This window comes from Hoylesella buccalis ATCC 35310 (assembly GCF_025151385.1).
Lineage (GTDB): Bacteria > Bacteroidota > Bacteroidia > Bacteroidales > Bacteroidaceae > Prevotella > Prevotella buccalis.
In genome coordinates this window covers 1787484-2248856 of the sequence record NZ_CP102287.1, presented here as the reverse complement: position 1 = coordinate 2248856, position 461373 = coordinate 1787484, and the positions used below count along the sequence as shown (strand labels likewise).

The window sequence follows — 461373 nt, the reverse complement described above, 5'->3', positions numbered from 1 at the left end:
TGAGCTTCAAACGGGGGAAGTGTCGACGTCTTTGTTTCATGCCATGCAAAGTTAGTTGAAAAACCAGATAACGCAAAATGTTGTTTGTTTAATTATCATGATGCTCTTTACTGTGCTGCATCACGCCTGAACAAGAAGGGAAGAGGAATGGCATAAATTGTTAGAATTTTTGCTCGTCTTCGGCCCTTAAAATGGCTCTTCAAAACTGCTAATCTGGAAAAAATCAATAGGCAACGAGGATGCAAAATGGAGATAATTTGGCAAGATAAATGGATTTTCGGACTTAAAACAACGAGTTTGCTGCCCTATAACCATGCTTTTGATGGTCAATTTACATGCACTTATTGCGTAAGAGCATGCAGATTGCCCTTTAAAAGCAATGCTCTTATCAGAAAAACGCATGGCGCATTGGGGGTAATTGTTGGTGAAAATACGCAACGTGCTGTGTATTAATGAGATACAAAGCTTGCTCGTGCTTGGCGTATTTGCGCCCAAGAGCAAGGTTGTTTACAAATAAGCCAAGGAGCGAAGGGTGTCGTGTCAAGAAAATTCTCATTGATCGATTATTTCTGTTTTCAGTCAGTAAGCAGGTCACATTTACCTATTATTAGGTGTTGGGTGGGAACTTTATTATTCCTACCTTTGCACCTCGATAAAAGAATGATTATAAATGATGAAAAAATTACTATTTATTTTAATAGCATTATGCGGTATGACGGCGTCTTATGCCCAAAAAACCGACGCCATGCTCTTCGGAGACGTGAAGAGCAAAACTACAGGCAAGCACTTGCCTTATGCCATCATCAGTGTAAAAGGCACGCAGATGAAGACCGTGGCAGATGAGAGCGGGCACTTTAAGATGGCTCACTTGCCCTTGGGCAAGCAGACCATAACAGCTAGTCTCATTGGCTATCAGGAGCAAGGCATCGAGGTGAACATGGTGCGCGGCAAGGGTTCGGAGGTATACTTTGTGCTGGATGACGACGTATTGAATCTCGATCAGGTGGTGGTGACGGGCACTCGTACGCAGCACTATGTGAAGAATGTGCCCATTCGGACAGAGGTGATTACGTCAGAAGCGTTGAAAAACAAGAATGCACTGAATGTTTATGAAGCGCTGCAAGGCGTTCCCGGCATAAGAGTGGAGCAGCAATGCCAGTTCTGCAACTTCTCACAAGTACGCATGCAGGGCTTAGGTGCCGAGCATACACAGGTGCTCATCGACGGCGAACCCATCTATTCGGGGTTGGCCGGTGTATATGGTTTGCAGCAAATGGGAACCACCGACCTGGATCGTATCGAAGTAGTGAAGGGAGCCGGCTCTGCCCTTTATGGCAGCAGTGCAGTGGCTGGAGCCATCAACTTGATATCAAAAGAACCCACGTTTGAGCCGAGCATCAAGGCTGATTTGCAGTTTGGTAACTTGGGACTCAAGAGTTACAATGCCTCAACATCCCTTCGTAACCAGCGCATTGGGTTCACGGCCTTCGCCCAGCGCATGGAGACCGATGCCATTGATGCCACGAAAGAGGGGATGACGCGCAAGGAAGTGAAGGGCAAAGACGGCGTGTCTGACCGTGTAGAGAGCAAGCTCAACAATTTTGGAGTAGGCGTTTATTTCTACAGTCCGTTTGCCAAGAACGACAAGTTGGTGGTTCGCGGCAAGGCAACGCAGGAAGACCGTGTGGGTGGAACCATGACCGATGACGCATTTCGCAATCCCTTTACCGAAGGCACGGAGAACATCAACACCAACAGATTGACGTCAGAACTGGTGTACACGCTGCCCATCGGCTTGACATCGGAACTGAACTACTCGGCAGCCTACGTTCATCATCAGCGCAAGGCCACCAACGACAGCTTTTTAAGCGACTACATGGACACGCATGACGGTAAGACACCCGACGTGCAGTTGATGCGCCCTTACATGGCCAAGGAGAACACGTTCACCACCTCACTGACCTTCGGAAGCCGGTTGGGCGACCACAACTTACTGGTTGGCGCACAGGCCTATTTGACCAAACTGCGTGAAACGGGCCTGTACTGTATTGCCGATGAAACTTCTCAATACCTGGGAGAAGCCTATACATCACTGGGCAAGAAGCACGCAACCGAGTTTGGTTTCTTCGCACAAGACGAGTGGAACATCCTCGACAACCTGTCTGTCGTGCCGGGTGTGCGGCTCGATACGCATCGCTCGGGTGAGGAATACGAGTCGAGTAAGAAGGTTTTTGACAGTGCATTTCCTGACACTCATTTTAATGAAACGAGCGTCAACCCCCGTTTGGCCATTAAATACGAGGTGAATCCATCGTTGGTTTTGCGTGCGAACCTTGGCACAGGCTTTAGAGCACCTTACGGATTCAGTGAAGATTTGCACCTTTGCTCTGGTTCGCCGCGTGTGTGGAAATCGTCTAACCTGAAGGCAGAAAAGTCGATGAGCTTCAACCTGTCGGCAGATTATTATGGCAAGAACTACCAACTGAGTGCCAATCTCTTCCGCACTAACTTGAAAAATAAGATTGAATTTTCTGATGCGGATGAAAATGTTCGTCGCTTAGGTTATACTTATCAGTGGGAAAACGTGGACGATGCGTATGTTCAGGGTGTTGAACTGAGCGTGAAATACAATCCTATACGCAACATCAAACTGGGTGTGAACTGGACCTTCAACCAGGGACAGTACAAACATGAACGCGCAGACTGGACCGACCGTCTGGAATTGGTGAAGACGAAAGCACCAAAACTTGTACAACAATATGAGCAGTATGTTAAGGACAGCAAGAACGTATCGCGCTTCCCAGCCATGACAGGTGACTTTGTTGCCGAGTACACGCCTGGCACCTGGACTATCTCACTCATCGGTTCGTTGCAGGGCAAGATGTACATTGATTATACGTTCGATGGCGAAAACGACTTGGCAATCGCCCAAAATTCAAAGATTAAGCAAACCGAAACTTTCACTACATGGAATCTGCGCGTGGCCAAGCGATTGGGTAATTTCACCCTGTATGCCGGCGGCAAAAACATTTTCAGCTACATTCAGGATGAGAAGCACCTTGACGATGCAGCCTTTATGTATGCCCCCGTGTATGGAGCCACATGGTATGGTGGGGTAACCATCAAGCTGTAGCAGCAGGAAGAGGGTAGGTTTTGTACATGAATCATTACTCAGCTTTTCGGAGGGTGTATCATCATTCGTTGTTATGATGCACCCTCTTTTGGTGCCACGCCATCTCTGTTTGTTAGGTGTCAGGCCAAACAAAGACGCCTCACAATGCAGATAGGGCAGAGTGAGGACGCATAATAGTCAATCGTTATAGACAACAAAACACCCATTGCATGAAACGTGCAATGGGTGTTTTGTTGCTGATAGTAGTGTTTTTGTCTACCAAAGAATGGCTTGTTCCTCGTCGGGAATCAAGATGTTGTACTGGCGTTCCATGGTCATGTTTCCTTTGCAATGGAAGCGGATGGGATTACTTGGGTCTGACGTGATGTCTGAGTACTTGTAATCCAGGTACAACGTCATGATGCGACGCTCGAGATAAGGCTTGGTTGGATGTTTTGATACCCGGTAGGAATAGGTGCAGTTGCCACTCTGCTCAATGGCCACCTCATTGGCTGGGTCGCCTGCTGTGATGGTCACGGGACCAGTGATGTTGCCCTCGGCGTCGGGTGTGCCTTCCCCAAAGGTGGCAATCACCTTGTACTTATGGCGGTTTACATCCTCCTCCCAAACGGTTCCAGCATAGAAGAAGATAGAATGATCGTCTACAACGCGGGCCAGACGATTGTCTTCAACGGCAGGATCGTTGGTTGTTCCGTCAATGTAGATGTTCATGTTAGTTGCCGAATATCTTCCTGAATAGTCATTGAACAGGTTGATATTCAACAGCGCCTTGTACCATCCCTTGCGCATGTTCTGTATATAGGAGCTGCTGGGTTCGATGGTCAATGGAAGTACCCACTTCTCATTGAGGTCCAGTCCCGAGAGGTTGAAGTCAATGATGTAGTTGGCTGTGACCTTTCCTGATGGGATGTGGCATGTTGGAGAAGGGAACGAATAAAAGCGCTCGGGCAGTTGTTTGAACCATAGGTCGTTGCGTCCTACGGCAAAGCGTGCCTTGTTGAGGATATCCAGCGTGTCATTGTCTACACCAATTTTCACGTCGATATCGCTTGCATTTGGCGTGGACCCGCTGACAATGACGGGCAACTTGTATTGTCCTGTTCCGTCGGCCTTGTATCTCATATATATATTGTATACACCGTTGCTGCCTCGGGGTGCCTTGAAAGAGACCATTTGTGTATACAGTTCGTCTTCCCATTCATTGTTACAGGCGGTGAATGCCAAGCCTGTGATGGCCATGATGGCGAATAAAAATATTTTTTTCATATCGTGTCTGTTTTTTGATGCTGCGCATGAATTAATCATAGTTTTCCCATCCTGGAGCCTGTGTCATGTTCCTGTTTCGTTTCAGCTCGGTGTAGGTGATGGGCCAGAAGTATTGCTTGCGTGAGAAGGATGTCTGCAAATTAGGCACGCGTACAGGTACATAGAATTGCGTTCTGTACTCCTTGCTCATATTGGTATTGCAGCCATAAACCTGTTCGGCCTCATTCTCTTCAGCAATCTTCCAGCGACGAAGGTCGAAGAAGCGTTGGTTCTCATTGAAAAGCTCAACCTGCCGCTCATGAACGATAGCCTTGAAAAATGCGTCACGGCTGGCATAGGTTTGTTCAGAATAGTCGGGGACACCGGCACGCATCCTTACGGGCATCACACCACGCTTCATCTGTTGGATGTCGCGTGACACCGTGTAGGTTTGCTTTCCGTCCCACGTAGGGATGTCGTGAGAGGTGGTGAGGTTGTTCAGTGCCTCGGCGTACAGCAGCAGTATGTCGGCATAGCGAATGGTAGGCTCAACTTTTACCTTGATAAAGCTGCCATTACCCACAGCACAGTCGTCTGGATGAACGTATTTCATGATGCCGATACCAGTGTTGACCCATCGCTCGTTGCTGTTTACACGGCCATTGCCTTCGCCACGATAATAGAACACCTGTTGGTTTTTATAAATATTTTCCTGGCTGCTTGAGCAGTACCATATAGAACCACTATAAGCCACCGAGGCATAGAAACGTGGTTCACGGTTGGCATATCCCAGCCAAATGCCGTTGTTGGGCAAATGGTCGTAGGGATGAAGTTTGGCATTATTTTTTGTCGTGAACTGCTCGTTACCATATTTCTCCAGCACTGCTTCCCTGCTGTAAGGGGTTCCATCTGCCATGTCATAGGCGTCGCATTGCTTTTGTGTCATGCCATGGATGTTCCAACCACCACAGGATGAAGGCAACTGGTGCCGTACCAAGTCGGTGACGGCTCCATCTGTTACTAAATCGCCCTTGTCACCGTTCTTGCCGCGTGTGAATATCAACTCGGGATTCTCGGCAGCATACAGTTCGCCATTGAAAACCGAGCGATAAGACTCGAACGGATCGATGTCAGCCCATCCTTCTGGGAATGGACGACTGGAATAAGGCTCACACACAGGAGGTGTGATGGTTGCTGGGAAAGAATTGTCAATAGCTTTCTCTCGCACGGGTGTAGTGTAGATACGATAAATACCAGTCTGATCAGCATAGTCAATCAGGTCCCTGCACGCTGCTGCGGCCTTTGCCCACTTAGTCTCGTCGTAAGTTTGAGAGATGAGCTGGTTACCCTGCTTGTCTACAAAGTCGGCCATTTCGGTGTTTCCGTTGTAAAGCGGGCTTGCCGCATACGTCAATACCTTTGCCCTAACAGCCAGTGCGGCCCCTTTGGTGGGTCGGGCGATGTTTTGGTTGTCACGCTTCTCCGGCAAATCCTTGGCTGCCAAGATCATTTCTTCTGCGATGAAATCAACACAATCATCAAAGGTGTTGCGTGGATACGACAGTTCGTCATAGCTTTTTGTATAGTCGGCACCTTCTGTTGGCATGATTGGAACGGGACCATACTTTCTGATGAGCAGCCAATAGAAGTAAGCTCGAAGGAAACGAGCCTGTCCTTTTAGATCGTCTATCTCCTTTTGGTTCAGTTCTTCTGTAGCGTGAGCATTCATCAAGAAGATAGAAGCTTGGCGAATGGCGTCGTATGCCCAAGGCCATGAGTTGGTATAGTAATCCTGAAAGGCATAACCATAACCATACTCACCCAATTTGAATCGGCGGTAGCGTCTGCCGGCTTCTCCCTCGTTAAAGGTTTGGTCGTCAGAGAAATTGGTTGGACAGATGTCGCTGTGTCCTACCTCTATATTGTCTCCTTGAAGGCGGCTGTAGCAGAATGAAAGCCACTGCATGGTGCTTTCTTTATCAGAGAAAATGTGGTCGATAGACTCAATATCCTTGAAATATTTGTCTACTTTCAGGTAGTCGGAACATGAAACCGTGGTCAATGCCAGACTGACGGTCAGCAATCCGATGGTAATATATTTGATTCTTTTCATGATTATATGCTTGTTAATCGGTTATAGGCTGAATGTTATACCCAGTGTATACGTTCTGGCCAGTGGGTATTTCTGTCCATCAGAACTGCCCATTTCGGGATCCCATAAGTTGAATTTTGAAAAAGTGAGCAGGTTAGTACCCATAAAATAGATTCTGACATTGTTGAGCCGCATGGCTGTAACGACTCTCTTTGGTAACGTGTATCCGATGTCAAGATTCTTCAGACGTAAGTAAGAACCATCACGCAGCCAGTAGGTTGAGCGACGGTAGTTGTTTCTATTTCCACCATAGCTCAAGCGAGGATATTTGGCATTGGTGTCTTCGTTCTTACCCAATGACCAGTAGTTGTCTATCACGTCGGTCAGGATGTTGCCTTCCGATCCTTTTGTAAACGGATAAACGGTATATCCACCAATAAAGAACGATGATTTTCCTACGCCCTGGAACAGTACATTAAAGTCTAATCCCTTCCAACTTGCAGAGAATCCAAAGCCATAAATCAGGTTTGGTTTGACGGTGGCACCGATAGGTACAACATCGTTTCCATCAATCACGCCGTCACCATTGATATCTTTGTACTTGATGTCACCTGGAGCAATGTCCTTGCTGACTTCACCGGATGCAAGCCCCTCTTTGGTCAGACCATCTTGATTGGCATGGTAACGTATGTCCTCATAGTCTTTGAAAAGACCTTCTGCAATCAGTCCTCGGGCCTGTCCTACGCGGAACCCAGCCTGTTGGGTATATGGGTAATGGCTATAAGCCTCATCGTATTCTAAAATTTCACTTTTGCTATAAGTAAAGTTGCCACGCAGTGTGAAGTCAACTTCCCCTATCTGTTGAGTGAATGCCAGGTTGCCGTCAAATCCTTTTGAAACAACAGATCCAATGTTTGCCGAAGGTTTCTCAGATGCATTAACACCGATACTCTGTGGCAGGTGACCGCGCCCCATGTAGATGCCGTCGCGCTGTTCATGGAAATAGTCAATGGTACCACTTACTTTATTGCCGAAGAAGTAGAAGTCAAGACCAAGGTCATGCTTGGTTGCCACTTCCCAGGTCACCTCCTTAGATGCCAGGTGCTTGTAGTACAAGCCTTTGTAATAATAGTGGGAAGTACCAACATCACCGTACATGTAGTCAGCTCTTGAAGCAGCCTTAGAATCATCACTCTTTTCATCCTTACTGTCGTATACATAGAACGTGGGTTGATAAGGGAAGCGTGTTGACAAGTAATCGTTACCCACCTTACCGTACGAATAACGTATCTTGAACATGTTAACCCAAGATAGTTTTTGCTTTACAAGCGGCTCCTCACCTAAGTTCCATGCCACAGAATAAGCTGGGAAGAAACCAAACTGGTGACCGCTGGCGAAATTCTCAGATCCGTTGTATCCAAAGTTGAAGTCGAAATAGTAACGATATTTCCAACCATAAGTGAAACGCCCTGCGATACCTTGGTGACGTCGCTCAATGGCTGCGATGGTCCTGTCCATGCCAGAAAGCCAACGTTGTTCAGAGTTGTTGATGGTTTTGTCTTGAGTATATTTCAACACCCCACCCGTTTGATGGTCACCGAAAGCACGCTCATAGTGCAATTCAGCCTCGAGGTATTCTTTTCTTTCACCGTTAGAGTATGGGTTGGACGTCATCAGTGATTCGTTGACCAACTTTCTAAACTCAATCTCGCCAGCTGAGTTACGAAGTCTTTCGGCGCGCCATCCTTCCGGAGACTTCGAATGATTGTTGCCGTTGCGTGTGTAAATGTCGAAACCATATCGCCCGATAAACTTCAGACCAGGGGTAATAAACCGGAAGTCTTGCTCCAACGTAGCGGTTGTCTGTACCGTACTTTTCCAGGTTTCGTTATATCCACTTTGGGTAACCAGCACCCATGGGTTGTTTCTACCTTCGTCACCAGACGATCCCCAGCGGCCATTCTTATACTTAAGAGGTGTGGTAATGGGATTGTATTCCATGAGCGAACGCCATATCCATCTGTAGTCAGCCCCAGGCTTGTTTTGTTTTTCCATTGATCCCGACACGCCTACTTTCAACAAGGTTGTCTTTGACAAGTCCATGTCTACATTCATTCGGTAGTTGAAACGGTTATAGTTCGAGTTGGTATCATAGTCCTTCAGGGCTTTGTCTGTCTCGTACATACCGCCTTCGTTGACGTAACTGGCGGATACGAAGTAGCGTGCGAAGTTGCCACCACCATTCACATCAATATTGGCACGGTAGGTAGGAGCGCCTTTCTTTAGAATCATGTCCATCCAGTTGACATCAGGAAACACCTCTGGGTCTAATTGACTTTCAAACAAGTAGATATCATCGTCAGTAAATGCAGCAGGCTCGTTGCGGGTGGTCAATGCCTCGTTCATCATGCGTGCATAGGTAGGACCATTCACAAACTTTGGCAAAACGGTTTGTGTGCTATAGCTGGTTTCCACCTTTCCGCGAACTTGGGTATTGCCCTGTCGGCCTCTTTTGGTTGTAAAGAGCAATACGCCGTTGGCACCACGAGAGCCATAGATGGCAGTTGCTGACGCATCTTTCAAAACGGTAAATGTCTCGATGTCTTCAATGTTGATATCGTTGAGATTACGCTCGAATCCATCTACCAACACCAGGGCACTCTGTCCTGCACCAAAGGTGGAGACACCACGAATCCAGAACTCGGATACGTTGTCGCCAGGTTGACCTGTTGTTTGGCGAGCGAACACACCGGGAACAACGCCTGCAAATGAGTTGGAAATGCTGGCGGTAGGCGTTCGTAGATCTTTTGTGTCCACTGTCGTCACTGCACCTGTCAGTGTAATCTTCTTCTGCACACCAGTACCCGTTACGGTTACCTCGTCGAGAACGGTTTTCTTGTCTTCTTTTAGTACGACATTGTATATCTTCTTTTCTTTCACGAATACCTCTTGCGTTTCCAGTCCTATGTATGAATAGACCAAATGCGAGTAGAGAGGCACTTTAATGGTGTACTTGCCGTCAATGTCGGTCACTGCACCTTTGCCGACAACGCCCTTGATGGTGACGCTAACGCCAATTAAAGGCTCGTGCTGCTCATCGGTGACAGTGCCGCTAACTTCTATAATTTCCTGATCTTGAGCGTATGTAGTTGTGGTCCACAGTACCGTCAATAAAAATAGGATGATATATTTTTTCATATAGCTTAGATTGTTAAAGGTTATTCTGTTGCCACATAGCGAATGCCACGGTTGTTATTGTCACCTATATACCATATTTCATCACTGGGGTCGTAGGCCAGACCACAAGGCCTATGCAGGCGTGCTTCTTTCAATGGATCACCATCTACATAGCCCGAGTACTGGTGGTCAGCCGTATAATTGCTTCGGCCCACCGCAATGCTGGCAACGCCGTCAGGCGTGAGTTTCCAGATACAGTGATTGCCACTATCAGTAAAATAGAAGTCATATAACTCGCCGTCTGGACGAGGATTATTTACATACTCCCGGTTCTTAACAAATACACCCGCCCAGGTTGTGTGGAATCGAGCGGTTGAACCAATACCTTCCTGTGCTCCCCTTTGGGTCAGTGAGCCTGCTATGATGGTCAGGCCCTCGAACATGTGGGTTGTTGGGTTATAGTTAGAACGTAAAATAGCTCCACGCTTTTTACTGAACATATACATGTATTTACCCGATGGATGGAGGATCATCACCGTTTGTTCCCCACCTGTTGCAACCAGCTGATCTAGCTTGAAGCATAATACGCGGTCATTATCTACATGTGGTATTCCACCAGAGTTATCACCCATGCGATAGACGGCTGCATTTTTCCAACAGCAATAAAATTTGTAACCATCAGGCATGCATACCATGGCGTAGCTGCAAGGGGCATAGTTGTATGGACGTATCTTGCGGAAATTTTCAGACCGAAGCGCATAATAGATATTGGCCAGCTGTGAACTGGTAGCTTGTCCGTTGTCATCAGGGAAGAACAGCGTGTCACCGTCCACAGAGAAAGTAAAGGAGTGCATGCTTTTATATTGTGACCTTGGAAACAGTCGGGTGACGGTGCGCTGGGTAAGGTTCAGTACCCGCAGCCCATCGTAATAGTTACTTGAGAACAATAGTTTATCCCCACCGTTTTGTGGCTTTGGATCAAATACCAACCAATCGTTTGATGGAACCGATGCCTCTCCGTCAAAACTGCCGTCCGAGAAACCCGACTCGTTGTTCTCATCCACTTTACGAAGCAAGGTGCCTACGACCGTTCTTGTGTTGTAGGTAAACTTCTGGTCAAACGTGTAGGTCTGCGCCGTATCGCCCTTCTCGCCTTCCATCATTACTACAACTTCTCCGCTGTAGGCCCGACTTGGCACCATACAATAGATAGTGTTGCCGTCAGAGCCAATGACCTTGGCGCGTTTGCCACCGATGTTTACATGAATTTTGGATTCATCTGTACCAAAGTTGCTGCCTTTGATGTACATGCGTGTGCGCACGGCACCTTCTGTGGGCGTGAATTCCGTAAAGGTAGCCGGTCGGTTGGGGTCATAAGGTTGACCACTATCCGTGCTGTCGTCTTTACAGCCTACCATACACAGACATCCTAATAATAAGGATAGGTAAAAGGTTTTTTTCATAGACTCGTATATTTGATATTTAGGTTATCGTTTCAATTCGTATTATTTTTTTTCTGGAGCATGACGAATCTTCGACCAGTCAAAAATGGTACGCAGAAATGTTTTTCAGTATGTTTGGTTTTAGGTTGTTACTTATACTGGGCAAATTTAATTTTTTTATTTAAAATAACCAAATATTAAAACAAAAAATCATGTCTGTGAGGCGTTGCCGTTATGTTTCTTTTATATCTCTCATTGCTGAGTTCTCAACAGGGGGCGTTCCTAATCAGAGTACGCCTACAGGATATATTAATAGAGAATGCCCAATAGTAGCTCTGTAATGTTTATGACAGACGGAGGGAGTCTCATTTTGTTCTGCCCCCATTCAAACATCATTCCCCGGTAGGTTATATTCGCATGTAGGTTATATTAAATAAGGTATCACTCCGTCTTTCCTAATTTTTCTTTGCTGAACGAGTGGGGATGTGCGGAATTTTTGGTATATTTGTATCATGGATTTCTGACGAGAAAGACAGTCAGAAGTTTCTTTTTTACATCAAACTAAAGTAGAATACGAATTATGAGCAGAAGTTTTTTAGATGCCGTTGCGCATCGCCGTAGTTATTATGCATTGAAAAATGAGTCGCCCATCACAGAGGATGCCCTCCGTGAGTTGGTGGGGCAGGCCGTGAAGCATGTGCCGTCGGCGTTCAACAGTCAGTCGACACGCATCGTTGTGTTGCTGGGTGAACACCATCACAAGTTGTGGGAATTGACCAAGGACGTGCTGCGTGCCATCGTTTCTGCCGATGCTTTCGCCAAGACGGAGGCGAAGATAAACGAATCTTTCCAGAGTGGTTATGGCACCATTTTATATTACGAAGCGCAAGCTCCCGTTCGACAGTTGCAGGAAAAATTCCCCACTTACGCAGACAATTTCCCCGTTTGGTCAGAGCATACCAACGCCATGCATCAGTTTACCATCTGGACAGCTCTTGAAGATGCTGGGTTCGGTGCATCCTTACAGCACTACAATCCGATTATTGATGAGGTGGTTGCCAAGGAATTTAAGATTGATGCCGACTGGAAACTCTGTGCGCAGATGCCTTTTGGCGTACCTGCCGGCGAGCCGGGAGAGAAGACTTTTGAGCCGTTGGAAGAGCGTTTGTTGTTCTTAAAATAAAGCATGATGCCATCACTTTGTGGTGGATGTATCAAAACCGTGCGTGGGCATTTTGATGCTCTGTTACGTTGTGTCTGGAACGTAACAAACTACGTTCCTATATAACTGAACGACAGGCTGTTGCAAACTCAATGCCTTTGGTGCACAAACCCATTGACTTTGAAGGCCAAAGTCAATGGGTTTGCCCTTCAAAGTCAATGCGTTTGATGTCGCAATGCTACACCGTGTTCCGTCGTTCTCAAAACCGATAGCCCACCGTAGCTTGAAACACAAAATGATGGGGGGTGGCGGTTCCTAGGAGTAAGGCTTGAACCACTTGGGCCACAACGTCTTCCTTCACGATGGGTTGGTTAGTTACGGAGGTGAGTCCAAAGCTTGTTTCGACCCCAATGATGATTCGATTGATGTCCAGCTCCACACCAGATTGAAGTCCTACGTCTATGCGTTTGAACTTTGGTAGTTCCACCAATTTCTTTTCTTCATTATAGCTGTTGCCCAGCATCTTGCTTCCTTGCTCAAACAGATTCTCCTTGAAGGTGTGTTTGTAGTCGCTATTCGCCATGCTGACCTTGGCCTTGCTGTTGAGGCCGCATGCGATGTAAGGCCCTGTGTAGAGATTCAGGTAGAGGTCATCGGTCAGGTGAATGTGAGCGACAATGTTCAACGGCAACTCAACGTAGTGCATGTTGACATGATAGCGTGCCTCACTGATTTGTTCGTTACCGAAATATCCGTTAAACTTGAAACCTTTATTGGCCAGATAAAGGGATGGCTGGAAGTAGAAAGTGCGGCCCAAGGGTACTGCCATACCCCCGCCCAGCCGATAGGACAGCTGTGGAGATTCTCCACTGTTGGCGATGAATGCACTGGACCCCAATGCTCCCTTGACGTTCCATGTTACTTTTGCCGTGGCGAAAAGAGGCCACACGACGAGTGCAAGACTCCATAATTTTTTGCGCATAACCATGATGTTTGTTTATAGACAGAACATCAGGTTCGCAGGAATCTTGCATGCGAAGAGATAAAATAAAACAGAAAACGTGAGCTGTTATCGTGTGTGGCTCATTTCTTGGGCATGAGAAGTTTGTTGTATTCTTCAGGCATCTGGAGCAGTTTGATGGCCTCTTTCGTCTGTTTGTCGTATCTCAAACCAAGCTGAACCGCCCCGGCTTGGAAATAATAAGCCGTAACAATGTCTGTGGCAATCATCTGTTTCAATTCATCCTTGTTCAGCTCCAAGTCTTTTGCCACGTCGTGGGTCAGCTTTTTCTTCAAAGCCTCAAACTCGGGCTTGGCATCCTCATAATACTTTTCAAACTTGGCCATCTTCTCCAATTCGGCCAAAATCTTCTCTGTTCCGGGGTCATAGGTGAACTTGTTTTTCAAGACTTGCCGCTTAAACTCGTTGTATTCGGCATCCGTGAGTGTAAATTCGCTGGCGGGAGCGATGGTCTTGTGCTTGCTGATGTAGTCAACCACATAGTTGAACATCGTTTCCGTGCTGTCTCCGCGTTGCAGATAAGCCGAGATGTTGGCGATGGTGTCGGGCTTGATTTCCACATCCGGCATGATGCCTCCGCCGTCCCTTACCTCGCGTCCGTTCTTGGTGTGGAACACGCTGGTCAGCGAGTCGGGCAGCTGTGTGGCACTGTTGCGCCCCGCCGTGTGTTTGTAGTTGATGGCCTGGATGCAGCGTCCGCTGGGAATGTAATAATGAGCGGTGGTCACTTTCATGTTGGCGTTGTAGGGTAGCTTTGTGGTCATCTGCACCAATCCCTTGCCGAAAGTGCGGGTACCCATGATCACTGCGCGGTCTAAGTCTTGCAGCGATCCGGCCGTAATCTCACTGGCGCTGGCCGTCATGCCGTTGACCAGAATCACGATGGGCATGGAGGCGTCGACGGGTTCCATGCGCGTTTTGAATGCTAAGTTGGCGCGTTTCAGCTTTCCTTTGTTCGTCACCACCGTGATGTCCTTTGGAACGAAGATGTTAACGAGGTCTACCGCTTCCTGCTCAGAGCCACCTACGTTGTTTCTCAGGTCCAAGATGAGGCCTTTGGCTCCTTGCTTTTTCAGGTCGATGAAAGCCTGTCGCACCTCTTTCGCGCAGCCTTCGTAATACTGAAGCAGATTGATGTAGCCCACGTTTCCGTCCACCATGCCGTAGTAGGGAATGGCGGGCATCTGAATGGCACGACGCTTCACCTTGAATTTCATCACCTTGCCCGTTGACGGACGCTTGATTTTTAATGCGAAGGTCGAGCCAGGTTCGCCCCTCAGATGGTCACTCACATACTTCGTGTCTTTGCCCACCATCGTCGAATCGTCTATCTGTAGGATGATGTCCCCTTTCTTCAACCCCACTTCCGACGACGGCATGTTGGCGTAAGGCTCGTCAATCACGGCGTTCTTTAGCTGTTGATTGTAGCGGATGAGTGCACCGATGCCACCGTATTTTCCAGACAGGGCCTGCCGCAATTCTTGCGTTTCGCTCTCTGGGTAATATTCCGTGTAGGGGTCCAGACTGCGCAACATGCTCTTGATGCCTGTGCCAATCACGTCATTGGCATCAAGGGTATCTACGTACATCAGGTCGAGATTTTTATAAACGGCGTTGAACAGTTCCATGTTTTTGGCCGCCTCAAAAAGGTGGTTTTTGTCCTTTTGGGCGAATAGACTGTTAGGCAATAGTCCCAACAGCAAGAGATATAACAGTAGTTTTTTCATTGTCATGACATCAATTTGTTGAGCAAAGATAATATTTAAGACCATAATATAGGTGGGTGCGTTCGCTTTTTTATTGTATTTTAGCTTTCCAGTCTATTTTTTTTGCAAAATGTTTGGCGGTTTCAAAAAAACGTTCTACCTTTGCATCCGCAATCAAGATTCTTGATTTGTACTTGCTTCAATAGCTCAGTTGGTTAGAGCACCTGACTGTTAATCAGGGGGTCGTTGGTTCAAGCCCATCTTGAAGCGCAGAGAGCGGAAGTCCTATTGAATAGGGCTTCCGCTCTTTTTGGTAAGAAAAAAGGCTGTCAATGAATCAAACAAGAACATATTGGAGTATGTATGGGTCAGTCGTAAAACCCAGTTGCAACCCTCTCCCTCTCATGCACATAATTTCATAAGTATTTGTTATCTTTGCATCATGAAGACCGAGCAATTGTTGCGTTGTATCTTTCCAGAGATACTCGCAGATTATTTTGATGTGATAGATATCCAAGAGAGTATTTCCCAGATAGACTTCTGGTTGGATGAGCGTAACTTTATGGAAGAGGTTGACCGCAAGTCCGGCACGGTAAGCAGTTACGGCTTTACCGCCGAACGGGTTGTCCATGACTTTCCCCTTCGTGGCAAGCCCGTTTACCTTCATGTCCGCCGTCGAAAATGGCGTGACAGTTCCACGGGTGAGATATTCAGTTATTCTTACGATGACTTGACAACTGAGGGCAGCAAACTTTCCCCTGAGTTCGTTTCTTTTTTAAAAGAATAGAATTGAGTCTACTGCGGAGAGCATTACAGGTATCGGCTCTCACTATGGCGTAGACGGCAAGCAGCTTTCCACCCAATACAAGGAGCATTTCAGCGATTATCGCCAGTGGGAGCAGTTGTCGCATGCGGGAGACTGGCTGCTGTTTGATGAGAACCTGGGAGAGAGCCTGAGTATCGATGAGACTTGTCTGAGCAGCGGTGAGGTCTATACGTTTCTGACCAACAAGGCTGGCAAAGGTGGCAGGGGTACGCTGGTAGCTGTGGTCAGGGGAACAAAAGCCGAAGATGTGATTCGTGTTCTGGAAAAGATTGACCTTTCCAAAAGAAAGACTGTCAAGGAGATAACGCTCGACTTGTCTTCCTCTATGATGATCATTGCGCGCACGGTGTTCCCCAAGGCACTCATCACCAATGACAGGTTTCATGTGCAGAAGCTTTACTATGACGCTTTGGACGACATGCGCATAGCCTACAGGTGGATGGCAAGGGACAGAGAAAATGAGGAGATGAAGGAAGCCAAAGCCAAGAACGAAACCTACAGGCCATTCAGATACAGCAACGGTGACACACGCAAGCAACTGCTTGCCAGGGCGAAGTTTATACTGACTAAACACAAGTCAAAGTGGACAGAATCGCAAAGGCTAAGGGCTGAAATAATCTTTGAAAACTACCCGGAACTCAAAAAAGCCTATGACCTGGCCATGGAACTTACCGATATTTATAATGCCAGAAGCATCAAGGACGCTGCAAGATTGAAACTGGCTAAGTGGTTTAACGAGGTAGAGAAGTTGGGCGTGGATAATTTCTATACGGTAATTGACACCTTTAAGAACCATTATGATACCATACTCAATTTCTTTGTCAACAGAGCCACAAATGCCAATGCTGAATCCTTCAACGCAAAAGTCAAAGCCTTCAGGGCACAGTTCAGGGGAGTAACGGATATTCCTTTCTTCCTTTATAGGCTTATGAAATTATGTGCATGAGGGGGAGAGGGTTGCAACTGGGTTTTACGACTGACCCGTATGTATTTGGCAAAGACGTTTAATTTAATGTGTATTTTTATTATTTATTATTCAATTTACACGGCTGCCAATTCTCTTCCTAAAGCACGTAGAGCATTTTTGATTTGACAAACTCTTTCCGCACTCGGATTCTTTATTCCGTAGATGTATTTTGACAATAAACTTTTGTTAATGCCCAGATTTCTCGCTACTTCCGAAACATTTAATTGCGGAAAACGCTTAAACAACATGGCAATTTCATTATCATATTTCGGTTCTTCTTTTGTATAAAAACTTGAAATATGTATATCTTCGTCCAACTCAGTCCATCGTAGAGCCTCTCCATGTAATTCTATTGTATAATCCATTCGTTGCCTTTCTGTTGCATCTTTGAGCAATGGAAAAGCCTCCAACGGACGGCTGTACACCTTATCCTCGCTTGACAGCATATATATACGCCCTTTCTCAAACCATATATTCTTTATTGTTTCCATAATGATACTCATTTAATGATACTCGTTCCAGGTATTGATGATATCCTCTTTGTACATCTCTGCAAGTTCCAAAGCTCGTTTCAAATCTTTGGCTTTTAATCCATGATTATATACTAACTTAACCTCATCTTCTATCTGTATCTTTGCGTCATCGTCACCTTTTACAACATGAACATGGATTGGTCTATGTTCGTCAGAGTAAAAGAAAAAACGAAGTCCAAATATTTCAAATATTGTAGGCATATTATTATTTTAAATCACACTACGAATATAGGGATAATATTTTATCCCTGCAAATATTTTGAAAACTATTTTACCCTCTCATTCCCCATTTATTTCTTTGTTCTATTGGTTCATAAATCGCAGCTTTTATATAAATATGCAAAGAGTACTATTACAAACAGGTAAGATATGACGACACTGGGATTTGTCTTATTGATAATTACTTGGATAATTGTTGGCTTGGCAACAAAAGGCAGAAAGCATACGCCTCAAAATCAGTGGCAGCGTGAAGATAAGAGAAAACGCTTGGAAGAGGAGTATGCACAAAACCTTAAGGTGTGGCAGGAGTGTAAGGAAGATATGAAGAGAAGGTTAAAGGGCTTTTTCGGTCGTTAATCGTATGCTTCAAGGATACTCAACGAATCTGCCTCAAATTGCAATCAACATCAGATTCTCAAGACTAATTTTGAAAAGCAGGCTAAATGTTCTTATGCTCAAACCGCAAATTAAAATCAGAGTCTCGCCACGGTTATATATTAGGTAGTATGCCCAACAAAAAAAATAGTTATTCCTTCAAAAAAGTTTTTTCCCCTTCTTCCTTTTTCACCCTTGCACCCCTTTGATAATAGTCTCATCGTACACGTTGCGTTCGTCAGGGCTGTGCAGAGGCTTCCATACCTGGGCAAAGAACGGATTTCGCCTGGCTTCCTCATCGTAATTCCACGGCATGGGGAAGCACTCGGGGCACCAGTGACCACCTAATAGTACCAGTAGGGGAGAGGCTTTGAAACGATGTCCAAAAGCGCATTGCCATTCCAACTGGGTGGACAGGTCGCCGCGCACCATCTGCTTGGACAGGCATTTGCCGCCCCTGAAGGCTGCCGCTTGCCGCATATCTTCTATATCCAGTTCGTCTTTTGGTTTCGACTCGTCATATCCATGGTCTAACATCACGGGCTGAGGCGATGGGTGATACAGTTTAAACTCGTTCCATCCCGGAATAGCTCTCCATGCGTCCATGCTGCCATAGAAGGCCGTGATGCGAGGCTCGATGTTGTGCTTCGTCCAATATAAAGGTCCCAAAGGCTTCTTGGCGGTGGGCTTCAACACAAGATGTTTGATGAGGCTGGAAGGGACCAAACCCCCTAATTTCATCTTCAACGGAGCTTTTTCAGCCATTTCTTGAATGAATTGGTCTATCTTTCCACTTCTGAAATGCAGATACGATTCAAGGATATCGGAATCGGTGTACCACTGTCCGTGGAAGTTGCGCAGCACAAACCAGTTGGGTTCGGTGAGGTCTTTGAGGTTTCCTAAGTTCAAAGCCGTGAAGGTGTATTGCATAAACGCCCAGTTAACGGTGCGATACTCCGCTCCTCCGCCAATGTTGTAAATACGGCACCAGAAGTCTTCGGGCAGGTCTTGATTGCACACATGCGACAGCAGTACGCCCGAATCCTTGGCCGTCACCCATTCCAACACGCCGTTCAGAGGTTGGTGAAACATGATGGGGTCTAATGTGTTGAGAATGGAGGGGTATAAGATGCCCGTTTGCCGGAGCGACACCCAATGCTTCAACCCCGATTCGATGACCTCTCTCTCGGCCAAGGCTTTCGACAAAGCGTAGATGTCATAGACGCTAATCTTGATGGGGTCGCCCACGCGTCCCCAGTGAATGGGATCGTTGCGGTCGCCCGTTTGCGCCACCGTTCCGATGTATACCAGATGTACCCGGTCGGGATTGGGCTGTGCCTTGATCGCTCGGATGATGTTTTTCACCGCCCCCACGTTGACCTGCATGGTCTTTTGCGGAAAATAATCGGCTGCCGGCGACACCATTCCGCCCACGTGCAGCACATAATCAGCATTCGTCACCCCTCGCAACACGTCGTCGTAATGCGTCAAATCGCCATAAATCACTTCCACACCCGGCAGCGAAGCGTAGGGCGCAATGGCCTTACGGTCGTTCTCGGTGGGCAGTACCAGCAGGCGAATATCAAACTCGTCACGCCGTTTCAATAGCTGTTTCAAGCCCTCCGACCCCATGTGTCCGGTGGCACCCGTGAGGAAAATCGTCTTTTTTTGCATCATTCTCATCAAGATTACGCTGTTCAACACTCCTTGCAAAAATACAATAAATATATGGTAATGTCAACTATCTTTTGTGCAAATTCGTCGCTGCGTTTTCATTGTGCCGTGTTCGTTGTGTGTTGGTGGAATTGAAGTCATGGGGTCAATACGTTAGGAAAATATTTAACAACCAACCGCTTCATGTTTGGCCTGTGGACAACCAGCCTTGCCTTTGGTTGAAAATACGCTCAAAATGAGGGAAGTTTATATGTGTTTGATATTTAATTACTTGTGCCTATGTGGCCTGTGTAGCCTCTGTTTTTTCGTGCATTTTTCGGTCAAAAGCATGGTTTTTGGCGTGAAATGCGCATGAGTTTACCCGTCAAAGTCATGTTTCTAACGCATCAAAGTGATACTTTTATGGTAGCAAAGTCAATGCTCTAATCGTAAAACCTGCATTTTCTTGCCCAACCATTGCCTTGATGCTCCCCACAGGCCTATTAATTTTTTCCAGATTGCCAATTTACAAGTGCCGTTTTATAGGCCTTTTTTGATAAAAATAATTTACTTCCTTCGTTCATTTCCGAAGCTCATTCAACGCGCGTAGATGGTTGCGATGTGTCATCACTTTGGTGCGACGCCTGGCCCGTAGCACATTATTATGATGTGAAAATTTCGTGAATAATCGCCGTTTTATTTGGATATTTCGTTGAAAAAACCTATCTTTGCACCGTTCAGTGGAATGAGGGGCTTCGCAGAAAGCTCCTCATTTTATTTTGAATACGGCCGGCATCGCTGCTTGCAAGATGCTTGGCACGAGCGGTAAGAATATATAGTACTAATTAAATATATATGATTGATAAAAGTGTCGTAAAAGAATTGGTTGAAGATTGGCTTCAGGACAAAGACTATTTCTTGGTGGATGTTGAGGTCAGTAAAGACGACAAGATTGTTGTCGAAATCGACCATGCAGACGGCGTGTGGATTGAAGACTGTGTGGAACTGAGCCGGTACATAGAAGATCGGCTGAACCGTGACGATGAAGACTATGAGTTGGAAGTAGGCTCGGCCGGATTGGGTCAACCTTTCAAGGTGCCACAGCAGTACATCAATTTCATAGGAAAAGAGGTCGAGGTGCTTGATGGCGACGGACTGAAATACCGAGGTGTCTTGAAATCGGTAGATGGGAACGACTTTGTTGTGACCGTTGACGAGAAGGTGAAGGTTGAAGGCAAGAAACGCCCAGAGCTACAAGCCGTGGATCATACTTTCCAGATGGACAAGGTGAAGTATACCAAGTACCTCATCAACTTTAAATGATGAGGCAGAAACTGATCATTGAATGAAACTAATATATAACATATAACGCTATGGCAGCAAGAAAGAATGTAGAAGAAACCATCAGCATGATTGACACCTTTCGTGAATTTAAAGACACGAAAAACATCGACCGTGCCACATTGGTAAGCGTGTTGGAGGAAAGTTTCCGCAACGTGCTAGCCAAGATTTATGGTAGCGATGAGAATTTTGACGTTATCGTAAATCCAGATAAGGGCGACTTCGAAATATACCGTAACCGCATCGTTGTGCCGGATGGCGAGGTGGCGGACGAAAATAAGGAAATATCGCTGAAAGAGGCTCGCGAGATTGAAGACGACTATGAAGAGGGCGAAGAGGTTTCTGAACAGATTGACTTTGCCAAGTTTGGTCGCCGTGCCATTTTGAATCTTCGACAGACATTGGCTTCAAAAGTGCTGGAGCTGGAACACGACTCGTTGTACAATAAGTATAAGGATCGCGTGGGACAGGTTATCTCCGGCGAGGTTTACCAGATATGGAAGCGCGAGGTGCTGTTGGTAGATGATGAGAACAACGAGCTGATACTGCCCAAGTCAGAGCAGATTCCGGCCGACCAATACCGCAAGGGCGAGACCATTCGCGCCGTCATCCTGCGGGTGGACAACGAGAACAACAACCCCAAGATTATCCTCTCGCGTACCAGTCCGGTATTCCTGGAACGACTGTTGGAGGCCGAGGTGCCCGAGATTAACGACGGACTCATCTCCATCAAGAAAATAGCCCGCATGCCAGGCGAGCGTGCAAAGGTGGCCGTGGAAAGCTACGACGACCGCATTGACCCGGTAGGTGCCTGCGTTGGCGTGAAAGGCAGTCGTGTGCACGGCATCGTACGCGAGTTGTGTAACGAGAATATCGACGTGATTAACTACACGTCAAACATTAAACTATTCATTCAGCGCGCGTTGAGTCCCGCTCGCATCAGCAGCATCAACCTGGATGAGGAGAATCGCAAGGCCGAAGTTTACCTGCAACCCGAAGAGGTGAGCTTGGCCATTGGTCGAGGAGGACTGAATATCAAGTTGGCTTCCATGCTGACAGAATTTACCATCGACGTGTACCGTGAAGTTTCAGATGCCGACGCTGACGAAGACATCTACTTGGAAGAGTTTGATGACGAAATCGATCAATGGATTATCGACGCCATCAAAGGCATCGGTCTTGATACGGCTAAACAGGTGTTGAACGCACCTCGTGAAATGTTAATCGAGAAAGCCGACTTGGAGGAAGAAACCGTCGATCACCTGATTCGGGTATTAAAATCAGAATTTGAACAGTAACACCCCGTGACGCATGCAGCCCTCTGCGAACGAGGACGCTGTAGAAAAACTTCTGCAAATGGGCAGAACAGTTGGGAGTGTGAACATCAATAAGAACAAGAGTTAAATAATTATCAATGAGCATCAGATTAAACAAAGCATTACGTGAATTAAACATAGGACTTCAAACGGCAGTTGAATTCCTTGAAAAGAAAAGTGAGCTGGGAGAGGTAAAGGGCGAGCCAAGCTTTAAGTTGAGCGACGCACAATACCAAGCCCTGGTAGAGGCTTTCCAACAAGACGCAGAGGTGCGCAATCAGGCGGAAAAGATCTTCCAGAAAAAGCCCAAAGAAAAGAAACGCACTTCGGAAGCAAAAGAAGAGCGTGTTGAAGAAGTAGTCGAGACAGCTTCATCGCAGCAGCGATACAAACCGCTCGGCAAGATTGACTTGAGCGTATTCGACAAGAAGCCTGCCGCTAAGAACGCTGATGCTCAAGACAATCAAAAGGCATCGGAATCACAAGAAAAACCGACAAAGAAGGCTGCTGCCGTCAGCCCAAAGCCTGAAAAAGAAAAAGTAGAGAAGCCAGCAGAAACACCAAAGGCAGCACCAACTGTGGTGGAAGAAAGCAAGAAGGACGACCAGAAAGCTGAAGTCAAGACCGAGGCACCAATTGTAAAGAAGGAGCAAGCGGACCAGAAACAAAAGGTTGACGAGCGTATTGAACCACAGGAAAGTGACAAGCCACAGGAAAGCGACAAGGCACAGCAAAGCGCCGAATCGCAGGAAAGTGACAAGGAGCAGGAAGGCACCGAACTTTTCCAAACCAAGGGTGAGCTGCGCTTGCAAAATGCGCCAAAGGTGAATGTGCTGGGTAAAATAGACCTTAGCACCATCAACCAGAGTACTCGACCCAAGAAGAAAACCAAGGAAGAACGTCGCAAAGAGCGTGAAGAAAAACGAGGCGATGGACGCAAAAAGCGCGCACGCATTAACCAACAGCGGGTTGATATCAACGCTGCTTCTCGACAAATTGGAAACAATGGCGGTGGCAATGCCAACAGGTCTGCGAATGCTGACGGCCGAAATGCTAATAAGAAAAATCGAAAGGGCAGAGGACGTAACCAGAAACCGCTGGAGGTGAACGAGGAAGAGGTAGCACGCCAGGTAAAAGAAACGCTGGCCAGACTCACCAGTAAGGGTACGCAGAACAGGAAAGGTGCTAAATACCGTAAGGAAAAACGTGATGCCATGCAAGAACGCATGAGTGCGGAAGCAAGAGCAGAACGTAAGGAAAGTAAGGTATTGAAGCTCACCGAATTCGTGACAGTCAGCGAATTGGCTACCATGATGGATGTGGATGTCAACAAACTGATTGGAACCTTGATGAGCATCGGTGTGATGGCATCTATCAATCAACGATTGGATGCCGAGACCATCAACTTGGTTGCCGATGAGTTTGGCTTCAAGACCGAATATGTGAGCGCAGAGGTTCAAGAGGCTGTCGCTGAAGAAATCGACGACGAGAACGACCTGTTGCCTCGCGCACCCATCGTTACCGTGATGGGACATGTAGACCATGGTAAGACATCTCTGTTGGACCACATCCGTAACACCAATGTGATTGAAGGCGAGGCTGGTGGCATTACCCAGCACATCGGTGCTTACAACGTACAGCTGGAGAATGGACGATTCATCACATTCTTGGATACTCCTGGTCATGAGGCCTTCACCGCCATGCGTGCCCGCGGTACACAGGTGACGGATATCGCCATCATCATCATCGCTGCCGACGACAGTGTGATGCCTACTACCAAGGAGGCCATCGCGCATGCGCAGGCTGCCAACGTGCCCATGGTGTTTGCCATCAACAAGATTGACAAGCCAGGAGCCAACCCAGATAAGATTCGTGAAGACTTGGCTCAGATGAACTTGCTGGTTGAAGAGTGGGGTGGAAAATACCAATGCCAGGAAATCAGTGCGAAAAAAGGTATAGGTGTTAACGAATTGTTGGAGAAAGTTCTCCTCGAGGCCGACATGCTTGACTTGAAAGCTAATCCCAATCGTCGTGCGACAGGTAGTGTCATCGAGTCGAGTTTGGACAAGGGGCGTGGATATGTTTCTACGGTTTTGGTCAGCAATGGTACGCTGCGTGTGGGTGATGACATCATCGCCGGGACGAGCTGGGGACGCATCAAGGCCATGTTCAACGTGCGCAACCAGCGTATTGAGTCGGCCAAACCTGCCGAACCTGCCATCATTCTCGGACTGAATGGTGCGCCCACGGCCGGTGATCAGTTCCATGTGCTGGAAACAGAGCAAGAGGTTCGAGATATCGCCAACAAGCGTATGCAGTTGCAGCGTGAGCAAGGCTTGCGTACACAGAAGCGCCTCACGCTAAGTGACATCTCGCATCGTATCGCTCTTGGGTCATTCAAAGAACTGAACATTATAGTGAAAGGTGACACCGATGGTAGTATCGAGGCTTTGAGTGACTCGTTTATTAAGATGTCTACCGAGAAGATTAACGTCAATGTTATCTTCAAGTCGGTAGGTCAGATCAGTGAGAGCGACGTTACCTTGGCAGATGCTTCCGATGCTATTATTGTGGGCTTCCAGGTTCGTCCGTCTGCTTCTGCCCGTAAACTGGCCGAACAGAACGGTGTTGAAATCAACACCTACTCCGTCATCTACGACGCCATTGATGACGTGAAGTCGGCTATGGAGGGCATGCTTGACAAGGTGACCAAGGAGGTAGTCACTGGCGAGGTTGAGGTGAAGCAAGTTTACAAGATTTCAAAGGTGGGAACCGTAGCTGGTGCCATGGTTACCGATGGAAAGGTACACCGCTCAGACAAAGCTCGAGTTGTTCGCGATGGAATCGTTGTTCACACCGCTCCTATCAATGCATTGAAGCGGTATAAGGACGATGTCAAGGAAGTGGCAACCGGTTTCGAGTGTGGTATCAGTCTGGTTAATTTCAATGATATCCAGGAAGGTGACATCATAGAAACCTTTACAGAAATAGAAGTAAAGCAAACGTTGTAAGTTTGAGCGTGTGAGTTTTGAGTTGATAAGTTTGTGAGTTGATAAGTCTTTGCGTTCGTAAATACTTCAATTTATGAACCCTTGAGCACCAACAACTCGTCAACTCGTTAACTTGTAAACTCGTCAACTAACAAACTAATCATATCATCTATTGCAGGGGCGTCCATGAAACATCAGGGAGTTCCTGCATTTACATTTATGGAAGAAGTAAATAACACGAACAACGAATACGTCAAAAAGCTGACCGAACAGAAGTACGAGTTTGGTTTTACCACTGACGTTCATACCGAGATTATAGAGAAGGGGCTTAATGAGGATGTCATTCGGCTCATTTCCAACAAGAAAGGAGAGCCGGAATGGATGCTCGAATTTCGCCTGAAAGCGTATCGACATTGGCTGACAATGACACAACCCTCATGGGGACATGTGACGTTGCCCGACATTAATTACCAAGAAATCTCCTATTATGCCGACCCAATGGCGAAGAAACCAGCCAACAAGGAGCTTGATCCGGAATTGGAGAAGACGTTCGACAAGCTGGGCATTCCATTGGAAGAACGGTTGGCACTTAGTGGAACGGCCGTTGATGCCATCATGGATTCAGTGTCTGTGAAGACCACCTTCAAGGAAAAGCTGAAGGAGAAAGGCGTCATCTTCTGTTCCATGGGCGAGGCTATCAAGGAACATTCTGCCTTGGTGCGTCAGTACTTAGGCTCGGTGGTTCCTTATCATGACAATTTCTTTGCAGCCCTGAACAGCGCTGTTTTCAGTGATGGATCGTTCGTTTTCATCCCCAAAGGCGTGCGCTGTCCCATGGAGTTAAGTTCGTATTTCCGCATCAACGCGCGCAATACCGGACAGTTTGAACGAACGTTGATTGTGGCTGAAGACGATGCGTATGTGAGTTATCTCGAAGGATGCACCGCTCCGATGCGCGATGAGAATCAACTTCATGCCGCAATCGTGGAAATCATCGTGATGAACAATGCCGAGGTAAAATACTCAACCGTTCAGAATTGGTATCCCGGAGACGAACATGGCAAGGGCGGAGTGCTCAACTTAGTCACCAAAAGGGGCGATTGTCGCGGAGTCAACTCCAAGCTCTCGTGGACGCAAGTCGAAACAGGTAGCGCCATTACATGGAAATATCCATCTTGTATCTTGCGTGGAGACGGCTCGCAGGCCGAGTTCTATTCGGTGGCGGTGACCAATCATCATCAAGAAGCCGACACGGGTACGAAGATGATTCACATGGGGAAGAACACCACGAGCACCATCATTTCAAAGGGAATCAGTGCCGGACACAGCCAGAATTCCTATCGAGGATTGGTTCGTGCGACCGCCAATGCGGACAATGCACGCAACTACAGCTCGTGCGACAGTCTGCTGTTGGGAAGCGAATGTGGTGCCCATACGTTCCCCTATATGGACATTCATAACGACAGTGCCATCGTTGAGCATGAGGCCACGACAAGCAAAATCAGTGAAGACCAGCTGTTTTATTGCAATCAACGAGGCATTCCTACTGAAGATGCCGTTGGCCTGATTGTCAATGGATATGCCAAGGAAGTATTAAACAAGTTGCCGATGGAGTTTGCAGTTGAGGCGCAAAAATTGCTTTCCGTCTCGCTGGAGGGCACCGTTGGATAAACCGATTTATAACAAAAGAATCATTATGTTAGAGGTAAAGAATTTGCATGCCACCATCAACGGCAAAGAAATATTGAAAGGAATCAATCTTGTCATCAAGACAGGAGAAGTACATGCCATCATGGGACCCAACGGTTCGGGCAAGAGTACCTTGAGTGCAGTGCTCGTGGGCAATCCGATGTACGAGGTTACACAGGGCGAAGTGACGTTCAATGGCAAAGACCTGTTGGCCATGGCGCCAGAAGATCGCGCACATGAGGGATTGTTTCTCTCTTTCCAATATCCTGTGGAAATCCCTGGTGTGTCCATGACCAATTTCATGCGGGCAGCCATCAACGAGAAGCGAAAGTATCAAGGACAGGAGCCGATGAGTGCCGGCGACTTCATCAAGTTGATGAAGGAAAAGCGAAAGGTGGTTGAGTTAGACAGCAAACTGTCCAACCGCAGCGTGAACGAGGGATTCAGTGGCGGAGAGAAAAAGCGCAACGAAATCTTCCAAATGGCGATGCTCGAGCCCACACTCTCCATTCTCGATGAGACGGATTCGGGCTTGGATGTAGACGCTCTTCGCATAGTTGCCGAAGGTGTCAACAAGCTCAAGAGGCCCGATACCAGCACCATTGTCATCACACATTACGACCGTTTGCTCGATTTAATCAAGCCCGACATCGTTCATGTGCTGTTCAATGGACGCATTGTGAAGACCGGAGGGCCTGAATTGGCCAAGGAAATCGAAGACAAGGGATACGACTGGATTAAGGCGGAGGCAGAATGATGAACAGTGAGAAACAATATCTCGACCTGTATGCGGATGCCCGCGCCATGATTTTTCAGCATGGTTCGCCCGTGATGAACGACGTTCGTGACGCTGCCTTCGAAGATTTTAAGCGCCAAGGCTTCCCCTCACGCAAGGTCGAACGCTATCGCTATACGGATATGGCGGCGCTGTTTGAACCCAATTATGGATTGAACCTCAACCGGCTAGATATCCCCGTAAAACCCTATGAGGCTTTCAAGTGCAGCGTACCCAACTTGAGTACTTCGCTTTACTTCATCGTCAACGATGCTTTCCACGCCAAGGCGCTGCCCAAAGCGACGCTGCCCGAAGGTGTCATCGTAGACTCTTTGCAGAAGGTGGCCGACACCCATCCGCAATTAGTGAGCAAGTATTATGCCCAGCTGGCCGAGACAAAGGACGATGCCATCACCGCGCTGAACACCATGCTGGCGCAAGATGGCCTCTTCATCTATGTGCCCAAGCGGGTTAAGATTGACCGTGCCGTCCAGGTGGTGAACCTCCTTCGCTCTGATGTCGACCTGATGGTGAACCGACGGGTGCTCATCGTGCTGGATGAAGGAGCCGAGGCCAAGTTCCTTTTCTGCGACCACACCATGGACGACAAGCACTTTCTTGCTACGCAAGTGATTGAGGCTTATGTGGGCGAGAATGCCTCGCTCGACCTTTATTGCATGGAAGAAACGCACGAACACAATACTCGCGTGAGCAACGTGTATGTGGAACAGCAGGCCAACAGCCGCTTCAATCACAACGTGCTAACCCTGCACAATGGCATCACACGCAACCAACTCAATCTGGTGTTCCGTGGCGAAGGGGCGTCTTGTTGCTGTAACGGCTGCGTCATCGCTGACAAAAAGCAGCATGTGGACAACAACACGTTCATCCGTCATGCCGTGCCTCACTGCGAAAGTCATGAACTGTACAAGTATGTTCTCGATGGTCAGGCCACGGGAGCCTTCGCCGGTAGGGTGCTTGTAGAGAAGGGAGCGCAGAAGACCAACTCGGAGATGCGCAACCAAAACCTCTGCACCACGAAACAGGCACGCATGTACACGCAGCCTGAGTTGGAGATTTATGCCGACGATGTGAAATGTGGTCATGGTTCTACCGTGGGTCAACTCAACGACCAGGCTATGTTCTACATGCGCCAGCGCGGCATCAGTGAGCAGGAAGCCAAGCTGCTGTTGGAGTTCGCCTTCATCAATGAAGTGGTCGACAGCATGCAGCTCGAACCCTTGAAAGACCGTCTGCACTACTTGGTTGAGAAGCGCTTCAGAGGCGAACTCGACAAGTGTGCGGGATGTAGAAATTGTTAATCAGCCCATTATTGCCTCCCCCAAGTGCTTTGAAAAGCAAACTTGGGCGGAGGTTTTTTCGTGAACGTTCAAACCAATCATCCGTGACTGGCCCAACCAATAGTCGGCTCCGATCAACAAAACGGCCAGTCCCATCCATACAATTCCATTCTATGTACGATATTTCTTCTATTCGTCAGGATTTTCCCATCCTCTCTCGAAAGGTCTACGACAAGCCTTTGATTTACTTGGATAATGCGGCCACCACGCAGAAACCCTTGTGCGTGTTGGATGCCATGCGTGACGAATACCTAAACGTCAACGCCAACGTACACCGTGGCGTGCATTGGATGTCGCAGCAGGCCACCGAACTTCACGAGGCTGCCCGCGAGACGGTACGCCGTTTCATCAATGCCCGCTCTGCCGCTGAGGTGGTTTTCACCCGAGGTACCACCGAGGGCTTGAACCTCATCGCCGCCACCTATTGTCAGGCGTTCATGCGCGAAGGCGATGAAGTAATCGTGTCTGCCATGGAGCATCATTCCAACATTGTGCCGTGGCAGTTGCAGGCTCAGCAAAGGGGCATCGTGCTCAAAGTGGTTCCGATGACCGATGCGGGGGAGCTGATGCTCGACGAATACGAGAAGTTGTTTACCAACAAGACCAAATTGGTGAGCCTGACGCAGGTGAGCAACGTGCTGGGTACCGTCAACCCTGTGAAACAGATGACGGCCACGGCGCATGCCCATGGCGTGCCGGTGGTGATAGACGGTGCGCAGAGTGCGCCCCATTTCAAGGTAGACATGCAAGACATTGATTGCGATTTCTTCGTTTTCAGCGGCCACAAGGCATACGGCCCCACGGGCATTGGCGTGCTTTATGGTAAGGAAGAATGGCTCGACCGTTTGCCACCCTATCAGGGAGGAGGCGAGATGATCAGCCATGTGTCGTTCGATAAGGTTTCTTTCGAGCGACCGCCATTGAAGTTCGAGGCGGGCACACCCGATTACATTGCCACGCATGGGTTGGCCGTTGCGCTCGATTACCTGTCATCCTTGGGCATGGACAACATAGCCAAGCACGAACACGAGCTGACCACTTACGCCCTTGAGCGCATGCAAACCATTCCTGGGATGCACATCTTCGGCGAGGCGGCCCATCGCGATGCGGTCATTAGCTTTCAGGTTGGACACATTCACCACATGGACATGGGCACCTTGTTGGATAGGCTCGGCATCGCCATCCGCACGGGGCACCACTGCGCGCAGCCGCTGATGCAGCGGTTGGGTGTTTTGGGAACAGCGCGCGCCTCCTTCGCTTTGTACAACACACGCGAAGAGGTTGACCAATTGGTTGCGGGCATTGAGCGCGTCAGCAGGATGTTCTAATCAGAACGCTTGCTTGCATTTCCACAAGGCGTTCAACAGCCACAGGCAGCAAACCACGCGCATGGCGAACGGCGCTTCGATGGGAAACACGGTCATCACGAATGCCAGTTGGGCATTCAGTAGCAACAGCGTCTGCCGCGTGTTCACCTCACGTTCCATCACTTTGGCGTAATAACGCCGCAAAAGTTCTATCGGCATCAATAATTTTCCGATGACGTGCTGATAAGAGATTCGTGCCGAGGGTGTGCTTTCTGATAAAAGAATGTTCTTTTCCATTGTCGTTCGTATTTGATGGTTCATGTTCTGTTTGATACGGCAAAAGTACGACAAGAGTTGGAACTCATTTTTCCACACCAAACAAAGGTTGTTAATACTTGTTGTAGGTTAACTTTATTTCACATGTAGAGGATGCACAACACTTTAAAATCTCATTATTACCCCAACCTCATCGAGGCTGGTTGCGACGAGGCGGGGCGTGGATGTTTGGCCGGAAGCGTGTTCGCCGCCGCCGTCATCCTGCCGCCCAACTATGACAATGCGGACCTGAACGATTCGAAACAGCTCTCGCGCAAAAAGCGAAACGCATTGCGCCAAGCCATTATCAACGATGCCGTGGCGTGGGCTGTGGGAGAGGTAACACCGCAGGAGATTGACGAAATCAACATTCTGCGCGCCAGTTTCCTGGCCATGCACCGTGCGCTGGATCAGCTCACCACCCGTCCGCAGGCCATCATCGTGGACGGAAATCGCTTCACGCCTTATCATGATTTGCCCTATACCACTATTATAAAAGGTGACGGCAAGTACCAGGATATAGCCGCCGCCAGCATCTTGGCCAAGACTTTTCGGGATGATTACATGGACCGCCTGGCGCAAGAATACCCGCAATACGACTGGCAATCGAACATGGGCTACCCCACACGCAAGCATCGGGAGGCCATCCGTGCGTATGGCATCACGCCCTATCACCGCCGTTCGTACAACCTTTTGGGCAGTACAGAGCTGTCCTTAGATTTTTAATGCACTGCCTTTTGTCCAACTGAGGCACATTGCATTAGTCTTGTCTTACAAGGTTGCGTGCTTTTGCTTGATATGCGTTGGCTTCTGATGCTTGAATGCTTAGCTTGCTGCTATAGGAGGAATCCAGCATGCACACATCCTCGTCAACTCGTCAACTTGTTAACTTGTCAACTCCCCAACTTAGAAACTAAAAAACTTAAAACCCCACAAACTTAAAAACTCACCATCTTAAAAACTTAAAAACTTAGAAACTCAAAAACTCATTAACTACTGATCATGCGATTAGAAAAATTCGGAAACGAACTCGAGCTGCTGCTGTTGCTCACCGATAACAACAACTACACCGCCCAGCAGTTGGCCGACAGGCTTCACGTCACGCGGCGCAACCTCTACTATTATCTTGACTATCTGCGCAACAGTGGGTTTCAGGTTATCAAAACCGGAGCCTATTACCGCCTGGATCCCAATAGTAAGTTTTTCAGACGACTGCACGACAACATCGTTTTCACCAAGGAAGAAGCCGCGTACCTGCGCCGAATGCTGGAGGCCAGCAACAAGAAAGACATTATCCTGGCTACCCTCAAAACCAAACTCGACCGCTATTACAGTCTGGAAGGGTCGTTCTCACCAGCCGCTTTGAAGCGCATCCACAACAACGTGCGCACCTTGAAAGAGGCGATGGAAACACAGAGCGTCGTGGTGCTCAGGGGCTATTCGTCGCCCCACAGCAAGACCGTTTCCGACCGTGTGGTGGAGCCTTACCTACTGATGAACGACGATTTGGACGTGCGGTGCTACGAGATGCAGTCGGACATGTGCAAAACGTTCAAGGTGTCGCGCATCAAGAGTGTTGAGGTGATGGATGTCTTTTGGATGAACCAGGCCAAGCACCGCGACCTGTTCACGGATATTTTCATGTTCAGTGGCGATGAAAAGCTGCCCGTGAAACTGCGCTTGGGGCAGTTGTCATACAATCTTTTGCTGGAGGAGTACCCGCAGTCGCACCCTTTCCTGGCTCCCGAGAAGGATGAGAAGCACTGGATTTTCAAAGCCGACGTGGCCAGCTATCTGGGCATCGGGCGATTTGTGTTGGGCTTGTTCCAAGACATCGAGGTTCTGCAAGATCAGCGTTTCAAGCAATACATCGCCGACCGTGTAGAGCAAATGAGCCAGAAAGTTTCCGGCTTCCACCCTGTTCGCCCGCCAAAAAGTGAGCGGTGACGTGCGCCGACAGTCCTCTGTAGAATTCCAACCAGGGAAAGGTTCCTTTCCTCACTCCATTTTACATTTGGAACATTTCAAGACCTCTCCGTCTTTCGGGTCTTGGGTATCTGTTTCTCTCTGTATTTCAATCAGTTGCAATAGCATTGACTTTCCCCTCCAATTGCATAGACTTTGACCTCCAATAGCATTGAGTTTGGACGGTAAAGTCAATGAGATTGAACCGGCAGCCTATTGCGGGCCAAAAAAACTCCGCTGTGTTTGTACTGTAGCATCGTAGGGGCGTGATTCATCACGCTCCGCCACGTTGTTGGTAAAATGGCGGGACGTGCGGGTGTGCGGACCGTGATAAATCACGCCCCTACGACGTTGGCCAATTGTACCCAATCAAGATAACACTAAAAAATCTGCAAAAAAATGGTACTATTTCGTGCTCCCTACTTGTAAATGCGACAAAAAAAACATATATTTGTCGCAAATATTGCGACGTTATTGCGCGATTTAGGTTGCATTCACAACTTAATAAAATATGTATATCCACGAAAGAGAAGATTGGACAGCGTTTAGATGGGATGCACTCAAACTTACGGCTGTCCTTGAAGAGGTGAATCGAAAGCAAGGTTTACTGTATGGCAGGTTGTACTCGCTTGGCTTTGACAGCAAACTGAAAGCCATGGCCGAAAACCTGACAAATGACGTGGTGTTTTCTTCAGAGATAGAGGGCATTCGTCTGAATGCGGACGAGGTGCGTTCATCAGTCGCTCGAAAGCTGGGACTGGAGAATGTCAGGCAGACGGCACCTTCTCATTATGTAGATTCTGTTGTGGCGGTCATGCTCGATGCCTTGTATCATGTTGACCAACCATTGACCAAAGAAAAATTGTGTTCTTGGCAAGCGGCGTTTTTCCCGACAGGCTTTAGCGAGGGTTTTAAGATTGAGGTGGGAAGATACCGCACCCATGAAGAACACATTGTGTCTGGTATCTTTGGCCGAGAGAAAGTGCATTACGTCGCGCCGGCTCCAGAGCGAGTGGAGGGAGAAATGGAGAAGTTTCTTCACTGGTTTAATGAAGATGAGCCAGTAAGTTCCACGATTCGTTCGGCCATAGCGCATCTGTGGTTTGTCAGCATTCATCCTTTTGAAGACGGCAACGGGCGCTTGGCACGTATATTATCGGACATGTTGTTGGCTCGTGCCGACAAAAGCGAATTTCGTTTCTATAACATATCATCTCAAATCAATAAGGATAAGCATCGGTACTATGAGATTTTGAAGAAAACACAGAATGGTGACGGAGATGTTACTGAGTGGATTTTATGGTATGCCAACACGCTGTCTAAAGCGCTTGACGAGGCTAAGGTGAATGTGAATACGATTTTGAACAAGAGTCTTTTTTGGCAAAATGCTTCATCCGTGGCGTTCAGTCAGCGCCAGAAGGATGTGCTAAATCTTTTCTTGGATGGCTATGAAGCAAAGATAACCTCTAAAATGTGGGCTTCACTTGCCAAATGTTCTAAGGACACCGCCATTCGTGACATACAGGATTTGGTGGCAAAAGGTATTCTACGTGAGGATTTTCCAGGTGCCAAGCGTCCAAGTTATTCCATTCGGTATAGCTCGGATGATATCTCTGAATATTTTTCGGATGTGGCTATCGAAGAGCAAGACGGATTTTATGTTCTAACAGCAACATATAAAGGAAATACGCCTGTGCGTGAAAGATTGCAGTCTTTGGATGCAGAGCGCTTTGCAAAAGGTGATTTGCCGTTAGAAAATCTGCTTGACAAATATTGTTCATATATCAATATGTATCCCTGAACTTGGTGTATCTGTTGATATATGTAAGAATATTTTATGGAATAGATTCTTCTACTTGAGCATGCCCTATGGGGCTGGTGTGCCCCATCCACCCGATTTAGCTGTACCGTACTTACTCGGTAAAGGCAGTGTCAGAGATAGGTTATTTTAATCTTTGTTTGCTAAAATGTGTTAAAAACTACAACTATTAACTCATTTTTTTTTACTTTTCGCACAATTCACCTATATTTGTAAATTGTTAGCCTGAAGGATGTGATATCACGGAATGTTTCGCTGAGTCAGATTTATGTTTACAGACTGAAATGTAAATTGGCAGAAGAAGAATGAAACTTGTATAAATATCTATCGCTAAGAGCTACTTTAATACTACTGAACAAACCATTAATAATAAACAATATGTTAAATTAGCGATTGAAAGGAGAAATTTTTATGAAAAAAAGACTAACACTGTTTCTCGCTTGCCTGTTCCTAAGTATAGGTATGGCAATGGCACAAACACAGATTAACGGTACTGTGATTTCAGCGGAAGATGGTCAGCCTGTTATTGGAGCCTCCGTTGTAGTTCAAGGAACCAAAAATGGTACCGCTACTAACATTGAGGGTAAGTTTACCTTAAGTGTGCCAAGTGGTGCAAAACTCATGATTTCTTACATTGGAATGGTGACTCAAACAGTTGTTGCAACCAACAACATGACCGTTAGATTGGTGAGCGATGACAGTAAGCTCGATGAAGTAATCGTTGTAGCTTACGGTACGGTGAAGAAATCTACCTACACAGGTTCTGCAACGAATGTAGACTCTAAGAAATTGGAGAAGGTGCAGGCTGCCGATGCTTCTAAGGCTTTGGAAGGAATGGTTGCTGGTCTATCCGTAACATCTCCTTCAGGACGTGCAGGTGAGTCAACAGTGATGCGTATTCGTGGTATTGGTTCGTTGAACGCTTCCAGTTCACCATTGATTATTCTCGATGGTGCTCCTTACAGTGGCGAGATTAACGCTATTAACACCAAGGATATCGAGAGCATCAACGTTTTGAAAGATGCTGCCTCTGCTGCCTTGTATGGTGCACGTGGTGCCAATGGTGTTATCATGATTACCACCAAGAGTGGTGACAAGGGAAGAGTTCAGGTGTCTTTCGATGCCCGCATTGGTACCAATCAGCGTGCAGTGCCTGAATATGACATTATTAGTGACCCTGGTACGTATTACAAACTTACTTGGGAAGGACTTAAAAACTCGGTTACTTATGCTGAAAAACCACAGAAAAACCCTGGACAATGGGCTTCGGCAAATTTGATTGATGCGTTAGGGTATAATGTGTATAGTACACCTGACAACAAGGTAGTTGACGAAAATGGTAATCTGACCACAGCGCCAATTCGTTACGAAGATGCTGCCAACTTCAATGATTGGATGGGTACATTGTACGAACCCAAGACGCGCGAAGAATATAACCTGAGCGTTACCAAGGGTTCGGCTAAGTCGAAGGTGTATTTCTCTGTAGGTTACTTGAATGATCGTGGCTTCAGCATGAAGACTAAATTTGAGCGTTTGACTACTCGTATGTCATACGATTCGGATATTACCGACTGGTTGCGCATTGGGGCTTCTTCGCAATTTGCTAAGACTACTGCACAAAATCCCGTTAGCTATGAAGAGAACAACTTTGGCAACTTGTTTATGTGGAGCCGTATGATTGCGCCTATCTATCCTATTTACAAGCATGATAAGGATGGTAAGATTTTGCGTGACGCTCATGGAGAGATGGTTTATGACGATTCTCAGGCACGACAGTATGCTGGAGGTATGAACTTGATTCGACAGACCGAACTTAACATTACGAAAAACGTTAACTACTACCTCACGCAAAACGCACGCGTAGACGTTAAACTGCCTTACAACTTTAAGTTTAGCTCTACGGCTACATTTAATGGTAACTGGTGGCGTTGGACCAACATGATGAACCCACTTGTTGGTGATGGACAGGCTTACGGTGGTATTCTTAATAAAGAAGTGAACCAAACTGTGTCATTGAACTGGAACCAAATATTGAAATGGGACAAGACCTTCAATGACTTTGGTGTACATGTGATGCTGGGACATGAAAACTATAATGAAAAAACCAACTTCTTAAATGGTGAGAAGAAAGGGTTGCTCGATCCTACATTGCCAGAATTCCGTTCAGGTGCTACCATTTCCGACTTAGACTCTTATGGCCGCGAATACAAGGTAGAAGGCTACTTCGGACAGGTTACAGCCGACTACATGGACAAATACTACGCTTCTGCTTCTTTGCGTCGTGATGGTTCTTCCGTATTCCATCCCGATCATCGCTGGGGTACATTCTGGAGCTTGGGTGGATCTTGGCGCATCAATCAGGAAGACTTCTTGAAAGACGTTGATGCTATCCAAAACCTGAAGCTGCGTGTCAGCTACGGTGTACAGGGTAACGATTATCTGTACTTGCCAAATACGAATCCTCCTTTGCGTGCTTATACTCCGTATACCAACCTTTACCGTATTGCCTCTACGGGTACCGAAAGTGTTTACGGACCTGCTTATAAAGGTAACGAAAACATTACTTGGGAAAAGAACAACAACTTTGACGTTGGTTTGGAATTCTCGTTATGGAAAGGTTTGATTGCTGGTGAACTCGACTTCTTTAGCCGTCGTACATCCGATATGCTCTTCAATCTTCCTATCTCTTCAACGACAGGATTCGATTCTGAACCAGTGAACTTCGGTAAAATGGTAAATACAGGTTTTGAATTCAACCTTTCATCTAATGTGTACAACGATCGAAATGTCAATGTTAATGTAGGTGTGAATGGTACTACATACACAAACAAGATTACCGAATTGCCCGAACAGTTTAGAGAAGACGGTATCTCCAAAGGTTTCCGTATCTTGAAAGAGCAAGGTGGTATCTTCGACTACTATATGGTGAAATCGGCAGGTGTCAATCCAGAGAATGGTGACCAAATGTACTGGTGCTGGAATAAGAAAACAGAACAGTTTGAGAAAGTTGGCAGCAAAGATTACAGCAGCTCGTTAAAAGACAGACAGTTTGTAGGTTCTGCTTTGCCAAAAATAGCAGGAGGTTTCTATGCGAACGCAGCAGCCTATGGGTTCGACTTCTCAATTCAATTCTCTTATAGAGTGGGTGGAAAGGTTTACGATGGCAGTTATCGTCAATTAATGTCAGCAGGTTCGTTAGGCTCGAACTGGCACAAGGATATTTTGAACCACTGGACACCAGAGAACACCAACACCGATATTCCACGTTTGCATACGGAGAACCAAAGTCTTAATCAGGCTTCTGACCGTTTCCTCATTGATGGCTCTTATCTCAGCTTGAATAACCTTACATTTGGCTACTCATTGCCAAAGAGTGTATTGAGCAAGGCTAAAATCCAGGGACTTCGTCTATACTTTGCAGCCGACAACTTGGGGCTGTGGTCAAAGAGAAAGGGACTTGACCCACGTATTGCTCTCAACGGTGCACAAGATTATAGTGTAAACAGTGCAGTTCGCGCACTCTCGTTTGGTATCAACCTGAATTTATAAGAAACAGCTTTATAAACGATTATAAAACATAAGAAATATGAAAAATTATATAAAAGTTGCAGCTGCACTCGCTTTCACGTTCGGTATCGTAGGGTGCAATCTCGATCCTGAGGTTTCAGAATATGAAACTCAGCAGCGACATGACGAATTGATTGCTAATCCCGAGACACAGACAGGGGTTGCAAAAGCTGCCATTGCGAAGATCTATACGATTTTCCAAGATTTTTATTCGTCTCATGATGATTTCGGTTTGAAAGCATTCCAGATAGCTACTGATATGATGTGTGAGGATGTGGCTTATCAAAACTGGAACTGGTTCCAGTTTGATTACCAAATCGATAACCGTATGGAGAATTATCGCCGTACCCGTTCTACATGGGGACAATTCTATGAAATCATTGCAAAGGTGAATCTGCACTTGGAAACTTACTTTGCACAAGAATCAACCGACCCTGGAGTGTTGGCTGCAAAAGGTGAGGCTTTGGCTCTTCGTGGCATTGCTTATTTCCACTTGGTTAACTTCTATCAGCATACGTACAAAGGACACGAAGCTGCTTTGGGCGTGCCTTTGGCGTTGAAATCGACCGACCAGAATCTGCCTCGTGCCACCGTACAAGAGGTGTATAAGCAGATTATTGAGGACTTGACCTTTGCTGTTAAGAACTGTAAGATCACAGGTGTTCGCACAGATGTCGACCGTGCCGTGGCTGCTGCTTACTTGGCTAAGGCTTATGCACAAATGGAAGATTGGGCGAATGTGGAAACTTATGCCAAGATTGCTGCCGAAGGTGGTTCTGATAAGGTGACGGAGCCTGCTCGTGGATGGGATATTGGTCAGGCTGATATCTTGTGGGGATATGACATCAACTCACAAAACTCTACGCTGTGGGCATCTTACTGGAGCCACATGGACCATTTCTTGGCTCGTGGATATGCAGCCGGTGGAAAAACAAAACTGATTTACAACTATCTGTACAACCAGATTCCGAAGACCGACTCACGTAGAAAACTTTGGATCAATAAGGAGGAATATCCTGATGTAGTCTCTTCTATGCTTGCCCAAACACACAATCCAGAAATGAGTTCAAAGGATGATCTCGATGATTTTGAGCAGGTGAAGTTTATCGCTGGTGAGGCTGGTATGGAACAAGATTATTGCTTTATTCGCGTTCAAGATCCTATCTTGCTCGAAATAGAAGCATTGGTTGAACAGAACAAATTAAGCGAAGCACAGGCAGAGCTTAACGCTTTTGCTAAAAAACGCAACCCTGCTTTCGAGGCTCCTGCTACACAAGACGCACTTCGCAAGGAAGTTCGTTTCCAACGTCGTATAGAACTTTGGGGCGAAGGTACCAACTGGTTTGATATGAAACGTTGGAAGGAAACCATTGACCGCACCAAGGGTTACAAAGTGAAAGGTAAGGACGGCAAGGAAGTTGAAGTTCTTTCTAACCACAAGGCTTCTGCACAAAAGAAAATGGCAACAGACCATAAGGATTTCTTGCATCAACTTCCTGTAAAGGAAATCAATGCTAATCCTAACTTGAAGCAAAATCCTTAATAGGGCAACGTCCTGCTATAGCGTTGTTGTTATAAAGAGATGGACGACCTAATCAAGTAGATTCAAATACAAATTGAGGACTGTATTCTTTCGTGGAATACAGTCCTTTTTGCGATGTTTGGTATTTTTATGGGCGTTTCATTCCACATGTCGATAATATTTGTTATTTTTGCAATTGCAATACAGGGTGGATGTCAACGAGTTAAATCTTTCTTTTTGCTTTGATGTCCACCGTGGGTTGAAGGCATGTGGATGCCGCTATCATGACACAAATCAAAATATAAATAACAACATCATGGATTTATTACAGCAAATTGTTGAGCGAGCAAAAGCCGACAAACAACGTATTGTGCTCCCCGAAGCATTGGAGGAGCGAACGCTACGTGCCGCTGACCGTGTATTGGCCGACGACATTGCAGACATCATCTTGATTGGTAACCCAACGGAGATTCACAAAATGGCAGAAGCGCGAGCGCTGAAGAATATCGACAAGGCTACCATCATTGACCCTGAAAACAATCCCAAGAGTGAAGAATATGCTACACTGTTAGCCGAACTGCGCAAGAAAAAGGGCATGACCCTTGAGCAAGCACGTGAGTTGGTGAAGAATCCTTTATACTTGGGCTGTATGATTATCAAGACCGAAGGTGCTGATGGACAGATTAGTGGTGCCTTGAGTACTACGGGAGATACGTTGCGCCCTGCATTGCAAATCATCAAGTGTGCGCCCGGTGTCACTTGCGTGAGTGGTGCCATGCTGTTGATTACGCAGGCAAAGGAGTATGGCGAAAATGGTGTAGTGGTTATGGGTGACGTGGCAGTTACCCCTGTTCCCGATGTAGATCAGTTAGCTCAAATTGCCGTTACCACGGCAGCGACGGCCAAGAGTGTGGCAGGTTTTAAAGAACCACGCGTAGCCATGTTGAGTTTCTCCACCAAGGGAAGTGCCTCTCATGAGGTCGTTGCGAAAGTGGCAGAAGCTACAAAATTGGCAAAGCAGCGTGCACCACAACTCAAAATCGATGGCGAGTTACAAGCCGATGCCGCTTTGGTGATGTCGGTAGGACAAAAGAAAGCACCGGGAAGTGCTATCGCTGGCAATGCCAACGTATTGGTGGTTCCCAATTTGGAAGTAGGAAACATTAGCTACAAGCTGGTGCAGCGTTTGGGCAATGCCATTGCCATAGGTCCTATCTTGCAAGGAATTGCACGCCCAGTGAACGACCTTAGCCGTGGTTGCTCGGTAGATGATATCTATTATATGGTGGCCATCACCGCTTGCCAGGCACAAGATGCCAAGAAAGAGGAGTAGAGGTGATATAGTTTACAAGTTACAGCCCCACCCCTTAACCCCTCCCCGAAAGGGAGGGGAATAGATAGTTGGTTTAATTGATAAGCTCACAAGTTGATAGTTCTACAACATAATTCAACATCATACAGCTAACTACTCCCCTCTCTTTTGGGGGGGCAAGGGGAGAGGCTTTAACAAAGAAAAAATAATACATGCCAAGCCACCTACTCCTCTCCCTTTCGGGGAGGGGCAGGGGGAGGGGCTTTAACGAAGAAAAAATAATACATGCCAAGCCACCTACTCCCCTCCCTTTTGGGGAGGGGGCAGGGGGAGAGGCTCTTTAATTCATAAACTTACAAATGAACATCTTAGTATTAAACTGCGGAAGCAGCTCTATCAAGTATAAACTCTACAACATGACCGATGAGTCAGTGTTGGCTCAGGGAGGTGTAGAACGTATTGGTCTCGATGAGGCCTTTGTGAAAGTAACATTGCCCAATGGCGAGAAAAAGAAAATCATGCACGACATGCCCGACCACAAAGAAGGCGTGAACTTCGTATTCTCTTTGCTCACCGACCCCGAGATTGGGGCTATCAAGTCATTAAACGAGATTGATGCCGTAGGGCATCGTATCGTGCAAGGCGGTGACCTGTTCGAGGATAGCGTGATTGTAGATAAGCATGTGGAAGACGGAATCGAGAGCCTGTGCGATTTGGCTCCCGTACACAATGCGGGTCATCTTCGTGGCTTGCGTGCCGTGGATGCACTCATGCCCACCACACCACAGGTGTGTGTGTTCGACAATGCGTTCCATAGCACCATGCCCGATTATGCTTACCTCTATGCAGTGCCATACGAACTGTACAAAAAATATCATGTACGCCGTTACGGCTTCCATGGCACCAGTCACAAATATGTGTCACAACGTGTGTGCGAATTCTTAGGTAAGGACATCAAGGACATGCGCATCATCACCTGCCACATCGGCAATGGTGCCAGTGTTACAGCCATCAAGGGCGGCAAGTGCATCGATACCTCCATGGGATTGACCCCCTTGGCTGGTGTGATGATGGGCTCGCGTTCGGGCGACATCGACCCATCTGCTGTTACCTATCTCATGGAGAAGTTAGGCAAGAAGCCTCAAGAGATGGCCGACTTTCTGAATAAGGAGAGTGGTGTGCTCGGTATTACCGGCATCTCATCAGACATGCGCGAGATAGAATCAGCAGCCGAAGAGGGCAATGAGAAGGCTCTGTTGGCACTGAAGATGTATAACTACCGCATTAAGAAATACATTGGTGCCTACGCTGCTGTTATGGGTGGCGTTGATATCATCGTGTGGACGGCTGGCGTAGGCGAGAATCAGATAGGTACTCGCCTCGAGGCTTGCAGTGGATTAGAGTTCTTGGGTGTGAAGATGGATGCCGAAGCCAACAAGGTTCGTGGCAAGGAAGCCATCATCTCTGCGCCAGATTCCAAGGTCACCGTTTGTGTGATTCCTACCGATGAAGAGATTGTCATCGCACGCGACACCATGCGATTGGTATCAGAAAAATAACTTTCTTCGATATAAAAACAAGTTAAAGGGGATATGTCAAATGGTGTATCCCCTTTTAAGTTTACGCTTTATTCACGTTGACCGGATGAGAATGATGAGTGTCCGTATGTATGATTTTTCTTGACAACGTGCCTCTTTATGCTGGGCGTATTTGCAAACAACCTTGCGTCTGGACGAAAATACACTAAGGATAAACGGCTTTTGTATCTCGTTGATAAATAGGGTGTTATGGTATTTTATTGATAGTTGGCTCTCATACCTTACGCATTTTGTAGACAAAAGCATTGATTTAAACGGGCAATATGCATGCCTTAGCGGGCCAACAGCCTGTAGATTGTCTGCCAAAGTGATGTCTTTAATCAGGTTAAGGCATGCTTTTGATGGTAAATAGCCGAATTTCTTGTCCCAATTACTTCCTGTTTACCTCCTGCCAGCCTATTGATTTTTTCTAGATTGAAAGTTTTGAAGAGCTGTTTTTAGGGTGAAAATTGGTAAAAATAGTCAACGAATTATAGGTGCTTGCCAACTCTCTTTCACAGAACGAACATCGGCACTGCTAATCGATGGAAAGGCCTCTTTCTTCATCATAGGATTATCCCCCCAAAGCGCTGTGCCTTTTCCTTGATGCTTCTGTTGGTAATGCTATCATTGCCACTTATATACAAGTTTTTTGGGGATTCATGATTTTATTTTATAAATTTGCGCTGAATACATTAGTCGAATCAGTCAAACTCAATCAAAATCAGCAGCAAATGAGATGTAGAATGTTTTTCTTGGGATGTATCTTAGTATCCACCTTATCCATTCATGCACAAGTGCAAAGTTCAAAGGATTCACTCACCATGGAATCCATGATGCACAATCTTCCTGAAGTAATGGTAAAGGGCTCGCGCCCCATCGTCAAGGCAGAGCGTGGTATGCTATTGTACAATATGCCGTTGCTGTTGAAGCAGTTGCCTGCCGACAACGCTTACGAGGCCCTCACACGCATTCCCGGTGTCAGCGATGCCACTGGTAGTATCTCCCTCTTGGGCAATGCGGTGACGCTGATTATCAATGGACAAGCCACTACGTTGACGCAAGAACAGCTGGCAGAACGACTGAAAGCGATGCCTGCCGCACAGTTGGCAAAGGCCGAGGTGATGTTGTCTGCCCCAGCTCGCTATCATGTTCGTGGCATGGCTATCAACATTGTTACGAAAGATTATGCCGGCACCAATCGGTTGTCGGGACAGATGGTTGGTGGATTGCAGCAAAGCAAATATTCAACTGGCTTTGGTAATCTTGCCCTTTCCATGCAAAGAGGCAAGTTTGGACTGGATGCGCAATATCAATACGTTAACGGCAATTCATACCGTGAGGCTTCGCACATAGCCAATCATCCTTTGGGCAGCAAACGTGTAAACTATTATGACGAAACTTGGCAGAAGTCGTTTGGCATCACACACGACTACCGATTGGGTATGAATTATGCGTTCAGCAAGAATCATCGTCTCGACATTGCCTATACCGGAAATTGGAAAAAGGCCAGCTCCAACAACCAAACGACAGGTTTGAGTGTAAGCAGAACGCACCTTGACAGTCATGCGTACTTGCATAATGTGGATGTCAACTACTCACTTCCTTTCGGACTCACCCTTGGCGGCTCGTACACCTACTATCGCACGCCGCAGCAACAATGGCTTGACGGCACGATGCAGGTGAATGCAAATACGACAGAAACAAAACGCAACCTGACAAGTGGCAGTGAGCAGACCATCAACAAATGGATGTTTACGGCGGACCAAACCCATTCATTGGCGCATGGATGGGGGTTGTCGTATGGCGTGAAAGGACAGTTTGCGAGCAACAAGAGCTATCAGAGCACCCTCGATAAGAAGGGAAACATCTTGCCCAATGCGACCAGCAGCGTTGACATCAATGAGCGGATATGGAACATGTATGCAGGTTTCAGCAAACAGGTCAACAAGGCAATCAGTTTTGAGGCTTCCGTTGCTGCCGAGCAATACCACTCTCCGATGTGGGATAAATGGCGCATCTATCCTACGCTCAATGCTTTGTGGAGCATCAACGACAACCATTTGCTCAACCTCTCCTTCAATTCCAATTCAGTGTTTCCGAGCTATTGGTCAACCATGAGCAATGTGTTTTACTCATCCACCTACACAGAGGTACATGGCAATCCCGATTTGAAACCATACTCCTATTATAATGTCAACCTGATGTGGCAGATAAAAAAACGTTATACGCTGATGGCTTTCGCAAGTCTGAAGCCAGATTATTCCGTGCAGTTGCCTTATCAGACAGCAGACCGAGTGGCTGTCATCATGAAAGAAACCAACTTCGATTATTCAAATAGCTTCGGATTGCAGGCCTCTGCCATCTTCAGTGCAGGCAAATGGCTCAACGGAAACGTGTTTGCCGTAGGAACTTATAGACACGAAAAGAGTAGCCATTTCTTCGACTTGCCATTCAATCGCAAGAAACTTTCTGCCATACTTGGTGGTACCGCATCGGTAAAACTTTGCAAAACACAGGACTTGCGCCTTATTCTGAATCCTTTCTTTCAGTCGAAAGCAATACAGGGCGTTTACGACATCAGTCCCATCTTCCGAATGAATGCCAAACTGCAATGGTCGTCAAACGATGGAAAATGGGGGCTGCGCCTCAATGGCAACAACATCTTCAACTACAAATACGACACTCGTTCCGTACAAGGCAACCAAGACTATCGTATGAAACTTAACAACAATTGGTCGACAGTTACTTTTGCTGTTGTCTATAAGTTCGGCGGTTACAAGGAAAAGAAAGTTAAGGAAGTTGATACCTCACGAATGGGACACTAAGAATAATATAGCGTTTCTTACAAGATTATACCGTATATAGGGTTTGTAAGAAATGCGGTTTGTAGCTTATATATTATGGTAGATCAGACAGTAAAGCAAGCCAGACAAGAAACTATGCGGACTTGGATTGAATGCAAGGAGCGGTTCGCTTTTCGCGGCAGAGAATGAGATTTTGGGGAAATAATGTATGAAAACCGAAAGCCTTTGATTGGCAGTGGCTATTATAACTCCTTTGAAAAGAGGGTGCATCGACAGCCTACAAAACAAAAGTTTTCTCCACCATGCCCTGGTAGGTATTTACTTTGAGGCGGATGGAATCGCCAGTTTTGTAGGAAGCTGTGGGAATACTGATGTAAAGGGTATTGGTGTAATATGAAGGAACGTGGTTGCGGTTGTGCAACAGCTGTAGGTCGATGGCCTTTTTGCCATTGGCGTGTGTCACTCGCTTGTTGAGCACGATGCCAATTTTTTGCTTCTGTTTCTCGTCATCGGGCTTTCCAGACATCACGCCCAAGCGCAGGTTGATGTACTTTTTGTTTTGGCTCAGCCAGCTGCTTTGCAGCTTTACGGGGTCGGTGGGGGTGTTTTTTGATGGTTTCATGGGGTGCAACACCCACACCTTGACGCATGTGTTACCTTCCGTTTTGTCAGGTGATTTTTTATAATAGAGCATGGCTCGGTAGGTGCTGTCGGGCGTGGTGGCCCAATGACAGCTGAAGGGTGGATTGAATGTGAGCTTCTCATCGGTGTCCGTCACGGCGTAATCTACCTTGCATTTGGCTGCGGTGTGCATGTCTGCCATCTCGGCTTTGAGGTACGAGTACTGTCCGTCGCCTGCTTCGTAGGGGTCGATGGTGCAGGCTGCCAACAGGCTTATAACGCTCAAGGCGAGGACGGAGAATCTCAACATGCGGCCAAATGATTTTTTAGGGGATTAGCATACATCGTCAGCATGCGCTCTCTCAAGTAGGCATCATCCTTGTTGGGGATGTCTATCTTGGCGAGTTGGTCCGACAGATATTGCTCAAATGCAGCTTTGTCCTGCGGGGTGTAGTGGCTCGATGCGGCGCTGTTCCCTTCCAACAGGTCGTAGGCGACGTAGTTATTGGGATAGATGCGGTAGTTACGGTGTATCTCTTGGTCGATGTGCGCGGCTATCATGCGGTACAAATCAGCCTTCGGCATGTTGGCATCCAGTGTGCCGAGGTAATCGTCTATGCAGGGTGCACAGTGATAGTGGATGTGCCCCTTGTAGCCCATGATGCCCGTTTGCATGCTCACGATGTCGTCTTGCGGTCCTTTTTGCCAGTCAGGATTGTCGCGCTTCAGTTGAAACTCGGCCGCTTTGAGGTAGTCGCAGGGGTCGTATTCGTACGAGATGGCCAGCGGAACCAGATGCAGTTGTTGCAGTCGGTCGATGATGTTGCCCTCTCCACCCATGGCCATCATCTTCAATATGCTCTCTGCCGTGCGGTCGTCTGAATCCTTCGCACGTCCCTCGCGTTGTGCAATCCAGATGTTTTCTTTCTTCTCTCCGATGGCGAAGTGCATGTAGGCGGAGAGCCGTTTGCTGGTGGCGAGCATCTCTCGGAACGACACACTGCGCTCAACGATGAAGGCCTTGTTGACCCGCACCAGGTCTTTGACCCATGGCAGCGATAGCAGGTTGTCGCCAATGGCAATCTCGCAGGTAGTCGGAAAGCAGTGGTCTATCAGCAGTTTTGCCAACAGTCCCGAGTCGAGAACAATGTCGCGGTGGTTGCTGATGAACGTGTAGTTGCGCTTATTGCTGATGGCCGTGGCATCCATGTCGCAACTCTTGGCTTTCTGCGCCAACAGCTTCTTCAAGAATTCATAGCAGAAAGCCTTCTGAAAGTCAACGTTCGTCTTGCAGGTATGCAGCCGTTGGGCAATTGCATCCGTTGGCACGTTGGGATAAAGATAGGCCAAAACCTGCTGAAACTGTGGGTCGGCCAACAGTTGATCGAACACTTTCGGCAGCTCTTCGGGCTCGAAGGGACGGATGGAGTCGAATTCGGATGGGATATGCATGATGGGGAGTTAGAATTGATTTTCTACGATTTCGGTCAGCACGTCGGTGATGTTCAGGCCAGCGGCGCGTACCTGTTGTGGAATAAAGCTGGTTGGTGTCATGCCCGGAGTGGTGTTCACCTCGAGCATGTTCACCACGTCTTGGCCCGCTTCGTCCTTGGTGATGATGTAGTCAATGCGGATGATGCCGTTGCATTGTAGGATGTCATAGATTTTACTTGTTTGCTCAGCAACCTCCTTGGCCGTTTGCTCAGAGATGCGGGCAGGCGTGATTTCCTGCACCTGTCCGTTGTATTTGGCGTCGTAATCGAAGAATTCGTTGCTGCTCACCACCTCTGTCGCAGGGAACACCACGCTCTTCTCGCGGGTCTTGTAGCAGCCGATGGACAGTTCGGTTCCATCCATGTAATGCTCAATCATGGCCGTGTCGCTCTCCATGAAGGCCCTGCGCAAAGCCGGAGCCAGCTGGTCTGTGTTCTTCACTTTGGTGACGCCGAAGCTCGAACCGTCAGCAACAGGCTTGACAAAGCAGGGCATGCCAAGGACGTCTTGCACCTCCTGCTCGCAGAGTTGGTCCTCTTCTCCACGTTTCACCAACATACTTTTGGCCACTTTGACGCCGAATGCAGCGAGGTAGTTGTTCAATACGTATTTATTGAAGGTCATTGCTTCCACCAACACACCGCTGGTAGAGTAGGGTATGTGCAACAGCTCAAAGTAGCCTTGCATGATGCCATTCTCACCTGGGGTGCCGTGAATGGTGATATAGGCGTAGTCGAAAAGCACGGCTTCGCCTTCTTTAACGAACGAGAAGTCGTTTTTGTCGATGCTGGCTGTGTCGCCGTTGTCAAAGCAAACGTTCCAGTCTTGTCCCTTGATGGTGACGATGTAGACATTGTATCGCTCTTTATCGAAAAACGAATAGAGGCCTTGTGCCGAACGTATGGATACGTCGTATTCTGATGAATCGCCACCGCAGACGATGGCAATGTTTCGTTTCAGATCATTCATAGATGATGTATATTTTTGTTTATTCTTCAAAAGTATCGTTGTTAGTGCCGTGAACATAGATGCTCCACTTGTTGAGAAGCTGCTGCATGTCGTTGGGCAAGTCGGAGGTAAAGTCCATTTGTCGGCCTGTTGTGGGGTGTACAAATCCCAATGTCTTGGCGTGCAAGGCTTGTCGGTTGCACACCTTGAAACAGTTTTGGATGAATGCTTTGTAGGTTGAGCTGCGTTGTCCGCGCAGAATTTCGGTACCACCATATCGCTCATCGCCGAACAGCGGGTGCCCAATGTGTTTCATGTGGGCGCGTATCTGATGCGTTCTTCCCGTTTCCAGGATACATTCTACGAGCGTTACATAGCCGAAGCGCTCCAGTATGTGATAATGTGTAACGGCGCTTTTGCCTATCTCACTGTCGGGTGGAAACACGTTCATGCGCAACCTGTCTCTTGGGTCTCGCCCGATGTTGCCCTCTATGCGCCCTTCCTCCTCGTTGAAGTTGCCCCACACCAAGGCGTTGTAGCTACGGTGAGTGGTCTTGTTGAAGAACTGAAGTCCAAGCTTTGTCTTGGCAACAGGCGTCTTGGCGATGACCAACAGTCCGCTGGTGTCTTTGTCGATGCGATGAACAAGCCCCACTGCGGGGTTGTTGGCGTCGAAAGAAGTCAAGTCTTTCAGGTGCCAAGCCACGGCGTTAATCAGCGTTCCGTGAAAGTTTCCGGCACCCGGATGCACCACCATGCCGGGCGCTTTGTTAACCACCATGAGGTCGGTATCTTCATACACGATGTCCAAGGGAATGTCTTCGGCCTCGATGGTATGGTCGTGTTGCGGCGCATCCAGCATCAGCGTGATGACATCCAAAGGGCGAACTTTGTAGTTGCTCTTCACGGGTTGGTCGTTTACATGCACGAATCCAGCATCCGCGGCCTTTTGAATACGGTTGCGACTGGAATGTTTCAGGCGTTCAAACATATATTTGTCCACCCGCAAAGGCTCCTGTCCTTTGTCAACCACGATGCGGAAATGCTCATAAAGTTGCTGTTCCTCATCGTCTTCCAACAACGTCATGTCCTGTGCTTCTTCAGCCATCTATTCTTATTTTGGAGTGGATTTGGGGGATTTAGGCGTGGTCGGTTCGGTCTTCCTGGGTACCGTCGGTTCTTTCTTCTGTGGCACGGTGGGTTCCGTTTTGCTCGGATTGATGGGTTTGACCTCTTGTGGATGAGTTGTTGCTTCTTCCGTTTCCGTCACTGGTCCCGTCACTTCTTCAAATCCATCAACGTCATCCTCTTCGCTTGGGTCATATTCAGGATAAATCGGATCTACATAGTCAATCACGTCAGTTGAGTCGCGCATGCCGTTTCCCGCTTGGATAATCACCGTGTCTTCGATGGAAATCCTGTCGCCTGTCACCACATGTTTCCCTCGAACCAGAATGCCGTATACCCAGTCTTTCTCGCCTGGAATGAATTGAGGTGTGCCCACTTTGAAGCCCATAGCGGTGAGTTTGGCCATAGCTTCACGCAGCGAACTGTTGTCAATAACATCGGGTAGGGTGATGGTTGGCGATTTAGAGGCGTTGATAGTGAGGTAGATAATGCGCCCTGTCTTCACCTTGTCGCCAGCTGCGGGCGTTTGTTCCAACACGCAGTCGGGGGGTATTGTCTTCACATATCCCGTATCACTCACCACAGCCTTAAAGCCTAACTGACTTAATATTTTCTCTGCTTCCTTGAAAGATTTTCGCTTCACGTCGGGAATAGCAATCGATTCACCGTGATGCGTGTAGATATCAAGGCCATATCGCACACCAAGACAGACCAAAACAATGGCGACGGCCATGCCCAGGAGGTTCCCCCACAGGTAAAAGCTCTTAAATTTATTGAAAAATTCAGATGATTTCATTCCCTTTCTTGATGGCTTGTTGATATAGTATGGCCAAATTCATGGCAGCCTATCTTAGTGCAAAGATAGTGCAAATCGCACAAAAAGCAAATTTGTTTACTATGCTTAGGCGATGCCTGTCTTATGCAAAAACAGCGCAAACCGAAAGCAGTCAAACTGTGTTTGAACTGCTGAGGTGCAGCCTGTTTTATGCAAAGACAGTGCGAGCCGAGCGCAGTCAAGCTTGTTTGTAATTGCCGAGGCGATGCCTGTTTTATGCAAAGATAGGTCAATTCGCAGATAATACAAAATAAAAGTTCTTGTTTTTTCAGCGTTGGTTAACTGCTGCCACTGGTGCGTTGAGTGTGGGTTAACTGTCGCCACCGTAGCGTTGAAAGATGCAAAAAGCAGCAAAGACCTAATTCTTTGCTGCTTTTTGGCGTCACGCCCGATAAGCTATGCTTGCTTATTTGCCGTGATGTTCGTCAGAAACGGTTAATTTCTTGCGGCCATGAGCACGACGCGAAGCCAGTACGCGACGACCATTCTTTGTTGCCATTCTCTCACGGAATCCGTGTTTGTTCACCCTTCTTCTGTTGTGTGGCTGAAATGTTCTCTTCATTGTTATTGATATTTATATTATTGTTTTCTGATTACTTTGGGGTGCAAAAGTACTCATTATTTTCGGAATAACAAAGGATTAAACTATTTTTCGGCTCAAAAAGTATGCTTTTTTGCAATTTATTCGTAACTTTGCACCGTTTTACAAAGCGTTACAAGCGACATAACTAATTATTCAAGATAAACAAACAAATGATCAATTCACAGGAAATAAAGATCGGAACATGTATCCGTCTTGACGGAAAAATTTGGACTTGCATCGATTTTCAGCATAGAAAGCCGGGCAAGGGTAACACAGTCATGATTACGAAGCTGAAGAATGTTTCTGATGGTCGTGTATTGGAGCGTACTTTCCAAATCAACTTTAAATTGGAAGATGTGCGTGTTGAGCGTCGTCCTTATCAGTATTTGTATGAAGATGCTACTGGTTGTATCTTCATGAATCAGGAAACTTTCGAGCAGATTCCTTTGCCCAAATCCGCTGTGACGGGTGGTGACTTCATGAAAGAAGGCGATGTAGTAGAGGTTGTTACCGACACCAGTGACGGCAGTGTGCTGTTGGCTGAAATGCCGGTGAAGACCGTTTTGCGTATCACTCACTCTGAACCGGGCATTAAGGGCAATACCGCCACCAACGCAACCAAGCCGGCTACGCTCGAGACTGGTGTAGAAGTACGTGTTCCGCTGTTCGTCAATGAGGGCGAACTGATTCAGGTAGACACCCGTGATGGCAGTTACCTGAACCGCGTGAGCGAATAAACGTCTTTTATAAAGAATATACAAGTCTCTCTTTACAGAGGGGAAGAACGAGAGGTTACTGCATCGGAATGGGTGTTGTAACCTCTTTTACTTTATAGTTGATGACGCGTCTGCCGTTCGCAGTACGTTGCATCGATGCCCATAGTGCGCTGCATCGAAGCCATCAACTTGTCAACTTGTCAACTCGTTAACTTGTCAACTAAAAATATGAAATACAGCGTAATAGTTCCGGTGTACAACCGACCGGACGAGATAGATGAACTCTTGGAGAGTATGCGGCGACAAACATTCACTGATTTTGAGGTGCTGATTGTCGAGGATGGGTCATCTTGTCCTTGTGATAAGGTGTGTGAGAAGTATTCAAACCTGCTGGACATCAAGTATTTCATGAAGCCAAACGGTGGCCCGGGCGACAGTCGTAACTACGGTGCTGAGCGGGCCTCGGGTGAGTATCTCATCATCCTGGACAGCGATGTGGTGGTGCCGCACGATTATTTTTATGAGGTGGAACAGGAGCTGAAGGCTGCTCCGGCCGACGCATTCGGTGGACCTGACCGTGCACATCCATCGTTCAGCGACACCCAGAAGGCCATCTCGTATGCCATGACCGCCTTTTTCACCACGGGAGGTATTCGTGGTGGCAAGAAAAAACTGGACAAGTTTTATCCCCGTTCGTTCAACATGGGCGTTCGGCGCGACGTCTATCTGAAGCTCGGCGGATTCAGTAAAATGCGCTTTGGCGAGGACATCGACTTCTCCATCCGCATCTTCAAAGGCGGCTACTCCTGCCGATTGTTCCCTAAAGCGTGGGTGTGGCACAAGCGCCGTACTGATTTTCGCAAGTTTTTCCGACAGGTGTTCAACAGCGGCATTGCCCGCGTCAACCTCTATAAGAAGCACCCCGAGAGCCTCAAACTGGTACACCTGCTGCCCACGGTGTTCACCTTGGGCGTGACGTTGCTGTGTTTCCTCATGATTTTCGGACTGATTTTGTGGTCGGGACCCAACAACCATTTCAGTTCGCATAGCGTTGGCAAGTATCTCTTTTGGGGTGGATTGTCACCGCTTGTCATCTATTGTCTGGCCATTTTAATCGACTCTTCCTACCGCAATGAAAGCCTGAGAATAGGATTTCTCAGCATCCGGGCCGCCTTCATCCAGCTCTTTGGTTACGGTCTTGGCTTCATCAGCGCCTGGTACAAACGTTGCCTGCGCGGCAAAGGTGAGTTCCATGCTTTCGACAAGACGTTCTATCGATAAAATTGCCATCATGAACCACCCGCAGGACAGCAGTCACCCGTGTTCTCCGCAGGATGAGAACAGGCAGGACGTTCCTATGCGTCTGGCCATCAACCATTGGTCGGAAGACGACCGACCGCGCGAAAAATTGGAGCGGCTGGGAGCTTCCTCGCTGTCTAACGCCGAGCTATTGGGCATTCTCATCGGGTCGGGATCGACGGATGAGAGTGCTGTTGACTTAATGAAACGCCTGCTCAACGGCTGTAACAACAACCTCAATAGTCTGGGCAAACTGTCCATTCACGAACTCACTCGCTACAAGGGCATCGGTCCAGCCAAGGCCATCACCATCCTGGCAGCTTGCGAACTGGCCAAGCGAAGAGCCATGGAGCGGGCCGAAGAACGGCAAGATTTGGGGTCGGCCGCCGCCATCTACGATTACATGCACCCCCGCATGCAAGATTTGGACGTGGAAGAGGCCTGGGTGTTGCTGATGAATCAAAACTTCAAGCTCATCAAGTCGGTACGCATCAGTCATGGTGGCATCAGCGAAACGGCCGTCGATGTGCGTGTCATCATGCGCGAGGCGGTGCTCTGCAACGCCACGGTCTTGGCCTTGTGTCACAACCATCCCAGCAACAACACCACGCCCAGCAGTGATGATGACCGACTGACCAGGCGTGTGAAGCAGGCCGCCGAGACCATGCGCATCTACTTTCTCGACCACATCATCGTCACCGATGGCCGCTACTACAGCTATCGTGAGGAAGGCAAGCTGTAGCCGCGACGAACTTGTGTGTGCAGGTAAGCTCAATTTAGAAATGCAACTTTTTGCGCAGCAGGCGGGATATTACAAACAAAATCCTTATTTTTGCATGAGTATGGTTGATGCCGTACCTATCATTCATTATTTAGAAAAATCTATTACATGAGAAAGAGAAACTTTTATTTCGTATGGGCAGTCTTTTTTGCCTTCTCCTTTGCTCCCCTTCAGGCCGGCGCTATCAGCCAGCCAGGCACAAACAATCTTCAGGTAAATCATCCGACGCTTGACCGCTCCTTGGATGGGGTGTACCGATTGTTGGATGAGATGAGGGCCGGCATGGATGCCAAGACGCAGAATCGGGCAACTGCACAAGCTGTCAAGTTGGTGGTTGCCTGTAGTAAGAATGGAGAGGTAAAAACATTGTATCTGCGTGAACTCATGCAGTTTACCGAGAGTAAGAGCCAACAAAAAACCATCTTGATAGAGTTGGGCCAGACCCGTTCGTACAAGGCGCTGCTGTATGCCTCCACTTTCTTGAATCATCCGTATCTCAAGAAAACAGCCGCACAAACCGTTTCACAGTTGGTGTTGAGTCGTCCTGACTTCTTGGATGAGGGAACAAAACCCGCTGTGGAAAAAGCCTGTGCGTTGCTATCTGGTTCGAAGGCCAAAACGCTTCGGCAGCTCATCGACAAACAAACACGGCAAAAACAAGTGAAATCTGGCTTCGTCAGTCTGTTCAATGGAAAGGATTTGACAGGCTGGAAGGGCTTGGTAGCCAATCCCATCAAACGACTTCAAATGTCCAGTGAGGAACTGGCTGCCGCGCAGGTGAAGGCCGATGCACAAGCCAAGAAAAGTTGGGTTGTAGAAGATGGGGTGCTTGTTTTTACGGGGAAAGGCGACAATCTTTGCACCGTTCGTCAATATGGTGATTTTGAAATGCTGGTCGACTGGAAGTTGCATCATGGCAAAGAACCCGATGCGGGCATCTATCTGCGCGGCACTCCGCAGGTGCAGATTTGGGATACGGCTCGTGTACATGTAGGTGCGCAAGTGGGATCTGGCGGACTCTATAATAATAAGGTGTACGAAAGTAAACCTTCGAAAGTGGCTGACGAACGAGTGGGCGAGTGGAATACGTTCAGAATTAAGATGATAGGAGATAGGGTCACCGTGTGGCTAAATGGCGAACTGGTGGTGAACAACGTGGTGATGGAAAACTATTGGGATCGCAAACAGCCCATCCCTTCTATCGAGCAGATAGAATTGCAGGCGCACGGCAGCAAGGTGAGCTATCGTGACATCTACATCCGTGAGATTCCACGAAAGCCATGACGCTTGATTGCTTTTGAGGACTGGATAGGTAAGTGCGTCCACAAAAGCCGCAGATTGCATCATCCTTCCTATGTTGTTTAAGTGGTGGCGTGTCAAAAAAAAGTTTCTGTTTTTTGACATGTCACCACTGCTGTTTTTTCTTAGTGTGTGGCATTGATTTTCAATAGCATGCAGATTGGCTGTCAAAGTTCATGAGTTTGGGCAACAAAGTCATGTCTTTTGCAACCTAATCCCATAGCTTTTTCAGAGTTGGATTTTTTGCTTTTGATAATCAGCCAGTTATGATGACCGACCCGTACCATAAAAAACGCTGCACAGCCATAGCCGTACAGCGTTGAATTCTATAGAAAAGTTTGTTTTTTTCAGGGTGCGTTAGATGTCGCACGCATATTATTTCAGCACGTCAAGCTCCTTGCCAATCTTGATAAAGGCATTGATGCACTTGTCCAGTTGTTCGCGCGTGTGTGCTGCAGAGAGCTGAACACGGATGCGAGCCTCGCCCTTTGGTACTACTGGATAGTAGAAGCCAGTGACGTAAATGCCCTCGTCGAGCAATTTTGCCGCATATTTCTGTGACAGCGGTGCGTCGTAAAGCATCACGGCACAGATGGCACTCTGTGTGGGTTTGATGTCAAATCCTGCTGCCAGCATCTTATCGCGGAAGTAAGTAACGTTCTCCACCAGCTTGTCGTGCAGGCTGTTGCCTTCTTTCAACATCTTGAAAACTTCCAGACTGGCGCCGATGATGCTCGGTGCAAGCGAGTTGGAGAAGAGGTACGGACGACTGCTCTGGCGCAGCATGTCGATGATTTCCTTGCGGCCGGTGGTGAATCCTCCGAGTGCTCCGCCAAACGCTTTGCCCAACGTTCCCGTGTAGATGTCCACGCGGCCGTAGGTGTCTTTCAGCTCACTCACGCCGTGACCGGTGGCGCCAACCACACCTGCCGAGTGGCTCTCGTCTACCATCACCAAGGCATCATACTTCTCTGCCAGGTCGCAAATCTCATCCATCGGTGCCACGTTGCCATCCATCGAGAACACGCCGTCGGTGCAGATGATGCGGAAACGCTGTGCCTGTGCTTCTTTCAGGCATTTCTCCAGCTCGGCCATGTCGCCGTTGGCATAGCGATAACGCTTGGCCTTGCAAAGCCGAACGCCGTCGATGATAGATGCGTGGTTGAGCGCATCCGAGATGATAGCGTCTTCGTCGGTGAGCAATGCACCGAACAATCCGCCATTGGCGTCAAAGCACGCTGCGTAGAGAATGGTGTCCTCGGTCTTGAAATATTCGCTGATGGCGGCTTCCAACTCTTTGTGAATGTCTTGTGTGCCACAGATAAAACGAACGGAAGACATGCCGAACCCACGGCGATCCATCATCTTCTTGGACGCCTCAATCAGGCGCGGATGGTTGGAAAGTCCCAGATAGTTGTTGGCACAGAAGTTCAACACTTCCTTCCCTTTGACCATAATGGCTGCGTCTTGCGGACTCTCAATGATTCTTTCCTCTTTGTAAAGACCTGCTTCTCTTAGTGCATCGAGGCTCTGACTAAGATGTTCTTTCATTTTACCGTACATAATATTAGGTTTTTAATTCTTCTTACGTACAAAGTAAGTCATTATTTTTGAAACGGCCACGGCTTTCATGTTATTTTTTATAAAAAGTAAGATTGACTTTCAAATTCTTACCAGAATCTTTCGGGGATGTCAAAAAAAAGTTGTTATTTTGCATAAAATAGGCAGCACCTCAATATAGAAAGTAAACTTTCTCTATGTTCGGTTTGCACTATTTTTACATAAGATAGGCGGCACCTCAACAAAACAAACAAGTTTGCTTTGTATTCGGTTTGCGCTATCTTTGCATCAAATAGGCTGCGCCTTGACAAAGGAAACATGTTCCCTTTGTATTCGGCTTGCACTATTTTTGCACTAAATCGTCTACTAAGGGTTAAAACACATCAAGAATAATGAAGAACATTTTGGTCATTGGGTCAACCGGACAGATTGGTTCGGAGCTGACCAGAGAACTACGAAAACAGTATGGTAACAGTCATGTTGTGGCTGGGTATATAATCGGAGCAGAGCCTACCGGTGAGCTAAAGGAGAGCGGACCGTCGGCCGTGGCTGATGTCACGAACGGGGAACTCATTGCGAAGGTGGTTAAAGACTATCACATTGATACCATCTATAACCTCGCCGCCCTGCTCTCTGTGGTGGCAGAGTCGAAACCAAGGCTGGCTTGGAAGATTGGCATCGATGGCCTGTGGAACATTTTGGAGGTGGCGCGCGAGAATCATTGTGCTGTGTTCACCCCCAGTTCGATAGGCTCTTTCGGTCCTACCACACCGCATGACATGACGCCGCAAGACACTATTCAGCGCCCACAGACCATCTATGGCGTTTCAAAGGTGACCACCGAGCTGCTTAGTGATTACTATTTTCATAAGTATGGCGTAGATACGCGTGCGGTAAGGTTCCCGGGCGTCATCTCGTACGTCACACCTCCAGGTGGTGGTACCACCGACTATGCCGTAGACATCTATTACAATGCCGTGCGTGGTGACCGCTTTGTTTGTCCCATCAAGGCCGGTACCAAGATGGACATGATCTACATGCCCGATACGTTGAAGGCTGCCATCATGCTCATGGAGGCCAATCCAGACAAGTTGATACACCGCAACGCCTTTAACATCGCGTCGATGAGCTTCGACCCAGAGGAGATTTATGCGGCCATCAAGGAGCAAAAACCCGAGTTTGAAATGGTGTATGACGTGGATCCATTGAAGCAAAGCATTGCAGAAAGCTGGCCCGACAGGATGGATGACAGTTGCGCCCGTGCTGAATGGGGATGGAATCCAACCTACGATTTGGAAAGCATGACCAAGGACATGCTGGAGAAATTGGCCATCAAACTCAACAAATAACCCGCAAGAAGAGCCCCACATGATTAGCTTTGAATGTGATTATAATAATGGCGCACACCCACAAGTGTTGCGCCATTTACTTGAAACCAACGACCAGCAGTCGCTCACTTATCGCTTTGATGCATGGAGTGAGCGCGCCAAGGCAAAGATCAAGGTGGCCTGCGAGGCACCCGATGCACAGGTATCCTTCCTCACATGAGAGGAGAAAGCGATAAAGCGTTTTCTGCCGCAGAATGGTTATAAAAGGATGGTGACTTGCTATATCCTCTTATAATAGGCCGTTCTCGATTGCATCCATGACGTTGGGTGGCGGACGGTGAGCAGTGAGTTCGCGCTTCATGAAATCCATGTAAGGGGCTACATGCGCAAAGAAATGGTAGTAAGCTTGGCATAAATCATTCATTGCAGGTTCACTCCGTTACTTCAACAGGTTCACACTGTTCATTCAACTCAAACTCACTCTGAACCGTTTTGGAGAATTGGTTCAGGGAACATACGTCCTGACAGGCGATGAGGTGGACAAGTTGTATGAAGCGCCCGCAGGCTTTGTCATCACCTAGATCGGGTGAGAGAAGGGCGAGACGATGGGCATTAGCGCAGTTTTTCAACTACGGGCACAATCAGTTTCTCCATCACCGCATATCCGGCAAGGTTGGGATGTACGGTTTCGGGTGTGTATTTGCTGTCCATGCCGTTGCCATCTTTAGCAAGCAGAGCCGTAAAATAGTCAACATACGGTATGTTGTTGGCTTTGGCGTACGCCTTTACTCGTGCGTTAAGACTGCGAATTTTCTGCATTCCGTCCTTGATTTCGGGCCGCCAACCGAAGTTGCGAGCAGGGAGGCAGGAGGCCAAGATGACCTTGATTTTGTGACAGCGAGCCATCTCCACCATCGAGATGATGTTGCCATAGGTCAGTTCTTCGTTGTATGCCCCTGTGTTTTCAGCGATGTCATTGGTTCCATAATTGAGCACAACCACCTTGGGTTGTAGCTTGATGACGTCTTCGCGAAAGCGCAGGAGGAATTGAAAGGACGTTTGTCCGCTGATGCCTCGGCCGATATAGCCATGCTTCTTGAAGAAGTCGGGGTGCTGCTTGACCCATCCTTCCGTGATGGAGTTGCCCATGAATACAACGCGCTTTTCACCTTTGGCCGGCTTTCCCAGTCGGGCGTTGTCTTGTGCATATCGTTTATAGTTCGCGAATTCGTGATGCTGAGCCACTGCTTGGCTCGCCGAAAATAACATGGATGAGAAGAGAACCATGCTTAGAAATTTAGTCTTCATTGATGTGTTATTTGTATTTATGGTTTGCTTTCGCCTTCGATATATTGTTCCATGAACATGTGCTCGCCATCAAAGACGGCATAGGTAAACTGCCATATCCAGTCGCCCAGGACCAACATGCGCGCCTTGCGACTCAGCGTCAGGTCGAGTTCAATGTGTCGGTGTCCGTAGATAAAATAGTCTACGTCGGCATGCGTCTTCATGTATTCATGGGTAAACTGCACCAAATATTCCTTGTCTTCCCCAAGATAAGGCGTCTCTTTGCCATCGGCCCGTTTCAAACGACTGTGTTTCGCCCAGGTTAGTCCGAGCCACATGCCCCATCGTGGATGGATGGCATTGAACAAACGCTGGCAGGTTGGGTTGTGGAAAATCTTGCGCAACAGCTTGAACCGATGGTCGGGATCGCCCAATCCGTCACCGTGTGCCAAGTAGAAAACCTTGTCGCCGATTTCTGTTGTCAAGGGTTTGCGGTGGACAATCACACCGCATTCTCGTTCCAGGTAGCCGTAGGTCCACAGGTCATGGTTGCCAACGAAGTAATGAACCTCCACGCCCATGTCGGTGAGTTCGCTAATCTTGCCCAAGAAGCGCGTATATCCTTTCGGCACGACATATCGGTACTCGTTCCAAAAGTCAAACATGTCACCCAGCAGATAGATGGCCGATGCCTTTTCCTTGATACTGTCCAGGAAGCGCACCAGTCGTCTTTCTTGTGTTCGTTGGTGTTGGATGGCCCACGAGCCAAGATGTGCATCAGAAAGGAAATAGACGTTTTTCATATTCAGTTTGGAATTATTTTCTTTGAACTTTTTGGGATGTCACCGTGTGATTGGTTTACTTTGACCTGTCACCTTCATGGGTAGTATTGCAGAATTGTTTCTATCCAACCAGCCTCCTCGCTCCTCCTTGCTATGGTTGGAGGGCTTTGAGTGGGAGGCGTTGCCATTCTTTAGTCAAATCCTAACTCTACCCTTGCCTCCTCGCTCATCATGCTCTGGTCCCATGCTGGTTCGAAGACCAGGTTCACGTTACAAGCCTTGATGCCTTCGAGGCTCTCTACCTTGCTTCTCACATCCTCCAGGATGAAGTCGGCTGCAGGGCAGTTGGGTGCGGTGAAGGTCATGTCCATGTCTACCGTATGGTCGTCTTGCACGTCCACCTTGTAAATCATACCGAGGTCGAAGATGTTGACAGGTATCTCTGGGTCGTACACTGTTTTGAGAACATCGACGATTCGTTCTTCTAATATTGTTTTTTCTTGTAGAGTCATATTTTAAGGATTTATAAGTTCACGAGTTCACGAGTTGACTAGTTTACGAGTTGTTAGCTTCTTTGCAAGGCATAATGTTCAAAGTTCACGAGTTGATAAGTTCACGAGTTGACGAGTTGTTAGCTTTTTTACTAATTATAAAGTTCAATGTTCAATGTTCAAAGTTCAAAGTAAATTTAGCCCAGCACCACATCCAGTGTCATCATAATGAGAAAACCAATGGCGAAGCCGATGGTGCTCCAGTCACTGTGCTCGCCTTGTGAGGCCTCGGGTATCAACTCTTCTATCACTACGTAGAGCATGGCACCAGCGGCAAACGACAGCATGAAAGGCAGCGTGGGCGTGAGCAAGGCGGCCAATAAAATGACCAAGACCGAGCCTATCGGTTCAACCACTCCGCTCAGTGCGCCCATGGTAAACGAGCGCCATTTACTTTTACCTTCAGATTTCAGGGGCATGGATATGATGGCTCCCTCCGGAATGTTCTGGATGGCAATGCCCAGTGACAGTGTCATGGCAGCACCCACGGATATGCCAACGTCGCTTTGCAGCATACCGGCAACCACCACGCCCACGGCCATTCCTTCGGGGAAGTTGTGTATCGTGACGGCTAAGATGAGCATGGTGGTGCGACTTAAATGCGCCCTTGGCCCTTCGGGTTCGGTGCTCCCCAGGTGCAAGTGGGGCGTGATATGGTCGAGCAGCAACAAGAATCCGATGCCTATCGCAAAGCCTACTGCAGCCGGCAACACCTGCCACTTGCCCATGTCGGCCCATTGTTCCATGCTGGGAATGAGCAGCGACCAAATCGAGGCAGCCACCATGACGCCCGACGCAAAGCCCAGCAATGCTTTTTGAACCACTGCTGACATTTGGTCCTTCATGAAGAAAACAAACGATGCGCCCAACACAGTTCCTGCGAGGGGCATGGCTAATATCAAAAGCAAATCACTCATCATGGTTCGTACTTCTTATGAATGACGGGGTAACATCCTCATGTTGTCCCCTTCATCAATACGTTACAAATGTAGATAAAAAATTCCGAATAGGAAGTTTATTTTTAGAAAAAACAAAAAAGGGTACCTCCGTGGCACCCTTTTTAAGTTGGTTCAATGTCGTTTGTCGACCTGTTGGTGCGCCGTTGCATGGAAATGCGTTCGGTGCAAGCCTTGAGTGATTACTTCAAGTGGTCGCGGTCTATCACCAACAATTCATTCTGTTCGTTGCGAATGATGCTGCTAAAGCGTTCGTATTCGCGCAGTACGTCTGCGATGATTTCTTCCTTTGTTAGGTATTGAATGTCATTGCCGCGCCTACCATCATTGTAATAAGTTACTGGAACGTACAGGTCAATCGTGTCAATGTTGGGCGTGTTCTCGTCATCGATGAAGTAGTCGGAGATGCTTTGCCGTTCGGGCATCACTCCATAAACGAAATTATTCATCTTGTTGTGCGGAATCATCAGTTCAATTCTCATCTTGCCCTCCTGCTCGCCTCGTATCTCGGCATGGATTCCTTTCGGCTCCAATGCCGCCAGAATCTCTTCAAAGGCTGGCCGAACCTTCTCGGCCATGAACCGTTTAACATCTTTTTTCTGCGAGTAGGTTAAGATTTGATCCAATCGTTGCTCCCAATGTTCTCCGTCCCAATTGCGACTACCATAGGGAAGTTTCGTCGAGTGATACAGGTTGTCCAGCCTCAAAGCCTTGACCAAGCAGAAGCACAACAGGGCGATGACAATGCCAAAAGGTAAGGCCGAGATTAAGGTCATGGTTTGTAAAGCCTTCAAACCGCCCGTGCGCAGCAGCAATAAGGATAGTAAGCAGAGCAGGGCACCCCAGAATACGTTCTGCCAACGGGGCGAATTGGGCCTGTTCTTGGTGGAAATGCTGTTCATTACCAGGATGCCAGAATCGCAGGATGTTACAAAGAACACGGCAATCATCATAAGGGCCAGTCCACAAAGAAATTGAGACATGGGAAACTGTTCCAGAAACTTGAATAGCAGTACGTCTGGATAGTTGGCCAGAGCAGACAACGCTCCGTTTGCGGTATTTTGGTCAAACCAGATGGCTCCGTTGCCAAAAACCGTCATCCACACAAAGATAAGTAAGGACGGAACCAGCAACACGCCCAGGATATATTCACGAATGGTGCGTCCTTTCGAGATGCGAGCAATAAACAAACCTACGAAAGGCGACCAGGAAATCCACCACGCCCAGAACATCACTGTCCAGTCGGTGAACCACTGTTGGCGTTGTGGCTCAAAGGCAAAGGTGTTGAAGGTGAGGTTGACAAACTGGCTGAAATAATGCCCAACACCTTCACTGAATGCGCTCAACAAGAAGATGGTGGGACCCAGTGCCAGGACAAAGATCAGCAGCAATACCGCTAACGCTAAATTAAGCTCGCTCAATCGCTTCACACCTTTGTTCATACCCAACAGTGTAGAGCAAATGGCTATGCTGGTCACTGCGATGACCAATGCAACTTGCCAGGTAAAGCTCTGTTCTTCTACCAGGCCCAAATAACTCAGTCCGGCGTTGAGCTGCATGGCTCCCAAGCCTAAAGAGGTGGCAATACCGAAGAAGGTACTCACCAAAGCGAAGATATCCACGACGTCGCCTACGGGGCCATTGATTCTATCTTTCAACAAGGGATATAAACCACTGCGAATGGCCAAGGGCAATTTATAACGATAAGAGAAATAGGCCAGCACCAGACCCACGATGGCATAAACACCCCAAGCGTGCAGCCCCCAGTGGAAAAAAGTGTGTAACTGGGCCTCTTTTGCCGGAATCGCAGAGTCGGCCAACGCTGGTGCTACATAATGAGTCATCGGTTCGGCCACGCCATAATACATCAATCCAATGCCCATGCCGGCCGCAAACAGCATCGAAACCCAAGAGAAAAAGCCATATTGCGGTTCCGAATTGTCTGCACCCAATCGGATGTTGCCGGCCTTGCTGCACGCCAAAAGCACCAGAAACACCATGAAGAAGGTGATTAGCAGCACGTAAACCCAACTCATGTTTTGGTAAACGTAGGTCTGAACCGTGGTCAACAAGGATTCGGCTTGGGTCGGAAAAAGCCCGCAATAAATAGATAGAAGAATTAATACTGACAAACCAGGAATGGCTACCTTGCGATCAAAAGCTGTCTTGAATTTAAATGTTTTTTGTCTTTCCATTGTTTTATTTCTGTTCAAGCCTCGCGGCAAACTGTCTTGGAAGCACATGTTACATTTGTCACTGAGTCAAACAAACGCCCAGAGACAGATACCAGGATGAGTTGCACCCTACAGTACTTCATGGATAATTGTGACATCTTTGTAGGAAAAACCTACGGTCACGGGCATAAAATAAGCTATTTTAGCGAGTGCATCAGATGGTTTTGCAGACTAAAACAGCGTATATTACTTCACAGAAAGCTTGCGCGACGGATGAACGACGGCGAACTTTCTGCGTACAAAATTACGAAAAATATGTTACAATCGGTTATTTATTTTCATCATTTAACGTAAATCGTATGGCTGGTTCTATAAATTAGCTTTGTTAGATTTTGAGCTTATTTTTGAGGTCAAAATGCAAGAGAGTGAAGGAGTGTAGCGAGCTACACGACTGAACGAACTTACATTTTGAACCAAAAAGAAGCCAAAAGATAACAAAACGTATTTCATAAACATTTGATGACTGTGTGCGGTGGTAATTTATAGAACCAGCCATAGATGAATGCAATAAAAAGACTGCACAGAATCAATCCTCCTGTGCTGCTTATCGAGCGGTTTTGCCCATCAATCGGCTGCTGTCGTCATGTAGCCACTAAGCCTTTTACCGTCAGCCCATGGGCGTTATGGGATTTCAGCTCGCTCTGGTATGCACACTAAAGCATGCGCGGGACGCAGGTAAAATCGCATCCCGTGAAGCCATGTGTGCCATGAAACAACTCTCGTTACCGGTTATTTCTTGGGGATAATCATCCACAAAACGAGGTAAAGTATCAGTCCGCTGAAAGCGGTAAACACCGTTGCGATGGCATAGAGTACGCGAAAGACGGTTGGGTCTACATCAAAATACTCGGCCAGTCCGCCACAAACTCCTCCAATCATCTTGTTGCTGGATAAGGTTAATTTCTTCTTCATGACATTTTTCCTTTTGTTTTTACTTGTATGTTAGACGTTGCCGAGGCCAGAAAAGTTGCATGCTTTCCCGCCATGCGTTTATTTTTCATTACATATTCAACAGCAGATCGTTGAGTATGTCTGTTATCTCGTGTTCGCTCACTCCAGCCTTAACGACGATGAAGATGGTATCGTCGCCTGCGATGGTCCCCAGTATTTCCGGGATGTCGCTGTTGTCCAAGTTGTATGCGATGCTGCTGGCGTAGCCCGGACGGGTTTTGATCACGCCGATGTTGCCAGAGAAATTGATGGACAGGAACCCCGGCGTGCGCATCATTTCTCGTGCCGAGGCAGGATTGTGCACCCGGCGATACATAGTTTCGTTGGGCAGAACGTACACATATTTGCCATTCATGCTGGCCGCTTTGGCAACCTTCAACTGCTTCAGGTCACGACTCAAGGTGGCCTGTGTCAGCTCGAAACCTTCTTTTTTCAGTTCGTCGAGCAGCTCTTTCTGACTGCCTATCTCCTTGCTCGAAATAAGCATTTTGATGGTTTCTATTCTATCTTCTTTTAACTTCATCGTTTGTAAGATTATTCACTGGTTGCTGCAAATATAATGAATTTTGCATAAAAACAAAACGATTCTTGCCAAAACCAACATTTATATACACTTATTAACAGAGAAGAAGTGGAGGGTATCATCTGCTCTTGTCTACGAAAAAGGTCTGGTAAAACCGCTACTGCCATGGGCGAGGCAAATGGAGGTTTATGAGAAAAATGTGCTTTCAAGGAAGAGGATGTCGAAGAATAATGCTATCTTTGCGTGACAACCAAGCAAATAATTGATGATGATGAACAAACAAACCTATCGATGGGGAGCCACCCTGCTGCTTGTGCTCGTGCTGTCTCTGCCCGCTTTCTCGCATACCAAACGCGCCATGCGCGAGCGATTTATCGCTAAAGCTGAAGTGCCTATCATTGGTGAGCGACTCAAGAAGGAATGGATGAAAACTACCCGAGCACGTCTGGGGCTGTATTATAGGGCGCGTACGCTGACGCATAATGGGGTGTCTATGCCGTTGTGGTGGACGGTCTACGGTGATAAACCTGCCGATGGTTATAGCTTGTTCATCTCGCTTCATGGGGGAGGTGGAACTACACAAGAGGTGAACAATCAGCAGTGGGAGAACCAAAAACACCTTTATCGTCCCCAACAGGCGGTATATGTGGCACCTCGTGCGCCATGGAATTTGTGGAATATGTGGTGTCATGAAGGTATCGACCCACTTTACGAACAGCTTATTCAGATGTGCGTGGCCTTCGAGGGCGTTAATCCAGACAAGGTGTACCTCATGGGTTACTCGGCTGGCGGCGATGGTGTGTGGCGCATGGCCCCGCGCATGGCCGACTCGTGGGCGGCGGCTTCGATGATGGCAGGCCATCCGGGTGATGTTTCATTACTGAATCTTCGCAACTTGCCTTTCATGATTTGGTGCGGTGAACACGATGCTGCCTACAATCGTAATACGTTGGCAGCACAGCGGGGACTGCAAATGGACTCGCTGCAACAGCACGATCCTATGGGATACGTTCATCAAACACATATAATAAAAGGTGCGGGACATTGGATGAATCGGGTTGATTCGGCTGCAGTGCCATGGATGCAACAATTCCGCCGCAACCCTTATCCCAAGCAAATTGTGTGGCGGCAGGCCGAAGTGGTGAAGCCTTATTTCTATTGGTTGGGCGCACCTAAGCAAGAGTTGGCACCAGGCAAGATGGTGCGTGCGTCCATTCATGGTAATCAGGTGGACATCACCGCGTGCGATTACTCCTCGCTGTCCATCTATCTCAATGACGACTTGGTTGATTTGGATAAAGCAGTAACCATTAAATATGGCAAGCGATTGCTGTTTCGTAGACGTGTCAGGCGCAAGGAGTCGACCATGTGGCAAACGCTCTTTCAGCGTAACGACTGGGCGTACATGTTCCCCGCCATGGTTGAAGTGAATATTGAATCTAAAACACGATAACAATGTTAAAAGAAGGATTGACCCATACCAGCCGCTTGACCGTGACCGAAGCGCAAACCGCACAAGTCATCGGCTCGGGCGATTTGCCCGTGTTGGCAACGCCTGCCATGCTGGCCTTGATGGAAAACGCTGCCATGCTGGCAGTGGCCAATGAATTGGAAGAAGGACAAACCACGGTGGGCGGGCATATCAGCTCGTCGCATCTCAAGCCGAGTAAGGTGGGGGCGATGGTGGAAGCCACGGCCACTTTGACAAAGATTGACCGCCGCAAACTGTTTTTTCACATAGTGGCTAAGCAGGATGGTGAGGTGATTGGCGAGGGCGAGCATCTGCGCTTCGTAGTAGTCAGGCAACGCTTCATGCAGGGATAACAAACGGGTGTTTTCGCCAGAACAAAAAGGATGAAATTCTTTTGTAGCTCATCTTTTAATAGGTGGCCAGGTTCTGAGTTGACCATATACGCCACTTATGGCCAAAAGATATGCCTTCTGTTTACAATGGTCATAGCATGGATAATATTATAAAGATTTTTGGTGTTAATCCTGATATAAAAAGTAATGAAAGCAATTGTTAGACTGTTAGTCATAACCTGCTTGTTACTCTCTTGTTCAAGTAGTAACAGAGAGAAGTCTGTAGACCGTGCAGAACTATCTAATATTGATTATCGTGTTTTTCAAAACACTCCAGCTTGGCAATTAGCCAAAGCTGTTCAAGATGAAGATACAGAAGAGATTGACAAGATTGTTTCTGAGAATCCAAGAATAATTAATTACCAAGATTCTAAGTACGGCAATACCCTATTAATGCTAACAATTATGAATCAGCAGTTAAAATCATTTAATACTTTATTGAAAAATGGGGCAGAAGTTAATACACATAATACATATGATGGCACATCTCCTCTTATTGAGGCTTGTTCCTCAAAATACTACAATCTTATCTTTGCCAAAACACTAATTGAATATGGTGCTAATATAAATGATATTGAGACAGGCAAAAGAAGAAAAGGGAATAGTACAAGGCTTACTCCTCTAATAGCAGCATCTAAAACTGGAAATTTAGATTTAGTTAAATTTTTAGTAATGAAAGGGGCAGATATAAATTATCAAAATGAATTCGGCCAATCTGCGTTAAGTGAATCTGTAATGGTAAGTAATTATGAGATAGCCTATTATCTACTATGTAATGGGGCAGATTATAATAATCCAATTTTTTACAGATATGATTATTCTGTACCAGTAGAAAAAAGTGATCCAAAAGATAAAGGAAAACCAATGTATTTAACAGATGTATTAAAAGAGGATATATCAGATGATGATACAAATGCGTATAAATACAAAGTGCTAATTATGAAGTTCCTAAAAAGTAAGGAAAGTAAATGATATTCTAACTAATACTGCAGATTGTAAGTTAGCAATGTAATAACAGGTATCGTTATGATGCTGTGGATAATATCCTCGGTATCACGAAAGTCAACCTTGTTTTGCTGACGAAACTCAACAAAACAACGCTTCATGCAGGGATGACGCGCAGTGCTTTCGCCAGAACAAAAAGGATGAAATTCTTTTGTAGCTCATCTTTTAATAGGTGGCTGGTTCTGAGTTGACCATATACGCCACTATGATGCTGTGTTGGGAAGATGGCTGTGTGTGGATCCGTTGCAAGAAAAAAGTCTATATGTATCTACAAATTTTTACATAACCCTCAAATCCGCAACTAAGCCCTTGAACGTCCTTATTGCGTTTACACGTCCCCTCATTACTGAATTTGCAGATAATTTGAACTTGAAACACCCACTTCTGCCTACAATATCCCCTTACCCCACAATGTGACTTGAGGCAATTGGAAATAATTCCCCAAAAGGAGTGAGTCTCTCAGATTTAATTTGTATCTTCGCCATGTCTATCGTCGGATTCTCTTGTTTTTTTTTGCAACACTAAGATAAGTGAAAATTCTGACATGGAAAAATCCTGAGCAACTTTTTGTTGCTCAGATACTTAAAAAGTTTAATTTATAATAGTGTTGCGGAATTAAGGAATATGAAAAAAACACTACTAATCACTTACATTTTTTGCATGATAGTTGCCACTGGGCATGCCTGCACGGCAGCGGTAATAACGGGCAAAGCCACCAAAGACGGTCGGCCTATGATATGGAAAGTGCGTGATACAGACGCCCTACAAAACTGCATGCGTTTTTTCAAAGGACAGAAATATGACTTTATTGGCGTTGTAGATTGCCAACCTCGATCAAAAGAAGAAGTGTGGTTGGGAACAAACACGGCAGGATTTTCAATTATAAACACACAATCATTCAATCTTGAGAAAACGGTTAACGGTATAGAGCCGGGTGGGAAAAATGGCGAGTTCATGTACAAAACGCTTAGCGTTTGCGCCACCGTACAAGACCTAAGGCACTATCTTGATACCACTAAGCTCGTAGGACTGTGCGCCAACTTTGGTGTAATCGATGCTGAGGGAGGAGCCGTGTGGGTGGAAGTTAGCACGCGAAGTTATCATTTTTTTGACGTAAACGACCCCAAAATAGCACCCAATGGATATGCCGTGAGAACAAATTTCAGTTTCACAGGAGAGCCCAACGAGGGGTTGGGATACGTGCGTTATAAAACTGCCGATGATGCTTTAAGCCAAGCCGCAAAAGCCAAAGCTATCACCCCCGACTGGATATTCGAACATTTAGACCGCTCTTTCCTTAACCCCAAACTTGGCATAGACCTACACGATGGCACCCACAACATTCCCAACACATCCGGATGGTTTGTTGACCACGATTTCATCTCAAGAGTGGGAACAGCTTGCTCAGGTGTTATCGAAGGGGTAAAACTGCACGAGAACCCTGAGCTAACAACCATGTGGACCGTCATTGGCTATCCTCCTGTGAGCACAGCGTTTCCCTTTTGGGTTAAAAACGCGGATAAATTGCTACCAGCTTTATACACGATCGGGGCAGGCCAGAAAGTGACCGTTTTCGGAAAGAAAGTGGACACGCTAAAAGATCGGGTTTATTCCTATCACCAAGGAATTGGTTCTGACAGATATTTCAATTGGGAAGCGCTCTACAACAAACAGGGCGATGGAATTATGCAAAAATTGAAACCTGTTGAGAAAGAAATTTTCAACAAGACCAACGCCGTGTCCATGAAATGGTATGAGAACGGTAAAGTTAACACAAAAGAGCTCGAATCATTATACCTCACGCTAACCAATTATGTCACATTAAGTTACAAGCATCTGTTCGATTTGTAACACACGACTGCTTGATGTATGACAAATAAGAAACGGATTGAAAGTTTACAATGTATTTTCAATTATTACTGTCCGCTAAACATAGAAATCCTCATTCCAACTCATTGAGACACAATAGTTCGGATGACAGCATGTTAGTGACTTACCCAAAAGTTTAGCGGACAGTAATATAAAATAATCGTGACCAAACTGCTCGCCTTGCTCCAGTCGCTGTTTATCGAGAACATAACCTTTTGTGATAAACGAATTTAGCACTTTTGTGGCCCACTTCCTAAAATAGGTGGCTTGCTCAGAGTTGACTCGATACCCTACTGCGATAATGGCGTCCAAAGGATAAAATGCCACTTCTCGTGTTACTTGGCGAGTGCCTTCGTTTTGAACTATTCGGAATTTCCGAAAAGTTGCCTCTTCCGATAGCTTTCCCGTATTGAAGATACTTTTTAGATGTTCGTTGATGGTACTCACGTTCACATTGAACAACTCTGCCATGCGTTTTTGAGTAAGCCAAAAAGTTCCATCTTCGTAGCGTACTTGAATGCTTACGTCGCCATTGTCGCTCGTGTATAATATCAGGCTGCTCTCCATGATTGATTTACTATCGCCTTGGTCTACCTACTTTCCCATTTCGAATCCCATGCGGATGCCATCGTAATTTTTGCTGATCTTGCCGACGGTTTCTAACTTGCTGTTACCGCTGATGCTGGCGATGGCCTGAAAAAGGGTGAGCAGCTTTTTCGATTCCATGAGAAAGCTCATGCCTTTTGGCGTGCGCTTGACGTAACAAGGAAGCGTAATCAGGAACGTCTGCAAATCCAGTTTGCATTCGTCTGCATGATAAATGTACGAGCCTTGAAAGGTCTTGCCAGCCAACTGAATGGTGAAGGTCTTGTCCTTGTTTAACTGAAGAGCGGTGTTGCTTGCATTGAATCCAACGCTTTGGTACGGTGCTTTCAGCTTCTCCTTGGCCTGTGTGGCCGCCACTTCGCCTCCTGCTTTCGCCAAAGCGTTCTTACTGGTGAACGCCACACCCGGTTGGGTGTAGTGCCACGAGCCATAAAGCTGGGCCTCGGTTGGCTTGTCCAGACCAATCACGCTGTTGAAAGCGTTGCCTAAGGCATCGCCGTTGGTCATGGCACTGAATATTTGGCCAAACGTGCTTGTTTCTTTCTTTTGAGCCTGTGCGGAATCTGTTTGCAAGCTACCACAACTCATCAGTGCCGCACAAATTAGGGCGACACACGTCAAATGGATAGATTTCATAGGCTTTACTCTCTCCTTCCGAATATCCGCAGCAAATACAAGAACAGGTTGATGAAGTCGAGATACAGTGACAGCGCACCCAATAGGGCCACCTTTTGCGCACCTTCGCCCATGTCTGTCTGCATGGCCAACATCTGTTTAATCTTCTGAGTGTCGTATGCGGTAAGTCCTACGAAAATCAATACGCCTGCATAACTGAGGATTAAGTCGAAGCCACTGCTCTTAACCAAGAATATGTTGACCAGAGTAGCGATAATCAGTCCGATGAGGGCCATCAAGAGAAGTTTGCCCCAGGATGATAAATCGCGCTTGGTAAAATAGCCGTAGGCTGCCATCACTCCAAAGGTGCCGGCCGTGATGAAGAACACGTTGGCGATGGAGGACATGGTGTACACGGCGAATATCAGCGACAGCGTGGCGCCGTTCAGAACCGAATAGAGCACAAAAAGCAGCGTGGCTGTCGTGAGGGACAGTCTGTTGATGGCTGCCGAAATGGCGATGACGATAGCCAGTTCGGCTATGATGAGGCCCCACATGATGGCTGGAGTCTGAAAGATGGTCATCATCAAGCTGGGTGATGAAGCCACGCCATAGGCCGTTATGCCGGTGAGAACCAGCGCCAAGGTCATCCAAACATATACTTTTCGCATGAGAGCTGGGAAGGCCAGTGACAACGAACCCTCTTGCTCTCTAATCAATCTGTCTAAATCATTTACTTCCATAAATCTTTTTTATTGGTGTATTTGTTTGCAAAGATAAATTATTTATGTGAAGGATGCAAATCTATCTGACTCCATGCAGTTAAAAAGATTAGGCGCAACACTTGGCTCACACATCATGGCTTTCTGTTGAAGATCATCAGCAGGACATGCTGTGTTTCCGTTGTTTTCTTTGTGGCAATGCTCGAAAAAGTGTAACTTTACCACCAAGAAAAAGAAAATGATGAAGACCGAATTTGAAAAGATGCGTACAGAGGAGCGGTATTCCTTTGCAGACCCAGAGATTGCGGCCAGTATTGCACATGCAATAGACTTGTGCCGCCAGTTGCAGACCATGACGCTCACCGACGAGCATTATCGTGATGTCATCGAACGACTCATCCCCGGCATCCCGAAGAGCGCCACCATCTGTCCGCCCTTTCATTGCGACCATGGCAGCGGTATCACGATAGGCGAGCATACGTTTCTTAATTACAACTGTACTATCTTGGACGGGGCTTATGTGCGCATAGGGCATCATGTCCTCATTGGGCCCAATTGCCAGTTGTATACACCGCAGCATCCGATGAACTATTTGGAACGACGTTTGCCGCAAGAAACCTCTTATCCTATCAGCATCGGCGATGATACATGGTTGGGTGGGGGTGTCATCGTGTGTCCGGGTGTTACCATCGGCAAGCGTTGTATCATCGGAGCTGGTTCGGTGGTCACAACTGATATTCCCGATGACTGTATGGCAGCAGGCGTGCCAGCCAAGGTGAAAAAGCGGTTGGCGTGAAAAGATTGTCTGATTGATTGGGCTTATATAATAAGGTGTAGACATGGGTGAAAATACCAAGAAGATGGTACGGCCACCTGCAACTCAAAATGTTTATGCGGAAACTTCCATAAAAAGCGTATGCGTGGTCTATTAGAATATTAAAATCATCTTTTCACTTATTCCTTCAGTGTGTTTGATTTGTAAAGAATTAATCATCCTTCTATTTCTTTTTGATGCGTTTTTTGGCGTGATTTTCCTACTTGAAAGCCGATTGATAATTGAACGGAAATTGAATGAACATTGAACGAACAATCAATTTACCCCCTCCTAACTGCTTGATAATCAAGCATGGCTCCTTTATATACTAATAATACTAATAATACTGATTATACTAATTATCCGTCGTCGAACGTGCGTGCGAAAATCGTCGTCGTCGTCGATGTAAATATTTTTTTTAATAATAAGAAAAAGGAAACGCAACAGGTGCAATTCGTAATAGCAAGGAGGATAAGCGCCAATTGCATGGACATTGTCTTCCAATTGCATAGGGATTGACCGCCAATTGCATGGAGTTTGCTTGTCAACAGCATGTCTTTTGCCCGGCGGCAACCCACTTGTGAACGCACCAAATTTTTAACCCACTTTTCTTGCATTAGCTGGTCGGATGTTGTATCTTTGCAGAGCATGAAAAGCAAGTAATCGTTATCGAGGATTTGAAGATGGCTGACGGGGAGAACGAGAATCAATGGGTGTTGGGAAACGGTACACCGGTAGGAGAATTGAGATTCTATCAAAAGGCGGATGCCATCTTTCAGCTTACATTTTTGTTCTGTCAGAAGTTCCTGCCCAAGTATGGCGACCGAACGGTAGACCAAATGGTGCAGGCTGCGCGGTCGGGGAAACAAAATATCGTGGAAGGGCTGGAAGACGGAATCACGTCTACCGAGATGCAACTTAAACTGCTGAATGTTGCTCGCGGGTCGTTGCAGGAGTTGCGCGAAGATTACGAAGACTATCTGCACACGCGCAGGCTCGAGCTGTGGACCAGTCAGCACAAACGCTATGCTGGAATGCTGAAATTCTGTCGCACGCACAATCTCGCCGCCCACTACATGCCTTATGCCTCCAAGTGGACCGCTGAGGAATATTGCAACACGCTGCTCACACTGTGCCATCTTACCGACCGCATGATGTGCAATTATTTGAAGTACTTGGAAAAGCAGTTTGTTGAGCACGGTGGCATAAAAGAGCGCATGTATGCGGCTCGCACAGGTTATCGCAAGCAGCAAGACCGCCTCATGCAGCAGCTGAAGGAAGAGAACCAACGCCTGAAAGCCGAAAACAACCGCTTGAAAGAAGAGCTTTTGAAGCTTCGAGCCGCCGGGATGTCTCAATAAATGGCAGCAGCACACGCCCCCTAGCCTCCCTAGGAACCCTAGATTACCCAGAAAAAACGCCCCTTTCGCTTGATGTAAATCAAGTTTCTCTTAAAAATCAAACTTTTTTCTAAAAATATTTGGAGGTTGCCAAGAAAGTGTTTACTTTTGCACCCGCTTTCGAGAATGAAACACAAATGAAACACTCGTTAGCGATACAAAGAAGCGATCTTTGAAAAGATTTACATAAAGACAGAAGTAGTACAAGAAGCATGAGCGTTGTTAAAGATGCTCATGGGTGAATTTTTACGAACCGTTCAATTCTTACTAGAAACGAACAAAGGTGAGAATACTTTTAAATTCTGGAGTTTCGTTCTGAACAGAGAAACGAAGTTGGATAGATAGGCATGTTTTTGGCGCGAGCCTTATACATGATATTATCATCCATTTCAACTATATTTTACAATGTAGAGTTTGATCCTGGCTCAGGATGAACGCTAGCTACAGGCTTAACACATGCAAGTCGCAGGGTAACGTGAGGGAAGCTTGCTTCCCTTGACGACGACTGGCGCACGGGTGAGTAACGCGTATCCAACCTTCCCATGACCACGGGATAACCCGTTGAAAGACGGACTAATACCGTATGGCGTCGTTTGCTGACATCAAATAACGATTAAAGGTTTAGCGGTGATGGATGGGGATGCGTCTGATTAGCTTGTTGGCGGGGTAACGGCCCACCAAGGCGACGATCAGTAGGGGTTCTGAGAGGAAGGTCCCCCACATTGGAACTGAGACACGGTCCAAACTCCTACGGGAGGCAGCAGTGAGGAATATTGGTCAATGGGCGAGAGCCTGAACCAGCCAAGTAGCGTGCAGGATGACGGCCCTATGGGTTGTAAACTGCTTTTATGCGGGGATAAAGTGTGCGACGTGTCGTGCATTGCAGGTACCGCATGAATAAGGACCGGCTAATTCCGTGCCAGCAGCCGCGGTAATACGGAAGGTCCGGGCGTTATCCGGATTTATTGGGTTTAAAGGGAGCGTAGGCCGCCAGGTAAGCGTGTTGTGAAATGTATCGGCTCAACCGGTGAATTGCAGCGCGAACTGTCTGGCTTGAGTGCACGGTAAGCAGGCGGAATTCATGGTGTAGCGGTGAAATGCTTAGATATCATGAAGAACTCCGATTGCGAAGGCAGCTTGCTGCAGTGCGACTGACGCTGATGCTCGAAGGTGCGGGTATCAAACAGGATTAGATACCCTGGTAGTCCGCACGGTAAACGATGGATGCCCGCTGTCCGCCCCTTTGTGGCGGGTGGCCAAGCGAAAGCGTTAAGCATCCCACCTGGGGAGTACGCCGGCAACGGTGAAACTCAAAGGAATTGACGGGGGCCCGCACAAGCGGAGGAACATGTGGTTTAATTCGATGATACGCGAGGAACCTTACCCGGGCTTGAACTGCCGGTGAACGATACAGAGATGTTGAGGCCCTTCGGGGCGCCGGTGGAGGTGCTGCATGGTTGTCGTCAGCTCGTGCCGTGAGGTGTCGGCTTAAGTGCCATAACGAGCGCAACCCCTTTTTTCAGTTGCCATCAGGTAATGCTGGGCACTCTGGAGATACTGCCACCGCAAGGTGTGAGGAAGGTGGGGATGACGTCAAATCAGCACGGCCCTTACGTCCGGGGCTACACACGTGTTACAATGGGGCATACAGAGTGTTGGCTTAACGCAAGTTTGGTCTAATCTTCAAAGTGTCTCCCAGTTCGGACTGGGGTCTGCAACCCGACCCCACGAAGCTGGATTCGCTAGTAATCGCGCATCAGCCATGGCGCGGTGAATACGTTCCCGGGCCTTGTACACACCGCCCGTCAAGCCATGAAAGCCGGGGGTGCCTGAAGTCCGTAACCGTCAAGGAGCGGCCTAGGGCAAAACTGGTGATTGGGGCTAAGTCGTAACAAGGTAGCCGTACCGGAAGGTGCGGCTGGAACACCTCCTTTCTGGAGACGAAACAGAGTGTAATTCATAATTAAGAATTCATAATTCATAATTACGAATTCATTATGAAATCAACTAAACAAAATAGGTTGAGGAATTGCACGAAGGATTTATAAGGTGATATTTCTTATCAAGGTTTGTAAGAGAACCTGCCTGGAGCTGCCACAAGATGGCTCAAGGTATTTCTTGTACTGCTACATCTGTTTTTTAATATAAAGAGAAAAAGGAAGCCGGGCGAAGAAGAGTACGCGGCCCTGCGACTTGAATGAACACCGGGAACCACAGTCCTATAGCTCAGTTGGTTAGAGCGCCACACTGATAATGTGGAGGTCGGCAGTTCAAGTCTGCCTGGGACTACAGTCTTAATTCATAATTCTCAATTCATAATTCATAATTCATAATTAAACTAATTAGAATAGTTAGTTAGAATGGTATGACTTGATGTGGATTAACTTCTGCCTCTGAAAAATAATTCAATCAATTGTTGATTTAATGATAATTATGAATTATGAATTAACAATTATGAATTAAAAATCTGGGGGATTAGCTCAGCTGGCTAGAGCGCTTGCATGGCATGCAAGAGGTCAACGGTTCGAATCCGTTATTCTCCACTCATGGGAATGGTCTTTGAGGAAAGAAGAACTTTTAGTAACTATAAAGTTCAAAGTTCAAATCTCAAAGTTCAAAGTTTCCCAGCGATCTTTGACATATTGACACAAGCGAAACTGTAAAGTAGAACACAAGTCGTAAGACTTGATAATCAAAGCAATACAGCTGAAAGTATGAGTGACCAACCGGCCGCTTTCGACGTGAGCTTAATGCTCATTGACGATGGAGGTACGGTTGTGGCGAAAGAAAGTAGACAAGGGCGCATGGCGGATGCCTTGGCTCATGGAGGCGATGAAGGACGTGATAAGCTGCGATAAGCTTCGGGTAGGTGCAAATAACCTTTGATCCGGAGATTTCCGAATGGGACAACCCAGCTGCCACAAGGCAGTTATCACTGTCAATCAGTGAGGCGAACGGAGGGAACTGAAACATCTTAGTACCTCCAGGAAGAGAAAATAAATGAATGATTCCCCCAGTAGTGGCGAGCGAACGGGGAAGAGCCCAAACCGTCGCCGTAGCAATGCGGCGCCGGGGTTGTAGGACCGTGTCATTGTACCTGGAATGTGAGTGGAACGTCAATGGAAATTGCGGCCACAGCGGGTGAGAGCCCCTTACACGAAGCATTCCCGGGCATAACGGTATCCTGAGTAACGCGGAGCACGAGAAATTCTGCGCGAATCTGCCGGGACCATCCGGTAAGGCTAAATACTCCCATGAGACCGATAGTGAACCAGTACCGTGAGGGAAAGGTGAAAAGCACCTCGACGAGAGGAGTGAAACAGATCCTGAAACCATGCGCCTACAAGCGGTCGGAGCTGCCTTTGGCAGTGACGGCGTGCCTTTTGCATAATGAACCTACGAGTTACCATCTCTGGCGAGGTTAAGTGGTATGACCCACGCAACCGCAGTGAAAGCGAGGCTGAACAGGCCATCTAGTCAGAGGGGGTAGACGCGAAACCAAGTGATCTACACATGTCCAGGGTGAAGTTCCGGTAACACGGAATGGAGGCCCGCACCAATAAGCGTTGAAAAGCTTCTGGATGAGGTGTGTAGGAGTGAAAGGCCAATCAAACTTGGAGATAGCTCGTACTCCCCGAAAGGCATTTAGGTGCCGCGTGGGGTGATCTGCATGAGAGGTAGAGCGACCGATAGGTCAAGAGGGCTTCACCGCCTATCGCGACCTGACGAACTCCGAATGCTCATGCACTGCAGCCCTGCAGTAAGGGGGCGGGTGCTAAGGTCCGTCCCCGAGAGGAGAAGAATCCAGACCGCCATCTAAGGTCCCGAAGTTCTGCCTGAGTTAGTCTAACGAAGTCCGGTCCCCGTGACAGCTAGGATGTTGGCTTGGAAGCAGCCATTCATTCAAAGAGTGCGTAACAGCTCACTAGTCGAGGGTCCGGGCGTGGATAATAATCGGGTATAAGGCAGGCACCGAAGGTGCGGGATAGTAATGTATATTAAAAGTATCGGTAGGGGAGCATTCCATGTGCGTCGAATGTTGGGGGACGACCCTGGCTGGAGCGCATGGAAAAGCAAATGTAGGTATAAGTAACGATAAGGAGGGTGAGATTCCCTCCCGCCGCAAGACCAAGGTTTCCCGGGCAATGCCAATCAGCCCGGGGTCAGTCGGGTCCTAAGCCTCAGCCGAATGGCGAGGGCGATGGCAGACACGGTTAATATTCCGTGACTGCTGCATGATGCGATTGCGGAGACGGAGAAGTGACACCGCCGCGGGCTGACGGAATAGCCCGTTGAAGAGATTAGGCGCTGATCATGGCAGGCAAATCCACCATGAGAGCTGAATCTTGATAGTATGCCCATCCCCTCGGGGAAGGGCAATAGTGTGGGTAATCATGCTCCCGAGAAAATCCGCTAAGCTCCAGTCATGCAGCACCCGTACCGCAAACGGACACACGTAGTCGGGTTGAACATACTAAGGCGTTGAGAGATTCATGGTTAAGGAACTAGGCAAATTAACCCCGTAACTTCGGGAGAAGGGGTCCTCGTCATCGTGACGAGGCGCAGAGAATAGGTCCAGGCAACTGTTTAACAAAAACACAGGGCTGTGCTAACACGAAAGTTGATGTATACAGTCTGACACCTGCCCGGTGCCGGAAGGTTAAGAGGAGAGGTCATACATTAGTAGAAGCCTTGAATTGAAGCCCCGGTAAACGGCGGCCGTAACTATAACGGTCCTAAGGTAGCGAAATTCCTTGTCGGGTAAGTTCCGACCTGCACGAATGGTGTAATGATCCGGACACTGTCTCAATCATGATCTCAGTGAAATTGTAGTATCGGTGAAGATGCCGATTACCCGCGATGGGACGAAAAGACCCCGTGAACCTTTACTATAGCTTAGCATTGACCTCGGTCATCCGATGTGTAGGATAGGCCGGAGGCTTTGAAGTTGCCGCGCCAGCGGTGATGGAGCCATCCTTGAAATACGGCCCTTTGGCTGTCTGAGGTCTAACGCGCGGTAAGTGCGGACACTGCTTGGTGGGTAGTTTGACTGGGGTGGTCGCCTCCAAAAGCGTAACGGAGGCTTCCAAAGGTGCCCTCAGGTCGATTGGTAACCGACCTTTTAGAGTGCAATGGCATAAGGGCGCTTGACTGGGAGGCAGACATGCCGAGCAGGCAGGAAACTGGGGCATAGTGATCCGGTGCAAGTGTATGGAAACTGCATCGCTCAAAGGATAAAAGGTACTCCGGGGATAACAGGCTGATCCCCCCAAGAGCTCATATCGACGGGGTGGTTTGGCACCTCGATGTCGGCTCGTCACATCCTGGGGCTGGAGAAGGTCCCAAGGGTTGGGCTGTTCGCCCATTAAAGTGGCACGCGAGCTGGGTTCAGAACGTCGTGAGACAGTTCGGTCTCTATCTATCGTGGGCGCGGGAGTTTTGCGTGGTGCCGTCACTAGTACGAGAGGACCGTGATGGACAGACCTCCGGTTTACCAGTTGTGCCGCCAGGCGCACCGCTGGGTAGCTGAGTCTGGTTAGGATAAGCGCTGAAAGCATCTAAGTGCGAAGCCATCCGCAAGATTAGAACTCCACATAAGGGTCGTCGTAGACTACGACGTTGATAGGGTGCAGGTGTAAAGCCAGCGATGGCAAAGCCGAGCACTACTAATTGCCCAATAACTTTCTTTCCGCAAGGCCCATTCTTTCAGCTGGGCGCTTTGAGTTTTACCGTCGTGATTTATTCATGACTTTAGATTCGCTTGTATCGATACGTCATCCCCTTATCAGGTGGTTATGGCGGCAGGGTTCCACCTCTTCCCATTCCGAACAGAGAAGTTAAGCCTGCTTGCGCCGATGGTACTGCAATGCAATGCGGGAGAGTAGGTAGCCGCCTTTTTTCAAATAGAAGCCTTCAGGACTAAAAAGCCCTGGAGGCTTTTTTTTGATATTAGCCCAATAAGGCTAATTGGGCTAATTAGGGGTCAGTCGTAAAACCCAGTTGCAACCCTCTCCCCCTCATGCACATAATTTCATAAGCCTATAAAGGAAGAAAGGAATATCCGTTACTCCCCTGAACTGTGCCCTGAAGGCTTTGACTTTTGCGTTGAAGGATTCAGCATTGGCATTTGTGGCTCTGTTGACAAAGAAATTGAGTATGGTATCATAATGGTTCTTAAAGGTGTCAATTACCGTATAGAAATTATCCACGCCCAACTTCTCTACCTCGTTAAACCACTTAGCCAGTTTCAATCTTGCAGCGTCCTTGATGCTTCTGGCATTATAAATATCGGTAAGTTCCATGGCCAGGTCATAGGCTTTTTTGAGTTCGGGTAGTTTTCAAAGATTATTTCAGCCCTTAGCCTTTGCGATTCTGTCCACTTTGACTTGTGTTTAGTCAGTATAAACTTCGCCCTGGCAAGCAGTTGCTTGCGTGTGTCACCGTTGCTGTATCTGAATGGCCTGTAGGTTTCGTTCTTGGCTTTGGCTTCCTTCATCTCCTCATTTTCTCTGTCCCTTGCCATCCACCTGTAGGCTATGCGCATGTCGTCCAAAGCGTCATAGTAAAGCTTCTGCACATGAAACCTGTCATTGGTGATGAGTGCCTTGGGGAACACCGTGCGCGCAATGATCATCATAGAGGAAGACAAGTCGAGCGTTATCTCCTTGACAGTCTTTCTTTTGGAAAGGTCAATCTTTTCCAGAACACGAATCACATCTTCGGCTTTTGTTCCCCTGACCACAGCTACCAGCGTACCCCTGCCACCTTTGCCAGCCTTGTTGGTCAGAAACGTATAGACCTCACCGCTGCTCAGACAAGTCTCATCGATACTCAGGCTCTCTCCCAGGTTCTCATCAAACAGCAGCCAGTCTCCCGCATGCGACAACTGCTCCCACTGGCGATAATCGCTGAAATGCTCCTTGTATTGGGTGGAAAGCTGCTTGCCGTCTACGCCATAGTGAGAGCCGATACCTGTAATGCTCTCCGCAGTAGACTCAATTCTATTCTTTTAAAAAAGAAACGAACTCAGGGGAAAGTTTGCTGCCCTCAGTTGTCAAGTCATCGTAAGAATAACTGAATATCTCACCCGTGGAACTGTCACGCCATTTTCGACGGCGGACATGAAGGTAAACGGGCTTGCCACGAAGGGGAAAGTCTTGGACAACCCGTTCGGCGGTAAAGCCGTAACTGCTTACTGTGCCGGCCTTGCGGTCTGCCTCTTCCATAAAGTTACGCTCATCCAACCAGAAGTCTATCTGGGAAATACTCTCTTGGATATCTATCACATCAAAATAATCTGCGAGTATCTCTGGAAAGATACAACGCAACAATTGCTCGGTCTTCATGATGCAAAGATAACAAATACTTATGAAATTATGTGCATGAGAGGGAGAGGGTTGCAACTGGGTTTTACGACTGGCCCCTAATATGGCCAATTAGGCTAATATGGCTAATTAGGCTAATTGGCCTAATGATACCATACAATATTTACTTAATTCATCCGTTGTAAAACTATGCAATGGACAGACCGAATTAGACAGGTAAAACTTCTTCTCGTTGTGGCCGCTATACTCATAGCGGTGGTATCGCTCGTTGTTTCTCATTACCTCATCAGGGATCTTGAGAACGAAGAGCGCAACAAGATGGAAGTGTGGGCCGAAGCTATGCGCACGCTCAACCAGGCGGATGAGAACACGGATCTGAACCTGGTGTTGAAGGTGATTAACGAGAACCATACCATTCCGGTGATCGTCATGGACCCAGCGGGTGATGTGCAAACCTATCGCAACATCAGCCTTGACAATCGTTCGGGTGCCGACAGTACGGCTTACCTCAAGACCTTGAGCAATCGGCAAAAAGCGGCCAACCACTATATTCGTATTTCTTTGAACGACCAGGTGAAAGACGACTACATCGACGTTTGCTACGACGACTCGCTGATGCTCAAGCGATTGGCCTCCTATCCCTACGTGCAGTTGGGCGTGGTGCTCATCTTCGCCGTGGTGGTGATTTTTGCTTTGCTCACCTCTAAACGTGCTGAGCAAAACAAGGTTTGGGTGGGACTGTCGAAAGAAACCGCTCACCAATTGGGCACCCCCATCTCCAGCCTGATGGCTTGGACGGAAATCTTGAAGGAGAATTATCCTGACGATGTCTTGATTCCCGAAATGGATCAGGACGTGAAGCGGCTGCAGTTAATTGCCGACCGGTTCTCGAAAATCGGTTCGATGCCTGAATTGGAGCCATACAGCCTGCGTGAGGTGGTGCAGCATGTGACATCCTACATGAATCGCCGCACGTCTCAGGGCATCCAAATCGTAACCCAATTGCCCGAAAACGCAGACGAACTCATGGTGCGCATGAACCCTTCGCTATTTGAGTGGGTTATCGAGAATTTGTGTAAAAATGCCGTTGATGCCATGGGAGGAGAACAAGGCCAAATCACTATCCGTGTGCAAGACGCCGTTGAGAAGGTCGTTGTAGAGGTGTCTGATACAGGGAAAGGCATCAGGAAAAAAGATATTAGAAATGTTTTTCTTCCAGGCTTTACCACCAAGAAACGTGGTTGGGGACTGGGACTTTCGCTGGCCAAACGCATCATAGAAGAGTACCATCGGGGCCGAATTTGGGTGAAGAGTTCGGAAATGGGAAAAGGTACGACTTTTCGAATCGAGCTAAAAAGATAAGTCGCTCTGTATCAATATTCTATCCTGCCGCTGTAAAAGCGTTGACCTTGCGTGCCAATATCCCTGACTTTGTCCCTCAATTGCAAAGACTTTGGGCGCAAAAGTCAATGAGTTTGTCTTTGCTTTTGTACTTACATGTCGCATGTCATGTTGTAGCCTTACCAAGAGTGTTGTCCTAAGCAATTTTCTTTTGGGCTTTCAGCCCGCTTTAAATGATTGGTTGCCACGGCTTTTTCTTTTCAAAAAAGATTCGTTGTCGTCAAAAATCAACATTTTTACCCCTAAGTGATGAGCATGTCGGAAAATATTTGTAACTTTGCACTCCAAAGTATAATTATGCGCGATTTAAAGCCGTTTAAGATTGACTTGAAAGCTTTGACCGATCAGGTTGCGACCTATGAGTTCAAGCTTGACGATGCGTATTTTGAAGCCATCGAGGCTCCTGACATCCAAAAGGGCAATCTTTCTGTCGCACTGTCCATACGCAGGATAGCCGGCAGTTTTGAGCTCACGTTCCATATTCAGGGGTTTGTCATCGTGACCTGTGACTTGTGTCTTGATGAAATGCAACAACCCATCGATACGGAAAATAAGCTCGTGGCGAAATTTGGCGAAGAATACTCAGACGATGATGACCTAATCGTAGTGCCTGAGCGCGAAGGCGTGCTCGACATCTCGTGGTTCATCTATGAATTTATAGATCTCAGCGTCCCCATCAAGCATGTGCATGCACCTGGAAAATGCAATGCTGTGATGACGAAAAAGCTGCAAGAGCTTTCGGCTACCCGAAGTAGTTTGGAGGACGGTGAAAAGCCTGTGAATCCGCGCTGGGCTGGATTAGAAAAATTAAAAACAATAATTAAAGATTAAAAGAAAATGGCACATCCTAAAAGAAGACAGTCGAAGACTCGTACACTGAAAAGAAGAACTCATGATAAGGCTGTAGCTCCTACATTGGCAGTTTGCCCTAACTGTGGTGCATACTATGTTTACCACACTGTTTGTCCTACTTGTGGATATTACAGAGGTAAAGTTGCGATTGAAAAGGAAGTAGCTGAATAATGGGAAAAATCAACGCGATTATTACCGGCGTTGGGGGATACGTTCCTGACTATGTTCTCGATAATGAGGAACTCTCACGAATGGTTGACACCAGCGACGAATGGATTACTACTCGTGTTGGTATCAAAGAACGCCGCATCCTGAAGGAGGAAGGCCTCGGAACCAGTTACTTGGCGCGTAAGGCTGCCAAGCAGTTGATTCAGAAAACCGGGGTAGATCCCGACACCATCGACGCACTCATTGTTGCAACGACAACGCCCGACTACAAATTCCCCTCCACGGCATCTATCGTGTTGGGTAAGTTGGGACTGAAAAACGCTTTCGCATATGATTTGGAAGCAGCTTGTTGCGGGTTTATGTATGCGCTGAGCACGGCCTGTAGCTTTGTGGAGAGTGGGCGTTGTAAGAAGGTCATTGTTATCGGAGCGGACAAGATGTCATCGCTCGTCGATTACCAAGATCGACAGACTTGCGTTCTCTTTGGAGATGGCGCAGCTGCCGTTTTGGTAGAAGCATCCGAGGACGGAGAGTTGGGCATGCAGGACATGTTCTTCCGCACCGATGGTAAAGGACTTCCGTTCTTGCACATGAAGGCTGGTGGCAGCGTTTGTCCTGCCTCACACTTCACGGTAGACCATCATCTGCACTACCTCTATCAAGAGGGACGGTCGGTGTTCCGCTATGCGGTGACCGACATGAGCAATGACGTGGTGGAAATCATGAAGCGTAATAACCTTTCGGCAGCTGATGTGGATTGGGTGGTACCTCACGAGGCCAACTTGCGCATCATAGAGGCCGTGGCCAAACGCGCTGAGCTCCCGATGGACAAGGTGGCTATCAACATTCAGCACTATGGCAATACCAGTGCCGCAACCATTCCGTTGGCTCTTTGGGACTATGAAAGCAAACTGAAGAAGGGTGACAACATCATCTTCACCGCTTTCGGAGCCGGATTCGTACACGGGGCTTCATTCTTCAAATGGGCTTACGATGGCGCTGACGCCGTGACGAGGAAATAACAAATTGTGAAATTCCAGAATAAGAAAGCGCATCCTTTCCACGTAAAGAATGCGCTTTCTTCTTCTCAAACCAGTAGCAGCTTATGCACAAGGCAGGTTTTGTAAACATTGTGGGCAATCCAAACGTGGGCAAGTCTACGCTGATGAACCAGTTGGTGGGCGAGCGCATCTCCATTGCGACGTTCAAGGCCCAGACCACCCGGCATCGAATTATGGGAATCGTGAATACCGACGACATGCAGATTGTGTTCTCCGACACTCCCGGCGTGTTGAAACCCAATTACAAGATGCAGGAGTACATGCTGGCTTTCTCTGAATCGGCCCTGGCCGACGCTGACATCCTGTTGTATGTAACTGATGTGGTGGAAGACCCGGAGAAGAATGCCGACTTTCTTGAGAAGGTGAGGACGATGACCATTCCGGTTATCTTGGTCATCAACAAGATTGATGCGAGCAACCAAAAGACCGTTGGCCAGCTGGTGGAGAAGTGGCATTCGCTGCTGCCCAATGCCGAGATTCTTCCCATCTCCGCAGCCAATAAGTTTGGCGTGGACATGCTGCTCAAACGCATTCAGGAACTCCTTCCCGACAGTCCTCCTTATTTCGACAAGGACCAACTGACGGACAAGCCCGCCAAATTCTTTGTCAGTGAGATCATCCGCGAAAAGATTTTACTGTATTATGACAAGGAGATACCTTATTCGGTGGAGGTGAGGGTAGAGCAATTCAAGGAGTCAGCCAAGCAAATTCACATCAACGCGGTGATCTATGTGGAGCGCGAATCGCAGAAAGGCATCATCATCGGGCATCAGGGCGTGGCGCTGAAGAAGGTTAGCACCGAGGCGCGCAAGACCTTGGAGAAGTTTTTTGACAAGAAGGTGTACCTCGAAACCTTTGTCAAGGTAGACAAAGACTGGCGCAGCTCGCAGAAAGAACTTAGTAGCTTCGGGTATAATCCGGAGTGAGGGAGGAGGGGAAGCCTCCCCCAGCCCCTCCGAAGGAGGGGAGCAGGCTATCGAGGAGAAAGGCTGGATGGGGGGGTGATAGAAGTATGGATAAAAAGGCTCTTTCCTTCAAGGGAAATGTTGTTGAAACAGAAGAACATGATTGTTTTTGACAGCAAACGAACTTTTTTATATGAAGGAGCTGTGATGAATAAGAATGAATAAGTATATCTAAAAAGGTTGGGGGAGGCTTTTTTTTCAATATGGCAAAATTAGTAGCAATCGTTGGACGTCCCAATGTAGGTAAGTCCACATTATTTAACCGTTTAACACAGTCGCGCAAGGCGATTGTAAGTGATACTGCCGGCACCACCCGCGACCGCCAGTATGGAAAATGTAGTTGGAACGGACGTGAATTCTCCGTGGTGGATACCGGAGGCTGGGTGGTCAACTCGGATGATGTCTTTGAAGATGCCATCCGCAGGCAGGTTATCGTGGCTACCGAAGAGGCCGACTTGGTGCTCTTCATGGTGGATGTGAAAAACGGATTGACTGACTGGGATGCCGATGTGGCGCAGATTTTACGTCGAACCCAGTTGCCCGTCATCCTGGTGGGCAACAAGGTAGACAACAGTGCCGAGTATTATACAGCGGCCGAGTTTTATCGGTTGGGCTTGGGCGAGCCACAGTGCATCAGTGCAGCCACAGGTGGCGGTACGGGTGATTTGCTGGATTTGGTGTTGGAAAAGCTGCCGGCTGATGACAAGGAAGCGCTGGAAGAAGACATTCCCCGTTTTGCCGTCGTGGGCCGACCCAATGCTGGCAAGAGCAGTCTCATCAACGCCTTCATCGGAGAGGATCGCCACATCGTGACCGAAATAGCAGGCACCACGCGTGACAGCATCTATACGCGGTTTGATAAGTTTGGATTTGACTTCTACCTGGTCGATACAGCCGGCATCCGTCGAAAGAATAAAGTTTCAGAAGATCTTGAGTTTTATTCGGTGATGCGCAGCATCCGTAGCATTGAGAATAGTGACGTGTGCATCCTCATGATTGATGCCACACGAGGCATCGAGTCGCAGGATATGAACATCTTCCAACTCATTCAGAAGAACCATAAGTCGTTGGTAGTGGTGGTTAACAAATGGGACTTGGTGGAGGACAAGGATCACAAGGTCATCAAGACCTTCGAGAACGCCATCCGTGAGCGCATGGCCCCATTCGCAGACTTCCCCATCATCTTCGCTTCTGCCCTCACCAAGCAGCGCATCTTCAAGGTACTGGAAACGGCCAAGCAGGTGTACCTCAACCGTAAGTTGCGCATCGGAACCTCTAAGCTTAACGAGGTGATGCTTCCCATCATCGAGGAAACACCGCCACCATCCATCAAGGGAAAATACATCAAGATAAAATATTGCACGCAGTTGCCCAACACGCAGATACCTTCGTTTGTGTTCTATGCCAATCTGCCTCAGTATGTGAAGGAGAATTATCGCCGTTTTCTGGAGAACAAGATACGCGAGAACTGGACGTTGACAGGCTGCCCCATCCATGTGTTCATTCGGCAGAAGTAATTTTTTTGACGGGAGTGATTGGGAGTAAATTGGAGTTAGCAGGAGTTAATGGACAAATGTTTTTTTATCGGGAGTTAATGAGGATGTTAAAGAAAATAATCTTTCTGTGTGTACAGGCGATGCTCTTGTTGGGGGTGTCAGCGGCCTTTGCGCAGCATAAGGCTATAGTGAAGAAAGTTTTTAAGGTACCTCAACGAGCGTGTGTGTTAGAACCTATTATTTCAGATGTACGCATAGAAAAGATGAAGAAAGAGGCAAGCAATGAAGATGATTTTTATACTGCGGCCGATGACGTGAACTATTATCTTTTCCAGGCAGAGGAATTTATGAAAAGGCACGGACAAAAAGCCATTCTCGTACCAGCCACCTATATTGACATCCTGTTTCCTAATGGTGAGATAATCCAAGCTGATACGATAGCGTTTGGTAGTATGATTCTTTATAAGCCGGGCAAGAAACCTCAAGTGGTCAGTTCTGTGGATATCGCTGAAGCATATAAATCATACTTCGCTCCAGTTAAGAGGAAACGGCGTAGATAAACTTTTTGGTGCATCTTATGCTCTCTTCTGCGCTTTCAAATAATTTTAGTACCTTTGTCGGTATCAATAGTACAGAGAACGAACCCCAATGATGATGCGTAAACTACTCTACATAGCCTTACTCATAGCTGTCGCTGCCTGCACTTCCAAAGGTGTAGACCAAGGTGAGGTGGCCGCACGCGCAGCCAAGGAATACTACGGATATTTGCTTCAAGGCAATATTGCCTCATTCGTGGACGGACACTACCGTCCCGACAGCATTCCTGACACTTATCGCGAACAGCTCATCGCCAATACCAAGATGTATGTGAACCAGCAGAACGAAGAGCATCGCGGCATCAAGGACATTCGTATCGTAGATGCCAAAACCGACATGCAGAAACATGCTGCCAACGTTTTCCTGGTGCTTAGCTTCGGTGACAGCACCAGTGAAGAAATTGTGGTTCCGATGGTGGAGAGTGGTGGCGTGTGGTACCTTAGATAAACAACAACCTTATTCTTCTCTTGCTCTTCGTTCCTCGTCAATGAGTTGGAAATCTTTTTTGCGAAGTATGAAGTTGCTACCTAAGTATTTTTCTCGTACAATCTTGTTGGCGGCCAGTTCCTCTGGTGTGCCGTGGAATAGGATTTTTCCCTCGAACAAAAGATAGGCGCGGTCGGTGATGGTCAGCGTTTCCTGTACGTTGTGGTCGGTGATGAGAATGCCGATGTTGCGGTATTTCAGTCGCCATACAATGTGCTGGATGTCTTCTACAGCAATAGGGTCGACGCCGGCAAATGGCTCGTCGAGCATGATGAACTTCGGGTCAATGGCCAGGCAGCGGGCAATCTCCGTGCGTCGACGCTCACCTCCCGACAGTTGGTCGCCCTTGTTCTTGCGCACTTTGTTCAGTCTGAACTCGTTAATTAGGCTCTCCAACTTGTCCAACTGTTCCTGGCGGGACAGTTTGGTCATCTCCAGAACCGATAGAATATTGTCCTCCACGCTCATTTTCCTGAACACGCTGGCCTCCTGTGGCAGGTACCCGATGCCCGCCTGTGCGCGCTTGTAGACGGGATATTCGGTAATCTCCTCCTCGTTGAGGTACACGTGTCCCTCGTTGGGAATCACCAAGCCCGTCGTCATGTAGAACGACGTAGTCTTTCCCGCACCATTGGGTCCCAACAAACCTACAATCTCTCCTTGGCGCACATTGTAGCTCACCTTGTTGGCAACCGTACGTTTGCCATATCGTTTTACCAGTCCTTCTGTACGCAGTACCAAGCTTTCGCTTTCCTGTTGTGGCACTTCCGTTTCTCTTTGCTCGTTCATGAATGCTGTATCTTGATTTTTACTCACTTTGTTAGGCACAGCCTATCTTTTGCAAAGATAGAAAAATTTATCAGAATAGAAAGGGAGTGCGTGTTGGTTTGTTGTCAGTTTTTGAAAAAGGGTCAGCAAATAGCAAGGGGTATTCACTGTCTGTCAGACCAGTGAATACCCCTGGTAGGTTATGATCTCAGGCGGAAGACCTCGAAGTTGGCAGCCTTTTGGTTGTCCCAACAAACGCGTGTTCCACCAATGTCACCCTTGAACTTCGAGCTTGAATTCTCTTTGTTGATCAATTCGATGCCCTTTTGTAGTTCGGCATTGTTGGTGTTTTCGTATTTGATACACCCTTAGAAAGTCTTGCAAATTTGACACCAGCAAGTACTTATATACGCAAAAACAAGATTCTTATACGCAAAAAAGAATCCATTGGATAAAGTTATTGCCTAATTTTGCAAAAAACAATTAAATATTAACCTTATCTAAATTACAAAATTATGGCAATAAAAATGAATCAAACAAATGACTCGTGTTCCATACAGTTTGGGCGCATTCTGAGTCTATGTGTATTTTTGCTGTTGTGGTACATCCCCTTAGGTGCACAGCAAATTATTCCCATTCGCGGAACTATTTTTAGTGCTGACGACAAGGAGCCGCTCACTGGGGTTAGTGTTCATGTGGAGGGGACTTTGGTTGGAGCCGTGACCGATATTGATGGGAACTTTGTGTTAAAGACCGCGCTTCCTGCAAGATTGAAATTTAGTTATGTTGGATTTCAGGCGGCCACCATCGAACTGCAGGAGAACAAACCTGTAAAATTATACATGAAACCAGATACCCGCTCATTGGACGAAGTGATGGTAGTAGGTTATGGAGTTCAAAAGAAAAAACTTGTTACCGGCGCTACAGTCCAGGTGAAAGGTAACGATATAGCAAGGCTAAACACAGTCAACGTTCTTGGCGCACTGCAGAGCCAAGCACCAGGCGTCAACATTATCTCTAGTTCAGGGATGCCTGGTGAAGGTTTTAAAGTGACTATTCGCGGATTAGGCACTACAGGTTCTGCCGAGCCGCTTTATATCATAGACGGAGTCACGGGCGGCGATATCAACGCTCTCAATCCGGGCGATATAGAATCTATTGATGTACTCAAGGATGCTGCTTCGGCTGCCATATATGGAAGTCGTGCTGCTAATGGCGTAATCCTTGTTACAACGAAACAAGGACGAAAGGGTAAACCGCAAATCAGCTATGACGGCTATGTGGGTTGGCAGAATGTGTACCGTATGCCAGATCTTCTTAACGCTCAAGAATACGCTTCAATCATGAATGAAGCGCGCTATATGGACGGCCTTTCTGCCTTTGACTTTGCTGCACTTGTGCCTGACTGGGATAAAATTAAAAGTGGAGAGTGGAAAGGCACAAACTGGCTGGATGAAGCTTTAAACAAGAATGCTATAGTTTCAGATCAAAGCCTTAATATCGTTGGAGGAACGGATCAGTCTACCTATTCACTTGGTTTGTCGTATACAGAACAGAATGGTATCATTGGAAAGCCTGTTGCACCTGTGTATAGACGGTATAATGCACGCATAAATTCAGACTATATCCTTATAAAATCAGGGAACCTTAACGTTCTTTCGGTAGGTGAGAATCTTACTTACTCTTATTCAGAGCGCAGTGGTATAAATATTGGCAGTATGTGGAATAATGACATTCGTAATCTTCTGCATTCAAGTCCATTTCTTCCAAACTTAAATAGTGATGGCTCATATCATTATGCTATTCCATGGGAGTCGCGTGAGCCTAATCCCATAGGTTTGATGGATTATACAGGTGGACAGAATTTTTCTAAGACACATGGCCTACAAGTAAATTTCTATGCTCAATTAGAACTTATGAAAGGATTGCGTCTAAAATCAAACTTTGGTTACAAACTCAGTGCAAGCACAGACCGCAGTTTTATTCCACAGTACAAGCTTGCCAGCAATAGTTTTGCAACAGAGAGTCAAGTGGATCAAAGTTTAAATACGGGTAATGCTCTTCTTTGGGAGAACACGCTGTCTTATAAAGCAAAGTTTGGAAAGCATTCTATCGATGCGCTCGTAGGCCAATCACTCGAAAAGAACGGAATGGGTGAAGGTATTTATGGTTCTAATTACAATTCAATATTCGGCGATTTCAAACATGCATATCTTAGTAATACTCCTGTAGTAACGGGACGTTCTCAAATTTCAGGATGGCCATGGGGAATAGGCAAGTTAGCATCGTTCTTTGGTCGTATGAATTACGACTATGATGGGAAATATATGATTACAACAGTCATCCGCGCTGATGGATCCTCTAATTTTGCTCGTGGTCATCGTTGGGGATGTTTCCCCTCGGTATCGGCAGGATGGATTGCTTCTGAAGAACCGTGGTTTCAACCGGCGCGCAAGTTGATAGATTATCTTAAGTTCCGAGCCAGCTGGGGGCAAAATGGCAATCAAGACATACCTGCCTTTCAATATCTTTCTACCATATCTTTCTCAGATGCTGATTATGTTTTTGGAACTAACAAAACTGCGATCGTAAAGGGAGCCTATCCAACCCCTCGTACAGTTATTGTTGGTGTAAACGTAAAGTTTTGACGGCCTATTTATTCATATTTCAATGGAACGTGATTAATAATTTATAAAAAGCAGACAGATGAAAAATATTTTTTTATGCATATTCCTCTTATTATTGTCGACAGGTTGTGAACAATACCTTGACACAGAGAACTTGACGAAAAAGGACAGCTCTAACTTTCCCAAGACAGAAGCAGATATTCAATCAGCACTAATCTCGATTTATCACGAGTTACGCAAAACTACAGATGGCGAAGAAGGACAGTGCTTTTTCATTACATCTGAGCTCTTATCTGATGACCGGTTTGGCGGCGGAGGAGCTAACGACCGTCGTTTGGCTGCTGTAGACTTACTACTGAAATCGGATGAAAATATGTTTGCAGATCCATGGAGACAGAACTATCGTGGTATATATCGAGCAAATTTTCTCATAGAGCAATTGGCTGGAATGAAAGTCAGTGATGACATAAAAAAACAAGCTCGCGGAGAAGCATCTTTCTTGAGGGCCTATTTCTATTTCCAATTATGCCAGATGTTCGGAACTGTTCCGCTTGTAATCTCGACAAAAGTAGAGAACCTGCCCAGAGCCAAACAAGAAGACCTCTACGCCCAGATTGGAACAGACTTGATAAACGCTATAGAGTGTTTGCCAGCAATACCCTATAGTCCATCAGACGCATCAATGCTTGGTCGCGCCAACCATTGGGCTGCTGAGGGTATGCTTGCACGTGTCTTTCTTTACTATACAGGATATTATGGGAAAAAGAGCATGCCGCTTATTGATGGTACATTGACAAAAGAAGAGGTGATAAAGTACATCGATGATTGTGTGGAAAATAGTGGCTATGGGCTCGTTCCCGATTTCCACAGTCTTTGGCCATATACAAATGAATATACAGCAAAGGATTATCCGTTTGTGAAAGAAAGAAATATGCATTGGGTAGGAGAATCAGGCAATAATCTTGAGAGTATGTTTGTCATCAAGCACTCTACACAAACCTCATGGAATGACGGCACTTCTTATCGAGCAAATCGTATTTGTTTATTCTTTACTCCACGTGAAGGAACTGACATGATGTCAAACTTTCCGTATGGATTGGGCTGGGGTGCTGGCCCAGTTAATTCAAAAACATATACAGACTGGCCTGTTGGAGATTTACGTCGCGATGGCTCTATAATGAATGTAAGCAAGGAAATGCCTAATTATGTGTGGGGAAATGACAGGCAGATGAATGAAACGGGATATTGGTCAAAGAAATATGCTTCTTTCAACTGTATTGATGAAAATGGTAAAAGTATTAACTTCTACATGAAACTCTATCCTTCTCTTGATCCTGACTATCAGATCAACAACATGCAAGACATCTATGTGCTTCGGTTTGCTGATGTTTTACTCATGCAGGCAGAGCTTAAGCAAGATGCTGTACCCCTGAACCACGTTCGGCATCGTGCAGGGCTTGCCGATGTCGCATATTCGGATGAGAACCTGCGCAATGAGCGGCATTGGGAACTTGCGTTCGAAGGATTAAGATATTGGGATCTATTACGCTGGCATATCGCAGGAGATGTCCTGGAAGCGAATCAGAACAATGTAAAGGTAAAAAATAATCTTGTAGACGAAAAGATGGACTTTACTGGAATAAAGGAACGCATTCAGGCAACCAAGGGAGTACTTCCATTGCCCAAGACACAGATAGACCTCTCAAACGGAGTTCTTCTGCAAAACCCTGGATGGGGTACTGAGAGTTTAAAACCATAATCACTTCACCAAAACAGTATTTATCATGAAAAGATTTTGTATATTTGCTACATTAACGGTTGCCATTTCGTTAGCAGCATGCGATCCGTTGATTGATGACCAACCAATGGGGGCGATATTGTCACCAGAACAGCTTGACATTGAAGTAACCAATGTCAAAGAAGGAAGTAACGCCATAATCCTAAGAAACAACACGCCACGCACGGCTGCCTATTGGGATACAGGCTTAGGCGTGTCTACACGCCAATGTGACACCATAATCATGCCATACATTGGTGATGTTAAGGTGAAATTCATAGGTATGTGCGATGGTGGACAGGTAGAAACTGAGCGGTCTGTTCACATCAATCAGATAGATCATCCCATCCAAAAAGAATGGATTTTGTTTGCGGGAAATGGAGCAAAAGGTAAAACTTGGACGTGGAATTTTGATAATACGGACGAGGCGGTCTATGGCACTGGTGGCTGGCTCACGCAGGATAATCCTTCATGGGATGTGAAGCCACTCAGTGAGCTGGAAGACAGAGATTGTTCTCTTGTGTTCGACTTAAATGGCGGAGCCAATGTTACCAAGGTAGATGTCAATGGCAAGGTTCTTGAGAAAGGACACTTCTCATTTGACATGACAGCCACAAAGGTAAATCCTAACAATGGAAAGCAATGGTCAATAGGCCAACTCACCCTTACTGGTGTCACAATGCTTTCGGGGCATGCTTTTTATGAGCCTGATAAAAAAATCACCACGTTTGAAATACTCAAGCTTACAGACAAAGAATTGGTGTTATGCTATGATGCCCCAGATGCAGAAGTATGGAATGATGCTACTTTCTGGATGCTCTGTGCCAAATGATAACTTGATATCTTTGAATAAATGAAAATAGGATTAGATGTGGGCGGCACAAATCTACGTGCTGCCCTCATAAACAAGCACGGTATCTTGAAAAAAGAGCAGGAGCAATGTCCCGCAGATGGCTCTTTACAAGATGTAGTAGATGCGCTATGTGGTATTATCGATAAACTCTTTGATGAAAATATAGAGTCGATAGGAGTGGGAATACCATCAGTTGTCGATAGCGATAGTGGCATTGTTTACAACACGGCAAACATTCCTTCATGGAAAGAGGTGAGACTGAAGGAGATTCTGCACAAGCGCTACAATGTACCAATAGCAGTCGAAAATGATTCTAACTGTTTTGCATTAGGCGTTTCACTTCATGAACAAGACAACAAGTTTAAGCACATGGTTGGGATTACTCTGGGAACAGGACTTGGTTGTGGCGTAGTCATAAATGGAAAATTGTATAGAGGAGCAAATGGGGCCGCTGGTGAGATAGGCTCACTTCCTTATCTGGATAGCGATGTAGAACATTATTGTGGCAGTATGTTCTTTTCTCGCTTCTGCCATAAAACAGCTCTACAGCTCTACAGTTTGGCAACGAATGGTGATGCCGAGTCTATTGAAAAGTGGCGTGAGTTTGGCTGCCACATGGGAAACATGGTCAAGATGGTGATGTTTGCTTACGATCCAGATGCGATTTATTTTGGCGGAGGCATTTCACAAGCGTTCTCTCTGTTCGAGCAATCCATGAATGAAGTGATTAAGTCGTTCCCATATCCGAAATCGACAAAGCTTCTACAAATCAGGCCCACCAGATTACAAGATGCGGCACTGTTAGGAGCTGGCAGTCTTATTTAAAATTCAAACGCAATAGAACAACCTATAAAACCAATAGACAATGAAAGGGACATTAGTACATATACAGCGACACATTGCATTATTCTCCCTGCTTTTCTATCTTGGAGTAACGACTTTGCCAGCTCGCATACTTGAGTTAAAAAATGGATGGATCTTGCAGGGTCGATACAAAGCTACTGTGCCATCAACCATTATGGGTGTCTTGACAGACAATGGCGAATACGACGGTATACTTGAAGGAACCGCCTATAAGCAGATAGACCGCACACGGTTTGACAAGCCCTGGACGTACTCCAATACATTCAGTCTCACGGAAAATGATCGGAAGGGGCATGTCTTCTTAAAGCTTGATGGAATCAGTTACCGTGCAAACATTAAACTCAATGGGGTCCTAATAGCAGACACCTCAGTTGTGTATGGCACATATCGTCGCTATTTACTTGATATTACTTCTGTTGCGAAAGAGAAGAACGCTCTCCAGATTCAAGTATATAGGGCCATGCCTGGCGAGCCCAATGCAGGATATGTGGACTGGAATCCAAGACCAGCCGATGAAAGTATGGGAATCATACGGCCAGTGAGTATTGTTACCTGTGGCGATGTGATGTTGACAAGTCCTGCAGTGTTCAGTGAGGTGAACATGGCCACGCTTGACGAAGCTTGGTTGACATTTTCTACTAAAATAACCAATTTGTCCGATCACGAGGTTCATGGTGAAATACATGCATCGTTCGGAGAAGTTGAGTTTACATATCCTATATCTCTACATGCTGGTGAACAACGGCTGTTGACTCTTACGCCTGACCAGGTAAAGCAACTACATATAAAAAATCCAAGGTTATGGTGGTGCCGGGGTTTAGGAACGCCGGAACTATATAAAATGGACCTCACGTTCTTATCCAACGGGAAAGTTCAAGACTCTAAGTCCTTCCAGTTTGGCATCCGTCAGGTAGGAGAATATTTCACCTCAGATGGCGACCGTGGATTTACTCTCAATGGTAAGCGTGTGCTTATTCGAGGAGGCGGATGGACCGATGATATTTTTATGAGAGATACGCCTGAGACAAATGCAGAGCAACTCTATAAAGTATGTGACATGAATCTTAATGCAATACGAATGGAAAATATTTGGGGAAAGTCGCAAGATATATTCAATCGATGTGACTCTCTCGGTATAATGGTACTTCCTGGTTGGACATGCCATTGGGAGTGGGAAGTATACCTTGGAAAACCCTGTGATGATTTATATGGATGTATGACATCGGAGAATGACATACGTTTGATGACACAATATTTTCATGACCAATTGCTTTGGTTGCGCCACCATCCAAGTATTATTTGCTGGTTTGTTGGGAGCGACAAGATACCTGTACCTAAACTTGAACAGAATTATCAGCGACTACTTCGTAGATTTGATCCCTCTCGCTCGATAGTCACATCTGCAAAGAAATTAGAAAGCCAATTGTCTGGAACCGCAGGCATGAAAATGGAAGGACCATACGATTATGTTGGACCGGCATATTGGTATGCACAGGAGGCTCCAGGCGGCGCGTTTGGCTTTAATACAGAAACTGGCATTGGAGCACAAATTCCACAGAAAGAGTCACTCAAACGTATGATAGGCAAAAATCTATGGCCGATTAACGAGACTTGGGAATATCATTGTACGGCATCTCAAACTTCCATGAATTCTCTTAACCATCTACAGAAAGTCATTTCCTCGCGTTATGGTACGCCAACTACCTTAGACGATTTCTTACACAAGGCAGATTTAGCCAATTATGAGAGTACAAAGGCAATGTTTGAAGCTTTTCGTGTGAACACTCCACGCTCTACGGGCATTGTGCAATGGATGCTTAATTCTGCGCGTCCAGGATTGTACTGGCAACTATACGATTACTACGGGCAGCCAAATGCGTCATATTATTCGGTGAAAAAAGGTAACTCTCCAATACAGTTGATTTATAACTACGCATCAAAAAAAATCGTCGCTGTCAATGAGTCGATACTTCCTGCACATGTTCATGCATCCATGAAAATATATTCTTTGGACGGAAGTCTGATCGATGAACAAAGTACTGATATTTCTATTTCTGGTCAGAAGCATGAAATCATATTTAATACACCAGAAATAAAGGAAAACGCTTTTCTGTTCTTGAAACTCACCGATGCTAAACACAACATCATTTCCACTAACGAGTATGTTCTTGCAGAACAAATGGATATTTATGATTGGGAAGCTACCGACTGGATAACAACTCCAATAAAAAGGTACGCTGACTATTCCGCTCTTGCAAAACTTGAAAGAGTGAAGCTTAACTTCAAAGCCGAATCAAGTAACAATGTCGAAGGGAAAAGTATCAATATTAGTGTGAATAATCCTAATAAAGTGGTTGCATTACTCATACGACTTGCCCTTACTGATCAGAAGGGGCATCTTGTGTATCCTGCATATTACACAGACAACTTCATCACTTTGCAACCAGGTGAAAATAGGAATATAAGATGCAATCTCCCCAAAGGAGTTGATACCAAAGACCTGAAGTTACAGGCTGACGGGTGGAATCTGGCTGGAATCAGTGAGATAAAAATTAAATAGAAGACCATTACATGATTCGTCTGATATTGCTTATAGATTTCACAGAAACCTACGCCACGGAATTATTACGGGGAATACTTGATTATTCCCAATCTCACGAGCCCTGGGTTATATGTCGTATGCCTCCTTCATACCGTGTTGAGCATGGTATTGAAGGAGTGCTTCAGTGGGCAAGACAATGGAAAGCAGATGCCATCATCGGCCAGTTTAATAACAATGATGACGTTAGTGTCTTTGCTGAAAATGGAATAATAGCACTTGCACAAGATTTTATTCAACGATTCCAGAACATACCTAATATTACGGGGGATTATATAGGCCAAGGCAATTTGGCTGCAGAGTTCTTCATAAAAAAAGGCTTTAGAAATTTTGCTTTCTATGGCTATGCAAATGCGGTATGGAGCCAAGAACGTTGTAAAGGCTTCTCAGATACTATTAAGTCTTTTGGATACCATTCACCTTCTATCTATATAAAGCAGTCACTTGAATATCTGTGGTATTATGACTTGGAACCGCTGGCTGAATGGCTGAGAAAATTACCTTCCTCCACGGCTATTCTAGCCTGCGATGACACACGAGCTAGCGTGATACTTGAAGTTTGTCGGATACTTAGGATCAAAGTTCCTTCAGAAATTGCTGTTTTAGGTGTTGATAATGATGAAATTACATGTACGCTTACATATCCTCTGCTATCGAGTATAAGTCTTGATGTTCGTCGTGCAGGTTACAATACTGCACAGTATATCGACCATGTGTTAAATCATAATTACAAGCGAGTTGACAATATCATGGTGGATTATATGGCAGTAATCGAAAGACAGTCAACTGACATATTTATGACGTCTAACAAGCATATTTTAACCGTTTTATCATTTATACATCAGTTTTATGCAGATAATCTCTCGGTGGAGCGCCTTCTTAAACTTGTCCCTATGTCACGTCGCTTGCTGGAGAAAACTTTCAAGGCAGAAACTGGAACTTCTATCCATCAATATATTTTGGATTTACGTTTTGAGCACATGAAACATAAACTGGTGTCCACAGATACACCAATTGCAGAACTTGCATTATTAACAGGTCTTTCTGATGCCAAGAATGTCGCGCGTATGTTTAAAAAACGAATGGGTATCACTCCTCTTGAATACAGAGACAAGCATCGTTGTGAACATACATGATTATGCATAAAATATTTGTTAGCTTTTAACTCAAATTATAGGAAGAAAATTTGGATTAAAGGACGTGGATGAAATGAACGACATGCGGAACAGACGCAACCGTGGCGCTCAATGATTATGACTCTTCTTGAAAAAACACTTTCACATGCTTGGCGTATCTCACTTTGATTTTGAATCAGCCAAGCAGTTGTGGATAATAAGTGAATATGACTGCGTATAAACTGTCGTTTTGATTTTATTAGCAGCGATGGCTATAATGACGAATCTCGAGAGTATTAATGGCTGTTTGAGAGAAAAACAAAAGGATTTATGGGTGAATGTAGATGAATTTAATTACTTTTGCAAAAGGTATCCAAACTCGCATCAAGAATGATTATAAAGCTGTTGATAACATATCTGACCACCTTTGGTGAGTATTTGATTTTGATGGGGCGCACGTTCAGGCGTCCCGAGCGCATGCGCATGTTCTTCAAGCGTTATGTCAAAGAGATGTGTCAGTTGGGTGTCGATTCGATACCCCTCGTCTTGTTGATTTCGTTTTTCATCGGTGCTGTCATCTGTATCCAGATGAAAGTCAACGTGCAGAGTCCGTGGATGCCTCGGTGGACTACGGGTTATGTTACCCGTGAAATCTTCTTATTGGAGTTTGCAAGCGCGTTCATGTGCTTGATTCTGGCTGGAAAGGTGGGGTCTAATATCGCTTCTGAGTTGGGTACCATGCGTGTGACGCAGCAGATTGATGCCCTTGATATCATGGGTGTGAATCCGGCCAGCTACCTCATTCTTCCCAAGATAGCTGGATTGATTACCATCATGCCCTTCCTGGTAATCTTCAGCTCGGTTGCCGGTATCATTGGCGCTTACGGTACGGCGTACAGTGGCGTGCTCTCGCCAGACGACTTGACGGCAGGTTTTCAATATTCGTTCAACGTATGGTTTGTGTGGATGAGTATCATCAAGAGCATCGTCTTCGCGTTCATCATCGCCAGCGTTTCTTCTTTCTATGGTTACTCGGTGCGGGGTGGCTCGGTTGAGGTGGGCGAGGCTTCCACGAACGCCGTGGTGAGCAGTTCTGTGTTGGTGCTGTTTGCCGACGTGTTCCTCACTCCGTTGCTGAGTTGAGTTTTTCAAAGTTTCTGAGTTGTTGAGTTTATGATAGAGGTAAAAAACTTAAATAAATCGTTTGGCGAAAAACAAGTATTGCACGACATCAATGTCCAATTTGAGGATGGGAAGACCAATCTGATCATCGGACAGAGCGGTTCGGGCAAGACTGTGTTGGTGAAGAGCATCGTTGGTTTGCTCTCGCCCGACAGCGGGCAGGTGCTTTATGATGGTCGTGACTTTGTGGCGATGAGAAAGCGAGAACAGGTGATGATGCGTCGGGAGATGGGGATGGTGTTTCAAAATTCCGCCCTGTTTGATTCTTTGTCTGTCCTTGAAAATGTGATGTTCCCCTTGGATATGTTTTCAACGAAGAATTATCGAGAGCGTGTGAAGCGTGCCCAAGAGTGTTTAGAGCGTGTCAACCTTTTGGATGCGCAAGATAAGGCACCCGGTGAGTTGTCGGGCGGCATGCAAAAGCGTGTGGCCATCGCTCGCGCCATCGTGCTGAACCCCAAATATCTCTTCTGTGACGAACCCAACTCGGGGCTTGATCCAAAGACCTCGTTGATTATAGACCAATTGCTGTCGGGCATTACCAAAGAGTTTGGCATGACCACCATCATCAACACCCACGACATGAACTCGGTGATGGAGATTGGCGAGCATATCACTTTCATCTATCAAGGCCACGTGGAGTGGACGGGCAACAAAGATAATGTGGCAAATTCGGACAACAAGAAGCTGAATGACCTGGTCTTCGCCTCCGATTTATTCAAGAAAGTGAAACAGGCCGAAAATGAGGAATAAACTTGTAAAACGATGGCAAAGAAGTTTTATTGTTATTTATTCAAGGTGAAAAGAAACCGTGTCTTATTGGGATTGTGTATAGCTGTGCTTGCCTTTGTGGCTGCCAGTTGCAACAACTCTGCGAAGAAAAACAGTCAAATGGCTACGGTAGGTGACAGCATCGTGTCAGACACGGAAGACTCATTGGTGTTTGTTACATTGCGCGACAGTGTGTTAAAAGATTCTGCTTACACGCACTCCCTTACATTTCAGTTCCCAGTCAGCGGTTCAAAGGGTGTGAGAGAGAGTATTGGGCGGTATCTATCTGAAAAACTTTCATATTTCTGTCCCAATATAGATATGACAAACGATGCCGAGGTTCGTGTTCACACCTATCGCGGTGATATCACAGACGGTAGGGGCTTGCTGTCCCATTATATGAAAGAATACACCGCTGGGTTTGAAAGTTGGGTGAACGAATTTGGCACAAGGTCAGATATGCTCATGTTTCAAGAAGTCGTTGGCAGCGCGGTATGGGAATCTGACAAGGCTCTTACCTATTGCATTGCATTTGAAAACTTCATGGGCGGGGCGCATGGTGGACACTTACAGAGTGCACGCACTTTTAGAAAAACCGACGGAAAGGTGATACAACTCATTGATTCTGCTCAACTTGACAAGATGCAGGCATTGATGTACGAAGGTCTTAAAGACTATTTAGGGCAAGAGATTACGCCGAATTTCAACGTGAAAGTTTCTGACATGCTGTTTGTAAAACGTATACCCTTGCCTGCCGATCATCTTGTCATGCGGCAAAATGGTCTCTTTTTTCTCTATCAGCCATACGAGATAGCTGCCTATGTGTATGGCATGCCAAGTTTTACATTGCCGTATGATAAAGTGATGCCATTCATGACAGCAGAGGCTGTAGAGCTGATTCCACAACAAAAAAACAAGAAAAACAGCCCTCAGGAAAAAGAAAATAAATGAAGATATAAGCATGCCTTTTATTTTCAATATCTGCTAAGTAGCACAATGGCGATGGTTCGTGATTCTTAAAGCATGTCTTTTAGCCCCTTTGTACAATGGGTTTAGGCGGTTAAAGCAATAGGTTTGTGTGCATATCTGCATGAGTTAATAACAGTCTGATTTATAGCTGATTATTTTGCCGCAATTGCGTTAAAAAATCAAATAATTCATAGTGAAGTTAGGAGATTAGGGTAAAAATGCGTAATTTTGCCATTCATTTGAAAACAACAAAAATAATCATAAATCAAAACGTTAAAGATGAATATTTCATTTGAGAATCCCGACAAGATCAATGGTCAGTTGACCGTGACTGTCGAAGAGTCCGATTACAAAGAGGATGTCGAGAAGACATTGAAAGATTATCGTAAGAAGGCCAACATGCCAGGTTTCCGTCCCGGACAGGTTCCGATGGGAATGATTAAGCGTCAGTATGGACCCGCCGTTAAGATGGACGTCATCAACAAACTGGTGGGCAGAAAGGTCTACGATTATATCAAAGAGAACAATATCCCGATGCTGGGCGAACCTCTGGCATCTGAGAAACACGACGCGGTGGATCTTGAGAAGGATGCTCCTTATACCTTTGTTTTTGATATCGCCGTAGCGCCTGAATTCAAGATTGAGCTCAATGGCAAGAACAAGATTGATTATTACAAGATACAGGTTGACGACAAGCTGATTGACCAGCAGGTTGATTCGTTTGCCGCTCGGATGGGCGAGTATGTCAAAGCAGAGACGTTTGAAGGCAATGACATGCTGAAGGGTGATTTGCGCGAACTCGATGAGCAAGGCAGCACCAAGGAAGGTGGTCTGACGGTTGAGGCAGCCGTGTTGATGCCCTCTTATATTAAGGTGGAAGAGGAAAAGAAGAAGTTTGATGGCGCCAAGTTGGGTGACATCATCACCTTTAATCCTCGTAAGGCTTACGCCAGCGATGTAGAATTGGCTTCGTTCTTGAAGATTGATAAAGAACAGGTGAAAGACCATGAAGGCGATTTCAGTTATCAAATCACCGAGATCAATCGTTTCCAAAACCATGCGGTGAATCAGGAATTGTTCGATAACATCTACGGCAAGGACGCTGTGAAAGATGAAAAGCAATTCCGTGAGAAGATAGCCGAGGGCTTGCAGGCACAACTCGAGGGCGAAAGCGACTACAAATTCTTGCAGGATACTCGTGCTTATGCCGAGAAGAAGGTTGGAAAACTGGAATATCCTGACGAACTGTTGAAGCGCATCATGCGTAAAAACAATCCCGATAAGGATGAGGCGTTTGTAGAAAAGAATTATGACGAGAGCATCAAGCAGCTCACTTGGCATCTGATTAAAGAGCAGTTGGTGAAAGCACATGATATCAAGGTAGAAGACCAAGATATCAAAGAGGTGGCGCGTGCTGCCGCTCGTGCCCAGTTCGCTCAATATGGTATGAGCAATGTTCCCGATGAGTATATCGACAATTATGTCAACGATTTGCTGAAAAAGCAAGAGAGCGTAGATGCTTTCATTGACCGTGCAGTAGACACGAAGCTGACACAGGCCTTGAAAAACGCTGTGAAATTGAATGAAAAGGAAATTTCACTGGATGACTTTCAGAAGATGATGGAAGAGAAATAACGTTTTTTCACTTAAAAAACTTCTTGTAACAAGAGGTTATCGACTTTTTTTATTAACTTTGTATAATCGAGGTTTTTAAAAGTGTCGATAACCTCTTTTATATTATAATGAGAAAGGATAAAAACAAAATGAATGATTTTAGAAAATACGCCACCCAACACTTGGGGATGAATGGCATGGTGCTTGATGATGTCATCAAGAGTCAAGCGCGATATCTTAACCCGTATATTTTGGAGGAGCGTCAGCTGAATGTAACGCAGTTGGATGTGTTCTCGCGCCTGATGATGGATCGAATTATCTTCTTAGGCACGGAGATTGACGACTATACGGCCAACACCTTGCAAGCACAGTTGTTGTACCTCGATAGCGCAGACAGCGGTAAGGACATCTCCATCTACATCAACAGTCCTGGCGGAAGCGTCACGGCGGGCTTGGGTATCTACGATACCATGCAGTTCATCTCGTCTGACGTGGCAACCATCTGTACGGGTATGGCGGCTTCGATGGCGGCCGTACTCCTTGTAGCAGGACAGGAAGGAAAGCGTAGCGCCTTGACGCACAGTAGAGTGATGATTCATCAGCCACTCGGAGGCGTGCAGGGACAGGCTTCTGACATCGAGATTGAAGCCAAGGAGATCATCAAATTCAAGAAAGAACTGTTCACCATCATCGCCAATCACTCGCACACACCGTACGAGAAAGTCTACCGAGATTCAGACCGAAACTACTGGATGGACGCTGAGCAGGCGAAGGAATATGGCATGATTGACACGGTGCTGGTTAGGAAACAACAAAAAGGAGAAAATGCCAACGATTAAGAAAAAGTGTAGTTTTTGCGGAAGAAACGAGCAAGAAGTACGACTGCTCATCACGGGAGCTGACGGATTTATCTGCGAGGATTGTGTTCAGCAGGCTTACCAGATAGCCGTGGCTTCCGGGGCGCTGGATGAAGAAGTGGAACAGCACGCCAGTGATCAGCCCTTCAAACTTAAGAAGGTTCCCAAACCACAGGAAATCAAGGCTTATCTCGATGAATACATCATCGGCCAGGATGACGCCAAACGTTATCTGTCGGTGGCAGTGTACAACCATTACAAGCGGTTGCAGCAGCCCAAAAATGATGACGGCGTGGAGATTGAGAAGAGCAACATCATCATGGTGGGCTCAACGGGAACGGGTAAGACGTTGCTTGCCAAGACTATTGCTCGACTGCTCGATGTGCCTTTCACCATCGTCGATGCAACGGTGTTTACCGAGGCAGGATATGTGGGTGAGGATGTGGAAAGCATCTTGTCGCGCCTGTTGCAGGTGGCCGATTACGACGTGCCGGCCGCCGAACGGGGTATCGTTTTTATTGACGAGATTGACAAGATTGCCCGCAAGAGCGACAATCCATCCATCACACGCGATGTGAGTGGCGAGGGTGTGCAGCAGGGACTTCTAAAGCTACTCGAGGGTACCATGGTGAATGTGCCGCCAAAAGGTGGCCGCAAGCATCCCGACCAAGACTATACCCACGTAGACACCAAGAACATCCTGTTTATCTGTGGCGGAGCTTTCGATGGCATCGAGCGCAAGATAGCGCAGCGGCTCAACACGCATGTGGTGGGTTACAACTCGGTGCAGAACGTGCGGAACATCAACAAGGGCGACCTGATGCAATATATCTTGCCGCAAGATTTGAAGTCGTTCGGACTGATTCCCGAGATCATTGGCCGTCTGCCTGTGCTCACCTATCTGAATCCTTTGGACAGAGAGGCGTTGCGCAAGATCTTGGTAGAACCCAAAAACTCGATTGTGAAGCAATATATCAAGCTGTTTGAGATGGACGGAATCAAGTTGACGTTCAACGAAGATGCGCTCGATTACATGGTTGACAAAGCGGTTGAGTATAAATTAGGTGCGCGTGGTTTGCGCTCTATCGTGGAGTCGGTGATGATGGACGCCATGTTCGAAATCCCCTCCAAGCGTGTCAAGAGCTTCAAAGTGACCCTCAAATACACCCAGGAGCAACTCGACAAGGCTCATCTACAGAAATTGGAGTCGGCTTAAACAGCCGCACTGTGTAACACAAAAGCGATAATCTAAGCCGGACTGTTCGGCGGGAAGGACCTGATCCCCGCCGAACGCACCGGCACTAATGAAACACTATGGCAGAGAAGGTTAATCTTACAGAGAAATTAAAACTTTATTTCGGCTTTGATGCTTTCAAAGGCGAGCAGGAAGCCATCATCAAACATCTTCTGGCTGGCAACAGCGCATTTGTGCTCATGCCCACCGGTGGAGGTAAGAGCTTGTGCTATCAGTTGCCGTCACTCATCATGGAGGGGACGGCCATCGTGGTATCTCCGCTCATCGCCTTGATGAAAAATCAGGTGGATGTCATCAACGGCATCAGTGAAGAAGAAGGCGTAGCCCATTTCCTCAACTCGTCTTTAAACAAGGCTGCCATCCAACAGGTCATGGACGATGTTCGCTCGGGGCGTACCAAGTTGTTGTACGTGGCACCCGAATCGCTGAACAAGGAGGAGAACATTGAGTTCTTAAAGACCGTCAAAATCTCTTTTTATGCCATCGATGAGGCGCACTGTATTTCTGAGTGGGGACACGATTTCAGACCAGAGTATCGAAACATCCGGCCCACCATCAACAAGATAGGCGATGCCCCTGTAATCGCTTTGACGGCAACAGCTACCGACAAGGTGCGCACAGACATCAAGCGAAGTTTGGGTATTGCGGATGCACGCGAGTTTAAAAGCTCGTTCAACCGCCCCAATCTGTACTACGAGGTACGGCAAAAAGCCTCGGATATCGACCGCCAAATCATCATGTTCATCCGTCAGCATGAGGGCAAGAGCGGCATCATTTACTGCCTGTCGCGCAAAAAGGTGGAAGAATTGTCTGAAGTGTTGAAGGCCAACAACATCAAGGCGGCACCTTATCACGCCGGACTGGACAGTGCCACTCGATCACAAACGCAAGACGACTTTTTGATGGAGCGCATCGATGTCATCGTGGCCACCATCGCTTTCGGCATGGGTATCGACAAGCCCGACGTGCGCTTTGTCATCCACTACGACATCCCGAAAAGTCTGGAGGGATACTATCAGGAGACAGGTCGTGCAGGTCGAGATGGCGGTGAGGGCATCTGTGTGGCATTCTATGCACGGAAAGACCTCAAAAAGTTGGAGAAGTTCATGGAGGGAAAGCCCGTGGCAGAACAAGACATCGGCCGCCAACTGCTGCAAGAGACGGCGGCTTACGCCGAGTCTTCCGTGTGCCGACGCAAGATGTTGCTACACTATTTCGGGGAAGAATATCGGCAAGACAACTGCCATAGCTGCGACAACTGTCTGCATCCCAAAGAGCGGCGCGAGGGCAAGGACGCCCTGCTCATCATTCTCAAGGCCATCGTAGCACTCAAAGAAGAGTTCCGTCAAGGTTATGTCGTTGATTTTGTCATGGGCAAAGCCACTGATGACATCACCTCGCACAAGCATGACGAGTTGGAAGAGTTCGGCTCTGGTGAGGACGAAGATCCCAAGATGTGGAATCCTGTCATCCGACAAGCACTCATCGCGGGATACATCGAAAAAGAAGTAGAGAACTATGGGGTGCTCAAAGTGACGGCAGCTGGCAAGAAATTCATTAAAAAACCTGTGTCGTTCATGGTCGCATTGGATACCGAGTTCAGCGATTACGATGAGGTTGAGGCACCAAAGGGCGGAACCAGCGTACTCGATCCGGCGCTCTTCAGCATGCTGAAAAATCTGAGAAAGCAAATGTCGGCCAAGCTCAACCTGCCAAAATACGTCATCTTCCAGGATGCCTCGTTGGAGCAGATGGCTACCGATTATCCCATTACCTTGGAAGAACTGCAACAGATTCAGGGCGTGGGAGCCGGCAAGGCCAAGCGATATGGACCTAAATTCGTCGAACTCATCAAAGCGCATTGTGAAGAGAATCACATCGAGCGACCCGAAGAGATGCGTGTACGAACGGTGGCTAAGAATAGCATGGTAAAGATCAAAATCATTCAGAGCATCGACCTGCAGGTGGCACTCGATGACATCGCCAATGCCTTGGGACTTGACTTCGACGAGCTGCTCGACGAGCTGGAAGCCATTGTTTACAGCGGAACCAAAATCAATATCGACTATTTTGTGGAAGACGTGATGGACGAGGACCATGTGGACGAAATCTACGACTACTTCTTGGATAGCGAGTCGGATGGTTTGAAGCTGGCTATGGAAGAGTTGGGCGACATATATACCAAGGAGGAGTTGCGCTTGGTGCGCCTCAAATTCATTTCTGATTTAGCCAACTAACACACTTCCCATCTCCCTGAATCCTCTTTGCAACGTTTGAAAGTGACGGTGGCGTCACCCTTCATTCAAAGCGAAAATGTGGTACACAACATGGGAGAGAGGAGGAAAATAATGATGGAGGGGCGGTATTCCCACTATTCCTGAAATGAAAGGAATGGTGAGCATGCCGCCCTTTCTTAGTAGATAGCGGCTCGTCGCCGATGCCTTTTTCCCTTCGTGCATCTGCAACGTTCGGTGACGCTTTTGCGAGTCGGTTTTTTCATCGATTCATGATGGATTTGAAAGGCATTGAGATAGAGGACTAAACTCCATGCTTTTGGCACCCAAAGTCAATGGGTTGAAGCAGTAAACTCCATGCTTTTTTCCACGAACCCTGAAACATGATGAACAAGCCATGTGAATAAGGTTTTTATCATGCCCGAAATTAAAGCGTCACAAACAAAACCTCTCATGCTCGTATTCGGCAGGCATTTAGTGAAGATGTGGAGATAGAATGGAGTGATGGAACAAGCAAAAAGGCACGTCAAATCAGTGCCTTTTTGCCTTTTTAAAAGATGTTGAGCAGGCGGTTGCTGCCGCCTTTTAAACCGTTAATTTCTAAACCCAATCGATACAAATGGAAGGGCAAGTCTTAATGAGCTGTGCCAATATTCCCAGTTGTGAACACCATTGCGAATGCGAAGTTCGCTATTGAGGCCTGCTTTGCTGCAGAGCTGGTGAAGATTAAAAGAGTCTCCCACATCGGGATCATCATCTCCACAATCGAAGAACCAGCGTACTGTGCGCAGTTGTTGCTTTGTTGCTTCATTTGCATTCAACATGAAATCAATTGCAGAGTGGTCACGAACCGATTTGCAGACATAGTATAACTTGTCCTTTCCATGTGGGGCAACTTCTGGTTCTTTGGTGTCCAACCAGGCACTCATGGCAAAAGACGATGAGAAAAGCTCGGGATGATGCTGGCAGTACACGGTGCTGGCACCTCCACCCATCGAAAGTCCCATAATGGCTCGATGCTTTTTGTCGGTATACGTATGATACTTTTTCTCTACGGTAGGCATTAGTTCGGTAAAAAAGAACGTTTCATAGTTCCATCCAGGCATGTTGTAGTAGCCGTTCCACTGATTTCTTACATCAGGATGTCCTGCGTTGGGCATGATAATAACCATGGGTACAGCCTCCTGGGCTTTAATCAATTCATCTGCAACCTCTCTCATGTTTGCTTTCATAGCCCAGTCTTTATAGGTGCCATACAGACCATGCAGCAAGTAGGCAATGGGATATTTTTGTGATGCTGGCTCATACCCTGTGGGCAGATAGACGTTGTATTTAATCGTACTATTCAGCACACTACTGTGTATGCTGTCGGTAATTACTTTACCAGCCCATAATGGCGCACTCATCCAAAAGATAAAAAATAATAAAAATAACTTTTTCATTGTTATATTGTTTAAAATAGTAATTTATGGCAGAATCAATTGGTTGCGGGCAAATGCAAAGGTTGTCAGTAGCTATTGATACCATGCAAAGGTATATAATTTTTTATTTTCCAGATAGGAAGGATTGATAAAAATAGCGAGTTTATGGTTTTTTCTCGCTGCGTTTACTTACAGTGATTCTGTTGCGGTGTGGAGCAGGGGATGGCTATGGATATTCATTATAGCCAGAATCTTTGCAAATCCCAAAATTGGACAAGAGGAAATTAAGTGTAAGTGCAAGCAAATACAATTAAAAAAACAAATAAAAGCCTGGTATCCTAACAAGTTGCTGTGTGTTTTTGATGTGGCAGCGCTCGCCGCGTTAATTTCAATTAAATGACATAGAAAAACGGGAAAAGTGCGGCAGATGTGGATTTTTATTGCTAAATTTGCACGCAATAAATTTTTAAATAAGGTACCTAAATATGTCATCATTTGTTGCAGATAAAATTATGATGGACGGTCTTACCTTCGATGACGTCCTGTTAGTTCCCGCTTATTCTGAAGTTTTGCCCAAGGAGGTTCAGTTGAAAACCAAATTCTCTCGTCACATCGAGATGAACGCTCCTTTCGTGTCGGCCGCCATGGATACCGTCACCGAATCGGCCATGGCCATCGCTATCGCACGCGAGGGAGGCATCGGCGTGATACACAAAAACATGTCGATTGAGGAACAGGCGCACCAGGTGGCTATCGTGAAGCGTGCCGAGAACGGCATGATTTACGACCCGGTGACCATCCGTCGTGGCAAGACCGTGCGGGATGCCCTGGAAATGATGCGCAGCTATCACATCGGAGGTATTCCTGTTGTTGATGAGGACGGGCATCTGGTTGGCATCGTGACCAACCGCGACCTGCGTTTTGAGCGTCGGTTGGACAAGGCCATCGACGAGGTGATGACACATGAGAATCTGGTGACTACGCATGCCAGAACCGACTTGGCTGCGGCTGCACAAATCTTGCAGGAACATAAAATAGAGAAGTTGCCGGTGGTGGACGCCAACAACAAATTGGTGGGATTGATTACTTACAAGGACATCACCAAGGCCAAGGACAAACCCATGGCTTGCAAGGACGAGAAAGGGCGTCTGCGTGTGGCTGCCGGTGTGGGCGTAACGGCCGATACCATGGAACGTTTGGAAGCATTGGTGGCAGCAGGTGCCGATGCCGTGGTTATTGATACGGCCCATGGTCATTCCAAGGGCGTGATAGAAAAGTTGCGTGAGGCCAAGGCTGCCTTCCCCAATATCGATATCGTTGTGGGTAACGTGGCGACAGCTGCCGCAGCCAAGTTGCTGGTGGACAATGGTGCCGATGCCGTGAAGGTGGGTATTGGGCCTGGCTCGATTTGTACTACTCGTGTGGTGGCCGGTGTGGGCGTTCCACAGTTGTCTGCCGTTTATGACGTGTTCTCCGTACTGAAAGACACGGACGTTCCGTTGATTGCTGATGGCGGTCTGCGCTATTCGGGCGACGTGGTGAAGGCCTTGGCGGCTGGTGGCAGTTCGGTGATGGTGGGTTCGTTGGTGGCAGGTACCGAGGAAAGTCCTGGCGAGACCATCATTTTCAACGGTCGTAAGTTTAAGAGCTACCGCGGCATGGGCAGTCTGGAGGCGATGGAACAGAAGAACGGATCGAAAGACCGCTATTTCCAATCTGACACCACGGACGCCAAGAAGCTGGTACCGGAAGGTATCGCCGGTCGTGTGCCTTACAAGGGAACCGTTCAGGAGGTGATTTATCAGTTGATGGGTGGCTTGCGTTCCGGCATGGGTTATTGCGGTGCGGCAACCATTGAAGAATTGCATCATGCGAAGTTTGTGCGCATCACCAACGCAGGTGTTTTGGAAAGTCATCCGCACGACATCTCCATCACCAGTGAGGCTCCCAACTACAGCCGGCCGGAATAAACGGTTTTGCGGGAGTTCCCGGTGAAGACAGAATAGCATCGAGACATGAAAAAAATGAAAAAGCTTTTGACCATCATGCTCTGCTGTAGCAGCATGGCTCTGGCACAGCAGACCGATCCTGTCGTGATGACCATCAACGGTCAGCCCATCACGCGTTCGGAATTTGAATATTCTTACAACAAGAACAATGCGGAAGGCGTAATCGACAAGAAGACCGTTGACGAATATGTTGACTTGTTCATCAACTATAAGTTGAAGGTGATGGCCGCCCAGGCTGCCAAAATGGATACGGCTCGCTCGTTCAAGACAGAGTTTGCTACCTATCGCGACCAGCAAATCAGGCCAGCCATGATTACGGATGCCGATGTAGAGCAGCGCGCTCGTGAGATTTACAGAGAAAGCCAGCAGCGTGTTGACGGTGTGGGCGGACTGGTAAAACCGGCACACATTTTGTTTGGTATTCGCCAGACCGATGGTGAGGACAAGAAGAACCAGGCGAAGCAGCGTGCCGATTCGGTTTACAATGCCCTGCTGAAGGGAGCCGACTTTGCTGCATTGGCGCGACAACTGTCAGATGACCGAGGCTCGGCCGAGCAAGGTGGCGAACTGCCATGGATAGAGAAAGGGCAGACGCTGAAAGAGTTTGAAGACATGGCTTTCTCCCTACGCAAGGGCGAGCTTAGCAAACCTTTCCTTTCTCCCGCCGGTTATCACATTGTGTTGTTGAAAGACAAAGGCAATTTCTTCCCATACGATTCGTTGCGAACCAGCATTTTGCGGTTCATCGAGCAGCGGGGCATTCGCGAGCAAATCATCTCGCAAAAGATAGAAACCTTGGCCAAAGCTGCCGGACCTAACGTGACTGCGGACGAGGTGCTGGCCAAGAAGCGCGCAGAAATGGTGGCGAAAGATCCTAACTTGAAATATCTCATTCAGGAGTATCACGACGGACTGTTGCTCTTTGAAATCAGCAGTAAAGAAGTTTGGGCCAAGGCGCAGAGTGATGAAAGGGGCCAGGCTGACTATTTTAAGAAAAACAAGAAAAGGTATAAGTGGGAGCAACCGAGATTCAAGGGCATCGCCTACTATACAAAAGACAAAAATGATGTGAAGGCTGTGCGGAAGGTAGTGAAACACCTGCCATTTGACCAATGGACGGAAAAACTGCACAGTACATTCAATAACGACAGCATCTTGCGCATCAAGGTGGAAAAAGGTATCTTCAAGGCGGGTGATAATTCGTTGGTAGACAGGAATGTCTTTGGGAAGAAGGTGCCGCTGAAGCTCGAGAAAGATTATCCATACGCTGCCACCTACGGCAAAAAACTCAAGGCCCCCAAAGACTACCGGGACGTGAAAGCACAAGTGGTCGCTGACTATCAAGATGAACTGGAGAAGCAGTGGGTGGAAAGGCTTCGCAAACAATATGCCGTGACCGTGAACCGTAGCGTGCTTGCTACGGTGAACAAGCATTAAGGTTTGGCGATGGTGTAAACAGACAAAACAAGAAACATGAATAAAACTTTTAACGTAGGCTGTGCCCTTCTGGCACTCACGGTTGTGTTGGGAATCAGTGCCCGACCGCATGGTTCGGCTGCCATGCAGCCTGTAGCCGACTCTACAAGTGTGGAGCAGCGCGCTCCCGAGTCGAGTGTCATCGATGAGGTGATTTGGGTGGTTGGCGATGAGCCCATCATGAAATCGGATGTGGAAATGTCACGTTTGCAAGCTGAGGCTGAGGGCATCAAGTTTAAGAGGAACCCCGATTTTGCCATTCCAGAGCAGATTGCCGTTCAGAAGTTGTTCTTGCATCAGGCCGAATTGGACTCTGTGAAGGTGCAGGAATCACAGGTCACCGCAAACATCGAGCGACAAATCAATCGATGGATTGAAATGGCAGGTGGTTCGGTTGAGCGATTGGAGCAGTATCGTGGACAATCCATTGCCCAGATGCGGTCACAGTTGCGCGATGATTTCCGCAACAACTTGCTCGTGCAGAGCATGCAGGAAAAACTGGTGGAGGATGTGAAGGTGACTCCCTCTGACGTGCGTGCTTATTTCAAAAACCTGCCGGAAGACAGTATCCCCTTTGTGCCAACAGAGGTGGAAGTAGAGATTATTACCCGTATGCCGCGAATCTTACCCGAGGAAATCAATCGGGTGAAGGACGAATTGCGTAACTATACCGAGCGTGTAACCAAGGGTGAAACCACCTTTGCTACCTTGGCGCGTCTTTATTCAGAAGACCCAGGTTCTGCTCGCCAGGGAGGTGAAATGGATTACACAGGGCGTGGTATGCTCGACCCGGCGTTCGCCAATGTCGCTTTCAACCTGACAGACCCGAAAAAGATTTCGAAGATTGTAGAGACAGAGTTTGGTTTTCACATCATTCAGTTGGTTGACAAGCGCGGTGATAAAATCAAGGTGCGCCACATCTTAATCAAACCGAAGGTTACTGATGAAGAGGTTAACAAAACACTCATGCGACTTGATTCCATTGCAACGCAGCTCCGCAAAGACAGCTTTTATATAAAAGATGAGAAATTGTCTTTTGGTGACGTGGCAACGTTCATTTCGGATGACAAAGATACCCGCAACAACAGGGGCTTGATGGCTTATCTGGATCCGATGACCGGAAGTTTGTCTTCACGATTCCAGATGAAAGACCTGCCTACAGAAGTGGCCCGAGTGGTAGAAGGTATGAAGGTGGGCGATGTGTCCAAGCCTTTTAGGATGATAAACAAGCGCGGCAAGACCGTGTGCGCCTTCATCCGACTGCGCAATCGTATCGATGGACATCGTGCCACGATAACGGAAGACTATCAGGTGATGCAGAACATCGTGTTGGCCAAGGAACGACAAGACTTTATCCATAACTGGGTGGTCAATAAAATTAAGAAAACGTATGTGCGGATGAAAGACCGCTACAAGACGGGTGAATACGAATACGAAGGTTGGGTTAGATGATCAATCGAACAGGTAAATTACTTTCAAAGAGCGGGCATAGAATCAGGTTCATCGTGAGTCTATGCCTGTTTGGACTTTGTATAGCGCAGGTTCTTCCTGCTCAACGCAACAAGAAAAAGACGCAAAAGAAAGACCGCGTAGAACTCTTGCATGCGGATGAGTTGCGTTATGACCTGTATGGACCCAACCCAGAAGCGCAGATACTCAAAGGGCATGTGTCGTTTAGACATCAAGGTGCCAGGCTGACCTGTGACAGTGCTTACTTCTATGAGGCCGACAATTCCATGCAGGCTTTCGGACATGTACGTTTCCGACAAGGCGACACCCTGTCGCTGGTGGCCGACCGAGCTGATTATGATGGACAAGAACAAGTGATGCGGGCCAGGAAGAATGTGGTGCTGAAACACCGCAGACAAGTCTTGCGCACCGACAGTTTGGACTATGACCGACTGTACAAAAATGCTTATTTCTTTGAGGGTGGAACACTGATAGACGGGAAAGACCGACTGGTTTCCGACTGGGGTGAATATAACACCGAAACCCGACAGGCTGTGTTTTACTATAACGTGAAACTCAAGAGCCCCGAACGACTCGTCACCACAGATACGCTGCATTATGACACGAAGAAATCAATTGCCCATGTGCTGGGGCCATCCAAGATAACCACCAAGTCGAGTGTGGTGGAGACCAAGGATGCATTTTTCCACACCAAGAGTGACCAGGCGCAGTTGTATGGCAGGTCTACCATCGTGGATGGAGAGAAAACCATTACGGGCGACAGTCTGTTCTATGACAGTCGTACGGGCGACAGCCATGGCAACGGCAACGTGGTGTTCGTGGATAAGAAGAATCGAAACTCGCTGCTGGCCAACTATCTTCAGTATAATGAAAAGACAGGACAAGGCGTGGCCACCGATAGCGCGCTGGTCATCGACTATTCGCAAAAGGACACTTTGTACATGCATGGTGATACGTTGAAGTTGTTCACCTTTCATATCGATACCGACTCCATGTACCGCAAGGTGCACGCATATCATAAGGTAAGGGTGTACCGAAAAGACCTTCAGGCAGTATGCGACTCGTTGGTGTTCAGTACGGAAGACTCGTGCATGACTATGTATCAAGATCCCATCGTGTGGAACAACAATCGTCAGCTTCTGGGAGAACAGATTCATTTGTATATGAACGACAGTACCATTCGTGAGGCACACGTCATTGGACAGGCATTGTCGATAGAACAGGCTGACCAGAATGATCATTACAACCAACTGTCATCGAAAGAAATGCACGCTTACTTCACCGATGGTAACATCAGAAGAACGGTTGCTGTGAGCAATGTCCTGTCGGTATTCTACCCCCTTGATGACAAGGACAGCTCATTGGTGATGATGAACTATCTGGAAACAGATACGATGAAAATGTATTTTGCCGACCACCGGCAGCTCGAGAGGATATGGACACCCAAGGCGGTGGGCACCTCTTATCCGATGTCGCAGATACCAGCCAACAAGGAACGTTTGCCCGACTTTGCCTGGTTTGCGGATATCAGACCGAAGGATAAGGATGATGTATTCCGTTGGCGAGGGAAAGAAGGAGGCAACAAACTGAAGTATGTACCACGACAGCAAGCCCCCTTGCAACGATTGAATCGAAAGAAAGGAGCAACGCCATGAGTTTCTTTCAGCAACCAAAGCCCCGAGGCTTTCAGCATCAATATATCTATGTGGACGAACGAAAAGAACGTCTGAAGGCGATGGAACGCCGTGCGAAGGCAGCCTTGGGTCAACAAGAAGAGCAACCGTATGATGCTGAAGCGCAGTTGAAGGGGACCATCAGGCGCTCTTCCTATCATGCGCACCGAAGGAAATCTCTTTCGATAGCCACCGTGTTGCTGCAAGCACTGTTCGTTGTGTTGCTGGCGTTCGTTGTGCTGTGGTTGCTCATTCAACTGAAGGGGCTGACCGTATAGAAAACAATAAAAGGAGAAAGAACCAGAAGAATGAAGGACGTTATACAACTTTTACCCGACATCGTAGCCAATCAGATAGCCGCTGGTGAAGTGATTCAACGCCCCGCAAGTGTCATCAAAGAGCTTGTGGAAAATGCTGTTGATGCCGACGCCAAGGAAATCAACGTCCTTGTCGAGGATGCTGGACGGACCTCCATACAAGTAATTGATGACGGAAAAGGAATGTCCGGCACGGATGCCCGCTTGTCGTTTGAGCGCCATGCCACGTCCAAAATCCGCAAGGCCGACGATTTGTTCGCCTTGCAGACCATGGGATTTCGAGGTGAAGCCCTGGCATCCATTGCCGCAGTGGCGCAAATAGAATTGAAGACGCGGCGGGAAGAAGATGAGTTGGGTACTCATTTGTCTATCGCTGGGTCCAAATTTATGGGACAAGAACCTTGTTCATGTCCGGTAGGCAGTAATTTCACGGTTGCTAACTTGTTCTATAATGTCCCGGCTCGTCGCCGTTTTCTCAAATCAAACACCACAGAACTCAACCATATCATCTCGGCTTTCGAGCGCATTGCCTTGGTCAATCCACAGTTGGCCTTTACCTTGTACAGCAATGGCTCGGAGTTGTTTAACCTCCGTTCTGGAGGATTGAAACAAAGAATTGTAGATATTTTTGGCAAACGCATCAATCAAGACCTGCTGCCATTGGGCGTGGAGACGTCGATGTGTAAGCTGAGTGGTTTTGTCGGCAAGCCAGAATCGTCCAAGAAAAAAGGAGCGCATCAGTATTTCTTCGTCAACAACCGCTACATGCGGCATCCTTATTTCCACAAGGCCGTGATGAACGCCTTTGAGCGATTGGTGCCGCAAGGCGAGCAGGTTCCTTATTTCATTTACTTCGAAGTGAAGGCGCAGGATATCGATGTCAACATCCATCCCACCAAGACTGAAATCAAGTTTGAGAACGAACAGGCCATCTTCCAAATCCTGTTCGCAGCCGTGAGAGAAGCTGTAGGACTTTTCAATGATGTGCCATCCATCGAATTTGACACGCAGGGACAGCCCGACATTCCCGTCTATACGCCAGGAAACGATGGTGCGGTGGTTCCAAAGGTGAACTACAATCCGCAATACAATCCATTCAAAGGTGGGGAATCCGCTTCCAAGCCGTCGGCAGACCATTGGGAACAGCTCTACGACAGCATCAGTCAACCGCCCACCATGCCCAATGTTTTTGACCAGAATGCTAATAATGGGGAAGGCAGCGATGACGAACTGGTGGAAGACAAATCTCCTATACATTATCAATATAAGGGTCAGTACATCATGACAGCCGTCAAGTCGGGATTGATGATGATAGACCAGCACCGCGCGCACGTCAGGGTGTTGTACGAACGATATTTGCAGCAAATCAAAAACCAGAAAGCCTATCCGCAGAAAATGCTGTTCCCCGAGTTGATTGAATTCTCTCCATCCGAAGCGATGAACTTTGCCAAGCTCAAGCCAGAGTTTGTCGCCATGGGCTTCGAGTTTACTGACATGGGCAATCATGATTATGCCATTCAGGCTGTTCCATCAGGGATTGAAGGACTGGATGCCGTCCAACTGATACACGACATGCTGGTGTCTGCCAAGGAGAAAGATTCCAGCGCGGTAGAAGAAGTACATCGGGCTTTGGCCTTGAGCTTGGCACGAAGTGCAGCCTTGCCAACGGGACAAGTGCTGAATAATGATGAGATGGAAAACTTGGTCAACAGTCTGTTCAGGTGTCAAAATGTAAATTATACTCCTGATGGTAAATCTATCCTACACATCCTCCAACAGTCTGAAATAGAACGTTTATTCGATTCATAAAGGCCTAAAATAGACTTGAATTATTAAAAAAGTTGTTTTTTTTCATCAAAAAGGTTGATTTATGGGAGAAAAGTGATGATATTTAATTTTTATTATTATCTTTGTCCACGATTAGCACTATATGCTATCTTGTTTAAGAATATTTTTTGATTGTTTAATAAATAAAGGTTATGAGAAAATTTTTAATCGTTTTGGCATTTGCCGGCGTTTCTATGTGCTCAATGGCACAAGACGCAGACCCTACGTTGAAGCATAGCGTAGCAACCAACTCTTTCTGGAGTAACTGGTTTATCCAGGTAGGTGGTGAGTGGAATGCTTGGTATTCAAGCGAAGAACATGGAAATGGTTTGGATAGAAGTCCATTCAAAGATTTCCGTTCTAGCCCCGCTGCATCAATAGCTGTAGGTAAGTGGTTTACACCTGGCCTCGGTCTCCGCACAAAGTTGCAGGGTGTTTGGGGTAAGACTGTTTATGCTGACAAGGCTGGAAAGCCAGTAGGAGATGATAACAAGTATTGGATTTTGAACGAGCATGCATTGTTCAACTTGAGCAACATGCTTTGTGGTTACAATCCAAATCGTGTTTGGAACTTCATTCCATTCGCAGGTGCTGGCTTTGGCCGCACAATGACACACAACTTGTATGCTATGGACTTGAGCGTTGGTATCTTGAATACATTCCGTTTGGGTCAACACGTAGCTCTTCACTTAGAGGCAGGTTGGAACCGTTTGGAAACCGATATCGACGGTGGTACCGAAAAGTCAATTGGTAATCGCGGATGGGATTCGCACGACAACAACTTCTATGGCGAGCTTGGTTTGACCTTCAACTTGGGTAAGGCTTCATGGGATCGCGTTCCTGATGTTGATGCTATCAAGGCTTTGTCACAGTCACAGATTGACGCTCTCAATGCACAGCTCAATGACGCTAATGCGGAGAACGCTCGTTTGAAGGACATGTTGGCTAACCAGAAGCCAGCTGAAACTCCAGCTACTGTTAAGGAATTCGTTACAACTCCTGTATCTGTATTCTTCAACATCAACAAGACCAACATCGCTTCTCAGAAGGATCTCGTAAACGTACAGGCTGTTGCTAAGTATGCTAAGGAGAACAACTCTCGCTTGATGGTTAACGGTTATGCTGACAGCGCAACTGGTAAGCCTAAGTACAACCAGTGGTTGTCAGAAGAGCGTGCCAAGACAGTTGCTAACGAGCTTGTTAAGATGGGCGTAAGCCGCGACAACATCTCTACCAAGGGTAACGGTGGTGTTGATGAGCTTTCTCCAATCTCATTCAACCGTCGTGCTACTGTTCAGGTTTCTGAGTAATTTATTTGAATCTTATTTCATATAAGATATTACATCATGAGAGAGGTGTTTCACGAGATGGAACGCCTCTCTTTTTGCTTTTATACACACTCGGCTGAGGCTATCTTGTTTATTTCCAAATAGAAAGAATCATGGTTAACGGTTTGTCTTCCCTACGTTATTGGTTCAAGCGGAGCACGGTTTTCATGCGTCGTTTCACACATTCGCAGGGCTTTGGCATACAGTCGCCGTCGGCTTATCGGTTTGACAGAGAGGTCATCAATGCGCATTATTCTTATGATGCTTACACTGATTTGAAGCAAGCATTCCCGCGGCAAGACCGGTTGACGCTGAAGCTGGCACGCCTGTACTTTCGCATAGCCCATGCGACACAGGCCAGGCAGTGGGCGCTGTGTACGCATCAAAATGATGTTTACTGCGCTTATGTCCAGGCAGGATGCCGCACGGCCAGCCTCGTTGATGTCCATGAAGTAGGTGAGGTGGACAAGGTTGCGGCGTCAGACGTGTTGGTAACGGCCATGGAGGATGACCGATGGCCGATGTGCGAAGCCTTTGTTAGTAGGGCGCACGAGCGTTCGATACTCATCGTTGAGGGAATTTACGCCTCTAAAAAGGCTAAAGTGCGCTGGAAAGAGCTGGTCAACGACGCACGTACCGGGGTGGCCTTTGATCTCTATGATTGCGGAATCATTTTCTTCGATCATACCAAAAGCAAACAAGTCTATATCATCAATTTCTAAAGGGCGGTTCTATGAATTAGCTTTTTCAGATTGCGAGTCTGTTTTTGTGTTCAATTTGTTTGTGATTGAAGGAGTATAGCGGGCTATACGACTGAACGAACAAGCAAATTGAACTAAAAAGAGACCGCAAGATGACAAAACGTAAACCGACCAACATACAAAAAACTTTACGGCGGTAATTTATAGAACCGTCCTAAATATCAGATGCAATGAAAATATATACAAAGACCGGCGACAAGGGGTCTACGGCACTCATTGGCGGTGCCAGGGTGAAGAAAGATGACCTGCGCATTGAAACGTACGGAACGTTGGACGAACTCAATGCGCATCTTGGTGTGTTAGATACCTTGCTGACCGATGCTGCTGACAAGTCTTTCGTTCAGCGCATACAGTCCAACTTGTTCGTCATCGGCAGTTATCTGGCCTGCGATTCGCAGCATCCGGCTCAGGCCAATCATTATCGCTTACAGCCAGATGAGGTGAACGAGCTGGAACAAGAGATTGACCGAATGACGCAAGCCTTGCCGCCCCAGAAAACATTTTTGTTGCCAGGTGGATGTCCTGCCAGCGCGCAGGCTCATGTGTGCAGAACCGTGTGTCGACGTGCAGAACGGCGCATGGTTTCGTTGAACGAAGCACATCCCATACAGTTGGAAATCCTCGCTTTTGTGAATCGACTGTCCGATTATTTGTTTGTCTTGGCCAGAAAAATCAACTTTAATGAGAATGTAATGGAAAAAAAGTGGGAACTTTCTTGGTGATTATAGAAAAATCATTATTTTTGCACGCAAAATGATTAACATCTAATTTTGATAAACTATGTATTGGACACTTGAACTAGCTTCTAAACTTGAAGATGCACCTTGGCCTGCAACGAAAGATGAGCTGATTGACTATGCCATCCGCTCGGGTGCTCCACTGGAAGTGCTGGAGAATTTGCAGGAAATAGAGGATGAGGGAGATGTTTATGACAGTATCGAAGATATTTGGCCCGATTATCCTACCAAAGAAGATTTCCTGTTTAACGAAGACGAATACTAAAGCCATCAGGCTGGCTATTTTGTGAATGTAAATAAGGCTTTACTGAAAAAGTAAAGGCCAGAAGTACCCAAGGGCAGTAAACCTGCTCTTGGGCTTTCTTTTTTCGGCAAGACGTGAGCCAATTCTGGTCGGATGAATATTCAAAAGATGAGCAAAAAAATGCCCCAGACTCATTTCATGCAGGTGAGCGTCAACGGGGCATCTGCGAGGCATAGAATAGGAATTTTTCTTGACACCTTGCCTCTTCATATTTGGCGTGTAGATAATCAACCCGCCTCGTGGACGTAAATACGCCAAGCATGAGCGACTTTTGTATCTTGTTCATACACAGCTGTTTATATGTTTTCGGTGTTGTTATGCAGCCTCGTTTTCTGCTTTTTACCCGCCAAAAGCAGGTGTTAACGGCTGATATTGACATGCTTTTAACGCCCAACAGCGTGTAGGTAGCGGGTCAAAAGGATGCTTCTTGCTGGATAAACTCATTGCTTTTATTTGGTATGGTGTTTTTTCTTGTCCAATCATCTCTCATTTGCATCCTCCCAGCCTATTGTTTTTCTCTATATTGAAAGTTTTCAAGTGCCATTTTTAGGGCGTTATTTGGTAAAAAATATCAACGAAAGACACTACTCGAGATTTCATTAACTCATGAGCAACCTCAACTCTGACTGACAGTGCCGCGTATATTTTGCCACCATTGCATCAAAAAACTTGCAGAAATCATCTGCCATACAAAATGTTTCAGTAACTTTGTCCTCGGTGATTATAGCGATTTTTGTTTGTAATTGTTTGTAACACAACACCTTAAAGGTATAACAAATTTCGCTAATCACCAAATTTATAGACACTTATAATTATCGAACTCACGTTAATATAAAGTTCAGATGGAATAGAATGATAGAACTCAACCATTTTTCTCATTAACTATATAGAACTCTTGTTCTCAATTATACTAACAATAAAATTAGGCTATGCGAAAGATATTTTTTGTTTTGGTTATGTTATTGCAATCCATATTCTTGCATGCATATGTAGTAAAAGGATTTGTGGTTGACGAAAAGGGTAAACCGATACGGAAAGCCTTGGTTATCGGACGTAACAGTATGAAGAAGGTGGTTGTCGGGGTTGAAACCGACCCATCGGGGAAGTTTTCATCGGCAAACGTTACCGATTCTATATTGGCAATCGAAATATCGAAAGAGGATTATACCACGGTCTACATCAGGATATCTGGTACTGACGGTGAGTTTGTAGATTTGGGTACAATAGAACTTAAACCCATGGAAGTGAGTTTAGGAGAGGTTGTTGTCACTGCCCAAACGGTCATTCAAAAGCCGGACAGGTATATCATCATCCCGTCAAGAAAGGAGTTGGATCGGGCAGCCAACGGTTTGTCACTGTTGAGCGACATGCAATATAAAATGCCGGGACTGACGGTGAACGAGTCCTTGCAATCGGTTCAGGTGGATAATGCGACACCTGTTTTTAAGATTAACGGAAGACCGTGTAGCCTAAGTCATTTCTTGGCGTTAAACCCGCAACGTATCTTACGTATTGAATACCATGACAATCCTGACGTAAGATATGAAAACCGCAGGGTGATTAATGTGATACTCAATCCGAGAGGTGATGGGGGATCGGTCATCGCCAATGTGCTGACAGGGGCTAATGCAGGTTTTCTCAATGGCAATATTGGTTTGGGGTATTATCGCAAGAAATCCGTATGGGAACTCAATTATAGCACCAACTGGAGAGATTACGATGAGAGGGAAATAAACTCTTCCAGTGAGTTTATCGGACGGAATGCCCCAGTCTTGAGAGAAAGAAACGGAATACCCGGCGACTTCCGCTACTGGTGGAATACGATATCATTGGGTTATACCTATATGCATGATCCTAATACGGTTTTTGCGGCAAAGGCCGGTTTTGGAATTGAGAATCAAAAGATGGATGAAGATTCATGGAACACGCAGCAATACATGGGTAACCTGTCACAATATCAGAACCTGACGCACAAAAAATTGAAATACAGTTCACCCAGTATCGATTTGTTCTTTAGGAAGCAGATAGACGAGACACAATATATTGAAGCCAATGTGTATGGCATATATGGGTCGGGCGATTATAACCGTCGATACATCAACTTATATCAAAGTTCGTTGCCCGATGATTCCGTACTGTCGCTAACAAACGATAAGTCGTGGCGTTTAACTGCCGATATTATGTATTCTAAAACCCTCAAGAACCTTGTCGCAGCCTTGGGAATCAAGGAGTATTATAACAGTACCGACAACGAACAGACAGAGAATGGGATTTTAGGTAAGGGTAAAATCACTCAGAACAGGCTGTCGATGTATGGTCAACTCCAGGGAAAAATCAAGCGTTTGGGTTACAGTCTAAGTGCTATTGGCATTTACAATCATGCCAACAACAACTCGTACAAGACAGATGCTGTAAGGCTGAAATCAAACATCGTTGCCAATTATCCGCTATCACAACGTCTGACGTTGAATTATCTGCTGATGCTCGAACCGTCGTTGCCGTCAGTTACGCAGCAGTCTGCCTTGATACAAAGGGTTGACGACATTACCATCCGGCAGGGTAACCCAGACCTGAAACCGTCTTCCTATATTAGGAACAGGGTGTATGTACGATATGCCGATAAACGTTTTACGGGTTCCTTGTGGGCTTCTTACAGCAGGACACAGAAGCCTATCTACTACGCTTATAGCTATATCAGTGATGTTTCAAGTCCGTATTATGACATGTTTATGAGTCGCCCTGTTAACGGACAGCACGACGACCAATTCAATCTTGAGTTGAACTTAGCGGCACAAGAACTTTTCGGGTTTGCGACAGTATGGGGGAACGTAGGTTGGAATAATTTGCATATCACCATGACGGATAAGAGTTATGTCAGGAATCGGCTGTACGCATCCCTGAATGGGGCGTTGTCTTTCGGAAATTGGCTCATAACTGCTATGTATCAGATACAGCCCGACTATAATTTGTCAGGAAACTCATACAGCACAAAGGATAGGTGGAACACAGTCAAGGTCCAGTATAAGCATAAGAACTGGCTCTTTTCACTTACAGGGGTGGACATGTTCACAAAGCGAGGCAGTGTTTATGAGAATATCGTCGTATCAGACGTCCATCCCGAAGAATACAGCCAATGTATCAGGGACAATGCTAATATGCTGTTGTTGGGCGTGAGTTATAGACTTGATTTTGGCAAGAAACGAAACAATACCAAACGTTCCTTGAACAATGAGGGAATAGAACGAGGAATTGATATTAATTATTAAAAGCGAGTTTTGAAAAAATTTAAATTGTTTTGGCAAATGGAGAGTACAGACTGTGGAGCCGTATGCTTGCAGATGCTCTGTGCATTCTATGGAAAGCCTATTTCGCTACAATATATAAAAGAGGGTCTTAGCATATCTCGTATTGGCATAACAATCAGAGATGTTAAGACTAGAGCAACCGAATTAGGCGTTTGTACATATTATTTTAAGTAACTTTTACGGAAACTTCACGTGCTATATCGATTTTAATTCGTAATTTTGTCGCCTAAGACAAGATTGTAGATATGACACTGGATGCATTGACTGCCATCTCACCGATAGATGGACGTTATAGGAACAAGACGGTTGCCTTGGCCGATTATTTTTCTGAGTACGCACTTATTCGTTATCGTGTACGCGTTGAGGTGGAATATTTCATCGCGTTATGCGAGTTGCCCTTGCCGCAGTTGGCATCGTTCGACACCGCGCTGTTCAGTCGTTTGCGGGATGTTTACCGCCATTTTGATGAAACATCCGCCCAGCGTGTCAAGGATATCGAGCGTACGACCAACCATGACGTCAAGGCCGTGGAGTATTTCCTGAAGGAAGAATTTGACAAGATTGGCGGACTGGACGCTTACAAGGAATTCATCCATTTTGGCTTAACGTCGCAAGATATCAATAACACCAGTGTACCACTGTCTATCAAAGAGGCTCTGGCTGAGGTCGTTGTTCCGCAGGTGGAAGAGCTGATTGGTCAGTTGGAGCAATACGCGGAACAATGGAACGATGTTCCCATGTTGGCCAAAACGCACGGTCAGCCTGCGTCGCCAACCCGCTTGGGTAAAGAAATCATGGTGTTCGCCTACCGCCTGCGCGAGCAGTTGGAACAGTTGAAAGCCTGCAAGATGAGTGCGAAGTTTGGCGGGGCAACCGGCAATTACAATGCGCATCATGTAGCTTATCCGTCCATCGATTGGAAAGTATTTGGCAACCGTTTCGTAGAAGAAGCGCTCGGACTGCACCGTGAACAGTTTACCACCCAAATCAGTAATTACGATAACATGGGGGCAGTGTTTGATGCCATCCGCCGTATCAACACCATCATCATCGACTTGGACAGAGATTTCTGGATGTATATCTCGATGGAATATTTCAAACAGCAAATCAAGGCTGGCGAAGTAGGATCGAGTGCCATGCCTCACAAGGTGAATCCCATTGACTTTGAAAACAGTGAGGGCAACTTAGGTATGTCCAACTGTATTCTGCAATTCTTGGCGCAGAAGCTGCCTGTGAGCAGGTTGCAGCGCGACTTGACGGATTCTACCGTCTTGCGTAACGTGGGCGTTCCATTGGGACACACCGTCATCGCCATTCAAAGTACGCTGAAAGGACTTCGCAAGCTCATCTTGAACGAAGACCGACTTAGTGAGGATTTGGACAATACATGGGCTGTCGTGGCAGAGGCCATTCAGACCATTCTTCGCCGAGAGGCTTATCCACATCCTTACGAGGCATTGAAAGCCCTGACGCGCACCAATCAGAAAATGACCGAACAAACCATTCACGAATTCGTGCAAGGACTGAATGTCAGCGATGAGGTGAAAGCCGAATTGATGGCCATTACACCTCACAACTATACAGGCGTATAATAGGCTCGTTGAGAAAATATGAAGGCTACATGTGATAGCGTGAAATCAAAATAATAAGTAGTTATATATATAATAAGGTAGAAAGTAACAAAAATGATTTTAAAGGGATGGCTCGCTCGGTGCTGGTCATCTCCATTCGAGAAAGTAGAAATAAGGCCGTGAGGCTTATGGTAAAATAAGAAAAAGAATTAGAATTATGGATTCAGAATTAAACAAAAATCTTCAAGAACAATCATCAGCACAGCGCGATTCAGCTCGGGAGGGCTACGAAAATCACGCAGACAACAATCAACGCGACTATCATGGCGGAGGAGAGCGGACACGTCGTCCCCGAATCCAAAGTCAACGAACATACAGCAGTAATCGCCCAGAGCGATTAAACCAAGCAGGGGGCTTCCGTCCTGAAGGATTTGGAAGCAATTTGCAGACCAATGAGGAGGGTGGCGCACAGCAACGTGCTTATCGTCCCCGCTTCAATCAGCATGGTGAGCAAGGCGGTTATCGTCCCCGTTATCGCAGTGAGGGTTACCAACCTCGCCAGCAGGGCGGTTATCGTCCGCGCTACAACAACGATGGTGAGGGCGGCTATCAACCTCGTCAGCAGGGTGGGTATCGTCCCCGTTATAACAATGAGGGCGAAGGTGGCTACCAACCTCGTCAGCAGGGTGGCTATCGTCCACGTTACAACAACGATGGCAAAGGCGGCTATCAACCCCGTCAGCAGGGCGGTTATCGTCCACGTTACAACGACGATGGCGAAGGTGGGTATCAACCTCGTCAGCAGGGTGGCTACAATCGGGGTGGCTACGGCAATAGGGGCAGACAGCAGTATGGCGGCTACAACAATCGTGGTGGCTATCGTCAGCGTACGCCCGATTACGATCCCAATGCCAAGTATAGCTTGAAGAAGCGCATTGAATACAGTGAACAGCATGTAGACCCCACCGTACCCGTTCGTCTGAATAAGTTTTTGGCGAATGCCGGTGTGTGCAGTCGTCGCGAGGCCGATGAGTTCATCCAGGCCGGTGTGGTCAAGGTAAACGGCGAAGTGGTGACAGAGTTGGGAACCAAGGTCATGCGTACCGATGAGGTGGTGTTCCATGATCAACCGGTATCTCTGGAAAAGAAAGTTTATGTGTTGCTCAACAAGCCGAAGGACTACGTCACCACCAGCGATGATCCGCAGCAGCGTAAGACGGTGATGGATTTGGTGAAGAACGTGTGTCCCGAGCGCATCTATCCGGTTGGACGTCTGGACCGCAACACCACGGGTGTGCTGTTGCTGACGAACGATGGTGACCTGGCCAGCAAACTGACCCACCCCAAGTATTTAAAGAAAAAGGTGTACCATGTGTTCCTGGACAAGAATGTGACGGCTCACGACATGCAAAAGATAGCAGAAGGTATCGAGCTGGAAGACGGAGAGGTGCATGCAGATGCCATTGAGTATGCGCATGAAACCGATAAAAACCAGGTGGGCATCGAGATTCACAGTGGTAAGAATCGTATCGTTCGTCGCATCTTCGAGAGTCTGGGCTATCGCGTCATCAAGTTGGATCGCGTTCAGTTCGCTGGCTTGACCAAGAAAAACCTTCGCCGAGGCGACTGGCGGTTCTTGACAGAAGAAGAGGTGAACATACTTCGCATGGGAGCATTTGAGTAGTTGAGATGTATAGTTGACAAGTTGACAAGTTCACAAGTTCACGAGTTGATGGTTCTTTAATGTCGCCCTATAATCGACTGCGAATGACAACAACTCATCGGTATTAACTTGTAAACTCGTAAACTTGTAAACTAGTAAACTAGTAAACAGTTCTATAATGTCGCCCTATAATCGATTGCGTATGACACCAAGTCACGGTATTAGCTTGTAAACTCGTTATCTCGTAAACTCGTAAACTCGTAAACAGTTCTATAATGTCGCACATGGTCGACTGCGTATGACACCAAGTCACGGTATTAACTTGTGAACTCGTAAACTCGTAAACTTGTAAACTAATAAAAATAATGAAACGTACAAAAGTTGTTGATGTTCTGAAGAGCACCGACTTTGGAAAAGAAGTGGTGGTAAAGGGATGGGTGCGCACCCATCGCAGTAGTAAGGCCGTTGATTTTATTGCCTTGAACGACGGCTCTACCATCAAGAATATACAGATTGTTGTTGATCCGTCAAAGATCAATGCCGATACGTTGAAGAGTATTACAACAGGCGCTTGCCTCTGTGTTACCGGTACCTTGGTAGAGAGCCAAGGCAAGGGACAGAGCGTGGAAATCCAATGCCAGGACATCGAGGTCTATGGCTTGTGTGGTAGCGACTATCCCATGCAGAAGAAAGGACAGTCGTTTGAGTACATGCGTCAGCATGCTCACATGCGCCTGCGCACAAACACCTTTGGCGCCGTGATGCGCATCCGCCACAATATGGCCTTCGCCATCCATCAATATTTCCACGAACATGGATTCTTCTATTTCCACACACCCTTGATTACAGCCTCAGACGCTGAAGGCGCTGGCGAGATGTTTCAAGTGACCACGCAGAACCTCAATGATTTGAAAAAGGGAGAAGATGGAAAGGTAAGCTACGAAGATGATTTCTTTGGTAAGATGACCAGCCTCACGGTGAGCGGACAGTTGGAAGGTGAGTTGGGAGCCACGGCTTTGGGACAGATTTATACCTTCGGGCCTACGTTCCGAGCCGAGAATTCAAACACGCCGCGTCACTTGGCTGAGTTCTGGATGATTGAACCAGAGATTGCTTTCATCGCCTTGCCCGACTTGATGGATCTCGAGGAAGACTTTATTAAATACTGTGTACGATGGGCCTTGGACAACTGCAAGGACGATCTTGATTTCCTCAATTCGATGATCGACAAAACCTTGCTGGAACGGTTGCAGGGCGTTTTGAAGAATGATTTCGTGCGATTGACTTATACAGACGGTATCAAGATTTTGGAAGAGGCGGCTGCCAACGGACATAAATTTGAGTTCCCTGTATCATGGGGAATGGACTTGGCCAGTGAGCATGAACGTTTCTTGGTAGAACACCACTTTAAGAAGCCAGTTATCATGTACGACTATCCCAAGGAGATCAAGGCCTTCTACATGAAAATTAACGAGGATGGCAAGACCGTTCAAGGTACCGATGTGCTATTCCCACAGATAGGAGAAATCATCGGTGGCTCGGTGAGAGAGGAAAGTCTTGAGAAACTGACTTCTGAAATCGAACGTCGCCATATTCCGATGAAAGATATGTGGTGGTATCTCGACACGCGTAAATACGGCACATGTCCGCATGGAGGCTTTGGTCTGGGCTTCGAACGCCTAATCCTCTTCGTGACCGGCATGCAGAACATTCGGGATGTTATCCCATTCCCGCGTACACCGAAGAATGCGGAATTCTAATGATGCCAATCCATGCGCCATGGATGAAATTGAATCAGCCATGGCGTAGTGGGGCGTCAGCCTTCCGTGAAACTGGTGTTCATCTTAACTTCATTTTCAGGTAAAACAAGAAAACAACTAACCTATTCTGTGAAATTTATATATAATTTGTGAACATTACAATACCATTTCAATTATGTAATCACATTCTGTTATGCGGAAATGTAAATATAACTGACGGATTCTGCTTCATAAAATAGGCTTGAATAAAAATTTTGACTAAATTAAAAAAAAGATGCATTTTATTTGTTTGTTCTAATATTTATCTATATATTTGCACCAAAATAATTTGCCTGAAATACGGTTACTATGTACATAAATGACGTTTATTGGTATGAAAAAATTATTTGTGTTGGCTTCTTGACTAGAATCCAATGCAATATTAGCTAGTATATATTTTAATTTTTATTGTTTTATTTAATTTTTATATCGTATGAGAAAGAAAATCTTAAGTACGCTGCTGATGGGAGCCTTAGTTACGGCTTCTATGAGTACGTTTACATCTTGTAAGGATTACGATGATGACATCAATAATTTGCAGACGCAGATTGATGCATTGACTCCGCTCAAGACTGTTAAAGACAGAGTTGCAGACCGAGATTGCCAACTTGCAGAAGCAGTTGGAAGCCAAGGATGCACAACTGCAAGAGGCTATTACCAAGCTGCAAACAGCTGGTGAAGCTCAAGCAAAACAGATTACCGAAAAGGTTACCAAGCTTGCTGCTGATGTATCTGGCTTGGAGGCTCGTGTAAAGACTGCCGAAGAAGCTTTGTCAAAAGTTAACAAGGCTTTGGAAGGCAAGGCAAGTAAGGATGAGCTGAAAGAGTTGGCTGGTAAGGTAGCTGCTGTAGAAAGTAGTCTTGTGGAGCCTTTGAAGCAAATCAAAGATCTGAAGGCTGGTCTTGACGATGTGAAGACAGCTCAAAACGGCCTTAAAGCTGACATCGATGAGCAGAAGGATGCTCTTGAAGGTTACAAGACTCGTTTAGAGGCTCTTGAGAAGCAAGGCTTGTCAGAAGCTGACATCAAGAAGATCTATGACAAGATTGAAGAGGCTAAGAAAGCTTTGGATAAGAAATTGTCTGAAGAAATCTCACAGCTCAAGGCAGATGCTAAGGCATTGTCTGATAGAGTTGACGAGGTAAACAAGAACATTAACGTGTTGAATGTGTTGTTGCCAACCGAACTGCGCAGCATCGTATTCGCTCCAGATTCATACTATTATGGTATTGAGGCTACGAAGATTCAAACCTTGAAGTACGACGCTTACACATTGCCTGCTGCTGTATGGAATGTGAAAGAGACTAAGGGTTACGACAAGGCTGAGCGTTACGACAAGAAGCCAGGTTCAAGCGTACTTGCTTTTGTAGCAAACTACCACATGAATCCATCTACTGCTGTATTGGACAAAGCTACTGCTAAGGTTAATGTGCTCTCTGGTGATAAGGAGTATGAGAATACTCGTGCTGCCGATGCTGGTTTGTCCGTTGCTGACTGGAAGGTAGAGAATGGCATGCTACAGGTTAATCTGGATGTAACAAAACCTGAGGAGATTAAGTCTGTCAAAGAAAACCAGATGGTTACTGTTTTCGCAACACAGGTAACACTTCCTGGCGTAACCTTGAACAAGAATAATGAAGTGGCAGAAAGAACCATTACTTCTGATTATGCCACCTTGTATGCAGAGTCAATTACGAACTTGAAGTTGGCACACCGCGCTGGCGACGACGTTCCTTTCTTAAACGTTGAGAGCGAACACAAGTCTGTATTAGGCGGTCCTGACAAAGACCACAAACACCACCAGCTGTTGATGCAGCATGTGTTTGAAGCTGCTAGAAGCGGAAAGTTCGGTCCTCAGGATTCTGTTAACTTCAACGAGACTTTGGATCTCCGCAAGCTTGTTGAGGTTCATTACACCAATGCTAAGGGTGTGAATCGACTGATGACAGCCAAGGAGCTGGAAGCTAATGGAATGAAGTATAAGTTCGAGATTACCGCACTTTACTTAGGATCTAACGAGACTTCTGAGTCTGCTCACGCAGCCATCAATCCTAAAGACGGTTACACATTCCGTCCACAGATGCCTGAGTATGACAAGGCTCATGTAGGAAAACAACAGGCTTACGGTGCTACACAGGCTCGTCCTACCATTGGCCGTACACCTTTAGTACGTGTATCTTTGGTTGACAAGAAGGGCAACGTGCTTGACTATGGTTACATCCGTATCAAGATTACTGAGAAGAAGGATCCTGCTGTCATTGTTCCTGACGAGCATATTGATTATCAAGGTCCTGACTACAACTACTCTTACAATGGAGAGTGCGTAGATCCAGCTACAGAATGGAAGTACGAAACCAAGTGGATCCAGACAGAATATGACCTGTATCACATGCTGGGCATCACTCGTGAAGAATTCGAGGCTAACTATGGTACTTCTCCAGTAGAGAATAGTGATGGCGTTTTGCAGCAGTATAAGATGAGTGCCAATGGCAAGACATTTGAGAAGATGAAAGAACCTATCGGACTGGCTTATACAAGAAACGAAACTTCTGCTGAGGACGGAACTCTGACCAGTATCTTAGGTTGGAAGTTAACTCCTGCTGAGGCTAAGAAACTCTTCGTTACCGATAAGAACGAAAATGTAGAAATTGCTGTGAAGTACGAGTCTAAGGATAGAGTTAAGTATCCTGATGTATTCGTTACTTTCAAGACTGGCAAGCGCATTGGTACTGACTCTACTCCTGCCGGCCAGGTATTGTGGGCTAATAATATCATTTCTAACTACTGGTATAAAGCCAATACATCTAAGGCTGGTACAGACGAGATTCATACTAACACACTGACACCTGAGGATAATCCTGGCGGTACTGCCGACAAGATGGAGAACACCTTCGGTGATGTATTCAAGGGCAATAAGATTGCGGCTTCTGCTTTGATCAAGGTTACTAAAGACCTTACTCAGAATAAGGAATATGCAGCTGGTAAGTTGAAACTCAATGTTGTATTCGACGCTTCTAACGATGGCAAGGAATACAAGGGTATCGACGGCAAGACTTATGTTATGTCAGTTGCTGATAAGGGTAAGACCTTGAATGCTCAGATTAAGGGTAATCAGGCTAAGCAAGCTGTTGCTAAACTTACTAGTCCTGAGGATCCAAGTGAGACCAAGATTGCTTACCAGCATGGTGAGTATGCTCATGCTTTGCTGAACTACAAGGATCACAACTCATTGGCAAACGACGTAGTGAAGGCTATCATCGGTATTATTGCTCAGAATGAATGTGCTAAGGAATTACCTCTGACGAACAATACGTTTGACGTTCGCTTCCTCCGTCCAATTAATGCTGTGAATGCGAATAAGACTATTGAAGATGCAAGTTATGTAGCCATGCAGAAGATCAAGGCAACAGACCTCTTGAAGTTCACCGACTGGCGTGATGCTTGGAACAAAAACCAAGCTGCTGGTATCGGTGGTGAATATGAGAAGTACTATGGAGTTCAAGGCGTAACAATCGAGGGTATTAAGGACGGTGAGTCTATTAGTCTCAATCCTAATGTAATGACCAACTTGGGTCAAAGCAATCCTAAGACGTTCGTTGCTCTGGGTGATGTTACTAAGAATATTGACTTCGTTTATACTTCAGCAGACGGTGGTACATTGACCTATAAGAACTTGAGTACTACTGTTCAGGAATTCCAGATTAAGATTCCTGTAACCGTGAAGTACATCTGGGGTTATATCACAGAGAACGTAACTGTTACTGTGAAGAAGACTGCTAGTAACGCTAAAAAGTTCTAATCCTAGATTAGATTAACATACTTGAAGGGGAGGGGTAATTTACTCCTTCCCTTTTTTTCTTAATTTGACTTTATGAAAATCAAAATATTAACAATATGCATGCTTTGCATGGCATTGACATTTGCAGGATGTAAGTCTGGTAAGAAGAAAGATCCATTGCGATCCGAGTATCTCAAACCGGCCTCGATTGATTATTCTAGCAAAGACTCGTCTGAGATCAAAAGCCTTGTAGACAACTATGTGGAAAATTTCAAAAACAAGAATTTCCGCGTAACATCTAGCATGCTGTATACCCTACGTAACGACAGCGTTCTGCCTTTGTCAGAAGAAACCAAGCAAAAATATATTGATGTCTATTCGCACATGCCGATATATGATTGCGCTGTCAAAGGCATGATTTTGCGTAGTGACAAGAACAATGAGGTGCAAGTAGCTGTACAAATTACCCCGGATGGCAATATCGATGCTGAAAAAGGTATTACTACATTTTGTTTGAACCCGGTTTTGAAGGATGGCAAATGGTATCTTACATTACTTGACGAATATGCTGAGGGTGTCGAAAGCGTTTATGATAAATATAAGGAAAACCAGTAACCTGTTGCTGTGGGTGTTGCTCATGGTTAGCTGCGCAACACTGTCGTGTGCGAAAGAAGCACCAAAGCTGAAACTGGCTACGCTGCAATATAATTTGGGCAATCTTGATGCTAAACATCGTGTGCAGACCATCTTCGCTGATTTCACTAATCAAGGTAGCGGTGAGTTGGTGATTACCGATGTAAAGACTGATTGCGACTGCACCACGGTGCAATATCCTAAAGGTGCATATAAACGTCACATGGGTGACAAAATAAAAATTAGAGTAGATTTAACTCCGTTCTTTCCCGGACCGATTTTGAAAAAGGTTGCCGTCTATGTAAATGACCAACCTAAACCGGTTGTCATAACCATTAAGGGAAATGTAATATGAACGGAGTAACTGATAAATGAAATATTGATGAGACGATCAAGAATTATAATCATTTTATCACTGTTGTTGTGTATGTTTTATACAACTTCCATGGCAAGCAACGAAGGTGATGTACTGATGGTTCAGATGAAGTCGGGCGATTTGTATAAGTTTCATCTGTCGGAACGTCCAGTCGTAACTTTCTATCCAGATGGAATTAAGATTGTTTCGTCTGACTTTAGTGCCGAGTACAATGATGTGCAAGAAATTTATTTTGAAGAATATACGACCGACGTTTCCTTACCAATCGATAATCAAGCAAAAACAGTATCTTTTACCTATCTTGATGGGCAGACGGTACAAATAGATGGACTCAAAGACCATGCGACCATTCGCGTGTATGCTTTGGACGGCAAGAGTATGCCACTTCACGTGGATCAGCAATCCAATTGTGTTAAACTGAGCTTGGCAGCTTATCCTAAAGGCATTTACGTTATCCGTTGTAACAAACTTTCATTCAAAGTAACCAAACGATGAAACAAAGAATACTAACTATATTATTGCTTTTCGCCACATTCTTTCAGGTGCAGGCCCAGCAGAAGGTTTATGTACACACACTTGACAAGACCTTTGACTGGTTTACCTGGGAGGTGGACAGCATCACATTCAAGGAGGCTGACCCACTTGTCCTTCCCGCAACAGCGAAGCCTGTTGACTTAGGCCTTTCAGTGCAATGGGCCGACTTCAATCTGGGTGCCACCACCGACACCGAATCTGGTCTTTTGGTAGGATGGGGTGACGTGACAGGTACCAACAGGTCGGTCAATCTGAAATACTTCCCCGTTGAGCATCCGCTGGGCAATATCATTATGAGTAAGTATGACATTGCCAAGCAGAAGTGGGGCGACCTATGGCGATTGCCATCAACAGACGAAATACAAGAGTTGGTAGACCATTGTACCTGGACGTGGACCACTAAGAATGGCGTATCTGGCTATCAAGTTGCCAGTCAAAAGCCAGGAAACACCAATTCCATTTTCATCCCTGTCACGGGTTCACGTACTGGAGCCATTATGGCCGAGGAAGGCGTTGCTGGTTACTATTGGTCGGGTATCTTGGACACCGATAAGACCAGTGCTGTTGCCTTGAAATTTACAGATGCCGACAAGCTGCAAACTGCCTTGAAACGTTTCATTGGCTGTAGCATCCGACCCGTCTATGGCAAATATGTACAAGCTGTATATGCTGTAACCGCTCCAGCTACAGAGGTAACCTATCAAACTGCTAATGTTAACGTTTCTCTTTCAGGGGGTATTGACCAGGTAAAAGAGTATGGTGTTTGCTATGCTAAGAATCCTGTTGATTTAGATCCCATTAAAGGGCCTAAAGTTTCAGATACAACCTTACCTCAAGGAAATACCAAAACGTTCGTCCTCACAGGTTTATCTCAGCGTACTACCTATTATTATCAAGCTTATGCTTTAGTTGGGAGTGATTACGTTTATGGAGAAAAGTTACAATTTACCACACAGCCCAAATTCCCAGAGCCCGAGATTGTAGACTTGGGTTTGTCGGTGAAATGGGCAAAGTGGAACATGGGCGCCAAGACCGAGGCCGATTATGGAGGTTACTTTGGCTGGGGCGATCCAACGGGCGAGTTGTTCTCGAATGATGTTACCGACTATGCCAAAGGATTGACCACAAAAGATATTGGTGGAACCAAGTATGACATTGCCCGTGCGCAGTGGGGTGGCAAGTGGCGACTGCCTACAACTAAGGAGTTGAAGGAATTAGAGAAATGCACTTGGTCGTTCACTTCAAATTACAACGATAAGGGCATTGCGGGTTGGATTGTTTCCAATAATGGCAAACAATTATTCTTCCCACGTGCAGGCTGGAGACGGTCTGATAATTCATCTCACGGCATCAGTAAAGATGCCTATTATTGGTCGTCAGAGTTAGCTGACAACAACCCAAACGCAGCCAAGTATGCTCAGCTGTTAGGAAAGAATTTTGTAGAAATAGAGGTGAGTTTGAAGACTATCCTCATACCTGTCCGTGCCATTTATGACGAACCGGGCGAAAACTACACACCTGATCCGACGCCTGATCCTGGTACCGATCCGACACCTGATCCCGGTACTGACCCTGACCCTAAACCTGAGCCACCATCATCTACGGCTGGAAAGGCTGTTGATTTGGGTCTGTCTGTCATGTGGGCCGACCGTAATATAGGTGCCAGCAAGGCATCAGATGCCGGTCAGTATTTCGCTTGGGCCGAAATCAAAGATAAGGCCGAGTATACCAAGCAAAGTTATACCTCCGGATACGATACTTCGACCGGAATGTTTACCGACTCCGTTTCCGTGAACCACATTGCGGGGAGCAAGTTTGATGCTGCCCGTGTTTTGTGGGGCGGAACATGGCGATTGCCTACCGATGATGAGGTGGATGAGTTGAGGAACAATTGCAAGTTGGAGTGGACTTTCCAGAATGGAGTTCCCGGTTATCTAGTTACGAGTGAGAAAAATGCCAAGAACCAAATCTTCCTGCCTGCTGCTGGATTTAACAATGGAACTTCTGTTGCTGGCGACGGATCGTTCGCAAAGTACTGGACAGACCGTCTCTACACCTACAAAGATGACACCAAGGCCAAAGCTTATGCCCTGTCTTTGGCTAAAAGCAGTTTCTACTCCGACAAAATGGCTAGGGAATACGGAGCCTTAATTAGGCCTGTGATGAATTATTAATTTTATCTAAATACAGTAATTATGAAGAAGTTTAAGAAAACTTTCATGGCTGTTGCTCTGTTGTCTATGAGCGTAGCCACCGCATTTGCGCAAGCAACTTACACAGATGCTGAAAACAACGAGTATCAGTTTAAGAAACATGCATTCCTGAATCTTCAGGGAGGTGCACAGTACACACTTGGCGAAGCTAAATTCGACAAATTGATTTCGCCCAATGTACAGTTTGGTATTGGCTATCAGTTCTCTCCAGCTTTTGCTATTCGTTTGCAGGCCAATGGCTGGCAAAGCAAAGGTGGATGGAACGGTTATGAGTTGGCACGTACCGGTAATCCTTATACCGCTGATTACAAATTCAACTACGTTGCTCCAGGATTGGATTTGATGTTCAATCTGTCCAATTTGTTCTGTGGTTGGAATCCTAATCGCGTCTTCAACGTAACAGCTTTCTTAGGTGGCGGTGCTAACATTGCATGGAAAAACGATGAGGTGAATACCATTGCAGCTACCTTGAAGAAACTTGATGATTATCAGTTGCAAAACCTGTGGGATGGCACTAAGGTTCGTCCCTTCGGACGTGGTGGTGTTGAGCTGGCTTTCCGCTTGGGTGATGCAGTTAGCTTCTTGGTAGAAGGTAATGCCAATATCCTCAGCGATAAGTACAATTCTAAGAAAGCTGACAATCCTGACTGGTACTTCAATGCTTTGGCTGGATTCCGCATCAACTTGGGCAAGACTTATAAGAAGACAGAGCCTATGCCTGAACCAGAGCCAGTTGTTGAAGAGCATGTTGCTCCAGCGCCTGCCCCAGCTCCAGCTCCTGAGGTAAAGGAAGAGGTTGTTGAAGAAAAGGTAGAGCCTTTCCGTCGTGATGTGTTCTTCTTGATCAATTCTGCCAAGATTCGTGCTACAGAAGCAAACAAGATCAAGGAAATGGTTGACTACCTCAATGCCAACCCCAATACAAAGGTATCTGTTACGGGTTATGCTGATGCCGGTACGGGTAACAATCGCATCAACGATCGTTTAGGTCGTCTTCGTGCTCAGATTGTCGTAAAGACCCTGAAAGAGAAATATAACATTGCAGCCGACCGAATCATCTCTGATTCGAAGGGTGCTCGCGTGCAGCCATTCGCACAGAACAATAAGAACCGTGTGACCATCTGTATTGCCGAGTAAAGCAGTCTATTAGTCGTAAACACAAAAGGGAGAGTCTTTTCAAGGCTCTCCCTTTCGTTATTCAATAATTATGTGTAAATTTGCATCGAGAAGTTACGAAAAGAGTGTAATTTATTGGAAATGAGCGTAGGTTAATTGCTCTTGATAGTAATAGGTTACGATTTAGTTAGTTATCTACTGCATTATCCTTCTGCGCGTTGCGTAACCTTCAAAGAACTCTTCGTATGCAAAAGTAGCTATTTAATTCGAGATTTTGATATAAACTCCCGTTTTTTATCCCCTCATTCATAAGAATTTTCCGTAAAAGCGGTATTGTCCGTCGGCACACCATTGCCCAAAACGAGTTTGGAACAAACGTGTGCCGACTACCGCATAGCTGGAGAAAAGGGCATTGCCTCACGCCTAAACGATGTTTAGACAGATGAAGCAATGCCCCTTTCTTTTGCGCCTATGCCAAGAGGTGCTTTTACGGGTTTTCAAATGATTTTTCTTTTTTCGCTGTCTCTTTTGCCGGAAGCGGAAAGTGAATGCAGAGTGTGTCAGCCTGCCCCATGAATGAAACAGGCGCCCACACACAGCCGGACAAACCGGGAAGAATGATTGTTGCCACCCGGCTGAACAAGTTCCGTCGGATCGGAAACAATCATACTTCCTTTGTTGTGGTTTGCCCTTTTCACGCTTCCGGTGATGTCTTTTTCCTTTTGGTGATTCTTTTTTTTACGGATTTTCCCCTGAAGTTTTTTTCTACACAATCTGCCTCTGTTTTCGTTTACCTCCATTTTGCGCCTTTCAGTAAGCCGCATCAGTCAGTCATTTTCGTTCTGGGCGCAAAGGTAATTCCGGGATTGGACGGGAAAGCAAGGTCAAGCCTCCTGTTTTCGGTAAAAATCTCCAGCCCTGCGGGTAGTATTTTGACCGAAAAACCTTGCATTCCCTAATCCCTACCTTTTCAAGCACCCGAAACGAAAACGACCGATGCGACAGAAAGACGCATAAAAAAAATGTCGGATAAACGAGAGGCAGATAAGATAGTTTGAAACTCAACTCCCTCAGCTCTTGAATCCGCATTAAAAACAAAAAAATCAAAAACAGCGAAGATATGACGGCAACGGCAAATTTCAGACAAATGGCGCAACACATCGGGTTGGCGATATGCGGCTTGATGATGCGCACCGCCTTCGGGGTGTTCGGCATCCTTTGGGGCATCATCAGAGAGATTGTAAACGGAGTGTTCCGAGTGGCGATAGGTGTAATCGTGGCTATCCTTTCCACCATTGCCTTCTTTGGCTTCATCCTTTGGTTATTCACCCTTTAACCCTTACCGACATGGCAAAAAGAAACAGCAAGACGGCAGCGCAGCAGTGCAGATATTACGAGGTGGACAACATCTTCGTGTATATGGTGGAAACGTACATCAACGGCAATTTTGAAACTTTCCGAAGATTGTACCACGAACTGAACAAGGACGCACGGAGGGATTTCATGGACTTCCTTCTCAGCGAGGTAGAGCCGACCTATTGGAGAGAGATACTGAAACAGATAATCTAAAAATGACAGCGATATGAAAGGAACAGACCATTTCAAGAGAACGATATATATGTACTTGGAACAGCGTGCGGAGGAAGATGCGCTATTTGCAAAGAAGTACCGCAACCCTGCCAAGAACATGGACGAGTGCGTGACCCACATTCTGAACTATGTGCAGAAAAGCGGTTGCAACGGTTTCACGGACGGAGAGATATTCGGGCAAGCCATCCACTACTATGAGGAAAACGAGATAGAGGTGGGCAAACCGATGGACTGCCAAGTGGTTGTGAACCACGTTGTGAAACTCACGGCAGAGGAAAAGGCGGAGGCACGTCAGAACGCTGTCCGCAAATACCAAGAGGAGGAACTCCGCAAGTTGCAGAACCGCCACAGACCGTCAGCGAGAAAAGAAAACCAACCCCAACCCTCATTATTTGATTTAGGCTTATGAAACCGAAGACCAAGATACAGAAAGAGGTGGCAAGACTTTCCGCCAACCTTCGCCCCATATCAGCGACACAAATAGATTGGGCATACCGCCACTGCGTTGAGCATATCGGCTACCGCACCAAGAAAGGGAACATCACCTGTTCCGACTGCGGTCACGAGTGGCACAGCGACAGCGGACTATGCGACACCCTTGAAGGCTGCACCTGCCCCAAATGCCATGCCGAACTCAAAGTGCAGGACACACGCAGACGCATCTACAAGGAAACGCAGAATTTCAGCGTGATAACCACCTGCAAAGGGTATCAGGTAATCCGCGTGGCGCAGGTCAGATGCGAGAGCAGGAAAGGCGAACCGATGCGTTTCTACTGCCACGAGGTCGTGCAGCGTTGGATTTCACCCGACGGCAAGGTTACGGACATGGCGTTGCTCCGTGGCTTCCTTTTCTGCTATTGCGATGTGTGGGCATTAGGCAGCGATATGGAGGTAAGACCGCACAACAGCCTATACGATGATGTGGTGGCAAGAAGCTGTGCATATCCAAAGATGAGGATATTGCCCCAACTCAGACGTAACGGCTTCAAGGGCGATTTCCACGGCATCTCCCCCGTGCGTCTTTTCAAAGCCTTGCTTTCAGACCCAAGAATTGAAACCCTTATGAAAGGCGGTGAGATTGAGGTCATGAAACACTTTCTTTTCAATACCCGTACTGCCGATGAATGTTGGGCATCATATCTGATTGCCAAGCGTCACAAGTATCAGATAGACAACCTCTCAATGTGGTGCGACTATCTGCGTATGCTCAAAAAACTCGGTCAAGACCTCCGTAACCCGAAGAACATCTGTCCCGAAGATTTCATGGCGGCACACGACAACGCAACCCGAAAAATTGAAGCCATACACGAGAAGGAAAGAGCCGCAGAGCAACGCCGTTGGGAGATTGAAAGGCGTGAGCGTGAGCAACAGCGACAACTCCAACGAAAGAAAGATGCGGAGGATTTCATCGCCAACAAATCCAAATTCTTCGGCTTGGTAATCACGGACGAGGAAATAATCGTCAAGGTGCTTGAAAGCATAGACGAGTATTACAACGAGGGCAAGACGCAGGGCATCTGCGTGTTTGGCAGTGGATACTACAAGAAAGCCGACACCCTCATACTATCGGCAAGGATTGGCGATGAGATTATTGAAACCGTAGAGGTGGACTTGCGAACCCTCGAAGTGGTGCAGTGCCACGGCAAGCACAACCAGGACACCGAATATCACGAGCGCATCATAGACCTTGTGAACAAGAACGCCAACCTTATCCGTGAGCGGATGAAAGCGGCATAGCATAACCCCTAAAACAACATTGATATGGAAGTAAGAATTGAAAGTATGATTTGTGTGTGGGATGATGCAATCCCCACGATGTTCCTTGAATTTGTGAACCTCCTCACTCTCACAACGAGTGAGGGGGAATTGAGAAAGAGCGTAAAGGAGTTTGCCGAGAAGCACGAACTTGACAAGTTTTTCCTTTACGGCTTCGGCTCACACCATTTCTACCTGCACCAACGCTACACAAGCAACCCCGAAATGGTGATGAAGAACAGAGTTCTGTCAGTACATTTTTAACCATCTAAAAAGCAACATTATGACAACACGAATGACCATCAACGGAGTAAGCACCTGCGCGGAAGCAGGTACGGAGAAATACGAGCGTTTCCAATCGGGTATCGGAAGACGCAGGCGGACACTTGTGCAGTACGACTACCGCCACCCCATAGACAGAGAATTGTTCTCTTGTGTCAAACCCACGTTGGACGAGTGCCGAGCCGCACGGGACAAGTGGCTGAACGCAAAGAAGGGAAAGGAGGACAGACTATGAACACGACCTATCAAACGCTGATAGTCAAGTTCAGCGAACCTATCACGGCATTGGACGGTATCTTTGACGATACCGGAGCGTGGGGAACGGACACCCTCAAGGGGTGGATAGATGATTACGAAAGCACACGTTTCACCGCCACCGACAGCCATACGGCAGTCATCACGAGCGAGTACAATATGGAATGTGTGAAAGAGTGGCTACAACGGCAGACCCCCATTTCCGAAATGCGAGAATTTTGAACGGGATGGCGGTGTCCGCACCGCCAATACTTAAAACCCTAAAAACAAAAGATATGATAGCCAAGACGATATTACAGCAGATAGGCGGAAAACGCTTCACCGCCATGACAGGTAGCCGTGATTTCATAGATATGGGCAACGGCTTACGGATGAGCCTTGCAAGGAACAAAACAAGTGCCAACCGCCTTGACATCATCTATGACGAAGGGGCAGACCTCTACAATATGCGCTTCTACCGCAGGACGTTCAGCAAAAAGACCTTTGAGTGCAAGACAAAGGACATTGCCGTACACGAGGGTATCTATTTTGATATGCTGGAGGAAATGTTCACGATGGTGACGGGACTTTACACACGCTTTTGAGTGGCGGGGCGGCGAGAGCCGCCCTACTTTCTTTCAGTGAGCATGATGGCGGACAAAGAAAGTAGCAAAGAAACCTTTGTCCAATCTGCGATAACTAAAAAATCCGCAAGTAAAACTTGCGGAGGCTATATATTGGGTCGTTATTTTTTGGTGGAGGGGAATGATAATCTCGAACCGTTGAACTACACATTTCTGCTTCGTCTCCATTTCCCCCAACGATTTGATACGTTCAATCATTTTTGTTGTTCCTTTCTGAATTTTCCTAAATACTTTCTTCATAATTTCGCTATACTTTTTATGGTTAATAACTATGTTTTGTATTGCTCTCACAACACTTACAACTTGAAGTGTTATTTGGAAACCGATAGGCAAAAATGGCTCAACGATGTCAATTAACGAGAAAATCCTACGATAATCTATCAAGTGATAGAGCAAAAGACGTGCCAAGTTAAATATGGCACGTCTTTTGCCAGTTTTGTCAGTCCTTTTATGGGATATACAACAGCGCAAACTCCGCCTTTCTCCGTTTGAGCAGCATGGCGTGGCGTTTTCCTTTGTAGTTGCAGAAGGCTATATACTCACGGTAGATGTTCCTGTCACCAGCTTCCAGCTTCTTGATTAAGGTGCTTTTGGGGATTGTTTTGCTGCCTAACAGCTTCGCCGGTCCCACATTGTAAGCTAACGTGCCAAGCAAAATCGAATCAACCCCGAATTTACGGAACATGGCGACAAATTTGCGCAGGTCTTTCCGCAAAAGTTCATCCGCATCCCGTTTTGTCATGGTTCGTGCCGAATACTTCTCGTTTGGCAAAAGTTTGTGACCCCAACCGACGTATGGGTAGTGTTTTTCTGAGTGCCAGCCTTCAAAGTAGCGGCAGCATAAAAAAGCACGTTCCATAAGCGGCAGTCGGTAGATTGCCGCCTGCCCGTCCGTTCCCTCTTGGCGGCTGATCTGCGCGGACACAGAACAGACCGTCAGAAGTGAACAGAGCATTGTCATGAATACACGCATCATTTCAACAAGGGGCTGAAGTTGCCGATGGGAACGATGGTAAGATCGTCGTCCTTTACATTCCTGTTGTTGAAGTCAAATTCCAGTTCGTAGGAGTTGCTAAAGTTATCCTCCACCACCACGATGAAATTATGCGCCTCATCACCCGCCGCCGTGTAGTACAGGCGGAATTTTTCGTTCTCCAGCAGGTAGCGGTCGTTAGGCAGGAAGGTGATGCCGTTATCCATTTTGAGCGAGCCTTCCCCCTCGAACTGGAAATAGCGGATGGTATAGAGCGTACCCGAAAAGTCGCCCTCCTTTTTCAGTTCACAGCGGATTTCCACTGTCTGCCCCTTTACTACCTTGTTCGGCACGGGCATGACCTCCACCGTGAAGGGATAGGACTGCTGGATGTCCATGTCATCGTCACATGACACGAGGGTGAATGACATGGCGGCTATCAGGCATAACGCCACTGCCTTGAATATTGATGTTCTCTTGTTTCTGTTGTTCAGTATGTTCATTGTTCTTCGATTTTTAGATGGTTGTTTTTCTGTTTTTTCGTTGTCAGTTGCAGGTACTCGTTCAAGTCCTTGCAACCGTCATAGAGGGAGGAACGGTCGGTGACACGTTCCCCGTATCGCATGGTAAGTGCGGCAAGCGTCCGCCGTCCGGCTTCGTCACGGTCGAGGAAGCAGCCGATGCGCCCGTATCCGTCCAGCAATCCCGCCGCCTTCTCCACGTTGGCGACTGAGTTCAGCACAAGACAGTCAGCGTTACCGGTTACACCAAGCGTCACGGCAGAGAGAAAGTCCATGAAGCCCTCGAACACGAGGCACTCGTCAGCCGGGATGTCATTCGCCTTTACCAGTGATACAGACTTCGGAGGTATGCAACCCTTGAAATATCGGCTTCTGACTTCATAGCCACCTGCCATGTTCGGAAAGCCAACGGCAAAATACCGTTTCCCACGCACACCGTAGTTCAAGCGGCAGCAGTGACGGGATGCGATGGCGTAAGGGATGCCCCGTTCCTCTAAATACTCCGTCAGCAGTGAGCGGAGCAGCGGAGCGACCTCCACATCCTCAAAAACGGATTCGGTCGGCTTCGAGAGATAGACGGGCTTTTCCCATCCGGCAACCGTCATATTGGCGGCTTCCGCTATGAACTTCGCTTGCTTCATGAAGTCATCGCTTTGCAGAAACTCCCCGGCAAGCGTGAAGATGTCGCCGCCCTTGCCCAAACCGAAGTCGTACCAGAGCTGTTTCGCCACGTTCACACGGAAAGAGGATGTGCGCTCGCCCCTGTACGGGGCAAGATACCACAGCTCGTTACCGCTCCTTCTGACAGGCTCATGCCCCAGCCGTGCGAGAAAATCCGCAAGCGGCATCCTTCTGACAGCATCTATTTCCGTCCTTTCCATGCCCGTGTCAGTTGATGATGAACTTGATACCGACCCCGAACTGCGTGTGGAACTTCCGTGTGTCGCCACCCCAAAGGCAACGCTCCCGCAGGTTGGCAAGCAGGGCGATACGGTCTGCCACGTAACACTCCACATCGAGCGTCAGCGCACCGCCGTAGATGAAGGCGTCCCGGTCGTGCAGCGTGGAGCCGTCATGCAGCACCTTCTTCCCCCAATTTACCGCCTCATATCCGGCGAGAGCCGAAGCCCCGGCATAGACGAAAACAATCTTTCGGGCGTCCGACAGTATCTTGAAGTAATAGCCGCCCTCCGCCGTGAACTGCGCCACGGGTATCTTGGTGTCCTTGTAGGGATTGTTCTTCAACAGGTATTCGCCACCGAACACCCACTTGTTCCCCTTCTTCGTGTAGGTGGAGAGAGCCGCCCCGAAGCTGTACCCGCCGTCCTTGCCGCCGAGATTGAAGCCGTCCGCCATGTCCGCCCTCACCTCGATGCCCTGCATCTTCGGCAGACACCGCTGGGCGTGCGCCTGCCCTGTAAAAAGGGCAAGCGACGCGATGATTATTGCGATGTACTTTCTCATGGTCAGCGTACTTGAAGTTCGTTGATGGTACCCGCGCGTACCAAATCCTCGTTCTCAATCACGAAGGACTGGTGACGGCCGCCGTTCTTCTCGTTCAATTCCACCACGAGGCACTTGTCATCGGGGATGGTGAACTTCGCCATCGTGAAGACCGTGCGCTCGCTCTTTTTGCCCGGCACGAGGGTGGCGTAGTTCTGCGCGCGGAGCGGCAGAATAATCTGCTCCTGCACGGCAGTACGCTTCGCAACCTTCTTGTCCACGATTTTCCAAGTGATGTAGTCCACATCGAAAGGCACGTTGCTCTGGTTCTTTATCTCCGTGTGGAAATAAAGCAAGCCGTTGTGCGTGTAGATGCCTTTCAACAGGTATTGGATGCCGAAACGCTTGCAGCCGATATGCTTCACCTCGCGCTTGTTCTGTTTGTGGATGGACTTCATGATAAGGCGCACCAGCATCGGGCTTTCGCTGCCCAGCTCTTTCAGATAGATTTCCTGCGCGTTGTTCGGGCGGTTCACCGTGCTGCCGTCATGGATGAAGTCGCACATCTCCACGTTGAGCAACAGCGGTTCGGCGGCGTACTTCACGTTGAAGGTGTAGAAACTGCCGTCCTCCGTGATGACGGACATATTCGTTTCGTTGGGAAAATTCCTTACGGTAGCCTTCACACGGATGATGTTCTCCGCTCCGTCGGCTTTCCCGGCAATCAGGTCGGGCGAGCCTAAATCGACATAGCGCACCTCCGCCGGAAAAATGACGTGGACGGTCTTGTCGTAGGTCACTTCCAGACCGTGCGGCGGTATCATGCGGTCGAAGGTCAGCTTGCGTGACAGCCCGTGATATAGGTCGCCGTCCGCCTCCTTCTGCGGATAGACCTCCTTCGTCAAGGTCGGTTGTTCACTTCCGTTGGTCGTTTCAACGGTTACATTCTCCTGCGCGTTGGCAGTTATGATGCCCATAGCGAGGGCAAACATGATGATTACTTTTCTCATTACTTTTGGATTTTAGTGGTAATTTTTATTGTTTTCAATATTTTTCTTGGTAAAGCATGACCCTGTACCCGGCTTTCAGATGCACCTTGACGGTTCGCATCTTTTTGGCGATGTACTGGCTCGTGCCTTGTATCAGCCCCTTGCCCAAGTCGGAGGCGAGCTGCGCCCCGGCATTGGTGGAGATGTTGATGCTGCTTCCCAGCGAGCCGCCCATGTTGGCGGCGACCTCCCGGACGGCGTTCATCTCCATCGAGTTCGGGATGAAGATGCCGGGCTGTCCGTCCGTGTCATAGACCGCAAGCTCCACGGGGATAATCGTGCCGTCGTATTCCAGCGAGGTAATCTCGATGTCGAGCCGCTCACCCTGTATCTTGCCCGTGCCGACCACCACCGCACCCCGGGGTATTGTCCTGCCTGCCACCGCCATAGGCTCCAGCAGGCGCAGCCTTACCGTCTGCCCGTCCGTCACGCTCTGCGCCCCATGCACGCACGCCGGTATGGTGTTCCTGTCCAATACCTCCGCCGTGCCGACAGCCGTGTTGAAACCCCGGTTGCGTTCCTGCGATAAGGCGGCGACAAACTCCGCGTTACTCATAGGCTGTGAGAGTGAAGAAACTACTTGATGCTCCACCTGTCTGATAGGCATTGCCTTGTTCTTCTTCCCTTTCTGCACGGTAGTTGGCTCTGCCCTCTGTTCCGCCGATGGCTGTCCTCCGTTCTGACCGCCCATGTACTTTGCCGCCAGCTCGTAGGACTTCTCCATAAGAGCCACCTGCTCGTCCATAGAGGAAGCCTTGCCCCTCTCGCTTTCCAGTTCCGACTCCAGCGATGCGATGCGCTCCAACAATTCGTCCATCTCCGCATTGTCGTTTTTCGGCTGGTCGTAGAAGTTTCCGAGCGTGGCGTTCAGGTCACGGTAGGCGGCTGCGGAGGACTGGATGGTCTGCGGCGTGGCTGGCTTTGCCCTTTCTTCCTTGCCGCCCGGATTGGCGAGGTCGAAGTCCACTCCGTTCTCCGTTCCCGCTATCTCGCGGTCGAACATGTCGCCCAGCTGCCCGATGGCACGGTTGCGGCTCTCCTGACGCTCTTCCATCTCCCCATGCTCGTAGGCTTTCAGCTTGTCGCCGATAATCTGCCGGTTCGCCTTGTCAGCGTCGGGCATCTCGGTGTTGTATCCGTCCGTTCCCGGCGGTTGCTCCTTGCCGGAGGACGGGGCGAATATCAGCCACATCGCCCCGATGAACACCAACACCATAGCGGGCAGCACGATCATCTTCTGCCGTTTCAGCCGTTGCGCCTCTGTCAGCGGTTCGCGCTCCTTTTTCGGTTTCCCCGTTTCGGGAGCAGCTTTGTTCTCTTTCGTCGGTTCATTCTTTGTCTGTTCCATATAAATAAGGTGTTAAGTGATTGCCTGTTTCCGCCGGGGTCGGCAGTTCCACCCGTCCGGCGTGTCCCGTTTCCATATGTGAGCCGTCGTTCCTGCCGATGTCATAGACGGCTCTGCCGAAGGTGTAAAGGGCAAGCACCGCGAAGGCGGCGAACATCCCCAGCACGATGCGGCGGCGTGTTTCCGGCGGCAAGCCGTCCAGATACCCTTTGAGACTTGCCGCCAAGCGTTTCCGTTTGTCGTGGAGTTTCCAATACATGCCCCACATTGATTTTCTGATACTTTTCATGTCCTGTTACCGTTTGATAGTCTGTAAATCCTTGTTCTCAATGATGGTGAAACCCTCGATGGTAAAACCGTTCGGGTTGTCATCCGACCGCGATGCGTTCAGCAGGCGGCAGGTGGTCACGAGGCTGCGCTCGGTGACGTTGCTCTGCCGGATGATTTTCTGTGTGGCGTAGGTCACGGCACGGTAGGGATAGGCGTTGAAGTCGCACACCACGCTGTCCACCTTCAGCACTTGGTTGATGTTCCCGGCGATGATGCGGTTGTAGTACCCCTTCTCCGCGAAGTCCGAATAATAGTGGTACACGCTCTTGTCCGCCAGCAGCAAGGCACGTTTCACGTTGTGTTCAATCGCGCTTTTTTCAGGTGATAGCGTGAAGAACATCTCGTGGAAACGGCGCACATGTTCCCGTGCCTCCGCCGGGCGGTTCTGCGACAAATCCTGAGACAAGGCGAGCATCAGGCTCTTGCCGTTGTCCAGCACATAGATTTTCTCCCGTTGCTTCTCTGCGAAACGGTAGGAGTTCCACACGCTCCACACCGTCACCACGGCGCACAGCGAGAGGAAGACGATACCGAACAGGCGTATCTGCCTGAACGACGATTCGATGTTTCTAAGTGATTTGAATTCCATTTATATTTTCCAATTTATGATTGCACATTGATTATTTCAGCAATTTGCCGACACGTCCGACTGCGTTTCCTGCGGCTGCACCCGCCACGCTGCCCGCCATGCTTCCGGCTCGTCCCGCCATCTGGTTCACGTTGCGACCGTAACCGCCCATGCCTCCGGCTTGGATAATCCAGCCCGCAACGGTGGGAATGGTAAAGTAGCCGATGATGCCGATGCAGAGGAATACGATATACACCCCGTCGCTCGAATCCAGCGAGAAGTTCGGGTCTGCCTGCATCCGCTCGATGTCGTTTTGCAGCATCAGAACCTGTATCTTCGCCAGTATGGTGCTGAACATGTCCGATACCGGTAGCCACAGATAGACCTGTATATAGCGGCATATCCACTGCGTGAGCGTGTTTTGGAAACCGTCCCATACCGACAGGGCGAAGGCTATCGGACCGAGAATCGCCAGCACCACGAGAAAGAAGGTGCGGACGGTGTCTATCACGAGGGCGGCGGCTTGGAACAGCAGTTCGAGTATCTCGCGGAAGAAGTCGCGGATGCTCTTCTTCATGTTGTACATTCCCCGGTCGATATACATTCCCGCCATCGTCACCATGTCGGAGGGCGACCAGCCGAGTTCCTCCAGTTGCTTGTCAAATTCCTCGTTGGACACGAGGTAGGCGGTTTCGGGGTTGCGTACCATCGCCTCGTATTCCAGTTTGTCCTTCTGCTCCCGGTATCGGTTCATGTCCAGCGTTTCCGCCTCCAGCATCTTTGCCGTGCCCTGTACGACGGGTGAGAGGATGCTGTTTATCGTGCCCAGCACCACAGTCGGGAAGAACATGATGCACAGACCGATGGCAAAAGGACGGAGCATCGGGAATACGTCTATCGGTTCAGCTCTCGCCAGCGACTGCCATACCCGGTAGGCGACGTAGAACAGCGCACCCAGCCCGGCGATGCCTTTCGCCACACCAGCCATGTCCCCACACAGCGGCATCATCTGCTCATAAAGTGAACGTAAAATCTGATGAAGGTTGTCGAACTTCATAGGCTACCAGTATCTTTCGTTCATGTTCCCGTACAGCCCCATGATGCGGTCGAGGTCGTTCTTCTTTTTCGCACGCAGGTAACTCACGGAGATGTTCTTGTTCGTGTAGTAGCTCACGAGGTTGCGGTAACGCTTCATCTTCGAGTGGCAGCGTTCCACCACGTCCATGCGCTCCTTGTCGGTCATGGAGAGCGTGGTGATGTTCACCACGTTCCTGAGTTCCGTCAACACTTCGTTGCTTTCCTCCAGCAGTTTCGTGTAGCCGAAAGCGATTGCGGAAAGCTCTTCGGGTCTGAAATTCCCGTCACGGAGCATCCGTTGGAAACTGTTCACATAGATGTCTGTGATGTCGCCCACCATCAGGATGGTCTGCTGCACCTTGCGGGCGTCCTTGACCAGATTGTTCACCGATTTGAGGGCATCGTAATACTTCTTGCCCTGCTGATAGATTTTCACCGTCTCCTGAAAGTTGCTCACCATGTTCGTGGCGGTCTTGGAGGTATGGATGATGTTTTTGGAGGCATTGATGATGCCCTGCGCTAGATTGCCCGGATCGCTTACGACCCACTGTGCGCTTGCCCTGCCCGCGAAAAGCAGGCACAGGCAGATAATCATTGTTATTCTTGTTCTCATGTTACTTTGGATTTTAGTGGTTGTTATTCTTCGGTCGGATGTCCCGGCTGCGGCTTCACCCGCACATAGTCCCCGTTTGGCGAGAAAGTCAGCACATCCGTGGCCTCGTTGTAGGACACGTCGATGCGGAAGCCGGTGTTCATGAACAGGTTGCCGTTCTCCTCCTGCAAGAGATAGGTTTCCGGCTTGAGCTTGCGGCGCAGACCGCTACGACGGAACACCGTCACTTTGTAGGCTTCGCCCTCCTTGTAGATAAGCACGTCAGGTTTTCCCTCCACGCTCTCCCAGTTCCCGCACAGCATGTCGCGGCGGTTGTCGGCCACGTCGCAGGATTGCAGCATCATGACCGCCAATCCGATAAGGCACTTGCTGACTTGCAGCATTTTCACTTTTGGTAAATTCATACGCGTTTTTCTTTTTTGGTTGATACATTCTGTTTTTTAGTTATTCCTTGTTTCTCCGCCTTTCGGCAAGCTGCCGGATGGCGGCTTCGATGTCGTCGCCCAGCTTCTCCGCCAGACGGTAAACCTCCACTTTTTCCGTTTCCTCGGTGGTGTACGCCAGATACTCTTCCGCGCTGACCTCCGTGGCATAGACCGCCGACTGCGTGCCGCCCAAGCCTATCCACACCTCCTTGTAGAGCCGTGAAGGGTTGTTCGCCATGTTGATGGAGAGTATCTGCGACTTCTCCTTTTCCGTCAGTCCGAGCAACGCCTGTATCTGGTCGAACTTGTTCATATATTTCCTTTGGTCAAGCAGGATTTTACAATCCGAGTTGTTGATAATGCTCTCTTTGACCACCGGAGAACTGATAATGTCGTCCACCTCCTGCGTCACCACGATTGCCTCGCCGTAATATTTTCTGACCGTCTTATACATATAGCGCAGATATTCAGCCATGTTCGCCGATGAGAGGGCCTTCCAAGCCTCTTCCACGATAAGCTGTTTCCGCACGCCTTTCAGCCGCCGCATCTTGTTGATGAAGGCTTCCATGATGATGATGGTCACGACGGGGAACAGTTCGCGGTTTTCTTTAATCGAATCTATCTCGAAGACGATGAACCGCTTGCCGAGCAGGTCGATGTTCTCCGTGGAGTTGAGCAGGAAATCGTAACGCCCGCCCCGGTAATACTGCCGCATGGTGGTGAGCATGTTGTCGATGTTGAAGTCGGACTTCTCCACCTTGATGTCACGCTGTGCCAGTTCCTTGCGGTAGTCGTCACGCATATACTCGTAGAAGGTGTTGAACGACGGCACGATGCTACGGTCGGATTGGATGCGCTCAATATAGGCACTCACGGCACTGCCCAGCTCGCCGCTCTCCGTCTTTGTCACCTTGTCGTCCTCCGACTTCCAGAGCGTCAGCAACAGGGTCTTGATGCTGTCCTTCTTCTCCACGTCGAAGATGTAATCGTCGGTGTAGAACGGGTTGAAGCTGATGGGCTTATCTTCCGTGTAGGTGAAATACACACCGTCCGCTCCGCCTGTCTTGCGTCGGATCATGCCGCACAAGCCCTGATAGGAGTTTCCCGTGTCCACCAATACCACATGTGCGCCTTGCTCATAATATTGGCGCACGAGGTGGTTCATGAAGAAAGACTTGCCGCTGCCCGAAGGACCCAGCACGAACTTGTTGCGGTTGGTCGTGATACCTCGCTTCATGGGCAGGTCGGAGATGTCAAGGTGCAGCGGTTTTCCCGTGAGCCTGTCCACCATCTTGATGCCGAAGGGCGAGAGCGAGCTGCGGTAGTTGGTTTCCTCTGTGAACAGGCACACCGCCTGTTCGATGAAGGTGTGGAAACTCTCTTCCGCCGGGAAGTCCGCCGCATTGCCGGGTATCGCCGCCCAGTAGAGTGTCGGGCAGTCGATGGTGTTGTGGCGCGGCACGCATTCCATGCTTGCCAACTGGCTGCCCACGTCGTTCTTGATATGCTTCAGTTCCTCCGCATCGTCGCTCCACGCCATGACGTTGAAGTGTGCCCGTACCGAGGTCAGTCCGTAGGAATGGGCTTCGTTCAGGTATTGGTCTATCCACTCGCGGTTGATGCTGTTGCTCCTTGAATAGCGAGATAGCGACTGCATGTTACGGGCGGACTTCTCGAACTTCTGCAAGGTTTCCTCACTGTTGTCTATCAGCACATACTGGTTGTAGATATGGTTGCAGGAGAGCAGAAGCCCCACCGGGGAGGCGAATGACAGTCGGCAGTCACTCCGGTCGGTGGAGAGCTTCTCGTAACGGGTGTCGGTAGCCACCTTGCCCGGCAGGTCTTCCGCGTCGGAGAGGGTGTGCAGACACAGGCGGTTGTCGCCGATGCGCATCTCCCTTGCCGAAAGCTCGATGTCCTGCAAGGTGGTGTCACCTTCCGGCATGAGCGAGAAGTAGCGTTCAATAAGTCCCGTCTTTCCCTCAGTACCCACAATCTCATCGGTGGAGAGGCGGCGCAGCCTGACAAGCCCGCTGTCGTTCATGATGCGCTCGAACTGTTCGCAGGCTTCCAAGAACTTGGTCGTGGTTTCCCTGTCCAGCTCCTTCGGGATGATATGTCCCCGGCACAGCGTGCTGAAATTGCTCTGCATCCGGTTACGCTCCTTTGTTGTCTTGGTCAGGTAGAGGTAGCAGGTGTGTTTCAGGTACGGACGCTCGTTGAAGTGACGCTCGAAAGAGCGGCTTAAAAAGCTCATGTCGTCCTTCTGAAGCTCCGGTTTGTAGCGTTCCTTGATGAACCAGTCCTGTTTGTGGACGACGGAGTAGTCCGGCAGCACCTTGATAGCCTTGCACCAGCAACTGTGTATCGCCTCGTACTCCGCACCCGTCACGGTGTAAAGTTCCGGTAGTTCCACCTCGAAAGCCACCGTGATGTCGGCGTCCTTTGAGATGATGCAGCCATGCTCCACCGCTAAAAGTGGGAACCTGTTTTCCAGTGTTGTCATTTTCGATGTATTCCTCATTGTCTTTCTTCCTTTCGTTGTCGTTTGAACAGACGGGTTATCCGCCGCCGGTTGATAAGGTATCGGGGATGGCTCCGTGCCGCTCCTAATTTCATCAGCCCGTGTTCACCGTACCGGGCGTTCAGCGCGAAGGTCTGCCATACAAGGAGGGAGGACGATGCCGCGCCGAAGCCGATACATATCCACTGGTCGATACCGACCATGTAGAGGATGACGAACAGGACGAAGAGAGCCAGCAGACCTCCGCAGAAGATGAAGAGGTACTGTGCCTTCAAGCCCTTGAACTCTACCGGACGGCCGATACCCTTGTTGATTGGGTATTCAGCCATACATTATTTATTAAAGGAAGAATGAGCGCAGGATGGTGGCGGCAACAATCAGGAAGATGCACGCGCCGAACCACGAGGCGGCTGTCTTGCTGGTGTCGGGGTCGCCCGATGAAAACTTGCCGTACACTTTTACGCCCCCGATAAGCCCGACGACTGCACCGATGGCGTATATCAGTTTAGTTCCGGGGTCGAAATAAGAACTCACCATAGAGGTGGCTTCGTTGATGCCCGCGATGCCGTTTCCCTGCGCGAAAGCGGAGGCGGTTGCGGCGATGACAAGTGCCGCGGAGAGGATTGCTTTTCTGTTTTTCAAGATGTTCTTGTTCATAAACTGTTCTTGTTTTTTGCCGTCAAAAGGGTGGATGGTCCTTTGTCGGGCGGTTGATACTTTGTTTCTTTACTTTGGTTTTAGTGGATGCCCGTTTGTTTCCACGGACGTGGGCGTGTCCGTTGCGGATGGGGATGCGCCTTGCGTTTCCTCGCCGCGTGGGTTGATGTCATTCTTTCATGTTCATTTCTTTTATTGTTGTCATACATAGTTGCGAATGTCGAACTCCTCGATGTTGTCCGGCACGACGAACTCCTTTTCAGATTTCTTCAGCCGAATCTCGATAAGCCCCTTGATGCGGATGCCTATCTCCGAAGAGCCTTCCATCATTTTCTCGTACAACTCCGTGCCCTCCATGTCGGTGAACACCTTAGCCGCCTTTTCACGTTCCGCCTGTGTCGCGTCCGGGTTTTTGGCGGTCTTGCAGGCGTCGTCAATCTCGTCAAAGCTGCTGCCCGAAGCCCGTGGCGTGTCCGAGGCGTCCTCTTCCGGTTCGTCGTCCCCGTATCCCAGTTCCTCCGGCGGTATGCTCGTGAAGGTCTCATCGAGTTTTTCCTCCGGGACTTGTGCCGGGCGGGATGCGTTTCCCGTTTTTCCGTCGTCAAAAGTAGCCTCTTCCTCCGACAGCTCAATGCCTTTTTCAATAGTGGCGGCTTCTTGCGTCGGTATGGCAGCGGTTGTCCGGGTGGATGCCATCCTGAAACGGCTCTTGCCGATGATGTCCGCCTTTTCCGCAGGGACTTCCTCGTGTGCCGCTATGCGTTTAGCCTCATTCCCGTCCAGTGACCGCCATAATCCGACAATGCCCTTGAAGAAGCGGACAATCCGCGTGTCCATGATGCGCTCGTAAAGGAGCAGGAACAGGAACCAGAGGTTGCAGCCGACCGATACCGCCAGCAGAATGTCTGTCATGCTGATTGTGTAATTCATATCCTTCCGTTTTTGGTTAGAATACTGAATTGTAATTTCGGGCATAAAGGCTCTTTATCGCATCTTCGCACTGGTTGAAGTGGTGCGTCAGCACATGGTCGATGTAAGCGGACAGCGTAAGCCGGTCATGCCCGATTACACGGGTGATACGCATGATACGCTCGTGGTACTCCGGGCGCACATACGCCATCTTCCCCTCACGTGCCTTTACTTCCGGGTCGCGGATGAACAGGCGTTCATAGTCCTTCTCACTGCATTTGCCGCTTACCGGGACAGGCGACAGTATTTCCACACTCGCCTGCACTTGGGTAAACATACCTCCGCAGTCTTGCTGTGGTCTTTTTTCATTCGGTGTCATTTCTTTTTCCATTTTCAAATCAGATCTTCACGTTGTTTCTTGTACAGTTCGTTGATTCTCTCCTTGTGCTGTTCCAGATGCTGGCGCAGCACGGTATCCACATATCCGCCTACTGAGATTTCCCCTCCGGCGATGTCGTTCACGATTCTGAGGATCTTGCCGTGGACGTCACGGCTGATATAGACACATTGGCGGGTCTTTATCTCGTTGCGGCGCAGGAATAGCTCGTTGTAGTCCTCGTCCTGCCTTTTCCGGCGTCCACTTTCCCTCTGCGCTTTTTCCCGTGTTACGGGTTGCACAGGAGATGGTTCCGGTGCGGCGGTGTCCTCTTCGGTCGGTGCAGCTGCGGGTACTTCCTGTGCGGGGCGCAGTGTCCCGTCCTGTGTGCGCCGCCCGATGGAGGCTAACAGCAGTTCCTCGTCGATGCCTTCCGTGTTCACTTTCCTGCTGCCCATGCTCACTGCGGTCTGATGATGTCGCTTATCTCTTCGGAAAACTCCCGGATGCCACTCCCTTTCAGCAGTGCCGTGTCCATCGGGAAGATGGTGGAGCGGAAAACGCTCTTGCGCTCTTCCGAAAGGTCACGGCGGAACTTCTTGCTGTCGGGCAAGCGGGTGGAAAGTACCGGAAAGCCCATTTCGGCTATCACTTCCTCGTAGATGCCGTACAAGTCGTTCCTCTCCCTGCCGTCCACCATCGTCCAGAACAGATGCAGCCCCTTTGTTTTCGCCTGTCCGGTAGTCATCAGCCTGTCGCGGAACATCGTGACGAATTTCAGGGTACTCTCCACGACAAAGCGGTCGGCACTCAGCGGAGTGAAAATGTAGTCCATCTGCGAGAGCGTCTTTATCACGCCGTTGCTTCGGAGTGTGCCGGGCATGTCGAAGAACACCACGTCGGGTTTCACGTCCTCAGTGGCAATCATCCTCTCGGCATCGTCGAGGGCGTTCACCGCATTGCTTTTGACGATGGTGTAGGCGTTCTTTTTGATCCGGCGGAAATGGTCGCAAGCGAGAGCCTTGAAGTAGGTGCTGCTGTCGATAAGCCCCATTTCGTGTTCGCGCAGCCCGTGGATGCTGTGCTGCGGGTCGTCGCAGTCCACGACGGCGACATTGTAGCCTTTCACGTTGTGCAGGTAGCTGGCGGCAAGTGCCGTGACAGTGGATTTGCCGATGCCACCTTTCTGTGTTGCGAATGCAACGAAGATTTCCTTACTCATAGTTCCATTTATTTTAATTGTTGATGATTTGTTTTTCTGTTTCCATACGGATTTGGCTGTCGCACCATCCGCTTCCGTGACTACACACGCAGGCGGGTCGTCGCGTATCCGGTTCTGTGGTGAAGCGGTGCGTCGGACAAATGGTGATTGACGACATTGCGTCATGAAGTCATTGAATCCATACGTCACCGAATTGTCGGAGAACCGGGTTTCCGACGGTTCGGGTATCCGTTTCGGCAAGTATCCGAAGAAGCGGATTTCCGGGTATTTGAATGTTCCGTTTATCATATCTTCAAATCGTTCGTTTCTTGAATCATGCTGCAAATAAACAAGTATATTTTGGAACCTGTATCACTTCTCCGGCAAGTGGCGGCACGTTGCGCCGGTTGGCAGTCATTGACCGGGTCAAGCATCTGTCCGATACCGCTTTAAGGGCGTAACTTTGCACCCGGACAGCAGGGTTCGCCGATGACGCGCGGCCCGGAGTCCTGAAAGGTATTTTCCCAATCCGTCCCCTGACGGATTTTTATGTTCACCTGAACATAGCAAGATGTCTTTTCAGCCGCTCAAAATATTTTGAGCAGCCACGAAAAGCACTTGCCCTTGCAGGGGGCGGGCTTTCCCTCCGAAGTCGGGAAGCCTTTCAGAACTGCGGTGCTGTAATCCGAAGCGGCGGCTTATGCCGTCAATCCGCTAAATCCAAAGTAATATGAAAGAGAAAAGGAAAAGCAAATCAGGGAGAAATCCCAAACTTGATCCGGCGGTGTACCGGTACACCGTCCGTTTCAACGAGGAGGAACACAACCGTTTCCTCGCCATGTTCGGAAAATCGGGTGTCTATGCACGGTCTGTTTTCCTCAAAGCGCACTTCTTCGGGCAACCGTTCAAGGTGCTGAAGGTGGACAAGACGTTGGTGGACTATTACACCAAACTGTCGGATTTTCATGCACAATTCCGTGCCGTGGGTACGAATTACAACCAAGTCGTGAAGGAACTGAGGCTGCATTTTTCAGAGAAAAAGGCGATGGCGTTGCTCTACAAATTAGAGCAACACACCGTCGAACTCGTGAAACTGAGCCGCCGGATTGTGGAACTTTCAAGGGAAATGGAGGCAAAATGGTCGCAAAAATCAGTGTAGGAAGTTCGTTGTACGGCGCGATTGCCTACAACGGGGAGAAGATTAACGAGGCGCAGGGGCGGCTTCTCACCACCAACCGCATCTACAATGACGGTTCGGGAACGGTGGACATAGGCAAGGCGATGGAGGGTTTTCTCACCTTCCTGCCACCGCAGATGAAGATCGAGAAGCCGGTGGTGCATATCTCTCTCAACCCGCACCCGGAGGATGTGCTGACCGATATTGAGTTGCAGAATATCGCCCGCGAGTATCTGGAAAAACTCGGTTTCGGAAACCAGCCTTATCTTGTATTCAAGCACGAGGACATCGACCGCCACCACCTGCACATCGTGACGGTCAACGTGGACGAGAACGGGAAAAGGCTCAACCGGGATTTTCTCTACCGCCGCAGCGACCGTATCCGCAGGGAACTGGAACAGAAGTACGGATTGCATCCGGCAGAACGTAAAAATCAGAGATTGGATAATCCGTTGCGCAAGGTGGCCGCATCGGCAGGTGATGTGAAGAAGCAGGTAGGCAACACCGTGAAGGCTCTGAATGGGCAGTACCGTTTCCAGACGATGGGCGAATACCGTGCGCTCCTTTCCTTATATAATATGACGGTGGAGGAAGCGAGGGGCAACGTGCGCGGACGGGAGTATCACGGGCTGGTCTATTCCGTCACGGACGACAAGGGTAACAAGGTGGGCAACCCGTTCAAATCCTCGCTTTTCGGGAAGTCCGCAGGCTATGAAGCCGTACAGAAGAAGTTTGTCCGTTCCAAATCGGAAATCAAGGATAGGAAACTGGCAGACATGACGAAACGCACCGTCCTTTCCGTGCTGCAAGGCACTTATGACAAGGACAAATTTGTATCCCAACTCAAAGAGAAGGGCATCGACACCGTACTGCGCTACACAGAGGAAGGGCGCATCTATGGGGCTACCTTCATCGACCACCGCACGGGATGCGTGCTGAACGGTTCGCGCATGGGTAAGGAGCTTTCGGCGAATGCCTTGCAGGAACACTTCACCCTGCCATACGCCGGACAACCGCCGATACCGCTATCCATCCCTGTGGATGCTGCGGACAAGGCACACGGGCAGACCGCCTACGACAGTGAAGATATATCGGGCGGTATGGGCTTGCTCACTCCCGAAGGTCCGGCGGTAGATGCCGAGGAAGAGGCTTTCATCCGGGCGATGAAGCGCAAAAAGAAGAAAAAACGCAAGGGCTTGGGTATGTAATCAGAGTATCAACAATTAAAAAATCAATGTATGTCACAACAAGAAGACGATTTGAGGGCATTGGCGAAAATCATGGATTTTCTGCGTGCCGTGAGTATCATTTTAGTGGTCATGAACGTGTACTGGTTCTGCTACGAAGCCATCCGGCTGTGGGGCGTGAACATCGGCGTGGTGGACAAAATCCTTCTGAACTTCGACCGCACGGCGGGGCTGTTCCATTCCATTCTCTACACGAAGCTGTTTTCCGTCCTTTTGCTTGCCTTGTCCTGTCTGGGTACGAAGGGTGTCAAGGGTGAGAAAATCACTTGGGGGAGAATCTGGACAGCATTTGCCGTCGGGTTCGTGCTGTTTTTCCTGAACTGGTGGTTGCTGCCCCTGCCGCTGCCGCTTGAAGCGGTGACGGGACTGTATGTCCTTACCATTGGAACGGGCTATGTCTGCCTGTTGATGGGTGGTCTGTGGATGAGCCGCCTGTTGAAACACAATTTGATGGAGGATGTTTTCAACAACGAGAACGAGAGTTTCATGCAGGAAACGAGGCTTATCGAAAGCGAGTATTCGGTCAATCTGCCGACACGTTTCTATTACAGGAAACGCTGGAACAACGGTTGGATCAATGTAGTTAATCCCTTCCGTGCGTCCATCGTGTTGGGTACGCCGGGCAGCGGCAAGTCCTATGCCGTGGTAAACAATTTTATCAAGCAACAGATTGAAAAGGGCTTTAGTCAATACATCTACGATTTCAAGTATCCCGACCTATCTACTATTGCCTACAACCATTTGCTGAACCACCCGGACGGCTACAAGGTAAAGCCGAAGTTCTATGTGATCAACTTCGACGACCCGCGACGCTCTCATCGGTGCAATCCCATTCACCCGGATTTTATGGAAGATATTACGGATGCCTATGAGAGTGCCTACACAATAATGCTCAACCTCAATAAAACGTGGGTGCAAAAGCAGGGCGACTTCTTCGTGGAGTCACCTATCATTCTGTTTGCCAGTATTATCTGGTATCTCAAAATCTATCAGAACGGGAAGTTTTGCACGTTTCCCCATGCTATCGAGTTTCTGAACCGCCGTTACGAGGATATATTTCCGATACTGACCTCTTATCCGGAGCTGGAGAACTACCTTTCGCCGTTCATGGATGCGTGGCTTGGAGGGGCTGCGGAGCAGCTCATGGGTCAGATAGCGTCGGCAAAAATCCCGCTTTCGAGGATGATTTCACCGCAGCTCTACTGGGTGATGTCAGACAGCGAGTTTACGCTGGACATCAACAATCCCGAAGAGCCGAAAATCCTCTGCGTGGGTAACAATCCCGACCGTCAGAATATCTACGGTGCGGCACTCGGTCTGTATAATTCCCGTATCGTGAAGCTCATCAACAAGAAGGGGATGCTGAAGTCATCGGTCATCATCGACGAGTTGCCCACAATATACTTCAAAGGGTTGGACAATCTTATAGCTACCGCCCGAAGCAACAAGGTTGCCGTGTGTCTGGGCTTTCAGGATTTCAGCCAGTTAGTGCGTGACTACGGGGACAAAGAGGCGAAAGTGGTGATGAACACTGTCGGCAATATTTTCTCCGGTCAGGTGGTGGGGGAAACAGCCAAGACGCTCTCCGAGCGGTTCGGTAAGGTGTTGCAGAAACGGCAGTCCATCTCCATCAACCGGCAGGATGTTTCCACCTCCATCAACACGCAGATGGACGCGCTCATTCCACCGAGTAAGATTTCCGGGCTTACGCAGGGAATGTTTGTCGGTTCTGTATCCGACAACTTCAACGAGCGTATCGAGCAGAAGATTTTTCATTGCGAGATTGTGGTGGATGCCGAAAAGGTGAAACGGGAAGAAAGTGCCTACAAGAAAATTCCCGTCATTACAAACTTCACGGACGAGGACGGCAACGACCGCATGAAGGAAACGGTGCAGGCGAACTACCGGCGCATCAAGGAAGAGGTGAAGCAGATTGTGCAGGAGGAACTGGAGCGTATCAAAAACGATCCGGTGCTGTGTAAACTGCTACCAGATAATGAGACTGTCTAACAAGTCCCCAAAATTGAAAATTATCCCTATCGAAGTTTGAAGTGACCCCCAAAAGTTGGATACAATTTTTTTGGGGGGCACTTCAGTTCTGACGGGTAAAATCGTAAAATTCGGACTTGTTAGACAAATACTTACGCGGTTTCAACCTCAGGTACTGAATCTATCGAATTGACAAATTTAACCAATTGCGGATCTGAATCTTTTTGTATGAGGTTTCGGAGACTCTTTTTCAATTCATAAGCATCATCCCCTGCTGTATTTATTAAATCCATATAAAAATCTTTGTTTTGCAGAATCAATGAACGGCATGCCCCATCGGAAATTACAGGTTTCACTATTTTATCAATAACGTCTCCAGCTTGACTTTTCAAATTACCATGCGATCTAAGCCATGTTTCGAAAAATTGAAACTTTATTGCATTGATAGTCTTTTTACCGATGCAGAAATCATTTCTTATATCGGTAACTGTCGATTTAATTTTTCGTTTATCCAATCTTTCAACTATATTCTTGAAACAATTAGGGAAAGGATTCAAACTTTGAGTTCCAGAAGCAATATCCATCAGAATCTTTTTGCCAAATTCAGTCAAGTTATCTGGCAAGGATTTGATTTTAGCCAGTAAATGTTTTATTGCGACAAACCAATAATATGATGTATGTGCTGTTCTTTGGGCGTATAATGTATCAACACTTATTTCAGACAACGCTTCGAACGCTATTTTATTGATATGATCGGTCAGGACATTGCTTATTTTAGTGGTCAAATCGTAAAAAGATGCGTCAGGAATTACATCTTTAATATTGTTCTTAGTGATATACTTATCCAAATCGGTATTCCACTCTGCTAAATGCTCGATAAATACCTCATCCGTTACACCTATTCTGTTCTTAATATCTTCAAATTGGGGCAATATGTCTGAGAGCAATAATTTATAGCCAAGTTTATGATTTACCATGTATTGTAGTGTTTCATTTCACTACTGTCCACGAAAATCTTTTAATAATCTCTTGAAACGCCTATAAATACAAGCTTGTAGGAGATAAAATAGACTCCCTACTTTTGAAAAGAGTATCTTTGCCACAAATTACAATTTGAAAGCAGATACTTATGAACAAAGGTCGATACGTATTTTCACAGCTGTGCGACTTTCTGCCGACAGACCATTTCAAATGGTTGATAAAAAAGTATGAAGGTAATAAATATGTGAAGAGTTTCACTTGTTGGAATCATCTGATGGTTCTTCTATTTGGTCAGTTGTCTAATCGTGAGGGATTACGAGACCTTATTGTAACCATCACTCCGTTCAAGTCAGCGTTCCACCATCTTGGTTTTGGAAAGAATGTCAGTAGAAGCAATTTGAGCAAGGCCAATGAAATACGCGAAGTCAAGATATTCCAAGAGTTTGCAGACAAGATGGTTTCCATAGCAAGAGAGAAACGAGGAGTCGTCAAGGACTTCTTCATATCGAACAATGTCTATGCGTTTGACTCCTCAACAATATCATTGTGCCTTTCTGTATACTGGTGGACTAAACTGCATCATGGGAAAGGAGGAGTGAAATTGCATGAACTGTATGACGTGAAGACAGACATTCCGACATTTTCTGTCATTACAGACGCTTCAGTTCACGATTCTCAAGTGATGGAGCTAATTCCCTATGAGAAAGAGAGTTTCTATATATTTGACAGAGCGTATATGGCAACTAGGAAACTTTATATAATAGAAGGAGCAGAAGCTTACTTTGTCGTGAGAGAGAAGCATAAAATGCCGTTTGAGGTCATAGAGGATAAAGAATACAACAACCCTTCATCTGGAATTATGGCTGACCAAATTATACGTTTCAAGGGATACAAGACTAAGAAGCAATATCCAAATAAACTTCGACGAGTGGTATTCTATGACTATGATGGTAATAGGACATTTGTATTTTACACGAACAATTTTGAAATTACAGCGGAACAGGTTGCTATGCTTTACAAATACAGATGGAGAGTAGAACTGTTCTTCAAATGGCTGAAGCAACATCTGCGCATCAAAGAGTTTTATGGAACCTCGGAGAATGCTGTAAAAATACAAATCTATGCAGCTATCATTGCATATTGTCTTGTCGTTATCGTACAAGAATGTATGGGGCTAAAGCTTCAAACCTATGATGTTCTAAGAATTTTAAGCACGGCATTGTTGACAAAAATGCCATTGTGTGACTTGCTCATTGAACAGAAAGAGGAAGAATTTACTGAAGGAAAAAACCTGCAGCTCTGCCTCAATTTTGATGGGTAACTATCAATTTGTTACTTTTTGAAATGTTAAAGGGTTTTCGTGGACAGTAGTGGTTTCATTTAATAGCGGTATATTCCATCCCACACTATTTACTAATAAGTCTCCATGATCCACATAATAGTCCATGAGTTCTGCAACATATTTTATATCTCCACCCTCTATTAAGGAAACGGAATGACCATGTGCCAATTGCATGGCGACTAAATCGTAATATCCAGACTCTTTAATGTTTCGGCCATCAGTTTCTAATTCAGAATGCAACTGATTTATGTAGGTTGAATCTAACGTTACAGGTAAAGGTCTTTCTTCGTCAGATGCCAATAAACGATAGGTTGTAAATATAGCCCCTATATTATCTTTATTTACATTCTGTTCATCAATGCAATTCGTGATCGCTTGCAAAAGCGTTGGAAACGTATAGGTAGAATTATCTTTTAACGTTTTTACAATATCTGCATGGTCGAAATTATCGGGTAGTAAGTTTGCCAAATAATTATCGAGCGCCTCCGAATTTGTTGCTACTTGATAATATTTATATGCTTTAGTTGTCGCGTTATCCCGATAGGCAGCATCTGTTGCATTTGCAGCTTGAATATAATCGATAAATGTATTTGGCTTGACTGTTTTTGCTTCAATCAATGACGTAAAATCGCACGCCAACTTATTTTGCGCAATAAACCTGTCTATTGCATCTAACGTTTTGAAATAGTCGCCGCCATTGAAGTCATTGAACCGAACTATCTTCTTATATAATTGAGCAATCACATGGTTTTGGCTTTCCGTGTCTAAATGCAACAGCAGTTCTTGGTATTCGACAGGGAACACCTGCTTCTCTATGGATTCTTTTAATTTCAATTGTGCTATTCTTTGCCATACACGCAGAATAACATCGCTCTTTCGAGTTAATTTATGCAAACAATGTATAATCTTATCGATAAGCGCATTGTCCATACATTGTATAACTTCTTCTAATACAGTGTCAAATTGTTTATTAGTCTCTGCATATTGATTTATGTCGTGGTCTTCTTCTCCGTTGATGCAGCCTTCAATATATTTTTTCAATGGAATTTGTCGAGCATCTTCAACATCGACACCATATACCAAAGCTGCAATTTCGCGTTGTGTTTGCAGATCATTGTTAATTATTGTTTGAATGCCATTCAGATAGTCGCCGGACAATATTTGTTCTACTGGATTTGCCAGAATATCCGTCTTCTTCAAACAGAACAATGCTATGTTTATCATCAAAATTTCGTTACACCACTCTTGTTTAAGAGCGACCATCTCATTGATATATGATATAATTTCCCTAACATTGGCATTAGGATTTACCAATCTGAATATCCGATTTATAGTTTCTTTCGCTTCATTTTCTGTTTCTCCAAATGCTTCAACAAACAGTTTGTTGAATATACTTCGATAGTCGGTAATAACAGGAGGAGCAACACGATAAACAATAGGGAAAGTTTTATTGATAAAATACTTGGTCAGTTGTTTCGTTTGTTCGTCGGTCTCATCTCCGAATGCACAAGCTAAATGTGTTTCATCGAAAGGAATAACAGCCCAAACATTTTCAAAACCGCTATCGGCGAAGAACGTATGGATAGAAGACCATAATTCTTTTACTTTTTCAGCGGGGAGACGATCCATGTTGTCAAAAACAAGGACTAATTTACGTTGTCCTTTTTCCTTGATAAAATCAGAAATGTCTTGCATCCATGTTTTGAACTCGTAAACCGTTGGTTCGTCTTCGCTCAAAGTCTCATAGCAAACGTCCTTTTCGACTTTATCTTGATAAATAGCTAACATATAACTCCATCCATATTTATGATCTTTGCTATATGCCCATTTCCAAACGCACAATGCAATAAGAACTGGCAGTGCAGCTATGATAATAGACAATAAAGAAAACCACCATGTTGTGGGTGTAGGTTTTACTGCATACGCAATAAATGTAAATATCGGAGTTAAAACTGCAACCAAAAATGCCGCAACCATACCATTACTGATAAGGGGATATTTTTCGGTTACGGTCTCCGTTTTACGGGCTAATAAATATTTCAGCTTTTCAGACCATGATACGGTTTTCGTACCTCCACCTTTGACTTTTATTGTTGCATTTCCAGATAGGATACCATCATCAATAAGTTTGCTTGTAAGCAATTCCAATATAGAGCGGCGTTGCAAGTCCTCTTGATGTCCCCATGCGTCATACTCAAAAAAGTAATAGTCGTCTGATAATTCACGTTCCAACATTTTAACCACGTTGGATTTTCCAGATCCCCAAATACCTTCGATGCCGATAATTCGAGGTAAAGTACATTCCTCATCCAATGAATCATTCTGACAAAAATGGCGAGCAATAGTTTTTGCCAACCTTTCTTGCGAACCTCCATCGAATTTGTCAATACCACACGGTTTATTTTGGATAAACCGCGGATATTGCTGTTTGGATTGTAGTTTTGTTTCCATATACGTAATTTATTGATTATACGAACTCCAAATAATTCTCCCGATTTACCACATGAAACTCGGCATAGGGATAGGCTTCTTGGAAGGCTTTCGGTGCGGCCGGCATTTTATTTCCCCACTTGAACTCCAAGGCGGTAAGACTGTCGGCACTCTCCTCAATCAGGTCGATTTCCTGTTTGTCGTAGGTGCGCCAGAAATAGAACTCCCTGTGCAGTCCCTCATTGAAGTTCGCTTTGCGCCGCTCTCCGATGATGTAGTTCTCCCACAGCGCACCGACATCCTGCCGAATGGCCAGCGGTGAGAAAGCCCCGATAATGGCATTGCGAATGCCGTTGTCGTAGAAGTACCACTTGCCAGCTTTTGTAACCTCCTTGCGTAGGTTACGCGAATAAGCCCCCAGACGATAGATAACGAAGACCTTTTCCAATAGGTCGAGGTATTTTTCAACGGTCGTCTTGCTCATGCCGAGTTGTTTACCTAACTCTTCGTAAGAAACTTCGCTGCCCAACTGAAAAGCTATCAATCGCAGTAGATCGCGCATCTTGCTCGAATTTTTTAAGCCGTCAATTGCTAAGATATCTTTAAGCAGGTATGCACCGACAATATCACGTAGGTAGTCTGTTTTACGTTCATAGTTCTCCATCATTACTACTTCGGGATAGGAACCGTAAATCAAGCGCGCTTCGAGGTTCTGGCGGGTTTCAAGTGCCGTTTCCGTCTGTGCGATTTCCCGTTGCGAGAATGGTGTAAGGAGAAATTGCGTACTGCGGCCGACCAACGGTTCACCAGTCTTATTCAGCAAATCGAATGACGAAGAACCACTTGCCAAGACACTTATTCCCGGTATTTCATCAACTATCAACTTCAGAATACTACCGATTTGTGGTATGTTCTGTGCCTCATCAATAGCCAGCAAATCAATACCATCCAATAAATGCCGATAATTGGCTATTGAGCGATTCTCCAATAGTGCTAATGTGTCGTAGTCTTCGCCGTTGAGCATCATCGTCCTACCTGAATAGTTGTCCACAATTTTACGCATCATTACCGTTTTACCAACACGGCGAGCACCAAAAATCAGTACTGCTTTATTGGGCGCGATTCGTGCTGTAATCTTCTCTTGAAGTATTCTATTTACTGTTTCCATACCTTATAAAATATAATGCAAAGATAATCATATTTTTTTAATTGGCGAATTTTACAAAAAAACGGGCTATTAAATGGCGATTTTTACAACCACAATCTTATGGAAGTTGTTTCATTGTTTTTAGTAATGATATATGTTCATACTATGATGACTCAATAATTTACCAGACATACGTTTCTGAAATTTGTCCTTATAGGAATGAAAAACTCACATATATTGTGCTAATTAATATATAATTAAATGAAAATAAAAAGACAGGATACGAGTATTCCTGTCTTCTCATATGTAATGGATATTTTTTTATTTTCTCATCCGCTCCAACTCCTCATCACGCAACATTCTCTCGTTCAGTTTTTCCTGCATCCTGTCAATGAAATAGGTGCGGCTTTCGTTCTTCCGGCGTTTGATATCAGTGTAGAAGCGGTAGCAGTCTTTAGAATCAACCCCGAATATCTTATAGAGAAGTGGGGCGAGCTGTTTGAGCGGCATATTGCCGTTGTTGATGCAGCCCATCACGTCTATGCCGTAGATAAGTTCCACGAGGTCGATGGCATTGCCCGTCCATTGAAGAAGGCTGGCGGTGGTTTCTGTTGCGTTGTTGGCGGATATTAGTGGTGGCACTTGGGGCGTGGCAAGGAATTTCTGCATCTTTCTTACGAAAGACAGAGCCTTGCTGACGTAGGCGGCAATCTCTCTTTTTTCTTCTGACAGATTACGTACGGGATGGTGCTGCAACTCGATTTCGATGTAGGCAAGCGCGATGACGGTAAGGTTCATGTCCATGCCGCCGTTGCACAGTTCGATCACTTGGGTGGCGAAAGCCGTGTATGCCGTTTCCATATTGCAGTCGCCGGCTTCGTTTATCAGGCGGAAAAAGTCGGTTTCCGCCAGCAAGAAATAATTCATGGTTCTGTCAATTTTGAAAATTACACTTTGTTTTCTGCGTGCGCACATGAATATAATTGGCAAAAAACGCGGCAGAAAATAAAAAATCCAACACTCAATTTTACAAAGTGCTGGATTTCAGAGGTATAAAATTCAGTATTTTTTCACAAGGACAAATTATCTCCGACTTAAATTGTTTGTAATCGGAACATTTATTCTATTCCTGAAAATAGAAATGTATGCTTGCCGCACATTTTGGCTATCTTGCTTTTTTATCAAGGATATAGATAATGCGACATACACCGTTGGGATAGCTTTTCAAAGAGGAAAGCGTCCAGTGTTGCTCTGGCAGAGCCGACTTAAAAAAATGTCGTCCGCTTCCGGATATGAAAGGAACGGTGTATAGTATGATTTCATCCACAGCGTGCATCCGCAGCAGTCCGTTTATATAGTCTGCCGTGTCCGGTGTGGCTTCCGCGAGGTAACGGATGTTTGTGCAGTCTTTTCTCCATTCGTGCAGCATTGAAATGGAATAGTCCGGTGTCACACGGTAAAAGGCTTTCTTCCTGATTTCATCAAGACCGCAACGGTCAAGGCACAAATCCTGATGTGCTTTATCATATAACTCTGAAGAAAGACATCCGTCCATCGTCAGTACGGCGAGAATCTGAACTTTACCCATAATCGTTTCCTTTCGTTAGGCAAGGGTAAAAAAGTAGCGTGCAATTCACACTACCTTCAAGCGATGGCTCTGGTAAAGCCTTTACGGAGAGTACGTGAATGCACGCTATGCGTAAGCATAGCATAAGCATCACGCAATCGTCTCCGTAGTTCCAATTTACCAGATTTTCGCTTGAAACGCCTTGCGGTCTTATCCTATATGTTGGCGGCGAAAAGCTCCTGCCAATCGCCGTTTTTCTCAAATGTTATGCAAAGATAGCCAAATTCAGTGAATTACGGGCTATGATTGCTTGAATTTATATTTAAGTCCATACTCTTCAAGTTTGCTGTATAGTGTTGTCCTGCCTATGCCGAGCAGTTCTGCGGCGACACTCCGGTTGCCGTTTGCCTGTTTCAACGCACGCAATATCCGCTCCTTATCCTCCGCGTCATTGCGCAAGGCGAAGCTGACAGTAGAGGTCGGTTTCGTCACGGCAAGTTCCAGATGCTCTTTCATGACAACACCTTCCTGCGCCTGCAATACAGCACCCATAACTTTCTGCCGAAGTTCCCGCACGTTGCCCGGCCATGCGTGTGTCAGCAACGCTTTACGTGCTTCGGAACTGAACCCGCTCACGCTACACTCCAGCTCTCTGTTTGCCATATCACGGAAGAACTCTGCCAGCGGCATAATGTCTTCTTGACAGTCACGCAACGGAGGAACGGTTATCCCGAAGTCGTGCAGGCGGTACAGAAGATCCTGCCGAAAACGCTTTTCATTCACCGATACCTCCAAATCTTCATTGGTAGCAGCGATGATGCGGACATTGAAATTCCGGTCTGCCTTGTCTCCGACCGGGCGATACCGCCTCTCCTGTATGGCACGGAGCAACATCTGTTGGGTTTCCAACGCGAGGTTTCCTACCTCGTCCAGAAACAACGTGCCGCCTTCCGCCTCATGGAAATATCCTTTCTTGGCATTGTCCGCACCTGTAAATGCACCTTTGACGTGTCCGAAGAAAGCCGACGGTGCAAGCTCTTTGGAGAGTGAACCGCAGTCCACCGCCACAAATGGCTTGCCTGCACGTTTGCTCTTGTCATGCAACAGGTGGGCAATATGCTCCTTGCCCGTGCCGTTCTCACCAAATATCATCACGCTCATATCGGTGGCGGCTACCAGCCTTATGCGGTGCATGATTTTCTGAAAGGCGGAACCTTCACGGGCGAATATAGGCATACGGCGTTGTCCTGCCTGACGTTCTTTCAGTATGGAACGGATCAGGGGGACAAGTTTATCCTCCACAAGCTGTTTGGGAATATAGTCTATCGAGCCGAGTTTCATGCTTTCCACGGCGGTATTAACTTCGGCGTAGTCGGTCATAATGATGAAGGGCTGCATCTTTCCCTCCTTTCGCATCCAGCACAAAAGGTCTATGCCACTGCCGTCAGGCAGACGCAGGTCGGCAACCACGATATCATTATCTGTTGCCTGTTGCAGATGTTTCTTCGCGGTTGAGAGGTGGTAAGCCTTCATATTGCGGTAGCCCTCCCGTGACAGCATATTGCAGACATATTCGCAATACACGATGTTGTCTTCCACCACAATTATTTTTGTCTTATTCATCTTCGTATTTTCTCCTTTCCTCTTCTGCCAACCGTATTATTTCCACTCCCTTATCCAGCACGGCAGTCACGGCATGGCTTAACGCTTCACCATCCGGGAGAGCATCGCCACGAAGCAATCCGTAAAGTACATTCAGCGGTTGGTCGGCACGGAGCACCTCCCACGAACTGCGCAGGTGGTGGATCAGGGAATCCAGCTTTTGCAGGTCTTTTTCTTTTGCTGCATCCCGTACCGCCTGCATTTCCTTTTCTGTTTCAGTTATCAACTTTTCCAGCATGACGGCTTCATTGCCATAGGACAATAAGGCGGAAAAGTCCGGTTTCCCGTCCGGTGTCGCTTTTATGGCACACCTGTCGGAAACCTCCATCAGTTCCGATATGGAGAACGGTTTGAACAGGCATCCGGCAAAGCCTTTTGCCAATAGTTCCCCTTTGTTACAACTGCCCGAAGCGGTTGCCACAACCACCGGGATTGTTGGTGAATTGCCCACGTTGGACGAACGCAACAGTTCCAGCAATTCGAAACCGTTTATATCGGGCATATTCAAGTCTGTCAGCAACAGGCTGTATTCTTTCTGGCGTATCATTTCCATCAGTGCCGCAGCATCGGTGCAAGTGTCGCAGTGTATTCCTTCTTGGGAATACATCTCTTTCAGCATCAGAAGTAATACCTCATCATTGTCAATGGCGACAACATCATGGAATTTATTGTTATGATAAACAGGTGTATTGCTTGTATATCCAAGCTGTTCTTCAGCTTCCTGCATAGAAATTTCAACTGTGAAACGACTGCCTTTCCCTTTCTTGCTGTCTAAACGGATTGTTCCGCCAAGCATCGACACAATATTACGCATTATGGCAAGCCCAAGCCCGAAACCCTCCTTTGCGGCGGCATTTGATAGACGTTCAAACGCACCGAACGCTTGTTTCTGTTCCTCTTCTGTCATGCCTGTACCTGTATCTTCAACGACCAGTGTCAGAACTCCATTATCATATTCAGTAATCAAAGAAACACCGCCTTCTTCTGTGAACTTGACAGCGTTTGACAGCAGGTTATTCCCGATTTGTATTATTCGCTCTTTGTCGGTCAATACAATGGCATCGTGTCCAGTCTTCACGGACAAGGACAGCCCTTTGTTCACGGCAACAGGCATGAACTCCGTTTCAAGTGTGTGCGTGATTGCTGAAATCCGGCAGGGTGACAGACGGGGCTGTTCCTTGCCGTTGTCCAGGCGGAAGAAGTCAAGCAAAGTGTTAAGCATATCCCGCATACGGTCGGAGGATTGCAGTATGTTTTGGATATACTGCCCGGACTTATCCTCACACTGTTCTTTCCGTATCAGTCCGGCATAGCCTGTTATTGCTGTCAGCGGTGTGCGCAGTTCATGGGTGATAGTATGTACCGCCTTCTTCCTTGACGTTATCAGTGCCTCGTTCCGTTGTACGGATTGTTCCAGTTGCCTTATCAAATCAGTTGTCTTGTGCTTGTATTGTTTAATGCTTTTTGCATCACGATGTATGATGATGTAGGAAATTAACAACAATAGAAGAACGAATCCCATTAAACCGCCTACTTGCATAAATGACTTTTCACGCATGGCAACTATTTCGTTTTCCCGGCTTTGCAGTTCGGTTTGTACCTTTTCTTCTATTTGGCAAATCAATTCTTGCAGTTGTCTGTTAAGTTCTGCATTACGAGCTGCAAGGCTGTCGGCTTGTTCCGACAATTGGCGATCCTGCACTTTCTGTTCGCTGATTACGTTTCTATTGACCGAATGAAGGATAGTGGTTGATACTGCTGGAGTTACTTCCTTTTTTTTGCCGAATATGCCTAAGAAACCTTTTCGTTTTGGCTTTTTGGACTGTTCCTGCACACTTTTCTGTACAATAACCGGAATTTGATTGGCTATCTTCTTGTTAATAGATTGTTGTTCATCCATTAACCGGACTATCTGGAACATCTGTCGTTCCTTATCCTCTAAAAGACTGCGCACACTATCGATGCGCTCTGCTGGATAGGTGGCCTTGAAACGGCAGAGCATACTGTCCATTGCCATACGCCGTGCATGGTAATGCTCGATATCTTTATCGTTCCATTCCAGTATTGTTTCACCCAATAGAGAAAATTTTATCATTTGAATATTGATATTGTTTATTTCTTTTCGGAGCTCGTCTATTTTTTTATTGCCAAGTTCTAATGCTTCTATCTCCTGCCATTCATAGAGGCTATTATATGCCATACATCCGATAAGAATGGAGATAAGTATATATCCCAACCGTATTGCCTTATAGAAATTTCCTGACCGCTCCATTATTTTAATGACATTGATTTTTGGAACATGAATAAAAGTTTATCTTTTTCGTTCATGCGGATATTATCAGAATAACCGTCTTTTGTTATTTGATACCCACATGGCTTAACCATAAAAATGCCTAAGCCCTTAGTGTACGAACTTACTTCTGAGGCATAGTCTTTACTTGTATTTAATGGAACTTTCCCTTTAATATGACACCACTCATTATTACAACTGATGTCTTCAATCTCAGACATCAGTTTTTGCAAATCTGTAATAGCTTTGGAACTCGCTACTTGGGGTATCTGCAACTCAAAACAGAGCATCGGTTCGAGAATGTCCACACCTGACTGTTGCAAAGCCAGCCTGAAGACATAAGGGGTCAGCTGTCTGAAATCAGCAGGTGTACTTACCGGGCTATAATACTCGGCTTGAGTAAAAGTTACTTTCAGATCTGTCACTTCCCATCCATGTAAACCAGATTGGCAAGACATACGAATCCCTTCAAAAACGGCATTTTGAAAAGAATGGTTCAGATAACCATAGGAGATGTCACTTTCGATTTGCAACCCTGCCCCTAACGGTAAGGGTTCAAGAGTCAGCCCTATTGTGGCCCAGTAAGGGTTGGGTGGTACTTCGATCTGAATAATCTTATTGACCTTTTTTATAGGTCGTTCTTTGTAGATAGTCTTGATCTCATCAAAATGGACCTTTACGGAAAATCGTTCTTCCAGCAATGTCTGTATGATTTCCTTTTGGGTCAAACCATATAACGAGATTTCCAATTCATCACTATATGAGTTTATGGAAAAGGACAAAGACGGGTCTTCAATCCACAATGTATTCAGAGCGGATATCACCTTGCTTCTCTCTTCGGGCTTATTTGGCCGGACGGAGGATTTGAGAGCGGGATGCTGATGAGATAATCCTTGAATCAAACAAGGTTTAGCACCTAAATAATCTCCGATTCGAAAATCTTCTATATCTTCTACAATCGCGATATCATTGGCACCCACTTCATCAACATTTATCTCTCTGCCCTGATAAATAGTCTTTAGATTTTTAATCTTGATGAATTTTTCCGAATCGTTGATTCTTACAACGTCTCGAAGTCTCAGACTTCCGTCAATTATTTTAAGAAAACTTCTTTTATGCCCTTTGGGGTCATGCTCTATCTTATAGAGATAAGCTGAAAGTCTGTTTGAGACTGATGCCGGAGGAAGTATAAAAGAAGAAATGGCGTCCAACAACTCATTGATACCGATATTGAACATTGCTGATCCATGTAGCACCGGATAGACTTTGGCTTTTGCCACAAGAGCGATTATCGTATTCCAATAATCAGCCGGTGAAATTTCGCTATCCGCCAAATATCGTTCTAATATATCGTCGTCATGGTTGCATACAAATTCTTTGTATTCTTCCTTTATATATGTTTGGGAGCAAACCGGATAAACCGATCCATCGACAACAGTTTGCATAAACAGGACATCTTGCGACAGATTTGTTTTTATATCCATATACAAACGCTCCAAATTCACACCGGCACGGTCAATCTTATTGATAAATATAATTGTCGGGATTTGCAGCTTTTGTAAAGTACTGAACAGCAACTTTGTCTGCGCTTGTATGCCTTCCTTTGCGGATAAGATGAGGACTGCTCCATCAAGCATTTTGAATGTCCGCTCCACTTCCGCAATAAAATCCATGTGTCCCGGAGTGTCAATGATATTGCATTTCACTCCATTCCAGATAATAGATGTCGTAGAAGCCCGGACAGTAATTCCTCTACGTTTCTCTATATCCATAGAGTCCGTTATGGTGTCACCATTATCCACACGGCCGCACTTTTCCGTTGCTCCACTGGCAAACAGCAGATTCTCGGTTACGGAAGTTTTTCCTGCATCAATGTGAGCAAGAATTCCTAAATTTATAATATTCATTTGGATTAAGCAATAATATACTACAGTAGATGCATTGTCGAAACGCACCTTTTAATACCTCCTCGTAGCATATGAGAACTACAGGATTACTAACTCGTATTAATATGTATATTATTACTGCCGCATAACGATTACAAAATTACACAAAAAAATATATCTAACAAAAGTGGGAGGATTTTTTAACTTTTTACCATAGACATTTTATTAGGGAAGCGTAGGTTCAACTGGCAAGTACAAATAAGTAGAAATGTTTGAACAACACCGTTTTAGGAAGTTGAAAAATCAAGTTTCTCTCTCGGTATAGCGTTTATTTTGGCCAATATCTTCTTTAGTTTAGCATTTGTGTATTTCCCATTCGTGTTCTATTTAGCTCCTTATTATGAGTATGTAGCAAGTTACTTATCAAATTCAGCCTCTTTGAGGGTCAAATATGGTTTTGCAAATGGTGACTGACAAGACATAAACAAGGTCAGCAGGAATTTTTTACATAAATGGACATGAATGTATATAACCTAAAATAAGAATAAATTTTAATAAGGGCTGCCCAAAAAGAAAAAAATGCAGTTGCCATCCTATAGATACTTGCAGAAAGGATAAAATTTACTTTTAGACCTTTTGGGATAGCCCTTATTAATACTTCAGATAAAATTCCTTAGGTTATATTTTCAATCCTTTGGACCGGGTTTCCTCCTTGGCATACAGTCCCGGACGCCCGATTATGACATGGTTGGCAACGATACTATCCGCCGGACTGCGTATCTGCGGCGGTGCATTTTCGGGATATTGCGCCTGCCTGTTCCTCACATCTTCCGCTTCCGGCTTGAGCTGTTGCCCTTCATTCTCCTTTTCTGCGACTTCGGGCGTGGGTGGCGCAAGCTCCAGCTGAATTTTTCGGTCAAGGGCGGCAAGTTCGGACTTCAACTGCTTCAGCTCGTCCTCCTTCTTCCACACCTTACCCGCTATCTCCTGTAACTGCGGTATCTCCATCTCCAGCACCTCGTTCTTCGCCTTGTACTGGTCGATGATGGAGGGTATCCTCTCCATCGCGTTGAGGAAGTTGCGGGCGGCGGCCAACGGGTCAGCCATCGCCAGATGCCCGTTGTTGTAGGTGTACTTGTAGTTCCCCTCGACCACGAAGCGGTTGTCGGTGAACTCCAATCCCTCTTTGAGTATCCTTTCGCTCACCACCTTTATCGGAAAACCGTAAAGTTCACCGACCTGCGTGTACAACCCTCCGGTCGTGGCATTCTTGGCTATCTCCTGCAAACGCTTTCCGATGACCTTCTCATCGGCGGAATCCACTCCGTCCACCTTTATTATATTAAGGCGGTTGCCCTCCTTGTCGGTCTGCACCACCGACAGGAAGCGGTTCCAGTCCTCCGTCATGGCATCTATGAAAGCCGTGTTGTTGCGCAACTCGCCGGTCTTTGACTCCAGCTTGAACTCCGAATCACGCTTGCCCTTGTTGAACGACTTGCGTTCCCCTTCGAGCGATGCGATCCGCTTTTCCAGTTTCGCCTTGTCCAACAGGTCGGTATTGCCGGAGAGCAACGCCATGTATTCCGAGAAATTCATGCCCGATTTTTCGTCCATTGCCCCCTCGTCGATGGTACGCGCACCCATCGCACCGCTTTTGAGCTGGCTTATGAAAGTCTGCTTGCAGTGCAGGAGGTTGAACTTGTAGCTGTCCAGTGACTTCTCCACCGCGTAGATGATTACATCCACGTTGTTCCCGGCGAAATGTTTGGCAATCTCATTACCTGCCCTAACTCCGCGTCCGTCACGCTGTTGCAAGTCGGACGGTCGATCGGGTAGGTCAAGGGCATTGCTGCCCTCTTCCCCCCTAAGAACCGTACATGAGAGTTTCCCCTCATACGGCTCAAGCTTTTCTAAGCCTCTGTTTGTATGCAGAGACCGGCTCAAACTACTTCTTGTTTCCATTTGATTTGCGGGATAATTTAAAACATTCATCATGAACCAACAGATTGCATTTCTTTCCGTTTTGAACGGTTGGCATGACATTCCATGCCTTGTGCGTATCAATAGGCTCACCGCATATAGGACATTTGCGTCCTTGCTTTTCCCATAGGTACAGCAGTGACTTGCGTCCTTTTAGCGTAACAAGCATTTTCGACTTCTTTCTTTTATAGAAGTACAGACGACAGTCTGCATCAAACGGGTTCATGTCTCCTTTAATCTGCGTGTATTGCAGGAATGGAAACGATGAAGTCAGAGACAATAATGTCAATTGGTCTTCCTTTCCGTTTGGTTTCTTGAATTTTGAAGCGAAAGTCCATTTGTTCCCTCGAATGTCATGCCAATATCGGTCTTTTATCCACCGTTTCCCTTTCTTGGAATGACGGCGTTTTGCCCATTGCCATAGTGAGAGGAATATCTGATGGTCGATTCTGTGAAATGAATCACGTGTCGCTCCATGCTGATAATAACCTCCCCATCCTCGGATTTTAGAGTTCAACATTCTGATTAACGACTCCTGTCTGCAACCCTTGTTCTCCTTAATTACCTTACGGATATTCTCCATAAAGCGTTTCTCGGATTTCTTTGTCGGCTTGGTCAATATGTCCTTGCCGTATTTGCGGATATTAAAGCCAAGAAAATCAAAACCGTCATGCACGTTGGTTATCACCGTCTTTTCCTCTGATAAGGTCAGACCTCTTTCAGACATAAATTCAGCAACCAATGGCTTGATTTCATTTTCAAGAGTTTCCTTGTTCTCGCAAGTGATGATAAAATCATCCGCATAACGTACAAGGTTCACCATTGGTGAATACAACTTACCATTAACATGATGGCGCTTATATCTATCTGCAAGAGCTTTCTGCAATCCGTCCAAAGTCATATTGGCAAGTGTCGGAGAAATTATACCACCTTGCGGTGTTCCTTCCTCGGTCGGGAACATTTGCTTGTTGAAAACATAGCCACATTTCAACCATTTTCGGAGTATTGCCTTATCCATTGGGATATTGGCAAGTAACCACTCATGGCTGATATGGTCAAAACACCCTTTTATGTCACCCTCCAAAATCCATTCGGGAGAATATCCCTTTCGGAGAATGTTATGACATTGCTGTACTGCATCCATACAGCAGCGTTCCTTGCGGAAACCGTATGAACGAGTATCAGCTGTAGTTTCTGATACAGGCTCCAATGCCATAAGATAGAGTGCTTGCATGGCTCTGTCTTTCATTGTCGGTATTCCCAACGGTCGCAGTTTGCCGTTGCTCTTCTTGATATGAACTCTTCTCAGCGGCATTGGCTGGTAGCCTCTGCGTTTGAGTTGGGTTATTGCTTGCGTTTTAGCTTTAGGGGTATCCCATATTTCTTTGTCAACCCCAGGAGTACAACCACCCCCGTTAGAAGTAACCCTCTTTACGGCTAAGGCTTTTGCGTAAAAAGAGTGGGTAAGCGTCCATTGCAAGGCTTTCACCTTGTTATGTCTGCCTTCCTTCTGAGCCTTTACAATACGAGCTTGAAGCTTCTTAACAGCTTGCTCCGCCTTAGTCCAGTCTATTCTGTCCCAATTTGATTGCAGGTTGTCAGTCGGCGCACACGATTGGTCGAGGAGATTTTCTTTGATTTTATCGTTCATTTGCATTCCTACTTTAAAAAAGTTCTAAAAGTTTATTGTAAAGAATTACCATTTGGCTAATGTTGGGTATTTGCCTCCCAAACATTACCACAGAAGTCTGCCCACTTTCGTGGTAGGTTGATGTTGTCCCTTGTCAACTCGTGATAAGTGGCTCAAACCCTATCCGTCCCATTACAGAACGGCATTCGCTTTCTCTGTTATCTTATACCTGCACATCATTCAGCATCCATTACTTTCAGCTTACCTGTCTTTTGTCTGACAGGAGATGTACAGGCTTACCATGTTCCACATAGATAACTAACGGATAGGTTAGGTTCTGTCTCATCCTCCGACGGTCTTTACATCCGTGTAATCCTACCATGGAGAGGATTATCTGACCGCATCCCATTTTGGGTAGAGTGTATCAGTATCTTGCACTCTTTTACGACATTACGAAGTTTACTAACAGTTCGCTTATGCTAACCATACTATCCAGCCTCGCCACTCTACGGTATGATACTAACCATACTTAATTTCCCCTCACGGTTCTGTCTTGTCTTGCGAAAGTGTACTTTGTCCCGACCGCTTAATACAACATTAAGGTGCATCGGTCGGTAGGCTACCGCTGACGGAACAGCGGGTTAAAGCTGATACTTAAAGTATCATTCCAACAATTATCTATGCGACTTCATGTCGCACCCACGGCGTATCGAGATGATGGATAGCCACACACCGTTTCTGGGCGTTCACACCCGTTCCGAGCATAGAGGTAGAGCCGAACAGCACACGCACCGTCCCGGCGTTCATGGCGTCTATCACCGCCTTCCGCGCCTTGTCGGTCTTGCACTCCTGAATGAAGCGCACCTCGCTTGGCGGTATACCGTAGTCCTCCGTCAGTTTGCGCTTGATTTCCGAATAGACGTTCCACCCGTCGCCCGGCTGGTATGTCCCCAAATCAGAGAAAACGAACTGCGTGCCTTTCTGGGCGTCGTATTTTTGATAATACTCCGCGATCATCTTGGCACAGTGACTCGCTTTGTTGTCGGGATGATCTTCGTAATTCGGGTCTATCATGCGCATGTCGAGTGCCATTTTCCGGGCATAGTCCGTGGCGATGAGCATCTTCGCCTTTTCTTCCGTTTCCGAAAGCGGCAGCCTGCCCAACAAGGTGGCATCGCCCGTCTTGGCGAACTGCATCAGTTTCTGTATGAAGTCCTCCTGTTCCGGCGTGGGCGGTATATGGTGCAGTATCTCGTTCTTGGCAGGACGGTCAACGCCCACATCCTCCGCCGTGCGGTAGTCCGTGATTTCATTATAAAAGTAATAGGAGCGAATGTAATCGGCTGATTACAAAAGGAAAACATAATATAGAATAATAAAAGGTGAACGATTTGGAAACGAGCGTGTTTCTTTTCCTCTCTTTATTCTGCAATGCCTCAAAGACCACTTATCTAACGTTGCAAAGGTAGTCTTTATTTTCGATGAAAACAAGAGAAATCCACACTTTCATCAGTCCGTTTCATTTTTCCGCACTTGAATTGCCGTTTTATGCCCAAAGCCCATCTCATCGTGAATTTGCTGTTAAAAACTTCCTTTTTATTGTCTTCATCATCCTTTTGCGTGTTAAAAATAAAATTTTTCTGTGCAATTCCTTGCAAATTAAAGAAGAATAACCTATATTTGCGTTTAGGAAAAAACAACTTAAACGTTCATGCTTATGAAGACAACGTTGATTTTACCAATTTCAGCCCCCTTGACATAAAGAACGCCACTTTCGGCAGTCAAGGGAGATATGCAGGACTCTACGAAAAGGCTTTGCATTAATCAATTTTCGCACACACGATACAATCCATCCCACTTTTATTTTACGGATTTTCTCTCTTTACCGTTTTTATTGCGGGTATCTTATCAGACTGAAAAAGAACATAGACAGTATTAACTTATGGGACGACATTTACACGAAACAGCATTTCTAATAGTTACAGCCTTATTCATTCCCGTGCAGTCCCGTGCGCAGTCACCCGGTCAGGTCAGCGGTGCGGAGGCATGGCTGAAGACCGTCCCCCTGACGACGGATCTGCAGGGGTACTATCATTGGCGCGACTTCTCGGGCGACTCCGTTAGAACCAACCTCTACGATGCCAAGGGCGCAGCCTACGGTGGTGAGTTCACGCAGCGGCACACATGGATACGGACTTTCAACTTCAACCCCGCCCTGAACTTCTCCGAGGGGAATCAGCCGAAGGAGAGTCTACTGAAATACTCCAACCTCGCGCAGATGACCGTCATCGGGGTGTTTGCCCCGACGACCACCGCCTATAACAAGGACGAGGTGCTATATGCCGTCAGCGGACGCAAGGGTGCGGGAAGCCTCGTGAGCAGGGACAAGGCGGTCGGGCAGCAGGGCATAGAACCGCTCAACTACGGAAGCACGGCCGGCGAGGACCTTCTTTATTCGGGGAGCGAGAGGCAGACCGCAGAGGAATTCAAGTCCACGAGTCCCCGCATCGTCTCATACATCAGGGCATACGCCCCCGTGCATTCCGTGTGGGGAGAAGGCAGACGTGCGACCATCACCACGGGAACATACAGGGACGGAGACGTCAATTTCTCGACAGCCTTTGACAAGTCCCTGTTCGGGGGCGGTGCGCTCAATGGCTACACGCCCGAGCTCATCGCATACGGCAGGACGCTCACGCCGCTGGAGCGCAGGCAGGTGGAGACCTATCTCGCCATCAGATACGGCATCACGCTCAACGGCTCATACTATACGGGGACTGGCAACCTTTCATGGGACAGGGACGAAAGCGCCGCCTACCACCACAGGGTGACGGGCATCGGGCGTGACGACGCGGGCGACCTCTTCCAGCCTCTCTCCACGACGAGCTACGAGGAAGCACCAAGATACTCTACTGAAAAGACATACGACAGCTTCAGAGACGCAGACCCATACGGCCTGCCGACGAGCCAACGCCTTCTCGTCATGGGACGCGAGGATGGCTCTCCCATGCCCGACGGCAGCTTTATGATATGGGGCGACGACAATGCCGCCACGACCACCGTCGAGACGGAAGGAAAAACACCGTGGCACGTCATGAACCGCAGGTGGCTCGTCAGGACGAACATCGACTCCACCGAGTACAGGAAGGACATCTGGACGCAGAACGGCATCACCGTCACCTCCGACGGTTTTATGGATGCAGTGTCGCAGAATGAGCCCAAGGAGGGCGCATACATCGTCAGTTCCCCGCTCGACACGGGAAACGGTACGATGGAGTACACCAACCCGAGACTCCATCCCGCCTACAACGTGGGCTTCACCGAGGCATCGGGCACGAAGTGCGCATACGGCTTCAACGTCAGCGCACGGGGTGAGATCCGAATCGTAGAGGACGGAACAATACAGAATCGTGTCTTAACAGGCAATACGGGCGGAAAGAGTTTCATCGTACGCAGAAAAGGAAACAGCGTAACCTTACTCATCGACGGCAGGGGCAGCAAGGAGCTGCAGATAACCATACCCGTTGAAAGCACGGCAAGGGCAGCCTGCATGATTTTCGAGACGACAGGCGGCGAGACTGCATTAAATATCCCAAGACTGCGCAGAAATGGATTCGGAGACAGCGGCAACATGGTCGAGCTCGGATATGGAGTCCTCGCCAAAGGCAACAAGTTCGCAGGCACGGACTACCGCAACGTCTTCATGCTCATAGACAGAGGTGCGGGCGACAAGACCGACATACATGAAAACATCATCATCAGATGCTCGCGCAAGGACGCGAGCCGTGAAAAACTCGTCTTCGACAACATCTTCATGGACACCGACGGCAGTGGATCTGACACGTTCACCTTCGCCTGCTTCGACGGCATTTTGGCACGGCTGACACCGCACAACGCGAGCTGCACGGGCGGAAAGCCGAGAAAGGACGGCAGCCTTGACATCAGCATGGTGGTCGGCCTGCCGAGTTTTTCATACAGCCTGCTGGCGGACTCCGTGGAGAATATGGAGAAAGGTGCCGTAGCTTCACGGGGAAACTTCACCACGAAGACATACACGGTGAAGAACCTGCTCCCGGGAAACTACAGTCTGCTCATTAAGCAGAACGCGGGCATCGACATCACGGCGGAGAGCACGGGAGGCGTCGAGTATGCCCATGCGGTCGGTCGCCGAAAGCAGGGAGAGGTCACATGGACTATTCCCTCGCTCACCTCCGACTACAGGGCGGGACTCTGCACCACGCTCGGACTGGGAAAGAACATCCTCCACGGCTTCGACGTGAAGAATGCCACGGCACAAGTCGTGGTCGAGGGTAAACCCATGGGTGCTGCCGTCACCCTGAATGGAGGTGACGCACTCGGCATCATCTTCACCCCCGACACGGTAAGCTATACGGTAAACGGCATCGTTGTCCACCGTGCGGCCAAGAAAGCTGGTCTCGGCTGGCTCTTCGGCATGGGCTTCAACAAGGGACTCTCGACCATCGACGGGCTGAGCATCGACGGTGGAGACTTCGCCCTGACGAGCGTTTCGAGGGGCGTGGCCTACGAGACGAGGAAGGCTGTCGAGGACAGCATGGCGGTAATTATCGGCAGCGAGTGCAGCCCGAACGTGCCCAAGGCACAGGCAAGGTCGGCAGAAAACACCTCCTCCATCGAGAGGCAAGCCCATTCTGCCCTCACCGTGACAAGGAAGGACGGGACCGGTATGGCGTTCAGTGCCGAGCTGAGACTTGCCAAGGAGACCGATGCCGAACTGCTCGTCTATGATACATCGGGAAGGCTGCTGAGCCGGACGGACATGGCGGGAGGCACCATAAAGCGTGCCGACTTCACCGTACCGCAGACGGGCGTGTACGTCGTTAAAGCGCTCACCTTAGAAGAGGAATTCACAAAGAAGATAATGGCAACCTACTAAACCCCAACGGCTATGAAGACAAAGCATTACCTCATATCGGCGGCATTACTGACAGCCATCACCGCAGCCATCGCTGCGACGCATATATACAAGGGACAGGACAGTGCACGTGAAAACAACGGCACGAGTATATCACAATCCATGGCAGCACAGACCGAGACATTCACGAAGAACGTCCATAACGCAGAAAAAGCTACGCAGGGAATATCACGGACGGCAAGGAAGGAGGATAAGTCAAAGACGACAGCAGCAGCAACTTCTTCCGTTATGGCGACCGCCTACACGGCAGACCATGCCTCGGGCATCATAGGACAGCCCGACGGACGGGTTTCGGACAACCCCGAGGACAACATCTTCGAGATAACAGTCGAGAAAGTCTCTCCAAATATGCGCGCATGGCTGGTCTATGACCTCAAGGGCGTAAGTTCTGGTCAGGGCATCAGCAGGAGCATCAACGATCGCACGGCTGTCGGCGGCTACCTTACGGTTCTTTCCAAGGACTGGAAGACCGTCAGGGAGGAAATAAGCCCCGAGTGGCTGAAGGACGGCAGGAACACCGTCCTCTTCACCATTCCGACGGATGCTTCCTACGCCTATTCGGTCAGGAACGTACATATCGAAACCGTAGCGGATGCTAAGACAAAGACTAATACCAATAAGCAGGAAGAAATAATCCTTTCCTCCGCCCCCATAGCCTATGACGGTCAGACCTACCTCTACGGCTTCGTACGAGGGAAGGCAAGCCGTATCTCAGTGAACGGCACAACCATCACCGTCCATGACGGAGAATTCGAGGGCATCGTGCCATCGACGGGCAGACAGCTCAAGCTCACGGCAGTCATTGATGGCAGGAACATCAGTAGGAAAATAACACCCATACAAGGAGGCAGGGCGGACTATGCCCGTGCCCTCGTGTCCGTCGGTGGAAAGGCGGAGAAGCAGTTCCTCGCACACAGGGCGGACAGCATCGCCATCGGCGGCAACGTCCTTTCCGTGAAGGCTGCGGACATCGCAAGGAACGGCAGATACTCCGTCACGACACTCCGCGAGACGGACATTCCTGCCCTTGACTACGGCATGACCAACGTCACCGCCAAGGGAGACGGTTACCGCTTTCTGCCCCACGGCAACCACTTCGAGGGCAAGGGTGCGACGGTGAAGATAAAATACGACCGCACGCGAATCCCGAGCGGTTTTACAGAAGACGACATCAATACCTATTACTTCGACAAGAATACCAAGCACTGGGTGGCACTGGAAAGAGTCAGGGTGGATAAGAAGGAGACCTGCGTCGTGTCACGCACCACGCACTTTACAGATATGATTAACGGTGTCATCAAAGCACCCGAATCACCACAGACCGATGGATTTACCCCGACGATGATGAATGACATCAAGGCAGCGGATCCGACATCAAAAATCAATCTTATTACTCCTCCTACGGCTAACAACCGCGGCTCAGCTAATCTACAGTATGGCTTCGAGATGCCACCTGCCCGCAATGGTATGGCTCCTTCTTTGGGCATACAGTACAGTAGTGAAGGCGGTAGTGGATGGCTTGGAGAGGGTTGGAATCTCTCTGTTCCTTCTATTACGTTGGATACTCGCTGGGGTGTTCCAAGATACGATACAAGTAAAGAAACCGAGACTTATTTGATGTCGGGTTCTATGCTTTCCACGATGGGTGACGACGGCAAGATGGGTGTGGCTCACCGTGGTGAGAAGATGAACCGAAAAGCGGACAGACAGTTCTACACTCGGCAGGGAGGAGACTTCAGCCGTATTATCCGAAAGGGTAATTCTCCTACCGACTATACTTGGGAAGTAACCGACAAACAAGGAATCAAATATATTTATGGTGGAGAAGGTGCCGTTCTCAAAGGTACCATCACCGATGCAAGCGGTCAAAGCCGTGAGGTGATTACCGAATGGAAGCTCAAACGTGTGGAAGAAACACACGGTGATTATATCGAATACGTCTATGAGACAGCCGACGAACCTGTTCGTGGTGGACTTGTGGCAAAAGCCATTTATCTTAAGGAAGTACGTGCTGGTAATAGCGGACAAGCACCCCACACAGTGGTTGTCTTAGAAGGCAGTAAACAGAAACGACTCAAAAACAACAATGCAAGATATGGCTTCCTAACCTCATCGAATCGTTTGTTAGAGAAGCTAACGGTGAACTTCCAAGGAAGTACGCTCCGCAGTTATGCCTTTACCTATGGCGAGGGTGCGTTCAACAAAGATGTGCTTACGGGTGTGAAGCAGCTCGACGACAAAGGTGCAGAAGTGTCTTATCAGAATTTTGACTATTATGATGATGTACAGGCTGCCAAGGGGTATGTGCCTTTTAAGGAAAAACAGGAAACATGGAATACGCACAACGACCATTTAGGTGCAGGCTTCTTGAATCCATTACAATTTGTCAGCAAAGCTTTTTCTGACAAACCCAGTGCCCTTGGTGGAACAACGAGTTTCTCCCTTAGTGGATCATTTTATGCCGGTATCGGTCCGATGGATGGAGATAAATGGAAAGGAAATACCATAGGCGCATCTTATGGGTATTCTTTGGATAAGAGCAATGGAGTCTCTACATTGGTGGATATTAATGGTGATGGGCTTCCTGATAAGGTCTTTAGAAAAGGTGGCGCACTTTATTATCGTCCCCAAATACCGACTTCGCAAAATAGTGAAGTACTATATGGAGAAGATGTGCGTATTGTAGGAGTCTCTGGTTTCTCCAAGATAACAAGTTCAACCCATAATGGAGGGGCAAAAGCCACTGTTGGTTATCAGTTATTCACGGCAGAAGTAGGTGTTGATTTCTCTTCGACCAAAACCAAGACAACGGAATACCTTTCAGACATCAATGGCGATGGCCTCGTAGACTTGGTTTTCAACAAAAAAGTGTATTTCAACCATATTGAGTTCGACAAGCAAGGTAAAGCCATTCCTGTTTTCACCCTCAGCAGTGCTGATACGCCGAGTCCGATTATCTACAGTGGTAAGATAGATGCCTCTGTCATCAAGATAGACCCTGCAGAGCAGGAAGAACTGATTAAATCCTCTCCTATGGAAGATATGGTACGTGTATGGCAGGCACCTAAAGATGGAATCATCAGCATCTCGGGTACAGTTAGTTTGATTACTCCAACAGGCGAATACGATACCGATGAGTATGCTCATGCTGATGGTGTGCGCGTAGCCATTCAGAAAGGTAGTACGGAACTCTGGAACAAGAAAATTACCAAAGGAGATGGAACGGCTTATAATGCTACGACACAGAATATCACTGTCAAGAAAGGCGACCGCATTTACTTCCGTGTTCAGTCTGGTACAGAGGAAACAAGCAACGGTGCTTTTGATAACGTGAAATGGGCGCCTGTCATTACCTATACAGGTGCGGCAGAAACACTCCCTGGCGGATTATCTACCACTGTTTATCAACCTCAGGAGGGTGCCATTTATGATGCCAATACACTGACCAATGTGGCGGAGAGCACTTCTTTGAACCTGTCAGGCAAGTTCACCAAACCCGTCACCACGGATGACGTTACGCTTAAAATCATTGCTTCAAACAGTGAAACAGATAGTATAGGAAACAAGAATCCGACATATCAGCGTAAGGTAATCTATACCCGTACCTTTGCATGGAAAGAAGCATTTAACGGAGAAATCCAACAAACAATCCCTAACCCTGATGGCTTGACAAATCTGAACTTTGAAATCAGTTCTTCTTCTAATGTGGACTGGTCGAAAATAAAGTGGACACCACAAATAGAGACCATAGGCAAGGATGGAAGCAGGCAGCGCACGGCAGGGGCAGCCCATTATGTTCTCTTTGCTGACATGGTCAGTGAAGGTAAGCCTGTAGTACTTGCTTCCAATGTTTCAACCCTGACAGTTACTCCGAGTATCACGATGCTACCACCAACGGCAAACGGAATGGTGACGATGACAGTCAAGACTGTAGACAAACTGCTGGGTAAAAAGACTTACACTTTCAGTGGTGGTAATCTTTTAGGAGACCCGCTGACAGTCCCTGGTGTCAGTGCAGGCAAGATATGGATAGATTACTCTTATTCAGGTAACATCTCAGGTCAGATAGTAACTTCTGCAGCTACTGTCAGTGGCATAGGAACGGTACTGGCAGGCTTCTATGCTCAGACAGAGAACAAAGGCTTCGGCACAATGTATCGTGGTTGGGGTGGCTTTGTTTATAATGCTTCCGAAGGTAGGTATGGCAAACCTATTGATGAATCACTGTTGAAGCTCCCCGATAGCAAGGATGCCAAGATAAATCCATTAACCATGCCATTTACCCCCATTGGAACAGATCAAATGACCTTTGCACGCTGGATTGGTCAAAATGAATTCATTTATCTGACGGCAGATGCGATGGGAACTGCTCGGTTGGGTGAACAGCAAGTCATATTGACAAATCCTTTAGAAGGTAGTACAGAAACAGCAGCACTTACAGGAGATTGTTTGCAAGGAACAGGAGCTACTGCAGTGACACTGGTATCAACCAGCAAAAGTACAGTCAAACAAGGAGGTAGTATGGGAATTACCTACAATGAAGCAGGAGGAACATCAACAACAGATGTTACCATGACGGATATGAATGGCGACGGTTATCCAGACATTATCGCAGGCGGTACTATTCAATATACCAACACTCAAGGCGGTCTCAGTGGAGAGAAATATGGTGGTATGGGTAAAACCACTGGAACGCATAGTTCCAAAGCATGGGGAGCAGGCGGAAAACCTGTCGCTTCCGGTGTAGCACTCTTGGATATGATGACACCCTACAAAGGCGGTTCTACTGGTACGCAAATGAATACTGGGCTCAAAAAAGCTCTCAATAACCTGCGTACATCTTTCCTTGCCAAAATATCCATATCTGGTAACATTCCTGAGAATACAGAAGACGCTGTAGAAACATTCATGGATATCAATGGAGATGGACTCCCCGATAAAATTCTGACAGATAGGAGAGTTCGATTAAACCTTGGTTATTCGTTTGCTGATCCTATAGCATGGGACATAGATCGCATACAGGGCGGAAAGACAAACTCTTACAACATGAGTATAGGCGCCGGTGATACGATTTTTACAAAAAAACATATTACAGAAGATAAGAAAAGTATAGTAAAAGCTTCGGGGAGCGTTAGTGGAGGAGTCGGTTTGGTAACCTCTCGAGGTGTAGAAGAATATGATTTGATTGATATCAACTCCGATGGCTTGCCCGACAAGGTCTGGATGACAGACGACAAGGTCTTTGTCGCCTTGAACAAAGGAGACGGATTTACTGATGGCATTCTTTGGAAAGGAACCTCGTTGTTGAGTGAAAACATATCTACAGCAGAATCGGTTAATGGTGCATTTACCTATACAATTTTCACCCCCATGCCTACGCCGGTTGTCAAGATTTGTCTGAATCCCGGCACAAGCACGGGACACTCCATCAACCGCACGACCTACTCCCTGCAGGACGTTGACGGCGACGGGTATTTGGACATCGTTGAGTCCGATAAAGAAAGCGAACTAAAGGTTACTCGCTCCGCCATCGGCAGGACGAACATGCTTAGGAGCGTGACCAACTCGCTCGGCGGCACCTTTACGCTCGACTACGAACATACCACGCCAACTTACGGACTTCCCGGCGGTAAGTGGGTGATGTCTTCGGTCACAGTCGATGACGGTATCCATGATGACGGTCCGCTGATGAAGACCGTCTTCGCCTACTCCGATGGACAGAAGGATCGCCACGAACGTGAGTTCCTCGGTTTTGGAAAGGTCGTAACCAAGAATATCGACACCGAACAGGGAGAAACCGCAGTCTATCGTCAGGCTGTGCAGCTCTACGATGTGTCCACCTACTATGCACAGGGCAATGAGCTTGGAGCGTCTGTAGAGGATGCCAAAGGCAACAAGTACACCGAGACACGCAATGAATATGACGGCTATTATATCACTGCCAGCGGTGACAGATATACTTTCAACAAACAGAAGAAACTCTGTAGCGACCGTGCTTCCGCTTTCGTGCCGCTACGCTATACCGCCAATAAGCAGTATGAGGGACAGGCAACCGGCATCACCACCTCTGAGGCTTGGAATGAGTATTACCTCACTAGCTATCACGGAGAACTGAAGTCCTACAAGTTCAGTGATAAGGGTAAGTTGGGTGCTGACGGTTCGGGTAAGTTCGACTACCAAACCGCAATACAATATGCTCACAATGATAACAAACATATCTTCGGGCTACCTACCAACGTAACCGTAACGGGCGGTGATGGTAAGATTTATCATCAAGTTTCTGCGACTTACGATTTGAACTATGCCGACCATATTACGCAGATTAAACAACAACTCGGAAGCGGTGAAGCTGTCTCTGACTATACTTATGATACTTACGGCAACATCATCAAGACCACGCTTCCTGCTAACAGCAAGGGACAGCGCATGTGGTACACCTACCGCTATGAGCCGGTGATGAATATGTATGTGGAGCGCATAGACGATGCCTTTGGCTACCGTAGCGAGGCAGCCAACTTCGACTACCGCTATGGTATGGCACTCCGCCGTATGGATCTCAACCACTTCTATTATGAAACGGATATAGATAACCTCGGACGTGTGAAAGCTGTGCGTGGTCCTAATGAGTTGGCAACAGGTGTGCCTTACATCATTGCCTTTGACTATCAGCCTAAGGCTACTTTCGGCACCAATGGCATCACTGCACCTGCGTACGCAGTGACCAAGCATTACGACATACAGCACCCAAGTAACGATTTGGAGACCGTCACCTTCGTGGACGGCTTCGGGCGTCCCGTTCAGGTGAAGAAAGACGGTGTGGTAACGACAGCTGCCAAGGGTAGTGCTCCGAAAGACGAGATCGTGATGATTGTCAGCGGACGCAACGTCTATGACGCTTTCGGTCGTGTGGCTAAGGCTTACTACCCTGTAACCGAAGCTGTGGGAAACAAGACAACTTTCAACAAGGCTTTTGACAACGTGTCGCCAACCGTAACGGTTTATGACGTGCTTGACCGTGCCATGAAAGTAACACTTCCGGACAATGCTGAGACCAAGACGGAATACTCTACGGACGCAGGTAGCAATGCACTCGTAACGACTGTAACTGATGCGTTGGGTAATCGTCAGGCAACCTATACCGATGGTAGTGGCAAGACCGTGAAGACCGAGCAACTCAGCGGACCCGATGGTATCATTACCACCTCCTTCGAATATGATGGCATTGACCGATTGGTCAAGGTAACAGACACCGAGGGCAACGTAACGACATCCGTCTATGATATGGGCGACCGTCGCACTGAGGTAAACCACCCTGCAAGCGGTATCACCACCTTTACCTACGATGCTTTGGGCAATGTGCTCACCAAGCAGACAGCCAATCTCAAAAAGGAGGGCAAGACCATCAATTACGAGTACGACTACGGTCGTCTGACGGCTATCAACTATCCCGACCATCCGGAAAATAACGTGAAGTACCATTACGGTGGTATCAACTCTTCTCACAACCGTATCGGCAGACTGATGCTCCGTGAGGACGGCAGTGGCGCTATCGAGTATTACTATGGTAAAATGGGTGAGGTTACCAAGACCGTGCGCACGCTGATTGTGCCTAATCAGGCAGTGGCAACCTACGTAACACAGTGGAAGTATGACAGCCATAATCGCCTATTGGAAATGATTTACCCCGATGAGGAGAAAGTAACCTACGGTTACAACCTCGGTGGGCAGGTAGACCATGTGCGTGGCTACAAGTCCTATGGCTACGATTATGTGAACAAGATTGGTTATGACAAGTTCGAGCAGCGCACCTACCTGAAGTATTGCAATGGAGCGGAAACCTTCTACAGCTATGACCCGCAACGACGCAGGTTGCAGAACCTCGTAGTGAATGCTAAGGTAGGTACTATCATGGACAATGCCTACAGCTACGACGCAGTGAGCAACGTGCTCGGTATTAAGAACAATGCTCCACTCCCACAGAGTGGTAAGGCAGGCGGACAGATGAGCCATAGTTATACTTATGACCCACTGTATCGTTTGGCAAGCGCAGCGGGAACTTATAAGGGAACAGACAATAAATCCGCTTCTTATACCTTATCTATGGGCTACGACAATATGCATCGTATCACGAGTAAGAAGCAACACCTCTCACAGACAGGTGTGCAGTTCGACGGCACGCTCAACACAGGCTATGACCTCACCTATACTTATCAAAAGGCAGAGGGTAAGAAGTTCCAGCTTGACAATGTTCGTGATATCAACTACCGAACGGAGGAGACTCCGACGGACAGCACCAATATCAACAACGGACACAAATACACTTACGACCTCAACGGAAACCTCGTCTATATCAACACCTCTCGTGTGAAGAAAGACGGCAAGGAGGATGAAAAGGCAAGTGAGCAGAAGTACCGTTGGGACGAGGAGAACAGACTCTTGGCAGCTGATGAAAACGGCTTTGTGAGCAACTATTGGTATGATGCCGATGGTGAGCGCACGGTGAAGAGCAGTGGCGAGAATGAAGCCATCTATGTGAACTCCGAGTTCTCGGGTGGCAACACCGGTACGGCACGCTTCTCGCTCTATGTCAGCCCATACCTCGTGGCAGGGCAAGGTGGCAAATATACGAAGCACATTTATGTAGGTAGCCAGAGAATTGTCAGCAAGCTTGGCGACCTCGCTTCTTATGGCGCAGACCCAAGGCGAATACCGTATGCAGGCAATGAAGCCGATGGCTTGACCATTAACTACAAGGACAAGTATGCAAAGCAACTGCAATCCATTAAGGATAACTACAAGACGTTTGACTTGCCATACAATGGTGAGGACAATGACGACTACGTGAACGGTCAGGGTTTCTGTTGCAACGATGGTACGCCGGAGGCGGCACAAGCCCGTGCGATGGCACGCACAAGAGCTGTAAACGATAATTTCCACGATAAGGATAATTATGAGAAGATGCAGTTCTACTACCATCCCGACCATTTGGGTAGCAGTAGTTACATCACCAACTTGGACGGCGAAGTATCACAGCATATCGAGTATGTACCGTTCGGCGAAGTGTTCATCGAAGAGCGCAACAATACGTGGAACACGCCGTACCTCTTCAACGCTAAAGAGTTTGACGAGGAAACAGGTATGTACTACTATGGTGCAAGATATATGAATCCCCAAAATTCTATGTGGCTGGGGGTTGATCCGCTAACGGAGAAATATCCGAATTTAACAGGATATTGCTACACAAATAATAATCCTGTCAAGTATATTGATCCAACTGGTACAGATTGGTATAGAAATGATGAAACTGCTGCTATTTTCTGGCAGGAAGGGAATGCTAACTCTATAACATACGATGGTCAGGAGTATAGAAATATAGGTGAAACATATAGTATATATCAATCTGGAATGAGATACGATTATCAGCAGGATAAGATTATAAAAGTATCCGATGCAAGTGGTAGGTTTAATGTAGAAGGTGGGCAATATATACCTAAGAGTTTTATAACAGATGATGGAACTAAAGTTAGTGTAACTTTTAAGTATAAGAGTCCAACTGGGGGTTATGGTGATTATGCATTGTCAAAAGATGCTGTTAGTTTATTAATTAAAGGGATAAACGATGCTAATATTTCTGGCGCAGGAATTACTTCTATTGATGTTTCTACAACTACAACTGGGAAACATTCCCCTACAAGCAATCATTATGCATCAAATGGAGGAAGAGCTATAGACATTGACATGGTAAATGGAATCTCAGTTAAAAATCCTAAATCACATGAAAAAGTTGATGCTTTTCAACGTGCAATTAGAGAGAATCCTATCTTAAGAGAGAATTTTGGACCTAATATACAAGAAAAAGAGGGGAAAACTAAGAGGATCTCTGGGCATAATAATCATATTCATATTGCAACTCAAAAGCGATGAAAAAATATAGGGCATGTTTTTTAAGCATAATTATATTGTATTGCTATATAGGATTACCTATTTATTCACAGAATAAGGATACTTTGTGCATTCACGGAGATTTTGTTTGTACAATAGGTAAATATTTGGTTTATTGTCAAAATAGCGATGATACGGAAGCGATTGAAAGGAAACTGCAAAGACTGGATATAAGGAATTACCGCAACCACAGTTATTGTATCGATTCAACCATGACCTCGAATTGCTTAAAGATCTCGGACTCTGCACTGATATATGCAAAAGGTAGGAATATTATACTTTGGCATGTTCCTCAAAATGCAAAATATATTTATTGGCATTCAAAGCAGAATTTACCCATTGTGAACCTAGCTCAAAGTCGGAATAGGGATTATTTAATGGTGAGTCGAATAGATTACGAAGCAGAAGAGATGCTATTAACAATTATGGGAAAGAAAATGAATATTCTTTTTGAAAAGAAAATTAAGCTAAATGGTATGGAGATAGAGGGGGCGATTCCTATATCGTATGCCATTGAATCTTGTTTTGTTATTCTTGTCCAGGACAAATTATATCTCATCGACTGTGAAAGATTAAAAATTAACTTAATCACGAATCATTGTGATGTTTTTACCACCAGTACTCACTCAATTATCTATTACAAATTTATTTCAGATGATAAAACTAGAGGATATGAGTTGATACCATCCCGAAACGAAATACAAGAAATAGACAGGAGTCTTGAACAATCCTTATATGATTGTCCTCTGACTTGGTTGTTTACTTCAAGAGTTAACGACGAAAATATTCCCATATATTACGTATGCGGAAAAGCGTATCGATTAGAAAAACATAATTGGCAAGAAATTCCTAAAATAATTATCTATCAAGATAAAGCAATTAGTATTACCGTCCCAATTATTAATGGTACTTTTCAATATAACTGGTTCAGTTTTTCTTTTCTTAATGATAGTGATTGGTAATGCTTCAGATTGGGAGTTGTGAAAATAGGGGCTTGATTATCAGGACTATCTGATAAATTAAAAATGCGAAGGCAGGAATTAGCGCTTTGCCTTCGCATTATTTTCGCAATTATAGCATAAGCAAATGAAGCAACAGGATAGTTTTGAAACTTTATGCTCCAGATTGGGAGTTAAGTTTGTATGTCGCTATTGTCAATCTGAGTCTATCGTCAAAAGTGGGAAGAATTGCAATGACAGACACCGCTACCAATGCAAACATTGCCACAAGCGTTTTATTACCGAGTACATCTACAATGCCTATCTTCCTGACACCGATTCCAAAATCACCCAACTGACCAAAGAGGGATTGGGCAATCACAGCACTATACTAACGTTGGGCATTATGATTTATCAGCATTCATTCTTGTTTACTCTCAAGGGATTTTGTCAGTTGTACTGCTTGTTGTTGCAGTCTAATAAGAAGTTGGGAATAGGTTTCGAGTTTGCTGAGCAATCGTTGAGCAGTGGCAACAGAATGATAAGTATTGAGGGCTTTCACGGCTTCGTTGTATAGCACGCCTATCTTATGAGTCATAGCAACGATTTCGGAGAGTTTCTCCAAGTAAGGTTCTTTTGCAGGGTCTTGGGTGATGACCTTAAAAGATTCACCAAGAAGCCTTGCTCGGACAAAGTCGCTCTTTGTCTTTGCTCCCGACTTGCGGTAGAGTCTGATAAGTTTCTGCTGGTCTTCGGAATTAGATGTCCTGATGTGCCATCTGTCCCATCGTGGGCAGGTGGCACATCTGCCGTCTGGCTTCTTTTGTTTCTGCTTTTTCATTGCTTTTTAATCACGACTTTGGAGTGATTTAATCCCCCAATTGGGGCAAGGGTCTTTGTGGTACAAATGGCAATTTGTGGTACAAAGACACACCTTGCCAGTATAAAGAAAGAGATAGTTTGTTATATTCCATAAAGTAACTTTTCTGGGGTGCTTTTGATAGACAAGAGTTCAAAGTTCAAGAAGTAAATCAAGAGATAAGTTTAGACTAATTTCTTGACTTACTGACTTTATGAGCTGACATATTTTTGACTAAAGTTAATTTTAACTTAGGTCGAAACTAATTTCTTGACCAAAGTCACAACTGACCATTTGACTTAAGTCGCGACTGATTTCTTAACTTAACTCATAACTTACCCGTTTGCGGTATTGGATTATAATGCCTTTCAAGCATTGTCTGTATGTCGCTCTGTTTGTAAAGTATCTTCCCTCCGATTTTGTAGAAAGGAAGTGTTCCTAAGTTTCTGTACTCTTGGAGCGTACGTGTGCTGAGCCGTAATTGGCTGCAAACCTCCTCGCCAGTGAGGTAAACCTCTCCGCCTAACATCGGACGGGCTGTAGAACAATAACGCTCCAGTTTCTTCAAAGTACCCTCCATCAACTGTGCAAACATCTGCATTTGAGGGTCTTGCTGTGTAATGATTTCATTCTCTTCCATAGTTCGTTCTGTGTTTGATTTCATTCATTGTTTGCATTCAGTAACTCTGCGATGTCGCTCTCCTTATAATAGCATTTATGCCCAATGATGGAGAAGGGTATTTTACCCGTGTCGCGATAGGATTGCAGGGTGCGTTTGCTGATGCCGAGCCTGTGGCATACGGCTTCATTGTCGAGCCATTCGTCCGTTTCGGGCGGATTGCCGATAAGCTGTTCAATACTGTGGATAAAGTCTGCAAATTCGGAGCAGTGCCGCTCCCACGCTTTGCGGTCGATAATAATGAGTTTCATTGCCTTGATTTTGTTTTGATTACTTTATTGTTACTCGGCAAACAAACTGTTATGCAGTCCATTGCCGTACTTATCGAGTGCAAAAGTAAACCTTCGGAAGCACCGCTGCAAGAAATGAGGATAAGCAGGGAAATAGAGAGAAAACAAGAGAAAAGACCAAAGGAGATCCATCTGTGTTATTGCGGTAATGAGATGAGGTGCCGGCTCTTTCCTTTTATTATTTTGTTGTTTTATCGATAATTCGATAGTTCGACAAATCGAGATGTCGAAGTGTCGATAGATAGTTTTATCGATAGATTATTTTGACGATATATAGTTTTGACGATATATAGTTTTGACAACAGATAGTTTTGACAACAAATAGTTTTGACAACAGATAGTTTTGACAACAAATAGTTTTGACAACAAATAGTTTTGACAACAGATAGTCATGACAACAGATAGTCATGACAACAGATAGTCATGACAATAAATTGTACAAACAACAGATAGTCCGTATTATCGTCAGTCCTATCTATTGTTGGCTGTTACGCCTTGCGTCCAAAGAGCCTGAGTATGCCGTATTCTTGTCGTGCCTATACTCTCTTACGGCAGCCCTGCTCTGCAAGGTTGGGAGAGATGAATACGACCGCACGAATATTGAAAATGGCAATACCAACTTGAAAAGAAAAATCCTGCGGTGGAGATTCTTCTCTCCATCCGCAGGACTTGACCTTGTCAGGGCAGATTGGCTGCCGTTGTACCTTTGCACGATAAGAAACGGCATCAGGGACTTTGCGTGCGCCTTTGCCTACAACGCTTTTGGGCTTACCCCTCCGTCTGACCGATTATTGGCAGATGATTGCTCTTGGTGAGCAGCACTATTGTGCCTGTGAGTTCGGTGTAAAGACGGTCGTATTGCTCGTCAGAAGCAAATGTGTCCGTCAAACCGAACTTGTCGAATGTGGCTTGAATAGCCTTATTCGACAACAAGATGGTTGCGAGTCTTTCAGGAAGCGATGCAGGCAGTTCCCTTTCAAACTCGTTTTCCAATACAGATACAAGCGTGTCATACTTGGAAAAATGCAAGCCATAATACAAAACCTCGCTTGCCATGCTCTCCGCTTCGGGGTACTTAAAACCTTGCGCCACGGCATCGCAGTAAGCTGTGAGAGCCATATCTGCCCGTGCGGTGATAAACTCCGCATCTTGCAACTTCTCAGGGTGATGCTCACTCATGTAACTTCTTAATTTCAATCGAAAGTAAGAAAGTTCCAGCTTTTTGTTCTCTTTCATTTTTAATTTTATTTAGCGTTGATGTTCAATGATGGTTGCTTTGCAGTCAAAGGACAAGTTACTTGTCCTCCGCTTGGCTTTCTTGGCGGACAGACACGCAGGGCCTTTCGCAGTTCCCTTGTGGTTTTGCTACCCATGAGTGGCTGCATTTCACGGGCAATTTTACTCTTGCTGACCTTTGCGTAAAGTTCGGTGGTGGAAATGAAACGGTGTCCGAGCATCTTACTGACGGTTTCTATCGGCAAACCGTTCTCCAAACAGATGGTCGTGGCAAAGGTGTGCCGTGCCGTATGCGAGGTGGCTTCGGTATGAGGTGGGAGTCCTGCCTTGATGATAATGTCCCTTATCTTGCGGTTGAAATGGCTATTCGTGGGGAACTCACGAAAGAGCAAACCCTCCTTTCGTCCGTCGCTGACAATGGTGAGTATCTCTTCGGCAATGGGCAATAAAGGAACAATGCTCCTGTTCTGTGTCTTTGTGCGACAGAGCGATATGTACCTACACCCATCCCCGAATGTATAAACATCGTCCATTCGGAGTTTCTTCAAGTCTGAGAATGCCAGCCCCGTGAAACAGCCCAAGAGGAAGATGAGTCTGCAATGGTTGTCCACCGAGCGGTGTGGGCGATATGAGAGAAGTTTGTGTAAATCGTCAGAAGTGAGGGCATTGCGCTCGTAGGTGGGCGTTTCAATGTCTATCTGCTCAAAAGGGTCTTTACGGATATATCGCTCTTGCAGTGCTTTTCGGATGACTTGATGCAGGTGGCGCAGACGATTGGAAACAGTGCTTTCCTTGTTTCCCAAGTCCCGTAGCATAAATAGGCGGTAATGTTCTATGAGGTCTTTGTCTGCCTCTTTGGGAAGACAGTCCCCATTTTCCCTTGTTTTTAGAAAAAGTGCAAAATTCTTCCTACTGTCCCTGAAAGCCCTGACGGTAGCCTTTTCTATCGTCTTGCCCTGCAATGCCTCCTTGCTTTCGCAGACAGCTTGGTAAAGCTCTATGAGTGATGGGGTAGGTTTTCCTTGATGCAGGAACTGCTCCTTAAGGTATTCTGCCGTGATGTAGTTCTCTTCCCTTAACGTGAGTTCATAGAGTGCGTGAAGTCGTTTATCTATTGAGTCCAGTTGATGATTGACATCATTCGCTCTGTTAGCTGCCACTTTTATGCGTCCTATCTTTGATTGCCAATCATCGGGAGAGGTGTGCAATCCTGTTGAGAATGAAGCAGACGCACCATTGCAGGTGATACGGCAGCGTATAATGCATTCATTCCTTTCGCTTGTTTTGCTTCTGTCTATATAGAATAGAATTGAAAATGTACTTTTCATTGTTCTTGGACTTTTAGTTGATTAAACGATATTGTGCGATGAGAGGAATAATCCTCTCCACATCCCGAAAGACACGCTCTGGAGAAGTCTCTGCATACACCTGTGTGGTCTTTATTTGGCTGTGTCCGAGCATTTTCGATACGCTTTCGATAGACACGCCTTCTGAAAGCGTCATCTGCGAAGCAAAGGTGTGGCGAGCCATGTGGAAGGTCAGTGTCTTTGTGATACCACAAAGCCGAGCTATCTTCTTGAGATGGATATTTACAGTGTCGCAGCCTGGTATGGGCAGAAGATACCCTTTGGGCGGTTCGTGACGGAACGCCCTTGTATGGATACCCCTGTACCGCTCGATGATGGCGGACGCTTCGGGCAATAACGGAATGTGGCATAGGTTGCCCGTCTTCACTCTCGGCTTGCGTATCCAATCCATATCGGACTCGTGGATGATATGCTCTGCCGTGAGGTGGTACACATCCGTATAGGAAAGACCGGTATAGCACGAAAAGAGAAACATATCCCTTGATACCTGCTCGTAGCCTTGCAGTTCGTTATCGCTTAATGCCGCTATTTTGTTTACTTCCTCCCTTGTGATGTATCGGGGTGTACCCACGTCCCAACGGATAGAGTGAGCGATGAAAGGATAGATGTCTATGATGTGCCGTTTGTGCAGGTCCTTGAGTAGGGATGCCAACATTGTAAGATAACCAGCTGAGGTGTTGAGTTTAAAACCCTTTTCTTTGGCAAAATACTCCTCCAAGTCTTTGATAAGGGCAGTATCGGCTTTTTGCACGGGAATATCGTCCACATGGTAGCGATGTCTGAGAAATTTTGCCAGATGCTTACGGAAAAGCAGCAGACATTTCAGTCTTCTTTCACTGCGGTCTATGCCCACCCGATCACGGAAGCGGTTGATATACTCGTCCGTATGATGAAGCAGTCCCTGCGACTTGCTGTTTAACCCGAATACAAGTTCCCTTATCTGCTCTGCCGTAACAGTGTTGTTCAACTTGTCCAAAAGCGATTCGTAAACTTGATGGACGCTTACTTGCAGTCGGTCAAGTTCGCTGTTTACTGATACGGCTTCGGCACTCTTGCCCACAAGTCTTTGTTTACGACTGTCCCATAGATTGGGTGTACAGGCGCATTTGCAACTGAACTGAACCATTGAGCGACCGATACTGATGCGTCCCATAACGGGACTTTTCCCGTTTTTGTCCTGCGTACCTCTCTTGAGGTAGAAAAGCAGCTTGATTTTTTCTTTTTCCATTGTTTTTTTGCTTGCAAAATTACACTTCTTAGAGGAACTTTGAGTGATGCAAAACATTGATAATGAAAGAGAAAACACCGTTTTAGTTACCACTTTTAGCAGTTCTTTTCCTTTCATCGTTTCTCGAACGATTTGGTAACTGAACTCTTGCTTTTTCACTCCTTTTTTCGCCTATTTACCTTGATGCAACCCAATGAGAAAGCAGGCAATATATCTTGTGTTTCAATCAGATACACATTTTTCTCCTTTTCTTGCTTCCAACTCCTATACTTCATTATAGAAGGCGGCAAGCTCCGGCACTTTGATGAAGTAGCGGAAACGCTCCTTCTGGACCACATTGTTCGTCACGTTAAATTCAAAATCCGTCGTCTTCTTGGCAAATATCGCCGCCCAAGCGTCGAAACACCTTATGTCCTGCCGTTCCAGCTCCTTCGGGCGCAGGTACTTGAACAGCAGGTACAATTCAGTCAGTGAGTTGCTGATAGTCGTGCCGGAGAGGAAGGTCGCACCCAAGTCTTTTCCTGTGCGCTCCTGTATGGTGCGTATGGCAAAGAGCATGTTAAGTGCCTTCTGGCTTCCCTCGCTGTTTCCCAATCCCGCCACACGGTCGTGGCGCGTGTTGAAAGTCAGATTCTTGAACTGGTGGCTCTCATCTATGAAGATGTGGTCGATGCCCATCTGCTTGAAATCCACCACGTCGTCCGTGCGTGACTTTATGGCGTGTTCCACCTTCTCCAGCTTCGCTTCAAGGTTGTGCTTGCGCTTCTCCAATCCTTTCAGCATCGCCCGCGACACGTTCTTTCCCTGCTGCCGTAGCACTTCGAGGTTTTCCTCCACCGTGTCAAGCTCTGCTTGCAGGATGCGCTGCTGCAATTCCGGCGACTGCGGTATCTTGCCGAACTGGTCGTGCGACATGATGACGCAATCGTAGTCGTTGTTCTTTATATTATTGAAGAAGCGCACACGGTTGGCGGTCGAAAAGTCCTTCTCCGAAGCGTACAGAATACGTGCGTTGGGATATGCCGCCTGATAGGTGGCTGCAATCTCCGCAACGTTGGCTTTCAGCCCGATAATCATCGGCTTGTGTGCCAAATTCAGACGCTTCATCTCATGCGCGGCGATGCACATTATCAGCGTCTTACCGGTTCCCACCTCGTGGTCGCAAATTCCGCCGCCGTTCTGTTTCAACATCCAGACGCAATCCATCTGTGAGGGATAGACGCTCTTGATACCCCGGCTTGCCAGCCCTTTCAGGTTGAGGTCGGGAAAGGTCTGATGGGAGCCGTCGTAGCGCGGGCGCACGAAACAGTTGAACTTGCGGTTATACATCGTCACAAGCCGCTCCTTGAACTGCGGCGACTGCTCTTCGAGCCATTCGGAGAAGCCGTTTCGTATCTCGTCAATCTTGGCGTTGGCGAGTTGTATTCCCTCGCTGTCGCGCATCTTGATGTCGTTGCCATGCTCGTCCTTGCCGATGGACTTCATCATGTCAGGGCAGGTGTTGTGCAGGGCGTGTTTTAGGAGGTGCATACCGTCATAGTTCCGGTAATACCCCTTCACCAGAAACTCGTCCGTGATTTTCATGGTGCGGTAGCCGCACACCACCGAAAACTCGTCCATGCTTGCGGAATAGGCGATTTTCACCTCCGTGTCGAACAGCCGGCTCATGTAGGCGGCATAGACACCCGTCGGAATCCAGCGTTCCCCGAAATTGAAGTCCAGATCCTCGAAGGCGATGCGCTGCGGCTCGGCATCTTTCAGAGCCTCCAACGCCTGCTTCACCTCCGGCATACGCTCATTTTCGGGATTGTCACCCATCCATGCCTCTATGCGTTCCGCTTTCTCTATGACATTTCCGGCGATGAAACGGTCTTTGATTTCGTAACCGGTCACGAGCGGATTGTAGTAGATGCGCCCTTGCAGGGCAGTGAGCAAATCCTCCGCCGTGCTGTCGGTTATCTCCCGCATATAGTCGAGATTGACCGTACCATATTTGTTGAGCGACGCAGACAGGGCTTCTTCGGGAGAGCCTACGTTGGCATGGCTCTCCACCGCGAAGGAAACAGGATGCTCGAAGATGTCCGCCTTGACGAACTTTCCGTTTTCCATCCGTTCCAGCGAAAGGATGTCGCGCCCGCCCGCATCCATCATCACTAACTTCACGTTCTGCTTGGCGTTGAGGTTGCCGTAGCGCATGACAAACTCATCGTAACAGGTATTCAGATGCTCTCGCCACGGAACATTTGCCTCGCGCCGGAGCGATTCATAACGGTACAGACGCTCGTAGGCGTCACGCAGCGACACATACAACAACGCCTTTTCCTTCTGGTATCCTTTCAGGTCGAGCGGCTGGAATGTCGCCCCGTATGGCGTGATGTCTTTCAGGTAGCCGATGTTATGACGCCCCCGGTCAGCCACCAGCGACCCTTCGCGCAGGTGCATCTCCGGCGTGCGGTGGTAGGCACGCGGAGAAAGGTCCACGACTTCCTCCTTCGGCTTTTCCGCTTCGATGTCGGGGAAAAGGAAAGTCCCCACCGCTTCCGATGGGGTATCTGTAACGGCAGGTGCGGCGACTGCCTCCGGCTGTGTTTCCTCCTGTCGTGGCTGCTCACGGGAAGTTTCCGGCACGGCTTTCACTTCCGTCTTTTCCGCCACTTGTTTCTCGTTATGCTGCCTTGCCAGTTCCCGAAGTTCTTTCCTACGCTCCGGCGTCAAACCCATCATCATTTCATAGAAACCGTTGATGGGAGGATTGGTATCCCAGTCCAGTGTGGCATAGATGTCGTCCGGGTCGGCAGGCTTGGCGGTGTTCTCCGCTTTCACCTCCTTATTCTCCATTGCGGGTTTTGCAGTTGGAGCTGTCGGTGTAACCGTGACTTTCGGTTTGGGCGGAGTGGACTTTGCCGTAACTGCCTTTTTCACCGTCTTTTTCTTTTTGGAGGTTTTCGGTTGGCTGACCTCTTCCGTCATCCCCCAGAGGTCAAGCAGGGTGAGCTGCACGCCTGCGGAATATTGCGGGCGCGGTTCTATCTCCGGCTTTTCATCTGCGGGTTGCGGCTTTTCTGTCGGAGTTTCCACCGTCTGCGCCGAGGATACTGTTTCCAATTTTATGGCAGGACGCTCTACTTTATTTTGAACGGCAACTTTTTCTTCCGTTCCTGCCTGCCGGATTGAACCCGAATACAAGCGCATGGCAAGCCTGTAATGGAAATCCTCGTCGAGCATACGGCGCAAATCCCCGGCGATGCCTGCTGCCTTGCCCTCGTGCAGATAAACCATAGCGGGCTTCCCGTAGGGGTCTGTGTCAAGTTTCGCCATCGTATGCACGATGCGTTCCGGGTGGTGGATGAAATAGGCGTTGTCGGTCAGGGCGGTTTTCGTGTCCGTCTGTATCACGGTCATCAGCCGCTCGTCCTGCGACATTTCCTTCTTGCTGAGGTTCTTTTGCAGGACAATCAGGTCACTGCCCACCTCCGTGCCCGCGTTGTCCGTGAACAGGTTGTTGGGCAGGCGTATCGCGGATACCAGATTGGCCTGACTGAACAGCTCGTTACGCACGGAGGTCTTGGTGCTATTCAATACCCCTTGCGAGGTGATGAACGCCACGATACCGCCGTCACGCACGGCATCCAGTCCTTTGAGAAAGAAATAGTTGTGGATGGTTTTCTGGGCGGAGCGTCTGCCGAAAGAGTCGCTCCGCTGAAACTCCGCGTCGAACACGGCAATGTCACCGAACGGAATGTTGGACACCGCCAAGTCGAAATAATTGTTGAACGGTCTTTCGATTTTCTCAAAACCGCAGGTGCGCATTTTCTGGTCGGGATAGAGATGCCTCAAGATTGTACCCGTGAGCAGATCCTTCTCGAAAGCCATCACATCCGCATTGGGGCTGTGCCGCAGCATGGAATCCACGAACACGCCGACACCTGCCGACGGTTCGAGCATACGGGCGGGGCGGACGCTGTAATCTGCCAGCACGTCCGCGATGGTGTCGGTTATCTCTTTGGGGGTGTAGAAAGCGGTCAGCACGGACGCTTTCAGCGAATCCACAAACCGCTTGTACTCTGTTTCGTCCTTGCTGTTCTCACGGATAAGCCTGTGCAGCTCCACCGTCGGGGCGAACAGTTCGAGGTCGGATTTCGCCCACCGGACGGCATCCGTCAGTTCCTTTGCAGGGTTGAGGATACATTTCAGACCGCCGAAACCGCAGTACCTTTGAAGTATGGCACGCTCTTCGGTTGTCGCTGTCCTATTTTCCCTGTCAAGGATGAATGCCGTCCGTATCGCCTCGATGTTGTCCCGCAGTTTCTGTTTGCGGTTAAACGCCATATTCGTCTAAGTAAAGGACGGTTGCTCCCGTCAGCTCCGTGTAGAGCAGGTCGTAATCGGAAGACAGGGCGAAATTGTCATCCGAGAGGTCATAGACGGAGAACACGTTGCCGACAAGCGGCAGCAGTTTCAGGACAAAGGCTTCACGCTTCTCTTCCGGCACTTCATCGGCAAACTCGTTTTCCACGACTTCGCGGAGGATGGCGTAACGGGAATAATGCAGCCCGCGCAGCAGCGTGTCCATCGCCAGTTCCTGCGCACCATCGGCGGGATAGCCTTCAAGCCGTGCCCTCTCATACGTTTCGGCGGCACGGTCGGCCCGTTCCCGTATGAAAGCGGTGTCGTCAGCCTGTTCAAACTTGTTCGTGCGGAGATAGTCCAGCAGGTACAGACCGTAATAGGAAAAGTCGGTCTGACCCTCGTTTTTCTTCTTGTTGTTCATTACTTTGGATTTAGCGGATTGATAATTAACGGGATAATCGGTTGGAAAAAGGAAGAAAAAGGCACTCGGTATCCCTCCGAGTGCCACCACTAAATCCAAAGTATGAGTGTAATCCGGTATCGAAGAACAATTCATTACTCTGAACAAGTGGCAAAGTTAATACTATTTCTTCCGTCCTGAAAATTTCTTGTCCTTTTTAGCCTCCGGGAACACAAAAGTCGTGTTATATTCCCCGTCAAAGGCGACAACAGCATCGAAACTCTTGCCCTGTTTGCTCTTGAACCCTTTGAGCAGCTTGGTATGCCCTTCGGTGAGCAGGTCTTTGATTTCATCGTCGGACAGGGTGCGTCCCGCTTTCAGCCGGAACACGGGCAGTCCGCACTCCGTGTTGTCGCAGCGTACCACCTTGCCGTAGAACCGCATCCTGCCCGTGCCACACTTGGGACACGCGCAGCCGGAGTCACGGCTGCCGAAGAGCTTGTCGCACGAGATCAGTTCGGAGGTTATCTCACGTGTGTACGCCTCTATCTCCTTGCGGAAGGTGTCGTCGGACAGTTCCCCGCGCTCGATACGCGCCAGCTCCTTTTCCCATTCGCCCGTCATGGCAACATCGGCGATGCGCATCGTCTTGACGACGGAATTGAGGGCAAGTCCTTTTTCGGTGGGAACAAGCGACTTCTTGCAGCGTTCCATGTAACCGCGCTTGAAAAGCGTTTCGATGATGGAGGCGCGTGTGGCGGGAGTACCGATGCCACAGTCCTTCATCGCCTGCCGCAGTGCGTCGTCCTCAATTTCCTTGCCCGCCGTTTCCATTGCCGAGAGCAGGGTGGCTTCGGTATGCAGCGGCTTGGGTTTGGTCTTTCCTTCGGTAATGGACGAGCCTTTCGGTGTCAGCGTGTCGCCTTCCTGCCAGCCGGGGATGGTAATTTCCTCTTTTTCCTCGCCATAGACGGCACGCCATCCGGTTTGCTTCACGACGCTGCCTTTTACGGTAAACTCCACTCCGGCACATTCCGCCGTGACAGTGGTCACATCCTTGACGCATTTCTCAGAGAATGCCTCGACCATGCGCCCGGCAATCATCTGATAGATGGTATTGTCCTCTTTGGAGAGGAAGAGCGGTTTCTCACCCGTGACGAGCAGGGCATGGTGGTCTGTCACCTTGCCGTCGTCCACGCTGCGGCGTGTCGGGGCGGCTTTTGCCCGCACCTTGTCTTTCCATTCGGGCTGTGTGCCGATGAAAGCGAGCAGTTTGGGAATTTCGGCAAACACGTCTTCGGGGATGTAGCGGCTTCCCGTTCTCGGATAGGTTATCAACTTCTTTTCGTAGAGTTTCTGCGCGATTTCAAGCGTCTGTTCCGCCGTGAAGCCGTGCTTGGCGTTGGCTTCTTTCTGGAGCGTGGTCAGGTCGTAGAGCAAGGGAGTTTCCTCCGTCTTCTCCTTGCGCTCGGCTTTCGTGACAGTGGCGCAACCTGCCGCCTTTACCTTATTATATAGTTCCATCGCCGGTTCTTTCTCTTTCCATTTCTCGGAGGATGAGAATTTCACGACTTCGCCGTCGCAACCGTCCGTTGCGATATGGAGCTGCCAGAATGCTTCGGACGTAAAGCGGCGGTTCTCCCAGTAGCGTTCACATACCATAGCCAACGTTGGTGTCTGCACCCGCCCCACGGAATACGTGCCGTGTCCGGCGGCGATGGATAACGCCTGTGTGCCGTTGATGCCCACGAGCCAGTCGGATTCGCTCCGCGCTTTGGCGGCGAGGTAGAGGTTGTCGTATTTGCTGCCGTCTTCGAGTTTCCGCAGTCCCTCGCGGATAGCTTTGTCGGTGAGAGAGCTGATCCACAGGCGCACGAAAGGAGTGGTGCAACCCGTATAGTGGTAGAGGTAGCGGAAGATAAGCTCTCCCTCGCGTCCGGCATCGGTCGCCACGATGATATGTTCGCTTGTGTCGAACAGTCTTTTGATGACTTTTATCTGCGACACCACGCCGCTGTCGGGCTTGTAACCTTTCTCCGTCCTGACCTGACGGGGGACGAGCGTGAATGTGTCGGGAATAATCGGGAGGTTGTCACGGACAAATCCGCGCACGCCGTAGCCGTCGGGCATGGCAAGCTGAACGAGGTGTCCGAATGCCCATGTCACGGCATAACCGCCTCCCTCGAAATATCCTTCCTCTCTCTTTGTCGCGCCCACGATGCGGGCGATTTCACGTGCCACGGAGGGCTTTTCTGCAATGATTGTCTTCATGTCTTCTTCTTTTTTGTTGATACTTTGGATTTTATTTTGGATTCAGTGGCGGACACGGGATTACATTTTCATGCCCTTGCCCGTTTTCTTCTGCGGCTTCTCCTGCTGCTGTTGCTGGCGGGCGTCCTTCGGGTTGGTCTGACCTTTCTGCAACGGCTCTCTCAGATTCTTTGTAGCCTCGTTGGTCTTGCCATCGTTGTTCACCGCCACCTGCGTGCGGCTCTCGTTGGACGGAGCAACCTGCTGTGCATTGTCAGGGTTCGTGTCGTAGCGGTACGGGCGTCCCTTCTCCGGGTTGAACTTGATATACATCGTGGCATGGAAGCCCTGCTTGTCGGTCACGTTCTCCAGCTTCACGGCTTTACCCGCCACATAGTCGGCTTTCTGCTGGTCGGTGAAGCTCACGCCGCTCCATTTGCTGATGGGGCGGATGCTGCCGTCCTCGTTCGTCCACGTGTTGCGGCGTTGCTCCTTCTTGGTCTGTGCGGCATTTTCCCCGCCCTGCGCCTGACTTTTCGATGTGTCGCCTTTGGTTTCCTGTGTCTGTGCGGTACGGGGCGACTTGCCGGTTCCCGGCACGAACTCCACGCCGCGCTGCTCCACGTTCACTTGCAGGGTGGTGACGAACTTTCTGCCGTCGTTGCGCTCGATGAGCTTGTCGCGTACGGGCAGTCCGGCGCGGAGCATGTCCCGCTCCTGCGTGGTGATTTCCGTCTTGCCGATGCGCTCCGGGATGCGCACCCTGCTTGCCGGAATGTCCGTGATTTCATTCGTCTTGCGGTCGATGCTGATGTAGGAGGGGATGATCTCGCCCGTTTCCCTGTCCACAATGTCCACGACCCTACCGAGATTGCCCGTTTCGCGGAGGTTCTTCCGGTCATTGTCGGAGAATTTGTGTTCCTTGTACTCATCCAGCTTCTGCTCCTTGCGGATGAAGTGCGGCACGAGGCTGATGTTTCCCTCACCGTCCTTCTTGAAGGAGAGGCGGGCGTCCAGCTCGAATGATTCGCCGCCGAAGGTCGGTTTGACCTTTACCAAGTCGGACTTGCCATAGTTGAGCATCTTCGTAAGGTCGCCGGACTTTTCAAGGTTGTCCCGCTTTACGCCCCATCTGTCCTCCAGCTCCTGCCAGTTGATTTTACTCTCGTCGATGGGCTGGTAGCCACGTTTGCCCTGCATCTGTTCGGATTTGTCCTGTTGCTGTTCTTTCCGTTGTTCCATGTTCTCCTGTTTTTGAGGTTCTTGTTTCTCTGTCTGTTGTGCTGCCATCTCTTCCTGCACCTTCTTCTCATAGTCGGAGGTGTCCACCTTGTGAGGGGCGAGCAGCTCCTTGTTCGCTTCGGGGTCTTTCAGCAGTTGCTTCATCACCTCTAAGAGATTTTCAGCTTGGTCTGCCGCAATGCGGTAGAAACCGAAGCGGCTGGGTTCCTTGCACTGCCGGAAGAAGTTCTTGAAGAAGTTGTCCAGCACGTCGCCATGTCGGTCGAATTGCAGGAAACTCTGCGCGTTCTCCGCTTTTGCGGGGGTGCGCTTGGGTGTGCCGTCCGCGTTCAGCCCGGCTACCACGCTGATCTCGCCTGTCTTCTCGTCACGGACTACCAGCACGTCCTTTTCGTCTTTTTTCTTTGCCATCTGAAAAATGTTTTAATGGGTTATTTATGAAAGAAATTATGGATACGAGCCTTGTAGAAGGCTATATCTTCCTTTTTGAAGTCCTTGATATGGTTGGAAAGGAATGTCAGCACGTCCTCCTCGCTGTAATAGGTCTTCTTGCCCAGCGTCTTGTAGGGCAATGCGCCTACGCTGCGGTAGCGTTGGAGGGTGCGTTTGCTTATCTGGAGCAACATGCACAAATCCTGATTGTCGAAAAGGCGGATGCTTTCCGTGATAGTGGGCTGTTTCCCCTCAGCCTTCATCGCCAGCAGCAGTTCGTCCTGACGGTCGAGCCGTTCCATCAGCTTCTGCATCCAGCCCTCGAAGTTGTTTCGTGTGAGCAGTTCCATGACCTATGTCCTCCTTCCTTTTGGTTTGCCGCCCGTGCGCAGCGTGTGGTTGTGGAACAGGGTGTCTATTGTCCCTTCCTCGTTCCTTACTGTGTTGTCCTCCAATAGCCGCAGTATCTCGGAAAGGCGGTAGCGGCAGCTTCCGCGTACCACCACATACTCGATACGGTGGTCGGTGCGCATACGCTGCATGGTGCGCTTGCTCACGTTGAGCATCTTCGCCGCCTGTGCCGTGTCAAGCAGCTTGTCTTCGGTTTCCCGCTTCCGTTTCTTCTCGTCCCTTGCCTCGCGGATGTACCCTGCGATGTTCGCAATCTGCGCCATCATCTCCTTGTAGGCGGAACTTTCCATTGTTATCACTTTCATGTTCAGTCCTTTCTTTTTGTTTCTGCGACAAAATTCGGCAATAAACAAAAGGGGCTTTAACAACTCACTACGTGACTCACGTAAGATTTTTGCGGAAGATGGCTCCGTAACCCGGTCAAACGGCGCAACAGGCAGCCTTTCAGCGGAAAACGATACGTCTTGTATGCCGTTTCGTTACCTTTGCGGCAAACTCTAAATGACATGAATATGGAAATAGTATCTATCGAGAAAAAGACTTTCGAGATGATGGTGGCGGCATTCGGCGCACTCTCGGAGAAGGTCGCCGCCCTGAGGCGCAAAAGCGACACGGGGCGCATGGAAAGATGGCTCACGGGCGAGGAGGTCTGCGGGCAGTTGAGAATAAGCCCGCGCACGTTGCAGACGCTGCGTGACAGGCGGCTTATCGGCTACTCGCAGATAAACCGCAGGTTCTATTACAAGCCAGAGGAGGTGAAGCGGCTGATACCGCTTGTCGGCACGCTCTATCCGCACGGCAGATGATTTGATTTATTCACCCACTGAATCCGAAGTTATGATGAACGAGAACAACGATGTTTTTACGATGGAAGACGAGCCGATAGCCTCTGTGGTGCAGGATATGCGCAAAGGCTCGAAATGGCTGTCCGCATTTCTGGAAAGCTACCGTCCTCCGCTGGACGGGGAACGTTACCTGACGGACGGCGAGGTGTCGGAACTGCTCCGTGTGAGCCGGCGCACCTTGCAGGAATACCGCAACAACCGCGTGTGTGCCCTTCATACTTTTGGGAGGGAAGGTGCTTTACCCGGAAACGGGGCTGCGCGGGGTACTGGAAGCGAACTACCGCAAGCCGCTGGAGTGAGGCGGTTTCATGAAAAAGTAAACGGGTGACACCTTTTGTGGTGCTACCCGTTTACTTGTCTTATGGGGTATGTGCAATCAGCAATACCCGGCTTTTCCGTTCTGTATGAACATCACGTATGTCTGCCGTTTCTCTTGTGAGAGTGCCTTTCCCACCAGCCATGTGCGGAACAGGTGGGTGTTGTAGGTATTCACCCTGAAAGCGACCGGGATGATGATTTCAAGGGCGTACACGTCCGCGTGCAGCCCGTTTTCAAGCTGCATGTAGCGGCACACCTCGTAGTCGTTCAGCACGTCCGACTTGCGGACGGCTCTGATGGCGGCGTTCACTGCCGGGACGGTCGTATGGAACAATCCGGCTATTTCGGTGGCGGTCATCCACACGTCGTTACCGGTTACGCTGACTGCCTTGTCCTCGATGATGATTGTGTCACGTTTCATGGCTTTTCTTTTTAGATGGTGCAACCTGCAAATTCCTCGACGCCGTTCAATCTTGCGGCAAGGTTCTCCATGTCCTGATTGAGCTTCTCTTTGGTTATCTTTGCGTAAATCTGCGTCGTCTTTATGCTCTTGTGTCCGAGCATGGAGCTGACCGTTTCGATGGGAACACCGTTGGAGAGGAATATCGTCGTGGCTGCCGTGTGGCGGCTCTGATGCCACGTGATATGCTTGGTGATGCCGCAACGCTTGGCGACGGCACGGATACCGGCAAGGCACGTGTTATAATGCGGAACGGGAAATATCCTGCCGTCCCCGCACAGTCCCCGGTATTTGCCGATTATGCGGTTGGCGATGTCGAGCAGGCGGATGTTGGACACCACGCCCGTTTTCTGGCGGTTGATGTTTATCCACTCGTGTTCGTCGAAGTAGGTGCGGATATTCTCTTCCGTAAGGTTGCGCATATCCGCGAACGACAGCCCCGTGAAGGCGCAGAACAGGTAGAGGTCGCGGTACAATTCCTGTTTGGCGTTTTTCAGTTTCCCCTCCATCAGCAGGCGGATCTCATCTTTGGTCAGGAAACTGCGTGTTGTTTCCTCCTTCTTGATTTCATACTCGCGGAACGGGTCGCGCGTCAGCCACTCGTTGTTGATGGCGATGAATACCATCGTCCGTAACGGGCAGACGTACAGCCACACGGTATTGGTGCAGCAGTGCTTGTCCGTGCGCAGGAACATCTCGAAGTCGGAGATGAAAGCCGGGGTAAGCTCTTTTAGGGCGATGTCCTTCACATGGTAGCGGATGTCGAGGAACTCTTGCATGTGCTTGTAAACGGTGCGGTACTTCAGCAGCGTGCCTTTGGCTTTCATGCCTGCCTCCACCTGCTTCTCGTAGTCCTCGTTGTGCTGGCGGAACACCTGCATCAGCGTGTGGTAGCGGTGTTCCAGTCCGAGAAAGGCGTTCTTCACCTTCTCCGCCGTGACGAAGTTGTCACGCTCCATGATTTCCTGATAATGCCTGTTGATGCGTACCCGCATCTTGTCAAGCATACGGTTCGTTTCGAGTGCCGCCGTGCTTCTGCCCGTGACACGTCCACCTTTGGTGTCCCACAGTTTCGGATCGACAGTCAGTTTGCAGCTGAACTGTGTCTGGCTGCCGTCCACCGTGATGCGTCCCATGACGGGAACTGTCCCGTCCTTTTTCACTACCTGACGCTTGAGGTAGTAGATTACTGAAAATGTACTCTTCATTGTCCTTAATTTTTGGGTTTCAAAATTAGTTGGTGAAGAGTCCGGTGTTGGTACGCAAAACGGGGAGGAACGGCGCAATCTTTTTCCGTAACCTGATTTTTCGCATGAGTTATGGATAACTCACTATTCCTTAGAGCCTTGTTTCGCTATTCGTACCCGTTTGTCGCATTTTCGGGCATGGTTACGAACAAGTAACGTAGCGGCGTCAGGATTTGGCTTCGGCAGGGATTGTAATGGCTTCACGGATTATCGCCACTTCAACCAAAACCCTTGTAACTCAATTCTATCACTATATCTTTCCGCATTTCACTTTTTTGTAGTAACTTTGCGTAGTAATACTTAAAACTATCAATCATGAAATCAGTACATTCAGAAAAGGCTCCTGCTGCTGTTGGACCGTATAGCCAGGCCATCGAGGCCAATGGCTTTGTTTTTGCATCTGGTCAATTACCAATTGACCCTTCTACGGGAAAATTCCCTGAGGGCGGCATCAAGGGGCAAACCCGGCAATCCATACTTAATGCACAAGCGGTATTGAAGGCTGCTGGCCTGGATTTGTCCAAAGTCATCAAGACCACGGTGTATCTATCCGACATGGCTAACTTCGGTGCCATGAACGAAGTGTATGCACAGTTCTTTGCAGAACCTTATCCTGCCCGCTCGGCTGTTGCCGTTCGCACGCTGCCCAAAGAGGCATTGGTAGAGGTGGAGTGTGTTGCGGTGAAAGGGTAAAAGCCTCTCCCCCAACCCCTCCCCGAAAGGGAGGGGAGTGATTAGCTTTTTCCTGACTTCGTCACTTTTTCAAGACATATCTATAAGTACTTGATAATCAACAACCATCTTTGTTGCTTAGGGTGACGCGCAAAAAGGCGGGTAAAATAGCAAGCTCGCCCCCCTATACGAGAAATAACCTGATTTTTTGCAATCTTGCCGAGAAGTATTGGATGATTTATGTTTCTTGGGTGACGCAATGACGAAGTCAGGGGAGGGGAGTGATTAGCTTTTTCATTGAACTCTTCGATAGTTTGCTCACTTGTTTTGAGAAAATGACAAGGCTAAGATACCCCAGTATTCCCTTGGGGTATAACTTTCATTTCCAATGTCAATGGGATTAGGGCATAAAGTCATTGCCTTTGGCGGTCAAACTCATTGGGTTTGACTGCCAAAGGCAATGCTCTTTTAACCGCCTGCTAATGTGGTGTATAGGGGGTGTGCGTCTGTCTGCGATTATTCGCTTTTGTTTTTCATTTCACATTGCCCACCTTGATGAGGTATTCGGCAATCTGCACGGCATTGAGAGCCGCTCCTTTTCTGATTTGGTCACCTGTCAACCATAACGTCATGCCGTTGTCGTCGGCCAAATCTTTGCGAATCCTGCCCACATAGATGTCATCGTGCCCAGCCGATTCTAAGGGCATGGGGTACGATGCTTGGGTTGGGTCGTCCTTCACCATGCATCCGGGTGCAGCGGCAATAGCCTGTCGCACCTCTTCAACAGATAGTGGGCGTTCGGTCTCCAGCCATACCGATTCAGAGTGCGAACGCAACGATGATACACGCACGCACGTCGCGCTGGTTTTGACATCCGAGTGCATGATTTTGCGCGTTTCGTTAAACATTTTCATCTCTTCCTTGGTGTATCCGTTGTCCGTGAACACGTCTATTTGCGGTATCACGTTGTATGCCAGCTGATGTGGAAACTTGCTGACGGTCTTCACGCTGCCTGTCTCCACCAGTTCCTTGTATTGCTGTTGCAACTCGGCCATGGCAGCCGCACCGGCTCCGCTGGCACTCTGGTAGGATGAGATGCGAACCCGCTTGATGTGACTCAGGTCGTCGATGGGTTTCAGTACCACCACCATCATAATGGTAGTGCAATTGGGGTTGGCAATGATGTTACGCGGACGTTTCAAAGCGTCTTCAGCATTCACTTCAGGCACCACCAAAGGTACGTCCTCGTCCATGCGGAATGCGCTGGAATTGTCAATCATCACGGTGCCATGCTTGGTGATGGTGTCGGCAAATTCTTTCGAGGTGCCACCGCCGGCAGATACGAAGGCGATGTCTATGTCTTTAAAGTCATCATTATGTTGCAAGAGCTTTACTTCATGGTCTTTGCCCCGAAACGAGTAAGTTGTACCGGCACTGCGTTCAGAACCGAACAGTACGAGCTCGTCCAACGGGAACTTCCGCTGTTCTAAAATGCGTAAAAACTCCTGACCCACTGCGCCACTTGCGCCAACAATTGCTACTTTCATGATTTGCTTATCTGTTGATTATAAATATTCTTGCCGACAAAGTTACGAATTATTCATTTCTTCTTCCTATAATGAGTGACAATTTTTATTGTTTTTTCCGAATCCATCTGTTCAGAGTGATATAGTGGATAATTCGCCGTTCTTGCTTATTCAATTTCAGCGGGAATCAACTGTGATATCCATTTTTTTGATTAACTTTGTTGCCTAATACTCACTTTGATGTCGCAATTGTCAGCCTACTTTCCCATCTCCGATCCGACATTGATTTTCCTTGTCGTGTTGCTGGTCATCCTACTGGCCCCCATCGTCATGGGCAAGTTGCGCATTCCGCACATCATCGGTATGGTACTGGCAGGCGTGCTGCTGGGTGAACACGGATTGAGCATCCTGGATCGTGACAATTCGTTTGAGCTTTTCGGCAATGTGGGGCTCTACTACATCATGTTTCTGGCCGCGCTCGAGATGGACGTGGAAGGTGTGAAGAAGAACAAGTACCGCATGTTGACGTTCGGTTTGCTCACCTTTGCCATTCCACTTGCGTTGGTTTATGTCAGCAGCGTTTCTATCCTTCGCTATTCAGTGATGTCTTCGTTACTGTTAGGGTGCATCATGGCCTCCAACACGCTGGTGGCTTATCCCATCGTGAGTCGCTATGGTTTGCAGCGAAAGCCCAGTGTGATGCTCAGCGTTGGGTCTACCATGCTCTCGTTGTTGTTGGCGCTTACCCTGCTGGCCGGCATTGTCGCCTCGTATCAAAGTGACGCCAACCTAACGTTCTGGCTGTTTTTCGCTCTTAAGTTTGCCGTCTATTGCGTCGCAATGATTATGCTCATTCCCCGTCTTACCCGCTGGTTTCTACGGAGTTATAGCGATGCTGTGATGCAGTATGTCTTTGTCATGCTCATGATGTTCATGAGTGCTGCGTTGAGCGCAGCCGTTGGTTTTGAAGGTATCTTCGGCGCATTTTTCGCTGGATTGATACTGAATCGCTACATTCCCGCCGTTTCTCCATTGATGAACCGCATCGAGTTTATCGGCAATGCGCTGTTCATTCCTTATTTTCTCATCGGTGTTGGCATGCTCATCAATCTGCGTGGCTTGTTCAGTGGTGGCAGCATCTTGCTCATCCTGTTTGTCATCACGGTGATGGGAACGTTGGGCAAACTGCTGGCTGCTTATGTTTCCTGCATCGGTTTCAGGCTGCCGCTGTCGTCCGGAACGATGATGTTCGGCCTCACCTCTGCCCATGCGGCTGGCGCCATTGCCATGGTGATGGTGGGAATGAAGATTGAAACAGCCCCCGGTGTCTACCTTGTCGACGACGATCTACTCAATGGAGTGGTGCTCATGATACTGTTTACCTGTGTCATCTCGTCGTTGGTAACCGAACATTCGGCGCAGAAAATCACGCTTCGCGACCAAGACGTAGCCCCCGTGGAGACTGCGAATGAGAACGATGAACACATGCTGATTCCCGTAAAATATCCCGAATATGCCGACCATCTGGTGAATCTGGCCCTCCTGATGCGGAACAAGAAACTGAACAGACCGCTGACGGCCCTCAATGTGGTGTACGAAGATGAGAACATGCGCGCCAACCAAGAGAAAGGCCGACGCTTGCTCGAACAAGTGAGTCGATACGCCGCCGGGTCGGATGTGGCTGTGCAGACCCAGGTACGCATTGCGGTGAACATCGCCAATGGCATCAAGCACGCTTTTCAAGAGTTTCGTGCCAGCGAAATCATCATTGGCATGCACACGCACACGGAGGTGTCTAAGAAATTCTGGGGGCAGTTTCATCAAAGTCTGGTCAATGGACTGAACTGCCAAATCGTCATGGCGCGGTTGATGCAACCCCTCAACACCTTGCGACGCATCGTGGTGGCTGTTCCGTCGAGAGCGCAATTCGAGCCGGGCTTCTACCGATGGTTGGAACGTTTGTCGCGTATGGCAGACCAGTTGGAATGCCGAATACAGTTTCATGGTCGTGACGACACGTTGGCTTTGATTCGTCAATTTGTGCAGAATAGGCATCATCAGGTGCGTGCCGAATTTGTGGAAATGACGCACTGGAACGAGGTGCCCAAGCTGGCTGCTACCATTGCGGCCGACCACATGTTCGTTGTGGTGGCGGCGCGAAAGGGAACGGTGTCGTATAAAAATGCGTTGGAAAATCTTGCCGAGGAGATTAGGCAGTACTTCTCGGGAAAGACCCTGCTTATTATTTTTCCTGATCAGTATGGCTCTCAGGACGAAGATATGACCTTCTCGCAGTCGCAACATACCGAGGAACATTCGGCCTACGAGATGCTGGGCAGCTGGATTAAAAATGCGCTGGGTAAGAGAAAATGGTGAGGGCCGATGGGGCTTTTCAGAAATTATTATATAACTTTGTAAAAGATAGGCATCATGGGGTGATGCAAACAGAAAAGAATTGTTTTTTATGATAGATATTCAAGGTGTTACAAAGTCTTTTGGCAACCTGCAGGTGTTGAAAGGCATCGATTTGCATATCGACAGGGGAGAGGTGGTCAGCATCGTGGGACCCAGCGGTGCTGGCAAGACTACGTTGCTGCAAATCATCGGCACACTTGACCAGCCTGATGACGGACAAGTAAAGGTGAATGACATCTTGCTCAATGGCTTGTCATCGGATAAGTTGAGCGACTTCCGCAACCGTCACATCGGCTTTGTGTTTCAGTTCCATCAATTGCTACCAGAGTTCACGGCTTTGGAGAACGTCCTGATTCCGGCTTACATTGCCGGCAAGGGTCAGGGAGAGGCTAAGAAGCGGGCGCAAGAGCTGCTGGGGTTCATGGGATTGACTGACCGTGCCCACCATAAGCCCAACCAACTGTCGGGCGGAGAGAAGCAACGGGTAGCCGTGGCGCGTGCGCTGGTTAACCATCCGGCGGTGATTTTGGCCGACGAACCCAGTGGGAGCCTTGATTCTAAAAACAAAGCTGAACTGCATCAGCTGTTCTTCGATCTGCGTGATGAGTTCGGTCAAACATTCGTCATCGTGACCCATGATGAGGGACTGGCTGCCCTGACCGACCGAACCATTCACATGAAAGACGGCAGACTGATTGAACCGCAAGCAACGGACATTGAGTCTACGGAAAACAACGAATAATAAGATGGAAAACACACATGCAGATCATCCACAGAAGGACATATTAGAAGAGAAGCGAGAACAGGGTAGTGAATCGGCTCGCACAATCATTAAGTTGGGCGACTACAACCAGTTGACAGTTGTCAAAGAGATGGATTTCGGTCTTTATTTGGACGGAGGGGAAGAGGGTGAGATACTCCTTCCTAAACGTTATGTGCCGGATCATTATAGAATAGGTGAGCCTCTGGAGGTGTTCGTTTATCTCGATCAAGACGAACGGTTGGTCGCCACCACGCAAACGCCATTGGCTCGGGTTGGCGAGTTCGCCTATTTGGAATGCTCGTGGGTGAACAAGTATGGCGCATTTTTAAACTGGGGACTGATGAAGGACTTGTTCTGTCCGTTCCGAGAACAGAAAAAAAGGATGGAGATAGGCGAGCGTTACATCGTTTACGTCTATCTCGACGAGGAGAGTTACCGCATCGTATCATCGGCCAAGGTAGAGCATTTCTTGTCTGACAGCCTACCAACTTACCAGCAGGGTGAAGAGGTTGACCTGCTGATTTGGCAGAAAACCGACTTGGGCTTCAAGGTCATCATCAACAACCGGCATGCGGGTTTGGTGTACGATAACCAGATATTCAAGGCTGTTCACATGGGCGACCGCATGAAAGGATACATCGCCAACGTGCGCGAAGACGGAAAAATAGACGTTACGTTGCAGCCTGTGGGGCAGAAGGTGGTTGCGGATTTCGCCGAAACGCTGTTGCAATATCTGCAAGAACATGGCGGCTATTGCGACTTAGGTGACAAGAGTGATGCCGAAGAAATAAAACTTCGCTTCGAAGTGAGCAAGAAAACATACAAGAAGGCCATTGGCGATTTGTACAAACGTCGCCTCATATCGATTGAGCCAGATGGTATCTATCTACAGAAAACCCGCAAGTAAGAATTAACAGTCTTTCGGGTTTGTTTGAGTGGCAATACCGGCTCGTGTGACAAAAAGGCGTATATCTCATCTTTCAGGCAGTTTTTTGTTAAGCATTCAATCACTCAAATTTGGACTGTAGAGTTAAAAACACATCGCATCTGAAGTCATGTACCAGTCGTTTTAGCATTCTGATTTAATTATTAATCCTTTCTGTTTATCCATTAAAGACTGTTCCCGATTTCATTATCACGTTATAACTTCTTATCAACAAGCTGTTAGTAGAAGACAACGAACAACAAGAAGCAAGTGATGCAGCAAAGATTCAAAAATAAAAAAAGAGGCGTAAACCATTGGCTTACACCTCTTTTTTGATTATATATTGTTAATTACTTACCTTGTCTTATTTCACTTCCTCAAACTTATCCTATACTGATTATCAATGTATTACATTCTTATGGTACAAAAATGTTTCCTCAATTTGAGTAGTATTGATTAGAAAACATCTTGGATGTTATCGCCTTCTCTTATTTCATTTTGGAGAAGATATTTAGTTTGTTCTTTTGGCATTTTATCTAAAAATTCCTTTGCCTTAGGGAAAGCATTACAAAAATCTCGTACTATTACTTGTTGAAATTTACAGATAGAATTGAGTATCGTCAGTGCTCTTTCTTTATATTCATCAGAATTGTACATTTGACCAAACTGCAAAATTCTTAAGAAAGAAGGATGGGATTGGGAAGATAAAAAACCGTATAAAATAGTTAGGTCTTCTTTGGGAAATACTTCTTTAGGAGATGTACTAAAGGATAGTATCTTAAATTCTTTAATCTGTTGTGTTTGTGCATCCTTAATAAACTTATAGCCTTTAATAGATGTATCAGATTTACTAATTTCTTTATGAAAAGATTGTTTCGCATTTTCTGTAATATCAAGTTCCTCTAAACGACTTATTGCTTTTTGCTTGAAATCTTTTATTTGCATTCTGCTTGAATTATATTTCTGGATATATTTCTAAGCTTCTTGGGGAGCCTGAGGCAATTTCATATTATACAGTCCTCTTATTTTCCATATGTATAAAACAATTTCTTTCTCTATACTATTTTCTTGTTCAACAAAAAGGTTATTAAATATAAAGACTTTTTCATATAAGCTTCTTAATATGGAAGCCATAGAAGGAATATCTATTATTGTTCTTTTTTTCAAATGTGGAATCATTGGGGTTCCATTGAATAGTATCAGAATAGAATTAATGTGAAGTATCTCCATTTGCAAAATACATTGAGCTATTTCTGCAAATTGATCTCTATTGCCTTTTGTTCCTGACCAATAGTTTTCCCAAAGATAGAATAAAGTATCTACATTTATTGTTGCAGCATTTTTCATCATGGCAATTTTTTGGTTCATCCGACTTTTCGAGTGACAATTTAACAATAAGATAAAAGAAAACCGCTGAACTTGAGTATATTTGAATAACCACAAACAGATATACAATCATGAACAGCAGTTTTCTATATCACGCATGGGGACTATATAGTCTCGAATGTACAAGGGAGGAATACAAAGGTAATACAATTATTCTTCACGTACAAAACAAGAAACGTTTAAGCGTCTGCCCAAAATGTGGCAAACTTCATTTGGTGAAAAATGGCTACCGCATAAGAGACTTTCTCGGTCTTCCGATCGGTGGCAAGAAAATAGTTATCCGCATGAAAGTCCAACGCTACAAATGCAACGACTGTGATTACGACCAACAGGAAAAGATACGATTTGCAACGGGCAGCAGTTCCTACACTCACCGCTTTGCAAAATATGTCGTAGACTTGTTGCGTTCCATGACCCTAAAAGATGTGGCGGCACGGCTTGAGGTAAGTTGGGATACAGTAAAGGAGATACATTCCCATTATCTTGAAAGCCATTATTCCCCTCCGTCGCTTGATGGTGTTAAGTGTATAGGTATAGATGAGTTTGCCGTCAAGAAAGGACACATATACAAAACAATCGTTGTAGACCTTATTAGCGGGCGCATACTCTATGTCGGTGAGGGTAAGGGAATAGAAGCTTTGGCTGACTTTTGGAAGAAGGTGAGGCGCAAGAATGTATCTATCAAATATGTTGCCACGGATTTGTCAGCGGCTTTTATTGGCTCCGTACTTGAAAATTGTCCAGATGCGATACACGTTTTTGACCATTTTCATGTCGTAAAGCTGATGAATGACAAACTTGATGATATACGGCGAATACAATATAACATGGAGAAGGATATTAACAAACGTAAGGTACTCAAGGGAACCAGATATCTGTTGCTTTGTAATGGAGCAGATATCTATGATGCGAAATATAAGACGAGATTGGAAAATGCCTTGGCAATGAATGAGCCTCTATCAAAGGCGTATTATCTGAAAGAACAGTTGAGGGAGATATGGTTGCAAGTGCGTAAAGAGGAGGCTGAAAAAGTTTTAACGGAGTGGGTGGAGCAAGCAAAAGAGAGTCATATTCCACAACTGCAAAAGATGGCAATGACTATACTGGCTTACAAAAGAGGTATACTTGCATGGTATGACTGCCATATCTCAACAGGTAAAGTGGAGGGTATTAACAATAAGATAAAAGTGATGAAACGCAATGCATACGGATTTAGGGATGAACGATATTTTAAACTAAGGCTATATGCACTACATGACTGTCGTATCACTCGAAAAGTCGGATGAACCAATTTTTTGATCAATACTTGACTTTTCGAGTACCGAATATACCTTGTGCGATGAGAAAGGATTAGAGCATTTCCGCCTGTATAAAGACGAGACCGACTATGTAATTCCCATTCTCAAGGAGATTCTTGCCATCAATCCCAAACTCAAGATTGTAGCAGCACCATGGACCTGTCCGAAATGGATGAAAGTAAAAGATCTGAAGACAAAGACTCCATTCGACTCATGGACCGACGGACATGTAAATCCTGATCATTACACCGACTATGCCAACTACTTCGTGAAGTTTGTACAGACCATGAAAGCTGAAGGCATCAACATCTATGCAGTGAGTCCACAGAATGAGCCGCTCAACAGAGCCAACTGCGCCTCGACCTATATGCCCTGGCAGGAACAGGCAGAGTTTGTCAAAGAATTGGCCAAAGCTTTCAAAAAGAATGCGCTGAAGACTAAGATCTACCTTTTCGACCACAACTACAACTACGACAACAAGGCCGATCAGGAAGACTATCCCGTCAAGATATACAACGCGCTTGGCAACGAGTTCGAAGGGTCTGAATATGTAGTTGGTGCAGCCTATCACGACTATGGTGGAAGCAATACCGAGTTGGATGATATCTATGCCAAGGCTCCCGACAAGGAACTCATCTTCTCTGAGAGTTCCATCGGTACATGGAACAACGGGCGTAATCTTTCCGCCAGACTGTTGCCCGATATGAAAAACGTCATCTTGGGAACAGTGAACAGACACTGCAAGGCTGTGTTGGTATGGAATCTGATGCTCGATGAGAAGATGGGGCCCAACCTCGACGGAGGCTGCCAGACTTGCTACGGCGCTGTGGATATTGCATCGGACTACAAGACACTACATCGCAATTCTCACTACTACATCATCAGCCATATATCCAGCGTGGTGCGCCCCGGAGCTGTTCGGATAGAAGATTCAAGCCGTAGCGCACACATTAAGGATGTAGACTATGCCACATTCCGCAATCCCGACTCCACCTACGGCATCGTATTGGCCAACAGCGGTGGCCACGACCAGATGATAACCGTTAGCAACGGTGCATACAACTTCCAGGTAACAGTTCCTGCCGAAGGTGTTGTATCGTGTATATGGAATCCTTCTGTAACATCTAAAAAAGATTGAAAATGAAAAGATATATCAAACATATCCTTGCTCTCATCATTGCAGTGCCGCTACTTGTGGCCTGTAATGATGACGAAACCACGACAGGGAATCCTGTCATCACGGTTTCTACCGAACGGCTTTCCGCCACGATGGGCGACAGTATAGATTATCATGTAAACTGCTCTAACAGCACGGGAGTTCCCCTCTCCACCCTTAAAGTAGAACTGTGTTATGGAGGGGAAGTCGTAGCCACGCAAACCGTCAGAACCAAGACGGAGGGAACATACAGCGGACGTATTAAAGTGCCTTTTTACCGTTCCATTCCCAATGGTACGGCCGAGCTTCGCTATACACTACAGGATGTATCTCTGGCAATAACAGAAAAAAGTCTTGAGGTGGACATCCAACGTCCGAAATTCAAATCCATCGATTTCGTTTGTGCAGATGGGAAAACTTATGCCATGACACCGTCAGCCGAGAATCCCTACTTGTTCACCACTTTCATCAATACTCCCTCTACGGTTACCAAGGGCCATTTCAAGGCTCCTGCAGTTGGGAATACACACGAGCCATTGTTGTTTGGATGGAATGGCAAGGAAGTGTCTCTAGGAAACGATGGCGACATCACTTTCACATCTGAGAATGCTGGAGATGTAGAAATAAGCTTCGATATGCGCTATTTCGAGTACGGACCAACCTACGAAGCCCAAGTCACATTAGTTCAGTTTGCCGCAAGCGGCGAAACACAAGTGCTGAATATGTCGCGAGGAAAACTATATGAGTTTGAGGGATCACCGGAAATGAAATCAGACGAATGGTATTACGACCCAGATTTCCTGAGCCGGAACAACGACGGCACATTCACATTCAAAGCCCTCACGGGAAGCTACTCGCTCACGGCAGACTTCGAGAAGAAGTACTTCCGCATACATCCGCTGGCAGAGAATGGCAACCCAGCCTCACTGCAACCCGACGGCACAGGTTGTATATGGATCATCGGAAGCGAAGGTGTGAACAAGCCTACATGGAAAGCCATCAACCACGGCTGGTGGACTGGAGTAGATGTTGATGTGGCCATGGCTCCCATCACTGACAAAGTATACCAAGTGACGTTGACCATCGGACAGCAACTGAATGCCAAAGATATCAACTTCAAGTTCTTCGGTCAGCCCAACTGGGGTGTGGAATTCGGTAAAGCTGGTTCCGACCATTATCTCGTTACCGACAATCCCTACTTCAAAGTTCAGGAGAAAGATGGCAATATCGCCATCGCCGATGATGCAACAATCAAAGATGGAGAAACCTACGTCTTCACCATCGACTAATTGGGGAGTTTTATTCTGTGTCATTTTTTATTTGGGCTTTTGGATTAAATATAGGCATACATTATTGGGAATAGCTTTTTCTACTTCGAAGCCATACCTACCATTTGATGTCTCATCTATAACTTGTCCGTTTTCTTCTATACTTACTATTCTTGTTTTATGCCATCTATCGTTTTGCCTATAAGCAAAATAATCCCTGGGCTTTATGATTAGTTCTTTTATTTCTATACAGATAACGGTATTCTTCTTATAATAATTATAAGGTATTCCCAGTTCGCACAAATTAGTTGGTGAGAAGTCAACAAGTCCACACGCATTAATCAGGCTTTCTCTTGCTTCCGTTTTGGAAATAAAACCATTTTCTATATCAAAAAAAAGATTAAATAATTGCCAGGTGTAAGCTAATCCGCGCTTATCTTTTTGAGCATCTTTAATTTGTACGTCTTTGAATGGAGGATGCGTCCTTTTTAATGGTTCTATATTACGTTCGTTATTAACAATGTAAAGTGCATATACATCAAACGTACCCCTTTCTTCGCATCTTCTAAATTTAATTTTGTGAATTTGTGAGCATTGTGCATCGGTAGATGTTCCATTTATCCCTTTAACTTCTATAATAAGTAGTCCTGCGTCTCCTAAATCAACTTGTATATCTTCTTCGAATATGTCTCCCTCCTTTTTGGTTGTATCTACATCTACGATATTAGAAAAGCCTAGCCATTGCAAAAAATCAATTACTGCTTTTACAAGATTATCCGCTGTATCTGTTAGAAGGGAATGTAAGAAGCTATATTGCTTGCTATTTGCTTCCCTCTGCGATTCTATTTTCGATAGATCTTCTTGGTATTTCTTCATTAATTGCTTTTCTTTGTCTAAAAGCTCTTGTTGATTTGGAAGAAAATACATTGGGGTATTTTTCCATGCAGCAGCTTCTATGAATGGAAAATATTCAGAAAAATTGATATAGAGTAATTCATTAAAGACATTTTTGAGTAGCTCTAATTTATTCTCACTTTGCGGAAGCATAATTGTAATATCATACTTATCCATATAAAAATATGAAATAATATCTCCAGCTCTAGTTGTTAGCAGAGGTATAAAGTGTTCATCTTTTTTTCGAATACTATTCTCCCATGCTATGGGATGGCGATAAATTTGTTGATAAGAGTATCCAACCGTAGTATTTCCAAATATTGCTTGAGTAAATGTGTTTTTGCATGGTATCACATCTCTACCGGAAAGTAAAGTTTCACTACAATAATTTTGAATATGCTCATAATTTGTAAAGCAGCCACCGTCTGTTGTATAATTCTTCCCTGCATTATACTTTTTGTAGGTCACGCTATAAAGCTCTCCTTGAAAGATAATTTTTATTAGAGGGCGTTCTCTGTGCTTTTGTAGTTCAATGCTTAGAAGCTTAGAACTATAAGGAATCGGGTTAAACAATGTTTCAGGATATGAACTATATAAGTAAAAACTATCAGTACCAGTAAAATATTTTTTTTACATGTTCTTCCTCTGAATACGGAATAACTTTCTCGTACCCCATATCTTGTATCAAAATATCGTATTCTTGAATATTTGTTGGAAAATCATAATTTAGCAATAGGCTAACAGAATCATAACAGTTTCTAACTCTTTGAAGTATCTCTATTTTAGCTCCCATCGTTCCTTCAAATACTTCAAAATCTTTTTTCAAAAATGATAAAATGTCATCTTCTAAATCAATGGCACATATCTTTGTCTTCTTTATACCCATCACAATATCTTATTTAGAGAAGTTTATAGTTACTTCGTTGTTGTTTGCAATATTTTCAATTGCTGTATTTAAAAATGCTCTTTAGCATCTTTGCTGTCTTATCCAATTCATGGATGCCAGCATCTTCATTATAGGCATTATCTAATACTAAGAAGTTGTCCAAAGTAAAATTTTCAGTATTATAATTAGATTGTGGATTATGTTCACCATTTTTCTTTTGAACTTTGGTTTCTCTTTTCATTATCAAATGCTTTGGTAGAAAACAAGTATATTCTTTTATAAATTGATATTTACTATCAAATTCATTTTTTGCTTCTGTAAAAGGCATATTTTAAGCTTATTGATTTTTGATTTAATTTTTATCTATTTCCTTTGTCGCCCTAACGCGGTTTAATGCTATTGTCCTCGTTTGAAGGCTCACTCATCTTGTTCATAATAATATGAATAATCAATACCTTTCATAAACATTTCTCTGTCGTCAATCTTTGAGGTGAGTGCAGGTTTCACAAAAGCCTTGATATGTGTACTATCTGCGACACTCTCACGCATGGCAGACAGATGGTCATTTTTGTCTATTTGGCTCCAATCCACACACCGTTTGAGGGAACGTTTTAGCATGAGGTCAAGCCAAATGCGAGTGCTGCGACCATTACCCTCCATAAAAGGATGGGCTACGTTGCATAAATTCGGCTGCACTCTACCATTAGTGAACTCGTTCACATGGTACTCGTTTGCACGAATTTTCCTCTCTACATACTTATCCATAATCTCATCAAAGGTTGTTTCGGGCATTCGTTCAATGGTTTGCAACGTTGCTGGTAAGTGCATACAGTTGGCAAAGGTAAAACTACCTTTTGAAATATTCTTGGTACGGATTTGTCCTGCAAAGTCATACAGTCCTCCAAAGAGATAAGCGTGTATCTGTTGCAGACACTTGATACTGCCAGGTTCCGCCGTTTGCAAGATGCCACTTTCAAAGAGTTGATATGCTTTCTTCTTACTCTGTCCGTCAATGGTGTTGTCGCTGTAGGTAAACCAATCAAGAAATCCCATTGCCTTGACATTGGGTATTGCTTTTGCCAGTAGAACAACCCCTTCTCCATCCAACATATCTGTCAATCGTTGTTTCCCATCTGGGGCTTGCAACTTCAACTGGTTAGTAGCTCTAACCAGTTCGTTATTCTCTTTCTTAAACTTAGTTTTGAGATATTTCCAATAGTTCCTTGTCTTTTGATAATCATCTTGCTCGTTAATTGCAGCAATGATGTCCAGCACAGAGAACCACCACTTATTGTGTTCATCGTCCCACACCGCTCTTACTTCACGGTTGTTGAAAAAACGAATAGATTTTTTATATTGTTCTTTATGCGTTTCCATAGATGGAAATTTAGTTGTTCGTTTTACTATTTTTTATAACCCAATAGCCATTGCGCCGACCGTTCTTGCGTTCAAGAATGCCTTGTACAGATAATTTTACGGTCATCGTCTTTACCGTTCGTTCTGATTTTCCGATATGCACAGCTATTTCTTTTTGCGTTGCATTCGGTTTCTCTTTAATAAAGTTGAGTAATGCTAATTCTTCTAAAGTGCAATTCAAAGTGCAAATATTGCACTTTGGGTCATTACCTGTTGCACTTTGACTTTCTGCCGACACGTGCAGGTATCTATTCTTCAATTCATTCTGCTCACCTAATATCAAATTGCGAAAGAATGCTTCAAGGTATTGCATTGTAGCAAAGACGCCTTTAGGCATATTGTTATAGTTGGCACGAACCAGTGCATTGCGGAAGTACCACGAATAGTGAGCAAAGGTTTCGTTGCTGATGTCAAAACCAAATGTGCGCAGATACTTGATAGTGAAGACTGCCGCTGTACGAGTATTACCCTCACCGAAAGGGTGAATTTGCCAAAGATCTGAAATAAATTGAGTAATATGATTCACGGCTTTCACTGTGTCATGGTGTCTATAATCGTATTCCTTTTCACGGGCAAAGTCGTAATCCAACGTCTCACGAATACTATCCGCACCAGCATACAGCACTGTTTCTCCATCCAGAACCCATTCCTTTTTGGTAATGTTGTAATCTCTTATCTTACCAGCGTGTTCATAGATACCTTCAAATAATCGGCGATGAATGGCAATATATTCTAATGGCGAGAATGTAAAACTCTGCTCGGATAGCAATTCGGTAATACGAGCCGAAACCTTATCAGCTTCCTCGGTCCTATCTTCTATACCTTTACGGGCAGTCTTCGACTCATAATAGCTATTGACAAGTTGCTTTACCTCTTCTATCGTAATATCGCCCTCAATATGTTGACGAGCTGTTTGACGCAGATAGTCTGAAGTCTTCAGCCCATCAACAGCCTGCAAACCAATAGCAGTCTGCCACGCATAACCTTTCTCTCGTTTATGCGGTTCGCTCTGTCGGATATATTCTTCAAAGTCGGTCATGTCAAATTCTTATATCATTTAATATTTTTACCACGGATGTACCATTCATCAAACTAAAGATAGTAAGTTAATTATACACCTAACTTTTCTATTGCATCATTTACGATAAAAGAATGTAAAATAACGTATTCATCAAACAAGTCCATTATTTTGTTCATTGCGTTCAAATTTTCCTCTTCTTTCATTTGCTTATATATACCTAATAAAAGTTTCACAATTTTTTCTCTAAGATAAAAATCATTAGCATGTAAGAAGTCATGTGCTTTTATATACATGTAGCAATCTAATGGTAGCATATTAGCACATTTTTCTAGGTATTTAATCTGAGAAAAACGTTCCCGATGCGTTTTATTGTTCCAATTCTTTGTAATCTCTTTAAATAGATTGAAATCTTCTACAGATAGGCTATCTATATGATATTCATATGATTTTACAATCTCTTCTCTATTATCCGCAATGTGACATAGCACAATATCATTTGCTGTTTCCCTATAACAAGGTTCAGAAATATTTTTTAAGGAAAGTCTTACCATCATCGCTATTACTTTCTCATTATTCAACAATAAAATTTTATTTAGATTTTGCCTGCATACATTCCTTATGTCTTTATGATATAATCCATAAAAGAATATCTGAGCCAAAATAACATGGCATCTATTATCTTTCATAAGATCAGAAATGTATGCACGCATGGAATCTGTCTTAAAATAATAATGAGACTGTATTACATCTGCTCTTACCATTAGCCCATAGGCTCCACTACCAGATAAATATACAGAGAATAATTTATCAGTTAGCACTTCATCATAGTATTCCTTGTAGTATATGTAGTATAAAACCTCTAAGCGCAATTCTATTGCTAAGTCCTTATATAATAGGTTTAAAAGATGATAGATCTGGGCACGACGGGTGGATAACGCACAAATAGATATAAGGATATTCAATGCATGACCTTGAAAACTATTGATAGCAACACCCAATTTGTGTTGTACAATATCTGCTAAGCTTCTACAGTGCAAATTTTCTTGCTCATCTTTTAAAAGTAATGGTTGTTTTATTGCTTGTATAAGTATCGGTATCAAATCATCTATCACACAATTTTCTTCCTTTGTATAGTTCGTGGCAAGTTGTTCAAAAGTATATGCATTATTTTTTATATAGTCTATATTCATATATCTTTGGAAGAACGGGGCTAACTCTTTTTTCTCAGCCCCACCTAAAAATAATCCTAATAATCCTGCTTCTTTGTACATGGATTTGATATTTGGATTATCATGTAAAGAGATGATAAATTTCTTATACTTTTCTGGAGAATTCTCTACACATTTAGTAAATGCTTCTGCATGTGCTCTTAGACTAATTGGTGGAAAATTGCCTTTGCGAAAAGCCCTTCGTTCATCTAATTTACCAAAAGAGGATAGCCAATTCTCGGGAGAGAAATGATTATAAACTTCTTGCGTTGTTATACCTCCACAAATGGATGCAGCTGTTACATGGTGGTTAGGTTTCTCATTTACATATATACCATTGAAACGCCGACAAAGTTCTTGTTTGCACCGTTTGGCGTCTTTTGACAAAGTTGATTCCAAAATGGTACAACATAGTAACTGCCACTTATGCCAGCCAAGAAAAGGCAGTACAAGTTTATTGTAACTTCTATCATTGTTATGTATATAGTCCCCTTTTGATCTGTATTTCAAAATATACACCTGATACTTTACTTGTTCTTCATGCGAAATAGAAAGATACCATTTAGATATGGCTTCTAAAAAATAATACCTAACGTTACCGAATTCAATAAACTTATCTAATTCTTCATTATGCGATATTAAATTCTTGATATATGCGTCAAATAGAGTTGGTTTTGCTGCAATTACCTTGAAAGATAAAATAAATGCAGATTCATCTTCAAGGGACAATAATTTTTCCACCATAGAGGTGCCAAAATCTTGTTCCCCAATATATTGTATAAGGAGATTTCCTAACCATTCAAAAAACTTTTCTGCATAGTCAGACATATAGTTACTAAAAATCTCATTTATCGAATACCACTGATAGCTTTGCTTTCTTGTCCTGGAAACTATCTGTAAAAAGCAGTCGTATGTTAGCATTAAAAACTCTTTTGGGCACTCCTTATAGAGTCTATCACATATCTGTTCAAACAGATCATAATCGTTATGCGATTCACTTTTCTTGTTATTTAGAAAATAATTAATAAGAAGTTCTTTTGTTTCTTTCAAAGCAAAATTCAAATTGGAATCAATTGCATCCATGACACAACTTACCAAATAAATATTGGGCTTTGCCTTTAAGTTAATGTAACTTTCTCTTACTTTCTCATTCGAATAATCATTATGATTACGCAATATCCACATCATAATTTCCTCTTTAGTAGAAATGTCCTTTATAGTATCTACCATGTCATAAATGTCGTCGGGAAATTTCAAGGCATAATTGGAAAACAAAATTCGCAGTGGATCAAAATAATCGTTTTCGGTGGTAAGGCCAGCCACAAAAGGTTGTATCAAGTCCTTTATCGTCGGGAACCATAAAGGATTCGATGTTGTCGAAAGGAAATAAATAAATAATTGGTGATTGAGTTTGGGCAATTTCTTAATGATATTAATCTCGAACTTATATATAGCATCACTATGTGAGAGTATAGAAAGAGCCAGTTGCTTCAGATGCAAACGAATATCATCAGAAAATATTATTGTATTAATATCTTTTATATACAAAGAGTCAGAATGTTCCCTCTCAAAATCTAAGAAAATTTTAATTGAGGAACGTATCTCTAATCCTTGAAATCGTTTTTTCAATTCAGTAATAAAAGACTTCTTATTTGATGCATAATACCTTGCAAGTACATAATCGTAAAAACTTTGATGAAAGAACGAGATTCTTTTATTGTCATACTTTACGATGCACTCGCTTGCTAAATACCTTGTCGCATTATTGTTTCCAGCCGTTATTAACCATGTTGGAGTTAAAGTTTCCGCTTCTTGAACAGACTTTGCAATTTCAAACATGACATCTTCCAAATTACTACAAGACGTATGTTCGCTTGCATAATTTATCAATGACAACCACAAGCCATCATATAGCTCCATGTAGTTTTGATAATTGTATTCTCTAACATTGCCAGAGCCATATAACCTACAAAAGACATCTAGATATTGGGCAGTTTTTAGTATCGTAATTGTTTGGGATGTTAATTTACAATAAAGACCAGAATCTAATTTGTTAATAACATACTCAACATCCTTATCATCCAATCTATTCACCTCAATAGCAGTGCTATGCTCTTTTAATTGACTTAATGATGGGTCATATTCTAAATCATATTTCCTACAAGACACTATTATTCTTATGTCTTTGCTATACTCCTTTTTCCATACAGCAATTACATTCAAGAGTATATTTAGCTTATCTCTATCGTTAGATAAATATTGGGATAATGCATCTATTTGGTCTATAATAAAAACAACTCTCTTATGCTCAGATACTAATAAATCCAGTGAAGCGTGTAACTTCTCCAAAGAAAAATCAGATGTCTCATTTTCTGTAATGTTGTAATAATCTGCCTTAATCGTCAGACATTTAACTCCTGATGTGGTAAGTTTATCCAGTAAATCCTTAATAATAACAGTTTTTCCGACTCCTGCATTTCCAACCAGAAGTTTTACATGACAATCTTTAGGTGTCAAATCGCCTTGTATCCAATCAAATAATTGATCTGTTTCTTTTCTAGCTATATGAGATTCTTTTAATCCATAAAATGTAGTCGTTATTCCTTCAAAAGATTTCAGGTTTACATCTAAAAAATCTAATAGTTTTAACTTCTCATCTTTTAATGATAACATTTGCTCATGGTATAATGTTTCCCATAAATCAATGACCGAGTCAACATTATTTTCTGTAAGATTTTCGTTGTCTTTAAAATAATACCTGTAAGTCTGTTGAATATTTTCCGAGTTAGCAATTTGACTCTCAACAAAAGCTCTGTCAATATACTTCCAATAAACGATATCTTTGTTAGTATCACAAGTGATAAACAAAACAACTTCTCCTTTCATTCTATGGGCATACGCAAGAAGCGATGTCGGGATGTCATAACAGACGCCCTTCTCACTGATAGCGTTGTTATTATAATGCTTTATCTGCACTGTAACTTTTGCGACAATTGTATCATCGACATCCAAAATACTAATATACCCATCTGTATTTGCTTCTGTTCCACCTTCTTCAATGTTAGAAGTGTCAACCCTTTTATCTTCTAAGATTTTCCGTAGTAGCCGAACAGATTTTTCATCCAAACGTTTTGAAGCCCAAGATGATTTATTGGGCTGTAAATTCAGATCTTTCATTTAAGTTGCTCTTTACTCAATTCCTTATCTACAAACACTATTAAATCCTTTGGATTAACCTGCAAAATCTCTGCTATCTGAAATAGCAATTCTAGGCTTGGCTGTCGACGATTACAAACATATGAGTTCACTATCGTAAAACTCTTGCCGAGTTTCTCGGCAAGCCATGTCTGCTTAATCCCTTTCTCGATAAGCACCTCTTTAATTCTATTAGTTGGACTTTCCATAAATATCATCTGATTGTTTACAAATATAGTAAATATTCTTGTATAAAGAATAAAAAAGAGGAGATGTTCTCTCCTCCTTCAAAAGTCTTATATCTACAATTTTATTTGCCCTTCTTGTGTTTCAGGTTATTCTGTGCCAGTTCTATTCTCTTTAGATTCTCAGCTATTTTATTAGGATTACGAAGATTGGTATTGGCTATATATACCCCACAACGTATCCGAAAATCCCCATCCACAGTCCGTGGCATTGAGCATGCGTTCTATCCGTTCGTTGTAGTTGGGCAGTAGTCCGTGAAAGGAAATGAACTCCATCGCTTTCTCAAAGTTGTTTTCCAAAGTAACATAATACTGTTCCCACATATCACCAAAAGTCATCGTATATTCGCAGCCTTGCTCTATGTAAAAGAGCATCAAGTCGGCTAAGCATTCTGGTGCAGGTTTCAGCTTTTTAAATTCAGAGATAGCCTTGCGGCATGTAGCGAACGATGGCTTTTCAGAAAAGCCACGCACAGGGAAAAACTCATTTTGTATTATCTTCTTGTATTTCTCTACCTCGCCATAACTGTCGGGCGTAACATAAAACTCTAAGTAGGTCTTTGCTTCCTTGCTTGCATCGTAAAGGCTCATCATCAGATTAATGACATTCTCCTTTGGTAATGTATCCAACTTCTCTCTTAGCTTTGCTTTTGACATAACTTAAATGCATTTATTTCTTCTATAAATATCCTTTTATCACTTCAGCCCCAATTAGCTGATTCAGCTTGGATCCGATAATTTCATCCGAATAGATGGCTTGCCAATGGTTATCAAACAATGGTCTTTCAATGTTACAACTACCAGAAGAATCAAGAGCATAAATCACAAGCCGTTCCTTGTCGCAAATTCCCATTAGCTTGGAACGTAGCAAGCGTGCATATGACAATGCTTGGCGAAAGGCTTTCTGCTCCTCAACCATGGAGGACATATCCAGTTTAGCTTCAATCACTAAAGGTGCACTTTCAAAGTGGGTGGCACCTTGTGGAAAAAATACGAAATCAGGTATTGCTTTTTCTTTTCTTCCAGATTTTAATTGAAGTTGTCTCGTCCAGTCAGAATCTTTGTAACCTATTCGTTTCAGTATAGGAATGAGTATATTTTCTTCTACATCCCTTTCAAGTTTGATTTCTCCGAAATCAACAGCCTCACCAATAAACAGTGGAGGGTAATCAGTCGCATTTCCACCCTTTCTTTCTGCTAACTTCAATAATTCGGAATAATCTTTGGCAGATAATTCAATACCATTTACCCCCTGCAAATTTCGCCGTACAATAGATAATTGTGAAAAATAAGGATCATCTTTTAAATCCGAAAAACTAATTTCGGGAAGTCTAACACCATCACGAACAGTAGTACGGCAATGATAGTAATCAAAGGGATTGAAAATACCAGTTGACGCAGCTCTCCATATAGAATGAAGGTAACTTCGGGGTGAAGTGCAATATACGATGACCAAATCCCCCTTACGAGTTCTTTCGTTACAAGCCCAGATAGAGGCTTCTGTATCTTGTTGTTTGCCTAATGAGTCAAGATAATCGAAGTCATTTTTACCTGAAGCACCTGTTAACCATACGTTGGTGGGCTGTGGTAATTCGTCATCAACATGACTGTTGTCATCTAATAGAACTCTTGCCCCATAATCATATAGACAAGCGCAGAACTCTGCATCAGTCAATTCATTTTCTTGTTGGAATTCATTCAGCACGCCACAGAGATCATAGTAATACATCAAGAACTCTTTGTAATTCTTTGTATGAGGGATTGGTGGCACTTCTATTCCAAGCGCATCACAACTCCTTTGGATAATATCAAAGCGTCGTGGAAGGAGGATAGGTTTAAAATAAGAGTCGCAATAATACAAATACAAGGACAGTATATTCACCGTTGCTGCTTTCTGCCTGAATTTATCCGCATGAATCAAATAACTGTTTTCTGACCAAATTACATTTTCTCCCTGGAGGTCGAACTCCTTCAGATCATAAGTTTCAATAAAAGTCTCAAAACTCTTACGACTGAAAGACTCCTCGTTTAAGAGATGGCGTTCTGCTATATTTACATCATATATAACAATACTCTGTTAATAATCACATAATTGTTTGAAAATGAGCGAGTTGATTAACAAAACATAACTAAATAAATTTGGCTAAGTGTCTGATTTTCAGTACCTTTATAGTTGATACAAGACTTTAAAAGTATGATGATTTCAGAGCCACTTAGCCAATATGAGGAGATCCTCAAGGATGCAATCCGTACATCAATAAAAGAATCTGGTGCAAAGTTAGCAAAAACTTTCCAGACTCTGCTCATCGAGATACTAACTTTATATATGATTCTACCCAGAAAGATAAACTTCACACAGATGGCTCGCTACGGCAAGCATGGCGAGCAGACCTATCGTCAGAATTTCAACCGCAAGAAGAAAGACTGCATCGATTGGCTTCTGTTGAACCTGTCTCTTGCAAGGCGTGTGTTGGACATGGATGGCTTACTTGCCATTGCCATAGACCCATGCTATATCAGCAAGGCTGGGAAGAAGACTCCTCATATCGGACGGTTCTGGTCGGGATGTGCAGGGGCGGTGAAGCACGGACTTGAAATCATGGGCGTCGGCTTGCTGGATGTTGCCAACAACAAGTGCATGATGCTGCGTGCCCATCAGACAATAGGGAACTCCGCGCTGAAGATGAGGAACAAGACACTCGTTGAATATTACATCAGTGTTATGAAGCGGTATTCAAAGAAACTGCTGAGTATCACTGATATAGTAGTGGCTGACGCATTCTTCTCCACATCCACGTTCGAGAAGGGCATATCGGAGCTTGGCTTCTATCTGGTCAGCCGCTTCCGTGACAACGCTTGCCTGCATTACATTCCCAAGAGGGAAAAGAGGCGTGGACGACCAAGAGTCAAGGGAGACAAGATTGACTTGGCAAACCTCAACCTCTCATGCATGGAAGAACTGCACATTGATGGACTGGACGGAAAGGCGTACACCCTCGAGGCTTATGCCAAGGCTCTGAAGAAGAGGGTGCGACTTGTCATCTGGCGAATGCCCGGTGGAAAGTGCAAGTTGTTCTTCTCGACAAAACTCTCAATGACGGGTGAGGAAGTATTGAAGACATACCGCACTCGTTTCCAGATAGAGTTCTGCTATCGCGACAGCAAGCAATTTACGGGACTTATGGATTGTCAGGCAAGACACAAGAGCCAGCTGGACTTTGCGTTCAACGCATCGTTCGCCTCACTGAATGCCGCCAAGGTCTTCATAAAAGACAATGGCATGGACAATTCCATGGCAAAAGTTAAGTCGTTGATGTTCAATGCGAACTATACGAAATTAATTTTCGACATGTCCCGATGCCGACCGAACCGAACTTTAATTAGTAAGATTGTCAAAGAACTCATTGGCTGGCAGCCTAAGGCTGCGTAGCCATATACTCAAATTTTAACGAACTATTGATATAAACACTCCATCACCAAATTGTTGTGGATCAATATCTTTGTCCCAATGTTTCAGAAACTCTGCAATACGTTCAGCTGCCTGATAAGCATCGTCTTGTTCGGGATTGAACAAGTCTATCGCCTTTTTCCCATCAGCCGATTGCTTATAGTAATTCCATAAAGTCTTATTCATTATTTTGAGTTTATAATAGTATTAAGATTATCCCATTTCCGCTCTATGTGGAATTTTGCACTCGCCATACTATTTGTATCTATTTGATTATCAATTTATCTTTTAAATTAAGTCGCACTTTATCTCCCATTAAGTCGCGGCACAAATATGGACAAATATAAGCGCAAAAACGATTAAAAACGATAAGATTTAATCATTATTAAGAAACAAAAATCCCAGCAACTTATTATGTTACTGGGATTTACCTATTTTTAATTAGCGTTTATTAGCACTTTTACTTCACTTCCTCAAAGTCTGCGTCCTGTACGGTGTCATCAGATGAACCGCCTTGGGGTTGCTGACCGTCACCTGCTTGCTGTGCACCAGCGTTGAAGCCTGCGTCTGCACCGGGTTGTGCGCCGCCTGCCTGGCTGTACATCTGTGCGCTGGCTGCCTGCATTACGGTGTTGAGGTTGTTGATGGCTGCGTCGATGGCGGCGACGTCCGCATTCTTGTGCGCGTCCTTCAACTGTTGCAAAGCGCTTTCAATGTTAGGCTTCTGGTCGGCTGGAATCTTATCACCGTTGTCTTTCAAGAAGTTTTCAGTGGTGAAGATCATGGAGTCAGCCTGATTCATTTTGTCAACCTTCTCGCGTTCAGCCTTGTCGGCGGCTGCGTTTTGTTCTGCCTCGGCCTTCATGCGGTCGATTTCCTCCTGGCTCAAACCTGACGAAGCCTCGATGCGAATCTTCTGTTCCTTGCCCGTAGCTTTGTCTTTAGCCGATACATTCAAGATACCGTTGGCGTCGATGTCGAAGGTAACTTCAATCTGTGGAACGCCACGACGTGCCGGAGCGATGCCTTCGAGGTTGAACTGTCCGATGCTCTTGTTCTGTGCAGCCATGGGTCGTTCGCCTTGTAACACATGAATGGTCACAGCCGTTTGATTATCCACTGCGGTAGAGAACGTCTCACTCTTCTTGGTAGGAATGGTCGTGTTGGCGTCAATCAATTTGGTCATCACGCCACCCATGGTCTCAATACCCAGTGTCAGTGGAGTTACGTCGAGCAATACGATGTCGCCCACGCCACTCTCTTTGTTCAAGATGGCTCCCTGTATGGCAGCACCTACGGCAACTACTTCATCGGGGTTCACACCCTTTGAAGGCTCCTTGCCAAAGTAGTTCTTCACCAAAGTCTGCACGGCAGGGATGCGGCTCGAACCACCTACGAGAATCACCTCGTCAATGTCTGACGTTGAAATCTTCGCATCTTTGATGGCATTCTGACACGGAACCAGACACGCCTGAATCAAGTCGTGTGCCAATTGCTCAAACTGTGCGCGTGTCAAGGTCTTCACCAAGTGCTTGGGTACGCCGCCTTCAGCAGAGATATACGGCAGGTTGATTTCGGTAGATGTGGTGCTCGAGAGTTCAATCTTCGCCTTCTCGGCAGCCTCTTTCAGACGTTGCATGGCCATTGGGTCTTTGGTGAGGTCGATGCCTTGGTCGGCCTTGAAATCCTTTGCCAGCCAATCAATAATCACCTGGTCGAAGTCGTCACCGCCCAAGTGGGTGTCACCGTTGGTAGAAAGCACTTCAAACACGCCGCCACCAAATTCCAAGATGGAGATATCGAAGGTACCGCCACCGAGGTCGAATACGGCAATCTTCAAATCCTTGTGAGCCTTGTCCACACCGTATGCCAAAGCTGCGGCGGTAGGCTCGTTCACGATACGCTGCACTTTCAGTCCGGCAATCTCGCCTGCCTCTTTTGTGGCTTGGCGCTGTGAGTCGGAGAAGTAAGCCGGAACGGTAATCACCGCATCGGTCACCTCTTGTCCTAAGTAGTCTTCAGCGGTTTTCTTCATTTTCTGAAGTGTCATCGCTGAAATCTCCTGTGGGGTATATTTGCGTCCGTCAATGTCTATTCTTGGATAGCCATTTTCGTCAACCACCTTGAAAGGTACACGCTCGGCTTCTTTCTGGCTCTGTGCATACGTTTCACCCATGAAACGCTTGATAGAGTACACCGTGTTTGTCGGATTGGTGATAGCCTGTCGTTTGGCAGGGTCACCCACCTTGCGCTCGCCGTCTTTTACAAAACCAACGACCGAAGGTGTTGTACGTTTTCCTTCACTATTGGCAATAACCACTGGTTCATTGCCTTCAAATACAGAAACACATGAGTTTGTTGTTCCTAAGTCGATTCCAATAATTTTTCCCATAATATGTTGTTTTTTAGTTTACGAGTTAATGAGTTTACGAGTTTACTAGTTGATAGTTCACAAGTAATACTGCTGATTTCGATACGCTCATATAAAAACAAATGTCATGCCAAAACACAACATATTGGCTCGGGCTGACATGAAATATGCCAACCTGTCACTTTGACATCATTGCTGTCATGTTAGGAAAGTGCTGGGGTAGGGGGATGCGCCTACGCTGTCATCCTATTTTTGTCATGTGATAGCCCATGGACTTCAGTTGCATGGCGACACCCATCAAATACAGCTGGTGCAGTGCCGCAATCACGGCCCGGTAGGCATCTTCCGATCCTGGCGCGATGGATAGATGGTGCAACAGGTTGTTGGTTCGGGCGGCACATTCGCCAACCGTGTCTTGCAATTGCTGGGCTTGTTCGGGGTTCAGAAGCAGAACTTTCTCGCGTATATAGTCGTCCATGTGGTCAAAATCAATGCGGTCGCGCAGGTAGGTGTACAGGTTTTCCACCTTATTATATAGTTCCCAATCCTCGTCCCAGTATTTAGCCACGGCCATGCCCACATACATCATCCAACCGAAAACAACGGTAGGATATTGATTAAACTCTCGTACGGCGTCGGGCATGTAGGCGTTGGCTATGTCGTACCATTTGCCTTCGATGTCAGGAGCGTCTGGCAAGTGTTCGTCAACCTTGTCCAGCCCACGAAGGTAGGTGTGCAGGTCATGCTTAAAAATGGCTTCCGGTGTTTGTAAGTTGTCGCTTGGGTGCATCATGTTTTTGTTCGTTGAGTTTGTATGGGGTGAGGGTCATCCTTTTTCGATGGCCAGCTATCCAGCATGATTGTTTGTATCATGTCTATCATCATGCTGCCTGCAAAGATAAATACTTATCTGGAAAAAACAAAATACTGGGTGGATGAGCCATTGGCTAACTCGTGGTCATGCGGATAGTTGACTGTGAAATTTATTGACAGCGATGCTCTCTCTCCTTCGCGTATTTACAACCAACTCTACTTTGGATTGCAAATACGCCAAACATGAGCGATTTTTCTATTTTATTATGAGCCAGTGTGTTACGGTTTCTTTTCTGTTATTATGCCTCCGTATACAAGTGTTGATTGGCCAAAAGCATAGCTTTAAGCAAGTAAGATGCATGCTTTTGGCAGGTAATTGCTTGTTGGTTGAACCGCAAGAGGAGGCTTTTGTGAGCATTATCCCATAGCTATTGCGGCAAAAAGTGGTTTTTCAAAAGAAAAAATGGTCATGCTTGCCTCCTGTGTGCCTATCGTTTTTTTCTAGATTGAACGTTTTTATGAGCCATTTTTGAGGGTGAAAATTCAGAAAAAACCGAACAATTTTTGTCAGACGCATTACATTGATGGGATGGGGATGTGGGGGTGATGTCCGTTCAACCACCTTTGGTGAAGGAAGATGTTTGTTGTAGGCGGTGGCGTGAAATATTGATAGTAATGCTTTTGTCGTTCGAAAAAACGCTGTATCTTTGGAAATGAATAATAGAAATAAACTGATGGCAAAGAAGAAACATAAAACGCAAGGCGGACAACAGTTCTTGTCAGACACCGACTATCTGAAACAGCGTATGCGGTCGGTTGAAATAGGGAAGTGTTATATTACCCCATCCATTCATGAATTAGGATTGGGGCATGTCGTGGTTACCCGTAGACATACTGGAGGTAATGTCAGTGTGGGGTGTTATTTTGTGGATACCTTTTGCCTGGGTGTGAAAGACTCGTTCTACCGCCTGCGGATGACTCCGTACGAATTTTCCTTCTTCATGGAGCCGCTGGAACGGGAGGGTGTTGAGGAATGCAGCTACGAGGAGGCTCACAATTGGATATATGGTGCCATTGACTTTGCAGAGGAAGGCGGCATAAAGCCTGACAAGAGCTTTGCTCTGACGAAGTATATATTGGAGGAAGACACCGACGACGTGCCACTGATAGAATATGAGTTCGGCAAAGACGGCCAGCACTTTCTTGTTGTGGACAGTGAGCTGGAGGCAAGCAAGTACCTCCCCACGCTGCGGAAGACGCTGGGCGACGATTTTGACTTCATGATTAATGACGACTTGGATGACTTCGATGAGGACTACGAAGATGAGTTTGACGACATGGAGGACGATGACTGGGACATGCCACGCGGCGGGACAGATGCGCTCGTGGACATGCCTTATACCTACAAGCACCCGCCTTATCCATCGACCTGTACCATCAAACACGAGTGGCTGTTGCAGGAACTGGGTAAAAAGGAGAATGCCTTTGGACTGGAAGACGAGCTGACAGACCGTATTCTGGCACTGCCCAAGGAGGAATCGCGGCAAGACTTAGAGCAAATTTTAGCGTTCAACCTGGGGTTAACCTGCGATGAAGATTTGACAGATGGCGATGATGAAGAGTTTATTGGCATTGTCAGCTCGTGCATTCTGTTACTGGGAGAAGTAGGGAACAGTGACAGTAGTTTAGATTTGGTATTGGAGATGATGAGGCAGTCGCCCGATTTCTACGAGTATCATTTCGGTGATTTTGGTCCCGATATCTTGGTTCCGACGCTGAATAAACTTGGGCAACATCGAACCGACAAACTGCTGAATTATTGCAAGGAAGCGGGACTGTATACCTACGCCAAGTGTCAGGCAATAACAGCTTTGGCAAGCATAGGTGTTCTGCAGCCTGATAGGCGGGACGAAATAGTAGGCTTGTTCAGAGAGCTTCTTGTGTTTGCCACAGAGCATTTGGCCGAAAATACCACCTTCAGTCCTGCGATGGCCGGACTGATGACTTGTGACGTGATGGACTTACAAGCACGAGAGTTGTTGCCAGAACTGAAGAACCTGTATGATACCGGGCTGGTGGATGAGGGCATTGCCGGACATTTCAGTGAAATAGAAAAGCAGCTGACAGGGCAGCTTCCCATGCTCATTGGTATACAACAAGAAATGGACATTCGCAAAATATTTGCCAGGATGCGTACAATTTCATCAGATTAACAGTAGGTAGGTTTGATGGATGGAAGTTCAGTTGTATGTCAAGAGAATGATAAATAAGAAAAACCATATCATTCCGCCTCATGACGGGATGATATGGTTGAATGATATGAAATACCTTAGCCTGCTAAGGCTGTTCGTATTTTGACAAGGTCAAGCTGCTCAGTCTTATCAGAATTTGTAGGCAAGACCAGCAGAGATGACGCCTTGGTTGGTGTTTTTAATAATCTGGAATTTAACCTCTGCATTCAGGACAAGCTTGTCTGTGAGGTCATATTGGAAACCACCACCAAGGTTAAGACCAAGATTGCCGTCACTGTATGAATATTTGCTTCCTTCCACGACTTTACCTGTATGTTCGTCGAATGATTGAATGACGCCATCAGCAGAAGCGTGGAGATAGGTAAGTCCAGCCAGAGGGTATACCTTGATATTGTTTCCAAGTGGGAAGAGATAATGTACATCCAGATTGAGATCCCAACAAGAAACGTTGTCCTTTTTTAGGAAGTAGTCGAATGTTGCCTGTGCGCGGATAGCGTCAGTGATTCCATAGCCACCCTTTACACCAATACCCAATGATTCGATGTCTGTTGGATAAGCCAGTTGCCCACCTAAATAGGCTTGACCCTTTTGCGCATAAGCGCCAATACTGAGCAATGCAATGACTGCTGTTAAAAATAATTTCCTCATAATTACGATGATTAAATGAATAATGTATCCTATTCCTTAGTCATTGATGCTTAGTGAGAACCAATTTTGACTGATACCACCAGCCTTGACTTATGGGTTAAGAATATGTTGTTACAAAGATAGAAAATGTTTATTATTTAAGGATGAATATATCATCTTTTTTTTATTATGTTTTTTTTATTCCATCTTATCAGCGATGGCCTGTTTGATCTTTGCTTCCAACTCTTCGCAAAGTTCAGGATTGTCTTTGAGCAAGTTTTTGGTCGCGTCGCGTCCTTGTGCCAACTTAGAGTCTTGATACGAATACCACGAACCGCTTTTCTTGATGATGTCATACTCAACACCAAGGTCAACAATCTCGCCAATTTTTGAGATACCTTCGCCAAAGGTTATTTCAAATTCAGCCTTGCGGAAGGGAGGAGCCACCTTGTTTTTAACCACTTTCACGCGCACCTGATTTCCAAGAACCTCGTCGCCATCCTTCACACTCGATTTCTTGCGGATATCAAGACGCACCGAAGCGTAAAACTTCAGCGCATTACCACCTGTCGTTGTTTCAGGACTTCCGAACAGCACGCCTATCTTTTCGCGCAGCTGGTTGATGAAGATGCAGGTGGTATTGGTTTTGCTGATGGTAGAAGTTAGCTTTCGCAAAGCCTGACTCATCAATCGGGCTTGCAGACCAACGTTGCTGTCGCCCATGTCACCTTCTATTTCTTTCTTGGGTGTAAGCGCAGCCACAGAGTCGACAACCAAAATGTCTATGGCCGACGAGCGGATGAGTTGGTCGGCTATTTCCAACGCCTGTTCCCCGTTGTCGGGTTGTGAAATCCACAGATTGTCGACATCCACGCCTAACTTCGCCGCATAAAAACGGTCGAAAGCGTGTTCGGCATCGATGAAAGCAGCAATGCCACCAGCTTTTTGTGCTTCGGCAATGGCATGGATGGCCAATGTTGTTTTACCTGACGACTCTGGTCCGAATATCTCTATGATTCTTCCTCGTGGATATCCACCTACGCCCAATGCCACGTCTAAGGCAATGCTGCCTGTGGGAATTACTTCCACATCGGCAATCTGTTCGTCGCCCATACGCATGATGGCGCCTTTACCAAAGTCTTTTTCTATTTTAGCCATCGCAGCTTGTAGGGCTTTCAATTTTCCCTCGCCAGATGTAGGATTGTTTGTTTGTTCTTTTGCCATAATTAAATGGAAGCCTCACCCCCGACCCCTCCCCAAAGGGGATGAGCGTAGATAGCTTCTTTTTTTGTTATTATTGTTTAGTAATGTTATTTCTCACTGTTGATTAAATGAACTGTCACTTATTGTTTATCTTTATTGGTAAGCAATGATGCTTTCAGCAAAAAGTCTAATCACTCCCCTCCCTTTCGGGCGGGGATGGGCGTAGATAGCTTCTTTTTTTATTATTATTGTTTAGTAATGTTATTTCTCACTGTTGATTAAATGAACTGTCATTTACTCTTTACCTCTATTGGTAAGCAATGATGCTTTCAGCAGAAAGTCTAATCACTCCCCTCCCTTTCAGGCAGGGGCAGGCGTAGATAGCTTCTTTTTTTATCATTATTGTTTAGTAATGTTATCTCTCACTGTTGATTAAATGAACTGTCATTTATTGTTTATCTTTATTGGTAAGCAATGATGCTTTCAGCAGAAAGTCTAATCACTCCCCTCCCTTTCGGGGAGGGGCAGGGGGAGAGGCTCCTTTTCATTCCTCTCCAAATACTTCGTGCCAAGGCAAGCCTTGCTTGTTGAGTTGTTCCATGAATGGATCTGGATCGAAGTCTTCTACGTTCCAAACGCCGGGCTTCTTCCAAAGACCTTTCAGGAACATCATGGCGCCAATCATGGCTGGAACGCCCGTGGTGTAGCTCACGCCCTGCATGCCTGTTTCCTTGTAGGCATCCTGATGCTTGCAGTTGTTGTACACATAGTAGGAAAGTTCTTTGCCATCTTTTATGCCACGAATGCGGCATCCAATGCTGGTCTCACCGTCATAGTTCTCGCCAAGATCTTGTGGATTGGGCAAAACTGCTTTCAAGAATTGTAGAGGAACAATGTTCACCTTCACCTTTTTGCCCGAACCATCTGCCAATTCAGCTTCGTATTCAATCTCGTCAATGCGCGACATTCCCAAGTTTTGAATGACATCCAGATAGTTAAGGTATTGCTCTCCGAAAGTCATCCAAAAGCGAGCCTGCTTGATGGTAGGATAGTTTTTCACCAAACTTTCCAGCTCTTCGTGGTGCATCAGATAGCTCTCACGCGGCCCAATGTTTGGGTAAGTAATGGGTTTATGAATCTCCAACGGTTCGGTTTCTATCCATTTGCCGTCTTTGTAATAAAGACCCTTCTGCGTAATCTCACGAATGTTGATTTCTGGATTGAAGTTCGTGGCAAAAGCCTTGTGGTGATTACCCGCATTGCAATCCACGATATCCAAATAATGTATCTCGTCGAAATAATGCTTGGCTGCGTAGGCGGTGAAGATACCGCTCACGCCTGGGTCGAAACCACAACCAAGGATGGCCGTAAGCCCAGCCTGCTCAAACTTTTCTTTGTATGCCCATTGCCATGAATATTCAAAGTGCGCCTCGTCTTTGGGTTCATAGTTGGCTGTGTCTAAGTAGTTGCATCCACAGGCCAGACAAGCCTCCATGATGGTGAGGTCTTGATAAGGCAAAGCCAAGTTAATCACCAATTCTGGCTTGTAGTCGTTCATCAAAGCTTTTAGTTGCTCCACATCGTCAGCATCTACCTGAGCTGTTTTGATGCTTGGCTTACCAATTGCTTTCACAATCTCATCACATTTTTCCTTTCGCCGGCTTGCAATCATGAAGTCAGTGAAAACCTCTGGGTTTTGTGCAATCTTAAATGCGGCAACTGTTGCCACGCCTCCGGCGCCAATCATTAAAACTTTTGACATGATAAAGATTCCCCGTCACCCCCAGCATGTAGGGGAGAGTGCCTCGCAGGGTACGCTTTTAGCGGCACTTTCTGTTGGTTGTTATACGTTATTTTATTTCTTCACTCTTGATACCCAAGGCGTTCATCAGCGAGTAGCCCAATATCTCTTGTCTGAAATTGCCTCCTGATAAGGGCTGCATGGCAAACACGGTGATGCGCTTGTCGTCGTCTACCTGTTGCAGTACATGGCGCATTCGATCGTATAGGCCATCTCTTTCGAAGTTTGGAACAATCATCACGCGCTTCACATTAGGCTGCTCGCATGCTGCTTGCACAATCTCCATCAGGAAGTCGGTCTCGTCAACAATCTCCTCGATGGGCAGCGAACTGAGCATGAATTCACCTAAGTGGTCTTTGAAAGCCTTCCCGTTCAGGTCGCTTTCATAATCAGATGGCATGAAATTCTCCATGCCTTTTCTGTCTTTTCGATGAATCAACACCACCTGAGTCTGGTGTTCACCCTCCCTGATACCGCCGTCAAGCGCCACGCAGTCTATCCACCTGGCGAGGTCAGCAGCGGGAATACGTCGTCCAATCATCCGCTCGAAGTTGACGATGAGGTCGAAAGTCACGCTGTCAACATAATCAGCATCTGCGATGATGATGTTTTCGCTCCATTGCGCTTCGCTGTTGATTTGTGTATCCATACCTTGCAAAGTTAGTGAAAAAAGTAAGAATAAGCGGCTGAATGCCATTCTTTTTATTTTCTAATGTTTGATTTGTCATTTAATCCACACTCGTTAGGTGAATTAAAGTAAACCATATTTAAGTCGTCTTAAGGTTTGTGATGAAGAAAATAGACATACTCCTGACGTCATCAATGCGTCAGCCAAATGGCTATATGCAGAACGACACGTAGGAGCTATGTGAGATGTAAAAAAACAAAGTAGGAAGAAAGCGCATTCGTTTTCCTCCTACTATATGAAATAATGTTATTGAGCTATGATATTCCTACCAAGAATGAAATCAGAAAACCTTCTATGTGCGATTTTCCAAAAAGAGTAGAATATTTGTGTGAACGCTTATTTACTCTTTGATTTCTCTCCATTCATAACTGCCCTCTACCGATGCATAGTACCTTTTTGTCAGGTCAATAATTTTCTTGCTGTCGCGCGGCTCTGCATCAAAACTCCAACCACATACGAGATCAGGTTCAGAACCCGAGACTGCGATTTTCTTGTTCATGATGTCAGCAATTTCAGTGGGAGTCTTTGCTTTGTTCCAGATGTGGATATCCTTCATATAGCCAGAGAGTCTTCTGAAGAGTTTGCCGTCAGAAGTTACACCAGCAAATCCAATCATAGGACAATTATCCAAAGGATTGCCCACATAACTTCGTCCGTCTGGTTTTACTTTCCGTGATACCTCCTCGCCATTAAGATAAAATTTCAAAAAAACAGGCTTTCCATTTTCCATCTCTCCATCCACACCTTTATCATTATAGACAGCAGCTAAATGAATCCATTTGTTGAGGCCATTGTATGCTTTGGCTGGCTCAATAAGTCCACGTGACGTAAGTGAATAAGACATTCTAAAGTGACCATTCCATGTATTCATCATCCAACCAAACCTGTTCTCAGAATTTTCATAGAATGTTGACAAAATACATCCAAAGTTAGTTGGTTTGGCTTGCTTAAACCACAATTCTACCGTAAACTGCTGGTTGTCGGCCTCTCCAAAAGAAGAATAGACAGATTGAACCCCAAAGTTGATATATCCATTCCCGTCAATACCATCCACGAACAATTCAGCAGCTGGTGCTTTCTCGTCTTCGCTTCTGACAGTAGCCTTGAATACCTTAATCGCCTCGTAAGCATTAGCTATGCTGCTGTCTTTAGTTTCTGTTGGCACTGCTTCACCTTGATGTAAGCTAAGTATCAAGTCGGCCAACTGCTTTATGGCTTTGTTAAGGATATCTTTGCTTTCTTCTGGATACATCCCCTTAAACTTTCCATATACAGCCGTATCCCTAATTTGTCTTAGCTCGGCCATTACTTTTCCAATAGATCTGATTTCCGTATTTTCCACACGAATATCGCCATTCTTTTCTTCAGAACAAGCTGATAATGACACGACGGTAAAAAATACCATCCAGATACCCATACAAAATATCACGAAAGGATATTTTTTCATCAAATTATTATTCATACCATCCTTTATTTTGTTTCAACTGTCTATTGATATTCATTTCACGCTCAGGAATTGGGAAGAAATAGTTTTTCTTCTCAAATACCCGATTCTCTACAACTGTGCGCTTGAAAAATTCAGAACCATCCTTCTCTATGTTCATACCATGGATGGGCTTATTTTCTGTCTTTTCTGCTATTCCCCAGCGTCTTACATCAAAGTATCTGCAAGTTTCAAATGCCAGCTCAACCCTACGTTCATCTCTAATTGCCTGACGAACATCCGAAGGTATGGGTAATTCTTTTCCATACAAAGGAATTCCTGCACGTTCTCTAATGAGATTTAGATATTTCATAACGTCAGGATGTCCTGGGTTACACTCATTTAAAGCTTCTGCATAATCAAGATATATTTGAGCGAGCCTAAGGAGAATGCAAACCCGATTCTGATCCCGCCAGTTGCCTAAAGGAGCTGACTTGCGAACCACATAGCCTGTTTTAGGATAATCATTTGACGAACCTACACCCTTACCAGAATTTCCACTGAATTGGGTAGAAGTGTAAACAACGCCCTCACGAGTATTTAGCCATGCTTGCCCATCAAATGTGATGTCGGCATAAAATCTGGGTTCTCGGTTCACCCAAGCCATAAGCACTCCCTTTGGAGCAAATACTCTTCCCGTTACAGGATCCAAATAGTCTTCTGAACTAAAACCATCATCTTGATAACCTGACTCTTTATTGATAATTGGTGTCTTTTGATCAGACTCGTAGCCTTTGATAGGCTTGAGTCCATTGCTCATGAAATATTCATCAACAATTTCCTGAGTCGCAGCCATTCCGCCCGATGCTTCATATGCAGAACGCCCCGCCCTAAAATGTTTTGGAGTTCGATCGTATTGCAAGATATCTGCTGGTGCATCAACTCTGAAAAAGATCATCTCAATGGCTGAAGAAGAGGTGTTTGTAAAGTTGGTCATTTCTGAATGGTATCCTCTTACAGCTTCTCTGTAGGATAAATAAGGGTCAAGCTTGCCTTTTGTGTATATTTTGGTGAGATCGTATCCATTTCCTACATAAGTTTCAATAAATTCCTTTGCTTCTTTTGCTGCATCAGACCAAAGTTGCTTCTTCTGCTGCTCATCGTATGAAGGAAACAATTGCTTTCCATCATCATTCTTCAAGTCTCTAAAATATTCTACAGACCCATTAAACAAATCACTTGCCAGCAACATCCTTGTTTCAACCTTGAAAGCTTTAGCTATTGCACAATCAATATGTCCTAAGCCTTTTTCAGCCGACAGATAGTTACCAGAAGTTTTAATGTTATCTATCAAGCCAGAAGAAATGGCCTTATCGAGTTCTGAAAGTATATAATCTCCAACTTCTTTGACGCTATTGCGAGGTATCTGAAAATCCTCGGTAGAACTCTGTTCAGACTTAGCCTCCTCAATGATGGGTACAGGTCCATAAAGACGGAGTAGGTAATAATAATATATGGCTCTTACCGCGCGTGCTTCTGCAATCCATTGCTCATAGTCACCTTCATAAAGTTGCTTGCATAGTTTGAGATTATCAATAAATATGGTCGCAGTTCTGATTCCTTGAAAATATTTTTTCCAATACACAGACACGATACCTGACGACGGATTCATAGACCCGTTTGTTATAATATTCGACTTATGCCATTCCCAAACATATTCTGCTTCATCGCATCCTGCAACCCATGCTCCAGAAGTACCTTGGCCGCGTCCTCCTCCTACAGAACGCTGGTCAAATTCATCAGGCATGAACGTATAGATAGAAGCCAAAAACCGAAGGGATGACTCCCTTGACTCGAAAGTCTTCTCAAGAGTTAGTAAATCCTGAGGAACCTGATTCAAATAATCACTGCAAGAGGCCAAAGGCAGCAATAATATAATGGACAATATAAGTTTTGTTTTCATTTCTACGTCATTTAAAAATTAAAGTTTATGCCAACAGTATAAGAAGTAGTGTTAGGATAGCTATTGCCATTTCCTGTATTCAGTTCAGGATCCCAAAGTTTCCATTTAGAGAACGTAAAAAGATTTGTCCCCATGAGATAAACATTTACACCACCAAGACCTATTTTCCTTGAGAAGGTAGAAGGGAGCTTATAATTGATTTGTAATGTCTTAAGTCTTAGGAATCCCATGTCTTTGAGCCACCAAGTGCTGTTAACAAAGTTGTTCTGATTATCAGGTTGATCGCTGCCATAAGCCAAGCGAGGATAAAACACGTCTTGGCGAGGGTTAGCCTCAGACCAACGGTCTACAATATTTGAATACACATTGCTACTTCCTGAATCGTTGAATGGTCTTACTATTCCACCCACCAATCGATTGGCCATGGCAGTTCCTTGAAACAACAAGCCAAAGGATATTGCTTTGTATGATAAGTTGAACCCAAAGCCGTAATTGATTTTAGGAATATCTCCATTGCCAATCCAAGATATGTCATTGTCGTCAATCTTGCCATCTTCGTTCATATCCTTGTACATGATGTCTCCAGGTTTCAATTGTGACAATGATGTATTGTAAGGTGTAGGAAATGGCTGTGGTTGAGTGCGGTCTGAAGCTAACCAGGCTTGGATAACGTCTATGTCCGAATGGGTATAAAGACCGATGGCAGTAAAACCTTCACGCGAAACAAGGCTCGATCCCTTTCTGTTTCGCCAAGGATAGGCCTTATCAGGAATATCATTGTCAACCCATACAGGGTCAGCATAAGTAAAGTTGCCGCGCAATGTAAGATTCCAGTCTTTGTTTATCTTTTTAAAATATTCAAGTTCTGCATCAAATCCTTTTGTGCGTGTTTTTCCCACATTTCCATAAGGTGCTTGCTGAAATCCAAAGAAGTCAGGTAACGATTCACTTCTAAGCAAGAGTATTTTGTTACGTTTCTCATAGAACCAATCCAGAGTTAATCTCAAATCGTCATTCAGAAGTTTGATGTCAACGCCGAGATCCTGCTTATGTGCAACCTCCCATCCTAACATTGTCGAAGGATTTTTCACATGCACTCCGTCCACATTTTGTCCACCAAAGTTAAAGCGGTAGCTTCCAGTCCACTCATATTGCTCCAAATACATAAAACGCCTTCCTCCAACGGTGCTGTTGCCCGCTTTTCCGTTAGTATATCGTATTTTAAGGAATGAAATTGCTTTTTCCAAAGGTTTCCAGAAAGGTTCATTAGATAAAACCCAACCTACACCCAAAGCAGGGAATGTGCCAAAACGCTTCTCCTTAGGAAAATTCTCACCACCATTGTAACCAATGTTAAACTCACCAAAGTAACGGTCTTTCCAGGAATATGTTGCACGTCCTGCAAGGCCCTGCAAACGATAAGGTATTGCAGAAATAATATCACCAGCATTGTTAACATTCCTGCTTTGTTGTGTATAAACAACCATACCGCCAACGCGATTGTTACCAAAGACTCTGTCATATTGTAGTGAAGCTTCCAAATAATCTTTTCTAACTCCAGCCAACCCATTTCCGCCAAAGCTCAGAACTTTTGAACCCCGGTTCCATGTTGTTGTCAGCACCAGATTGCCATTTTCGTCAAAAGGCTTGTTCCTATCAGCAATGTAATATGTGTTCTCTCGTTTGGTGTACGACGTATTTCTCGACGAAGTGACATCATATGCAAACATGGCTGTGAACTTCAATCCTTTAGTAAGCATACTCAAATCTTGTGTAAGACGTATATTTGAGTGAATGCGGTTTGACATGGTTTTTCGGTAACCACGCTTGGTAGCATCCGCATAGGGGTTTCGCTCTGCCCCTTGCGTGTGCAACCCAGGTACAAATTCCTCTCCGTTAATCACAAACATTTTGGGATACATCACAGGGTTAACTTCCATCGTTGACCCGAAAATTACATCACTGCTTACGCCAGGATAGTTGCCGTCTGCCAAGTAACCTTGCGCGCCAATGCTTACCTCCGTAGACGGAGTGATTTGCATGTCAATGTTGGTTGTGAAGTTATAACGTGTGTAACGCGTTGCAGAATCGTAGTTCTCGAAAGGATTTGTCTTGATGGTTCCATTCTCATTATATACACTCACGGAAGCATAGAAACGAGCAAGCTGACTACCTCCTCTTACATTAGCATTCAGGCGACGCAGATGCCCCCAGTCGTCAAACACTTCTTTTCGCCAGTTAACATTTGGGTAAAGCAGTTTATCAACTCCATTACGGGTGTTGTCAATATATTCCTGCGTGTATTTAGGCTGTTTGCCTATATTAGTCATAGCCTCATTCACGGCATCCATGTATACCAGTCCGTCTGCAAGTTCAGATGACTTGGTGAAACGGCTCATACCTTCATAGTAATCAACACTGACCACTGGTTTTCCAATCACTCCAGGTTTCGTTTTTACAATGATGACACCGTTAGCTCCCCTAACACCATATACGGCTGTGGCGGATGCATCCTTTAAAACCGAAATAGATTCAATGTCATCAGGGTCTATATTATTAAAATCTCTTTCAACACCATCTACTAATATCAATGGATTGGCATTGTTGGGCGTAGCCAGTCCTCTAATCCAAATGTCTGCAGCGTCTCTTCCCGGCTCGCCGGTTCTTTGAACCGCAACAATACCAGAGAGACGTCCCGCCAAAACGGTACTCAAGCTGCCAGTTGGCACTTTGAGATCTTGTTTCTGCAAGGTAGATTGCGAACCCACCGAACTGATTCGTCTCTGTTGTCCATATCCTGTAACAACCAATTCGTCAAGTTCACTCACCTCTTCCTGTAAGATAATGTCATAGATATCCATGGAACCAATATTCACCTCCACTGGTTTGTAACCCATGAAAGAACAAACTATCTGCGATTTCGCAGCAACAGTCATCTGATAAAGACCGTTTTCATTCGTAACAGTCGCATTATTTTGAGCAGACTTTTCACGAATTAATGCACCAGGTATGACGTTACCTTTATCATCTACAACACGGCCATTGATTTTCTTGTGAGTTTGCTCATTACGCTGTTTCTTTGCTACTTCCGATGGTTGTTTAAATATAACAATAGTGCGGTTTCTCACTTCATAGTTTAAAGGCTTATTACGCAGCACGATATTCATGCATTCAGAAAGAGGCTTATTCTTCACTTTTAACGTGATGCGTTCATTCTCATTCAGCTCATTGTTATTGTATACGAACGAGTAATTAGTTTGTTGCTTGATTTCATGAAAAACGGTTTTAATCTTTTCATTGACACAGTTAAGAGTGATTTTCTTACTCTGCGCATAGCCTGTAAATACATAAAGCATACAAAGAAAGATAAATACCAGCCTGTTTCTGATATTTGAAACAGATTTTTCACAGAATTGCAAGTGTCTACAAGACACATTTTTGACAATTGCTTGTTTCATTTTAAGTTTTTTATTAGGTTTTATTTATCAAATATCACAATGTAATCACCATCTTTTCGGTAATCAAATCCACGATGCCGCTTCAACACATCAAGGATTTGATACAAACTCATATCATTTTCAAACATACCAGAGAAAGTCTCATTTTGCAAATTCTTGGCATGTATCTCAATTCTGATTCCAAACCGATGCGCAAGAATTTTAGACATCTCTTCTAAGCCCACATGATCGAAATACAGCACTCCATCCTTCCAGGATGCATACAACTCTGCTTCTACTTCACGTAATTGACTTGTTCGTGCCACCTTGTCGTACACTACCTGCTGATTCGGTTTGAGTCGTATGGGATTTTCTTGTCCTGAATGGACGTAAAACTCCACAGATCCATCCAGAAGGGTGGTTACAATATTTTTAGAATCAGTGTAAGCACTTACATTGAATTGCGTTCCAAGAACCTTTATCTCAGCATCACCTACGTTCACGATAAAAGGCATGTGCGCATTGGGCTTTACTTTGAACATGGCCTCACCACTTAACGCAACTCTACGCTCTTTCCCTGTAAATGTCTGAGGGTAGCTTAGCGTAGAACCTGCATTCAGCATCACAACAGAACCGTCATCAAGTGTTAGCTTGACTACAGAATTAGGCTTTCCGTATGCCACAAGTTCAATGTTGTCATGGCTTTGAAGATACCAGAACACTCCTCCAGAAACAATCAAAAGTAAAACAACTGCTACGGCCAGACGTTTCAAGACAAACGCCCATTGAGGTGTTCGCCACTTACTGATTGAAACTATCTGGGTTTCATGCTCCTCATAATCTTGGATGAGTTCCAGCACATGCGCATAAACTCGTTCTTTAGTTTCATCACTCTCATCCACATTTCCCATAAATTTAGTGTGCATGAGATAGGATAGAATCTTTGAGTTCTCTGGTTTTTCATGAATCCAGTTGTTTACTATCTGCTGATCGGCGTTAGTTGCGTCGCCTCTGCACCAAGCGGCAATAGCATAAAGCAGCTTAGTACTATATGTATTGTTATCGTTCATAGTTCCGTATAACCAAATAGTCGAAACACTAATGTGTATCAATTGTGCATCAACTTGACATACCAATAGGGTAATGCCTACATTAATATTGACGCACTTTTTTCAAAATACATCTAAACCGATGTTAAAAATAATGATTTTTCTAATTAATAATGGGCTAAATAAAGCTTAGAGAATGCTCGAAACACCGCATAAAATCAGGCGGCTTGACGTGTTTTGTAGCTATTATAAAATAAATGAGTTCATGCTAAAAAATCTTTAGAAAGTTTGTCTGTAACATGTTTTTGTAACCAAGATTTGATGAAAACTTTTTGTAATTTTAGGATTGCTTGAGCAGAAAGCATCGTCATACCTATGAAGAAATGTTTACTACTCATGAAAATAGGTACATGGCTTAGCAGATAAAGTTAAAAGAAAACACTCTTCATGTACTGTCTCATGATGAGATTTAATTTTTTCAGAGCAATAACCATTTGAGCATTAACGGTCTTTTCTGATATTTGAAGTATTTTCGCAATTTCTTTATACTTCAATCCTTGCTCCTTCGCCATAAGGAAGACCAGTTTACATCTCTCAGGAAGTTGGTTCACGGCTTGTGTGATAGCTTTACATAGTTCTTCGCTAAGGAGTTGTTCCTCTGGTGTATCATCAGCAGATGCAATGCCCAGAGGTATTTCTTCAATGATGTGACAATGCAAAATCTTCCTAAGGCTGTCAAGTGCCAAATGGCGGGCTATGGTATACAAATAAGCGTCTAAATCTTTGATTTTACAAAGTTTTTCCCTGTGCTTCCATACTGTCAGAAAAAAATCTGACACTACTTCTTCACGCAACTCATTACTCCTTATTATATAGCTTGTGAAGCGATTGATTCTTGGATAGTAAGTATCAAAAAATGTACGGAAGGCCCGATTGTCACCTCTGGAAATCCTCAGAAGTAATTCCTTCGTCACATCACTTACTTGTCCTTTCATTACTACCATTTTTTGTGTGAAGTAAAAAACCTTAATTCCGCAACTCTTTCATTGAAATGTTTTCATAGATGCCTTCGCAACCAAAGTCGATCCAGGTTTTTATATGTCGCAAAATTTTTGAATTAAAGCTATGAACCAAACGACTTACAGGGCAAAAATACAAATAAAATCAGAGATAATCACTCCTTTAGGATGAATATTTCTCATCATAGCATCCGTTGGTTCTATTAGGAAAAAATTGATACTATCATGATACTGTAAAAACACGAGAATACATCCCCTATTTCCCTCGAAATCAATCTCAATGACTTTAGTGGCCAATCTCAATGACTTTGGTGGTCAAACTCAATGACTTTGAAGGCCAATCTCTTTGCTTTTAGAAAGCCGTATTTTTGACCTGTTTTTCAGGGCGATGATGAGTTCGAATTTTCATGCTGTGACTGTGAAATTTCATGGGGAACGAAAGAATATTAATAAAGATGTGTTTTTGTTTGGTTATTCAGTTGGCAACGACTATCTTTGCAGAGATTTTTCAGCCAAGGCCATTAAAGACATTTTTCATCACTCTATAGTATGATATCAGCTGAAGTCAACGAAAATAATTATAAATAAATTTTATGACATCTTTAACGTTAGCGATTGTAGTCGTTTTCATCATTGGTTATCTGTGTATAGCCATTGAGAGTGTTACTAAGGTGAATAAGGCCGCTGTTGCCTTATTGATGTTCGTGTTCTGCTGGACACTGTTCATGCTCGACCCAAATGCGTATATGCCTGGGGTTACGGGGCAAGACTTGATTAACCAGGTGAGCCATGTCATTGAAAAACATTTGGGTAGTACGTCTACCACTTTGTTCTTCTTGATGGGTGCCATGACCATTGTTGAGGTGGTTGACCAGAATGGTGGATTCAACTTCGTGCGCGATGTCATGAAGACTAAGAGCAAGCGAACCCTGTTGTGGCGTATCGCTTTCATGACTTTCGTCCTCTCTGCCATCTTGGATAACCTGACTACCAGTATCGTGATGATCATGATTTTACGCAAGTTGGTACATAGTCACGAAGACCGTCTGATATATGCTTCTTTGGTCATCATCTCGGCTAATGCCGGTGGAGCGTTCTCGCCTATCGGCGATGTGACGACCATTATGCTGTGGAACAAGGGGGTTATCACGGCTTTGGGCGTGATGGAGGAAATCTTCCTGCCATCGGTTGTGGCCATGGTTGTTCCGGCTTTTATCATGCAATATTCATTGAAAGGCGAGTTGGAGACGGCGGAAGTCAACATGAAGTCCGACTATCATGTGCTTGACTTTACTGAGCGGCAGCGCAAAGTGATATTCATAGTCGGTGTTGGCGGCTTGATGTTTGTACCGATTTTCAAGAGCTTGACCCACCTGCCGCCGTTTGTAGGCATCTTGTTGGTGCTGGGTGTGCTTTGGACAGTCACCGAGGTGTTCTACCGTGGGTTGGATCATAAAAAAGATGGAATGGGCAAGCGTGTGAGCAAGCTGCTGTCTAACATCGACATGTCTACCATCCTGTTCTTCCTTGGTATCCTCATGGCAGTGGCTTGTTTGGAAGAAATTGGCGTGCTGGGAGGCCTGGGCGTATGGCTCAACGACGTGTCTAACGGCAACCACTATGTGGTGACAGGTGTGATTGGTGTGATTTCGAGCATCGTAGACAATGTTCCCTTGGTAGCTGGATGCATGGGTATGTACCCCTTGGAGGCTGTGGGCGACATGGCTATTGATGGAATATTCTGGCAGTTGTTGGCTTACTGTGCCGGTGTTGGTGGGTCTATCCTCATCGTGGGCAGTGCGGCCGGAGTGGTTGTGATGGGCCTGGAGAAGATTACCTTCGGTTGGTATATGAAGCATGTCAGCTGGTTGGCCTTCGTTGGTTACCTTGCCGGTATCTTGAGTTACTGGCTCATCCGTTCGTTCATCATACCTATGCCCTAATGATCTCACTGAACAATGCTTTACAAAATGGTACGGTTGGCCTGATTGAGACATGAAATAATAGTGAACAAACGTACGACATTCCTGTCTGTGTTATTACTGATAATGGTATCGGTGATGGCACAGACAGGTTCTGTTTTTGAGCAGTACCTCGCCAATGTTACTGCGTTTGTTAACCTCCGCTGTATCCTAAGAACGGATTTGACGATACGATAAAAGATAACCGCCGCACGCGTTGTATTGGAATCCGCGATTAATGACTGATGAAAATGGTTGTGCCACCGTTGATTATTGCAACGGACGCAATGCCACTTACATGAATGCGGATATCGAAACCTTGGTGGATGGCAAGCCTGCTGCGGTGAATACGCTATCTTATCCTACGAGAAAAAGGTAGCATAGTATTGCAAGTGTTTCATGGGATGGCCACCCCATGTGGTGTCGCCTACATACTTGAATCCTTGGGCTACATACAGTTTTTCGGCCAAAGGGTTATCTTTGTCTACCAATAATCCAATCTTGTGAATACCCATTGATTGGGCCTTTCTAATCGATTCCAATATAAGTCGTTTCGCAATACCTTGTCTTCGATAGTCGGGATTGACGGCCAAGCTGTCGATGTATAGTTCATCATTATCGGCTTCATCAATCTGGTTCTGGTAGTCTATATCGAATTTTTTGAGTGCAGCGTCAATGAATGGCTGCCGAAGGTCATGCAGCTGGGCGCCGTCATAGCTTACGCAAACGCCAATGACCTCATCCTTATCGTTCAATGCAACCAAGGTATTGGTATAACTGTATTGTGACTTTTCCAGTGCAACGAGCTCTGTCAGCAGGTCTTCAAAATCGATTAACGTGTGATGAGGCCCCGCTAAATTTTGACAACATTCATAGTTCATGGCCAGCATGATATACTTTGCAATCTCTCTGGCCTGGTGTTTGCTTGCTTGTATTATCTTCATTTCTTCTTTTTTAGATTAAACTCGAAACAGAGTCCACCTGTTTCTACATTGTGAACTTGTATGCTTCCTCCGTGCAACATGATGGCATTCTTGACGATGGCCAATCCAAGTCCGGTGCCACCGAGTTTCCTACTCCTGCCTTTGTCTACGCGATAGAATCGTTCGAACAGTCTGGCGAGGTGCTGATTTGATACGCCTATGCCGTTATCTCGGAAGATAAATCTCCATTCTTGCTCATCTTCTTTTCCGTCAAGGGTGATGGTTGTCCCGTCACCAGCATACGTAATGGCATTGTCAGTCAAGTTTCTGAATACGCTGTACAGCAGACTTTGATTGCCTTGGATGATGACGTTTTTCGGTAAGTTGTTGACAAAAGCCATGTGATGATTTTGCATTTGCAGTCCCGTTTCCTTGCAGATGTTTTCAATCATCTTCGAGATGTTCACGGGTGAGTACTCCATCAAGTCGGGAGCATCGTCAATTCTGTTCAGCGTAGAGATGTCTTGTAGCAAGGAAGTGAGCCGCTGACTCTGTGCATAGCTGTGTTGCAAGAATTGTTGTCGCGTTGCTTCGTTGATGTGAGGGTTGTCCAAAATGGTTTCCAAATAGCCTTGAATGCTGGCCACTGGCGTTTTTAATTCGTGCGCAATGTTTTGAGTAAGCTGTCTTTTCAGAATGTCCTGTTCCTGTCGGGTGCTCTGAAGACGCTTGTATATCTTGATGATTCGTTCGGCTATTTCGCCCAACTCGTCGTCTGGAAAGGCAATCAAGTCTTCGGTATCGAGGCTTTCATTGTGGTCGGCACGACTGGCAAACAACTTCAATTTGGTGATGTTGGCCGACAATCTTCTTAAAAATCGCCACAACACGAGCGTCAAGATGACAATCGCTGTGAGTGCAAACCAAATGAAATGTTGGTCGGCTTGCAGCGATTTAGCCAAGCCATTGTTGTAGGGCAAGGCACTCCGAATGGTCATCTTGTCATCCTTGAAATAGGTTGCCGAATAGAAAAACTCTTGTTTCAGGGTCTTACTGTTACGCTCAACGCTTGATCCGGTTCCCGTTTTCCGTGCCTCAATGATCTCTGGACGGTTGGCATGATTCTTAAAGTTGCTGTAGTCTTTATGGAAATTGTCAAAGATAACCTGTCCTTGATCATCGATTATTGTTACCCGCAAGTTAGGTATGCTGTGCGTCTTTACATAGGTGCTCAGCGTTTGTTCGTCTCTCTTGCCCAGGTATTGAATGGCATCTGCCATCCTGGTGTTATAGCCTTGCAACCTCATGTTCAGCAGTTCCCGCTTGTATTGCTTTTCTCTTGTCTGTTGAAAGACGATGAATGAGATGGCAAAAAGCAAGAATACCGCCAAGATACTGATGTATAGTTTGCTGCCAACCGAAACCTTTCTCATAGAGCATCAAAGTAGTATCCAAAGCCAAGTCGGGTGACAATGCACTTGGCGAATCGCCCAATCTTCTTTCTTAGTCGTGTAATGTTCACGTCTACTGTGCGGTCAAGCACCAAAACGTCCTTTGGCCAAATCCTGTCTATAAGCTCCTGACGTGAGAAGACGTGTCCCTTTTCAGAAAGAAATAAGTGCAGTAACTCGAACTCAGTCTTGGTAAAAGGAACATCTTCACCATCGATGGTCACTGTCTTTTTGTCCAGATCCATCTCCAAACCTTGGTATTTCAGCGTCTTCGGCTCAGTGTGATCGTCAGATTCTTTTGTCCTTCGGATGACGGCACGAATGCGCACCAATACCTCACGGATGGAGAAAGGCTTGCTGATATAGTCGTCAGCACCAAGATTGAAGCCGGTTACCGTATCGTTCTCGGTATCGCGAGCGGTCAGAAAGATGATGGGAATGCTGGCTGTCGTGGGATTCTCTTTCAGCTTTTTAGCCATGGCAAATCCCGACATCTCACCCATCATCACGTCCAACAGTAGGAGGTTGAACGATGAAATGTCCATCGTCATGGCCTCTTCGGCCGAGTTTGCCGTTTCTACCACATAGCCTTCTGTTTCCAAATTAAACTTCAGAATTTCACATAAGTCCTGTTCGTCGTCTACAACGAGAATACGATATTTGTTCTCTTTCATATAGTTTGTTATCTATTTTCAGTTGACAAAGTTAGCACGTTGGCTCTTCATAAGCATGTCAAACGTGTTACAATCGTATTACTTTTAGACATAATTCCAGCTGGGCGTGCTTGAGGTATGCATCTGGTGGCAGGCCGATCGCCACTTGCCTAATGCTACAAAGTTAAGCAATAAAAAGCATTTTGTCAAGTCTTGACGGTAATAATTTAATAAGGTAGATCGATATACGATAGCGGGAGACCTCTTTGTGGTGGCCTCCCGCTATGCTCTCTCAGTGCGTAGATGTGTTGTTGCGGCTTTTTAGAGTGGGTATTCGTCGAATGCGTAGAGTGCCGTAGAGAGGTAGCGCTCGCCGGTATCGGGCAGCAACGTCACAATCTTCTTGTCCTTATTCTCTGGTCGTAGGGCCAATTCTGCTGCTGCAAAGGCTGCTGCCCCAGACGAGATACCTACCAACAGCCCCTCCTGCTGAGCCAATTGTCGGCCCGTTCGGATAGCGTCATCGTTGTCTACGGTCAGTATTTCGTCTACCACCTCTGCATGATAGGTTTGAGGAATAAAGCCGGCTCCGATGCCCTGAATTTTATGCGGTCCCGATTTTCCGCCGCTCAATACCGGTGAAGTCGATGGCTCCACGGCTACTATTTTAACGTCGGGCTTCTTCTCTTTGAGGTATTTGCCGATGCCAGAGAGCGTTCCGCCAGTTCCCACGCCAGCCACAAAGATATCAATGTCGCCGTCGGTGTCGTTCCATAATTCAACAGCCGTGGTGTCGTAATGTTTCTGGGGATTAGCAGGATTGGTGAATTGTCCCAGAATCACCGCACCTTCTATGCTGTCTCTCAGCTTCTCGGCCGCCTTGATGGCGCCATTCATCCCTTCTTTACCAGGGGTCAACTCAACCTTGGCACCGTAGGCTTTGACGAGGTTTCGGCGTTCAACACTCATGGTTTCGGGCATGGTGAGTATCAGTTTGTAGCCTTTTACGGCCGCCACCAGCGCCAATCCTACACCCGTATTGCCACTGGTAGGCTCGATGATGGTGGCACCGGGCTTCAAGGTTCCATCTTTCTCTGCGGCTTCTACCATTCCCAGGGCGATGCGGTCTTTCACGCTGCCGCCTGGATTGAAGAACTCTACCTTGGCCACAAGGGGCGTTTTAAGTCCGCGAAAGGCTGAATATTTGTTCAACGCTACCAAAGGGGTCTTACCAATCAGGTCAGTCATCTGTTTTGCAATCTTGATCATATTGTCTGTCGTTTTTAATGAATAAATAGTATCTAGGTGCTCGCCTCATCATGCTCTTCCGTCCTTTTGCTGCTTGCTTGTTCTCGTAGAGCGTGTCGTTTTCGCAGCAATTGGTGGGGAAATTTTGTCATGCGGCGTAGCTCCCCATGAATGATACGGCAAATATACACAAAAAAACGATGGTATGCAATCGCACGATAATGGTATTTGGCCTACCACGATTATGGTATTTTGCGCGTTCGGGAACCCTTCTTTCTTTGACGAATAGAACGTGCTGGCTTCTAAAATTGATGACATTAAAAGGTCATTGTGTTTGCCGAATTGGTGATAAATGCTTATATTTGCCCAACTAACAGTGCCTGATGCGTCATGATTGGCTCACATTGTTTCATGCCAACCTCAGGTACATAACGCACAAAGCTCATGAAATACGCTGATTACATCGAAAGGGTAGAGATAGACTCGTTGTGGAGTGGTCGCAAGCATGTGGCCTGGAATCTTGACAGACAGGTTAACGTGCTGAGCGGTGTCAATGGTGTTGGCAAGAGCACCATCTTGAACCGGGTGATCAAAAGCTTGTCAGAAGGTGGCGACTTCAACTCGCATTTGCCCAAAGGAGTGCACATCACGGTGTCACCGGCCGATGCTACGGCCATCCGTTATGATATCATCCGGTCGTTCGACCGACCTTTGATGAGTTCGGAGATGGTTGCCAAGGTAGACATTAGTTTGGCCACAGAACTAGACTGGCAGCTCTTTCAGTTGCAGCGCAAGTATCTGGATTATCAGGTAAACATCGGCAACCGCATCATCGAGGTGTTGCAGAATGGGGGCGCAGATGCAGCCGTTGAGGCGCAACGCGTATCGGCCAACAAGTTGAAATTTCAAGACATGGTGGACAAACTGTTTGCCGAAACGGGCAAGACCATCGTCAGAACCGAGAATGAGATACGTTTCATGCAGATGGGAGAGAAGCTTTTGCCCTACCAATTGTCAAGTGGCGAGAAGCAAATCTTGGCCATCTTGCTCACCGTGCTGGTGGAAGATCGCCTGCCTTATGTGCTGCTCATGGACGAACCAGAGGTGAGTTTGCACGTGGATTGGCAGGAACAACTCATCGACCTGATACTGCAACTCAATCCCAATGTGCAGATTATCCTCACCACGCATTCGCCTGCCGTCATCATGAATGGGTGGATGGGGCATGTCACCGAGGTTAGTGACATAACGGATGTTCATAGATAGGGAAGGTTTGGACGTGAAAAAGACACATGAACCATGGGCAAAAAACTAAAAGACAACCTCTCCTCACGCTATTTCGAGGCAGCTAATAAGTTGAAGTCACAGCACGCCAGACGCCGCATCGCAGCCTATGTGGAGAGTTATGACGACATATTTTTCTGGCGATCTGTCTTGAGTGACTTCGAAGACGACACTCGGTATTTCCAGGTGATGTTGCCCTCTCGCTTGCAACATCTTGAGAGAGGCAAAAAGGCGGTGCTGATGAACCTGCTCATGGACAAAGTAGGACGTGACATGATTGCCTGCGTGGACGCCGATTACGACTATCTCATGCAGGGCGCCACCGAGATGTCAAAGCAGGTAACAACCAATCCTTACGTCTTTCACACCTACGCTTACGCCATTGAAAACCTGCAATGCTATGCGCCATCGTTGTACGAAACCAGTGTCATGGTTACCCTCAACGACCATCACATCTTTGACATGGAGGCTTACCTGCGCGACTATTCGCTAGCCATCTTCCCGCTTTTCGTATGGAGCATCTGGTTTTATCGCACGCCCAATTACGGCGAGTTCACCATCATGGACTTTCTGCGCGTCATCGAACCGGGACACTTTACCATGGCGAAGGCCGAGGACATGGTGGCCAGAGTGCGCAGAAAGGTGGGCAAGCGCATCAACCAACTGCAACAAAAATATCCAAACAACAAGGAAAATTATCTGCAAGTAAAGGAGGACATCAAGCGACTTGGCGTGACTCCCGATACCACCTATTTATATATACAGGGTCATCATCTCTTCGATAAGGTAGTGGTGCCCATGCTCAACAAGGTTTGTATGCAGCTTATTCGTGAACGAGAAGTAGAGATTTCTCAGCAAAGTGTTCACGGCACCCAGCAGCGTAACGAACTGTCCAGCTATCGCAACAGCATCGAAGCCATTCCATCGATGCTCAAAAAGAACACTCGCTACAAGCAATCTGAGCCGGTGGCGCGCATACAGGCCGATTTAGAACGATATTTAGAGCTGACCAAACAAAATCGTACAACCAACGACACAGACCGGGAGTAGCCTGTGCCCAGATAAATATTTAAAACCATTTGATGATGTTAGATTTAATTTTTGCCGTATTGAAAATTTGCCTGGTGCTGGTCATCGTGGTGCCTGGCGTATACAATTATGTGAAGGTGATGAGGGAGAATGTACGGGAGAAGGATGCTAAAAACGCCTTTTTCAACACGCTGTACTTTGGCGTCGTGCTGGTGCTGAGCATCCTTTTATTAAAATCTATTGGCGCTTTCAATGCCTTTGATACCATTGCAGCATACCTGCGTTGATGCAACGCCACGCATAGGGCGTTGAGCATGGATTTCAATGTCATTGAGTTTGCGTTCCAATGTCTTTGAGTTTGGCCATCAATAGCATTGACTTTGGAGGCCAAACTCAATGCTATTGGGATGATATCTATATCTTCTTGTCAACCAAACAATTAACCATTACAAGAAAGGTCTGCACCATGATGTGTGTCCATGATGCAGACCTTTCCTAATTGTGAGTTTCTTTGCTACTCTTTTTCCTGACTTCGTCACTCAAAAAACATGTATTTTATAACTGGTTGATAAACACTATTTTGTATCTTTGTGTCATCTAATATTGGGTGACACGAAAGATATTTTAACTATGTTTGTCCGCAAAAAGAAATATCCATCTGGCAATATCGGAGTTATCGTTGTTGAGAAAATTGGAGGCAAAATGAAGGAACTTGCCACAATTGGAGTAGCCTATAATGAAGGTGAGGTTGAAAATCTTGTCATTGAAGCAAAAGAATGGATTTCCAGAGAGAATTCACGCCGCCAGCCCCAGCTTGATCTATTCGGCGAGGAACGTGAGGCCTGTGACCATGAGCGTGAAGAAGTCCGCCGTGTCCTGTCCAATGTCAGCAATATCTTTCTCAACGGATGCGACTTGATATTAGACCGCACGTTTGACAGGATTGGTTTCAATCGGATTGACGATGATGTATTCCGCAAGCTTGTTAAGGCTCGTTTGGCATATCCAACAAGCAAAGCTGCCACGGTGGAATACCTTAAAAACCACTTTGACGAAGATATGGATCTCTCAAAAATCTATCGCTATCTTGACAAGCTTAGCGACCATCAGCACGAAATCGTACAGGACATAAGCGTGCAACATACAGCTAAACTGTTCGGTGGAAATATCGGTGTGTTATTCTATGATGTTACCACACTTTACTTTGAAGCGGATTATGAGGACGAATTACGCAAGACAGGTTTCTCGAAAGAGGGACGTCACAGTAATCCTCAAATCATACTTGGACTGCTTGTCAGCCTTGGTGGCTATCCGCTTGCCTATTGCATCCATGAAGGCAACAAATATGAGGGTCATACGATGCTGCCGACGATAAACGAGTTTGTAAGCAAATACGGATTGGAAAACTTCGTTGTAGTGGCAGATTCTGGTCTGATGAACAATGCCAACATAGCGGAACTTGAATCGCACGGCTACAAGTATATAATAGGTGCGAAGATAAAGAATGAAAGTCAAGAGGTCAAGAACTGGATACTGGAACAGCCCAAGCGCGACTGCCAGATGGTTGAATATGACAAAGGAGGCGGACGTCGTCTCTTGGTCGGCTATACAGATGACCGTGCTAAGAAAGATGCCTATAACCGGGAAAAGGGAATACGCAGGTTGGAAAAGGCTTACAAGCATGGTGCGCTCACGAAAGGCAACATCAACAAGAGAGGTTACAATAAGTTCTTATCCATGGATGGTGAAGTGAAAGTCGCCATCAATTATGACCGTGTTGCCGACGACTCCAAATGGGACGGCCTAAAGGGATATCTCACCAATACGGATATACCAATACAGGACATATACACGGCATATCACAACCTTTGGCATGTGGAACGAGCCTTCCGCATAGCCAAATCAAAGATAGAGATACGTCCCATGTTTCACTTTACGCGCAAACGAATCGAGGCTCATATATGCATCTGCTTCGTGGCTTTGAAAGTATACAAGGAATTGGAGCGTATGTTGAAAGTCTCAGAGATTAAGATGAGCATAGACAAGGTGCTTGCATTGGCAAAGACCATTACAACGATACAAATCAAGCTACCTCTGAACAAGGAGGTTTATACGCAGACTATGCTGATGGCAAGACATCAGAGAATAGCTAAACTCTTTGACGAAGATTTTTGGGTGACACGATGACGAAGTCAGGAGGTCTGCACCATGATGTGTGTCCATGATGCAGACCTTTCCTAATTGTGAGTTTCTTTGCTACTCTTTTTTAAACGTAGGTTTCGAGGAACTTCACGGTTCCTTCCACCTTTAACTCCCGGGTTGTTGCGGGAATCAAGATGGTTTCGCCGGCACGGAGCGAGGTTTCGTTGCCTTCGTTGTCCGTGATTTTGCCTTCGCCCTTCACGCCAATGAGGATGACAAAGCTGTCCAATTCGCTGTAATCGAGTGTCATCGGTTCGTCAAGGTCGTATACGGCCGTGTTGAAGTAGGGACAGTGAACGAGGCTCACGCCTTGGTTTTTGGTCGACGTATAATCGGTGCGGTAGTCTTTTTCCACGTTATAGTTGATGCATTCGGCGGCCAGTTCGGTGTGCAGTTCGCGATAGTTGCCATTCTTGTCCTTACGCTTGAAGTCGTAGATGCGGTAGGTCACGTCGGATGTTTGCTGAATCTCGGCCAGGAAGCATCCCGTGCCAATGCTGTGAATGCGGCCGGCTGGCAGGAAGAAGCAGTCGCCTTCTTTAACCGAGTAGTCGGCAATGGCGTCGAGAATAGTATCGTTCTCCACCATCTGCTTGTACTCTTCGGGCGTGATTTCTTTCTTTAGTCCGCTCCGTAGGTGTGCGTCTTTGTCGCTGTCCATGATGTACCACATCTCCGTTTTGCCGCGGCTCTTCCCTTGTTTCTTAGCGATTTCGTCCGTGGGGTGCACCTGGATGGAAAGATCTTGGCGGGCATCGATGAACTTGATGAGCAGGGGAAACTCGTCACCAAAGCGCTCATAGTTGGCTTCTCCAATGAGTTTGCCTTTCAATTCGCGCACAACGTCGTTCAAGGCGCTGCCCTCATATTCGCCTTCACTGACGAGGGTTTCGTTGTCTTTCACGCCGGATATTTCCCAACTCTCGCCAACGTTTTCCAGTTGTTCGTCGAGATTTTTGAATGGAATGATTTTGTCGCCCCCCCAAATGGTTTGTTTGAGCAGGGGTTTAAACTTGAGTGGTTTCATATTTTTTTATTTTATGTTGACAGATTTGTTGTCTTCTTGTTTAATTATCTTTCCAGAACGCTGGTGACAGGATGACCAACACGCTGAATATTTCCAAACGCCCGATGAGCATGAGCAGTGCACATACCCATTTTACAAAGCCGGGCAGCATGCTCCAACTCATCGTCGGTCCGATTTCAAGTCCCAGCGTTGGCCCCACATTGCCGATGCAGCTGAGGATGATGGTGATGGAGTTGGTGCTGTCGATGTGGGCCATCATCAGTACGAACGAGGCCAGCAGGCACAAGATGAGGTACATGGTGAGGAAGGCCAGAAGGGTTCCTCGCTTCTGGTAAGGTATGTTGGTGTCGTTGACCTTCAAAGGCAGTACGGCGTTGGGGTGCAGTATTTGTTTAAATTCATTGCGGATAGTTTTGAGCAACATCACCACTCGGATGCACTTAAAGCCACCACTCGTCGAGCCAGAACAGGCTCCGATGAACATGCAGGTGGCCAGGATGACCCAGGTGACGTGTGGCCATTGGCCGGCGTCATCGTTGAACAGACCAGTGGTGGTGATGAACGAAACAACTTGGAAGACGCCCGAACGGAATGCTGGTTCTAAGTCGTAACCCCGATTAATCATCAGTTCGAGCATGATGAACAAACTGAATAGGATGACAACACTTAGGTAGAACTTGAACTCAGAGCTTTTGAATAATGCTTTGAAGCGCCGCTTCACCACCGCTGTGTACAGCAAAGTGAAGTTCACTCCCGAGAGAAAACAAAAAATAGTGCAGATGTATTCCAGCGCTGGAGAGTGGAAATATTCGGTGCTGCTGTTGTGTGTGGAAAAGCCTCCCGTAGCCGTTGTGGTCATTGAATAGTTGACAGCATCGAACCAGTTCATGCCATAAAGGATGAAACAGCCTATGCAAGCGATGGTCAGCACGAGATACACGGTGAGAATCCACTTGGCACTGGTGGAGAGCCTTGGGTGCAATTTCGACTTGATGGGGCCGGTTGCTTCGGCTGCAAACACCTGAACAGAGCCTCCTACCATGGAGGGAAGCAGGGCGATGGTGAAGAACACGATGCCCAAACCGCCAATCCATTGGGTCAGTGAGCGCCAAAAGAGTAGGGCGTGGGGCAACACTTCTACGTCATCTATGATGGTGGCACCGGTGGTGGTGAACCCCGACATCGTTTCAAAGTAGGCATCCGTGAAGCCATGAATGTAGCCACTGAGGGTGAAGGGGAATGTACCAAAGAAGCTGAAGACGATCCATGAGAGCGTAACCACTAAATAAGCGTCGCGCCTGGACAAGGTGTTGTTGGAGTTACGGCCCAGGTATCTCAGGATAAAGGCTGTGAAGAGGCTGATGAATACCGACAGAAGAAAAGGCATGGCATCATCTTCACCGTAGAAAAGAGCCATACCAAAACAGGCGAAAAGGATGAAGGCTTCGATGAAAAGTAGCGAGCCTATCACTTTATATATAGTCCTGAGGTTGATCATTGCTTGCTGTTTTGACGTTGCTAAATGAAGAGTCTTTCTATCGTCTTGAGGTTGATGTTGTGGCAGAACACCATGACAATGTCGCCAGCCTGTATCTGTGTATGTCCCGAAACGAGCATTCCTTCATCTCCTCTGACCAGTCCTCCGATGGTTGCCTCCTTGGGTAAACCTAAATCTTTCACTGGCTTTTTGGTGACGCGCGAGCCTTCTTGCGCCACAAACTCGGCCACATCGGCATTCGCAGTCATGATGAATCGCATGTTCATGACTTTGGCATCGAGCATGATTTGATAGATGTGACTGGCTGCAATGGCCTTTTTATTGATGATAGTGCCGATGTCCAGGCTTTCTGCCATGCTCACATAATCAACGTTTTCGACCATGGCAACGGTCTTTCTCACACCCAATCGTTTGGCTGTTAGGCAGGCCAGGATGTTGGTTTCGGCATTGTTGGTCAGGGCAACGAAGGCTTGTGTGTTCTTAATGCCTTCCTCCATCAGCAGCTGGGTGTCACGACCGTCGCCGTTGATGATAAGCGCTTTGTCGTCGTCCAACAGGTTATTCAGCTCTTCACATCGCTCCTCGTTGATTTCAATGAGTTTGGTATCCAGATAGTCGGGCATGGTGTTGATGGCTCTGACGGCCGTTGCACCGCCGCCCATGATCATCACATTCTTTACGTCTACATACAGTTCTTTGCCCACTATCTTGCGGATATAGGGGATATATTGTGTGGTTGTCATGAAGTAAGCCAAGTCGTAGAGCTTCAATTCGTCGTTACCACCGGGGATGATGGTTTCATTCAAACGCTTGATGGCCACCACATGATACGGATCATCGGGTCCACAGAGGTTCTTCAACGGGTTGTTGAGTATCTCACAGGTTTCCCTTAGCTTGATGGCCAACATCACCAATGCGCCATTGTGGACATCCCATCGCTGACGAACCCACGACATTTTGAGTCCGTTGATGATGTCTACGGCGGCCAACTTTTCTGGGTAAATCAGCGAACTGACACCCAATCCGGTAAAGAAATCCTGTAGTTCGGGGGCTGTGTATTCGCTGTTGCTGATTTTAGCCACGGTCTTCTTGGCTCCTAAGGCTTTGGCCAGAACGCACGAAGTGATGTTCAGACTCTCTTCAGGCGTTACGGCAATGAACAAATCCGCATGTTCAGCGCCCGCTTCGCGCAATGCCTTGATGCTGCTGGGCGAGGCTTGTGCGGTTAGTAGGTCAAAGTCGGTTCCTATCTGAGCCAATCGTTCGTCGTCTTCATCAATCAGCGTAATGTCTTCATGGTTGCGTGAAAGCATCTTGGCCAGATGTGTGCCGATGCCGTAAGCGCCACAGATAATAATCTTCATGTCTATGTGATTTTTAGAAAATCCTTTGTTGCTTCAAGTTTTTCAGACTTGGTCTGAAGCCAGCATGGCTTCGATGTTTTGCTTGATGTGAGGTGCGTCCAGTCCCACGATTCTCCTCAGTTCGTCCACTGAACCATGCGTCACAAACTCGTCGGGCAATCCCATTCGCTGCACGCTTGGGGCATATCCATGGTCATTGAACCACTCCAAAACGGCCGAACCGAACCCGCCGTTGCGAATGCCGTCTTCAATTGTGATGACCTTCTTGAACTTTTTCCCGATCTCATCCAACAGATCTCCGTCCAAAGGTTTGATGAATCGCATGTCGTAATGAGCCACGTTGTCCCGTTGCGGCAATGCTTCAATGGCCTTCTGTGCATCATTTCCAATGGGGCCTACTGTGAGAATGGCCACCTGGTCGCCGTCTTTCAACTTGCGACCCGTGCCCACTTTGATTTCTTCCAGGGGACATTTCCAATCCTTGTTCACTCCTCTGCCGCGTGGATAACGAATGACAAACATGCCCTTGTCGGGCAGTTGAGCTGTGTACATCAGTCGTCTCAGTTCTTTTTCGTCCATCGGTGCAGCGATGGTCAGGTTGGGGATGGGGCGCAAGGCGGCCAAGTCGAACACGCCATGGTGCGTGGGTCCGTCCTCACCAACAAGTCCCGCACGGTCCAAACACAGTACTACGGGCAGGTTGAGGATGGCCAAGTCGTGGATGATATTGTCGTAAGCGCGTTGCGCAAACGAGCTGTAAATGTTGCAAAATGGCTGCAAGCCTTCTTTTGCCATGCCGCCGGAAAAGGTCACCGCGTGTCCTTCGGCAATGCCAACGTCAAACGCTCGGTCGGGCATGGCTTTCATCAGCTTGTTCATCGAGCAACCTGTTGGCATGGCAGGGGTAACACCAACAATCTTTGGGTTCTGCAAAGCAAGCTCTACCAGCGTGTCACCAAAAACGTCTTGGTAACGTGGTGGTTCTTCAGAACAGTCTTTAACGATGCGTTCACCCGTCTCGGCGTTGAATCTACCAGGTGCATGCCATTCGGTTTGTGACTGCTCGGCAGGCTTGTATCCCTTGCCTTTGGTGGTGTGCAGATGCAGCAGTTTGGGGCCTTTCATGTCCTTCAGCTGCCGCAAGATGCGCACGATTTCAGTAACGTCGTGTCCATCAAAAGGTCCGAAATACCGGATGTTCATGCCCTCGAAGATGTTCTGTTGGCGGCTGATGGCCGACTTGATGGCATTGTTGAGCCGCAAGATGCCTTTCTTTCTGTTCTCACTAAGGTAGCCACGTTGATGGAGCCATTGCGAAGCCTTGAACCTCAGCTTGTTGTAAGTGGCATTCGTATCGAGGGTTAAGAGGTATTTTTCCATGCCACCCACTGCGTGGTCGATGCTCATGTCGTTGTCGTTGAGGATGATGAGAAGGTCGTTCGGAGTCGACGAAACGTTGTTCAGTCCCTCGAACGCCAATCCACCACTCATGGCACCATCGCCGATAATGGCTACAATCTTCTTGTCATTCTCGCCACTTTTCTTGGCTGCGACGGCCATACCCAATGCCGCCGAGATGGAATTGGAGGCATGTCCACAGGTGAAGGTGTCGTACTGGCTCTCCAAAGGTGTGGGAAACGGGCGCAGTCCATGCAGCTTCCGGTTGGTGGAAAACAACTCCCTCCGCCCTGTGAGTATCTTGTGTCCATAGGCTTGGTGACCCACATCCCATACAAGTTTGTCGCTCGGCGTGTCAAACACATAGTGCAAGGCCACGGTAATCTCAATGGCTCCCAGCGACGACGCAAAGTGTCCGGGGTTTACGGAGACCTCTTGAATGATGTCTTCGCGAAGTTCACGACACACCTCTGGCAACTCTTCAACGCTGAGTTTTCGTAAGTCTTCGGGGTAATTAATTTGGGTTAAAAGCCTTAAATTCGTCTTGTCCATCAATAAGCTCTCTTCTATAACCATGCAAAGATAATAAATTTATATGAACAATGCGTCCTTTGTGCCGAATTTTGCTGGCAGACATACGGCGCTTTCGTGTAACATTGATGCATTGTGTTTTTTATGTCAAACACTGCGTTTGTCGGTGAAATCCCCGCCGTCGCAACGATTTTTTAACACAAATGCTGGGCGTTTTTTCAACCAAGTTGTTGATGTGTTGAAAATAAGCCAAGGATTCAACGGTTTTGTTATCCATTTGATGATGAATGAGTTAGATAGTTTTCTAACTTTGAAGACCATTAAAAAGTGATGTTGTTGGCGCAAAAATCTCATCTTTTTGTACCAAAACGGCCTTCAATAGCATGTCAATTGGTCATCAATAGCATGCATATTGCGGCGCAAAAGCATAGCTATTGGGAGATAAAAGCATGGCAATTGGCAAATTGTTCCATGTGAATGGGCCAAAAGATGATGTGTTTTTGATCTATTTTCTCTATTTCGCAGTTTTGTTTTGTCAAAGAAATTGAATCGATTTAACAAACGAAAGGTTTATTAACACGAACAAGTTTCGTTGTCATTTGTTGGTAGATAAAAGGAATTCCATTGGCAGAGAAAATCACTTCTCCATGCCGCATATCTGTGTGATGCAATGGTGATTAGGGCGGTTAAAAATGAGTTTTATCTTGAAATGCTGAATTTTTTCATGAAAAATGCTTATTTTTGTCAACAAATCAATTATACAGACAAATCTATCATGAAACAAAAATCTTTCTTCTTAGCTGCCGTCCTGCTGTTCTCGAGCTTGACTGTAGGGGCGCAAAAGCCTGGTGGACTATCTGCTGATCTATTGAAAAAGATACAGCAGGCACAACCATCCTCACCTGCCGATAAGGCTATTATCAATGCTGTGGCATCGAACAACATTGACGATTTGGTAAAAAATCGTGCCAATCAGGGTGCGATAGACACGTATTTCAGTGTCGAGACGCCCAAGCAGAGCATACACGACCAGCAGAAAAGTGGTCGCTGTTGGATGTTTTCGGGCTTCAATGTGCTGCGCGCCAACTTTGCTAAACGGCATCAAGACACGCTTGCCGTGGAGTTCTCACATGCCTATTTGTTCTTCTATGACCAGTTAGAGAAAGCCAATCTCATGCTGCAAGGTGTCATTGACAATGCGTCGAAGCCATTGGATGGTGCGCGTATGCAGTTCTTCTTCAAGAATCCTGTTAATGATGGCGGTACCTTTTGCGGGGTTGCCGACTTGGCCGAAAAGTATGGTTTGGTACCTATGAGCGTGATGCCCGAGACCTATTCGTCTGACAACACCAGGGTGATGGCTCGTCTGCTGTCATCCAAATTGCGCGAATATGGACTGGAATTGCGACGCATGGTGAACGCTAAAAAGAAAAAAGCGGAGGTGGAAAAGCGGAAAACCGAGATGCTTGCTACCGTTTATCGTATCTTGTCGCTAACCATTGGCGAGCCTGTTCAGAACTTTACATACGCTTTCAAAAACAAAGATGGCAAGACTGTCACACCACAAAAGCGCTATACGCCACGCGAATTTTATGACGAAACGGTGGGACATGGGCTCAACGGAACGTTCATCATGGTGATGAATGACCCGCGACGGGCTTACCATGAGACTTACGAAGTGGAGTATGATCGGCACAGTTACGATGGACACAACTGGAAATACCTCAATCTTCCGATGGAAGAGATTGCGCAGTTGGCCATCGCCAGCCTAAAAGATGGACACAAGATGTACAGCTCTTACGATGTTGGCAAGCAGCTGGATCGCAAGCGCGGCTATATGGATGTGGACAATTATGATTACGGTAGCCTGCTGGGAACAACTTTCAACATGGGCAAGGCCGACCGCATTGCCACGTTTGACAGCGGCTCTACGCACGCCATGACATTGACAGCTGTCGACTTGGACGCACAGGGTAAGCCGCTGAAGTGGAAGGTTGAGAACAGCTGGGGACCCACCTACGGGCAGAAGGGCTGCCTCATTATGACCAACCAGTGGTTCAATGAGTATATGTTCCGCTTGGTTGTTGATAAGAAATACGTACCTGCGAAGTTGCTCAAGGAATACGAGAAGACCCCAACCATGGTCATGCCCGAGGATCCTCTCTTTGGGTGTGATGAGTAAGGAGAGAGGTCATGGCGGGCTTTCCCTCCATTTTACCATTTCTAACCATTGAAAATAATGAATAAGTTTTATATCCTTTTATCAGCTGTCTTGTTGACAGCTGATTTTGTTTACGGCTCCGTCATCCCCGTGAAGACGGTTCGTTATGCCGGTCCTTTTGTGGTGCAGCGTCCCCTGATGATTGACAGTGTCGATGTAAAAGGCCATACGTTCAAGGCCAAGTCGCTGCTGGACACGCCTTTGTCGCTGGAACAAGTGCGCCAGGGACGGGAAGTTTCCGGCGAAGTGTTGCCCACTTCCGATGCGGCATTCGCCCTTCATTTGCTGGGTTTTCGCATTCAAGCCGACGGATATGGTCAGGCTACGGTCAGAGTGGGCAAACTCTCTGATTTCAATTTGTATGTAGACGGACAGCAAAGTCGTGATGGTAAGCTGACGTTAGAGCCGGGTTCCCACGATGTAGTGGTGAAATATCTTTCCAAACGAGGCCGGTCAGACACGTTGGACATACAGGTTGAGCCCCAGAAGGGAGCCTTGTTATCGGTTGGTGAGAGCGAGAAAACGTTCACATTGCGCAGCCTGACCGACCGTAGGTTCGTGACTGGTGTGGAGCTTTCGCCTGATGGTAAATACCTCATCACGGCTTTTCGGGACGTGGCACATGGTGGTAAAGCGTCATATTGTTGGCAGGTGAAGGAACTCAAGACAGGGCATATCGTGGCAACTCGTAACGAAGCCGTTCACTGGATGCCGCATTCTCATGAGCTATATTGGGCTCGTCAGGGCAAAAACAGTAGGGAGTTGGTCACGTCAGACGTAGTGACGGGTGCTGAAAAAGTCATCGCCACGAATCTGCCGGAGGGTTCTTTCGTGCTGTCACCCACTGCCGATTACCTGGTGGTGATGCAGAAAAACGAGGGAAAGAAGAAGAATCGTGATGTTTATGAGATTACTGAACCCGAGGATCGGCAACCGGATTGGCGCAACAGAACAAGCTTGTTGAAGTTTGATTTGCGCACCGGACTGGCCCAACCGCTCACCTTCGGCTATCACGACGTGTCGCTCTTGGACATCAATAACGATGGCTCAAAGGTGCTCTTCATGACCACTCGCACCCGACTTACCCATCGTCCCACCACCTTGTTCTCTATTTTCTGCCTGGATGTGCGTACCCTGAAAGCCGATACGTTGGTCTATGACGATGGATTCATCGCCAGTGCAGCCTTTTCACCCAATGGAAAAGAGATTGTTGTGATGGGTTCTCCCGAGGCTTTCAACGGCATCGGAGCCAACGTTCCCAATGGAAGAGTGCCGAGTATGTACGACTATCAGTTGTTTACACTGCGCCTCTCAGACCGACAGGTCACGCCGCTGACCAAGACATTCGACCCCGGCATCAGTCAATACGCATGGAACCACGCCGACGGTAAGCTGTATTTTTCGGCCATGAACCGTGACAGCGTAAGCCTTTACTGCTGTGACACGAAGTCGAAGAAGATAGTGAAAATCCATCAACCTGAAGAGGTTGTCAAACGCATGTCGTTCGCCCATTCGGCTCCCATCATGGCATGGACGGGCGAAAGTGCGTCCAATGCCGACCGTGTGTACACCATGAACCTGTCTGCCAAGCGTCCAAAAGTGGTGGAAGACACCAACCTTCAAACCCTTGAAGGTATTCGCTTGGGGGAATGCAAGGCTTGGAATTTCGTCAATTCACGTGGAGACACCATCTGCACGCGCTATTATCTGCCGCCCCATTTCGACCCATCAAAGCATTATCCGCTCATCGTTAATTATTATGGAGGATGCTCGCCAACGAGCCGTAACTTTGAAACACGCTATCCGCACCATGCCTATGCCGCGTTGGGTTACGTCGTGTTGGTCATTCAACCCAGTGGTGCCGTGGGATTTGGACAAGAGTTTTCTTCCCGTCATGTCAACACAGCGGGGCAAGGAGTGGCTGAAGACATCATCGAGGGAACGAAGAAATTCGTGGCCGACCATACGTTTATCAATGGCAAGAAGATTGGATGCATCGGCGCATCGTATGGCGGATTCATGACACAATACCTGCAAACGCAGACCAATCTCTTTGCGGCTGCCATATCGCATGCGGGCATCAGCGACCACACCAGTTACTGGGGCGAAGGTTATTGGGGCTATAGTTACAGCGAAGTGAGCATGGCCAACCGTTATCCTTGGACGGATAAGAAACTATATGTGGACCAAAGTCCGCTGTTCAATGCCGACAAAATTCACACGCCGCTGTTGTTCTTGCATGGCAGTGCCGATACCAATGTGCCGATAGGCGAGAGCATCCAGATGTTCACGGCGCTGAAACTCTTGGGACGCCCCACGGCCTTTGTGGTGGTAGATGGTGAAAATCACCACATCACCGATTATAACAAGCGCCTGAAATGGCAGAATACCATCTTTGCATGGTTCGCCAAATGGCTCAAAGATGATTCCACTTGGTGGGACCATCTGTACGGAGAGCCGAAGCTGTAGACCAGCTTTTCATTCGCTTTCCTTCCCTCTCAAGGAGGGAAGGGTGAAGCTGTTATACCAGATGTTTGATGAGATATTCCCGCTCACCGGGCAACATGTCGATGACAGGAAGCTCCACCATGGTGTAACATCCGGGCTGTTGGCGCATGCTGGCGCGTGCCACGTTGACCAATACTTGTGCGGTGAGCGCCGGATTGTTGATGCTCATGCTGAACTCCATGCGCTGGTTTTGCGTGGTACCGCTCACTCCCTTGCGCACCAAGTGTACGCCATGTCCCATGTCACGCACCGCGTCGACCGACTCAACGGCCATGACATGTGTCTCGTCGTGTGCGAAATAGGGGTCGGCTTTGATTTCCTTGGTCACCTCATCAAGCGTGGCACCCTCTTCCAACTCCACGTATACCATGCGTCGGTGGATGCCCTCGCCCAGTGGAATGGTCATCGACAGCGCATTCTTCACGCCCTTCTTGCCTCTGGCGCACACGCTGTGTCCCATCGACATGCCTGGTCCGAAGTTGGTATAGCTAAGGCCTTTGGGTGCCAAACTTTGCATCAGCGTGCGCACAATGGAGTCGGATCCCGGATCCCATCCCGCACTAATGACGCTCACCGCATGGTGCTGCTTGCATAAGGGCATCAAGGCAGCGCGGTAATCAACGATATCTGTGTGGATATCAAAGCTGTCCACGGTGTTGATGCCAAGGGGTAAAATCTGCTGGGCATGCTCCTTACAGCTGCGTGTAGGTGTCGCCAGGATGGCCACATCCACGTCTGTCAGTTCTTTTATATCCTTCACAACCTTGTAATCGGCCAGCTCGGCTGGTTTGTTCTCAGCACCCTGGCGACGTACGATGCCAGCTATCTCAAAATCTTCTGCGGCCTCCAATGCCTGAACGGCATAGTGACCTATGTTGCCGTAGCCTACTACGGCGGCTCTGATTTTCTTCATAATTGATTTTCTTTTCATGTATTGCGCCCGGCCGAGCGTGGCCATCCATGCCCCTGCCGAACCCGTTAAACAATCTTTTTTATGTCTGTAAATACGATAATCGTTCGCAAAATTATAAATTTCTCCAGACAAACAAAGATGATTTAAAAGGATAATCGCAATTTTTACATTTCTTTGAATGTTGCAAACCCTTTTTGGTTACAAAAACAAGTCATTGACTTTGGTGGCCAAACCCATTGACTTTGGCCTTCAAACCCAATGCTTTTGCCGCCCAAACTCAATGCTCTAAAAACCCCAATGCTAAGTGTTGAAAATGTCGCCCGTATGCGTGAGCGGTTGGATGGCGGCTGCATGGCGTGTTCATTCTTTCCATGCGCCACGCAATAAGCGGGCGGTTGCTGCGTTATCTCTATCGTATATATACATTTTATATCACATGATAGAATACATCAGGGGTGAATTGACCGAATTAACTCCCGCACTGGCTGTACTCGAAGCCGCAGGTGTGGGCTATGGATTGAATATCTCGCTGAACACCTACAGTGCCATTCAGGGTAAGAAAGAGGTGAAGTTGTATGTGCACGAGTCGTTGGTGACTGGCGGACGTGATGACAATTTCACGTTTTACGGCTTCTTCTCGAAACAGGAACGCGAGTTGTATCGCCTACTAATCACCGTGTCTGGCGTGGGTGCCAACACGGCCCGAATGATTTTATCCACTCTCTCGCCCGCCGAGTTGTGCAACGTTATCGCCAATGGTGATGAGCGGATGTTGAAGGCCGTCAAAGGCATTGGACTGAAAACGGCACAGCGCATCATCGTAGATCTGTGCGACAAAATCGTGAGCAGCGGTATTGCCACCGAGCTGCATGTAAGCAGTGAGCCTGCAACGGCGGTGGATGCCAGCATCCGTGACGAGGCGGTGAGTGCGCTCACCATGCTGGGTTTCTCGCCCGCTCCCAGTGCCAAAGTGGTGGAGGGCATCTTGAAATCCGACCCATCGCTGCCGGTAGAGCAGGTGGTGAAGTTGGCTTTGAAGCAAATCAAGTAAGCGTGCCGTGGTGAGGTACGTGTCAATCGCGGTAGTTCAGCATGCGGAATAAAAGGCGCATATATGGTTTCGTTGTGACATTGCTCGTCATGAGTATGGCGAGTTATGCCATGCGTATGCCCTTTTGGCAAGACAACCGCACGCGGACAACCAACAGGCAACAGCCTCAGAAGCAGACAGAACCGCAGCGGAAAGACACCATCGACATCAAGGCGCAGCCCCAGTTGGATGATGAACTCAACATCCCCGACTCGCTGTTGAATCCACGTTGGAAGATTCAACGCACGCTCCCAGTGACGATTGACGACCTGAACCAGAGTCCATTAGACTTGAAACGTCCTCAAAACCTACAGCAGGATGTGATTTACAACGATACGCTTGATAGGTATATCATCGGCTCTAAAATCGGTGCGGCGTGGCTCAACGCACCCATCATGATGACGCCGGAAGAGTATCGGGCATGGAGTGAGAAACGACTTTTCGACCAGTATTTCCGCTCGAAGAACGCAGAAATATTTGAAAACAAAGGGAAGGAGAAGTTCGACTTCACCGACATGCACTTTGAACTGGGGCCGGCTGAGAAGATATTCGGCCCGGGTGGCGTGCGCATCAAGACGCAGGGAACGGCCGAACTGAAGTTTGGCGGCACGGTGAAGAAGATAGACAACCCCTCGTTGCCTATCCGCAACCGAAAGATGACCACGATGAACTTTGACGAGAAGATTAATCTTAACGTCAATGGTAGGGTGGGTGACAAGGTGAACATGAACCTCAACTACAACACCGACGCCACGTTTGACTTCGATGCGCAGAACCTTAAACTGAAATACGATGGCAAGGAGGATGAGATTATCAAGCTGGTTGAGGGGGGTAACGTGTCTTTTCCGTCCAACTCTTCATTGATCAAGGGAGCCAGTTCGCTGTTCGGTTTGCGTACGGACATGCAGTTTGGCAAGCTCAAGTTGCAGATGGTGGCCTCGCAGAAGAAGTCGGCCGACAAGAGTGTGTCATCGCGCGGTGGCGCACAGTTTACGCCGTTCGAGATTAATGTGGCCAACTATGAGGAGAATCGGCACTTCTTCTTGTCACAATATTTCCGTCAGACGTACGATGACAACATGAAGTCGCTGCCCAATCTGACATCGGGTGTGAAGATTAATCGGGTGGAAATCTGGGTCACCAACAATTCGGGTGTCACCACAAACACCCGCAACATCATCGCATTGACCGACCTGGGCGAGAACAAATACATCTCCAATGGACTGTGGAACGCCACGGGACAGATGGTTCCCTCCAACAATGCGAATACCGAATATGGCACGTTGGTGGGCCAACTGGCGTCGGCACGCAACATCGACCAGTCGACAACGGTGCTCGATGGGGGCGGACTTGTGGGCGGTGTGGACTATGAGAAGCTGGAACGCGCGCGACTATTGAACCCCTCTGAATACACGGTTAACACGGCATTGGGATACGTTTCGCTGCGCATGGGATTGCAAACCGACCAGGTGTTGGCCGTAGCGTACGAATATACTTATGGTGGTGCCACCTATCAAGTGGGCGAGTTTGCCAGTGACATTACTGATGTGAATGCGGCGTTGTTCGTCAAGTCGCTCAAAAATACCAGCAACAACCCACGACAAGGCAACTGGAGGCTGATGATGAAGAACGTGTACGAGTTGGCCAGTAGGGTGGAGCGTGAGAAGTTTCGCTTGGATGTGAAGTTCCAAAGTGACACCGCCGGCGTTTATCTCACCTATATTCCTGAGCCACAAGTGAAAGACCAGCCCATCATTCGGCTGCTGGGTGCCGACCGATTGGATAACAACAACAAGCCGCATAGCAACGGCTATTTTGACTTTGTAGAGGGTTATACGGTGAGCGATGGCCGTGTGTTCTTCCCCGTGGCCGAGCCTTTTGGGTCGTATATCCATCGCTATTTGGTGAGCAAAGGTGTGAATGAAGAGAAAGCTAAGCGGTATGCTTTCACCGAGTTGTATGATTCTACCAAGACCGTAGCCAAGCAAATCGCCGAGAAAAACAAGTATGTGCTGATGGGACAGTTCAGGGGTTCGGCGGCCAACGTCATCTCATTGGGAGCTTACAACGTGCCGCAAGGGTCGGTTGTGGTGACTGCTGGCGGCGTTAGGTTGACCGAGAATGCCGATTATTCGGTTGACTATGCGGCAGGTGAGGTGACCATCTTGAACCAAAGTATTATCAATGCGGGGACAAACGTTAACGTTTCGCTGGAGAGTAACACTGACTTTGCGCAGGAACGAAAGACGATGTTCGGCGTGAACTGGGAGTACGACTTCAGCAAAGACCTGCAACTGAGCGGTACATTACAACATCTTTCCGAACAAGCCTTAACCAACAAAGTGAATATGGGGTCAGAGCCGTTGAACAATACCCTTTGGGGTGTCAACCTAAACTGGAAGAAAGAGAGTCAGTGGCTCACCAATGTGTTGAACAAAATCCCATTCTTACATCTTACACAACCATCGAACATCTCGCTCAATGCCGAGTTTGCACAGCTCATCGCAGGGCAAAGTCATGGTACGCAAGACAACGCTTCGTATCTCGATGACTTTGAGAATACGACCAACAAGATAGATGTTTCAACGCCAACGTCATGGATCATGTCGAGTGTGCCGTCGATGTTTCCCGAGTATAGTGACAAGACTACCCTGCGCAGTGGCTACAATCGGTCGCTCTTAGCTTGGTATAACATCGCCCCATTGTTCACCCGTCGCAGCAGTTCTTTGACGCCAAAGCACATCAAGAGCGACTTGGAACAGCTGTCCAATCATTACGTTCGCGAGGTGTATGTCAGGGAGTTGTACCCCAAGCGCGACCAAAGTAGCTACAGTGGGGCCACGGCTACTCTTCCAATCCTCAACCTTGCGTACTATCCAAGCGAGCGTGGACCGTACAACTTTAACCCTGATTTGACGGCAAAGGGGTTGCTCAACAATCCCAAACAGAAGTGGGGTGGCATGATGCGGAAGCTGGATTACAGCGATTTTGAATCGTCCAACATCGAGTATATCGAGTTCTGGATGCTCGATCCGTTCATCTATACCCGCCAAGAAGGTACGGCCAGCGAGTACGGAGGCGACTTCTATATCAACCTGGGTGAGGTCAGCGAGGACATTCTTCATGACGGAAAGAAGTTTTATGAGAGTGGACTTCCCGTCGATGGAACGCAAACTTATATCACAACCCAATGGGGAAAGATTCCCACTCCGGCCACTGTGACGTATGCTTTTGCCACAAACAAGGGGGCAAGAGCTTTGCAGGATTTGGGCTTCAACGGCCTCACAGACGAGGAAGAGAAAAACTTTGAGGCTTATCAAGACTTCTTAAAACAGATTCAGGGCAAGGTAAGTCCGGACGTGTTCAATGCCATTTTGAACGATGTGGCTAACGATAACTATCATTATTTCCGTGGTCGTGACTACGATGAGATGCAGGCTTCCATCTTAAGACGGTACAAATACATCAACAATCCACAAGGCAACTCGCCCGATACCGATACGCGCGGCGAACGCTATGATACGTCGTACAAGGGTACACCCGACGTGGAAGACATCAATCAAGACTACACTTTGAACGAATATGAGAAGTATTTTCAGTATCATGTGTCCATCCGTCCGGAAGACTTGGTTGTTGGAAAGAACTACATTGTAGACAAACGTGATGCCATAGCGCCCCTAAGAAACAAGAAAAAGGAGCCAGTTACCTGGTATCAGTTCCGCATTCCGATACGCGAATTCGAACGCCGTTTCGGTTCTATCTCCGACTTCACCAGCATTCGTTTCATGCGAATGTTCCTCACAGGGTTTAAAAAACCCATCGTGCTACGATTCGGTAGCTTCGATTTAGTGCGTGGAGATTGGCGCATATACGAGCAACAACTCGATCCTGCGGGGTCCAATTCGGGCACCATGTCGGTGAGTTCAGTCAACATAGAGGAGAATAATGACAAGACTCCTGTCAACTATGTGTTGCCTCCTGGCATTAGGAGAGCGCAAGATCCCACACAACGTCAGCTGGTTGAGGCCAACGAACAGGCGTTGGATATCGTGGCTTCAAATCTCGCTACGGGTGATGCCAAGGCGGTTTATAAGAACGCTTCAGTTGATCTCCGACAGTATAAACGCCTGCAAATGTTCGTGCATGCCAATGCCATGGAGCAGAATACGACCAATTTGCAGGATGGTCAGTTGGCTGTTTTCGTACGCTTGGGCAATGATTATAAGAGCAACTATTACGAGTATGAGATACCCCTGAAGCTGACGGCACCCAAGGAATACAACCGCTACTCGTTATCGGATGTGCGCGAAGTGTGGCCCGAAGAGAACATGTTAGACATTCCTTTGAAGCTATTCACCGAACTGAAACGGCAGAGAAACAAAGATAAAGCGCAAGGACAAGCATCGTATAATCGAGTTTATACGAGCTACGATCCCGACAAACCCAACAACAAAGTCAGCGTGATGGGTAACCCTACGCTGGGCGAGGTGAAGACCATGATGATTGGTGTGCGCAACAAAGCGGGCGAAGTGAAGTCGGGTGAGGTGTGGGTTAACGAACTTCGCTTGCTGGAATACAACAACGAAGGCGGTTGGGCGGCACAAGGTAACTTGAATGTACAGATGTCTGATTTCGGAACGGTCAATCTTCAAGGCCGCTATATGAGTGAAGGTTTTGGCGGATTGGAAGAGGGTGTGGCCCAAAGATCTACCGATGATTACCAGAATTACAGCGTGACAGCCAACTTTGAGTTGGGCAAATTCTTCCCCGAAAAAGCTCATGTAAGCGCACCTTTGTATTACAGTGTGCAGCAAGAACAGCTCAGTCCGAAGTACAATCCACTGGACACAGACATGCGATTGAAAGATGCTTTGGACGCTGCCTCTAACCGTCAGGAGCGCGACTCGATAGAGAGCATCGCCGTGACCAAGACCACCAACACCAATTTCTCGTTGTCCAACGTGCGCGTGGGCATCCAAACCAAGCGCCACCCCATGCCCTACGACCCAGCCAACTTCTCGTTCTCGTACAGTCATTCACATCGAAACACCAGCGGAGAAACCACCGTTTACGAGAAAGAAGACAGTTGGAACGGTAGCCTTTCATACAGTTGGACGCCCGTGTTCAAGCCTTTGGAGCCATTCAAGAAAATCAAGAACAAGAGTAAATGGTTTGATATCCTGAAACGATTCGGCCTGAATTGGCTGCCGCAGAACATCGCCTTCAACACCGATATGATGCGCAATTACTACGAATTGCAAGAGCGTGACATGCAAGACCTGGGCGGTTCACAACTTCCATTGACCTTTAATCAGCAGTTTATGTGGAACAGAGACTTCACGCTGCGTTGGGATCTCACCAAAAACATCCACATGAACTTCCAAAGCACCACCCAGGCAGAGATTGAAGAGCCTTACACCCCCGTTAACAAAGACCTGTATCCCGACCGCTATTCGGCCTGGAAAGACTCGGTGCGAACCAGCATTCGCAACTTTGGAACGCCGCTGGATTACCGTCAACAGTTCTCCTTGTCGTACCAACTGCCGCTCAACCTCCTTCCCATTTTCGACTGGGTGAACGCCGATGCCAACTATTCTTCCAATTATTCGTGGGTTCGCGGAACCCATTTGGAGGATGGTACGTCGCTCGGTAACATCGTCACAACCAACCGAAGGGTGAATGTCAATGGCCGTTTTGACCTGCAACGCTTGTACAATCACATCCCCTTCCTGAAAGCTACGAACGACCGATTCAACCGCGATCCGCAGCGCAACGCCACCAACCGCTCGCGGTCATCGAGAATCGTTGGCAACGATGGCAACCGAAACACCCAAAACAAGAACGCGCGGAACACTGCCAGGCGTTCGGCACAAGATGCTAAGGCCGAGGCACAAAAGAAACAATTGCCCAAGAACAAGAAAGGATTTGAGCAGCAAATCACGCTCCTGCCCGACACCACCATCACCGTGAGCCACGGCAAGAAGAGCAAGCGGCTCATCGTTTCGGCCCGCACAGAGGATGGAAAAACCTATCACTTGAAGTACAAGAAGATTAATCCAAACACCATCCGCATCAAGAATAAGGTTGATTCGGCCTTGAAACTCAAGATTACCGTCTTGCCGAAAGAGCCGTTGGAGAATAAAGGTTGGTACCGAACGGCACAGTCGGTGGCGCGCCTGTTGATGCTGGTGCGCAACGTCAGTGTGAGCTATCGCGACGACTACGCCATGACGTTGCCGGGATTCTTGCCAACAGTTGGCGATGCTTTTGGGCAGACCAAGGCACCAAGCGCACTCTCGCCGGGCCTCGACTTCGCCTTTGGTATGGTGGGTGACTCGTATATCGAGCGGGCCAGGGCAAACAATTGGCTGTTGATTTCCGACTCCATTGCCACGCCAGCCACGTCTAATCACACGCAAGACCTGCAGCTGCGTATGACCTTGGAGCCTGTGCGTAACTTCAAGATTGATTTGAATGCCAGTCGCACGCAAACCACTTCAAGGAGCGTGCAATACATGTATCAGGGCAACCCGATGACCCAAACCGGCAATTTCACCATGACCACCCTCTCGCTTCGCAGTGCCTTTGAGGGGATAGGTGACGCTGGCAACGGTTTCCGCAGCAAGTCGTTTGATGATTTCTGCCGGTCGCTCGACGGCTTCCGTCAGCGGGTTGAGGCGCAATATGCGGGCTTTGTCTACCCCAAGGGCACACCGCTGGCCGGCCAACCTTTCGAGCCTGCCAATGGTGGCGTAGACCGCTACAGCTCGGATGTCATGATACCCGCCTTCCTCTCCACCTACACCAGTATGGGTGGTCATTCGCTCAACATTTTCCCTTCGTTGGCAAGACTGCTGCCCAACTGGACCATTCGGTACAGCGGTCTGGGCAAACTGCCTTGGTTCAGGGATGTGTTCAAAAGTGTCACCCTCAACCATTCCTACAAAAGCATCTTCGCCATTGGGTCGTACAGCAGCTACAGCACCTTCCAAGAGTTTATGAACGGCTTGGGATTCGTCACCAATGCCACCACCGGAATGCCCGTTCCCAGCAGCATGTACAACGTTTCTGCGGTGAGCATCAACGAGGCCTTCTCGCCTTTGTTGGGGCTGGATGTCACGTTTAACAACAACTTGACCACCCGATTGGAATATCGATCAACACGCGTGTTGAACCTCAGTACCACGAGTGTGCAAATCAATGAGGCCATCAGTCGTGATTGGGTGCTGGGCATGGCATATAAGATTAACAACCTGGAGCTATTTGGTGGCAACAAACGGCGTGTGGTTCGACGTACGAAGGGCAATGGCCAGCAGCAGCAACAACAGCAAAACAGCAGCACCAGCAACCGCAACAGTACCAGGTCGAACCGTGACCTGAACATGCGCCTTGACCTCAGTTACCGCCGGCAGGCAGCCATCAGTAGGGACATCGCCACCATGACCAGCGCCGCAAGTAGTGGCAATACAGCCTTTCGGCTTCAGTTCTCGGCCGATTATACCCTGTCGCGCCTGCTCACCATGACGCTTTATTACGACCAGCAAACCAACACGCCGCTACTCTCCAGCAGCAGTTTCCCAACAACTACTCATGATTTTGGCGTCAGTCTCAAGTTCAGTCTCACCCGATAACGCTTCGCCTCGCAGCCGCTGTCGTTCATAGGAAGGAGCCTGTGTGTATGGGATATTTTCTTGACAATCACTTCGCCAATACTTCCATATTTTCGCTCATCGACCTTTCGGCGGCAAATATCGCCAAAATAGCGCATTTGCTCTTCTGGTTGATGTACAATTACTTACCTTGTTTTATGGTTCTTTTTTGGTTTTATCCCTTATGTTTTAGCCCTGCAATAGCATGCATTTTACCGTCTTAGTGGTATGCTTTTGCGCGCCAATCTGTATGCTCTGAGGCTGCAAAGTCATTGACTTTGGTGTCGTAAGGGTATGCTTTGTACCCGAAAAGGGTTTCAAAAGCGTCTTTTTAGGGGCTGTTCTTGTCTAGAATGCGTGTTGCGGAAGTGTTAAAATCCGACAATTTTTCTTGACAAAATCCTCGCTCCATAGTATTCATGGCTATGACCCGTGGCAGCCTTTTGGTATGCCAATGAACTGTTGCGGGGCAAACCTTACGGCGTATAACCCGATTGTAAAAGAATGTAAATATCTGCATGTGAGCGGGGAAAACGTGAATAATTTCGTATTTTTGCAGTTACAAACGATGTTCGTTTGTCCAATAAGGCTATTATTTATACATGGCACAACGTATTTTTCATCAACGACTCACCTTGGGATTCAAGTGTGGCTTAGCACTCTTTACGATGCTTGTTGTCTATCTTTTTTGGATTAAGCAAGCTATATTTGGGCTGTTGGTCGTTATTATCATCGTGGGCATGATTGAACGTGTGCTGCACACCACCTATACCTTTGCGTGTGTCAAACCCATTGACCGTGATGAGGAGATGGAGTTTCTGTTGATAGATAAAGGTCGTTTCTCGCGCAGTCAAAGCGTCCCCCTTCGTGATGTGGTACAATGTAAGGTGATGCACACCAACTTTGGGCTGTCTCACTACTTGCTCATCGAGTATGGTTCCCATCATTTGGTGGCGGTTCAACCTAAGGACGAACAGGCGTTTGTAGAAGAATTAACAAAGCGTCAGCAGGCGGAGGCTGTATCTTCCGCATCACAAAACACATGAATAGATTAAAAATTCTTTCCTGTTTGCTTGTTCTGGGCATGTACATGCCCCTTCAGGCGCAGGTGGTTTACGAAGACATAGCGGATAACGATAGTTCGGAAGTGACCGACGTGGCCGTGATGGACACGCTCTCGGACGACAGCGTGGCACTGCCTTGGCCACAAAATGCGCAAGCACGAATTGACAAATTGCTTACGCATGACATGTTTGAAACCTCGCAGTTGGGAATGATGGTGTACGACCTCACGGCCGATAGTGTCATCTACGCCCACAACGAGCGTCAACTGATGCGCCCCGCCAGCACCATGAAAGTGGTCACAGCCATCACCGCACTCGACAAGTTGGGAGGCAGTTATCAGTTTAAAACCGCACTCTATTACACCGGAACGATACAAAATCGCACGCTCACGGGCGATCTCTACTGCGTTGGGGGCTTCGATCCGAAGTTTGGTAGAGATGACATGCGTGCCTTTACCGATTGTATGAAAACGCTTGGCGTAGACACCATACGCGGCAATCTGTATGCCGACAAGAGTATGAAAGACCTTGACGTGTTGGGTGAAGGATGGTGTTGGGACGACGACAATCCCGTGTTGTCACCCTTGGTGTACCGGCGTAAAGACCACTTCATGACCGAGTTTGAGAAAGAACTGCGTGAGGCCGGCATCCAAGTCGAGGCTTTCAGTTCGGTAGCAAAGTGCCCTGCCGAAGCCATTCGCATCTGTGAACGGACGCACAGCATTGACCAAATCTTGCTGCCGATGATGAAAAAGAGCGATAATCTGTATGCCGAGGCGCTGTTCTATCAGCTGGTGCCGCGCGAAAACGGTCGAACGGTGACGGCCAAAGAGGCGCGGTCGGTGGTACGCCGACTAATTAATAAGGTGGGACTGAATGCCTCTCGGTATAAAATTGCCGACGGTAGCGGACTGTCATTATACAATTATGTCAGCGTAGAACTGCTGGTGAAGTTGCTTAAATATGGCTATCAACACCAGAACGTTTACCATCATCTGCTGCCATCGATGCCAACCGCGGGTGTGGATGGTACGTTGAAAAAACGCCTGAGAGACACCTATACCCGCGGAAAGGTGTGGGCCAAGACGGGCACCGTGACGGGTGTGACCAGCTTGGCGGGCTATTGTGAGGCTTCAAACGGGCACCTGCTGTGCTTTGCCATCATCAACCAAGGGGTGATGTACGGTAAAAACGGACGCGCTTTTCAAGACAGAGTTTGCCGTGCGTTGTGCTTGCCATGACGTATAGGTCAAGATAAATTATTCATGAATAAACAATAAAAGATTATGTGGGATATTACAGAAACGATGGAACAGATACGGATTGTTGTGGAAAATCTGATCCAGATGTGTGGAATTACAGGCATGGCGGTACCCGTTGTGCGCTATGTGTCGATGTCATTGGCAGCCATTTTCTTTTCTTGGCTTAGCTATATTATCGCCAAGAAACTGCTGATTCCTGTCATTGATAAGATCACTGCGCGGACTAAGGCCACGTGGGACGAGGTGCTGCTCAACCACGACGTGTTGCTCAAGGTTTGCGCCATCGTTCCAGCGGTAGTCATTTACAAACTGTTGCCGTTAGTGTTTTTTGAAGCACCGTTTGTGCAAGAGATGCTCAACCGGCTCACCAGCATCTACATCACGGTGACCTCGGTGCAGTTGGGCATTGCCGTGATTAACTCGTTCCGCCATCTCGAGACCACAAATAGCTCAAGTAAGCAGCAGTATTTGCAATCGTTCTGCGGGGTATTGAAGATAGTTGCCATCTTCATCGGTGTCATCGTGGTGGTTGCCTTAGTGATAGACAAGAGTCCGATGAAGCTGTTTGCAGGTCTGGGTGCTACCTCTGCCGTGCTGATGTTGGTGTTCAAGGATACCATTGAGGGGTTGGTGGCAGGCATCCGTCTTACCAGCAACGACATGATTCGGCGTGGCGACTGGATTACAGTGCCGTCGACAACCGTGGATGGTGAGGTGATGGAGATGACGCTCACCACGGTAAAGGTGCAGAATTTTGACAATACCATTGTGACGGTGTCGCCCAAGACGCTGGTAGATGGGTCGTTCCAAAACTGGAAAGGCATGCAGGAAAGTGGCGGAAGACGTGTGAAACGACTGGTTTATTTCGACTTTCTGTCCATTAAACCGGCGACGCAGGAGCTGAAGGATATGTGTCAGGAGAAGGGATTCCTGACGACGCAAGAGCTGAAAGGCGACCTCACAAACCTGGGTTTGTATCGCAAATACATGGAAAACTGGCTCAGAAAGTCGCCCGAAGTGAATACAGAACTCACTTGCATGGTACGCCAGTTAGAGGCTACAAACACAGGGTTGCCCATCGAGTTTTACTTCTTCCTGAGCAATAAAGAGTGGATTGTCTACGAACATAACTTGGCCGAAATCATGGAATGGGCGTACACCATGGCGCCAGTGTTTGGCTTACACATCTACGAACGCTATTCGGTGATGCCAAAAGCGCAGCAACTGTTGGGGTAAAAAATAAAAATAAATTGTAAATCGGTGCAAGATTTCAATGTTTTCGTCATTCTATCAGTAGATAACTAAAACAGAATAGATATGATGAAACATTTTTTTCCTTTAATTGGTGCATGTTGTTTATCGGTTGGTATGCTGACATCGTGTAGTGAAGACGAACCTGTTACACCTAACGTGAAGTATAATCCGGGAACCATCAAGCTGACAACAGCGCAGCAAGCGCAAGTAGAAAACAGCAATGAGTTTGCTTGGAAGTTCTTTAAAGAGGTGTCGAAAGGCGAGCAGCAAGACGTGTTTGTCTCACCGTTGAGCGTGACCTATGCGCTCGGCATGCTTGCCAATGGAGCGGTAGGAGATACGCAGAAAGAAATCTTGGAGGGTCTTGAGTTCCGTTCAGGCAAGGCGGATGACATCAATTCTCTTTGCCATCAACTCATGATAGAATCGCCAAAGTTGGACAAGTCGACCAAGGTTTCGATAGCCAATGCTGTGGTTGCGAACAAAAATAAACCGCTGCAGCCAGACTTTAAGAATGTGGTTGAAAAACAATATCAGGCACTTGTAACCAATCAAGATTTCAGTTCACCAGCTACTTTGTCGTTTATCAACCTCTGGGCGAGTGAACTCACGCACGGTATGGTGCCGAAACTGTTGGATCGTGTCCATCCAGATGCGGTTACCTATCTACTCAATGCGTTGTATTTCAAAGGCATTTGGTATCGCCAGTTTGATAAAAAGCGTACGCAGCAAGAATCGTTTACGCAGGCTGACGGCAAGAAGTTGACGGTGAAAATGATGCATCAGAAAGAGCGATTCTTTGCCGCAGAGAACGACAACTATCAGACTGTGGTGCTTCCATACGGCAATGGATCGTACGAAATGGTGGTGCTTTTGCCTCGTGAGGGAAAGGATTTGTCGAGCTTGTTGCAGACCATGGACGCCAAAAAGTGGAAAGACAATCTGAAGAACACATATAGCAGTGAGGTTGATTTGAAGCTTCCACGCTTTACATCTGCGTACACCCGTGAGTTGAACGATGTGTTGAAGCTGTTAGGGATGAACACAATGTTTGAGCGTGGCAAGGCCGATTTGACAAAAATGTCAAAGGCAAAAGCTTTCGTTTCCATGGTTTTACAGAAGGCAAAGATTGAGGTTGATGAGGAAGGCTCAAAGGCCGCAGCCGTCACGGTGGTTGAGACACTTGATGCAGCTGCACCCCCTTCTCGTCCTATTATGTTCCATGCCAACCGTCCTTTCATGTATGCCATTGTTGAACATAGTACGGGTACTATCTTTTTCATGGGTACTTATCAAGGCAAGTAAACGGTTTTTAGACCGTTGGTAGATTGCTTTTTTAGTGGAAGAAATAAAAAGGGGCGACGTTACATCAGTAGCGTCGCCCTTATAATTGGTTGTTGTAATGCGTTTATCCGTAGATAATTTTTCCGTTTTCGTCTTTATATTCATCTAATCCTTTCTCGTAAGTGGCCATGGCGCGCAGGCTCATTCCCACGTTAGAGAAGCCACCATCGTGATAAAGGTTCTGCATGGTGACCTTCTTGGTGAGGTCAGAGAACATCACGATGCAATAGTCTGCACACTCTTCTGCTGATGCGTTACCCAGTGGAGACATGCGATTGGCAAAGTCAAAGAGCTTATCCATGCCCTTAACTCCTTGACCAGCGGTGGTGAGGGTGGGAGATTGTGAGATGGTGTTGATGCGCACATGCTTCTCTCGGCCATAGATATAACCAAAACTGCGCGCAATGCTTTCCAACAAAGCCTTGGCATCTGCCATGTCATTATAGCCGAAGAAAGTGCGTTGTGCGGCTACATAACTGAGCGCAACGATAGACCCATATTCGTTAATGGCATCCAATTTCTTGGCGCTTTGTATCATCTTATGGAAAGAAACAGCCGAAATATCGAGCGTCGTGTCCAGCATTTTGTAGTCCAAATCATCGTAAGTACGATGCTTACGAACGTTGGGTGACATGCCGATGGCATGCAACACGAAGTCGATTTTGCCACCAAGAATCTCCATAGACTGCTTGAACACATTCTCCAAGTCATCCACGCTGGTAGCATCAGCGGGTATTACTTCGCAGTGAAGCTTTTCGGATAAGGCACTCACTGTGCCCATTCTCACTGCTACGGGCGTGTTTGATAATGTGATTTTAGCACCTTCTTCAACAGCTCTTTCAGCTACTTTCCAAGCGATAGATCGCTCATTAAGGGCACCAAAGATGATGCCTCTTTTTCCTGATAATAAGTTGTTACTCATATTTCTATATTAAGAGTTTGGTGACAAAGGTACGTAAAAATAATGAAATTGCTGTTTCGCCCTTATCTTTATTGATTCTGCCATCGTTCAAGGAAGACAAAAGTGGTTCACTACTTTTCTCTTAAAAAAGTGGGTAAATTATTATTTTTCGGACTGTGTTTATTCCGTTAGAAGGCATGGAAGAGCCACCATGGTTGCTGAAGGTGTTTGTTCTTGATTTGGGTTGGTTTGGTTGGGAGAATACAAAAATAATACTCAGCGAGATTGAAAAATTCATGCTAGCGTGCAGTATGAAATAGGAAATGTGAGTAAGAACGATTTCCCTCATTTCTTATGATCATTATAGATTAGAGATGCAGTATGCAGCAGAAGAGTCTCCCCATTCCCAACCAACATAAGGAACTATCCTTGCTACTAATTTCTTCATAGGAAGTTTAGTATCATTATTACCATAAAAAATGAAAATATACATAGGAAAGCGAGGTCTCTTTTTGTCCTACTTTGTAAGAATGTGGTAATGCTTTCTATGTAACAAATAAGGAGGATTATATAAAGAGGAGTCGGGCTGATAGTCAAGTTCTTTCCCTTAATACAAGATAGTATTCCAGCTATTATGGCAAAACTGCCGCAAATAAGAAGCATGAGAATCTTCTTGCTGTTTCTTTCTTTCTCTTTACAAGTATCATAAATTTCAAAAGGTAGTAAAACTATAATGTAGAACCAAATAATCCAATTATTTGATAAAGATGATAAGAAAGCATGCATGATGTTATAGTTTTAGAATTTATATGCCAAAATTACTATAAAAAAAATAAAAACTACATATAAGTGGTTGATTATGTTTTCTTCTTATCTCTTTTTTTTCTGTTTCTCTTTCGGTTTTAAGGTTTTCTTTTTGTTTTCTAAAGCATTGTCCTTCTTGAATTTAGTGAGCTGTTCTTTCGTTTGATGGGCATTTTGTTTCTGTTGTTCCGCCCATGCATCAATGAAACTACCCCCTTCGGTAGAAACGCCAAAGTCAAGCTCTGGCAGTTCTCTTCTTTCCTTTGAACGGTATGGAACCTTGATGATGTCCGCCGAATCGACGCGTTCTACCGTCACCATGGCAACGCCGTCGGCGAGTATTCCCAACTCTTTGGCTGCTCCCCACGACAAGTCAATAATCCTTCCTCGCGTGAATGGTCCCCTATCAGTTACCTTGACGATCACCTCTTGCTTGTTAGAAGGATTGGTTACCTTTAATAATGTTCCAAATGGATAGGTGCGATGGGCACACGTCATACTATCATGGTGCAGCCTTTCTCCGCTGGCTGTGCGTGCTCCTGTCGCTTTTTTAGAATAATAAGTGGCTTTACCCTTCTGCTTTTGAGCCAGCAGAAAGGTAAAGCCTGTCAGTAGAATTAAAAATAAAATACTTATTTTTTGAAACTTCACCCTACGTTATTTTGGGTTTATACCACACCCTGAGCCATCATGGCATGGGCTACTTTCATGAATCCGGCCACGTTAGCACCCTTCACATAGTTGATGTATCCGTCAGGTTGTGTACCGTATTTCACGCATTGTTCGTGGATAGAGTGCATGATGTAGTGCAACTTCTCGTCCACTTCAGCTTCGCTCCAGCTCAAGCGGATGGCGTTCTGAGTCATCTCAAGACCCGATGTTGCCACACCACCAGCGTTCACTGCCTTGCCAGGAGCAAAGAGTTGTCCGGCTGCAACGAACTTGTCAACAGCTTCAGCTGTACATCCCATGTTACTTACTTCTGCTACACAGAGAGGCTTGTTGGCCAAAATGCGATCGGCATCTTCACCGTTCAACTCATTTTGAGTAGCACATGTCAAGTAAATATCGGCTTTCTGTTCCCAAGGTTTCTTGCCTTCATGGAATTCAGAGCCTGCGAATTTGTCGGCGTATGGTTTGCAAACGTCATTACCGCTGCTGCGTAATTCGAGCATGTAGGCAATCTTTTCGCCGCTGATGCCATTGGGATCGTAAATGTAACCGTCAGGACCACTAATGGTAATCACCTTTCCTCCCAATTCTGTAGCTTTGAGAGCTGCACCCCATGCTACGTTACCGAAACCGCTGATAGCTACTGTCTTGCCCTTGATGTCAATGTTGCGTGTCTGCAACATTTGGTTCACAAAGTACAAAGCACCAAATCCTGTTGCTTCTGGACGAATGCGAGAACCGCCATATTCCAAACCCTTACCGGTGAGAACGCCTTCCCAGCGACCTACTAACTTCTTGTATTGACCGAACAAATAGCCAATTTCACGACCACCAACACCAATATCTCCAGCAGGAACGTCAGTGCTTGGCCCAATATGCTTGTAGAGTTCGCACATGAATGATTGGCAGAATCTCATCACTTCTGCATCGCTTCTTCCGCGAATAGAGAAGTCAGAACCACCTTTGGCACCACCCATAGGCAATGTAGTCAATGCGTTTTTGAAAGTTTGTTCAAAGCCCAAGAACTTCATGATAGATAAGTTCACAGATGGGTGGAAACGCAATCCGCCTTTGTACGGACCAATGGCGCCGTTGAATTGTACGCGGTAACCAATGTTAACATGAACCTCTCCCTGGTCGTCTACCCAAGGTACGCGGAACATGATGATGCGCTCTGGCTCAACAATGCGCTCTATGATTTTAGCTTTCTCAAACTCTGGATGCTCGTTGTACACGTCCTTTACGGATATAAGCACCTCTTTGACAGCTTGTAAATACTCAGATTCGCCTGGATGCTTCTTCTCCAGGTCTTGCATGATTTTTTCAATTTCCATAGTAGAATTTATTTAATTAGTTGGTTATACATGTCATGGATATTATCCAAGACGTGGCAAATATAGTTTATTTATAAATACCTACCAAATATAAAAGGATAAATTCCGATGTCAATGTTTATAAATGTGAAAACTGATGGAATTACACCTTATATAATATTTGTCGGGAGGACAGATGAAAGTTCGTTGGAAATTTGTACATATACATTGTATTTCCTACATTTGTCGTGTCTATATGATCCAATGAAAGGAAGTTCTTCATTTTGGAAACCTCTTTCATTTGGTTAGTTCTTACTTCTTGAAAAAAACATTTATGAACGATTCTGTGCCTTCTCAATGGCGTAATTTTTTATTGAAGGATGTGACTTTTGTCAATCTCATGATGCGACGTATTTATAATGTCTTAATCGTTGCCAACCCCTATGACGCCTTCATGTTGGAAGATGACGGCAGGGTAGAGGAGAAAATTTTCAACGAGTATATGGAGTTGGGTTTACGCTATCCGCCCACCTTTACACAGGTGAGTACCACGGAAGAGGCTACCCGCATTCTTCAGTCCACACCGATTGACTTGGTGATATGTATGCCAGGAACCGCTGACAATGATGCTTTTACCGTAGCGCACAATATTAAAGGTGCCTTTCCTGATATTCATTGCATCGTTCTCACGCCTTTTTCGCATGGCATTACGCGTAGGATGGAGAACGAAGACCTGAGCATTTTCGATTATGTCTTTTGTTGGTTGGGCAACACGAATCTCATTATGTCCATCATCAAGCTGATGGAAGACAAGATGAACTTGGAGCATGATATCATCGAAGGGGGCGTGCAAATGATATTGTTGGTAGAAGACAGTATTCGTTTTTACAGTTCCATACTGCCCAATCTGTACAGTTACATATTGGAACAGAACAAGCATTTGTCCTTTGAGGCATTGAATCGACATGCTGCTACGTTGCGCATGCGTGGTCGTCCAAAGGTTGTTTTGGCTCGAACCTACGAGGAAGCGATGGATTATTACAATCGTTTTGCGGATAACATCTTAGGCGTTATCAGCGATGCCCGTTATCCTAAAGGCGGAGTGAAAGACCCCGAAGCGGGCTTGAAACTGTTGCGCGAGATTCGCAAGCGTGACCCTTACCTACCTTTGATAGTGGAAAGCTCGGAGTCGAGCAATCGAGAAAAGACCGAAAGGGAGGGCTTCCGCTTTGTCGACAAGAACTCGAAGGTGATGGGAATAGACCTCCGTCATATCTTTGAAGAACACATGGGCTTTGGCGATTTCATCTTCAGAGACCCTCATACCCGTCAGGAAATCATGCGCGTGCATTCGCTCAAAGAGCTGCAAGACAACATTTTTAAGATACCAGACGATTCGTTTCGCTTCCATGTCTCGCGCAATCACATGAGTCGTTGGCTTAGTGCACGCTCAATTTTCCCCATCTCCGAGTTTCTTAAAAACATCACTTGGGACAAATTGCAAGACTTGCAGGCGCATCGGCAAATCATCTTCGATGCCATTGTGCAATACCGTAAGATGAAAAACATTGGCGTGGTAGCGGTGTTCGACCGATTGAAATTCGACCAATATGCCCACTTCGCCCGTATCGGCGAAGGCTCGTTGGGCGGAAAAGGGCGTGGCCTTGCTTTCTTAGACCATATCATCAAGATGCACCCCGACTTTAATCAGTACGAAGGAGTGAAGGTGCAAATTCCGAAAACGCTGGTGCTTTGTACGGATTTGTTCGACCAATTCATGGACGAGAACAATCTTTATGACGTTGCTTTAAGCGATGCAACAGACGAAGAGATACTGCAAAGTTTCTTGCAAGCCAAGCTGCCAGAGCGTCTGCGCGACGACTTTATCACGTTTTTCGATGCCACCAAGAGTCCGATAGCCATTCGTTCCAGTTCGTTGTTGGAAGACTCGCATTATCAACCTTTTGCCGGAATCTATTCGACTTATATGATTCCCGCGCTTGATGACAAGCAGTTGATGCTCCAAATGTTGGCCTGTGCCATCAAGGGCGTGTATGCATCGGTGTTTTATCACGATTCCAAGGCTTACATGACAGCTACCCGCAACCTGATCGATCAAGAAAAAATGGCGGTTATCCTGCAAGAAGTGGTGGGCAAGCAGTATGATACGCACTATTATCCCAAGATAAGTGGGGTGCTGCGTTCGTTGAATTATTATCCCATTGGCAACGAAAAGGCCGAGGAGGGCATTGCCTCATTGGCTTTGGGATTGGGTAAATACATCGTAGATGGTGGTCAAACTTTGCGTGTATCCCCTTATCATCCTCGCCATGTCCTGCAAACCAGTGAACTGGAAAAGGCGTTGCGCGAGACCCAAACGCAATTTTATGCCCTCGATACGGCTCACGTGGGACAGGATTTTCAGGTAGACGACGGTTTCAACATCCTCAAGTTAGATGTAAAATCTGCAGAGAAAGATGGCTCGCTGCAATACATTGCGTCTACTTACGACCCTAACAATCAGATGATTAGAGATGGACTGTACGACGGAGGGCGCAAGATTATATCTTTCTGTAGCGTGCTGCAACACGATGTGTTCCCTTTGGCACCCATCATGCAAATGGCGATGAACTATGGTGCGGAGAGCATGCGTTGCCCCGTGGAGATAGAGTTTGCCTGTGATATCAATGCCGATAGGACAGGAGAATTTTACTTATTGCAAATTCGTCCCATTGTCGATTCCAAGCAAATGCTCGACGAGGACGTTGTCGCCATCGCCGATGATCGGTGTTTGTTGCGTTCGCACAACTCGTTAGGGCATGGCATCATGGACGATGTTTGTGACGTTGTTTATGTAAAAACCAATGCTTCTTTCACAGCGAAGAATAATCCTGCGATTGTAGGGGAAATAGAAAAGCTCAACGAGCAGTTCTTATCTCGTGGTCAAGGTTATGTGTTGATAGGTCCGGGACGTTGGGGTTCGAGCGATCCTTGGTTGGGTATTCCCGTAAAGTGGCCACAAATTAGCGGTGCAAAGGTCATTGTTGAAACCACATTAAACAACTACCGAATCGACCCAAGTCAAGGCACGCACTTCTTTCAAAACCTCACCAGTTTCGGTGTGGGCTATTTTACGATTGATGAAGTGGGTGGCAGTGGCTTGTTCAGGCAAGATGTTTTGGATGCCATGCCAGCTGTCGAAGAGACCACTTATGTTCGCCATGTTCGGTTTGATGCCCCATTGCGTATTTTGATGGATGGTCAGAAGCAAGAGGGAGTGGTACTCTTTCCTGAAACATAGAGAACGTTTTGACGGCTCTTGGGGAATGAATCCATATATTCATCACAGCTCTTTCATTGAAGAAAGGTGGTTTGTTGGAAATAACAATCTTTGTACGTTTGTTTCATTGATGGTACAACAAATCCTCTTCAATGAACGAGCTGCGCCTTTTAAGCCATATTATTTTTGGACAACGAAACCATTGTTTTTGTTCTATCGTTTTACCAAAAAACGACCATTGAAAATCTTCAAAATAGAAAAAATCAATAGGCAAGCGGTAGACAAAAGTACGCCAATTTAATCAGGGTAAACGTCTTTTTTAGGTTAGAGCATTGACTTTACGCACTTAGAACCATCCTTTTGAAGTGTTATTCACATGCTATTGCAACCTTAAAGCATGCATATTCGATGCTTATCTCCATGCTTTTGCCGACAAGAAGCGGTAAAAATAGGAATGAAAAGAGGTGGCTTTGGTATAACGTATTTAATAGCAAAGGATTACAAATGTAACTCATTTTTGGCGCATTTGCGACCAATTGTACCGTTGGTGGTCTACACGAGAATTATGAGAGGCATTTTGTAAAGAAAAATCGGTGCGAAATCTGAAAGTTCTGTCATACGGATGATTGAGAACAGCAAAAGCTTGGCAGCTCTTGGAGCCTACGCCATGACTGCCTAATATGTAAATCCAAGACTTGAGTTGGGTTAAAAGAATGTCAGGCGGAAGGTGGTCAGTCCGTCGGTCTTATCGGTGATGAGATCGATGGAGCCATTGCAAGCCTGCATGATTTGTCGGGAAATGGACAGACCAATGCCGCTTCCCTGCGGCTTGGTGGTGAAGAAGGGCACGAAGATGTGGCTTGCCACGTCATCGGGAATCATCGCTCCGTTGTCGGTGATGTCGATGATGACGGATTCCTGCGCGTTGGTGTATGCGCGCAGTGTGATTTGCCCTTCCTCTCCGATGGCCTCGGAAGCGTTTTTCAGTAAGTTGTTGACCACCCTGCTGACAAGGCTCTCGTCAGCATACACCAGCAAGTCGCCAGGTTCTACCTCGCAGCTCACGTTCACGTCGGACTTTAACATCGGGCGAATGAGGCTCACCATGCGTTCGAGAAATGGTCTGACATAGAACAGAGTGGGTGTGGGTGTGGGCACATGCGTGAACTTGCGGTAATTCTCCACAAAGCGCATCAGTTCCTTGCCAGTCCTGCTGATGACCTCTAATCCCTGGCGTTGCTCGCCCTGTGAGTTTTGGAGTAGGGTGTCGCTCAGCGATATGATGGGTGTGACGGTGTTCATGATTTCATGGGTGAGTACGCGGATGAGCTTCACCCAGCTGTCTATCTCTTGGTTGGCCAGCTCGCCTTTGATGTCGCTGAAGCCGATGATGCGCACCCGACGACTCTTGAGAGTTGTGTGGGTCTCGCGCAGAGAGAATCCCGCCATTTTCTCCTTAATCTGATTGATGTGAGTGATGGTCTCCACCTGCAGCAGGTTAAGTGCGGCCCGGTTGCTGCGGAGTACGATGCCCCGCTCCACGTCGACTACCAAGATGCCCGTATCCACCGAATCGAGTATGAGTTCGAAGTATTTTTCCCGTTCTATCTGTTCATCTCGGGCGTGTTGTAGGATTTCCTTCACGCGGTTGAGCGACTCGTTGAGCAAAAGCTCGCTGCCGTACTTCTTGTTGATGGGAAACTGGAAAGTATAGTCGCCGATGTCTATGGCGTTGAACATGAATGTCACCTTGCCAAGGTCGCGCCGATACCGTCGCCACAGTTGCTGATAGGCAACGATGGCGGCAAGCAATGCCAGGCAGAGTATGATAACAATCACGTTCATGGGCTTATAGTCCGTAGCGTTTAATCTTGTTGTATAAAGTCTGTCGGGAGATACCTAACCTGAATGCCACTTGCGAGAGGTTACCATCGCATTCACGGATGGTTTTCTCGATGAGCCTTCGTTCCATCTCGTCGAGCGTGCGCACGTCCTCAATTGGTTTCTCCTGTCGGGCGGGGCCACTCTCTATGTCGTCCTCGGCAATCGTCGTGCCGCTGCACAGGATAACCGCTTTCTCCATGGCATGTTGCAGTTCGCGAATGTTACCGTACCAAGGTTGTTCTTCGAGCTTGGTCATGGCGCCGGCCGAGAATCTTGTCTCTGGCTTGTTGTACATCGTCGCATAGCGTTTAAGGAAAATGTCCGCCAAGGCCGTGATGTCTTCCCTGCGCTCGCGTAAGGGCGGCAGATGCAGGTGAATGGTGTTAACGCGGTAGAGCAAGTCTTCGCGAAATTCGCCGTTGGTCACCATTTCTTGCAGGTCTCGGTTGGTGGCGCAAATCAGTCGCACATCGATGGGAATCTGCTCGCTGCCTCCCACACGCACGATGCTCCTGCGCTGCAAGGCCGTGAGCAGCTTTGCCTGCAACGCATAACTCAGATTACCTATCTCATCGAGAAATAACGTGCCTCCCTCCGCCAGTTCAAACTTTCCCGGCTTGTCTGTCTTGGCATCCGTGAAAGCACCTTTCGTGTGTCCGAAGAGTTCGCTTTCAAAAAGCGTCTCCGTGATGGCTCCCATGTCGATGGGCATCATCCGGTGGTCGTGCCGTTTCGACAGGCGGTGAATCTCTTTGGCCAGCACTTCCTTGCCAGTTCCGTTCTCGCCCGTGATGAGGATGTTAGCATCGGTGGCCGCTACTTTCTCCACCATCAGGCGCAGGTCTTGCATGGTCGGCGACACGCCCCAGTACATTTCTCCCTCATGGGTGGTGGCGTTCCGGATGGTTTTTTGGGTTTTTCGGTAGGCATTGGTGAGCGTATCGATGAGTTTGGCATTGTCGAAAGGCTTTACCACGAAGTCGGTTGCGCCCTCCTTGATGCCCGTCACCGCCAATTCAATATCGGCGTAAGCCGTGAAGAGCACCACCTGTGTGCGAGGACTCAGTTTCTTGATCTCGCGTAGCCAGAAGAGTCCCTCGTTGCCATTGTTGATGCCGCTGCGGAAATTCATATCGAGCAGCACCACGTCGGGTTTGTCCTCGCGTAGGCGGGTGGGGATATTCTCTGGTTTGGCTATCGCCGCGACATGCTCGAATACATTTTCTATCAGCATCTTCACCGTGGTGAGGATGTTGCGGTTGTCGTCAACTATCAGTATGCTACCTTGTTTCATCTATTGTCTAATGTCTGTCTACCAGTTGCACAGCCTTTCACGGGAGTGGCGGAAAGGTTGTTGTTTTTGCAAAGATATTCTTTTTTCTCCTTAGTATCAAGCCGTTGTCTAAAAATCATATCATAAAAACCAGTGCGCCGCATGAGAGGACATCGTGGGGACTGTGGGCCTCACTGTCAAATAATTGGGCAGTAGTGTCTAATTGTTGGACAGGCTTGTAATCGCGCTTTTTACGCAACGTGCAGATAGATAAGATGTTATGTTTCTGGCACGGCATTGGCAACTGTTTATGCGTATGAGAACAGCAATTACGATAATATTATTAGATTTGGCCGCTCTTCCGCTATTGGCGCAAGAGACTTGGACCATGAACCGCTGCATTCAGTATGCGGTGGAGCACAACAACGGAGTGCGCAAACAGCGATTGGAGGTGCGACAGAGCAAGGTTGACGAGCGCACGGCGAGGCTCGACCTTCTGCCCACGGTGTCGGCACAGACCACGGCGCAGTATGCCTGGGGACGTAACATCAACCCAGAGACGAACACCTACAACACCATCACCACCTTCAACAATTATTACAGCATTGGGGCGGAGGTGCCATTGTTTGATGGTGGCCGTACCTGGAATGCCTTTCAGCAAGCTCGACTGGCGCGTGCCAAAAGTATGACGGTTCTGCAAAAGACTGCCGATGACAAGGCCATAGCCGTGATGGCGAAATTCGTGGAGGCGGTGTACAGCCAGCAGAGCATTGGCTTGGCACGGCGCAAATTGGCCGATAGTCAGGCGTTGCTTCGCAAGACCCGTGCGATGTTCGACCTTGGGGAGAAGTCGCGACCCGACGTGGCGCAGATGGAAAGCCAGGTGGCGGAGGACGATTACAACCTGTTGCACCAGCAGAACGCAGCCAGTTTGGCGTTGATGGCTTTGAAAGCGGAGATGAATTTTCCCGTAGACGATACGCTTGCCCTCGACACTCTGTTGACCGCGAACCTGTCTGTTGCCGACGATGCCGAGAACCTTTATGCCGCTTTCCAAGCTGAATCGCCGGAAGTGAGGACGGCAGCGTTCAATGTCAAGAACGCCCGCTACCATTATCTTATACAACGCGGACAGCTGCTGCCCGTCCTGGCGTTGGGCGGAGGAATCAACACCAACTATTACCGCAATCTCTCGCAGGGCAGCAGTAAGACCGACAACTTCGGCAAACAGTTCAACAACAACATGGGCGAATATGTCTACCTTTCATTGTCCATCCCCCTTTTCATGCCTTCGCGCTGGCGTGCCGCACGCAGGGCGAGAGCCGAATGGGAGGCAAGCAAGCTCGATTTGGAAGACGCGCACCGCAAACTGCACGATGATATTGCGCAGGCGGTGCTCGACCGTGACGGTTATTCGCGTGAGCTCATGAAGATGGAACGGAAGACAGCGGCCGACTCCATAGCCTGGCATCTGGCGTCGCGCAAGTACGAGGAGGGCATGCTCTCGACTTTCGACCTGCATACAGCGGCGCAAACCTTGCTCGACAGCCGCATCAAACTGCTGCAAATGCAGTTGATGCTTGAGATGAAACAACGATTGGTCAACTATTATAAAGGAATACGAACATGGACATTGAAATAAAACAAAAGAAGTTTTGGATACCCCGAAAGTATTGGACTTGGATAGGGGGAGGCGTTATTGTGGTGGCTGCGCTGCTGTGGTTGGCTCTGGGAAATTTCTCATCGACACTGAAAGTCGACAGTCGGGGGCTGAGCATCGGCGACGTGAAGCAAGCGCAGTTTGACGATTATGTGAGCGTAGACGGCAATGTGGTGCCCATCCAGGTGGTGCAGATCTCGCCGGAAGAAGGCGGCGTAGTCATGGAGAGAGTGGCGGAGGAAGGCTCCCATGTCAGAAAGGGCGATGTCATCGTGAGGCTGAACAACAGCAATCTCGACCTTGAAATCCTCAATGCCGAAAGCGAACTGGCGGAGAAGCAGAACATGCTTCGCAACACGCAGATTACGATGGAACAGGACCGACTCAACAATCAGAACGAGGCAGCACAGCTGTCAATGGACGTACAGGCCAAGAAGCGAACCTACAACCATCAGACAGCATTGCAGCAGGAGCAGCTCAATAGTCGCGAGGAATATCTCAAGGCTAAGGAAGACTACGAATTAGCCGTGAAAAAGAACGAACTGATTGCGCAACGACTCAAGAAAGATGCGCAGCTCCGTCGCGCGCAGATGAACCAGATGAACGACAACCTTTCGTCGATGAGGCGCAATGTGGAATTGGTACGACAGCGCAAGGAGCATCTCAACGTGCGCTCGCAAATCGACGGCGAGGTGGGACAGCTCAACATCGAGCTGGGACAGAGTATCTCTCCAGGACAGAAGATTGGTGTCATCAACGACCTCAGCGACTATAAAGTGGAGGCGCAGGTCGACGAGCATTACATCGATCGGGTGCACCAAGGGCTCACGGCGACCTTCGAACAGAACGGTAAGCACTATTCGCTCACCGTGCGCAAGGTGTACCCCGAGGTGAAAGACGGCAGGTTCAAGATAGATTTCGTGTTCAGCGGCAAGCGTCCGACCAACATCCGAACGGGCCAGACCTATTATGTCGACCTGCAGTTGGGCGAGTCGAAGCGGGCGGTGCTCATCCCCAAGGGAACGTTTTACAGCGTGACGGGCGGGCAATGGATCTTCGTACTCGACAAGGATGGCAAGAAAGCCTACCGTCGCAACATCCGCATCGGACGGCAGAATCCGCAGTATTACGAGGTGCTGGAAGGTCTTCAGCCCGGCGAGCGAGTCATCGTGAGCGGGTACGAAAGCTACAAAGACAACGAAATTTTGGTTTTGGAATAACAAGTAAAATGAATTGGCGCAGGAGCAATAAGCAACTCATATTGGTATCGAAATAACAAGTAAATAAGTCATGAAGCAACTATTCAATCTCAAATCTTATTTCACCTTCCTTTCGAGGAACAAGGTGTATACCGCCATCAACGTGTTCGGACTGTCAATCAGCCTGATGTTCGTCATCATCATCGGCTTGTACACCCAACAGGAATACGCCGTCGATACCATGCACAGCAAGGCCGACCGTATCTATGCGCAGGGCTATGATATGGAGCACAACGGGCAGAAAGAAGCCACCACCGGCTCACACTGGTATATACAGAAGCACCTGAAACAGCGTTATCCAGAGATAGAAAGTAGTTGCGCTTTAGTTAGTTCCAATTTTAAATTGAACTTGCCCACCACCGAGAAAGTGATGAAACGTATTCTTTTCACGGATTCTACTTTCTATCGTATCTTCGATTTTGAGCTGATTCGCGGCGATCGCAACCATGTGTTGGATGCAGTGAATAGCGCAGTGGTGACCGAGGAGACAGCCCGGCAGCTCTACGGCAATGTTGATCCGATAGGCAAGCCCTTGGTTTATTCCGATACCGTTCGCCTTGTCATTACGGGCGTGGCACGCAAGATGGAAGGCTCGAGCATTGACGGTGCCGACGTTATCGCGCGCTTCGAGAACGTAAAGGGAATCAATCCGGGGATGACCAGCGAGTACATGAACAACGCCACGGGTGCGGAGTTGATGTTTCTGATGAAGCCCCATCATGATATCAGGACGAAAGGCAAGGACATCGACAAGTTCATGAAAGACGTAAACTGGCTGTACCAGATGCCCGGTGTCAAAACCAAGATGGTCTTTGTTCCGCTCAAGCAGCTTTATTTCTCAGAGATAGGAAGCTCGTCGGGTGCAACATCGCGAGGCGACCGGAAACTCGTCAACATGCTGTTTGCAGTAGAAATCATGATACTTCTGTTCTCCGTTTTCAACTATATCAACCTCACGGTGGCACAATCCGGCAGGCGAGCAAGAGAGATGGCTACCCGACGTCTCTTTGGCAGTCAGCGAAAGCACATCATGGAAAGGCTGATATTGGAAAGTATTGTCATGTGTTTGTGTTCCCTGCTCATCGCCATTGGCTTGGCATTCGCATTTGTAAAGTATGCCGACAAGTTGCTGGTAACCGAAATCAACATGGTTCACCTGTTCAGCCCAACCAATCTGCTCGTCATCTTTGCGTTCGTCTTAATGGTAGGCATACTGGCAGGTATGCTCCCCGCTGTATTCATTTCACGCTCGAAACCCATTGATGTGGTTCGTGGAACGTTTCGCACCCATGTGAAGATGGGATTCAGCAAACTGTTCATCATCTTGCAAAGCGCGGCAACCATCTTGTTGTTGGCGTGCTCGTTGACCATTGGTTTGCAGACCCACCATCTCTTATCGGCTCCGTTGGGCTACGACACCGACAACCTGATCAAAATCGAAAACCCCTCAGCTGACAGTGTGCCCATCGAACAATTCAAGTCACGCATAGCTCATTTACCTTTTGTTAAGGGCATCACCGCTTGTCAAGGCATCCCGTTGGACAGAGGAAACAACCAGACGATGGAGATTAACGGGCGCACGCTCAGCTTCCAAATGTTCAGGGGCGATGAGAATTATTTCAAGGTGTTGGGGCTTCAACTTGTAAAAGATTATCACTTGGCATCCCAAGAAGGCATTTACGTCACCCAGCATACCCTTCAGGAAGTTGGCTTGAAACCCGACGCAAGATACATTGATTTGGGTCCTTCCGGGAAAAAGACTCCTATCAGAGGCGTGCTCAAAGACTTCCGGATTGGAAACATCACCAGCGAGATACACCCCATTGGCGTGTGGATCTACCATAAAGAAGTCTTACGTCCGTGGCATTTCGTGATGAAAATCACTGGTGATCCTATGGCAGGATACGAGCAGATAAGAAAAATCTATAAAGAGGTGTTCAAAGAGGACGTGGAAGCTGAAAAGCCTTTCGTAGACCAGCAACTGCAAATGTTCTTTGACAAAGAGATTCGTCTTTCAAAGATTGTCATGCTGTTTGCCTTTATTGCCATCGTCATCTCTCTGTTGGGGCTAATCGCCATGAGCCTGTATTTCATTCAGCAACGCTATAAGGAAATCGCCGTGCGCAAGGTGTTCGGAAGCAACAACCGACAAATCCTCGTGAAGCTGCTGCGCACATTCGCCGTCTATGTGTTGGTGGCATTTGTCATAGCCGTGCCTGTCATTCATGTCATCATGACGCATTGGCTCTCCACCTATAATTATCGTATCTCGCTTTCACCTTGGATCTATCTTGCTGCGGGCGCGGTATGTATGCTCCTCTCTCTGACGGCGGTATATTTCCAAAGCCGAATCGCCGCGAATGAGAATCCTGTAAACCATATCAAAGACAATCAATAAAAATGAGACAGCTATTCAATCTCAAATCTTATTTCACCTTCCTCTCGAGGAACAAGGTGTACACCGCCATCAACGTGTTCGGACTGAGCATTAGCTTTGCGTTCGTTATTCTCATAGGTCTCTACTATCAGCACGAAACGAACATCGACAAAAACATCACGAACGTGGATAGGCTCTATTTGTTGGGCTGTGATTTCAGTTCCGACAAGATGAGCGGAACATCGCGCGAAATCATCAGAGTGCTGCAAAAGCAACTGCCACAAATAGAAAAAGGCTGTGCTTTCCACATCAACCGTGAACAACATGTGACAACGGCCGACGAGGACAATGTGAAAGTGACCATGATGTACACCGACTCCACGTTCTACCCTATGTTCAATCAACCGCTTGCAGAAGGTGATGCCGCCACGGCCCTGAACGGACTGAGCGACGTGGTGATTTCCCAGAAGTTGGCGCAGATGCTGTTCCGCAACGGCAATGCAATGGGCAAGGTGTTGACGGTGGAGAACCGGAAAGTGTATGTAAGGGGCATCTATGAGAACATGAACGGAACCTCTTTCCCCGACTGTGACATCATCGGGCGGTACGAGCTGCTACGCGAGCGCATACCTTGGCTCTTTAAGATCGACGGTAATTTCGGCAGTCCGGATGTGGTGTTGAGCTTGAGATCAGGTACAGATATCGACGCATTGGAAAATAATGTTAACCGTATTCTACCAAAGATATACAAAGAAAATTTCAAGATTGACTGCAAGTTCCGCCTGATACCATTCGGCGAGAGCTATTTTTCAGAATACTATTCCAACGTATGCCAGCGCGGAAAGAGCGGCTTGGTCTATCTCATTTTCATTATCGGTATCATCATCTTGGTGTTCTCGGTGATGAACTACATCAACCTGACGGTCGCTCTGTCGGGCAACCGATCCAAGGAAATGGCAACAAGGAGGCTGTTGGGCAGCCGGAAGAGCGACATCCTCTGGCGGTTGGTCATCGAAAGCGTATGCCTTTGCTGCTGCTCAGTTGTTCTTTCCGTGTTGTTGGCATGGGCTTCCATTCCTTATACCTGCCAGTTGTTGGACACCCACATCACCATCGCCGAGCTGTTCATCCCCATCAACCTGTTGTTGGTAGGCATTGTGCTGACAGTAGGTATATTGGCGGGAGTTCTTCCGGCAGTCATTCAGTCGCGGGTGAAGCCCATTGATGTGGTTCGCGGCACCTTCCGTCGCCAGACCAAGATGCTGTTCAGTAAGGTGTTCATCGTGGTGCAAAACGCCATCACCATCATCTTCATTGCCGTAGCACTCATCGGCAGCTGCCAGATACAGCACCTCATCAATGCCCCGTTGGGCTATGACACCCAGGGCGTGATGGAAATCGGTGTTCCACAGGATGCCCGCAAAGCCAATCTCTTTAAGAAAAACTTGCAACAACTGACACCAGTCAAGAAGGTTTCCGTGTGCTTGTGCTCGCCTCTCTTGGGCGGATTCAACCAGATGGCTTACATTGGCAAGAAGGCTGTGCGCTGCCAACGCTTTTATGCGGACAAGGATTACCTGCCGTTGCTGGGCATCGAGGTGAAGAAGCAATTTGCGCAGGGCGATTCCGCCAAGCTCTTTGTGTCGCCCAACTTCCACTCGGTAATGCAGTTGAAACCTGATGAAAGGGCATTCCGCTATAACGAGACTTACGAGCGAGAACAAATCAACGGCATTCTGAATGATTTCCACCTTTACACCATTGATATGGACAACGCCGACGATCAGGTGACGGTGGTTTACCTGTTCGACCAAATCGCACACGACGATTTTGCGAACAATGTACTCATCAAGGTGGAAGGCGACGAGCAAGAAGCCTACCGACTGGTGCAGGAGACTTACAAGAAAGTTTATCATGAGGACTTGACGCAGGAGTCGCCTTACCTCAATCAGAAGATAGCCGAGGTGTATAAGGAACAGACCCGCATTGTGCGCATCCTCACCATCTTCTCGTTCCTTGCCGTTCTTATCTCGCTGTTGGGGCTTGTCGCCATGTCCACTTACTTCATTCAGCAGCGCAGCAAGGAGATTGCCATCCGCAAGGTGTTTGGCTCCACGAGCCACCGAATACGCCGAGACCTCATCCGCACCTTCCTCCAATATGTGGGCATTGCCTTCGTTATCAGCATGCCTGTCATCTGGTATTTCGCAAGCGAATGGATCAGCCAATACAGTTACCGCATCGTGTGGTGGCCGTGGATTATCGTTGCTGGCATCCTCGTGCTGCTTATCTCATTCTGCGCAGTGGCCATTCAGAGCTACATGGCAAGTAATGAGAACCCGGTAAAGAATATCAAACAAGAGTAGAGTAACGCCGAATGAGGTACGTTTCTCAGGTCTATTATCGAAAAAAAAGACGCAATTATGAAACAGCTATTCAATCTCAAATCTTATTTCACCTTCCTGTCAAGGAACAAGGTGTACACTGCCATCAACGTGTTCGGACTGAGCATCTCGCTCATGTTCGTGCTGCTCATCGGCGTTTATACCTGGCAGGAGAAGAGTGTCGACCGTCAGCACAGCAAGGGCGACCGCATCTACGCGATGGGTCTCGACTTCTATGAAGACCATGAAAAGGAACTTGGATTCCACCATGCCATACTGAGTCGTTTTCGCAAGAATTATCCGGAAATAGAAAACACCTGCGGCTTTGTCGTCTCGAACCTGCGGCTACAAAAGGGAGATGAGTTCTACAAGGCAACGGTGTTGGAGACCGATTCCACCTTCTTCTCCATGTTCGACTTCAAGCTGCTGCAGGGCGACAGGCAGACCTGTCTGAACGACCGGAACAACGTGGTCGTTACCAAGCGGTTTGCCAACAAATGGTTTGGCACGGAGGAAGTGCTCGGTCGCGAGATTACATGGAACGACAGCATTCGATACCATGTCACCGGCGTGGTGGAGGATTTCGACAATACGCTCATCAACAAGAACGTGGAAATGATCATCGACTTCTCCTGGGAACGGTATCACAACACGGCGAATATGGACGATTCTTTCCCCAAGGCAGTGAATTTTTCGGGTGCAAGTATCTTCCTGCAAGTGAGAAAGGGCGCAAAGATGATGGGGCGAGAGAAAGAGTTCGGCAAATTCATTCACTCGTTCTGGCCTGATTTCGACAAGGTGCCCTTCTATTGCAGACCGTTCTTGGTGCCGCTGAACAAAATATATTTCTCTGGTTACGACAACTACAACGACAACTTGCGCATTGGAAACAGCCGACTGGTTAACTTGCTTTTCATTGTAGGCTTGGTTGTGCTGCTCTTTGCCATCATGAACTACATCAACCTCACGGTGGCGCAATCGGGCTATCGTGCGCGGGAGATGGCGGCACGACGTCTCTTCGGCGCAAAACGCAAGCACATCATCCTGCGGCTGATGATAGAAAGCTCAACGCTCTGTTTCATCTCCCTGCTGGTAGCAGTGTCGCTTGCGTTGGCTTTCGCCCCAATGACTGGTCGCTTGCTCAGCACCACCATGGACATGCGTGTGCTCGCAACGCCTGCGGTCATCGGCCTGTTGCTTGCCTTCACGCTGCTCGTCGGCTTCATCTCGGGCATCATCCCCGCCTATGTCTTGTCGAAAGCCAAGCCCATCGAGGTGGTGAGGGGAACCTTCAGGCACCGCACGAAGATGGTGCTGGGCAGGGTGTTCATCGTGGTTCAGAACATCATCACCATCGTGATGCTCGCCTGTGCCACCATCATGTCGCTGCAAATGCTGCACCTTGTGAACGCGCCATTGGGTTTCAACACGAAAAACCTGATTTGTCTCTATCAAGGAGAGGCTTTCAGCAGCACGGACTTCCCGGTATTCCTCAACAAGGTGAAGCAGGTTTCGGGAGTGAAATTAGTGTCCTGTTCTGATGGAACCCCGCAGGACGGTGGCAACAACAATACGGTGACGGGAAAGGACAAGGTCTATTCTTTCCAAATGCTTATCGGCGACCCCAACTACATGAAAGTATATGGACTGTCGCTAAAACATGACAACCACGTGGGACATCGACCCGTAATTTATCTCAATGACCAGGCAGTGGGTGATTTGAAGATGAAGCCCACGGACAGTCACATGAGTGATTTTTACAAACAAACAAAATTCTTTCTCTTCCCAGAGGATGCGGCGTTTGGTGGCATTCTCAACGTTTTCCGACTGCGCAACATCACGGAGACCAAAGTATATCCGCTGTTGCTCTGCATCAAGGACAAGGTGGAGAACCCATGGAACGTTACGATTCAGTTTGAGGGAAATCCCGCTAAAACATACAAGGAGATACAGCGCATATATAAAGAGGTGTTCCATGAGGAGCTAAACCAGGCACATCCGTTCGTTGACAAGAGCATTGAATCGGTGTTTGAGTCGGAGTTGAGACTTTCAAAGATTATCGCCCTCTTTGCTTTCATCGCCATCGTCATCTCGCTGTTGGGGCTTGTCGCCATGTCCACCTATTTCATTCAGCAGCGCAGCAAGGAGATTGCCATTCGCAAGGTGTTTGGCTCCACGAGCAACCGAATACGCCGAGACCTCATCCGCACCTTCCTCCAATATGTGGGCATTGCCTTCGTCATCAGCGTGCCTGTCATCTGGTATATTATCAGCGAATGGATCAGCCAATACAGTTACCGCATCGTGTGGTGGCCGTGGATTATCGTTGCCGGCATCCTCGTGCTGCTTATCTCGTTCTGCGCAGTGGCCGTTCAGAGCTACATGGCCAGCAACGAAAACCCTGTAAATAACATTAAACAAGAATAAATATGAAAAAGAAAATCTTTTTTTGCATGACAGCTGTCCTTGTTTTGCTGTCATCATGTATCGTTGTACAAACCAACTCATACGAGGTTGCCAATGACGAAAGCAGAACTTACCCGCTGAAAGATTTCTCGGCAATCGAAGTCTCCGGAGCCATCAATGTAGAGTTTGTGCAGAGTAACAATCAAAGCTACCGTGTAAAGGCGGTAGGTTCGCCCGACATGTTGCCGAAGTTGCAGATGGAAGTGCGCAATCGTGTGCTGACCATCAAGCAAAAGTCTAACCCCGGCATTCATTCAGGCAATAATCACCTCACGGTTTATGTACAGGCACCCAACTTGCAGTCGGTCACGGCTTCCGGTGCGTGTGATGTGCTCATTCGGTCGCTCAATGCCTCGGCAGTGCGGTTGGCGGCACGCGGTTCGAGTGATATCAAGGTCAATCAGCTAACGGCCAACAGCTTGGAAGTTCGGTTGCAGGGTTCTTCTGATGCCCGTCTGGCTGGCAAAGTGTCGAAAGCCGTATATACCTGTTCCGGTTCTTCCGATGTGAGAGCCTACAATCTCAAGGCGAAAGACGTGTCGGCCACATGCTCCGGTTCGTCGGATGTCTATTGCTTTGCCACCCGTTCCGTCAGTGCCAAAGCCTCTGGCTCGAGCGATATCCGCATCAAAGGCAACCCCATCCAGCGACAATTTGATAAATCAGGGTCTTCGGATATTCACATATTACATTAATCATCTATACTATGTTGCATCTTATTCAACAGTCTTGCCGCATGGCTTTGCGCAATCTCTTCCGCCGCAGGCAACACAATGTGGCCAAGATTCTCTGTTTGGCACTGGGACTGAGTGTCAGTGCGGTCATCATTGCCGAGATTTATTACGAACAGACTTTCGACCAGAGTTATCCCGATTACGACCGTATCTGCCGTGTGACCGAGGGCTTCAAGATGAAAGCGCAGGAGTTCACGGAGGGCTTTAATACGTCGGGCGGCGTGGCACCGATGATGAAACGAACCATTCCACAGGTGGAACTGGCTACGCGCACCAATCCAATCGTGACCGATGGAGAGGTGGAGACTGATGACAAAGTACGTGTCCGTGCCGATGTCTACTTTGCCGACAGCTGCTTCTTCCGCATGTTTCCGGCCCGCATTCTCGAGGGTGATGCCGACCGGGCACTCACGGAACCGTTCTGTTGTGTGGTGAATCGCTCGACAGCACAGCGCTTGGGCGGCAACGTTGTGGGTCGGCACATCGAGTCGAAAGAAATGTCGGGCCTGAAGCTGACCATCGTGGGCGTCTACGAGGATTATCCTCACAACTCAACGTTCCACAACTATGATGTGATCGGTTCAATGAAGACGCAGAAGAATTTTAGCTTCGACGGTCAGGATAACCTGGTCGGTAACGACCGTTACATCAGTTTCGTACGTCTCAGGAAAGGTGTCTCTCCCGATTCGTTGAAGCCCCTTATACACCGCATGATACAGACGCATTACCCCGTCAAGGAGCTGCAACAGTCCGGCACGTGGCTCACTTACAAGGTCACCCCCATATCCCGCTATTACACGGAGGCGGACAATGTGCGCCAAATGTTCTGGATTCTGTCGCTCCTGGTCATCATCCTCCTTTCGGTCTCGATACTCAACTATGTGCTGATTGTGGTGGGCAATTTGGTCAGTCGTGCCCGTGAGATGGCGGTAAGGAAATGCTATGGTGCCGGCCGAGGAGCCGTCTACAGCATCACCTTCAGCGAAGTGTGCCTGCATCTCGTGCTTGCTCTCATATTAGGAGCAGCTCTGTTGTGGGCTTGCCATGGCACAATCGAACAGTTGTTGTCGGCTCCGCTCTCTGTGTTGGTATTCAACCGTGGTGCGTGGATTTTGCTTTTGATTGTGTTGATGGTGCTTCTCGTGGGTGGTATCGTACCCGGATGGCTTTACAACCGCATGCCCGTGACCATTGCATTTCATGGCTATGTCGAGGCCAGGCGTCGCTGGAAGGTGGCACTTCTGGGGCTTGAGTTTGCCATGGTGAGCTTCCTTTTAGGTCTGCTTTTCATTGTGAGCATGCAGTATAGGCATACGGTTGGCTTTGACTTAGGCTATCAGTGTGCCGGTCTCGCGTCTGTTAACATCACCGCGCTACAGCCCGATGAACGGCAGACGGCATACGACGAGGTAGGCCGTATGAGCGGCGTGCGTCAGGTGTCGGCCTGCAATACGTTTCCTTTCTATGGTATGAGTGGTAACAACGTAACTGTTCCTGGTGAAGAATCACAGCTGTTCAATATCGCCGATCTCTTCACTGTCGCCGACCATTACTTTGATATGCTGCAGATTCCTGTTGTTGCCGGCCGTGTCTTCGCATCGGGCAGCGACAGTCTCAGGCAAGTAATGGTGAGTCAGGACTTTGCCTCTATGATGAAAAAACTGCGCGGATGGGACGACGTGGTGGGTCGGAAGGTGATTATCAGTGAGCATAGCGGCAACGAAAACAAAGACTTACTGACCATCGTTGGCGTCTATCGTGACATTCATCTGGGCAGTGCAGAGAACAATGGGAGGGACAGACCCTCTGTGATTTTCTACGGACGTGCGGCCAACTGGATGAACAATTACCTGCTGATACAGCTGGACGATTTCAGCGTAGAGAAGCTGACAGACATCCAGACGCGGCTACAGCGGTTCTTCCCGGGCAAGACAGTCTTGGTCGAGAGTGTGGAGAACCTCAAGAACATGCAGTATGTTGCGACCCGCAACTTCCGCAACGGCGTGATGACGGTTGGCATCGTGGTGCTTTTCATCGCGTTGATGGGACTTATTGGTTATGTCAGCGACGAGGTGAACCGTCGTCACAAGGAAATAGCCATCCGCAAGGTGAACGGTGCGTGTGTGGGCGACGTGATGCGCATCTTCCAGCTGAACATCCTTCGCACAGCCATTCCTGCCGTGCTGATTGGGGCTGTCGGTGCCTACTGGGTAGCCGCACAGTGGCTGCAGCTCTATGACAACCGCATCGCGTTGACAGTGTGGCCATTCCTCGTGACAATCGCCCTCGTGCTGCTCATCATCGTTACCGTTGTGGCAATCAACTGCTGGCGCGTGGCTAACAGTAACCCGGTGGAGTATCTGAAACAAGAGTAAGAAAGGAACATCCGATAGACCGGACTACAAACCATAAAACATATAATAACCATAATATTTTAAGAGTATGATCAAAGTAGAAAATTTAAGCAAATCGTTCCGTACGGAAGAAGTGGAGACCATTGCGCTCAACAATGTGTCGTTCCAAGTAGAAGACAAGGAGTTTGTTGCCATCATGGGGCCTTCGGGCTGCGGCAAGTCAACCCTGCTCAACATCCTCGGGCTGCTCGACAATCCCACGGGCGGCAAGTATTGGTTAGGCGACAAGGAAGTGTCGGCGCTGAAAGAGAAGGATCGCACCGACGTGCGCAAGGGAGAGATAGGCTTCGTGTTCCAGAGCTTCAACCTCATCGACGAACTCAACGTGGAAGAGAACATCGAGCTGCCCCTGACCTACCTTGGGATGTCGAAGGCCGAGCGCAAACAGAAAGTGAAGGACATCATGAAACGCATGGGCATCAGTCATCGCGCCAAGCACTTCCCACACCAGCTCTCGGGCGGTCAGCAGCAGCGTGTGGCCATCGCCAGAGCCGTGGTGTTTGGTCCGAAACTGATTCTCGCCGATGAGCCGACAGGTAATCTTGACTCGAAAAATGGTGCCGAGGTGATGGGGCTGCTCACCGAACTCAACCGCGAGGGAACCACCATTGTCATGGTGACCCACAACGAGCATGACGCCTCCATCGCCCATCGCATCGTGCGACTGTTTGACGGACAAATTGTTGGTTGATTCAGGAGCAAAGCGTAAGCAAGCCAGGTGGCTCGGCGAGCTGCTTTGGCTGAACGTGCTTACGCTTTGCACCTATGGCTTTTTCGGCAAGCATGCGTATCGTCCGTGATTCGAGAATCCATTGTTTTTGTCCTGTGATTTTACCCAAAAATCTATCCTTAATGGTCAAAAAATGAGCGGACATAGCAAATGATTTGTGAGTCAGTCAGTTCTGATTATTTGACCATTCGGGGGAAAAACCGCCAAAAGACGGACTTTTGCCAACTTTGGACAGAGCAGCGTTACTAAAACATTACCCTATATCCAAGTAGAAAGGAATGGCAAAAACGGTAACGAACGGGCTAATCCCCAACTGAAATCTTCCGCAAAGATAGCCCAATAAAGGGAGAATGGGAAGAAAAAAGGCAAAAAAATGAATGCTTGGAATCTTTCCCATCAAAGTACAATGAATTGCGTATCAGCGGATAACCTGACAATAAATAGTTTTGTAACTTATAAAAGGTCAGAGTTATGCGAAGTACGTTTAAGGTTCTGTTCTACCTCAAAAAGAACGCCCCGAAGAAAGACGGTTCCGTTCCCGTGATGTGCCGTATCACTATCGACGGAACCATTGCACAGTTCAGTTGCAAATGCGACATTCTCCCCAATCTATGGGATGTCAAGAGCAACCGGGCTTCGGGAAAAAGTTCCGTCGCATTGGAAACCAACCGCTTCTTGGACAAGATTCGGGTGGGTATCAATGCCAAATACAAGGAGATTGCCGAAAGGGACAACTATGTCACGGCGGAGAAAGTAAAGAACGCTTTCTTGGGTTTGGAGATGCGGTACGAGACACTGCTGACGGTCTATGCCCAGCACAATGAGGATTTTGCCAAGCAGGTATCTGCCGGTCTGCGTCGCGATTCCACATACCATAAGTATTGTACCGTTTACAAGCACTTGGAAGAATTTATCAAGACACGCTATCGTCTGAGCGACATTGCCCTGCGAGAGCTTACACCTGCATTCATCACGGACTTTGAGATTTTCCTCCGCACGGAAAAGCAGTGCTGCAATAATACCGTATGGATCTACATGATGCCTTTGCGCCGAATGATTACCATTGCCCAGAATCACGGCTGGATTGTTCGAGACCCTTTCGTGGATTACAGCATCTCCGCCGAGAGTACGGAAAGGGATTATTTGACCAAGGACGAGATACGTCAAATGATGGATTTGAAGTTTCGCCGCAAGTCCATGGAGTTGGTGCGTGACCTGTATGTTTTCTGCTGCTTTACCGGCTTGTCGTTTACCGATATGAAGAACCTGACCAAAGACAATGTGCAAACTTCATTCGACGGCAAATTGTGGATTATGACCAAGCGACAGAAGACGGGCGTGGAATCCAACATCATGCTGATGGACATTCCATTGAGGATTATCGAAAAGTATGATGGCATGGCAAAGGAAAATTATCTCCTGCCCGTTCCTCAGTACATTACCGCCTGCAAGAACCTTAAAACAATCATCGGACTTTGCGGTATAGAAAAGAACATAACGTGGCATACCAGTCGCCATACCATGGCAACGGAAATTTGTCTGACCAACGGAGTTCCCATCGAAACGCTCTCCAAGATGCTCGGACACACGAATATCCGCACGACACAAATCTACGCCAAAATTACCCACGAGAAGGAAAGCCGGGATATGAATTCCCTTTCCGACAAGTTAAGCCGGATAGAACAGTTTAGCGGTATTACCATATAATAATAAGGAAGAATGTCTATGAAAAGAGAAATCATAACCATTGGCGGTAACGGAGAAATACATATCCCAGCTACTCGCGTTTGGATGTCTGCTTGTGAGATTGCCGACCTGCTCGGGGCATTCTCCGGCAAGGTGAGCGCACAAATCAAAGCGATATTCAAAGAAGTTCTCCTGATGGAGACGGAAGCGATGAGAACAATCCACTCCGAACAAGGATTTATTGATTTATACAGTATCGAAATGATAACGATGCTGTCGTTTCGTATTGCCACACCACAGGCAAAGACTTTGCGAAGGTGGATAATCGGCAGGCTTTCGGAGAAGAAAGTTTCCTCTCCACCCATGATTGTCTGTTACACCGTTGGCAGACAACATAATTAAAGAAAAGCAGGCAGTAAGAAGATAATTCCTACTGTCTGCTTTTTGCTTACTGCACATTCCGTTGTAACTTGATTTGGGCGTATGATGAGCCAATGAAGAGAAGTGGTCGAAGAAGCCATCAAATCTTACGTAAGAATCTCGGAAAACTTACGTAAGTTTTCTGAAATCTTACGTCACTTTTTTGAGAGCTTGTTTTATCGTGGTCAAAACAAATCGACAATACGACAAAAATCAAGGCAACAGCGACAAACATTTCATCATTCCTCAAATCGTGGGTGGTAGTTCTCTTGCAGCAACTTTTCTACCTCCTCCTCTTTATAGAGGACTTTCCCTCCTAATTTGACAAATGGAATACGCCCCATATCACGATAGTCTTGCAGGGTGCGTCGATTGACATGCAGCCGTCGGGAAAGTTCCTCGTCCGTCAAGTACCGCTGCCCTTGAAGCGTTGGTCTGTTTCTTTTCCTCAGGGCATCTATCCCTTTTATCATACGGTCGGAGGCATTGAGGAAGTGCATGATTTCTTCGTCATTCTTGGTCTTTACATTATTACTCATAGTTCTACTTTGGATTTAGTGGTGATTAAGATACTGTGTTATGGAGAGACCGACTTGTCTACCAGTTTCTGAACATCCTCCGGTTTATAGTACATCTTGTAGCCTATCTTCGTATAGGGTAAAGTCCGGTTACTCCGATAGGTTTGCAGTGTACGCAAGCTGACGTTCAGGATTTGGCAGACATCTTGGTTGTCCAGCCATTTGCCCATTCTTTTCTCGTCCGATTCCCGACAGAGGGCATCGACCTTGGCGGTCAGGATGCGGAAACGCTCCATCATGGCTTCATACGTTTTCTTTTCGATTGCTATTACTTCCATATATCAATTTTTAGTTTGGATATTACGATATGCAAATGTAATGACAGCGTATGCGAGAAAGAGATACTTTCATCAAATTGCGTGCTTGTGGCTTTGATATGACAGCCTGTGTCTTCGGGCTTGAATACTTGACAATAAAAATCTCTATTCAGTACATATTTAGCATACAATCCAAACGATTTCAAAGCCCGAACTTTGCACCATAATCAAATTAAAAGAGCGATGGATGTCATTACAATTGAGAGCAAAGCCTACCACGATTTGGTGGGCAAGATAGAGAAAATTCTCCGATATGTGGAGAAAGAGGAACAGGCGAAGGAAGAATACGAAAACCGCCTGATAACCAACAAGGATTTAGCCGAAATACTCGGCATCAGCCAACGCACCCTCCAACGGTTGCGAAGTTCGGAACGTATCGGTTACAAGATTATCCTTGGACGATGCTATTACGACTTAAACGACATAGAGGAGGCGATACGCAAGAAGAGCCTGTACTGCAATCCTCAAAACATCAAAGAGCTGAGACAGAATTTCCTGCTTAAAGCCAAGAGAACGAAATAGCATATGGAACTATTGGACAGAGACACTTTTCTTGAATGGATGGAGCGGATTATGACCCGTTTCGACCATCTGAAGCAGACCATTCCCGATATTCCCCAACGTCCGATGCTCAACGGCGAGCCGCTCTTGGACAATCAAGAGGTCTGTATGATGCTGCAAGTCAGCAAGCGAACCTTGCAACGTTACCGAGATTCGGGGACGCTGCCGTTCCACATCATCTATCACAAAACGTGGTATCTGGAATCAGAGATAACTGCCTTTATGGAACATCATTTCACCGAGAATAAGAAACGGAGAAGAAAGAGGAAAAAAGAAGAATGAGTTCTTTGCTTTTTTATTTTAGTTGTGCAAATCCCGTCCCGTCGTGATGACGAGGCGGGATTTATACTTGGAGTCCGTTTCATAAATCATATTTTCGGTCTGACGACAAAGACCTTGTTTGCCAATGACGGCACACCGTCCGTAAGGGGCTGTGTATCCCTAATACTCTGCCTCGCGTCTTCGGGCAGTCTGTCGGTTTGAGCCGAAAGCGTGCAGACGGAGGATGCGTTAGCGGTAGGCTCAATCGGACGGGACTGCCCTGAGATGTTCCCTTCCATTTCCTTCTGCTCTTCTATGTTCTCTTCTTCCTGCTGTGCGTCTCCCTGCTCAATGGGCTTCAAGGAAAGCTGTATCTGACGGTCGAGTGCGGCAAGTTCCGTCTTGAGGTCTTTCAGTTGCTCTTCCTTTTTCCACGAGCCATTGACCACCTCCTGCAATACGGGAATATCTTTGGCTATCTTCACCGTATCCGCCTCATATTTCTGTATCAGGCTCGGGATCTTTTCCAACGCATTGAGAAAGTTCATGGAGGCAAGTACCGGATCTGTGGCAATGTTACCGTTGTTGTAGCTGTACTTCATGCCACTCTCTCCCATGATGAAAAACCTGTTCTGCGATAAGTCGAAAAGACTCTGTGAGGAGGATTCGGTCTTGACCACTATCTTGAAACCGTAAAGAGTGCCGATGTCGAAATACTCCCCTTTGGTACGGGCATGCTCCTTGACTTCCGCAAGTTTGGCTGCGATCCGTTTCGGGTCGCTGCCTTCCACGCCTTTCAGCTGTATCGGGTTGAGTTTGTTACCGTCCTTGTCCTTTTGCACCCTGCTCTCAAACAGATCCCGGTCGCTTTTGAAGCGTGCTATCAGTTCCTTGTTCCCATCCACGACACGCAACACCTCGTCCAATCGACTTCGGGAAGTCTGCCTGCTGCGCATAAAGGAACGTCGCTCACTCTCCAAGCCAGCAATCTTCTTCTCTAACTTCGCCTTTTCCAACAAGTCCGTATTTCCCGAAAGAATGGCTACATACTCGGAAAAATTCATCCCCGACTTCTCGTCCATGCTTCCCTCGTCGATGGTACGGCTGCCAAGACGATTGTTCTTCAGCTGCTCTATAAATAATTGCTTATTATATAATAGGTTGAACTTATAACTGTCAAGTGATTTTTCCACTGCATAAATGATTACATCCACCTTGTTGTCCGCATGAAACTTGGCTACTTCGTTTCCTTTACGCACCGCCCGTCCGTCCCGCTGTTCAAGGTCGGAAGGACGCCAGGGACAGTCAAGATGATGGATAGCCACGGCACGTTTCTGGGCGTTCACGCCCGTACCGAGCATAGAGGTGGAACCGAACAGTACCCGAATGGTTCCCTCGTTCATGCCCGCAATGAGCGTCTTTCGAGCCTTGTCGCTCTTCGCCTCCTGTATGAAGCGTATCTCCTGAGCGGGTATGCCGTGGTCCTCCACCAACTTCCGTTTGATTTCGCTGTAAGGATTCCACTCTCCGGGCTTGTAGGTTCCGAGGTCGGAGAATACGAACTGCGTACCTTTCTGTGCGTCATACTTCCGATAATACTCTGCAATCTTGGCGGCACAGTGGGAAGCCTTGTTGTCCACATGATCCGAGTACTTCTCGGGATCTATGAGCCTCAAATCTAAGCTCATCTTCCTCGCCATGTCAGTTGCTATCAGCATCTTGGCTTTTTCTTCCCGTTCCGTAAGCGGAGCTCTTCCCAACAGCTCGGCATTGCCCGTCTTGGCAAACTCCACCAATTTGGCGATGAACTCCTCCTGTTCGGGCGTTGGCGGGATATTGTGCATGATTTCGTTTTTCTCGGGTCGGTCTATGCCGATGTCCTTTGCCGTCCGGTAGTCCGTTATCTGGGCGTAGAACGCTGCCAGCTCTGGTACTTTGATGAAATAGCGGAAACGCTCCTTCTGCACAATCTCGTTGGTGACGGAGAACTCGTAGTCGATACTCTTCTTGGCGAAGATAGCCGCCCAAGCATCGAAGGTCTTGATATTCTGCTGTTCCAATGCCTGCGGGCGGAGGTACTTAAAGAGCAGATACAGCTCCGTGAGGCTGTTGGAGATGGTCGTTCCCGAAAGGAAGGTCGCTCCCAAGTCCCTACCCGTCCGCTCCTGAATGGTGCGGATGGCAAAGAGCATGTTGAGTGCACGCTGACTGCCCTCGCTGTTGCCCAATCCTGCCACACGGTCGTGGCGGGTGTTGAACATCAGATTCTTGAAAGTGTGCGACTCATCCACAAAAAGATGGTCTATGCCCATTGTCTTGAAATCCACCGCGTCGTCCTTTCGATTGTCAATGCGGAATTTGATGTCGGAAAGTTTTGCCTCCAAATTCATTTGACGCTTGACCAATCCCTTTTCCATGGAACGGGAAATCGTATGCCCCTGCTGACGCAACACTTCCAAGTTCTCCTCTACACTGTCCAACTCATCCTGCAAGATGCTTTGCTGTATCTCGTCCGACTGGGGTATCATACCGAACTGATCGTGCGTAAGGACAATGCAATCCCAGTTGTTGTTCTTGATGTCATGGAAGATACGCTGCCTTTTATCGGGTGTAAAATCGTTCTTGCCCGGGTAAAGCAGTTTTGCGTTCGGATATGCCGTGTGGAATGTTTGCGCAATCTCCTGCACGTTGGCTTTCAGGGCAAGAATCATCGGCTTGTTTGCTAAGCCCAATCGCTTCATCTCGTAGGCTGCCACGCACATGATGAGCGTTTTTCCTGCTCCCACCTGATGGTCGCAGATACCCCCTCCGTTGAGTTTGAGCATCCATACGGCATCCTTCTGACTGCCATACAGGCTTTCAATACCCAATCCTTTCAGATTGAGGTCGGGAAACGTCTGATGCGAGCCGTCATATTGCGGTCGCACAAAGCAGTTGAACTTGTCGTTATACAGTTTTTCCAGCTGCTTCTTGAAATCGTCCGGCTGCTCGGCAAGCCAGTCTGTAAAGCCGTTTCGTATCTCATCAATCTTTGAATTTGCCATCTGTATGGCTTCCGTATCCCTTACCTTGACCTCCTTGTCTCCGACCATAATCTTCTTGGTGATGTCGGGAGAAGTATTCAATAGGGCGTGTTTCATTAGCGTAACACCATCATAGCGGCGGTGCTGTCCCCGAACACAGAACTTGTCCCAGATGTTGGCATTGTGCAGGCGTGCATCGACAGAGTACTCGTCCGCACTTGAATTGTAGTGTATCGCCACCTCCGTGTCGAAGAGGAAGGAGGCATAGTCCGAGTATATCTGTACGGGAATCCATCTTTCCCCGAAGTTAAAGTCAAGGTCGGCGAAAGGAATGGGGACAGGCACGGCATCCCTAAGCGCCTGCATGGAGGCAGCGGCTCTTGTATCTTCGGGATGCTCCAACAGATAATGTCCGATGTCGTCCGCCTTGGCGACCACATTCCCGGATATGAACTTCTCGCTTGTCTCATATCCACCCTCCAACGGATTGTAATAGACTTTGCCGTTTAATTCGTTCAGGATGTCCTCTTCCGTTCCGTCGGACAACAGGGAAGCCATGTATTCGAGATCCACGCTTCCGAACTTATTCAGGGATGCGGAAAGGGCTTCGGTGGCAGTCTCCACCTGAGTTACATCGTGCAGACTGAAAGAGACGGGCTGAGTGAAGATGTCCGCCTTGACCGTCTTGCCATCCACCTTGCGTTCCAAGAAAAGTATCTCACGTCCTCCAGCGTCCATCAGAATCATTTCGTGGTTCTTGCGATCGTTGAGATGCCCGTAAAGACGTACAAAACGGTCATACAGGTCATTGAGATGCTGCCGAAGAGAAACATTCTCCGCCTTGTGCTCCGCTTCATAATCATAGAGAGCGTGATAGGCGTCTCTCAGGTCTATGTAGCCCAGCATCTTCTGCCGTTCTTGGGAAGAGAAGTCTATGGGCTGAAACAGGCGGTTGTCCTCCATATCACGGACAAGCGTACCTACCTGAAAGTCCGAGGCGAGCAAAGAACCCTCTTTGAGGTGTTCGTGCCATAAGCCCTCATAGGGACGTGCCAGCATCCCTTTCTCCTTATCCTGCTGCCACCACAGCTCGCCCGTATCTTTTAATCCATTTGCCGTCTCGCTGCTTTGTGAAGTCTCGGGAAACAGAGAGGGGGAAGAAACCGGCTTCGGTTTTGCGGCTGCTTTACGCTTGGGCTTCTTTTCTTGAATGACATTTCCGAAGAGGTCGAACAGTTCCGTCTGTGGCGATACATTCGTTTGAATGGGTTCCGTAGTCGCGGGCTTTTCTTCTGTGTGTGCACCATCAGAAGACAGAGGCTTTTGCACGGTCTGTTTTTCCTCAGAATGAGCAGGGAGAATAACTTCGCTCTGTTGCTGTGTGGGGATATGTTGTTGGTATAATGACAGGTCTAACCGCTTTTCCAGATCTGCCCGCAGGATTTTACCCATATCATTGGCAATGCCTTCCGCCCCTCCGCTGTGGTGGAACAGGATGGCGGGTTTCCCGTATGGATCGGTGTCCTGCTTCCACTCGGTATGCACGATTTGTGACATGCTCCGCAGGTAGGTGTTGAACATCACACCGCTGGGACGCTTCTCGCTTTTGATGAAACGCTGCTCCTCCTCGGTAAGGCATGCCTTGTTACTATTCTTTTGCAGGACAATCAGGTCGCTGCCCACTTCCGTTCCGGCATTCTCCGAAAAGAGATTGTTCGGCAGACGGACTGCCGACACAAGGCGGGTATGGCTCATCAGCCATTCCCGAACAGGTTCGTTCGAGGGAGCGTTCATAACGCCTTGGGAGGTGATGAATGCCAGCACGCCGCCTTCACGAAGCATATCCACACCCTTGACGAAAAAGTAATTGTGCAGGGACATGCGTGCCACCTTGCGTGCCGGCTCGTCCGTCTTGCTGAAGACCGGGTCGAAGACGGCGATGTCCCCAAAAGGAATGTTGCTGCTCACCACGTCAAAATAACCGTTGAACTTGGATTCGATTTCCTCAAATCCACGGATGCGTATCTTGTCGTCGGGATGCAGGGCGGAAAGCAGTTGTCCCGTCAGGATGTCTTTCTCAAAGCCGAATGTGGTGTGTCCTTCGGCTGTGATAGTATTGAACGAGCGGATAAACTCGCCCATTCCTGCCGACGGGTCGAGTATCTTGCCGGGGGTAATGCCTGCCTCTTGCAAGGACGCGACAATCTCCTGTACTATGGGTTCAGGTGTATAGAAAGCGGTCATCACCGAGTTTTTCAGACTCTGCATATAGCTTTTGTACTGAGTCTCCGAAGCGGTGTTGTCCCGAATAACCCGATGCAGTTCCATAACCAAGGGGAAGAGTTCCACTTCCGACTTGTTCCAGCGTGCGATGTCCTCCATCGAGTTTGCCGGTGAAAGAATACACTTTAAGGCACCGAAACCCGTATAAGCCCGCAACACCTTCATTTCCTCCTCCGTAGCCGTGCGATGCTCCCGATGGAGGGTAAAAACCGTTTGGATGGCATCTATATTCGCCCGAAGATGCTCTTTCTTGTTATAGCTTGCCATCTTCTTCGAGTTTTAATTGGATAAAGCCCGTCAGTTCCGTGTATAGGGCATTGTATTCGGGGGTATAGGCGAAGTCGTCCGAAATAGGATATTTGGAGAAGATCTCCTCCGCAAACGGACGTAATCGTATTGCTGTCTCCCGTACCGCTTCGAGCGGCACATCTGCTGAGAACTCGTTCCACAGAACGGACGTGAGCGTGTCGTGTCGGGAGAAATGCAGTCCCGCATAAAGGGTTTTGTTGGCGATGCCGATACATTCGGCTACGGAAAAGCCGTTGTCAAAGGCTTCGGTATAGGCTTGCGAGGCGGCTTCGGCACGCTCCTTCACGAAAGGAATGTCGTCCGCCAGCTCGGGGTGGCTCTCCCTGAGAAATGAGAGCAGGGAAAGTTCGTAGTATGAAAAATGAATGACTGTCATATGAATGATTTTAGTGAATGTTATGGATTGCCCGAAAAGCTAATTAGTAATCAAGAGAAAGCTAATGAGCTTTCAGCCGGTTGCTCGGTATCTTTTCTGTTATTACTCGGTATCTTTTCGGAGATTACTCGACATCTTTTGAACGACCGTTTATCGGCTCTGAAAAAAAACTTCTCTAAAGAATACTTTTTTGAGGCATAACCCTATAATGCAAAGGCACTCGACGTCCCCGCCGAGTGCCACCACTAAAATCCGCAGTAAAACAATAAGATTGTTATGACCGCATCATTCAGTGGCAAAATTAGCAATTTACGGGGATTTATCTTCGGGATTTGCCCGTTTTCTTGCGTTCGGGGAAGACAAAAACCGTTTTGAAGTCCCCGTCTAACGAGAGCGAAGCCTCGAACCGCTTGCCTGCCTTGGAGGTAAAGCCCTTGATGATGCCGGTTTCCCCATTTACAGCTAACTGGGTCAGCTGTTCGTCCGTAAGGCTTTTGCCCGCAACGGTGCGGAAAAGCGTCCATCCGCAATCGGCATCCGAACATTTGGCACATTTGGAATGAAATACCATCGTACCCTTACCGCACTTGGGGCAATGGATGTCGCTTCGCCTTTGAGGGAAGAGGATTTTGGACGAGAGCAGTTCGTCGGTAATCTGCGTGGCATAAGACTCGATGTCCTTGCGGAAATCTTTTTCCTTCATCTCTCCACGTTCTATCTTCGCCAAGTCTGCCTCCCACTGCCCGGTCATCTCGGCATTGCCGATTTTCATTTCCTTGACGATGGAATAGAGGACAAGTCCTTTTTCGGTAGGCACGAGCGACTTCTCCTTACGTACCATATACTCGCGGGTAAAGAGCGTTTCGATGATGGCGGCACGGGTGGCAGGAGTGCCGATGCCGCAATCTTTCAGACAGACACGCAGTTCCTCGTCTTCCAACTCCTTGCCTGCCGTCTCCATTGCAGAAAGTAAGGAACTTTCCGTGTGTAGCGGTTTGGGCTTGGTTGTCCCTTGTGCCAACGAACAGGCGGAAATGGCAAGTTGCATGCCTTCGTTCCATTCCGGAATGAGGACTCCTTCGCCATTCTCACGGCTTTCTCGCTCTTCGGCTTCGAGCTGTTCCTTGTCTTTGCCTTTCTCGTTTTTAAGGATGCTACGCCAGCCTTCCTGCCTGATGATTTCTCCTTTGAGCGTGAACTTTACACCTTCGCACAAGGCGGTTACGGTGGTAACGTCTTTTTCACACCGAGGGGAGAAGGCTTCCAGCATACGCCCCGCAATCATATTGTAGATGACCGCTTCCTCTCCGAATACATCTATCGGCTTTTTGCCCGTGATGAGCAGGGCGTGGTGGTCGGTCACTTTCTTCCCGTTTACCGACCGGGCATTGAGGACGAAAAGGTTACGGGTATGGATACCCCATACGGGATGGTCGTGCAGGAAGGCAATCAATGCGGGGATTTCCTCGAAGACATCCTCCGAGATATAACGACTTCCGGTGCGCGGATAGGTAATGTATCCTCTTTCATAAAGTTTCTGTGCCAGCGTGAGGGTCTGTTCTGCCGAATAACGGTGTCGGCTGTTGGCTTCCTTCTGCAAGGTGGTCAGGTCGTACAAAAGAGGCGGTTCCTGCTTCGCCTCCTTGCGGACTATCGTTTCTATTGTGATGTGAGAGGCGGCTTTGATCTTCTCATACAAGGCGGTGGCTTCTTCCTTGTTGAAGCAACGTTCGGGATTAGAGAAACGGAAGTTTTCATCGCCGTCCTTTACGGAAAGGCTTAGCTGCCAAAACGGTTGTGGCGTAAACTTTTTATTTTCCCAGAAGCGGGAGCAGACCATGCAGAGCGTCGGAGTCTGTACCCTGCCTAACGAGTAGGTGCCATAACCTGCCGCTATGGAAACGGCTTGGGTGGCATTGATGCCCACGAGCCAGTCGGCTTCGCTGCGTGCTCGGGCGGCATAGTAAAGATTGTCGTACTCGGCTCCGCTTTTGAGATGGGCAAGTCCTTCCCGAATGGCTTTGTCCGTGAGCGAACTGATCCAGAGTCGCTCAAAAGGCTTGGCGATGCCAAGATACTCGTAGATGAATCTGAATATTAACTCACCCTCACGTCCTGCGTCGGTGGCTACGATGATGCTCTCTGCCGCTTTGAAGAGTTTTTCAATGACTTTGAGCTGGGCAACGACACTCGGGTCTGCCTTGTAGCCTTTACCGCTCTTGACTTGGCGGGGAATAAGGGTAAAGACGGGAGGAAGAATCGGAAGGTTCTCCTTGTGAAAACCTTTGAAGCCGTAGGCTTCGGGCATGGCCGCCGTTATCAGGTGTCCCAATGCCCATGTGACGGTGTAGTTACTGCCTTCTATATAGCCCTCTTTTCTGTTTGTTGCCCGAACGACGCGGGCTATCTCACGGGCTACGCTCGGTTTTTCTGCTATGATGACTTTCATACGATTTTACTTTTGGATGTTAGTGGTGGCGGATTACATTTTCATTCCCTTGGAACGCTTCTGTTCCTGCTTCTCTTCTTTCTGCTCGGCGGTGGGCTGTGTCTGTCCTTCTTTCAGAGGCTCTTTCACATGCTTCGTCGCTTCGTTGGTCTTGCCTTCGGAATTGACGGCTACCTGTGTCTTGGAGGCGTTGTCGGGAACAACTTCTTTGGCTTGGGGCTTGTCGGGATTCCATTTGAAGAAATCGAACTTGTCCTTCTCAAAGTTGGCACGGACGTATGCGTTGAACGGCTGTCCCTGCTTGTCTTTCAAGCCTTCCATATAGACCGTTCCGCCTTCCTTGAGCTTGGCTTGCTCTTCCGGCGAGACCTCCCTTCCCAACAACTTCTTGGGTATGCGGACTCCTTGCCGCTTCTCCTGATTTTCTGCTTTACGGCTGTCTTGCTGCTGTCCTTGGCTTTGCTTGGGTGAGCCGAAACGAAATTCAATTGCCCGCTTGTCGGCGTTGAACTGGAGGTTGGCGTTGAAACTCTTTCCCGTCTTGGCTGTCATTCCCTCCACATAGATGCTCTTGCCTTCCGACAAATCCTTCTTCTGCTCTTCGCTCAGTTTTACGCCCTTGATTTCATCAGGGATACGAACTTTATCGGCACTCAAAGCGATGATGTCGTTGGTCAGTCGGTCGATACTCACGAAACTGCGGGTGGGTTTATCGCTATTGGGAAAGGTCAGTTCCACGGTACGTCCGAGGTTGCCCGTTTCTCTCAGGGCATTCTTGTCCTCGTCGGTGAAGGTGTGCCCGAAGAACTCCCGCTCCAACTGAGGCTCCTTGCGGATGGCGTGGACAACGGGGATAAATCTGCCGTCCTCTGTCTCACGTAATGAAAGGCGTGCGTCCGTATGGAGAGCTACGTCTCCGATTTTTACGCTGATGGGGACAAGGTGGGGTGATTTTCGGTATTTTAGCATGGCTTCAAGCTCCTTGCCCTTTTCAAGGCTCTCACGGCTCACGCCCATCTTGGAGAACTGCTCCCAGTCAATCTTCTCGGGGTCTATCTCCTGAAAGGTCCGCTTCTGCTCTCCTGCATAGTCCGAAGGAATCACACGGGCAGAGTCCAGCATCTCCTTGTTGGAGGGGACATCCGGAGCTTTGAGCATCTCGGCGAGAACCCGTGCGCTGGCAACAACACCCTCGAAGGGGACTTTGAAGAAGTGAAATTGTGTGGGGTTCTTGAACTGCCGCATGAAGTTGGAGAGGAAATTCTCCAAGGCGTTGCTGTGCTTGTCGAACTTCAAGAAACTCTGCTCATGTTCGGCGGTAGGCGGTACAGTTTTCAGTCCGCCTTTCTCGTCCGTCCCTGAGACGGCTTTGAGATTCTCGTCCTTGGGGTCTTTCACCAAAAGGACTTCTTGGTCTTTGATTTTTTCGTCCATATTACAATGTATTTAATGACACCAACAGCGGTGTATGAACAAAGGTAAATCAAAGAAACTGTGCATATTAGCAGTTGGAAATAACTGCGTACTTGTGGCATTGATATGGATGAAAGTGGCAAAAAAAGAGGTATGACTCAACACCATACCTCCATATTTTTTATTGATTAAATTATTGCATCGACAATAGTTTGCAGTACATTCCGTCTTTTGCTGCAAGTTCTGAATGCGTCCCGTTCTCTACAATGCGTCCCTTGTCCATCACGATAATCTGATTAGCATTGCGAATGGTTTGCAGGTGATGGGCTATGACCAAAACTGTACGATTTCGGATAAGGGCGGACATCGCCTGTTGTATCTTATATTCATTGACAGGATCGACATTGCTCGTTATCTCGTCCAAAAGAATGATGGGAGCATCTTTTAGGAACGCACGGGCGATTGAAAGCCTTTGTTTCTGCCCTCCAGATAGTCCCAAACCGTTTTCTCCGATTTTTGTTTCATAACCTTCCGGCAGACTGACGATAAAATCGTGTATCATCGCCCGTCGTGCAGCTTCCTCGATTTCTTCCTGCGTAGCATTGCGGTTGCCCACTTTGATATTATTGGCAATGGTATCTGAAAAGAGAATAACATTCTGCATCACTACACTGATTTTACCGAGTAGATAATCATAGTCCATTTCTCGAATGTCTATACCACCGATACGAATACTGCCGGTCTGCGGTTCCCAGAAACGGAGTAACAGGTTGGTAATGGTTGTTTTACCAGAACCTGACGAGCCAACAAGTGCCGTTACCGTTCCTTCGGGAACATGGAACGTGAGATCTTTCATCTCAAAACCTTCCTTCTCATAATGGAAACCAACTTTGTCAAAGGAAAGATTGAAATGGGTTGCTGTTTTCGGCTGTTCAGGATTGGTGATAACAGGGGCATTCAACAAATGGGAAATGCGTCCGTAGCTGTCCTTTACCTTGATGTAATTCAGCCAATGACTTTCCATATTGACAAAAGGCTTGTAGAATTCTTTTGAGACGATGACGAACATCAGATAAGCGAAAAGAGAAAGTTCACCTTGCTGTGTCCACCAAAGACCGATTGTAGCCATCAGAGCGAAAGCCAATTCTATCAAAAAAGTGTATCTACCCACACTTACAGCAGCCAAACGGGAAATATTCTTACTGCTTTCTCCAAATTCACTGACAGAGTGGTCGAGTCTGTCACGGAACATTCCTTTTCCACCAAACACTTTCAGCACGGGTATGCCCTTGACATATTCCACGAAGAGACTGACCATATCCGCCAGATTATCCTGTGCCTCCTCCTGTGCTTTCATTCCCGAACGAATGCCCCGATACAGAGAAAATAGGGCAATGGGAAGAATGGCAACCATCGTCAATCCCATGCGCCAGTCCACACAGAACAGCCCGACGCCGAGTATCAGAGCTACAATGAAGTCGGCGGACATTCGCGTCCAAAGATGACCCACAACCATCTCCATATTATCGACGTCTTTGTGAATGACTGTACTTATCTCTCCCAGACGCTCATTGGTATAGAAACCGAGTGAAAACATTTTCAGTTTCAATATGATTTTCTCGCGGATACGTTCCACAAGATCAAATCCGGCAAAATGCTTACTCATATCGGCAATGGCATTGGATATGGTTTTCAAGACCAGCAGACTGCCGAGTACCCATGCTGCCAAAATGAAAGAGATGCTTTCTCCCTGTATATGACGGTTGATGAGAAACAAGACTGTGAGCATTATCGCCGTGCCGCAAAGGGCATAAACCACGAAAAACAGTGCGGAGATAATCAGATGCCGCACTCCGCGAGCGGTCAATTCATTCAGTATATTGCGTACCATTCTTATTCCTCCTCTTCTTTTAATTGCCATTTACTTACTTGTTCCTGTGTTTCCGTCATATTGCGGTACAGAGAACAGTCTTTCATCAGTTCTTGGTGTGTTCCTTTCGACACAACCTGCCCTTTGTCCATCACAACAATACGCTCCATATCCTGAATGGTATTGAGACGGTGAGCAATCGCAATGACGGTCTTGTTGCGCTGCAATTCATCAAGAGCTTCTTGAATTAGTTTCTCATTCTCTCCGTCCAATGCGGCAGTAGCTTCATCGAGAATAACTATTGGAGAGTCTTTGAGCAATATTCGGGCAATGGAAATACGCTGTTTTTCTCCGCCGGAGAATTTTACGCCGGCTTCGCCTGCCAGCGTATCATAACCATTCGGCAAGCCCATGATAAAATCATGAATACGAGCACGCTGTGCTGCCATTTCCACTTCCTTTTGTGTGGCGGTTGGTCTTCCTATACGGATATTATCCCGAATGGTTGTGTTAAAGAGAAAAACCTCCTGCTGTACCATCGAAAAATAATCAGCGATATTACGTTCGGAGAGTCCCGTAATATTCTCTCCTCCCAGTCGTATAGTACCTGTTTGGGGTTGCCAGAACCCCATCATCAAACTTGCCAGCGTGGTTTTTCCCGACCCGGATTCGCCCACGATTGCAGTATGGCTTCCTCTCGGAAATTGAAGACATACATCTTTCAGCGCATTGTCTTCCTTGTTTGGATAGGAGAACGTAACATGCTCGAAACAAACATCCGTCTGTGTCGTATCTGTTTTCTTGTCCGCAGTTTCCTTTGTCTGTACCTCTGTAATGGACTGTACTTTTGCCAACGACTGACCATAGACGATTCGGAAATGTTGGAATGTTGCCAACTTAGCAAAGGAGGACGAGAATAGTCCGCCCAATATCAGGGCAAGGATAAAACGTGCCACCGTCAGTTCGCCCGAAGTCATCAGCCATAGCCCGACAAGGGTCATTACCACGATACCACCTTCCAAGAACATCGTTATGAGCGCCATCGGAACAGTAACGCTGAACATGCTCCGCTTCACCCAATGAATATAATCGCGCATACCGCCAAGTACCCGTACCGTTCTGTTTTCCTCGTTACTGAAAGCCTTGATTACCGATATGGTAGCCACATATTCCAAAAGGTCTTCCGACATTTTTTGCGTACTTTCCATAAAGTGTTGAAAGTTCTTTCCCCAAAGTGTTTTGACAGCCATTTGCAGAAGAAATGCTACAGGCAAAAGAGAAATGAGCGACAGCCCCAAACGCCAGTCCAACACCATAATGATTATCCAGAGTAAGGCAGGAAAAAGCGTAGCCGAAAGGATTTCAGGTAATCCGTGCGCTAAATAAATTTCAATTTGTTCCACATCGTGGTTGATAATATTCACCAATTCGCCAACTTTCCGTTCTTGAAAGAAACCGAGTGGCAAGCGTTGCAGATGACTTATGATACGCAACCTCAATCGTGTAAGGGCATTGTAAGCCGACCGGTGTGCCCGCCAAATCGATGTTCCATAGAATACTCCCCGAAGCAGTGCGAATAGTACCATTATTCCTCCAATACCCGAAACTATTATGGGAGAGAGCGTGCCATTCATCAACTTATCCACTGCCCATACTACCAGCAGTATAGGGAGTGTACCAAAAATAAGGTGCAATATGACCACTGCATTGGAGAGCAGACTGCGGCTCTCCCGTTCCTCATCAAGAGGTCTGACTTTTTGTTTATCCATATATGTGTCGTTTTGATTTTTCTGCTGCAAAGGTACGGCAACGAACATGGGTAAAATAACCCCGATAAGCATTACACTACCCCCAAACAACAATTTGCACGCATATAAACACAACAGGGGCATAAGCGTGAACAGCGGGGGTATTTATTTACTCGGCAGGTAAGTACCTTTGCACAGAATTTCATAAACAAATAAGATATGTCAATCAGCTCAATAGTCCATTTATATAAAAGAATGCTCATTGTCGGATTTCTATTGTTGTGGTCTTATCCTATGTTTGCACAACTGCAACCAACTGAAATAAAAGTTATTGATGCAGAGACTGGAGACAACATAGAATTTGCCACCATACAATGGAAAGGTTTGAATGCTCCAACGTACACGAATGGTACGACTACAAATAGGAAAGGCATTGCAAAACTAAATGCATCAAGTAATCAAAAACTTATGCTTATGGTAAGTTATGTCGGCTATCAGTCTATTACCGATACGATTACTGCAAATGGGAAGCGTTATACCATAAAACTACTCCCGGAATCAACAGAGCTGGCAGATGTAGTCGTAGTTGGGAAAACAAGAACACAAGTTCTCAGAGAGTCGCCTGAAGCAGTTTCTGTAATAAATGCGAAAGAACTTCAAGGCAGATCTATTTCGTTAGAAACCGTTTTGAATAAAACCATAGGTTTGAAAGTCGGGCATACCGGTGGTTTGGGGAGCAGTTCGAGAATTATTGTTCATGGATTGGAAGGAAACCGCATTCAAATCTTATGGGACGGAATACCAATGAGTACTTCTGATGGGGCTTTTTCTCTTGATGAAATTCCGATAGACATTATAGAAAGAATAGAAGTCTATAAGAGTATCATTCCTGCCCGTTTCGGTTGCGATGGATTGGGAGGCGCTGTCAATATCGTTACGAAAGAGTTTAGTACGGATTATTTAGATGCCTCGTATGAATTAGGTTCTTATCAAACACACAAAGGAAGCGTCTTCTCTCGCAAGAATTTTCCAAAGAGTGGCATTCTGCTCGGTGCGGGAGGTTATTATACATCTGCAAAGAATGACTACTCTTTCAGAGTTCCCGAGAGAGAGAATCTGTTGGTAAGGCGTGACCATGACCGTTTTCGTTCGTATATGTTGAAAGGAAAAATTGCTTTCACGAAACTTTGGTTCAATGAGATTAGTACCGAGTTCGGGTACTATAATCGTTTCAATGAAATCCAAGGCATCTTAAAAAACATACAACACGCCGAAGACCAATCAGGAATGTTTATGTTGGAAAACAAACTGATAAAAAGCGGAATGCTGAACGACCGCCTTCACTTTGAGTCCCATTTCTCCCTCTCGCATACAACAAACAATTTTGTGGATACGGCACGAGTTAATCACGATTTCGAGGGAAACATATATCCGAGTCCGAACGGAATGGGAGAAACGGGGGACGTCCCTCATAACTCAAACGACAAAGGATTGGAAATCAACGAACGTATCAATCTTGATTACAGATTGTCTGCCAATCACAGTTTGAATCTGAACACACTCATTAACTATGCACGAAGACAACCGAGCGATAACATTGCAAGTCAGCATGCAGGTTTTGTCATCGGGGGATTTCCCAGTAAAAAGACCAGTGTCGTATCGGGGTTGACTTGGGAGGCAAAACTCTTTGACAAGAAACTGACGAATATGCTCTCCGCAAAGTATTTCCACCTCCATTCCGAGATAGAAGATTTGACTTCATACGAGATGATTGAGGCTCCGAAGAAAAAGAACAATACGACCTCACAAATCGGCTGGATAGAGGCAATAAAATACGAGCCTTTCAGAGGTTTTCATCTGAAAGCATCTTACCAGCGGGCAATACGCCTCCCCAATTCGCAAGAGTTGTTCGGCGATGGTATCATCACCTTTCCTGCTGCTGGATTGAAACCGGAGAAAAGCCACAACTTCAATCTGGGCTTCTTGATAGATAAAAACGACATACTCGGCTTATCGCGATTGCAGTTTGAAGTGAACGGCTTTTATATGCAGGTAAGTGATATGATAAAACTGATGAAACAGCACATGGCAGCCGGATATGTGAACGCAGAAAAGGTACATATTAAAGGTATAGAAACCGAATTAAAACTGGACATCTCACCAACGGTCTATGCCTACGGAAATCTGACTTATCAAGATGTGCGCGATGTCTTGAACTATTTACCCGGTACCCAAGCCCCCAATCCGACAAAAGGATTGCGACTGCCGAACATTCCCTATTTATTCGCCAACTTCGGGGCGGAGTATCACAGCGACCGGTTATTCAAGAATTGGTATGTCAAGGCTTTCTGGGACGGCAAATTTACTGAGGAGTTCTTCTATTTCTGGGAACTAACCGAATTGCAGAAACGACGTATTCCCCGCAGTTTCGTCAATGACATAGGTCTGCTACTGACCTACAAAAACAAATATTCCGTAGCCTTGGAATGCCATAATATAATGAACAAAGAGGTCTGGGACCAGTTCCGCCAACCATTGGCAGGACGGACATTCCACCTCAAATTCAGGTACGTCTTCTCGAAAGGAATTTTCTAATTTAACAAATATAAAAGATGAATACAACAATTTTCAATCGCATAGCCTTTTCCGCTATGCTGGTCGGCGTCATAGGGCTGACATCTTGTAACAAAAATGATGAACCTACGCCTACCCCTCAAGAGGTGCAGCAGCATTTTGTCTTTATCAATCAGATTGACCAAAAGACCGACTATTTGGGGACATTCTCGGATCTCTTGCAGAAAGAGGTCAACAATAAAAATACATACGAGTTCGGCTTCGGTACTTATCCCTTTGTCCATGGCAATATAGTATTGATTGCCGAAGGAGTGTGGGGCGATAAAATTCATCAATTCACTAGAGATACCAAAGGACATTTGGTGAAAGGTCAGACAATGACTTTTGGGCAGGACTCTCGTCCGGGAGAAATTGCTTTCTTCAATAATGAAACAGCCTATGTATCGCTCAGTAAACGAGGGAAGATTGGCATATTCAATCCTCAAACAATGCAGCAAAAAGATGAGATTGATCTTGCAAAATATGCAACGAATGACAATAATCCCGACCCGGGATGCAATGTAATCCGTGATGGAAAACTTTACGTCTCTCTTAATCAGAAAAATTCACCTCACACCTCATGGCCCGGAACGGGAGCAGAGGTTGCCATCATTGACTTGAAGACAAACACGGTAGAAAAGGTAATTAAAGACAATCGAACTGCATCTGTAGGACTTTTTCGTCATTCCTCGGCTATCAAGGACGAACATGGAGACATCTACTTCTACAGTATAGGCATGGATGGGATGAATCCTTTGAAAGACGGCTTCTTACGTATAAAAAAAGGAACTGATGAATGGGATAAGGATTATTACTTCCAATTATCCAAAACAAAAGTAACAGGTCTAGACACTGATGCTGCCTATATCCTTCCGTTCTATTATGCAGGAGGTGGAATAGCATATGCTTGTATTAACATCCCTGCTTACACTCAACACAATGACCTTATGCAATCATCAATTCTTGATTTCAACTATCAACCGGTTAAAATCAATCTTTGGAATAAAACCATCGAAAAACTCGATCTTCCATTGACCACAAGCATGGGAGCTTTTGCTTGTACACGATATAAGGATTTTATAGTCTTTGGTATGACGTGCAAAGAAGGCACAGGATACTATACTTACAATACCAAAACGGGGGAATGCTCGCAAAGACCAGTTGTTACCACCATAGGAGTACCTTCAAGTTTAATCGCATTTGAATAAGCTCCCATTAAAAACATTTCTCATGGAGCTATTGGTCCTTTTCTAAGAGTAATACGGATAAAAACTTGTGATAATTCGAGTTTTTATCCGTATTTGTTTGTAACTTTGCAAAAAGACATAAAATATGACTATAGAATTTTGTGCCATCAACAAACCCGAAGATTGGATGGAGATGGTTGCCGAGCAATTTGGTACATCAGTAATAAACGATGGATTTACTATTCCTTCTTCTATGGGTAGTGGATTTTTCAAACAGTATTATCCCCTGCCATGGCTCACATTGACTTACATCAATTTCATAGCATACGAGCCGATAACTATGGTACGTCGCTCGGTGGAAAAGTCGAAATGGATTCCTGTGATGTTCTATATCAATGAGCATAAGCACGAGCAGATAATTGGAACAAGTACTAAAACGGTCGGAGTGGACACGCTCGATGGCATCTTTATGCCTTCAAGCAGCATTCCGACTGAGTGGAGTTTTCCACCAAAGAAACGATACGAAAATATTACACTGACTTTCAATAAAGATTGGATTGAAAAGATTGATGCAGCATATGAAACCTATATCGGTCGGCTTCTCCAATCGGACAAGGCTTTTTATTTGTTTGAGACAATTACACCTGCAATGCAACAGGTCTTGGATAACATTAAATCAATAACTGAAATCGACAATCCTTTTTCAACGCTTCATTTGCATGGAAAAACTATGGAATTACTGACGATGTACTTTGAAAAGATCGAAAAACGTTCGGAAGTAAAATCTCTTGCCAACCTAAACTTGAATGATGTTGAATCAGTATTCCGTGTTCGTCGCCAGATTCTTCAAAGTCTCAGTGATGTACCGAGTATTCCCGAATTGGCGCGTGAAGCTAATATGAGCAGTTCCAAATTACAAAAGTGCTTCAAGCAGGTTATTGGAAAAGCTATCGCCGAATATGCCCTATCCGAAAAGATGGAATGGGCAAAACGACTGCTTTCCACTCGCCTCTACTCGGTGTCAGAAGTAGGCTATAAAATTGGATATGCCAATCTCAGTCATTTCACGGAGGCTTTCTGCAAATATCACAGGATAAAACCCAAGCAATATCTTGATTCGTTGTAATTCAACTTAACAGGGGTATCACTATACTTTTTACGGATATTTTGTCTCAATAAAACATATGAACTTTGCCCGTAAATTAAAAGGGCAACGAAGATAACACCTGATGAGAATCTTCTTTTCATATCTCTTGCTCTATCATCTGTTTTGACTATTCAATGTTATTCAGATGTATTTACTCTTTCAGAAGAATAGTAAAACCATTCATAGATTAGGAATATGAAAAGACTCGTAAAAAAGAACTCTTTTAAAATGCTACTCTCTGAAAATACAACGAAAGCTACTGCTTGCTTAATAAGAGAAATCTTAAAGCTCGTAGCCACAGAGAGAAAAGTATGTTCATTATTTAGAACCTTGCATTACACTCGATTTCAATTGCAGATTATCCACGCGAGAACTGGATTAACAGTCGAAATGGGGGAAAAATGTATCGGAGTTACTCTTTGTCATTGACACAGAACTGAAACTGCTAGATATGCGGTTGCATGGATTGTTCCCTGCTCCGCAGAAGTCTGTCAGCAATCTCCGTTGGACAGGCAAAGCGACAGATTTAGTGGAACTCCTTTATGCTCTCGACACCTGCGACTGTATCAACAACGGAGAAATAGGCGTGGAAGAATTGGCAGACGCCCTTTCCGAACTCTTCGGGATAGAGATAAAGAACTGCTACAACGTATATATGAATATGAAGCGTCGCAAAGATGACAGCCGCACTTATTTCCTTGACGAACTCCGTGAGAAACTCAATAAGCGTATGGTGGAGAGCGACCTGAAAGGCGGCAAGTTCAAGAAGCGGTAAATCAAAAGGGAGATATTCCAGATTCGGAATATCTCCCTTCATTCATTCTTTGATAAGCACTTCCAACTTTTGGGCTATAGCCTCTGAGGTTGGAAGCAGTTCCTTGTATGCCTCCGGCAATTCGGGTGATAGGCTGTATGTTGCCACCCCGATAGGCATTGTAGAAGTTTTGAGGGCATATTCTACAATCGTTCGGCTCTTGGATTTACAGATGATAATGCCGATGGCAGGATTTTCATGCGGGAGCCTCACGGTATCATTCAGTACATTGAGATAAAACTCCATCTTTCCTTTATATTCAGGCTTGAACTCTCCGATTTTCAGTTCCACTGCAATCATTGCCTGCAAGCGTCGGTTGTAAAGCAGCAGGTCGATGAAGTACTCCCTGCCATCCACTTCCAATCGGTATTGGTTTCCCATAAAAGAAAAGTCCGTTCCGAACTCCATCAGAAAAGAGCGGATATTCTTGATGATAGCCTGTTCCAACTCATATTCCGAATGTTCCTCTCCCAGTCCGATAAAATCCAGCATATACTCGTCTTTTACGGCAAGCACCGCTTGGTTGCGGATGTTTTCGGGCAGCGTGGTATCAAAGTTGCTTTGTCCGAGCAAAAAGTTCTCATATGTTTTCAGTTCTATCTTGTGTATCAGCACATCCTTAGTCCAACCGTATTTCTTAGTCGCCAGAATATAGAACTGTCTCTGCTGCGTCTCCTTGCACTTAGTCAGAATAACGATATGCTTCGACCAGCTAATTTCTCCAACTAATGGTTGGAGAATTTCGTTCGATTGATATTCTGCGTAAAATCGTGCCATGTCCCACATATTGGAAACTCCGAAGCCCTTGATTCCCGGGAACTCTTTTTGTATGTCCTGTGAGAGGTTTTCCACAACGGATTTTCCCCAACCGAGAGCCTTCTGCTGTTCGGTAATTCGTCTGCCTATCTCCCAATAGAGAGTTATCATTTCCTTATTGACGGCTTTCAATGCCTCATACTGTGCAGAGCGGATTCGCTTTGTTATCTCTTCCTTAAAACTCAGGTATTCCGCCGATGTGAGCGGTATATTGTGCGTACTCATATTCTTTCTTCTTTATAGTATGCTTGTACCTCTTACCGAAAAGCCTTTATGACCCTGAACACTGCCCACAAGCAGGTAAAAGGAGCGGTAAAGACTCCGATGACAACAAAGAGGAGGAGTTTGAGGATGTAGTAAACTATCCACTGCCCGTTTGTCCCTGCTACCATTTTATAAGGAATGTACTTTTCCACAAAGAGATAGCCCGACCATATCGCCATTAGCGTATATCCGGACATCCATCGCATATCCTCAAAACCTTTGGTCGCCAAAAAGTTCCACTTGAAACCTATGGCAAACAGAGCTGCCAAGAGTAACAAACTACATACGCTCCTCCACTTCTCGCCTTGTCTTCTCTTTTGAAAACAAGGCGTGCAAAGTATCGGCACATACCTTTCTGCACATTCAGGGCAAAGTCCCTTTCCGCAATCGGAACATCGGGCTATCGCCGGCTGTTCTATGTGATTAAAGCAATTCATCTGATTCAAATTCTTACGACTTCAAAAATACAAAAATCCACTTGTTGAGCCAAGAAAATTACCACTTATTTTTATGATTTCTTGGTAGTTAAGAGCTTGGATAGTTCGGGATCATTAGCTATCCGTAGCAACTCTCGCTCCACGATTTCCCGCACCTCCGTCTTGACACGGTCATAGTTCGCCTTTATCTCCTGTTCCATCATATCCTCTCCATCTTCATTTGTAAAGTCAGTAAGAACAGGTATCGGACGATAGGCTGCCGTTTCCCTTGCCACCCTCGCATTGTCCACCACAATCTCACAGTGGAAAATCTTCTGTTCGATGCGTTCGGAGAAATTATCGGCAACCGCTCCTACAAACATACCTTGCGTGAGTGTGGAAATTTTGCTCTGAGGTATCAGGCTGTCCATCTGTGTGGAGATGGAAGTGGTCTTGTCGCTACGGGTGATGCTCATACTCTGCCGTTTCTGAAGCACCTTGCCAAACCTCTCCGAGAGCGTCTTTGCCGTCTCACCGACCACCTGTCCCGAAAAAATGTTCCCGACCGTGTTCATTACCACGGCAGCTTCCTTGTCTCCATAATCCCGCTTCAACTGGGAGAAGTCCTGAAAACCTAAACAAACCGCCACTTTGTTGCTTCGTGCGGTGGCAATCAGGTTGTCCAATCCCTTGAAATAGATGGTAGGCAACTCGTCTATCAGCACCGAACTTTTCAGCATTCCTTTCTTATTGATGAGTTTGACAATGCGCGAATTGTACAATCCCAATGCCGCCCCATAGATGTTCTGCCTGTCGGGATTGTTTCCCACACATAGGATTTTGGGAGCTTGGGGATTGTTGATGTCCAATGTAAAATCATCTCCCGTCATAATCCAATAGAGTTGCGGACTGATCATCCTTGACAGCGGTATCTTGGCAGAGGCTATCTGTCCTTGCAACTGGTCTGCCGCCCCTCCGAGCCAAGCGTCCATGAAAGGAGAAAGATAGTTCTCCAATTCAGGATAAGAGGTGAGTATCGGGAAAATATCCTCGTACTTGCGGCAGAGAAACTCAATGGCGTGCGGAAAGGTGCAGTACTTGCCACCTTCAAAGATGCGGAGATACCAGATGATGGCGGCAAAGAGGACGATGGGCGACTCCACGAAGAAATCCCCCTGCTTCTGCACCCACGTTTTGTTCAGGTTGAGCATAATCGTATAAGCCGATTCATAGGCATCCGATATGTCGCTCATGAAATCGGGGTGTATCGGATTGCAGCGGTGCGACCGTCTCGGGTCATCGAAGTTGATCACATAAAACTTCGGCTTGACCTTATAGCCATTTGAATGATGCAGCAGATGATTATACACAATCGTGGAGAGGTCGGGATACTTGAAATCATAACAGTATAACGCAAAGCCTTTCTCAATCTGCTGCTTGATGAAATTGTTGATGATGGCATAGGACTTGCCGCTGCCCGGTGTTCCCAAGACGGATACCGCACGGAAAGGATTGACCACGTTTATCCAACCCTTGTTCCACTTCTTACGATAATAGAAACGGGTCGGCAGATTGACCGAGTACTCGTTTTCCAATAGCCTTGTCTCCTGCATAAAGGATTCGTTTTCCTGATTGAAGACATCCTCCATCAGGTTGTTCTTCAAGAGCCGGCTCATATAGAGTCCCGCCATCAGCAGACAAACATACCCTACGGTTATCGTAAAAGTATAGAGAGCCGCATTCGCCTCTATGGGTAGTGGCAAGGCGAGTATCCACCAATTAAGGAAGAAAAAGACAAAGCCGATGCCCATGAATGCTCCTATTTTCGCCCAAGTGATGTGCTCCTCTTTCACGCCTTTCGTGCCCAGACAGGAAAGACCCATCAGTACCAGCGCAAAGAGTTTGGTATAAAGCATGTTGCCGAACAGCCCCGCCGTGCGATGGAAATTCATCAGTATCCTGTCCACCACACCGATGTTCAGTCCCCATAGTTTGATGGTTTCGTAACAATACCAATAGAGGTGGGCAACTACCAAAATAATACTTACGGCACGCAGAAAATCCATAATTTTCGCCAGTGCCCTCAAATCATCTTCTTGTTGTGACATAGTCTGTTGTTTTTAGAGTTTACGATGTTTTCTTTTCTTACGCTGCATTCTTCTTCTGAACTGCTCTTCCTCCCAATCCGTACCGTGAGCCTCCAACGGCAGGTCAAGCAGACCTCCCAATACGGAGTCTTCATCCGAGTTCGAGGTTTGGGAAAGACTACTTTTTTCACTCTGCTGTATAGAATCGGACAGTTCGGGGTGCGGACGGTCGAACCATTCTGCTACGGCATTCGCCGAAAGTTCCTTGCCCAATCGTGAGCCATTGACCACACATCCGTTATTGTGGTCTATGAAGGTGATGCCATAGAGCCTACCTTCTTCGTTTTCACGGAAGAGTACATCAATACCCTTGCGATGGAGATTATCCCTAAAATCCTCTCTTGTGGCTGAACGATTCATAGCCTGTTCCACGCCCCACTTGGTTTTAGGTGCAAGCTGTTTCTCTTTCAACTTTTCTTTGGCAGTCTTGAATCGGTTTTGCAGGGCTTCATATCCGACAGATTTCCCAAAGACCGAGGACTTGAATGGATTTCCAAACTTTTTGCCATTTTCATCCGTGACAAAATAGACCAGCCCGTTGTAAGGCTTTCCGTGTACTTCTCCCTTAACTTCCTCCACACATATATTATAGGTGGAAAGCAAGGTTCGGTATTCTTTGAAACTCGGACAATGGTAGAATTTGGCTGCCGGTTTGATGACCGAAACCAGTTGCTTTTTAAGGCTTCCCTCTTCGGGACGGACTTTCCGCAAGCGAAACGCTTCCTTGAATTGTTTCCTGTCGGCAGGGTGTAATCCATACTTTTGCTCCATCTCCCGTGTGATACGCTTGCTGGCGTAGAAGTTATTCCCATCGTTAATCTTCCGTCCCGTCTCATCCACTGCCAAGGTCACGATGTGTAGATGATGCCGGTCTATGTCCTCATGCTTATAGACCACGAAAGGCTGATTGCCATAACCCATCTTCTCAATATACTCCAATGCAATGACGGAGAACTGTTCATCGGAGAGCTTGTCATCGGGATGCGGGTTCAGGGAGATATGAATAATGGGCTTTTTCGTGCGAATTTGGCTTGGCATATATGCCATAAAGTCTTGCATGCAAGCAGTAATATCATGCCCACCATCGGCAGGACAGAACACCTTATTCGTCTCCAAGATCTTTGCTACACCTTCGTTTACCTTCTCTCCATTGTACGCCAATGCCCCATATAGTGAGCTTCCGTAACTTATTTTTGCGACCATTTCTCTTGAAATTCTCGGGTTAATTGCACAATTTCCCCTCCGATGACCGCCAATTCGAGTGTCATTTTCTCCAACTTGGCGAGCATCGCAAAGGCTTTCTTCTCCGTAAAATTGCTTTTCAAAGCGACTACAGTTTGATTATAATTCACTCCGACACTGCGAAATTGTCCGTACAAAGTCGTCAGTTTCTGATAATAATCGAGCAACGAGCGATCCACTTTTATCACCCGAAAGGTCTCGTTGAAAACTCTTGCCTTGATGAATGCCGATAAACTCTGAACACCTGCCACTTCCTTCATAGATAGGAATTGTGCAAATTCGGTAGGCGTGAAATTAACGGAAACACGCTTCTCCGTCTTCTCTTTGGAGCTTATACTCCTCATTTCCTTTTGTCTCATTTGTTTACTATGGATTTTAGTGTTTCACGACATCACCGGCATTTGAGGCATCGCATTCTTCTTATCAAGAAAAAACGACTTCGGAGTTTTTTCAGCTCTCTGCAAGAGCAAGGGTTTTATGCTGCAAAAACGAAGTCGTGCAGCATAAGACATACCTTGCTATTTGCACGGACGCAAATAAATCCGTCCCGAAGGACGGTGCGTTACCTTCTCGAAAAGAATATCTCCTAATGCCTTCAATGCACCGGCTCATCGCTTGGGTGCAAAGTTACTACCTATTGTGTATAAGTTAGTTACAAGCAACGAAGCCATAAACAACCAAATCGAAGCCACAAGTACGCACTTAGTAAAAAGGGGGCGAAAACAGCTTGAAAGACATCTATATTTGCCCCGTCAGACAGGTGTTCACCGGTAGGAGGGCATACCAACTTCCACAAGTCTAAACACCTGTTTGTAGCTACTTGAACAGGCAACCAAGGGTATGGCAATAGGAATGAGAATGGGCATAGGGCAGCAGCTCCGTATATACTTGCACAAGTGTACAATGGGAGACGTGCGGGAGGATGTATGCAAGTGTATCCCCCGTCATGTTTTCCGATACTTAGGCAAGGAGGGAAATCCCCCTCCAAGTAAGGCTCTATTCCCTTATCAAAGCCTCCGGCGGTATGCCCACATGGAAATCCATTTCCTTATGGCGGCAATTCCCCATCTGCCTTTTCAGAGGAGTAAAACAAGGTGTGCATACACCTTCCCATCCATATATGTAAAACCATTAAACAGAAAATGAAATGAAAAAGAAACCTGTTTTTATCGCCTTCTCCACTCAGAAGGGTGGTGTCGGCAAAACGACCTTCACGGTCTTGGCAGCAAGTTACCTGCACTATGTTTGCGGGTATAATCTGATTGTCGTGGATTGCGATTATCCGCAATTCAGCATCAATGCCATGCGTCAGCGTGATGCACAAGGCTTGGAACGCAACCCATCGCTGCAGGAATTGGCTGTCGCCCAGTTCTCCGGTGGGTCTAAGTCCACATACACCATTCTATGTTCAACGGCAGATACAGCCGTGGAAACAGTCAGGGAATATCTGGAAACGAATGAAGCGGATACGGATTTCGTCTTCTTTGACCTGCCCGGCACCATCAACAACGATGGTGTGGTGAACACGCTCTCCGGAATGGATTACATCTTTACGCCGATCTCCGCAGACCGTATCTCGTTGGAGAGTACCCTGAGTTTTGCCTCCGTCATCAAGACAGGCATCACCGACAATCCACAGACGGAGAATAAAGGGATATACCTTTTCTGGAACATGGTGGACGGCAGGGAGAAGACACCGCTCTATGCGCTGTACGAAACAGTGATTGCCGAATTGGGACTTCCTCTTTTGCCGACTGCTGTCCCCAATACGACACGCTATAAGAAAGAGGCGACAGATAATGGGGCGACACTGTTTCGTTCCACCATCTTTCCTCCTTCCCGCACCCTTTTGCGAGGCAGCAAATTGAAAGAACTTGTAGAAGATATTCTTAACATCATTAGAACAGAAGATTATGGCAGAGAAGAATAAAGGAAAGGTCGATCCCGTAGCCATTCGGGAATTGATTTCACAGGGTATCCCGATGAAAAAGAAAGAGAGTGAGATGGCTGCATCAGCCACAGTCGAGGAAAAGAAAAACGATATGACTGAAGTACCCCAAGAAACGGCGGAAGAATTCCATTCTCCCATTCGTACCCGTCGCAGGAATGTCGCCAAGGGAGACTATGTATCACTCTTCATGCACCGCAATGATTTGTTTGACCGAAAGGCTATCTACATCTCCAAAGAATTGCAGGATAAGCTGGCGGAGATTGTCCTCTTCATCAGGAAGCGGGAAATGACGCTGGGAATGTATGTCGAAAATATCCTCCTCAAACATTTAGAGGACTACAAGGAAGAAATCAACCGGTTAAGCGAACAGAATTTCAAGAAATTATTGTGACATGAAACAGACATTTTTCATTCTGCTGCTGGTCGGCTTAGCCTATCTCGGCAGCGTGCAGGTCGTGCGTTTCCTGTACGACCTCTATCGAAAAGCCAAGCGACTCTATCAAGACTTAAGACTCTTCTTTAAGGAACGGGGAAAAGACAAAGTCGTTGTTACTATACGTATTCCCAAGCGGGAGTTCGTACAAGAGGAGAATGTCCTGTTGGCCGAACTTCCCATAACACCCGAAGAGGAGGACGAGGAGAATAGCAAGCCTGTTCTATCTTCGGAACTTCTGGATATGGAGAGTGAAGAGGAGTACGTTCAGGTGGAGTTTGAGGGAGAAAGCCATTCTCTCTCAGAAAGTATCACTGCGAAAGAACTGCACCACATGGGAAGTGTCCTGTCCCGTAAGGAGGTTCCCATAGAGGAAGAGGTCAAAGCGGCAGAAACCATCTGTAAGTTGCACGATTCACCGATGCTCCAAGAGATAGAGAAAGTTGCCGGCGGACGTATCCATGAACTGCTGGAACGTGTCATGAATCAAGCTCACAAGGCGGTTCAGTCCGGGAACTTCGATTACAGCAAATTTATCAAGATATAGTATTCACCCATCAAAAGAAAAATCATGAGCAATCCGATTCACATCGCCATTGCATCCCCTTTGGGAGGTGTCGGCAAAACCACGCTTACCGTACTTGCGGCAAGTACCCTTCATTATCATTTAGGATACAGCGTTGCGGTAATAGACTGCAATTATCCGCTCTATACGACGGCTTACCTAAGGGGAAAAGAAACTGAGGGACAAAATAAGCAAGGATTTTCCGATAAGTGCCTCAAAAATATGATGCGGCAACCATTATGGCTTCAACCCTATCCAATTGTTTGTGTCCCCATAGCAAAAACATGGAAGGAAGCAGAGCGACTCAATACGGGAATTCGCCCCAAGTGTATCTTTTTCGACCTGCCGCCATTGATGCGAACCGAAGGTACGGTGGAGTTATTGACCCGTATGGATGCGGTCATCTTTCCCGTTACGGGTAATCCGATGGATGCCGATGCCGTCCGCCGCTTCATTGAGATTGTAGGCGAACAGGTATTAACCATGGGCAAGGGAAGCATCAAGGAACTCTGCCTGCTTCGTAACATGGTCGGCTCTTGGGAAAAAGAAGAAGTCCAAGAACGCTGTCGAACGCTTGCCGATGAGACGGGAGCTGTACTTATGCAGACCTCCTTGCCATATTCCAAACATTTCCGTCCATGCTTCGCTGACGGCAAGGCGGGTATCTGCACGCTCCGTTCTCCAAGAGGCGGAACATCAGGTCGGCTTGCCGATAGTTTGGGAAAAGAACTACTCGAAATCATCTCCCGCCTATGTTCCGAGTAGTTTTTATAGCATTCCTGCTCTATCTCCTATATTTGCTTCTATTCTTTGGATACGAACGGAGAAAGAGAATGGCAAGACGAAAAGCCAAAAGGGAAGATCTCACAGAAGAGGTTTCCGAGGCTGAAATCATCGGTAAAAGTCGCTTTCAAATATGCCACTCGAAGCCACAAGTACGCAGTTATCCGGAAGTCGATTCTACGGGGAAAAAGAGTTCTACATTTGCCATGGAAAACGGAAACGAGCACTCCGGAGATACGGGAGGACTTCCTGAAATCGACGATGTTCCCCTCTGGTATGAAACGGATGGGGCAACGGCAGGAGAAGAGGAAGAGGTCGAAGTGGCAGTGCCGAACGCTGAAAAGGAGACATACGACGGAGGAATTGACTTTGCACGGGTGCAGGAAGCCTTGTCGGTCATACACCGAAACGCCTCTTCCATAGCGGAGCGACAAAGAGCCGGTGAGACATTGACCGAATTGGAAGGCACTCGTCTGATGGAAACACTCCGAAGCGACAAAGTTCGTTCTTCCACGATAGACGATATTGTCCGCAACCGTTTTGAAGAGCTTTATGTTCCCTCTGAGGGCAAGGGCAAATAGTAACAAACCCATTAAACAGTCAAAGACGATGAAAGAAAAAGAGTACGGCTGACATACGAGAGAAGCCACCACTGAAATCCGAAAGTAACAACAGTATTCACCCGTCGAGAGAACATATCCAATCCTCTCGGCACAAAACAAAGATTTATGACCAAAAGACATTTTCTTATCGCAGCCGTTCTGCTGCTTTCCGCCTATTCCGCCTTTGCCCAAGGCAACGGCTTGTCGGGCATCAACCAAGCCACCAACATGGTAACGTCCTATTTTGACCCTGCCACGAAACTCATCTACGCCATCGGTGCGGTCGTGGGACTTATCGGCGGGGTAAAGGTCTATTCAAAGTTCTCGTCAGGCGACCCGGACACTTCGAAAACCGCTGCAAGCTGGTTTGGAGCCTGTATCTTCCTTATTGTCGCAGCCACCATTTTAAGAAGTTTCTTCCTCTAAGCCTATGGAGACCTATCCCATCAACAAGGGGATCGGTCGTTCGGTAGAGTTTCAGGGACTCAAAAGCCAATACCTGTTCATCTTCGCAGGAGGGCTGCTCGCCCTCTTCGTGCTGTTTGTCATCCTCTACATGGCGGGTGTCAATCAATGGATTTGTATCGGATTCGGAGGTACTGCCGCAGCCATCTTGGTGTGGCAGACCTTCTCCCTGAACAGGAAGTATGGGGAACACGGCCTGATGAAGCGTTCCGCGCTGCACAGCCATCCCCGTTACCTCATCAACCGACGACGCATTCCCCGTCTGCTACGGTACAAGGAGCTGCCAAGACGAAAGAGAAGAGAACGTAAAAGAACAAACAAAGGAAAGGAGGACAAAGAATGAGAAACGTACTGAAAGCCACCACGCTGGAAAACCGCTTCCCGCTGCTTGCCGTCGAAGAGGGCTGCATCATCTCGAAGGACGCCGACATCACGGTCGCTTTCCGTGTGGACTTGCCCGAACTCTATACGGTGACGAGTGCGGAGTATGCCTCTATCCATTCTTCTTGGGTAAAGGCAATCAAGGTGTTGCCGACCTACAGCGTCGTACACAAGCAGGATTGGTTTGTCAAGGAGGGCTACCGTCCGGACTTGCAAAAGGAGGAGATGAGTTTCCTCTCCCGCAGTTTCGAGCGACACTTCAATGAGCGACCGTTCTTGAATCACGCCTGCTATCTGTTCCTGACCAAGACGACCAAGAACCGCAACCGGCAGCAAAGCAACTTCTCCACCCTCTGCCGAGGACATATCATCCCCAAGGAGGTACGGGACAAGGATACTGCCCGCAAGTTCCTCGAAGCGACCGAGCAATTCGAGCGGATTATGAACGAAAGCGGTTTTATTCGCCTCTCTCGCCTAACGGACGAGGAGATTATCGGGACGGCGGAGACACCGGGACTGATTGAGAAGTATTTCTCGCTGTCCCTCTCCGACACGACGGTTTTGGAGGACATCGACCTCAAAGCCGACCAAATGCGTATCGGTGATAAGCGACTCTGCCTGCATACCCTTTCCGATACGGAAGACCTGCCCGGGCTGGTAGGCACGGATATGCGCTATGAGCGTTTATCCACTGACCGCAGCGACTGCCGCCTTTCCTTTGCCGCACCCGTGGGACTGTTGCTGCCGTGCAGCCATATCTACAACCAGTATGTGCTCATTGACGACAGTGCGGAGAACCTGCAACGCTTTGAGAAGAATGCACGGAACATGTACTCGCTCTCCCGCTACAGCCGAAGCAACCAGATCAATAAGCAGTGGATAGACGAGTATCTGAATGAGGCGCACAGCTTTGGGCTTACCTCCGTCCGCTGCCACTGCAACGTGCTGGCATGGAGCGAGGACGGCGAGGAACTCCGATGTATCCGCAACGACGTGGGCAGCCAGCTTGCCTTGATGGAGTGCAAGCCACGGCACAACACCGTGGACGTGCCTACGCTCTTTTGGGCAGGCATCCCGGGCAATGAAGCCGACTTCCCCGCCGAAGAGAGTTTCTACACCTTCATCGAACAGGCGGTCTGCTTCTTCAACGAGGAGACCAACTACCAAGATTCGCTCTCACCGTTCGGCATCAAGATGGCAGACCGCAGCGGCAAGCCGATTCACCTTGACATCTCCGACCTGCCGATGAAGAAAGGCATCATCACGAACCGTAACAAGTTCATCTTGGGACCCTCGGGCAGCGGTAAGTCGTTTTTCACCAACCATCTCTTGAGGCAGTACTGGGAACAGAATACCCATATCGTCTTAGTGGACACGGGAAACAGCTATCAGGGGCTGTGCGAGATGATACGCCACAAGACGCAGGGTGAGGACGGGGTCTATTTCACCTACACGGACGAAAGCCCCATCAGCTTCAACCCGTTCTATACACCGGACAAGGTGTTCGACGTGGAGAAGCGCGAGAGCATCAAGACATTGCTGCTGACCCTTTGGAAGAAGGATAACGAACCTGCCACACGCTCGGAGGAGGTCGCCCTCTCCAATGCCGTGTCGCTCTTTATCGAACGTATCAAGACGGACGACGGCATCGTACCCTCATTCAACAGCTTTTATGAGTTTCTCACTACCGATTATGCGACTTTGCTCCATGATAAGAAGGTCAGGGAAAAGGATTTTGACTTGGCTAATTTTCTCAACGTGCTGGAGCCGTACTATAAGGGTGGAGAATACGACTATCTATTGAACTCGGACAAGCAGCTCGATCTCTTGAACGCCCGCTTTATCGTCTTCGAAATCGACGCGATAAAGGATCATCCCATCCTTTTCCCCATCACGACCATCATCATTATGGAACTCTTCATCAACAAGATGCGACGGCTGAAGGGAATACGGAAAGTCATCCTTATCGAGGAGGCTTGGAAGGCGATTGCGTCCGCAAATATGGCGGGATATATAAAATACCTCTACAAAACGGTAAGAAAATTCTTCGGCGAGGCGGTCGTGGTTACACAGGAGGTGGACGACATCATCCAGTCGCCCATTGTCAAGGAAAGTATCATCAACAATTCCGACTGCAAGATACTGCTTGACCAGCGCAAGTACATGAACAAGTTCGATCAGATACAGGAACTCTTGGGACTGACGGACAAGGAACGGGGGCAGATACTCTCCATCAACCAGAGCAACGATGCCACAAGGTTATACAAGGAGGTGTGGATTGGGCTGGGTGGCGTACAGTCCGCCGTCTATGCCACGGAAGTGTCGAAAGCCGAATACCTCACCTACACGACGGAAGAGACGGAGAAGATGCGTGTGCTTGCCAGAGCCGAGCAACTTGGCGGCAACATGGAGCTTGCCGTCAGGCAACTTGCCGAAGAGAATTAGACAACAATAACATTCACTAAAATCCAAAGTAAAATGAGAAAGAAAATTTTAATGCTTATGGCGTGCGGTTGTCTCATGGCAGGTAGCGCACACGCCCAGTGGGTGGTCACAGACCCCACCAACCTTGCACAGAGCATCATCAACACCACCAAGGAAATCGTGCAGACCTCCAAGACGGTCAAGAACACGCTCGACAACTTCAAGGAGGTGGAGAAGCTCTACAATGAGAGCAAGAAGTACTACGATGCCCTGAAAAAGGTGAACGACCTCGTTCGTGATGCCCAAAGGGTAAAGGAGACCATTCTGATGGTCGGGGAAATCTCCGACATCTATGTGAACAACTACAAGAAGATGCTCTCCGACCCGAACTTCCGACCGGAGGAACTGATAGCCATTGCCAACGGCTATACCAAACTGCTCGGAGAGAGCAACAACCTGCTCAAGGAACTGAAACAGGTGGTGAACATCACCACACTGAAGATGACCGACAAGGAGCGTATGGACGTGGTGGACCACTGCTACAAGGAGGTGAGGGACTACCGCAACCTCGTGCGCTACTACACCAACAAGAACATCTCCGTGAGTTACCTCAGAGCCAAGGCGAAGAAGGATGCGGACAGGGTACTTGACCTGTACGGGACGGACAACGAAAGATACTGGTAGCCATGGGAGCGGAATTTGACAATCTGCATCAGGTGCTCCGTTCGCTTTATACGGAGATGATGCCCATGTGCGGCGACATGATTGCCGTTGCAAAGGGAATTGCGGGCTTGGGTGCTCTCTTCTATGTGGCACTCAGGATATGGCAGACGCTTGCCCGTGCCGAGCCTATCGACGTCTATCCACTGCTCCGTCCGTTCGCTCTCGGTCTCTGCATTCTCTTTTTCCCGATGGTCTTGGACACCATCAACGGTGTGCTCAGTCCCGTCGTGCAGGGAACGCACAAGATGATGGAGACGCAAACCTTCAAGATGGACGAGTACCGCAAGATGCGGGACAAGATAGAGTATGAGTCAATGGTGCGTGACCCGGAGACCGCCTACTTGGTGAGCAACGAGGAGTTCGATAAAAAAATAGATGAACTCGGTCTTTCGCCTTCGGATATGGCAACGATGGCAGGGATGTATGTGGAACGCAGTATGTACAACTTCAAAAAATGGTTCCGTAATATGGTGCGGGAGTTTTTGGAACTGCTCTTCGCCGCTTCCGCCCTGCTCATCGACACGCTCAGGACTTTCTTCCTGATTGTCCTCTCCATCTTGGGACCGATAGCCTTCGCCATCTCCGTATGGGACGGTTTTCAGAGTACCCTCACGCAATGGATTACGAGGTATGTCTCCATCTATTTCTGGCTGCCCGTGGCGGACTTGTTCAGTTCGATGCTGGCAAAAATCCAGGAACTGATGCTCAAGCACGACATCACACAGTTACAGAACGACCCGACCTATTCCATAGATGCCTCGAACGGTGTGTATTTGGTCTTTATGATCATCGGTATCATCGGCTACTTTACCGTTCCCACCGTTGCCGGTTGGATTATCCAAGCGGGAGGTGCAGGGAACTATGGCAAGAACGTGGGACTTGCTGCTTCAAAGGGTGCAGGTATCGCAGGTGCCGTGGGTGGAGCCGTCGGCGGTTTCGCCGGAGGACACGCACGAAATGCGATGAACTATGCGGGTAGCAAGGGCAAGGAGATTGCCGGGAAGTTATTTCATCGGGGAGGAAACAAATCCTCCGAACCATCGGAACAAAATTAAAAAGCTATGGAATTTAAGTCATTAAAGAATATCGAAACGAGTTTCAGGCAGATACGCCTCTTTACCTTGGTCGTCATCTGCCTGTGTGCTACCCTTGCGGGCTATTCGGTATGGAGTGCCTACTCCTTTGCCGAAGCCCAGAGGCAGAAAATATATGTATTGGATGGCGGTAAGTCGCTGATGCTCGCCCTGTCGCAGGATCTGTCGCAGAATAGACCCGCGGAAGCCAAGGAGCATATCCGCCGCTTCCACGAACTGTTCTTCACGCTTTCACCAGACAAGAATGCGATTGAAAGCAATATCTCCCGTGCATTGCTCTTGGCGGACAAGAGTGCCTACAACTATTATCGGGATTTCTCAGAGAAGGGATATTACAACCGTATCATTGCGGGCAACATCAACCAAGTCGTGCAGGTGGACAGCGTGGTATGCAACTTCAACCGCTATCCGTATTCCGCAAGGACGTATGCCCGACAGTTGATTATCCGTGCCAGCAACGTCACGGAACGCAGCCTCGTTACGGAGTGCCGCCTGCTGAACACGAACCGAAGCGACGACAACCCGAACGGTTTTAACATCGAGGGATTTGAGATTTTGGAGAACAAGGACATCAGTACCCGTAAGCGATGAAAAAGAAAAGTCTGTTCCGAATGATGCAGGAGGGAGCGGAGGCAAGGCTCCGCCGCCTGTGCGGACGCATCCCCGCTCATTTGAGGCTGTATGTCGTCCTGACGATGCTTCTCTTTTTCGCCATACTTGCCAACTATGTTTTCTTCAACGGTTTGTACCGTATCTTCTCAGACGGAGACTCCGAGGAGGAAACGTTACCGGCAATCGAGCATATCGAAACCCCTGAAGTAAGGCGGCTCTATCCCAACGACAGTATCAACCTATTAAAGTATTACGATTATGTACCCATTCAAAAGAAAGACAGCCTCCAATACGAGCACCTCGCCTGAACTGACGGAGGAAGAAAAACAAAGGCGAAAGAAGTTTGTCATTTACCCGCTGATGTTCCTGCTTTTTGCAGGCTGTATGTGGCTCATCTTTGCCCCATCGAAGAAAGAGGAGGAGCAGGACAGCCAAGGTTTCAATACGGAAATGCCGGATCCGCAAGCCTCGGAACTCATCGGCGATAAGAAGAAAGCCTACGAAAAGGAGATGATGGAACAGAAGGAACAGGAACGAAGCCGTGCCATGCAAAGCCTCAGTTCCATGTTCGGGGAGATGACAGGAGGACAACCGGTGCAGAGTTCCGAAGAGTTGGCATTGAAGACGGATTTGTCGGAAAGAGATAACGGTTTCGGCTCTCGTACCACTGCTCCACAAGAGGGATTCCATGCTTCGGCTTCCGCTTACCAAGACATCAACCGCACGCTCGGCAGTTTCTATGAAGCACCAAGAGAAGACCCGGAAAAAGAGGAAATGCGTACCCGTTTGAAGGAGTTGGAAAGTCGTATGAGTGCCGAGCAGCAGTCGCCCGCTATAACCGTGAACGACCAGATGGCACTGCTCGAAAAATCCTATCAACTGGCAGCCAAGTATATGCCCGCAGGAGGTAATGGACAATCTGCTTCGGTGACACATACCTCGGGGAATGAGACGGCTTCCGAAAGGAAAGCGGTCTCTTCCGGTCGCAATGGAAAGGCAATGGCGTTTCCTGTCAGGCAGGTGAGCGGTCAAGTGGTGTCGGCTCTGGCACAGCCGATGAGCGACTCGACTTTCCGCTCCGAATATGTCAAGGAGAGGAACTATATGTTTCAAACGGCTATCGGGACAATCTCGCAGACGGAGAGAAACACCATATCAGCCTGTGTGTATAACAATCAGACGGTTATGGATGGGCAGACGGTGCGTTTCCGTCTCTTGGAGCCGATGTTGGTATCGGGCAGGGAGATTCCACGCAATGCCCTTGTCGTGGGAACGGCAAAGTTGCAGGGCGAACGACTCTCCATTGTCATTTCCTCATTGGAGTATCGGGGAAGCATCATTCCCGTGGAGCTGTCGGTCTATGACACGGACGGACAGGCAGGGATATTCATTCCCGGCTCGATGGAACGCAGTGCCGCCAAGGAAATCGTTGCGGGTATGGGGACATCCGTAGGCAGCAGCGTGAACATCTCCACTGATGCAAAAGCACAGCTTGCCTCCGACCTCGGCAAGGGGCTGATACAGGGAACAAGCCAATACTTTGCAAAGAAGATGCGTACCGTCAAGGTGCATCTGAAGGCAGGTTATAAGGTGCTACTCTATCAGCCAGAGAACAAGTAAATCACAATTATTATTCACCACTTTAATCCAAAGTAAAATGAAAAGAACAGTTTTAGCCATCGCCCTGATGCTGGGCGTAGTCTGTGCGAACGCACAGGAAACAACTTCAAGCGGAGACCTCTATGAGGGACTGACACGTAAAATCGCCTTTGAGCGCATGATACCGCCTCACGGGTTGGAAATCACCTACGATAAGACGGTGCACATCATCTTCCCCTCCGCCGTTCGCTATGTGGATTTGGGTTCGCCCAACCTCATTGCGGGTAAGGCGGACGGAGCGGAGAACGTCATCCGTGTGAAAGCGACGGTCAAGAACTTCCGGGAGGAGACGAATATGAGCGTCATCACGGAGGACGGTGCGTTTTACACCTTTAATGTCAAGTATGCCGACGAGCCGCTGCTCTTGAACGTGGAGATGACGGACTTTATTCATGACGGTGCGAGCGTAAACCGCCCAAACAATGCGATGGAGGTCTATCTGAAGGAACTTGGCAGCGAGAGTCCGATGCTGGTAAGGCTCATCATGAAGTCCATCCATAAGGAGAATAGGCGTACCGTCAAGCACATCGGCAGCAAGGCGTTTGGCATTCAATATTTGCTTCGAGGTCTGTACTCGCACAACGGGTTACTGTACTTCCACACCGAACTGCGCAACAAATCCAACGTTCCGTTCGACATCGACTTCATCACGTTCAAAATCGTGGATAAGAAGGTTGCCAAGCAGACCGCCATGCAGGAGCAGGTACTGCTTCCGCTGCGTGCCTACAACTATGTTACCTGTGTGGCGGGACAGAAGAGCGGTCGCACGGTGTTCACGCTTCAGAAGTTCACCATCCCCGATGACAAGCAGCTCATTGTGGAGATGCACGAGAAAAACGGTGGGCGACATCAGTCCTTCATCGTGGAGAACGAAGACCTTGTGCGTGCAGGGGAGATTGACGAACTCAGAGTGAAGTAATATGAGAAAGTCTCTATTTTCCATATTTATCGTGATGCTTGCCCTCTTTGCAGGGCAGGCACACGCCCAACGCTGTCTGCCCAAAATGAAGGGCATACGCCTGACCGCAGGCATGGCGGACGGCTTTTATGCCAAGTCTGCCAGCAACAACACAGGCTATATGTTCGGGGCTTCGCTTGCCACCTACACTAAAGGCGGACATCAATGGGTGCTTGGGGCGGAGTATCTCTGCAGATACCACCCTTATCGGGATAGCCGTATCCCTACGGAGCAGTTCACGGGCGAGGGAGGTTTCTTCTGTAATATGCTGTCCGACGGGAGCAAGACCTTCTTCCTCTCCGCAGGCGTTTCTGCCTTGGCGGGATATGAGACGGTCAATGGTGGAAAGAAACTGCTCTTTGACGGCTCGACGCTACGAAATAAGGACGGCTTTCTTTATGGTGGTGCCGTTACCTTGCAGGCGGAGACTTATCTGACGGACAGATTGGTGTTATTGTTCTATGGCAGGGAGTGTTGTCTGTGGGGTGGCTCTACGGAGCGTTTCCATGCCCAGTACGGTGTCGGACTGAAAATCATGCTGGACTGATGGACGTGCGACAAATGAGAAAAATCCCCATTGCGGACTTCCTGAACGCAATGGGGATTCAGCCAAAAAAGCAGAAAGGTGGCATTCTCTGGTACAATGCTCCTTACCGCACGGAACGGACACCCTCGTTCAAGGTCGATACGAATAAAAATGTATGGTTCGACTTTGGAATCGGCAAAGGGGGCGACATTTTCGACTTAGCAGGAGAGTTTATCGGAAGCGGTGACTTCCTCCTGCGGGCGGCTTTCATTGCAAAGAGTGGAACGTGTCCGCCACTTGCTTTGGAACAACCGCAAAGAAGCGAAAGGAAAGGACTTGTCTTCGAGGATATTTGGGTGCGACCATTGCAGAATCCCAGACTGCTGGGTTATCTGGAAGAACGGGGAATCAATGCCCACGTTGCCATACCCAACTGCGAGGAGGTTCGATACCGGGTGCATGGCAAACGGTACTATGCCATCGGCTTTCGTAATGAGGCAGGAGGAATGGAATTGCGTAATCGCTTCTTCAAGGGCTGCATCCCTCCGAAGGATATTTCACTGAAGCGTAACGGTTCGGACGTGTGTGCCGTATTCGAGGGCTTTATGGATTACCTCTCCGCTATGCAAATGGGCATCATCGCTTCGGACTGGCTTGTGCTTAATTCCGTCTCCAACGTGGAAAAAGCGGAGAAAGCCTTGCAGGGCTATGAAAGGATAGAATGCTTCCTCGACAATGACGAGGCAGGGAGAAGGACTTTTCAGAGATTGCATGGCTGTTTCGGGGAGAAGGTCATCGACCGTTCTGCCCTATATGCCAAACATAAGGATTTGAATGACTACCTGCTGTCTCAAAGGCGGGTGTGAGTGTATAATATAAAATGTAACAAACAATGAAGAAGAAAATATTGAATACAATTTGGGTAATGGGGGTACTCTCCATTGCTGTGTTTTGTTTATCTGCTTGTAATCACGAGCTGGATATTCAGCAGGCGTATCCGTTCACGGTAGAGACAATGCCGGTGCAGAAGCATATCGCCAAGGGACAGACGGCGGAAATACGCTGCACGCTCAAACGGCAGGGGCGATTTGAAGATGCACGCTATACCATCCGTTATTTCCAACCCGATGGTAGGGGGAGATTGAAGATGGATAACGGTATGGTCTTCAAGCCCAATGACCGTTATCCGCTCACGAAAGAAGAGTTCAGGCTATACTATACTTCCGCATCCACAGACCAACAGACAATAGATGTGTATGTGGAGGACAACTTCGGGCAGACGGCAAAGCTCTCGTTTGAGTTCAACAGTCAGAAGAACGAGGAAAAGGAGAAGAAGGATGAGGATAGGAAGTAAACTTGTCGTCTTGTGCCTTGTCTGCCTTTCCTGCTTACGGCTTTCGGCTCAGGACAGAAGAAATGTACTTCTCTCGTTGCCGCCCTTTGAGCGTGCCGTTGTCTGCATCAAGCATTTTGAGGGCTTACACGGGTTCAAAGATGCTCCCTATGTCGGATACGGGCATCAGCTCTTGCCGGGCGAACATTTCACGGCAGCGATGACGGAACGGCAGGCGGACTCGCTGCTCCGGTCAGACCTGATGAAGCGTCTGATGATGTTCAAGGACTACGGCAAGGATGCTTTGTTGCTTGCCGTTCTGTCCTACAATGTTGGAGCGGGTAGGTTGCTGGGATACGGGAAGTATCCCAAGAGCCGACTGCTACGAAAGATAGAGTCGGGCGACAGGGATTTCTACCGTGAATTTGTCTCTTTTTGCCAATACAAAGGCAAAGTTCTGCGAGGACTTGTCAAACGGCGAAAGGTGGAGTTTGCCCTGTTTTATATACCTTGATTATCAAATACGCCTCTTGCGACATTTTTATGTTCTGCAAGGGGCGTTTTTTCGCCGTTTTATTCGCCTTTCTCGTTATGAATGAGTACCTTTGCGAAAGGTAATATTAATATAGAAAAATCATGAACAGAGGATCGGAATGGAGAATTTGGGACTTGCATGTCCATACTCCTTTTTCTTTGGAGCATAATTATAAGTGCTCTCCTGATGAAGATATATGGGAGAAGTATATAGATGCTTTAGAGCATCTTCCCGATGATATAAAAGTTCTTGGTATCAATGACTATCTTTTTATTGATGGTTATCGTAAAATTCTTGATTATAAAGAACAAGGTAGGCTGCAAAATATAGAGTTGATACTACCTGTTGTCGAGTTTAGGTTATCAAAGTTCTGTGGAAATAAGAAGTTTAAAAGAATAAACTACCATGTCATTTTTTCTAATGAACTAACCCCTGATCAAATTCAGCAGCAATTCTTGAATGCTCTCACTGCGCATTATACATTAAGTCCAGACTGTACTCAACAGTGGGGTGGAGTTATTTCAATAGAAAGTATTCAAGATTTAGGAGAACGGATTATAGCCTCTGTACCAGAAAATGAACACCAACACTATGGAAGTCCATTAAGAGAAGGATTTAATAATCTCAATCTTGAGACGTCTGTCATTAAAAATGCTTTATCAAATGCCAATCAGATATTTGAGGGCAAATTCATGACAGCTATTGGTAAAACAGAATGGGAAGATTTCAAATGGAACGATAATTCTATAGCAGAAAAAAAGAGTATCATTAATGATGTTGATATAGTATTTACCGCAGCCGAGGATATCGAAGCATACAATAAATCAAAAGAAAAACTACATGAACAAGGTGTAAATGATTTGCTATTAGATTGTAGTGATGCCCATTCTTTTGCAGACCAGATTGAGCTAAAGGATAGATTGGGAAATTGTAAAACTTGGATTAAGGCTGATACTACATTCGAAGGACTAAAACAGATTCTGTTTGAACCAGAGGATAGAGTGAAGATTCAAATAACCAAACCTGACGAGAAGAATATTTATCAGGTAATTGATAGTATAACATTAAAAGAGGATGATTTTTGGGATGGGAAAATTTTTCTCAATCCTAACTTAAATACTATCATAGGAGGACGTTCTACAGGGAAATCATCATTACTTAAAGCAATAGCTGCTAAGCATGGAAATAAAGAAGTTGGAGAAGGTGATTTTATTAGACAACATCTTGATGGGGTTTCTATCAGATGGCAGGATGGAAATAATCAACTCGGTCGTGAAATAGAATATTTCCGACAAAGTTACATGCACGAGATTGCTTTTGACTCAGAAAAGACGAATAAAATAGTAGAAGACATAATAAAGAGCAAAGATGAAAATAGAATTTTAGAGAATTATTATACTCATCTTACAGATGTTTCTAAAAGTGTAACGGATGGAGTTTTCTATGTTTTTCAACTGCAAAAAGAGATTGATTCTCTAAAAAAGAGTTTATCAGAAAAAGGTAATAGGGATGGTGTTCAACAACAATTGCAACTATTGAAAACAAAAGCATCTACTCTGCAAAAAGATGGAGCATTAACACAAGAAGAAAGAGTTTCATTTGATGCTTATGTATATCAAATTCAAGAAAAGAAGAAACTTATTGCTGCGGCAGATAACGACCTTGAGTTGTTGAATAGATTAAAAAATCTCACTCCATTCGATTCTTCCTTTGAGAAAAAATGGGATTTTGATAAATTATCTTTTGGGTTGAATCAGTATGAAGTAGATCGTCTGTTTAATGGTTTGAAAGTAAGAACTGAAATGGAATGGACAGAGATCGTCCAAAAAATCATAGAAGATACCTCTAAAGCAAAAGACCAAATAGCCACGGAGATACAAACAATAATAGCTTCTGATATCTACAAAAAAGGATTACGGATATTTGAGGACAATAAGGAATTAAAAGATATTAATAGCAAAATACAAGAAGAAGAAAGAAAGCTTACTGCAATTGATGAGATACAGAAAAAGCTTGAGCAAGCAAGGCTACAACGAGAAGAATCAATCCGTAAAGTCATTGACAATCATTGCTCTTATAAAATAAGCGCAAATGATATTTGTAATAACTTAGCCATCACTTATGATAAACTTGATATTCGTGTAAAACTCACTTTTCACAAGCAAGAAATGCGAGTCTTTTTGGAGACCAGACTAAATCAAAGAGGTTATGAACGTCAAGAATATCTACAAGAATTGCTAAATAAATATGATGAAGATAACAAAGCAATTAGTTTGGACTTCTTTAAGAATCTTCTTTCAGAGAAAGTGCTTCTGAAGAATGGATATGAAGCATTAAATGTTGTAACAGAATTTCTTACCCACAGTTGGTATAGCCTTGATTATAGCTTGACTTATCAAGGGGATAATTTTGTTAATATGTCAGAGGGAAAACAAGCTTTTGTTATCCTGAAACTACTTTTGGATTTTAGTGATAAGAAATGCCCAATACTCATAGACCAACCAGAGGATAGTCTTGATAATCGCGCGATTTATCATGAATTAGTAGCATACATCAAACGGAAAAAGAAAGAGCGACAAATAATATTGGTGACGCACAATTCCAATGTTGTGGTAAGTGCAGACGCAGAAAATGTAATTGTAGCTAATCAAGAAGGTGCGGATACGCCCAACTTAGGAGGTTTGAAATTTCAATATATCAACGGATCTTTGGAAGACACCAAGCAAAGAGACGAAAATGCTGAGTATATATTATCTTCACAAGGTATCCGTGAACACATATGTGATATTTTGGAAGGAGGGCGTGTTGCTTTTGAGAAACGTGAACAAAAATACGGCTTTAGAAGATAGAACAATATTTGGATGGGCTTTTTGTTACTTTTGAGCCGTCTCAACTCACTGTCAAAAGTAACGAGGTGTTTTTTATTGGGGTTTCTTTGCTCCTTTCTTTATCTGCTTAGGCTCACGAAAGAAAGGAGCGATTGGCAAATCTGCCGACCGCATTACTTCATCTGTTCTTCTTGAATGGTTATCCGTCCCGTCCTGACTTCAGGGTGGGTGGAGAAAGCCCAATTCACCTCTTCATCGGGTAAGGTGCTGTGAATATTCCCACCCATTACCAATCCGCAATTCTGAATGACCTTTTGCTGTGCGTCCTCCCTGCTTTCGGCAACAACCTCAAACACTCCCTCGAAAATGTACTGCGTCCGTACTCTATAAACTTTCTTCTTCATATTCTCAAAACTCAACTTTTAATAATCTGTGTTCCATCGGCTCACCATTCGATAACCTGCGGTGGGTAAGCCAAAAATGATGTGTGCCATAACCATAGGCAAAGAACTTGTCAAGTTCCGTTTCTTCGGCTATCCGCTTGACGGCAGCTCTCAGTTCCTCTTCATTGACGGATAAAGTAATGGCATTGATTACCCTTATAAGGATATGGGGTATCTCGTCCGCCCAATTACATACGATGCTTTCAATTTCTGCTTTCATATCTGTGATATTTTGGTGATTGTTGCTTATGCTGTCGCTCTCATTCTCTGTCTTATCAATTTGCGGTTGGCATTCACGAGGCTTACGATTTGGTCGTGGTACTCTGTGTTTTGATTACAAACGCCACGACTTTGCACAACTTTGAGCGTGTCCAAATTAACCTCAATCGTTTCTATCCGTTTGCCCTCAATGGTTGCCGAAAGGATAAGCGAGTTTTCTTTGAGATAGTAGGCACTATCAAATACGCAATGGTGCATTGCCACCCCCTCCTCCAAATGTTCCTGCACACTCTCCAATACGTGGACTTGGATTGTGCCGTTTGTGAAGCAAAGACCGAAGAACTTGGATTTGAGTTCTTGAAAACGCTCCTCGTCCTCCATCGCCTTCCTGCGTTTCCTCTCTATTTCCTCCTTTTCTCTCTGTTTGCGAAGCTCGTTTTGCCTGCGGTCGTGTTCCCGATATAGGTCGGTGGGGCAAACATACTTCGGGCTGTGTGTGTCCTTGCCCAACCTGCGGAGCATATCCACATAGTCACACCATATAGAAATGTCCTCTATGTCATAGCCGTTTCGAGTGGCAACCTTATAGGACTGCCAACAAGTGTCAAATGTCCTTGAATTGTAGAGGAAGTATTTCAAATGCTCGGCTCTGCCTGCTTTCAGCAAGGTTTCCGCCCGACTGTCGGATAATATAGCGGGGATAAGGATTGTCGGGGCAATGCCGTGAAAATCGTCCTCAAATCCATTCCTGCGGAGTGTGTCCATAACCTTGAATTTGGGATATATCGGTGAGTACGATATATGACGGTAGGCTTCGTTATCGTTGCGTACTGCCATTGGCGAACAGAAAGAAAAGGTGTCAATGTATCTGCCTAATGTTCGTTGAACGGCTATCACTGATTGCCGTCCTTGTGCGTTCCACCAATATTGACCAATTTCAAGGGTATATGATGAAGCCTTGCAACCTTTCTCCATTTCCACAGAAAGAAGAAACATTCTTAGTACTTGGTACTCTCCGCAAGCGGTAAGTATCGTAAAGTATTGCTTCTGCCTAATCTTGCGTTCAAAGGTTTCCTTGACCTGCAACCTTGCCCCGCAATGGGGGCAGGTGCAAGTGTCCGTTGGCTTTTCCATTGTCCAACTATGCCCACAATCCATACACGTTGTGCGACCTTTGGGCAGTCGGTAGGCGAAATGGTCTATACACTCACGGAATGCCCATTTGCTCTGTGTCTTGGTTATCGGGCGAAGGTGCTTGCTCTCGGCAAGGACAGCCTTCTCATATCTGTTTCTTGGTTTCATTTTCTATCCTCCTTGTTTTATTCGTTGCGAAATACATAACCGTCCTTATACCAAAAGTCTGTGTCAAAAAGGTCATCGGCATATTTGGAGAAGTCGAAGTAACTCAGTGCAAAATCGGATAAATCGTTCTTCATTTTCACAATTTCCTCCGCAAAATCCTCCCTGCTTGCATAACTGCCCATATAGGCGGATTGAAAAGCCTTTACAAGGCTGTATGCGTCTTGGGTGATATGGGCATTGTTGCCGTCCGCCCATTCCCAAAAGGCTTCTTTCTCCGTGTCATTCAATCTGTCCAACTCGTCCCGAAGTTCAAAGAAGTTTTCATCCAAATGACCTTCGTTTATCAGACCATCGGGGATTTCCTCCCACGCTTGGAACATATATTCGGGTTCTTCCTCATCCTCGTGTATCTCGGCACAACGCTCCATAAAGTCGTCCAAATCGTAGAAGTCCGAAAGTTCCACCCATTCTCCCTGCAATGAGCCGTTGTTGTACTTGGCATAAGTGCCTACATAGATGCGTGCTTCGCTTAAATCCATTGTTTCCATTTTCCTTTCGTTGTTTAAGGGATTAAAACTCGAATAGTGAGGGTTGTGATACGATTTCCGTTGTCTCGGCTTTCTTTGGTCTTGCGTTACGGCTTTTTATTTTGGAGAGTTCTTCACGTTGGTATTGCTCTACGGCTCTCTGTCTGGCTTCCGCCTTCTCCTCATCCGTGAGTTCGATGGTGTGGTTTACCACCACTTTGCAGGAATTAGGCTTGCCTACCTCTATGTCGTCCTCGTCATAGTAATGCACTGCCATAGAGTAGATTTCATCGTCCGAAAATCCCGAATAACCGCTTTTCTGTACCTCGCTGAGGATATAGGTTACACACTCGTCTATGTTCTTGTTTTCCTTGCGGAAACTCTCCGCAAAGAGTTCATCGTATGATGCTCGGTTCTCCAAATAACATTGGATTACGCTCTTGAAATGCTCTGTACCTTTCATTGTCTTTTATGTTTTAATCAGTTGAATAATGTTCCGTCTGATAGGAACTCATAATTGTTAGCTTCGCAACTTTCGGCAAAGGCTTCCTCGCTGAATTGATATTCCATATCGTCCCTGCAAGCCTTGAAAAATCCGTTCAAACACTTGTCCATAAGTTCGTATAGGGTGGTATCATTGGGGGCTTTCAGAAAAACGTATATGGGTTTCAAGATTTCATAGTCTATGCAGTAGCCCGTCAGCACACAATCGTCCGAAACAAACACACGGCTCTTGCGTTTCTTCTTGTAGTTTCCACTCCAATAAGTCTTGGGTGGATACAAGTCGTTCCAATAGTTATTGACAAGGTATTTCAGAAGTCTTGTCCCTTTCATATTGTCTTCCTCCTCGCTGTAATGGGAAGTGAAACTATAGGTGTAGGTACAACTGTCGTATGACCATCTGTCCGCCTTGATATTGAAAATCCGTTCAAAGGCTTGCAATGTGGCTCGGTTCTCTCTGTCCCAAGTATAGTCGCAATGTTCCGCCCAATGGCTGTGTGCCTTTGCTTGTGCCTCCCTTGTCAGTTCGTGGAGGTTATATACCTCGTATGTTCTTGTTTCCGTTCTCATATCTGTTCAGTGTTATCGGGTTTATTGTTGATGATGTCTTCTCCATTGTTTGCAAAGACCTCGATAGTCGGCTGTCCTCCGTTTTCCTCTACGGATAGGCTTTCGGAGGTGTCATACAAGGTTTCTCCGTCTGTGATGATGATATTCTCATCGTCCTCAAAGCAAAGCACGTCCTCTCCCTGCCACGACTTGACAAGGGCAACGGCTTCTTCGTAACTCTCGGCTTTTACATCAAAGTGGGTGCGTTCCCAACAAGTAACCTTTCTGTCTTGATAAAAATTGAATTTTTCCATTATTCTTACTTTTAGATGGTTGCTAAAATGATTTCTTGGATATGAATGGGTTCGACCTCTGAAAAGAGATAGAGGATAAATTCCTTTCTGTCCTTCCGATTAAGTTCCTTGAATAATTCCCCAAAGGCGGAGATATTTCCGTTGAGGTAAACCGATACCATATACTCGAAGATGTTGTCCACCTCATAGTATCTGCATTGCTGTGCGATTGTCTTGCTTCTTCTTTTCATATATCTGCCTGTTTAAGAAATGAGTAACCAAAGTATTGCTCCGATGATGAGGGCATAAGTCAGAATGTACACTGCGATAGCCAAAGCAATGGTAAGGAGTAACCGAATGAGGAATTTTCCTGCACATATCCCTGCCAGCCAAAGCCAGATGCTTCCGCCACAAAGGAGAGAGCCTGCGAGTGCAAGTGCCACCCAAATTGATATTTTGTATCTCAGTTTCATCTTGTCTGATTTTTTTGATTTTAGGCGGATTCCAGAGGTGAGGGAGTTGAGTTTCAACTTTTTCTTTTTCCCAGCTTCTCGCATATCCGACATTTTTTTTATGCGTCTTTCCGTCGGGTCGGTCGTTTTCGTTTCAGTGGCGTAAAAAGGTAGGGCTTAGGACAAACAAGGTTTTACGGCGAGAATACTACCTGCAATGAAATGGAAGTGTGGAGATTGTCGTCTAAACGGCTTGCCGCCCCGACCTTTTTTGTCCGTAGAAGCCCGGAACTACCTTTGCCGCTGACAACGAACAACCGATCCCGACATGATACACAGGCATAAGTGGAGGATGTGCATGGAAAGAAGCAGGGCGAAAACAAAAAACGCAGTCTTCGGAGACTGCATTTCATCATAAGAATAAAATACACGGAAAACAAAAAGCCGCCCAAACGGACGGCTTTACGAAAATAACTCGGAGAAAATTCTTTTTTCTCACGATATACTCTTATCTTTGCAACAGGTTATTCGAGTTATGCAAAGCGTTGTATATCATTGTTGAAGATAGGTCGCTAAATCATTACCTACTGCATTTCATAACTCATTAGGCTATTGAATGCCAATCATTTGAACCTAAATGATAGATTTTACCCAAAAACGACCATTGAAAATCTTCAAAATAGAAAAAATCAATAGGCAAGCGGTAGACAAAAGTACGCTCATTTGAGCAAAATAAATGTCATTTTTAGGTTAGAGCATTGACTTTACGCACTTAGAACCATCCTTTTGAGGTGTTATTCACATGCTATTACAACCTAAAAGCATGCATATTCGATGCTAATCTCCATGCTTTTGCCAGCAAGTAGTGGTAATAATAGGAATGAAAAAAGGAGGTTCGAGTATAACGTCTTTAATACCAACGAATTATGAACGTCGCTCATATTTGGCGTATTTGCGACCAACTATGACGTTGGTTGTCTACACGCGAATTATGAGAGGCACTTTGTCAATAAAATTCATCGTTAATCATCGTTGCATACAATGTACCCCCGATTTTATATACGCTGCTTGATGGGTGGTTTTCGAGATAAATAGTTCATTCTTCAGTGACAGTACTGCGTAGGTTCGTGAACCATGTACGCAGGTAAATAGTTTCTTGCTGTCTGCAACGATGTGCGATAATCCATTGGTATGTAATTTGATATACATCAAAAAAAAGTGTGTTTTTAAAACAGAACAGCCTTAGTTGCTTGCAACATCATGAGATAACCCTTATCTTTGCATCGTGTTTTTCATGGTATTAGATTTAAGGTTAACAAAGATTGGACTACAGCGGTAGTCCTTTTTTTTTTTACTTCTCTCCATCGGTTCCTGTTGATGAACAGGTTCTGTTATTGTTGGCCCAATCGTCTATGGAGAGGGCAGTGACGTCAATTGCGTTTCTGTCTTTCCAACATGGCATCCAAGCATATTTGCTCTTATTCATAACCAGCATTTGTTGTGCTCATCCGGTTTCTTTTTTCGTTTTTCAATCTTGATGGGAAGATTTTTAACTAAAAAATAGACTAAAAACTTGCGTATTGATAAAAATACATTAAATTTGCGAAGTTTTAATAATTGTTGCCGCTTATAATTCGAAAGAGGGGGCAGCTGAGAAACGCAGAACGAGTGGGAACACCCTGAGTTCTTGATAGTTAACCTGAAAACCTTTAAATTTAAACATTATGAATAACAAGCAGGAAAACGAAATGACTTTCGTTGAGAAGTTACAAAATGCACCGAATCGTATCAAACGGATTGTCTGTACTCGTCAATTCTGGGTTGAATTAGTCATCATGACGGTGGGTATGTTTGTTGCAGCCATTGGTGTGTACTTTTTCTTGATACCCAGTAAGCTCATTATTGGCTCTATTACGGGTTTATCCTTGGTACTCGCCAAGTTGCTGCCTTTTGTGTCTGTGGGTACGATGATATTTATTATTAATGCGATACTGCTTGTGCTTTCGTTTCTGCTCATCGGTAATGAGTTTGGTGCCAAGACCGTGTATACGGCTTTGATATTAGGACCCATGATTGACTTCATCGGTTCTATCGTTCCTATTCATGAATCTCTCTTCACCACCTACGTTGCTGGACAAGCAGTTGCTAATCCTTGGTTTGACCTTCTCTGTTTCGTTCTCATCCTGAGTGCCTCCCAAAGTATTTTGTTCAGTATCAACGCTTCTACAGGTGGGTTGGATATTCTTGCAAAGATTTTCAACAAGTATCTTCATATCAAGCTTGGTACTGCCGTGATGGTAGCAGGTGGTGCAATCTGTTGTACCGCTTTTGCGATTAATCCTGTTAGTTTAGTAATCATTGGTTTAATTGGAACATGGCTCAATGGTTTGATTCTGAATCATTTCATGTCGGACATCAATTCGAAGACTCGTGTGTATATCATCTCCAAAGACTACCAGAAAATAGTGGATTTTGTCGTTCATACCATTCGTCGTGGTGTGACCCTGCACGAAGTGATTGGTGGCTACTCCAACGAGCGGCAGATGCAGTTGGAAATTGTGCTGACCAAAGAAGAATTCTCTACTTTGATTGATTTCATGAGTAAGGAAAGACTTAAAACATTTATTACTTCTGATACCGTGAGTGAAGTGTATGGTCTGTGGAACAAGAAAGGACTGTTGCGAACGGGTAATTATTGACACAGTCATGTCTTTGTTGAAAAGAAGCATGATAGTTGCACGGAAATTATGAAGTATAATTTTAATCTACTATGAAATTAAAGATATATCTGCTTTTGCTGACCTTCTATGGCATGGGGCTCTATGCACAAGAGTCACAGCGTGTAAACCTGTCTGTTGAAGCACGAGCCGACTACCAACGCGAATCGATTGACGGTGTGAAAAACAATGATAGAACAGGTTTTAAGGGAAATCTTTTCAACATTCTTATCAATGGCAACATCTCACCAAAGTTTTCTTTTAAGTATCGACAACGGCTGAATGGCATCAACAAGGAGTATACCTTCTTTGATGCAACCGACTGGCTCTTCCTTACTTACCACGCAAACCAAAATTGGACACTCTCTGGTGGTAAGTGGGCGGTGCTATGTGGACCGTGGGAGTTCGATCCAGCCCCTATCGATTGTTTTCAACTCTTTGAATTCTGTTACAACTTTCCCTGCTATGCGTGGGGAGTGTGGCTGGGTTATCAAACCACAAATCAAAAAGACCAATTCTTCTTACAAATGGTGGAGAGCCCGTTCCAAAAGGTGTATAAACAAAATAGTGGCATATCTTCCGAGATGTATGCCTACAACCTGATATGGTATGGAAACCATGGTATCTTACACACCGATTGGTCTGTCAACTTCATGGAGTATGCGCCAGGAAAATTTATCAACTACCTTTCTTTTGGTAACCGTTTCGATGTGACTGATAATCTGCAAATAGGCGTGGATTATATGAACCGCGCCACCACTGGGCAGACCTTCTTTTTCAAGGATTGCTCCATGACTGCTCGTGTTGATTACCAGCCTACACCACAGGTTAACCTTTGGGCAAAGGCGAGTTACGACGTGAATCATGCCGGTGTAGACACCAACCCCGAGACATCTGCTCCCATGGACGAAGCCAATCAACAGGCAGCCGAGCAATCCAAGCCACGCGCTGACCTGGCTTTATATGAAGGAACCGAAATCACAAGGGTAGGAGCTGGATTAGAATACTATCCACTAAAAAATAAGAAAGTGCGTCTGCATGCCAACTATAGTTATTGCTTTGGTAAGAATACCAATCCGGCTGGCTACCTGCAAGACAAACATTCTATTCTTGACCTTGGCGTAACTTGGCGAGTAAATGTGATCAAGTAACTGTAGATCTATCTCAAGAAAATAGAAGAAAAGATTTCTTTATGGGTGATAATGTTGGCATTGTGAAAGAAAAAGTTTAATTTTGCAAACATAAAGTATGAGATAAATCGAAAGCTGTAAATAGGCAATTTGCGAATAGAATAGCAGTATCTCAATTCATTTTTTGTTTAATAATTATCAAATTAATGCTTAAAAGATTTTTTCGTCATAAAGATAAATCATTATTCTTAGTCATCTGTGCAGGTTTCATGTTATCAACCACGCCCGTGGAAATGCGTGCAGCCTGTCAAATTTGGCCATTCTCTAAAAAGAAGAAACCGGTAGAGAAACCCATTTCAACCTATAAGCGTCTCACGGGACGCGACTCGGTTGAGATGAAGGGTGTCTTTAATGTTATCAAGAAAGGCGACACCATTTATTACGAAATTCCCACCAAGTTGATGGGAAGAGAGTTCCTGGTGGTGAACCGATTACAGCAGGTTCCCTCTGAATTGAATGAGTCGGGGGTGAACAAAGGCATCAATTATGAAAATCAGACCGTGCGGTTTGAGTGGGCGAAGAAGCAGAAACGACTCATTGTGCGCCAACAACGCATCACGCCCGAAGTGCCCGTGTATGCAGCTATGGCACGGTCGGTGAAGGACAATTACATTGATCCCATCCTCGCCAGCTTGAAGATTGAGGCCGTACCAAACGACTCTTCCACCCTTATCGTGAAGGTGAACGACCTGTACAACGGCAAGGAGAACTGTTTGAACGACGTGTTCAACAACATCAATCTGGGCACCAGCCCCTCTACAGACTTGTCGCGCATACTCGATGTCAAGGCTTTTAAGAACAATGTGACAGCCACATCAGAGCTAACAACCACGGTTCACGAGGGCAACAGCAAGGTAAACGTTACGGTGGTGGTAAGTTCATCGTTGTCGCTCTTGCCCCAATATCCCATGCAAGGGCGTGAGGAAGATGCCCGCGTGGGCTTCTTTACCACGTCAAACCTTCGCTACGACGATTATCAGCACAAAGTAGAGCATAAGCACTATGTGACGCGCTGGCGGCTTGTTCCTTCCGATACCGCCGCCTATATGCGCAGCGAATTGGTAGAACCAGTTCAACCTATTGTGTTTTATATCGACCAGGCCGTACCCAAACACTTGCGCCCCTATATAAAGAAAGGTATGACCGACTGGAACAAAGCTTTCGAACGGGCCGGCTTCAAGAATGCGGTGCAGGTGTTCGACTATACTGACAGTCTGGCTCAGGTGGGCGACGACATGGGCTATTCGGTGCTGACCTACGATGCATCAACCAAGGCCAACGCCATGGGACCATCGGTCATCGACCCCCGAACGGGTGAGATATTAGAGGCAGACATCATCTGGTGGCACAATGTGCAGTCGCTCATCAGCGAATGGATTATGGTGCAGACGGGCGCACAGAACCCCGAAGCACGCTCCTTGCGACTGCCCGAAGAGCTTATTGGCGACGCGGTTCGCTTCGTAGCGTGCCACGAGGTGGGCCACTCTTTGGGCCTTCGTCATAACATGATCGCGTCTAACGCCTATCCTACCGATTCCCTTCGGTCGGCAAGTTTTACCGCGCGAATGGGCGGAACATCGGCATCTATCATGGACTATGCTCGCTTTAACTATGTAGCCCAGCCGGGTGATGGGGTGAAAGTGATGTCACCCAACATCGGTCCTTACGACCTCATGGCCATTGAGTGGGCCTATCGGTGGTATCCAAAGGGAACCAATGAGAAGAAGGAGCTAAACGATTTTTTGAAAAGACACACGGGCAAGTTGTACAAATATATGGAGGCGCAGTCGCAACGAACAGCCATCGACCCTCGTGCATTGAGCGAAGATTTGGGTGATGATGCTGTGAAATCGGCTCGGTATGGCATTGCCAACCTCAAGCGCATCATGCCCAACATCGTCAAGTGGACCACCACCGGCGAACCGGGACAAGACTACGATGAGGCTTCCAACCTTTATTCGGCGGTGATTTATCAATGGAGCCTGTACCTGTATCATGTCATGGCCAATGTTGGCGGCATGTATTTGGAGAACCTCACGGTTGGTGACGGGCAGACATCGTTCCACTTTGTCGAGAAAAACAAGCAGCGTGAGGCCCTGCAGTTCTTGCTGGATGAGGTGCTGACCCATCCCAAATGGCTGTTTGACACCCCGCTTTCCAAGCTGACCTACATACAGCGTAAGACGCCATTGGGTGTCGAAGAGCAACAACCCAACTACATGTTGAAAAATCAACAGAACTATATTCTGTGGGATTTGCTGAACAATGAGCGCATCATCCGCATGTATGAAAACGAATATGAAAATGGTAAGGCGGCCTTCACCGCAGCCACTTTCATGGATATGTTGCATCGACACATCTTCAAATCTACTCTTTCGGGCAAGTCACCCGACTTGTTGGAGCGCAATCTTCAGAAGAGTTTTATTGACGCTTTGATTACTGCGGCTGCCGAAAATGAAGGGGTGAAGATTAACAAAAAACTGTATGAAGGCGACATGTTCGCAGATGCTCAGCGGCATTTGGCTTGTGAGCGTGACAATCATTTGAGCAGTAAGTCAAGAAATGTCATGCTCACCAATGGACAGGTGAGCCGCAACAGCGATGCTTTGAGCCTGAAGCGTGGCGAGATGATTCGTGTGATGAAGCTGTTGAAAACTCGCATGCGTGGTGCCAACTTGGCGGCACGACTTCACTACGAGGACATGATTTTGCGCATACAGACAGGCTTAGGCCTAACAAAATAAGAATCATAACACTATCAAGATGAAGAAAATCTATACAATATTCCTTCTTGTGCTATGCGCCTTGCAAGGCTTCGCACAGGAAAGAATCATCACCGGAACCGTGAAGGACGGTGACCTCAAGGACGAACCGCTTATTGGAGCCACCATCAGCAAGGGTAGTGGCAAGGTGAGTAGCGGTACCATTACCGACTATGAAGGTAAGTTTAAGCTGCCTGTTGATAAGTCAACAAAGGAGATAACCGTTAGTTATATTGGCTACACCACGCAAACCATTAAGTTGAAAGCGGGTGTCAACCATTATGAAATCGTGTTGATGCCCGACGCACATTCCATCAATGAGGTGGTGGTGACGGGTTACCAGCGCATTGACAGACGCAAGTTGACGGCGGCAGTCACTACCGTTGACATCTCTGACAAGGCCGTGGGAGCGGTGAAGAACATCGACCAAGCCCTGGCAGGACAGATAGCCGGACTGTCTACGGTAAGCAGTTCGGGCGCACCGGGCGCACCAGTGAAGATACGTATTCGTGGTACCGCCTCCATCAATGGCACGCAGGAACCGCTGTGGGTGTTGGATGGTATACCCTTGGAGGGTACGGATATCCCGTCTATGGAGAACCTGAACGACATCGATGACATGTATCAAACGTCCATTGCAGGTATCAATCCCTCGGATATTGAGAACATCACGGTATTGAAAGATGCTGCCGCAACGGCGATTTATGGTGCCCGAGCTGCCAATGGCGTTATCGTGATTACCACTAAAAAGGGTAAAGAAGGGCGTCCAGTGATTAACTTTTCTGCCAAATACACCTACAGTCCGAAGTTGAATATCGACCGTCTGAATCTGTTGAACGCCGACGAAAAGGTGGATTTAGAGTTGGGATTATTGGGTTCCGACTATACTTTCCGTGAGAACAAGGGCGAAGTAGCCAATATTTTGAAGACGCTCAACGAAACGGAGGCATATAAGAAAGGTGGTTGGAATGCGTTGTCACCATCGGCACAAACACAGATTAACGCACTTAGAAACATCAACACCGACTGGAATGACATCTTGTTGCGCAGTGCGTTCAATCAAGAGTACAACGCCAGCGTGGCGGGTGGTAGCGACCGTGCCAAGTACTATACCTCGGTAGGCTATTATGATGAGCAGGGAAATGTGAAGGGTGTTGATAACAAGCGCTTTAACATGACGTTGAAAACCGACTATCGCATCAATAAAATCTTGAAGCTGGGCGCATCTGTGTATGCCAATCAGCGCAAGCAAAGTAGTTATCTTACCGACACGAACGGATTTACCAATCCTGTGTATTACTCGCGGTTGGCCAACCCATATTTCCAGCCTTTCATCGATGGGAAATACAACTATGACACCAACGTGCAGGGAAAAGAGACGTCATCGCTGAATTTCAACATCTTTGAAGAGCGGGAGAACAGCCACAACCGACGTACAGACCGTTCGATGATGGCTATCTTTGACGCTGAATTGCAGTTCACCAAAGACCTGAAACTGACTTCTCAATTTGGTTTGCAATACGACAACTACTCACTGGAGAAGTACGCCGGAGAGAACAGTTATGCCATGAGAAAGGAAAAACTCAATACGGTTTACGATTTCAAGGATGGCAAACGGTCGTATTTGCCCGAGGGAGGAACCCATAAAACCACCAGTTATAACAGCCTGCAATGGACTTGGAAAGCCATGCTCGAATATGCGCGCCGATTCAATAAGATACACGACGTGGAGCTGTTGGCAGGTTCGGAAGTGCGACACATCGATTCGGAATCAATTTATTCAGCTGCATACGGGTATGACGCACGTACCCTGACCACTCATCCTGTCATCTTCCCAAGCGAGGTTTCGGCCGAGAGTTTGCCGCTTCATCGCGAGAACAAGGCCGAGAATGCGTATGTGTCATGGTTTGCAACAGGGTCGTACACGCTGCTTTATCGCTATACGTTGGGCGGAAGTGTGCGCTTCGATGGCTCGGATGTGTTCGGCGTTGCCAAGAAATATCGGTATCTGCCGTTGTACTCTGTCAGTGCATTGTGGCGCGTGCATCAAGAGAAATTCCTGAAAAATGCCAAATGGCTGAACAATTTCGCACTGCGTGCATCGTATGGAATACAAGGCAACATCGACAAAAACACATCGCCGTACCTCATCGGTTTGTATGACAAAACATCGATATTGCCTGGAAAGGGTGAGCAAATGATTAAGGCAGAGACCGCTCCTAACCCTGACTTGCGTTGGGAAAAGACCAAGAACGTGAACCTCGGAACGGACATTGCCGTGTTGAATAACGCGCTGACGTTGTCGGTAGACTATTACTATCGACGCAGTAGTGACCTCATCGGCATGCGTATGTTGCCCTTGGAAACAGGCTTTGCAGCTACTACCATCAACTGGGCAAGCATGGAAAACAAAGGATGGGAGATTGCTTTAGGCTCGCGAAACATCTACACCAAGGACTTTCATTGGACCACCAATTTGAACTTAGGCTTCAATACTAATAAGATATTGAATGAGAGTGTGGCTGAAAACTCCACCTACCCAGGGCGCGAAGGCTATCCCGTAGGTGCCATCTTCGCCTACAAAACAGCCGGATTGGATGCCGAAGGTTATCCTGTGTTCGTTGGTGCAGCCGGTGAAAAGCTCACGGCCGAGGAATTTTTTAAATTGAACAAGGCGGGAGCAAGCACGCTTTCGGCAGAAAAGCAACGCAACCTTTACACCTACATGGGCACGACAGACCCGAAGGTGTCGGGTGGATTCATTAACCATTTTGAATACAAAGATTGGCAATTGGGCGTGAACTTCATCTTTAATTTAGGCATGAAGGTACGGGTGCAGCCCACTTATTCGCCCACAAACTATGACAGAGGCTTGAACACCAACCGTGATATTTTAAGCCGATGGACAGCCAATCACACGAACACTACGTTCCCTCGTTTGATGGTGAGTGGCTATCGTGTTCCGGAATATGTTCAATATTCGGAGTACAACACCTACAGCATGCTGGATACTTGGGTGCGAAACAACAGCTATATGCGCCTGCAAAGCGTCCGGTTGGGTTACAAATTGCCAAAAACATGGGTGAACCGTGTGGGCATTGCCAATGCGTCCGTCTCGGTGGAAGCACGCAACTTGTTTGTCATGGCAAGCAACTACACCAATTACTTGGATCCTGAAACGATGGGAAATCCATTTGCTCAGCCTATTCCAAAGAGCGTAATCTTTGGCTTGAACTTGAACTTTTAAAATTGAATGATGATGAAGAAGCTTCAAATATTTATATTATGCGTGGGGCTGTCCGCACTGATGACAAGTTGTGACAGCTTTCTTGACATCACGCCAACGGGCAAAGTGATTGCCAAGACCGGCGAGGAATACCGCGCCATGCTTACCTACGAATACTCTACCTTTCCCGAAGACAGGGGGCTGATGACACTCAGAAGCGACGAGATGGAATTGAGTCCGGTTGTTACAGACCCCAATGATTACGACACCTATTTTGATATATGGCGATGGAATGATGAAGCTCCTTCGCCTACCACAACCTCACCAAACTGGCGTCGCTATTGGCATGTTATCTACATCGCCAACTATCTTATCGAACACCAAAACGAAATCACCGGATACAGCCAAGCTGAAGTGCGCCAATTAGTAGGCGAATCGTATATGCTTCGGGCATATTGTCATTTCTTGTTGGCCAACATGTTCGCACAACCTTATACCAAAGTCAATCCTGAAACAACGCGCGGCGTGCCCGTTTTGCTGGAGCCAGACGTCAATGCCATTCCTCGTTGCAGCAGTTTGAAGGCGGTTTACGACCAGGTTTTGGCTGATATTGCAGAGGCTCAGAAGCATCTTAACGTGGAGAAGTGGGACGAAGGTCAAACCTATCGCTTCAATGTTATTTCGGCACAAGCATTGAAAGCGCGCGTTTGTTTGTACAAAGGCGACTGGCAAGAGGCGCTCACTGCGGCTCAAGAGGTCATCAAGCAGCATGGCGAGCTACAGGACTTGAATGCGTCTAACGGCTTGTTGCCCGATCATTACAAGTCGGTTGAATCGATTGTGGCACTCGAGCAGGTGATGACCAATAGCTATAAAAAAGCCGGAAAACCATCCCAGCAGTTCATAGCAGTCTTTAAAAAAGGCGACCAGCGTAAGACAAAGTACTTGGAGCGTAAGGGTTCGCAGACGTATTTGTTGCTCAAAGGGGGCAGCAATGAATATCGTTGCTCGTTCAGGTCGGCCGAAGCTTACTTGATAGCAGCCGAAGCTGCGGCGCAATTAAACCAGTTGTCTGATGCCAAGGCGTATCTTACTCAACTGATGAGCAAGCGGTACAAACCCTCTGTCATTGCTACTTACACTGCCGAAGTTCAGGAAATGAACCAACAAGATTTGCTCACTGATATTTATCTTGAGCGTTTTCGTGAACTTTGTTTCGAGGGCTTCCGTTGGGATGACTTGCGAAGAACCACGCAACCAGCACTGACCAAAACCTACAAGGACGAGACCTTTGAGTTGAAGGAGCATGACGCTCGCTACACACTCCGATTCCCTGCCGAGGCTGTGGCAGCCAATCCAAATTTGGAAGCATGGACAAAATGATGATTCTTCAGAGCGGTTTTTAATGAAATAGGCAACACCTTGTCGAGGTACATGAACTGTCTTTGAGTGGGAGTTGTGCAATTTTGAAATAATATTCATGATTTAAATTTTTAGCGTATGAAAAAGATTTTACTAGTAATCGTGGCTGTTGTGGCAAACATAACAGTACAGGCTCAGGTGTTCAAACAGGCTGCCAAGTGGTCTAAAACACTGACACCTGTTACGGAAGCAAAGAAATTAGGTGGCACCAAAACTGCAGTTGCTGCTGATGGTAGTGTTTTCACTACGGGTACTTATAACAATGATCTCACCTTTGGTAGCTCATATTTAGATCCAGATGGCCTCACACCGGCTTATTTGGCAAAATATAGTGCTGATGGCAAGGAGCTTTGGGCCGTTGGATTGGTGGGTAACTCGCTGATTCACGCGATTACCACCGATGCGGACGGTAATGTGTATCTGCTCGGAACATTGGCAGAAGAAGTTGAATTCGAATCTGTTAACGGTGTGCCAAAAACCGCTAATGGCATGAAGATTGAAGGGGCGTTCACGCCTACCCGCCGCGCTGCCTTCGTTGCTAAATATGACAAAGACGGAAACCTCAAGATGGTACGTACGATCGACGCTGCTACCAACTATGATGTTGTCTCTCCAGACACCTATTTCGATAACCTGGCCGAGGTGCAACCTACCGCTTTGGCTGTATCCAATGGCAAGGTGTATGTGGGTTTGCGCCATGATGGTGACGTGATCATAGACAATGTTAATTGGAAAGGTCGTTACAATTTTGCTTTTGGCTTTATGCATGTAGACAACCATAGCGTAGGCATCATGTCGATGAACGCTGATGACTTGATGGGTGCTACATCGGTTGCCGACTTTGGTTCTAAAGAGATGTTGACCAATGACGGCACGTTCAATGCCATGGATGTGAGTTTCACGGTAGCCAATGGAACCGTTTATGCAGCCTTCGTAGGTTATGGCAAGTTGGCACTCAACACGGCAAATGAAAGCAAGGATTTTACAACTGAGATAGCAGAGGGCACCATGCCGCGTGTTTATGTATTGGCGTCTATCAGTGAAAGCAACGTTGTGACAAAAGCATTCACGACGAAAGCCGATAAAGATGGCGACAACTATCGAATCGGACGCATGGTGTTGGAGGGTGACAAGTTGTTTGTCAGTGGCGTTTCTGCAGGTAGCAATCCTTTTAACAATGACCTGCAAGCCGTCGGTCCGCGTACCTTGTTCGTGGCATCCCTCAATGCTGCCGACCTCGCCCTTAACTGGGTTGCAGGCGATGCGTATGACGAAGGTGATGTAAACCATTATGCACAAGGCCTTTTTGATATGCTCGTCAACAATGGAGAAGTTCTGTTGGCAGGTTATGCTGAAAAGACTGACGACCATTCTTTAACGGCTCAACTCAATTATTGGGTTACGGCTGATGGAACAGTGAAGTCTGCTGCTCCCGATTCCATCGTGTCTGTTGCTAAAAATAAGGATGTGGTAGCGGTTATTACGAATGCAAAAAATCAAACAACGGTTAGTGTTTACGATAAGAAAAACGTAACAGGAATCAACCAAGTAGTAGCTTCTAAGTCTGAAAGAGTGGCCGTTTACAACCTCAAAGGACAGTATGTAGGCACCACGCTCGATGGTCTTTCTGCCGGTGTTTATCTCCTCAAGAAGGGCAACGATGTACAGAAAGTATTGGTGAAATAAGCTGACCGTAATGTAAGGGACATTCTTCATCCCCCTATTGAAAAGGCTATTCTGGATAACAGAATAGCCTTTTTCATTTTTAACCACCCATATTGTCCTATCAATCAACAAGTTTTTCGTACCTTTGTTCACGCTGCTTGCCCATGTGAGGCTCGCAGATTACACGAACGCTAACAATTGACAGAAGATGAACCTATCCATATTTTATACTGAAAAAGAACGACGATTGGCTGGTGAGATTGCTCAACTCAAGCAAAAAAGCCGTTTGTTCGTGGCGGGACAAATTGTCTTTTTTCTTTTGTTCCTGGCCTTTTTAGTCCTTTATACCCTCGTGTCGTGGGGCGCGTTGCCCCTTGTCTTGTCGGCGATTTCCTTGCTGTTGTATGCTTTGGTACGCCTGATGGATGTGAAAAACGATGAGCAGGTGCATCGTTTCTCTAATCTCCGAAAGGTTTATCTGCACGAACTTTCTTACCTGAATGGCGACTTTTCGTGCTTCAATGACGGAGAACGGTACGTGGATGCACACCATCCGTTTACGTTCGATTTGGATGTGTTTGGGAAGGACTCGTTGTTTCAGCGCATCAACCGCACGGTGACCACGGGCGGTAGTGACTGGCTGGCGGCTCAACTGTCGTCGGTTGCCAATCGGTCTGCACGTGCCGAAGCCGTTGATGAGTTGGCTTCTATGGAACCATGGCGAGCCACTTTCATGGCATTAGGCGCTGACGGAAGGATTGATTCTGCCTTGATACGGCAGGCACTGCAAGAGATTAAGTCGTTGCAGATACCCACTTTTGCCGCGAGGCGATGGACTTTCGTGCTGGCGTGCTTGCTCATAGTTGGGCTGTTTGCAGCTGTCGTGGCATCCGTGGCAGGCTGGGTGAGTGCCCAACTGCCCTTATGGTGGGGCATCTTGCATTTCTTCGGTGTGTTTTTTGTTTGTTCGGGTGCTTGCAGAGTCATTAGTAAGGCGGTTGACAAGCTGCACGAACAGTTGCAAGTGTATGTAGAGTTGATACGGCAAGTGAGTGAGACAACGGCCTTTACCACGCCTCAAAATGCAGCAATTGTCGATGTGTTGCAAGGAGCAAGACAATCGTTCGACCAGCTGAATGACATCCTGAACGGCTTGGACAGGCGTGGCAACATCCTTGGGCTCTTTCTGATGGATGCGTTGTTCTTGAGCGATTACTTCTTGGTGCGCCGTTTCCTGCGGTGGCAACGGCAATATTTAGGTCAAGTACCTGTGTGGATAGATGCCATTAGCGAGATAGATGGCTTGGTGAGCATGGCGACTTTTCGTTACAACGAGCCGCAAGCGGGTAGGGCAGAAGTGGTAGCGAGCGAGGAAATGGTGTACGAGGCGGTGGGACTGTACCATCCTTTCTTGGGCGCAAAGGCGGTGCGCAACGATTTTACATTGCAGCATCGTCACTATTATATCATTACGGGAGCCAACATGGCAGGTAAAAGTACTTTCCTTAGAGCGTTGGGCATCAACTACATCTTGGCAATGAACGGCATGCCCGTGTTTGCCACATCGCTGCGTGTGTCGGCATATAGCCTGTTCAGTAGCATGCGCACCACCGACGACTTGGCGCATGGTATCTCTTATTTCAATGCCGAACTGTTGCGTCTGAAACAACTTCTTACGGCGTGTCAGCACAATTCGCAAACGCTGATTATTCTGGATGAGATATTGAAAGGAACCAACTCGGCGGACAAGCTCAATGGTTCGCGTTTGTTTTTACAAGCGGTGTCGGCATTGCCCGTGACGGGTGTCATTGCCACACACGATTTGGAATTGTCGAAAATGGCGGGAGTACGTTTTCACAATTATTGCTTCGAGATAGCATTAGGGCAGGATGTGACCTACTCTTACAAAATCACTCCTGGTATTGCTCGCAATCAAAATGCCACCTTCTTGTTAAGGGAAATACTATCTGGTGTGTAGGTCACAAGGCTGACAAATCTTTAGTTCGCAAAGCTTACCCCTGAAGTTTGAGGCAATATTCGATGGGGTATGCATAAAACGTATCGCCATAAAAACAGTACGCAAGTAGCACATGAGGATGTGACAACTTGCGTACAGATGTATGTATGAGAATTTTGAGATGGTTGTTAATGGGCAAGTGATTATTTGCTTGGCTTGTTTTGATTACCTTTCTCTATGGTAGGCTTGCCTTGTTTCTTGCCCAACGTGGCATAAATCACCTCAAAGTCTTGTGTGGAATTATTGCCGTCGACAAATTTTTTGCCATCCCACTTACGGGCAATTGACAGTCCTGAATATTTGTTCCATTGTTGATTGGGTACTGCTTTCAATGGAGTGGTTGTTACGCCATGGTAGCCTTTGTCCATTTTCTCGCACGGAATCATCTGTGGCTTTGTAGGACAAATGGTAACACAGTCAATTACTTTCACCATTGGAACCTCCGTTACCTCCAATCCTGCTGCACCATTGTTGGTATAAATTCTGTGTTGGTAGCCAGGTTTTTTGTTGGCCTTGTCTTCCTTTCTGTTTGCGCGGAAGTCTTCGGTAGTCCATGGCACCTCAATGAGTGCTATGCACACATCTTCTGCAAGAATTGTGGGAAACTGCAATACTGGCTCATCATCGACAACCAAGATAGGTTGCATGTCTTTTACTTGCGGGTTGTTCAGCTTTTGGTCCTCGCTGTTCAAGTAGTTGACATTGGTCCACTCAAAGTCTGCCTTGCTCAAATTTATGAATTCATCCATGCCTTTGTACACCGAAGGAATATAAGGATAGTCTTCTGTTGCCTCCTCTTTCGCCATTTTTTCCTGCTCTTTGATTTCTGCTTTAAAAGTCTCAGCGTGGTCAATGGCAAATGCCGCAATCACCTTACTCTCGCCTGGCATGATAGGATACATTTTCCCTGAGCCTTGTTGGTCTGTGGGGAACATGGCCAATGACTGTATGCCAAAGTACTTATCGCGAAAATCATCGCCAAGTGCAAACTCGCGTTTAGGTTCTCCGGGTATGATGCCGTGGACGGCAAGAGCCATGCCGTCAAGGTATTTCACTTCGTCGGTAGGATTGTAAATGACGATGTATTGATCCTTGTCGTAGAAATTATAGCCACCATATTTAGCTATTTTCCCATTCTGTAGTTTGGTGTATTCATGTCCTATATAGAAAACTTCCTTGATAATAAGGTGATCGATTTTTGTTTCTGAGGTGTCCGAGCCCTCTGTACCAGTTGTTCGTGTGCAACCTATTGTTGCCAATAACACAGCAAACAATGCTAAATTACTTCCGATAAGTTTTATTCTTTTCATGTTTATCAATGTTTTATTTTTGTTAGTATATATTTGAAATATTTTTTTTCTGTGTGTCACTCCTTGTGAAATGTTCTTTTTAAAGAAAAAGAGTAATCATGTCCTTGCAAGTAGGTTTTAGATTATAAATACCAGTTGGCGAAGCCTCTTCCTCCGCCTATGGAGTTGGTTTGTACGCCACTTGCTGCCTCCATGGCATCAACAGGTGAGAGGTTCATTTCGCGTCCCATATAATAGTAGAATGGTTCATAGGGGTCGGCAGCGGTAGGATCCGAGTCGTATGAACTGCAAAACACTTTAATGGGGATGTTGAATCGTGCCACTTCTGTCCATTGTGTTACCTCTTGAATAACTCCTTTCTCTTTGTACCATTCGGTACGGAAAGGCGCATTATAGTCGGTACAAACAAATTTACTTGAAAATTCATAAGTGGGATGACGGTATAGCCCATCTACCCCATACTGATAAGCCTTTGCTGGGATGAGTGCCTTCTTGCCTTTCTCACATTTCATAATGCGCACCGAAAGGTAGAATTTTGGCAACAAATAGGAGTCACGGTTCATGCGCCAAGGTGTTCCTATATAAGTATCGCGTCTGCTCTTGATGAGATAAGGCCATCCTTGTCGGTCTCTCCAGCCCAGTTCGTTGTTGCTCCACCCGCCAAAGGTGATATGTCCTTTCAGTCCAACCCTGTCTTGGTCGGGGTCCCAAACATAGCCATTAGCAGCATCGTTGCGATCTAACGGGGGTAATAACTTTTGGTTGAACATGTCGCGGGCACCGTCGCTCATCAAATCATGCTGCCATGTGTCTCTATATTCGTAATAGAATACGTCGGGTGTGGCGGCGGCACGGTCTTCCCAGGTTGTCTTTTCGGCAAAGTCAGTGGCAGGAACAGGAGTTGTGTCTACGAGTGACAAGTCTTTGTTTACGTCGTTACAATACTCCTCGTCGGTCTCGTCAGCCCTTTTCTTTCTTGGCTGTTTCCATGTTCCTCGGCAGTCCATCACCTCGTAAGGATTACCTTTGTCATCAAGATCGCTAACGGTGAAGAAGATTTGGTATTGATCTGAATTGTTCAAGATATCATCATTCATCAGTCTTCCGTCTTTGTCGAAGAAGTAGAGTACCATGCCCCACCGCTTCAGATGTCCACCAATAAGACGTATATAATCTTTGGGACCTTCCTTTCCTGCTTCCCTTTCAAAGAACGTCGCATTCTTCTTGCTCAATACTTCCACCGTAGGCCACTGCGCATTGTTATGAACTACTGCGAATTCTTCTTGTGAATACGGAGCATGAGGGTAGATAGCGTTGCCGTGAATCATGTTCTCACCGTGCTTATGCCCTTCTTTGAACATGATGAGGCAATTGTACCAATTATTGAATGCACCACCCTCGTCTTTGTTGGTGTATGGTGTTCCCTTGACATTTTTCAGACTGTCGGCAATCTTGTCGGCACCACTAAACTGCATCAAGCGTTTGTCAAGTGGGTTGTCCTCATAGTCGATGTGTTCGTTTCCAAAGATGAAATCCGTACAAGAGGTACAGGTCAGCATCGCAGCGACAGCCCATAATGTGTTGAATATATATTTTTTCATGTGATTGTTTCTTCTGTTTACTATCATTGTTTTACATAAATACCCTATCATGTCGATATCTACTGAAGTAGTCACTGGGGTTGAAAAGCATCTTTTCCAATTGTATCTTATCCGCTTTTGGATAAATCTTCAAGATATCATTCACGCACTTGTCTTTTCCATCCTTGGTGTTGCCAATCACGCGGATAGACAGTGGATAGTCTATATCAAAGCTGTCCCACCCATTTTGCAATTGGTCAAAGTTCCATACAAAGCCATTTTGTGCATTGTCTTTGTTGCCATATTTGGCAGGATACTCCCTTCCGTCGCCACGGGCGACCTTGTTCAGGATATGACAAATCTTCACTTGTAGTTGGAAAGCCATGTTGGCTTGCTTGAATTGCAGCATCCCTTTAAAACCTAAGTGGTCGTAAGATTCTTCTGGAGTTAATGTTCTCTTCTGTCTTAATAGTCCTACGGTGTTGCCATATCTATCGCGTGCCATGCCGTCTTTGTCGATAAAATCGTCGTTTGAGTGCTCATCATAGAAGTAACCCAAGTACTTGTCTACGGGGTCTGTATCACGGTATTCGTAGGTGAATATTTCGTGTGTGAGCTTGTTGAGCTGCATGTAGTCCACCGATTTATACAACCAGTAGTCAGAACCCTTGAAGTTGAACTTGTCTAAAGATGCAGGCTTGCCCGACCGTCGTATGGACTCCCATGCCAACTCATTGTTGAATGGCACCTGAAGCTCGTCGGGTTTGAAACCTTTCTCCATAGGAACATAGACGTTATTCAAGCTGAACTTGGACGCTCTGATGCCTTCTCCATTCTCTTGTCTGAAGGTATATCGGTTGTAATAGTGCGGTGTTTCTTCCAAAGTACGTGGGAAAGCCATCTGGAGTGTCGTGTTTCCTTGGTCGAACAGCTGCCTTTGGTCGTGCGTTACGGTTACTCCCGAGTCTCTTTTCAATGATGAACTGCCAATGCCAAAGAAGTGTTGATGCACCATCAAGGTAGAGTTTTCTGGATCAGGGATGACCTCATTGTCAGCTGATTTCTTCCATGGCAGACTTGAAAACTGGTGATTGATGGGTTTCCCATTCATGTCGTAGTAAATCAACTCCAATCCATAGTAAATCTCATCTGATGCAATGACATCAAAATGGTCGCGCTGCGTGGTGATGGTGATTTCTCCATCATCGTTTCGTGACATATCTATCTCTTGTCGAATGGGGAGAGAAAGTGAGTCTGCCATAGTCTCGTAAACATTGTACACATCCACCATTTCATCCCCATTGATGCCAACACCTATTTGTCCTCCTTTGAAACCCATTCGCAAGATGGCATGTACAGAGTAGATTTGGTCGTGTCCTTTCACGTCACGTTCAATGTGCGAAGGTGGTGCTTTCACAATTTTTTTGAAGAAATCGTCTACTGCCTCGTCAGAACAACCAACGTTTATGGTTGCCAATGCGATGAGCAGGATGTTTATATGTTTGAATATTCGTTTCATGTCTATCGTTAAAATTTAATCAATGTCCTTACAGAGAGGTTGACACCTCGTTCGTGTGCATAATATCTAAATCTATCTGTGTACTCCTTATATAATGCGTTGAGGATGTTTTCGCCTACAAGCATCAGTTTTACCTGTCGTTTCTGGGGCAGTCGTATGGTTAGGTCGGCTGAACCGTTAAGCAAGAAGTACGCATCTGGCGATGCTGGTACCAGGTCTTTGTCGGGGTCGAAACGTGTTTGTTTGGTAACATAAATGCCCGATAGGTTGACGGAAGCATAATATTTTTTGTCGCTACCGAAAGCCTTTTCGTATGTTCCCGATAGTCCATATCGGTCAGAAGGCATAAACGGCAACCAGTCATTACGCGTGATGTTGCGTGCAAAAATCCACTCTCCTTTCGCCACAATCGCCAGTCCTTTCATGGGGTTCACAGTGGCTTCTATATCGCCTCCATACAAGTTCACATCGTCCTGATCGTACATAAACTTTGGATATTTGCCACTGGGGTGATTGTGAAAACGCTCTTTACCTTCGCCAATGTGGTCGTAGATATAACTGTTGATTTTTTGAAAGAAAGCACTGGGCTCTACCGAAAGCCATGTGTTGCGGTAACGTCCGCCCAAAACAGATTTCCACCCACGTTCACTTTCCAAGTGTCTGTTGCCCACAACCCAATACGAACCGTCTTGCAAACCAATGGCATACAGTTCATTGATATCGGGTGGACGCCACGACCATCCGACGTTGAACCTTGCATCCCAGTTGTCGTTGAACTGATAATGTGTCGCAAGACTGCTGGTAAAATTGCTGTAGATTTTGAAATCGTCATAATAGGTGTAGTTGCTTGTTGTGGTATAACCATTCACCGACATGACGCGGAAGTCGTAGCGCATGCCTAAGGCGCACTGCAATTTGTGGATTTTCACCTTATGTAGGAAGAAACCACCCATGGACAATGCTGCAAAGTTAGGTACAAAGGCTGGCTGTTTGGTTCCCGGATAGTTATAGTTTTCTTGATATGAGTTTGATAATCCCACGTCTGAGGTCATATCCCATTTGTTCCATTTGGCGTTCCACAGCGCATCAAGTTTGTAAGTACTCAGCATCAAGTCCTGCATAGGTATCCAGCTCCACTGCGTTTTCTTGCGGTTTTCAAACTCTTGGCGCAAGTTTACTTGATAGGAGCCTGTGACATCTATTTTATGATTTTTATTGATGTCCCACTTGATGTCGCCCTTTACGGTGAAATGCTGTGACTGTTGAAATGGCGGTTTTATTTCGTAAGAGAAGGGGAAGAATGTTTGTTCGTCGGGTCTTCCATATTCAAAACGCTTGATAAGTTGGTCCATGTCGGATATCTTGCTGGCATAATAAATGCCACTGCGTTGATAGTACAGGCTGGAAAACAGCGTGGCGGTTACCTTGCCTGTCTTCACTCCGCCCATGGCCGACATGCTGATGGTGTTATATCCCGTGTTGTTCAGGATGTAATCCGCCGTGCGATAGTCGCCACCCTTGGTATAGTTTCCATGCACACGCAGACCAAAGTTTTTGTAACCTGACTCTATAGTCCCCGAGCCGCTAAACCCTCGTGCGTTGGTGTCATAGCCCATGTTGACGCTTCCCTGTACCACGGGCTTGTTATGTCCATAGGGTAGGGGCGCATCGTTGAGCAATACCACACCTCCCATGGCGCCAAAGCCGTAACGGATACATTCGGCACCCTTTACAACTTCTACCATACTCGACCCAGTGTAGTCAAGTTCAGGGGCGTGATCGGCTCCCCAACTCTGACTTTCTAATTTCACTCCGTTGTTCATCAGCAATATCCTACTGCTGTGCATACCCTGTATTACAGGTTTGGCGATAGTGCTTCCCGTGCTGATAGAGCTAACTCCCGGCACCGTTTCCAACAATTTTGCCAACGAGGTGGCACCACCTTTTTCGAGCATATCTTGATCCAGCGTCTTGGTTTGCTGCATGATGTCGGTGTGTCTTTTTTTCGATGTCACCGTTACACCGCCCAGCATCTGCGCATCTTCCTTCAGCTTTATTGGGATGATACCTGCACGGGGGGATATGTTGGCTGTATAATTCTTATACCCCACCGATGTTACGGTAATCTTGATTTTCTTGGTTTGGTCTTTTACCGTCATGACGCAGTTGCCCGAGGCATCGGTCACATATATCTTGGCGTCATCAGCTTTCACCATGGCACCAGGTATGGGTTCGCCTGTCACCGCATCTGTTATCCTGAGTGTAAGGTTTCCATTCTCGGATTTGTCAGCCACCTTCTCCATACTGTCGTGTGCAATTGCAGGTGCCGCAACCAAACTTAATAGTGGCAGCAGCGCCATGCAGCCTTTCAGGAGAGTGTACCGCATCTGTCCGTTCTTTTGTGTACGTTGGATGTTTCTTAACATTTTCACTAACTTGATGTAAAAAAAAATAACTAATGTTTATTCCGAGGTGCAAAGGTATGGCAACTTTTTCAGCTGGTAAAAAATATGGCATACCCAGAAGTAGGCATTTTTCCAATCGCTTTTACAATACCCATACCTATTTATTATGTCTGCTCGACATAAACTTGCATGTAGGTTTGTATGGCAAAATAACGCTCCATTTTTCCTCCATGTTACACTCACGGCACTGATTCTTGTGCGAAAACAAGGTGATTTTGTCTGAAAATCATTATCTTTGTCGCCAACAGGTGTTTGTCTACTTGCTACCACATCAAGCGGAATGGGCGTGGTGCAGATACCTATATATATACTGTTAAGTAGAAAACGACATGAAACCAAACGACCACAAACTAACCGACAAGCGTTACACCATACCCTTTGTCCTCATCACCTCCCTGTTTTTTCTCTGGGGATTTGCCCGTGCTATCCTGGATGTGCTCAACAAACATTTTCAGAATGTTCTTGACATATCTATCACACAGTCGGCCTGGATACAGGTAACCACTTATCTGGGTTACTTCCTCATGGCCATCCCTGCCGGTATTTTCATCAACCGCAATGGCTATAGGCGGGGCGTTGTCTTCGGCCTGTTATTGTTTGGTGTTGGTGCGTTACTATTCATTCCCGGGGCGCAGATAGGCGAATTTTATGTTTATCTGGCCGCTCTGTTTGTCATTGGGTGCGGACTGGTGTTCCTGGAGACGGCAGCCAATCCGTATGTCACGGAGCTGGGACCGAGCGAAACGTCAACAAGCAGGCTCAATCTGTCACAGAGTTTTAACGGTTTGGGAAGCCTGTTCGCCACCTTGGTGGTTGGGCAGTTCCTGTTCAACGGCTCAGAAACGGGCGGCAACGTGGTGGTTCCCTACACCATTCTCGGTGCTTTGGTCTTGGCCATCGCCGTGGTATTCGCACGCGTAGACCTACCTGAAATACAGCACCAGCAAACGGTTGAGGATCAGGCGCAAGGCAACAATTATTCAAAGTTGTGGAGGCACAAGCTGTTTGTCTTCGGACTGTTTGCCCTATTGGCCTACGAAGTGGCAGAAATCTCTATCAACAGTTATTTTATCAACTTTGTGACTGGGCAGGGATGGATGACCGATAACTTGGCTTCTGTAGTGCTCACGGGGGCGCTGGCCTTCTTCATGGTGGGACGATTCTTGGGAAGTTGGATTATGCGGCGCATTCTTCCACAAAAAATGCTTTTGTATTGTGCTGTGGGATGTGTGTGTAGTGTAGGACTGGTATTGATGGATATAGGAAAAGTTTCGATGATAGCCCTCATTGCTAACTATCTGTTTGAGGCTATCATGTTTCCCACTATTTTTGCGCTTTCATTGAGCCATTTAGGAAATCTAACTAAGAGTGCATCGTCATTATTGATGATGACCCCTATCGGAGGTTGCGGGTTCCTGTTGATGGGTTATGTTGCAGATACAACAAATATGGTGATTCCTTTTTTTATTCCATGGGTAGGTTATATGGTAGTACTGCTGTTTGCTTGGTATGTATGCAGAAAGAGTCTTTCTACCACAACAGAACAACAACCCAATTAGGCTTACCTGTAAATTGTGTGTCTTGATAAAAGTGGAGCTTCTCAATGTCGTTTTCTCGAGAAACTGAATGCTCCAATGTTTTTTATCTTCACATAACATGGCTCTTTCATTGACAAGATTGCTTTTCGTTTTTTAGATCAAACGGAATGTTTTTCAGTGAAATTTCTTCTGTCGCAACGTTTTTTTTAACACAAATGCCGGGCGTTTTTTCAACCAACTTGTTCTTGTGTCGTAAATATGCTAATAATGCAAAGGTTTTGTTATCTGTTTGATTATTAGTGTCTTACATGATTTTTTTTATCGTTAAGCAAAATCAAAAAGCAAACTGTTTGATGCAAAAACTCCTTTTTTTTGGTGCAAAAAGCCCTTCAATATGTTACAGATTGGGTGGTTAAAGCATGTAAATTAGGCGGTTAAAGCATGGTAATAGCTGGTTTGTTCCATGTGAATTGGGTAGAAGATGATGAATTTAAGGCTTTGAACGCCTAAAAAATCTCCAAATTATGTCTATTTCTCATTTTTATTTTGTCAAAGAAAATGAATTGATTTAACAAACGAAAGGTCTTTTAACAACTACAAATGTCGTTGATTGTCATCCAGCATTATGTTCACACCGTGTCATAAATGACAGTTTTATTCGTGTTCATACAAAAGGACATACTTGTCTTTTTTACATCGAACAACCTTGCTTAAATGAAAGAGCCGTGTTCATATAAGATGTTGGTTACCCAAGAAAAAATCACTTGTAGAAAGGTATCTACAAATGATTTTTATGGATGTTGGTTATAGATTGAATAAGGATTACTTCGGCAAATATAATAGTTCGCTCGGTATGCTTTGTTCTGTAACGTTTCTTGCCGAATAACCTACTTCTAAAGTTTGTCCCATATAGTCTTCAAAGTATCGAACCTCAATTTCATGAAAGCCTGGCTCGAGCGCCACTTTTCCTTCAGCTCTTCGTGCACTGTGTCCACCATCATTGTCAACAACCAATTGGTTGTCAATCAATAATTTGCTACCGTCGTCTGAGTAGGTGTAGAAGCGATATATCCCACGTTCTTTTATTTGGATGAATGCTCGGAAGATATAAGCAAAATGATCGTTTTGCTTTGCGTTGCTGATAGAGAAGTTCTTCATTGTTCCACTCTCTACCTTTTTCAACGTGTGAATGTCTTTGGTGTGCTTAATCTTACCTTCAAAATAGGTGTATGCTACCCCCTGCTTGGATGGCTTGACAGGTTTTGCAGGCAGATAGTTCATCGTTCGTTCATCTTTCGATGTGAGTGCAGACGGATAGTAGAAAGTGTCCTCTTTCTTGTTGGCTGTCCGTACCCATGTGTCAAATTTGCGCTGACCTTCGTATAGCTCGATGATTCTACCGCCACGGTCTACTTTTCCATACGCATCAAGACCACTCACACGACCATAACCTAAGGCAATATCGTATTCCATGCCGATGAAATCGTTCTCGTGGTCGTGTCCACAAAACACGCCCATTACATCTTTCATGTCGACGAAGGAAGCAAACATGCCCGAATTGATATTAGATGAACAAACCTCACCATCGCCGTAGTTCCCTAAGTAGTCGTTGCGAGTCACTACATGCTTGAACTCAACCAGCGGTATGTGGAAGAAAGCAAGTGCTGGGAGTGGTTTGTTACTGTTGACCTGGGTATATTTCTTACTTTCTGTCTGATACCATTGTATCTGGTCAAAGTGTATCCAATCGTATGCACCATACTCTTTGATTGGCGGATAGTCGTTGGAGTCAATGCAATAAATCAAGGCTGCTGGTTGGTTGCTGTTCTTATTTGAAGAATAAATAGGAATAGAACAGTTGCCATACCCCGTGATGTTGGTTGCACCTATACATCCTGCGTAATACGGAGAGGCTGTAAGCTGTTGGTATATTTCTTTTTTACTCATCACCTCGGCATCATGATTTCCCATTACAACCACAAAAGGCAGATGTGAATTTTCAAAGATTTGAATGATTGATTTCCAACCTTCTGCGGCAGGTTGTTCGGTTACAATGTCGCCTGTAAGAATGGCGATATCGGGCTGTTCAGTTTGTATGACCTTCTGAATGATTGCTGAAGTTTGCTTGCAATTAGCAGATTTCGCATCCCAATGAATGTCTGTAAATTGAGCTATCCTAAACTTTCCGTCATGAAAACGGAACGTGTGCTGACTCCATACATTAAAGGTGGTTAGGAATGTCAGTAGCAATGACAAGAAAAGTGACTTTTTCATTATTTGTAAGAATGGATAAATGAATAAATTTTATAATTGGGCAGCACCTAAAATATTACTGTCTTTAAGCTTAGAAAAGATGACTTGAACGCCTTCGGCTTCTTTCGGGAACAAGAATTTTTCGTGCATTGACTCATACATTGATTGCTCAAAGAGAGGGTGCGACAAAGAGATTCCGCCTCCGATGATGATGGCTTCAGGATTGTATGCGTACAGAATAACTTGCAATAACTTTCCTAAATGGAAGCCTAATTCTTGCCATTTTTCGATTGCTGCTTGGTCTCCTTGTGCGGCTTTCAAGGCTTCTTGCTGCCCCGTTGTATGCCATTTGTTGAACAACTGACTGCTGGTGTAGTCTTCGTAGATGCTATCCAAATAAGGAATACAGCCAATTTCGCCAGCACCAGTATGAACTCCTCGGTACACCTCATTATTGATAACGACGCCGGCACCGATACCTGTTCCCAAAGTGATGCCTACAAAATCTCTGAAAGGTTGTCCTGCTCCCAACACATTCTCTGCGGCAACAAAGCAATTCACGTCATTGTCCACTCTTGTTTCCAAGTTAAAGCGTTGTTCAAGAATTTCCTTTAGATGTACCTCTGTCCACGAGGGTATGTTTTGTACGTGGTAAACAATGCCCTTCTTGTAGTCTACAATGGAGGGTACTGCTATGCCTATGCGTTCAACTGATGAATGGTTGAGCCGTGTTATCATTTGTGCGATTTGCTCTAACACTTCATTTTGAGTTCCATTGGCAAGACATGGCTCTTGCAAGGAAGCTTCAATTTGCCCATTTCTTACTCTCGCAGCTCTAAGATTGGTGCCACCAAGGTCGATGGCTATACATGTTGTCGTTGTTTGATACATGCTTGTTTTTTTTATATCAATAAAAGTGTTAGAGGGAATGTTTACCAACCCCGACCTGTTGTTCTATTTTTTTGTCACTCCAAAGTAAGATAACTTTAAAGGGAACGTTCGTTTGAATCGTGACCTTAGGCTTCTCTTCTTTGGAGTTGCGTTTTTGTACTTTGAAGGAAATAACTCCATCCTGACCATAGGGATACTTATCAATGCCATAAGCATCTAACAGGTTGACATCCAGAGTAATGGTGTTCTGTTCATGGTTAGCTCGAATGCCAAAGATGTATTCTATAAGTTCGGCAATGGGAGGAAGCCCCGTCCAACCCACAAAGTCCTTGCGAGCCATGAAGCCTGGATTGTTACTTTCGGGTGCATAATACTCAAAGAAAGTACCCGTCTTCTTGTACACCTCCAGCACGTTGTTATAATGATTCATGGTAATATCCCATGCTAACTGTCGGTATCCTTTGTCTACGAGTCCAGAGATAATCATGTAATTGGTGCCTGGCCATACGCCTCCAACCCAATAACGCCCATTAGCTTTGTATTTAGGATGACTATGCGAGAGGGAAGGGACGCGATGCGGACGGTTAAACTTCGTGGTGTCGGTCAAGTGAGCAACCAGCTTATCCAACCGTTCTTTTGGCAACACGTCGGTGTGTAACGTCCAATAGGCATAGATACCTTGTGTAGTGCTAAGGCTGTTGTCTGCGTATTGGTCATAGAGAAAGCCATCTTTGTCGCTCCACATGTTGTCGTTAATGTATTGTGAAAGGTGCTTTATGTCATCTTCGAAGGTTTCTATCTCTTGCCAGCGTTCCAAGTAGAAGCCCATTTTCAACAAAATCTTTGCCACCATAATTTGTTGCAAGCAGGCATCTAACCATATCATGTGTCCATGACTATAGATGGTGTTGTATCCGTCTTGTACTCGTGGCATATTATCCATACCCGTTCCCCAGCCACTCGACCAGTAAGTACCATTGCGCCAAGTATGGTTTAGCTTTAACCATTTGTAGTATGCCGCCAGTACGGGGAAGACCTTGTTAAGCCGATTGTCATCGCCAAACTGGGTATAATACAGCCATTCGGACCATGGCAGAATATTCGGCCCCGTGCTGGTAGGGTCGTATCGACCGAAACAATCGCTACCATCGGCACGTATCTCTCTGCAAATAAAGCCATCGGGATGTTGCTTGGCATAAAAGTTGTCTAAGCTTTTCTGAAATGGGAAGAAGTTTTTACCATATCGGCAGAACATCGTGATAAAGGCATTGTCCCACATAAAGATGTTTCCATTGTAGGCTGGAGCGATATAACTGGTTACAAATCCAGAGTCATCTAACGGCTGACAGATGTTTTTAATTCCTATCTCCCATGCCTTCCAGTACATCTCTATTTCCTTGTTGTGCCCTTCCCAATAGGGGGATGGCAACACTTTCTTGGCTTGTGCAAAGGTTCCGGGTTGGGTTTTCTCAACCTTAGCCGTACGGAAAGTGTTCTCTGCCACCAGCGTTTCCATGACGTAGGTGTTCTTGTAAGGAAGTTTGTACAGAGGTGAACCCGACGATATTAGGTTTTGTGCCATCATGTTCAGTGGCAACATGATACCGAGAAAGAGAAGAAGTTGATACAGTTTTTTCAGCATAATTGATGATATAAGCTTTGATAAGTTATCTTGCGATAGGATTTCTTTATAATGGATACCCGCTTTTTTTGCTCGTTTCTTGTGTGACAGGTAAGTGTAATTTCGAGTATTGACTGACTTTTGAGACGAATAGTGCAAGCCACAATTATAGTCGCATCAGTTTTTTAATCTTCCAGAAGATTTCTGTATTGTCCATGAATCCAGTAAATTCTTCTGCACTAGGACCGAAAGCGTATACGGGAACCATAACGCCAGTGTGACCAGTGCTTGCAAATTTTGCTTCAATGCGTCCAGTTGCTAAGTCACCCCCGTGCAAAGTAAGACCTCCCGTTTCATGGTCAGCAGTTACGACAACTAACGTTTCACCATCTTTGGCAGCCCATTTCATGACTTCACCGATGGTACGGTCAAAGTCGTGTAGTTCTTTCATGAGCATATCCAGTTGATTAAAATGTCCATAGTCGTCTAATTGTGACCCTTCAACCATCATGAAAAATCCGTTCTTGTTTTGATTCATCAAGCTGATACCTTTCATAGTAGCGCGAGCAAGCAAGTCACCACGCTCATCAGGCAGGGGAGTGTCCACCTCGTAAGGCACGCAGAAAACCTTTCCGCTTTCCCATTTTTCTAATTCCTCCCACGTTCTGGCAATGTAGTAGCCTTGATTTTTCAACTCTTCGAAGATGTTACGACTGTCTTTCCTGTTCGTGAAATACTTGGCTCCACCACCAAAAGCAAAGTCAATGCCACTGGTTGGATAGTCGGCTACGATTTCTTGTTCATTGTCCCTGTTAATGTTATGGCAGCAGAAGTCGGCAGGCGTGGCATCCCATAAGCGGCATGTCACGGCAATCCCCGCATCTTTGCCTTTTCGTTTTGCAAGATCTATGATTGTTGTAAGCGGTTTCCCTTCTGGGTCAACCCCTACGGCATGGTATTTTGTTTTGTGTCCTGTTGCCAATGCTGTGCCACCTGCGCCCGAGTCGGTGATGAGCTTATCGGTGCAATGGGTAGCCGACAGTCCAATGTATTGTGCATTGTCGAGCCATAAACGTCCTCGATTGCACACCCAAGCGGCATAGACATCCATCAGCGACATGCCGTCGCCTATCATTAAGATAACATTTTTTACTTTCTTTCCTTTGGGAGCCTTGAGCTTTTCTGCCTTGTATGGGTGCTCCATGGTGTATGTTTGCATGTTGGTATTTTGTGCAAACAAGCCCGAGTAAGCGTTTACTAATAGTGCTACTAATAGCAGAATTTGACGTTTCATTAAATATAAATTCTTAGAATTACAAAAGTACAAAATATTTATAAAAATAGTCTATCCTTTTTTGTGGAAAGGATAGACTATCTTCTATATTAACGATGGATAGAATTAGTTGTATCCCTCATTTTGCTTTAGTTGCCCATTCGATTCAGTGATCGCCTTACTTGGATATGGGAACACAATGAGGTGGTCGTCGTAAGTAGTAATCCTATCCTGATTATCTGCATAAGGTACAATCTCAAAGGATGACTCAGGATTAGAACGGTCCTTGTACTTACGAACACGAGGTTGACTTGTCAATGCTTTGGCTGTAACGTCTTTGAGCTCTGGACAGCTCTTATGCCAGCGTTTTAAGTCATAGAGAGCATCGTAAAACTCAAAGGTAAGTTCGCATCTTCGTTCGTGATAGATATCCATCATTGTAGGATTGTGGTCGAGTGAGGCGAGGTTTGAGCGATTGCGCACCTTATTAATATCCTTGGCGGCGGCAGCTGCATTGCCCATCATGATGTTAGCTTCTGCACGGAACAGATACATTTCTGCCATACGAATTAACGGGAACATGATGCGAGTAGTGGGCCAGTTCTCGTTACCACTCACCATTCCTTTCTTTACAAAGTCTTCTGGTTCGAATGCTTGCATGTACTTGTTGCACATAAAGCCTGATTCTATGTCAGATGAAGAAAAGAATTTTCTGGTTTTTCCAAAGAATTTGAACTCTTGGTTGTATTCTAACAGAGTACGTTTCAAGCGTACATTGTCTTTGCCGTCTTTCATCAGCTCTTCGTAGATCTCGTATGAGGGCTTGTTTTGTCCCCATCCGTTGTAGACACCCCATGCTTTATTTTCCAAAACAACGCCTGTAAATTCAATACCACCAGGTGTTTGACCGCCATAGCCAGGCACACCCCATAGATATTCTTTACCATAGAATTTGCTCATGTCAGAGGTAAATACCTCATCATAGGTAGAAGCAAGACCGCGTCCATATTTGTTTTCCAGTTCATCTACACAAGCAACAACATGTTTCCACTGTGACTTGTCCCAGCAAGCCCAATATGCGTACGTTTTTGCCTTGTATGCTACACAAGCAGCTTGGTGTGCACGACCCTTATTGTTATCATCGTATTGGTCAACCGTAGGAAGATATTGAATGGCTTTGTCCATGTCTTCAATAATCATCTTGTAATCGTCCATGACCGTTGCACTTTGCTTTGGAATGCTATTGTCATAGCCATTTTCAAAATCTTCGTAGCGTACAAATGGCACACCCTGTTTATCAGTACCATAGCGGTATGCGATATAGAAGTGGCACATTCCACGTACAAACAAAGCTTCACCTAACGAGCGGCTCTCTACTGGAGTCAATTTGGTTTGTTTTTCCTTGTTCAGTAACTTTACAATGACCCAGTTGGCTCTTGCCATTTGGTTATAAAATTGCTCAAAGGTGTCTCTTAATGGACTTTCGTCACCGCTGTATTTCAAGGTTGCTAACGTGCCATAGCCTCGTGTGCGTCCCCATACAACATCCTGACCGCCGCCTTGTTCCCAGAAGAATTCACGACCAAAAACATTCTCTTGGTGCAACCTTCCGTACAACATGTCAATGGCATCAATGGCTTGTTGGTCATTGACAAAGTAGTTTTCTGTTGTTGGCTTTCCCTCTGGCTGTACGTCAAGAAAGTCGCTGCACGATGTAAAAGTCACAGCAGCTACAACAGTGATAATTGAAATATATTTTTTCATAATGATAAAATTCTTAGCTGTTTGGTTTTAATAAGTAATCTTTACACCTAATGAAAGTACTCTTGACAGAGGATATTTCATCGTGTCAAAGCCACCCACCTCTGGGTCCATGCCCGAATACTTGGTGATGGTGAAAACATTCTCTGCGCTGAAATATACGTAGAGCGAGCTTTTACGATCGTTCAGGTGTCCCCATTTCTGGATTAAGTCTGTAAAGTCGTATCCTATGGTTAGGTTCTTTAAGCGCAAGTAGGATGCATCTTCCAAGTACCAGTCCGAAGAAGTAGTGAAGTTACCGTTAGGATCGTTCTTTGAAATACGTGGAATATCGCTTCCCCTGTTTTCAGGAGACCACGCATCCAATATCTTGTTCCAGCGGTTGAAGTTACCCTCTGTGTCGCTCAGTGTGAGGTGCTTTCCTACAAAGAGCGCCTGAGCGCCAGACACACCTTGGAACATGGCACTTACAGATAGTCCTTTCCAATTAAATCCTGCTGTGAGTGCATAGGTCGTCTTTGGCATAGAACTACCACAATATTGCCGGTCTTTGTCGTCAATCTTCCCATCCTTGTTGGCATCAATGAACTTCAAATCACCAGCCTTAGCATTGGGTTGTATGCGTTTGCCATCTTTGTCAACGTATGCTGCAGCTTCTTCATCACTTTGGAAAATACCGTCTGTCTTAATGAGGTGGAACGAGTTAAGAGCTTGTCCTTGCGTTGTCTGGAAAAGATTTGTGAGGTTTTTGAAATCATTATGTCCATAAACGTCACCTACCCAGATGCCAGGATTACCTTTCTCATCATAGGTTCCAGTGTCGGTAACACGGTTTTTCAGCCACGCAAAGTTACCATTGATATAATAAGAGAAGTCTTTATTCACTTGATCGTTCCATGCGGCTTGCACTTCCACACCTTCGTTCTTAACTTCTCCTAAGTTAACAAGCATGGCATCAAGACCTATTGTTGAGGGCCAACCTACAGATTGTTGCTGTATAAGATTGTAGGTGCGCTTGTTGAAATAGTCAAATCCTAAAGACAACCTGTTGTTGAACATGGCTGCATCCAAACCTAAATCCCACTGCTCGGATGTTTCCCAAGTCAACGATGGATTCAATGCTGTACCATTATATATGAGGGTTCCCCATAAGGTGTTACTTGTAACGCCGTACTGTGCACCTTCTGACCATACGTCTGATGACAGTTGGGCAGCTTTGTAACCATAACCAATGGAGCCAAGATTACCAACGCGTCCCCAAGAAGCACGAAGTTTCAGTAAGTTTAGATTTTTATTTTTAGCGAACCAGCTTTCATTTGAGATTTTCCATGCACCTGTGAAAGCGGGGAAGTCGCCATAGTTATTATCCTTAGGCAGACGACCTGCGTAGTCTCTACGCCATGATGCCGTTAGGAAATAACGATCGTCGTACGAATAAGAAGCACGTGCAATGCAAGCTACGTTTGCATCAGGACCAATAAGATAGTCGTCTGGTGTGGTAGTTCCAGCGTATGCCAAATATTGAAGAGCAGGAGTTTCGTCCGAGAAACCACGTGCATTCACGCTAACACCTCGTTGTACCAACTTGTTGGCTGTTGTAGATAACAAGAGCCCCAGGTTGTGTTTCCCAAAGGAATTATCGTAAGTCAGTGTGTTTTCTGTCATCCATTTTTTATATCTGTAAGCCGATTCGTTCATCTCGTTAAAGAGTTGTGGCTTACCAGATTCAGGACGCATGGGGGTGAACTCCTTATAGAAGTTGTTTTCAATGTTGAAAGAAAATCTGCTGGTAAACTTCAATCCTGGAACAATGTCATGAAGCTGTAGTGAGGTGGTTGACCACATATCACTCGTTTTGTTATAAGCATTGCTGGCACATAGTATGCGCACAGGGTTGATAGCATCACCATGAATGTCGGTGTAACCGTTACCAGGCTCTGAAACGCCACCATAGGTTCCGTCTGGATTGTAAACACTGGCACTCGAAGGCATGTGTAATGCGTTCATAATGACACCACCTTCAGGGTTTGCAGTGTTGGCTCCGCGCATTTGCGAGTTGCGCCAAGTGAAATCCTCGGTAATGGTTATCCATTTGTTAATGTCGAACTGACCGTTATAATGTATGGTGTGTCTTTTGTTGAATGTGCCAATCAACACACCGTCGTCGCCGTCATAGGCATAACTCAACCGACTTCTTGCCGAGGAGGTACCTGTGTTGATCACCACGTTGTGTCTTTGGTAGAAAGCATTTCTAAATACCTCGTCCATCCAGTCGGTACGATTGGTGGCGATATAAGGATTCACTTTTGTATCCCATCCAATAGGAGTATCCAGTCCTGCTGCCTTATACGAGATATTAGCCAGCTTGATTTGCTCTTCTGCAGTGAGTGCTTTGGGCAGGTTGGTAGCTTGTCTGAAACCATATAAGCCGTCATAGCTCAAGCTCACTTTTCCTTCTTTGGCTTTCTTGGTTGTTACCAACACACAGCCTCCAGCTCCCGATTGTGCACCATAGATGGCTGCTGATGCAGCATCTTTCAGTACGACAATTGACTCTATGTCATTCATAGAAGGGATAGGAGCGCCTGGGATGCCGTCTACAACCCACAGCACATTGTCGCCATTCATGGAGCCTTGTCCGCGAATAACAATGTTTGGTGCAGAAGTAGGGTCACCTCCATTGGCTGTAATAGTAACACCTGCCAACTGACCTTGCAGCATACCTTCCGTAGAGCTGACTGGACGAACGGATAGTTTATCCGCATTATTAATCACGCCTACAGAGGCAGAAAGGTCTTGTTTGCGTTGACCAGCACCGTAGCCTAATACAACCACCTCATCAAGGGAGGCACGATCCTCTGCCAAAACAACAGTTATGTTGTTGCTAACTACTGTTACTTTTTTAGTAACATACCCAATAGATGAGATTTGCAGTTCAGCATTTCTTGCAACGCTGAGTGTAAATTTACCATTCATGTCTGTGACAGTACCATTGCCACTACCTACAATTTTAATGGTAGCCCCAATTACGGGTTCTCCATTAGTATCGGTTACGGTACCTGTAATGTGGTCAGCTTCCTGATGACTCATCTCTACCTTGTTTGCATTTGCATTATATGCAGATGCCATTGCAGGCAAACACAGTGTCAATGCCGTTAAAGCGGTGACTTTGAACAGCTTGTTTTTGTTGCCTACTGAAAAAATAAACTTCTTCATGCAGTTGAAATTAATAGTGATAGTATAATTGTTTTAGATTTCTCTTTTTGCCATGCAAAGATAATTAGCGTAGCTTATATTTTTAGCATAAGTGGGTAAAAATAGATACGGTTCTTGTTCTTTTCATAGTTTTGTAATCTATTTGTAATAAGCGAGTTGCTTGTATTTCTCTTTTATTATTGAAAACTTCTTATTAGATTTTAAGACCTTTAGCTCAACGGTGCGAATTTAATACTTTTTTATAGAATAATGATACGTTTTTGCGTATTTTAATATTGAAAATGCGCAAAAACGTCAAATAAGGCGTGGCTCATTCAGTTAGAATGGTGTTTTAACATCGCAAAAACGCCAAAAAAACAGCGTGTGTGAAATTGGTGGTACGCTGTATGTAAGGACAATAGACGCTGAATTTTTCTTACAAAGTGCCTCTCATATTTCTCGTGTAAACAACCAACGTCACAATTGGTCGCAAATACGCCAAAAATGAGCGATGTTTGTAATTCGTTGTAGTTAAGTATGTTATGCTTGAGACTCCTCTTTTCATTCCCGTTTTTATTGTTTTTTGGCGACTAAAGCATTGAGATAAGCCTCTAATTTGCATGCTTTAATGCTGCTGAAGCATGTGAATAACACGCTCAATACATGTTTCCAAGCCCGTAAAGTCAATGTACTAACTTGAAGAAACGTTTTTTTTGTTCAAGTCAGCGTATTTTTGTCTACCGCTTGCCTATTGATTTTTTCTATTTTGAAGATTTTCAATGACCGTTTTTTGGTAAAATAATAGTACAAAATAGTAATGTCTGATGATAGCATTTGCTTCCTGTTTCTTTGGCCATACAACAGCACCTTTTATGCCATAGGTTTCTTTATACGAGGGGGGGGGGTACATGCGGCAAACGAGCCATGCGTCTTGGTCTTTTTGTTTGGCACAGGTTAAAGACCTCCTGCAAGTAAATGGTGGGCGTAGGCTTCTGTAAAATCGGATAGAAAAATAAGACGTACCATATTTAGAATAATATCAAATCATCATTCATGTCATGATAATAAATTTCCTCTTTTACAGTAGAATGCTTACATGGATTTATAAAGAAAGCGGGTATCAAACAAAGTTGATCCCGCTTTTTTCGAATGCTGTACGATGTATTTACCTCAATGGAAGCAAGTGCTATCGTACTGCTTGATGAAAAGACTACGCCATGCTTAACAATGTTCTCATTGAATGGTCATCCTTTCATCTCCAATGGCAATTAGTCTAATTGTGCCAACTTGTTGTTCGATCCCAGTACGTTTACAATCTTATGTGTGTAAAGTTCTGTCATCAAGTCGCGAGCCGGACCGCAGTATTTACGTGGGTCAAACTCTCCTGGTTTCTCGTTGAACACCTTGCGAACGGCAGCGGTGAAAGCCAAACGAGAGTCAGAGTCGATGTTAATCTTGCAAACAGCGCTCTTCGCAGCCTTGCGCAATTGCTCTTCAGGGATACCAACTGCATCAGGCAACTTGCCACCATTCTCGTTGATAATCTTCACATACTCCTGTGGAACAGAAGATGATCCGTGGAGAACGATTGGGAAACCAGGAAGTTTCACCATGATTTCGTCCAAGATATCGAATGCCAAGGGTGGCGGAACCAACAGACCTGTCTTCGGGTCGCGTGTGCACTGTTCCGGTGTAAACTTGTAGGCACCGTGCGATGTACCGATAGAGATAGCCAGTGAGTCAACGCCCGTACGATTTACGAAGTCAATTACCTCTTCTGGTTTTGTATAATGAGACTCCTCGGCTACAACCTCATCTTCAACGCCAGCCAATACGCCAAGCTCGCCTTCTACGGTAACATCAAATTGATGTGCGTATTCAACAACCTTCTTTGTCAGAGCGATATTCTCTTCGTAAGGAAGTGAAGAACCGTCGATCATGACAGAAGAGAAGCCGTAATCGATACAGCTCTTGCATGTTTCAAACGAGTCACCGTGATCCAAGTGCAGTGCTATTTCAGGATGAGCGCAGCCCAACTCTTTCGCATACTCAACAGCACCCTGCGCCATGTAGCGAAGCAATGTTTGGTTGGCGTAGGCACGAGCACCTTTTGAAACCTGCAAGATAACAGGTGACTTTTCTTTTGAAGAAGCCGTGATGATGGCTTGCAACTGCTCCATGTTGTTGAAGTTGAATGCTGGGATGGCGTAACCGCCATTGATGGCTCTCTTAAACATCTCGCGTGTGTTTACGAGACCTAATGATTTGTAATCTACCATATTATTTAAATATTTAAAGTGAGTTTCCACTATCTTAGGGAATCAATGCAAAGTTAGCATTTTAATTTGGCATGACAAAGTGATGCAACATTTTTTAATGAATGAACTCCTGTGCATAATCTTTCTGTCTAATGATAGCCATCTTTGCCTGCCTAATTGTCAATTGCACATGCCAAAATCAGATAGTTGTAAACTCCTGGCTTCTTTTTGACTGAAAAATGGTTGGAATATCCAATCTGTTTTCATGAAAATGGTTAACTTTGCATAACCAGTAAATCTATGCGGCAGCAAAAAAATAATATAGCAATAAGATACGATGAAAAAACTGTTTGTTCTATTGGCTTTGTGTGTTGTTTCGACGAATGTCGTGGCACAAAACAAACCCATGAAGGAGTTCGTGGATGAACTTATGTCTAAAATGACCTTAAAAGAGAAGTTGGGGCAGCTGAATCTGTTGCCTGCCGGTAACATTACCACGGGAGCGGCGCAAAATAATCCTATCGTTCATCAAATCAAGGATGGTGAATTGGGTGGTGTGTTCAACATTAAAGGGCTGGATGAGATTCGCACTTTGCAGGAAATGGCTATCAAGAAATCTCGCCTTGGCATTCCATTGCTGGTGGGTATGGACGTGATTCATGGTTACGAAACCATCTTTCCGGTTCCTTTGGCCTTGGCTTGTAGTTGGAATTTGGAGGGCATTGAAAACAGCGCGCGTGTGGCAGCGCTCGAAGCAAGTGCCGAGGGAGTGAACTGGACCTACTCGCCTATGGTTGATATCAGTAGGGATGCGCGATGGGGACGCATTGTGGAAGGTGCCGGAGAAGATCCTTATTTGGGCAGTCTTATCGCCAAAGCCATGGTCAAGGGCTATCAAGGTGATTACAGTTTGCCATCGAACATCATGGCCTGTGTGAAGCATTTTGCTTTGTACGGTGCGTCAGAAGCTGGGCGAGATTACAACACAGTGGACATGAGTAGGCTGCGAATGTACAATGAGTATTTTGCTCCTTACAAGGCAGCTGTTGAGGTTGGGGTGGGCAGTGTGATGACCTCTTTCAACCTCGTGGATGGCATTCCGGCCACAGCCAATGCATGGTTGGTCAATGACGTGCTGCGCAAACAATGGGGATTTGATGGCTTTGTCGTCACTGATTACGCTTCCATCCATGAAATGACAACGCATGGCGTAGGCGATTTGGCAACCTCTTCGGCTCGAGCCTTGCGTGCAGGAACCGACATGGACATGGTGGCAAAAGGGTTTATCGGCACGTTGGAGCAATCATTGGCCAACGGACAGGTTTCCATGGCTGACATCAACCAGGCTTGTCGCAGGGTGCTGGAGGCGAAATATAAGTTGGGTTTGTTCAAAGATCCATATAAATACGTGCGGGTGAAGAACAGAAATCAGTATGTATATACTGCTGCCAATCGGAAAGCGGCTCGTGATTTGGCAGCTGAAACGTTTGTGTTGTTGAAGAACGAGAATCAGGTTTTACCTTTGAAGAAGCAGGGTAAAATCGCTTTAATCGGCCCTCTGGCCAACGATCGAGCTAATCTTTGTGGGACCTGGTGTGTGGCGATGGCACCCGAACGTTATTCAACATTAAAAGAAAGTATGGAGCGTGCCTTGAAAGGAAAGGCCCAATTGCTCTACGCACAAGGCTGCAACATCGCTTCAGATGATGCTTTGCAGAAGGCTGGTGAGCAGGGTAAAAATATCATGCGGGTAGATGATGCGCAAGCAAAGGCCGAGGCTCTTGCCGTGGCTGCGCAGGCTGATGTCATCATTGCCGCCATGGGAGAGGCGGCTGAGTTCAGCGGTGAGAGCCACAGTCGGGTTAATTTGGAACTGCCCGACGTGCAAATGGCCCTGCTTAAAGAACTTGTTGCGACCGGAAAACCTGTGGTATTGCTGAACTTCTCGGGCCGTCCCACCATCTTAAATTGGGAAAAAGCGCATGTTCCGGCTATCTTGAACGTGTGGTTCGGAGGCAGTGAAGCGGGTGATGCCATTTGCGATGTGGTCTTTGGTGATAAGAATCCATGTGGCAAACTCACCACCAGCTTTCCGCAACATGTGGGACAAATTCCTTTGTACTACAATCATTTCAACACCGGTAGGCCTGTCGCAGACGGTGCTGACCGCTTCTTTAGCTTCCAGAGCAACTATCTTGATGTTCGCAATGATCCACTTTATCCCTTCGGCTATGGACTCAGTTATACTACTTATCAGTATGGTGAGCTGAAGTTGGACAGCAAGACGATGAGCCCACATGGCCAAATTACCGTTACCATTCCCGTGACCAATACCGGCAACAGGGATGGGATAGAGGTCGTGCAACTTTACATTCGCGACGTGGTTGGTAGCATCGCCCGACCCGTAAAAGAGTTGAAAGGCTTTCAACGCTTGTCGCTCAAGGCTGGTGAAACAGCCACGGCGACATTTACCATAGATGCCAGTAAGTTGAAATTCTACAACTATGACTTAAAAGAGGTGGTCGAACCGGGTGAGTTTGACGTGATGGTTGGCCCCAATAGTCGTGACCTCAAGCGTGCCACCATCACCGTCCAATAAGATAAAGTGGCTGCATCGGTGGGGCAGGGGGTGGTGATTTGCCGTTCCCCACTTCATCAGTTAACACCTGTTCTTCATCATTATCAAAATGATGAAGTTTCAGAAAACGGGTGTAGTATTGAGATTTTTATTACAGTATTGTTACCTCTCGCGTGACAAGCCCATTGGCTTCACCTCGTTCCTGCGCCGCCCTGTTTAGTCAAGAGCCTCGGTTTCGAGATGCACTACGTTGCCGGTCACGGGATTGAGCACGACGTGCGTGGTAAATTTCTTGCCCCACAGCTCGCCGCTGAGGTTCTCTATGCGGCCGAATTGGGCTGCATAAGTTTCAAAAGAGGCTGCCGGTTGTTCTTCTTTGTACAGCGTGATTTTGATTTTTCCTGGCAGATTTACGTTGATGCCCACGTCACGCTTGTCTTTTTTCTTCACTTCAACGGGCATCTTCAATGTTGGTATTACCTGTTCATCCTGAATGCTAATGTAGTAGGGCGCGCCACCCAAATCGTCTTGATCCACCATACCCAAGTGCTTGGAAAAGCGGAAGAGCAGCGCCTTGTCCACTTCTTTCGTCGGCACATAGTCAACAAATACCTGCATGGTATCTACGGTTGTGGTGCCTTGGAAGAACCGCAGCATGGCCTTTTCCTGCACGTTCAGGTTGTTCAGCATAATCTTCAGCTGCTCGCCATCCTTTGGCATGAATTCGGCTTCGCCGCGCGACAATTGGTTCTTACTGTCGCGAATGTCGTAGATGTCCTGTGCAATCAGCTCGGCGGTCTTGGCACTACTGCCCGCCGCCAACATCTCTGCCGTCATGTATTTGGCCGGGTCGATGGGCGTAGGCTTGCGCGCTGGCTTGAACGCAGGCAGGCTCTCCACCGCTCTCGGTTTGTCATTCACGGCCATGATGACCCCGTTTTGGTCGCGGTTCACGCTCACGATACTGTGTTTCTTATCGATGGTGGCCGTGAATTGCTTGGCCGAATCGGGTACCGCGTATGTGTCCATCTGTGTCGCCACGATGCGATAAGTCGTCGTGGGCTGGTCGTTTACGGGCGTTTTGATGAATCTTTCAGAATATCGGGCGTATTCACCCGGTGTGAAAGTGGTTTTCTCGATGAGCAATGAGAAGCGCAAAGTCGTCTTCGGAAGAAAGTAAGTAACCCCCTCTGTTGGTATCTGAGCTTGCGCCGTAGCGTGGCAGAAGGTCAGAAGCAAAGTTGATAAAATGAGCTTATTCATGTCTTAGTCGTTTAATCGTTTGAAAGCTTGTGGGATGAAGCGCACAATGTCGCCGGCCGTCATGCTCTCCTGTCCCAGTTCCTTGGCGGCCAAGTCGCCCGCCAGTCCGTGTAGGAACATGCCCACGGCGCAGGCGTCAGCCGGTTGATACCCACGCGCCGCCAGTCCTGTGATGATGCCCGTTAGCACGTCGCCGCTGCCCGCCGTGGCCATTCCCGCATTGCCGGTGGCGTTGAAGATGACGTGACCGTCGGGCAGACATAGTGCCGTGTGATGCCCTTTCAGCAACACATAGCCATGCAGACGTTGGGCCAGTTCGATGGCCTTTTGTAGTCTTTCGTAGCCCCCCCCACAGGTATTTCCCACCAGTCGGTCGAACTCTTTAGGGTGTGGCGTCAGGATGATGTTCTTGGGCAGCTGCTGCATCCATGCGCGGTGCGTGCCCAACATGTTCAGGGCATCGGCATCGACTACCACGGGACACTGCGCCCGGCGCACCTGAGCAATCATGGCGATGGCCGTGGTCTCATCCTGTCCCAGTCCGGGACCGATGCCCAACGCGTCAAAGTCGTCGGTATCAACCGGCTCACTAAACACATTTTCGTCGGCATCGGCGCGCATTACCGCTTCCGGAACGCTGATTTGCAGGATGTCGTTGTTGCCCTTGGGTGAGCATACCGTTACCTTTCCCACGCCAGCTCGCAGACATGCTCTCGTTGCCAGTACGGCTGCGCCTGCCATGCCATAGCTGCCGGCCACCAAGAGCGCGTGCCCCATGTCGCCTTTGTGCGCCGTGCAGGGCCTGCGCAGCAGTTTTTGCCGCACGTCTTGCTCTTCCAAGATGGTGTAAGTTGCATCCGTCTTGTTGATAAACTCCTCGGACAACCGTATGTCCAGCACCTTCACACGGCCAAGAAAGCATTGCATGTCGGGCAACATCATGGCCAGTTTCTTTTGTTGTAGCGTCAGGGTCAGGTTGGCCTTGATGATATGTGTGCGCACGTTGAACGTGTTGTCCTCGGGCAGCAGTCCCGATGGCAGGTCGATGCTCACCACCTGACAAGGCGACTGGTTGATATATTTCACAAGCGAGGCAAAGCCGCCGTTGAGCGGTTTGTTAAGTCCCGAACCAAAAAGACCGTCCACCACCAGGGTGTCTGCGTCCAGGGTGGGCGGCTCAAAGTTGAGCGTAATCTCCTTGAACAGGTCTGCTTTTTTCGCCTCAACGATGCGTTTCTTGTTGATGGCACAGTCTTCCGACAGCTTGTTGCTGGTGTTGAACAGGTAGACACTCACCGTGTAACCTCTTTCCGTCAGCATGCGAGCCACGGCCAGCGCATCGCCTCCGTTGTTTCCTGGGCCGGCAAACACCACGACGGGCGTGCGGTTGGTCCACTCTTCGGTTATGGCTTGGGTTAAAGCCTGTGCGGCGCGTTCCATCAAATCGATGCTTTTGATGGGTTCGTGCGCAATGGTATGTTGGTCAAGCTCATGTATCTGAGCACTTGTTAATATCTTCATCCTTGCAAAAATACAAAAATAATACCAATGCATGGGCATGGGCTGTCCTATTTTTCGTTAATTTGAATCAAAATGGAGCATCCGTTTTTACGGCTCTTTCATTGAAGGACAATATTGTTGAACTACAAATGTAACAAATGAATGCGTATGAAGTAAATAAGACAATGAACGCAAACGTTCTGCAAATGAAACAAAACTTCCGACATGGACATGTTGCACATCTTTCCCAAATTCGTTTGATTTTGTGAACGTCAGCGTTCATTGATTTTAAACAATAAAATTTGTTTCTTTTTGTTCAATTTGTTGTTGAAAAAATGAATGATATGAGGATGAAAAACAAAGTCATTGCTATTGGAGGCCAAAGTCTTTGCTATTGGACGCTAAAGTCATTGTAATTGGAGGCCAAACTCAATGCTATTGAAATGGATTTGTAACTCGTTGATTGACTGATTGATAAAACGTTGGTGGGCGAGGCGGTGCGAACATGAAGGCAAAAAAAATATCCCTGCAATCCCGAAGGATTACAGGGAAACACCCCAGTGGGCGTTGACGGATTCGAACCGCCGACCCTCTGCTTGTAAGGCAGATGCTCTAAACCAGCTGAGCTAAACGCCCTTGCTACTTGAAGTAAGCGGGTGCAAAGATATGCCTTTTTCTGATAACCTCCAAACTTTTGATTATATTTTTTTGCGTTGAGTTCAATTTGATGTACCTTTGCAGATGATAATCAATTAAAAAAAGGAATAGATAATGGAAAAAGTAGTTAGTGGAATACGCCCGACAGGTTATTTACACCTGGGAAATTATTTCGGTGCAGTGAAGAGCTTCATAGAGATGCAGGACAAGTATGATTGCATGTTTTTCATTGCAGACTGGCATTCATTGACCACTCGACCCAAACCAGAAGACATACAAGACAGCGCACGCATCATTTTGGCTGAATATCTTGCCTGTGGTATCGATCCCCAAAAGGCTCCCATCTATGTTCAGAGTGACGTGAAAGAAACGCTGGAATTGTATCTTTACCTCAACATGAACACTTATATCGGCGAACTGGGACGCGTCACCACGTTTAAGGAGAAGGCTCGTCAGCAGCCCGACAACGTCAACGCGGGGCTCTTTACATACCCAACGCTCATGGCCGCCGACATCTTGCAGCATCGGGCTAAGAAGGTTCCGGTAGGTAAAGATCAGGAACAAAATATGGAAATGGCGCGTAAGTGCGCCTCGCGCTTCAACAGAATCTATGGCGTAGACTTCTTTCCTGAACCGCAAAACTTCTATTTCAACTCGCAGGCATTGAAGGTGCCGGGCCTGGATGGAAGTGGAAAGATGGGGAAGAGCACCGGAAACTGCATCTATCTGCACGATGATGACAAGACTATCTCTAAGAAAGTGATGAAGGCCGTGACGGACAGTGGCCCCGAGAAGGCCAATAGTGAGAAGCCGGAGGTGATTGAAAACCTGTTCACGTTCTTGCGAATTTGCTCGACACAAGACACATACGACTATTTTGATGAGAAGTGGAACGATTGCAGCATTCGCTACGGAGACTTGAAAAAGCAGATTGCAGCGGACATCTGTGCGACAGTAGCTCCTATCAGAGAGAAGATTAACGAATACATTTCGAATAAGGAGTTGCTGGACAAGATTGCCAAAGAGGGTGCCGACCGGGCGCGCGAAAGTGCCAGCACTACCTTGAAAGAGGTGCGTAGAATCATCGGGTTCAGGTCATAACAGGTCTGACAAAGGCTGCATGAACACCGAAAGCGGGGGCGTTCCAACATTTGGAACGCCCCCGCTTTCAGTTATATTTTTACCTGCCGAGACCTGAGGCATCGGCAGAAAATCGTTGCGTTACTTCGCCATGCCCTCGTTCTCGGGTGCCTTGTCAATCAGATCCATGAACTGGTCGAGCTTCGGTGTGATGATGATTTGCGTACGGCGGTTGCGCTGTTTGCCCAATTCCGTGTTGTTGCTTGTCAGCGGATTGTACTCACCACGGCCGCCGGCAGTCATTCGTTTGGGATCAACACCATAGTGGCTTTGCAAGAACTGCACCACGCTCGATGCGCGAAGGGTTGACAAATCCCAGTTGTTGCGGATGTTTTTCATCAGCGGACTGTTTTGGTTTACCGGCACGTTGTCCGTGTTACCCTCTACCAAGACATCGTAATCCTTGTAGTCCATGATGATTTTGGCAATCTTGCTCAGCGTCTCTGCAGCACGGTCATTAATCTCGTAAGAGCCGCTCTTGTACAGCATGTTGTCGGCCAAGCTGATGTATACCACGCCCTTGAGTACCTGAACGTCAACCTCTTTCAACTCCTCACGACTCAAAGAGCGGGTGAGGTTGTTGGTCAGCACCATGTTCAGCGAGTCTGACTTTGACTTTACTTCCACCAAATGGCGGATGTATTGGTTGGACTCATTAATCTGATCAACCAACTTAGAGATGTTGATGTTGTTGGAGCTGGTGTTCAACAAACTCTTGTCCAGTGACTTATGCAAAGCAGCGTAGTCGTTCTTTTGCTGTGCAAGTTGTTCCACCAGCGAGGTAACGCGAGCCTGTGCGGCAGCCAGTTGTTCCTTGGCTGTCATGTAGTTGTTTGTCAACTCGCGGTTCTCCGTTTGACAATTCTCTAAATCTTTCTTGCTGGCACAGCCTGTAACAAGTAATGTTGCGGCCAACAAGGGTAATATAAAAGCATTTTTCTTCTTCATGATTTTATTGTTTTATTCAGTTTAAAATCTTCTTTTCGTGTGTGTCTGGCTCTTGGATGAACGTCATTTTAAGCCTGTTTGGGTACACGGTTCTTTTGCCAAATATACATATAATGACGGCAAAGGCAATGAGAAGTAAACTGAAATTAAAATATTTTAACCGCTTAAGCCGTTATTTATTGAGCGTTAACACGTTAGACGAATGCCGATTGCTGTGTTTATTTTACAATTTGCCGTATTCAACTTGACTTTCTTCTGTCATCAACTTTGATGAGTGTCGTATGATTACAGCAGCAGTTTTCGGGCGAACTCCCATACCACAATGCCTGCGGTGACCGAAACGTTGAGCGAGTGTTTGGTGCCAAACTGCGGTATTTCCAGGCAGCCGTCGCATGCGTCAACCGTGTCTTGGTGCACGCCTTTCACCTCGTTGCCGAACACTACGGCGTAACGTTGACTGCGGTCAACGGACAAATTTTGCAGTTTGGTGGAGCCTACCACCTGTTCGATGGCGTACACACAATATCCCCTTTCCCTCAAATCTTCCACCGCTTGGGTGGCCGATGCAAAGTATTGCCAGTCCACACTATCCTCTCCACCAAGGGCAGTCTTGTGAATTTCTGGGTGTGGAGGGGTGGCCGTGATGCCGCAGAGGTACACCGCTTCAACCCGAAAGGCATCGCACGAACGGAATACCGAGCCCACATTATATAGTGATCGCACGTCGTCGAGCACGACGACCAGCGGTAGTTTGTCGGCCGCCTTGAAGTCTTTGACCGACAACCGCTGCATTTCTATGGTCTTTAATTTTCTCAATTTCCCAGCAATAGGTTAAGGTTGTTTGGCTTGGAAGGCCAGCGCATACATCTTCATCTGCTTTACCATCGCCAGCAAACCGTTGGCCCGGGTGGGTGATAGATGCTCATGAAGGCCGATGCGGTCGATGAAATAGAGTTCTGCATCCATGATTTCCTGGGGCGTATGCCCGCTGACCACGCGGATGAGCAGTGCTATAATGCCCTTAACGATGAGCGCATCACTGTCGGCCGTGAAGTACAACTTGCCTTCTTGCTCGTCGCATTGCAGCCAAACGCGACTCTGACAGCCGTCAATGAGGTTCGATTGGGTTTTGTATCGTTCGTCTAATGGCTCCAATTCGTTGCCCAAGTCGATGAGCATTTGGTACTTGTCCATCCAGTCGGACAGCTCTGAAAAATCTTCTATTACTTCGTCTTGCAATTCGTTGATGGTCATAAAAAGAGAGGTTTTACTTTGAACATTGAACTTTGAACATTGAACTTTATAGTCAGTTTATTTTGAACGTTGAACTTTGAGATTTGAACTTTATGATTGGTTCACGTTGATTTTTCGAGGTTTTGACAATGTTATGCAGCAAGCAAGCTAATCACTCCCCTCCCTTTCGGGGAGGGGTTGGGGGAGAGGCCGTCATTTTCACGCATCCCGTTTCACCGCACTTACTATCTTGAATAGCTTGTCATTGGGGCGCACTTTGTCGGGAACGGCAATGGAGATGCGCCATCCTTTCTCGGCCTTTTGTACCGGTTTCAGCTCATAGCGTATCTCGTTGGCGTCGAAATACATCACGCCCGTGGTGGGACCCGTGATGAGTAGACGCTCACCAAGCTCTATCTCAGCGGCTTCGACAGCTAACTCTGCCACGCCAAGGTTAGAGAAATACTTCACCACCTTGCCCACCAAGACCTTTTTCTCGGTAGCCTTGTTACCATATTCTTTGGTCCATTCGCCCAGCTTCTGACCCTGATAATAGCCGTCCCAGAATCCTCTGTTGAAGACGGCAGACAGACGTTTGTCCCAAGCATCTTTCTTCTCTTCGGTGAAAGTACCGTCGATAACCGACTGAATAGCTTCTTTGTAGCACGTCACCACATTGTACACATACTCTGGTCCGCGCGCCCTGCCCTCGATTTTGAACACCCGCACGCCTGCGTCCATCATGAGGTTGATGAAGCGAACGGTCTTCAAGTCCTTCGGACTCATGATGTATTTGTTGTCAATCTCAAGTTGGTTGCCCGTCTCATTGTCGGTAACGGTGTACGAACGGCGGCAGATTTGCACGCATTCACCACGGTTGGCGGACCGATTGGCGTCGTGAAGACTCATGTAACACTTACCGCTGATTGCCATGCAGAATGCGCCATGACAGAACATCTCGATGCGAATGAGCTCGCCATGGGGGCCGCAGATGTGTTGTTCGACAATCTGTTGGTGAATCTCTTTCACCTGTTTTAGGTTCAGTTCGCGCGCCAATACAACTACATCAGCAAAGCGGGCGTAAAACTTCAGGGCCTCGATGTTGGAGATATTGAGTTGGGTGGAGAGGTGCACTTCCACCCCTTTCTCCACGCAGTAGGTCATCACGGCCACGTCACTGGCAATCACCGCCGATATTTGGGCATCCTTTGCCGCGTCGATTATTTTGCGCATGGTTGGGATATCCTCGCCATAAATCACAGTGTTCACCGTGAGATAGGTCTTGATGCCGTGTGCCTTGCACGTTTCGGCGATGTCGTGCAGGTCGTCAATTGTAAAATGATTGGCTGAGTGTGAGCGCATGTTAAGCTGGCCGATGCCGAAGTATACCGCTCCCGCTCCAGCCTGAATGGCGGCTGCAAGGCTCTCTCTGGACCCCACGGGTGCCATGATTTCAAAGTCTGATAACTGATACTTCATACTTGCAAAGTTACGCTTATTTGTAATAACTGCAAAGTAAAGCTGTGCGATTTGTTTGGTTTTTGTATTATCTTTGCACAGAGATGAGAAAGATACTCTTGTTTGTGTGTAGCACGTTGGTTGTAGTTTCGGCTTGCAGAAATGCGAATAAGTCGAACGAAGTACGGCATCATCAGTTCAAAACGGATGTGATGTTGAAGGCCACTCCCGTGCAGAACCAGGGAAGCAGTTCGCTTTGTTGGGCGTATGCCATGCTGGGAACCATCGAATCGGAACGGCTGATGATGGGCGACTCGGTCAACTTGTCGGTCGACTATCTTGCCCGAATGTTGCTGAAGGAGCAGGCTCGTGAGGCTTTCTTTGCGGGAGGAAGAAAGCAGGTGTCGCTTCGTGGGACGGCATCGATGGCCCTTCGTTTGCTGGAAAGATATGGGGTGCTGCATGAGGACACGTATCATGGCCAGCAAGTAAATTACAACGTGTTGGCCAGAAAGGTGCAGTTGACGGCCTCGCGGTCAGCAAGTCTGCAGAAAATGGATGGCCTTGTGGATGAAATGCTGGACGCTGAAGTTGGTTTCATGCCACGGTTTGTCTTTTTCAGGCATGCCGAATATACGCCAAAACAGTTTGCTCACAGCGTTTGTCTGCCTCATGAATATCTCTCATTGACCAGTTTTACGCACCATCCCTACGGTCATTCGTTTGCTTTGGAGATACCCGATAATCGGTACCGCGACACCTTTATGAATGTGCCCCTCGACACGTTGATGGCACATGTCAAGGGGGCTTTGCAGACGGGGCATCCCGTTTGCTGGGAAGGGGACATCAGTGAGCCAGGCTTTTCGTTTGCACAGGGCGTGGCCAAGTTGCCCAATGAGACCGTAAATGTAACGCCAGTAGCGCGTCAAAGGCAGTTTGAAACACTGAAAACTACTGACGACCATTGTATGGTATTGGTGGGATTGGCGCATGATAAGCATGGAAATACTTACTATATAGCTAAAAATTCGTGGGGCAAGAACAATCCTTTCGGAGGATATATGTATCTCAGCGACAATTATTTGCGTTTGAAAACGGTGGCTGTTTACATGAGTCAGGCGGCCTATGGGGTGCGATAAACCTTCCTAACAACAAGGGCTGGGCCATACGACACATTAGAATATGAAAAAAGGGGCATGCAAATCGATTGCATGCCCCTTAAATTTTGCTTATTTAGCGCCTATGCGTCAATGTTCGCATAGGTTGCGTTCTGTTCAATAAATTCACGACGTGGTTCCACGTCATCACCCATAAGCATGGAGAATATCTCGTCTGCATCGGCTGCATTCTCGATGGTTACCTGCTTCAACAGGCGAGTCTTTGGATCCATGGTCGTTTCCCATAATTGCTCAGGGTTCATCTCACCAAGACCTTTGTATCGCTGTGTGTGAATACTCTTGCTGTCTTCCTCGCCCTGGGCGTACTTGTCTATGAAGGCCTGTCGTTGCTGTTCGGTGTAGCAATATTCACTGGCCTTGTTCTTGTAAGTACACTTGTAAAGCGGTGGAGTAGCGATGTAGAGGTGCCCTTCTTCGATGATTTTGGGCATGAAGCGATAGAACAGCGTCATGATGAGTGTGTCGATGTGCGAACCATCGACGTCGGCATCGGTCATGATGATAATCTTGTCGTAGCGCAGCTTGTCGATATTGGCCTCTCGGTCGTCCTCTCCGTCTACGCCAAAGCGCACGCCGATGCTCTGAATGATGTTCATCACCGACTCAGCCTCGAACACTCTGTGCCATTGAACCTTTTCCACGTTCAGGATTTTTCCACGCAATGGCAATATGGCTTGCGTGTATCGGTCGCGTCCTTGCTTAGCCGATCCACCTGCGGAGTCACCCTCCACCAGGAATATCTCACAATCTTTCGGGTCTTTGTTCGAGCAGTCGGCCAGTTTACCTGGCAGTCCTCCACCGCTCATGACGTTCTTACGCTGAACGCTCTCGCGCGCCTTTCGTGCCGCAATACGTGCCGTAGCTGCCAAAACCACCTTCTCGCAGATTTGTTTTGCCTCGGTAGGATGCTCTTCCAAGTAGTTGGTAAGTGCTTCGCCAACAGCTTGTTGTACGGCTCCAGATACCTCACTGTTGCCCAATTTGGTCTTGGTCTGTCCCTCAAACTGCGGCTCTGCCACCTTAATGGATATCACAGCGGTAAGTCCTTCACGGAAGTCTTCACCGGCAATCTCTATCTTTGCCTTTTCAATTTGCTTTGAAATGGCGGGGTCGTTGTCTGCATACGTCTTCAACGTGCGTGTCAGTGCGGCGCGAAAACCTGTGAGGTGCGTGCCACCCTCTATGGTGTTGATGTTGTTAACGTACGAGTGTATGTTCTCAGAATAGTCGGTGTTGTACATGATAGCCACCTCAATGGGGATGCCTTGCTTCTCTGTTTTCAGGTAGATAACATCGTCGAAGAGGTGCGTTCTGTGGCGGTCAACGTAGCGGACGAACTCTTTGAGGCCGTCTTTGGCGTGGAAAACCTCCGTACGTGTCTTGCCTTCCTCATTGGGACGCAGGTCAGTAAGGGTGATGCGAATGCCTGCATTCAGGAAAGCCAGCTCTCGCATGCGCCGTGCAATGATGTCCCATTGGAAGTGAGTGGTTGTGAATATAGACTTATCTGGCCAGAACTGCTGACGCGTTCCACGCAGGTTGGTCTCTCCAATGACTTTCACGGGGTAGAGGGCTTTTCCCCTTTCGTATTCTTGTTGGTAGATTTTGCCGTCACGGAACACCTGAGATGTCATGTGAGAGGATAGGGCGTTAACGCAACTTACACCAACTCCGTGCAGACCACCGCTGACTTTGTACGAGCCTTTGTCGAACTTTCCGCCGGCATGGAGTACCGTCATAACCACTTCCAGGGCCGACTTGTGCAGTTTTTCGTGCTGGTCTACGGGAATGCCTCGACCGTTATCTTGTACAGTTATTGATTCGTCATCGTTGATGGTCACTTCAATGTCGGTGCAATAACCTGCCATCGCTTCGTCAATAGAGTTGTCCACGGTCTCGTTAATCAAGTGATGGAGACCCTTCTCACTGATGTCACCGATGTACATTGCAGGGCGTTTGCGAACAGCCTCAAGTCCTTCCAAGACTTGGATGTTACTGGCCGAATAATTGTTTTCGGTATTCTGATTTTCTGCCATTTGTCGTTTTGTATATTATGATATGCAAAGATACGAAATTACAGCCAAATGAGGAAATGTTTTGTTGCTAAAAATGCGTAAAAGACTGGCGTGCGTTTGCCTTTTTTATGTGGTTTAAAGATGCGAAGAAAGTTTTTCTGTTTTCTGGTATTTTGTAGTTCTTGCCCACCTCGTAGCCTGTGTTGGTCGGCAACGGACCTGTGACGAATCGCCTGCTTGAAGATTGGGAAAGACGCAGTGCTGTGTCAACGGAGGAAGAGATTGAGGTGGGTGAAACCTCAAAAGGTTACACTTCTTTCGAAATGTAACCTTTGTATGTAGGGTCGTCAGATGGGCTTATGCGAGTTTGCCGATGTGCTTGCAGAGGCTTGACTTCAAGTTGGCAGCCTTGTTCTTGTGGATGACGTTGGTCTTGGCCAACTTGTCTACCATCTTCTGTACTTCAGGATACAGCTTGACAGCCTCATCCTTGTCGGTCATTGCACGCAACTTGCGTACAGCATTACGCATGGTCTTTGCATAATATTTGTTGTGCAAAGTCTTAACTTTGTCCTGACGGATTCTTTTAAGTGATGATTTGTGATTTGCCATCTTCTATTTACTTCTTTTATTTCTTTTGTGTAGTCCCTAGCAGAGTCGAACTGCTCTTTTGAGAATGAAAATCTCACGTCCTAACCGATAGACGAAGGGACCGTGCCATTTGATTAGCGGGTGCAAAGTTATGACATTTTTCCTTACCGACCAAATTTTATGCTGTAATTTTTCATTGAATGTATGAAATTCAGTATTTTTGTCATTCAAATCCACGTTCAGATGTTAATTAAGACGCAAGCTATCGTACTACGAACCATCAAATATGGCGATTCTCAGTTGATAACAGATTTGTTCACCCAGGCGATGGGGAACGTCTCTTTTATCCAGCGTATGCGCAAAGGCAGGAGCAGCAGGGCGGGCAAGCCCTATTTTCAGCCGCTGACCATCTTGGACATCGAGTTTGATGAGCGTCCCAACAAGCAGTTGCAGCGCATCAAGGAGATGCGTCTGGCCTATCCGTTCTCTACCATACCTTTCAATTCTTATAAGTTGTCCATCTCCTTGTACTTGTCAGAATTCTTGTATTTCAGCGTGCGCGGCGAGCATGAGGTGGGGGCATTATATCAATATGTGGAGAACAGCATTCGTTGGTTGGATGCTGCGGAGGGGGCTTTCGCCAACTTTCATCTGGTGTTCATGATGCATCTGACGCGCTTCATTGGGTTTTATCCAAATCTTGAGAACTGGCATGCGGGCGATTTCTTCGACCTTCGCAACGGCGTGTTCTGTTCTCTCGTTCCCTTACATCCCGACTTTATTCCCCCAAGCGAGGCTGCGAAGATTGGTCAACTGATGCGGATGAACTATGAAACCATGCACCTTTTCCGCTTTTCCCGTGAGGAGCGCAATCGTTGTGCCAACTTGATATTGCGCTACTATCGTTTGCACATCCCTTCGTTCCCCGAGCTGAAATCGCTCTCGGTTTTGCAAGATTTGTTCCGGTAGCCATTGGTTGTTTCTCAGGCCTTTGTGGGGTGGCTTGGCAAAGTCATTGAGTTTGGGGGCCAATCTACATGCTTTTGGCGTGCAAAGTGCATGACTTTGCAGCCCAAACTCAATGCAATTGTATGGCGAGTATTAATGAGGTGATTTTCAAGGAAATAGAAAACGGCAAGAACCCTTTGAAAGATTGTGTTTCAAAAGGTTCCTGCCGTTAGTTTCGCAGATGGCGAAATTGAGTTTAAGAATTACGCGAGCAGCTTTTTAACGATGCCTGAAATAGTTTTGCCATCGGCCTTTCCAGCCAATTGTTTGTTGGCCATTCCCATGACTTTTCCCATGTCCTTCATGCTTGCGGCACCCGTTTGGTCGATGATGGTCTTGACGATTTTCTCTATTTCGGCTTCCGACAGTTGTTCGGGCAGATAGCGCTCGATGACCGAAACCTGTGCCAATTCAGCGTCAGCAAGATCCTGTCGGCCTGCGTCTATGTACGTCTGTGCCGATTCTTTGCCTTGCTTGGCCAGCTTCTGAATAATCTTCAAAGCGTCTGCATCCTCCAATGTATCGTTGGCTCCCGGTGCCGTTTTAGCCTCGAGGAAAACTTTTTTGATGTTGCGCAGCGTGTCAAGTGCTACCTTGTCGCGCTCTTTCATTGCGGTTTTGATGTCTTCGTTAACCTTTTCAAATAATGCCATTTGTTTGATGTTTTATTGTATTTGTTGACGAGCTGTCGTCGGTGTATGTTGTTTTATTCAAAACTGATGAGACCCTGTATGGGTTCATTGTTCTCTTTTTGTTCGGGTTCCTTGGGCTCACCCGATGCCTGTTTGCGTATGTCGTCGAGCATCTGGCGCGTACGTTTGTAGGTGGGGAAGCTCTCTACGGCCAGGATAACGTCCTCGTTGTCAAGGTCTTCGTTGCTGAAGAGATAGACGTGCGGGTGACGTTTGTATTTAGAGTTTTTCCCATCCTTGTAATATTGCTCCTTGCGGTTGATGAGTTGAATCTTTCGTTCTTCCTCTTCGGCCAGGCGCATAGCTTCTTCTTGCGAATGACGTTTGCCGATGTGGCTGTCCATTCCCTCTACATCGCTGATGCCAAAACCTGTGGCCAAGATGGTGACTTTCACCTTTTTGCCAAGGTCTGGGTCGATGGCGATGCCCCATTTGATTTCGAAGTCGCTGTCAAAGCGTCCCATGAAGTCGTTCACGTCGTTCATTTCCTCCATCATCAGACCGCTGTTGTCGTTCTTTTCGTTGCAGAAGTTGATGCTGAGCAGTATCTTTTTGGAGTTGAAGATATCGTTATCGTTCAGCAGCGGAGAGTTCAATGCGTCCTCGATGGCTGCCTTCACGCGGCCCTCGCCCTCGCCAAAGCCCGTGCTCATGATGGCCACGCCACCGTCTTTCAGCACCGTTTTCACGTCATTGAAGTCGAGGTTAATCAGTCCGTGGTTGGTGATAATCTCCGCAATGCTCTTGGCAGCAATGCTCAGAGTGTCGTCGGCTTTGCCGAAAGCGTCGAGCACGGTGAGATCAGGATATATCTCACGCAGCCGTTCGTTGTTGATAACCAACAGGGCATCCACATGCTTGGCCATCTCCTCCACGCCGTCTAAGGCTTGGTTAATCTTCTTATCGCCCTCAAAGCGGAAAGGAATGGTGACGATGCCAACGGTCAAAATGCCCAGTTCCTTGGAGACGCGGGCGATAACCGGAGCTGCTCCTGTACCCGTACCACCGCCCATACCGGCCGTGATGAATGCCATGCGGGTACCATCGTTGAGCATGTTCTTGATGTCTTCGAGACTCTCTTCAGCAGCCAGGCGAGCTTTTTCGGGCTTGTTGCCGGCTCCCAGTCCTTCTTTGCCGAGCTGCAAGTGGAAGGGTACCGGACTGTCGTTGAGCGCCTGATTGTCGGTGTTGCAGAGCACGAAGGTAACGTCGTGAATGCCTTCGCGGTACATGTGGTTGACGGCATTGCCACCGCCACCGCCAACACCGATTACCTTGATAATGCTGCTTGCTTTGTCTGGTTCTCCAAAATCGAGAATGTTAGGGGTGTTGATATTGTCTGACATAATTGTAATTCTTAATGGTTCGTTCTTGGGATGTCGTGATAGGGCTGCTGCTTATTCTTCCTCTTCGGTTATTTTGCTGGCAAAGTTTTTAATGCTTTTCCATATTTTGTTGACGGGAGAGTTCTCTCTTTTCTCTTTCGCTATGCGGCGTTCCTCCTCTTCCTGCGCCTTTCGCTCAGCTTCTTCCTGCTCCTCTTTTTTCTTACGCAGTAATTCTTTTTCTTCTTCTGTCTGTACGATGCCCGTGCCGGATGTCTCCGTATACGATCGAGGACCTTTGGCTGGTGCGGGCGTTGGCGTGACGTGCTTGGGTTCGTTGCTTTGGAATAAGTCGGCAGTAATCTCTTCGCCAGCACAATTGATGTCACCTTTGGCGAGCAAACCCAGGATGGTGTTCATCGTTCCCGTATGAGTTGTAATCTCTGGGAGGTTGGAATTGATATTCTGGTTCACAAACTTGGCTATGCGAATCTTCTCCGTTGGGGCTTGGTTGGTAAAGGCTTTCTCAATATTGGGCATGTTTGAACCGCCGCCTGTAAGGATGATTCCGCCAATGAGTTTGTCGGCATATTCGTTTGGAATCTGATAAAAAACGTTCTCAATGATTTCTTGCAGGCGCGATTCTACAATCTCGATGAACTTGCGGCTATCAACTTTTCTGTCTTGGTCGATAGGGTATTTCTTATTGTCATCAATGTCACTGTTGTCGGTGTAGGCAGAGGCGTATTTCAATTTCATTTGCTCTGCCTGACTGTCTTCCATCAACAAGGAGGTGATGTCCTTGGTGATGTTCTCGCCACCCAATGGGATGACGGCGAGATGGCGCAGGATGTTTTTGTAGTACACCAATACGGTTGTGGTGTCAGCACCGAGGTCTATCAGTGCACAGCCAGTTCTTTTCTCGGTCTCTGTCAACACGGCATCGGCCAAAGCCAGTGGCGCTAAATACAGTTCGGCAATCTCCACACCAGCCTTGTTGAGGCATTGGTTTAGGTTTTTGTAGAACGTTTTTCGCCAAAGTATGTTGAGGAAATTACCCTCCAACCTTGAACAAGGAATGCCAACCGGATCCAATTGGTACAGCGCGTCAACCTTGTATTCCTGCGTGGCAGCGTCCAATATCTCTTGTTCTGCATAAGTCATGCTACGATTGGCATCCATCAGCTCGTTAATCATGTCCTGAGTTACGACGGTTTCTGCGGGCAGATCCTTGATGATGACGTTCTTGAGGCTGCGGATGCTCTGTCCTCCGACACCAACATAAACTCGGGCTATGTTGGTTTTGAGCGTAGTTTCCAACTTCTTGATGATGTTGGTCAAGCACAATACTGTCTTGTCAATGTTGAAAACTACACCTTTGCGTATGCACGAGGTGGAATCTTCTTTGACAACAGCAAGAATGGAGATGCTTCCATCTGAATTCTTTTTTCCTGCAATACCTGTGATTTTTGACGATCCCAGTTCAATAGCTACGATAAATTCCTTTGCCATACGTTTTTATATCTTTATCAAATCTTTTTGTTCGTGTTATGTACTTTTGTTCTCACATCCGTTCAATTGCTTCGTCTTTTGCAGATGATTTGGTTGTCAAACTCCAGGTTGATGTAAGAATATTTGTTCCATCCCGCCTGTGAAAGGCCATATTTATAGAACTTTTCCAGACGTGTGAGTTTCTTCTTGGTGAAGCTCTCAATCAACGAGAGCCGCTTTGTTCGGTCATTGCTTGTGGGCAACTGACCCAAATAAATGATGTGGTCGCCCACCCTGGGGACCAACTCTATGCCGCGGTCGGGTAGAACATGAATTTGTTCTATTTGGTTTTTCCATAGCTCGTTACCCATCAATGCTTTGCTCAGCGCCGACACATAATGCGTGGCAAACCATTTGTTAATGTAGCCAGTCGCGATGATGAGGTCGCTCGTGTAACTGGAGTTGGGCATGATGGCATCCTTATCATCCAGATAATAGTCGTCACCATTGACCGACTTGATGCGCACGATGGGCATTCGTTGCGTGATGCTGATGTTGACATGTCCATTTTGTGTTTTGTAACATTCAGCCGTATTGACAAACGGACTGGTCTTCAACATGTCCTCTATCTTGCGGGCATCAACGTATTTCAATGGCTTTTCCAGCGGATAGAGCTTGTGTTTCTCCAGTCGATTCCTGATTTCTGCGGCGTTGATAAAACCATTTTGGGCCTCGTCTGCAATGTCAATGCTTACTTTCGTGCATACGTTGGCCGTTTCATCAGGCTTGTTGAATGCCGTGAAAGCAAAGACCAGATAGATGCCCAGCACCACGTCCAGTACGATGGTTATTATCTTTTTCAGGTTTCTTCTCACTTGCTTTCTATGATCTTAGCCATTTGTGGTACGTAATTATCCAAGTCACCGGCGCCCAATATCACGAGGACATCGAAGTCGCGTCGCTTCACCAGGTCGAGAACCTCTTCCTTGTGAATCATGCTTTTCTCCTTACAGGTAAGTTCATCGTATATCAGTTGTGACGTCACTCCCTTGATAGGTTGCTCGCGAGCGGGATAAATATCGCACAAAATCACTTCGTCCAGCTGGCTCAGTGCTTTGGCGAACTCCTTATAGAAGTCTCTGGTGCGGGTGTAAAGATGCGGCTGAAAGATGGCCGTCACCTTGCGGTCGTGATACAATTCGCGCAGACTTTTGGCACTTTGGTATATCTCCTTTGGATGATGTGCATAGTCGGAAAGCAGCACATGGCGGTCGTTCTTAATCTTGAAGTCGAACCTTCGCTCCACGCCATGATAGGTAGACATGCCATATCTCAGTTCTTCGGCCGCGCAACCGTTCAGTTGTGCCATGGCCATGGCAGCCACTCCGTTCTCGATGTTGATGGGAATGGGCTGGCCCAGTTCTATGCCTTCTACATTTTCCAAAGGCGAAATGAAATCGAAAGTGATATGACCATTCTTAATTTCAATGTTCTCTGCATGGAAATCTCCCTTGTCCCTGCTGTAATCATAGATGCTTACGCCCTCTTGAACCGCGGGCTTCATTTCTAAATCCCGATGGATAATCAACGCTCCACCTGGCTGAATGAGCGTGGAATAGTGACGAAAACTCTCCAGATAAGCCTCTTTTGTGCCATAGATATCCAGATGATCAGGGTCGGTGGAGGTGATTACACTCATCCACGGACGCAGCCAATGGAAACTACGGTCGAACTCATCGGCCTCGATAACGATATAATCACTCGCATCTGACAGGATGTAGTTGGTGCCATAGTTCTTTGAGATGCCTCCGAGAAAGGCATTGCAGTCGACATGACTCTGGTGCATGATGTGCGCGCACATGGTGCTGGTGGTGGTTTTGCCGTGCGTTCCTGCAAAGCACAGTCCCTTGTGTGTCTGAGTCAATGTGCCGAGCACCTGCGCCCGCTTTTGTATCTCAAAGCCGTTGTCCCTGAAGTATTTCAGCTCTTGATGTGTCTTCGGAATGGCGGGTGTGTAGATAACAAGGCACGTCTGAGGGTTCTTACATGCATGCGGTATTTCCTCCACATTTTCTTCATAGTGTATAAGCATGCCCTCTTTCTCAAGTTGGTTGGTCAGTGCGGATGGAGCCTTGTCGTATCCAGCTACCACCACACCTTTATGAATGAAGTAGCGGGCGATGGCACTCATGCCAATGCCGCCAGCCCCAATGAAATAAACCGACTTGATTTCTGTTATGTCCATTTCTCTTTTCTTCTATTGTCTTGTGGAGTTATCGAAAGTTGCAGGTAGCTCGTTCGCTTCGTTCATTGACGTTGGCGTACGTTACCTTTGTTGTTCTATGCTTTTCTTTGCCGGCGTTTTTGTCTACCGCTGTGTTGCCAGTTTGATGACCTCATCTGCGATGATGTCGGCAGAATGAGGCAATGCGAGCTTCAAGACGTTCTCGCTCAGCGATGCCAACTTATTGTCGTTCTGTACTGTTTCGATGGCTTGTTGCAGCAATATGTCCTTCGCTTCGGAATCTTTGACATAGATGGCAGCGTTCTTGTTGACCAAAGCCATGGCGTTCTTCGTTTGATGATCTTCAGCAACGTTCGGACTGGGTACCAGGATGACGGGCTTGCCAATGAGGCAGAACTCGCTGATGGAACTGGCTCCGGCACGGCTTATCACCAAATCTGCCGCCTTGTAGGCAGCCCCCATGTCGCTGATAAAATCAGTTACGTGGAGCATGGGCAGCGGGTCTTCCGACTGCAAGGCCTTGGTGATGCCTTCGAAATAATATTTTCCAGTTTGCCAAATAAATTGCACGTCGCTCGCTCTTACCATGTCCAAGTGGCTCATCACGCTCTCGTTGATGGTTCTGGCTCCAAGACTTCCGCCTACCAACAGCATGGTTTTCTTGTCGGGGTCGAGCCCAAATGACTTTCTGGCCTCTTGTTGTGTCAAGGCAGTTTGCAACACATTTTGCCGCACAGGGTTGCCTGTCATGATGATTTTGTCGGCTGGGAAGAAGCGTTCCATGCCTTCGTAAGCCACACATATCTTGTCTGCTTTCTTCGCCAACAACTTGTTGGTCACCCCAGCATACGAGTTTTGTTCCTGTATCAAGCAAGGAATGTGCCGTTTTGCACAAACGTTCAAGGTGGGGCCACTGGCATATCCACCCACTCCGACGGCGGCCATCGGCTTGAAGTTTTTGATGATGGCCTTAGCCATGCGCTGACTTTTCCATATTTTGAACAGCACGGAGATGTTCTTCAACAGGTGTTTGCGGTCGAATCCGCAAATGGGTAGTCCTTTTATCTCGTAGCCAGCTTTGGGCACGCGCTCCATTTCCATGCGCCCGAGAGCGCCCACGAAGAGTATTTTTGCATCAGGACGCTTTGCCTTGATGGCGTTAGCAATGGAGATGGCCGGAAAGATGTGTCCTCCCGTTCCGCCACCACTGACAATAATTCTCAATTCGTTGCTCATCTAACTTAGATGTATTTAATGTACAAAAGTAATCAAAAAATATGTCTTTTTGTCATAATTCACCATATTTATTTTATGCCGTTAGCTCACAAGACTATGCCGTTGCGAGCTTTTCGGACATCACCTCCTCACTGTCGGCATCAGCTTTTTTCTTGGCCGAACGGCTTACACTGAGTATCGCACCGATGTACACGCAGTTGATGATGGTAGAAGTTCCGCCCTTGCTGACCAGTGGCAGCGGCTGTCCGGTAACGGGAGCAAGCCCCACGGCCACGCACATGTTGAACAAAGCCTGCGTCACCAGCAATAGTGCCAGTCCCATGGCGAGGAAAGCGGGGAAGTTGTTTTCGCAGCGGTTGGCGATGCGTCCGGTTCTAAAAAGCAGGATGATGTACAGCATGGCCACGAAGAATCCGCCGAAGATGCCCATCTCCTCGATGATGATGGCATAGATGAAGTCGGAGAAAGCCTGCGACAGGAAGTCGCGTTCTACAGAGTTTCCCGGTCCCTTACCAATGAAGTTAGACGACACGATGGCAATGTTGGCGTGCCCTATCTGTGCGTCTTTATCCAAATCGAATTCCTCTGGAGAGGTCTCCTTGCCTGCTATGAATCGGTCGATGCGCCCTTTCCAGGTGTCAAAGCGGTGGAACACAGAGCCAAACATGCTGGGATCTTTCTTTTGTTCCGCCACGGCAACCTGTTCAATATGGTTTGGGTTGGCGTTTTCCTTCTCATGGTCTTTCCCCACAACCATCACCAGTGTGAAGATGGTTAGAATCAACAATGTGACCACCCCCAATGCTTTCCCAAGGATTTTGCCGGGTACCCGACCGATGATCATCATCATGAAGATGACCATGCACAGCAGCATGGCCGTAGAAAGATTCTCTACCATGATGAGCGGAATGATGAATGCACTCACGATGAGAATGTATTTAAAGGCGTTTTTGTCGGCCCCATGCTCGGTTTGCATGGCACTTAGTATCTGCGCTGTGGCCAGTACCAACGCGCCTTTGGCAATCTCGGAGGGCTGAAACTGTATGCCTACGATGCTAATCCATCGCTGGGCACCATTAGTAGACTGCCCTGCCAGTAAAACCGTTATCAGCGTGACGACGGCTATGAGTAGTAGGAAGGGGGTTACAATCTTGAAATACTTGCACTTGATGTTGAGGGTTACCACCATGGCAAACACGCCCACCAGTAGAATGCCCGTGTGCTTCACGATGGGAGCCCAATAGTGTCCACCCTTGTAAGTCAGTCCGGCAGAGGCCGAATACACCTCGATGACCGAAATGATGCAGAGAAAGAAGAAGACCATCCAGATGACCTTGTCTCCCTTGAAGATATTTCCTAACGTCTTGTCCATTACAGATTTCTTACCAAAGTTTTAAACTGGTCGCCCCGATCTTCCATGTTTTTGAACAAATCGAAGCTGGCGCAACAAGGACTGAGCAGCACCGTGTCGCCCGGTTTTGCTAAGTCGTAGCATGCCGCCACGCAGTCTTTCATCGAGTGGGTGTCGCGAACTGGAATGCCCAAGTTGTCGAAATTGTCGTGTAGTTTGCTGTTGTCGGCTCCGAGATACACCAGAGCAACGCACTTTTCTTTCACCAAATCTTTGATTGGGCCATAGTCGTTTCCCTTATCCTTACCGCCCAGAATGAGAATGGTGGGCGTTCTCATGCTTTCCAGCGCATACCAACAGGCATCCACATTGGTGGCCTTCGAGTCGTTGATGTACTGTACGCCGCCCACCTTACACACCTTTTCCAGACGATGTTCCACGCCCGGGAAGTCGCTGAGGCTCTTTCTGATGACCTCGTTCCTGATGCCTGCGATGTCGGTGGCGATGCCTGCGGCCAGCGAGTTGTAGATGTTGTGCTTGCCAGTGAGTGCCAGTGCCTCCTGTTCCATATTGAATGGTGTAGGCTTCTCAATGGTGTACTCGCCCTCTTCGATGTATCCTATGGAGCCTTTCTCCTTTAATTCAGAGAAGGGGCATTGCACGGCTTTGATGTCATACTTCTTCAGCTCGCGCTTGATGATGGGGTCGTCGTTCCAATAGATAAAGCTGTCTTGCGCGGTTTGGTTCTGTATGATGCGCATCTTCGCATCCACATAGTTCTGCATGCAGTTGTCGTAGCGGTCCAAGTGGTCGGGAGTGATGTTCAGCAGGATGGCGATGTCGGCCTTGAACTTATACATGTTGTCCAACTGGAACGAGCTTAGCTCGATGATGTAGTACTCGTGCGGGTCCTCGGCCACCTGCAGTGCCAGACTGCGCCCGATGTTGCCAGCCAGTCCGGCATCGTAGCCAGCCGACTTGAAGATGTGGTAAATCAGCGACGTGGTGGTGGTTTTGCCATTGCTGCCCGTGATGCAAATCATCTTCGAGTGGGTGTAACGCCCGGCAAACTCTATCTCGCTGATGATGCTGATGCCCTTTGCCATGGCCTTCTGTACCATCGGAGCCTCTTTCGGGATGCCCGGGCTCTTGATGATTTCGTCAGCATTCAGAATAAGTTCGGGGGTGTGTTGCTTTTCTTCCCATCTAATGTTGTGTTCATCCAGCGTCTTCTTGTATTTGTCTTTGATTTCACCCATGTCAGAAACAAAAACGTCGAAGCCTTCTTTTTGGGCTAAGATGGCAGCTCCAACTCCACTCTCTGCTGCTCCGAGAATAACTATTCTTTTCATGTTTTGTACTCCTTTTTCTTATTTACTTGCACCCGCTAATTTGGCTGTTGTTATGGTTGCTTGTACAAAGTCATTGACTTTGGCCTCCAATCTCCATGACTTTAGGCTCCAATCTCCATGACTTTGGCCTCCAATCTCCATGAGTTTGTAACTATCTCACTTTCAGTGTGATAATGGTCATGGTTGCCAGGATGATGGTGATGATCCAAAAGCGAATGGTGATTTTCGACTCGTGTACGGCCGAATGTGGTTTTCTGATGAGGTATTTGCAGTCAGGATCCAGTTGCGAATCCTGCGTGCGGAAGTTGTCATGGATGGGCGTGCGTTTGAAGATGCGTTGCTTCACCCCTTTGCGTTTGCCCATTTTGTAATAATATACTTGCAACATAACGCTCACACTCTCCACAAAGAAGATGCCGCAAAGGATGGGCAGCAACAGTTCTTTATGAATAATCACCGCGCAAACGCCAATGATGCCACCGATGGTCAGCGAGCCCGTGTCGCCCATGAACACCTGCGCGGGATAGGCGTTGTACCACAAGAAACCGATGAGGGCACCCACGAAGGCACACATGAACACCACCAGCTCTTGCGACCCCGGTATGTACATGATGTTGAGGTACGAGGCAAACTGGATGTGCGAACTGACATAGGCCAGGATGCCCAATGCCACGCCGATGATGGCCGAGTTGCCTGCGCACATGCCATCCATGCCATCGTTGAGGTTGGCACCATTCGAAACCGCCGTCACCACGATGATGGTCATCACGACAAACAATATCCAACCGGCCGCTGTCTTGTATTTGCCACACCAACGCATCACGCCCGAATAATCCAAGTTGTGCCCTTTGACAAACGGAATGGTGGTTTTGAGCGACTTGCGCGCATCAGTTCGGTGCTTAATAACCATCTCCTTTCCTTGCTGCTCGATAGCTAAATTTTCGTTAATCTTGACGTCTGGCGACGACCAAAGTACCAGTCCGACTATCAATCCGATGCCTACCTGTCCCACAATCTTGTATTTTCCTTTCAGTCCTTCTTTATTTTTGCGGAATATCTTGATGTAATCGTCCATGCCGCCGAGGAACCCCAGCCAAAGCGTTGTCACGATCATGAGGATGAGGTAGATGTTTCTGAGTCGGCCCAGAAACAGCACGGGGATGATAATGGCGGCAATGATGATGACGCCACCCATGGAAGGAACGCCAATTTTGTTGACGCCAAAGGGGTCGATGGAGGCGTCGCGCTGCGTCTCGGTAATTTGTTTTTTGCGCAGGTACTTGATGAATCGCTCACCAAACCAGGCCGAGATGACCAGTGAGAAGATGAGGGCAAGCAGGGCTCTGAAGGAGATGTAACCCCAGACATGAGCTCCCGAGATGCCGTATTGTTCTAAGAATCTGAAAAGATAGTATAACATGCTGTGTGCTGTTTATTTTGTTGTTCAATGACGATGTTACTGGGCAAAAATGTCGCGCAGCACTTCCTTGTCGTCAAAATGATGTTTCACGCCCTTGATTTCCTGATACGTTTCGTGTCCTTTTCCTGCAACAAGAATCACGTCTTGCTTCTGTGCCAGCATGCAGGCCGTGCGGATGGCCTCCTTACGGTCTGCGATGGTCAGTACCTTTTTCAGGTCTTGCGCATCCAAACCCGCCAACATGTCGTTGATGATGTCTTGTGGATCTTCAAAACGAGGGTTGTCACTGGTGATGATAACCTTGTCACTGAGCTGCACAGCCTGCTTCGCCATGAGTGGACGTTTGCCCTTGTCACGGTTGCCACCGGCACCACAAACGGTGATGATATGCCCCTTGCCGTCGACTTCGTGTATGGCCAACAGCACGTTCTTCAATGCGTCGGGCGTATGAGCGTAGTCTACGATGGCCGTAAACCCTTCGGGCGACTGTAACGTGTCCATGCGCCCGTTGACGGTGTGCAGGGTGCTCATGGCGATGAGTGTTTCTTCGCGTTGCTTGCCCAGCATGCGTGCGGCACCGTAAACGGCCAGCAGGTTGCTGACATTGAACTTGCCCGTGAACTGTACACCAACCTCCTGACCGTCAATCTCCAGGTACATTCCCTGAAAATGGCATTCGATGATGCGCGCTTTGAAGTCGGCCATCGACTGGATGGAGTAGGTCTTAACGCTGGCTTTGGTGTTCTGCACCATCACCATGCCGTTCTTGTCATCAGCGTTGGTGATGGCAAAAGCCGACTTGGGTAGGCTGTCAAAGAATGATTTCTTGGCGTTGCGGTAGTTCTCGAAGGTTTTGTGATAATCCAAATGGTCGCGTGTAAGGTTGGTGAAGATGCCTCCCGTGAAGGTAAGTCCGCCGATTCGCTTCTGTGCAATGGCGTGTGACGAACACTCCATGAATACATATTCGCAGCCGGCAGCCAGCATCTTGGCTAACAATTCGTTGAGTTCTATAGGATCGGGGGTGGTGTGGTCGGCAGGAATCTCCTGCCCTTCGATAAAATTGCAGACCGTAGAAAGCAGTCCACACTTATGTCCCAACTTTCTAAATAGATTATATAATAAGGTGGCAACGGTGGTCTTTCCGTTGGTACCTGTGACACCTACCAGCTTGAGGTGTTTGGATGGGTCGCCAAAAAAGCGAGTGGCAACTTTCCCTACTTCATCTTCTGTCGATTTCACCACAGCGTAGGTGACGTTTGGTTGTGGCTGTTGTGGCGCTTCTTCACATAAGATAGCGGCGGCTCCCAGCTCTATCGCTTTGGGTATGTATTGATGCCCGTCTACCTGAGTGCCCTTGATGGCTACGAACAGGTTGCCCTCTTTTACTTTGCGGGAGTCGATTTCCACGCCTGTGATGTTGACATTGGCTTCGCCGATGATGGCAGATGTCTTGATGCCTTTAATCAATTCACTGAATGTCATATAGGTAATTTCTTATAAATGTTACTGTGGTGTATTGCTAAATTTATTGCAATGTCAGGTGACATACATCGCCTTTCTTGATGCTATGGCCTGGTTCCAGACTCTGACTGATAACCTTTCCACGTCCGTCGAGCTTGACTTTTACGCCTCTGCTCTCCAAGATGTAGACGGCATCACGTGCACCCATTCCCTCAACATTGGGGATGAACTTGTGGCCATGTACCTTTACTTTCCTGAGTTTGACAACCGTGTTGTTCTGTATTTCAGCTGAACCCCAGATGGGATTGCCCTTGGTGTATGAGCCTGACCAATCTTGATTGGCATTAATTCCCAAATGACTGAGCACATAGTTGGCTGCGAGGACATTGCCATTTTTTACATCTGGCAACAAAATCGATGTGGAATCTTTGGCGTCTTTTACGTCAAGTTTGAGGTCTTGAGCCATAATTCCCTCTGAAATGTGATGAAACACGACACCGCTCATGCCACCCCCTGATGCGGGAAGTCCAGACTTCTGGATGCAAACGATGCAGCTGTAGCGAGGCTTGTCGGCGGGGAAATAGCCGGCAAAGCTCAGCAAGTAGTTGGTTCGTCCAACCTTATATCCACCCGAACCTTGTGAAATTTGTGCCGTACCAGTTTTGCCGGCCACCTTGAAGGATGGCGATCCGGCTTTCTTACCCAATCCTTGGCTGACTACATGTTCAAGAATTGTTTGAATTTCGCCTAGCGTTTTGGGCTTGCATATCTGTGAACGGAGTACCTTGGGCGGGAACTCTATTAACACTTCTCCATTTTTTACCACCTTTTTTACAAAGCGCGGTTGCATCATCTTGCCGTTGTTGGCGATGGCATTGTAAAACGTGATCATGGAAATAGGTGGAATTTGCGTTTCGTAACCGATGCTCATCCAGGGCAAAGCAGTCTTGCTCCAGTTGAGCCATTGGCCGCGTTTGTTTTTCTTAGGCAGCCGGATGACGGCAGGAGATGAACCAACGAGCGGAATATTTAGGTTGTCAGCCAGCCCCGTTCGATAGATTCCCCGCACGAATTTCTCGGGATTATCTTTATAGTTGTCATCGATAATGCGACTAACACCGATGTTGGAACTGTATAAAAGAGTCTGTGGAAGCGTTAACAAACCATAGCCGCCCCTACGCCAGTTGTGGTCTTTCATGTGTCTGCCATACATCGGCCAAACGCCACCAGCAGTCTCTACTCTGGCCGTGGTGTCTACAACGCCGTCATCAAGTGCTGTCATAATCGAGGCAACTTTAAACACAGATCCTGGTTCCAGCAAGTCGCTGACGGCATGATTCTTTACTTCTCGGTATTCACCATCAAAGCATTTCTCCATGTTGACGATGGCCTTGATGTCGCCAGTAGCCACCTCCATGACCAGTGCCACGCCAACATTTCCGTTGATTTTCTTCAACTCGTTGATGACAGCTCTTTCAGCAAGGTCTTGCATGCCAACGTCAATGGTTGTGACAATGTCTGCTCCATCGACAGGAGGTGTGTCCATGATGTCAAGAAACTTGTTGAGCACCTTGCGACGGTGCACGATGCCATTCTTCCCACGGAGGATGGAATCGTAGGACAACTCAAGTCCAAACCGCGCCGTGTCTTTAGCTCCATACATGGCACCCACGGTTCTTCCAGCAAGCGAACCATAGGGGCGTTGTCGCGCATTGAATTCTTCGTAGTGGAAACCACTGGAATATTTAGAAAGATTGAACAACGGCAACGCTTTCACATCTGTGAAAGTGTTGTAGTCGATGCGCTTTTTCCAAATGGGCCAATGGCGGCTTTGTTTCTTCCTTCCCTCTTCCAACTCGGCTCTGAATGCACTGGCAGGCTTTTCTGGAAAGATGGTTGCCAGACCTTGACAGATAGAGTCAATCTTCTCATCCCATAGCGTGTCGGTTTTTGACTCATGCAAGGTTTTGAAGTCCATGTACACCTTGAACTCGGGTAATGAACTTGCCATGAGTTCACCATTGCTGCTAAGAATGTTGCCTCGCATAGGTTTGATGTCTACGCTGTCGCGCTTTACGCGATTGGCCACTTTGGTCCAATAGTCGCGCTTGGCTGTCATGATGTAGATTGTTTTACCAACCACGGCAAGTGCTATCAGTGTCATCATGATGGCGAGGGCACTGTAGCGAGGCATTATCTTTTTATAATCAAACTTATTCATTCTGCAGGAACGGTGATGATGTAAGGTGGTTGGTTTGCTATTTTGAGGACGCTGTCCTTATTGTTCTTTAACATTTCGAGCACATTGCTCTCTCTGCTCTTTTCCGTCAGTTGACTACTGGTAGACAGTGCTTTGTATCTGGCATCTTGCAACTCTTTCTGTAACTGGTCAATTTCAATGAGGTGTTGCTGTACGCTGTATCGGTTTGAAATGTAGATGATGATGAAAAAAGTGATGAGCACTACGACCCAGATTTGCTTGCGGATGGTGGAAGTAGTCAAAATGTCTCCACCAAGAATCTTCTTCAATGTGAAATTCTTGGACAGTGGAGCCTCTCCTTCTCTGGCTTGCTCTAGGATTACTTCCTTGAGTGTAGGACCCTCATCTGCAACTTCCTTTTGGTTGTTCGCAGATTCTTCTGGTTGTTTTCCTTCTGAAACCGACAAGATGGGTTTTGATTCTTTGTCTATATCTTCTTTTTTCATTACTTCTTTTCAGCGATTCTTAACTTCGCACTTCTGCTTCTTGGGTTTCGTTGCTGCTCATCCTCTGCTGGCACAATCACTTTTTTGTTGATTAGTGAGAAAGGAGTTGTTATCTTTCCGAAAAAGTCCTGCGTCATTTTTCCCTCCACATTGCCTGCCTTCATCATGTTTTTAACAATCCGATCTTCCAAAGAATGGTAGGTAATGACAGACAATCTGCCTCCAGGTTTGAGCAGTTGCATGGCACCTTCAAGCATTGCTTTTAAGGCTTCCATCTCGTGATTCACTTCGATGCGCAGGGCTTGGAACAGCTTGGCCATGTCTTTCTTTTCTCGTTCTCTCTTGAATAGGGGTGCTGTGGCTTGAATGAAGTCCTGTGTGGTCACAATCATCTCTTCGGTTCGCGCTTTCACCAGGAGCGATGCGATGCGTCGAGCGTTTTTCAATTCTCCATAGAGGTAGAACACATCGGCAAGGTGTTCTTCGCTATATGTGTTCACGATGTCGGCAGCTGTGATGCTTGCCGTCTTGTTCATGCGCATGTCGAGCGGTGCGTCGAAGCGGAAAGAGAACCCCCGACTTTCGTCATCAAAATGATGACTGGACACGCCTAAGTCAGCTAACAGGCCGTCAATCTGCTCTATTTCGTAGTATCGCATCCAGTTCTTGAGATATCTGAAGTTTGAACGTACAAACGTAAAATTGTCTTGTCGCAGCAGTTCATTGCCCGCTTGTTGGATGTTTTTCTCTGCATCCAGATCTTGATCGAAGCTGAACAAGTGGCCATTTTTCCCCAGTTGGCGCAGAATCTGCATGGAGTGGCCACCGCCTCCGAAGGTTACATCCACGTAAATCCCATCGGGCTGGATGTTCAACCCCTCAACGCTCTCTTGTAAGAGAACCGGCACATGGTATGTTTCTGCTGTCTTGATGCTCATTTTTATTCAGTCTCTTTGGTTGGCTCCGAGCTTTTACTCATGATTTCTTGCAGGGCCTTGCCGAACTCCTCCCGCTGCATGAAAGGTTTCTCTGTCACGTCGTTGCACCACATCTCTATGGTGTCGTCCATGCCAATGAATTTCACAGCTTGTTCGATATTTGCCATTTTTAGGTAACGCTTCGGTATCAATAAACGTCCATTGGCGTCGAGTGACAACAGCTCAACGTCGGAAACAAACTGACGGAAGATGAGCTGTTCTTGTGCATTCCAGCGTGAAAGGCGTCTTCTTAAGGTGTCTAACTGTGCGTTCCATACCGATTCAGGATAGAGGGTGAGGCACGATTGGAACACGTCCTTCCGCAGAACGAGGCTCTCTTCGCCTGCTCCTTGCAGTACTTTCCTGAACGTTGCCGGCAAGAACACTCTGCCCTTGGCGTCTATCTTTGCTTCTATATTTCCTAAAAATCGCATGTGTACCTCTTTATATGCATATCGATATTCGTTGTCAAAGATACATCTTTTTCCCCACATTTCCCCACTTTCATACATAAAATGATGAGAAAATTGTATTTTTAGTTTATTTAACGTATTTTGTTCTCTACAACTTCTCGATTCGATGGCTTCAACTTAACTCAGATCAATCGTTCAAAATGATATCTGTAACTTCCTTGAAACATCTGTTTCGTCGTGTGACAACGGTATAACAGATTAGATAATTTTTGAACATTTTTGCATAAAAAAGCGGCATAATACAAAAAGTTATGTTATTTTTGCAAAGAAAGTTTTTTGACCTAAATGAGTGACGTAACAAAGAAAACCATAGACATCGATGACATCTTGCGCAGTAAACTAGGCGACAAGGCTAAATATGTTCCACATTTTGCAACCCGTTGGCTCAAGAAGATTACCCATCAAGATGAAGTGAATCAATTTCTTTGGGAAAGCAAAGACTTGACAGGAGTTGATTGGCTTGAAGCGTGTGTCCAATATCTGGATGTTTCCTTGGAGGTCAAAGGTAGGGAAAATCTGCCAAATCAACAAGACGGTCGACTATACATCTTCGCATCAAATCATCCGCTAGGTGGTGCTGACGGGGTCGCTTTGGGCGCTATTATCGGCCGACATTATGGTGGCCGCATCAAATACCTGTTGAATGATTTGTTGATGAACCTGCCGGGACTGCGCCCTTTAGGCGTCGGCATCAACAAAACTGGTAAGCAAAGTCGCAATTTCCCCGCAATGGTGGATGCGGCCTTCCAAAGTGACAACCACATCATCATGTTCCCAGCCGGCCTCTGTTCACGTAAAATCAATGGTCAAATTCGTGACATTCCCTGGAAGAAAACCTTCATCACTAAGAGTGTTGAATATCAGAGAGACGTGATACCCATTCATTTTGAGGGACGAAACTCAGACCGGTTTTATCGTATTGCCAATATCTGTAAGGCCCTGAAATTAAAGTTTAACGTGGCGATGCTGTTCTTAGTTGATGAAATGTATCGCAACAGACACAAGACATTCCGCGTCACGATAGGCAAACCGATACCCTGGCAAACCTTTGACAAGCGTAAGAATGCGCAGCAATGGGCGCAGTATGTACAAGACAAAGTATACCAACTGCAACCAACACAAACAGCAGAATAGAGATAACAGAAATATCAATCAAGCGTTGAGAGATCTTATTTGAGAGAATCCCATACTCGCAATGAATGGTCCTTCTTCGTCAATCCTCTAAGAAACCATGCAAGAAGAGATTATCCAGCCCATCGATAGGGAGCTGTTGAAAGCTGAATTGACGCCTGAGAAGCGGCTCCGGATGACGAACAAAAGCCACAACAAAATTTTTGTGGTCACTGCCCATGACTCACCCAACGTGATGAAGGAGATTGGACGATTGCGCGAAATAGCCTTCCGTACCGCTGGCGGAGGTACCGGAAAGTCCATGGATATCGATGAATTCGACACTTGCGACAACTGTTACAAGCAGCTGATTGTGTGGAATCCCGAAGCGGATGAGATTATCGGAGGCTATCGGTATCAGTACGGTTCCAACTGGGAATTGGACGACAATGGGCAGCCTAAGTTGGCCACCAGCCACCTTTTCCATTTCTCCGATAAGTTTCTTCAAGACTACATGCCCTATACCGTAGAGCTGGGAAGGTCTTTCGTAGCGCTGGAATATCAAAACGTGCGCCGCAACACCAAAAGCATCTTCGCCTTGGACAACCTGTGGGATGGCCTCGGTGCACTGACCGTTCTCAATCCTAATCTCAAGTATTTCTTCGGCAAAATGACGATGTACCCTTCTTATATCCGCAGGGGACGTGACATGATTTTGTATTTTTTGAAGAAACATTTTGACGACAAGGATCATCTTATCGTGCCGAGAAATCCTTTGGAGTTACAGGAAGATCCCAAAGAATTGGAAAAGTTGTTCTCTGAAACGGATTTCAAGTCAGATTACAGAATCCTCAACAGAGAGATACGTCAATTGGGATACAACATCCCTCCCTTGGTTAATGCCTACATGGGGTTAAGTCCTACGATGAAACTGTTTGGCACTGCCATCAACAATGGGTTCGGTGATGTGGAAGAAACGGGAATCCTGATTTCGGTAGACGAGATATTGGAGGACAAACGTGTGCGCCATATCGATAGTTTCATCAAGGAGCATCGCGAGTCGCTTGAAATCACTTCGGGCGTCAACAACATTATTTACAAGGAAAACAACAACAAGTCATAAGCAGCCAAAAGTTACAATTTGTAGTGACTGGCATGCGCATGCTTGTTCATCTGCACCATCTTCAATAGTCAGAATCTGCATGATTCAAACTGTAGGAGGTGGCGTATACATTTAGCTAATTCACTATTATTAACTAACAAGAACCAACAGACATGAGAAAAATTTCAATGGCATTACTGGCTTTCGCCGGCATTTTTGGCATGATGTCCTGTACGAAAACTGACAATGCAACAACAGAAGACCTGACAAACTATGTAGAGCCACGCATCGGAACGGCGCACTGTCGTTATTTCCACATGGCTCCCGGTGCCTTACCTTTCGGCATGGCTAAGCCCGGGCCATCAACCAATGGACATTATGGGAATAAGTCTGGCTGGGAGGCTACGGGTTATGATTATCGTGACACCAGTATCGAGGGATTCCCCTGCCTGCACGAGTTCCAGATTGGAGGCATCACGTTGATGCCCACCGTGGGCAAATTGTTCACCGTACCTGGCGACACTGCCATGACGGACGAGCGTAAAGGCTATCGCTCACGCTTCTCGCACGATGATGAAGTGGCCACGGCTGGCTACTACTCTGTGCTACTCAAGGACTATGATGTGACGGCCGAAATGACGGCCACCACGCGTGTTGCCTTCCAGCGGTATACCTTCCCGGCCAGCAAGGAGAGCCGAATCCTCTTTGATATCGGTAACCGCCAGGGCGAAAGTGGTGCCGTGAAGGATGCCTCAGTACAGATTAAGGATAACGGAACCGTAGTCGAAGGCTGGGTGATCACCCTGCCTGAGTATGTAAAGAAATACCAGCCGGGCGCCGAAGTCCCCTTGTATTTCCATGCCGTTGTCGACAAGAAACCTGTTGGGGTAGGTACTTTCAACGGCGAAACCGTTAAAGCTGACTCGCTGTCCACTACGGGTTTGGGCGCGGGTGCTTATCTGACGTTCGAGACAACTGATCAGGAAAAGATTACCGTAAAGGTGGGTGTGTCCTACACTTCGGTGGAGAATGCCCAGAAGAACCTTGAGGCTGAGGCGCAGGACTTGGCTTTTGACGAGGCTAAGGAGCAGTCGCATGAGGCTTGGAATGAGCATTTGAGTCGCATTGCGGTTGAAACAACGAACAAGGATGATAAGGTGAAATTCTACACAGGATTGTATCATGCCATCTTGGGTCGTGGTATTGCCAGTGACGTAAACGGCGCTTACCCCAAACACGATGGTACCGTTGGCCAAATTGAGATGAAGGATGGCAAACCTGCTTTCAACCTCTACAATACCGATGCCATGTGGGGAGCACAGTGGAATCTCAACCAAGTGTGGATCATGGCCTATCCCGAGCACATGTCCGACTTCATCAGCAGTCATCTTCAGGTATACAAAGACAGTGGATGGTTGGGCGATGGACTGGCCAATAGCCGTTATGTATCGGGCGTAGGAACCAATCAGTTGAGCTTGATGATTGCAGCGGCTTATGCTTGTGGAATCCGTGATTTCGATGTGAATCTTGCCTACGAGGCCTGCCGCAAGAACGAGTTGGATGGTGAGAACCGACCATTTGGTGCTGGAAAGACCGATACCAAACTCTTTGTAGAACACGGTTATGTGCCACATCAGGACACGGGTGAAGGATCAGACGAAATGTTCATGTTCTCTGCTTCGCACACATTGGAGTATGCTTTTGGCGCATGGGCTACCGCACAGATGGCCAAGGCATTGGGAAAGACAGACGACTATAAGAAGTTGATGGATCTTTCCAAGGGCTGGGAACGCATCTATGATACGTCAACCAACTTCGTTCGTCCGAAGAAGGCCGATGGCAGCTTCATTGAGAATTTTGACCCGATGCAGGTATGGCGCGGCTTCCAGGAAGGCAATGCTTGGCAATACACGTTCTATGCACCGCACGATGCCAAAGCGTTGGTGGCTAAAGTGGGTGCCGAAGAGTTCAACAACCGCTTGGATAGCATCTTCACCCAATCGCAGAAGCTCATCTTCAGCGGTGGTACCGAGGTGGGTGCTTTCGCTGGATTGAAGACGCTTTACAACCAAGGCAATCAACCTTGTCTGCACATCTCATGGATGTTCAACGAGGCTGGCAAGCCATCGCACACCCAGAAGTGGGTGCGTGCCATCTTGGACGAGTTCTATGGCACAGATGGAATCCATGGCTACGGCTACGGACAGGATGAAGACCAGGGCCAGTTGGGCGCTTGGTTCGTACAGTCGTCCATCGGTATGTTCGATGTCAAGGGACTCACAGCCGAGCAACCGTCCTTTGGTTTAGGCAGTCCTTTGTTCGACAAGATTACCATTCGTCTGAACAAGGATTATTATAAGGGTGACAAGTTTGTCATCAACGTGAGCAACAACAGCAAAGAGAATATCTATGTGCAGGAATACAAGCTCAACGGAAAGACGCTTGATAGCACTTACTTGCCGTTCGCAACCTTCGCCGAGGGCGGCACGCTGGATGTGACCATGGGCAATACGCCTAAGGACAAGTATTAAAATAGACTTCATTCGACGCACCGCAAAGGCGGTGCGTCGCCGTAATCGAAGCGTGCCAGCCCCTTGATTAGCCAGGGGTAGGCACGCTTTCCTCATGCTGCCCAAGTTGCCCTGTATCGGAAGTGTAGCTGTTTACCTGGCTTCGTCAACTTCGTCAGAACAATTTTGCCTCTACAGGGCGTAGTTCTTCAACGTGCACCTATGAGGGTGTATCAAACAAATCACAAATGAAGAGAACCGCCTTTGAAAAAAGTATTTCGGTAATTCAATTACCGAAAAGGCGACTTAGTCACTTCTAAACGACTAAGATAAGTGACTAAGATAAAGCCCGCACATACTTTTGATTTCTGCTGTTGGGCTTTTCTGGTATTGTCATTTCAAGAAATCCATTCTCTATCAAAGGGTCGATATATCGACTTTTAGCGTTATTACGGTGCTTAAGTCCCAAGTGCGCCATAATCTCCGTGAGACTTTTAGGGCGTTCACAGAAAGCCAATACCTCGTTCATCGTTTCTGTTGACTTAGTCGCTGACTTAGTCACTTTTTCTCCGTCAGTGACTAAGTTAAGTGACAAAGATGGTTGCACCATCACTTCGAAAGCTGTAATTTTACCTACATTGAAGACAGGTTCTGGATTTCCGTTGTCTCTTAGCATGGTTTTGACACGCTGAATGCCTCGATTGAACATATTCACGTATTTCATTCCACGCATAGCTTCAGCGATGATAGGGTTTCGATAATCGTTGACTGTTGGGAAGTTTTCGGGACGAGCTTCTCCATACAAGCCTCCTGCATTGAGAATTTCAATCCGATTACTAAACTGGTATATTCTGATAGGCATGTTAGACTGATAGTCTCGGTGCATACAGGCATTCATCAGCAACTCCCGAAGTGCCAACTCAGGGTAGTTAAACACAATCTGTTCTCTCAGCATACTCACAGGCATCGGACGTGCTGTGACGATAGCATCTTTCACAAAGCTTTCCAGCTTAGGCAGTATTGAACACAGACTGCCACGAATCTGTCTTTCGTTAAGAATCTCACTTCCTGTGTCCTCTCCTGCGAAATGCACATATTGAACATAACAACCATGCAGGAAGAAAGAGGCATTTTTCCCGAAAAGAATAATGGCGGCATTTGTAGGGCAATCGTTGGCAATGTCATAAAGATGGATTGCTGCTAATTGTTCTTGTAAAGACCTATTATCCGTTATCAGGATACCAGTTTCTATTATCTGTGGGAGATATTCCTGCTTTATAAGCTGGACATCAACATCCTTTAGTGATGAACCGAAACAAGGCATGGCATCGAATGTAGCCATATAAGATGTCCTTTTTTCCAAAAGCACTCTTTCTTCTGACTCTGTGGCAATATCCCGACGCGGTCCTATACGTATAAAGGTGCGTCCACGATAACGAACCGGCGGAATCAAAGCGGGTGACACCTCTACGACAAGCAAATCGCCTTCATCAAACTCAAACTTTTCTACAGACATAATCGGCAAAGGAAGTATATTGCCGTCAGAACGAATCCCCGCTATTTTCTTCATCAAGGTATCATCTACCCTTAGCCCAGATAAAGTTCCATTGTCATGAGCGCCTAAAATAAGATAACCTTTTTTCCGACAGTTCGGTAAATCATTTGAAAATGCACAAATAGCCTCCTGAAACTTATCCATGTCGCCTGTAGAAATTGTACGCTCTATTCTGTAGGTTTCTGTGCTGCGTAAAAGTTCAAGAACCTCATCTTTTGTTACCATATCCTTTACTGTATATTCTCATTAAATTTCAAGCTGTCAAGCATCGGGACGGAATTCGTCTTGCCCATTCTTACAGGTAAATTCTGCCGTAAAATGGAAGGTATTATTGTTAGGATGCTCAAAATTAAGAATTTCATACCATAACTCCAAGTAAAAAGGGATATTATTGAACAACATTGATATTTTCTTGTATTTGGAGTATTTTGCGTTAGGTGTTGTGTATCGTTATGACACAAATCAAGGTGTCTATGCCCTGCCGCGGCAAGGTCAATGGGTTTGCCAAGTAAGGTCAATGCTATTGGCAGTCAAAGTCAATGTGTTTGATAGTCAAAGTCAATTCTTTTGTAAGGGGCTCTATATCATTGTGTTGTAAAGGATGTTTGTAGAGTGAGCAGCGAGTCGTGGCACTTCTGGCATCAAATAACTGGTAGGGATATGCCGTTAATCTTCTGATAGATGTCCAAGGCATAGACATCGGTCATGCCGCTGATATAGTCAATCACGGCCATGATGCGCGTTTCAAGGTCAGGACTTTGTATGTCGTACTGGCTACTGAATCGCCGCATGAGCTGTTGCGAATAGAAACGGTCGGGATTGACGGCCGCCTCGATGAGCGTCTGCATAAGTGTCTGCATGATTTTATAACCCGCCAGCTCCACATCCAGCACGGGTTTGCTGTGGTAGATGCGCTCGTACGACAGTTCTGCGCATTGCCTGTAAGCCTTACGCTGTAGCTCACTGATGTGGTCGATGAGCGAGCCTTGTAGCGTACCGTCCAGTATCGCTTCCTCGTTTGCCACGAAGGCTTCCACGCATTCGTTAACCAGTTTGCCCACAGCCGAGGCCCGCATATACACCACCTTTTCGTTGTTGTCGGTCACGCCCTCGTCTTTGATGCGTTGTCGGATGTGATCTTGCATCTCTGGGGCAAAGAAATTCATGAGCAAATGCTCTGTTTCTTCGTATGAGAGAATCTTGAGTTTATGGGCGTCTTCAATGTCCATGATCTCGTAGCAGATATCATCCGCAGCCTCAACCAGATAAACCAGCGGGTGACGTGCATACCGTAAGGGTTGGTGTGGTTCAGAGAGTTTGTTAATTTCCAGTTCTTCTGCCACCTTGACGTAGGTGTCTTCTTCGGATGAGAAGAAACCAAATTTTCGGTGACTCCCTGCCAGACTGCTGGCAAATGGATATTTCACGATGCTGGCCAGGGTGGAGTAGGTCATCACGAAGCCGCCTATTCGCCGACCGTTGAACCGGTGCGTAAGCAGTCGGAAGGCGTTGGCGTTACCTTCGAAGTGGGTGATATCGTCCCAGAATCGTTCTCTTACGCGCTCCTGCAAGTAGGTTCCGGCACCCTCGGTGAAGAAGGTTTGGATGGCTTTCTCGCCGCTGTGTCCGAACGGAGGGTTGCCCATGTCGTGTGCCAGACAGGCCGCACTGACGATGGTTCCTATCTGTTCAAACGTCGTTCCACGCAGTTCGGGATGCTTCTCGCACAGTTGTGCAGCTACGTCATTGCCCAGCGACATGCCCACCGAGGCCACTTCCAACGAGTGGGTGAGGCGGTTGTGCACGAAGATGGAACCGGGTAGGGGAAACACTTGCGTCTTGTTCTGCATGCGTCTGAACGGTGCCGAGAAAATAAGACGGTCGTAGTCGCGTTTAAACTCCGACCGGTCGTCATGACGTTCGGTGTGCTTGAGCTCTTGTCCAAGCCTTTTGTTGGAAATTAATTTTTGCCATTTCATAACGCAAAAGTAGTGGAAATTTGCGTAATTTGGTTCTTTTTAATAGTAATAATGCCACTTTATGGCGATTATTCCTTATTTTTGCACATTATTGAATAGTTATGATACAGATAAAAGTCATCAATAAAGGTCATCAGCAGTTGCCTGCTTATGCCACCAGTCAGAGTGCAGGAATGGATTTGAGAGCCAACCTTGAGGCTTCCATCGTGTTGAAGCCGATGGAACGAAAGCTGGTGTCTACGGGGCTTTTCATCGCTCTTCCAGAGGGATTCGAGGCTCAGGTTCGGCCTCGTAGCGGGTTGGCGTTGAAGCATGGCATCACGGTACTCAACACGCCTGGCACCATAGATGCCGACTATCGGGGCGAGGTGATGGTGCTGTTGGTGAATTTCTCGCAGGAAGAATTTGTTATTCGCGATGGTGAGCGCATTGCCCAAATGGTGATAGCACGACACGAACAAGGGCATTTCGTCGAAGTGGAGGAGCTGGATGAGACCGAACGTGGAACGGGAGGCTATGGCCACACGGGTGTGAAATAGGCAAGCGTCAATATGATGAAGCAAAACTTGAAAATTAGTTTGAATCACATTCTTTGCTGTTTGCTTGTGGGCTGGATGCTGATGAGCTTGGCCTTGCCAGCTTGGGCACAGGAGCCAGAAGGCAAACCGCTGACCGAAGCGGATTTGAAGAAAATGCTGTTTGAGGACAAGCAGTCACAATACCACTATCTCTTCCTTGAGGCTGTTAGTCAACTGAATGCAGGTAAGCTGGAGTTGGCAGATAGTTTACTGCACCAGTGCTTGACCCTCCATCCACAGGGAGCCGAAGCTTATTATGCGCAAGGGCGCTTGTTGGCCCAACAAAAGAAAGATACGCTGGCACTGGAGAAGTTCGAGAAGGCGGCTGCCTTGCAACCGGAAAACAGTCATTACCAAGAGCGGGTGGCGCAATATTACATCGGAACGGGTGCTTTCGACAAGGCCATCGCCGCCTACGAGCGTCTGTATGAAAACAATCATCAGCGCACGGATGTGCTCAGCATCTTGGGACAGTTGTACAATCAGCAGAAAAATTACGACAAGATGCTTTCTGTTTTGGAGCGTATCGAGCAGGCTGAAGGAACCAATGAGGAACTTACGCTTTCGAAAATGAGCGTTTATGAGATGATGGGTGATAAGGAATCGGCTCGCAAAACCTTGCAACAACTGGCCGACAGTCATCCCAATGACGTGAACTACAGGGTGATGTTAGGCAATTGGCTCATGCAGCATGGCGGACAAAAGAAGGCTTATAAACTGTTCACCCAGGCCTTGGAAGAGGAACCCGATAAAGGCTTTGTGTTGGCTTCGCTATACGATTATCATAACCAGGTGGGTGACAAAGAGAAGGCTATCGCGCTGAGAGACCGCATCTTGATGAGTAAGGACACGGAGATTCAGACCAAGATGACGATGCTACAGCAAGTGATTCGGGACAATGAAGACCACAAGGGCGACAGTACAGAGGTGCTCAATCTGTTTAAGCGCATGATGAAAGTTCATCCCAAAGATGCTGACATCGCTTCCTTAGCAGCCGCCTACATGAGTTTGAAGAAGATGCCGCAAGACACGGTGATGGCAGCCTTGCAACACGTCATTGACATTGCGCCCGACAACTCGCCTGCTCGTTTGCAGTTGTTGCGCATGTATCTGCCTGGAAAAAACTGGAAGAAAATCATTGCCCTTTGTGAAGAAGGCGCGCAGTTTACGCCCGACGAGATGGCTTATTACTACTACATGGCTTGGGCCCATGTGCAGCAAGACGAGCAACCCAAGGCCATTGATGCCCTTAAACGCGGCGTGAGTACCATCAACGACAAGAGCGATACCGAATTGGTGAGCGAGTTTTATTCCATGATGGGCGATTTGTTGCACCAGCAAGGCGACCAACAGGGGGCTTTTGCGGCCTACGACAGTTGTCTGCAATGGAAGGATGACAACATTGCCTGCTTGAACAATTATGCTTATTTTCTAAGTGAAGATGGTCAGAATTTAAAGCGGGCAGAGCAAATGAGTTATAAAACGGTAACGGCATCGCCTAACAATGCGACGTATCTGGACACCTACGCTTGGATACTGTTCATGCAAGAGCGATACACCGAGGCAAAGTTATACATTGATCAGGCGCTGAAGAATGATACCGATTCCGTGCAAAGCGCCGTCATCATTGAGCATGCCGGGGATATTTATGCCATGAATGGAAACATCGATCAGGCGCTGAAATATTGGCAAGAGGCCTTGAAACTAGCCTCAAAAGATGATCAAGCCCTGATTGAACGGAAGATTAAACAGAAGAAATACATCAAGAAATGAATAAAATACTCCATGGGGTTTTGACCGTGTGCGCTGTCTTGTTGCTGGCATCTTGTGCCTCCAAAAAAGCTGTTGTCAAGGAACCCTTGCCAGGAAAAGAACCTCATACAAGTGCTGTCAAGCCCGGTATTGCCGAGGATATGCAAGAGCTGGCTTTCGTGCAGCGTGTGTATGATAATCAGGTATACGCGCAAAACATCGTTGGGAACATGACGTTTAGTCTTACCCGAGGTGGCAAAAGGATTTCTGCGCCAGGCTCTGTACGCATGCGGAAGGACAAGGTGATTCGTCTGCAAGTGTTCATTCCCTTTTTGGGGACAGAGGTGGGACGGATTGAATTCACCCCCGATGGCGTGCTTATCATAGACCGTATGCACAAAGAGTATGTGCGAGCCGACTATCGTGAGTTGGATTTCTTGCGCGATAATGGTCTGACATTCTACAGCTTGCAGGCACTCTTCTGGAATCAGTTGTTGGTTCCCGGGAAAGAAAAGGTCAGCGAATCAGACCTGAAGTCGTTCGATGTGCGCCTGTCGCCCATGGGTGAAACCGTACCATTGTTGCTGAAAAAGGGCAGCATGGAATATCGTTGGAATGCCCATAGAACCAATGGACGCATCTTGTCTACCGTGGTTTCCTACCAAAGTAACCAACACGGGAAGTCAACCTTGACCTGGAATTACGACAATTTTAAGGCCGTTGGTGTGAAACAGTTTCCTGCCAAGCAGGTGTTCTCCTTCATAACCACCGCTACCAAGACACCGCAACAAGGCCAAGTGACCATTGACATGAATGATGTACAGACAGACAGCAATTGGGAAGAGCGTTCCACGGTCTCTAGTCGGTACAAGCAGATGGATGTAAAGGCGGTATTAGGCAAACTATTAAACAGGTAAATGAAACGTTATTTAATTATACTCTTAGCATTGGCTTTGACGGTTTCGCTGCCGGCACAGAAGAAACGTACGCCTACGAAACAGCGGACAAGAACCACAAAAACCACGACCAAGAAGAAAAAAACAACCAAGAAAAAGTCGACAAAGACAGCTCGATATTCCAATTCATCCATCAAAGGATTGGAAAGTCAGCGCAGTCAGATTCAGAAGAAGATTAAGCAACAGGAAAGAGCGTTGCGTACCAACCAGTCGGATGTGAAGAAAAGGTTGCAAGATTTGATGATTCTCAACACGGCGATTAACGATAGACAGAAAAATATCGACAGCATTGAGGCCGACATCCATCATTTGAATGGGAATATAGATATCATCAAGTCGCAGCTGCAAACGCTGCAAACGCAATTGGCAGAGCGCAAACAAAAGTACATCAAGTCGATGGCCTACATGACGCGCAGCCATACCATTCAGGATAAAATCATGTTTATCTTCTCGGCGAAAAACTTTGCTCAGATGTACCGTCGCTTTCAGTTTGTGCGCGACTATGCCACTTATCAGCGCGCACAGGGCGAAGGTTTGAAAGCCAAGCAGGCGCAGGTGGAAGAAAAGCATGTACAATTGCAGAATGCTAAGGGAAGGAAAAGCCACCTCCTCTATCAGGGAAGGAAAGAAAAACAAACCCTTGAGGGGCAGCAGGTGGAACAGAAGCAGATGGTTAGTAACCTGCAAAAGCAGCAGAAAACCATTCAAAACGTTATTGCCCAGCAGCGCAAGAAAGATGCTGCGCTCAACGCCCAGATTGATAAGTTGGTTGCCATCGAGGTGGCCAAAGCCAAGGCTCGAGCAGAAGCTGAGGCCAAACGGAAGGCCGCACTAGCAGAGGCTGCACGCAAAAGAGCGGCCGAACTGGCACGAAAGAAGGCCGAAGCCGAGGCTGCTGCCCGTGAGAATGAGCGCAGGATAGCTGAGGCCAAAGAGCGTGAGGAACGCCTGAAAGCCGAGGCACGTGCTGCCGCAGCCGCCGCAGAGAAGGCTCAACAGGAGAAACCGGCTGCACAGGCAAAGGCAGCAGCAGAAGCCAGTTCGGCCGCAGAACAAACTGCCCGCGAGGCTCAAGCAGCCCGTGAGGCTGCCGAGCGCAAGGCTGCCAGTGACGCAGTGCGCAACAGGGAGACCATCGCCAGGGCGCAGAAGCGCGCTGATGAGAGTCTTAAGATGAGTTCGGTAGATCGTATGTTGTCAGGAGGGTTTGAGGCTAATCGCGGACGTTTGCCCATCCCGATTACTGGTGGGTACCGCATCGTGAGCCATTTCGGGCAGTACAATGTGGAGGGATTGAAGAATGTAACGCTTGATAATAAAGGTGTCAATATCCTGGGAAGCCCTGGTTGCAAGGCACGGGCTATTTATGACGGCGAGGTGAGTGCCGTGATGTCTTATGCAGGCACGACGGTGGTGATGGTTCGCCATGGCTCGTATATTTCAGTGTATTGCAACTTGGGGTCGGTTAGCGTTTCTCAAGGACAGAAAGTAAAGACCCGTCAAGTGCTTGGAACTGTCGGACGGGATAACATTTTGCAGTTCCAATTGCGGAACGGGACAGCCAAACTCAATCCCGAGTCGTGGTTGGGTAGGTAGTCCCGAGCGTTTGTGCGGCAACATCTATCAGTCGCCATGGAGCGGTTTTGTGTGCGGATTGAAGGCTGGCCGTGAATAAAAAGCTAACCCGAAAAAACATAGAGATGAATAAAAATCAGATTGCAACCAGGATAAATAATAAGGTATTAGAACCCGTAAGACTGTTTATGGGGCAGGAGAAGTCGGGCGGCATCGTGCTGGCCATCAGCGTTCTGTTGGCCATGGTGTTGGCCAATACGGCATTAGGACCAAGCTATCACGACTTTTTCCAACAGACATTTGGGTTCTTATGGAATGGTGATTCGTATTTTAATTTCACCCTTCACCACTGGATTAACGATGGACTGATGTCCGTGTTCTTTTTCCTGGTAGGGTTAGAGTTGAAGCGCGAGTTTATTGCTGGCGAGTTGGCCGACCTGCGCAACACGGTTTTGCCAATAGGAGCTGCTGTGGGAGGTATGCTGATTCCCGCGGCGATTTATCTTTCGTTCAACGCTGGCACAGAAGAGGCGGTGGGATGGGCCATACCCATGGCAACCGATATTGCTTTCGCCCTGGGCGTGGTTAGCTTGTTAGGTAGTCGCGTGCCATCATCCGTCAAGGTGTTTCTAACAACTTTGGCTATTGTTGACGACCTGGGAGCCGTCATCGTGATAGCCTTGTTCTATACCTCGGAAATCTCCGTAGTCAACGTGCTGTTGGGTTTGGGCTTTCTGCTATTGATGTTCATCGGTAACAAACTAGGTGTGAAGAACCTGTTCTTCTACGCCCTGCTGGGCATTGCCGGCGTGTGGGTTTGTTTCCTCCTGTCGGGCGTTCATGCCACCATTGCTGCCGTACTGGCTGCCATGACCATTCCCGCTGACTCGGAAATTGATGAGAACACTTTCCTGCATCGTGTGCGAAAGCTGACCAGACGATTCGACAAGGCCGAGTCGAATGACGTGAGGACGCTCGAGAAAGAGCAAGTGGAGATACTGGCTCATATCCAGAAAGACACCACCACTGCCATTCCTCCCTTGCAGTTGATAGAGCATCATCTGAACCCAATCGTAACGTTTATCGTGCTACCCGTCTTTGCTTTTGCCAACGCTGGTGTAAACTTGGTGGACATCGATTGGTCAGCAGTGTTTGCTACGAATATTACCATAGGGGTTGCGCTGGGACTTTTATTGGGAAAACCATTGGGAGTGGTAGGCATTTCCTGGTTGTTGAATAAGTTTGGTTTTGCAAAAACGCCAGCAGATATGTCAAATCGTCGATTGATGGGCCTGGGCTTCCTGGCATCTATAGGCTTTACGATGTCGATGTTCGTCTCAACTCTTGCCTTTCAAACGGAGATGATGCTCACGCAAGCAAAGATTGGTATCTTCATGGCTTCAATCCTTGGCGGACTCATTGGCTACAAGTTGTTGAAATCATCGAGCAATAAAAATTAAGGGAGTCATTTCTTGGAAAATGAATCAATTTGTCGTACCTTTGTGATTACATCATATAAATTTTTTCTATCTTATGCAAACAAGACATCACCTTTCCGTACTGATACATGAACAAGCAAAGAAATATGGTTCGCGTGATGCGCTGACCTTTCGTAGCTTTGGCAGTTTGAAGTGGAAGACTGTTTCTTGGAAGCAGTTCTCTTTGCGTGTGAAACAGGTGTCTAATGAGTTGATTGACTTTGGATTGAAACCACAAGAAAAAATCGGTGTGTTTGCACAAAACTGCCTCCAGTATCTGTATACAGATTTTGGTGCTTATGGGGTTCGGGCCGTTTCCATCCCTTTGTATGCTACCAGCAGTGAGCAGCAGATACAATATATAATAAACAACGCACAGATACGCTTCCTCTTTGTTGGCGAACAAGAACAGTATAACAAGGCACATCGTGTGTTTTCGCTATGTCCTACACTCGAGCGAATTATCATTTTTGATCACAGTGTTCGATTGAGTGCGTACGATACAAATGCTATTTATTTTGAAGACTTTATTAGATTAGGTGAGAATCTGCCACATCAATTGGAGGTAGAAAAGCGATGGGCAGATGCCAATGATGAGGATATTTGTAACATCCTGTATACCAGTGGAACCACAGGAGTAAGCAAGGGCGTGGTATTGACCTACGGTCAGTACGACGCAGCCATGGAAGCAAATGGAAAAAGTGTGCCTGTTGATGAGGAAGACCGTGTAGTGAGCTTTCTGCCCATTACGCATATTTTTGAACGGGGTTGGTTGTATTTGTGTCTAACGGCAGGTGCCCACGTCATTATTAACACGTATCCCAAAGAAATACAGCAGACCATGCGTGAGGTGAAACCTACCGCTATGTCGGCCGTTCCTCGCTTTTGGGAGAAAGTTTATATAGCGGTGAAAGAGCGCATTGATAGTGCTAATCCCGTACAAAAGAAACTTTTCAACAGGGCATTGGCCGTTGGAAAGAAATATAATATCGACTATTTGAGTAAAGGAAAACGACCTCCTTTTGCCTTGTCTGCAGAATATCAAGTATATAATAAGAGTGTCATGGCATTGGTTCGCAAACAAATTGGTTTGCAGAACCCACACTTCTTTCCAACAGCGGGTGCTTATGTTTCACCAGAAGTTGAGGAGTTTGTCCATTCCATTGGTATCTACATGATGGTTGGGTATGGTCTCACCGAGAGCTTGGCCACCGTTTCTTGTGATCGTATGGACAGGCCATACACGGTTGGCTCGGTAGGTAGACCGGTTGATGGTATTCAGATTAAGATAGGAGAGAATAATGAAATCCTGCTCAAAGGCCCTACCATCACCAGAGGATATTATGAACTGCCCAATGAGAATGCAGCAGCTTTTGATGAGGATGGGTTCTTCCATACGGGCGATGCAGGCTACATGAAAGACGGAGAGCTGTACTTGACGGAGCGAATCAAGGATCTGTTCAAGACGAGTAACGGAAAATATGTCGCACCACAGATGGTGGAGGCGATGCTCTTGGTGGACAAATATGTGGACCAAGTGGTTGTAATCGCTGACCAAAGAAAGTTTGTTTCGGCATTGATTGTACCAGAGTTTAGGCTCTTGGAAGAATATGCCAGCGATCACGGTATCGCCTATGTGGATAGAGAAGATTTGTGTGAAAACAAACAGATCAAGGACATGATGATGGAACGCATCAAGACCTTGCAACAGTCTTTGGCCCACTATGAGCAAATCAAGCGTTTCACTCTTCTTCCTCACCATTTCAATATGGAGCGTGGGGAATTGACGGATACATTGAAAATCAGACGTCCAGCCGTCTATAAAATCTACAAGGACGTCATTGACAGCATGTACGAAGAATAATGATAACAAGCGACCAGTTAAAAGATGTGATGGAGCGTGCTGAAGCCCTTCATCGGTATTTGAACATAGACCAGAAAAAAGTAGAGTTCGAAGAAGAACAACTACGCACACAAGCACCTGATTTTTGGGAAGATCCTAAGCGGGCCCAAGAACAGATGATTAAGGTCAAGGGCATTGAGAAGTGGCTCGTTGGTTATCAACAGGTGCGTCAGTTGGCTGATGAATTGGAGTTGGCATTCGATTTCTATCGTGATGACATGATTACGGAAGACGAGTTGGATGCCGACTATGCCAAGGCTGTTGCCGCCATAGAGCATCTGGAAATGAAGAACATGCTTCGTCAAACCGAAGATCCCATGGACTGTGTGATGAAGATTAACTCGGGAGCAGGCGGTACAGAAAGTCAGGATTGGGCACAAATGCTCATGCGTATGTATATGAGATGGGCCGAGGCTCATGATTACAAGTGTACCATCAGTGATATTCAGGACGGTGATGAGGCCGGCATCAAGAGCGTGACAATGAAGATAGAAGGTGGCGAGTATGCCTATGGATACTTGAAGAGCGAGAACGGGGTGCATCGCTTGGTGCGCGTTTCTCCATTCAATGCCCAGGGAAAGCGCATGACCAGCTTCGCCAGTGTCTTTGTTTCACCCCTGGTGGACGATACGATTGAGGTGTTTGTTGACCCTGCTCGTGTGTCGTGGGATACCTTCCGATCGAGTGGTGCGGGCGGACAAAATGTGAATAAGGTGGAGTCTGGCGTTCGCCTTCGCTATCAATACGAAGATCCTGACACGGGAGAGGAAGAAGAAATTCTGATTGAAAACACCGAAACACGTGACCAACCGAAGAACCGAGCCAAGGCCATGCAGCTCTTGAAGAGTCAACTTTACGACCGTGCCATGAAGAAACGGTTGGAGGCGCAGGCTAAAATTGAGGCTGGAAAGAAGAAGATAGAATGGGGAAGTCAAATCCGAAGTTATGTTTTTGACGACCGTCGTGTGAAAGATCACCGCACCAATTATCAGACAACCGATGTAGACGCAGTGATGGATGGTAAGCTGGATGAGTTTATTAAGGCTTACCTCATGGAATTCCCCGTTGCGGATGATAATGACTAATCAACCTTTAAAATCATACAACTATGAGTGAAAAAAGCAAAATGAATCGAGCTAAGCGCGAGGCAAGACAAGAAAAACAAGCGCAAAATGTCATTAAATGGCTTTCCATTGCATTGCTTGTTTGTGCCATCATTTGGATTATTGTCGCCATGAACGTATAGCGGATGAGTGGATTTGAGATAGAACGCAAGTTCCTTGTCAAGAAAGGCGGAGCATTCAAGCGTGCCGCCTTTTCCAGTAGTCACATCCAACAGGGATACATACCTTGCCTCAATGCGACGGTGAGGATTCGTGTTCGTGACGAAGAAGTATACCTGACCATCAAGGGAAAATCAACTCATGGCGGAATGACGCGCTATGAGTTTGAGACAAAAATCACGCTCGATGAAGCCTCGCATCTACTACAACTTTGTCAAGGAGGTACCATCGATAAGCGTCGTTATCTCGTTAAAAGTGGCAATCATGTGTTTGAAGTGGATGAATTCTACGGCGATAACGAGGGACTTGTCATGGCCGAGGTGGAATTGAAGTCAGAAGATGAACCTTATGAGAAGCCAGACTTCATTGGTCCGGAGGTCACTGGAGATGCGCGGTTCTACAACAAATACATGCTCACGAATCCCTTTTCCGCTTGGAAAGACACGTTGCCAGAAGAATACCGATAAGCAGTGATAGCACAACACCGATGCTGTCGGCCAGAAAATCCATCCACTCGCCGCTTCGGTTGCCCCCTGTGCAGGTTGCTTGAACGATTTCTATCAGGCCTCCCATGATGATTGGTGCCGCAAATGTGAGGATGAAAAGCTGTTTGTTACTTAGCTTTTGGCGGCTGCGGGCAGTTTCAATCCAAATGCAACAACCCAAAATAGTGTACAAGGCCACGTGTGTCCACTTGTCTATGAGCGTGACACCAGTCAATGGGGTTTCTGGAATAGGAATCAAGCAAACAACCCAAATACCAAGGATGAGTACGGTAGTAAAGGGGTAGCGCTTGATGAATTGTATGATTTGTTGCATAAGAAACCGAACTATTTTCATGCAAAAATAGTGCAAGCCGAAGACAAAGGAAGTTTACTTACTTTGTTGAGGCGTAGCCTATTTTATGCAAAGATACAATATTTTCAAGATATCAACAGCACGTTTGTATCAAATCATTTGCTGAATCTGCCATGTCCATCAAAGATTTTTTTTATTTCAACAAGTCCGACCGCAAAGCGCTCATCTTCCTGCTCACGGTTGGTATTTGTGCTACAGCCCTGTTTTTCTTGCTCAGTGACGAAGAGAAAACAACGACAGGCGGCTTCAATCGTGATACCGTTTTTGTGAAAGAGCCAGGCGATTCATACCATTCCAGCTCTCAACCCGTAGCCTATTATCGGGTGGAAGGACGACAAGCCGAACTTTTTCCCTTTGACCCAAACACAGCTGACAGCACAGATTTGTTGCGCTTGGGATTGCAACCGTGGCAGGTACGCAACATCTACAAATACAGAGCGGCAGGTGGTGTTTATCGCAAGGCTTCCGATTTTTCCCGCTTGTATGGACTGACGCGTAAGCAATATCTGGCTATGGAGCCATACATTCACATCAGTTCTGATTATCTACCTGCGTCAACACTCTCCGCAAATGCAGCACCAACGCAGGAATTAGAGCGTGACACCGTTCGTTTTCCCATCAAAATCAAATCTACCGAGCATGTCGCTCTCAACGCCGCTGACACGTCTATGTTGAAAAAAGTGCCGGGCATTGGCAGCTATTTCGCTCGCCAAATCGTGAACTACCGAACGCGCTTAGGTGGCTTTTGCAACACCCGACAGCTGTTAGAAATAGAGGATTTCCCCGAAGAAGCATTGACTTATTTTTCTTTACCACCACGCGATGCCAGTCAAATTCATCGCTTGTCCATCAACAAACTATCCATTAGTCAGCTGAAGCGGCACCCCTACATGGGCTATTACCGAGCCCGTGCCATCGCTGACTATCGCCGATTGAAAGGACCTATCCATCGATTGGAAGACCTGGGCATGTTGAAAGATTTCACACCCGAGGCCATTGAGCGACTCAAACCCTATGTTTCGTTTGAGGAGTAGTACTTAAAATGTTGGAAACAGATGGCCACCTGTCCAACTTTTTTTATACCTTTGTGGCACAATCATAAACTGATTTAGAGATGAAAATACAAGAAATACCCGTCTTGTTGCTCACAGGTTACCTGGGAAGTGGCAAGACAACGCTGGTCAACCGAATCTTATCCAACACGAAAGGCATCAAGTTTGCCGTCATTGTTAACGACATCGGTGAGGTGAACATCGATGCCAGCCTCATTGAACAGGGTGGGGTGGTTGGACAGAAGGATGATAGTTTGGTGGCCTTGCAAAATGGTTGCATCTGCTGTACCCTGAAACTCGACCTGGTACAGCAGCTCAACGACATCGTGAGCATGGACAAATTCGACTACATTGTCATCGAGGCGAGTGGCATTTGTGAGCCAGCTCCCATCGCACAAACCATCTGTGCTTACCCCGAATTGTACCCACAGCTTGCCAAGAACGGCATTGCTAAGCTCGATTCCATCGTGACGGCGGTCGATGCTCTGCGCCTGCGGGATGAGTTTGGCGGTGGAAAGGATTTGCTGAAAGAGAATATTGGGGAAGATGATTTGGAACGTTTGGTCATCGAGCAAATTGAGTTCTGCAACACCATCATTATCAACAAGATTGCTGAGGTAACGCCTGAAGAGCTGACAAAGGTCAAGAAAATCATCCGTGCACTGCAACCCAAGGCAAACATCCTTGAGTGTAATTACGGCGATGTAGACCTCGATTTGATTCTTGGCACGGGCCAATTCAATTTTGAGGAGGTGGCTACGTCGGCCAGTTGGATAGCAGAATTGGAGGGTGATCATGACGAAGACGAACACGAACACCATCACCATCATCATCACGACCATCCCGAGGGCATTGAGAACGAGGAGAGTGGCGAAGCGCTGGAGTATAACATCCAAACCTTCGTCTACTATCGTCGGCCAGCCATGGATTTAGGACTGTTCGACGACTTCGTGGCGCGCCGTTGGCCCAAGAATGTCATTCGCAGCAAGGGTATTTGCTATTTCAATGACGAAAAAAATAAATGCTATGTCTTCGAGCAAGCCGGCAAGCAAGTGCAGATACGCGATGCCGGTCAGTGGTATGCCACCATGCCGGCCGACCAATTGGAGCAGATGAAAGCTCAAACACCGGCTTTGCGTCGCGATTGGGATGAAACGTATGGCGATCGCATGCAGAAGTTGGTTTTCATTGGTCAGAACCTCGATCAGGAAGCCATCACCAAGGAATTGGATGCTTGTCTGCGCGACTAAAATCGGCAAGGCTTTGTACTGAAACATCTTTCTTTACGAATAAAACAACATACCCATTAAGAGTTGACACCGCAAATGCCAACTCTTTTTTTTACCCTTTCTGTCTGTATATCATCAGATTTTTGCTGAAAACTTTGTCTATTGCATTTTTTTCCAGTACATTTGAAGGGCAAATCAATCTTTAACACTTACTACTATCAGAAAAAATGAAGTCAGATTCACAAATCGCACACGAAACAAAGCTACTGCCTATCGCTGAGATAGGCGCGAAAATCAACATTCCTCAAGAGGCTCTTGAACCTTATGGCAAGTACATGGCCAAAGTTCCATACACGCTCATCGACGAGGAAAAAGTAAAAAAAGCTAATCTCATCATGGTCACTTCCATCACGCCCACCAAGACAGGCAATGGCAAGACAACCGTCAGCGTGGGACTTGCCCTGGGCATGAACCGTCTTGGTAAGAAGGCGGTGGTAGCTCTTCGCGAGCCATCCCTTGGCCCTTGCTTCGGCATGAAGGGTGGAGCGGCTGGCGGAGGCTATGCGCAAGTGCTGCCTATGGAGAAAATCAATCTCCATTTCACCGGCGACTTCCATGCCATCACCTCTGCCAACAATATGATATCAGCGTTGCTCGACAACTACTGTTATCAAAATCAGGACCAGGGCTTCGCACTCAAAGAGGTGCTTTGGCGGCGAGTGTTGGATGTCAACGACCGTAACCTGCGCAACGTTGTCACAGGCTTGGGACATCGTACCGACGGCGTAGTCAATGAGTCAGGCTTTGACATCACGCCTGCCTCTGAAATCATGGCCATCCTCTGTTTGGCCAAAGATGAGGAAGATTTACAGCGTCGTGTAGAGAACATCCTCTTGGGTTTCACCTTTGAAGACAAGCCTTTCACCGTAAAGGATTTGGGCGTGGCTGGAGCCATCACGGCTCTTTTGCACGATGCCATCCATCCTAATCTGGTGCAGACCACCGAACACACGCCGGCATTCATCCACGGAGGCCCGTTTGCCAACATTGCACATGGCTGCAACAGCGTCATGGCCACCAAGATGGGAATGACGTTTGGCGATTATGTCATCACAGAGGCTGGATTCGGTGCCGACCTGGGTGCTGAGAAATTCATTGACATCAAGTGTCGCAAGGCCGGTCTGTCGCCTAAACTTACCGTGCTGGTGGTTACCGCACAGGCACTCAAGTTGCATGGCGGCATTGACGTTACGGAGATCAAGCAGCCGCATCCCGATGGCATTCGTCAAGGAATGGCCAACATGGATAAGCACATTGCCAACATGCAGTCCTTTGGCCAAACCGTCGTGGTGTGCATCAACCGCTTCCCCGATGATACCGATGAAGAACTGGCACTGGTACAGAAACATTGCCAAGAGCTGGGTGTAGGTTGTGCCGTCAATACGGCTTATACAGATGGTGGAAAGGGAGCTGAAGCCTTGGCACAACTGGTTGTCGACACCATTGATGAGCATCCGTCTGCCCCATTGAAGATGTTGTACAGCGATGACGAGTCCATTGAGGAAAAAGTGCGTAAGGTGGCTCAACGCATCTATGGTGCCGATGACGTTGTTATCAAGCCTGCTGCGAAGAAAAAACTGGCGCACATCGCCGCATTGGGCTTTACTCATTTCCCCGTTTGCATCGCCAAGACGCAGTATTCATTCTCCGAAGATGCCAAGGCATACGGCGTTCCCACCCATTTCAAAATCACCATTCGCGACTTTGTAATCAATGCTGGTGCCGAAATGATTGTGGCCATCGCTGGCAGCATCATGCGTATGCCTGGCTTGCCTAAGAGTCCGCAGGCCGAAAGGTTGTATGTTGAAAATGGCGTGATAGAGGGATTGTCGTAAGCAAAGGACTGACAAGAGCCTATAAAAACAAAAAAAGACGGCAGGTGAAAATACTCACTTGTCGTCTTTTTTGTCGGGATGAGGCGACTCGAACGCCCGACCCCTACGTCCCGAACGTAGTGCGCTACCAACTGCGCTACATCCCGATGCACTTTCTGTTGTTTGCTGTAAGTGGCAAACCGAAAAGCGTTTGCAAAGGTACATCATTTTTTGCAAACCGCAACAAAAAACCGTGTTTATTTGTTTTCGTCAACACAGGCACTTCAATGGATGCAGATTCAAAATTGAAATGCAAAACTTGTTGGTTTACTCTACTAAGGACACCCTCCCTTATCTCTGAAAAAAATATTTTCGCTTCTTTTGTATTTCCTAAAAATTGCATTTCTTAATTGAACTTATGATCTACGGTGTCAATGCAATGACTCAACGAATACACATTCCATTTCCTTCATATTCTCACAAAAGTCCATATAAGACGTGTCTGTCTTACTAATTTCAATGCCATATATTGATAGAGTGGCCGAGCTTCCTTTAAGATGTGAAGTCGGGATGTTCAACTGTTTCTGATTCAGTGGGGCAACAAATCCACCTTGGTCTACTTTCAGTGCCGTCATATATGCCATGACTTGATGGATGTCATCGCTATCTACCTTTGACACCTTGTCGTAACTACCTAGTAACTTGTACTTGGCATCAAGTACCATGTCATCTTTATAGAAGTCTGGATAGCGTATACCACTATGGTCATCAAAAAGATAGATACCACCTTTGTGCAGCTTGTTCTCAGGGTGTTTGAAATCGTAATCTCTCAAGATGGTATTGACATATTCTTCCCAAAGCCAAGCCCCATCAAACAGGATGCCACAAATGTCGTCATTGCTTTCACCATACTTCACCTCGTCCATTCTGAGAATCTGTAGACAGAGCATTTGTAACGGACGATACTCTGTAAAATAGGGATGAGCTTTCGCACGGAGATTTTTGTTGATGATACAGCCCCGTTCATTCTTATTATATAAAGGTGTGTGCTCAACGATAGCCTTCACGTTCTCAATTGTCTCACTGTCAACATTCAAGACTGACTGGCCATATCGTTTCGTTTTCATAAACTCAATGGTATGTCGAATCAACTCTGTCATATTATTATCATGGCTATACTCTCTTGTCGAGTAAGCAATGTTTCCAACGAATGGCACATTTTTGGCAATATGCTGTCCAATATCAATGGTTCCCTTTAGATTTGCATCGTTGTGTCTGAAGTTTTGGTATTCCCTATAAACGCCCTGTCGCATAGCTGCTTTCAGGAAGTATGGGAACATGAACATGATAAAGTCAAAGACATCTTCTTCTTCATTGTTGTGACTGAGGTCAAAGAGGTTAAACGACAATACTTTCTGAAGCATATAGTGCAGAAGGTAGTCATCTCGTCCCTTGTCAAATCTCGATTTTATCTTTATTTGGAGATTATCAACACCAATGAAGCCCATTACATTGCCCGTAGTGATTCGTACTTTGTCTGGATCATCGGTATTAAGTATGCTCATGATAGAAGACTCGCCAATCATGTCATCCGAAGTTTCGATGCTGTATGGAAAGATGAGAAGGTTCTCATTTTCCGCACATAGTTCTGCAATCGTCTTGCCAGCGATTGGGAACAATGCCGCCACGTTCTCTCTCAGAAACGTTCCGGCATCAGATTGTCCGATGTTGTTATCTGTCAGATTAATCCTCATCTATCAGTTCTGCCTTGTCAGCTATTATTTCTTCCTTTGTACCAAAGTATGTCCTACGGAATCTGTCAAGAATCTCGTTTGCCTTACGGAATCCACGTAAATATTCCTTCAGCAGCGGCTCGATGTTCATCTTCCACAACTTGCTAAAATCGCCTCCGTTTTCATTGAGTTTCAGAAAATAAGACGGGCCAATCATATATGCTGCTCCAAGCCCATCAGTTTCAGCAATGGCACTATTCAGTCTGTGCATGGCAGCCTTAGCCTTCTTCTCACACGGCATGGCGTCAAGCATAGACTCCGTGTCTGTTGGAGTTACTTCTTTCCATGTAAATCGTCTGCGCATGGCAAAGTCCATACTCTCCACAGAACGATCTATGTCGTTCATCGTTGCAAGTATGTAAACATTCTCCGGCACATAGAACCCCTTTGCAAACATATCCGACTCAGGTACAAGATTCTGGTATTGGGTCTGTACCAAATGTTCTTGTTTCCCTCTGTAGCCGGGATCTATGGCATAGAACAACTCTCCAAAAATCTTCGATACCTCGCCACGATTAATTTCGTCAATGATAAATACAAATGGCTTTCTATCTATCTTGTTTGCTTCCACCACAGGTGTCTTCTTCTGTTTCATTGCTCGAACAGCCTTTGTAATAGCAAAGGCATAAGAGTCTGGCTGGGTTCCAAATTTGCGGTTGAAATAATTTCGTATATCTCTAACAATATTTAGAGGAACACCGTTAGTAAGCAACTCTAGTATTTCATCTGCATTTACAGCAACCTGTGTCGTCTTTTCATTCTGTTCATTATAAATGACTATGGTGTGATCCCTCATTTCAGAAATGACGAACTCACTGCCATTGACGGTTTTAAACTTGTTGCCGTTTTCAATAGAATCTTCTACAAAACGGTCTAGCCTGTCCTTCCATGACATTTCCTTAGTCAGACTTTCTATACTCTTTTCAGAGTCAATCAAGTTCTTAATGGCTTCACGACAGAAGTCCTTAAAAATTCCATCTTTGCGCTCAAACCCCATCTGTCCATCGCTCTTCTCAATAGGACGCAAGCCTTCTACGAAGTCAGTATAATCATAAGAAGGATGGAACTGCACGAACTTTGTCACGGCTCCCATCTCTTCTGCTATTTCCTGTGCCATGTGTGTTTTACCTGTACCGGGAGCACCGGTCAAGACAAGATTATAGTTCTCGTTGAGAAGTTCTATGAACTCACTATACGTCTTTTGCTTTTCTTGGATGATATTTTCTCTTGGCATATCTTTGCTTGACATTAAACGGTTTACATAATCAATAACTTCTTTCAATTTACGATCAGATTTGTGAAGCGTTTTACGATATGAACCATAAAATGCCCCGTCAAAGTCTTTTTCATCCGTATTCATATAATCAACGGAACACCTACAGTATGTTGAACCACCTATTATATTTGTTTCAATATTACTTGTTACCATGCCTACTGCTTTTACTCGCATGAAAGGTTGGTCATGATGGCTACCCTTGGTGGAAGTTGATTTCAATATAATGATGTCTCCTTCCGATATCGTCTGCACAAGAGGAAGAAGTTTTTGGTCCGCAACGTTATGTTCATCATGCTTACTCTCCCATATTCCATCTTTTACAAACCTATCAAACTGAGATTTCGTACTACCAAATGAACAACCGGCAAGCCAATATGTTTTTTCTGGTTTGGATTTTCCAAAATAGTGAATACCCACACGCATGTAGAAATCATAGAAAGACTCGCGTTTCTCGTCATACTGTGAAACGATAAAATTGTTCATGTCTATTCGTGATTCAGGGTCGCCTTTGTACCCAAAACCCTTCGCAGCTGACTGTAGAAGATCCTTAGTAAACATATTAATAACCTTCTTGTCTGAGTAAAGGCAGGCTATTTTCCATTTAACCACATCACCGAAATCAACGTCCTCGACACCTTGTAAATCACCCTGAACGGCTTTTTCTGCTATCGTTGCAATCTTATCTCTAACAATATTGAAGGCTTCCGCACTTGTTTTACTGTTGTATTTAGCCTGCCAGCAGTATTTATCGTCATACTTTACTGGCATGCCTTCTTTAGGTGTTTGGTCAAACATATAGATCCCGAATTTCAGCGAACTACCACCCCAGATTGAACCAAGACAGTATGTTTCTGATTCCAGCCAATAGCAAAAAGAGTCTTTACGATTGAGGTTCGTATACTTTTCTATTGGCATAGAACGTAAGGATTCTACGGAAAAACGCTCAAGAAACATTTCCTTTAAATTGGCTTCGCTCTCCAGCTGCCTCTTGATTGCTTCAGTGAGGTCAGGTCTCAGCCGCCAAACGAAGTGATTTTTCTCATCATAATATCCATTCATGGAAATAATCCAGTATTGCATCTTATTATTTTGCATGACTGAAAAATCGCCTACAGTCTTCTGCACTGCACGGCCGAAGTTCATGATAAGCGCATTCAGTGATGATGCCTTGTCATTGAATTCCCGTGCTACATCAGAACATGATCCTTCATGATTTGGAGAATAATAGAATTTAAGTAAGGCAAACTTGTATTTTGCCCATAAATTATACTTATCAGAGAGGAGTGAGTCCCAGTCCAATTTTAAATCGGGAACCGTATACATTCCATCAACGAACGCTTCTTGATATATATTCATATTGACAGGTTGGCTATTATCTGATTAAATGCTTCTTACTTTCTGTTTTTCATCCTTTTTAAGTAAAAACGTTGCAGACGTATTAGATAGCTTTCTTATTTGGCGGCGAAGCGCATGATGGCGCAACTCACCAAAGGACAAAGATAAACAATTTCTGTGATGTACAAACTGAGGTTCAAGCAAAAAGTAAATCAATGGTCAATCATGAACTCAATGAGCCGTGTGCCAGACCAAGAAAAAAGTTGGAATTCAGAATACCACTTGAGTTTTATTACTTAAATTTGCAAACGTTGTTGCAGTTTGAAGTTGAATCTACCTGGTAAGAAAATGGAGATAAGCACACAGAACATTAACATTTCACATGATATGGTATCGCAGAAGCGTTTCATCAATTTCGATTTACTCAGAGTGGCTGCAATGTTTGGAATTGTGGTGCTACATTACTTCTCTCATGGTTTGTATTATCATTTTGGTATTTCCTCGGGAGGGACAATGGGTCTTTCTATGTCCTCGTGTAATTTCGTCGTGTCCGAAATAGTATATGAAATATGCCATATTGCTGTAAATTGTTATGTGATGATAACAGGTTATTTTATGATAACCAAATCTTTTAAGCTGAGTAGGTTGGCAGTATTATGGGTTGAGGTGTTGTTTTATGCTGTGAGTTTGTATGCGGTCTTATGTTGTATGGGCTTTCAAACTTTCCACGTAAAAGAGCTGATCAATGCAATCTTTCCTATCACTTTTAAGGAATATTGGTTTATGACCAATTATATGGGCTTGCTCATTTTCGCTCCTGTCTTGAACGTCTTCGTTCATCATGTTAGTCAAAGCAAATATTTGTTGACGTTAATAGGGTTAGGAGCAATAAGTTTAACATTATTAGTAAAGTTTCCTTTAGGTGACACTTTTGGTGGAGGTTATGGGTTCTTGTGGTTCATATTTTTGTATTTGGTTGCTGGTTATGTTAGACTATATGCAAAAACGACGAATCGATATGGCAGAAAAGCCATTGTCGCTGCGGTTATTACCTTTACATATCCTGCCTGGATGCACATATTTATACCTTTATTTTATGGTACTAATATGACGCCTTTTGGTTTTAGCTATAATGGTTTTGTGTTTTTTTTCTCGCTCTATGTTTTTCTTTGGGTTAGAGGTTTAACCATCAAAGAAAATGGTTTGACAAGATGCCTCGTTAAGATAGCTCCATATACGCTTGCGGTCTATCTGATCAGCGATAATGCGATGGTGCGGAAAATATTATGGCAG

Annotated in this window: 350 protein-coding genes, 5 tRNA genes, 3 rRNA genes and 11 pseudogenes (2 of these 369 running past the window's edge); 188 read left to right on the top strand and 181 right to left on the bottom strand. The window is 46.8% G+C overall.

What is annotated here, in order from left to right:
* A protein-coding gene (locus NQ518_RS09345; RefSeq protein ID WP_227962169.1) for a hypothetical protein crosses the window boundary here: on the bottom strand, nt 1–40 show its beginning. Its footprint begins 971 nt before the window's first position; only the first 40 of its 1011 coding nucleotides appear in the window; it begins with the start codon at nt 38–40; the stop codon falls past the left edge of the window.
* Nucleotides 41–673: 633 nt separating this feature from the next.
* On the opposite strand from NQ518_RS09345, the gene NQ518_RS09340 reads away from it, so the two are divergent.
* Entirely contained in the window at nt 674–3133 is a 2460-nt protein-coding gene (locus NQ518_RS09340; protein WP_227962391.1) for a TonB-dependent receptor, read from the top strand.
* A gap of 255 nt (nt 3134–3388) precedes the next feature.
* On the opposite strand, the gene NQ518_RS09335 is transcribed toward NQ518_RS09340, so the two are convergent.
* The 4 genes from NQ518_RS09335 to NQ518_RS09320 are packed head-to-tail and all read right to left on the bottom strand — an operon-like array spanning nt 3389 to nt 11110.
* The gene (locus NQ518_RS09335; protein ID WP_227962170.1) at nt 3389–4399 is read right to left on the bottom strand and encodes a DUF4973 domain-containing protein; all 1011 of its coding nucleotides are present in this window, start codon (nt 4397–4399) and stop codon (nt 3389–3391) included.
* A 31-nt stretch (nt 4400–4430) separates the two neighbouring features.
* A complete protein-coding gene (locus tag NQ518_RS09330) occupies nt 4431–6491 on the bottom strand; it encodes a RagB/SusD family nutrient uptake outer membrane protein (protein WP_227962171.1) in 2061 nt (686 codons plus the stop codon).
* 21 nt (nt 6492–6512) lie between these two features.
* On the bottom strand, nt 6513–9668 hold the full coding sequence (locus tag NQ518_RS09325) for a SusC/RagA family TonB-linked outer membrane protein (RefSeq protein ID WP_227962174.1): 3156 nt from the start codon (nt 9666–9668) through the stop codon (nt 6513–6515).
* Nucleotides 9669–9688: 20 nt separating this feature from the next.
* Nucleotides 9689–11110 carry an IPT/TIG domain-containing protein gene (locus NQ518_RS09320; RefSeq protein WP_227962175.1) on the bottom strand — a complete coding sequence of 474 codons (1422 nt, stop codon included), beginning with the start codon at nt 11108–11110 and terminating at the stop codon, nt 9689–9691.
* 559 nt (nt 11111–11669) lie between these two features.
* Here NQ518_RS09320 and NQ518_RS09315 point away from each other — a divergent pair.
* A complete protein-coding gene (locus NQ518_RS09315; protein ID WP_227962176.1) occupies nt 11670–12272 on the top strand; it encodes a nitroreductase family protein in 603 nt (200 codons plus the stop codon).
* A 238-nt stretch (nt 12273–12510) separates the two neighbouring features.
* Here the strand turns inward: NQ518_RS09315 and NQ518_RS09310 are convergent, their stop codons facing one another.
* Nucleotides 12511–13233, bottom strand: coding sequence for a porin family protein (locus NQ518_RS09310; RefSeq protein WP_227962177.1), 723 nt, complete (start codon nt 13231–13233; stop codon nt 12511–12513).
* Between the two features lie 101 nt (nt 13234–13334).
* The gene (locus tag NQ518_RS09305; RefSeq protein ID WP_227962393.1) at nt 13335–14999 is read right to left on the bottom strand and encodes a S41 family peptidase; all 1665 of its coding nucleotides are present in this window, start codon (nt 14997–14999) and stop codon (nt 13335–13337) included.
* A 175-nt stretch (nt 15000–15174) separates the two neighbouring features.
* Between NQ518_RS09305 and NQ518_RS09300 the strand changes: the two genes are divergently transcribed.
* From NQ518_RS09300 to NQ518_RS09290, 3 genes are all read left to right on the top strand, one after another.
* Nucleotides 15175–15248 (top strand) — tRNA-Asn (locus NQ518_RS09300).
* A 172-nt stretch (nt 15249–15420) separates the two neighbouring features.
* On the top strand, nt 15421–15765 hold the full coding sequence (locus NQ518_RS09295; RefSeq protein ID WP_227960382.1) for an ISAon1 family transposase N-terminal region protein: 345 nt from the start codon (nt 15421–15423) through the stop codon (nt 15763–15765).
* A 1-nt stretch (nt 15766) separates the two neighbouring features.
* Nucleotides 15767–16750 (top strand): ISAon1 family transposase, encoded by a 984-nt coding sequence (locus NQ518_RS09290; protein ID WP_419471399.1) that lies wholly within the window; start codon nt 15767–15769, stop codon nt 16748–16750.
* A 95-nt stretch (nt 16751–16845) separates the two neighbouring features.
* Here NQ518_RS09290 and NQ518_RS09285 read toward each other — a convergent pair whose 3' ends face one another.
* Together NQ518_RS09285 and NQ518_RS09280 are read right to left on the bottom strand one after the other, a co-directional pair.
* Nucleotides 16846–17262, bottom strand: a complete 417-nt coding sequence (locus NQ518_RS09285) for a DUF2442 domain-containing protein (RefSeq protein WP_227207095.1) — start codon at nt 17260–17262, stop codon at nt 16846–16848.
* A 12-nt stretch (nt 17263–17274) separates the two neighbouring features.
* Nucleotides 17275–17505, bottom strand: a complete 231-nt coding sequence (locus tag NQ518_RS09280) for a DUF4160 domain-containing protein (RefSeq protein WP_227207097.1) — start codon at nt 17503–17505, stop codon at nt 17275–17277.
* A gap of 168 nt (nt 17506–17673) precedes the next feature.
* Here NQ518_RS09280 and NQ518_RS09275 point away from each other — a divergent pair, with 168 nt between their 5' ends.
* The gene (locus NQ518_RS09275) at nt 17674–17880 is read left to right on the top strand and encodes a hypothetical protein (RefSeq protein WP_227207099.1); all 207 of its coding nucleotides are present in this window, start codon (nt 17674–17676) and stop codon (nt 17878–17880) included.
* A 207-nt stretch (nt 17881–18087) separates the two neighbouring features.
* On the opposite strand, the gene NQ518_RS09270 is transcribed toward NQ518_RS09275, so the two are convergent.
* Nucleotides 18088–19575, bottom strand: a complete 1488-nt coding sequence (locus NQ518_RS09270) for an NAD-dependent epimerase/dehydratase family protein (RefSeq protein ID WP_260107731.1) — start codon at nt 19573–19575, stop codon at nt 18088–18090.
* Between the two features lie 831 nt (nt 19576–20406).
* Between NQ518_RS09270 and rimP the strand changes: the two genes are divergently transcribed.
* From rimP to NQ518_RS09235, 7 genes are all read left to right on the top strand, one after another.
* A complete protein-coding gene (rimP, locus tag NQ518_RS09265; protein ID WP_227207103.1) occupies nt 20407–20874 on the top strand; it encodes a ribosome assembly cofactor RimP in 468 nt (155 codons plus the stop codon).
* 50 nt (nt 20875–20924) lie between these two features.
* Nucleotides 20925–22190, top strand: a complete 1266-nt coding sequence (nusA, locus tag NQ518_RS09260) for a transcription termination factor NusA (protein ID WP_227207105.1) — start codon at nt 20925–20927, stop codon at nt 22188–22190.
* Nucleotides 22191–22306: 116 nt separating this feature from the next.
* Complete coding sequence (gene infB, locus NQ518_RS09255; RefSeq protein ID WP_227207107.1) at nt 22307–25219, top strand: translation initiation factor IF-2; 2913 nt, start codon at nt 22307–22309, stop codon at nt 25217–25219.
* A gap of 198 nt (nt 25220–25417) precedes the next feature.
* Nucleotides 25418–26869, top strand: a complete 1452-nt coding sequence (gene sufB / locus NQ518_RS09250; protein ID WP_227207109.1) for a Fe-S cluster assembly protein SufB — start codon at nt 25418–25420, stop codon at nt 26867–26869.
* 25 nt (nt 26870–26894) lie between these two features.
* The gene (gene sufC / locus NQ518_RS09245) at nt 26895–27644 is read left to right on the top strand and encodes a Fe-S cluster assembly ATPase SufC (protein WP_036871908.1); all 750 of its coding nucleotides are present in this window, start codon (nt 26895–26897) and stop codon (nt 27642–27644) included.
* On the top strand, nt 27644–28984 hold the full coding sequence (gene sufD, locus NQ518_RS09240; RefSeq protein ID WP_227962395.1) for a Fe-S cluster assembly protein SufD: 1341 nt from the start codon (nt 27644–27646) through the stop codon (nt 28982–28984). The genes sufC and sufD overlap by 1 nt, the downstream gene beginning before the upstream one ends.
* A gap of 152 nt (nt 28985–29136) precedes the next feature.
* Complete coding sequence (locus tag NQ518_RS09235) at nt 29137–30351, top strand: aminotransferase class V-fold PLP-dependent enzyme (RefSeq protein WP_227962182.1); 1215 nt, start codon at nt 29137–29139, stop codon at nt 30349–30351.
* On the opposite strand, the gene NQ518_RS09230 is transcribed toward NQ518_RS09235, so the two are convergent.
* Nucleotides 30352–30627: an ATP-binding protein gene (locus NQ518_RS09230; protein ID WP_227962184.1), complete on the bottom strand. Its 276-nt coding sequence runs from the start codon at nt 30625–30627 to the stop codon at nt 30352–30354.
* A 132-nt stretch (nt 30628–30759) separates the two neighbouring features.
* Between NQ518_RS09230 and NQ518_RS09225 the strand changes: the two genes are divergently transcribed.
* The 8 genes from NQ518_RS09225 (at nt 30760) to NQ518_RS09190 (ending at nt 45235) form a co-directional block, all read left to right on the top strand.
* Nucleotides 30760–31371, top strand: a complete 612-nt coding sequence (locus tag NQ518_RS09225; RefSeq protein ID WP_227962186.1) for a ribonuclease HII — start codon at nt 30760–30762, stop codon at nt 31369–31371.
* A gap of 276 nt (nt 31372–31647) precedes the next feature.
* The gene (locus tag NQ518_RS09220) at nt 31648–32592 is read left to right on the top strand and encodes a helix-turn-helix transcriptional regulator (protein ID WP_227962188.1); all 945 of its coding nucleotides are present in this window, start codon (nt 31648–31650) and stop codon (nt 32590–32592) included.
* Between the two features lie 529 nt (nt 32593–33121).
* Nucleotides 33122–34411 (top strand): Fic family protein, encoded by a 1290-nt coding sequence (locus tag NQ518_RS09215; protein ID WP_227962190.1) that lies wholly within the window; start codon nt 33122–33124, stop codon nt 34409–34411.
* Between the two features lie 429 nt (nt 34412–34840).
* Nucleotides 34841–37978, top strand: coding sequence for a SusC/RagA family TonB-linked outer membrane protein (locus NQ518_RS09210; RefSeq protein WP_227962192.1), 3138 nt, complete (start codon nt 34841–34843; stop codon nt 37976–37978).
* A gap of 37 nt (nt 37979–38015) precedes the next feature.
* Complete coding sequence (locus NQ518_RS09205; protein WP_227962194.1) at nt 38016–39539, top strand: RagB/SusD family nutrient uptake outer membrane protein; 1524 nt, start codon at nt 38016–38018, stop codon at nt 39537–39539.
* 295 nt (nt 39540–39834) lie between these two features.
* Entirely contained in the window at nt 39835–40851 is a 1017-nt protein-coding gene (gene pta / locus NQ518_RS09200; RefSeq protein WP_227962196.1) for a phosphate acetyltransferase, read from the top strand.
* Nucleotides 40852–41189: 338 nt separating this feature from the next.
* Nucleotides 41190–42389 carry an acetate kinase gene (locus NQ518_RS09195; protein ID WP_227962197.1) on the top strand — a complete coding sequence of 400 codons (1200 nt, stop codon included), beginning with the start codon at nt 41190–41192 and terminating at the stop codon, nt 42387–42389.
* Between the two features lie 752 nt (nt 42390–43141).
* Nucleotides 43142–45235, top strand: a complete 2094-nt coding sequence (locus NQ518_RS09190; RefSeq protein WP_227962199.1) for an outer membrane beta-barrel family protein — start codon at nt 43142–43144, stop codon at nt 45233–45235.
* Between the two features lie 256 nt (nt 45236–45491).
* On the opposite strand, the gene NQ518_RS09185 is transcribed toward NQ518_RS09190, so the two are convergent.
* The 6 genes from NQ518_RS09185 to rpmH form a co-directional block, all read right to left on the bottom strand.
* A complete protein-coding gene (locus tag NQ518_RS09185; RefSeq protein ID WP_227962201.1) occupies nt 45492–46145 on the bottom strand; it encodes a NigD1/NigD2 family lipoprotein in 654 nt (217 codons plus the stop codon).
* Nucleotides 46139–47287 carry a 1-acyl-sn-glycerol-3-phosphate acyltransferase gene (locus tag NQ518_RS09180; protein ID WP_227962203.1) on the bottom strand — a complete coding sequence of 383 codons (1149 nt, stop codon included), beginning with the start codon at nt 47285–47287 and terminating at the stop codon, nt 46139–46141. The genes NQ518_RS09185 and NQ518_RS09180 overlap by 7 nt, the downstream gene beginning before the upstream one ends.
* A 9-nt stretch (nt 47288–47296) precedes the next feature.
* A complete protein-coding gene (locus NQ518_RS09175; protein ID WP_227962205.1) occupies nt 47297–48298 on the bottom strand; it encodes a D-alanine--D-alanine ligase in 1002 nt (333 codons plus the stop codon).
* 19 nt (nt 48299–48317) lie between these two features.
* A complete protein-coding gene (locus NQ518_RS09170; RefSeq protein ID WP_227962207.1) occupies nt 48318–49385 on the bottom strand; it encodes an RluA family pseudouridine synthase in 1068 nt (355 codons plus the stop codon).
* A gap of 6 nt (nt 49386–49391) precedes the next feature.
* Entirely contained in the window at nt 49392–50201 is an 810-nt protein-coding gene (locus tag NQ518_RS09165; RefSeq protein WP_227962209.1) for a PASTA domain-containing protein, read from the bottom strand.
* Between the two features lie 445 nt (nt 50202–50646).
* Complete coding sequence (rpmH, locus tag NQ518_RS09160) at nt 50647–50802, bottom strand: 50S ribosomal protein L34 (RefSeq protein WP_004351099.1); 156 nt, start codon at nt 50800–50802, stop codon at nt 50647–50649.
* 191 nt (nt 50803–50993) lie between these two features.
* Here rpmH and efp point away from each other — a divergent pair, with 191 nt between their 5' ends.
* The 4 genes from efp to NQ518_RS09140 all read left to right on the top strand — a co-directional run bounded on the left by efp (nt 50994) and on the right by NQ518_RS09140 (nt 54903).
* Nucleotides 50994–51560: an elongation factor P gene (efp, locus tag NQ518_RS09155; protein WP_227962215.1), complete on the top strand. Its 567-nt coding sequence runs from the start codon at nt 50994–50996 to the stop codon at nt 51558–51560.
* Between the two features lie 207 nt (nt 51561–51767).
* Nucleotides 51768–52820, top strand: coding sequence for a glycosyltransferase family 2 protein (locus tag NQ518_RS09150; protein ID WP_227207137.1), 1053 nt, complete (start codon nt 51768–51770; stop codon nt 52818–52820).
* A gap of 76 nt (nt 52821–52896) precedes the next feature.
* On the top strand, nt 52897–53580 hold the full coding sequence (gene radC / locus NQ518_RS09145) for a RadC family protein (RefSeq protein ID WP_227207163.1): 684 nt from the start codon (nt 52897–52899) through the stop codon (nt 53578–53580).
* A 147-nt stretch (nt 53581–53727) separates the two neighbouring features.
* Complete coding sequence (locus NQ518_RS09140) at nt 53728–54903, top strand: 3-keto-disaccharide hydrolase (protein ID WP_227207139.1); 1176 nt, start codon at nt 53728–53730, stop codon at nt 54901–54903.
* A gap of 390 nt (nt 54904–55293) precedes the next feature.
* On the opposite strand, the gene kbl is transcribed toward NQ518_RS09140, so the two are convergent.
* Nucleotides 55294–56481, bottom strand: coding sequence for a glycine C-acetyltransferase (gene kbl, locus NQ518_RS09135; protein ID WP_004351083.1), 1188 nt, complete (start codon nt 56479–56481; stop codon nt 55294–55296).
* 389 nt (nt 56482–56870) lie between these two features.
* On the opposite strand from kbl, the gene NQ518_RS09130 reads away from it, so the two are divergent.
* Both NQ518_RS09130 and NQ518_RS09125 read left to right on the top strand, forming a co-directional pair.
* Entirely contained in the window at nt 56871–57827 is a 957-nt protein-coding gene (locus NQ518_RS09130; RefSeq protein ID WP_036873334.1) for an NAD-dependent epimerase/dehydratase family protein, read from the top strand.
* A 19-nt stretch (nt 57828–57846) separates the two neighbouring features.
* Nucleotides 57847–58026, top strand: coding sequence for a hypothetical protein (locus tag NQ518_RS09125; protein WP_227962217.1), 180 nt, complete (start codon nt 57847–57849; stop codon nt 58024–58026).
* A 69-nt stretch (nt 58027–58095) separates the two neighbouring features.
* On the opposite strand, the pseudogene NQ518_RS09120 reads toward NQ518_RS09125, so the two are convergent.
* The 8 genes and pseudogenes from NQ518_RS09120 to argR all read right to left on the bottom strand — a co-directional run.
* A pseudogene (locus tag NQ518_RS09120) lies at nt 58096–58239 on the bottom strand (anaerobic sulfatase maturase); the annotation flags it as partial.
* A gap of 179 nt (nt 58240–58418) precedes the next feature.
* On the bottom strand, nt 58419–59114 hold the full coding sequence (locus NQ518_RS09115) for an SGNH/GDSL hydrolase family protein (RefSeq protein WP_227207143.1): 696 nt from the start codon (nt 59112–59114) through the stop codon (nt 58419–58421).
* A gap of 17 nt (nt 59115–59131) precedes the next feature.
* Nucleotides 59132–59896 carry a UDP-2,3-diacylglucosamine diphosphatase gene (locus tag NQ518_RS09110; RefSeq protein WP_227207145.1) on the bottom strand — a complete coding sequence of 255 codons (765 nt, stop codon included), beginning with the start codon at nt 59894–59896 and terminating at the stop codon, nt 59132–59134.
* A gap of 170 nt (nt 59897–60066) precedes the next feature.
* Complete coding sequence (locus NQ518_RS09105) at nt 60067–60387, bottom strand: iron-sulfur cluster assembly protein (RefSeq protein ID WP_004350835.1); 321 nt, start codon at nt 60385–60387, stop codon at nt 60067–60069.
* 176 nt (nt 60388–60563) lie between these two features.
* The gene (locus NQ518_RS09100; protein ID WP_227207147.1) at nt 60564–61346 is read right to left on the bottom strand and encodes a ZIP family metal transporter; all 783 of its coding nucleotides are present in this window, start codon (nt 61344–61346) and stop codon (nt 60564–60566) included.
* Between the two features lie 218 nt (nt 61347–61564).
* On the bottom strand, nt 61565–63577 hold the full coding sequence (locus tag NQ518_RS09095; RefSeq protein WP_227962219.1) for a BCCT family transporter: 2013 nt from the start codon (nt 63575–63577) through the stop codon (nt 61565–61567).
* Between the two features lie 768 nt (nt 63578–64345).
* A complete protein-coding gene (locus NQ518_RS09090; protein ID WP_227962221.1) occupies nt 64346–64528 on the bottom strand; it encodes a PspC domain-containing protein in 183 nt (60 codons plus the stop codon).
* Nucleotides 64529–64616: 88 nt separating this feature from the next.
* Nucleotides 64617–65090 (bottom strand): arginine repressor, encoded by a 474-nt coding sequence (gene argR / locus NQ518_RS09085; protein ID WP_004350948.1) that lies wholly within the window; start codon nt 65088–65090, stop codon nt 64617–64619.
* A gap of 265 nt (nt 65091–65355) precedes the next feature.
* Between argR and NQ518_RS09080 the strand changes: the two genes are divergently transcribed.
* The 4 genes from NQ518_RS09080 (at nt 65356) to NQ518_RS09065 (ending at nt 69809) form a co-directional block, all read left to right on the top strand.
* Nucleotides 65356–66543 carry an alpha/beta hydrolase family protein gene (locus NQ518_RS09080; RefSeq protein WP_227962224.1) on the top strand — a complete coding sequence of 396 codons (1188 nt, stop codon included), beginning with the start codon at nt 65356–65358 and terminating at the stop codon, nt 66541–66543.
* A 2-nt stretch (nt 66544–66545) separates the two neighbouring features.
* Entirely contained in the window at nt 66546–66914 is a 369-nt protein-coding gene (locus tag NQ518_RS09075; RefSeq protein ID WP_102696461.1) for a thioesterase family protein, read from the top strand.
* A gap of 186 nt (nt 66915–67100) precedes the next feature.
* Nucleotides 67101–67925 carry an ankyrin repeat domain-containing protein gene (locus tag NQ518_RS09070; protein WP_102696462.1) on the top strand — a complete coding sequence of 275 codons (825 nt, stop codon included), beginning with the start codon at nt 67101–67103 and terminating at the stop codon, nt 67923–67925.
* A gap of 693 nt (nt 67926–68618) precedes the next feature.
* Nucleotides 68619–69809, top strand: a complete 1191-nt coding sequence (locus NQ518_RS09065; RefSeq protein ID WP_227962226.1) for a hypothetical protein — start codon at nt 68619–68621, stop codon at nt 69807–69809.
* Nucleotides 69810–69884: 75 nt separating this feature from the next.
* Here NQ518_RS09065 and NQ518_RS09060 read toward each other — a convergent pair whose 3' ends face one another.
* Genes NQ518_RS09060 through NQ518_RS09050 form a run of 3 tightly spaced genes read right to left on the bottom strand, consistent with a single transcriptional unit; the run spans nt 69885 to nt 71791 of the window.
* The gene (locus tag NQ518_RS09060) at nt 69885–70394 is read right to left on the bottom strand and encodes a virulence RhuM family protein (RefSeq protein WP_227962228.1); all 510 of its coding nucleotides are present in this window, start codon (nt 70392–70394) and stop codon (nt 69885–69887) included.
* Between the two features lie 27 nt (nt 70395–70421).
* A complete protein-coding gene (locus NQ518_RS09055; RefSeq protein WP_227962230.1) occupies nt 70422–71069 on the bottom strand; it encodes a DUF4923 family protein in 648 nt (215 codons plus the stop codon).
* A gap of 5 nt (nt 71070–71074) precedes the next feature.
* Nucleotides 71075–71791 carry a Bax inhibitor-1/YccA family protein gene (locus NQ518_RS09050; protein ID WP_227962234.1) on the bottom strand — a complete coding sequence of 239 codons (717 nt, stop codon included), beginning with the start codon at nt 71789–71791 and terminating at the stop codon, nt 71075–71077.
* 220 nt (nt 71792–72011) lie between these two features.
* Here NQ518_RS09050 and NQ518_RS09045 point away from each other — a divergent pair, with 220 nt between their 5' ends.
* The 7 genes from NQ518_RS09045 to rrf all read left to right on the top strand — a co-directional run bounded on the left by NQ518_RS09045 (nt 72012) and on the right by rrf (nt 79882).
* On the top strand, nt 72012–72566 hold the full coding sequence (locus NQ518_RS09045) for a sugar O-acetyltransferase (protein WP_227207167.1): 555 nt from the start codon (nt 72012–72014) through the stop codon (nt 72564–72566).
* Between the two features lie 701 nt (nt 72567–73267).
* Nucleotides 73268–73945 (top strand): four helix bundle suffix domain-containing protein, encoded by a 678-nt coding sequence (locus tag NQ518_RS09040; RefSeq protein WP_227207155.1) that lies wholly within the window; start codon nt 73268–73270, stop codon nt 73943–73945.
* Between the two features lie 441 nt (nt 73946–74386).
* A 16S ribosomal RNA gene (locus NQ518_RS09035) occupies nt 74387–75918 on the top strand.
* Between the two features lie 281 nt (nt 75919–76199).
* A tRNA-Ile gene (locus NQ518_RS09030) sits at nt 76200–76273 on the top strand.
* A 180-nt stretch (nt 76274–76453) separates the two neighbouring features.
* A tRNA-Ala gene (locus NQ518_RS09025) sits at nt 76454–76527 on the top strand.
* A 241-nt stretch (nt 76528–76768) separates the two neighbouring features.
* Nucleotides 76769–79674: ribosomal RNA gene (locus NQ518_RS09020) — 23S ribosomal RNA — on the top strand.
* A 95-nt stretch (nt 79675–79769) separates the two neighbouring features.
* A 5S ribosomal RNA gene (gene rrf, locus NQ518_RS09015) occupies nt 79770–79882 on the top strand.
* Together the 16S, 23S and 5S rRNA genes with 2 tRNA genes alongside form the textbook arrangement of a ribosomal RNA operon.
* A gap of 119 nt (nt 79883–80001) precedes the next feature.
* Here the strand turns inward: rrf and NQ518_RS09010 are convergent.
* Both NQ518_RS09010 and NQ518_RS09005 read right to left on the bottom strand, forming a co-directional pair.
* Nucleotides 80002–80984: pseudogene (locus NQ518_RS09010) on the bottom strand (ISAon1 family transposase).
* A 1-nt stretch (nt 80985) separates the two neighbouring features.
* Nucleotides 80986–81330, bottom strand: coding sequence for an ISAon1 family transposase N-terminal region protein (locus tag NQ518_RS09005; RefSeq protein ID WP_227962235.1), 345 nt, complete (start codon nt 81328–81330; stop codon nt 80986–80988).
* Nucleotides 81331–81498: 168 nt separating this feature from the next.
* Between NQ518_RS09005 and NQ518_RS09000 the strand changes: the two genes are divergently transcribed.
* The 8 genes from NQ518_RS09000 to NQ518_RS08965 all read left to right on the top strand — a co-directional run bounded on the left by NQ518_RS09000 (nt 81499) and on the right by NQ518_RS08965 (nt 88296).
* Nucleotides 81499–82671 carry a sensor histidine kinase gene (locus NQ518_RS09000; RefSeq protein WP_227962241.1) on the top strand — a complete coding sequence of 391 codons (1173 nt, stop codon included), beginning with the start codon at nt 81499–81501 and terminating at the stop codon, nt 82669–82671.
* 336 nt (nt 82672–83007) lie between these two features.
* Complete coding sequence (locus NQ518_RS08995; protein ID WP_227206602.1) at nt 83008–83541, top strand: YceD family protein; 534 nt, start codon at nt 83008–83010, stop codon at nt 83539–83541.
* 6 nt (nt 83542–83547) lie between these two features.
* Nucleotides 83548–83733 (top strand): 50S ribosomal protein L32, encoded by a 186-nt coding sequence (rpmF, locus tag NQ518_RS08990; RefSeq protein WP_081454857.1) that lies wholly within the window; start codon nt 83548–83550, stop codon nt 83731–83733.
* The gene (locus NQ518_RS08985) at nt 83733–84752 is read left to right on the top strand and encodes a beta-ketoacyl-ACP synthase III (RefSeq protein ID WP_227206604.1); all 1020 of its coding nucleotides are present in this window, start codon (nt 83733–83735) and stop codon (nt 84750–84752) included. Before rpmF ends, NQ518_RS08985 begins: the two co-directional genes overlap by 1 nt.
* 83 nt (nt 84753–84835) lie before the next feature.
* The gene (gene era, locus NQ518_RS08980; protein WP_227206606.1) at nt 84836–85717 is read left to right on the top strand and encodes a GTPase Era; all 882 of its coding nucleotides are present in this window, start codon (nt 84836–84838) and stop codon (nt 85715–85717) included.
* Between the two features lie 242 nt (nt 85718–85959).
* Entirely contained in the window at nt 85960–87273 is a 1314-nt protein-coding gene (gene der, locus NQ518_RS08975; RefSeq protein WP_227206608.1) for a ribosome biogenesis GTPase Der, read from the top strand.
* 83 nt (nt 87274–87356) lie between these two features.
* A complete protein-coding gene (locus NQ518_RS08970; RefSeq protein ID WP_227206610.1) occupies nt 87357–87812 on the top strand; it encodes a hypothetical protein in 456 nt (151 codons plus the stop codon).
* A 94-nt stretch (nt 87813–87906) separates the two neighbouring features.
* Complete coding sequence (locus tag NQ518_RS08965; protein ID WP_227206676.1) at nt 87907–88296, top strand: hypothetical protein; 390 nt, start codon at nt 87907–87909, stop codon at nt 88294–88296.
* A gap of 9 nt (nt 88297–88305) precedes the next feature.
* Here NQ518_RS08965 and lptB read toward each other — a convergent pair whose 3' ends face one another.
* A complete protein-coding gene (gene lptB / locus NQ518_RS08960) occupies nt 88306–89124 on the bottom strand; it encodes an LPS export ABC transporter ATP-binding protein (RefSeq protein WP_227206678.1) in 819 nt (272 codons plus the stop codon).
* A 494-nt stretch (nt 89125–89618) separates the two neighbouring features.
* Here lptB and NQ518_RS08955 point away from each other — a divergent pair, with 494 nt between their 5' ends.
* From NQ518_RS08955 to recQ, 13 genes are all read left to right on the top strand, one after another.
* Complete coding sequence (locus NQ518_RS08955; RefSeq protein WP_227962243.1) at nt 89619–91751, top strand: SusC/RagA family TonB-linked outer membrane protein; 2133 nt, start codon at nt 89619–89621, stop codon at nt 91749–91751.
* Between the two features lie 58 nt (nt 91752–91809).
* Complete coding sequence (locus tag NQ518_RS08950) at nt 91810–93489, top strand: RagB/SusD family nutrient uptake outer membrane protein (RefSeq protein WP_227206614.1); 1680 nt, start codon at nt 91810–91812, stop codon at nt 93487–93489.
* A 25-nt stretch (nt 93490–93514) separates the two neighbouring features.
* A complete protein-coding gene (locus NQ518_RS08945; protein WP_227206616.1) occupies nt 93515–94339 on the top strand; it encodes a hypothetical protein in 825 nt (274 codons plus the stop codon).
* Nucleotides 94340–94360: 21 nt separating this feature from the next.
* The gene (locus NQ518_RS08940) at nt 94361–95185 is read left to right on the top strand and encodes an ROK family protein (protein WP_004349067.1); all 825 of its coding nucleotides are present in this window, start codon (nt 94361–94363) and stop codon (nt 95183–95185) included.
* Between the two features lie 40 nt (nt 95186–95225).
* Nucleotides 95226–97784, top strand: coding sequence for a glycoside hydrolase family 2 protein (locus tag NQ518_RS08935; protein ID WP_227962245.1), 2559 nt, complete (start codon nt 95226–95228; stop codon nt 97782–97784).
* Between the two features lie 11 nt (nt 97785–97795).
* Nucleotides 97796–98959 (top strand): AraC family transcriptional regulator, encoded by a 1164-nt coding sequence (locus tag NQ518_RS08930; protein ID WP_227206620.1) that lies wholly within the window; start codon nt 97796–97798, stop codon nt 98957–98959.
* Between the two features lie 369 nt (nt 98960–99328).
* Nucleotides 99329–100081 (top strand): MlaE family ABC transporter permease, encoded by a 753-nt coding sequence (locus NQ518_RS08925; protein WP_004349072.1) that lies wholly within the window; start codon nt 99329–99331, stop codon nt 100079–100081.
* Between the two features lie 30 nt (nt 100082–100111).
* Nucleotides 100112–100873 (top strand): ABC transporter ATP-binding protein, encoded by a 762-nt coding sequence (locus tag NQ518_RS08920; protein ID WP_227206622.1) that lies wholly within the window; start codon nt 100112–100114, stop codon nt 100871–100873.
* A 12-nt stretch (nt 100874–100885) separates the two neighbouring features.
* The gene (locus NQ518_RS08915) at nt 100886–101842 is read left to right on the top strand and encodes an RsiV family protein (protein ID WP_227206624.1); all 957 of its coding nucleotides are present in this window, start codon (nt 100886–100888) and stop codon (nt 101840–101842) included.
* Nucleotides 101843–102139: 297 nt separating this feature from the next.
* Nucleotides 102140–103495, top strand: a complete 1356-nt coding sequence (tig, locus tag NQ518_RS08910) for a trigger factor (protein WP_227206626.1) — start codon at nt 102140–102142, stop codon at nt 103493–103495.
* A gap of 128 nt (nt 103496–103623) precedes the next feature.
* Entirely contained in the window at nt 103624–104313 is a 690-nt protein-coding gene (gene clpP / locus NQ518_RS08905; protein ID WP_227206628.1) for an ATP-dependent Clp endopeptidase proteolytic subunit ClpP, read from the top strand.
* The gene (clpX, locus tag NQ518_RS08900) at nt 104300–105547 is read left to right on the top strand and encodes an ATP-dependent Clp protease ATP-binding subunit ClpX (protein WP_227206630.1); all 1248 of its coding nucleotides are present in this window, start codon (nt 104300–104302) and stop codon (nt 105545–105547) included. Before clpP ends, clpX begins: the two co-directional genes overlap by 14 nt.
* Nucleotides 105548–105645: 98 nt before the next feature.
* Nucleotides 105646–107823 carry a DNA helicase RecQ gene (gene recQ / locus NQ518_RS08895; RefSeq protein ID WP_227206632.1) on the top strand — a complete coding sequence of 726 codons (2178 nt, stop codon included), beginning with the start codon at nt 105646–105648 and terminating at the stop codon, nt 107821–107823.
* 590 nt (nt 107824–108413) lie between these two features.
* Here recQ and NQ518_RS08890 read toward each other — a convergent pair.
* Nucleotides 108414–109262, bottom strand: coding sequence for an alpha/beta hydrolase (locus NQ518_RS08890; RefSeq protein ID WP_227206634.1), 849 nt, complete (start codon nt 109260–109262; stop codon nt 108414–108416).
* 464 nt (nt 109263–109726) lie between these two features.
* Here NQ518_RS08890 and guaB point away from each other — a divergent pair, with 464 nt between their 5' ends.
* From guaB to NQ518_RS08840, 10 genes are all read left to right on the top strand, one after another.
* A complete protein-coding gene (gene guaB / locus NQ518_RS08885) occupies nt 109727–111211 on the top strand; it encodes an IMP dehydrogenase (protein ID WP_227206636.1) in 1485 nt (494 codons plus the stop codon).
* Between the two features lie 45 nt (nt 111212–111256).
* Nucleotides 111257–112687 carry a foldase protein PrsA gene (locus NQ518_RS08880; RefSeq protein ID WP_374211098.1) on the top strand — a complete coding sequence of 477 codons (1431 nt, stop codon included), beginning with the start codon at nt 111257–111259 and terminating at the stop codon, nt 112685–112687.
* Nucleotides 112688–112723: 36 nt separating this feature from the next.
* Complete coding sequence (locus NQ518_RS08875; protein ID WP_227206640.1) at nt 112724–114178, top strand: peptidylprolyl isomerase; 1455 nt, start codon at nt 112724–112726, stop codon at nt 114176–114178.
* Entirely contained in the window at nt 114175–115851 is a 1677-nt protein-coding gene (locus NQ518_RS08870) for an OstA-like protein (RefSeq protein WP_227206642.1), read from the top strand. The genes NQ518_RS08875 and NQ518_RS08870 overlap by 4 nt, the downstream gene beginning before the upstream one ends.
* On the top strand, nt 115848–116147 hold the full coding sequence (locus tag NQ518_RS08865; protein WP_227206684.1) for a hypothetical protein: 300 nt from the start codon (nt 115848–115850) through the stop codon (nt 116145–116147). Before NQ518_RS08870 ends, NQ518_RS08865 begins: the two co-directional genes overlap by 4 nt.
* 30 nt (nt 116148–116177) lie before the next feature.
* Nucleotides 116178–117995: a DNA mismatch repair endonuclease MutL gene (gene mutL, locus NQ518_RS08860; RefSeq protein WP_227962247.1), complete on the top strand. Its 1818-nt coding sequence runs from the start codon at nt 116178–116180 to the stop codon at nt 117993–117995.
* 170 nt (nt 117996–118165) lie between these two features.
* On the top strand, nt 118166–119323 hold the full coding sequence (locus NQ518_RS08855) for an OmpA family protein (RefSeq protein ID WP_004349208.1): 1158 nt from the start codon (nt 118166–118168) through the stop codon (nt 119321–119323).
* 131 nt (nt 119324–119454) lie between these two features.
* Nucleotides 119455–120063, top strand: coding sequence for a hypothetical protein (locus NQ518_RS08850; protein ID WP_004349206.1), 609 nt, complete (start codon nt 119455–119457; stop codon nt 120061–120063).
* A gap of 209 nt (nt 120064–120272) precedes the next feature.
* Complete coding sequence (locus NQ518_RS08845) at nt 120273–120824, top strand: cob(I)yrinic acid a,c-diamide adenosyltransferase (protein ID WP_004349204.1); 552 nt, start codon at nt 120273–120275, stop codon at nt 120822–120824.
* 58 nt (nt 120825–120882) lie between these two features.
* Entirely contained in the window at nt 120883–121104 is a 222-nt protein-coding gene (locus tag NQ518_RS08840; protein WP_004349202.1) for a DUF2795 domain-containing protein, read from the top strand.
* Nucleotides 121105–121294: 190 nt separating this feature from the next.
* Here the strand turns inward: NQ518_RS08840 and NQ518_RS08835 are convergent, their stop codons facing one another.
* Both NQ518_RS08835 and NQ518_RS13640 read right to left on the bottom strand, forming a co-directional pair.
* Nucleotides 121295–121429, bottom strand: a complete 135-nt coding sequence (locus NQ518_RS08835) for a hypothetical protein (protein WP_260107729.1) — start codon at nt 121427–121429, stop codon at nt 121295–121297.
* A 352-nt stretch (nt 121430–121781) separates the two neighbouring features.
* Nucleotides 121782–121868: pseudogene (locus tag NQ518_RS13640) on the bottom strand (transposase); the annotation flags it as partial.
* Nucleotides 121869–122147: 279 nt separating this feature from the next.
* On the opposite strand from NQ518_RS13640, the gene NQ518_RS08830 reads away from it, so the two are divergent.
* The 21 genes from NQ518_RS08830 to NQ518_RS08735 all read left to right on the top strand — a co-directional run bounded on the left by NQ518_RS08830 (nt 122148) and on the right by NQ518_RS08735 (nt 142598).
* Nucleotides 122148–124409: a TonB-dependent receptor family protein gene (locus NQ518_RS08830; protein ID WP_245543466.1), complete on the top strand. Its 2262-nt coding sequence runs from the start codon at nt 122148–122150 to the stop codon at nt 124407–124409.
* A 9-nt stretch (nt 124410–124418) separates the two neighbouring features.
* Nucleotides 124419–124622 carry a cysteine peptidase family C39 domain-containing protein gene (locus tag NQ518_RS13615; protein WP_162013125.1) on the top strand — a complete coding sequence of 68 codons (204 nt, stop codon included), beginning with the start codon at nt 124419–124421 and terminating at the stop codon, nt 124620–124622.
* 71 nt (nt 124623–124693) lie between these two features.
* On the top strand, nt 124694–126040 hold the full coding sequence (gene purB / locus NQ518_RS08825; RefSeq protein ID WP_004349198.1) for an adenylosuccinate lyase: 1347 nt from the start codon (nt 124694–124696) through the stop codon (nt 126038–126040).
* 196 nt (nt 126041–126236) lie between these two features.
* On the top strand, nt 126237–127703 hold the full coding sequence (locus NQ518_RS08820) for a pseudouridine synthase (RefSeq protein WP_004349196.1): 1467 nt from the start codon (nt 126237–126239) through the stop codon (nt 127701–127703).
* A gap of 344 nt (nt 127704–128047) precedes the next feature.
* A complete protein-coding gene (asnS, locus tag NQ518_RS08815; protein ID WP_040562645.1) occupies nt 128048–129442 on the top strand; it encodes an asparagine--tRNA ligase in 1395 nt (464 codons plus the stop codon).
* Nucleotides 129443–129914: 472 nt separating this feature from the next.
* Nucleotides 129915–130160 carry a hypothetical protein gene (locus NQ518_RS08810; RefSeq protein WP_227962249.1) on the top strand — a complete coding sequence of 82 codons (246 nt, stop codon included), beginning with the start codon at nt 129915–129917 and terminating at the stop codon, nt 130158–130160.
* Complete coding sequence (locus tag NQ518_RS08805; protein ID WP_227962250.1) at nt 130069–133281, top strand: hypothetical protein; 3213 nt, start codon at nt 130069–130071, stop codon at nt 133279–133281. Before NQ518_RS08810 ends, NQ518_RS08805 begins: the two co-directional genes overlap by 92 nt.
* Nucleotides 133282–133389: 108 nt before the next feature.
* A complete protein-coding gene (locus NQ518_RS08800) occupies nt 133390–133875 on the top strand; it encodes a hypothetical protein (RefSeq protein WP_260107728.1) in 486 nt (161 codons plus the stop codon).
* Complete coding sequence (locus tag NQ518_RS08795) at nt 133850–134248, top strand: DUF1573 domain-containing protein (RefSeq protein WP_227206656.1); 399 nt, start codon at nt 133850–133852, stop codon at nt 134246–134248. Before NQ518_RS08800 ends, NQ518_RS08795 begins: the two co-directional genes overlap by 26 nt.
* Nucleotides 134249–134338: 90 nt before the next feature.
* A complete protein-coding gene (locus NQ518_RS08790) occupies nt 134339–134764 on the top strand; it encodes a hypothetical protein (protein ID WP_227206658.1) in 426 nt (141 codons plus the stop codon).
* A complete protein-coding gene (locus NQ518_RS08785) occupies nt 134761–136977 on the top strand; it encodes a fibrobacter succinogenes major paralogous domain-containing protein (protein WP_227206660.1) in 2217 nt (738 codons plus the stop codon). The genes NQ518_RS08790 and NQ518_RS08785 overlap by 4 nt, the downstream gene beginning before the upstream one ends.
* 21 nt (nt 136978–136998) lie before the next feature.
* On the top strand, nt 136999–138153 hold the full coding sequence (locus tag NQ518_RS08780) for an OmpA family protein (RefSeq protein ID WP_227206662.1): 1155 nt from the start codon (nt 136999–137001) through the stop codon (nt 138151–138153).
* Between the two features lie 551 nt (nt 138154–138704).
* A complete protein-coding gene (locus tag NQ518_RS08775; RefSeq protein ID WP_009126113.1) occupies nt 138705–139091 on the top strand; it encodes a hypothetical protein in 387 nt (128 codons plus the stop codon).
* Between the two features lie 161 nt (nt 139092–139252).
* Complete coding sequence (locus NQ518_RS08770; protein WP_004291535.1) at nt 139253–139468, top strand: hypothetical protein; 216 nt, start codon at nt 139253–139255, stop codon at nt 139466–139468.
* Between the two features lie 11 nt (nt 139469–139479).
* Complete coding sequence (locus NQ518_RS08765) at nt 139480–139701, top strand: hypothetical protein (protein ID WP_004291534.1); 222 nt, start codon at nt 139480–139482, stop codon at nt 139699–139701.
* Between the two features lie 13 nt (nt 139702–139714).
* Nucleotides 139715–140131, top strand: a complete 417-nt coding sequence (locus NQ518_RS08760; protein WP_004291533.1) for a PcfK-like family protein — start codon at nt 139715–139717, stop codon at nt 140129–140131.
* Entirely contained in the window at nt 140128–141459 is a 1332-nt protein-coding gene (locus NQ518_RS08755) for a PcfJ domain-containing protein (protein WP_004291532.1), read from the top strand. The genes NQ518_RS08760 and NQ518_RS08755 overlap by 4 nt, the downstream gene beginning before the upstream one ends.
* Before the next feature lie 24 nt (nt 141460–141483).
* Nucleotides 141484–141741, top strand: coding sequence for a hypothetical protein (locus NQ518_RS08750; protein ID WP_004291531.1), 258 nt, complete (start codon nt 141484–141486; stop codon nt 141739–141741).
* Nucleotides 141742–141760: 19 nt separating this feature from the next.
* A complete protein-coding gene (locus NQ518_RS08745) occupies nt 141761–141994 on the top strand; it encodes a DUF3873 domain-containing protein (RefSeq protein WP_004304291.1) in 234 nt (77 codons plus the stop codon).
* Nucleotides 141991–142236: a DUF6956 domain-containing protein gene (locus tag NQ518_RS08740; protein ID WP_004291529.1), complete on the top strand. Its 246-nt coding sequence runs from the start codon at nt 141991–141993 to the stop codon at nt 142234–142236. Before NQ518_RS08745 ends, NQ518_RS08740 begins: the two co-directional genes overlap by 4 nt.
* 53 nt (nt 142237–142289) lie before the next feature.
* Nucleotides 142290–142598, top strand: coding sequence for a hypothetical protein (locus tag NQ518_RS08735; RefSeq protein ID WP_004304290.1), 309 nt, complete (start codon nt 142290–142292; stop codon nt 142596–142598).
* 33 nt (nt 142599–142631) lie between these two features.
* Here NQ518_RS08735 and NQ518_RS13550 read toward each other — a convergent pair whose 3' ends face one another.
* The 19 genes from NQ518_RS13550 to NQ518_RS08645 all read right to left on the bottom strand — a co-directional run bounded on the left by NQ518_RS13550 (nt 142632) and on the right by NQ518_RS08645 (nt 156960).
* The gene (locus NQ518_RS13550; protein ID WP_004291527.1) at nt 142632–143021 is read right to left on the bottom strand and encodes a hypothetical protein; all 390 of its coding nucleotides are present in this window, start codon (nt 143019–143021) and stop codon (nt 142632–142634) included.
* A 64-nt stretch (nt 143022–143085) separates the two neighbouring features.
* Nucleotides 143086–143613, bottom strand: coding sequence for a glycoside hydrolase family protein (locus tag NQ518_RS08730; protein WP_004291526.1), 528 nt, complete (start codon nt 143611–143613; stop codon nt 143086–143088).
* Nucleotides 143610–144113 carry a DUF3872 domain-containing protein gene (locus NQ518_RS08725; protein ID WP_004291525.1) on the bottom strand — a complete coding sequence of 168 codons (504 nt, stop codon included), beginning with the start codon at nt 144111–144113 and terminating at the stop codon, nt 143610–143612. The genes NQ518_RS08730 and NQ518_RS08725 overlap by 4 nt, the downstream gene beginning before the upstream one ends.
* Complete coding sequence (locus NQ518_RS08720) at nt 144110–145012, bottom strand: toprim domain-containing protein (RefSeq protein ID WP_004291524.1); 903 nt, start codon at nt 145010–145012, stop codon at nt 144110–144112. The genes NQ518_RS08725 and NQ518_RS08720 overlap by 4 nt, the downstream gene beginning before the upstream one ends.
* A 7-nt stretch (nt 145013–145019) precedes the next feature.
* Nucleotides 145020–145595: a conjugal transfer protein TraO gene (locus NQ518_RS08715; protein WP_004291523.1), complete on the bottom strand. Its 576-nt coding sequence runs from the start codon at nt 145593–145595 to the stop codon at nt 145020–145022.
* 2 nt (nt 145596–145597) lie between these two features.
* Nucleotides 145598–146584 (bottom strand): conjugative transposon protein TraN, encoded by a 987-nt coding sequence (traN, locus tag NQ518_RS08710; protein WP_004291522.1) that lies wholly within the window; start codon nt 146582–146584, stop codon nt 145598–145600.
* 34 nt (nt 146585–146618) lie between these two features.
* Nucleotides 146619–147971: a conjugative transposon protein TraM gene (gene traM / locus NQ518_RS08705; RefSeq protein ID WP_004291521.1), complete on the bottom strand. Its 1353-nt coding sequence runs from the start codon at nt 147969–147971 to the stop codon at nt 146619–146621.
* Nucleotides 147952–148239 (bottom strand): TraL conjugative transposon family protein, encoded by a 288-nt coding sequence (locus tag NQ518_RS08700; RefSeq protein ID WP_018697145.1) that lies wholly within the window; start codon nt 148237–148239, stop codon nt 147952–147954. The genes traM (NQ518_RS08705) and NQ518_RS08700 overlap by 20 nt, the downstream gene beginning before the upstream one ends.
* A gap of 27 nt (nt 148240–148266) precedes the next feature.
* Complete coding sequence (gene traK, locus NQ518_RS08695) at nt 148267–148890, bottom strand: conjugative transposon protein TraK (protein WP_004291519.1); 624 nt, start codon at nt 148888–148890, stop codon at nt 148267–148269.
* 31 nt (nt 148891–148921) lie between these two features.
* Nucleotides 148922–149926, bottom strand: a complete 1005-nt coding sequence (traJ, locus tag NQ518_RS08690) for a conjugative transposon protein TraJ (protein WP_004291518.1) — start codon at nt 149924–149926, stop codon at nt 148922–148924.
* Between the two features lie 3 nt (nt 149927–149929).
* Nucleotides 149930–150559 carry a DUF4141 domain-containing protein gene (locus tag NQ518_RS08685; protein WP_004304283.1) on the bottom strand — a complete coding sequence of 210 codons (630 nt, stop codon included), beginning with the start codon at nt 150557–150559 and terminating at the stop codon, nt 149930–149932.
* Between the two features lie 23 nt (nt 150560–150582).
* Entirely contained in the window at nt 150583–150963 is a 381-nt protein-coding gene (locus NQ518_RS08680) for a DUF3876 domain-containing protein (RefSeq protein WP_004291516.1), read from the bottom strand.
* A gap of 40 nt (nt 150964–151003) precedes the next feature.
* Nucleotides 151004–153508 (bottom strand): TraG family conjugative transposon ATPase, encoded by a 2505-nt coding sequence (locus tag NQ518_RS08675; protein WP_004291515.1) that lies wholly within the window; start codon nt 153506–153508, stop codon nt 151004–151006.
* Complete coding sequence (locus NQ518_RS08670; RefSeq protein ID WP_004291514.1) at nt 153505–153837, bottom strand: DUF4133 domain-containing protein; 333 nt, start codon at nt 153835–153837, stop codon at nt 153505–153507. The genes NQ518_RS08675 and NQ518_RS08670 overlap by 4 nt, the downstream gene beginning before the upstream one ends.
* A 10-nt stretch (nt 153838–153847) precedes the next feature.
* Nucleotides 153848–154165 carry a DUF4134 domain-containing protein gene (locus tag NQ518_RS08665; protein ID WP_002560983.1) on the bottom strand — a complete coding sequence of 106 codons (318 nt, stop codon included), beginning with the start codon at nt 154163–154165 and terminating at the stop codon, nt 153848–153850.
* Between the two features lie 201 nt (nt 154166–154366).
* Nucleotides 154367–155095 (bottom strand): hypothetical protein, encoded by a 729-nt coding sequence (locus NQ518_RS08660; protein WP_004304280.1) that lies wholly within the window; start codon nt 155093–155095, stop codon nt 154367–154369.
* 16 nt (nt 155096–155111) lie between these two features.
* Complete coding sequence (locus tag NQ518_RS08655; RefSeq protein WP_004291505.1) at nt 155112–155465, bottom strand: DUF3408 domain-containing protein; 354 nt, start codon at nt 155463–155465, stop codon at nt 155112–155114.
* Nucleotides 155466–155467: 2 nt separating this feature from the next.
* Nucleotides 155468–155908 (bottom strand): DUF3408 domain-containing protein, encoded by a 441-nt coding sequence (locus NQ518_RS08650; RefSeq protein ID WP_004291503.1) that lies wholly within the window; start codon nt 155906–155908, stop codon nt 155468–155470.
* Between the two features lie 2 nt (nt 155909–155910).
* Nucleotides 155911–156960, bottom strand: a complete 1050-nt coding sequence (locus NQ518_RS08645; RefSeq protein WP_004291492.1) for a ParA family protein — start codon at nt 156958–156960, stop codon at nt 155911–155913.
* Nucleotides 156961–157381: 421 nt separating this feature from the next.
* Between NQ518_RS08645 and mobA (NQ518_RS08640) the strand changes: the two genes are divergently transcribed.
* The 3 genes from mobA (NQ518_RS08640) to mobC (NQ518_RS08630) are packed head-to-tail and all read left to right on the top strand — an operon-like array spanning nt 157382 to nt 161085.
* Complete coding sequence (mobA, locus tag NQ518_RS08640) at nt 157382–157810, top strand: conjugal transfer protein MobA (RefSeq protein ID WP_004291488.1); 429 nt, start codon at nt 157382–157384, stop codon at nt 157808–157810.
* Nucleotides 157789–159036, top strand: a complete 1248-nt coding sequence (mobB, locus tag NQ518_RS08635; protein ID WP_004291483.1) for a conjugal transfer protein MobB — start codon at nt 157789–157791, stop codon at nt 159034–159036. The genes mobA (NQ518_RS08640) and mobB (NQ518_RS08635) overlap by 22 nt, the downstream gene beginning before the upstream one ends.
* 30 nt (nt 159037–159066) lie before the next feature.
* Nucleotides 159067–161085 carry a conjugal transfer protein MobC gene (gene mobC, locus NQ518_RS08630; protein WP_004291482.1) on the top strand — a complete coding sequence of 673 codons (2019 nt, stop codon included), beginning with the start codon at nt 159067–159069 and terminating at the stop codon, nt 161083–161085.
* A gap of 131 nt (nt 161086–161216) precedes the next feature.
* Here the strand turns inward: mobC (NQ518_RS08630) and NQ518_RS08625 are convergent.
* A pseudogene (locus NQ518_RS08625) lies at nt 161217–162059 on the bottom strand (P-loop NTPase fold protein); the annotation flags it as partial.
* Nucleotides 162060–162193: 134 nt separating this feature from the next.
* On the opposite strand from NQ518_RS08625, the gene NQ518_RS08620 reads away from it, so the two are divergent.
* Nucleotides 162194–163366 carry an IS4 family transposase gene (locus NQ518_RS08620; protein WP_227208630.1) on the top strand — a complete coding sequence of 391 codons (1173 nt, stop codon included), beginning with the start codon at nt 162194–162196 and terminating at the stop codon, nt 163364–163366.
* Nucleotides 163367–163417: 51 nt separating this feature from the next.
* Here NQ518_RS08620 and NQ518_RS08615 read toward each other — a convergent pair.
* From NQ518_RS08615 to NQ518_RS08570, 10 genes and pseudogenes are all read right to left on the bottom strand, one after another.
* Nucleotides 163418–165838 (bottom strand): annotated as a pseudogene (locus NQ518_RS08615) (P-loop NTPase fold protein); the annotation flags it as partial.
* 16 nt (nt 165839–165854) lie between these two features.
* Nucleotides 165855–166985, bottom strand: a complete 1131-nt coding sequence (locus NQ518_RS08610) for an ATP-binding protein (protein ID WP_004291480.1) — start codon at nt 166983–166985, stop codon at nt 165855–165857.
* 300 nt (nt 166986–167285) lie between these two features.
* Nucleotides 167286–167891 (bottom strand): RteC domain-containing protein, encoded by a 606-nt coding sequence (locus NQ518_RS08605; protein WP_004304269.1) that lies wholly within the window; start codon nt 167889–167891, stop codon nt 167286–167288.
* Nucleotides 167892–168129: 238 nt separating this feature from the next.
* Nucleotides 168130–168552 carry a dihydrofolate reductase family protein gene (locus NQ518_RS08600; protein WP_004291474.1) on the bottom strand — a complete coding sequence of 141 codons (423 nt, stop codon included), beginning with the start codon at nt 168550–168552 and terminating at the stop codon, nt 168130–168132.
* 279 nt (nt 168553–168831) lie between these two features.
* Nucleotides 168832–170154 carry a sigma-54-dependent transcriptional regulator gene (locus tag NQ518_RS08595; protein ID WP_004291471.1) on the bottom strand — a complete coding sequence of 441 codons (1323 nt, stop codon included), beginning with the start codon at nt 170152–170154 and terminating at the stop codon, nt 168832–168834.
* Nucleotides 170147–172465, bottom strand: coding sequence for a hybrid sensor histidine kinase/response regulator (locus tag NQ518_RS08590; RefSeq protein WP_004291467.1), 2319 nt, complete (start codon nt 172463–172465; stop codon nt 170147–170149). Before NQ518_RS08590 ends, NQ518_RS08595 begins: the two co-directional genes overlap by 8 nt.
* Nucleotides 172465–174390 (bottom strand): tetracycline resistance ribosomal protection protein Tet(Q), encoded by a 1926-nt coding sequence (gene tet(Q), locus NQ518_RS08585; protein WP_004291466.1) that lies wholly within the window; start codon nt 174388–174390, stop codon nt 172465–172467. Before tet(Q) ends, NQ518_RS08590 begins: the two co-directional genes overlap by 1 nt.
* A 657-nt stretch (nt 174391–175047) precedes the next feature.
* Nucleotides 175048–176211 (bottom strand): annotated as a pseudogene (locus NQ518_RS08580) (DNA methylase); the annotation flags it as partial.
* Between the two features lie 103 nt (nt 176212–176314).
* Nucleotides 176315–178000, bottom strand: coding sequence for a group II intron reverse transcriptase/maturase (gene ltrA / locus NQ518_RS08575; protein ID WP_153113795.1), 1686 nt, complete (start codon nt 177998–178000; stop codon nt 176315–176317).
* Between the two features lie 678 nt (nt 178001–178678).
* Nucleotides 178679–179299: pseudogene (locus NQ518_RS08570) on the bottom strand (DNA methylase); the annotation flags it as partial.
* A 622-nt stretch (nt 179300–179921) separates the two neighbouring features.
* On the opposite strand from NQ518_RS08570, the gene NQ518_RS08565 reads away from it, so the two are divergent.
* From NQ518_RS08565 to NQ518_RS13635, 4 genes and pseudogenes are all read left to right on the top strand, one after another.
* The gene (locus NQ518_RS08565; protein ID WP_227962252.1) at nt 179922–182894 is read left to right on the top strand and encodes a T9SS C-terminal target domain-containing protein; all 2973 of its coding nucleotides are present in this window, start codon (nt 179922–179924) and stop codon (nt 182892–182894) included.
* 12 nt (nt 182895–182906) lie between these two features.
* Entirely contained in the window at nt 182907–192857 is a 9951-nt protein-coding gene (locus NQ518_RS08560; protein WP_227962253.1) for a SpvB/TcaC N-terminal domain-containing protein, read from the top strand.
* Complete coding sequence (locus NQ518_RS08555; RefSeq protein ID WP_004350363.1) at nt 192854–193837, top strand: hypothetical protein; 984 nt, start codon at nt 192854–192856, stop codon at nt 193835–193837. Before NQ518_RS08560 ends, NQ518_RS08555 begins: the two co-directional genes overlap by 4 nt.
* 124 nt (nt 193838–193961) lie before the next feature.
* A pseudogene (locus NQ518_RS13635) lies at nt 193962–194069 on the top strand (hypothetical protein); the annotation flags it as partial.
* A gap of 165 nt (nt 194070–194234) precedes the next feature.
* Here the strand turns inward: NQ518_RS13635 and NQ518_RS08550 are convergent.
* From NQ518_RS08550 to NQ518_RS08540, 3 genes are all read right to left on the bottom strand, one after another.
* Nucleotides 194235–194654 (bottom strand): plasmid mobilization protein, encoded by a 420-nt coding sequence (locus tag NQ518_RS08550; protein ID WP_147785496.1) that lies wholly within the window; start codon nt 194652–194654, stop codon nt 194235–194237.
* A gap of 346 nt (nt 194655–195000) precedes the next feature.
* A complete protein-coding gene (locus NQ518_RS08545) occupies nt 195001–195312 on the bottom strand; it encodes a helix-turn-helix domain-containing protein (RefSeq protein ID WP_227962399.1) in 312 nt (103 codons plus the stop codon).
* A gap of 20 nt (nt 195313–195332) precedes the next feature.
* The gene (locus NQ518_RS08540) at nt 195333–195602 is read right to left on the bottom strand and encodes a helix-turn-helix domain-containing protein (protein ID WP_227962254.1); all 270 of its coding nucleotides are present in this window, start codon (nt 195600–195602) and stop codon (nt 195333–195335) included.
* Nucleotides 195603–196048: 446 nt separating this feature from the next.
* Here NQ518_RS08540 and NQ518_RS08535 point away from each other — a divergent pair, with 446 nt between their 5' ends.
* The gene (locus tag NQ518_RS08535; protein WP_227962256.1) at nt 196049–196456 is read left to right on the top strand and encodes a hypothetical protein; all 408 of its coding nucleotides are present in this window, start codon (nt 196049–196051) and stop codon (nt 196454–196456) included.
* Here NQ518_RS08535 and NQ518_RS08530 read toward each other — a convergent pair.
* The 9 genes and pseudogenes from NQ518_RS08530 to NQ518_RS08490 form a co-directional block, all read right to left on the bottom strand.
* Complete coding sequence (locus NQ518_RS08530; RefSeq protein ID WP_227962257.1) at nt 196410–196877, bottom strand: DUF1896 domain-containing protein; 468 nt, start codon at nt 196875–196877, stop codon at nt 196410–196412. The genes NQ518_RS08535 and NQ518_RS08530 overlap by 47 nt on opposite strands.
* Nucleotides 196878–196885: 8 nt before the next feature.
* Nucleotides 196886–198205 carry a site-specific integrase gene (locus NQ518_RS08525; RefSeq protein WP_227962258.1) on the bottom strand — a complete coding sequence of 440 codons (1320 nt, stop codon included), beginning with the start codon at nt 198203–198205 and terminating at the stop codon, nt 196886–196888.
* A gap of 13 nt (nt 198206–198218) precedes the next feature.
* On the bottom strand, nt 198219–199472 hold the full coding sequence (locus NQ518_RS08520; protein ID WP_227962259.1) for a site-specific integrase: 1254 nt from the start codon (nt 199470–199472) through the stop codon (nt 198219–198221).
* 267 nt (nt 199473–199739) lie between these two features.
* Nucleotides 199740–203801, bottom strand: a pseudogene (locus tag NQ518_RS08515) (N-6 DNA methylase); the annotation flags it as partial.
* Nucleotides 203791–204378: a DUF1896 domain-containing protein gene (locus tag NQ518_RS08510; RefSeq protein WP_004291461.1), complete on the bottom strand. Its 588-nt coding sequence runs from the start codon at nt 204376–204378 to the stop codon at nt 203791–203793. The pseudogene NQ518_RS08515 and the gene NQ518_RS08510, both read right to left, overlap by 11 nt.
* Nucleotides 204379–204405: 27 nt before the next feature.
* Nucleotides 204406–206493 carry a type IA DNA topoisomerase gene (locus NQ518_RS08505; protein WP_004291456.1) on the bottom strand — a complete coding sequence of 696 codons (2088 nt, stop codon included), beginning with the start codon at nt 206491–206493 and terminating at the stop codon, nt 204406–204408.
* 60 nt (nt 206494–206553) lie between these two features.
* A complete protein-coding gene (locus NQ518_RS08500) occupies nt 206554–208125 on the bottom strand; it encodes a DUF3945 domain-containing protein (RefSeq protein WP_004291455.1) in 1572 nt (523 codons plus the stop codon).
* Between the two features lie 20 nt (nt 208126–208145).
* Entirely contained in the window at nt 208146–208496 is a 351-nt protein-coding gene (locus tag NQ518_RS08495; RefSeq protein ID WP_004291454.1) for a helix-turn-helix domain-containing protein, read from the bottom strand.
* Between the two features lie 3 nt (nt 208497–208499).
* A complete protein-coding gene (locus NQ518_RS08490) occupies nt 208500–208925 on the bottom strand; it encodes a helix-turn-helix domain-containing protein (RefSeq protein ID WP_004291432.1) in 426 nt (141 codons plus the stop codon).
* Nucleotides 208926–209063: 138 nt separating this feature from the next.
* On the opposite strand from NQ518_RS08490, the gene NQ518_RS08485 reads away from it, so the two are divergent.
* On the top strand, nt 209064–209363 hold the full coding sequence (locus NQ518_RS08485; protein ID WP_004291426.1) for a helix-turn-helix domain-containing protein: 300 nt from the start codon (nt 209064–209066) through the stop codon (nt 209361–209363).
* A 31-nt stretch (nt 209364–209394) separates the two neighbouring features.
* Nucleotides 209395–209701, top strand: a pseudogene (locus NQ518_RS08480) (helix-turn-helix domain-containing protein).
* A gap of 77 nt (nt 209702–209778) precedes the next feature.
* On the opposite strand, the gene NQ518_RS08475 reads toward NQ518_RS08480, so the two are convergent.
* On the bottom strand, nt 209779–210141 hold the full coding sequence (locus tag NQ518_RS08475; protein ID WP_004291423.1) for a hypothetical protein: 363 nt from the start codon (nt 210139–210141) through the stop codon (nt 209779–209781).
* 11 nt (nt 210142–210152) lie between these two features.
* On the bottom strand, nt 210153–211388 hold the full coding sequence (locus tag NQ518_RS08470; protein ID WP_004291422.1) for a site-specific integrase: 1236 nt from the start codon (nt 211386–211388) through the stop codon (nt 210153–210155).
* Nucleotides 211389–211742: 354 nt separating this feature from the next.
* Here NQ518_RS08470 and NQ518_RS08465 point away from each other — a divergent pair, with 354 nt between their 5' ends.
* Nucleotides 211743–212120, top strand: a complete 378-nt coding sequence (locus tag NQ518_RS08465; protein ID WP_227206664.1) for a RidA family protein — start codon at nt 211743–211745, stop codon at nt 212118–212120.
* Between the two features lie 512 nt (nt 212121–212632).
* Here the strand turns inward: NQ518_RS08465 and NQ518_RS08460 are convergent.
* A complete protein-coding gene (locus tag NQ518_RS08460) occupies nt 212633–213646 on the bottom strand; it encodes an aspartate-semialdehyde dehydrogenase (protein ID WP_227206666.1) in 1014 nt (337 codons plus the stop codon).
* Nucleotides 213647–213865: 219 nt separating this feature from the next.
* Here NQ518_RS08460 and NQ518_RS08455 point away from each other — a divergent pair, with 219 nt between their 5' ends.
* The 3 genes from NQ518_RS08455 (at nt 213866) to NQ518_RS08445 (ending at nt 217710) form a co-directional block, all read left to right on the top strand.
* Nucleotides 213866–216001 (top strand): cation:proton antiporter, encoded by a 2136-nt coding sequence (locus NQ518_RS08455; protein WP_227206668.1) that lies wholly within the window; start codon nt 213866–213868, stop codon nt 215999–216001.
* Nucleotides 216002–216089: 88 nt separating this feature from the next.
* On the top strand, nt 216090–216782 hold the full coding sequence (locus NQ518_RS08450; protein WP_102697896.1) for an ABC transporter ATP-binding protein: 693 nt from the start codon (nt 216090–216092) through the stop codon (nt 216780–216782).
* A 4-nt stretch (nt 216783–216786) separates the two neighbouring features.
* Nucleotides 216787–217710 (top strand): CvfB family protein, encoded by a 924-nt coding sequence (locus NQ518_RS08445; RefSeq protein WP_227206670.1) that lies wholly within the window; start codon nt 216787–216789, stop codon nt 217708–217710.
* Between the two features lie 474 nt (nt 217711–218184).
* Here the strand turns inward: NQ518_RS08445 and NQ518_RS08440 are convergent, their stop codons facing one another.
* Together NQ518_RS08440 and NQ518_RS08435 are read right to left on the bottom strand one after the other, a co-directional pair.
* A complete protein-coding gene (locus NQ518_RS08440) occupies nt 218185–218673 on the bottom strand; it encodes a hypothetical protein (RefSeq protein ID WP_227206672.1) in 489 nt (162 codons plus the stop codon).
* Nucleotides 218674–218703: 30 nt separating this feature from the next.
* Nucleotides 218704–219096: a hypothetical protein gene (locus NQ518_RS08435; protein WP_227206674.1), complete on the bottom strand. Its 393-nt coding sequence runs from the start codon at nt 219094–219096 to the stop codon at nt 218704–218706.
* Nucleotides 219097–219185: 89 nt separating this feature from the next.
* Here NQ518_RS08435 and NQ518_RS08430 point away from each other — a divergent pair, with 89 nt between their 5' ends.
* The 3 genes and pseudogenes from NQ518_RS08430 to NQ518_RS08420 all read left to right on the top strand — a co-directional run bounded on the left by NQ518_RS08430 (nt 219186) and on the right by NQ518_RS08420 (nt 222857).
* Nucleotides 219186–220400: an ISL3 family transposase gene (locus NQ518_RS08430; protein ID WP_227960804.1), complete on the top strand. Its 1215-nt coding sequence runs from the start codon at nt 219186–219188 to the stop codon at nt 220398–220400.
* A gap of 22 nt (nt 220401–220422) precedes the next feature.
* Nucleotides 220423–221550 (top strand): annotated as a pseudogene (locus NQ518_RS08425) (glycoside hydrolase family 30 protein); the annotation flags it as partial.
* Nucleotides 221551–221552: 2 nt separating this feature from the next.
* Nucleotides 221553–222857 (top strand): DUF5121 domain-containing protein, encoded by a 1305-nt coding sequence (locus NQ518_RS08420; protein ID WP_227962263.1) that lies wholly within the window; start codon nt 221553–221555, stop codon nt 222855–222857.
* Between the two features lie 27 nt (nt 222858–222884).
* Here the strand turns inward: NQ518_RS08420 and NQ518_RS08415 are convergent, their stop codons facing one another.
* The 9 genes from NQ518_RS08415 to NQ518_RS08375 form a co-directional block, all read right to left on the bottom strand.
* Nucleotides 222885–224303 carry a hypothetical protein gene (locus NQ518_RS08415; protein WP_227208379.1) on the bottom strand — a complete coding sequence of 473 codons (1419 nt, stop codon included), beginning with the start codon at nt 224301–224303 and terminating at the stop codon, nt 222885–222887.
* A gap of 34 nt (nt 224304–224337) precedes the next feature.
* Entirely contained in the window at nt 224338–224616 is a 279-nt protein-coding gene (locus NQ518_RS08410; protein WP_227208376.1) for a hypothetical protein, read from the bottom strand.
* 55 nt (nt 224617–224671) lie between these two features.
* A complete protein-coding gene (locus NQ518_RS08405) occupies nt 224672–224944 on the bottom strand; it encodes a hypothetical protein (RefSeq protein WP_227208374.1) in 273 nt (90 codons plus the stop codon).
* 89 nt (nt 224945–225033) lie between these two features.
* Entirely contained in the window at nt 225034–225993 is a 960-nt protein-coding gene (locus NQ518_RS08400; protein WP_227208372.1) for a Fic family protein, read from the bottom strand.
* A 10-nt stretch (nt 225994–226003) separates the two neighbouring features.
* Entirely contained in the window at nt 226004–227071 is a 1068-nt protein-coding gene (locus NQ518_RS08395; RefSeq protein ID WP_227208370.1) for a Fic family protein, read from the bottom strand.
* Between the two features lie 71 nt (nt 227072–227142).
* Nucleotides 227143–231438 (bottom strand): AAA family ATPase, encoded by a 4296-nt coding sequence (locus NQ518_RS08390; RefSeq protein WP_227208368.1) that lies wholly within the window; start codon nt 231436–231438, stop codon nt 227143–227145.
* A complete protein-coding gene (locus tag NQ518_RS08385) occupies nt 231435–231665 on the bottom strand; it encodes a helix-turn-helix domain-containing protein (RefSeq protein WP_018910543.1) in 231 nt (76 codons plus the stop codon). Before NQ518_RS08385 ends, NQ518_RS08390 begins: the two co-directional genes overlap by 4 nt.
* Before the next feature lie 177 nt (nt 231666–231842).
* Nucleotides 231843–232358: a DUF6155 family protein gene (locus tag NQ518_RS08380; protein ID WP_227208367.1), complete on the bottom strand. Its 516-nt coding sequence runs from the start codon at nt 232356–232358 to the stop codon at nt 231843–231845.
* Nucleotides 232359–232380: 22 nt separating this feature from the next.
* A complete protein-coding gene (locus NQ518_RS08375; protein ID WP_227208365.1) occupies nt 232381–233622 on the bottom strand; it encodes a type I restriction enzyme HsdR N-terminal domain-containing protein in 1242 nt (413 codons plus the stop codon).
* Between the two features lie 273 nt (nt 233623–233895).
* Here NQ518_RS08375 and NQ518_RS08370 point away from each other — a divergent pair, with 273 nt between their 5' ends.
* Nucleotides 233896–235131, top strand: a complete 1236-nt coding sequence (locus tag NQ518_RS08370; protein WP_459554050.1) for a transposase — start codon at nt 233896–233898, stop codon at nt 235129–235131.
* 15 nt (nt 235132–235146) lie between these two features.
* Here NQ518_RS08370 and NQ518_RS08365 read toward each other — a convergent pair whose 3' ends face one another.
* From NQ518_RS08365 to NQ518_RS08355, 3 genes are all read right to left on the bottom strand, one after another.
* Nucleotides 235147–235335, bottom strand: a complete 189-nt coding sequence (locus NQ518_RS08365; RefSeq protein ID WP_227208095.1) for a hypothetical protein — start codon at nt 235333–235335, stop codon at nt 235147–235149.
* Between the two features lie 274 nt (nt 235336–235609).
* Entirely contained in the window at nt 235610–237541 is a 1932-nt protein-coding gene (gene dnaK / locus NQ518_RS08360; protein ID WP_227962265.1) for a molecular chaperone DnaK, read from the bottom strand.
* A 220-nt stretch (nt 237542–237761) separates the two neighbouring features.
* Nucleotides 237762–238310 carry a hypothetical protein gene (locus NQ518_RS08355; RefSeq protein WP_227962401.1) on the bottom strand — a complete coding sequence of 183 codons (549 nt, stop codon included), beginning with the start codon at nt 238308–238310 and terminating at the stop codon, nt 237762–237764.
* Nucleotides 238311–239067: 757 nt separating this feature from the next.
* On the opposite strand from NQ518_RS08355, the gene NQ518_RS08350 reads away from it, so the two are divergent.
* Nucleotides 239068–240546: a hypothetical protein gene (locus NQ518_RS08350; RefSeq protein WP_227962267.1), complete on the top strand. Its 1479-nt coding sequence runs from the start codon at nt 239068–239070 to the stop codon at nt 240544–240546.
* A gap of 168 nt (nt 240547–240714) precedes the next feature.
* Here the strand turns inward: NQ518_RS08350 and NQ518_RS08345 are convergent, their stop codons facing one another.
* From NQ518_RS08345 to NQ518_RS08305, 9 genes are all read right to left on the bottom strand, one after another.
* Nucleotides 240715–241233, bottom strand: a complete 519-nt coding sequence (locus NQ518_RS08345; protein WP_227208089.1) for an outer membrane beta-barrel protein — start codon at nt 241231–241233, stop codon at nt 240715–240717.
* A 177-nt stretch (nt 241234–241410) separates the two neighbouring features.
* Nucleotides 241411–242436: a recombinase RecA gene (gene recA / locus NQ518_RS08340; protein ID WP_227208086.1), complete on the bottom strand. Its 1026-nt coding sequence runs from the start codon at nt 242434–242436 to the stop codon at nt 241411–241413.
* 523 nt (nt 242437–242959) lie between these two features.
* Nucleotides 242960–244177: a saccharopine dehydrogenase family protein gene (locus NQ518_RS08335; RefSeq protein ID WP_227208084.1), complete on the bottom strand. Its 1218-nt coding sequence runs from the start codon at nt 244175–244177 to the stop codon at nt 242960–242962.
* An 88-nt stretch (nt 244178–244265) separates the two neighbouring features.
* Nucleotides 244266–244865, bottom strand: a complete 600-nt coding sequence (locus tag NQ518_RS08330; RefSeq protein ID WP_227208083.1) for a DUF6621 family protein — start codon at nt 244863–244865, stop codon at nt 244266–244268.
* Nucleotides 244866–245244: 379 nt separating this feature from the next.
* The gene (locus NQ518_RS08325) at nt 245245–246366 is read right to left on the bottom strand and encodes a DUF4972 domain-containing protein (RefSeq protein ID WP_227208081.1); all 1122 of its coding nucleotides are present in this window, start codon (nt 246364–246366) and stop codon (nt 245245–245247) included.
* Nucleotides 246359–248290: a RagB/SusD family nutrient uptake outer membrane protein gene (locus NQ518_RS08320; RefSeq protein WP_227208079.1), complete on the bottom strand. Its 1932-nt coding sequence runs from the start codon at nt 248288–248290 to the stop codon at nt 246359–246361. Before NQ518_RS08320 ends, NQ518_RS08325 begins: the two co-directional genes overlap by 8 nt.
* A gap of 11 nt (nt 248291–248301) precedes the next feature.
* Nucleotides 248302–251646, bottom strand: coding sequence for a TonB-dependent receptor (locus NQ518_RS08315; protein WP_227208077.1), 3345 nt, complete (start codon nt 251644–251646; stop codon nt 248302–248304).
* 122 nt (nt 251647–251768) lie between these two features.
* Entirely contained in the window at nt 251769–252797 is a 1029-nt protein-coding gene (locus NQ518_RS08310) for a FecR family protein (RefSeq protein ID WP_227208075.1), read from the bottom strand.
* 407 nt (nt 252798–253204) lie between these two features.
* Nucleotides 253205–253771, bottom strand: a complete 567-nt coding sequence (locus NQ518_RS08305) for an RNA polymerase sigma factor (RefSeq protein ID WP_227208073.1) — start codon at nt 253769–253771, stop codon at nt 253205–253207.
* A 617-nt stretch (nt 253772–254388) separates the two neighbouring features.
* On the opposite strand from NQ518_RS08305, the gene nhaD reads away from it, so the two are divergent.
* A complete protein-coding gene (gene nhaD, locus NQ518_RS08300; protein ID WP_227962269.1) occupies nt 254389–255738 on the top strand; it encodes a sodium:proton antiporter NhaD in 1350 nt (449 codons plus the stop codon).
* 256 nt (nt 255739–255994) lie between these two features.
* Entirely contained in the window at nt 255995–256135 is a 141-nt protein-coding gene (locus NQ518_RS08295; protein WP_227208451.1) for a hypothetical protein, read from the top strand.
* On the opposite strand, the gene NQ518_RS08290 is transcribed toward NQ518_RS08295, so the two are convergent.
* From NQ518_RS08290 to cysK, 4 genes are all read right to left on the bottom strand, one after another.
* A complete protein-coding gene (locus NQ518_RS08290; RefSeq protein ID WP_227962271.1) occupies nt 256119–256700 on the bottom strand; it encodes a GNAT family N-acetyltransferase in 582 nt (193 codons plus the stop codon). The genes NQ518_RS08295 and NQ518_RS08290 overlap by 17 nt on opposite strands.
* Nucleotides 256697–258112 (bottom strand): sensor histidine kinase, encoded by a 1416-nt coding sequence (locus tag NQ518_RS08285; protein ID WP_227962273.1) that lies wholly within the window; start codon nt 258110–258112, stop codon nt 256697–256699. Before NQ518_RS08285 ends, NQ518_RS08290 begins: the two co-directional genes overlap by 4 nt.
* Entirely contained in the window at nt 258109–258804 is a 696-nt protein-coding gene (locus NQ518_RS08280; RefSeq protein ID WP_227962275.1) for a response regulator, read from the bottom strand. The genes NQ518_RS08285 and NQ518_RS08280 overlap by 4 nt, the downstream gene beginning before the upstream one ends.
* A 300-nt stretch (nt 258805–259104) precedes the next feature.
* Entirely contained in the window at nt 259105–260052 is a 948-nt protein-coding gene (cysK, locus tag NQ518_RS08275; RefSeq protein ID WP_227208460.1) for a cysteine synthase A, read from the bottom strand.
* A 423-nt stretch (nt 260053–260475) separates the two neighbouring features.
* Between cysK and NQ518_RS08270 the strand changes: the two genes are divergently transcribed.
* The 4 genes from NQ518_RS08270 to NQ518_RS08255 all read left to right on the top strand — a co-directional run bounded on the left by NQ518_RS08270 (nt 260476) and on the right by NQ518_RS08255 (nt 264531).
* Complete coding sequence (locus tag NQ518_RS08270) at nt 260476–261297, top strand: AAA family ATPase (RefSeq protein WP_227208461.1); 822 nt, start codon at nt 260476–260478, stop codon at nt 261295–261297.
* Nucleotides 261298–261330: 33 nt separating this feature from the next.
* Nucleotides 261331–262365 (top strand): DUF4435 domain-containing protein, encoded by a 1035-nt coding sequence (locus tag NQ518_RS08265; protein WP_227208463.1) that lies wholly within the window; start codon nt 261331–261333, stop codon nt 262363–262365.
* A gap of 32 nt (nt 262366–262397) precedes the next feature.
* On the top strand, nt 262398–262631 hold the full coding sequence (locus NQ518_RS08260) for a hypothetical protein (protein ID WP_227208465.1): 234 nt from the start codon (nt 262398–262400) through the stop codon (nt 262629–262631).
* A 343-nt stretch (nt 262632–262974) separates the two neighbouring features.
* Nucleotides 262975–264531, top strand: a complete 1557-nt coding sequence (locus tag NQ518_RS08255) for an IS1634 family transposase (RefSeq protein ID WP_227960864.1) — start codon at nt 262975–262977, stop codon at nt 264529–264531.
* 79 nt (nt 264532–264610) lie between these two features.
* Here NQ518_RS08255 and NQ518_RS08250 read toward each other — a convergent pair whose 3' ends face one another.
* Genes NQ518_RS08250 through dxs form a run of 4 tightly spaced genes read right to left on the bottom strand, consistent with a single transcriptional unit; the run spans nt 264611 to nt 270385 of the window.
* Nucleotides 264611–265573 (bottom strand): type I phosphomannose isomerase catalytic subunit, encoded by a 963-nt coding sequence (locus NQ518_RS08250; RefSeq protein WP_227206246.1) that lies wholly within the window; start codon nt 265571–265573, stop codon nt 264611–264613.
* Nucleotides 265574–265613: 40 nt separating this feature from the next.
* Entirely contained in the window at nt 265614–267071 is a 1458-nt protein-coding gene (locus NQ518_RS08245) for a TrkH family potassium uptake protein (protein ID WP_227206247.1), read from the bottom strand.
* A 20-nt stretch (nt 267072–267091) separates the two neighbouring features.
* Complete coding sequence (gene trkA, locus NQ518_RS08240; RefSeq protein WP_227206248.1) at nt 267092–268435, bottom strand: Trk system potassium transporter TrkA; 1344 nt, start codon at nt 268433–268435, stop codon at nt 267092–267094.
* A 42-nt stretch (nt 268436–268477) separates the two neighbouring features.
* A complete protein-coding gene (gene dxs / locus NQ518_RS08235) occupies nt 268478–270385 on the bottom strand; it encodes a 1-deoxy-D-xylulose-5-phosphate synthase (protein WP_227962276.1) in 1908 nt (635 codons plus the stop codon).
* Nucleotides 270386–271139: 754 nt separating this feature from the next.
* Here dxs and NQ518_RS08230 point away from each other — a divergent pair.
* A complete protein-coding gene (locus tag NQ518_RS08230) occupies nt 271140–272546 on the top strand; it encodes a C1 family peptidase (RefSeq protein WP_227962278.1) in 1407 nt (468 codons plus the stop codon).
* 57 nt (nt 272547–272603) lie between these two features.
* Nucleotides 272604–275054, top strand: a complete 2451-nt coding sequence (locus NQ518_RS08225) for a S9 family peptidase (RefSeq protein ID WP_227962280.1) — start codon at nt 272604–272606, stop codon at nt 275052–275054.
* A 52-nt stretch (nt 275055–275106) separates the two neighbouring features.
* Here NQ518_RS08225 and NQ518_RS08220 read toward each other — a convergent pair whose 3' ends face one another.
* Nucleotides 275107–276006 (bottom strand): diaminopimelate dehydrogenase, encoded by a 900-nt coding sequence (locus NQ518_RS08220; RefSeq protein ID WP_227962283.1) that lies wholly within the window; start codon nt 276004–276006, stop codon nt 275107–275109.
* Between the two features lie 436 nt (nt 276007–276442).
* Between NQ518_RS08220 and ruvA the strand changes: the two genes are divergently transcribed.
* The 6 genes from ruvA (at nt 276443) to NQ518_RS08190 (ending at nt 289630) form a co-directional block, all read left to right on the top strand.
* On the top strand, nt 276443–277057 hold the full coding sequence (ruvA, locus tag NQ518_RS08215; RefSeq protein WP_227962285.1) for a Holliday junction branch migration protein RuvA: 615 nt from the start codon (nt 276443–276445) through the stop codon (nt 277055–277057).
* A 41-nt stretch (nt 277058–277098) separates the two neighbouring features.
* On the top strand, nt 277099–284727 hold the full coding sequence (gene sov / locus NQ518_RS08210; RefSeq protein WP_227962287.1) for a T9SS outer membrane translocon Sov/SprA: 7629 nt from the start codon (nt 277099–277101) through the stop codon (nt 284725–284727).
* A gap of 620 nt (nt 284728–285347) precedes the next feature.
* A complete protein-coding gene (locus NQ518_RS08205; RefSeq protein ID WP_227962289.1) occupies nt 285348–285791 on the top strand; it encodes a PH domain-containing protein in 444 nt (147 codons plus the stop codon).
* Entirely contained in the window at nt 285788–287050 is a 1263-nt protein-coding gene (gene dacB / locus NQ518_RS08200) for a D-alanyl-D-alanine carboxypeptidase/D-alanyl-D-alanine endopeptidase (RefSeq protein ID WP_227962292.1), read from the top strand. Before NQ518_RS08205 ends, dacB begins: the two co-directional genes overlap by 4 nt.
* A gap of 45 nt (nt 287051–287095) precedes the next feature.
* The gene (locus NQ518_RS08195) at nt 287096–288307 is read left to right on the top strand and encodes a mechanosensitive ion channel family protein (protein WP_227962293.1); all 1212 of its coding nucleotides are present in this window, start codon (nt 287096–287098) and stop codon (nt 288305–288307) included.
* Nucleotides 288308–288388: 81 nt separating this feature from the next.
* A complete protein-coding gene (locus NQ518_RS08190; RefSeq protein ID WP_227962295.1) occupies nt 288389–289630 on the top strand; it encodes a serpin family protein in 1242 nt (413 codons plus the stop codon).
* 103 nt (nt 289631–289733) lie between these two features.
* Here NQ518_RS08190 and NQ518_RS08185 read toward each other — a convergent pair whose 3' ends face one another.
* The 3 genes from NQ518_RS08185 to gdhA form a co-directional block, all read right to left on the bottom strand.
* The gene (locus tag NQ518_RS08185; protein WP_227962297.1) at nt 289734–290591 is read right to left on the bottom strand and encodes an enoyl-ACP reductase FabI; all 858 of its coding nucleotides are present in this window, start codon (nt 290589–290591) and stop codon (nt 289734–289736) included.
* Between the two features lie 849 nt (nt 290592–291440).
* Complete coding sequence (locus NQ518_RS08180; RefSeq protein WP_227962299.1) at nt 291441–292025, bottom strand: septal ring lytic transglycosylase RlpA family protein; 585 nt, start codon at nt 292023–292025, stop codon at nt 291441–291443.
* 17 nt (nt 292026–292042) lie between these two features.
* Nucleotides 292043–293380, bottom strand: a complete 1338-nt coding sequence (gene gdhA, locus NQ518_RS08175; protein WP_227206272.1) for an NADP-specific glutamate dehydrogenase — start codon at nt 293378–293380, stop codon at nt 292043–292045.
* Between the two features lie 313 nt (nt 293381–293693).
* Here gdhA and NQ518_RS08170 point away from each other — a divergent pair, with 313 nt between their 5' ends.
* A complete protein-coding gene (locus tag NQ518_RS08170; protein WP_227206274.1) occupies nt 293694–296660 on the top strand; it encodes a PEP/pyruvate-binding domain-containing protein in 2967 nt (988 codons plus the stop codon).
* A 684-nt stretch (nt 296661–297344) separates the two neighbouring features.
* Here the strand turns inward: NQ518_RS08170 and NQ518_RS08165 are convergent.
* Both NQ518_RS08165 and NQ518_RS08160 read right to left on the bottom strand, forming a co-directional pair.
* Nucleotides 297345–298484, bottom strand: a complete 1140-nt coding sequence (locus NQ518_RS08165) for a sensor histidine kinase (protein ID WP_227962301.1) — start codon at nt 298482–298484, stop codon at nt 297345–297347.
* 4 nt (nt 298485–298488) lie between these two features.
* A complete protein-coding gene (locus NQ518_RS08160; RefSeq protein ID WP_227962307.1) occupies nt 298489–299817 on the bottom strand; it encodes a sigma-54-dependent transcriptional regulator in 1329 nt (442 codons plus the stop codon).
* A gap of 295 nt (nt 299818–300112) precedes the next feature.
* Here NQ518_RS08160 and NQ518_RS08155 point away from each other — a divergent pair, with 295 nt between their 5' ends.
* The 10 genes from NQ518_RS08155 (at nt 300113) to NQ518_RS08110 (ending at nt 315908) form a co-directional block, all read left to right on the top strand.
* Complete coding sequence (locus tag NQ518_RS08155) at nt 300113–301438, top strand: TolC family protein (RefSeq protein WP_227962309.1); 1326 nt, start codon at nt 300113–300115, stop codon at nt 301436–301438.
* Entirely contained in the window at nt 301423–302676 is a 1254-nt protein-coding gene (locus NQ518_RS08150; RefSeq protein WP_004349702.1) for an efflux RND transporter periplasmic adaptor subunit, read from the top strand. The genes NQ518_RS08155 and NQ518_RS08150 overlap by 16 nt, the downstream gene beginning before the upstream one ends.
* A gap of 70 nt (nt 302677–302746) precedes the next feature.
* Entirely contained in the window at nt 302747–305113 is a 2367-nt protein-coding gene (locus NQ518_RS08145) for an ABC transporter permease (RefSeq protein WP_227962321.1), read from the top strand.
* Nucleotides 305114–305115: 2 nt separating this feature from the next.
* Nucleotides 305116–307458 carry an ABC transporter permease gene (locus NQ518_RS08140; protein ID WP_227962323.1) on the top strand — a complete coding sequence of 781 codons (2343 nt, stop codon included), beginning with the start codon at nt 305116–305118 and terminating at the stop codon, nt 307456–307458.
* A gap of 57 nt (nt 307459–307515) precedes the next feature.
* Nucleotides 307516–309903, top strand: a complete 2388-nt coding sequence (locus NQ518_RS08135; RefSeq protein WP_227962325.1) for an ABC transporter permease — start codon at nt 307516–307518, stop codon at nt 309901–309903.
* Between the two features lie 2 nt (nt 309904–309905).
* Nucleotides 309906–310637, top strand: a complete 732-nt coding sequence (locus NQ518_RS08130; RefSeq protein ID WP_227962327.1) for a head GIN domain-containing protein — start codon at nt 309906–309908, stop codon at nt 310635–310637.
* A gap of 11 nt (nt 310638–310648) precedes the next feature.
* A complete protein-coding gene (locus NQ518_RS08125) occupies nt 310649–313051 on the top strand; it encodes an ABC transporter permease (RefSeq protein ID WP_227962329.1) in 2403 nt (800 codons plus the stop codon).
* Nucleotides 313052–313118: 67 nt separating this feature from the next.
* Nucleotides 313119–313781, top strand: a complete 663-nt coding sequence (locus NQ518_RS08120) for an ABC transporter ATP-binding protein (RefSeq protein ID WP_004349712.1) — start codon at nt 313119–313121, stop codon at nt 313779–313781.
* A gap of 510 nt (nt 313782–314291) precedes the next feature.
* Nucleotides 314292–315527 carry a site-specific integrase gene (locus tag NQ518_RS08115; RefSeq protein ID WP_023058482.1) on the top strand — a complete coding sequence of 412 codons (1236 nt, stop codon included), beginning with the start codon at nt 314292–314294 and terminating at the stop codon, nt 315525–315527.
* Between the two features lie 18 nt (nt 315528–315545).
* Complete coding sequence (locus NQ518_RS08110) at nt 315546–315908, top strand: hypothetical protein (protein ID WP_036873657.1); 363 nt, start codon at nt 315546–315548, stop codon at nt 315906–315908.
* 257 nt (nt 315909–316165) lie between these two features.
* Here the strand turns inward: NQ518_RS08110 and NQ518_RS08105 are convergent, their stop codons facing one another.
* Together NQ518_RS08105 and NQ518_RS08100 are read right to left on the bottom strand one after the other, a co-directional pair.
* On the bottom strand, nt 316166–316465 hold the full coding sequence (locus tag NQ518_RS08105) for a helix-turn-helix domain-containing protein (RefSeq protein WP_023058498.1): 300 nt from the start codon (nt 316463–316465) through the stop codon (nt 316166–316168).
* Nucleotides 316466–316503: 38 nt separating this feature from the next.
* On the bottom strand, nt 316504–316782 hold the full coding sequence (locus NQ518_RS08100; RefSeq protein ID WP_036873535.1) for a helix-turn-helix domain-containing protein: 279 nt from the start codon (nt 316780–316782) through the stop codon (nt 316504–316506).
* A 222-nt stretch (nt 316783–317004) separates the two neighbouring features.
* On the opposite strand from NQ518_RS08100, the gene NQ518_RS08095 reads away from it, so the two are divergent.
* Complete coding sequence (locus tag NQ518_RS08095) at nt 317005–317343, top strand: helix-turn-helix domain-containing protein (protein WP_023058439.1); 339 nt, start codon at nt 317005–317007, stop codon at nt 317341–317343.
* Between the two features lie 3 nt (nt 317344–317346).
* Complete coding sequence (locus tag NQ518_RS08090) at nt 317347–317664, top strand: helix-turn-helix domain-containing protein (RefSeq protein WP_036873533.1); 318 nt, start codon at nt 317347–317349, stop codon at nt 317662–317664.
* Nucleotides 317665–317750: 86 nt separating this feature from the next.
* On the opposite strand, the gene NQ518_RS08085 is transcribed toward NQ518_RS08090, so the two are convergent.
* The 6 genes from NQ518_RS08085 to NQ518_RS08060 all read right to left on the bottom strand — a co-directional run bounded on the left by NQ518_RS08085 (nt 317751) and on the right by NQ518_RS08060 (nt 331135).
* On the bottom strand, nt 317751–323216 hold the full coding sequence (locus NQ518_RS08085; RefSeq protein ID WP_227962331.1) for a helicase-related protein: 5466 nt from the start codon (nt 323214–323216) through the stop codon (nt 317751–317753).
* Nucleotides 323203–323634: a DUF1896 family protein gene (locus NQ518_RS08080; protein ID WP_023058468.1), complete on the bottom strand. Its 432-nt coding sequence runs from the start codon at nt 323632–323634 to the stop codon at nt 323203–323205. The genes NQ518_RS08085 and NQ518_RS08080 overlap by 14 nt, the downstream gene beginning before the upstream one ends.
* Before the next feature lie 319 nt (nt 323635–323953).
* Nucleotides 323954–326083: a type IA DNA topoisomerase gene (locus NQ518_RS08075; protein WP_023058387.1), complete on the bottom strand. Its 2130-nt coding sequence runs from the start codon at nt 326081–326083 to the stop codon at nt 323954–323956.
* A 33-nt stretch (nt 326084–326116) separates the two neighbouring features.
* On the bottom strand, nt 326117–327517 hold the full coding sequence (locus NQ518_RS08070; RefSeq protein WP_023058451.1) for a DUF3945 domain-containing protein: 1401 nt from the start codon (nt 327515–327517) through the stop codon (nt 326117–326119).
* Nucleotides 327518–327689: 172 nt separating this feature from the next.
* Nucleotides 327690–329387: an ABC transporter ATP-binding protein gene (locus tag NQ518_RS08065; protein ID WP_023058494.1), complete on the bottom strand. Its 1698-nt coding sequence runs from the start codon at nt 329385–329387 to the stop codon at nt 327690–327692.
* A gap of 2 nt (nt 329388–329389) precedes the next feature.
* Nucleotides 329390–331135, bottom strand: a complete 1746-nt coding sequence (locus NQ518_RS08060) for an ABC transporter ATP-binding protein (protein ID WP_227962332.1) — start codon at nt 331133–331135, stop codon at nt 329390–329392.
* A 198-nt stretch (nt 331136–331333) separates the two neighbouring features.
* On the opposite strand from NQ518_RS08060, the gene NQ518_RS08055 reads away from it, so the two are divergent.
* From NQ518_RS08055 to NQ518_RS08040, 4 genes are all read left to right on the top strand, one after another.
* Entirely contained in the window at nt 331334–333709 is a 2376-nt protein-coding gene (locus NQ518_RS08055) for a TonB-dependent receptor (protein ID WP_036873531.1), read from the top strand.
* A gap of 17 nt (nt 333710–333726) precedes the next feature.
* Nucleotides 333727–334935 (top strand): NHL repeat-containing protein, encoded by a 1209-nt coding sequence (locus tag NQ518_RS08050; RefSeq protein WP_023058479.1) that lies wholly within the window; start codon nt 333727–333729, stop codon nt 334933–334935.
* A gap of 124 nt (nt 334936–335059) precedes the next feature.
* Nucleotides 335060–336040 carry a helix-turn-helix domain-containing protein gene (locus NQ518_RS08045; RefSeq protein WP_023058437.1) on the top strand — a complete coding sequence of 327 codons (981 nt, stop codon included), beginning with the start codon at nt 335060–335062 and terminating at the stop codon, nt 336038–336040.
* Between the two features lie 472 nt (nt 336041–336512).
* Entirely contained in the window at nt 336513–336836 is a 324-nt protein-coding gene (locus NQ518_RS08040) for an RteC domain-containing protein (RefSeq protein WP_023058485.1), read from the top strand.
* Nucleotides 336837–336878: 42 nt separating this feature from the next.
* Here NQ518_RS08040 and NQ518_RS08035 read toward each other — a convergent pair whose 3' ends face one another.
* The 5 genes from NQ518_RS08035 to mobA (NQ518_RS08015) all read right to left on the bottom strand — a co-directional run bounded on the left by NQ518_RS08035 (nt 336879) and on the right by mobA (NQ518_RS08015) (nt 342119).
* The gene (locus NQ518_RS08035; RefSeq protein WP_023058422.1) at nt 336879–337916 is read right to left on the bottom strand and encodes a PDDEXK nuclease domain-containing protein; all 1038 of its coding nucleotides are present in this window, start codon (nt 337914–337916) and stop codon (nt 336879–336881) included.
* Between the two features lie 32 nt (nt 337917–337948).
* On the bottom strand, nt 337949–338152 hold the full coding sequence (locus NQ518_RS13545; protein ID WP_196491339.1) for a permease of the drug/metabolite transporter: 204 nt from the start codon (nt 338150–338152) through the stop codon (nt 337949–337951).
* A 311-nt stretch (nt 338153–338463) separates the two neighbouring features.
* Nucleotides 338464–340479, bottom strand: coding sequence for a conjugal transfer protein MobC (gene mobC / locus NQ518_RS08025; protein WP_023058402.1), 2016 nt, complete (start codon nt 340477–340479; stop codon nt 338464–338466).
* Between the two features lie 12 nt (nt 340480–340491).
* Entirely contained in the window at nt 340492–341721 is a 1230-nt protein-coding gene (gene mobB / locus NQ518_RS08020; protein WP_023058425.1) for a conjugal transfer protein MobB, read from the bottom strand.
* A complete protein-coding gene (mobA, locus tag NQ518_RS08015; protein ID WP_036873522.1) occupies nt 341706–342119 on the bottom strand; it encodes a conjugal transfer protein MobA in 414 nt (137 codons plus the stop codon). Before mobA (NQ518_RS08015) ends, mobB (NQ518_RS08020) begins: the two co-directional genes overlap by 16 nt.
* A 788-nt stretch (nt 342120–342907) precedes the next feature.
* On the opposite strand from mobA (NQ518_RS08015), the gene NQ518_RS08010 reads away from it, so the two are divergent.
* The 19 genes from NQ518_RS08010 to NQ518_RS07920 all read left to right on the top strand — a co-directional run bounded on the left by NQ518_RS08010 (nt 342908) and on the right by NQ518_RS07920 (nt 359653).
* A complete protein-coding gene (locus NQ518_RS08010) occupies nt 342908–343690 on the top strand; it encodes a ParA family protein (protein ID WP_023058466.1) in 783 nt (260 codons plus the stop codon).
* Complete coding sequence (locus tag NQ518_RS08005) at nt 343674–344102, top strand: DUF3408 domain-containing protein (protein WP_004365107.1); 429 nt, start codon at nt 343674–343676, stop codon at nt 344100–344102. The genes NQ518_RS08010 and NQ518_RS08005 overlap by 17 nt, the downstream gene beginning before the upstream one ends.
* Before the next feature lies 1 nt (nt 344103).
* Nucleotides 344104–344691: a hypothetical protein gene (locus NQ518_RS08000; protein ID WP_023058486.1), complete on the top strand. Its 588-nt coding sequence runs from the start codon at nt 344104–344106 to the stop codon at nt 344689–344691.
* 24 nt (nt 344692–344715) lie between these two features.
* Nucleotides 344716–345474 (top strand): ParA family protein, encoded by a 759-nt coding sequence (locus NQ518_RS07995; protein ID WP_023058465.1) that lies wholly within the window; start codon nt 344716–344718, stop codon nt 345472–345474.
* Nucleotides 345462–346073: a hypothetical protein gene (locus NQ518_RS07990; RefSeq protein WP_036873519.1), complete on the top strand. Its 612-nt coding sequence runs from the start codon at nt 345462–345464 to the stop codon at nt 346071–346073. The genes NQ518_RS07995 and NQ518_RS07990 overlap by 13 nt, the downstream gene beginning before the upstream one ends.
* A gap of 147 nt (nt 346074–346220) precedes the next feature.
* The gene (locus tag NQ518_RS07985; protein WP_004365102.1) at nt 346221–346520 is read left to right on the top strand and encodes a DUF4134 domain-containing protein; all 300 of its coding nucleotides are present in this window, start codon (nt 346221–346223) and stop codon (nt 346518–346520) included.
* 4 nt (nt 346521–346524) lie between these two features.
* Nucleotides 346525–346902, top strand: a complete 378-nt coding sequence (locus NQ518_RS07980) for a DUF4133 domain-containing protein (protein WP_023058419.1) — start codon at nt 346525–346527, stop codon at nt 346900–346902.
* Nucleotides 346899–349385, top strand: coding sequence for a TraG family conjugative transposon ATPase (locus tag NQ518_RS07975; protein ID WP_023058394.1), 2487 nt, complete (start codon nt 346899–346901; stop codon nt 349383–349385). Before NQ518_RS07980 ends, NQ518_RS07975 begins: the two co-directional genes overlap by 4 nt.
* Nucleotides 349386–349418: 33 nt before the next feature.
* Complete coding sequence (locus tag NQ518_RS07970) at nt 349419–350048, top strand: DUF4141 domain-containing protein (RefSeq protein ID WP_023058438.1); 630 nt, start codon at nt 349419–349421, stop codon at nt 350046–350048.
* Nucleotides 350049–350050: 2 nt separating this feature from the next.
* On the top strand, nt 350051–351142 hold the full coding sequence (gene traJ / locus NQ518_RS07965; RefSeq protein WP_036883445.1) for a conjugative transposon protein TraJ: 1092 nt from the start codon (nt 350051–350053) through the stop codon (nt 351140–351142).
* A gap of 6 nt (nt 351143–351148) precedes the next feature.
* The gene (traK, locus tag NQ518_RS07960) at nt 351149–351772 is read left to right on the top strand and encodes a conjugative transposon protein TraK (RefSeq protein ID WP_023058480.1); all 624 of its coding nucleotides are present in this window, start codon (nt 351149–351151) and stop codon (nt 351770–351772) included.
* Complete coding sequence (locus NQ518_RS07955) at nt 351769–352101, top strand: TraL conjugative transposon family protein (protein ID WP_023058404.1); 333 nt, start codon at nt 351769–351771, stop codon at nt 352099–352101. The genes traK (NQ518_RS07960) and NQ518_RS07955 overlap by 4 nt, the downstream gene beginning before the upstream one ends.
* Nucleotides 352052–353413 (top strand): conjugative transposon protein TraM, encoded by a 1362-nt coding sequence (traM, locus tag NQ518_RS07950; protein WP_023058449.1) that lies wholly within the window; start codon nt 352052–352054, stop codon nt 353411–353413. Before NQ518_RS07955 ends, traM (NQ518_RS07950) begins: the two co-directional genes overlap by 50 nt.
* A gap of 37 nt (nt 353414–353450) precedes the next feature.
* Nucleotides 353451–354371, top strand: a complete 921-nt coding sequence (traN, locus tag NQ518_RS07945) for a conjugative transposon protein TraN (protein WP_023058477.1) — start codon at nt 353451–353453, stop codon at nt 354369–354371.
* A gap of 1 nt (nt 354372) precedes the next feature.
* The gene (locus NQ518_RS07940; RefSeq protein WP_023058442.1) at nt 354373–354957 is read left to right on the top strand and encodes a conjugal transfer protein TraO; all 585 of its coding nucleotides are present in this window, start codon (nt 354373–354375) and stop codon (nt 354955–354957) included.
* The gene (locus NQ518_RS07935) at nt 354957–355802 is read left to right on the top strand and encodes a toprim domain-containing protein (protein WP_023058448.1); all 846 of its coding nucleotides are present in this window, start codon (nt 354957–354959) and stop codon (nt 355800–355802) included. The genes NQ518_RS07940 and NQ518_RS07935 overlap by 1 nt, the downstream gene beginning before the upstream one ends.
* A gap of 26 nt (nt 355803–355828) precedes the next feature.
* Complete coding sequence (locus NQ518_RS07930; RefSeq protein WP_036873511.1) at nt 355829–356290, top strand: DUF3872 domain-containing protein; 462 nt, start codon at nt 355829–355831, stop codon at nt 356288–356290.
* The gene (locus tag NQ518_RS07925) at nt 356274–356783 is read left to right on the top strand and encodes a lysozyme (RefSeq protein ID WP_036873509.1); all 510 of its coding nucleotides are present in this window, start codon (nt 356274–356276) and stop codon (nt 356781–356783) included. The genes NQ518_RS07930 and NQ518_RS07925 overlap by 17 nt, the downstream gene beginning before the upstream one ends.
* Nucleotides 356784–356905: 122 nt before the next feature.
* Complete coding sequence (locus tag NQ518_RS07920) at nt 356906–359653, top strand: TrlF family AAA-like ATPase (protein ID WP_023058433.1); 2748 nt, start codon at nt 356906–356908, stop codon at nt 359651–359653.
* 152 nt (nt 359654–359805) lie between these two features.
* On the opposite strand, the gene NQ518_RS07915 is transcribed toward NQ518_RS07920, so the two are convergent.
* The 10 genes from NQ518_RS07915 to NQ518_RS07870 form a co-directional block, all read right to left on the bottom strand.
* On the bottom strand, nt 359806–360036 hold the full coding sequence (locus tag NQ518_RS07915) for a hypothetical protein (RefSeq protein WP_023058463.1): 231 nt from the start codon (nt 360034–360036) through the stop codon (nt 359806–359808).
* Between the two features lie 4 nt (nt 360037–360040).
* A complete protein-coding gene (locus NQ518_RS07910) occupies nt 360041–360295 on the bottom strand; it encodes a hypothetical protein (protein ID WP_023058484.1) in 255 nt (84 codons plus the stop codon).
* A 26-nt stretch (nt 360296–360321) separates the two neighbouring features.
* Nucleotides 360322–361596 carry a PcfJ domain-containing protein gene (locus tag NQ518_RS07905; RefSeq protein WP_023058452.1) on the bottom strand — a complete coding sequence of 425 codons (1275 nt, stop codon included), beginning with the start codon at nt 361594–361596 and terminating at the stop codon, nt 360322–360324.
* A gap of 17 nt (nt 361597–361613) precedes the next feature.
* On the bottom strand, nt 361614–362144 hold the full coding sequence (locus tag NQ518_RS07900) for an antirestriction protein ArdA (RefSeq protein ID WP_023058491.1): 531 nt from the start codon (nt 362142–362144) through the stop codon (nt 361614–361616).
* Between the two features lie 22 nt (nt 362145–362166).
* Nucleotides 362167–362586, bottom strand: a complete 420-nt coding sequence (locus tag NQ518_RS07895) for a PcfK-like family protein (protein ID WP_023058460.1) — start codon at nt 362584–362586, stop codon at nt 362167–362169.
* Between the two features lie 17 nt (nt 362587–362603).
* Entirely contained in the window at nt 362604–363194 is a 591-nt protein-coding gene (locus NQ518_RS07890) for a hypothetical protein (protein ID WP_023058399.1), read from the bottom strand.
* Nucleotides 363191–363487, bottom strand: a complete 297-nt coding sequence (locus tag NQ518_RS07885; protein WP_023058475.1) for a hypothetical protein — start codon at nt 363485–363487, stop codon at nt 363191–363193. The genes NQ518_RS07890 and NQ518_RS07885 overlap by 4 nt, the downstream gene beginning before the upstream one ends.
* 11 nt (nt 363488–363498) lie before the next feature.
* Nucleotides 363499–363717, bottom strand: a complete 219-nt coding sequence (locus tag NQ518_RS07880; protein ID WP_023058392.1) for a hypothetical protein — start codon at nt 363715–363717, stop codon at nt 363499–363501.
* Between the two features lie 12 nt (nt 363718–363729).
* Nucleotides 363730–363939 (bottom strand): hypothetical protein, encoded by a 210-nt coding sequence (locus NQ518_RS07875; RefSeq protein ID WP_036873654.1) that lies wholly within the window; start codon nt 363937–363939, stop codon nt 363730–363732.
* A gap of 1330 nt (nt 363940–365269) precedes the next feature.
* Complete coding sequence (locus NQ518_RS07870) at nt 365270–365404, bottom strand: hypothetical protein (protein ID WP_260107727.1); 135 nt, start codon at nt 365402–365404, stop codon at nt 365270–365272.
* A 238-nt stretch (nt 365405–365642) separates the two neighbouring features.
* Here NQ518_RS07870 and NQ518_RS07865 point away from each other — a divergent pair, with 238 nt between their 5' ends.
* From NQ518_RS07865 to NQ518_RS07835, 7 genes are all read left to right on the top strand, one after another.
* Nucleotides 365643–366617, top strand: a complete 975-nt coding sequence (locus NQ518_RS07865) for a YitT family protein (protein WP_227960184.1) — start codon at nt 365643–365645, stop codon at nt 366615–366617.
* Nucleotides 366618–366688: 71 nt separating this feature from the next.
* Nucleotides 366689–367786, top strand: coding sequence for an OprO/OprP family phosphate-selective porin (locus tag NQ518_RS07860; RefSeq protein ID WP_227960185.1), 1098 nt, complete (start codon nt 366689–366691; stop codon nt 367784–367786).
* Between the two features lie 248 nt (nt 367787–368034).
* Entirely contained in the window at nt 368035–370569 is a 2535-nt protein-coding gene (locus NQ518_RS07855) for a zinc-dependent metalloprotease (protein WP_227960187.1), read from the top strand.
* A 19-nt stretch (nt 370570–370588) separates the two neighbouring features.
* Nucleotides 370589–373834 carry a SusC/RagA family TonB-linked outer membrane protein gene (locus NQ518_RS07850; protein WP_227960189.1) on the top strand — a complete coding sequence of 1082 codons (3246 nt, stop codon included), beginning with the start codon at nt 370589–370591 and terminating at the stop codon, nt 373832–373834.
* A 6-nt stretch (nt 373835–373840) separates the two neighbouring features.
* Nucleotides 373841–375196, top strand: a complete 1356-nt coding sequence (locus tag NQ518_RS07845) for a RagB/SusD family nutrient uptake outer membrane protein (protein ID WP_227960192.1) — start codon at nt 373841–373843, stop codon at nt 375194–375196.
* A 117-nt stretch (nt 375197–375313) separates the two neighbouring features.
* Nucleotides 375314–376921 carry a cadherin gene (locus NQ518_RS07840; protein ID WP_227206303.1) on the top strand — a complete coding sequence of 536 codons (1608 nt, stop codon included), beginning with the start codon at nt 375314–375316 and terminating at the stop codon, nt 376919–376921.
* A gap of 187 nt (nt 376922–377108) precedes the next feature.
* On the top strand, nt 377109–378878 hold the full coding sequence (locus tag NQ518_RS07835; protein ID WP_227206304.1) for a MutS-related protein: 1770 nt from the start codon (nt 377109–377111) through the stop codon (nt 378876–378878).
* A gap of 182 nt (nt 378879–379060) precedes the next feature.
* Here NQ518_RS07835 and NQ518_RS07830 read toward each other — a convergent pair whose 3' ends face one another.
* From NQ518_RS07830 to NQ518_RS07815, 4 genes are all read right to left on the bottom strand, one after another.
* Nucleotides 379061–380227 (bottom strand): DUF4876 domain-containing protein, encoded by a 1167-nt coding sequence (locus NQ518_RS07830; protein WP_227206306.1) that lies wholly within the window; start codon nt 380225–380227, stop codon nt 379061–379063.
* Between the two features lie 122 nt (nt 380228–380349).
* Nucleotides 380350–381828, bottom strand: a complete 1479-nt coding sequence (locus NQ518_RS07825; protein ID WP_227206309.1) for a hypothetical protein — start codon at nt 381826–381828, stop codon at nt 380350–380352.
* Nucleotides 381829–381859: 31 nt separating this feature from the next.
* Nucleotides 381860–383326: a hypothetical protein gene (locus tag NQ518_RS07820; RefSeq protein WP_227206311.1), complete on the bottom strand. Its 1467-nt coding sequence runs from the start codon at nt 383324–383326 to the stop codon at nt 381860–381862.
* 8 nt (nt 383327–383334) lie between these two features.
* The gene (locus NQ518_RS07815; protein WP_227206313.1) at nt 383335–385752 is read right to left on the bottom strand and encodes a TonB-dependent receptor; all 2418 of its coding nucleotides are present in this window, start codon (nt 385750–385752) and stop codon (nt 383335–383337) included.
* A gap of 368 nt (nt 385753–386120) precedes the next feature.
* Between NQ518_RS07815 and NQ518_RS07810 the strand changes: the two genes are divergently transcribed.
* Nucleotides 386121–387350: a sugar MFS transporter gene (locus tag NQ518_RS07810; protein WP_227206315.1), complete on the top strand. Its 1230-nt coding sequence runs from the start codon at nt 386121–386123 to the stop codon at nt 387348–387350.
* 801 nt (nt 387351–388151) lie between these two features.
* Here the strand turns inward: NQ518_RS07810 and NQ518_RS07805 are convergent.
* From NQ518_RS07805 to NQ518_RS07775, 7 genes are all read right to left on the bottom strand, one after another.
* Entirely contained in the window at nt 388152–389603 is a 1452-nt protein-coding gene (locus NQ518_RS07805; protein WP_227960194.1) for a PA14 domain-containing metallophosphoesterase, read from the bottom strand.
* A 30-nt stretch (nt 389604–389633) separates the two neighbouring features.
* Nucleotides 389634–390473 carry an ROK family protein gene (locus NQ518_RS07800; RefSeq protein WP_227960196.1) on the bottom strand — a complete coding sequence of 280 codons (840 nt, stop codon included), beginning with the start codon at nt 390471–390473 and terminating at the stop codon, nt 389634–389636.
* A 28-nt stretch (nt 390474–390501) separates the two neighbouring features.
* Nucleotides 390502–392115: an MGH1-like glycoside hydrolase domain-containing protein gene (locus NQ518_RS07795; protein ID WP_227960198.1), complete on the bottom strand. Its 1614-nt coding sequence runs from the start codon at nt 392113–392115 to the stop codon at nt 390502–390504.
* Between the two features lie 145 nt (nt 392116–392260).
* Nucleotides 392261–393388 carry an alkaline phosphatase gene (locus tag NQ518_RS07790; protein ID WP_227960200.1) on the bottom strand — a complete coding sequence of 376 codons (1128 nt, stop codon included), beginning with the start codon at nt 393386–393388 and terminating at the stop codon, nt 392261–392263.
* Between the two features lie 105 nt (nt 393389–393493).
* Entirely contained in the window at nt 393494–395131 is a 1638-nt protein-coding gene (locus NQ518_RS07785) for a RagB/SusD family nutrient uptake outer membrane protein (protein WP_227960202.1), read from the bottom strand.
* A 27-nt stretch (nt 395132–395158) separates the two neighbouring features.
* Nucleotides 395159–398344, bottom strand: a complete 3186-nt coding sequence (locus NQ518_RS07780; protein WP_374211084.1) for a SusC/RagA family TonB-linked outer membrane protein — start codon at nt 398342–398344, stop codon at nt 395159–395161.
* A gap of 1247 nt (nt 398345–399591) precedes the next feature.
* Nucleotides 399592–400602: a class II fructose-bisphosphate aldolase gene (locus NQ518_RS07775; RefSeq protein WP_227205839.1), complete on the bottom strand. Its 1011-nt coding sequence runs from the start codon at nt 400600–400602 to the stop codon at nt 399592–399594.
* A 316-nt stretch (nt 400603–400918) separates the two neighbouring features.
* Here NQ518_RS07775 and bglX point away from each other — a divergent pair, with 316 nt between their 5' ends.
* A complete protein-coding gene (gene bglX, locus NQ518_RS07770) occupies nt 400919–403180 on the top strand; it encodes a beta-glucosidase BglX (protein ID WP_227205841.1) in 2262 nt (753 codons plus the stop codon).
* A gap of 195 nt (nt 403181–403375) precedes the next feature.
* Here bglX and NQ518_RS07765 read toward each other — a convergent pair whose 3' ends face one another.
* The 3 genes from NQ518_RS07765 to NQ518_RS07755 all read right to left on the bottom strand — a co-directional run bounded on the left by NQ518_RS07765 (nt 403376) and on the right by NQ518_RS07755 (nt 406558).
* Complete coding sequence (locus NQ518_RS07765) at nt 403376–404422, bottom strand: DUF4831 family protein (RefSeq protein ID WP_227960204.1); 1047 nt, start codon at nt 404420–404422, stop codon at nt 403376–403378.
* Nucleotides 404423–404425: 3 nt separating this feature from the next.
* A complete protein-coding gene (locus NQ518_RS07760; protein WP_227960206.1) occupies nt 404426–405943 on the bottom strand; it encodes an NAD(P)H-hydrate dehydratase in 1518 nt (505 codons plus the stop codon).
* A 540-nt stretch (nt 405944–406483) separates the two neighbouring features.
* Nucleotides 406484–406558: transfer RNA gene (locus tag NQ518_RS07755), tRNA-Val, on the bottom strand.
* Between the two features lie 135 nt (nt 406559–406693).
* On the opposite strand from NQ518_RS07755, the gene trpS reads away from it, so the two are divergent.
* Entirely contained in the window at nt 406694–407680 is a 987-nt protein-coding gene (gene trpS, locus NQ518_RS07750; protein WP_227960207.1) for a tryptophan--tRNA ligase, read from the top strand.
* Between the two features lie 120 nt (nt 407681–407800).
* On the opposite strand, the gene NQ518_RS07745 is transcribed toward trpS, so the two are convergent.
* The 4 genes from NQ518_RS07745 to NQ518_RS07730 form a co-directional block, all read right to left on the bottom strand.
* Nucleotides 407801–408667 (bottom strand): OmpA/MotB family protein, encoded by an 867-nt coding sequence (locus NQ518_RS07745; RefSeq protein WP_227960209.1) that lies wholly within the window; start codon nt 408665–408667, stop codon nt 407801–407803.
* A 285-nt stretch (nt 408668–408952) separates the two neighbouring features.
* A complete protein-coding gene (locus NQ518_RS07740) occupies nt 408953–409483 on the bottom strand; it encodes an RNA methyltransferase (protein ID WP_227960211.1) in 531 nt (176 codons plus the stop codon).
* 15 nt (nt 409484–409498) lie between these two features.
* Complete coding sequence (locus NQ518_RS07735; RefSeq protein ID WP_227960213.1) at nt 409499–409921, bottom strand: SufE family protein; 423 nt, start codon at nt 409919–409921, stop codon at nt 409499–409501.
* A gap of 198 nt (nt 409922–410119) precedes the next feature.
* Nucleotides 410120–411379, bottom strand: coding sequence for a peptidase U32 family protein (locus NQ518_RS07730; protein ID WP_227960215.1), 1260 nt, complete (start codon nt 411377–411379; stop codon nt 410120–410122).
* Nucleotides 411380–411462: 83 nt separating this feature from the next.
* Here NQ518_RS07730 and NQ518_RS07725 point away from each other — a divergent pair, with 83 nt between their 5' ends.
* Nucleotides 411463–412497: a C1 family peptidase gene (locus tag NQ518_RS07725; RefSeq protein WP_227960217.1), complete on the top strand. Its 1035-nt coding sequence runs from the start codon at nt 411463–411465 to the stop codon at nt 412495–412497.
* A gap of 101 nt (nt 412498–412598) precedes the next feature.
* On the opposite strand, the gene gyrB is transcribed toward NQ518_RS07725, so the two are convergent.
* The gene (gene gyrB, locus NQ518_RS07720; RefSeq protein WP_227960219.1) at nt 412599–414572 is read right to left on the bottom strand and encodes a DNA topoisomerase (ATP-hydrolyzing) subunit B; all 1974 of its coding nucleotides are present in this window, start codon (nt 414570–414572) and stop codon (nt 412599–412601) included.
* Between the two features lie 336 nt (nt 414573–414908).
* The gene (rpsT, locus tag NQ518_RS07715) at nt 414909–415163 is read right to left on the bottom strand and encodes a 30S ribosomal protein S20 (protein ID WP_102696513.1); all 255 of its coding nucleotides are present in this window, start codon (nt 415161–415163) and stop codon (nt 414909–414911) included.
* A 222-nt stretch (nt 415164–415385) separates the two neighbouring features.
* Here rpsT and recO point away from each other — a divergent pair, with 222 nt between their 5' ends.
* Nucleotides 415386–416111: a DNA repair protein RecO gene (gene recO / locus NQ518_RS07710; RefSeq protein ID WP_227962404.1), complete on the top strand. Its 726-nt coding sequence runs from the start codon at nt 415386–415388 to the stop codon at nt 416109–416111.
* Between the two features lie 242 nt (nt 416112–416353).
* Here the strand turns inward: recO and NQ518_RS07705 are convergent, their stop codons facing one another.
* The 14 genes from NQ518_RS07705 to mraZ form a co-directional block, all read right to left on the bottom strand.
* Nucleotides 416354–416803 carry a GatB/YqeY domain-containing protein gene (locus tag NQ518_RS07705; protein WP_227960221.1) on the bottom strand — a complete coding sequence of 150 codons (450 nt, stop codon included), beginning with the start codon at nt 416801–416803 and terminating at the stop codon, nt 416354–416356.
* 53 nt (nt 416804–416856) lie between these two features.
* On the bottom strand, nt 416857–418188 hold the full coding sequence (gene ftsZ, locus NQ518_RS07700) for a cell division protein FtsZ (protein WP_102696516.1): 1332 nt from the start codon (nt 418186–418188) through the stop codon (nt 416857–416859).
* A 51-nt stretch (nt 418189–418239) separates the two neighbouring features.
* Entirely contained in the window at nt 418240–419679 is a 1440-nt protein-coding gene (gene ftsA, locus NQ518_RS07695; RefSeq protein ID WP_227960222.1) for a cell division protein FtsA, read from the bottom strand.
* 62 nt (nt 419680–419741) lie between these two features.
* A complete protein-coding gene (locus NQ518_RS07690) occupies nt 419742–420533 on the bottom strand; it encodes a cell division protein FtsQ/DivIB (protein WP_227205862.1) in 792 nt (263 codons plus the stop codon).
* Complete coding sequence (gene murC, locus NQ518_RS07685; protein ID WP_227205864.1) at nt 420530–421903, bottom strand: UDP-N-acetylmuramate--L-alanine ligase; 1374 nt, start codon at nt 421901–421903, stop codon at nt 420530–420532. The genes NQ518_RS07690 and murC overlap by 4 nt, the downstream gene beginning before the upstream one ends.
* 123 nt (nt 421904–422026) lie before the next feature.
* Nucleotides 422027–423139: an undecaprenyldiphospho-muramoylpentapeptide beta-N-acetylglucosaminyltransferase gene (gene murG / locus NQ518_RS07680; RefSeq protein WP_227205866.1), complete on the bottom strand. Its 1113-nt coding sequence runs from the start codon at nt 423137–423139 to the stop codon at nt 422027–422029.
* A 94-nt stretch (nt 423140–423233) separates the two neighbouring features.
* Nucleotides 423234–424511: an FtsW/RodA/SpoVE family cell cycle protein gene (locus tag NQ518_RS07675; protein WP_227205868.1), complete on the bottom strand. Its 1278-nt coding sequence runs from the start codon at nt 424509–424511 to the stop codon at nt 423234–423236.
* A complete protein-coding gene (murD, locus tag NQ518_RS07670; RefSeq protein ID WP_227205870.1) occupies nt 424511–425842 on the bottom strand; it encodes a UDP-N-acetylmuramoyl-L-alanine--D-glutamate ligase in 1332 nt (443 codons plus the stop codon). Before murD ends, NQ518_RS07675 begins: the two co-directional genes overlap by 1 nt.
* Before the next feature lie 151 nt (nt 425843–425993).
* A complete protein-coding gene (locus NQ518_RS07665; protein ID WP_227205872.1) occupies nt 425994–427262 on the bottom strand; it encodes a phospho-N-acetylmuramoyl-pentapeptide-transferase in 1269 nt (422 codons plus the stop codon).
* A 36-nt stretch (nt 427263–427298) separates the two neighbouring features.
* A complete protein-coding gene (locus tag NQ518_RS07660) occupies nt 427299–428747 on the bottom strand; it encodes a UDP-N-acetylmuramoyl-L-alanyl-D-glutamate--2,6-diaminopimelate ligase (RefSeq protein WP_227205874.1) in 1449 nt (482 codons plus the stop codon).
* A gap of 43 nt (nt 428748–428790) precedes the next feature.
* Nucleotides 428791–430947 carry a penicillin-binding protein gene (locus NQ518_RS07655; RefSeq protein WP_227205876.1) on the bottom strand — a complete coding sequence of 719 codons (2157 nt, stop codon included), beginning with the start codon at nt 430945–430947 and terminating at the stop codon, nt 428791–428793.
* Nucleotides 430944–431432, bottom strand: coding sequence for an FtsL-like putative cell division protein (locus NQ518_RS07650; RefSeq protein WP_180970769.1), 489 nt, complete (start codon nt 431430–431432; stop codon nt 430944–430946). The genes NQ518_RS07655 and NQ518_RS07650 overlap by 4 nt, the downstream gene beginning before the upstream one ends.
* Complete coding sequence (gene rsmH, locus NQ518_RS07645; RefSeq protein ID WP_227205878.1) at nt 431432–432370, bottom strand: 16S rRNA (cytosine(1402)-N(4))-methyltransferase RsmH; 939 nt, start codon at nt 432368–432370, stop codon at nt 431432–431434. Before rsmH ends, NQ518_RS07650 begins: the two co-directional genes overlap by 1 nt.
* A gap of 2 nt (nt 432371–432372) precedes the next feature.
* A complete protein-coding gene (gene mraZ / locus NQ518_RS07640) occupies nt 432373–432843 on the bottom strand; it encodes a division/cell wall cluster transcriptional repressor MraZ (RefSeq protein ID WP_227205880.1) in 471 nt (156 codons plus the stop codon).
* A 324-nt stretch (nt 432844–433167) separates the two neighbouring features.
* Between mraZ and NQ518_RS07635 the strand changes: the two genes are divergently transcribed.
* From NQ518_RS07635 to NQ518_RS07625, 3 genes are all read left to right on the top strand, one after another.
* Nucleotides 433168–434016 carry a 1-acyl-sn-glycerol-3-phosphate acyltransferase gene (locus NQ518_RS07635; RefSeq protein ID WP_227205882.1) on the top strand — a complete coding sequence of 283 codons (849 nt, stop codon included), beginning with the start codon at nt 433168–433170 and terminating at the stop codon, nt 434014–434016.
* Between the two features lie 97 nt (nt 434017–434113).
* Nucleotides 434114–435115 (top strand): GNAT family N-acetyltransferase, encoded by a 1002-nt coding sequence (locus NQ518_RS07630; protein WP_227205885.1) that lies wholly within the window; start codon nt 434114–434116, stop codon nt 435113–435115.
* Between the two features lie 152 nt (nt 435116–435267).
* Nucleotides 435268–437625, top strand: a complete 2358-nt coding sequence (locus NQ518_RS07625; protein WP_227205887.1) for a GH92 family glycosyl hydrolase — start codon at nt 435268–435270, stop codon at nt 437623–437625.
* A 316-nt stretch (nt 437626–437941) separates the two neighbouring features.
* Here NQ518_RS07625 and NQ518_RS07620 read toward each other — a convergent pair whose 3' ends face one another.
* Together NQ518_RS07620 and dgt are read right to left on the bottom strand one after the other, a co-directional pair.
* The gene (locus NQ518_RS07620) at nt 437942–439384 is read right to left on the bottom strand and encodes a Fic family protein (protein WP_227205889.1); all 1443 of its coding nucleotides are present in this window, start codon (nt 439382–439384) and stop codon (nt 437942–437944) included.
* Nucleotides 439385–439800: 416 nt separating this feature from the next.
* Complete coding sequence (gene dgt, locus NQ518_RS07615) at nt 439801–441138, bottom strand: dGTP triphosphohydrolase (protein WP_004348997.1); 1338 nt, start codon at nt 441136–441138, stop codon at nt 439801–439803.
* 101 nt (nt 441139–441239) lie between these two features.
* Here dgt and dut point away from each other — a divergent pair, with 101 nt between their 5' ends.
* From dut to NQ518_RS07570, 9 genes are all read left to right on the top strand, one after another.
* Nucleotides 441240–441677 (top strand): dUTP diphosphatase, encoded by a 438-nt coding sequence (gene dut, locus NQ518_RS07610; RefSeq protein ID WP_004348999.1) that lies wholly within the window; start codon nt 441240–441242, stop codon nt 441675–441677.
* A gap of 12 nt (nt 441678–441689) precedes the next feature.
* The gene (locus tag NQ518_RS07605) at nt 441690–443489 is read left to right on the top strand and encodes a tetratricopeptide repeat protein (protein ID WP_412741271.1); all 1800 of its coding nucleotides are present in this window, start codon (nt 441690–441692) and stop codon (nt 443487–443489) included.
* Entirely contained in the window at nt 443486–444385 is a 900-nt protein-coding gene (locus NQ518_RS07600; protein WP_227960224.1) for a DUF4292 domain-containing protein, read from the top strand. The genes NQ518_RS07605 and NQ518_RS07600 overlap by 4 nt, the downstream gene beginning before the upstream one ends.
* The gene (locus tag NQ518_RS07595; RefSeq protein ID WP_227960226.1) at nt 444386–446020 is read left to right on the top strand and encodes a murein hydrolase activator EnvC family protein; all 1635 of its coding nucleotides are present in this window, start codon (nt 444386–444388) and stop codon (nt 446018–446020) included.
* Between the two features lie 104 nt (nt 446021–446124).
* On the top strand, nt 446125–447459 hold the full coding sequence (nhaA, locus tag NQ518_RS07590; RefSeq protein WP_227960227.1) for a Na+/H+ antiporter NhaA: 1335 nt from the start codon (nt 446125–446127) through the stop codon (nt 447457–447459).
* Between the two features lie 73 nt (nt 447460–447532).
* On the top strand, nt 447533–449341 hold the full coding sequence (locus NQ518_RS07585; RefSeq protein WP_227960229.1) for an AMP-dependent synthetase/ligase: 1809 nt from the start codon (nt 447533–447535) through the stop codon (nt 449339–449341).
* Nucleotides 449341–450465 carry a peptide chain release factor 2 gene (prfB, locus tag NQ518_RS07580; protein WP_227960231.1) on the top strand — a complete coding sequence of 375 codons (1125 nt, stop codon included), beginning with the start codon at nt 449341–449343 and terminating at the stop codon, nt 450463–450465. The genes NQ518_RS07585 and prfB overlap by 1 nt, the downstream gene beginning before the upstream one ends.
* A gap of 23 nt (nt 450466–450488) precedes the next feature.
* The gene (locus NQ518_RS07575) at nt 450489–450626 is read left to right on the top strand and encodes a hypothetical protein (RefSeq protein ID WP_023058109.1); all 138 of its coding nucleotides are present in this window, start codon (nt 450489–450491) and stop codon (nt 450624–450626) included.
* 3 nt (nt 450627–450629) lie between these two features.
* Complete coding sequence (locus NQ518_RS07570) at nt 450630–451130, top strand: CYTH domain-containing protein (RefSeq protein ID WP_227960232.1); 501 nt, start codon at nt 450630–450632, stop codon at nt 451128–451130.
* Here the strand turns inward: NQ518_RS07570 and NQ518_RS07565 are convergent.
* Entirely contained in the window at nt 451078–451482 is a 405-nt protein-coding gene (locus tag NQ518_RS07565; RefSeq protein ID WP_227960234.1) for a VanZ family protein, read from the bottom strand. The two genes, NQ518_RS07570 and NQ518_RS07565, sit on opposite strands and share 53 nt — an antisense overlap.
* A 152-nt stretch (nt 451483–451634) precedes the next feature.
* Between NQ518_RS07565 and NQ518_RS07560 the strand changes: the two genes are divergently transcribed.
* The 3 genes from NQ518_RS07560 to NQ518_RS07550 all read left to right on the top strand — a co-directional run bounded on the left by NQ518_RS07560 (nt 451635) and on the right by NQ518_RS07550 (nt 455697).
* Nucleotides 451635–452555 (top strand): helix-hairpin-helix domain-containing protein, encoded by a 921-nt coding sequence (locus NQ518_RS07560; RefSeq protein ID WP_227205905.1) that lies wholly within the window; start codon nt 451635–451637, stop codon nt 452553–452555.
* Between the two features lie 80 nt (nt 452556–452635).
* Complete coding sequence (locus NQ518_RS07555; RefSeq protein WP_227205907.1) at nt 452636–453823, top strand: CobW family GTP-binding protein; 1188 nt, start codon at nt 452636–452638, stop codon at nt 453821–453823.
* 206 nt (nt 453824–454029) lie between these two features.
* Nucleotides 454030–455697, top strand: coding sequence for a formate--tetrahydrofolate ligase (locus NQ518_RS07550; protein WP_227205909.1), 1668 nt, complete (start codon nt 454030–454032; stop codon nt 455695–455697).
* Nucleotides 455698–455770: 73 nt separating this feature from the next.
* Here the strand turns inward: NQ518_RS07550 and NQ518_RS07545 are convergent.
* The 4 genes from NQ518_RS07545 to NQ518_RS07530 all read right to left on the bottom strand — a co-directional run bounded on the left by NQ518_RS07545 (nt 455771) and on the right by NQ518_RS07530 (nt 460101).
* A tRNA-Pro gene (locus tag NQ518_RS07545) sits at nt 455771–455843 on the bottom strand.
* Nucleotides 455834–456079 carry a hypothetical protein gene (locus tag NQ518_RS07540; protein ID WP_227960236.1) on the bottom strand — a complete coding sequence of 82 codons (246 nt, stop codon included), beginning with the start codon at nt 456077–456079 and terminating at the stop codon, nt 455834–455836. Before NQ518_RS07540 ends, NQ518_RS07545 begins: the two co-directional genes overlap by 10 nt.
* Nucleotides 456080–456107: 28 nt before the next feature.
* The gene (locus NQ518_RS07535) at nt 456108–457430 is read right to left on the bottom strand and encodes an McrC family protein (protein WP_227205911.1); all 1323 of its coding nucleotides are present in this window, start codon (nt 457428–457430) and stop codon (nt 456108–456110) included.
* Complete coding sequence (locus NQ518_RS07530) at nt 457420–460101, bottom strand: McrB family protein (protein WP_227205913.1); 2682 nt, start codon at nt 460099–460101, stop codon at nt 457420–457422. Before NQ518_RS07530 ends, NQ518_RS07535 begins: the two co-directional genes overlap by 11 nt.
* A 366-nt stretch (nt 460102–460467) precedes the next feature.
* On the opposite strand from NQ518_RS07530, the gene NQ518_RS07525 reads away from it, so the two are divergent.
* Nucleotides 460468–461373: the 5' portion of an acyltransferase gene (locus NQ518_RS07525; RefSeq protein ID WP_227205915.1), read on the top strand. It continues 213 nt past the right edge of the window; only the first 906 of its 1119 coding nucleotides appear in the window; its start codon is at nt 460468–460470; its stop codon lies off the right edge, out of view.

What these genes read in the sequence shown, in the direction of transcription:
- NQ518_RS08320 (WP_227208079.1), bottom strand. Translation starts at nt 248,290, where the DNA reads ATGAAAACAAAACTTATATTGTCCATTATATTATTGCTGCCTTTGGCC.
- NQ518_RS08470 (WP_004291422.1), bottom strand. Translation starts at nt 211,388, where the DNA reads ATGAAGAGTACATTTTCAGTAATCTACTACCTCAAGCGTCAGGTAGTG.
- NQ518_RS08155 (WP_227962309.1), top strand. Translation starts at nt 300,113, where the DNA reads ATGAGAACAGCAATTACGATAATATTATTAGATTTGGCCGCTCTTCCG.
- NQ518_RS07565 (WP_227960234.1), bottom strand. Translation starts at nt 451,482, where the DNA reads ATGCAACAAATCATACAATTCATCAAGCGCTACCCCTTTACTACCGTA.
- NQ518_RS08510 (WP_004291461.1), bottom strand. Translation starts at nt 204,378, where the DNA reads ATGAATTGTTCTTCGATACCGGATTACACTCATACTTTGGATTTAGTG.
- NQ518_RS07940 (WP_023058442.1), top strand. Translation starts at nt 354,373, where the DNA reads ATGAGAAAGTCTCTATTTTCCATATTTATCGTGATGCTTGCCCTCTTT.
- nusA (WP_227207105.1), top strand. Translation starts at nt 20,925, where the DNA reads ATGGCAGCAAGAAAGAATGTAGAAGAAACCATCAGCATGATTGACACC.
- NQ518_RS07995 (WP_023058465.1), top strand. Translation starts at nt 344,716, where the DNA reads ATGAGCAATCCGATTCACATCGCCATTGCATCCCCTTTGGGAGGTGTC.
- NQ518_RS08540 (WP_227962254.1), bottom strand. Translation starts at nt 195,602, where the DNA reads ATGAAACTCATTATTATCGACCGCAAAGCGTGGGAGCGGCACTGCTCC.
- NQ518_RS08435 (WP_227206674.1), bottom strand. Translation starts at nt 219,096, where the DNA reads ATGAACCAAAAAATTGCCATGATGAAAAATGCTGCAACAATAAATGTA.
- NQ518_RS07675 (WP_227205868.1), bottom strand. Translation starts at nt 424,511, where the DNA reads ATGGACAAGACGTTAGGAAATATCTTCAAGGGAGACAAGGTCATCTGG.
- mobC (WP_023058402.1), bottom strand. Translation starts at nt 340,479, where the DNA reads ATGTCACAACAAGAAGATGATTTGAGGGCACTGGCGAAAATTATGGAT.
- efp (WP_227962215.1), top strand. Translation starts at nt 50,994, where the DNA reads ATGATCAATTCACAGGAAATAAAGATCGGAACATGTATCCGTCTTGAC.
- NQ518_RS08765 (WP_004291534.1), top strand. Translation starts at nt 139,480, where the DNA reads ATGGCAAAAAGAAACAGCAAGACGGCAGCGCAGCAGTGCAGATATTAC.
- NQ518_RS08675 (WP_004291515.1), bottom strand. Translation starts at nt 153,508, where the DNA reads ATGAGGAATACATCGAAAATGACAACACTGGAAAACAGGTTCCCACTT.
- NQ518_RS08505 (WP_004291456.1), bottom strand. Translation starts at nt 206,493, where the DNA reads ATGAAGACAATCATTGCAGAAAAGCCCTCCGTGGCACGTGAAATCGCC.
- NQ518_RS08325 (WP_227208081.1), bottom strand. Translation starts at nt 246,366, where the DNA reads ATGAATAATAATTTGATGAAAAAATATCCTTTCGTGATATTTTGTATG.
- NQ518_RS08285 (WP_227962273.1), bottom strand. Translation starts at nt 258,112, where the DNA reads ATGAGAAAGGTTTCGGTTGGCAGCAAACTATACATCAGTATCTTGGCG.
- NQ518_RS08560 (WP_227962253.1), top strand. Translation starts at nt 182,907, where the DNA reads ATGAAGACAAAGCATTACCTCATATCGGCGGCATTACTGACAGCCATC.
- NQ518_RS07935 (WP_023058448.1), top strand. Translation starts at nt 354,957, where the DNA reads ATGGACGTGCGACAAATGAGAAAAATCCCCATTGCGGACTTCCTGAAC.
- NQ518_RS07705 (WP_227960221.1), bottom strand. Translation starts at nt 416,803, where the DNA reads ATGGCATTATTTGAAAAGGTTAACGAAGACATCAAAACCGCAATGAAA.
- NQ518_RS08880 (WP_374211098.1), top strand. Translation starts at nt 111,257, where the DNA reads ATGAAAAAAATGAAAAAGCTTTTGACCATCATGCTCTGCTGTAGCAGC.
- NQ518_RS08720 (WP_004291524.1), bottom strand. Translation starts at nt 145,012, where the DNA reads ATGGAAAGGACGGAAATAGATGCTGTCAGAAGGATGCCGCTTGCGGAT.
- NQ518_RS08750 (WP_004291531.1), top strand. Translation starts at nt 141,484, where the DNA reads ATGGAAGTAAGAATTGAAAGTATGATTTGTGTGTGGGATGATGCAATC.
- NQ518_RS07660 (WP_227205874.1), bottom strand. Translation starts at nt 428,747, where the DNA reads ATGACATTCAGTGAATTGATTAAAGGCATCAAGACATCTGCCATCATC.
- NQ518_RS09065 (WP_227962226.1), top strand. Translation starts at nt 68,619, where the DNA reads ATGATAGTTGCCACTGGGCATGCCTGCACGGCAGCGGTAATAACGGGC.
- NQ518_RS07830 (WP_227206306.1), bottom strand. Translation starts at nt 380,227, where the DNA reads ATGAAAAGAATAAAACTTATCGGAAGTAATTTAGCATTGTTTGCTGTG.
- NQ518_RS07850 (WP_227960189.1), top strand. Translation starts at nt 370,589, where the DNA reads ATGAAGAAAATCTATACAATATTCCTTCTTGTGCTATGCGCCTTGCAA.
- NQ518_RS08465 (WP_227206664.1), top strand. Translation starts at nt 211,743, where the DNA reads ATGAAATCAGTACATTCAGAAAAGGCTCCTGCTGCTGTTGGACCGTAT.
- NQ518_RS09185 (WP_227962201.1), bottom strand. Translation starts at nt 46,145, where the DNA reads ATGTTGAGATTCTCCGTCCTCGCCTTGAGCGTTATAAGCCTGTTGGCA.
- NQ518_RS08315 (WP_227208077.1), bottom strand. Translation starts at nt 251,646, where the DNA reads ATGCTTTATGTATTTACAGGCTATGCGCAGAGTAAGAAAATCACTCTT.
- NQ518_RS08600 (WP_004291474.1), bottom strand. Translation starts at nt 168,552, where the DNA reads ATGGGTAAAGTTCAGATTCTCGCCGTACTGACGATGGACGGATGTCTT.
- NQ518_RS07535 (WP_227205911.1), bottom strand. Translation starts at nt 457,430, where the DNA reads ATGAGGATTAATCTGACAGATAACAACATCGGACAATCTGATGCCGGA.
- NQ518_RS08255 (WP_227960864.1), top strand. Translation starts at nt 262,975, where the DNA reads ATGTTTGTCCGCAAAAAGAAATATCCATCTGGCAATATCGGAGTTATC.
- murD (WP_227205870.1), bottom strand. Translation starts at nt 425,842, where the DNA reads ATGAAAAGAATAGTTATTCTCGGAGCAGCAGAGAGTGGAGTTGGAGCT.
- NQ518_RS08195 (WP_227962293.1), top strand. Translation starts at nt 287,096, where the DNA reads ATGTGGGATATTACAGAAACGATGGAACAGATACGGATTGTTGTGGAA.
- NQ518_RS07985 (WP_004365102.1), top strand. Translation starts at nt 346,221, where the DNA reads ATGACCAAAAGACATTTTCTTATCGCAGCCGTTCTGCTGCTTTCCGCC.
- NQ518_RS07820 (WP_227206311.1), bottom strand. Translation starts at nt 383,326, where the DNA reads ATGAAACGAATATTCAAACATATAAACATCCTGCTCATCGCATTGGCA.
- NQ518_RS09225 (WP_227962186.1), top strand. Translation starts at nt 30,760, where the DNA reads ATGCACAACACTTTAAAATCTCATTATTACCCCAACCTCATCGAGGCT.
- NQ518_RS09175 (WP_227962205.1), bottom strand. Translation starts at nt 48,298, where the DNA reads ATGAATGATCTGAAACGAAACATTGCCATCGTCTGCGGTGGCGATTCA.
- NQ518_RS09295 (WP_227960382.1), top strand. Translation starts at nt 15,421, where the DNA reads ATGAAGACCGAGCAATTGTTGCGTTGTATCTTTCCAGAGATACTCGCA.
- NQ518_RS08650 (WP_004291503.1), bottom strand. Translation starts at nt 155,908, where the DNA reads ATGGGCAGCAGGAAAGTGAACACGGAAGGCATCGACGAGGAACTGCTG.
- mutL (WP_227962247.1), top strand. Translation starts at nt 116,178, where the DNA reads ATGAAGGACGTTATACAACTTTTACCCGACATCGTAGCCAATCAGATA.
- trkA (WP_227206248.1), bottom strand. Translation starts at nt 268,435, where the DNA reads ATGAAGATTATTATCTGTGGCGCTTACGGCATCGGCACACATCTGGCC.
- rimP (WP_227207103.1), top strand. Translation starts at nt 20,407, where the DNA reads ATGATTGATAAAAGTGTCGTAAAAGAATTGGTTGAAGATTGGCTTCAG.
- NQ518_RS07875 (WP_036873654.1), bottom strand. Translation starts at nt 363,939, where the DNA reads ATGAAACTGAGATACAAAATATCAATTTGGGTGGCACTTGCACTCGCA.
- NQ518_RS08080 (WP_023058468.1), bottom strand. Translation starts at nt 323,634, where the DNA reads ATGACAGTCATTCATTTTTCATACTACGAACTTTCCCTGCTCTCATTT.
- NQ518_RS08770 (WP_004291535.1), top strand. Translation starts at nt 139,253, where the DNA reads ATGACGGCAACGGCAAATTTCAGACAAATGGCGCAACACATCGGGTTG.
- NQ518_RS07635 (WP_227205882.1), top strand. Translation starts at nt 433,168, where the DNA reads ATGAGTGACGTAACAAAGAAAACCATAGACATCGATGACATCTTGCGC.
- gyrB (WP_227960219.1), bottom strand. Translation starts at nt 414,572, where the DNA reads ATGGCAGAAAATCAGAATACCGAAAACAATTATTCGGCCAGTAACATC.
- NQ518_RS07570 (WP_227960232.1), top strand. Translation starts at nt 450,630, where the DNA reads ATGAGTGGATTTGAGATAGAACGCAAGTTCCTTGTCAAGAAAGGCGGA.
- NQ518_RS08130 (WP_227962327.1), top strand. Translation starts at nt 309,906, where the DNA reads ATGAAAAAGAAAATCTTTTTTTGCATGACAGCTGTCCTTGTTTTGCTG.
- NQ518_RS09050 (WP_227962234.1), bottom strand. Translation starts at nt 71,791, where the DNA reads ATGGAAGTAAATGATTTAGACAGATTGATTAGAGAGCAAGAGGGTTCG.
- NQ518_RS07920 (WP_023058433.1), top strand. Translation starts at nt 356,906, where the DNA reads ATGAACAGAGGATCGGAATGGAGAATTTGGGACTTGCATGTCCATACT.
- recQ (WP_227206632.1), top strand. Translation starts at nt 105,646, where the DNA reads ATGGCAGAGAAGGTTAATCTTACAGAGAAATTAAAACTTTATTTCGGC.
- NQ518_RS07530 (WP_227205913.1), bottom strand. Translation starts at nt 460,101, where the DNA reads ATGAATATATATCAAGAAGCGTTCGTTGATGGAATGTATACGGTTCCC.
- NQ518_RS07800 (WP_227960196.1), bottom strand. Translation starts at nt 390,473, where the DNA reads ATGTATCAAACAACGACAACATGTATAGCCATCGACCTTGGTGGCACC.
- NQ518_RS07605 (WP_412741271.1), top strand. Translation starts at nt 441,690, where the DNA reads ATGATGAAGCAAAACTTGAAAATTAGTTTGAATCACATTCTTTGCTGT.
- NQ518_RS08475 (WP_004291423.1), bottom strand. Translation starts at nt 210,141, where the DNA reads ATGAAACGTGACACAATCATCATCGAGGACAAGGCAGTCAGCGTAACC.
- NQ518_RS07785 (WP_227960202.1), bottom strand. Translation starts at nt 395,131, where the DNA reads ATGAAAAAATATATTTCAATTATCACTGTTGTAGCTGCTGTGACTTTT.
- NQ518_RS08395 (WP_227208370.1), bottom strand. Translation starts at nt 227,071, where the DNA reads ATGACCGACTTTGAAGAATATATCCGACAGAGCGAACCGCATAAACGA.
- murG (WP_227205866.1), bottom strand. Translation starts at nt 423,139, where the DNA reads ATGAGCAACGAATTGAGAATTATTGTCAGTGGTGGCGGAACGGGAGGA.
- NQ518_RS08000 (WP_023058486.1), top strand. Translation starts at nt 344,104, where the DNA reads ATGAAACAGACATTTTTCATTCTGCTGCTGGTCGGCTTAGCCTATCTC.
- NQ518_RS08055 (WP_036873531.1), top strand. Translation starts at nt 331,334, where the DNA reads ATGTCAATCAGCTCAATAGTCCATTTATATAAAAGAATGCTCATTGTC.
- NQ518_RS07665 (WP_227205872.1), bottom strand. Translation starts at nt 427,262, where the DNA reads ATGTTATACTATCTTTTCAGATTCTTAGAACAATACGGCATCTCGGGA.
- NQ518_RS07585 (WP_227960229.1), top strand. Translation starts at nt 447,533, where the DNA reads ATGCAAACAAGACATCACCTTTCCGTACTGATACATGAACAAGCAAAG.
- infB (WP_227207107.1), top strand. Translation starts at nt 22,307, where the DNA reads ATGAGCATCAGATTAAACAAAGCATTACGTGAATTAAACATAGGACTT.
- traJ (WP_036883445.1), top strand. Translation starts at nt 350,051, where the DNA reads ATGGGAGCGGAATTTGACAATCTGCATCAGGTGCTCCGTTCGCTTTAT.
- NQ518_RS08760 (WP_004291533.1), top strand. Translation starts at nt 139,715, where the DNA reads ATGAAAGGAACAGACCATTTCAAGAGAACGATATATATGTACTTGGAA.
- NQ518_RS08260 (WP_227208465.1), top strand. Translation starts at nt 262,398, where the DNA reads ATGATGTTAGATTTAATTTTTGCCGTATTGAAAATTTGCCTGGTGCTG.
- NQ518_RS09340 (WP_227962391.1), top strand. Translation starts at nt 674, where the DNA reads ATGAAAAAATTACTATTTATTTTAATAGCATTATGCGGTATGACGGCG.
- dut (WP_004348999.1), top strand. Translation starts at nt 441,240, where the DNA reads ATGATACAGATAAAAGTCATCAATAAAGGTCATCAGCAGTTGCCTGCT.
- NQ518_RS07915 (WP_023058463.1), bottom strand. Translation starts at nt 360,036, where the DNA reads ATGAAGAAGAAAGTTTATAGAGTACGGACGCAGTACATTTTCGAGGGA.
- NQ518_RS08595 (WP_004291471.1), bottom strand. Translation starts at nt 170,154, where the DNA reads ATGAATAAGACAAAAATAATTGTGGTGGAAGACAACATCGTGTATTGC.
- NQ518_RS07560 (WP_227205905.1), top strand. Translation starts at nt 451,635, where the DNA reads ATGTCCATCAAAGATTTTTTTTATTTCAACAAGTCCGACCGCAAAGCG.
- NQ518_RS07650 (WP_180970769.1), bottom strand. Translation starts at nt 431,432, where the DNA reads ATGAAAAAAGAAGATATAGACAAAGAATCAAAACCCATCTTGTCGGTT.
- NQ518_RS09270 (WP_260107731.1), bottom strand. Translation starts at nt 19,575, where the DNA reads ATGATGCAAAAAAAGACGATTTTCCTCACGGGTGCCACCGGACACATG.
- NQ518_RS08715 (WP_004291523.1), bottom strand. Translation starts at nt 145,595, where the DNA reads ATGAGAAAGTACATCGCAATAATCATCGCGTCGCTTGCCCTTTTTACA.
- NQ518_RS08145 (WP_227962321.1), top strand. Translation starts at nt 302,747, where the DNA reads ATGAAGCAACTATTCAATCTCAAATCTTATTTCACCTTCCTTTCGAGG.
- NQ518_RS08170 (WP_227206274.1), top strand. Translation starts at nt 293,694, where the DNA reads ATGAACGATTCTGTGCCTTCTCAATGGCGTAATTTTTTATTGAAGGAT.
- NQ518_RS08870 (WP_227206642.1), top strand. Translation starts at nt 114,175, where the DNA reads ATGATCAATCGAACAGGTAAATTACTTTCAAAGAGCGGGCATAGAATC.
- NQ518_RS09325 (WP_227962174.1), bottom strand. Translation starts at nt 9,668, where the DNA reads ATGAAAAAATATATCATCCTATTTTTATTGACGGTACTGTGGACCACA.
- NQ518_RS08660 (WP_004304280.1), bottom strand. Translation starts at nt 155,095, where the DNA reads ATGAATTACACAATCAGCATGACAGACATTCTGCTGGCGGTATCGGTC.
- NQ518_RS08755 (WP_004291532.1), top strand. Translation starts at nt 140,128, where the DNA reads ATGAAACCGAAGACCAAGATACAGAAAGAGGTGGCAAGACTTTCCGCC.
- NQ518_RS08645 (WP_004291492.1), bottom strand. Translation starts at nt 156,960, where the DNA reads ATGATAAACGGAACATTCAAATACCCGGAAATCCGCTTCTTCGGATAC.
- NQ518_RS08745 (WP_004304291.1), top strand. Translation starts at nt 141,761, where the DNA reads ATGACAACACGAATGACCATCAACGGAGTAAGCACCTGCGCGGAAGCA.
- NQ518_RS08685 (WP_004304283.1), bottom strand. Translation starts at nt 150,559, where the DNA reads ATGAGAACAAGAATAACAATGATTATCTGCCTGTGCCTGCTTTTCGCG.
- NQ518_RS07885 (WP_023058475.1), bottom strand. Translation starts at nt 363,487, where the DNA reads ATGGAAAAATTCAATTTTTATCAAGACAGAAAGGTTACTTGTTGGGAA.
- NQ518_RS08270 (WP_227208461.1), top strand. Translation starts at nt 260,476, where the DNA reads ATGAAATACGCTGATTACATCGAAAGGGTAGAGATAGACTCGTTGTGG.
- NQ518_RS09315 (WP_227962176.1), top strand. Translation starts at nt 11,670, where the DNA reads ATGAGCAGAAGTTTTTTAGATGCCGTTGCGCATCGCCGTAGTTATTAT.
- NQ518_RS09230 (WP_227962184.1), bottom strand. Translation starts at nt 30,627, where the DNA reads ATGGAAAAGAACATTCTTTTATCAGAAAGCACACCCTCGGCACGAATC.
- NQ518_RS08495 (WP_004291454.1), bottom strand. Translation starts at nt 208,496, where the DNA reads ATGGAACTGCTCACACGAAACAACTTCGAGGGCTGGATGCAGAAGCTG.
- traK (WP_004291519.1), bottom strand. Translation starts at nt 148,890, where the DNA reads ATGGAATTCAAATCACTTAGAAACATCGAATCGTCGTTCAGGCAGATA.
- era (WP_227206606.1), top strand. Translation starts at nt 84,836, where the DNA reads ATGCACAAGGCAGGTTTTGTAAACATTGTGGGCAATCCAAACGTGGGC.
- NQ518_RS08935 (WP_227962245.1), top strand. Translation starts at nt 95,226, where the DNA reads ATGAAAGGGACATTAGTACATATACAGCGACACATTGCATTATTCTCC.
- NQ518_RS07555 (WP_227205907.1), top strand. Translation starts at nt 452,636, where the DNA reads ATGAAAATACAAGAAATACCCGTCTTGTTGCTCACAGGTTACCTGGGA.
- purB (WP_004349198.1), top strand. Translation starts at nt 124,694, where the DNA reads ATGACACTGGATGCATTGACTGCCATCTCACCGATAGATGGACGTTAT.
- NQ518_RS09235 (WP_227962182.1), top strand. Translation starts at nt 29,137, where the DNA reads ATGTACGATATTTCTTCTATTCGTCAGGATTTTCCCATCCTCTCTCGA.
- NQ518_RS09055 (WP_227962230.1), bottom strand. Translation starts at nt 71,069, where the DNA reads ATGAAATCTATCCATTTGACGTGTGTCGCCCTAATTTGTGCGGCACTG.
- argR (WP_004350948.1), bottom strand. Translation starts at nt 65,090, where the DNA reads ATGAAGTTAAAAGAAGATAGAATAGAAACCATCAAAATGCTTATTTCG.
- pta (WP_227962196.1), top strand. Translation starts at nt 39,835, where the DNA reads ATGGATTTATTACAGCAAATTGTTGAGCGAGCAAAAGCCGACAAACAA.
- NQ518_RS08890 (WP_227206634.1), bottom strand. Translation starts at nt 109,262, where the DNA reads ATGAAAAAGTTATTTTTATTATTTTTTATCTTTTGGATGAGTGCGCCA.
- NQ518_RS08670 (WP_004291514.1), bottom strand. Translation starts at nt 153,837, where the DNA reads ATGGCTGAATACCCAATCAACAAGGGTATCGGCCGTCCGGTAGAGTTC.
- NQ518_RS08385 (WP_018910543.1), bottom strand. Translation starts at nt 231,665, where the DNA reads ATGGAAAGTCCAACTAATAGAATTAAAGAGGTGCTTATCGAGAAAGGG.
- NQ518_RS08380 (WP_227208367.1), bottom strand. Translation starts at nt 232,358, where the DNA reads ATGTCAAAAGCAAAGCTAAGAGAGAAGTTGGATACATTACCAAAGGAG.
- nhaD (WP_227962269.1), top strand. Translation starts at nt 254,389, where the DNA reads ATGACATCTTTAACGTTAGCGATTGTAGTCGTTTTCATCATTGGTTAT.
- NQ518_RS08070 (WP_023058451.1), bottom strand. Translation starts at nt 327,517, where the DNA reads ATGGACGAAAAAATCAAAGACCAAGAAGTCCTTTTGGTGAAAGACCCC.
- radC (WP_227207163.1), top strand. Translation starts at nt 52,897, where the DNA reads ATGCGTCTGGCCATCAACCATTGGTCGGAAGACGACCGACCGCGCGAA.
- ftsZ (WP_102696516.1), bottom strand. Translation starts at nt 418,188, where the DNA reads ATGTCAGACAATATCAACACCCCTAACATTCTCGATTTTGGAGAACCA.
- NQ518_RS07880 (WP_023058392.1), bottom strand. Translation starts at nt 363,717, where the DNA reads ATGAAAAGAAGAAGCAAGACAATCGCACAGCAATGCAGATACTATGAG.
- rpmF (WP_081454857.1), top strand. Translation starts at nt 83,548, where the DNA reads ATGGCACATCCTAAAAGAAGACAGTCGAAGACTCGTACACTGAAAAGA.
- trpS (WP_227960207.1), top strand. Translation starts at nt 406,694, where the DNA reads ATGGAAAAAGTAGTTAGTGGAATACGCCCGACAGGTTATTTACACCTG.
- NQ518_RS08775 (WP_009126113.1), top strand. Translation starts at nt 138,705, where the DNA reads ATGAATGAAACAGGCGCCCACACACAGCCGGACAAACCGGGAAGAATG.
- NQ518_RS08855 (WP_004349208.1), top strand. Translation starts at nt 118,166, where the DNA reads ATGAGAAAATTTTTAATCGTTTTGGCATTTGCCGGCGTTTCTATGTGC.
- NQ518_RS08050 (WP_023058479.1), top strand. Translation starts at nt 333,727, where the DNA reads ATGAATACAACAATTTTCAATCGCATAGCCTTTTCCGCTATGCTGGTC.
- NQ518_RS08005 (WP_004365107.1), top strand. Translation starts at nt 343,674, where the DNA reads ATGGCAGAGAAGAATAAAGGAAAGGTCGATCCCGTAGCCATTCGGGAA.
- NQ518_RS08400 (WP_227208372.1), bottom strand. Translation starts at nt 225,993, where the DNA reads ATGGAAACGCATAAAGAACAATATAAAAAATCTATTCGTTTTTTCAAC.
- NQ518_RS08565 (WP_227962252.1), top strand. Translation starts at nt 179,922, where the DNA reads ATGGGACGACATTTACACGAAACAGCATTTCTAATAGTTACAGCCTTA.
- ltrA (WP_153113795.1), bottom strand. Translation starts at nt 178,000, where the DNA reads ATGAACGATAAAATCAAAGAAAATCTCCTCGACCAATCGTGTGCGCCG.
- NQ518_RS08075 (WP_023058387.1), bottom strand. Translation starts at nt 326,083, where the DNA reads ATGAAAGTCATCATAGCAGAAAAACCGAGCGTAGCCCGTGAGATAGCC.
- NQ518_RS08545 (WP_227962399.1), bottom strand. Translation starts at nt 195,312, where the DNA reads ATGGAAGAGAATGAAATCATTACACAGCAAGACCCTCAAATGCAGATG.
- NQ518_RS09140 (WP_227207139.1), top strand. Translation starts at nt 53,728, where the DNA reads ATGAGAAAGAGAAACTTTTATTTCGTATGGGCAGTCTTTTTTGCCTTC.
- NQ518_RS08150 (WP_004349702.1), top strand. Translation starts at nt 301,423, where the DNA reads ATGGACATTGAAATAAAACAAAAGAAGTTTTGGATACCCCGAAAGTAT.
- NQ518_RS09090 (WP_227962221.1), bottom strand. Translation starts at nt 64,528, where the DNA reads ATGAAGAAGAAATTAACCTTATCCAGCAACAAGATGATTGGAGGAGTT.
- NQ518_RS08840 (WP_004349202.1), top strand. Translation starts at nt 120,883, where the DNA reads ATGTATTGGACACTTGAACTAGCTTCTAAACTTGAAGATGCACCTTGG.
- NQ518_RS08665 (WP_002560983.1), bottom strand. Translation starts at nt 154,165, where the DNA reads ATGAACAAGAACATCTTGAAAAACAGAAAAGCAATCCTCTCCGCGGCA.
- NQ518_RS08390 (WP_227208368.1), bottom strand. Translation starts at nt 231,438, where the DNA reads ATGAAAGATCTGAATTTACAGCCCAATAAATCATCTTGGGCTTCAAAA.
- NQ518_RS07900 (WP_023058491.1), bottom strand. Translation starts at nt 362,144, where the DNA reads ATGGAAACAATGGATTTAAGCGAAGCACGCATCTATGTAGGCACTTAT.
- NQ518_RS08090 (WP_036873533.1), top strand. Translation starts at nt 317,347, where the DNA reads ATGGAACTATTGGACAGAGACACTTTTCTTGAATGGATGGAGCGGATT.
- NQ518_RS09080 (WP_227962224.1), top strand. Translation starts at nt 65,356, where the DNA reads ATGATGATGAACAAACAAACCTATCGATGGGGAGCCACCCTGCTGCTT.
- NQ518_RS08355 (WP_227962401.1), bottom strand. Translation starts at nt 238,310, where the DNA reads ATGCACCCAAGCGACAACTTACAAACACCGGAAGCCATTTTTAAGCAT.
- NQ518_RS08500 (WP_004291455.1), bottom strand. Translation starts at nt 208,125, where the DNA reads ATGGCAAAGAAAAAAGACGAAAAGGACGTGCTGGTAGTCCGTGACGAG.
- NQ518_RS07575 (WP_023058109.1), top strand. Translation starts at nt 450,489, where the DNA reads ATGAGTGAAAAAAGCAAAATGAATCGAGCTAAGCGCGAGGCAAGACAA.
- NQ518_RS08430 (WP_227960804.1), top strand. Translation starts at nt 219,186, where the DNA reads ATGAACAGCAGTTTTCTATATCACGCATGGGGACTATATAGTCTCGAA.
- NQ518_RS07910 (WP_023058484.1), bottom strand. Translation starts at nt 360,295, where the DNA reads ATGAAAGCAGAAATTGAAAGCATCGTATGTAATTGGGCGGACGAGATA.
- NQ518_RS08160 (WP_227962307.1), bottom strand. Translation starts at nt 299,817, where the DNA reads ATGAAACAAGGTAGCATACTGATAGTTGACGACAACCGCAACATCCTC.
- NQ518_RS08945 (WP_227206616.1), top strand. Translation starts at nt 93,515, where the DNA reads ATGAAAAGATTTTGTATATTTGCTACATTAACGGTTGCCATTTCGTTA.
- NQ518_RS08310 (WP_227208075.1), bottom strand. Translation starts at nt 252,797, where the DNA reads ATGAACGATAACAATACATATAGTACTAAGCTGCTTTATGCTATTGCC.
- traM (WP_023058449.1), top strand. Translation starts at nt 352,052, where the DNA reads ATGTACCCATTCAAAAGAAAGACAGCCTCCAATACGAGCACCTCGCCT.
- NQ518_RS08485 (WP_004291426.1), top strand. Translation starts at nt 209,064, where the DNA reads ATGAATATGGAAATAGTATCTATCGAGAAAAAGACTTTCGAGATGATG.
- NQ518_RS07865 (WP_227960184.1), top strand. Translation starts at nt 365,643, where the DNA reads ATGAATAACAAGCAGGAAAACGAAATGACTTTCGTTGAGAAGTTACAA.
- mraZ (WP_227205880.1), bottom strand. Translation starts at nt 432,843, where the DNA reads ATGCGATTTTTAGGAAATATAGAAGCAAAGATAGACGCCAAGGGCAGA.
- murC (WP_227205864.1), bottom strand. Translation starts at nt 421,903, where the DNA reads ATGGACATAACAGAAATCAAGTCGGTTTATTTCATTGGGGCTGGCGGC.
- NQ518_RS07860 (WP_227960185.1), top strand. Translation starts at nt 366,689, where the DNA reads ATGAAATTAAAGATATATCTGCTTTTGCTGACCTTCTATGGCATGGGG.
- NQ518_RS08845 (WP_004349204.1), top strand. Translation starts at nt 120,273, where the DNA reads ATGAAAATATATACAAAGACCGGCGACAAGGGGTCTACGGCACTCATT.
- recA (WP_227208086.1), bottom strand. Translation starts at nt 242,436, where the DNA reads ATGGCAAAAGAACAAACAAACAATCCTACATCTGGCGAGGGAAAATTG.
- NQ518_RS09180 (WP_227962203.1), bottom strand. Translation starts at nt 47,287, where the DNA reads ATGCATATCCCATCCGAATTCGACTCCATCCGTCCCTTCGAGCCCGAA.
- NQ518_RS07890 (WP_023058399.1), bottom strand. Translation starts at nt 363,194, where the DNA reads ATGAGAACGGAAACAAGAACATACGAGGTATATAACCTCCACGAACTG.
- NQ518_RS09195 (WP_227962197.1), top strand. Translation starts at nt 41,190, where the DNA reads ATGAACATCTTAGTATTAAACTGCGGAAGCAGCTCTATCAAGTATAAA.
- NQ518_RS08120 (WP_004349712.1), top strand. Translation starts at nt 313,119, where the DNA reads ATGATCAAAGTAGAAAATTTAAGCAAATCGTTCCGTACGGAAGAAGTG.
- mobB (WP_004291483.1), top strand. Translation starts at nt 157,789, where the DNA reads ATGGTCGCAAAAATCAGTGTAGGAAGTTCGTTGTACGGCGCGATTGCC.
- NQ518_RS08780 (WP_227206662.1), top strand. Translation starts at nt 136,999, where the DNA reads ATGAAGAAGTTTAAGAAAACTTTCATGGCTGTTGCTCTGTTGTCTATG.
- NQ518_RS07745 (WP_227960209.1), bottom strand. Translation starts at nt 408,667, where the DNA reads ATGAAGAAGAAAAATGCTTTTATATTACCCTTGTTGGCCGCAACATTA.
- NQ518_RS07725 (WP_227960217.1), top strand. Translation starts at nt 411,463, where the DNA reads ATGAGAAAGATACTCTTGTTTGTGTGTAGCACGTTGGTTGTAGTTTCG.
- dgt (WP_004348997.1), bottom strand. Translation starts at nt 441,138, where the DNA reads ATGAAATGGCAAAAATTAATTTCCAACAAAAGGCTTGGACAAGAGCTC.
- NQ518_RS07655 (WP_227205876.1), bottom strand. Translation starts at nt 430,947, where the DNA reads ATGAATAAGTTTGATTATAAAAAGATAATGCCTCGCTACAGTGCCCTC.
- NQ518_RS09130 (WP_036873334.1), top strand. Translation starts at nt 56,871, where the DNA reads ATGAAGAACATTTTGGTCATTGGGTCAACCGGACAGATTGGTTCGGAG.
- traJ (WP_004291518.1), bottom strand. Translation starts at nt 149,926, where the DNA reads ATGAAGTTCGACAACCTTCATCAGATTTTACGTTCACTTTATGAGCAG.
- clpX (WP_227206630.1), top strand. Translation starts at nt 104,300, where the DNA reads ATGCCAACGATTAAGAAAAAGTGTAGTTTTTGCGGAAGAAACGAGCAA.
- NQ518_RS09310 (WP_227962177.1), bottom strand. Translation starts at nt 13,233, where the DNA reads ATGCGCAAAAAATTATGGAGTCTTGCACTCGTCGTGTGGCCTCTTTTC.
- NQ518_RS08305 (WP_227208073.1), bottom strand. Translation starts at nt 253,771, where the DNA reads ATGAAAGGACAAGTAAGTGATGTGACGAAGGAATTACTTCTGAGGATT.
- NQ518_RS08280 (WP_227962275.1), bottom strand. Translation starts at nt 258,804, where the DNA reads ATGAAAGAGAACAAATATCGTATTCTCGTTGTAGACGACGAACAGGAC.
- NQ518_RS08555 (WP_004350363.1), top strand. Translation starts at nt 192,854, where the DNA reads ATGAAAAAATATAGGGCATGTTTTTTAAGCATAATTATATTGTATTGC.
- NQ518_RS08605 (WP_004304269.1), bottom strand. Translation starts at nt 167,891, where the DNA reads ATGAATTATTTCTTGCTGGCGGAAACCGACTTTTTCCGCCTGATAAAC.
- NQ518_RS09150 (WP_227207137.1), top strand. Translation starts at nt 51,768, where the DNA reads ATGAAATACAGCGTAATAGTTCCGGTGTACAACCGACCGGACGAGATA.
- NQ518_RS08850 (WP_004349206.1), top strand. Translation starts at nt 119,455, where the DNA reads ATGGTTAACGGTTTGTCTTCCCTACGTTATTGGTTCAAGCGGAGCACG.
- NQ518_RS07970 (WP_023058438.1), top strand. Translation starts at nt 349,419, where the DNA reads ATGAGAAAGAAAATTTTAATGCTTATGGCGTGCGGTTGTCTCATGGCA.
- NQ518_RS07925 (WP_036873509.1), top strand. Translation starts at nt 356,274, where the DNA reads ATGAGGATAGGAAGTAAACTTGTCGTCTTGTGCCTTGTCTGCCTTTCC.
- NQ518_RS08060 (WP_227962332.1), bottom strand. Translation starts at nt 331,135, where the DNA reads ATGGATAAACAAAAAGTCAGACCTCTTGATGAGGAACGGGAGAGCCGC.
- ftsA (WP_227960222.1), bottom strand. Translation starts at nt 419,679, where the DNA reads ATGGCAAAGGAATTTATCGTAGCTATTGAACTGGGATCGTCAAAAATC.
- prfB (WP_227960231.1), top strand. Translation starts at nt 449,341, where the DNA reads ATGATAACAAGCGACCAGTTAAAAGATGTGATGGAGCGTGCTGAAGCC.
- NQ518_RS08445 (WP_227206670.1), top strand. Translation starts at nt 216,787, where the DNA reads ATGGAAAACACACATGCAGATCATCCACAGAAGGACATATTAGAAGAG.
- NQ518_RS08245 (WP_227206247.1), bottom strand. Translation starts at nt 267,071, where the DNA reads ATGATCAACCTCAGGACTATATATAAAGTGATAGGCTCGCTACTTTTC.
- NQ518_RS08440 (WP_227206672.1), bottom strand. Translation starts at nt 218,673, where the DNA reads ATGCAAATAAAAGATTTCAAGCAAAAAGCAATAAGTCGTTTAGAGGAA.
- NQ518_RS08730 (WP_004291526.1), bottom strand. Translation starts at nt 143,613, where the DNA reads ATGATGCGTGTATTCATGACAATGCTCTGTTCACTTCTGACGGTCTGT.
- NQ518_RS07735 (WP_227960213.1), bottom strand. Translation starts at nt 409,921, where the DNA reads ATGACCATCAACGAATTGCAAGACGAAGTAATAGAAGATTTTTCAGAG.
- NQ518_RS07805 (WP_227960194.1), bottom strand. Translation starts at nt 389,603, where the DNA reads ATGAAAAAGTCACTTTTCTTGTCATTGCTACTGACATTCCTAACCACC.
- NQ518_RS08925 (WP_004349072.1), top strand. Translation starts at nt 99,329, where the DNA reads ATGATTATAAAGCTGTTGATAACATATCTGACCACCTTTGGTGAGTAT.
- NQ518_RS08065 (WP_023058494.1), bottom strand. Translation starts at nt 329,387, where the DNA reads ATGGTACGCAATATACTGAATGAATTGACCGCTCGCGGAGTGCGGCAT.
- NQ518_RS07825 (WP_227206309.1), bottom strand. Translation starts at nt 381,828, where the DNA reads ATGAAAAAATATATATTCAACACATTATGGGCTGTCGCTGCGATGCTG.
- NQ518_RS08930 (WP_227206620.1), top strand. Translation starts at nt 97,796, where the DNA reads ATGATTCGTCTGATATTGCTTATAGATTTCACAGAAACCTACGCCACG.
- NQ518_RS08230 (WP_227962278.1), top strand. Translation starts at nt 271,140, where the DNA reads ATGAAACAAAAATCTTTCTTCTTAGCTGCCGTCCTGCTGTTCTCGAGC.
- NQ518_RS13545 (WP_196491339.1), bottom strand. Translation starts at nt 338,152, where the DNA reads ATGTCCGGATATACGCTAATGGCGATATGGTCGGGCTATCTCTTTGTG.
- rpsT (WP_102696513.1), bottom strand. Translation starts at nt 415,163, where the DNA reads ATGGCAAATCACAAATCATCACTTAAAAGAATCCGTCAGGACAAAGTT.
- NQ518_RS08290 (WP_227962271.1), bottom strand. Translation starts at nt 256,700, where the DNA reads ATGAAGATAATACAAGCAAGCAAACACCAGGCCAGAGAGATTGCAAAG.
- NQ518_RS07540 (WP_227960236.1), bottom strand. Translation starts at nt 456,079, where the DNA reads ATGCAATTTTTAGGAAATACAAAAGAAGCGAAAATATTTTTTTCAGAG.
- NQ518_RS09280 (WP_227207097.1), bottom strand. Translation starts at nt 17,505, where the DNA reads ATGCCTACAATATTTGAAATATTTGGACTTCGTTTTTTCTTTTACTCT.
- NQ518_RS07600 (WP_227960224.1), top strand. Translation starts at nt 443,486, where the DNA reads ATGAATAAAATACTCCATGGGGTTTTGACCGTGTGCGCTGTCTTGTTG.
- NQ518_RS08915 (WP_227206624.1), top strand. Translation starts at nt 100,886, where the DNA reads ATGGCAAAGAAGTTTTATTGTTATTTATTCAAGGTGAAAAGAAACCGT.
- asnS (WP_040562645.1), top strand. Translation starts at nt 128,048, where the DNA reads ATGAAACGTACAAAAGTTGTTGATGTTCTGAAGAGCACCGACTTTGGA.
- NQ518_RS08345 (WP_227208089.1), bottom strand. Translation starts at nt 241,233, where the DNA reads ATGAGGAAATTATTTTTAACAGCAGTCATTGCATTGCTCAGTATTGGC.
- NQ518_RS08140 (WP_227962323.1), top strand. Translation starts at nt 305,116, where the DNA reads ATGAGACAGCTATTCAATCTCAAATCTTATTTCACCTTCCTCTCGAGG.
- NQ518_RS08795 (WP_227206656.1), top strand. Translation starts at nt 133,850, where the DNA reads ATGATAAATATAAGGAAAACCAGTAACCTGTTGCTGTGGGTGTTGCTC.
- NQ518_RS08970 (WP_227206610.1), top strand. Translation starts at nt 87,357, where the DNA reads ATGTTAAAGAAAATAATCTTTCTGTGTGTACAGGCGATGCTCTTGTTG.
- NQ518_RS08045 (WP_023058437.1), top strand. Translation starts at nt 335,060, where the DNA reads ATGACTATAGAATTTTGTGCCATCAACAAACCCGAAGATTGGATGGAG.
- NQ518_RS08125 (WP_227962329.1), top strand. Translation starts at nt 310,649, where the DNA reads ATGTTGCATCTTATTCAACAGTCTTGCCGCATGGCTTTGCGCAATCTC.
- NQ518_RS08460 (WP_227206666.1), bottom strand. Translation starts at nt 213,646, where the DNA reads ATGAAAGTAGCAATTGTTGGCGCAAGTGGCGCAGTGGGTCAGGAGTTT.
- NQ518_RS08105 (WP_023058498.1), bottom strand. Translation starts at nt 316,465, where the DNA reads ATGAGTAATAATGTAAAGACCAAGAATGACGAAGAAATCATGCACTTC.
- NQ518_RS08700 (WP_018697145.1), bottom strand. Translation starts at nt 148,239, where the DNA reads ATGTGGGGCATGTATTGGAAACTCCACGACAAACGGAAACGCTTGGCG.
- NQ518_RS07840 (WP_227206303.1), top strand. Translation starts at nt 375,314, where the DNA reads ATGAAAAAGATTTTACTAGTAATCGTGGCTGTTGTGGCAAACATAACA.
- traN (WP_023058477.1), top strand. Translation starts at nt 353,451, where the DNA reads ATGAAAAGAACAGTTTTAGCCATCGCCCTGATGCTGGGCGTAGTCTGT.
- traK (WP_023058480.1), top strand. Translation starts at nt 351,149, where the DNA reads ATGGAATTTAAGTCATTAAAGAATATCGAAACGAGTTTCAGGCAGATA.
- NQ518_RS08940 (WP_004349067.1), top strand. Translation starts at nt 94,361, where the DNA reads ATGAAAATAGGATTAGATGTGGGCGGCACAAATCTACGTGCTGCCCTC.
- cysK (WP_227208460.1), bottom strand. Translation starts at nt 260,052, where the DNA reads ATGATCAAGATTGCAAAACAGATGACTGACCTGATTGGTAAGACCCCT.
- NQ518_RS08135 (WP_227962325.1), top strand. Translation starts at nt 307,516, where the DNA reads ATGAAACAGCTATTCAATCTCAAATCTTATTTCACCTTCCTGTCAAGG.
- NQ518_RS07955 (WP_023058404.1), top strand. Translation starts at nt 351,769, where the DNA reads ATGAAAAAGAAAAGTCTGTTCCGAATGATGCAGGAGGGAGCGGAGGCA.
- NQ518_RS09100 (WP_227207147.1), bottom strand. Translation starts at nt 61,346, where the DNA reads ATGATGAGTGATTTGCTTTTGATATTAGCCATGCCCCTCGCAGGAACT.
- NQ518_RS07780 (WP_374211084.1), bottom strand. Translation starts at nt 398,344, where the DNA reads ATGAAGAAGTTTATTTTTTCAGTAGGCAACAAAAACAAGCTGTTCAAA.
- NQ518_RS08410 (WP_227208376.1), bottom strand. Translation starts at nt 224,616, where the DNA reads ATGGGTATAAAGAAGACAAAGATATGTGCCATTGATTTAGAAGATGAC.
- NQ518_RS07795 (WP_227960198.1), bottom strand. Translation starts at nt 392,115, where the DNA reads ATGCTGAAAAAACTGTATCAACTTCTTCTCTTTCTCGGTATCATGTTG.
- NQ518_RS08920 (WP_227206622.1), top strand. Translation starts at nt 100,112, where the DNA reads ATGATAGAGGTAAAAAACTTAAATAAATCGTTTGGCGAAAAACAAGTA.
- NQ518_RS08680 (WP_004291516.1), bottom strand. Translation starts at nt 150,963, where the DNA reads ATGAATTTACCAAAAGTGAAAATGCTGCAAGTCAGCAAGTGCCTTATC.
- NQ518_RS08810 (WP_227962249.1), top strand. Translation starts at nt 129,915, where the DNA reads ATGAGAAAGAAAATCTTAAGTACGCTGCTGATGGGAGCCTTAGTTACG.
- NQ518_RS09000 (WP_227962241.1), top strand. Translation starts at nt 81,499, where the DNA reads ATGCAATGGACAGACCGAATTAGACAGGTAAAACTTCTTCTCGTTGTG.
- NQ518_RS08040 (WP_023058485.1), top strand. Translation starts at nt 336,513, where the DNA reads ATGCGGTTGCATGGATTGTTCCCTGCTCCGCAGAAGTCTGTCAGCAAT.
- NQ518_RS08550 (WP_147785496.1), bottom strand. Translation starts at nt 194,654, where the DNA reads ATGAAAAAGCAGAAACAAAAGAAGCCAGACGGCAGATGTGCCACCTGC.
- clpP (WP_227206628.1), top strand. Translation starts at nt 103,624, where the DNA reads ATGAATGATTTTAGAAAATACGCCACCCAACACTTGGGGATGAATGGC.
- NQ518_RS09330 (WP_227962171.1), bottom strand. Translation starts at nt 6,491, where the DNA reads ATGAAAAGAATCAAATATATTACCATCGGATTGCTGACCGTCAGTCTG.
- mobB (WP_023058425.1), bottom strand. Translation starts at nt 341,721, where the DNA reads ATGGTCGCAAAAATAAGTTACGGAAGCTCACTATATGGGGCATTGGCG.
- NQ518_RS08165 (WP_227962301.1), bottom strand. Translation starts at nt 298,484, where the DNA reads ATGAACGTGATTGTTATCATACTCTGCCTGGCATTGCTTGCCGCCATC.
- NQ518_RS09110 (WP_227207145.1), bottom strand. Translation starts at nt 59,896, where the DNA reads ATGAAAAACGTCTATTTCCTTTCTGATGCACATCTTGGCTCGTGGGCC.
- NQ518_RS08610 (WP_004291480.1), bottom strand. Translation starts at nt 166,985, where the DNA reads ATGGAAACAGTAAATAGAATACTTCAAGAGAAGATTACAGCACGAATC.
- NQ518_RS09285 (WP_227207095.1), bottom strand. Translation starts at nt 17,262, where the DNA reads ATGGAAACAATAAAGAATATATGGTTTGAGAAAGGGCGTATATATATG.
- NQ518_RS08820 (WP_004349196.1), top strand. Translation starts at nt 126,237, where the DNA reads ATGGATTCAGAATTAAACAAAAATCTTCAAGAACAATCATCAGCACAG.
- NQ518_RS07845 (WP_227960192.1), top strand. Translation starts at nt 373,841, where the DNA reads ATGATGATGAAGAAGCTTCAAATATTTATATTATGCGTGGGGCTGTCC.
- tig (WP_227206626.1), top strand. Translation starts at nt 102,140, where the DNA reads ATGAATATTTCATTTGAGAATCCCGACAAGATCAATGGTCAGTTGACC.
- NQ518_RS08350 (WP_227962267.1), top strand. Translation starts at nt 239,068, where the DNA reads ATGGCAAAGAAGAAACATAAAACGCAAGGCGGACAACAGTTCTTGTCA.
- sov (WP_227962287.1), top strand. Translation starts at nt 277,099, where the DNA reads ATGCGGAATAAAAGGCGCATATATGGTTTCGTTGTGACATTGCTCGTC.
- NQ518_RS07870 (WP_260107727.1), bottom strand. Translation starts at nt 365,404, where the DNA reads ATGAATAAGAGCAAATATGCTTGGATGCCATGTTGGAAAGACAGAAAC.
- NQ518_RS09115 (WP_227207143.1), bottom strand. Translation starts at nt 59,114, where the DNA reads ATGAAGACTAAATTTCTAAGCATGGTTCTCTTCTCATCCATGTTATTT.
- NQ518_RS09165 (WP_227962209.1), bottom strand. Translation starts at nt 50,201, where the DNA reads ATGAAATCATCTGAATTTTTCAATAAATTTAAGAGCTTTTACCTGTGG.
- NQ518_RS09220 (WP_227962188.1), top strand. Translation starts at nt 31,648, where the DNA reads ATGCGATTAGAAAAATTCGGAAACGAACTCGAGCTGCTGCTGTTGCTC.
- der (WP_227206608.1), top strand. Translation starts at nt 85,960, where the DNA reads ATGGCAAAATTAGTAGCAATCGTTGGACGTCCCAATGTAGGTAAGTCC.
- NQ518_RS08225 (WP_227962280.1), top strand. Translation starts at nt 272,604, where the DNA reads ATGAATAAGTTTTATATCCTTTTATCAGCTGTCTTGTTGACAGCTGAT.
- NQ518_RS08955 (WP_227962243.1), top strand. Translation starts at nt 89,619, where the DNA reads ATGGCAATAAAAATGAATCAAACAAATGACTCGTGTTCCATACAGTTT.
- NQ518_RS08520 (WP_227962259.1), bottom strand. Translation starts at nt 199,472, where the DNA reads ATGGAAAAAGAAAAAATCAAGCTGCTTTTCTACCTCAAGAGAGGTACG.
- NQ518_RS09075 (WP_102696461.1), top strand. Translation starts at nt 66,546, where the DNA reads ATGTTAAAAGAAGGATTGACCCATACCAGCCGCTTGACCGTGACCGAA.
- NQ518_RS09095 (WP_227962219.1), bottom strand. Translation starts at nt 63,577, where the DNA reads ATGGAAAGACAAAAAACATTTAAATTCAAGACAGCTTTTGATCGCAAG.
- NQ518_RS08220 (WP_227962283.1), bottom strand. Translation starts at nt 276,006, where the DNA reads ATGAAGAAAATCAGAGCCGCCGTAGTAGGCTACGGCAACATAGGTCAC.
- rpmH (WP_004351099.1), bottom strand. Translation starts at nt 50,802, where the DNA reads ATGAAGAGAACATTTCAGCCACACAACAGAAGAAGGGTGAACAAACAC.
- NQ518_RS08735 (WP_004304290.1), top strand. Translation starts at nt 142,290, where the DNA reads ATGATAGCCAAGACGATATTACAGCAGATAGGCGGAAAACGCTTCACC.
- NQ518_RS08110 (WP_036873657.1), top strand. Translation starts at nt 315,546, where the DNA reads ATGAAAAGAGAAATCATAACCATTGGCGGTAACGGAGAAATACATATC.
- NQ518_RS07765 (WP_227960204.1), bottom strand. Translation starts at nt 404,422, where the DNA reads ATGAATAAGCTCATTTTATCAACTTTGCTTCTGACCTTCTGCCACGCT.
- NQ518_RS08330 (WP_227208083.1), bottom strand. Translation starts at nt 244,865, where the DNA reads ATGGATACACAAATCAACAGCGAAGCGCAATGGAGCGAAAACATCATC.
- NQ518_RS09205 (WP_227962194.1), top strand. Translation starts at nt 38,016, where the DNA reads ATGAAAAATTATATAAAAGTTGCAGCTGCACTCGCTTTCACGTTCGGT.
- NQ518_RS08085 (WP_227962331.1), bottom strand. Translation starts at nt 323,216, where the DNA reads ATGGCAAGCTATAACAAGAAAGAGCATCTTCGGGCGAATATAGATGCC.
- NQ518_RS07760 (WP_227960206.1), bottom strand. Translation starts at nt 405,943, where the DNA reads ATGAAGATATTAACAAGTGCTCAGATACATGAGCTTGACCAACATACC.
- NQ518_RS08835 (WP_260107729.1), bottom strand. Translation starts at nt 121,429, where the DNA reads ATGAACAAGATACAAAAGTCGCTCATGCTTGGCGTATTTACGTCCACG.
- NQ518_RS08185 (WP_227962297.1), bottom strand. Translation starts at nt 290,591, where the DNA reads ATGAGTAACAACTTATTATCAGGAAAAAGAGGCATCATCTTTGGTGCC.
- NQ518_RS08725 (WP_004291525.1), bottom strand. Translation starts at nt 144,113, where the DNA reads ATGAACATACTGAACAACAGAAACAAGAGAACATCAATATTCAAGGCA.
- NQ518_RS08800 (WP_260107728.1), top strand. Translation starts at nt 133,390, where the DNA reads ATGGCATTGACATTTGCAGGATGTAAGTCTGGTAAGAAGAAAGATCCA.
- mobA (WP_004291488.1), top strand. Translation starts at nt 157,382, where the DNA reads ATGAAAGAGAAAAGGAAAAGCAAATCAGGGAGAAATCCCAAACTTGAT.
- NQ518_RS08620 (WP_227208630.1), top strand. Translation starts at nt 162,194, where the DNA reads ATGAACAAAGGTCGATACGTATTTTCACAGCTGTGCGACTTTCTGCCG.
- NQ518_RS09105 (WP_004350835.1), bottom strand. Translation starts at nt 60,387, where the DNA reads ATGACTCTACAAGAAAAAACAATATTAGAAGAACGAATCGTCGATGTT.
- mobC (WP_004291482.1), top strand. Translation starts at nt 159,067, where the DNA reads ATGTCACAACAAGAAGACGATTTGAGGGCATTGGCGAAAATCATGGAT.
- NQ518_RS08995 (WP_227206602.1), top strand. Translation starts at nt 83,008, where the DNA reads ATGCGCGATTTAAAGCCGTTTAAGATTGACTTGAAAGCTTTGACCGAT.
- NQ518_RS07620 (WP_227205889.1), bottom strand. Translation starts at nt 439,384, where the DNA reads ATGGTAACAAAAGATGAGGTTCTTGAACTTTTACGCAGCACAGAAACC.
- NQ518_RS08100 (WP_036873535.1), bottom strand. Translation starts at nt 316,782, where the DNA reads ATGGAAGTAATAGCAATCGAAAAGAAAACGTATGAAGCCATGATGGAG.
- NQ518_RS09320 (WP_227962175.1), bottom strand. Translation starts at nt 11,110, where the DNA reads ATGAAAAAAACCTTTTACCTATCCTTATTATTAGGATGTCTGTGTATG.
- NQ518_RS08450 (WP_102697896.1), top strand. Translation starts at nt 216,090, where the DNA reads ATGATAGATATTCAAGGTGTTACAAAGTCTTTTGGCAACCTGCAGGTG.
- NQ518_RS08365 (WP_227208095.1), bottom strand. Translation starts at nt 235,335, where the DNA reads ATGAATAAGACTTTATGGAATTACTATAAGCAATCGGCTGATGGGAAA.
- bglX (WP_227205841.1), top strand. Translation starts at nt 400,919, where the DNA reads ATGAAAAAACTGTTTGTTCTATTGGCTTTGTGTGTTGTTTCGACGAAT.
- NQ518_RS09190 (WP_227962199.1), top strand. Translation starts at nt 43,142, where the DNA reads ATGAGATGTAGAATGTTTTTCTTGGGATGTATCTTAGTATCCACCTTA.
- NQ518_RS08405 (WP_227208374.1), bottom strand. Translation starts at nt 224,944, where the DNA reads ATGCCTTTTACAGAAGCAAAAAATGAATTTGATAGTAAATATCAATTT.
- NQ518_RS09040 (WP_227207155.1), top strand. Translation starts at nt 73,268, where the DNA reads ATGGCTGACGGGGAGAACGAGAATCAATGGGTGTTGGGAAACGGTACA.
- NQ518_RS08865 (WP_227206684.1), top strand. Translation starts at nt 115,848, where the DNA reads ATGAGTTTCTTTCAGCAACCAAAGCCCCGAGGCTTTCAGCATCAATAT.
- NQ518_RS07975 (WP_023058394.1), top strand. Translation starts at nt 346,899, where the DNA reads ATGAGAAACGTACTGAAAGCCACCACGCTGGAAAACCGCTTCCCGCTG.
- NQ518_RS07730 (WP_227960215.1), bottom strand. Translation starts at nt 411,379, where the DNA reads ATGAAGTATCAGTTATCAGACTTTGAAATCATGGCACCCGTGGGGTCC.
- NQ518_RS08535 (WP_227962256.1), top strand. Translation starts at nt 196,049, where the DNA reads ATGACAACAGATAGTCATGACAATAAATTGTACAAACAACAGATAGTC.
- NQ518_RS09305 (WP_227962393.1), bottom strand. Translation starts at nt 14,999, where the DNA reads ATGAAAAAACTACTGTTATATCTCTTGCTGTTGGGACTATTGCCTAAC.
- traM (WP_004291521.1), bottom strand. Translation starts at nt 147,971, where the DNA reads ATGGAACAGACAAAGAATGAACCGACGAAAGAGAACAAAGCTGCTCCC.
- NQ518_RS09070 (WP_102696462.1), top strand. Translation starts at nt 67,101, where the DNA reads ATGAAAGCAATTGTTAGACTGTTAGTCATAACCTGCTTGTTACTCTCT.
- NQ518_RS07855 (WP_227960187.1), top strand. Translation starts at nt 368,035, where the DNA reads ATGTTATCAACCACGCCCGTGGAAATGCGTGCAGCCTGTCAAATTTGG.
- NQ518_RS08790 (WP_227206658.1), top strand. Translation starts at nt 134,339, where the DNA reads ATGGCAAGCAACGAAGGTGATGTACTGATGGTTCAGATGAAGTCGGGC.
- NQ518_RS07895 (WP_023058460.1), bottom strand. Translation starts at nt 362,586, where the DNA reads ATGAAAGGTACAGAGCATTTCAAGAGCGTAATCCAATGTTATTTGGAG.
- NQ518_RS08655 (WP_004291505.1), bottom strand. Translation starts at nt 155,465, where the DNA reads ATGGAAAAAGAAATGACACCGAATGAAAAAAGACCACAGCAAGACTGC.
- NQ518_RS08265 (WP_227208463.1), top strand. Translation starts at nt 261,331, where the DNA reads ATGGGCAAAAAACTAAAAGACAACCTCTCCTCACGCTATTTCGAGGCA.
- guaB (WP_227206636.1), top strand. Translation starts at nt 109,727, where the DNA reads ATGTCATCATTTGTTGCAGATAAAATTATGATGGACGGTCTTACCTTC.
- sufD (WP_227962395.1), top strand. Translation starts at nt 27,644, where the DNA reads ATGAACAGTGAGAAACAATATCTCGACCTGTATGCGGATGCCCGCGCC.
- rsmH (WP_227205878.1), bottom strand. Translation starts at nt 432,370, where the DNA reads ATGAGCATCAAGACAGCAGAAACATACCATGTGCCGGTTCTCTTACAA.
- NQ518_RS08250 (WP_227206246.1), bottom strand. Translation starts at nt 265,573, where the DNA reads ATGAAACCACTCAAGTTTAAACCCCTGCTCAAACAAACCATTTGGGGG.
- sufB (WP_227207109.1), top strand. Translation starts at nt 25,418, where the DNA reads ATGGAAGAAGTAAATAACACGAACAACGAATACGTCAAAAAGCTGACC.
- NQ518_RS08455 (WP_227206668.1), top strand. Translation starts at nt 213,866, where the DNA reads ATGTCGCAATTGTCAGCCTACTTTCCCATCTCCGATCCGACATTGATT.
- NQ518_RS07835 (WP_227206304.1), top strand. Translation starts at nt 377,109, where the DNA reads ATGAACCTATCCATATTTTATACTGAAAAAGAACGACGATTGGCTGGT.
- NQ518_RS08530 (WP_227962257.1), bottom strand. Translation starts at nt 196,877, where the DNA reads ATGAAAGAGAACAAAAAGCTGGAACTTTCTTACTTTCGATTGAAATTA.
- ruvA (WP_227962285.1), top strand. Translation starts at nt 276,443, where the DNA reads ATGATAGAATACATCAGGGGTGAATTGACCGAATTAACTCCCGCACTG.
- NQ518_RS09335 (WP_227962170.1), bottom strand. Translation starts at nt 4,399, where the DNA reads ATGAAAAAAATATTTTTATTCGCCATCATGGCCATCACAGGCTTGGCA.
- dxs (WP_227962276.1), bottom strand. Translation starts at nt 270,385, where the DNA reads ATGGACAAGACGAATTTAAGGCTTTTAACCCAAATTAATTACCCCGAA.
- NQ518_RS08205 (WP_227962289.1), top strand. Translation starts at nt 285,348, where the DNA reads ATGGCACAACGTATTTTTCATCAACGACTCACCTTGGGATTCAAGTGT.
- NQ518_RS09275 (WP_227207099.1), top strand. Translation starts at nt 17,674, where the DNA reads ATGACGACACTGGGATTTGTCTTATTGATAATTACTTGGATAATTGTT.
- NQ518_RS08950 (WP_227206614.1), top strand. Translation starts at nt 91,810, where the DNA reads ATGAAAAATATTTTTTTATGCATATTCCTCTTATTATTGTCGACAGGT.
- lptB (WP_227206678.1), bottom strand. Translation starts at nt 89,124, where the DNA reads ATGAACGAGCAAAGAGAAACGGAAGTGCCACAACAGGAAAGCGAAAGC.
- NQ518_RS07930 (WP_036873511.1), top strand. Translation starts at nt 355,829, where the DNA reads ATGAAGAAGAAAATATTGAATACAATTTGGGTAATGGGGGTACTCTCC.
- NQ518_RS08190 (WP_227962295.1), top strand. Translation starts at nt 288,389, where the DNA reads ATGATGAAACATTTTTTTCCTTTAATTGGTGCATGTTGTTTATCGGTT.
- NQ518_RS09125 (WP_227962217.1), top strand. Translation starts at nt 57,847, where the DNA reads ATGATTAGCTTTGAATGTGATTATAATAATGGCGCACACCCACAAGTG.
- NQ518_RS08875 (WP_227206640.1), top strand. Translation starts at nt 112,724, where the DNA reads ATGAATAAAACTTTTAACGTAGGCTGTGCCCTTCTGGCACTCACGGTT.
- NQ518_RS08370 (WP_459554050.1), top strand. Translation starts at nt 233,896, where the DNA reads ATGATGATTTCAGAGCCACTTAGCCAATATGAGGAGATCCTCAAGGAT.
- NQ518_RS08525 (WP_227962258.1), bottom strand. Translation starts at nt 198,205, where the DNA reads ATGAAAAGTACATTTTCAATTCTATTCTATATAGACAGAAGCAAAACA.
- NQ518_RS07810 (WP_227206315.1), top strand. Translation starts at nt 386,121, where the DNA reads ATGAAACCAAACGACCACAAACTAACCGACAAGCGTTACACCATACCC.
- NQ518_RS08295 (WP_227208451.1), top strand. Translation starts at nt 255,995, where the DNA reads ATGACTGATGAAAATGGTTGTGCCACCGTTGATTATTGCAACGGACGC.
- NQ518_RS09060 (WP_227962228.1), bottom strand. Translation starts at nt 70,394, where the DNA reads ATGGAGAGCAGCCTGATATTATACACGAGCGACAATGGCGACGTAAGC.
- sufC (WP_036871908.1), top strand. Translation starts at nt 26,895, where the DNA reads ATGTTAGAGGTAAAGAATTTGCATGCCACCATCAACGGCAAAGAAATA.
- NQ518_RS08335 (WP_227208084.1), bottom strand. Translation starts at nt 244,177, where the DNA reads ATGTCAAAAGTTTTAATGATTGGCGCCGGAGGCGTGGCAACAGTTGCC.
- mobA (WP_036873522.1), bottom strand. Translation starts at nt 342,119, where the DNA reads ATGAGACAAAAGGAAATGAGGAGTATAAGCTCCAAAGAGAAGACGGAG.
- NQ518_RS09170 (WP_227962207.1), bottom strand. Translation starts at nt 49,385, where the DNA reads ATGGCTGAAGAAGCACAGGACATGACGTTGTTGGAAGACGATGAGGAA.
- NQ518_RS07630 (WP_227205885.1), top strand. Translation starts at nt 434,114, where the DNA reads ATGCAAGAAGAGATTATCCAGCCCATCGATAGGGAGCTGTTGAAAGCT.
- NQ518_RS08010 (WP_023058466.1), top strand. Translation starts at nt 342,908, where the DNA reads ATGAAAAAGAAACCTGTTTTTATCGCCTTCTCCACTCAGAAGGGTGGT.
- NQ518_RS07790 (WP_227960200.1), bottom strand. Translation starts at nt 393,388, where the DNA reads ATGAAACGTCAAATTCTGCTATTAGTAGCACTATTAGTAAACGCTTAC.
- NQ518_RS08115 (WP_023058482.1), top strand. Translation starts at nt 314,292, where the DNA reads ATGCGAAGTACGTTTAAGGTTCTGTTCTACCTCAAAAAGAACGCCCCG.
- kbl (WP_004351083.1), bottom strand. Translation starts at nt 56,481, where the DNA reads ATGTACGGTAAAATGAAAGAACATCTTAGTCAGAGCCTCGATGCACTA.
- traN (WP_004291522.1), bottom strand. Translation starts at nt 146,584, where the DNA reads ATGAGAAAAGTAATCATCATGTTTGCCCTCGCTATGGGCATCATAACT.
- NQ518_RS08095 (WP_023058439.1), top strand. Translation starts at nt 317,005, where the DNA reads ATGGATGTCATTACAATTGAGAGCAAAGCCTACCACGATTTGGTGGGC.
- NQ518_RS09210 (WP_227962192.1), top strand. Translation starts at nt 34,841, where the DNA reads ATGAAAAAAAGACTAACACTGTTTCTCGCTTGCCTGTTCCTAAGTATA.
- NQ518_RS09215 (WP_227962190.1), top strand. Translation starts at nt 33,122, where the DNA reads ATGTATATCCACGAAAGAGAAGATTGGACAGCGTTTAGATGGGATGCA.
- NQ518_RS08965 (WP_227206676.1), top strand. Translation starts at nt 87,907, where the DNA reads ATGCGTAAACTACTCTACATAGCCTTACTCATAGCTGTCGCTGCCTGC.
- dacB (WP_227962292.1), top strand. Translation starts at nt 285,788, where the DNA reads ATGAATAGATTAAAAATTCTTTCCTGTTTGCTTGTTCTGGGCATGTAC.
- recO (WP_227962404.1), top strand. Translation starts at nt 415,386, where the DNA reads ATGTTAATTAAGACGCAAGCTATCGTACTACGAACCATCAAATATGGC.
- dnaK (WP_227962265.1), bottom strand. Translation starts at nt 237,541, where the DNA reads ATGGGAAAAATTATTGGAATCGACTTAGGAACAACAAACTCATGTGTT.
- NQ518_RS08785 (WP_227206660.1), top strand. Translation starts at nt 134,761, where the DNA reads ATGAAACAAAGAATACTAACTATATTATTGCTTTTCGCCACATTCTTT.
- NQ518_RS07980 (WP_023058419.1), top strand. Translation starts at nt 346,525, where the DNA reads ATGGAGACCTATCCCATCAACAAGGGGATCGGTCGTTCGGTAGAGTTT.
- NQ518_RS08985 (WP_227206604.1), top strand. Translation starts at nt 83,733, where the DNA reads ATGGGAAAAATCAACGCGATTATTACCGGCGTTGGGGGATACGTTCCT.
- gdhA (WP_227206272.1), bottom strand. Translation starts at nt 293,380, where the DNA reads ATGGAAATTGAAAAAATCATGCAAGACCTGGAGAAGAAGCATCCAGGC.
- NQ518_RS07990 (WP_036873519.1), top strand. Translation starts at nt 345,462, where the DNA reads ATGTTCCGAGTAGTTTTTATAGCATTCCTGCTCTATCTCCTATATTTG.
- NQ518_RS07815 (WP_227206313.1), bottom strand. Translation starts at nt 385,752, where the DNA reads ATGTTAAGAAACATCCAACGTACACAAAAGAACGGACAGATGCGGTAC.
- NQ518_RS07905 (WP_023058452.1), bottom strand. Translation starts at nt 361,596, where the DNA reads ATGAAACCAAGAAACAGATATGAGAAGGCTGTCCTTGCCGAGAGCAAG.
- NQ518_RS08420 (WP_227962263.1), top strand. Translation starts at nt 221,553, where the DNA reads ATGAAAAGATATATCAAACATATCCTTGCTCTCATCATTGCAGTGCCG.
- nhaA (WP_227960227.1), top strand. Translation starts at nt 446,125, where the DNA reads ATGAATAAAAATCAGATTGCAACCAGGATAAATAATAAGGTATTAGAA.
- NQ518_RS08035 (WP_023058422.1), bottom strand. Translation starts at nt 337,916, where the DNA reads ATGAGTACGCACAATATACCGCTCACATCGGCGGAATACCTGAGTTTT.
- NQ518_RS09005 (WP_227962235.1), bottom strand. Translation starts at nt 81,330, where the DNA reads ATGAAGACCGAGCAATTGTTGCGTTGTATCTTTCCAGAGATACTCGCA.
- NQ518_RS09045 (WP_227207167.1), top strand. Translation starts at nt 72,012, where the DNA reads ATGAAGACCGAATTTGAAAAGATGCGTACAGAGGAGCGGTATTCCTTT.
- NQ518_RS08740 (WP_004291529.1), top strand. Translation starts at nt 141,991, where the DNA reads ATGAACACGACCTATCAAACGCTGATAGTCAAGTTCAGCGAACCTATC.
- NQ518_RS08590 (WP_004291467.1), bottom strand. Translation starts at nt 172,465, where the DNA reads ATGGAGCGGTCAGGAAATTTCTATAAGGCAATACGGTTGGGATATATA.
- NQ518_RS07550 (WP_227205909.1), top strand. Translation starts at nt 454,030, where the DNA reads ATGAAGTCAGATTCACAAATCGCACACGAAACAAAGCTACTGCCTATC.
- NQ518_RS07595 (WP_227960226.1), top strand. Translation starts at nt 444,386, where the DNA reads ATGAAACGTTATTTAATTATACTCTTAGCATTGGCTTTGACGGTTTCG.
- NQ518_RS07775 (WP_227205839.1), bottom strand. Translation starts at nt 400,602, where the DNA reads ATGGTAGATTACAAATCATTAGGTCTCGTAAACACACGCGAGATGTTT.
- NQ518_RS07625 (WP_227205887.1), top strand. Translation starts at nt 435,268, where the DNA reads ATGAGAAAAATTTCAATGGCATTACTGGCTTTCGCCGGCATTTTTGGC.